The organism is Croceicoccus sp. Ery5, from assembly GCF_020985325.1.
Lineage (GTDB): Bacteria > Pseudomonadota > Alphaproteobacteria > Sphingomonadales > Sphingomonadaceae > Croceicoccus.
The window spans coordinates 1,859,447-2,315,017 of record NZ_CP087587.1 but is presented as its reverse complement, the minus strand read 5'-3'; the positions used below and the strand labels follow the sequence as shown (position 1 = coordinate 2,315,017).

Here is a 455,571-nt window from a genome sequence, read left to right as displayed (position 1 = left end):
TCCGCGATGGCGGGGATCAGGCGCAGCACCGCACGGGTTACGATACCCAGCGTTCCTTCCGAACCGATCCACAATTGCTTGAGGTCGAAGCCGCGATTGTCCTTTTTCAGCGCCGATGTCAGATCGAGGATCGAACCGTCGGCCAGCACCACCTCAAGCCCTTCGACCAGTGCCCGCATGGTGCCATGGCGCAAGACCTGCGTACCGCCCGCATTGGTCGAGATCAGCCCGCCGACCGTGGCCGACCCCTTGCCGCCCAGCGAGAGGGGGAAGCGCAGCCCTTGGCTCTCGGCCGCTTCGTGCAGGGTTTGCAGCACGACGCCCGCACCGCATTCGGCGATCGAGGCGCCCTGATCGATGCGCAGCGATTGCATCCGTCGCAGCGACAACAGGATCGCCTGCCCGCTGCCGTCGGGGGTCGCGCCGCCGACCATGCCGCTATTGCCGCCCTGCGGAACCAGCGGGACATTTTCCCGCGCACATAGCTTGACCAGCGCCGATAATTGCTCTGCCGTTTCGGGCTGGGCAAGGGCGCGCGCCTTGCCGCGGTACCGGCCCCGCCAGTCGGTCAGCCACGGTTCGATCGCATCGGCATCGGTAACGATACCGCGCGGACCGAGCAGGCTGGCGGCTTCGTCCAGAAAGGGATCGGTGATCGCCATTTCGCTTGCGGGTTCGGGAACAACGGGGTGGTGGGCGGAAGGCTCGGGCATCACATTTGTCTCGCTCATCCGCTGCTTTTGCCAAATCGCTGCAGCGCCCGCAATCTTGCTGCGGTTCAGCGAACGTTAAATGCCGATGGGCAATGTCGCTTCAGGGACATGCCGTGCCGCCGTTTTCGCGGGGATTGGGCGCGGCCGGAAATGATAGGGATTCTTGACTGCCTATGGCGAGCGGGCTTGCCTTTCTTGCAGCGATCTTGCTCGGCAATAATGCCGTGCCCGCCGGGATGCCCGATACCCGTCCCGCCGACGAACCCATGGCAGAAGCCGCTATTTTCGCCGAAGCGTTTGACCCCGTTCAACATCAGGTACGGATCGAGCGCCGCGTCATCGTGCGCATCACCCCTTTCAGCGCGCGCCGCGCCTCCAGCGAGATGTCGATACCCGCGCCCCAGTCGGCACCGCGCAATTTTACCGCCGCGACCGAGGTGAAGGGCGGCTGCATTCCGCTGTCCGAAGTGGCGGGCGTGCAACTGGGCGAGGGACGGCGGCTGTTGCTGTTCATGCGCGACCGGCGCGTGATTACCGCCAGCTTCGAACGGTCTTGTCCCGTACAGGGCTTTTATTCGGGGTTCTACGTCGAACGCCCCGCCGACGGCATGCTTTGCGCCGGACGAGAGAGATTGCACGCACGATCGGGCGCGGATTGCACTCTGGGCAGCTTTGCCGAGTTGCAGGAAAGCCAGAACGACGACGATTAGGGCATTCGCTGACCTCCGACTCGCGCTTTCCCTTGACTTTTCACCCGCTGCGCGCATAGGCGGCTGGCCGGTACGCCGGTGGTCGTTCCGACGGCGCGTTTTCGCGCATCCGGTGTCGCCCGTTTTGGCGAAAGTGGCTTTGCCCTTATCCGCCGCCCGTCCGTTTTGACACGTCCAACAGGATCACTGAATGAAGTTTGCCGATCTCGGCCTCTCCGACGAATTGCTGCAATCGGTCGCCGCGGCCGGTTATGACGAGCCGACCGCGATTCAGGCGCAGGCGATTCCTTCGGTACTGATGATGCGCGATCTGATCGGGATCGCCCAGACCGGCACGGGCAAGACGGCCAGCTTCGTTCTGCCGATGATCGACATTCTGGCGCATGGACGCCGCCGCGCGCGCATGCCGCGATCGCTGATTCTGGAACCGACGCGCGAACTGGCGGCGCAGGTGGCCGAGAATTTTGAGAAATACGGTTCGAACCACGATCTGAAGATGGCACTGCTGATCGGCGGCGTGCAGATGGGCGATCAGGTCAAGGCGCTGGACGAAGGCGTCGACGTGCTGATCGCCACGCCGGGCCGCCTGATGGATCTGTTCGAGCGTGGCAAGATATTGCTGACGGGTTGCGATCTTCTCGTCATCGACGAGGCGGACCGCATGCTCGACATGGGGTTCATCCCCGATATCGAGAATATCTGTACCAAGCTGCCGCCCAACCGGCAGACGCTGTTGTTTTCGGCAACGATGCCGCCGCCGATCAAGAAGCTGGCGGACAAGTTCCTCTCGAACCCCAAGTCGATCGAGGTCAGCCGCGCGGCCAGCACGAACAAGGATATCGAGCAGTTCAAGGTCCGCACCTCTGCCCGCGCCAAGCGCGAGGTGCTGCGGAAGCTGCTGCGCGAGGATAACGTCAATACCGCGATCATCTTCGCCAATCGCAAGACCACTGTGCGCGAGCTGAACAAGAGCCTGCAGCGCCACGGTTTCGCGACAGGCGAGATTCACGGCGACATGGACCAGTCTGCCCGCCTGGCCGAGCTTGCCCTGTTCAAGGAGGGCAAGATCAACATCCTGTGCGCCAGCGACGTTGCCGCGCGCGGACTGGACGTTAAGGGCGTGAGCCATGTCTTCAACTTCGATACGCCGTGGCACCCGGACGATTACGTGCACCGCATCGGACGCACCGGCCGCGCCGGTGCCAAGGGCCGCGCGTTCACTTTTGTCACGGCAGAAGATGCCGAGGCGGTCGCCAATGTCGAGAAGCTGACCGGCGCGGAAATTCCGGTTTTTGAATTGACCGACAGCGAGCCCGAGCATGAAGAGCGCGAAGAAAAGCGCGAACGCAAGCCGCGCGGCGACAGGTCGCGTGGCGACAAGCCCCGCAGCGGCAAATCCGGACGCGAGACAAAGCCGGGGAGCGAGGACGTCCCGGCGCGTGCGCGGGAATCCAACCGCAAGGAAGCCCCCCGCCGCGAACGCCGCGATCAGCGCGAAGAACCGAGCAAGCCCGGCGAATGGAACGGCCCGATCCCCGATTTCCTTGGCGTATCGGCGGGTTGATTCTGCGGGTTTCGGGGTAAAGGCCCGCTAGTCGGCGGGCTTTACGAAACTGTCGAGCAGGCGCTTCGTACCCGCCTGTTCGAAGTCGATCTCCAGCTTGTTGCCTTCTTGGGCGACGACAGCGCCATAGCCGAACTTGTCGTGAAACACGCGCTGACCGATGGCAATATCGGTGCGCGGCTTCGCGGCAAAGCTGGCGGCGCTGCGATGCGATTCGGCAATGCGTTTGGGTGCGGGATCGAACTGCCCCTGCGAAGCGCGGCGGAAACCCGGCCCACGCGTCATGGTGCGCGCAGGCTGCGCTGCGGCGACATGGGCGAACGGATCGTCACGCTCGGTAAAACTGGCCCGCCATAATGATGCGCCGCCTGTCATCGTCGTTTCGATATCGACCATTTCGTCGGGCAATTCCTCGATAAATCGAGAAGAGATGGCGCTGGTCCACTGGCCATAGATGCGGCGGTTCGCGGCATGCAGGATGGTGCAGCGCTTGCGCGCACGCGTGATCGCGACATAGGCGAGCCGGCGCTCTTCCTCCAGCGACTTCAATCCGCCTTCGTCGATCGCGCGCTGCGACGGGAAAACCCCTTCCTCCCACCCGGGCAGGAACACATAGTCGAATTCCAGACCCTTGGCGGCATGCATCGTCATGATGGTGATCGTGTCGGCATCGTCTGCCGCATCATTATCCATCACCAGCGACACATGCTCCAGAAATGCGCCGAGGGTTTCGTATTCCTCCATCGCGCGGGCCAGTTCGGACAGGTTCTCAAGCCTGCCTGCCGCCTCGGTGCTCTTTTCGGCTTGGAGAGCTTCGGTATAGCCGCTTTCGTCCAGCACCACGCGGGCAAGCTCGGCAGGGGCCAATGTCTTCGCTTCCTCGCGCCAGCGGGCGAAATGGCGCATCAGCTCCAGCACCGTATTGCGTGCGCGGGCGGGCAATTCGTCGGTATCGCAAATATCGAGCGCGGCGGCAGCCAGCGGCATATTCGCATGGCGCGCATGGCGATGCAGCTTTTCCAGCGCCTTTTGTCCCAAGCCGCGTTTCGGCGTGTTGTAAATCCGTTCGAACGCCAGATCGTCCGACGGCTGCGCGATCACGCGCAGATAGGCGAGGGCATCGCGGATCTCCGCCCGTTCATAAAAGCGGAAACCGCCGATGATGCGATAGTTGAGGCCGATCTGGATGAAGCGGTCCTCGAACTCGCGCGTCTGGAACTGGGCGCGCACAAGGATGGCCGTGTTGGACAGGCGAATGCCGCCGCGCATCAGCGCCTCGGCCTCTTCGCCCACGCGGCGGGCTTCCTCGGGACCGTCCCACACGCCGATCACGCGCAGCTTCTCCCCCTCGGGCTTTTCGGTCCACAGCGTCTTGCCAAGCCGCTCGCTATTCGCACCGATCAGCGTGGAGGCAGCAGCAAGGATCTGCGGGGTCGAGCGATAGTTCTGTTCCAGCTTGATGATCTTCGCGCCGGGAAAATCACGTTCGAACCGCAGGATATTGGCGACTTCCGCGCCGCGCCACGAATAGATCGACTGGTCGTCGTCGCCCACCACGCAGATATTGTGGCCAGCGTCGCCCTTCACCTCGGCCAGCAGGCGAAGCCACAGATACTGGACGGTATTGGTGTCCTGATATTCGTCCACCATGATATATTTGAAACGGCGACGATATTCGGAAAGCACGTCGGCGTGCTTTTTCAGGATCGTCACCATATGAAGCAGCAGATCGCCGAAATCGCAGGCGTTCAGCGCCCTGAGCCGGTCCTGGTACAGGCGATACATCTGCTCGCCGCGACCATTGGCATAGGCCTCGTTCTCCACCGCATCCAGATCGCCGGGCAGCAGGCCGCGGTTCTTCCAGCGATCGATCAGTCCGGCCAGCTGAGGCGCGGGCCAGCGCTTTTCGTCAAGGTCGTTGGCATTGATCAGCTGTTTTAACAGCCGGATCTGATCGTCGGTGTCGATGATCGTGTAATTGGATTGCAGGCCGACCAGTTCGGCATGTTTGCGCAGCATGCGGGCGGCGATGGCGTGAAACGTGCCCAGCCACGGCATCCCCTCAACCGCAGGGCCGATCAGATTGCCCACACGCTCGCGCATCTCGCGCGCGGCCTTGTTGGTAAAGGTGACGCACAGGATTTCGCCGGGCCATGCGCGGCGGCTGGCGACCAGATGCGCAAGACGTGCGGTTAACGCCGCCGTCTTGCCGGTGCCTGCGCCCGCCAGCATCAGCACCGGCCCCTCGGTCGTCATCACCGCTTCGCGCTGCGGGTCGTTCAACCCCTGCAGCCACGGCTCACCCTGATGGACCGGTGGTGTGCGCGGGGGCGTAAGGGCATTGTCGGACATGGTGAACAGTTAGGGAACGAAACGCCGTCGCGCAAGCCGGAGAGCGGCCATTGCCAACCAACTTCCCCGGAACGATTTACCGAATGGAAACGTAGAAAAGGCAAGGAAGAGGCCACGTTTAACGAGAGGCCGTGGCAAACGAAGGAGAGCCCTCATGCGAAAACTCATTCTGACCGGAACCGCGCTGATGCTGGGCACGGCACCGGTTGCCATTCAGGCGCAGCCCGCGGCGATCCAGCTGACCGAAGCACAGCAGTCGGAATATGCCGGTTGGTCCGATGCGAAAAAGGCCGAATTAGCGACATGGCCGACCAGCTATCAGGCCTATTACTGGGACCTGACGCCGACGCAGCAAGACGCCTATTGGACGCTGCCCATCGAACGGCGTGCACAGCTTGCCGCCATGGAACCCGCCGAAGAGGTGCAAGCGTGGAGCGAGATCGAGGCGAAATTCGCCGCCGATTCGACGGCTGGCACGGTCGAACCGGTCTATCTGATGCAAAGCAACGAAATGTCGCAGGCCGCACCCCCTGCGAAGGCGGGCGAGTATCCCGTCTGCAGCGACGGCATGACCGACGGCTGCATCAACCCGCGCGAGGCGGGCAAGGATTACGGGAATGTCCCGTTGGACTATTGGCCGGGCAAACCCGCCAGCCAGATGACGCCTGAGGAAAAGATGCAGCACCAGAAGGCACAGGCCGCCCCGCCGCAGCCATAGGTTTTTGCGTCCTTCGTGCAGCCTATGGGGGCATTCGGTGGCGCGCGGGACGCACAGGGGGAGGAGGGCGGTCCGCCATCGGTGCGGCCGCCCTTTTCCTGTTCCGGATCAATCGGCCTTGCGCAACAAATGCAGCCGTGCCTTGCCGCAATCGCGGACGGTCTCTGCCTCGAAACCCTTGACGGTAACATCCTCGTCTCGGCCGGTTTCGATGCTGATCCAGGTGGCCGGCGCGATCCAGCCGATCCGGTTGAGCCTGTCCAGCGCCACCGCGCCCGCACCGGTGGCATAGGGCGGGTCCATCAGCACCAGATCGGGTGCATCGCCGGTCTTCGTCAGCGAGAGCACCGATCCCGCGCGGACATCGCATCGCGGCTGGGCCTGAAGGCTGGCGATATTGCCGCGCAGGGCGCGGATCGCGGCGGGGTCCTGTTCGACAAACAGGGCGCGCGCCGCTCCGCGTGACAATGCCTCCAGCCCCAAAGCGCCGGAACCGGCGAACAGATCGGCCACGAACAGCCCTTCGAAACTGCCGAGGCGGCTGAGCAGCATCGAAAACAATGCCTCGCGCGTGCGGTCGGCAGTGGGGCGGGTCGCATCGCCTTCGGGTGCGTTCAAACGCCGACCGCGCCAATCGCCCGCAATGATGCGCAGGCCCGTGGGCTTACCGTGCTTCACGCGCCCTTGTCCGTTTTCAGCGCCTTGCGCAGCCGTTCGACATCCTTTTGCGGCACTTCCGCCGCTTGCCCGCGCGCCAGATCGCCCAGCACGAACGGGCCATAGGACAGGCGCAACAGGCGCGATACTTTCAGGCCGAGATGCTCCAGTACGCGGCGAACCTCGCGGTTCTTGCCTTCGGTCAGGGTCAGCTCGATCCATTGGTTGCGGCCCGTCCGACGCTCCATATTCGCATCGATCTGGCCATAGTGGATGCCGTCGATCTCGATCCCGTCCATCAACCCCTCCAGATCGTTCTGGGTGATGTCGCCGAAGGTGCGGGCGCGATAGGTGCGGGGCACGCCCGTGGCGGGCAATTCCAGCGCGCGCTTCAACTCGCCATCGTTGGTAAGGAGCAGCAAGCCCTCTGTATTGAGGTCGAGCCTGCCGACCGGCATCAGCCGCGGCGCGCCTGCCGGCAGGGCATTGCGCAAGGCGGTATAGATCGTGGGCCGACCGGCGGGATCGCGCTCCGCCGTCAACAGGCCCTGCGGCTTGTGAAACCGGAACAGGCGCGCCTGTTCGGGCGCGGCGACCGGTTTTCCGTCCACGGTCACGCCTTTCAGGCTGGTCAGCACGGTCGCGGGCGTGTCCAGCACCTTGCCGTCGATCGCGATGCGCCCGTCCTCGATCATGCGCTCCACCTCGCGGCGGGAAGCAATGCCTGCGCGGGCAAGCAGCTTGGCGATCCGGTCCCCGTCGCGCTTCGGCAAATCGGGGGAGGGCGGTGTCGGTCCTTTCGCACGCGGCTTTGCGGGGCCGCGGGCGGGGCGGCGGGTGCCGGACTTGCTGCCCGCGTTGCCGCGTGCGGGCCGGTTGTTGCGCGAAGGGGGGCGTTTGTCGCCGGTCACATGCAGTCGCCTGTCGTTAGGAAGGGTTCGTTCAGCCGCGCGCCATGCGCCATCGCGCAGTCTGGCGCAAGTCGGGTGACGTGCTGGACGGGTCCCGCGCAAGTCGGGTGACAAGCCGGGGGCGGCAATTGCGTGGCGGCGGCGAAGCGTTTTACACCGATCCACCAATGCAAGGAGAGCGGATGAGCAGCACCCCCGTCACCGGCGACACCGCGCCCGAAGCCGAAACGCCGCCGGCCCGGAAAAAACCCGGCTGGCGCGCGCTGGCCGCTGCGCTGAAGAACCGAAAAACAGCCTATATGCTGCTGTTCGGTTTTGCCTCGGGGCTGCCCTATACGCTGCTTCTCTCCACGCTCTATGCCTGGATGAGCGACACATCCATCGATCTGGAGACGATGGGTGTCTTCTCTCTGATCGGGCTGGCCTACAGCTTCAAGTTCCTGTGGTCGCCGGTGCTGGATCAGGTCAACCTCCCGCTTATCAAGCGGCTGGGGCATCGCAAGCAATGGATCGTCACCGCGCAATTTCTGTTGGGCGGAGTATTGCTGTTCGTGTCGCGGCTGGATCCGGCGGGAGCGATCGGTGTGCTGTCTTTGATGGCGGCCATCGGCGCGTTCGCGGGTGCGACGCAGGACGTGGTGATGGATGCATGGCGCATCGATGTCGCGGACGAGGAAGCGACCATCGACATGCTGTCTACCGTGTATCAGCTGGGCTGGCGTACGGCCGTTCTGGTGGGCGGGGCGCTGGCACTGGTGATTGCGGACCGTACCGACTGGCCCACGGTCTATGCGATCATGGGCGGTCTTATGATGCTGATCGCCTTTGCCGCCATCTTCGCGCCCGAGGCGGAGCAGAGCGTTGCCACCATTGCGGCGGATGACGAGGCGCTGAAGGGCCTGCGCCGGACGGGGCAGTTGCAACCGAAAATCCGCGGCTGGGCGCTGGCCATCGTCGGCCTGCTGTGGGGCTGGGCGCTGATCACCGTAGGCGTGTTCATGTTCCGCTCTCTCAGCTCCGATCCCGATGCGCGGCCCGATTCGGTCGAATTCATCACCGGCATGGGGCCCGTGATCGTGATCGCCACCGTGGTCGTTCCGGTGATCATCGCCGCCGTGTTGGAGAACTGGCGGCGCAAGGGGCGCTATGTGCTGACGGGCGACGCGGCAAAGTCGGGCGCATTCGACGGGTTTGTCGACCATGGCTATCGCGCGCTGATCCTGCCTTTGACCGAATTCGTCGGTCGGCTGGGCTGGGCGGTTATCATCGTGCTGACGCTGGTGCTGTCCTATCGCTTTACCGATACGGTGTGGGGCAGCTTTGCCTATCCGTTCTATCTGGGTGAATTGCAGTATTCCAAGGACGAGGTGGCAATCGCGTCCAAAGGGTTCGGCGTTGGCGCGCTGATGTTCGGCATCATGCTGGGCGGCGCATTGTTCAGTTTCATCGGCCGCATGGCGGTGCTGTTCATCGGCGCGCTGACGGCTGCGCTGTCGAACCTGCTCTATGCCGATCTGGCGCTCGGCGGCTCCTATATGGAGCTGGTGTCGAACCTTACCGGCTTTACCACGCTGGTCGAATGGCTTGGGGGCGATCTGCGTCTGGCCAAGCTGATGATGGCGATCGCGGGAGAGAACGTGGCGGGCGGCCTCGCCGGAGCGGCATTGGTGGCCTATCTCTCCTCGATCACGGCCAAGGGTTATTCGGCAGTGCAATATGCGCTGCTGTCGTCGCTTACCTTTCTGATCGGCACATTGGGACGCGGCGCATTGGGGCAGATGATCGATGAGGAGGGCTATTACCCCGTCTTCATCCTGACCACGGCGCTGGGCATGATCGCGGTCGCCGCCTGCATCATCGAATGGGTTCGGCAATCGCGGCTTGGCAAGCGCGCAGGGGTGGTCGCGCCCGAAGCAGTCTAGTCGGGCAGTTCCCCGTTTGCCCGCAGCACACGGCCTGCCAGATAGAGCGAGCCGCAAATCAGGACCGGAGTATCGGTGCCCGTTACTCGCGTCAGGGCATCCTCGACCGACAGGGCCGTGCCGGACGCGAGACCCAGATCGGCCGCAATTTTTGCCAGATATTCCGGCGGGTGGCAGGCATGGCCCGGGATCGGCACGGCCGTCAGATATGCGAGATGCGGCGCAAGCGGAGTAAGGAAGCCGCGCGCGTCCTTATTGTCCAGCATCGCGCAGATCGCGTGCGGTTTTTGCTCGAGAGCGGCCAGATATGCGGCGAGAACCCGCGCCGCATCGGGATTATGCCCGCCATCCAGGAGCACGCGCGCAGGCGCGGCCGGTGCAGTCAGCGGACCCTCTGACAGCCATTGCAACCGCGCAGGCCAGCGGGCGTTCTCGATACCTTGCACCATGGCGGCGGGGCTGACGGTCACCCGATCCTGATGGCGCAACATGGCGACGGCCAGCGCTGCATTGTCGGCCTGATGCACGCCGGGCAGGGCGGGCATTGGGAGGGCCAGTTCCCCGTGCCGGTCGCGATAGTCGATTGTACCATTCGATACCGCGTCCCAGTCGTCGCCGCGCATATGCAGCGGACAGCCTTTGCTCGCGGCAATGGCGGCAATCGCGTCTCCGGCCTCGAGCCCATAGGCCTGCGTCACCAGTGGCACGCCTTGCTTCGCTATCCCTGCCTTTTCAAATGCGATGCGCGCCATCGGATGTGCGGGCGCGCTGTCATCGGGGGCCAGCAGGAAGCGTTCGTGATCCATGCCCAAAGTCGCGATCCCGCAGACGGCGGGACGGGCCAGCACGTTGGACGCATCGAAGCGCCCGCCCAGACCGACCTCTATCACACAGGCATCGGCTGGCGTTCTGCTGAAGGCAAGGAAGGCAGCGGCAGTCGTCACTTCGAAAAAGCTGGCGCCGACATCTTCGCCCGCGTCGATCACTTCGGCCAGCAGCGTCGCCAGCGCGTCGTCGGAAATCAGCGTGCCCGCCAGCCTGATGCGTTCGTTGTACCGCACCAGATGCGGGCTGGTGAACTGGTGCACACGCTTGCCGTCCGCCTCCAGCATAAAGCGCAGGAAGGCGCTGGTCGAACCCTTGCCGTTCGTGCCCGCGATATGGAACGCGGGCGGCATCGTGTTCTGCGGATTGCCGATCCTGTCCAGCAGCGCGCGGATCGCATCGAGCCCCAACCGGCCTTGCGGCACCGATAATGCCTCAAGCCGGTCAAGCTGCGCCTGAACGCGCGGATCGTCGGACACGGCGAAATCGCGCATGGTCGGGGCTTTTCGTCCGCCCTCAGGCCGCCTGTTTGGCGGTCATCAGATAATCGATGGTCTTGGCCAAAGTTTCGCGGATTTCGGCGCGCGGGACGACCATGTCGAGCATGCCGTGTTCGTGCAGATATTCGGAACGCTGGAACCCTTCGGGCAATTGCTCGCGGATGGTGTCCTGAATGACGCGCTGGCCCGCAAAGCCGATCAGCGCATTGGGTTCGGCCATTTGCACATCGCCCAGCATCGCATAGCTGGCGGTAACGCCGCCCGTGGTCGGATCGGTGAGCACGACGATATAGGGCAGGCCTGCCGCATGCAGCCGCCGGATCGCCACCGTGGTGCGCGGCATCTGCATCAGCGACAATATGCCTTCCTGCATGCGCGCGCCGCCCGCTGCGGTAAAGATCACATAGGGGCAGCCCGCCTGTACCGCGCGGTCGACGCCCGCGACGAACGCATCGCCCACGGCCATGCCCATCGACCCGCCCATGAAACCGAAGTCCTGAACGCCGACGATGGCCTTGCGCCCCTCGATCGTGCCTTCCGCCGTGGTCAGCGCATCGGGATGCGGGGCGTTATGGCGCGCCGAACGCAAGCGGTCGGTGTATTTCTTGGTGTCGCGGAACTTCAGCGGGTCTTCCTTGACCTGCGGGGCGGGCAGGACGGTATAGCCCGCATCCATCACCTGCCCGAGGCGCGTGTCTGCGCCGATGCGGCCATGATGCTCGCAGCGGGGGCAGACCCACAGATTATCCTCATACTCCTTGGTAAACAGCATTTCGCCGCAACCGGGGCATTTGCGCCAGAGATTGTCGGGCGTATCGCGCTTGGGTGCGAAGGGCAGGCGTTTGCGGACTTCACTCAGCCAGCTCATGATGCAGTCTCCCTCGCCGCGTGCACGGCATCGGCCAGCGCGGCGGTCAGTTCTTGAATATGTCGGGGGGCGTCGTGGCCGTGCTTGGCCACAAGGTCAACCAGTGCCGATCCGACGACGACGCCATCGGCCACGCGGGCGATCTGGCTTGCCTGTTCGGGGGTGCGCACGCCGAAACCGACGCAGACGGGCAGGTCGGTCGCCGCTTTCAGCCGCGCGACGGCATCGTCGATGCTGGCCTGCGCCGCCTGTTGCAGCCCGGTGATGCCCGCGACCGACACGTAATAGAGGAAGCCGCCCGCACCATCGAGAATGGCGGGCAAGCGCTTTGCGTCGCTGGTTGGCGTGGCAAGTCGGATCGCGGCCAGCCCCTCGGCGCGCAGCGCGGTACCGAGCGAATCGTCTTCCTCCGGCGGGATGTCGACGCAGATCACGCCATCGACGCCAGCGGCCTTGGCCTCGCGCGCGAACCAGTCCGCCCCGCGCCGCACCATCGGATTGGCATAGCCCATCAGGACAAGCGGAATATCGGGATGCCGATTGCGGAAATCACCGGCGATCTTCAGCACATCGGCGGTTTTGGTGCCCGCACCCAACGCGCGCAAATTCGCCAGCTGGATCGCCGGACCATCGGCCATCGGATCGGTGAAGGGCATGCCCAGTTCGATCACGTCGGCACCGCCCTCGACCAAGGCGTCAAGATTGGCCGCAGTATCGCCATCGCCCGCCGTGATGAAACAGACGAGCGCGGGTTGGGTACGCGCGAAGGTTTTTTCAAAGCGGGTCATTGGTATTTCGTTCCTGCCCCAATGCGCTTGTCGAGCGCGCGCAGGGTGACAAAGAAAATCGGGAGTGCGACAGCGATCTGGAACAGCCTGTAGGCACCATTCAGCGGTTCACCAGAATGAGTCCAGTTCTGCAATCCGGTCCAACCTAGCACAATGGTCATGAGGAAGACCGAAAGGACTGCGATCGCCAAAGCTGTCAATGCGACGGCAATCGACACAAGGCGCCTCGCAATCCAGTTCGCGATGCCGGGCTTTTCAATGCGGGTCATTCTGAATCCTGCCGCTCGACAACAAGGATGCGCGCGGCCCCGACCGGGTGCGCGACATGTTCGTCGCCGTCGTTGAAAGTCATGCTGTCACCGGCCTCAAGCCGATAAACCTGTTCCTGTCCATCCTCGCGCACATGCATGTCGACCGTGCCATCGACGACGAAGAACACTTCGCTGCCGGTGTTGCGGTGCCAGCGATAGGGTTGGTCGGTCCAGTGCAGTCGCGCGGTCACATCGTCAACCTGGCCCAGCAGCGCGCTGCCCCATGCCCTGTCGGCGGTGAAATCGCGGGATCGGAAGGGCTTCAAATCTCCACCCCCAGCGCCTTGGCCACGGTGAAGATGTCCTTGTCGCCGCGCCCGCACAGATTGCACAGGATGATCTGGTCCTCCTCCATCTCACGCGCGCGCTTTACGACCGCTGCGATAGCGTGGCTGGGTTCCAGCGCGGGGATGATGCCCTCGGTCCGGCAGAGCAGCTGGAACGCGTCCAGCGCCTCTTTATCCGTCGCGCTGGTATATTCGACGCGGCCCACATCGCGCAGCCATGCGTGTTCGGGACCGATGCCGGGATAATCGAGGCCTGCGCTGATCGAGTGCCCCTCGATAATTTGCCCGTCATCGTCCTGCAGCAGATAGGTCTTATTGCCATGCAGAATGCCCGGCGCGCCGCCTGCCAATGACGCGGCATGCTCCTTGTCCAGCCCGTAACCGGCCGCTTCCACGCCCAGAAGGCCGACATCCTTATCGTCGAGGAAGGGGTGGAACAGGCCGATCGCGTTCGATCCGCCGCCGATCGCCGCGACGCAGACGTCGGGCAGGCGGCCCACGCGCGATAACATCTGTTCGCGCGCCTCGCGCCCGATCACGCTTTGAAAATCACGGACCAGTTCGGGATAGGGATGCGGACCCGCCGCCGTGCCGATGATATAGAAGGTGTCGTGGACGTTCGCGACCCAGTCGCGCAGCGCCTCGTTCATTGCATCCTTCAGCGTGGCGGCGCCTGCCTTGACCGGCACGACTTCGGCGCCCAGCAGCTTCATGCGGAACACATTGGGCTGCTGCCGCTCGACATCGGTCGCGCCCATATAGACGACGCAGGGCAGGCCAAAACGCGCTGCGACAGTGGCAGTCGCCACACCGTGCTGGCCCGCGCCGGTTTCCGCGATGATGCGCGTCTTGCCCATGCGGATCGCCAGCAGGATCTGGCCGATGCAATTATTGATCTTGTGCGCGCCGGTATGGTTCAGCTCGTCGCGCTTGAACCAGATTTGCGCGCCTTTTCCATTCGGCGCGTCCTTGCGCAACTCCTCGGTCAGACGTTCCGCGTAATAGAGCGGGCTGGGCCGTCCGACATAATGTTCCAGCAGATCGTCGAACTGTTCCTGAAATGCGGGATCGGCCTTGGCCGCGCGATATTCGCGTTCCAGGTCAAGGATCAGCGGCATCAGCGTTTCGGACACGTAACGACCGCCGAACTGGCCGAAATGGCCACGCTCGTCAGGCTGGTTCGCAAAGCTGTTGGGCAGATCGCTGATGATGGTGTCGGTCATGGCGTGCGATTGGCAGAGCGGGCGGGGCTTGTCCAGCGTGACGGCATTGTTTCAGCCCCGACCGGCGGACCCGATTTCAGGCAGCCCGCACGGCCTTGGCAAAGGCTGCGATTTTTGACGCGTCCTTCACCCCCGCTGCGCTTTCCACGCCCGAGGATACATCCACCAATGGCGCGCGGGTCCGGCCGATCGCTTCTGCCACATTCGCCGGATTGATTCCTCCGGCAAGACCCCATGGCAGCGCGCCACGATAGGCGGCCAGCAACGACCAGTCGAACGACAGTCCCATGCCGCCGGGCAGCGTGCCCTTGGGCGTTTTCGCGTCGAACAGCACCAGATCGGCCGCACCCGCATAATGGGCCGCCCGGTCCACATCGCCTGCGCTGGCGACCGCAATGGCCTTCCACACCGGCAGTCCGAAACGGCCCCGTAACTGGGCCGCGCGCTCGGGCGTTTCCGATCCGTGCAATTGCAACGCATCAAGCCTGCCCGCAGCGACAGCCTCTGCAATTGCGGCATCGTCGGCATCGACGAACAGGCCGACACGGGCGATGCGGGTGCCCGACCGTTCCGCAAGGCGGGAGGCCTGCTCGCTGCCGACATGACGGGGCGAGGGGGGGAAGAACACCAGTCCCGCATAATCGGCGCGCGCTTCGATCACCGCGTCCATCGCCGCGCCGTCGCTGATGCCGCAAATCTTGATTTTCGCGCTGCTCATGCCGGTGCCGATAGGGTCAAAGCCGCTTTTCGAAAAGGCGGAAGAACAAGGGCGCGGGCTGCGGCGTGGGAAATGCCTCGCGCGCGCCGCTGTCGGCATACCCCTTGCGCTCGTACATGGCGATCAGCTCGTGGCGGTTTTCGATCACCGATATCTCCATGATACGCGCGCCGAAACCGCGAGCCAGTTCCTCCGCCGCAAGGATCAGGCGAGAGCCAAGCCCGCTGCTTTGCATGGGCGGATCGACGCAAAGCATGCCGAAATAGGCGCGCCCGCCGCCCTTGTCGGTTACGGCGATGCAGCCGACGGGGTTGGCCTCGTGCTCGGCCATCAGGAAATGGATGGCCGGATCGGCCAGCATTACGGCCAGATCGGTCGCGGCAATGCGCTCGTCCTCGAGAATATCGGCCTCATGCGTCCAGCCCCGCCGCGCGGAATTGCCGCGATAGCCTCCCTCGATCAGAGGTTTCAGCGCCGCCGCATCGGCAGGACCGGCGCGCCGCAGGCTAAGGCTGTCCGGCGCAATCACGGCGCATAGACGGGCCAGAAGGGACCGCCCAAGGCGCCGTTAAAGGCAATATGGGTGATCCGGCCTGTCGACACGTCGAATTCCACGCCAAAAAATGCAGGTCCGCCATCGCACACCACCGTGGGCATATGGCGCTGGTCGGGCATGATGTCCGCAGGCACGAAATTGGCGTAGACTATCCGCTTGCCGCCGCGAATGATCCCGAAAATCTCGCGCTGCCAGCGCGGATCGTTGACCGTATAAGTCAACGGATCGGGGTTCTCGGTTCCCGCAGTATAGCCGTCGCGGCCTGCCAGCGAGGGGAGGATTTGCGCCAGTTCCGCTTCCATCGCGCCAATGTCGCGGTCTTCCACTTCCCAACCGCCATCGACCGGCCCCGCGGTGGAGCGTGAGCAGCCCGGAAGCTGGAAGCCTGCTTGCGGGCCTGCCAGAATGCTCGTCTTGGGCGGCAGGGGCGGTGGCGGCAGTTCGACCTGTGCTATGCTGGCCGCGGTGAGAAGGGATGCGAAGAGGATCAGAGCGTCGCCTCGATCTTGCGGGCGGCGGCCAGCGGGTCCTCGGCCTTTGAAATCTCGCGACCGATCACGAGCACGCTGGCACCGTCGTCACGCGCCTGACGCGGGGTAACGACGCGTTTCTGGTCGCCCACCGAATGTCCCGCAAGGCGCAGGCCGGGAACGACGAAATAGCCGTGCTTCCACTGCTTGTGGACCGCGCCCACTTCCTGTCCCGAACAGACGATCCCGTCGAGGCCCGATTTCTCTGCCAGTTCGGCAAGGCGCATCACCTGATCGTGGGGCGTGCCGCCGATGCCGGTTGCGGTCAGGTCATTCTGATCAAGGCTGGTCAGCATGGTAACCGCAACGACCTTGGTGTTTTCGCCCGCAGCGGCCTTTGCATCTTCCATCATGGCCCGCCCGCCGCCGGCATGGATGGTAACGATGGCGGGTTCCAGCACATGGATCGCCTGCATCGCGCCTGCCACGGTATTGGGAATATCGTGCAGCTTGAGATCGAGGAATATGGGCAGCCCAAGCTGCGCGATTTCATGCACGCCGTGGTGGCCATGCGCGCAAAAGAATTCGAGGCCGAGCTTCAGGCCGCCGACATGGCCCTTGACCTTGCCGACCAGTTCCTTGGCCGCAGCGATCTGCGGCACGTCCAGAGCGAGATAGACCGGGTTGCTCATGGAGTGGTACCTTCTGGCCCCAGCGTGTCCGGAGCCGTGGCGACAGGTGCGGGTTCGGCAGCGGGACCTGGCGCGGGAGCGGGCGACTGGCTGGCAATCAGCGAGCGCTGCGACGCTTCGAGCGAGGCGATGCGCCGCTTCAGCCGCCAGGTGGTCGTGCGATGGGTCAGCCACATCGGACCATAGCCGAGCAGGAAGGCAACGAGGATCAACACCGGAAGCTTGGTTTCCAGCACCAGGCTTTCCCAGATCTGGATATCGACGGAAGTCCAGTTGAACGCCGTGAACAGGGCAAGCGCGACGATAACGACGACCCACAGGGCGGTGCGTAAGATCTTCATGAATTCTCCCGTCTGGCGCGGCGTTGCGGACCCTTTAGCCAGCTGACCCTAAGCGCGAAATCGGGGCTTGACCAGCCCGCCCCGACGTCGGCCGACCTGCTGCTGGCGATCAGCCGAACACCCGCGCAAAGATCGTGTCGACATGCTTGAAGTGATAGTCGAGGTCGAACTTCTCCTCGATCTGCTGCGGGGTCAGCGCTGCGGTCACTTCGTCATCTGCCTTCAGCAGTTCGAGCAGCGACAGCGCGCCGTCGCTTTCCCAGACTTTCATCGCATTGCGCTGGACAAGGCGATAGGCATCCTCGCGGCTGACACCTGCCTGGGTGAGGGCGAGCAGGACACGCTGCGAATGGACGAGCCCGCCCATGCGGTCGAGGTTCTTCTGCATGCGTTCGGGATAGACGAGCAGCTTTTCGACCACGCCGGTCAGGCGGGCGAGGGTGAAGTCCAGAGTGATGGTCGCGTCGGGACCGATGAAACGCTCGACCGAAGAATGCGAAATGTCCCGTTCGTGCCAAAGCGCCACGTTTTCCATCGCCGGAACGGTCGCGCTGCGCACCACGCGGGCCAGACCGGTAAGGTTTTCTGACAGCACGGGATTGCGCTTGTGCGGCATGGCCGACGAACCTTTCTGGCCGGGTGAGAAATATTCCTCTGCCTCCAGCACTTCGGTCCGCTGCAAGTGACGCACTTCGACCGAAAGGCGTTCGATCGACGATGCGATGACGCCCAGCACGGCGAAAAACATCGCGTGACGGTCGCGCGGGATCACCTGTGTCGAAACCGGTTCAACGGTAAGGCCCATTTTCTCTGCCACATAGGCTTCGACGCTGGGATCGATGTTGGCAAAGGTGCCGACCGCGCCCGAAATCGCGCAAGTGGCAATTTCCTTGCGCGCAAATTCCAGACGCTCCTTGCAGCGCGAGAATTCGGCATAGGCTTCCGCCATCTTCAGGCCAAACGTCACCGGTTCGGCATGGATACCGTGGCTGCGACCGATGGTGGGCGTATATTTGTGCTCTTCTGCGCGGGTCTTGATCGCGGCCAGCAGTCTGTCGAGATCCTCCAGCAGGATCGCAGCCGCGCGGTCGAGCTGAACGGCCAGCGTGGTGTCCAGCACGTCGGAGCTGGTCATGCCCTGATGCATGAAGCGGGCCTCGTCGCCCACGTTCTCGGCCACCCATGTCAGGAAGGCGATCACGTCATGCTTGGTCACTGCCTCGATCGCGTCGATGGCTTCGACGTCGATCTTGGGGTTCGTCGCCCACCAGTCCCACAGCGCCTTGGCCGCGGATGGCGGCACCACGCCCAGTTCGCCCAGCTTTTCGGTCGCATGCGCTTCCAGTTCGAACCAGATGGCGTATTTCGCCTCCGGCTCCCAGATGGCGGTCATGGCGGGGCGGGCGTAACGTGGGACCATGGGTCAAGGGCTCCGGTCTGCAATTGCGGCTGTGCGCGGGTTGTGGCGCGGCTAGGCCGGAGAGGCTGCGATGGCAAGAGAAAGCGCGCCCGTGGCAAGGCGCTGACCACAGAAAAGGGCGCGACCCGTGCGGATCGCGCCCCGTCGGACTTAAAAGAGGAGGGGGCTCAGGCGGCCTTGTCCTCTGCGTCGCTGTCCTTGTCGGATCCTTCGATCACACTCAGCTTCTTGGTGCCATTGATCGCGATCTTCTTGGGCTTCATAGCCTCGGGCACTTCGCGTTCAAGATCGATCACGAGCAGGCCGTCGGCCAGCTGTGCGTTCCGGACCAGCACGAAATCGGCCAGTTCGAAACGGCGTTCGAAACCGCGCTGGGCGATGCCGACGTGCAGATATTCACGCTCTTCGTTGTCCTCGGCCTTGCGGCCCTGAACGGTGAGCATGTTCTGCTGCGCCGTGATGTCGATATCCTCGGGCTTGAAGCCGGCAACGGCCAGCGTGATGCGATAGGCATCTTCGCCGCTGCGTTCGATGTTAAAGGGCGGATAATTATCGCCCTGACCCGAACGTGCGTTGTTTTCGAGAAGATCGAACAAACGGTCGAAACCGACGGTGGTGCGACGATAGGGGGTAAAATCGAAACGGTTCATCTTGCAAATCCTCCGTAAGAAGCAATCTAGCGGCAGGAAACAGTGGCAAACCCCGCAAACGGGCATCGGCCTGTCCTGCCAGACGAAGCGGTCGGACATCCGGAACCGGCATGTCTGTCCGCGATTGCTATCTGGGAAGGGGCGAGACGCTATTCAAGTGGGTGCAACGCCCATAAAAGAGCGGTTAACGCCCGCATGGAAAAGGATATTCGAGTGAACGGTCAATCCACGCCCCCCAAGGTCGAGATCTATACGCAGTTCGGTTGCCCCTATTGCCATCGCGCCATCGCGCTGCTGCGGCAGAAGAATGTCGAAATTACCGAATATGACGTGACGATGGACCGCGCCAAGCGCGCGGAGATGGTTGAACGCGCTCCCGGCGCGCGCACGGTGCCGCAGATTTTCATCGACGACCGGGCCATCGGCGGCAGCGACGACATGGCGGCGTTGGAACGCGAAGGTAAGCTTGATCCGATGCTGGGACTTTAACAGGCGATGGTTCGCATCGCGGTCTATCAGGCGAACACCGGGATCGACCCCGCGGCCAATGCGGCGCGTCTTGTTGACGCGGTCGAAGAGGCTGCGGCGGGCGGGGCGCAAATGCTGTTTACGCCCGAGATGTCGGGAATGCTCGACCGCAATCGCAAGCGCGCTGCGGCCCATGTGACCGGCGAAGCGGATAGTCCGGTGCTGAAAGCTGTGGCTGGCGCGGCGCGTGTGCACGGCATCTGGGTCGCGCTCGGCTCTCTGGCCGTGCGGCGCGATGACGGGGAAGGCCGCTGGGCCAATCGCTCCCTGTTGATATCGCCGGAAGGCGCGGTCGCGGCGCGCTATGACAAAATCCATATGTTCGACGTCGATCTGGACGACGGAGCAAGCGGTGAAAGCTGGCGCGAATCGAACGGATTTGCGCCGGGCGAACGTGTGGTCACGGCGGAAACGCCGCTGGGGCGCCTTGGCCTTGCGGTCTGTTACGACATGCGCTTTCCCGCGTTGTGGGGCGCGTTGGGTGATGCGCGTTGCGATGCGATCGCCTGCCCCGCCGCATTTACCCGCCCCACCGGCGCTGCGCATTGGCACGTGCTGCTACGCGCCCGCGCAATCGAGGCGAGCGCTTATGTCATCGCCGCCGCGCAGGTCGGCGAGCATGAGGACGGGCGCAAGACCTATGGCCATTCGCTGGTCGTCGATCCGTGGGGCGAAGTATTGCTGGACATGGGCGGCGATCGGGCAGGTGTGGGTTTTGCCGAGATCGATTCTGCGCGGATCGCCAGCGTGCGCGCCCAGTTGCCCAGCCTTGCCAACCGGCGTGCAATCACTAAGTGACATTTGTCATGATTGTTTTCGATCTTCACTGCCGCGAGGATGGCACCCGTTTCGAAGGATGGTTCCGTTCCTCCGCCGATTTCGAACATCAGCGCGAAGGCGGGCTGTTGATGTGCCCGCAATGCGGCGGGGGTCAGGTGGAAAAGGCCGTGATGGCTCCTGCCGTCGGGCGCAAGGGCAACCAGCTGGTCGAAAAGCGCCCCGCGCAATCCGCTTCTGCCAAAGCCGTGCCGATGGACGCACAGCCGCAGGAAACCGCCGTCGCCACCATGGCACCCCTGTCTGACGAGGCGAAGAAGGCGCTGGTCGCCATGGCCGAGATACAGCGCAAGGTGCTGGAAAAATCGCGCTGGGTCGGCGGGAAATTCGCCGATGAAGCCCGTTCGATGCATTATGGCGAGAGCGAGGCACAGCCGATCCATGGCGAGACCAGCATCGAGGAAGCCGAGCAGCTGATTGAAGAGGGCATTGAAATTGCCGCTTTGCCGTTTCCCGTCGCACCGCCCGACGCTGTCAACTAAACTGCGTCGGCAAGTGCCACTTCCGATTGCCATTTCAGCTGCCCGCCCGTAAACGAACCGCGGCGCGCCCGTAGCTCAGCAGGATAGAGCATCAGATTCCTAATCTGGGGGCCACAGGTTCGAATCCTGTCGGGCGCACCAGTTCACGCTCTCCTACTCAAAACCGCACCCGGACGATCAGGCCTTGGCATTGCGCCTTGCCAGATCGATAAGCGCCCTGGCCGCAGCGGGTGGATTGCGGCGGTTAGGGTAATAAAGGCACAGCGGCGCCAGGGCGGGGGTCCAGTCTTCCAGCAGGCGGACCAGTCGGCCGGCTGCGATGTCGCCGCGAACATCCGATTCCATGAAGTAACCGATACCCATGGCATCGAGAACCGCAATCCGCGCAAGGCTTGCTTCGTCGAGGGTGATCGGGCCGTCCACGTCGATGTGAAAATCCTCACCGTCCTTGGCGAAATGCCAGCGGAACATCGCGCCATTCGGCAGGCGCGTGCGCACACAGGCATGGTCCGGCAAGTCGGCAGGCGTGGCGGGCCGGTCGCGCCCGTCAAGATAGCCGGGCGATGCCACGACGGCATGGCGGCGCGGCGGGCCCAGCGGGATCGCAATCATATCCGCAGGGACCAGACCGGCGGATCTGATACCGAAGTCGAAGCCATCGGCCACGATATCCACCAGCCTTCCTTCGGTCACCAGATCGATCCGTATCTCGGGATAGCGGCGCAACAGGGTGAGGATGAGCGGCGCCATGACTTCGCGCCCCGCAGTGGCAAATGTGTTGATGCGCAGCGTGCCGCTGGGCACTTGCTGCTCGGACCGCACCGTATCGAGTGCCTCGTGTATATCCTTGAGGGCGGGGGTCACCTGTCCGACGAAACGGCGGCCTGCATCGGTCAGGGAAACGCTGCGGGTGGTGCGGTTGAACAGGCGCACACCCAGTTGCCGTTCCAGCCTGGCGATCGCATTGCTGAGCGCGCTGGTCGACATGCCGAGATCGAGAGCCGCCGCGCGGAACGATCCCGCCTTTCCGATTGCAATCACGGCATCGAAATCGTTCAGAGAATAGTTTCGCATTATCCTCGATTCCTGAACACTACATCCCGATTTATCCTGCTTATCGGGATCCAGTCAAAGCCCTAAATCCGTCGGCATCAACGGCAGGATGTTTGACGCATTGCCGTGCATGCGACAGCAGAAAGGGCCATCGCCATGATTATCGAACTTCCCGCGGCAATCGCGGCATTCTTCACCGCAGACCGGGCGGGCGATGCCGACAGGATCGCGCAAGGCTTCACCGAAGATGCACAGGTTCTCGACGAGCGAAAGCGCCATACAGGGCGCGAGGCGATCCGGCGCTGGATGGCGGATGCATCGACCCGGTTCGACTATACCAGCGAACCCGTCGCAATCGCCGAAGACGGCGGGCGAACCATCGTCACCAGCCATCTTGTCGGCAATTTCCCGGGCAGTCCGGTCGATCTGCGCTATATTTTCGAACTTCGCGACGATCGCATTGCGTCGCTGGAGATCAGGCCATGATCCCCTTCCTTACGCTTAAGGGGAAGAGGGTGCTGATAACATCGGGAACGCGCGGCGCGGGCGCGGCCACGCTGGCCCTGTTCAAGGAACTGGGCGCCACGGTGCTGACCACCGCCCGCACCAGGCCGCCGGATATGCCCGAAGACCGGTTCATCGCCGCCGATCTGACCCGCGCCGATGGCTGTGCGGCAGTCGCGCGGGCCGTGCGCAAACATCTTGGGGGCGTTGACGTCCTAGTCCACATGCTGGGCGGATCGAACGCACCGGCAGGCGGCTACCGGGTGCTTGACGACGATGCATGGCAAAGCGCGCTGGACCTGAACCTGATGCCTGCCGTGCGGCTTGACCGCGAGCTGGTTCCGGACATGGAATTGCAGGGGTCGGGCGTGGTGATCCACGTCACCTCGATCCAGAGCAGGCTGCCATTGCCCGATGCTACCACCGCCTATGCGGCGGCCAAGGCTGCCTTGGCGAATTACAGCAAAAGCCTGTCCAAACAGGTCGCCGCGCGGGGAGTGCGCGTGGTGCAGGTTTCCCCTGGCTGGATTGAAACCGAATCGGCGATGGAGCTTGTCGCGCGGATCGCAGATGCCAGCGGGGTCGATCATGCGCAGGGGCGGCAGATGGTGATGGATTCTCTGGGCGGCATTCCGATCGGCCGCCCTTCCACCCCGGCGGAAGTGGCCGGACTGATCGCCTTTCTGGCGTCCGACAGGGCCGGTTCCGTCACGGGGGCCGAATTTGTCATCGACGGCGGCACATTGCCCACGGTCTGACAGATCACCGACGGTCTGACATATTGCTCGAAAAAAGTGACCGGAGCGGCGGCTGACATCGAAGGGGGCAGGTCAGCATCGGGACGGAGAGTTGCCGCTCCGGTCAGCTTCCGATCCTATTGCCGGGCGTTGCCTTGCTAAAGCCGTGCGCTGGTCTGACCGGTATATGCTTTGGTAGGGGGCGAGGCGGGTAGGTACCGTCAGCGTCCTTGCGGGCAGGAACCTGTCAGAACTTATGAAGTGCCGGTTTCGCACGGCACATAACTTCCCTCGCCGCCGATCTTGCGCGACATCAGTTCCAGAACGCGCCCTCCCACACCGGTCGAAGGCGGGGTGAGCGGACGGCCCGCGCCCTTGTCCGCGACCCGCAACGAAAATGCATCGCCGGTGCCGGCCGATGCGGCGAATGCGATCTCGATCTCGCCTGCTTCATCGGGCGCGAAAGCATATTTGCAGGCATTGACGACCAGCTCTGCCACGATAACGCCCAATCCTGCGGCGAACTCATGCGGAACCGGTCGCTGGATGGTGTCGAGCACGATCCTGCGTTCTATTCCGTTATCGATCAGACCGGCGCGCAATCCCTCGGTCAGGTCGATCAGATATTGTCCGATGTCCACCGTCATCCCGTCGACTGACCGGCTGAGCAGACGATGGACCGCGCCAATGGCGGCAATGCGCTGGACCGAAAGCTGCAAGGCGTGGCGTGCATCATGGTCCCCGATCATCCGGCTTTGCGATGACAGCATTGCCGCGACCAGTTGCAGGCTGTTGGCGATCCGGTGATCGGCCTCTTGCGTTGACGCAGCGGCATTGAACACCGGGCGCCTTGCGATCCTGTTTTGGGCAAGCGACGGTCTTTGCTGGCAATCGGGCATGGCGGAAATCTCCCTTCCATTTTCGACGGTGCCCGCGTTCGGCTTGCGGCGAAATCATACTCTGGTCGGGGTTACACTCGTCCCTTGGGGATATGCGTCCCGTTCAGGCTTCTGGCCGGAATCGCTGTGCCGGCCACCTGCGCCAAAAGGGCAAGGGCGCGGCATAGGCTTTCTTTGCCGTCAGCTTCACCCTGATTGCGGTTCCCAGCGCAGAGCTATCGATTTCCAGCGCAGAGCTATCGATTTCCAGCTTCGCGCCGATGCGCGCCGCCCGTTCGCGCATGCCGATCAGGCCGAAATGATTGTCCGCGCGCGCTTGCAACGCTTCCGGCGGTATGCCCGTGCCGTCATCCGCTATGCAAAGGTCCAGATGTGTTGCTCCGAACGTCAGCTGGACATGGACCGACGATGCCTTTGCATGGGTGACGGCATTGCGCAGCGCTTCCTCGGCAATGGCGGTCAGATCGGGTATGACTTCGGGGCGGACGGGCGCTTCGGTGCCATGGATGGACACAGAAATGGCAGGGCCGCCAGCCTGTTGCAGCATGTCGGCGCGGCCTTGCAGCGCATCGGACAGCGATCCCGCCATCGGATCGCGCAGGTTGCGCACCTTGTCGCGCGCTTCGACCACCAGCGTTTCGGCCCGGACCAGCGCCTGTTCCAGTTCGCGATGCGCGGCCTCGTCCGGTCGCAGCCGGTCCGCCGTGGCCTGCAATCGCAGCATCAGGCCCTGAACCCCTTGCAGCAGCGTATCGTGCAATTCGCGCGCGATCCGTTCGCGCTCTGCCATTTGCACGGCGAAGCGCTTGCCGATACCTTCCTTCAGCCGTTCAAGCCGGACGCGATAGGCCAGAACGCCTAGCAGGACGATGCCCAGCGCGCACAGCCATGCGAACAGGGCGGACTGGATGAAGGCGGGGGGCAGGTCGATTTCAAGCGTTGCCCCTTCCTCGTTCCAGACGCCATCGGCATTTCTGGCAATGACACGGAACCGGTAATGGCCCGGAGCCAGATTGGCATAATTTGCCTGACGCAGCGTTCCGGCATCGACCCAGTCCTCGTCCAACCCCTCCAGACGGTATCGGAAATTCGTCTGCCGCGGCGCGGACAAGGCCAGCGCGGTATATTCGATCGCCAGCCTGCCGGTTCCGGCGGGAAGGGTGATGCGGTCCGGATCGCGTACCCGCCCGCTTGCCCATTGCGCCGCCGTAATGCGAACGGGCGGCGCAACTGCATCGCGGACGGGACGGGATGGATCGAGCCATGCTACGGCGCTTAATGTGCGGATCCAGATACGCCCGTCGCCGCCTTGCACCATGCCCGGGCCGGCGCCGACATAGCCGTAATTGCTCAACCCCTGTGCGAACCCAAGCAATCTGGGCTGGGGCTCGAAGGCGGGATCGTCGAACGCACGGTCGAGATCGCGGGTAGGGAGACCGGCCACCCCCTCCATCCCGATCATCCAGCTTTGCCCGCCAGCGGTGTGCACGATCCCGTTGACGCCGCGCAGCCACGATGCGCGTTTCTGTGACAAAAAGGCGGCTTTTCCGGCACCGATCCGGTACAATCCGCCGCGAACGGACGCATAGATCGCACCATCATGCGCTGCCACTGCGCCAAATTCGCCGCCAGCATCGTGGCGCATCAGCGTAACAGCGCGGTCGCCATCCCGATCGAACCGGACCAGCCGACCGGACTGAAGCGTGCCATAGGCGTATCCGTTCGGACCCTTGAACAGCAGGTCGATCGAATCGTCCGCTCCCCATGGCGCCAGTTCCTGCCAGCCCCCTGCGTTGCGACGGAATAGTCCAGAAAACCCCGCTCCGGCAAAAAGCGTGCCGTTGCGATCCACGACACAATTGCGCACGCTGGCACGCGAGGCAAACGGCCATTCCTCGCGGCGCAAGCCGTCGGCGGACAGGCGCAGCAGCCGGTCGTCAACGAATATGTGCACCACACCGTCGCGCCGGTCGCAAAAGGCTTTGACCGTGCCTCCGGTGCCGTTGACGGGTTCGGGCGGCTGCCCCGGCCTGATGCGCCACACACCGCTTCCGCTGCCCAGATAGACGGTGCCGTCAACCGCGCCATGCAGAACGAAGCCGAACGTTGGAAAGGGGCCGATGCCGCTTTCCGGCACGATGCTGGTGGCCGAAAACCGGTCGAGCCCGAGCGTGGTCGCGACCCAGCCGTTACCCTGGCGGTCGAGCGTGAGATTGCCCGTCCGGTCAGAGGTAAGCCCTTGGGCGGCAGTGAATATTTCGGTCCGGTTGTCCTGAGGACTCGTCCGGAACATGCCATTGCCGGTGACGCCCCATAAATGGCCCTGTGCGTCGAACATCGTCGAGAAATTGCGGACCGACGACGGTGTCGCATAGGTCGCTGCCTCTTGCACCGGCCTGCCGCGGCGCATGATGGCGCGGGTGCCGCGGTCGTCCGACAGCCAGATCGTGCCATCGCCGGCTTCGGTCACGGCGGCATGGCCGGTGACGGGTGCGATCCGGCGGAACCGGCGCTGTCCTGCCGCCAGCGAATAGACCGCATCGAGCGTGGTGACCCACAAGTCACCCCCATGTGTAGCGTGAATATTGATCAGCCAGCCTGCGGGAAGGCCATCCTTTTCGCCCAGTTCGGTCCACGCCCCTTTGCCATAACGCAGGATCGGCCGGTCGGTGCGCGCAAGCACTGCCCATATCGTGCCGTCTCCGCCCTGTCGGAAATAGATGACGGGCGCGGCGTCGGGCATGGGCGGCACGCGGTGGAACCGGCCCTTGCGGTACAGCACCATCGCCCCGTCGTCATAGGCGGCAAGCACCGCCCCGCCGGCCAGACCGATGACGGCTGAGAAATTGGGCGGCAGATCGTCATGCCCAGAGACGGGCATGGCATCGAAACGGATGCCGTCGAACCGGAAAAGGCCGTTGGACGACGCCAGCCAGATAAAGCCGTCGCGGTCCTGCGTGATGCCGCGGATTAGCGGCGGTGCGCCGTCCTCCACCGTCCAGCGCGTGTGGCGAAGCTGGCCCAGATTGCGCTCGGGCGGTCGGGTTTCGGCCTCCGCTGGCGTTCCGGCGGCGATTGCGGGCTGCATCGCCGCGAACGCAAGCGCCACGGCGGCAAGACGATACATGCTGATGTCCCCCCTATCGCGCGGTGCCCGGACTGGCCGCTCTTGCTAGTTCAGTGTAGCGGAAGTGTGAAGATCACCCGCAAACCGCCGTTCCCACCATTCCCGCCATGTCGCGCCCGCAACTGGCCGCCATTGGCATTGGCAAACGCGCGCGCGATATTCAGCCCAATCCCGGCGTGACCGGTCTTGCCCGAGGCGAACAGGGTAAAGATCGCCTCGGCATCGGCGCATCCCGGCCCCTGATCCGAGACCGCGATTTCCAGTTCGCCATCGACGATCGCGCATTCGACGACCAGCAGCTTTCGACCTGAAATATCGGCCATCGCCTCGGCGGCATTGCGCATCACTTCCCAGAGCAACCGGTCGATTTGCGAACGATTGGCCGCGATTTTCGGCATATCGGGCGGCAGTCGCAGGGTGAATTCGATCCCGCTTCCAAAAGGCGCGGCAGCAATGCGCATCGCGACATCGCGGATCATCGCGTCGATTTCCAGCGGCTTCCATTCGTTGGTCGCACGCAGCATCGTCTGCGCCTGCACAAGATAGGCGCTGGTCCTGTCGGCGATCGAACTGATGCGGGCGAACGCTTCGCAGCGTGCCTGTTCGGTCAGCGGATCGTCCCGGTCGGCGCTGCAAATCGCCTCGACCTCTCCCGCAAGGGCCGAGACGGGATCGCTGATCTGCTGGATCAGCGCGGCGACGAAACCGAACATTGTCACGCTGTCCGACGACTGGATCGCCGACGGGGCATGGGGGGCGGCGCGGTTGGCGATTTCGCTGTGGGGCATGAAGTGTCCTTTGGAGCGGTCGCTGCGATCCGCGGCTCGGCCATGAATGTCGCATCCCGCTGCGCGCTATCAAAGCCCGGATGGAGCGGGGCGGGCCTCCCTCGATCTAGGTAGGCGTATTGCGGCACAGGCCCTATGATGGGGGCAGTTTTTCCAGCTTTGTAACGATGGAGCGAGACGGGCGTGGGCAGGGCAGGACCGATCCGCATTGTCGTGGCCGACGATCACGCCATGCTGCGCGACGGCATCACGAATTATATCGAGAACAATGCCGATCTGGCTCTGGTGGGTGAGGCCGAGAACGGCGCGCAGGCGGTGGAACTCTATCGCAGGCTGTTGCCCGATGTCCTGTTGCTCGACGTGCAAATGCCGGTCATGGGCGGGCTGGATGCGATTGATGCGATCATCGGCGAATTTCCCGAAGCGCGGATCATCGTGCTGACGACCTATGACGGGGATGCACAGGCGATGCGCGCCCTTCGCGCGGGTGCGCGCGGTTTCTTGCTGAAAAGCGGGCTGCGGCGTGAACTGGGCGATGCGATCCGGCAGGTCCATGCCGGACGGCGCCGCATCCAGCCCGAGATCGCCAGCGCCATCGCCATCGGCGCGATCGAAGACGCGCTGACCGGACGCGAATGCCAGGTGCTGAAGCTGGCGGCCAATGGCAATGCGAACCGCCAGATCGCCCATCTTCTGGGCGTGAGCGAGGAGACGGTGAAAACCCATATGCGCAGCATATTGTCAAAACTTGACGCGCGTGACCGCACCCATGCTGTGACCATTGCCTTGCGCCGCGGGATCATCGAATTGTGACGGGTTAAAGCGGTCGCCTGCCATGCGCGGGCGACCGCTTTTCATCGGGCCGGTGCGTCAGGCGGCGACCGGAATGGGGTTGGCGATCATATCGGCGTTGAACGCGTTCACCATCGCGTGTTCGCCAGCACCCGGATTGGCGCGCACTTCCTTGATCGCATCGACCACGATTTCCTCGTCGTCGCTGGCCAGCTTGGTCATGATTTCCGCGATAAAGGCATCCAGCGGCATGGCGCGCGGATCGTCGCTTTTGTGGATCAGGTCGGTATTCACCCATGGCGGGGCGATTTCCTGCACCCCGACCGTGGTGTCGCGCAACATGAAGCGTTGTGAGAGCGCAAAGCTGTGGATCGCCGCCTTGGTCGCGGAATAGACGGCATTGCCCGCCAAAGGCACATAGGCGAGCACCGAGCTGTTATAGAGGATATGCGCGCGTTTCTGCCGCTTGAGATGTTCGATCAAGGCAGAGGTCATCCGGATCGGCCCCAGCAGATTGGTCGTGACGATCTGCTGCGCGGTTGCATCGTCGATGGGGCCCGAAGGATCGTCGAACGGCATGATCCCGGCATTGTTGACCAGCACGTTCAATGCCGGAAAATCGCGTATCAGGGTTTCTGCCGCGCTGGCGATGCTGGCGGGATCGGCAATATCCAGCCGGATCGCTTCGATGCCCGGATTGGCACGCGTCACCTCGTCCAGCAGGGTCTGCCTGCGGCCCGAGACGATGACGCGGTTGCCCAGCCTGTGGAATGCTTCGGCAAGGGCGCGGCCGATGCCCGATGTGCCGCCGGTAATGAAAATCGTGTTGTCGGTCATTTGCATGGGATATTTCCTGCTCTTTTCGTGGGGGATCGTGTGTCAGGCACGGGCGAGATAGCGCGCGCCGGGAGTCGCATGGGCGAGATTGGCGGAGATCAGGCGGCGCTGCGCCTCGAACTCGTCCCACATCGCGCCGTCCTGCAGCGGCGGAATGGTCACGGTCTCACCCTGGTCGAAACCCGCAAGGGCGGCATCGACCATGGTTTCGACCGGCATGGCCAGCGGGCTGGACGCATAAGCGCCATGGCCCGCGATTTCCCAGAATTCGGTCGCGGTTCCGCCGGGCAGAACCGCCTGCACCCTGACGCCCTTTTGCGACAGCTCGTGCGCCATCGATTGAGTCAGGGTGAGGATGAAGGCCTTGCTTGCGCCATAGACGCCGTTGAGGATTTCGGGCGCGATCGCGACAATCGACGCGATATTGATAATCGCGCCCGTTCCGCGTCCGGCGAATTGCGGCGCGGCGGCATAGGCCAGTCGCATCGGCGCGGTGACATTGACGTCGATCATCAGCTGCATGGTTTCGACATCGCTGTCGAGCAGCGGCGCCACCGCCCCGAAACCTGCATTGTTGACCAGCATCGAGATGTCGGAATTTTCGCGCAGGATCCGTTCGATCCGGAACAGATCGCCGCCATCGGCAAGGTCGGCCGACAGCGTTTCGACGGGCCGCCCCGTTTCCAGCGATATACGCGCGGCCACCTGTTGCAGGCGATCGAGATTGCGGGCGACGAGGATCAGGTCATATCCGCGCCGGGCGAGCCGGTCGGCATAGACTGCCCCGATCCCGCTGGATGCGCCCGTGATCAGGGCCGTGCCCTTGGAAATGGTCATCTCTGCTTCCTTGATTTGGCCGTAACCGGCTGTTCTGCATGGCAGGTCGATCGTCGCAGAGCCTCGCCGCGTGAACAGGCATACTCTGGTAGGGACCGTCACGACCTTGGAAGGCTTTCGACGGCGGAGACCGTGCAGGCGGCGATGGCACCACACCAAGGTATCGGTGCGCGATAACTGCGTTGAATGGTGACGGCCGGGCCCGCCGGTCATCCTTCCCCTGTCAATTCACGACCGGAGGAAGCCATGCTCAGCCTGTCCGCACAGCCCGTTCCGCCCCGCCTTGGCCATGCGGCGGCCACTTTCGCCCTGTCCGCCGCGACATCGCGCGCGGGCCGGCCGCATTCGCAATGTATCGTTCTGATCGATGCGCAGGCGCAGGTGCTTGCCCATGCCAATGGCGCCAGCCACGACAGCAATGCGGGCGCCTTGCTGTTCGACAGGGCATGGCAGGCAGCCGCCCTGTGCCTCGGCATAGAGAATGTCGGCTGCGAGCATGCCCCCGAACTGGCCGAATGCCGCCATTGTGCGGATCAGGGCCTGCCCATTGCGCTGCCGCTCTATCGCGGAGACGTGCTGTTGGGGGCGATCGGCGTTGCATCGGACCATGCCGCCGACAATGCCGGAATTGCCGAAGCCGGGCGCGCCGCATTGTCCCGCCATTTCGCGGGAGCAGGACGGTGAGCGCGCTGCAAACGATCCTGCCCGCGCTGGACGAGACGCCGGTATTTGCCGTCGGCGACGCGGTGCGCGTGCTGAACCGTGCGCCGATCGGTCATTACCGCGTCCCCCTCTATCTGCGCGGCCATAGCGGCACGGTGGTGAAGATCATCGAACCGACCATGATCGACAACGAGGAGGAGGGCTTTGGCCGCAACGCCGGATCGAAACGCCACTACTACCGCGTCGCTTTGCCGCTTGGCCGGTTATGGCCGCAATATACCGGCGCGCCGGGCGACGAGCTGCATGTCGAGATTTTCGAAAGCTGGCTGGAGCGCATCCAATGACGAATCCGCAAGACCATGGCCACGACCACCCGCATAATCACGGGCACGATCACACGCCGATCGAGATGGTCGACGTCCCCGGCTATTACGAGGTGATGGAAACGGCGGTGCGCGAATTGCTCACTGCCAAGGGCCTTATCAGTGCGAATGACATCAGGCACCAGATCGAGGTGCTGGATTCGCGTACCCCTGCGCTGGGTGCGCAGGTCGTGGCGCGCGCATGGACCGATCCCGCGTTCAAGGCCCGGCTGCTGGCCGACGGCCGCAAGGGGTGCGAGGAGCTGGGCATCAGCTTTTACGACGATACCCAGCTGATCGTGCTGGAGAATACCGAGACCGTCCATAATCTGATCGTATGCACATTGTGCTCCTGCTATCCGCGTCCGGTGCTGGGCCTTCCGCCCGACTGGTACAAGCTGAAGCCCTATCGCGCCCGCGCGGTCAGCGAACCGCGCAAGGTGCTGGCCGAATTCGGCACCGATATTCCCGATGATGTCGAAATCCGCGTCAGCGACAGCACGGCGGTCGTCCGCTATCTGGTCCTGCCGCGCCGTCCGCAAGGAACCGAGGGCTGGTCGCGCGACGATCTGGCCGCCATCGTCACCCGCGATGCGATGATCGGCGTGATCCCCGTCACGACAGACCGGAAGGCGGCGTGATGGCGACCGGAGATTTCGTCAGCCGCCTGCCGAACGATATCGGCGGTTTCGAAGCCGGCAGCGTCGGACGCGAGGAGCACGAGCTGCTGCCTTGGGAAAAGCGCTGCCATGCGCTGGCCGATGTGCTCGACTTCAAAAAGATCATCAACACCGAGGAAAAGCGCAAGGGCGTTGAAGCGCTGGGCGAGACGCTGATCGGCAAGCTGCCTTATTACGAGCGCTGGATCGTCGCATTTGCCAATATATTGTTCACCAAGGGCATATTGACCCCGACCGAGCTGGCCGAAAAAATGGCGCAGGTCGAGGCGCGTTTCGCTGATGCCGAGCCGCCAGACGGCACGGACGTGGCGGATTAGTCGTGCCCGGCGACGAACTCTCCGCTGCCGTCGCACCCTTTGCCGGCGATGCGCCCGAGGGGCTGGTCGCGCGCATCAGCGATGCGGCCTTGGCAGTCACCTGCGCAAGACTGGACGCGGCGCTGGACGCGCGCGGCATCGTGCCTTTTGCGCGGATCGACCATGCCGCGCTCGCCCGGCAGGCGGGGCTGACGCTGGGGCCTGCGATGGTGGTGATCTTCGGCAATCCGGCGCTGGGCACTCCGCTCATGCGCCTTGCGCCGCTGCTGGCGATCGACCTGCCGCTCCGGCTGCTGGTGTGCGAACAGGATGACCGCGTTCTCATCGCCTATACCGATCCGATGTGGCTGGCCGGACGTTACGGTCTTTCCGCAGAGCATCCGGTCTGGGGGCAGATGGCCGAAGTGCTGTCGGGCCTGACAGCGCATGCAGCGGGTTTGGCCGGATGAAGGGCCTGCTGGCAGCCATGATTCCCCGCGATCGTCGGGGGCGTCGCGGCGCGGCCTTGCTGGCCATTGTGCTGGCGCTTCTCAATCTGGGGGGCTGGGGCTGGGCACTGGCCCTGTTTCACGACCGTCCCGCGCTGATCGGGATAGCGGTGGTGGTCTATGCGCTGGGACTGCGCCATGCGGTCGATGCGGATCATATCGCGGCGATCGACAATGTTACCCGCAAGCTGGCGGGGCAGGACCGGCACCCCGTTTCGACAGGCTTCTGGTTCGCCGCAGGCCATGCCAGCGTGGTCCTGCTGGTGACGCTGGTGGTGGCGACAGCCGCGCAAAGGCTGGACATATTCCGCGCATGGCAGGACACGGGCGGCACGGTCAGCATGGCTGTTTCGGCCTTGTTCCTGCTGTTGGTCGCGGGCATGAACTTCGTCATCCTCGACGCAACATTGGGGGCCTTGCGCTTGCACCGTGCGGGCGGCACCGTCGATGACGGCGCGCTCGACCTGATGTTCGCGGGGCGGGGCCCGCTGTCCCGCCTGTTCCGCCCGCTGTTCGCTGCCATCGACCGCCCATGGCAAATGGCGCCGCTGGGCTTTCTGTTCGGTCTGGGCTTTGACACCGCGACAGAGGTTACCCTGTTCGGGCTGGCTGCATCGCAGGCGGGCGACGGATTGCCGGTCTATGCGATACTGGTCTTTCCCGTGCTGTTCGCGGGCGGCATGGCGCTGGTCGATACGGCGGACGGCATGGTCATGGCGGGCGCCTATCGCTGGGCGGCGATCGATCCGCTGCGCAAGCTCTATTACAATATGACGATCACTCTCATGTCGATTGCAGTCGCGCTGTTCATCGGCGGGGTCGAACTGGCCCTGCTGGCCATTCGCCTGTTCGGGATTGGCGGCCCGCTGGCGGCGGCTGCGGAGAGGGTCGGCGACAGTTTCAACCTGCTGGGCTTTGGCATCATCGCCGCATTCGCACTCGCCTGGCTGGTCTCTCATCAACTTTACCGTCGGGCGGGCGCCATGCCTGCCGTTCATCCCTGAAACAAAAGGATTTCTTATCATGCACATGATCGATTGGAACGGATATCGCGACCAGATCCTCGCCGGTGTCGGCGGGCTGGGCAGGCTGACGCCCGATACGACGCGCGGCTATGCGATGCTGGGCGGGGCGGGCGCCAAAACGGCCCGCCTCGACGCCAGAACGCGCGAGCTGATCGCGCTGGCCTGCGCGGTTACCCTGCGCTGCGACGGATGCATCACCGTCCATGCCAAGGCTGCCTTGGCCGAAGGGACGAGCGAGGTGGAAATCGCCGAAGCGCTTGGCGTCGCGATCTCGCTCAATGCCGGTGCGGCGCTGGTTTATTCGACGCGCGCGATGGACGCGTTCGCCGCGCTTGAGGATTGATTGAAGCCCGTAACGGAGAAGGCCGATGACGCGAACTGTTGCCGATATTATCGTTGAAACGCTGGGCGCGGCGGGCGTACGCCGCTGCTATGGCGTGCCGGGCGATACGTTGAACCATGTGACCGATTCCATCCGGCGCAGCGGCATCCGCTGGGTTCATGTGCGACACGAGGAAGCGGGCGGTTTCGCGGCAGGCGCGGATGCGATGCTGACCGGCGAGCTGGCCGCTTGCGCCGGATCATGCGGTCCGGGCAGCCTCCATTTCATCAATGGCCTGTTCGAAAGCCATCGCAACCGCGCGCCTGTGGTGCTGATCGCCAGCCAGATCGTGCGCGACGAGCTGGGTTTCGACTTTCCGCAAGAAGTCGATTACCGGCAGGTCTATGGCGCGTGCAGCGTCTTTTGCGAGGAGATCCGCACGCCTGCTCAGGCCCGCCGGATGACAGCCATGGCCGCGCAGGCCGCGCTGGCAAAGCGCGGCGTTGCAGTATTGATCGTGCCCGCCGATATTTCCGCCGCGACGGCCCCCGACCAGCCGCCTTTCGCCGTCCACCGGTCCCGTCCGGTCATACGGCCCGCCGAAGACGAACTCGACGCGATTGCCCGCTTGCTGGCGGGGGGCGACAGGATCGCGATCTATGGCGGATCGGGGTGCGAGGGCGCGCATGACAGGGTGATCGCGCTGGCCGATGCGTTGAAGGCACCGGTCGCGCACACGTCGCGTGCCAAGGATTTCCTTGAACACGACAATCCGTTTCTGGTCGGCATGACGGGGGTATTCGGTTCCGAAGCCGGCTATCACGCGCTGACCGCTTGCGACACGCTGCTGTTGCTTGGCTGCGATTTCGCGTGGCGGCAATTCTATCCTGACGATGCGACAATCGTGCAGATCGATATTGACGCAAGCCATATCGGCCGCCGCCATCCGGTATCCCTGGGCGTTGCGGGAGACATCGGCGATACGCTCGATGCCCTGCTGCCTCGCCTTGCCGTGCGTAGCGACCGCGAATTTCTGGACGAATGCCTGGGCCATCACCGCGACGCGCTGGCCGCGCAGCGCAGGCATGCCGTGGCCGACGACAGCCGGGCCATCCACCCGCAATTCCTGACCGAAACCATTGCGCGGCATGCGGATCGCGATGCGGTCTATGCCGCCGATGGCGGCTCTCCGATGGTGTGGGTGCTGCGCCATGTACCCGCGACCGGCGCGAACCGGACGGTGGTATCGCTGACGCACGGGACCATGGCCAATGCCATGCCGCAAGCGCTGGGCGCGAAGGCGGCATTCCCCGACCGGCAGGTCATCTCGCTTTCGGGCGATGGCGGTCTGGCCATGTTGCTGGGCGATCTCCTGACGGCGGTGCAGGAAGATCTGGCGGTCAAGATCTGCGTCTATGACAATAGCTCGCTGGGCTTTGTCGAACTTGAGCAGAAGGTCGAGGGGTTGCTCGACAGCTATACCGATCTGAAGAACCCCGATTTCGCCCATGTCGCGCAAGCGATGGGCCTGTGGGGCAGGCGGGTCGAGCGAAGCAGCGATCTGGAAGAAGCCGTACGCCAGTGGCTCGCCGAACCGGGACCTGCCTTGCTGGATGTGGTCACCGACCGGTTCGAACTGGTGATGCCGCCCAAGGTCGAGGCCAAGCAGGTGTTGGGAACGGCGCTCTATTCCGCTAAGGCGGTATTGTCAGGGCGCGGCGGCGACGTGTACGAGCTGGTGAAAGGGGCAGTGAAATAGGGGGCGGTCAAGCCCCCTGTTTCGCGTTCAGCCAATCCGCTGCAGAACCTCCAGTTGTAGCGGTTCGGCAAGCAGTTCATCGAACCGTATGACAAGCCTGCCCAGATTGGGACCAGCGGCATGGGCATCGAGTGTCGCCTGATTTGCCCAGACTTCGTACATGATCACTTCGCCCGTTGCGCCCGTGCCGCCGGTTCCGCCCTTTGCGACATGCGGGATATAGGCGATGCATCCATCCTCCTGGAGGACGTCGTCCACGATCGAGAGCACCGCATCGGCCAGCGCCGCTGCCTGCCCCGTTTTGGGCACCAGCCGTGCAACCAGGCAGATTTCGCATTCGCCTGCGTTTTCCCCGTTCGCGTTCATGGCCGGCCTCCGCGCGTCAGCAGGACGGGACCATGGCCGATATGGACGCGCAGCAACTGATACGGTGGCTGGCGCAGGTCGGTGCCATGATGGAAGCCGGGCTGGCGATAAAGCTGGTTCGCCGTGAAATAGAGCCAGCCGTCGTCACCCACCGATAGCGTATCGGGCCACAGAATCCGCGGGTCGCTGGCGATGGTCTGCCACGAACCAGCGGCGAAACGCCGGATCGTGCCGTTCTCGTAATCGCCGGCATAGATATTGCCCGCATTATCCTCGGCCAGCCCGTCGGACGGTGCTTTCGGACCAAGATCGCGGATATGCGCGGCTATCGTCGCGTCGTCGACCGCCGGATCGCGCAGCAGGGCCGTGGGGACCGCATAAAAGTGGCGGCTGGACAAGGCGCAGTAATACAATGTCTTACCGTCCGGCGAGATGGCGATTCCGTCAGTCGCGACCAGCCATGGCGAGGGCGCGCCCTGTGCCGGACGGTTCAGCAGGGGCGAACCCTCGACCAAGGGGGTGAAACCGGGGTCCGGCATGGTGCTGGGATGGCCCGAGATGCGGCGCAGCGCCCTGCCGCTGGCAAGATCGACGACGATCAGCCCGCCGGGCCCCTTGATCGAACTGTCGGTAATATAGGCATAGCCGCCTTCGCCTTTTTCAAGATCGAAGCGGACATCGTTGAGATAGGTGGTCGGCAATACGACATCCGGCCCCAGAACAATGGTGCGCACGACCTTGTCGCTGGCCAGATCGATCGCGACCAGCTTGGCGCCGCCACTGACCGGCGCGGCAAATCCCGGCGCGCCGGTGTCGAGCACCCACAGGCGGTTCGCGCCATCGGCGACCACGCTCTGCACGCTGACGAAATGCGCGGCGGGATCGTCGGTCCCGTTCCGGTTCATCGCGGCATCGGGATAGGCATGCACCGAACCGTCCCGCAATTCGCCCAATGCAAAGGGGGGATCGTCGCCCCATTGCGGATAGTTCAGAAAGATGCGCCCGCCCGGAGCGACGGTCACGCCGGTCGGCATGGCACCGGGCAGGTCGGCAACGACTTCGACGGGCTCTTGCGCCGGATTGCCGGCGCTCGCCGGCGCGGTGATGGCCGTGCCTGCCAGCATGGCCGCGAGAAATATGGAACGGATCACAAGGATTCTCCTTCGCAGCGCCCTAAAACCCTTCGAGGACGGTCTTGCCGATCGCCCTGCCGCTTTCGGCAAGCCGGTGTGCCTCTTTCAGATTGGCGGCGTTGATCGGCCGCAGCGTTTGCGTGCGGGTCGTGCGCAGCACGTTTTCGTCCACCAGATGCGCCACTTCCTGCAACAGCCTGTGCTGTTCGATCATGTCGTCGGTGCCGAACATCGGGCGGGTGAACATCAGCTCCCACGCCACGGTAATCGATTTCCGCTTCAGCGGTACGATGTCGAAATGGTCGGGATCGTCGATCAGGGCGATATGACCCTGCGGCGCAACGATCTCGGGGAACAGCGGCAGATAGCGGTCGCTGGCGGTCAGTCCGGCCACGTAATCGACCTGCGCATATCCGATGCGCGAAAGTTCGCTGTCGATGGGTTGATGATGGTCGATAACGTGATGGGCACCCATCTGGCGCACCCAGTCGACCGTTTCGGTGCGTGAAGCGGTCGCGATCACGGTCAGGCCGGTCAGGCGTCGGGCCAGCTGGATCAGGATCGAGCCGACACCGCCCGCGCCATTGATCACCAGCAGCGTTCCACCCGTTCGCTTGTGGCCATAAGGGACGCGCAGCCGTTCGAACAGAATTTCCCAGGCGGTGATTGCGGTCAGCGGCAGCGCGGCTGCATCGGCCCAGTCCAGCGTGCGCGGCTTGTGCGCCGCGATGCGTTCGTCGACTGCGTGGAACTCGGCGTTGGTGCCCTGACGCGTGATGTCGCCAGCGTAATACACCTCGTCACCCGGCGCGAACAATGTCACCTCGCTGCCGGTTTCCTCGACGATGCCGGCTGCGTCCCAGCCCAGAATTTTCGGATCGCCATCGGTCCGCGCGGCGCTCGCGCGGACTTTGACATCGACCGGATTGACCGAAACGGCCTTGACCCGAACCAGAATGTCGCGCGGACCCGGGCGGGGGCGCTCGATTTCGAGATCGAGTAGCGCATCGGGACGATCGATGCTTCCGGCGGTGTGATATCCGACTGCTTTCATGGAAAATACCTCCTGCTAAACTGGTTTCCTGCAAGATCGGACATGCATTTCGCTTTAGGTATGGCTGCAAACGACTGACGCTCATTCATCGATGTATGGCGGTGTCTAGCCGGGCAATGCATCGATCTGGCGCAGGAAGGTCAGATTGTCTTCCAGATGCCAGTTGTCGGTAATCCGGCCGTCGCGCACCCGCACGATATCGGTGGCGATGAAATCGACCGGCTGGCCGTGACCGGACATGCCATCGAAACGGCCGGTGAAATGCCCGCTAAAGCGCAAATGCGAAACGACCCTGTCGCCGACGACCAGTCGTTGCACAACGGTGACTTTCAGATCGGGAACGGCCTCCAGAAAACCGGCAGAGGCGACGGCGGGACCGGTCGGCCCCTGCGGCCGTCCGTCTGGAAGCGTGTGATCGATGAAATCGGCACCGATCGCGCGGTTCAGCAGGACAGGGCTGCCATTGGCCCAGAAACCGTAGAATGCGTCGACCGGCGCCAGAATGGCGGCCAGCGCCTCGTCATCGATGGCAGTGGAAACGATCATCTCGTGCGGGCGGGTCATTTCGATTGCATCGGCATCGGGCAAGGTTCCCGCCAGGGCTGGCGCAGCACTTGCGGCAATGATGGCAATGGCGGCGGAATATATTATGCGGGTCATGGGGATGCTCTCCGTTCTGGAATGGGGCAGGGCCGACAGGGGCAAGCGTTCGTCACCCTTGCCGATCGGGTCGGTCGCGGGATGGCGTCTGGCCCTTTGCCGGCGAGGCGGCGGCCGAAGGGACCGGTGCGCCGATGAACTGTTGCGGGGCGGGCGGGTCGCTTGCCGGAAAACTGTCTTCCAGTGCGGCGTCGAGCAATTGCTCGCGGTGGCGGCAAAGCCGGTCGGGGTCGTTACCGGTCATGATGCGGGCTCCAGCGGTACGGACCAGATGGTCAGGGGACGGCGCAGTTTCGATACGCCCTTTTGAAACAGGGGAACGCGGTCGATCTGCGCGGCGGGCATCCACAGCCGGTCGGCATCGTCGATGAACATGGCGTCGACCCAGTGGAGCCGCGGATCGGAGACGAGTGTTTCGACACGGCCATCGGGACGGCGCACGCGGATCGCATCGTCTGACAGATCCGAGAAATAGAGATTGCCGGCTGCGTCCATGGCCGTGCCGCCGGTCGGCGGCAGGTCGGCAAAGGGTTCGACCGCGCGCGCAAGCTCTGGCGCAGCAATTTCCGGATCGTCGAGCAGCCGCGTCGGGACACGCGACCATGGCCCTGCCAGCGGGCCGAACAGCAGCCAGCGCCTGTCGGGCGTCAATTCCATCGGATCGGCATGAACAAGCAGCGGCCTGCCATCGGGGCCGTCGAGCGTGGCGCCATCGACGCGGATTGCCCGTTCGGGCCGCGCGGTCGTCGACCGGTCGCCATCGAGCACGCGGCGCGCCTGTCCGGTTTCGAGATCGAGTACGATGATCCCCGGATTGCCTGCATCGGTCAGATAGGCATGGCGACCGTTGAACCGCACATCGTCGACATAGGAACCGGGCCTTGCGATATCGGGCGCGAAACCGATCACGCGGGTAACCCGCGACGTTTGCGGATCGATCCGCACCAGCTTTGCACCGCCGGGCAGAGGGCCCCCGCCGAATTCCGGCGAACCGCTGTCGACTGCCCAAAGGCCGCCATCCGGGCCCAGTCGCAGAGCGTTGATATTGACGAAGCTGCGGGCCGCGTCCGCGCCCGCCCGCCACTCGTTCCATTTGCGATCGGGATAGGGGGTCGGCACGCCGCGGCGAAGGCGGGTCAGCGCCGCGCCCGTGTTACCCGCCCAGCGCGGTCCGGCGAGATATACCGATCCCTTGTGCACGACCACCGCGTTCCACACCGCGCTGTCGCTTGTCGCCTCGCTTTGCAGGCGCACCGGTTCGGCAATCGCCTGTCGCGGCATCTGGCTGGCAACCAGAAGCGCCGCGCCGCCGATGCATGCGGTGCCGATCAGCCATTGCCGCAACCGCGCGTTTGGCCGCTTTGCCGGTATTCGCATCATCTGTCTCCTGCGGGGAAGGGGCCGTCCGGTCGCGGATCGGCTTGCTGCACACCGGCATGAAACAGCGAAAACCCGCTCGCTCTCAACCTATACGTCGGGCGGTGATCCTATCGACTCTGGCGCAGTTTCGCTGCCTGCCCGCTTTGTGAGATCAGGGCGGGGATCATGCCGGAGACCGCCCATGAAGAAAGCATTTGCCGCGACTGGGCTGGTCGTTGCGCCAATATTGCTGGCACAGGAACCGTTGGCCCCCGCCATCGACGGGCCGCCGACGGTAACCCCGGCGCCCGGGCGGGGCATCATACCCAGCGTCAGTGCGCATAGCGCCGCAATGCCGGTGCTATACGCTCTCGACGCGCAAACGGCCGAGCAGATATCCCCTCTCGTCCGGCGCCAGTATCTGGGCGGTTCGCAATCGACCTTCGTCAAATGGACGATCAAGGCAGGCGGGCATTTCCCCTTGCACCACCACGCGTACGAGCAGACGACATGGATCGTCAGCGGGCGATGCGATGTCTATTCGCAGGGGCAGCGGTTCGAGATGCGGGCGGGAATGGTGCTGGTGATACCGCCCAACGTGCCGCATGAATTCACATGTCCCGTCAACACGGTCGATATCGATTTCTTTGCACCGGCGCGGCAGGACTGGGCCGATGGCATTGCGTCGGTGGCGACGATTGATGTGACCGGACCAAAAGCACCGCAATGAGAGGCGACAGGCGTGCGTGCATTGTCTAAACAACGGCGATGCATGGCCCGAACCCGAACCGCAGGATCAACTGGGACGATCTTCGCCTGTTTCTGGAGATTGCCCGCGCCGGAACGCTGACCGCTGCCGCGGCAAGGCTGGATCTGAGCCAGCCAACTGCGGGCAGGCGACTGCGCGCGCTGGAAAAGGCTGTCGGTGCGCCATTGTTCCAGAGGACGCCATCGGGTCATCGCCTGACTGACGAGGGCGAGGCGATGCTGGCCCATGCCGAGAACATGGAAGGCGATGCCATCGCGCTGGAGCGCAAGCTGATGGGCGGCGAGGGCCGGCTGGAAGGCATGCTGCGGTTGAGCACGTCGGACTGGTTCGCCAATACGGTGCTTGCCACGCCGCTGGCCGGTTTCGCGCTGGACCATCCGGCAATGACGGTCGAGCTGGTCGTCGACTGGCGCATGTCCGATCTTCAGCGCCGCGAAGCCGATCTGGTGTTCCGCTTTGTTCCGTTCAACAGTTCCGAAGTCGTGCAGCGCAAGTTCACCCATGTCCGCTATGGCTTGTACGCCCATGCCGACTATCTGGCGCGCCATGGTGCGCCCCGCACGGATGACGGGGGCAAGGGGCATCGTCTGATCGGCCTGAACAGCGCCCTCGACAATGCAGCCGATGTGCAATGGCTGGGCCGCCAATACCCCGAAGCGCGCATGGTGCTGCGCAGCAACAGCCGCGAATGGCAGGGACGGACCTGCGCGGGGGGCGCGGGGCTTGCCGTGCTGCCGCGGGTGATCGGCGATGCCCTGCCGGTCGAAATGATCGCGAACGCAGAGCCGCCGGGCCGCGATATCTGGCTGGGCTATCACACCGATCTGCGGCGATTGCGCCGCCTGCGTGCGCTGGTCGATCATCTGGTCGGGGCAACGCCTGCACAAATATGATTGCAGCCCTATCAAACCCCACAGGCAGCATACCGTGGTAGGGGTGCCCAACGGGCGAAAACTGCGATATTTCAATCCTGCTGGCAATTCAGGCCAGGACGAGGAAATCGAGTGTCAGCCAGCCCGCTTGTAGCCATTGTCGACGATGACGAGGATATCCGTCATTCGCTGTGCGCCTTATTCGTCAGTAACGGTTACGCCGTGGCGACCTATGCCAGCGCCGATGCGTTCTGCGCGCGCGCGAATGCGCAAGAGGGTGGCGCAACGCCGGCCATGGTCATTACCGATCTGCATATGCCCGGCATGACAGGGCTGGAAATGATCAGGATGCTGCGCGGCGGGGGCAGCGAACTGCCCTTTGTTCTGGTCACCGCATTTGCAACCCCTGCGATCCGCTCTCTGGCGCGGCGTTATGGCGTTGTCGATGTCGTCGAAAAGCCTTTCAGGCCCCTGCGTCTGCTGGAACTGGTGCGCGAAACCGTGGGCTGAACCCTTATTCGCTAGATCCGGCGCGGTTCTTCGGCGATCAGCGAAAAGGTGAATTGCGCGCCGCCTTCGGGCCCGTTGCCGACTTTCAGGTCGCCGCCCATCGCCTCGATCGTCCAACGGCAGATTTGCAGCCCCATGCCGACGCCGTCGGGCTTGGTGGTGAAAAAGGGCTGGAAGATCGCATCGGCCAGATCGTCGGGAATGCCCGGCCCTGTGTCCGAAACGGTTGCGCGAACCATGTCACCGTCGGCGCGAAGGGCGATCCCGACGCGCGAATGTTCGATTCGCTGCCCTGCCATCGCGTCCAGCGCATTGACGATCAGATTGACGAGGACCTGCTGGATTTCGACGGGATCGCCTTCGACCCGGGGAATATCGCTGTCGCAATCGAGGTGCAGGCTCGCCTCTCGCGAGGCTGCATCGGGCGCAAGCAATTGCACGGTTTCGCGCGCAAGTTCGCACAGGTCGACCGAAGCGGCGGTCTGACTGCGCCCCGTGACCCTGCTGCGGGTTTTCTGGACGATTCCGGCAAGCCGCTGCGTGTTGCGCGACAGCCGGTCGAGCAGGCGAGCCATCAGGTCGCGATCAACTTTCGGCGCGTTCAACGCGCGCAAGCCTGTTTCGACATCGACCGACATCGATGCAATGGGCTGGTTCAGTTCGTGAGCCAGCGAAACCGAAAGCGCACCGACCGTCGCCACGCGGTTTGCGCGGGCCATTTCCTTTTGCGCCTGCAGCAAAAGCTCGTGCGCGCGCTCGCGCTCGGAAATATCGACCACGGTGCAAAAGGCGATGCCGGCGGGTGACAGGTTGATGGCATAGGCAATGGCCAGTTTCCGTCCTGCGCGGTCGCGGATCGTCGCGGTGCCGCCGATGCTTTCCTCGCCGCTGAAAATCGCTTCCAGTACGCGGATCAATATTGCGCGACCGCCCATCCGGTTTTCACCGGGTGAATGGCCCAGCAGTTCGCGGACGCTGTCGTCGTCAAAGCCCAGCATATCCCGGTATGTCCGGTTCAGGTCGAGCGTGCGGATCGATAGCAGCATGGCTTCGAATTCGTCCGGACGGGCCGCGAAATGGGCGTGGAAGTCGCGCAATCCATCGCCCCGCAATTTGTCGAGCGATTGTTTGGCACGGCTCAGATCGAGTTCGATGACGCCAATATTCCGGTCCTGAAACAGCGAGCGATAGCGCCATTCGCTTTGCATCAGCTCTTCGGTGCGTTCCTCGACCCTGCGTTCCAGCGTATGGTTGAGCTCGCGGATGGTTTCTTGCGCCTTGAACTGCGCATCGACATTGGCGCAGCCGCCGTACCAGCGATGGATGCGTCCCGTTTCCGGTATGCGATAGGGCGCGGCGACCCAATACATCCAGCAATAATCACCCGCGCGGCTGCGGACGCGGAAATAGGCGCGCATCTCGCTTTCGTCGCGATAGGCGGCGCGCATCTCTTCCAGAAATGCCTCGCGGTCGTCGGGGTGGATCGTGTCGGTCCAGTTCTGGTCGCGGATGGCCTGTTCGCGGGACACGCCGGTAAATTCGGTGAACTGGCGGCTAAGGAAGTAATAGCGCCCGTCGGGATAGGCCGCCCACAGCAATTGCGGCACGGAATCGGCGAAAATGCGCAGCTCTTCGCGGCTGTGCTCGACCTGTGCGCGCATCGCCTCGATATTGAAGCGGCTGGTCAGCAGGGCGCCGGTAATGGCCACCGCGACCAGTGCGAACAACAGGCGAAGGACGCTGCCGATATCGGGATCGTGCCAATGCACCAGCAGAAAGGACAGCACCGCAAGCCCGGCGCAAATGCCCATCCAGATGCGGATGACCAAAGGTGACTGGCCGATGCCGCCGATCAGCAGGACAAGTGCATAGAGAACCGCGATCGAAACGTCGAAGCCGGACCGCAAATCGACCGAATAAACGAACGCGGCCAAAGCAGCGGCAACGAACTGCCTGAGTATTACGGTGGTTCTGCCAGTCATGATCATCGTCACCCGATCGATCGCTGCGGCACTCATCACGTATTCTTTCGGTAATAGCAACGATGACCGCCATGCATGGATGCATGACGGTCATTCGTCACAGTATTGCGCCGAGGAAACGGCATGTTTCCGGCGGGTTTTTACGCTTTGATGAACGCAAGAATGTCCGGGTTGATCGTGTCGGCATGGGTAACGAACATCCCGTGCGGCCAGCCTTCGTAAACCTTCAGGCTGGCTTTGCGGATCAGCTTGGCCGACAGTTCCGCCGAATCCGCGATCGGCACGACCTGATCGTCGCTGCCGTGCATGACCAGCACCGGCACGTCGATCGCCTTCAGATCTTCGGTGAAATCGGTCTCGCTGAATGCCTTGATGCAGTCGTAATGGGCCTTGGCGCCGCCCATCATGCCTTGTCGCCACCAGTTGCGGACGATGGGTTCGATCGTTTCCGTGCCGGGCCGGTTAAAGCCATAGAAGGGGCCCGAAGCGACATCGTCGTAAAATTTGGCGCGATTGGCCGCGAGTGCCTGGCGGAAACCGTCGAACACTTCGATCGGCAGGCCGCCGGGATTGGCGGGGGTCTTCAACATGATCGGGGGGACCGCGCTGATCAGAACGGCCTTGGCGACGCGGCCCGGCTTCGCACGCGCGACATAGCGGGCAACCTCGCCCCCGCCGGTCGAATGACCGACATGGATTGCATTGCGCAAGTCGAGATGATCGGTCAGCGCGATCACGTCGGCAGCATAGGTGTCCATCTCGTTTCCGGTATCGGTCTGGCTCGACCGGCCGTGACCGCGGCGGTCATGGGCAATCACGCGAAAGCCCTTGCCCAGAAAATACAGCATCTGCGCGTCCCAGTCGTCGGCGCTGAGCGGCCAGCCATGGTGAAACATGATCGGCTGCGCGTTCTTGGGGCCCCAGTCCTTGTAGAAGATGCTGGTGCCGTCGGCAGTGGTAATGGTGCTCATGCGGATATCTCCTCGTTCGATGGCTTGGAAAAAGCCGGATGCTCCGGCGGGCGTAGCGGTCGCCATTGACAGCGCGCCGCCTGCGGCGAGACCCAGCAACAGGTCGCGCCGGTTCACGTCGAAAAGGGAATTGGGTTCGTTCATGCTTGTCTCCCTCTGCCTTATACTTCGGACAGGAACCGGTTGATTTCCGATGCGAATTCATCGGCATACTGAAACAGGAAGGCATGGCCCGCGTCGGGATAGAGGATCAGCTTCGCGGCGGGTGCCGATTGCGCGATCAGATAGGACCGAAAGGCGGGGATCATCACATCATGCACGCCATTGGCGACGAGCAGGGGCATCGCCAGATCTGCCAGGCGCTCGCGCACGCCCGTATCGGCGGCAATGGCTTTCAGCTGGCCGATGAAGCCGGGTCCGCTGACGGGCGGAACGGTCTGGCCTGCGCCGGCAAGGCGGCGCAGACAGTTCCGCCCGGCGGTCCTGCTCGTTTCGCTGTCGTGGAAGAACAGGAAGAGGAAATCGTCGGGCCCGTTGTGGGGATGCGCCATCACTTCGCGCACCTTGGGGTGCGGGGCAGGGCCCTCTGCCGCACCGCCGGGACCCGAACCTGCGATGATAACGCGGCGGAACCGATGCGGCGCCTGTAAAGCGGCGTGCTGCGCCACTATCCCGCCCAGCGACCAGCCCAGCAGGTCGGCGCGGCTTATCTGCAAGGCATCCAGAAAGGCGATGGCGACATGACCCATCGCCTCTATCGTCGGAGGGACGCTGCCGCCCGATCCGCCAATGCCCGCGCTGTCGAAGCGGATCACCCGCCTGTGTTCGGAAAGCGGGGCGAAGAAGGCAGGGTCCCAATCGTCGATCGTTCCGCGAAACCGCTGGCACAACAGCAGCGGCAGGCCATCACCCGCGCCGTCTTCGCGATAGGCGATCTGGCCGAATTCGGTCGGGACATAGCGCAAGTGGGACATGAACAGCTTTCCGGCGAGAGTTTTTCGCTGTCCCACAGATCGGCCTTTATACGCCGGCCCGCCATTATACGCTCGGCATCGCAGACCCACACCTTGGTAGGTTGCGCGCCCGACCGCGGCCTAAGCGGGCGCTGCTTCCGGCAACGGGTGGGCCATGAGGTGGCGGCGATACAGCATGGTCGCGGCAAAGGCTGACAGCCCGACCGCGATGGCGGGCAGAGAGGCCTCGGGCCCGAAAGCGCCGCCACTCCACCAGTCGGGAACACGGGCTGCGGGGTGGCTGACCAGCAGGCTTCCGCTGCCCTCGATCCCCGAAACGCGCGCGCCAAAGACCGCGCCCTGCATGAAGTTCCAGGCGGCATGGGCGCCGACCGACATCCACAGCCGTCCCGTAAGGACGTAGAAGCCGGCCAGCATCAACCCCGCTTCCACTGCGATGGCGACTGCCGCGAAGGGTGAGGCGTGATCGTTGCCGAGATGGGCGGCGCCAAAGGCGGCTGCAGAAAGCGCGAATGCCCAGCGCAAGCCGAACGCGCGGGCCAGCAGGCGGAAGATGATGGCGCGGGCCAGCAGTTCTTCCAGCAAGCCGGTGCCGATCGTTTCGCGCAGATCGTGTGGCCAGTCCGACCAGACACCGGCAGACACGACATAGGCGCCGCTAAGCCACAAAATGGCGAATATCAAGCCGAATAAAGCGCCGCCTGCGACCATTCCGGCCACCAGATCGCGCGGCAGGGCGCGCCACGAGAGCTCTTGCGGCACGTGCTTCTCGCCCAGGCGTACCAATCCGGCATAGGCCAGATAGGCCAGCGCGGTTGAAACGAAGGCCATTGCCAATCTGACACGGTCGTCGGGAAAAATCCCGTGCACGACGGATTGCAGCGACAGGATCGCGATCATCGCCGCCAATAGCGTCGCCATCCACCCCAGCGCCCGCAGCCAGCGCCAGCGACCGGCCCGCAGCACGCCGTCATCACCCGTTTCGAAACGATATCCCGTGCCGGTCATTACGCGCATACCCGCTGTCAGAACGATGTAATCACACTGCGCGCCACCGCGCCGTGTTTCAGATCCTGATAGGCGTCGTTGATTTCGGCAATATTGATCTCTTTCGAGATCAGATCGTCGAGATTGAAGCGGCCCTGCAGATAGAGTTCGGCAAACATGGGAACATCGTGGCGAATATTGCTCGATCCCATAAAGACGCCGCGGACCCCCACCTGCCGCACGATCAGGTCAAGGCCCTGAACCGCCATTTCGATGCCGGGACGGTGGAGGCCGATCAGATAGGCGCTGCCGCCTGTTCGGGCCATTTGCACGGCCTGCTGCGATGTCGGGACCAGCCCGATCACCTCGAACGCGTGGTTCACACCGCCTTCGGTGATTTCGCGGACCGCAGCGACAGCATCTCCTTCGCCCGCGCGGATAAAATCCGTCGCGCCAAAGCGGATGGCCAGCGCCTCTTTTTCCGCAGCGAGGTCGATGGCGATGATTTTCGACGCGCCCGCCAGCCGTGCGCCTGCGATGGCGTTCAGCCCCACGCCGCCCACACCGATTACCGCCACGCTGTCGCCGGGCTTCATGCCGGCCGTATTGATTACCGCGCCCGCACCGGTGATGACACTGCAACCCAGCAACGATGCCTGTGCAAAGGGCAGTTCATCGGGAACCCTTACCAGCTGGTTTTCATGCACGAGCGTGCGTTCGGCAAAGCCTGCCGTGCCCCATCCGGTAGTGACGGGCTGGCCCGCGCGGGTCAGTCGCTGCCCCTCTTCGCCCGCGCGCAGGGTTTCGTTCGGCTTTTCGCATTGATATGTCCGGCCCGACCGGCAGGCGTTGCAATGGCCGCATGACTGGATCAGCGATCCCACCACATGGTCGCCCACGGCGAAATCACGCACATCCGGCCCGGTTTCAAGCACGATTCCGGCCACTTCATGGCCCAGAACGGCGGGAAGCGGCGTGCCGAAATCGGCTTCGGCCAGATGCAGGTCGGAATGACACAGCCCGCAAGCCTTCACCTCGACCAGCACTTCGCGGCCCTTGGGGCGGTCGATCTCGATTTCCTCGATCTGGAACGTGCCGTCAAAGGCATTGAGGACTGCGGCTTTCATCGGGACTGCTCCTGCAAGATTGATGCGATTTCGCATGTTTCGCAAAAGCCTAATGACCGCACGGGCGGCCGCCCATCGCTACCCTCGTATAGGGTGGCCGCATATTGGTGTGTTTGCCGCGCCATATGCACCGCGCGCGGTTGCAGCGGCGGCGTATGATACACTCCAAGGTATAGGGCCAATCCGGCGCGCAGCCCGCCTATCATTGCGGCAAGCAAATCGGTATTTTGTATCGAGCGTGCACGAAACCGGTCCGCGCCGGTCCGTGCCGCCGGTCCATCAAGGGGGAAGAACGTTGAGCGTTGACCGGATCGTTTCGCCAGCAAAATCACAAACGGACGCAGCGGACGGTCCGGCGCCTGTCGTGTTGGTCGTCGACGACGATCGGGACATTCGCGACAGCCTGCGCGACCTGTTCGCATCGGTCGGGATCGAATCTGCGACCTATGAATCGACCCGCGAATTGCTGGATGCGGGTTTGCCCGACCGGCCCAGTTGCCTTGTCCTCGATCTGCGCCTGCCCGGATCGGGCGGTCTGGAGTTGCAGGAGCAACTGGCCGAGGCCGGTGCGGGTGTGCCCATCATTTTTATTACCGGCCATGCCGACGTCCCCACATCGGTACGCGCGATGAAGGCCGGTGCGGTCGATTTCCTTGCAAAGCCGTTCCGCGAACAGGAATTGCTCGACGCGGTGCATCAGGCGCTGCGCCACGACGAGGCGCGGCGGCATGAGGCGCGCGAGCTCGACGATCTGCGCAGGCTCGCCAGCGCGCTGACCCCGCGCGAGGTGGAAGTGGTGCAGGGTGTCGGGCGCGGTCTGCTCAACAAGCAGATCGCCTATGAGCTGGGGGTGACCGAAATCACCGTCAAAATGCATCGCAGCAGCGCAGGCCGCAAACTGAAGGCGCGGTCGGTGGCCGATATGGTTCGCAAGGTCGAGATGCTGGGGCTATGACCCGGCGTCCCGACCTTCGTCCGGTCAACCGGCGCGTTCGGCGCCGAAGGGCGGCGAACCGGCAGGCGAAACCGCGACCAGCTTGCGATTGACGAATTCGCCGATGCCCGGCTCGCCCAGTTCGCGGCCATAGCCCGATGCCTTGATCCCGCCGAACGGTAATTGCGGTGCCGACCATGTGGGATGGTTGACGAAGGTCATCCCCGCCTCAATCCGCAGGGCGAGGGCGGCACCGCGATCGGGATCGCCGGTAAACACCGCGCTGCCCAGCCCCAATCGCACATCATTGGCGATGGCCAGCGCTTCCTCTTCCGTATCGACGACGTGATAGGCCAGAACGGGACCGAAAATTTCCTCGGAATAGACCGGATTGTCGCGGTCCACGCCGGTCAGGATCGTGGGTTGCAGGTAAAAGCCGGGCCGGTCGATCCGGTTTCCGCCCAATGCGATTTGCGCGCCCGCGATCCTGGCACGACCGATCTGGTCGAGCAGGTCGTTCAGCGCCTTTTCGGACGAGACGGGGCCCAACATGGTCGCCGGATCCATCGGATCGCCGGGCTGCAAGGCACCCAGCGCATCGATCATTTCATTCAGAAACAGCGCGCCGCGTTCCCTGCCGACCACGATCATGCGCTTGGTCGCGACACAGCTTTGTCCGGTGTTGTTCATCCGGCCCGCCACGGCATTGGCGACCGTCGCTGCGACGGGGGCGTCGTCCAGCACGATCATCGGGTCCGACCCACCCAGTTCGAGCACCGATTTCTTCAACTTTGCCGCGGCCCGCATGGCGACCGATGCGCCCGCGCCCTCGCTGCCGGTCAGCGTGACGCCGCGCACGCGATCGTCGTCGATCAGCATCGCAACCTGACCGGTGCTGGCATAAAGATTGGTATAGACCCCCGCGGGTGCGCCCGCGCGGCGGAATATGTCGGCAATGGCCGCAGCGCATTGCGGCACATTGCTGGCGTGTTTCACCATCAGCACATTGCCCGCCATCAATTGCGGCCCAGCGACGCGGGCGATCTGATAGAACGGAAAATTCCACGGCTCCACCGCCAGCAATACGCCCAGCGGCAGGGTGTGAACGGTCGCTCCGTCATATCCCCGCACGGGCCTGGGGGCGAGCATGTCCGCCGCTTCCTGCGCGTAATAGGCAAGGATCGCAGCGGCGAGCTGCAATTCGCCCAGCGCATGGGTGTAAAGCTTGCCAACCTCGCGAACGGACAGCTGCGCAAGACGGTCGATCTCGGCGGTCATCAATTGCGATGCGCGGGCCATGATGGCGGCGCGGTCCGCGATGCTGCGGCGGGACCAGTCCTCGCGAAAGCAATGCTCTGCCTGCGCGAGGGCGGCCATGGTTTCATCGTCGGACAGGGTGGGAAAACCGGCCTCGACAATGCCTGTCGAAGGGTTGAGCGTGCGATAGGCCATGGTGCGACTTTCGTAACGGAGTTTCGGTTGGCGGTTATTGCCCCTGCGCACGCGAAGGCCCCGATCCGGACCGTCGGCAACGAAGGGCGATGAACCCGGCCCTTTGCCCGCGACCGGTATTGGCCACGGGCGGGGGTGTCGGGTTCGCAAAACGGCAGGAGCGGGGATTAAAAGCGGTAGGAAACGCCTGCCAGCGCCTGATGCCGGTCGAATTTTCCCGAACCGTCGCTGAGGTCGGTAAAGCGGTATTCCAGCCGGACGCTGACGTCGGGCATGATATATTTCTCGACACCGCCGCCGACCAGCCACGCGTCGCGGTCCGACGACGATGCAATTGTGCCGTCGGCATCGGTCAGGCTCGCGCGGACGCGGGCATTGGTGTAACCGCCGCGAATATAGGCAAGCGTGCCATCGGCCACGATATAGCCGGCCCGCGCCGACAGGCTGAGGCTGCGCTTGGGATCGAGCGAACTGATCGTATCGCGGCCCTTGCGGGTGATCCGGTCGTCCGCTGCAAAGCCGATGTCGCCCTCGACACCCAGAACGACCTTCGGGGCTACCCGGAAGTCATAGCCGATATAGCCGCCGCCTGCGAAGGAATCCTGCGACTTGTCGACGCTGATCCGGCCGACGCCCGAACCGACCGTGCCGACATCGTCCTCGTTCCAACCAAGCTGTACGCCCGCATAGGGGCCATCGAATTCCTCGGCCTGCGCAGCGCCCGCAGGGACCGCCGACGCCAGGGCAAGGGCAGCCAGATAAATCGACTTCATTTCATTTCTCCATTCGCAAGAGCCGGTTGGCTCGTCTGCGATGCAGGTAGAAGTCGCGGCGTCGTTTCGTTATTGTTCCGGAGTATCGGCAGGCCGAGCCCATGGGATGGTGGTTATGGCCGACGGTATGGGCTTGACCGGCGAAAGAAGGGATATGAAAGCCCGTCCGCATCCGGAAGGAGACGGGGCGGCCAACCCCGAAACCGCGCCGCCTAGTCCAGTGCGAGCCCGATCCGCAATCCGACCGACTGATCGGGTGCACCCTTCGACAGGCCTGCCGATCCGTAAACACCCAGCGACAGGCCGCTGCCGACCCATGCATTCAGCCCTGTTTGAACCCTCTGGTCGCTGGTGGCGACGGCGTCGGGGTTTTCGGCATAGCGGTAGGAAGCGTAAAGCTGCGCCTTGCCGCCCAGCCATGTCGCCACGCCACCTGTGGCGGCATAGCGGTCTTGCAGCGCAATGCCGTCCGGACTGCCGGGCAGCGTATAGCTGACGCTCGCAAAGGGGATGATCTTGTCCGACAGCGCTTTGGAAAGCTCTGCCCCGATGGTGTAATCGGTTTCGCCCGTGCCCAGGCCGTTTTCGGCCGTTGGCAGCTTGACCGATCCCGACAGCGACAGATTGACCGTTTCGACGGGCAGGGCATAGGCCGCGCCCAGTTCCAGATCGCCCCAACCCTTGCGGGTTACGCTGTCTGCGTCCGGCTGCGGCTGCGGCAAAAAGGGCAGGCCCAGCACATTGCCGGGAATGACATCGGCAGGCCCTTCGATCCGGTAAAAAGGGATCGCTGCGACCAGTCGCACACGCCCGATGGACATGCCCAGCCTGTTCGGGACCGACACAATCTCGATATCGGTACCGGTGCCGTAATCGCCGCTTTCATATTCGACGCTGCTCGAAACCTCCCAGCTTGGGCCGGTTTCGGATTGGGCCTGTTGCGCAAAGGCAGTGGCGGGAGTGCAGGCAAGCAGCAATATTATCGGGATACGCATGAAGATGGTCCGGTCAATGAATGGGCGCGATCGGTCCGGAAGGGGGCCATGACCCCCTCCCGGCCTCTCGGGGGGATGTGTTGGTGAACGGGCTGGCGCGGCCTATTCGGCGGGATGGTCGGCCGCGGTTTCGGTGGGCATGTCGGCAGCCTGTTCTTCGGCCAGCTGGCGCATTTCCGCTTCACCCATGGCCGATACCAGCGCATCGCCCTGCGCAGAGAAATTGCCGGCAGGAAGCTGCGCGGTCAGACCGTCCAGATCGACAAGCGCATATTCAACATAGCCGCGCGCATCGACGACGAGCTGGCTGACGGCCCCCAACGTCTGACCGTCGGTGCCGGTAACGGGCATGGCGGGTGTGATGGCGACACTGCCCGCTGCATTGGCGGCAGCGGAACCCGCGGCGGCAAGGCGATTTCCGGTCGCGGAAGCGGTGCTTCCTGCCATGATTTGCGCCGTAGCTGCCGTGTTGGTCGCCATCTGCGCGGTGCCATCGACCGCCGCACCGGCGGTTGGCGTGGGCGCGCTCAGCGTCGAGCCGATCTGGTCGGTTCCGACAAGCTGTGCGTTCACGCCGCCACTGGCCGAATCGCTGCTGCCGGCCGTCGCATTGCCGGTCAGCCCCGCCAGCGGCGTGTCCAGCATCTGCCCTGCGCTAACCGATGCGGCGGTATCGACGCTGCCATTGGCCGCGACGGAGCCGGTGCTGGCATCGACCGATTTGCTGCCCTGCACATTGGTGGAGGCGCTGGTCGCACCGCGCGTGGTGCCCCGCAGGCTGTCCGTCGGTGCACCCAAAGTGCTTCCAACCGCACCGCCGATGGCTCCGCCGCCGCCCAAAGTGCCACCAATGGCACCGCCAATGCCGCCGCTGCCGCCCAGCAATTGCGCATGGGCCGTGGCCGGTGCGGCAATGGCCAGAACGGCGATGGCGCCGGTAAGATAAAAACGCTTCATGATCGGGTCCTTTCCTATGCGGCAAGGGCGCCGTGCCCTGCTGCTTCGAAAGGAAAACGAACCCCGCTTCCGGTTTAATCCATGCGCCCCGAAATTTTTTGTCAGCGGGCACCCTTGCATGCGGCACAGACCAGTCCGCGCCCGTAGATCGCATCTTCGCCCGTGGCACCCAGATCGACCGCCTCTGCATCCAGAGCGCGTCGCCAGTCTTTCCCGTCCGCTTTCGCCCGTGCGATCCGCGCGGCCACAAGCGGTGTCGCAAAGGATGTGCCGCGCAGGCGCATCCGCTTACCCATGGCGTTCAGCCCGAAAATATCCGCACCCGGCGCGGCATAATCCAGATGCAGCGCCTTGCCCGCCTCTATCAGCGCGCGGCGTTTGCCATCCACCGCCGTCACCGCGACCACCCCGTCATAGGATGCGGGAAAGGCCGGAGGGGCGGCAGGCCCGTCATTGCCGACAGCGGCCACGATTACCACGCCCCTGGCCTGCGCAGCGCCAATGGCCCGTTCCAGCACCGCATTGCGCGGGCCGACAAGGCTGATCGTCACCACCTTGGTGCCACTGGCCGTCAGCCAGCCGATGGCCCTGGCAATCGCCAATGCGTTCCCGCCCGCCTTGTCGCTGCCATAGACATCGGCAGCGCGGATGCGTGTGACGCCCGATGCCGTCAACAGGGATGCGACCGCAGAGCCATGGTCAGCAGGCAATGGCGCGCCGGTGGCAAAACCGCGCAATTCGGTAACGGCATCACGCACGGGCGCGCTGTCGATCATGCCGACGGGGGTATCGGTTCCAATCGCGCCGGTTTGCGATGGCGCAGCGGCGCGGGTCGCGGCATGGCCGGCGGGAAAATGCAGATTGTCGGCGGCGATCTTTGCTTCGGGCATGATGCGCGCCAGAACCGTCTCCGCCTCCGCCAGTTCCATCGCGTCGGGCACACGCAACCGCGTGACGGCCATGTCCAGCCCGTCGATCATGTCCCTCGACACAATGGTGAAACCCGCCTGCCGCGCAGCCTCCAGCGTCGTATCGTCCGCATCCAGCACCAGCAATTCACCGCGCCGTGCGGGGGCGCCCTGCCGGTCCGCCTCTATGCTTTGCCGGTTATCGCGCAGCAGGCGGTTAATCGAACGGACCCGCTGGCGGGCCAGCCCCTCTATCTCGCGCTGCACATCCTGCGCGGCGCGGTCGACGCCATCCAGCGTCTGCCCGACAACCGGCCCGACTACTGGCCCGATCACCGGCACCGGCAAGGACGTTTGGGGCATCGGGGCCGAAGGCAGGCCGATCTGCGCAGCGGCAGGCGCGGCCAGCACCATTGCCGCCGCCATAAAAGAAAGGGAAAACATTCGCATCGCTATCCCGCCTATCCAACAAAACGCATTAAGCATGGATGAAACGCGCCGCGCCGTTCGTTTAATGCATGGAAGGCAAAGACACTGAGCACATCGTTCGATACCGAATTGCTGGCCATGCTGCCACGGCTGCGACGTTTCGCCGCCGGGCTGGCCGGTAATGCTGCGGACGGTGACGATCTTTGCCAGATGTCGATAGAGCGCGCGCTGGCGAACCGGCAGCAATGGAGCGAAGGCACGCGGCTCGATAGCTGGATGTACCGGATCTTGCGAAATATCTGGATCGACGAAGGGCGCAGGAATGCGCGCCGTCTGCAAACATTCGTGGCAGAGGAAGCCGGCGCGGCCACCGGCGGCGACGGCGCGCAGGAAGCGGCGGTCGAACTGTCGCATGTCGACCGCGCGATGCAGCGCCTGCCCGAAGACCAGCGCGAGGCAGTGCTGCTCGTGATGGTCGAAGGCTATGCCTATAAGGAAGCGGCAGAGATCGTCGGTTGTCCCGTCGGCACGCTCAATTCGCGGCTGGTGCGCGGGCGCGATGCGTTGATGGCCATGTTGGGAGAGAGCGCATGACAATCACCCCCGAGGAAATCGCCGCCTATGCCGATGGCGAGCTGACGGGCGAGCGCAAGGCCGCGGTAGAGGCCGCCATGCTGGCCGATCCCGAAATCATGCGCAGCATCGAAAGCCACAAATCGCTGAAATCCATACTGTCCGCGCATTATGCCCCCGTCGCGGCAGAGCCGGTGCCGGATCGATTGGCGGCCATGCTGGCAAAGCCGGAAGCCGAAGTGGTCGATCTGACCGCGAAACGCACGCAGCGTGCCGCGGCATCATCGCGCCATTTCCCCCGCTGGGGCTGGATCGCGGGGCCTGCGCTGGCAGCATCGCTGGTGCTGGCGGTGACCTGGTCCGCGCCGGATGGTGCCGGTGATGGCTATGTCGGTGGCGATTATGCCGGTGCGCAGCTTGCAGGTGTGCTCGAGACCGCTTTGGCAGGGCAGCAACCGGCTTCTGCGGATACGCGCATCCTCTTGTCTTTTCGCAATGGCGCTGGCGAATATTGCCGCGCATTCAACGGCAGCGCAGCGTCGGGCATCGCCTGCCGCGACGGACAGGGCTGGAAGCTGGAGCATTCCGGCAAAGGCTTGGCCGGCGCGGCGGAAGCCGGAGGGGAAAGCGATTACCGCATGGCCGGTTCGGACGACGGTGCCGTTCTGGCGATGGCGCAAGACATGGCGGCGGGACCGGCCCTTGATGCCGAGGGGGAGGCGAGGGCGCGCGAGCAAGGCTGGATCGGACTGGCCCACACGGAGACGAACCGCTAAGGCTTGCACGTACCATCCTTGCCGATGACAGGGGCCGCAATCGTGACCATGCAACAAAAGCTGCGGGCCTGTTTGGTGATCGGCTTGCTGGCCTGTGGCGCGGGTTTCACCGGAACGGGCATCGCGCAGGAACAGCAGGATATCGGAGCTGCTGACGAGCTCGATTCGGTCACCGCCGCGGGCCTCGACCCCGGGCATGAGGGCGGTTCGGACAGCGACCGCGTGATCGTTCCGGTGCCATTCGTCACGCCGCAACTAGGTGCGGGCCTCGCGGTGGCGGGGGCGTGGTTCTATCAGCCGGACAGCAAATCGCGCCCCTGGGCCAGCGGGGTCGGCGCGCTTTATACCTCGAACGGCAGCCGGGGTCTGGCCGGGTTGCACAAGATGTCGCTCGATCAGGACCGGATCAGACTGGATATTCTGGCCGGCTATGGCGAAATCCATAACCGCTATTACGCGGTCGAAACCGATGACCAATGGGTCGAAACAAAGGAAAAGACCCTTATCGCATCGGCCACGGGACGGGTCCGCATCGGTGAGGAAATCTTCGTCGGGGGCAGGGCGCGTTTTCTGTCCAAGGATTCGCGTCCGCGCGATCAATCCGATCCGCCGCCGGATTTCGGCCAGAGCGAGTTCGAGAGCGATGCCGGCTTTCTGCAGCTGAGCCCGATCTTCACCTATGACACGACGGCCGATGCCTTTGCCCCGCGCAAGGGATCGATCCTGAATGCGCAATGGACATTCGCCATACCGGTTCGCGGCGGGGATTCGCATTACAACAAGAAGCAGGCCTATGCCCGGCATTACATCCCGGGAAAGGGGCGAAGTTCCGCCGCGTTCCAGATCAAGGGGTGTTCGGCCACGGATCAGGCTCCTTTCTTCGACCTCTGTTCAGTCGGGCTGCGCGGATATTCCAGTGGCCGGTTCCGCGACCTGTCCAGCTGGTCGGTGGAAGGCGAATGGCGTCAGCCTGTATCGCGCAGCTTCGGTGTGGTGGGTTTTGCGGGGCTGGGGGCGACGGGTCCGGGATTCGGCAACGCACTGGGCGGTAAGGTCCTGCCTGCGGTGGGTGCAGGCGTGCGTTATCTGGCGGCGGAAGACTATGGCATCAACCTGCGCGTGGACGGCGCGGTCGGGCGCGACAGCAGCGCCGTCTATGTGTCTATCGGAGAGGCTTTTTGAAATGCCGACAGGCCATATTGCCGCACGACTTGCGCGCTATTTCGCTTATTCACCGCAATTCGTCGTGGCTTGATGGAAAAACAGGTGCAAGCCGCTTGATTCCGGACGCTTAGTGTGATTCTGCTGTAAGTCATGAACGAAGGGGCACATCACGCACGCGGCGAGCCGAAGGGCGACCAGAGCCTGGTCAGGCGCGGGCGTCGCATTGCCCCGCAGCCGCGTGCGCGCAAGCGCAGCATCGGCCAGATCGCGGCCGGTGTCGGCATCGTCGCTTTCGCGGCGCTGGCGCTTGTCGGACCCACCGGCGTCAGCGCATGGGCGGATTCGCGGCAAAAGCTGGAGCACCGCGAGGCGGAGCTTGCGCAATTGCAGGCAGAACGCGACCGTATCGCCAATCGCGTCGAATTGCTCGATCCCGATAATGCGGACCCCGATCTGGTGGGCGAATTGCTGCGCAACAATCTGAACGTCGCGCATCCGGACGAGATTGTCGTTCCGCGCGACTGAACCCGCCGGAATCGGGGGTTGTGCATTTTCTGCAACTGATCGCTCGACATGCTCATTTGGATTTGCGGGTCAATCGCTTGCACCCATCGCCCAAGTGATAATATAGCGTGCCCGCGAAATCAGGGCCTCCTCCCCATCAGCCCTGATGCGAGACGAGGATACCCGACTTGGCAGCCGATAGCGTAACGCCCCCGACTGACGATCCCGACTTCAAGCTCCACAGCCTGCAGGCAGCCTATGAAAAGGCCGGTTCCTACAAGGCGACGGATGAAGAGCTTATGTCTCTTTACGAGCAGATGCTGCTTATCCGCCGTTTTGAGGAGAAGGCCGGACAACTCTATGGCCTCGGCCTGATCGGTGGTTTCTGCCACCTTTATATCGGGCAGGAAGCTGTGGCGGTTGGCCTGCAATCGGCACTGGCCGAAGGCAAGGACAGCGTGATCACCGGTTACCGCGATCATGGCCACATGCTGGCCTATGGCATCGACCCCAAGATCATCATGGCCGAACTGACCGGACGTCAGGCGGGCATTTCGAAGGGCAAGGGCGGTTCGATGCACATGTTCAGCACCGAACATGCGTTTTACGGCGGCCACGGCATCGTCGGCGCGCAGGTGCCGCTGGGCGCGGGCCTCGCCTTTGCGCACAAATATCGCGAAGACGGCGGCGTGTGCCTTGCCTATTTCGGTGATGGCGCGGCCAACCAGGGCCAGGTTTACGAAACCTTCAACATGGCTGCCCTGTGGCAGCTTCCGATCATCTTCGTGATCGAGAATAACGGCTATGCGATGGGCACCAGCACGGTGCGTTCGTCGGCCGAAACCGAATTCCACCGTCGCGGCACGGCCTTCCGCATCCCCGGCATGGATGTCGACGGGATGAATGTGCTGGCCGTGCGCGGCGCGATCGAGGTGGCGCTGGACCATGTGCGTGGTGGTGGCGGTCCCGTGCTGATGGAGCTCAACACCTATCGCTATCGCGGCCACTCCATGTCCGATCCGGCGAAATATCGCACGCGTGAGGAAGTGCAGGAAATGCGCGAGAAGCACGACCCGATCGAGGCGGCCAAGGCCGAGCTGCTGAAACGCGGCGTTGACGAGGATACATTGAAAGAGCTTGAAAAGACCATTCGTTCGCAAGTGAACGAAGCCGCCGATTTCGCGGAAAGCTCGCCCGAGCCGGAGCCGTCCGAGCTCTACACCGACGTTCTGGTGGAGACCTACTGATGGCAACCGCGATCAAGATGCCCGCGCTTTCCCCGACCATGGAGGAAGGCACGCTGGCCAAATGGCTGGTGAAGGAAGGCGACAAGGTTTCGCCCGGCGACATTCTGGCCGAGATCGAAACCGACAAGGCAACGATGGAGTTCGAGTGCATCGATGAAGGCACCGTCGGTGCAATCACCGTTCCCGAGGGGACGGAGAACGTCAAGGTCGGCACCGTAATCGCGGTGCTGGACGGCGATGCCAGCGATGTCGGCGGCGATGCCGCACCTGCGCCTGCGCCCGCACCGACCGAGAACAGCGCCGAGGCGGCGCCCGCTCCGGCAGCGCCCAAGAAGGAGCCCGCTTCCGATCCGGAGATCGCGGAGGGCACCTCCATGACTTCGACCACTGTGCGGGAAGCTCTGCGCGACGCCATGGCCGAGGAAATGCGCGCCGATGACCGCGTTTTCGTCATGGGCGAGGAAGTGGCCGAGTATCAGGGCGCCTATAAGGTGACGCAGGGGCTGCTCGACGAATTCGGGCCTAAGCGGGTGATCGATACCCCGATTACCGAATATGGCTTTGCCGGCATCGGCACGGGCGCGGCCATGGGCGGTCTTCGCCCGATTGTCGAGTTCATGACGTTCAACTTCGCCATGCAGGCGATCGACCACATCATCAACTCGGCCGCCAAGACGAACTATATGTCGGGCGGCCAGATGCGCTGTCCGGTGGTGTTCCGTGGCCCCAATGGCGCGGCAAGCCGCGTCGGCGCGCAGCACAGCCAGAACTATGGCCCGTGGTATGCCAGCGTTCCCGGCCTTATCGTGATCGCTCCCTATGACAGCCGCGATGCCAAGGGCCTGATGAAGGCGGCAATCCGCTCGCCCGATCCGGTCGTGTTCCTCGAAAACGAATTGCTTTATGGCAAGAGCTTCGATGTGCCCGATACGGATGACTGGGTCCTGCCCATCGGCAAGGCGCGGATCATGCGCGAAGGGTCCGATGTAACCATCGTGTCCTACTCCATCGGTGTCGGTTTCGCATTGGAAGCGGCCGAAAAGCTGGCGGGCGAGGGGATCGATGCCGAGGTGATCGATCTGCGCACGCTGCGTCCGCTGGATACCGAAACGGTTCTGGCATCGCTTAAGAAGACGAACCGTCTGGTCGTTGCCGAAGAAGGCTATCCGACCTGCTCGATCGCCAGCGAAATCAGCGCCGTCTGCATGGAACAGGGCTTCGACTATCTCGACGCTCCGGTCCTGCGCGTCAGCGACGAAGATGTGCCGCTGCCCTATGCGGCGAACCTTGAAAAGCTTGCCCTGATCGATGCCGACCGCATCGTAAAGGCGGCGAAGAAAGTCTGCTACAAGGACTGAGCATGACGGGGCCGCGTGCCCCGTCCACTGCGGTTAGTGAAAAGAAAGGGCCCGCCGTTATGGCGGGCCCTTTTCGTTTGCGGGGCTGAAGAGAGGGTCAGCCGTTCGTGACGAAGATCGATTTCGTATAGGTCAGTTGCAGCGGGCCCATATTTGCAAAGGCCATGACGCTGGGGACCTTGTAATTCAGCTTCAGCTCGATCTCGCGCACGTTATCGATGGGCTGGGTGGCCGAATTTGTCGCGGTCGTTGCCAGCTTTGCACCGTCAAGCAGATAGGGTGCGCCGGTCGCCCGCGCATAGGCCAGCGTTTCCAGCTGCGTATTGGTGATCTTGTTGTCCCTTTGATATTCGACCGACATATAGCGGCTCATATCTCCGGCAACGCCGCTCAGCGCGTTCTGCGCCTGCATATACAGGCCGATCTGCATGACGCCGAGCAGCATCATGATCAAGGCGGGCGCAAGGATCACGAATTCGATCGCGCTGGCCCCGCGATTATCGCGCCGGAACCGTACGATAAGGCTGATAAGAGTTCGCGCCATGATTTATCCGATCTGGACCGACTTCTCGACCCGGTATTGCAGTTCCTCGCCAATGCCGAAATCGTTCCAAACGGGCGTGTATTTGTCGCGCAGCAGGAAAACGACGAAGCGTTCCGCATTGGGCGAATCGGTGCAGCCGGTGTCGGCCTTTTTGAATGTTTTCGAATTGCCGCAGCGATAGCGGGTCAGGACATAGCCGACATCGTTCTTCGTCTCGTCCGGCTCGACGTCCGAACCGATGGCGCTGGTATCCAGCCCGGTATCATCCTCGATCGCGGCGGCAAGTTGCTGCATCACGACCGACAGTTCCGCCTCGTCCTTGGGATGGGCGGCCATCATGATTTCGGCCGCCTTGGACGCCGCATTCTGCAATTCGTGCTGGCGCTTGACCATATTGGCCACTTCCACGCCGCCCAGGCTCATCAGGATCAGCACGGGCGCGACAAAGGCGGTCTCGATCAGCGCGGAGCCGCGCGTGTCGTTCCGGAAGCGGCGAAGAAAGAAGCCCGGTCCCATCATGCCACCAGCGAGACATTGCCATAGATGATGGTGGTCGGATGGTTCGGCGGATCGGGGCACCAGCTGGTCATCTTCAGCGTGCCGGTCAGATTTACCTTGTTGGCAACGAGCAAAAGGCAAGCGTTTGCAACGTCTGCGGTGCCGGACAGGTCCAGCTTGTTGATCTTGGTATAGATCGCGCCGTTCAGATAGGTATTGCTGTTGCCGTTCAGAATCGAACCCTTGCCCTCGCCATTGTCGGGGCTTTCGAAAATCAGCATGGTATTGATCTTGTGGGCTTCCTCGGAGCTATAGCCCAGATCCATCAGCGTTTCTTCGGTCATGCCGGTCAGGTTGATGTCTGCGCCGCCATTGATCTTGAAGTCTGCGCCGTCCTCCAGCACGAACATCACTTCGCCCGCGCTGGTGGCCGTGTAATTGCCGTTGATCGTCAGCGTACCGCCGCGAATGAAATAGACGCCGCCCTTGAACACGGTGTCACAGCCAAGCGACAGCCCGCCCTCGTAAACGCCCGGATAGGCGGTGCCGAGTTCGAGCGGTTCGGTGTGCGCGTTGTTATATTCGTCAATGACCTTTTTGGTCTTGCCGGTCGATTTGCAGACATAGGTGCCCGCGGCCACGCCATCGCTCGACGGCGGGTCGACACCTTCGAAGGGGTCGGCCAGATTGGTCGCGCCTTCGATGATCGTGTCGCCGTTCGCCTTGGCCTTTTCCTCGAGCGAGTCGCTGACGGTGCCCGCCGTCGCGATCGAGCCGGCCTTGATTTCATAGCTGTTGCCATTGTCGTCGATGGCATCTTCGCCCGTCCAGCCCAAACAGGTGCCGCCGCTGTCATACCCGCCGGTGCAGACCTTCGACGAATTCGACAGTGCCGCGATGCCGCATTGGGCGGTGAAGACCGCGTTGCCGCCGATGGTGACGGTGCCCGCATCCTCCTTGTCGACGGCGATCAGGCAGCTGTTGATCGTCGCGCCGCCGCTAAAGGCGGCCTGGCTCGACACATTGACCGTCGTCGCGCCCTTGGTGAAGAACGAGGTGAAGGGCAGGCGCTTGGTCGCGCTGGAGGTGACGATTACCGAATTGCCCACGCCGCCCGCATAATTGGCCAGCTTGACGACCGGATCGGTGTTGAAATCGGCCGTGATCTGCTCGTTCACGGCAAAGGCGTTCTTGGCACGGTCGCTCATTTTGGCAGTGCTGCCGCTGTCCAGCACTTCCCATGCCGCCGCGATGGCAGCCTGATCGTTGGCGAATTGCAGTTCGCGTTTCCACAGATAGAATTGTGCGAAATCGATGGCCATGCCGCCGCCGCCGATCACCATCGGCATGGCGAACGCGACCAGCATGGTGGCGTTACCCTTGCGGTCGCTCAAAAAGCGGCGCGTGCCGGTGCTGGCTGCGCAGGACTTCAATGCGCTGGCAAAGCGCGTCAGGCGTTTGCGTCCGGTCGTGATGCTCGTCATAAGCGCGCGGGCTCCCTGCTGAAAAGGTCCGACTCACTGCGGGCGGAGACGGAGCGTTCAGTTAATTTCATGACAAGTAGCGCGGCTCTGGTAAGCACGATCCGAAGAAAGATGGTAAACCAAAACTTAACCGAGAATAGCGCGCAAGATCAGGGCGATATTTTTGCAAGTTCCGACGGTTTTGCAGCTGAGGGTGACCTGCCGCCGCCCTGGCAGCTTGCGCTTGCCTATGCACCCGCCAGCGCCAGGGACCAGTGGAGGGCGCTGTTGATTCTGGACCGGCGGCTTGCGCGGATCGTGGCGCAGGCAAGCGAGCCGATGCTGGCGCAGATCAGGCTGGCATGGTGGCGCGAGATGTTCGGTCGTCCGGTCGCGGACTGGCCTGTGGGAGAGCCCTTGCTGGCGCGACTGACAGCATGGGGCGAAGAATGTTCCTCTCTGGCGGCACTGGCCGACGGGTGGGAAGCGATGGTCGGCGATGCGCCATTGCCCGCCACAGCCTTTGCAGCCTTGTCCGACGGTCGCGCGCGGGCGATGGCGGGGCTGGCACATGTGACGGGCAGCGGGACCGCCCGGCCGGTCGTTCAGAGCCATGCCTATCGCTGGTCGCTGGCAGATATCGCGATCCATCTGGCCGATGAACAGGAACGGGCCCGCGTCATGGCGCTGCTGAAAGCGGCCGATCGCGCCGAGGGAAGTATGGACAAGGCGATGCGCCCGTTGAACGTGCTGCGCGTGATGGCAGAACGGGCGGCATCGGCGGCGCGGCCCATCGGCGGTGCGGGGGACTTTCTGGCTGCGATCAGGGCAGGCCTGACGGGTCGATAGCGTTCCCTTAACCCCGCGGGCCCTATGCGATTGCCGGATAGCGGGACGGAACGGATCGGACCGGAAAGGGCGTAGATGAATCGCATGGTATTGGGCGCTTTCGGCGCGCTTCTTCTGGTCGCCATCGGCTTGTTCTGGTGGCAGGGCAGGGCGGTCGAAAGCCCCGCCGCGCCGTTGCCGGAGGCCGAGGAAGCGGGCGCTGCCAAGCCCGATGCAGATGCGATCCCCGTGGCCGATGTCGGCGACATGCAAGGTCCGGCGCTTCCCACCGCAGTCGAAATGACGCGCGAGCAGGAGCGGTTCTTTCGCTATGACCGCAACCGCGACCTGGAAATCACGCGTAACGAAATGCTGTCGACCCGCGTCGCCGCCTTTCGCAAGCTGGACAAGGACGGCAACAACCTGCTGACGTTCGAGGAATGGGCCGTCACCACGGTCGACCGGTTCGAGAAGATGGACGCCGACCACAACCAGCGCCTGACGCCCGCCGAATTCGCCACCAGCGCGCCAAAGCGCACGGTCCGCAAGCCTGCCAGCAAATGTTCGTGCTGACCGGTCAGGCGGGTTCCGCCGCTTTGGCGGTGCCCAGCCATGCCGCCATGTCGCGTTTGGCGCGGTCGGTATAGGCGCGCTTGCGTTCCTTTTTCTTCACATCCTCGTCCGGCATGGGGAACAGGCCGAAATTCACATTCATTGGTTGATAGGTCTCGGCCTCGGCATCGCCGGTGATATGCGACAACAGGGCCCCCATCGCGGTCGTGCGCGGCGGCGAATGCCAGTCGCGTCCTGCCAGTTCGCTGGCCGCCATCATCCCTGCCATCAGCCCGACGGCCGCGCTTTCGACATAGCCTTCGCAGCCGGTGATCTGGCCCGCGAACCGGATATGCGGCACGGATTTCAGCCGGAGCTGCCGGTCGAGCAATATGGGAGAATTCAGGAAGGTGTTGCGGTGCAAACCGCCAAGGCGCGCGAATTCGGCATTTTCAAGCCCGGGTATCGTGCGGAACAATTCCTTTTGCGCGCCGTGCTTCAGCTTGGTCTGGAACCCGACCATGTTCCATAACGTACCCAGCATATTGTCCTGCCGCAGCTGCACGACGGCATAGGGCCAGCGGCCCTTGGGAAATTCGGGCGTGGCCGTGTGCGGATTGTCCAGCCCCACCGGCTTCATCGGACCAAAACGCAAAGTGTCCTCTCCACGCGCGGCCATCACCTCGATCGGCATGCAGCCTTCGAAATAGGGGGTGTTCGCTTCCCATTCCTTGAACTCGGTCTTTTCGCCATCCAGCAGGCCCTGCCGGAAGGCGAGATATTGCTCCTTGTTCATCGGACAATTGATGTAGTCTTTCGTATCGCCCTTGTCCCAGCGACTGGCCATCCAGCAGATATCCATGTCGACCGTGTCGCGATGGACGATGGGCGCGATGGCATCGAAAAAGGCAAGGCTGTCCGCACCCGTCGCCGCACCGATGCTTTGCGCAAGCGAAGCGGCGGTCAGCGGGCCGGTGGCGACAATCACATGCCCTTCGGCAGGCAAAACATCGATCCGTTCGCGCACGATGGTGACATTGGGCATTTCGGCCAGCGCCTTTTCGACATGGGCCGAAAATATGTCGCGATCCACTGCCAGTGCCGAACCGGCGGGCACCTGCGCCTCTGCCGCGGCGCGCATGATCAGCGAATCGCATTGCCGCATTTCGTAATGCAACAGCCCGACCGCGTTCGAGGTGTCGTCGTCCGAACGGAAGCTGTTCGAACAGACCAGCTCGGCCAGCCCGTCGGTGTGGTGGGCATCTGTGGTGGCGCCGCCGTCCGGCAGATTGGCCCCACGCATTTCGGACAGGCGAACATGGAAACCGCGCCGCGCCAGTTGCCAGGCCGCTTCGCTTCCTGCCAGGCCGCCGCCGATGATATGGATCTGTTGTGCATTTGTGGTCATGCGCGCCGGTTAGCGATTGCGCCCATGGCTTGGCAAATGCAATCAGGCGGCCCCGATGCAAGAAAACCGGCCTGATGGAGCCCAGATGGTAAAACGCGCCCTGATCGAACGCCGCCCCTGGCTGCTTTTGTCCATCGTTTCGGCCATCGTCTGGTGGCTGGCGATCGACGGAACGCAAACGCCCGGCGCCTATCAGCTGGTGTTAAAGGGCGTTCCGGTCGGATTGCTGGCGGTTTACGCCTGGCAGCGTTTGCTGGGCACCGACGGCACGCTGGTCGCGCTGACCATGCTGGTCGCGGCGATTGGCGATGCGCTGATCACTCTGGAATATGGCTGGGGCGGGCTGGTCCATGCGCTGTCGCAGCTGATCGTGATCGCGCTCTACTGGCGCAACCATCGGCCCGGTGTGAAACCGGCGGTGATGGCATCGGGTCTGGCTGCCGTGGTGGTCGCGCCCGTGCTGGCATGGTTTCTGATGGTGGGCGAAACAGGGCAGGGCGCGGTCGCTGCGTCGGCGGCATTGCTGGCGATCACGGCGGCCATGGCGTGGCTCAGCCGGTTTCCGCGCCAGCGTGTGGGGCTGGGGGCCCTGCTTTATCTGTTGTCGGAATTGCTGCTGATCGCGGTCGGCGCGCGACTGGTGGATCAGGGCGGCGCGCTGGAGCAGTCAGCCCGCGAACTGGTGTGGCCGCTGTATTATATCGGCCAGTTGCTGGTCACGACGGGCATCGTCACCACATTGCGCAACGAACGGCGATAGGAAAAGACAGGCCGGGCGGCAGCCTGCCGCCCGGCTGTTATGACTATTCCTCGCCCGGTTGCTCGTCGTCGCGGTCCTGCGTCGGCTCGGGCGGCGTATCTTCCGCGTTCCGCCCGACCATTTCCTCAACGATGGCTTCCTCGGCCTCGGTCTCGGGTGCCTCTTCCTCATCGATGCGCGCGACCGAAACGACATGCTCGTTCTTGCCCACATCGAACAGGCGCACGCCCGCCGTATTGCGGCCCAATACGCGCAGCGAGGCGAGATTGATGCGGATCAGCTTGGCCTTGTCGGTCACCAGCATCAACTGGTCCGAGACATTGGCGGCAAAGCTGTTCACCACGGGGCCGTTGCGGGCGATATTGTCGATATTGACGATGCCCTGACCGCCGCGACCCGTCTTGCGATATTCATAGGCAGAGCTGATCTTGCCGTAACCGTTGGCACAGACCGTCAGCACGAATTCTTCGGCATCGGCCATCGCCTGCTGCTCTTCGGTCCGTTTGGCCGTCTCGTCCTTCCACGGCGCAACCTTCAGATAGGCGTCGCGCTGTTCGGAATCGGCCGTCAGCTCTTTCAGGATCGACAGCGAAACAACCTCGTCCCCATCCTTCAAGGTCATGCCGCGCACGCCGGTCGAAGTGCGTGACTGGAATTCGCGCACATCCTCTGCGGCAAAACGGATCGCCTTGCCGTTGCGGCTGGCCAGCAACACGTCATGCGAGGAATCGAGCAATGCCACGCCGATCAGCCGGTCGCCCGAAGCCTCGTCAAAGCGCATGGCGAATTTGCCGTTCGACGGGATATTGGCGAACGCGTCCATGGAATTGCGCCGCACGCTGCCCAGCGCGGTTGCGAACACCACGTGGAGTGCGCCCCAGCTGTCCTCGTCCTCTGGCAGTGGCAGCACGGTGGCGATCGTTTCGCCCGGATCGAGTGCGGGCAACAGGTTGACGATGGGCCGCCCGCGCGTGGCCGGACCGCCCTCGGGCAGTTTCCAGACCTTGAGGCGATAGACCTTGCCGCTGGTCGAGAAGAACAGCACCGGATTATGCGTGCTGGTCACGAAGAGCGAGGATACGGCATCCTCGTCCTTGGTGCTCATCCCAGAACGGCCCTTGCCGCCGCGATGCTGCGCACGGAAGGTGGAGAGCGGGGTGCGCTTGATATAGCCGTCCATGGTGACGGTCACGACCATGTCGTCGCGCTCGATCAGATCCTCGTCGTCGACGCCGTCCCATGCGGGCGCGATCTCGCACTTGCGCGGGGTGGCGAATTTCTCGCGCACTTCCAGCAATTCGTCGCGCATCACGCCGTACAATTTCACCCGGTCGGCGAGGATCGAGAGATATTCCTTGATGTCGACGGAGAGCTTTTCGAGCTCCTCGCCAATCTCGTCCCGGCCCATTGCGGTCAGGCGGTGGAGGCGCAGGTCGAGGATGGCGCGCACCTGCCGCTCGGACAGGCGATAGGCCGCGGCATCGCCAGCGTCCTCGTGGTCCTCGATCGCTTCGACAAGGCGGATATAGGGCGCGATTTCGCCCATTTCCCACTCGCGCGCCAGCAGCGTTTCGCGCGCCAGTTGCGGCGTGGCGGATCCGCGGATGATGCGCACCACCTCGTCAAGGTTCGACACCGCGATGACGAGGCCAAGCAAGATATGCGCCCGTTCGCGCGCCTTGTTCAGCTCGTACTTGGTGCGCCGCGTGATGACATCTTCGCGGAAATGGATGAAGCTTTGCAGAATGTCGCGCAGGTTCAGCGTTTCGGGCCGTCCGCCACGGATCGCCAGCATATTGGCGGGAAAGCTCGACTGCGCGGGCGTGTAGCGCCAGATCTGGTTCAGCACGACCTCGGGAGAGGCATCGCGCTTGAGGTCCACGACCACGCGCATGCCGGCGCGGTTGGATTCGTCGCGAATATCGGCAATGCCCTCGATCCGCTTGTCCTTGGCGGCTTCGGCGATCTTCTCGACCAGACCCGCCTTGCCGACCTGAAACGGGATCGACGTCAGAACGATCGACTGGCGATCGCCGCGCCGTGTCTCGATCTCGTGCCGGCAGCGTTGCAGGATCGATCCGCGTCCCTCGCGATAGGCTGCGCGCGCGCCTGCCTGACCAAGGATCAGCGGCGCGGTCGGGAAATCCGGACCGGGGATGATTTCGAACAATTCGTCGATCGAAATCGCCGGATTGTCCATCATCGCAAGGCAGCCGTCGATCACCTCGCCCAGATTGTGCGGCGGGATATTGGTCGCCATGCCGACCGCGATGCCGCCCGCGCCATTGACCAGCAGGTTCGGGAATCGCGCGGGCAAAACGGAAGGTTCCTGTTCGGAACCGTCGTAGTTATCGACGAAATCGACCGTATCCTTGTCGAGATCGTTCAGCAGCGGTTCCGCGGCCTTTGCGAGACGGCTTTCGGTATAGCGCATGGCTGCCGGCGGATCGGGGTCCATCGAACCGAAGTTCCCCTGACCGTCGATCAGCGGCAGGCGCATCGACCAGTCCTGCGTCATGCGAGCCAGCGCGTCATAGATCGCGCTGTCGCCGTGCGGGTGGTACGAACCCATCACCTCACCGACGATCTTCGCCGATTTGCGAAAGGGACGGTTCGAATGATAGCCGCCGACCTGCGCGGCATAGAGAATGCGGCGGTGAACCGGCTTCAGCCCGTCGCGCACGTCGGGCAGCGCGCGGGCCACGATCACGCTCATCGCGTAATCGAGATAGCTGGTCTTCATCTCGTCGACGATGTCGATCGGTTCGATGTCGGGGCCAGGCTGCGAGGGAAGCTCGGTAATATCGTTCACTGGGGGTCTGCTCTATAGCGTCTTCTGACTGTCTTATCGGTCTGGCAGACTAGGCGAGGGCGCCCGCCAAGGCCAGCGAAGCAAGGCGTAACGGGGCTTTCGGTGCTGCGTTTTCCACAGTCGCCCGCCCTGTCTGGCGCGCTTTGGTCCAGCACAGGGCACCAGAGCGTGCGTGAGGCGTTCCCATTCAATCCGCGTTCAGTCGCTTTCGCGTATAAAGGGTGCGTGATTTGGGAAATATAAGGCGCGAACCGGTTGCCATGCGGGACATTCCCCGCCATCTGGTTCGCGCTTTTTTATGAGAGATACGGCCCGTCCGCGCTTCCCTCGGCGCGTGGGCCACAGCCTGAAAGCCTAAAGGAGTTTTTGATGAAGCGTTCCGTTTCGCACGTGGCCATGGCCCTGGCGCTTACGCTGGGCACTGCCGGCGCCATCGGCGTTGCTGCCCCTGCCTATGCGCAAAAGCAGCCCAAGATGGAGATTTCCAAGGAATTTCAGCCCCATGCCGTCGCCATTCAGGAATCGGTGAACGGTTCGGCCGAAAATCCGCAGGTCGCTGCCGGCCAGCAGCAGGCCATGGATGCGCTGAACAAGGTGCTGGGTGCACGTGACGATGCTTCGCGCGCGGCCGCACAGGCCGAACTGGACGCGGCGCGTGCCAGTGTCGACCAGCAGATGGGCGGCATTCTTGCCAAGCTGAATGCCGGTCGCCCGACGCTGTCGACGGCGGATGACAAGCTGTTCTTCGGTCAGATGGAGCAGAACGTCGGCCAGAAAATGGCCGATTTCGCCATGCAGCAAAGCGGCATCCAGCTGATGATCGACAGCGGTAAGCTGCCGCCCGAAGAACTGCCGAAATATCATTATTTCGCCGGACTTTCGGCCTTCAACTCGCAAAACTATGCCGATGCGCGCACGTCGCTGCAAAAGGCAGTCGACGGCGGCTATGTCGACGGCGGGGCCGAGAAGATGCTGGTCGATTCCTATCTGCGCGACAATATGACCGCAGAGGGGCTGACCAAGCTCAAATCGATGATCACTGCCAGGATGGCCGCCGGTCAGCCGGTGCCCGAAGGCTGGGCATTCGATGGTCTGGCCGCTTCGGTCAACCAGAACCAGCGCGATCAGGCGTTCGACTGGGCGTTGCTGACGCTGCAGACCGACAGCCGTACGCAGGCGCGAGGTCAGGCCTATAATATTTTCGAGGCCTATACCCCGAACTATAGCGACGAGGAGCAGCTCGATGTGCTGCGCCTTATGTCGCGTGACAATGGCATCACCGAAAGCCGTCAGGCGCTGACCTATCTGGAACTGATGCAGCCGCTGCGCCGTCCGGGCGAGGCAAAGACCTTTACCGACAAGGGCACGCAGCTTCCCGCCGGCCATTCCATGGTAACCGAAGCCAAGCGCGTGGGTGCGGAGCGTTACGATTCGACGCTGCGCGAACTGAACGCCGACGCACCGGGTGCGACCGGCAATGGCGCGGTGGCAATTGCCGACACCTATCTGGGTTACGGCAAGGCTGCCGAGGCCGAAGCGGCCTATCGCAAGGGTCTGGAAACCGGCGCTGCCGACAAGGCAAAAGCACAGATGGGCCTGGGCATCGCGCTGGCCGATCAGGGCAAATATGCCGAAGCCAAGCAGGCTTTCGGTCAGATCACGACGGGCAATCGCGCATCGCTGGCAAAGGCGTGGATCGCCTATGTCGACAACAAGGCGGGCTGATCTGCCGATCATCGACACCGAAAGGGCGGCCTTTGCGGGCCGCCCTTTTTCGTTGGTTCGGTGCTGAAATGTTTCAGCGCAGGCGCTTGACGACCAGATGGCCGTCCTTTTCCTTCACCTCGAAATGTTCGAGCGAGCGCAGCAAATCGCTCAGCCGTTTGTAGCCGTAATTGCGCACGTCGAAACTGGACCGGTTGCCCGCGATCTGGCCGACTTCGCTCAACCGCGCATAGCCTTCGCCATCGCGCCGGGCATTGCGCCATGACTTGCCCAGCAGATCGATCATCTCGTCATCCACTTTCGGCTTGCTGTCGGGCTTGGGCTCGGTAGTCGGGGTTTCGGTTTCCTCGACTTCCTCATCGCCCGCGATCAGCGCGTCGATATCGATGAAACGGGTGCAGGCATTCTGGAACGCCTCGGGCGCCTTGGCGCTGCCGAATCCATAGACTGTCAGCCCGTCCTGCCGCAGGCGCGTGACCAGCGGGGTGAAATCGCTGTCACTGCTCATAATGCCGAAACCGTCGACCTTGCCCTGATACAGCAGGTCGATCGCATCGATGGTCATCGCCATGTCCGTGGCGTTCTTGCCCTTGGTCAGGTCGAATTGCTGCTGCGGACGAATGCCATAGCGATTGGTTAGTCCGGCCCATTTCGTCAGCGCGGGCTTGGCCCAATTGCCATAGGCGCGGCGGATATTGACCTGTCCCAGCTTGGCCAGAGCGGTCAGGACGGGATCGATACCGCGCGGCGTGGTGTTGTCCGCGTCGATCAGCAGGGCGATGTTCTTAAGCGATTCTTCGGTCATGAACCGCGATGTGTGGCCGCGGCGTGCCGATTGCAAGCGGGCCTTCGCCCGTAACCGGAATCAGCCGCGACGGCGACGACCGCGTGCGCGCGGCTGCATTTCGTCGACCAGCTGGCGGAACAGATCGGGGCGTACGATGCGTTCGAACTGGAAACCGGCGCGGCCATCGGCCACCCAGATGACATGCGCCTCGATCCGGCCGATGACAGGCAGACGGATCAGCACGCGCTCGCCCCGACCCAGCGGGCTTTCGCCTGCGATCATAAAGCCGTTGGCCGAAAGATTGACGATCTGGAGATGTACGTCGCCCAGCCGGCGATGCTCTGCCAGAACCGGAAAGTCGACCGGGTGCCGCGCTGCGCGCCGAAGATCGGTTACCGAAAGTTGCGCCCCGCCAAGCACTGCTCATCTCCTTCAAGGTCCGGAAGACCGAGCCTAAGCGGAAATGGCGAATAAAACGTTAAATATGTTGTGTTTGAACTCGGATGCGGTTCAGGCTTTCAGGGTCAGCAGCCCGTGCCGCTTTTTCCCCAGCGACAGCTTGATCGTCTGTCCGCCCGCAGGCTGCACGATCATCTGCGGATCGCCGACGGCGGCATCGTCCAGCCTGACCGCGCCTTCGGCCACCTTGCGTTTTGCCTCGCCATTCGACTTGGTGAAACCGATGGCGGTCAGCGCGGCGACCAGCGGCATGCCTTCGGCAGGGATGGCAAGTTCGGGCAGATCGTCGCCCACGCCGCCCTTGGCAAACACTTCTTCTGCCGTTTTGCGCGCACTGGCGGCGGCATCCGCGCCGCGGCACAGGCTCGTCACCTCGTCCGCAAGGCGGATCTTGGCATCGTTAATTGCACTGCCTTCCAGCGATTCCAGCTGTGCGATTTCCTCCAGCGGGACATCGGTGAACAGGCGCAGGAAACGCCCGACGTCACGGTCGTCGCAATTGCGCCAATATTGCCAGAAATCATAGGCGGGCAGCATGTCTTCGTTCAGCCATACCGCGCCCGCGACCGTCTTGCCCATCTTGGTGCCATCGGCCGTGGTCAGCAGCGGAGTGGTGACGCCGAACACCTCGGTCCCGTCCATCCGGCGGGCCAGTTCGACGCCATTGACGATATTGCCCCACTGGTCGCTGCCGCCCATTTGCAGACGGCACCCCATCCGCTGCGACAATTCGCGGAAGTCATAGGCCTGCAGGATCATATAGTTGAATTCGAGGAAGCTGAGCGATTGCTCGCGGTCGAGCCGCATCTTCACCGAATCGAAGCTGAGCATCCGGTTGACCGAGAAATGGCGGCCCACCTCGCGCAGGAAGGGGATATATTCGAGCTTGTCGAGCCAGTCGGCATTATCGACCATGACGGCATCGGTGGAACCGTCGCCAAAGGTCAGGAACCGTTCGAACACGGTACGGATCGAGGCGACATTGGCCGCGATCTTCTCCTCGCTCAACAGGCTGCGTGCTTCATCCTTGAAGCTGGGGTCGCCGATCTTGCCGGTGCCGCCGCCCATCAGCACGATCGGCTTGTGCCCGGCCTGTTGCAGGCGGCGCAGCAGCATGATCTGGACCATGCCGCCGACATGCAGTGACGGGGCGGTGGGGTCGAAGCCGATATATCCGGATATGATCCCGCGGCTTGCCAGCGCGTCGAGCGCGGCGGCATCGGTCATCTGGTGGATATAGCCCCGCTCGTCCAGCAGGCGCAGCAGATCGGAAGTGTACTGGCTCATAATGGCGGCGCGGTTAGCACGGGTGGGGCCATGCGCAAAGGCGTCACGGCGGAAAGGCGCAGTTTTCACACAGGCTGCATCGGGGGAGATTGCGCCGCCGCGAAGGCTTGGGCAGGAAGGGGCGATGTCCCGCCTGATCTGCCATCCCGAAACCCCGCCTCTCGCTGTCGAGAGAGTGGAAGCGCAACTGATCCGCCTGCCTGCCGCAGGGGCGAGTACGGGGGCCTTGCTGGCGCGTTACCGCATCACCGGTATCGGCAGGCTGGTGATGCCCGCATTTACAGGGCGCGGGCGCGAGGACGGGCTGTGGAAGCATAGCTGCGCCGAATTGTTCCTTGCCCCCGAAACGCCCGGCTATCGCGAATATAATTTCGCCCCCACGGGTCGCTGGGCCGCCTATGATTTCCGTGACTATCGCAAGCCTGCGGGGGAATACGAGCCGTTGGAAATCCCCGAAATCTCGGTCCGGACCGGCGACACCATGGCCGTATTGGACGCCAGGCTTAACCCGCGCGAGATTACCGGCTTCGTCCGCGCCAACCTGTCGATGGTGATCGAGGAAGAGGGCGGTCATCTGTCCTACTGGGCGCTGGCCCATCCGGGCGACCGGCCCGATTTCCATCATCCCGATTCCTTTCTGCACCAGATCGAGCCTGCCTGATGTCCTACCCTTCCGTGAAATTCGGTATCGACCGACTGCTGGCCGATCCGGCCCTGCGCGCCCCGCTGCGGGGCAAGCGCGTCGCGCTGGTTGCGCATCCGGCGTCGGTGACGGCGGAGCTGACGCACTCGCTCGACGCTTTGATGGCCTGCGACGATATCGAGATCACGGCCGCGTTCGGCCCGCAACACGGGCTGAAGGGCGACAAGCAGGACAATATGGTCGAGACGGCGGACGAGACCGATCCGGCCTACGGCATCCCGATTTTCAGCCTTTACGGCGAAGTCCGCCGGCCGAGCGGGCAGATGATGTCGACGGCGGATGTGTTCCTGTTCGATCTTCAGGATCTGGGCTGCCGGATCTACACCTTTGTCACTACGCTGCTCTATATGCTGGAGGCCGCGGCCGAGGCAGGGAAAGAGGTCTGGGTGCTCGACCGGCCCAATCCGGCGGGGCGTCCGGTGGAGGGAACATTGCTGCTGCCCGGGCGGGAAAGTTTCGTCGGGGCAGGGCCAATGGTGTTGCGCCACGGGCTGACACTGGGTGAAATGGGGCACTGGTTCGTGCGCCATTTCGGTCTGGATGTGGCCTATCGCGTGATCGAAATGGACGGCTGGCAGCCCGATGCCGCAGCCGGTTTCGGCTGGCCCGACGATCGTATCTGGATCAACCCCAGCCCTAATGCCGCCAATCTCAACATGGCGCGCGCCTATGCCGGCACCGTGATGATCGAGGGGGCGACGGTTTCCGAAGGACGCGGCACGACGCGCCCGCTGGAAGTGTTGTTCGGCGCGCCCGATCTGGATGCCAGGGCCGTGCTGGCCGAAATGCAAAGCTTTGCGCCCGAATGGCTGGCAGGGTGCGCGCTACGCGAATGCTGGTTCGAGCCGACCTTTCACAAGCATGCCGGAACGCTGTGTTCGGGGCTGATGGTCCATGCAGAGGGGCCGTTCTATGACCATGCCGCTTTCCGCCCGTGGCGTTTGCAGGCACTGGCGTTCAAGGCGATCCGCAGGCTCTATCCCGATTACGATCTGTGGCGCGATTTTCCCTATGAGTATGAATTCGACCGGCTGGCTATCGATGTGATCAATGGCGGTCCGGCCTTGCGCGAATGGGTCGACGATCCGGCGTCCACGCCCGCCGGTCTGGAAGCCGTCGCGGGCGCGGACGAGGCCCGCTGGCGCACGGAAATCGCGCCTTTCCTGCTTTATTGAAGTGTCGCGAACGGGGCGGGGTCGCCGAAGCCGACCGACGTCATCGAAAGCGCGCCGTCGATCGTGTCGTTAAAGATCGACACGGCATCGCCCGCAAGCCGCGCCCCTGCGGCATAGAGCAGCGGCAGATAATGCTCGCCGCTGTTGATCGCCTTGGCGGCGGGCTGGTCGTCGGGAGCGAAACCGCTAATCGCATCGTCGTCGCCCGCGATCAGCGCCCGGTTGATGCGCGACTGGAAGTCGATCGCCCAGTCGGCCCGTGTGCCGGCGCTCTGCCGCCATAGCGCCAGATTATGGACGATATTGCCGCTCGCCGCGATCAGAATGCCTTCGTCGCGCAGGCTGCCCAGCTTGCGGCCGATTTCCAGATGGCGCGATGGGGGCGCTGTCATATCCACGCTCATCGCGACGACCGGAATGTCGGCATCGGGGAACATCGGCAGCAGCGTGCCCCACACGCCATGGTCGAAGCCATAGGCATCGTCGAGTTCGACATTGCCGATCATCTCCGCAACGCGTGCCGCCAACGACGGATCGCCCGGCGCAGCATAGCGCATATCGTACAAGGCTTGGGGAAAGCCGCGAAAATCATGGATCGTTTGCGGCGAGGGCGAGGCGGTCAGCCGCGTAACGCCGCGCGTCTCCCAATGGGCGGTGATGCTGACGATCGCCTTGGGACGGGGCAGGGCACGGCCCAAAGCCTCTAGCCCCGCGCGTTCGGGATTGTCGGTAATCATGGTCATGGGCGATCCATGCCCAAGGAACAGGGAATGCTGTCTTGTCATGACGCCCATGTGGCAAGAGCAAGCCATGTCGCCAAGAAGGCACAGGAATGTGCCTGGGCCTAAGGGAGTCTCCCTCTCATCCCTGCTTGCGGCTCAATTGCCGCATGGCATCCTCGATCCCGCCCAGCGTCAGCGGATACATGCGATCGTTCAGCAATTGGCGGATCATGCGGTTGGACTGGCTGTAACCCCAAGCGCGCTCGGCTTCGGGGTTCAGCCAGACGGTGGCGGGATAGGTATTGGCCACGCGCTGCAGCCAGACCGAGCCCGCTTCCTCGTTCATATATTCGACCGACCCGCCGGGGTGAGAGATTTCATAGGGGCTCATCGCCGCGTCGCCCACGAAGATCACTTTGTAATCATGGCCATATTTGTGAAGAATGTCACAGGTCTGGGTGCGATCCTGCCAGCGGCGCGCATTATCCTTCCACACGAAATCGTATAGGCAATTGTGGAAGTAGAAGAACTCCATGTTCTTGAACTCCCCAGTGGCGGCAGAGAACAGTTCCTCGACCAGCTTGACATGCGGGTCCATCGAACCGCCGACATCCAGAAACAGCAGCAGTTTCACCGCATTATGGCGTTCGGGCCGCATGCGAATGTCCAGCCAGCCCTGTCGCGCCGTCCCCGCGATCGTGGCATCCAGGTCCAGTTCTTCGGCGGCGCCTTCGCGCGCGAAACGGCGCAGGCGGCGCAGCGCGACCTTGATATTACGCGTGCCCAGTTCACGCGTGTTGTCCAGATTGGCGAAATCGCGCTTTTCCCAGACTTTCAACGCACGTTTGTGCCGCGATTGCCCGCCGATCCGCACGCCTGCGGGGTTGTAACCCGAATGGCCAAAGGGGCTGGTGCCGCCCGTGCCGATCCATTTGTTGCCGCCCTGATGGCGCTCTTCCTGCTCCTCAAGACGCTTTTTCAGCGTCTCCATGATATCGTCCCAGTCGCCCAGTTCCTCGATTCTGGCCATTTCCTCGGGGCTCAGGAATTTTTCGGCCACGGCGCGCAGCCATTCTTCGGGAACATCGGCACGCGTTTCGCCGATATCGGATAATATGCCGTTGAAAACCTTTTGGAAAACCTGATCGAACCGGTCGAGCAGCCCTTCGTCTTTCACATAGACCGAGCGGGAGAGGTAATAGAAATCTTCCGGACGGCGTTCGATCACGTCGCGGTCCAGCGCTTCCAGCAACAGCAGATGCTCTTTCAGGCTGGCCGGAATCCCCGCGCTGCGCAATTCGTCGAGGAAATTGAGGAGCATGCAATGATGGCCTTGTGCAGCGGAACGGTCAGTCCGCCCACCATAGGCACGGATGCGCCGGATGGGAAATTGTGGGCGGCAATACCGCCACGGCATCGGGATAAAGCCTGATTGCGGGGCTGCCGAAAAGGCGCAGTGTGTACGCCACATGCGCGACAACGCGCTGGGAGCGTGCATCGATGAAAAAACTTCTTCTCGCCGGGTTCTTCCTGCTGGTTCCTTTGGTCGTCCTGGCCGTGCTGGTCGAAAAGGCGTTCCATTTTTCGCTGAAACTGACCCGTCCGCTGGGACGCTTCGTGCAGATCGACACCTTGGGCGAGATGGCGGTGGCCAATATCATCGCGGTTCTGGCCATCCTGCTGGTGTGCCTGCTGGCAGGGCTGGTGGCGCATATGACGCGCTTTTCGCACAGGCTGGACCGTCTGGACCGCGTCGTGGTTGCGGCCGTGCCCGCCTATGCCGTCGCCAAGGTCGCGCTGGGCGCCGCGGCCAAGGGCGCGCAGGGCGAGGGCAATATGACGCCGGTGCTGGTGCGGTTCGACGATTATTCGCAGATCGCGTTCGAGATCGAGCGGAACGGGGATTACGCCATGCTCTTCCTGCCGGGATCGCCCACGGTGTTCGCGGGCGCATCGGTCAGGGTAGAGACCGGACGCGTAACCCCCATCGACCTGTCGTTCGGTGAGGCAGTCGGTATCCTGCAATTGCTGGGCAAGGGGAGCCTTGGCGTGCCGCGTATTGCGGCGCCTGAACTATCCCCCGCCTGAACTATCCCCCGCCCGCAGCGGAACTACCGCTCGCGCCGCGCCATAAAGGCCAGCCGTTCGAACAGCATCACGTCCTGCTCGTTTTTCAGCAAGGCGCCGTGCAGCGGCGGGATCGCTTTGGTCGCGTCTTTCTGTTGCAGCACGTCGAGCGGCATATCCTCGACCAGCAGCAGTTTCAGCCAGTCGAGCAATTCGCTGGTGCTCGGCTTTTTCTTGAGGCCGGGCACATCGCGGATTTCGTAGAACATCTCCAGCGCCTTGGCCACCAGACGCTGCTGGATGCCGGGGAAGTGAACCTCGACAATCTCGGCCATCGTCTCGGGGTCGGGGAATTTGATGTAATGAAAGAAACAGCGACGCAGGAAGGCGTCGGGCAGGTCCTTCTCGTTGTTCGAGGTGATGACCACGATCGGCCGCTCCCTGGCCTCGATCCGCTCGCCCGTTTCGTAAACGTCGAATGTCATGCGGTCGAGTTCCTGAAGCAGGTCGTTCGGAAACTCGATATCGGCCTTGTCGATCTCGTCGATCAGCAGAACGGGCAGTTCGGGCGAGGTGAACGCTTCCCACAACTTGCCCTTGCGGATGTAATTGGCGATGTCGTGAACGCGCTCGTCGCCCAATTGCCCGTCGCGCAGGCGGGCGACCGCATCATATTCATACAGCCCCTGCTGCGCCTTGGTCGTGGATTTGACGCCCCATTCGATCAGCGGCGCGCCAATGGCCTTTGAAATCTCGTGCGCCAGAACGGTCTTGCCGGTGCCGGGTTCGCCCTTGACCAGCAGGGGACGGCGCAGCGTGACGGCGGCGTTGACAGCCACCTTCAGATCGTCGGTCGCCACATAGTTTTCCGTGCCGGTAAAGCGCTGCATCCCAAGTCCTGTCGATTGTCTGTTTGTCGTCACGCTAGATATTGCATCGCAGCATGGCAAGCGCGTGGCGGCGATATGCGCGTTCAGTATCCGAACAGACGCGGATAGCGCCGGACAAAGCGGCGTAGCCAGAAATCGGTCCGGTCGCGCCGCGCGCGATGCATATAGCGCCAGCCGGCCAGCGCGATCACTGCCGATCCCAGCGTGTCGACGATCAGGTCCCACATCGTATCGGTCAGTCCCGAAGGATCGCCCAGCATCGGCTTCTGCATGTTCATGCCGAGCAACTGGTCGGCACTGAACTCAACGATTTCCCACAACGCGCCGATACCGACGCCAAAAAAGAATGCGAATAAAGCGACGAAGCTGGGCTTCATGGTCACGTCGACCAGCTCGTTCTCGTTCACCAGATAGACGAACAGAAAGCCCAGCATGCCCAGCAGCACGCCCGAACTGGTGTGCAGGGCAAGGTCCCACCACCAGAAGCGCTCGTAATAGTCGCGCACCTCGCCGAGGAACAGCGTGGCAAAGATGAAGAGGACGGTGAAAATCTGGATCTCGACCGGAATGAAGACCGGCAGCTTGCCCGGAAACAGCGCCGGAACGCCGATCACCGCCATCAGCATCAGGACAAGGAACAGGCCCATGAACTGCCGGTCGACCGCCAGCGCGACCAGCTCTCCCGCCATCATGAACTCCATCACGGCCACGATGATCAGATGCAGCCGCCGGACAAGAGGATCGGGCCGGTTGTCGGCAGCGGCCGGACGGGCCGGGCCGGTCACGCGTCGATCATGTCGCGGTCAAGCTCGCCCGCGCGGTTCTGGATGAAGTTGAAACGGTGTTCGGGGTTGCGGCCCATCAGCTCGTCCACCAGCCGCTTTACGCCCGCGCGCTGTTCGTATTCGGTGGGCAGGGTGATGCGGATCAGACCCCTGCTTTCTGGGTTCATCGTCGTTTCGCGCAATTGCTGCGGGTTCATCTCGCCCAGGCCCTTGAAGCGCGAAACCTCGACCTTTTTTCCCTTGAAGACAGTGTCTTCCAGCTCCTTGCGATGCGCGTCGTCGCGGGCATAGCGGCTCTCTTTCCCGGCGGTCAGGCGATAGAGCGGCGGCTGGGCAAGGAACAGATGTCCGCGCCGCACGACTTCGGGCATTTCCTGAAAGAAGAACGTCATCAACAATGTCGCGATATGCGCGCCGTCGACATCGGCATCGGTCATGATGATGATGCGGTCGTAGCGCAGATCGTCGGGGTTGCAGTCCTTGCGGATGCCGCAGCCCATGGCCAGCGTCAGATCGGCGATTTCCTGATTGGCGCGGATCTTGTCGGCGCTGGCGCTGGCGACGTTCAGGATCTTGCCGCGGATCGGCAGGATGGCTTGCGTCTTGCGGTCCCGCGCCTGTTTCGCGCTGCCGCCCGCACTGTCGCCTTCGACGATGAACAATTCGGTTTCGGCGCCGGTTTCGCCGCTGCAATCGGTCAGCTTGCCGGGCAGGCGCAGCTTTTTCGCATTGGTCGCGGTCTTGCGCTTGATCTCGCGCTCCTGCTTGCGGCGCAGGCGCTCGTCCATCCGCTCCATTACCGCGCCCAGCAGCGCCTTGCCCCGTTCCATATTGTCGGCAAGGAAATGGTCGAAATGGTCGCGGATCGCGTTTTCCACCAGCCGCGCCGCTTCGGGCGAGGTCAGGCGGTCCTTGGTCTGCGACTGGAATTGCGGATCGCGGATGAAGACCGACAGCATCACCTCGCTACCGGTGACCACGTCGTCGGGGGTGATGTCCTTGGCCTTTTTCTGGCCGACCAGCTCGGCAAAGCCGCGCAGCCCCTTGGTCAGCGCCGCGCGCAGGCCCTGTTCATGCGTGCCGCCGTCGGGGGTAGGGATGGTGTTGCAATACCAGCTGTAGGAACCGTCGGACCACAGCGGCCAGGCGATGGCCCATTCCACGCGGCCCTGCTGTTCCCCTGCCTCGTTCGCGGGAAAGTCCTGCGAGCCGGAGAAGAAGTCGGTGGTGACGCATTCGCGGGTGCCGACCTGTTCCTTCAGATGGTCGGCCAGACCGCCGGGGAACTGGAAGACCGCCTCGACCGGCACATCCTCTCCCGCCAGTTCGGGGTCGCATTTCCAACGGATTTCGACGCCCGCGAACAGATAGGCCTTGGACCGCGTCAGGCGGAACAGGCGCGCGGGTTTGAATTTCTGCGCGCCGAAAATCTCGGGGTCGGGGGTAAAGCTGACCGTGGTGCCGCGCCGGTTGGGTGCCGCGCCCACTTGCTGGATGGGTCCAAGCGGATGCCCCTTGGCAAATTCCTGCGCATAGAGCTTTTTATCGCGCGCGACTTCCACGCGGGTCAGGGTCGACAGCGCGTTCACCACCGAAACGCCCACGCCATGCAGGCCCCCGCTGGTGGCATAGGCCTTGCCCGAGAACTTGCCGCCCGAATGCAGCGTCGTCAGGATCACCTCAAGCGCCGACTTGCCCGGATATTTGGGGTGTTCGTCGATCGGCATGCCGCGACCATTGTCCGAAATGGTGATGCGGCCTGCCGTGCCGTCCTCGCCCTTTTCCAGCGTCACCTCGATCCGGTTGGCATGGCCCGCGACAGCCTCGTCCATGGAGTTGTCGAGCACTTCGGCGGCGAGATGGTGCAGCGCGCGCTCGTCAGTGCCGCCGATATACATGCCGGGGCGGCGGCGCACCGGCTCCAGCCCTTCCAGCACCTCGATCGAAGAGCTGTCATAGCTTTGCGCGGCGGCGGCAGCCTTGGCGTCGAACAGGTCGTCGGAATTATCTTGTGGCATGGCGCTAAGGCTATGCTCGCCATGGGGCCGCGATCAAGCGGATGCGGGAAGTTATGAGCAATCCTGAGTGCGATTAATCGCAAAACCCGATTTGTGTATCAGTTTTTTCGCATTTTCCCGAACAACGCGCGTGTGGCATAACGCATTCCATCAGCAGGACGCTGCAAAGGCGGTCTGCGGGTTTGTCCCTTCGGCTTCCCGTCCCCCGACCCGACTCCCCCTCGGGTGGAAGCCGTTATCGGGGGCGTCGCCTCGCTCTTCACCCACCCTCGAACGCTTGGCGGCGCCTCTAGGGGCTTCGCCGCCAGGTCGAGAAGGGATCAATCGAAGCTGGTCGGCGCGGGCGATACCACTTTCATGCCGTTCACCGTCACCTCGCGCACTTCGAACGCGCGCTGCACCACCCCGTCGTTAAAGCGGAAGGCACCGTCGAGGCCGAGGAAACCGCCGCGATCGTTCAGTTCCGATACGGGAAATGCCGTGCCCGGTTGCCAGTCGCGAGCGATCCGGATCGTCAGCAGCACCGCATCATAGCCAAGCGCGGAGACGCGATAGGGTGCCGAACCGAAACGGCTTTTATAGCTGTCCGACAGGCGCTGGAACCGCGCATCCGAGACGGCGGAAAACCATGCGCCGCGCAGGGCAGGGGTCTGTGCGATCTGCGCATCGCCGCTCCACAATTCGGTGCCGAGAATCTTTGCCATCTTGTCGGCATCGCGGATCAGCGGGCCGGCGCGCACGGCAATCCGCGCGCCATCGGCAATCAGGATCGCCTGATAATCGCCGTTTTCCTGCAAGCGGCGGACGGCCGAGGTCAGCGAATTATTATCGCGGTTATAGGTTTCGATGGCGGCGATCCGCGTGCCGGTGCGGCGCGCGGTCGCCAGCATCGCATCGGATGCGCGCTTGCCATATTCGCCGCTGGGCACCAGCGCGCCGAACCGGCTGATGCCATTTTGCTGGGCGAAGATCATCGTCCGTTCGATCGACTGCGCCGGGATCTGGCCCATCACGTAAACGCCGTCGCCTGCGACCTCGCTATCGTTGGAAAAGCTGATGATCGGCACGCGCGCGGGCTTTGCCACGCCCTTTACCGCATCGACATTATCGCCCAGCAGCGGGCCGAGGATCAGCCGGTTTCCATCCGCGATCGCGCGCCGCGCCGCGCCTGCCGGATCGCGGGCCGTGTCATAGCTGGTGATGCGGATATTCGCCGTATTGGTATCGAGCAGCGCCATATTGGCGGCATTGGCCATGCTTTGCCCCACGGCCGCATTCTCCCCCGACATCGGCGCCAAAAGGGCGATGCGGTGGCGTGCCTCGTCCACATCGGGCAATTGGCCAGCGACCGGCCCTTCGACCGGCGCGGGGCCGGTGGTGGGCACATTGCCGCCATCGGGAATTATGCCCTTACAACCGGCTAGCACCAGCGCACCAAAGCCCATGACCCCCAGCCGTAGGGCGCGGCGTCGGTTGGCGTTCTTGCCGGAACCGTCCGTGTCCGAAACATTTTTGCCCGAAACAGGCGCGGCGATGGGTGCGACCCGCGTGTTCATGCTTGCATCTCCCAGAGTATGGCGTGCATCAGCGCGGGCCATGGACCAACGCGATGAATCCCTTGAACCGGGCCTCTATATAGTTGCCACGCCTATTGGCAATCTTGGTGACATCACTCTGCGCGCCATTGCGACATTGCGCGGCGCGGAGGCGGTGGCTTGCGAGGATACGCGGGTAACGGGGCGGCTGCTGCAGCATCTGGGCCTCAAAAAGCGGCTGATCCGCTATGACGACCATGCCGACGAACAGGCGCGCGACGGCCTGCTGGCATTGGCGGCAGAGGCAGCGGTGGCGCTGGTGTCGGATGCGGGCACGCCGCTGATTTCCGATCCGGGCTACCGGCTGGTCCATGCGGCGCGCGCGCAAGGGCTGAATGTCATTGCCATACCGGGGCCGAGCGCGGTGGTCGCGGGGCTGTCGATATCCGGCTTGCCGACCGACCGCTTCCTGTTCGCCGGTTTTCTGCCGCAAAAGGCGAAGGCACGCACCGATGTGCTGGCCGAACTGGGCGGGGTGCGCACGTCGCTGGTATTCTATGAAACCGCGCCGCGCCTCGTTTCCGCATTGCAGGCGATCGGCGACGCCTTGCCGGGCCGACTTGTTGCGGTAGGCCGCGAACTGACCAAGCTGCACGAGGAATGCCGGACCGGCACGACGGATGATCTGGTCGCCCATTATACCGCCCATCCGCCACGGGGAGAAATTGTGCTGATGATCGGCCCTCCGGTCGAAGCGGATGCCGGGGATCTGGATATCGACGCCTTACTGGCAGAGGCGCTGTTGACCGACAAGCCCAGTCAGGCGGCGGCAAAGCTGGCCAGGGCGCATGGGCTGGACCGCAAGCTGCTGTATGCCCGCGCGATGGAACTGAAAGCGTGAAGCCCGCAGCCATCCGCCGCATCCGCGCCGAGAAACAAGGGCGTCGCGGCGAGGAGGAAGCCGCGCTGTTCCTGCACGCGGGCGGTTGGGACATATTGGCGCGGCGCGTGCGCAATGCGGCGGGAGAGGTCGATCTGGTGGCCCGAAAAGGGCGCATCGTGGCCTTTATAGAGGTCAAATGGCGCCAAAATGCCGCCGGACTGGACAATGCCATCGACGCGCGCCGTCTTGCCCGTGTATGCGCGGCGGCCGAAGCTGAGGCCCACCGCTTTGTGCAAGAGGGCGATGACATGCGGATCGACGTGCTGCTGCTTGCACCCGGCCATGCGCCACGCCATCTGGAGAATGCAGGCCTGTTCTGACGCCTGCCGAAAAAGGAACCGACGTGCCACAGCCCCTGCGTATCGCCGTCCAGATGGACCCGATGGAATCGATCAATATCGCTGGCGATTCCAGCTTTGCCCTGATGCTTTCGGCGCAGGAACGCGGTTACCGGCTGTTCCATTACGACGTCCGCAGCCTGAGCTGGAAATCGGACGGGCAGGGCGGCGGACGGGTTACCGCATGGGCCGCGCCCGTTACCGTGCGCCGCGTGAAGGGCGACCATTTCAACATGGGCGAGCATCGCAGCATCGACCTTGGCAGCGATGTCGATGTGGTGCTGATGCGGCAGGATCCGCCATTCGACATCGGCTATCTGACCGGCACCTGGCTGCTGGAACGGTTGAAGGGTGAAACGCTGGTCGTGAACGACCCTGTATCGGTCCGCAACGCGCCGGAAAAAGTCTATGTTCTGGACTTCGCCCGATTCATGCCGCCCACGCTGATCACCCGCCGGATCGGGGAAGTGCGCGACTTTATCGCCGAACATGGCGCGGTGGTGATCAAGCCGCTGCACGGCAATGGCGGCAAGGCAGTGTTCAAGGTGGATGCCGACGGCGGCAATCTTTCCGCGCTGGTTGAGATGTTCAACCAGACATGGCCCGAACCCTTCATGGTCCAGCCATTCCTTCCCGAAGTCAGCGAGGGCGACAAGCGCATCGTGCTGGTCGACGGGGTGGTCGCCGGCGCGATCAACCGCAAGCCGGGCGAGGGGGAGTTCCGGTCGAACCTTGCGCAGGGCGGCTATGCCGAAAGCGCGCTGCTGACCCCGCGCGAACAGGAAATCTGCGACGCGATGGGGCCGCAACTGAAAGAGCTGGGCCTCGTCTTCGTCGGTATCGATGTGATCGGCGGCAAATGGCTGACCGAGATCAATGTCACCAGCCCGACGGGCATCGTCGCCATCGACAATTTCAACGGCACCGATACCAGCGGCATGATCTGGGACGCGATCGAGGCACGGCTGGGCCGCTAGGCGCGGAGCCAAAAGCGCGCTGACGCATTGAGCGGGTAATGACCGACTGGATCATCACCATGATCGAGAGGGGCGGCTATCTCGGCATCGCCTTTCTGATGGCGATCGAGAATATCTTCCCGCCCATTCCCAGCGAGGTAATCATGGGCGTGGGCGGCCTGTTGGTCGCGCGCGGGTCGATGTCGTTTCTGCCGTTGCTGGTATGGGGAACGGTGGGATCGGTCGCGGGCAATTATGTCTGGTACTGGATCGGCCACAAATACGGCTATCGGCGGCTGGAACCGTTCATCGAACGCCATGGCCGCTGGCTGACGCTGGACTGGCAACATATCGAGGATACGAGCCGCTTTTTCCGCAAGCACGGCCAATGGGTCGTGTTCTTCCTGCGCTTTTCGCCGCTGATGCGCACCATCGTCTCGCTACCGGCGGGGCTGGCGCATATGAATGTCTGGAAATTCCTGATCTTCACGGCGTTGGGAGCGGCGATCTGGAACACGCTGCTGATCGCGGGTGCGACCCTGCTGGCGGGCTTCGTCAAGGATTTCGAGGTGTGGGTCGGCATCGGCACATGGGTCCTGATCGGCGCGATGCTGGTGGGCTATGTGTTCCGCGTGGTGACGTGGAAACCTAGGGATCCGGAAGAGCAGTCAGGCACGGAGGGTTCAGAAACTTGAACCCCAGCTATAGCTGAACCGTAACAAACCGAAGGATGTCATGTAATAGCTGGCGATGGGATTGCCGTCGCTATCGAGGGCGGGAAGGAATTTCGTATCTTCCATCAAAACCTCGCAGACGAATTCGTCGAGCTTGTCATAGCTCATATCATCATAGGCGTGGCAGCCCGTCGGTAGCCCTGCTTCGTCCAAATCGACGCGAACCACCGCGATGAGATTGTCGGGGGCGTGTTTGGATCGGTATTGCGGAGCGTCGATCATCTTGTTGAACATGTCGCGATAATCGACTGGCGCGGCGCGGCGGGTCAGATTTGCGTGCGCGGCAATATCAATTCCCCAGCTCTCGACGAGATTATCAGTGCACCTATCCATGACGCTCATCGGTGCGCGCAAACTGCCAGTCTTCACTACCAGCCTTTCGCCGCGAATTTCGACTTCCAGCCTGTCCATGGCGGCAGTCAGTTCCTCGCGTTCGCGATCGGTCCATATTGGACGGGCATTTTCATCATTCACATCGGGCAAGCGCGGACGAAGTGAAAGGCTGACGAATGCCGCCGGCACCGAGTCCCAATCCAGCGTATGATAGGATTCATATTCACGGAAGTCGGTCGAGGTGCCGACGCGTGCGCGAAATTTTGACCGACCGAATTTCTTTTCCGACGCCATTAGAAGATGGATTGCGTCGCCCGGTTGATACTGCACGAACTGAAGCCGGAATTCTCGCTCTCCCGATTTGAACAGGCGGGTCAGCAGACATCTGTTCTCGGCAAAGTCGACGAGCCAGTCGGTGCTGGGCTCAAAAATGACCTCTTCAGGCGGCTCCTTCGCCAAGACTTTCGGGACAAAACCCGGCCATAAGACCAATGCAGCAGCAGCAAGAATGGTTCGCATGACCGGAACGATATGACCGAGGCATTGCCAAATCAATAAGCCTTGCGCAGTCATTCGGACCTAATCGTCGCGCTCCCTTGGGTGCGCATCGCGATAGACGTCGAGCAGGATCGCAGCATCGACCTTGGTGTAGATCTGGGTCGAGCCGAGACTGGCGTGGCCCAGCAATTCCTGAAGGCTGCGCAGATCGGTGCCCGCCGCCAACAGATGCGTGGCAAAGCTGTGGCGCAGTGCATGTGGCGTTGCGCTGGGGGGCAGGCCCAGCGCCGCGCGCGCGCGGGCAGTGGCCTTTTGTACCATTCCTTGCGACAATCGTCCGCCTTTCGCGCCGCGAAACAGCGGATCGCGTGCGCCCGCAGGCCATGGCTGGCGCGCGAGATAATCCTCCACCGCCTGACGGACGAGAGGGAGGACAGGCACCACGCGCTGCTTGCGGCCCTTGCCGGTGACGGTGATCGCCTCGCCCATCGGCATGATCCCGCAATCGAGCGACAAAGCCTCGTCAATCCGCAGGCCCGCGCCATAGAGCAGCAAAAGGACGGCACGGTCGCGCGCGCCGATCCAGTCCTCGTCCGCGAATTCGGCAGCGGTTTCGGCCAGATTGACCGCCTCATCCGGCGTGACCGCGCGGGGCAGGCCCTTGGCAACGCGGGGGCCGCGCAGGCGGGGCGGGGCCAGATCCTCGTTCCCCGACTGCGCCAGTGCGAATTTGATCAGGGCCTTCAGCGCCGAAAGCTCGCGCGCGGCAGAGGCGTTGGACAGTCCGTCGCCGCGCCGCATTGCCAGATAGCGGCGCATATCGGCCGCCTTTGTGCCCGCCACGCGCCGCCAGTCCACCTCGTCGCCCAGCCATTCCAGAAAGCGCCGCGCCGCATCGCCATAGGCACGCACCGTATGGGGCGAACGCCGCAAGCCAAAGGCGAGATGGTCGTGCCATTGCTCCAGCAAATCGGCGCGCGATTTCATGGCGGATACAGTCATGTCGCGGCCAGCAATTCGCCGGACACCAGCTCGCCCAGCAAGGCGTCGAGCAGAACCATGCCCGCCGGTTCGACGAATAATCGCGTGCCCTCGCGGCGGATCAGGCCCAAATCGCGATAAAAGCGCGCCTTGGCATCGTCGATCAGCTGGTCGACGGGCAGACCGAAACGCTGCGCCATGGCGGCCAGATCGAGTCCTTCTTCAAGGCGCAGGCCCATCATCAGCGCCTCTGCCGCCTGTTCGCGGGCGGGAAGGTGGCGGCTTTCCGACATGCCATGGCCGTTGCGCACGGTGGCCGACAGAAAATTCTCGGGCTTTTTGTGCCGCTGCGTCGCGATCCCGCGCCGCCTGCCATGTGCGCCGGGGCCGATGCCTGCATAATCGCCATAGCGCCAATAGGTCAGATTATGGCGGCTTTCCTGCCCGGCGCGGGCATGATTGCTGACTTCATACGCAGGCAAACCCGCCTCTGCCGTCATCGCGCGGGTCAGGGTGAAGATGGCGGCGGCGGTATCGTCTTCGGGCAGGGCAAACCGGCCGAGGCGGTAATCGGTGGCGAAACGCGTCCCCGGTTCGATGGTCAGCTGATAAAGCGACAAATGCCCCGTTCCGAATGCAAGCGCGCGCGAAAGCTCGGCCTGCCATTCATCGGCGCTTTGATCGGGGCGGGCATAGATCAGGTCGAAACTGATGCGGTCGAACGCGCGCTGCGCCACCTCCAGTGCGGCGATCCCTTCGCGCGCGTCGTGCAAGCGGCCAAGAAAGCGCAGCGCATCGTCATTCAGGCTTTGCAGTCCCAGCGACACGCGGTTCACGCCCGCGCGTGCCAGATCGGCAAAAGCGGCAGCCTCGACCGAAGAGGGATTGGCCTCCAGCGTGATTTCCAGATCGGGTGCGGCCGGCCAGTGCCGCGTGGCAGCGGCGATCAGCGTCTCGACCAGGGCAGGCGGCATCAGCGATGGCGTGCCGCCGCCAAAGAAGATCGACGTCAGCGTATCGGGGCCGGTCGCCTCCCGCTCATGCGCCATATCGGCGAGCAGCGCCGCCTCCCACGCGGCCATATCGACGCCGTCGCGCACATGGCTGTTGAAGTCGCAATAGGGGCATTTCTTCAGACAGAAGGGCCAATGGATATAAAGCGCCAGCGCCATGGCCGCGTTTCAGCACCTGTTCAGCGGGCGAAGTCAAGCTTGGGGGCGAAACAAGTGCACATGGACGGACGGATGAAACGCTGGGTTGCAACGGGATTGGCGGTTTTTGGCATGGCAGGAGCCGCGATCGCGGGGCCTGCGGTGGCGCAGCAGCAATGGGGATATTCCAGCAAATATCCGCGCGTCGACAGCGTGCCCGCGACGAGTTTTGCCCAGCGCCTGCTGGACACCCATAATGCAGAGCGCAAGCGTGTCGGCGTTCCCGCCCTGCAATGGGACGCAAAGCTGGCTGGGGAGGCGCAGGTCTGGGCCCGCGAAATGGCCCGCAGGCAAAAGATGACCCATGCCGATCCCGCCGCCAGACGCGGCGCGGGAGAGAACCTGTGGATGGGGACCAAGGGCTATTACACCGCCGAGGAAATGGTCGACACCTTCGTCGAGGAAAAGCGTTTTTTCCGGCGCGGCACGTTCCCCGATGTCTCGACCACCGGACAATGGCGCGACGTGGGCCATTACACGCAGCTGATCTGGCGGGGCACCGAAAAGGTCGGTTGCGCGGTCGCAGCTGGCGGAGGGCAGGACTGGCTGGTGTGCCGGTACTGGCCGGCAGGCAACACGATGGGGCGACCCGTTCTTTAGACGGCTGGCCAGCGGAAGTAGACTGTGCGAGCAGCGACCGGCTGCGCCGCGGCATCGAAACTGCGTTCGGTCATCGTGCCGGTGCCATCGCGCGCAATTGTCACCAGCGTGCTGCACCGCGTGCCATATTCGGGATTGTTGATGAAAACCGGCGCGTAATCCGGTTCGGGCGCATGCAAGGGCGCGGGATCGTCGGGGCGTGGCGTTTCCGCCCGCAGCGCCGTAAACAGCGGCCCGGTATCGGCCACATCGCCATGCAGCCAAGCGGCCAGCGCATCGCATAGCTGGCGGGTTTTCGGCCATGGCGTATCGAACGCGCCATTCGATATGCCATGCACCCCCGCGCCAAGACCGTGTTCCCGCACCTCGGGATGGTTGGTGATGATGCGCGCCTTGCCCACTTGCGCGTGAAAAACATTGAGCGGGTTCATGGCCCCGATGCCTGCCGGTTCGCGGCCCCGCAGCAGATCGGTGACCACCGATCCGCGCGAAGGGCGCCCTTCGGTCACACGGCCGGGATCGCGGAAATTGGTCAGCAGGGCGAAATGGCCGCTCTCGGAAACGCCCAGCCATGTGCCGCCACCGCGCAGGTCGCGTCCGGCGATAATGCGCGGATCGCCGGGCCAGCGGTCGAGTGCCGCTGTCGGGCGGGCGTGGAATTCATCGCGATTGGCGATGGCAACCAGCACAAGTTCGGGATGGCAATCCCATGCCACGGCTGCAACGCACATGATCCCGACCCCGCTTGTCCCATTATGGCAGCGGGCGGCCTAGCCGATCAGCGCACATACTTCGATAGAAGTGCGCGTCAGATCCATCAGCAGCAGGCGCGGATGACGGGCTTCGGCTTGGCTAGGCGTACTTCGAAATGCGCGCCGCGCAGGCGTGCCAGCACAAATGTATGCACAGCGGGATAGAGCGGATTGATAAAGCGCAAATGGGCGGCCTGACCGCGTTCGATCCATTGCACCTCGGCATCGATGGCCGATAATCCGCCGAACGAGATGGTCAGCCTGTCACGCGGTCCCAGCTGGCGTGAAATCCCCTCGATCCGGGCGCCCTCCTGCGTTAATTCGACCAGATTGGCGGGGAAGGAAATTCCGGTTCCGACGCGATAGCGGCAGCGGGCCTTGATGGCCTGCTGATCGATCGTCGGCATTACTTTGAAGCGACCCACGTAAATCTCCCTGAGCACGAGATTTCAGAGGGAATTGTGCGGGTGCGGGCGTTTAAATTCTCTTAACGCGGGGGTCCCGCGCCGCAAGTTGCTGTGCATAACGGACAATTGTTTTACGCAGCGCAGCAATCCCTTTCGCGCATCGGGAACGATACGGCGCTACTGCCCGGCTCAAGCGGTGAACTGATCGGCGACCAGCTTTGCGAAGGCGTCGGCGCGATGGCTGATCGCGTGCTTTTCTGCGGGGTCGATTTCGGCAAAAGTCTGCGTACGGCCCTCGGGCACGAAGACCGGGTCATAGCCGAAGCCCAATGTGCCGCGCGGCGGCCATGTCAGCGCACCTTTGACGCGCCCTTCATAGATCGCGTGGCGGCCGTCGGGCCATGCCAGAGCAAGCGTGCAGGAAAAATGCGCACTGCGGTCGACATTCGGCCCCTGCTGCGCAAGCAATCCTTCGACCTTGCCCATGGCCATATACCAGTCGCGGCCCGGATCGCCTTCGAACCATTGCCGTTCGGCCCAGTCGGCGGTGTACACCCCCGGCCTGCCGCCCAGCGCGTCAACCGACAAGCCGCTATCGTCGGCCAGTGCCACGATCTGCGACGCCTGTGCCGCGGCGCGCGCCTTGATCAGCGCGTTTTCGGCAAAACTCGTCCCCGTCTCGGCCGGTTCGGGCAGGCCCAGCGAGCCTGCCGAAATGCAGTTCATCCCATAGGGCGCGAGCAGGGCCGAAATCTCTTTCAGCTTGCCCGCGTTATGGGTGGCGATGACCAGCGAACCGGAACCGAGGCGGCCAGTATCCGATCGGGGAGCGCCGGTCATGCGCCTGCGACTGCGGCGGCCTGCGCCTTGAAGATATCGTCGCAACCCGTACGGGCAAGGCGCAGCAGGCGAAGCAGCTGTTCCTCGTCATAGGTCGCGCCCTCGGCGGTGGCCTGAACCTCGGCGATATGGCCGCCTTCGATCAGGACGAAATTGGCGTCGGCATCGGCGCTCGAATCCTCGTCATAATCAAGGTCGAGGACGGGTGTGCCGTTATAGATGCCGCAGGACACCGCAGCGACCTTGCGGGTCAGCGGATCGACCTTGATCGCGCCCGATTTCATCAGGCCTTCGACGGCAAGGCGCAGCGCGACCCATGCGCCGCTGATCGATGCGGTGCGCGTGCCGCCATCGGCCTGGATCACATCGCAATCCAGCGTGATCTGCCGCTCGCCCAGCTTTTTCAGATCGGTCACCGAACGCAGCGAACGCCCGATCAGGCGCTGGATTTCCTGCGTACGGCCCGATTGCTTGCCCTTGGCCGCCTCGCGGCTGCCGCGCGTGTGGGTGGCGCGAGGCAGCATCGAATATTCGCCCGTGACCCAGCCTTCGCCCTTGCCGCGCAGGAACGGGGGCACGCGCTCTTCCACGCTGGCGGTGCACAGCACCTTGGTCTCGCCAAAGCTGACAAGGACCGATCCCTCGGCATGTTTGGTGAAGCCGGTCTCGATCGAGATGGCTCGCATTTGGTCGGCGGCGCGGCCGGATGGGCGCATGGGATTACCTTTGCAGCTGGTGTTCGTGATGAAATGCGTTTGTGGCCGCCCCTGTGAAAGTTTTGGCCGCGCGGTGCAAGGTGCGATTGTGGACTGCGAGCCGCGTGTAGAGCGAAGGTTTCGCGCAGTGCGGGCAAGCATCGATTTCACGCGATGCACCCCCTTGCAAGGATCGGCGCCTGCGCCTAACCGCCATCGTTCGAATATTACCCAGCAAGCGAGTACGCGACCATGGCGACCAGCGCCGCAGAAAAGACCGGTTTCACCACTCTGGCACATCCCGCGCCCGTACCCGGTGAAACGCGTGCGCAATTGCTGGCCAATCCCGGTTTCGGCACGCTGTTCACCGACCACATGGTGGTGATCGACTGGGCCGAGGGGGAGGGGTGGCACAATGCCACCATCGGTCCGCGCCAGCCCATCTCGCTCGACCCTGCCGCCGCCGTCCTGCATTATGCGCAGGAGATTTTTGAGGGTATGAAGGCCTATCGCCACCCCGACGGCACCACGGCGCTGTTCCGGCCCGAGGCGAATGCAAAGCGTTTCAACGATTCCGCGCGCCGCATGGCGATGCCCGAATTGCCCGAGGAACTGTTCCTCGAAGCCGTACGAATGCTGGTCGAGACCGACGGCGCGTGGATTCCGGAAATGGAGGGCGCATCGCTGTATCTGCGCCCCTTTATGTTCGCGTCAGAGGCATTTCTGGGCGTCCGTCCTGCCAAGCAGTACAAATTTATCGTGATCGCCAGCCCTGCGGGCAATTACTTCAAATCGGGCGCGCCCGCGGTGTCGATCTGGGTGTCGAGCGATTATACACGCGCGGCCCCCGGCGGCACGGGTGCGGCCAAATGCGGCGGTAATTACGCTGCCAGCCTCGTCCCGCAGGCCGAAGCAATCGAACGCGGCCACGATCAGGTCGTGTTCCTTGACGCGGCGGAACGCAAATGGATCGAGGAACTGGGCGGCATGAACCTGTTCTTCGTGTTCGATGACGGCACGGTGCTGACCCCGGCACTGACCGGCACGATCCTGCCCGGCATCACGCGGCACAGCCTGATCACCCTTTTGCGAGAGGAAGGGCTGAACGTCGAGGAAGGCCGCTACAGCCTTGAACAATGGCGTGAGGATGCGACCACGGGGCGTCTGGTCGAATGCTTTGCCTGCGGCACGGCGGCGGTCGTCACTGCGGTCGGCAAGGTCGCGGGCCATGACGGCGAATTCACCATCGGCAGCGGCGGTCCGGGTCAGTTGACGCAAAAGATGAAGGACCGCCTCACCGGCATCCAGCGCGGGTTGGTGCCCGATACGCATGGCTGGGTGACGAAGCTGGGCTGACGGCGCCGTCAGGCGGCCAGCAATTCGGCCGCCGCGGGGCTTTCTTCCAAAAGAGCGATCAGCCCGCGTTCCTCGCGGCTTTGCCAGCGGCTCTTGCGCGGGAGCCTGAGCTCTGCCCGCCAGCGCAATTGCCGGTCGACCAGCGCAATCAAGGCAGGGTGGATATAGGCCTTGCGCGTCACGGCAGGCGTATTACCCAGCCTTTCGGCCACCGCGTTCAGCAGCGCCTTGATCGGAACGCGCCCCTCGGCCCGCGCCAGTTCGGTGAAGGCCAGGACGCTGCCGTGGAAGGTTCGGAAGTCCTTGGCGGTAAAATCTTCCCCCATCGCTTCGCGAAGATAGGCGTTCACGTCGCTCGAACACACGGGATGCGCTTCGCCATCCTCCCCGACATAGCGAAACAAATGTTGACCGGGCAGTTCGTGCATCTTACGCACGGTTCGGGCAAGGCTTCGGTCGGTCAGCGTTACCTCGCGGTTCTGGCCCGACTTGCCCTTGAACCGCAAACGCAACCTGCCGCCCTTCAACTCGGCGTGCCGGTTGCGCAGCGTGGTCGCGCCAAAGCTTTTGTTCGCTCTGGCATAGGCTTCGTTCCCGATCCGTAACCGGCCAAGATCGAGCAGGCGAACGACGCTGGCAATGGCCCTGTCGCGCGATAGCCCGCTGCTTGCGAGATCTTCCTCAACACGTTTGCGGATTAAGGGCAGCGCCTTGCCGAATGCGAGGCAGCGGTCGAATTTCTCGCCATCCTGATGGCTGCGGAAATCGGGGTGATACCGGTACTGCTTGCGCCCCTTGGCATCCAGGCCGGTTGCCAGAATATGCCCATTGGCGGCCGGGCAATACCATGCGTCGGTATAGGCGGGCGGCAAGGCGACGGCGTTCAGGCGGTTGATTTCGTCGCGGTCCGAAATGCGATTGCCTTTGGCATCGTAATAGGCCCAGCCTTTCCCGCATTTGCGGCGGGTAATGCCGGGCAGGCTGTCATCGACGAAGATCAGCTTGGGAAGATTACGCCCCTTCGTGTCGTTTTTGTCGGTATTGCCTGCCATGATGAAGCGAAAAACACCGGCAATGACCGGAGGGTTCCGGTTCATCACTCATTTTCCGCCCGCAAGCCCTTTTCAACGCTGCGAAACCGGTTATATGGCGGCCCTCGGCCCGACACGGGTCAGGACATGTTGGGGCGTAGCCAAGCGGTAAGGCACCGGTTTTTGGTACCGGCATGCGCAGGTTCGAATCCTGCCGCCCCAGCCAGTTTTCTCCTTTTTTCACATACCCAGGGGTTACGCCGTCACGCGCCGTTCGGTGATCGTACGGAAAAGTTCGCGGATGCCGAATTGCCATGCGGGTGCGTCGCAGCTGTGGACGACCTGATTGGTCAGTGTGCCCAGCTTATCCGAACGGATATGCACCATATCGCCGACCTTGTGGGTAAAACCGCGGCCCGGTTCGTCGCGGTCCTGCACCGGCGCGAATAATGTGCCCAGCATCAGCACGAAGCCGTCAGGGTAATGATGTTCCGACATGGTCTGGCGCACCAGTTCCAGCGGATCGCGGCTGATCTGGTTCATCGAGCTATGGCCTTCGAGAAGATAGCCCTCGGGTCCGTCGATCCGCAAATCCAGTTCGGCACTGCGAATATCGTCGATGGTAAAGCCGTCGTCGAACAGGCGGACAAAGGGGCCCAATGCGCAGGCGGCATTGTTGTCCTTGGCCTTCCCAAGCAGCAGGGCGCTGCGCCCTTCGAAATCGCGCAGGTTCACGTCATTGCCCAGCATGGCCCCGACGATTTTGCCAGATGCGTTGACGGCCAGCACGACTTCGGGTTCGGGGTTGTTCCATGTCGAATCCGACCGGATGCCCACCTTGCGGCCCCAGCCGACGGTGGACAGCACCGGCGCCTTGGTAAAAACCTCGGCATCGGGGCCGATGGCGACTTCCAGATATTGCGACCACATGCCCGCTTCGATCAGCGCGGCTTTCAGCTGGGCGGCGCTGTCGCTGCCCGGCACGACATTGCGAATGCCGCTGCCGACGCGGTCCTCCAGTTCGGCGCGGATCGCGGCGGCGGCATTGGCATCGCCGCGGGCGCGTTCCTCTATCACCCGTTCGATGGCGGATACGGCAAAGGTCACGCCGCAGGCCTTCACGCATTGCAGGTCGACGGGCGAAAGCAATTCGAACGCGCCGCCGCCGACGGTCAGCTCCTCTATGCTGCACAGCAGCCTGCCTGCGGCCGAGGCGGGGTCTGCCATGTCGAACAGCTCGGATACGGTCATGGCTGCGTCCGACACGTCGAAAACCTGTCCGCCGCGCAGCAGGACGGGCACCGGCCCGCCCGCAAGACCGACGCGGCCAGCCAGCACGGCCCGTTCGTGATCGGCGGGTAGGGCCGCCGGGTCGAAACGCATTACCATGATCGTCTATCCTCTCTTAAATCGGGGCGCGTCAGCCCGCCTGCCGCTCGGCATCCAGCTGTTCGAGCGATTTGCCCTCGTTCCGCGGTGCCCAGACAAATCCGATGACGCCGCTGATCGTCAGGAAGCCGACCAGAATCCATGCCAGCGTGGTAAATCCAGTTGCAGTCAGGAAGGGCACGAAGAAGCTGAAAACGCCAAGCGCGATGCGCACGACCGCGAACATCACGCCCTGCGCGGTGCTGCGCAGAAGGGTCGGGAACATCTCTGACGACCAGAGCTGGAAGAAACACTGCGCGCCGAAACCTTGCCCAAATGCCATCAGGAACACATGGGCCAGTGCCACCGGCAGCGTCAGCGGAAAGATCGCCAAAAGCGACATTCCCACGATCTGGACCAGCGCCGAAAGCCCGAACAGCAGGCGCTGGTTTACCCGGTCGGCGAATTTCATGAACACGAAGTAGATCGACGCCATGCCGAGCAGGAAGGACAGCGCCTGAATGGCGACCGACATGGCCTGCGACTGGTTACCCACGGTGCGCAGGATATAGGGGAAGAAGAACCCGTTGGTCCCCGCCCACAGGTTCCAGAACAGATACATGCCCGCCAGAAATGCCATCGAACGGATGTGCTGGCGCGTGAACAGATCGCGCCAATTGCCGCGCTGAAGCGGAGCGCCCCCATCCGGGGTCTTGGCCTGCGCCTCGAGCCAGCGTTGCGATTCCTTCATCCGCGACCGCAGGAAGGTCAGGCCGACCGCCAACAGCGCCAGATGGGCGAACACGATCCGCGCACCCAGCAGACCCAGAGGTTCGAGGACGAGGAACATCAACAGCACCACGACCGGCCCCAGATACCAGAGCACCTGCGCCACGCCGCTGTGTTTGCCGCGTTTCTTGTCGGGCGCCATCTCGGCGATCAGCGACCACGACGCGGGAATGTCGGCACCCACAGCAAGTCCGACGAGGAAGAAGCCCAGCACGATCATCCACGCATTCATCGCGAAGACGAGCCACATCATGCCGAATGCGTAAAACAGCATGTCGTATTGATAAATTTTCTTGCGGCCCAGAATGTCGCATAGCCGTCCGCCGATCAGTGCGCCGACGCCAGCCGCGATGGCATTGGGGCCGAACGCCCCGATCAGGCCGACCAGATCGGTCGACAGCCCATAGGCCTCTACCCACAGAGCCAGCGCCGCCGAGCCCGCGACAATGGAGCCGGCATCGATATAGTTCGCAAGGCCTGCCAGAATCGTATTCTTCCAGTCGTCCTTGCCTTCGGGCACATCGATGGGGTGCGCCAGTTCGTCGGGAGTGGTCATTGCGTCATTCTCGTCCTGTGCTGGCGAAGCGGCGCCCGCGGCACGCTTCGCGCAGTTTATGTCGGGTCATGCGGCACTTGCGGCCATACTGTTACCCGCCGTAGTCGGGGCAGCAGCAGGTCCGGCCTGCGCAGCGATAAGCCGCGCAATGGCCGCGCGCCATAAATTTCGCGCCTCTTTCCGATAGTTGATCGAAAGAGCCGGATGATATCGGGTTTCTTGCCGATCCTGTCCCCCAATCGCGATCCCTGTGGCCAGCGCAGCCATGCGGGCCGCGCCCAGTGCGCTGGTTTCGGCGGAAGCGGGGCTGATGATCGTCTTGCCGCTGAAATCGGCGAGCATCTGCGCCAGAAGGGCGCTTTCGCTGCCGCCACCGTCGATGGCGATCGCGGGGAAATCCTGGCCGAGATCGGCCTCCATCGCCTCGATCACGTCGCAGATCTGGTGCGCGATACCCTCCAGCGTTGCGCGGGCGAGATGGGCGGGCATGGTGCCCAGCGTCATGCCGGTGATCGTGCCGCGCGCATCGGTCTGCCAATGTGGCGCGCCAAGCCCTGCAAGAGCGGGAACGACGATCACGCCATCGCTGCTGTCGACCTGTCCGGCCAGTTCGGACAGGGCCGCCGCACCGGCAAGGCCCATCATCTTTGCCATGAAAGACGCCGCATGGCCCGATACACTGATATTGCCTTCCAGCGCATATTGCGCGCCGCCATCGCTGCGGCTCCACGCGACGGTGCCCGACAGGCCATGGGTTGATCGGGCGCGTGCAGGGGTGGCAACCATCAGCGAACTGCCCGTACCGATGGTGACCTTGACCGTGCCCGACGCATCTTCGTCATGCGCGAACAGCGCGGCATGGCTGTCGCCCATCATGGCACGAACCGGCGTTCCGTCAGGGAGGGCAGGGCATGCATCCTGGACTGTGCCGAACAGGCTATCCGACGGCATGACCTGAGGCAGTATCGACAGCGGTATGTCGAACAATTCGGCCAGCCGTTCGTCCCATGTCAGCCGGTCCAGATTGAACAGCTGGGTGCGCGATGCATTGCTGGTGTCGGTCGCATGCACGGTTCCGCCGGTCAGCTTCCATAACAGCCAGCTGTCGATCGTGCCCGCCAGAATATCGCCCCGCGCAGCCGCTGTACGGGCGTCGGGGATATGGTCGAGCATCCAGCTGATTTTCGCTGCGGGAAACAGCGGATCGATGCCAAGCCCGCTCAGGCTGGCAATTTCCTCCTCATGCCCGTCGGCGCGCAGCGCGGCGCAGCGGTCGGCAGAGCGGCGGCATTGCCATGTGACGGCAGGCGCGAGCGGTTTGCCCGTGTGGCGGTCCCACAGCAGCACAGTCTCGCGCTGGTTCGAAATGGCGAGTGCCGCGATCGAGGCGCGCGGCGCGGCGGCGCAAAGCTCGGCGATCAGATCGACCACCGTGGTCCAGATATCCTCGGCCGATTGTTCGACCCAGCCCGACTGCGGAAAGGCGAGCGGGACGGAGCGCGGCCTCGAAAGCATGATTTGCCCGTCGCCGCGTACCAGCATCGCCTTGGTATTCGTGGTGCCCTGATCGATGGCGAGCACAACGGGGTCAGAGGGCACTGCCGGCGCCATTCAGCTGCGACCTGTCATCAACTCGCGCGCGGCACCGGCGATGCCGGTGGCGTTGAGGCCGAATTCGTCCAGAAGCCACGCTGCCGATCCCGTCGGCACAAAGCCGGGAAAGCCCAGAATGCGCATCGGAACAGGCGCGTTCTGCGCGCAGAATTCCGCAACCGCGCCGCCAAGACCGCCTTGCTTCAGCCCCTCCTCGACCGTGACGATCGCGCCGGTCTGCGCGGCCGAGGCGATGAGTTCCTCATCGACGGGCGAGACGCAAGCCATGTTGACGACGCGCGCGGCGATGCCTTCACCCGCCAACGCCTTTGCCGCGTCGATGGCGCGGTGAACCATGGTGCCATTGGCAATGATCGCGATATCGCCGCCTTCGTGCAGAACCTCGCCTTTTCCGATGGCGAATTGCGCCGTGGCGCGCTCCAGTGCGGGGACGGGCATGCGGCTCAAACGGATATAGACCGGTCCGTCATGCGCGGCGGCAGCGCGGATCGCCTGATCGGTTTCCCACGGATCGGCGGGAACGATCACGGTCATGCCGTCGATGGCGCGCAGCCATGCGATATCCTCGATGCTGTGATGCGTCGCGCCCAGCTCGCCATAGGCAACGCCCGACGAAATGCCGCACAGCTTCACATTGGCGTGGCTGTATGCGCAATCGGCCTTGATCTGCTCCATCGCGCGGGCGGTCAGGAAGCAGGACGCGCCGCTGACGAAGGGGATCTTCCCGCCATTGGCCAGCCCCGCGCCCACGCCCACCATGTTCTGTTCGGCAATGCCGACATTGATGAGGCGTTTGGGAAATCTCTCGCGGAATTTGCCCAGTTTCGACGATCCGACCGAATCGTTGCAGACCGATACGATCCGCTCGTCCCCAACGGCGAGCTCTTCCAGTGCGCTGACATAGGCGTCGCGGCAATCGAACATGTCGGCTTTGGTTACTGTTGCGCCGCCCATCACGCCATCTCCGCTTCGAGTTCGGCCAGTGCCTGTGCATATTGTTCGGGATTGGGGACGCCATGGTGCCAGCCGGGCTGGTCCTCCATAAAGCTGACGCCCTTGCCCTTGTGCGTGTCGGCAATGATCACGCGGGGCTTGTCGCGGGGCAGGGCGGCATCGTCGAATGCGGCCAGCAGCGCGGCATGATCGTGGCCGTCGACGCCAGCGACTTCCCATCCGAAGGCGCGCCATTTATCGGCCAGCGGTTCAAGCCCGTTGGTATCTTCGGTCTTCGCACCCTGTTGCAGGCGGTTGCGGTCGACGATCACGGTCAGCCTGCCAAGCCCGCGATGTCCCGCGAACATGGCGGCTTCCCACATCGACCCTTCCTGCAATTCGCCGTCGCCGGTCAGCACGAAAGTGCGGTAATCCGCGTCGTCGATCTGACCCGCGACCGCGATGCCGACTCCGACGGGCAGACCGTGACCCAGCGGTCCGGTATTGGTTTCCACTCCCGGCAGATAGGTGCGGTTCGGATGGCCGTTCAGGCGCGAGCGCGGCTTGAGATAGGTGTTAAGCTCTTCCTCGGCGAACAGGCCGCGTCCGGCCATCGCCGTGTACAGCGCGCCAGTGCAGTGCCCTTTGGACATGATGAAGCGGTCGCGGTCGGGCGCCAGCAGATTGGCGGGATCGATCCGCAGCACATCGAAATAGATCGAGGCGATGATGTCGGTCGCCGACAGATCGCCGCCGGGATGTCCTTGCCCGGCATCGACGATCATTTTCAGCAAGCGTCGGCGCATCCAGTTGGCGCGGCTGCGCACATGCGCCGCGCGCTGTTCGATGCTGCCGGTTGACGAGCCGTTGGGGTCAGGCATAATACGTATCATGAATCGCTCTCCTGCGGCATGGATAGCGGGAAGTCGAAGCTGTCGCAAGGGTTTTGCCTTCGACTTTTTCCACTTCGATCAAAAAACGAAGAAAATTGACAAATATCCGAAGTCATCATACGAATCCGGAAAGCGTCGTGCCGCATGGCGCGATGCTGTTGATGGATGTCGGAAGGATTGTTTCGGGTGCAGCCGGTGCAGCGCGAAAGGGCTCAGCCATGAATATGGGCGGATCCAAACCGCGCCTGCTGGGCGAGGCGCGGCGGGCGCGCATGCTGGCGTGGCTGCAGGAAGAGGGCAGTGCCCGCGTCCGCACCCTGGCCGAGGCATTCGACGTATCCGAAGTGACGGTGCGGCAGGATCTGGAAACGCTGGAGGCGCATGGTCATATCCTGCGCGAACATGGCGGAGCGTTCCTGAAGTCGCTGCCTACGCAGGTTCGTTCGATGGCGTTGCAAAACGCGGGACACATGGAGGCGAAGCGCCAGATCGGCATTGCGGCGGCCGCGATGGTGGATGACGGCGCGTCGATCATTCTCGACGCCGGATCGACCACGACCGAGGTCGCGGCCAATCTGGCGGGGCGGCATGACATTACGCTGATCACCAATGCGCTGAACATCGCGTTGATGTTGGGGGCGGAGCAGGGTTTCGACGTTCATCTGACTGGCGGCCATTTCAAGGCGCCAACCTTGTCGGTGTCGGGCAACCGCTCTGCCGAATATTTGCACGGCATGTATGTCGACCGGCTGTTTCTGGCGACGGCGGCCATCGATCTTGAGGCGGGGCTGACCTATCCGGCGCTGTCCGACATTCCGGTCAAGCGCGCCATGATAGAGGCTGCCCGCGAAGTCGTGCTGGTCGCCGATGCCAGCAAGATCGGGCAGCGGTCCTTCACCGCATTGGGCGGGATCGACATGGTCGATGTTCTGGTGACCGACACTTCCATCCGTGACGAGGATCGCAGCGCCATCGAGGCAGCGAGCGTCAGGGTCGTCGTGGCCTGACCGGCTGCGGCATCGCGAGAGCGCGACGATTTGGGCGAAAGCGACGATTTGGGCAACAGCGGCCAACCGGGCGCATCAATAATTTGGGACGAGGATACAAAGTGGGCAAACAGCAATTCGGCGCCGGCATCTGGCACTTCGCGACCTATGTGGACCGTTACGCGACCGACGGCTATGGCCCGCCGCGCACCCTGATCGAGATGATCGATCTGGCGGGACAGGTCGACGATCTTTTGGTCGTCGATATCAATTTCCCCTTCGTCGATCCCGATCTGTCGCTCGATGCGGTGGGCAAGGCGCTGGATCGCAACGGCCTGTCGGTCATCGGCATCACGCCCGAGATTTACACCCGCCGCTTTGCCAAGGGCGCCTTTACCAATCCCGATCACGGCATTCGCCGCCTTGCGAACGAGATGTGTAACGAGGCGGCCGACGTGGTCCGCCATTTCGGCGCGAAATATGTCAAGCTGTGGCCGGGTCAGGATGGCTGGGACTATCCGTTTCAGGTCGATCACAAGGCGGTTTGGCAGGCCAGCATGGACGGCATCGGCGAACTCGCCGAACAGAACCCCGACCTGCAATTCGTGATCGAATACAAGCCGCGCGAGCCGCGCGTGCATATGAGCTATGACAGCGTATCGCGCACGCTGCTGGGGATCGAAAAGATCGGCCTGCCCAATATCGGCATCCTGCTCGATTTCGGCCACTCGCTCTATGGCGGCGAAAGCCCTGCCGATGCGGCGCAGCTGGCAATCGACCACGGCCGCCTATTCGGCATGGATGTGAACGACAATTTCCGCAGCTGGGACGACGATCTGATCGCCGGATCGGTGCATCCGATCGAATTGTTCGAATTCTTCTACACGCTGCGCAAGAACAATTGGGAAGGCGTCTGGCAACTCGACCAGTTTCCCTTCCGCGAGGATAGCGTGGCGGCGGCCAATTCGGCGATCACTTTTCTGAAGGCAATTGAAACCGCGCTCGACCGGCTCGATTTCGATGCCATGCGCGAGGCGCAGTCGCGCCATGATGCGGTGGCGGCGCTGAATCTGGCGCGCAAAGCGCTGTTTTCGACCTTTTAAAGGGCCGCGGCGTGATCATTTCCTCTGCCAATGACTTCAAGGAAGCCGCGCGCCGCCGCGTGCCGCGCTTCCTGTTCGATTATGCCGACGGCGGCGCCTATGCGGAGCATACCATGCACCGCAACAGCGCCGATCTGGCCGAGATCGCGCTGCGCCAGCGGGTGCTGAAGGATGTCGCCAGCATCGACCTGAAAACAACCCTGTTCGGGCGCGAAATGGCGTTGCCGGTGGCGCTGGGGCCAGTCGGCATTTCGGGCATGTTCGCCCGCCGGGGTGAGCTTCAGGCAGCACGGGCGGCGCAAAAATCGGGCGTGCCGATGTGCCTGTCCACCGTCTCGATCTGCTCGATCGAAGAGGTGGCCAAATGCGCCGATCCGTTCTGGTTCCAGCTTTACGTGATCCGCGACCGCGATTTTATGAAAGACCTGATCGCCCGCGCCAAGGCGGCAGGGGCAGAGGCGCTGGTCTTCACGGTCGACATGCCGGTGCCGGGCGCGCGTTACCGGGATGCGCATTCAGGCATGTCCGGCCCCAATGCCGCGCTGCGCCGTTTTGTGCAGGCCGCGTTCAAGCCGCGATGGGCGTTCGATGTCGGGCTGTTCGGCCGTCCGCATATGCTGGGCAACCTGCTGCCCGTGCTGGGCAAGGATAGCGGGCTGAACGATTACATGGGCTGGCTGGGCCGCAATTTCGATCCGTCTATCCAGTGGAAGGACCTCGACTGGATCAGGCAGGAATGGGACGGCCCGCTGATCATCAAGGGCATTCTGGACCCCGAAGACGCGCGCGAGGCGGCGGCCATCGGGGCCGACGGTATCGTCGTGTCGAACCATGGTGGCCGCCAGCTCGACGGCGTGTGGTCGAGCGCGCGGGCACTGCCCGCGATTGCCGATGCGGTGGCGGGCAGGCTGACGGTGCTGGCCGATGGCGGGGTGCGCAACGGGCTGGATGTGGTGCGTATGCTGGCGCTGGGCGCCGATGGCGTGCTGCTGGGCCGCGCATGGCTGTGGGCGCTGGCGGCGCAGGGGGAGGCTGGCGTGGCAAAGCTGCTGCAACTGATCGCTGCCGAGATGCATGTCGCCATGACGCTGACGGGTGTGAACCGGATCGACGCGATCGACCGCTCGATCCTTGCGGAGGCTGTGTGATGCGGCTGCTTGACGGAAAAATCGTGCTGGTGACCGGCGGGTCGACCGGCATCGGCAGGGCCGCCGCCATCGGCGCGGCCCGTCATGGCGCGCATGTCGCCATCAATTACGCCTCCAGCGACGACAAGGCGCAAAGCTGCGTGGAAGAGATCGAGGCGCTGGGTCAGCGCACCATCGCGGTAAAGGGCGATGTGGCCGATCCTGCAACGGCGGGTGAATTCGTGTCCCGCGCGGTCGAGGCATTCGGGCGGGTCGATGTGATGGTGTCCAACGCGGGCATCTGCCCGTTCCACGCCTTTCTCGACATGCCGGTCGAAACGGTCGACCGCACGTTCCGCGTCAATCTTCACGGCGCCTATTACATGGTGCAGGCCGCTGCCCGACAGATGGTCGAACAGGGCGAGGGCGGGGCTATCGTTGCCGTCTCGTCGATCAGCGCGTTGGTGGGCGGCGAATTCCAGACCCATTACACGCCGACCAAGGCGGGCGTCCATTCGCTGATGCAGTCGGCGGCGATCGCGCTGGGCAAGCATGGGATCCGCTGCAATTCGGTTCTGCCGGGCACGATCCTGACCGAGATCAACAAGGACGACCTGGCCGACGCGGAAAAGCGCGAATATATGGAAAGCCGTACGCCGCTGGGCCGTCTGGGCCAGCCAGAGGATCTGGCGGGGCCGATCGTGTTTCTTGCTTCCGACATGGCGGATTATGTCACCGGCGCGGCATTGCTTGTCGATGGCGGTATGTTCGTGAATCTGCAATGATCGGGCGGCGCTATCTTTGGTTGGCCGCTGCCGCCGTGCTTTCGTTCTCGCCAGTTGCCCTGGCGAACGAGCGTCCTGCAACGCTAACGGTTTCGGAAAACCAGCGCTTTCTGGAAGCGGGCGGAGAGCCGTTCTTCTGGATGGGCGATACCGCGTGGCTGCTGCTCAGCCGTCTGAACCGCGATGAGACCGAGCATTACCTGTCCACGCGTCAGGCGCAGGGTTTCAATGTCGTGCAGGTGATGATCCTGCACACCGCGCAGATGGAAAGCCGCAACGGATCGCCCGCATTGATCGATGGCGATCCGGGACGCCCCCTGACGACACCGGGTGCGGACCCTGCGAAAGCGGGTGAGTATGATTACTGGGACCACCTTGACTGGGTGGTCGAACGCGCGGCGGCACATGGCATCTATCTCGCCATGGTGCCTGCGTGGGGCGACATCGCCGACCAGCGCGCGCTGAATTTCGAAAACGCGGGCAGCTATGGCCGGTTTCTGGCAAATCGATATGGCGCCAAGCCCAATGTGATCTGGCTGAACGGCGGCGACACGCGGGCTGAGAACCGGACAAAGGTCTGGGAAGAGCTGGGCAGCACGATCAAGCGCATTGCGCCCGACCAGCTGATGACTTTTCACCCCATCGGCCGGACGGCATCGTCGTGGCAATATCACGAAGCGCCATGGCTGGATTTCAACATGTTCCAGTCGGGCCACCGCTCCTATGCGCAGGAAGGGCCGCATGCCCGTGCCGAGGATAACTGGCGCTATGTGGCCGAAGATTATGGGCGCACGCCGGTCAAGCCGACCATCGATGGCGAACCGTCCTATGAGAATATCCCGTTCGGGCTGCATGAAGAAAACCAGCCCCGCTGGCAGGCCGAAGATGCGCGCCGCTATGCGTGGTGGGCGGTGATGGCGGGCGCGTTCGGCCACACCTATGGCGAAAACAATGTCATGCAGATGTATGTCGCAGGCGCACCGACCGCGAATTTCGAGGCGGATACGCGCTGGGACAAGGCACTGCTCGCCCCCGGGGCGTTGCAGATGCATCATCTGCGCGCGCTGATCGAGGCCTATCCGATGCTGGAACGCGTGCCCGACCAGTCGCTGATCGTCGATAACGGCACCCGATACGACCGTGTTCTGGCCAGTCGCGGCGAAGGCTATCTGTTTGCCTATAGCTATACCGGCGCGCCCTTTACCGTGGCGATGGGCAAGACGCGCGGCGATCAGCTCCGCGCCCGTTGGTTTTCGCCGCGCGACGGCAGCTGGCAGACGATCGGACGGATCCGCAACAGCGGCACCCGCCTGTTCGACCCGCCCGGCGAAACGGCCAACGGCAATGACTGGGTTCTGGTGATCGACGAAGGAAACGGGGCATGAGCGTGACCTCTTTCAAAGGCCTACCGAAGATAAAACACGTTCGCGCGTATGTGGCGCGCGGTGCTGGTGCGGATTATCATGACCAGGGTGCTGGTCACTGGATCGACGATCATATTGCGACGCCGATGTCGCGTTATCCGGAATATCGGCAGTCGCGGCAGAGTTTCGGGATCAATGTGCTGGGCACGTTGGTGGTGGAGCTTGAGGCCGAGGACGGGACGATCGGTTTTGCGGTGACGACGGGCGGCGAGCCTGCGTGTTTTATCGTCGAGAAGCATCTGTCGCGTTTCCTGATCGGCCGCAGCCCTGCGGAATACGAGAAGATCTGGGACCAGATGTATTTCTCGAGCCAGTATTACGGGCGCAAGGGGCTGGTGGTGAACGCCATCTCGGGCGTGGACCTTGCGATCTGGGATTTGCTGGGCAAGCTGCGCGGCGAGCCGGTGTATCACATGCTGGGCGGCGCGGTGCGCGACGAATTGCAGTTCTATGCCACCGGCGCGCGGCCCGATCTGGCCAAGGACATGGGCTTTATCGGCGGCAAGCTGCCGCTGCACCACGGCCCTGCCGAAGGGCTGGAGGGGATGGAGAAGAACATCGCCCTTCTGGCCGACATGCGCAGCAAGTGCGGCGACGATTTCTGGCTGATGTACGATTGCTGGATGTCGCTCGACATCGATTACGCGACGCGTCTGGCGCACCGGGCGTGGGACGAATGCGGGCTGAAGTGGATCGAGGAGGCACTGAGCCCCGACGATTACTGGGGCTATGCCGCGCTGAAGAAGAACGCGCCCAAGGGACTGCTGGTGACCACGGGCGAGCACGAGGCGACGCGCTGGGGCTTCCGCATGCTGATGGACATGGACTGCTGCGACATCATCCAGCCCGATGTGGGCTGGTGCGGCGGCGTGACCGAGCTGATCAAGATCGCGAACTATGCCGACAGCCGCGGCGTGATGATGGTGCCGCACGGGTCGAGCGTTTACAGCTATCACTTCGTCATCACGCGCCACAACTCGCCCTTTGCCGAGTTCCTGATGATGCATCCCGGGCCAAGCGAGGTGGTGCCGATGTTCGCGCCGCAATTGCTGGGCGAGCCGGTGCCGGTGAACGGGCGCATCCGCGCCAGCGAGCTTGACCAGCCGGGCTTTGGCGTGACGCTCAACCCCGAGATCGCGCTGCACCGGCCGTTTCCCAACGACTGACCGGCCCAACGACTGACCGGCCGAACGACTGATATTTGAACGAGGACCCATTCCCATGAAACTGTGCAGATACGGCAATCCCGGCGCCGAAAAGCCCGGCGTGATCGACGCGGACGGCAAGATCCGCGACCTGTCGGCCCATGTGGCCGATATCGGCCCCGACGCGCTGGGCGCCGGTGCGCTGGCAAAGCTGGCCGCGATCGATCCGGCCTCGCTGCCGCTGGTCGAAGGCGATGTGCGCTATGGCCCCTGCGTCGCCGGTACGCGCCAGTTCGTGGCGATCGGCCTCAACTATGCCGACCATGCCGCCGAATCGAACCTGCCGATCCCCGAAGAGCCGGTGGTGTTCCAGAAATGGGTCAGCTGCATCCAGGGTCCGAACGATCCGGTGACGATCCCGAAGGATTCGAAGAAGACCGACTGGGAAGTCGAGCTGGGCATCGTGATCGGGACCGAGGCGTCCTATGTGTCCGAGGCGGATGCGCTGGATTACGTGGCGGGCTATTGCGTGATCAACGACGTGTCCGAACGCCACTGGCAGACCGAGCGCGGCGCGACCTGGGACAAGGGCAAGGGCTTTCCCACGTTCGGCCCCGTCGGCCCGTGGATGGTAACCGCCGACGAGGTGGGCGATCCGCAGCAGCTGTCGATGTGGCTGGAAGTCAACGGCAAGCGCGTGCAGGACGGGTCGACCTCGACCATGATCTTCACCGTGGCGCATATCGTGTCCTATCTCTCGCAGTTCATGGTGCTGCTGCCCGGCGACATCATCACCACCGGCACGCCCCCGGGCGTAGGCATGGGCCAGCAGCCCGAGCCCTGGTATCTGAAGGCGGGCGACGTCGTCGAACTGGGCATCGAAAAGCTGGGCCGCCAGCGCCAGGATTTTGTGGCGCATCAGGCATGAGCGGTTTTGCAGGACGCTTCGAAGGGCGCTGCGCCGTCGTAACCGGCGGCGCCTCGGGCCTTGGCAAGGCCGTCGCGCAGCGCATCGTGGCCGAAGGCGGCCGCGTGGCGCTGTGGGACATCGGCGCGGATGCGCTGGCCGCCGCAAAGGCCGAGACCGGCGCGCACGATACGCAAACGCTTGACGTGTCGGACGCCGCTCAGGTGGCCGCGGCCGCCGCGGCCAGCCATGCGGCGCTGGGGCGGGTCGATATTCTGGTCTGTTCGGCGGGCATCACGGGCGCGACCGCGCCGGTGCATGAATATCCGGTCGACAGCTGGCTGCGCGTGTTCGACATCAATGTGAACGGGCTGTTCTATTGCAACCGCGCGCTGGTGCCGATGATGCTGGCGAACGGCTATGGCCGGATCGTCAATGTGGCATCGGTCGCGGGCAAGGAAGGCAATCCCAACGCCAGCGCCTATTCCGCGTCGAAGGCGGCGGTGATCGGCCTGACCAAGTCGCTGGGCAAGGAACTGGCCGGACAGGGCGTGATCGCCAATGCGCTGACCCCTGCCACCTTCGAAAGCCCGATCCTGGCGCAGCTGCCGCAAAGCCAGGTCGATTACATGCGTTCCAAGATCCCGATGGGCCGTCTGGGCGAGGTTGCCGAAAGCGCCGCCATGGTCTGCTTCATGGCCAGCGAGGAGTGCAGCTTTACCACCGCGTCGACCTTCGACACATCGGGCGGGCGCACCACCTTCTGACCCGGAGCCCGTAACGCATGTCCCAACGCCCCGCATCCCGGCCCGTTCTGGTCGATCCGCATGTCCATCTGTGGGACCTGTCGCATATCCGCTATCCGTGGCTGACGCCGCCCTTCGATACGGATAATCCCAATGGCAGCGTCGAACCGATCGCTGTCGATTATCCGCTCGATGCCTATCTGGCGGATGCGAGTGGCCAGGACGACGGCCAGAATGGGGGGCAGGATGACGGGCAGGGCTGGGACGTGCGGGGCATCGTGCATATCGATGCCGGCGCGCATGCGGACGATGCGCTGAAGGAAACGCAATGGCTGCAGGCCATGGCCGACGCGCGCGGCCTGCCCAGCGGCATCGTCGCCTTTGCCGCATTGCACGAGGACGGGGTGGAAGGCCTGCTGGAACGGCACGCCGCCCACCCCAATGTCCGCGGCATCCGCCACATCATCAACTGGCACCCCGATCCCGCGCGCAGCTATGGCGGAGAGGATCTGACCCTGCTGCCCGCATGGGAACGCGGCTTTGCGCTGCTGGCCCGCCATGGGCTCAGCTTCGACCTGCAGCTCTATCCCGGGCAAATGGCGCATATGGCCGCGCTGATCGCGCGCCATCCCGACGTGCAGGTGATCGTCAACCATACCGGCATGGCAATCCCCTCCGATCCCGAGGGATGGGATATCTGGCGCAAGGGCATGCAGGCCCTTGCCGCTCTTCCCAATGTCGCGGTCAAAATCTCGGGCATGGGCTTTACCTATCGCCCCTGGACCACCGATCTCGTCCGCCCCTATGTGCTGGAAACCATCGAAATATTCGGCACAAACCGCGCCATGTTCGCCAGCAACTTCCCCACCGACAAGCTCTTCGACAGCTTCCAGGCACACTTCAATGCCTACGACACCATCACCCGGCAATTCTCCCAAACAGAACGACACGCCCTATTCGCCCAAAATGCTAACCAAACCTATCGATTGGGGTTAAATATCTGAGATTTATGCTGATTATCGATCTTCGCGCCGAAAATATCGTCGAACCTCTGGGGATGCAGGAGCGTCATCCGCGCCTGTCATGGCGGATGGAAAACGCGCGCGCGGGCAGCATGCAGCGTTCCTATCGCATTCGTGCCGCGACCAACGCGCAAGCTCTGTCCGGAGGGCCGCTGCTTTGGGACAGCGGAACGGTCGAAACGGCGCAAAGCTTCGATATCCGCTATGACGGTCCGCCACTGCAAGGCGGCCAGCGCATCTGGTGGCAGGTCGAGGTCACCGACGACGCGGGCGAAACTGCCGTTTCGGAGGCAAGCAGGTTCGAAGGCGGCCCGATGGGCCCTGCCGACTGGCAGGCAGGCTGGATCGTGGCCGAGGACGAGGAGGCTGCCGCCGACCGCGCGGCAGGGGTTCCGTGGGTATGGAGCGAAACCGCGCTCGACCCGCGCCCCAATGCGTTCCGGATCGATTTTGATGCACCAGCGGATATGACTGCCTGTGAAATCATGGTTTCGGGCAAGGACCATTTGCGCGGCGTCTGGATCAACGGGGAGCCATGCCAACCCGAATGGCCGATCGGTTGGGACAGTCATTTGCCGTTCTGGGGCGTGTTGGGGCGCTATTCCGGCGCCATAAAGCCCGGCAAAAACCGCATTCACGCGCTGGTTGAGGCAGATACGGAAGGGTTTTTTCCCGTCGATGGCGGCGCCTTTGCGGCATTGATCCGCATCCGGCACGCTGATGGCAGCGTGGAGCGGCTGACCGGCGACCAATGGCAGGTATTGCCCGATCCACCGCAAGACTGGCGCGATGCTGACGGGGAAACGGCGGGCTGGCTCGATGTCGTGCCGAGCACGAGTTGGGCGCAGAATTATCCGCGTCCCAGCGAGCCCGCCATGATGCTGCGCCGCGAGTTCACACCGCGTGCGCCGGTGGTATCGGCACGGCTCTATGCGACGGCGCTGGGCGCCTATCACGCGACGATCAACGGCAAGCCGGTATCGGACGCCTGTCTCGCGCCCGAAATCACGGTCGCCAGCGACCATGTGCTGACGCAGGCCTATGATGTCACCGGACTGATCGAAAACGGCGCGAATGCGATCGGCGCTTTGGTCGGCGATGGCTGGTATGCCAGCCCGTTCGGCTGGCGGATTGAGCGGTATGGTTTCGGTCCGCCGCCGCGCCGTTTCAGCGCCATGTTGCGTCTCGATTACTCCGATGGCGGCAGCGAGATCGTGGCAACGGGAGAGGGGTGGAAATCCGCCGTTTCCTCCATTCTGAAATCCGAAATCTATGACGGCGAAACCCGCGATGCGCGTCTGGAGCAGCCGGGTTGGGACTGCGCCGGTTTCGACGATAGCCAATGGGCCGATGCGCCATTGGGCGATGTGCCGGATACGCGGCTTGTGGCGCAGACCGCGCCTGCATTGAAGCATATGCGTAGCCTGCGCCCCCTATCGATCAGCGAACCGGTCGAAGGCCGCTATGTCCTCGATTTCGGGCAGAATTTTTCGGGCTGGGTGCGGATTGAGGTGGCGGGACCGAGAGGGACCGAAATCGCGCTGCGTTTTGCCGAATTGCTCAACGATGACGGCACGGCGGACCAGTCCAACCTGCGGCTCGCATGGGCGACCGACCGCTTCATCCTTGCGGGCGAGGGGGTAGAGAGCTTCGAGCCCCGCTTTACCTATCACGGGTTCCGCTATGTCGAGATCGAGGGCTGGCCCGGCGTGCTGGACCCGGACGCGGTCGAGGGGATCGTCGTGCACAGCGCCTGCCGTGAAACGGGCGAGGTGCAGTTTCCCGATGCGCCACTGCTGCAAAGCATCTGGAACAACGCATTGTGGAGCCAGCGCAGCAATTTCTTTGCCGTTCCCACCGATTGCCCCCAACGCGACGAGCGCATGGGCTGGATGGGGGATATTCAGGTCTTTCTGGACGCAGCGGCGTTCAATATGGAAGTCGATCCCTTCATCCGCCGCTTTTTGCTGGAGGCGCGCGCCGCGCAGCGCGATGACGGGGCCTATCCGATCGTTGTGCCGCAGCCGCAATCGTTTCCCGATGTCGCCACCGCCGGATGGAGCGAGGCGGGGATCATCCTGCCGTGGCAGTTGTGGCAGCGCTATGGCGACACTGCCGTCATCGACGAGAACTGGGACGCGATGGTCCGCTGGATGGACCATCTGGAACGGCATAATCCCGATCTGGTGTGGCGCAACGAACGCGGTCTGGATCTGGGCGACTGGTTATCGGTCGATGCGATCCAGCCTGACGATGAAACCACACCGCGCGTGCTGTGTGCCACGGCCTATTGGGCGTGGTCGGCGCAGTTGCTGGCTGAAATGGCGCGGGCAACGGGGCGGGACGGCGATGCCGCGCGTTTCGCGGCGCTGCGCGAAGCCATCGGTGCACGTTATGCTGCGGAATTCGTCGCGGACGACGGCACATGCGGTAATGGTAGCCAGACCGGTCAGGTCCTGTCACTTGCCTTTGATCTTGTGCCGGAAAAGCGGCGCGACAAGGCGGCAGCCTTGCTTGCCGCCGATATACGTGCGCGGGGCATGACGCTGTCGACCGGTTTTCTCGGTACGCCCTATCTGCTGGATGTACTGGCCGATGCAGGGCTGATGGAGGAAGTGTCGTGCCTGCTTTTGCAGACGGCCTATCCCAGCTGGGGCTATATGCCGCAGCAGGGCGCGACGACGGTTTGGGAACGTTGGAACGGCGATACCGGCGATCTGGCGATGAACAGCTATAACCATTACGCCTTTGGCGCTGTGGTCGGATTTTTCTATCGCCGGCTAGCGGGGATCGCCCCTGCCGCACCCGGGTTCGCGCGGATCGCGGTGCGTCCCGTGTGGCTTCCCGAAGTGGGCCGCGTTTCGGCGCGATACGATTCGGTCATGGGCCGGATCGAGGCCGCAACCGATGGCGACGGGGAAGGGCTGAAAAGCCTGTCGCTGGCCATCCCGCCCAACACGTCGGCGCAGGTCGAATTGCCCGCAGGCGAGTGGCAGGTCGACGGCATTGCGCTGTCCGGTCATGCCGCGGTTTCGTCGCTGAGCATTGCCGACGGGCATGTCCGGTTCGACCTTGCCAACGGGGCCTATCGCTTCCAGCGCTGATATTCCGGCGACACAAACGAAAGGGCGGGACCGGATGGCCGGTCCCGCCCTTTTTCATGTGCCGCAAACGCTGGCCATTGCGTAAAGAAAAGCCCCGGCCTGCCATGTGGCAGACCGGGGCAATGTTCCGCGTCCGGGGAGTGACACCGGTTAGAAGCGGACGCGAAGTCCTGTCGAAACGCGGCGACCGGTCTGACGATATTCCTTCGTCCGGTCGGCCGAGACGGAGTAGATGAACTCCTTCTCGTTGTTCAAATTGATGACGTCGGCATAGACCGTCAGGTTTTCGAAGATGTCATAGGACAGGCTGGCATCCAGCTGGCCGTAAGAGTCGAAATATTCCGGTTCGCCGTTACGTCCCGATGCGACCTGCAGGAAATTGTCGCGGTAGGTATAGGCGAGGCGGGCCTGAACACCGTATTTTTCGTAATAGCCGACGAGGCTGTAGGAATATTTGGACAGACCTTCGAGACCGAAGTTCACACCAGCGACCTGGTTCGTATATTCGGCGTTGGAGTCGGTGTAGTTGAAGCTGGTCTGCACGCCAAGACCGTCGAACGGTGCGGGCAGCCAGTCCTCGAACGACTGACGATAGCCGATTTCAAAGCCCTTGACCGTCGCGCCTTCGCCATTGTCGGGCACGGTGACCTGGAAGGTCACTTCGTCCACAACCTGCGGCGTGGTGACCAGCGTCACGAAGCTTTTGATATCCTTGTAGAACGCGGCGGCCGACAGCAGCGAGTTGCTGGCGAAATACCATTCGGCGCCCACTTCGACCTGATTGGCGCGGAACGGCTGCAGATCGGGGTTGCCGCGACGGATCGTCTCGTTACCCGGATTGGTCTGGATAGACTGGCGGGGCGACAGGTCCGACAGGGTCGGGCGGGTCATCACCTTCGATGCGGCAAAGCGCAGCAGCAGGTCGTTGGTCACGCCCAGTTTCACGTTCAGCGAAGGCAGCCAGTCGTCATATTTGCCGCGGAAGCTGACGGGGATGATATCCGAAACCTCGATGATGTTCTGGCCCTGGCCGTTCGGCTTGGCGCTCAACACCGTGCGCGACGCGCCCGATGAGGTATATTCGGTATTTTCGTAGCGCAGGCCAAGATTGACCGCGAGGTCCATGCTTCCAAGCTGCGTTTCCCAGTCGGCCATCAGATAGCCGCCCCAGACGTCCTCATCCACCTCGGACGAAGCCGATGCCGAGGGAACCGCCGGGTCGAAGGCGCGCCCGTCCGCCGTCGCGAAAGCGTCGACCTGTGCGACCACATCCTGCGGGCTGTAATAGACCCAGTCTTTCAGAATATCGCCGTCATAGCCCGAGAAGAAACCGCGATTGGTGGGCGAGAACAGCGATTCCGGCAGGACGCGATCCGAACCGCAATAGGCGCATTGCTGGCCGAACGGCATTTCGTCGGCAGTGATCGTCTTGGTCCGGTTGTTCTTGAACGCGCCGCCCGAGAAGGTGAACGCGCCATAGCCCGGATTCCATTCGGCGTCGGCCTTGTACTCCATGATCTCGTCATCGATGTTCGCCCCGCCGCCCCAGATGTAATAATGGGCAGTGATGCCTTCCGAACTGGTCGCGGCGTTGGAGTAATTGGGGCTGGTAAAGCCATAGTCATAGATCGGGCTGCCGCTGCGGCGATCGAACCAGTGGTCGATGTTCTTGCGGCGGATCGTGGTGAAGAGATTATTCTCCTTACCCCGACGCTCAGCCTTGGAATAGGAGCCGTCCAGGCGGACGCGGAAGGTATCGGTCGGCGTCCAGTCGAAGTTCAGGCCGAACTGGTCGGTCGTGACGTCGCGGTCGTCGTACTGGATGATCTGGTCGACAAAGCCGCCTTCGTAACGCTGATAGACAGCCTCGCCATCCTCGACCACTTGGTCGACCAGCGTGCCGCCCGAGAAGTCATAGGCAAGGCCGATCTGCTGTTCGAGGAACTGCGCCTTGGCGTGCAGCGCGTCGATGGTGATCGTCATCGTATCGTCGGGACGCATCTGGGCCGAACCGTTGACGGCCCAGCGCTTCAGGTCACGTTCGAAGAAGAACGGCGACAGGTTCGATGGCATCGAGACATTAGTAAAAGGTTCGACATCGGGGCCGATACGCGCGCCGGCGACGCCGCCCGCATTGTAATAGCTGTCGGTGCTGGAGCGCTTCACATGGCCCGCGCCGATGGTGAATTCGTCGTTGCGGTTCTTCTGCTCGGCATAAACGCCCGAAAGCGCGAGGCCGAACGTGCCCGAAGTATTCTTCCAGCTGGCCACACCCGACACTTCTGGGTTCCAGGTGTCGCGGATTTCCGACCACATGCCATTGGCGCTGGCCATCACGGTCAGATCGTCGCTCTGATCCAGCGGGTGCAGTGTTTTCACGTCGACAGTCGCGCCGATAGACGATCCGTTGAGGTTTGCCTGCGGCGATTTATAGACATCGGCGCCCGAGATGATTTCCGACGGCAGCACGTCGAACGAGAATTCGCGGCCGTTATTGTCGGTGGCCAGCGTGCGGCCATTGACGGTGACGGCGTTGAATTTGGGGCCGAAGCCGCGAACGGTGACGTAGCGGCCTTCGCCGCGGTTGCGTTCGATGGTGACGCCGGGAATGCGCTGCAGCGATTCGGCGACGTTCTGGTCGGGCAGCTTGCCCAGATCCTCGGCCACGATCGAATCGACCACGGCGACCGAATTGCGCTTGATGTCGATCGATGCCTGCTGCGAGGCGCGGATGCCGGTAACGACGATGGCGTCGCCCGCTTCGGCTTCCTCTTCCTGCATGGTCGCAACCGGATCGGCGTCTTGCGCGAATGCCGGACTGGCGAGGACGATGGTGGCGGTGCTGGCGGCGGCCAGCCAGGCCGAACGACGGATTGCGGACGTAATTGCCATGATATTCCCTCTCCCTAATTCTTGATTTCGATCTTCATGCGTCGAAATTGTGACGATGTCAAATGACATCATACGTATGATGAATAAAATCAGCGGACCGATCGGATCGGCAGCACGCAGAAGGCCGAGCCGAAGACGAACACCACCGCTGCCCAGAAGATGACGCTGTAGTCATTGGCGAACAGGCTGAGCAGCACGGCAGCCATGATCGGGCTCAGGATCTGGGGGATGTTGACCGCGGTGGTCAGAATGCCGAGGTCCTTGCCTTCATCGCCCAGCGCGCTTTTGGGCAGGACCTGCGTCATTAATGCCATGTCGATCGACATGAACATGCCGTATCCCACGCCGATGATCGCGGCATAGGCCCACATGCCGTCCATATTCGGCGCCAGCAGCGGGGCCGACATCGCGCAGCCCATGATCAGGCTGCCCAGAATGACGAAGAGCTTGCGGCGCTGGAACTTGTCGGAAAGCCAGCCCGAAATCAGCGAGGAGGTGACGAGGCAGACGAGGGTGACCATGGCCAGATTGGCGATGGCAATATTCGATTCCTCGTTCCCCAGACCGATATAATCGCGCAGGATATACAGCATATAGGCCGCAACCGCCTGATATCCCATATAGATCAGAAAACGGCTGCCGAATGCCCATGCAAAGTCCGGATGCTCTTTCGGAGAAATCCAGAACCCCTTGAAGAATTCGCCCCAGATCATCGGGCGTCGCGGCATCTCGTCGCTCGGCGGTTCGCGGTTGATCGCGATAAAGGCAAGGCAGGACACCAGGATCGCACCGGCAAACAGCCCGTATGCCAGCACCTGCTCGCCAGCGAGATAGCCCGCGACGACGGTCCCTGCAGTCAGGCCGCCGGTCATCCCCGCGCCGACCATGCCGGACACGGCACCGCGCGATTCGGGTTCGAACCGGTCGGCGATCAGCGTGGTCATGGCAGGCTGCATCGAGTTATAGGCGACGGCGGCCATCACCCACAGCACCATCAGCGACCAGAAGCTGGTCATCCACGACACGCCGAACAGCGCCATGGACCCGATCAGCGAACCGATGGCGATCCAGGGCGAGCGGCGACCCCAACGGCTGCGCGTGCGATCGGACAGCGCGCCGGCAATCGGTGTGGCCAGCGTCGAAAAGATCGAGGTGATCGCGAACAGCAGCGCCAGATTATTCGCTTTCGACCCTTCGTCGAGTTCCGCGATCTGGTTGGGCAGCAACACGCCCAGAACGCCGCTGTAAAGCGCCATCAGCAGAAAGAAATTGACCATCAGCGACAGCTGAAGCTTCAGCCGCTGTGGCCCCAGCACGTAATTGTCAGCCGGTGCCATCGTCGTGGCCATTGGCCTCTCCCGTTATCGTTTGATCTGCCCCGTTTCGCATGGGTGCTTATGATTGTTTGCGGTTCAGAACGGCGAGCTGCAATCCGGCCTGCCGCGCCCGGCGATGCGGGCCGCCCGTTACGCCCCAGCCATCGGCGGGGGCGGCGAGGGCGCTTTCATCGACTTCTATGCCAAGGCCCGGTGCTTCGCCCAGCATGATGCCGCCATTTTCGATCCGCTGGTCGACGTTAAGGCCGGTGGGCCAGCCGAAGTCCTGCACCTCGATCCCGATCATATTCGGCAGCGCCGCCGCCGCATGGGCGATCGGGTTGGCATCGAAACCGACAGGCGAGACAGGCAGGTTGCGTGACAATGCCGCCATGGCAACGCGCATGAAATGGGTAATGCCCCACACGCTGCCCGCCTGCACCACATCCAGCGCGCCTGCCGCGAACAGCGGGGCATATTGGTCAAGACCGGTCAGGTTCTCGCCCGAGGCGACCGCCGCGCGGCCCGACGCGGAAACGCGTGCCAGCCCTTCGGCATCCCAGCGGCGCACCGGTTCCTCGATCCAGGTCAGGTCGAGCTTTTCCTCGATCTCGTGCAGATGGCGGATCGCCTGCTTGGCGTTCCACGATTCGTTGACATCCAGCATCATGGCGGGGCGCGGGCTGTTGGCCGACATGATTTCGCGCGCCGTCAGCAGGCGTTCGATATCGCGGCCCAGATCGCTGCCGCCCTTGATCTTGGCAGAGGAAAATCCGCGATCGGCCCATGACTGGTAATGGCTGGAGAATTCGCTGTCCGACAGGCCATAGCACAGGCCCGAGGCATAGCCGGGCACAAAGCTGTCGGCCGCGCCCAGAGTGCGCCACAGCGGCTCGCCGGCCATCTTCGCCTTCAGGTCCCACAAGGCCATATCGACCGCTGCAATGGCGCCGAATGTCGCGCCTGCGTGTCCGCTTTTGAAAACCTGCGACAGCATCGCATCGTAAATGGCGGTCACGCTGCGCGGGTCCTTGCCCTCGACCGCAGGAAACACGCGCGCGATATCGGTATGCTGGCCAAGACCTACGCCGGTCAGCCCGCTGTCGGTTTCCAGCAGTAGAATCGGCACTTCGGTCACGCCGCTCTGGACGATGCCGTTTACATCGCCGACCGGACGGCCCCAATCATGGGTCGTTACCAGCGAGCGATATCCCGTGACTTTCATGCCGTTTCGCATCCTATTATCGTTACGTTCCACCTCGGGTCCCGAAACATAGTATGTATTATCTTTCGAAGTTCGCAACCCCTTGACGCAATTTTCTTCGAAAGCCAAGCGTGAAGCGAAGATTCTTACCCTGAGGGGGACATCGACGATGAATAAGGAAACCGCCGCACCACCTCCTCCCGCAACGCCGCCGCGCGCAAGGCGCAGGCCGCGTTTGTCCGCGGCGGTGGTCGAAGATCTTGTGAATATGATCGTCGCCGGTTCCTATCCGGTGGGCACCGCGCTGCCGCCCGAAAACATGCTGTGCGAAATGTATGGCGTCAGCCGGACGGTCGTGCGCGAGGCGACGACCGCCATGATCGAGAAGGGGCTGGTCGTTACCCAGCAGGGACGCGGCACCATCGTGCGTGAGGATACGGCGTGGAACATGCTCGATCCGGTCATCCTGTCCGCTCTGTTCAAGGGAGAGGACGGGCTGCGCTATCTCGACAATCTGTCCAAGGTGCGCGTGCTGCTCGAATCTGAAATGGCGGCCGAGGCAGCGGAGGAAGGGACCGAGGAGCAGCGCGCCGAACTGGCGGAGCAGATCGAGAGGCTGGAGGGTCTGGTCGAAACGCCCGCGGCCTACGGGCACGAGGATTTGCGCTTTCACGATATCATCATGCGCATGTCGGGCAACCGGCTGAGCAAGGCGATCATCGATGGCATCCAGTCCGAAGCTTTGCGTACCCACGCCTATTCGGGCAAGCCCAGCATTGACCATGTAAAGGCGACGCAGGCCTCCCACCGCAAGGTTTATGATGCGATCATGGCGCGCGACGCCGATGCGGCGGGCGATGCCATGCGCGAACATATTTCCGGTTCGTGGGACCGCCGCCGCGCACGCCCCAAGGGGTATTAGGGCTGTTCCGACAGGGCATAAATCCGCTCCATTTCCACCCATGTCTGGCCGGGATGTGATGGCAGCGGCTTTTGCATCGATGCCATCAGCCGGTCCCATGCGGCCACATCGGGGTTGGCACCGTCCCGTTCGCGCTTCTCTTCGACGGAAGGTGCGCGTGCCAAGTCCTGTTCCATGATCATGAACAGCCGGTCGCCGGTCAGCCAGATTTGCAGTTCGGTCACCCCGTCGGCGCGAATCGCGGCGCATACGGCGGCGGGCGGGCCGCCCGGTTCGTGCCAGCGGCGATAGGCGGCGATCACATCGGCGTCATCGTTCAGGTCCACGGCGAAACAGCGGCGTACGACAGTCATTTCATTCTCCCATCCGGTTCAATTGCGGACAGCGATTGACGCCGCCCCGAATCCTGCTTTAAACATCATACATCGTATGAATTAAAAATGGCAGGAGAGGAATGTGCCACAGCTTTATGGCGAGGCCATCACCCGCCGCGACCTGGCATCAAGGTCGGGGGCGCTTTCGCAATTTGCAGGGGTGCGCCTGTCCACGCTTGGCGACGGGGTAGAGCGGGGCAACCGCCAGCTGGAATTCCGCACCGGCAGCGGGCTGCGCTTTACCGTGCTGGTCGACCGCGCCATGGACATTGCCGAATGCGACCATAACGGCCGCGCCGTGGGCTGGCATTCGCCATCGGGCTTCCGCAACCCCGCCTTGCATGAATATGAGGGTGAGGGCGGTCTGGGCTGGTTCCGGTCGATGTCGGGCCTGCTGATTACCTGCGGGTTGGACCATGTGCTGTTCATGCATGACGATCCGGCAGGGCATTACCACTATGGCCCACGCGAAAATGTGTCGTCATCGCTCCACGGACGCATCGGCACCATCCCTGCGCGCCTCACGGGCTATGGCGAGGAATGGCGCGGCGATGAATGCGTGCTCTGGGCCGAGGGAATCGTCCAGCAATCGACCGTGTTCGGAGAGGATCTTCATCTGATCCGCCGGATCGAGGCCGATGTGGGCGGGAACGAGATTCGCCTGCACGACCGTGTGGTCAACCACGGTTTTTACCGCACCCCGCACATGTATTGCTATCACATCAATGTCAGCCATCCCGTGGTGGCCGAAGGGTCGCGCTATGTCGCGCCTGTTCGCGATGTGATCTGGGCAGCGCATGCGGGCGACTATCGGGCGCAGGAAACCGGATATCGACACTTCCCCGCACCGATTGCGAACTTCCACGAACAGGTTTGGCAGCACGAAATGGCGCCTGACGATCGGGGCCGCGTCAATGTCGCCATCGTGAACGAGGCAATGGGCTTCGGTTTCGAGGTCGAGACGCTGAAATCGCAGTTTCCTGCCATGTACGAATGGCAAAACCTGCACGCGGGCCATTATGCGGTGGGGATCGAACCTTCGACCAATCACGTGCTGGGCAAGGATTTCGCGCGCGAGCGCGGCGAGCTGATCTGGCTGGAGCATGGCGAGGAGCGCCGGTACGACAGCATTTTCCGCATCCTGCCCGATGGCGATACGGTGGCGGACGCGGTGCGCCGGATCGAGGCGGTCTGCCGCCAGCCGGACGAGGACTATCCCGAACCCTCCGGTCAGTTTCCCCCCATTAGCAAGGAGAGCGCAGCATGAACGGGCGCGTCATTCTATACACCGGCGCGGCGGGCGGCCTCGGCCTTGAAACCAGCCTGCTGCTCATCGACCGCGGCGCGACCGTGGTCGCCATCGATTACAATCCCGACAAGCTGGCCGCCCTGACCGAGGCTGCAAAGGGTCGCGGGCCGGGCAGGCTGATCACTTCGGATGCGGATATGGGCGATCTGCCTGCCTATCGCGCGGTGCTGGAACGGCTGGCGGAAGAAACCGGCGGCTTCGACGTGGTGATCAACAATGCCGGCATCTATCCGGCCAAGCCCTTCGACGAGTTTACGATAGAGGAATATCAGCAGGTCCAGCGCGTCAATGTCGATGCGGGTGTGCTGACGGTGCAGGTCGCACTGCCCTTTATGCGCGAACGCGGTTTCGGGCGGATCATCAATATCTCGAGCATCACCATTTCGGGCCTGTGGGACAATCTGGCACCCTATGTAGCCTCGAAAATGGCGCTGGTCGGGCTGACGCGGGCGTGGGCGCGCGAATTCGGTCCGATGGGCGTAACCGTCAATGCCATCGCGCCGGGGGCATTTCCCACCGACGCCGAAAAAATCCACCCCGATCCCGAAGGCTATGTACGCAAGGTGCTGGACGCCCAGTCGATCAAGCGCCGCGGGCACGCGGGGGACATTGCCAATGCCATCGCCTTTTTCGTCAGCGACGAGGCCGGTTTCATCACCGGACAGACGCTGCACGTGAATGGCGGTTGGACCATGAACTGATTGTGCAGAAAGCAACCCGATGAAAATCCTCGAAGGAATTCGCGTACTCGATTGTTCGATCGCCATGGCGGGGCCGTTCGCGGCGCAGCGCATGGGCGACATGGGCGCCGATGTTGTCAAGGTAGAGCCGACCAGAGGCGAATGGCAGCGTCATGCCTCGGCCGGCGGGGCGACAGGGAACAAGATCAATGTCTCGTTCCTCTCGCTCAACCGGAACAAAAGGTCGCTGGCCGTCGACCTGAAAGCGCCCGAAGGCAAGGCGCTGCTGATCGACATGGTGAAGAACGCGGATGTGTTCCTGCAGAACTATCGCCCCGGTGTCGCCGAACGGCTGGGCGTGGATTATGTGACGCTGTCGGCGATCAATCCGCGGCTGATCTATGTGTCGATGTCCGGCTATGGTGAGGATGGCCCCTATCGCGACTATCCCGGACAGGATCTGCTGCTGCAGGGCATGTCGGGCGCGATGATGTCGACCGGCGCGGCCGGGACACCGCCGTCAGCCGCCGGGCAATATCTGGTCGATGCGATCACCGCCTATACCGCCTTTGAAGGGGCGCTGGCAGCCCTGTTCCACCGCGAACGCACGGGAGAGGGGCAACTGGTCCAGATCAACATGCTGGACGCCATCGCCACGATCCAGATGCAGGAATTGTCGGTCTATACCGTCGGCAACAAGCCGCAGGCCCGCTCTGCCGAACCGCATGCCCATTCCTATATCCGCGCGCCCTATGGCGTGTTCGCGACCGCCGACGGCTATATCACCGTCGCCATGGCCTCGCTGACGCGGCTGGGCGAATTGTTCGGGGACGAGTTTTTTGCCGGCCTCGACGACGAACGCGACAGCTGGACGCAGCGGGACGAGATTTTCGCGCGGGTAAAGGGCCATCTGCTGGAGCGCAGCAGCGCCGACTGGCTTGCCGATATGCGCGCGCGCGATATCTGGGCAGGACCTGTCTATGGGTACGAGGATCTGATCAACGATCCACAGATCAGGCATAACGGCACGTTTATCGAATATGACCACCCGACCGAGGGGCGGATCAAGGTGCCCGGATTCCCGATCCGTTTCAGCCGCACGCCTTGCGAAGTCGAACGCGGCGCGCCCCTGGTGGGCGAACACAGCCGCGAGGTCATGCGCGAAGCGGGGCTGGACGATGGCGCGATCGACGCGCTGATCGAATCCGGCGTGGTGCGACAGCACGCATGACCATGGCCGATGTGAAATTGCCCGCCTTTCGCGGCCTGACATGGGATCACCCGCGCGGCTATAACGCGCTGGCCCGTGCTGCCGTGGATGCCGAGGGGCTGACCCTGCAATGGGACCGCCACTCGCTGGAAGGGTTCGAATCCGCCCCCATCGGTGAACTTTGTGACCGTTACGATCTGGTCGTGCTGGATCACCCGCATGTGGGCGAGGCGGTGGCAGCCGATTGCCTGATACCGGTTAAGGACCTGTTCGGCGCGGACGAGATTGCCGCCTGGCAAGATGCGATCGCGGGGCCCTCGCTCGACAGCTATTTCTATGCGGGGCGGCATTGGGCCCTGCCGCTCGATGCCGCGACGCAAGTGATGGCATGGCGCGCGGACCGCATCGAACAGGTTCCCGCCGCATGGTCCGATCTGCCCGCCCTGGCAGAACGCCGCGCGGTGGCGCTGTCGCTGGCAGGGCCGCATGCGATCCTGAGCTTCCAGTCGGTTTGCGGCGCGCTGGGTGCGCAGCACGATACCCCGCGCGCGACATTTATGGACCGCGACATTGCCATAGAGGCCTATGGCATCATGCGGGCGCTAACCGGCGATGCGACCCGCGCGGCGCTGGCGATGAACCCGATTGCGATGCTGGATGCCATGGCGGCGGGCGAGGGGCCCGATCTGGTGCCGCTCATCTATGGCTATGTGAACTATGCCACGCGCGGCGTGCGGTTCGGCAATGCGCCGGTCGGCCCGTCAGGGCGCATCGGATCGACATTGGGCGGCACCGGCATCGGCGTGTCGCGCCGCTGTAAGGTAACGCCCGCCTTGCTCGACCATATCCGTCTGCTGATGTCCGACACTGTCCAGCGTGGCTTCATCCCGTTTCAGGACGGGCAACCTGCCTTTCGCTCAGCATGGACCGATGTGGCGGTCAATGCCGCGACCGGCAATTTCTTTGCCGATACGCTGCCCAGCATCGAACAGGCGCTGCTGCGCCCGCGCCATAACGGGGCGATTGCTTTCCAGACGGCGGCTTCGTCTTTGCTGCGGCAGGCGCTGGTCGATGGCGACTGCGGCGCACCGGTGCTGGACGCGATCGACGATCTTTACCGCACACACCATCCGGCCGGAGCCGAGACATGACTGACGAACTGATCTTTTCCGTGGCCGACCATGTCGCCACCATAACCTTCAACCGGCCCGCCAAGCTGAACGCGCTGACGCCAGCGATGGCCGCCGCGCTGATCGCAGCAGTCAGCGAATGCAACACCAGCGATGCGGTGCGCTGCGTGGTGGTGACGGGCGCGGGTGAAAAGGCGTTTTCGGCGGGGTCGGATATCTCCACGCTCGACGCCTATGCAACCCCATGGGATTTCCGCAACCGCGACGATTATTGCGATGCCTTGCGCGCCTGTCGCAAACCGGTGATCGCGGCGGTGAACGGCTATGCGCTGGGCGGTGGTCTGGAAACGGCCATGGCCGCAGACATCCGCATCGCCAGCGCCAATGCCCGCTTTGCCGCGCCCGAAATCAAGCTGGGCTGGATCGGCGGCGGGGGCATGGCAGCCGGGCTGTCCTATTGCGCCGGATCGTCCAATGCCGCGATGATGGTGCTGACGGGCGACATGATCGACGCCGCGCAGGCGCGCGACTGGGGCATCGTCAGCGAGGTGCACGAAGCCAATGCGTTGATGCCGCGCGCCATGGAACTGGCCGCCAACATCGCGTCCCGCGCGCCGATCGCGGCCGAGACCGCCAAGCTAAACCTGCGCGCCGCGCATATCATGCCGTGGGACAAGGCCATCGAATACGAACGCGATCTGCAAGCGATCTGTTACGCCACCGAAGACGCCGCCGAGGGGCGCGCCGCCTTTGCCGAAAGGCGTGACCCGCAATTCCGCAGACGTTAGGAAGCCATCATGTCGAAACCGAAAATTCTCCTCTCGCGCCGCTGGCCCGAGGCGGTCGAGGCGCGGCTTGCGCAAAGCTATGACGTTACCATCAACGAAAGCGACCGGCCGCTGGGCGAGGATGCGCTGGCCGCTGCGATGCGCGACTACGACGCGGTCTGCCCGACGGTCACCGACAGGCTGCCTGCATCGGTCGTGGCGCAGGACGGCATGCGTACCCGCATCATCGGCAATTATGGCGCGGGGGTCGAACATATCGATCTGGATGCCGCAAAGACCGCCGGTTTGACCGTAACCAACACGCCTGATGTGCTGACCGATGCGACGGCCGATATCGCGATGACCCTGCTGCTGATGGCCACGCGCCGCGCGGGTGAGGGGGAGCGCGAATTACGTGCGGGAGAATGGACCGGCTGGCGGCCCACCCATCTTTTGGGACGCTCCTTGTCGGGCAAGGTGCTGGGGCTGGTTGGATATGGCCGCATTGCCCGCGCGATGGCCGAACGGGCGCAGGCGTTCGGCATGCGCATCGCCTATCACAGCCGTTCGCCCAAGGACGATATGCCGGACGATGCCTATCACGCCGACCTCGCCAGCCTGCTGGCGGTTTCGGATGTGGTGTCGCTCCACGCACCGGGCGGGGCGGAGACGCATCACATGATCGACGAAGCCATGCTGGCGCGGATGAAGCGCGAGGCGGTGCTGATCAATACGGGACGCGGCACGCTGATCGACGAAGGGGCCTTGGCAAAGGCCCTGCGCGATGGCGTGATCGCGGCCGCAGGTCTGGATGTGTTCGAAAAGGAACCGTCGGTTCATCCCGATTTGCTGGCGCTTTCCAATGTCGTGCTCTTGCCGCATCTCGGCTCTGCCACGCTGGAAACGCGTGAGGCGATGGGCATGAAAGTGGCCGATAATCTGGACCGTTTTTTCGCCGGGCAGGACGTGATTGACCGCATCGTGTGATCTTGTCGCCGCTGCGGTCGGCACATGGCTGAAAGGCGCGCCGCGTCCGCTGGTGCTGGGCATTTGCGGCGCTCAGGGCAGCGGCAAGTCAACTTTGGCGCAGGGGTTGGAAGCCCGACTGGCAGCGCAAGGGCTGAAGGTCGCTTCGCTATCGCTCGACGATCTGTATCTGGGCAAGACGGCGCGCGCGGAACTGGCCGCCGAACTGCATCCGCTGTTCGCGACGCGTGGGGTGCCGGGAACGCATGATGTTGTGCGGGGCCTGTCGGTGATCGATGCAGTGCGCAGCGGGCAGGCAGTCGCCTTGCCACGCTTTGACAAGGCGAGCGACGAGCCGGTCGCGCGCAAGGACTGGCCGGTGGCTCCGGCCGGATTGGATGTGCTGATCTTCGAAGGCTGGTGCGTCGGCGCGCGACCGCAGGATGCCGCGGTACTGGCGGATCCCGTCAACCCGCTGGAGCGTGACGAGGATGCCGAAGGGCGCTGGCGGCGCGCGGTGAATGATTGTCTGTCGCAGGCCTATCAACAATTGTTCGACCGGATCGACCGGCTTGTGCTGCTGGCCGCACCCGGTTTCGATGTCGTCCATGGCTGGCGGCTCCAACAGGAACGGGGCCTGCGCGAACAGCTGCGCAGCCAGGGGCGCGATCCCGCGCTCGCTATGTCGGACGATGAAATCGCCCGTTTTATAAGCCATTACGAGCGGATTACGCGGCATATTCTGAGCACCATGCCAGATTACGCCGATCTGACCCTGCGGCTTGGCCATGGGCGCGAGATTCTGGAAATCGAGGAACGGGCGGGGTTGTCTTCCAGCTAATCATCATACATCATATGATGAAACATATGGGAGACAGAAATTGCCAGGAGGATTTGCCGAATTCAGCCGGCGGGCCGCGCTTTACGGGTTGGGGGCCGCCTTTGCCGCCAGTGCCGTTCCGGTGCGCGCCATCGGCAGCCTGACCGGATTTCACAATATTCGCGATTATGGCGCGGTCGGCGATGGCAAAACTATCGATTCCCATGCCATCAACCGCGCCATCGAAGCGGCCAGCGCCAAGGGCGGCGGCACCATCGTCGTCCCTCCGGGTGAATATCTGTGCTTCTCGATCCGGTTGAAAAGCCACATCACGCTGGTACTGTCGCCCGGATCGATGATCGTCGCCGCCGACCCCGACAAGCACGAAGGGCAATATGACCTGCCCGAAGGCGTGTTCGAGGAGCAGCTTGTCGATTACGGGCTCGCCCATTTCCACAACAGCCTGATCTATGGCGACGGGGTTACCGATATCGCGATTGTCGGCAACGGTCTGATCTATGGTCCCGGCCTCGACCGCGAAGGCCCGCCGCCGCGCTGGCACGGGATCGAGGGGTGGAAGTCCCCATCCGAACTGGGAATGACGGCGGACGAGGCGCGCCGCGCCATTCCGCTGGAGATGAAATATGAAGGCCGCGGCAACAAGGCCATCGGTCTGACCGGATGCCGCAATGTGGTTTTGCAGGATTTCTCGATCCTGCAGGGCGGCCATTTCGCCTGTTACGTACTGGGCTGCACCAATGTGCGGATCGAGGGGATTACCGTCGACACCGACCGCGACGGTATCGACCTTGATTGTTGCCGCGATGCCAAGGTCGTCAATTGCACCGTCAACGCGCCCAAGGACGATGCCATCGTGTTGAAGAGCAGCTACGCCCTGCAGGAAGCACGCTTTTGCGAGGACATCCAGATCCTTGGCTGCAAGACCAGCGGCTATCTGCTGGGGACGCTGCTTGACGGGACCTATCAGAAATCGCCCTATATGGCGCCCGATGATGTGGGCGTGCTGGGGCGCATCAAGCTGGGGACGGATTCGGTTGCCGGTTTCCGCAGGGTGCTGATCGCCGATTGCCTGTGCGAAAACTCGCGCGGGTTGCAGATGGGCGCGATCGACGGTGGCGTGCTGGAAGATGTGACGGTGCGCGACGTGACCTTGCGCAATCCGGTGAACCATCCCCTGTTCGTCCGCCTCTCGGCTCGCAACCGCGCGCCGCGCGGGGCAGGGGTGGCAAGCGTCCGCCGCGTCCGCTTCTCCGATATTCAGGTTTCGGGTGCGCGCATGGAATATCCGTGCGGCGTGGTCGGGATCGAGGACGGCATCATCGAGGATGTGAGCTTCAGCGGCCTGCATGTCAGCGCCGCGGGCGGTGGCACGGCCGAGGATGCGGCGCGCGTAGTGCCTGAAAGGCGCACTTCCAGCCTTGAGCCGAGTTTTATGAAAACGCTGCCCGCACATGGGCTTTACGCACGCCACGTGCGCAATCTGGGCATGTCGGACGTGCGCTTCGATGTGGAGGCGGCCGATGCACGACCGGCGGTTGCGCTGGAGAACGTGAATGGCGCGGTGATCGACGGGCTGACATCGACCAAGGGCAAACAGAACGCGGTCCGCGCGGCGCAGGATTGTCGCAATATCGCGATTGGCCAGATTGAAACCTTTTCGGGAGAGAATGCATGATCCGTAAGTTTGGCACCGCGCTGGCGGCACTGCTCGCGACGACTCCGCTCGCCGCGCAGAACTACGACCTCGACCAGCGTGACGATGATTTCAGCGAACGTCTGACCGTGATCGAGGAGCCGGCCGAACCTGTGATCGGGCCGGAAGATGTGCAGCGCGCCGATAACCGCTCGGGCTTTGAAACCGGCATGACGCTCAAGATCGATGGCACCTATCATCTGTTCATTTCGGAAATGTTCGAACGCCCGCACCTCGATATGCGGATCGCCCACTGGACCAGCCCGGACGCGGTCAGCTGGACCCGTCAGGGCACCGTCGTCGACAGCGTGCCGGGCCGTTCGGCAAAGAACCCCAAATCCGAGGTATGGTTGCAGGGCGTTATCTTCGACGACGAGGCCGATCGCTGGAACCTGTTCTACATCGCCTATCGCGGGGGCAACAGCGAACAGGGCGAAGGGCTCAACCTCGACTATGAAGGCACGGCGCGGCGGGCCGTATCGCAAACCCCGGGCAAAGCCGGTATCGGCGGCCCGTATGAAGATGTCGGGGTCGCCATGGCACCGGGCGGTCCGGATGCGGCGATATGGGAGGGTCAGCAGGGGCTGGACAGCTTTTTCCCCTATAAGGTCGGCGACCAATGGGTCGCGTTGCATGGCAGCCACAACCATTTTCCCGCATCGCCATGGCAAGTGGGGGTGGCAACCGGCTCCAGCCTGACAAGCAGCGAGTGGACGCGCGTGCCGAGCGAGCAGCCGTCCCCCATGGAAGGGCTTTTCATCGAAAATCCGATCGTCGAGAAGCTCCCCAACGGCCATTACATGGCGCTTTACGACGCCAATCACTTCGCACCCGTTCAGCCCGACATGCCGGTGCGGCCGAACAATTCGGTCGGCTATAGTGTTTCGGAGGACGGGATACGCTGGCATCAGGGCCGTTCGCTTGTCGTTCAAAGCGACGACAACAACTGGGCATCGGACCTGCGGACCCCGCTGGGTCTGGTTGCGGAAGGCGACGGGATTTACACCCTGCTCTATACGGCCCGCATGAAGGACCAGCCCTTTTGGGCCATCGGCCGGGTGAAGGTGAAGCTGACGACCGACTGAGGCTGTTCGGCAAGCCGCCTTTTTCCAATCGGGTTATTAAAGAACTGGGGGAGCCTGTGTCTCACAGGCTCCCCCAGTTTTTGTAAGTTCGACTTGAAGCCCGACCGGTGCTTCGATCGCGAAGCGCTCCGGCTCAGGGACGAACGCCCGCAGCCTCGATCACCTTGCGCGCTTCTTCGGGCCAGTCGCTGCCCGGAACCAGGAAATTGCCGCGCGGGTCGTTGCCATATTGGGGCAGCCAGCGCCCGCCGGTCTTCATCGAATTATGCCAGTTTCCGACCGCGCGATTGTCGGTCGAGATGCCCTGATCGTACATTTTGCCGGCGGTATTGATGTTCAGCCACGTTCCGCTCGACGTTTCGACGACATTGCCGGTGATGGTGAAGTGCTTGCTGCCTTCGTCCAGATAGATCGCGATCTTGTGATCGATGTCGAAGATATGGTTGTTCCGGATCACCGAATTGGGATTGGCGGAAAGGTTATAGATGGCCCCGCCGTCCATATACCATTGTTTCACCCCGTGGATGCGGTTTCCCTCGACCAGAGTGTTGCGCAGCGTCGTGGGCGTGGTGAATTTGGGATTGTGGACATATCCCTGCTGGTTCTGGTCGTAATTGGGATTGCCGCCTTCGTCGTTGTACCCCCAACCCCAACCGGTTGCGATCCCGTCATAGGGGGCATCGCTGATATCGTTGTGCACGATGCTGGCCCCGTCGATATAGGTCGTCAGGATCGCGGCATTATCCTTGTAATCCTGACTGACGGTGACGACCACATTATCCGCGATGGTCAGGTCGCGGTTGATAAGGTTCGGGTCCGACGGATGATGCGCGTCGGTGCGCACACCGCCCGCCATGATCGCGCTGCCCGACAACACGGCAAAGCGGTTGCGCGAGACGGTAATATTGCTGGTCGCCAGACCCACGCCGGTCAGATGCGCCTGCGGCTCGTTCCCGATGCCAAGGCCGATCTGTCCCAACTGGCTGAACACATTGCCTTCGAACACGATGTCGCGCGCGGCAGACACCTGCACGGCAGCGGGGATCTGGTGCCATTTCAGGCGCATGGATTCGAATTCAACACAGCCCCAGCCGCATTTTTCCCACGCGTCTTCAGGGTGCAACGGCGATTCGTCGCTCAGATAGGCACCGCTCTGCTGATTGGCATAGCCCGTGTTTCGCGAGGGGCCGAGCCATGATGTGTGCGAAAATTGTAGCCCGCGAAAATTGAGTTTTTCGACCGGCTTGTCGGGCGTGCCGCTGATCGAAACCAGCGCTTCCAGAGTGGGCACGACGACGTCGAGATCGGCGATATCCTCGTCCAGACCCGTGCGCAGATAGAGCTTGCCTGCTTCGGGATCGATCACCCACTGGTGCCAGTTCGAATGCCACTGGCCGACCTTGCCGATGAATTCGGGCGCCCCGCGCAGGAAAAAGCGCGATTCTTCGGGAAACAGCGGCTTGCTCGCCGTGTCATAGCCCCAGGTGTTATTGTCCCACGCCGGCTGCGACATGGTGAATTCCACGCCGCCATCCGATTTCGCGATCGTTTCCACGGGCGAATAACGGTCGGTGAAGATGCCGGTCGCCTCGATCTCCATCCGGTCGGGCCGGGCGATATCGGCCAGCCATGCGTAATCGGGATTGGCGATGGTGAAACCGGTCCCGCTGAATTTCAGGTCGTGGAGCGCGATTTCGACGAAGGGCGATTCTGCAACCGTGCCGTTCACCCAGATCTGCCGCGTATCCAGCCCCTTGGGCGTGTCCGCGACATAGAGGTGGCGTTCCTCGTCATACGGTTTGAAACCGGTAATGTGGATGCCCGATGTGATGACCGGCCGTGCATCGGGAGCGGCGCGCCAATCGACCGTATGGCCGTTCTGGCCGCCATCGGCCTGCCGGAACACCAGCGGCTTGGTCAGGCGATAGGTGCCATCGGCCAGCAGGACGGTGACATCGCCTTTCTTGTTGCTGGCCCGCACCAGTTCCTGCGCCTTTTCCAACGTCCGGACCGGTTTCGCAGAGGTACCCGCATTGCGGTCGTTGCCCGATGGCGAGACATGCACGGTCACCTGCGCGAATGCCGATGTGGCGCACAGCAGACCTGCCGCGAATGTCGCCGTGCGAACGGCTTTGCCGATCATATCTTCCTCTCCCTATATTATTTTCGGGGCGGCAGGTCAGTTGACCCAGCCGCCGTCGATCACATTGATCGTGCCGGTGGTAAAGGCGCTCTCGTCCGATCCCAGATAGATGGCGAGGGCAGCCAGTTCTTCCACACGGCCAAAGCGGCCCATGGCCTGACGCGCGGTGAATTCGGCATAGGCCTTGTCGAAATCGCCCGTATCGCGCAGCCGTTGCAGCAGCGAAGGGGTTTCGACCGTACCCGGACAGATCGCGTTGCACCGGATGCCCTGGGTCACGAAATCGACCGCGACCGATTTTGTCAGTCCGATCACTGCCGCCTTGGTCGCGCCATAGGCAAACCGGTTGGGCACGGCCTTGATGCTGCCCGCGACCGAGGACATGTTGATGATCGACCCGCCGCCGTTTTCGATCATGTTGGGCATGATGGCGCGGATCATGCGGTATTGCGCGGTCACGTTCAGCGTGTTGGAAAATGCCCAGTCATCCTCGTCACAATCAAGGATGGTGCCCGCATGGACGAAACCCGCACAATTGAACAGGACGTTCACATCGGTGAATTCAGCCGCGATGGCCTTGACCGCCTGCGGATCGGTAACGTCAAGGGCGCGGCATTCGGCGCCTTCCAGCCCTTCCAGCGTTTCGGCGCGCACGTCGGTTGCGATCACCCGCGCGCCTTCACGAACGAAGGCTTCGGCAGTGGCGCGGCCGATACCCTGGCCGGCTGCGGTGATCAGGGCGGTCTTGCCCTTCAGGCGATTCATGCATTTTCTCCCAACGGGTTGGCCCTGAAAAAGGGCAATATTCGGCATGGACAGTCCATGGATGAATTCATATGATGTCGTATGTTTAATCACGGCGCAAGCGCAGACTTACCTCTCAACCGAAGAACCGCGATGGGGCTGATGGCCGCACTGGCGGCCAGCCCCTTTGCCGCATCGCAGGCCATGGCGACTGGAGTGGTCGAGGATATTCGCAATCATGGCGCGAAAGGGAACGGCTATTCGGTCGACAGCGCCGCGATCAATGCTGCTATTGCCGCCGCCGCCCGTTGTGGTGGGGGCGTCGTAGCCGTACCGCCGGGGCGTTACCTGTGCTTTTCGATCCGGCTGCTCGACAATATCACGCTGGCCCTGTCATCGGGCGCGGTGATCGAGGCTGCGGACCCCAGCGCCTATGGCGCGAATTACGATCATCCCGAAAACTATATGGAACAGCAGTTTCAGGATTTCGGCATCACCCATGTGCACAACAGCCTGATCTATGCCGACGGGGCCAGCAATATCGCGGTCGTTGGGCGGGGGCTGATCTATGGTGCGGGGCTGGACCGTGCGGGACCGGGTGATTTCTGGTGGAAGCGCGATCAATGGCAATCGGCGGCCGTCCTGGGCATCACGCCGAAAGAACTGATGCTGCGTAACCCGCACGAAGCGGCCATGGTGGGGCGCGCGAACAAGACATTCGGCCTGATGAACTGCCGCGGCGTGCAATTGCAGGATTTTACGATCCTGCAGGGCGGCCATTTTGGCATCATCGCCCACGGTTGCACCAATATGCGGATCGAAGGGGTGGTGGTCGATACCGACCGTGATGGCATCGACATCGATTGTTGCCGCGACGTCCGGGTCAGCAATTGCACCGTCAACGCGCCCAAGGATGACGCCATCGTGCTGAAAAGCAGCCACGCGCTGGGCCGGAATGTGGTGTGCGAGGATATCCAGATACGCGGCTGCAAGACCAGCGGTTACCAGATGGGATCGCTGCTGGACGGTACCTATCGCAAATCGGATTACGGATCGCCCGACAAGATCGGCGTGCTGGGCCGGATCAAGATGGGCACCGAAACGACTGGCGGGTTCCGCAATGTGCAGATCAGCGATTGCATCTGCACCAATTCGCGCGGCATCCTTGTCGGCATCGTCGATGGCGGAGTGATGGAGGATGTGACGATTTCGGGCATCACCATCCGCGATCCGGTGAACCATCCGCTGTTCGTGCATCACGGCGCCCGCATGCGCGCGCCAAAGGGGGCGCCGATACAGGGCATACGCCGCGTCCGGTTCGAGGATGTGCAGATTTCGGGTGCCGACCCGCGTTATCCCTGCGGGGTCGAGGGCATTGCCGACAGCCCGGTCGAGGATGTCAGCTTTACCGGTATCGACATGCAGTCGGCAGGCGGCGGCACGAAAGAGGATGCGGCGCGCGATCCCGAATATCGGCGCGAAACCAGCCTTGAAGTCAGCTATCTGAAAACCTTGCCCGCACAGGGCATCTGGGCACGCCATGCGAAGCGGCTGACGGTGCGCGATTGCCGCTTTTCGACTGAAGCACCCGATGCGCGTCCCGCCGTGGCGCTCCGCCATGTCGACGGGGCGCTGATCGACGGGGTGACTTCGTCGATGTCGGGCAAACAGGCGGTGTCGCAGCGCGACAGCAGCCATGTGACGGTGAAAAATACGGGAGCGTTCAGCTGATGGGACCGCAGGATCTGGGTTTTGGTGCGGCATCGATCGGCAACCTCTATCGCGCGGTGCCCGATGCAGATGCGCGCGCCGTGGTCGCCCGCGCGTGGCAGGCGGGGGTTCGCTATTACGACACCGCCCCGCATTACGGTTTCGGCCTTAGCGAAAAGCGCCTCGGCGCGGCGCTGGCGGAACTGGACCCGCAGGAAAGCGCCGTCGTTTCCACCAAGATCGGTCGCAGGCTGGACCCGCGCCCCGATGCCGATCTGACGGCGGTGCGGCAGGCATTCGTCTCGCCCGAACCGTTCGAAAGCGTGTTCGATTACAGCTATGACGCGGTCATGCGCAGCTATGAAAGCAGCCTGAAACGCCTGCAACGCAGCCGCATCGATATACTGTATGCGCATGATATCGGCAGCTTTGCCCATGGCGCGGAGCATCCCCGCCGTTTCACCGAATTCATGGATGGCGGCTATCGCGCGCTGCGCGAGTTGCGCGATGCGGGCGATGTGGCGCAAATCGGCATCGGCGTGAACGAAATCGCCGTGTGCGAGGAAATGATCCATGCGGGCGAGATCGACATCATCATGCTGGCAGGCCGCTATACGTTGCTGGAGCAGGATCCCGTCGACAGCCTGTTGCCGCTGTGTGCGCAGCGCGGCGTGAAACTGGTGGTCGCCGCCCCCTATAATTCGGGCATTCTGGCCAAAGGCGTGCGCGGGGAAGGCCCTGTTCCCAATTTCAATTACGAACCCGCGCCGCCCGCCATCGTCGAACGCGTGGGCGCGATCGAGGATATTTGCGCGCGTCATAATGTGCCCCTTGCCGCGGCGGCGCTGCAATTTCCGCTGGCACATCCGCAGGTTTCCGCGGTCATCCCGGGCATGGGATCGGTGCGGCAAGTGGAGGCGGCGATCGAACTGATCGGCGTACCCATACCGGAAGCGATGTGGGGCGAATTGCGCGCGGCAGGCCTGCTGTGCGGCGATGCACCGGCTGCGGCCTGAGATAAAGACGGACCCGCAAGCAGCGGGCCATGCGGGAGAGTAGCATGACGATTACCCGGCGGGCGGTTTTTGCCAATGCCATGGCGCTGGGGGCAGCCGGAATGGCGCGCCCCGCCATCGCCGCCACCCAAACCCGTGTTGAACGCTGGGGCGTGTTCGAACTGGCGCTGGCGGGACCATCGGCGGGCAATCCGTTTCGCGACACGCCGTTTTCGGCAGTTCTGGAAGGGGCAGGGCAGGCGATCGAAGTCCCTGGCTTCTACGATGGGGACGGGCTCTATCGCCTTCGTTTCAGCCCGCCCGAGACCGGCGAATGGCGCTGGACCACGCGCAGCAATGCTCCCGCGCTGAGTGGCATGAGCGGCCGCTTTACCGCCACCGCGCCGACGCAGGGCAATCACGGGCCGGTTCAGGTCAGCAAGGACGGGTTCCACTTTACCTATGCCGACGGCACGCCGTTCCGCCAGATCGGCACCACCTGCTATTCATGGGCGCTGCAATCGGAAGAGAAATGCCGCCAGACGCTGAAAACCCTGTCTGCCGCACCGTTCAACAAGATGCGCATGCTGGTTTTTCCCAATGTCGCATCGGTCGCGACCGCCCCCTTCGTCCGCAAGGGAGAAGGGCCTCGGGACTGGGACGCCATGCGTTTCGACCCGGCCTATTTCCGCCGCTACGAAGATCGCATCATCCGGCTGGGCGAGCTGGGGATAGAGGCCGATGTGATCCTTTATCAGCCCTATGACCCCAAGCGCGGCTATTCCGACATGAAGCGCGAGGATGACGAGCATTACATCCGCTATGTCGCCGCGCGTTTCGGGGCCTATCGCAATGTGTGGTGGTCGATGGCGAACGAATTCGACCTGATCGAAAGCAAGACCGATGCGGACTGGGACCATTTGTTCACCGTGCTTGCCGATGCCGATCCGCACAGCAGGCTGCGTTCGATCCACAACATCCACCGCTATTACGACCAGCGCAAACCGTGGATCACCCATGCCAGCGTGCAGAACGGGGCGGCGGTGCTCGATCCGATCCGTGCCGAACTGCACCGCGCCTTTGCCGAAAAACCGGTCATCTTTGACGAGGTGGTTTACGAGGGCAATATCGACAAGCGATGGGGCAATCTGACCGGCGAGGAAATGGTCGAACGGTTCTGGCACGGGCTGATCGGCGGGACCTATGTGGGGCATAGCGAAACCTATGCGCAGGATCGCAACCCCGATCATTCATGGCTGGGGCAGGGCGGCACCCTGCAAGGGACCAGCGCGCCGCGCCTCGCTTTTCTGAAACGCATTATGGAGGAAGGACCGGCACCCGGCATCGATGCGGTCCAGCCATGGTGGAACTATCGCGTGGCAGGGAAAGAGGGGGAGTATTACCTCCTCTATTTCGGGACAGAAGCGCCCGTGGAATGGGAAATCCGTTTCCCGTCCAAAACCGACAATGCGATCCGTGATTACGAAATCGACGTGATCGACACATGGAACATGACGGTCGAACCGCAAGGACGATTCCGCATGGCGCGCAAGGATGAATACGACATCCATTCGCCCGACCGCCCCGCGATCGCACTGCCGGGGCGCCCCTATATGGCGGTGCGTCTGCGCGCGGTCTAATCCGTGTCGGAGCTTATCGCCTTGAATTCGGCCAGCCGGATCGCGCGTTTGCCCGCGGGCTTCATCAAGGCTCGGATGCGGGTGATCGGGCGGCTGTCCCAGCGATAATCGCTGATTCCGTTGGCAACGGGTTTGCCGCGCGCCAGATCGTGCCAGCGCCCGTCCTGCCAATATTGGACGGTTACCGATATTGGCGCGGCGAATTGCGCTCCATCATCGAAAAAGGCCAGTTCTGCGCGGTCGACGGTCACGGCTTGGCCGAAATCCACTTCATACCATTGCTCTTGGCCGGATAGCGGCGAATCCCACCCATTCGGCAGTTCGGGATAGAACCAGGTCCGCCCGTCGATGGCGTCATGCAGCGCTTCGGCGTCATTATTGCCCGATGCGCGCGCCATGGGGAAATCGCCGCGCACAAGTTGCACGGCACGGTTGATGTCGCGCCGGATCGGGCGAGGGGCCGCGCGCGTGACAGGGACAGTGAGGCGGCCCAGTGTGGCACGGCGGGCGACTTCCTTGCCGTCCACCTCGACCGACAGGCCCACGCCCTTGCCGTAACGCGATCCGTCGGCATCCCACGTCACCGCGACGGAACGACCGTGATAGGGCACGTTTTCGACACGGAACCAGCCCAAACCCTGCGCATCGCCTGCATCGGGCAACAGCGGGTTGACCTCTAGCACGTCATCGGCACGCGGCCTGATGCCGACCAGCCCGCCAAGGATCAGGTCGATATAGCCCGAATGGAAATAGTGATGGCTGCGGTCCAGCCCGACGATGGGCTCGCCCGTGGCAGGATCGTAATCTTCTTCCAGATCAAGCAGATCGCCCTGATAATGCAGATCGGTATATTGGCGCAGCAGGCGCATGTAGTCGCTGCGCGTGACGGGGCCGGTATGGTCGTAATGGTCGAGCAGATTGGCCATGCCGGTCAGCACCTGCGTCGTCTGATAGGGCCAGACGGGGCCGTTCCACTGGCATTCGCGCGCTTCGCCCAGATAGCGATACTGGCGCATGTAATATTCATAGCTTTTCTCGACCGTGCGTATGCCTGCTTCTCCGCCCAGCGAGGCGGGATCGAGCAGGTGCGCCCATGCCGACGCGTAACGCGCATCGTCGGGCACCAGATCGAACATCCAGGGCAGATATCCGGCCAGTTCGCGTGCGCGTATCGGCTCCCAATAGGAGACATGTTCGTTATCGACCTTATAGCGGTCCCCGAAATGGCCCAGCGCAGGGTTCCAAAGCGCCTCTATCGTACGGGCCTGCAACCGGTCGGCGCGGGCCGCGAATTCTGCCGACAGGGCGGTGTCGCCCGCCATGGCCGCGATATTCGAAATCGCGCGCGCATTGGCAAACATATAGCTGTTGATCGACGGGCGGAAACTGTCGCCGCCGCGGAACCCGTCTTCCCCGCCCGAGGCGTCGATGGAGGATACGGTATATTCGGTCGCGTCCAGCAAAGGCTCGATAAAATAGAGCTGTTTGGCGAAGTCGTAATGGTCTTCCCACAGCCCATAGATATGGCGCATCACCGGTAAATGGCGCTGCACCGCCTGACGGTCACCATCGACAAGAAAGCGGCCCCACACCGAATCCGCCATATGGTCGGTGAAATGGCGGTCGTTTCCGCCGTGATACATGAAGTTGATATAATCGTCGGTAAAGCGCCGGTCGTTCAGCCAGAGCCCTTCGGCGATATGAAACCCGCTGGCATCGTTCAGGCTGGCATAGGGATGGCGCTGCCAGTCGACATCGTCGGCGAATTCGGTGGTGATATAGCCTTGCTGGCCAAGATCGCGCTGATGCGCGCGGAATATCGACCAGCGATAGTAATAGACCGCATCGATCCGCGGATCGGCACTTTCGAAGAAAGGGATGCGGTCTTCGTACCAGGGTGCGTCATTGCCGAAATGTTCGGCGGCGATCCGGTCGCGGTCCAGTTCCTGTGCCGAAACAGAAGGGCCGGCGAAGCCGGAAACCCCCGCAAGCAGAATTGCGGCGGTCAAGCTCGATCCTATCCGGCGTATCACCTGCGCCCTCCTGTCCGGTGCGACATCGGCGGCCCCCTCGCAGGCGGAGTGAGAGAGGGAGAGGAAGCCCGGTCCGGGGCCGCCAATGGCTGGCCGCAGCCGCGGGGCGCACCCCGCAGGCTCCGGCCGGATTACGATCAGTCGAACGTGAAGCGCACGCCGACAGCGAAAGTGCGCGCCAGTTGCAGCGTTCCCAGATTGAACTGGTCGGCATTCCCGACATCGTCGAACTTGTAATAGTTCTGCTGCTTCGACTTGGTGAGATTGGTCGCATCGAAGGTCAGCCCGATCTGGTCGGTGACGTTGAAGGTCAGCTGCGCGTCGAGGCTTTCTTCCGGCTGGTACCAGACGCCGATCGGGTTCGCGAACAGTCGCGCCTCGTTATTATGGAGGAAGCTTTCGCGCCACACATAGGACAGGCGGGCATTCACGAACCCGCGATCATAGGCGAGCGTCGCATTATACGAGAAGTCCGAGACATTGAAGAATTTCGATGTCGTCTCGCCCACGATCTCGCCAGCCGAATTGGTCAGCGGAATGTTCTGCTTGGAATCCAGGATCGTCATGCTGCCCTGGAAGCCCAGACCGTCCAGAATGCTTGGCAGGTAATCGGGGAAATAGGTCAGGCCCACTTCCACGCCTTTCAGCACGCCGTCCGATGCATTGACGGGGCGGGTGATGGCGAACGTCTCGGTATATTCGGGCTGGCCGACCGAGATGTCGTTGTCGGGGATCGTTTCCTGCACCGTCAGAGGCACGACCAGCCCGTCGATCTCACGCCGGAAAGCCGTGACATAGATCGCGCTGTTGCGATCGAAATACCATTCCAGCGCAAGGTCGAAGTTCTTCGAGTGGGTTGGTGCCAGATCGGCGGTACCCGCCGTGCCGCTGCCATAGCCGACATTGGTCAAGTCGCCCGTCAGCGTATAGTTCGGGTTGATGTCGCTGAAATTCGGACGACGCAGCGTTTCGCCATAATTGAAGCGCAAGCGCAGGTCGGGCGTGATTTCATAGCGCGCGGTAAAGCTGGGCAGGAACTTGTTCGACTGGCTGCCACCGCGCGTCAGCGCACCGTCGTTCAGCCGGTCGTAAAAGTTCGAATTGGTCGTCACCGACACGAAACGCACGCCGCCCTGCAGCATCAGCGGGCTGCCGAACACCGACAGCTCGCCATCGGCCATCGCATAGGCCGACATGGTCACCTCGTCGATGTCGAAGGTCTTGTCGAGTTCGAGCGCGTCCGAAGTGGGCAGTCCATAAAGCTCGCGCACATAGTCGGCATTGTCGTGCAGCCAGTAGCCGCTGGGCAAAACCCAGCTGCGCGGCACATCGGCGATGCCCTTCATAAAGTCCTTGTTGGTGAACCATGCTTCTTCGGGAAGCGAGGACAGCGGCTGGCCAAGGAACCCGTCCTGTCCGCGCACGAAGCTGGTTGCCTTGCGGTCGTCATAGCGAAGGCCGGCCTTGACGCGGCGCAGAAAGCCCTCGTCCCATTCGTAGAACCCGTCGAGAGACAGCGTCAGCGCGCTGCCTTCGTTCCTGTTCGCATTGTCGTAGATTTGCGCGACGTTCCAGACGTTCGGATCGGCCAGCAGCGTATCATCGTCGAAGTGATAGGACGGGATACCGCCGCCAGCATTGAAATCGGCGGTGATCTGGCTGGCAACACGATCGGTGCGCATGGCCAGGAAGGTCGTTTTGTTGGTGCTGGTCTGATAGGCGACATCGCCCACGATCTGGCCATTGGTGCCCAGATCCCATTGCCCGTTCAGCGCATAGACATAGCTGTCGGTCTTGTTGGTGGCATAATCGCCGCTGTTGAAGCCATAGACATCGTCCACGGTGCGCGACTTGATGATGTTGGTCCCGTCATACAGCTCGAAATCGCCGGGATTGCCCCACCAGTCGACGAAGCTGAACTGCAGCGAATTGAACGTATTGCCGCGGAAACCGGCATAGAACGCCTCTGCCGTATAGACCGAGCTGGAATTGGGTGCCCATTGCAGCGCGATATTGACCGAGGGACGCTCGCGCTTGCCGTACAGGTCAGAGCTGAACACTGCGTCGCGCGCGAGGTAATAGGGAACGTCGACCCCGTTGTAATTGATCGTCGAGCCCGGCTCGGTCGGCAGGCCGTAATCGAGGCCCGGCTGCCAGCCCGAGAAAATGCGTTCCAGCGGGCCGAGGCCCGAACCGGCGGGCGGGGTTTCGGTCGCAAAGGGGACGAATGCGCCCGCCGTGGTCGACATGTTGCGATATTTCGTGCGCTGCCAGCTGACATTCACCAGCGCGCCGAAATCGCCGATGTCGGTTTCCCAGTTGTCGCTGACCAGCAGGGCAAGGTTCGGGTTAAACGTATCTGCCTGTTCGTTATAAATTCCGCGGGCAAGGCCCGAGATTGTGAAGCCGTCGAAATCGAGCGGGCGGCGCGTTTTCACGTCGATCTGGCCAGCAAGGCCCGTTTCGATCTGGTCGGCGGCGCGGGTTTTATAGATGTCGACCTGCCGGACCAGATTGGCCGAAATATCCTGAAGCGCAAAGGACTGGCCAGCCGCGGTGAAGATATTGCGACCGTTCAGTGTCGTCAGCGGGTCGGGAAGACCGCGAATGGTCACCGTCGCCGCTTCGCCGCCCGCACGGTCGGTCACCTGAACGCCGGTCACGCGCTGCAGCGCCTCGACCACGTTATTGTCGGGCAACTTGCCCACGTCTTCGGCCACGACCGAGTCGACGATCTGCACCGATTCCTTGCGTACGTTCAGCGCGCCGACGATCGATGCCTTCACGCCGGTGACGATAATGATTTCGTCGTTGTTTTCCGCGGTGTCGGCCGATTCCTGCGTCGGAGCGGCGTCTTGCGCATGGGCAATGCCGGCAAGGCCAAGAACGAAAACGGATGCAGTGCACAATGCGATTGGCTTCAGCGCCATGAGCTAACCCTCCCAATGAGGCTGGCCGATACCATGCCTCTTTAACTAACCGTGGCCTTGTTATTTGTCGGAGTTATTAGATGCAAGAGAAAACTGCGCGCCGTCGTTTATATGGGAAATTATGTGGCGGCATTGCCGCAGGCGCGCCGGATTCCTTATAATTTGTCAGAGTGGATGGGCTTCAGGATCGCTTCCAAAGCGTTGCCGGAGCGGCCATGTCGGCCAGCGCCAGCCCGTTTTCGCCTGCCGCGATCGCCTTGCCGGGAAAGGCGAGCGATTCGATCCGGACAGTGTCGGCATCGGGGCCGTCGACGTGCCGGAACATATCGGCGCCCGCACGCGTCGCCGTGCCAATGGACAGCGATCCGTCCTCTGCCGCGACCAGTTGTTCATCGCGCCGCAGGATCGGGGATATGCGCACCGCGCCGCCCTTATCGGGGGTGGAGCGGAACTGGGTCTGGGGCAGGGGGGCGCTGCCCGCGATAAGTTCCGCGCCGTCATGCGCCATGAATACGCCTGCGTTTGCCACTGCCTCGAACCGGTCGGGCAGGGGGCCATTGCCCACCGGCACGCCGAAATCGGGATTGCCGTCGGCATCGAAATAGAGCCGCTGCACGCGCGTGTGCCGGTCGGGATTGAACAGCGGGTCCCCCTCGATCTCTTTATAATCGCGGCCGTGATAGACAAGGATGTCGCGCCCTTTTTCGTCGACGGTAAAGCTGTTGTGGCCCGGGCCATAGACCGATGTCTCGACACTGGTCTGGAACACCGGCTGCGGCGATTTGGTCCAGGATGCGGGGTCCATGATGTCGGCATCGGCGTCGGCGGTCAGCAGGCCAAGGCAATAGCGGTCGTCGGTCGCGCTGGCGGAATAGGTCATGAAAAGCTTGCCGTTACGTTCCAGAACGGCCTGCGCTTCGTTCACCTTGAACCCACGGATTTCCCAGTCCAGCGTCGGGACCGACAGCCGCACCGGCGCTGCCGCCAATGTCAGCGCGGAGGCGGTGGGTGCGATATAGATATTCGAATTGGTGTCGATCCCCGGTTCGCGTTGCGCCCATGCGAAATAGCGCGTGCCGCGATGGTGGAACACGGTGGAATCGAGGTTGAAGCTGTCCCACGGGCCCTTGAACTCTCCCAGAACGGTCCAGTTGCCGTTCATCGGATCGTCCCCGTCGCACACCACGGCATAGGTGCGGATCCGGAACACGTCCTCGCCTCCGCCGCTCGGACCTGCGGCGAAATAGACCACCCAGCGCCCGTCGATCAGATGCAGTTCGGGTGCCCACAGGAAGCCGGACATCGGGCCGGTATCTTCGTGCCGCCACAACACGCGTTCCTCGGCATTGGTCAGGCCTGCCAGCGTCTTTGCACGGCGCAGGACCAGCCGGTCATATTCGGGCACCGAACCGGTCATATAGTAATAGCCGTCGTCGTGCCGGAAGATCTGCGCATCGGCGCGGTTCTTCACCAGCGGATTGACGATATCGCGGTCGGATGCGCCGCTTTCCGCCTGTTGGGGCGCGCTGCCCGGTTTGGAACAGGCAATGGGGATCAGGGCTGCACTGGCGGCAAAGGCACGGCGCGACAGTTTGAACGACATGAAAAGACCTCTCCGGCTTTGTTATCAGATATCAGTATTGAGCCACGGGCCAGCCATCGGCGTCCCAGCGGATCGGCGCGATGCGCAGCTTTGGCGCGCCATCGGCCTGTTTGTCATAGGCGTGATAGACGACATAGCTGGTGCCGTCGGTGTCGGTAAAAAATCCGGCATGGCCGGGGCCGCGAAAGCGCTGCTTTTCCTGAAGATCGGCGCGCAGGAAGATCGTGCCGCCGCCCAGCATCGCCTCCGACCCGTCCTTGCCGCGATAGGGGCCGGTCACATGCCGCGACCGCGCTACCACCGTGTAATAGGTGCTGTTCACGCCCTTACAGCAGTAATCGAACGAATTGAGCATATAGTACCAACCGTCTTGGCGGAAGATGAAGGGTGCCTCGATCGGGTTGGGCCCGCCGGCGACGCCAAGACGGCGGGCGAGGGAATAGGGTTCGGCACCGGGCGCGGGCTTGCCGGTGTCGGGGTTCAGAGCGAACAGCTTGATCCCCGACCAGAAACTGCCCAGCGCAAGCCATTGGCGACCTTCCGGATCGACCACAAGATTGGGGTCTATCGCATTGAAGTCGCTGTCTTTGGTCGACATGACGACAAGGCCGTGATCCTTCCAGCGATAGTTTTTCGCCTTCGGGTCCAGCGTCGCGTTGGTTGCAAGGCCAATGGCCGAACGGTTCGATCCGAATGTGCTGATAGAATAATACAGCCGGTACTCGCCATCGACATAAGAGATATCGGGTGCCCAGATTCCTTCGGTGCCCGGTATCGTGTCCTGCGCCCATTGCGGTATCGCGTCGAACACCGCGCCCGCATCGGTCCAGTGCGCCAGATCGGTTGATGTCTTGATCCCGATATAGCGACCGACCGTGCTGAACACGTAATAGGTATCGCCCTCGCGGATGATCACCGGATCGTGGGCGATCAGATCGCCCGAGAGGCGATCGTTGAGCGTGGTCGTTTCGTCCTGCGCTGCGACGGGCAGTGCGGGTGTGCAAATGGCTGCCGCGCCAAGGGCAATAGCCGCCGCATATTTGGTAATGCCACCCATATTTGCTCCTTGGACGTGCCTGACCGTGTACCTTGCCTGCCCCCGCCGGCGGACCGGCGAGGGGCAGGCAGGCACCCTCATCGCAGCTCGAGCACCACGACCGACTTGGCGGGCAGGGTCACCGTCAGTTTCCCGCCGCGAATGCGCGCACCGTTGAAACCGGCAGGCTTCACCACCTGCGGGTCGTCGAACGTGTTGTGCGAATTGATCGCCGGAGCCGTAAGGATACGCCCGCTGACATTCGACGCCTTCAGCCCGTCGAGGTCGATGGTCACCGTGTTCGCTTCCGCCGGGTCGGCGTTGGTCAGGCCGACATGGACCTTGCCGTCCTTGCCCCGCACGGCCGAGCCGCTGACAGCGGGCAGCGAGAATTCGCCGTTGCTATAGGTGGGCGTCTCGATGCGGATCGGCAGCACGGTGGCGTCCTGCCACGGCTTGTACATCTCGAACACATGATAGGTGGGCGTCAGCACCATCTTGTCGCCATCGGTGAAGATCATCGCCTGCAGCACGTTCACCATTTGCGCGATGGCCGACATGCGGACGCGGTCGGCGTGCTTGGCAAATATGTCGAGGTGGATCGACGCGATCAGCGCATCGCGCAGCGTGTTCTGCTGGCGCAGAAAGCCCGGATGGGTGCCGGGGTCCTGTGCATACCATGCTCCCCATTCGTCGACGGCCAGAAACAGGCGCTTTTCGGGGTCGTATTTGTCCATGATCGCGCTGTGCTTCGTCACAAGCTCGTCCATGCGCCATGCACCGTGCAGCGCGTCGGCCCACCCGTTTTCGTCGAATTCGACAGCAGGTGCCTTGGGCGGCCATCCGCCTGCGGGGTGGACGTAATAATGCAGCGAAAGTCCATCGAGCATATTGCCCGCGACCTTCATCATGGTCTCCGTCCAGTTGTAGTCGGCGACATTCGCCCCGGCAGCGATCTTCATGATCTTGGTGCCGGCGGGCGCCTTGATAAAGGTCGCATAGCGGCGGGTGACATCGGCGGCATATTCGGGCCGCATATTGCCGCCACAGCCCCATAATTCATTGCCAACGCCAAAGTAATCAACCTTCCACGGTTCGGCATGGCCATTGGCGGCACGCTCGTCGGCAAGGCTGCCGGCGGGGGCGGTCATATATTCCACCCATTCGGCCATTTCCTGCGGCGATCCATTGCCGACATTCCCCGCGACATAGGCTTCGGCGCCGACCTGGCGGGTCAGTTCGAAGAATTCGTGGGTGCCGACTTCGTTCGGTTCGGTCACGCCGCCCCAATGGGTGTTGACCTTGACGGGGCGCTCGGCCTGCGGGCCGATGCCTTCGCGCCAGTGATATTCGTCCGCGAAACAGCCGCCCGGCCAGCGGATCACCGGCACCGACAGATCGCGCAAGGCGCCGATCACGTCGTTGCGAAAGCCGTTGGTATTGGGAATGTCGCTGTCGGCGCCGACCCACAGGCCACCATAGATCCCATTGCCCAGATGCTCGGCAAACTGGGTGAACATTTCCTTGTGATAGACGGGCCCTTCCGCTTCGGCGTCGATCGACGCTTTGGTGGGCTGGTCGTTGGTATCGGCAAAAGCCGTGCCCGACAGCGCGGTCGCGCCCAGCAAGATTGCAGTGATGGTGGCAGTACGGCGAATGGTCTTGTTCATTTTTGCTGTCCCCTCCCGGGTGGATCAGTCGTGAAACGGTTCGACGATTTTTCGATGGCCGCGCAGGAATGCATCGGCGACAAGCCGGAACGGATCGATATCGACATCGCTGCGCCCGCCGCGGATCAGATTGGCAAATCGCGAATAGAGGCCCGGATATTCAAGGTCTTCGTTATGCTCGGTTCCCGAGGGCAGGGTCAGAACCGCCCCGCCTTGCGAGAGTTTGAGCGTGCCCGCATCGGTTTCGACCGTGATGTCCCAGCTTTGCGGGCCGGTTTGCCGCCAGTCGAGATCCATGTGGACAGGTGCGCCGCCGGTGTCGCGGAAATCGATATCGGCCGCGATGGGGGCTGCGCGGTTTTCCGGAATGCTTAAAGTTGCCGATTTCATGAACACGGGGCGCGGCAGGATGTGGGTCAGGATCGACAGTGCATTGATGCCCGGATCGAACACGCCAAGTCCGCCCGGTTCCCAGATCCAGTCCTGTCCGGGATGCCAGACGCGCACATCCTCGCGCCAGACGATCGACACGCTTTCGATCTTGCGTTCGGACAGCCACGCGCGGGCAGGGGCCACGCCCGCCGCAAAGCGGGAATGCCACGATGCGAACAGGGTGACGCCCACCTTATCGGCGCGGTCGCGCAGTGCGACCACTTCGGAAAGCGTCGCGCCCGGCGGTTTTTCAAGGAACACGTGCACGCCGCGCTTCAACGCCTGTACCGCAAGGTCATAGCGCACCTGGGGCGGGGTGCAGAGCGCGACCGCGTCGATGGCAGGGCCCTGTTCCAGCAGCTCGTCAAGGCTTTTGGCATGGGGCACGCCTTCCTTGCCGGGATGATGCGGGCTCACTGTCGCGGCAAGGCTGAAGGCGGGCGACCCCTCGATCGCGGGCATGTGCTGGTCGCGGGCAATCTTGCCCACGCCCACGATGGCAATGCGGATCGGTTCCATGGCGGTTACAGGACCTTGACGGCAACTGCCTGCGCCGGTGCGCGGGTCAGCGGGTTGGCGACAGGCAGGGTGAAGGGCGAGGCCGAAATTTCGAACACATCGCCTTCGCGCGTTTCGATCCCGTCGCTGAACGACAGGGTGGCGGTGCCAAAGAAATGGACATGCACGTCGCCGGGGCGGCGGAACAGATCATATTTGAAATGGTGATGTTCCAGATTGTCGAAGCTGTGCGACATATTGGCTTCGCCCGACAGGAACGGCTTTTCCCAGATCACCTTGCCGTCGCGCAGGATTTTGCTGCTGCCCTCGATATGGCTGGGCGGGGTGCCGATCATCAGTTCGGGGCCCAACGATGCCTGGCGCAGCTTGGAATGGGCCAGCCACAAGTAATTGTGCCGCTCGGTAATGTGGTCAGAAAACTCGTTCGCGATGGCAAGACCGAGGCGATAGGGGGTGCCATCGTCGCCGATCAGGTAAATGCCCGCAAGCTCGGGCTCCTCGCCGCCGTCCTGCGCGAAAGACGGCATGGTGAAGGGATCGGTCGGGCCGACCAGCTGCGAACCGTCGCCCTTGTAGAACCATTCGGGTTGCTGGCCGGTTTCGCCCGGCGCGGGCTTGCCCCCTTCCAGACCTTCCATGAACATGCGCATGGAATCGGTCAGCTTTTCGCCCGCCGCCGCAGCCTGATGCATCTTGTCGCGCCCTTCGGCGGAACCCAGATGGGTAAGCCCGGTACCCGTCATCAGCACATGGGCCGAATCCTCGTGATCGATCGGCGCCAGCAGTCGGCCAGCCGCGAATTCCGCCGCAATATCGACTGCATCACCCGTGCCGCAACCGCGGGCGGCAACTTCAAGCGTTTCGCCTGCCGCAATGGCCCGCTGCGCCAGTTCGCGCACGCTGGTCACGCCGGTCAGGAAATGGGCCGCATCGTCCTCGGCCAGAATGACGGAGCGCGTGCCATCGGGCGCGCGGTGCTGAAGCAGGCGAAGAAAAGTCATCAATGTCTCTCCCTGTCGCGGCACGCACCTTATCGTGATGCGCGCCGCGATGATGTTGGTCGTGTCAGCTAAGTGTAAGCTTGCCGTCGATCAGTCGGGGCAAGCCGTCACCCGTCGCATCGTCCCGCAATTCGGGCGGCAGAAGCGACTGGGCGAGGTTCTGGTAGCTTACCGGACGCAGGAACCGGTCGATGGCAAGGCTGCCGACCGATGTAGTGCGCGGATCGCTGGTGGACGGGAAGGGGCCGCCGTGCACCATGGCGTGGCAAACCTCGACCCCGGTGGGCCAGCCATTGGCAAGGATACGGCCGACGCGGCGTTCCAGCACGGGCATCAAGGTGGCGGCCATGGCCTCGTCCTCGCCATCCATGTGCAGCGTGGCGGTCAGCTGGCCTTCCAGCGATTCCAGCACGGCCTTCAACTCGCCTTCGTCGGCGCAGCGCACGATGACCGAGGACGAGCCGAACACTTCATGCCCGATCGCGTTCTCGGCAATGAACTGCTGCGCCGTGGTCTGGAACAGGGCGGTTCCGCCGGTGGTGACGCTGCCTTCCTCGCCTTTGGCGAGCGTATCGACGCCGGGCAGGCCCGACAGCATTTCGATACCCTTGGCATAGGCCGCGGCGATCCCCTTGGTCAGCATGGTCTGCGGCTTGGCTTCGGCAACACCCCCGCTGGCCGCGGTGATGAAATCGTCGATGCCGTCGCCGTCGACGGCCAGCACAAGCCCGGGATTGGTGCAGAACTGGCCTGCGCCCATCGTTAGCGAACCGACGAATGCCGTGCCCAGTGCCGCACCGCGCGCCTTCAGAGCATGGGGCAGCAGGATGACGGGATTGATGCTCGACATTTCGGCATAGACGGGGATCGGCACGGTGCGCGCCTGTGCAAGCTTGCTCAGCGCAAGGCCGCCTGCGCGCGAACCGGTAAAACCCACCGCCATGATGCGCGGGTCCTGTACCAATGCGGCACCCAGCTCGTTCGAGGGACCCGACAGGTGCTGGAACACGCCAGCGGGCAGGCCGCTGTCGGCGACCGCCTTGGCAATGGCCTTTGCGACCAGCCCGCCGGTGACGGGATGGGCCGGGTGCCCCTTGACCACTACCGGGCAGCCTGCGGCCAGCGCCGACGCCGTATCGCCGCCTGCGGTCGAGAAGGCGAGCGGGAAGTTTGACGCGCCGAATACGGCGACAGGTCCGACAGGGATCATGCGCAGGCGCAGATCGGGGCGCGGCAGCGGCTGACGGTCGGGCATGGCGGGATCGATGCGGATCTGTTCCCACTGGCCCATGCGCACCACATCGGCGAACATCTTGAGCTGGCCGCAAGTCCGCCCGCGCTCGCCCTCTGCACGGCCGCGGGGCAGGCCGCTTTCGCGCATATAGGCTTCGATCAGCGGCTCGCCGATGGCCATGATCTCGTCCGCGATTCGCGTCAGAAACGCGGCGCGTTCCTCGTTCCCGGTCGCGCGATAGATGTCGAAGGCCGCATCGGCTGCGGCGCAGGCTGCCGCGACATCTTCGGGTCCATGGACGGTAAGCGGATCGCCGTGGGCTTCGCCGGTCTCGGCTACCACAGAGCGAAATTCAGTCATTTTGATCTCCCTATTTACTCCGACATATTACGGGCTTTCGATAAACGCAATGTTTGTCGTTCCTTCGATGCGATTGGGCTGGTAGGTTCGGCCCTGCAAGGATGGAAAATTGTGAAAGTCGATAATATTGTGAAAGAGGATGGCGACAAAAAACCGCGCAAGGACGTGCGGGGCCCCGGAAGAAGGCTGCACGGCGCGATCGCCCACAAGCTGGGGACCGAGATCTTGTCGGGCAAGTATCAACCCGGAGACATTTTGTCGGGCGAGGTCGCTTTTGCCGAAGAGCTCAAGGTTTCGCGCAGCGCCTATCGCGAGGCGATACAGGTCCTGACCGCCAAGGGGCTGGTAGCCAGCAGGCCCAAGGCAGGCACCCGCGTATTGCCGCGCGACCGCTGGAACCTCCTCGATCCCGACGTTCTGGGCTGGGCCTTTGCGGGGGCACCCGATGTCGATTTTGTTCGCAGCCTGTTCGAATTGCGCGCCATCGTAGAGCCCGCCGCCGCACGGCTTGCGGCGCAGCGGCGCGACAAGGACGACCTGAAAGTGATGAAGGCCGCGCTGGCCGACATGCGCCGCCACACGCTGACGACCGACGCGGGGCGGGCCGCCGACCGCGATTTCCACCATGCCATCCTGCAGGCGACGCGCAACGATGCGCTGATGGTGTTGAGCGCCAGCATCGGCGCTGCCGTCAACTGGACCACCCAGTTCAAGCAACGCTCGCGTGCCTTGCCGCGCAATCCGATCCCCGACCACGCCAAGGTCTATGACGCAATCGCGGCAGGAGATGCCGAGGCGGCGGCGGCGGCGATGAATGTTCTGGTCGATCTGGCGCTCGACGATACGCGCAGCGCGATGGAGGATTAGGACTCTCTGGCAGCGCAAGCAAAAAGGGCGGCACCCGAAAGCGCCGCCCTTTTTGTTGGAGTATCGATGCGCGGCAGGTTTACGCCCCGTCTTGGGCCACCGGATCGGGAAGTGCCCCGGTCGGCTTGCTGCCCCACAGCGCATAGAACAGCACGTAAAGCTCGCAAGCCGCTGTCAGCAGGAACGAGAGTTGCAGGCCCCATGTGTCGGCCATCCAACCCTGCACCACGACCAGCGCGCCGCCCGCAATCGCCATGATCAGCAGGCCCGATCCTTCCTCGGTCAGCGGGCCAAGGCCCTTGATGCCCAGCGTGAAGATCGTCGGGAACATGATCGAATGGAACAGCCCGACCAGGATCAGCGACCACATTGCCACTTCACCGCTGGCGAAGACGGTGACCATCATCACGATGAAAGCGCCGACCGAAAATACGGCCAGCACATGGGCCGCATCGAACCGTTGCATGATCGCCGACCCGGCAAAGCGGCCCACCATCATGCCTGCCCACAGGAAGGTCAGATATTTGCCTGCCTGCTCATGCGTCAGATTGGCGATATCGGGCTGGCTGACGAAGTTGACGAACAGGTTGGCGACACCGATTTCCGCGATCAGATAGATGAAGATCGCGGGCACGCCGAACACCAGATTGCGGTGCTTCCACAGCGATAGATGTTTGCGCTCTTCCTTGGCCACGCGCGAGTTGGCCGAACCCATGGCGGGCAGCGGGAAACGGGCGATGATCACGGCCAGCACGAACAACACCACGGCGACCAGACCATAGGGCAGGATCACCGATTGCGCGTCGGCCATGCGCTCTGCCTCTGTCAGAACGGTGCCGGCTGCCGAGGTGCCGCCCTTGGACCGTCCAAGGATCAGATAGGCCCCGAACAAGGGCGCCAGCATGGTGCCCGCCGAATTCATCGCCTGCACCAGATTAAGGCGCGAGGATGCGGTTTCGGGCTTGCCCACTACGGCGACATAGGGGTTGGCCGCGACCTGCAGCAGCGTAATGCCGCAGGCGATGATGAACAGCATGGTCAGCGTGACGCCATAGGATGGCAGGCTGGCCGCCAGCATCATGCCCAGCGAGCCGCCCGCCATGATCAGCAGGCCGACCACCAGCGACATCTTGTAACCGATCCGCTCGATCAGCTTGGCCGAAGGAATGGACGCGACAAAATAGGCGATGAACCAGACCGATTCGATCAGCGTCGTCTGCGTATAATTCAGGTCGAACACGCTGCGCAGATGCGGCAGCAGCGTGTTGTTGATCACCGTAATAAAGCCCCACATAAAGAAAAGGCTTGCCAGCAAGGTCAGGGCAGGGCCGTAACGCACGACCGCGCCGTCCGGCGTTTGGGCTGGTGCAGTAACCGGCTCGGCGGAAGAGGGCATTGAAGGCATCGTATTCCTCTCGATCAAAGCGTGGCCTGCATTATTGCGAAGCGGCTTGCGCTCTTTCTATTTGTCGGACTATATGCGGGTCAACGCTCCGTCAATGGGGCACGATAACTCCATGCATAAACGGGAGCATATTGGGAATGAGGAAACTCTACAGCATCATGGCCGGAACGGCCCTTTTCGCGATTGGCTGCGGCACAGGCAGTCTCGCCCAAGCTGCCGAAGCGACGCAGGAGCCTGCCGGTGTGCTGGCCGACGGGACAGAGGTGACCGAAATCACCTTGACCGGCAAGAACGGCGTGTCGGTGTCGATCCTGAGCTTTGGTGCGACGCTGCATGAATTTCTGGTTCCCGACCGTAATGGCAATCTGGCGGATATCGCCGTCAGCTATGAAAATTTGTCCGATTATGAAGAACGTCCAAATTACTGGGGCGCAACCATCGGGCGCTATGCCAACCGCATCGCGGGCGGTAAATTCACGCTGGATGGCAAAACCTATCAATTGCCGCAGAACGATGGCGAAAACTCGCTGCATGGCGGCGGCAAGGGCTGGGACGTCCGGAACTGGAAAGTCGAATCGGTAAAGTCCGGTCGGGTCGCCAGCGTCCGCCTCTCGCTCGTCAGCCCTGATGGCGAGGCAGGTTATCCCGGAGCGGTAAATGCGAGTGTGACCTATTCGCTGGACGATGCCGGATCGCTGCGGATCGAATTCGGCGCGGCGACCAACAAGCCGACCGTGATCAACATGACCAATCACGCGATTTTCAACATGGCGGGCGAGGGTGCGCCGCAGGGGGCGATGGACAATGTGCTGACCATTCCCGCCAGCCATTATACGCCGGTCAACGAAAAGCTGATTCCCACCGGCGAATTGCGCGCGGTCGACGGGACGGTCTTCGATTTCCGCTCGGGCAAGGCGATGAACGAAGGTCTGCGCGACGGCACGGACCAACAGATCGTCTATGGACGCGGCTTTGACCATAATTTCGCGCTGGACAAGGGCGTGACGGCCCAGCCCGAACTGGCCGCGATCCTGACCGATCCGGCATCGGGCCGCAAGCTGGAGGTGCTGACCACCGAGCCGGGTCTGCAAGTCTATGCCGGCAATTTCATCGACGGAACCTATATCGGCAAGAACGGCCATCTTTACCGCATGGGAGACGGCATCGCGCTTGAACCGCAAAAATTTCCCGATTCACCCAATCACCCCGATTTCGTCTCGGCGCGCGTCGATCCGGGCAAGCCATACCGGCATGTCATGGTCTATCGCGTGTCCGTAGAACCCTGACCCCGAGAATCTGACATGACCGAGAGCCCCAAACCCAAGCTGCGTTCGCGCGCCTGGTTCGACAATCCCGACAATATCGACATGACCTCGCTCTATCTGGAGCGCTATCTGAACTTCGGGCTCAGCCTTGAGGAATTGCGTTCGGGCAAGCCGATCATCGGCATCGCGCAATCGGGCAGCGACCTGTCGCCGTGCAACCGCCACCATCTGGTGCTGGCCGAACGTATTCGTGAAGGCATCCGCGAGGCGGGGGGCATTGCGATCGAGTTTCCGGTCCATCCGATTCAGGAAACCGGCAAGCGGCCGACGGCCGGGCTGGATCGCAACCTGTCTTATTTGGGTCTGGTCGAGGCGTTGTACGGCTATCCGCTCGACGGCGTGGTGCTGACCACCGGATGTGACAAGACGACGCCCGCCATGCTGATGGCGGCGGCGACGGTCAATATTCCCGCCATCGCCCTGTCGGTCGGTCCGATGCTGAACGGCTGGCACAAGGGGGAGCGGACCGGTTCGGGCACGATCGTCTGGAAGGGGCGCCAGATGCTGGCCGCGGGCGAGCTGGACGACGAAGGCTTTATCAAGCTGGTCGCATCGTCGGCCCCGTCGACCGGTTATTGCAACACCATGGGCACGGCAACGACGATGAACTCGCTGGCAGAGGCGCTGGGCATGATGTTGCCCGGTTCCGCCGCGATCCCCGCACCCTATCGCGATCGTCAGGAAAGCGCTTATCACACCGGCAAGCGCATCGTGGACATGGTGCATGAGGATCTGAAGCCGTCGGATGTGATGACGCTGGACGCGTTTCACAATGCCATCGTGGTCAATGCCGCGATCGGCGGTTCGACCAATGCGCCGATCCATCTGGCCGCGATTGCCCGCCATATCGGCGTGGAACTGCCGCTGAAGGACTGGGAAACCTATGGACACAAGATTCCCCTGCTGGTGAACCTGCAGCCCGCGGGCGAGTTTCTGGGCGAGGATTACTATCGCGCGGGCGGCGTGCCTGCGGTGGTCGCGCAGCTGATGGGACAGGGCCTGATCCGCGAGGGCGCGATGACGGTCAATGGCAAGACCATTGGCGACAATTGCCGCGAGGCCACGATCGAGGATGAGCGCGTTATCAAGGCTTTCGACCAGCCCATCGTCGAGGAAGCGGGTTTCCTTGTCCTGTCGGGCAATCTGTTCGACGCGGCGATCATGAAGACCAGCGTGATTTCCGACGAATTCCGCCAGCGTTATCTGTCGAACCCCGACGATCCCGAGGCGTTCGAAGGCCCCGCCATCGTGTTCGACGGGCCTGAGGATTATCACCACCGCATCGACGACCCCTCGCTGAATATCACGCCGCAAACCCTGATGTTCATGCGCGGCGCGGGGCCGATCGGCTATCCCGGTGCGGCCGAGGTGGTGAACATGCGTCCGCCCAAATATCTGATCACCGAAGGCGTATCCGCGCTGCCCTGCATTGGCGACGGTCGCCAGTCGGGCACATCGGGCAGTCCGTCGATCCTGAACGCCAGCCCCGAGGCTGCGGCGATGGGCGGGCTCGCGCTGATCCAAACGGGCGACCGCGTGCGCATCGATTTGCGCAAGGGCACGGTGAACCTGCTGATTTCGGATGAGGAACTGGCACAGCGCCGCGCCGATCTGGAAGCGAAGGGCGGCTATCCCTATCCCGCGTCGCAGACCCCGTGGCAGGAAATCCAGCGCAATGTGGTGGGACAGATGGACACTGGCGCGATCCTTGAAGGGGCCGAGAAATACCAGCGCATCGCCCAGACCATGGGTCTGCCGCGCGACAACCACTAAGGGGGTATCGCCATGGCCGACTGGCGCAAGATAGAGCGCGATACGCGCGATAGTCTGGGCGAGGGAACGCTGTGGAGCGCCCGCGAAAGCGCACTCTACTGGGTCGACATCCTCGCTCCCGCGCTCAACCGGCTGTCGCTGACGGATGGCACGCTGCGGCGATGGGACATGCCAGAGCCATTGGGTTGGGTCGTCGAGAGGCAGGCTGGCGGCCTGCTGGGCGGGATTCAAAGCGGCTTTGCGCGCATCACGCTCGACCCGCTGGCGATACAGCCCGTTGGCGATCCCGAACCGCAGTTTCCCGGCAATCGCATGAACGACGGCAAGGCCGACCGTCACGGGGCAGTCTGGTGCGGTACGATGGACATGGCCGAGGAAGAGGCGCGCGGATCGCTCTATCGTCTTGCGCCCGACGGCAGATGGCAGGTGATGGACGGCGGCTATATGGTGCCCAACGGACCCGCGTTTTCGCCGTGCGGGCGCTGGCTCTATCACTCCGATACGGCGCTGCGCACCATCTATCGCTTCGCGCTGACCGGTGAAGGGCTTGGCGAGCGGGAGGTGTTCATCCGCTTTGCCGATGCCGACGGCTATCCCGACGGCATGACCGCCGATGCGGAGGGTTTCCTCTGGGTCGCCCATTGGGACGGCGCGCGGATCAGCCGTTTTGCACCTGACGGCACACTCGACCGTGCAATTCCGCTGCCTGCCAAGAGAATTACCAATATCGCTTTCGCGGGCGAGGGGCTGGATCGCATGTTCGTCACCTCTGCCGCAACCGGCCTGCCGGACTCGGAATATGACGGTGCCTTGTTCGAAGTGACCAGTGGCGCGACCGGCATCGAACCCGGCATTTACGGCGGCTGATCCGCCGGAAAAAAATGGGAGGCGGAAACCGCATCGGTCTCCGCCTCCTGCAATTGTTTGGCGATGGCGACCGATTAATAACGGTCGGCGTTCATCACCTTTGTCCATGCCGCGACGAAATCGTCGACGAACATCTGTTCCGCATCGGCAGAGGCATAAACCTCGGCCACGGCGCGCAGTTCGGAATTGGATCCGAAAATCAGATCGACCGGTGTTGCGGTCCATTTCGCGGCGCCTGTCGCGCGATCCTTACCGGCATAGATGGCGGGATTGGCAGTCTTTTGCCAAACCGTCTCCATCGTCAGCAGATTGGTGAAGAACGCATTGTCCAGCGTGCCCGGCGTTTCGGTGAACACGCCATTCGCGCTGTTCCCCGTATTCGCGCCCAGCACGCGCATCCCGCCGACCAGAACGGTCATCTCCGGCACGGTCAGCCCCAGCGAATCCGCCTTGTCCACCATGGCTTCTGCAGGGGGGAGTTCGGAACCGGCGCTGAAATAATTGCGGAAGGCATCGGCCTTGGGTTCCAGATGGCTGAACGATTCCACATCGGTCTGTTCCTGCGTAGCGTCGACGCGGCCCGGCGTGAAAGGCACCGAAACCTCGTGCCCGCCCTGACGGGCAGCATATTCGACGGCTGCCGAACCGCCCAGCACGATCAGATCGGCCAGCGACATGCGGATGTTCTTTTTCGCCAGATCGGCCTGAACCGCCGAAATCGCGCCCATCACCTTGCTCACCTCGGCAGGGTCGTTCACGGCCCAGCCCTGTTGCGGATCAAGCCGCAGACGCGCACCATTCGCGCCGCCGCGCATATCGGTTTCGCGATAGGTCGAGGCCGAGGCCCATGCCGCGCGCACCAGTTCGGGAACGCTTAGCCCGGAACCGAGCAATGCCGATTTGGCGGTCGCGATCTGCGCAGCGCTGGGCGCGGGCAGGGTCGCTTCGGGCAGCGGGTCCTGCCACGCATAGGTCGCTTGGGGAGCGTCGGGCCCCAGATAGCGTGCCTGCGGACCAAGATCGCGATGCGTCAGCTTGAACCATGCACGCGCGAAAGCGTCGGCGAACAGGGTAGGATCGGCCTGCCAGCGTTCCAGCACGGCACGGAAACCGGGGTCCTCCTTCAGTGCGATATCGGTGGTGAACATGATCGGGGCATGAAACTTGCCTTCGATATGTGCATCGGGGACCATGCTGGCCGCAGCCGGATCGGTCGGAATCCACTGCTTGGCTCCGGCAGGGCTTTCGGTCAGCTCCCAGTCGAAGTTCAGCAGATTGTCGATATATTGCGTGGTGAACCTGGTCGGAGCGGCCGACCATGCGCCTTCGAGACCCGAAGTGATCGTGTCTTCCGAATGCCCTTTGCCGCATGTGTTCGTCCAGCCAAGGCCCTGCTGCTCGATTCCCGCGGCAGTCGGTTCCGCGCCCAGGCAATCGTCGGGCTTATGCGCGCCATGCGCCTTGCCAAAGGTGTGGCCGCCCGCGATCAAGGCCAGCGTCTCTTCGTCGTCCATCGCCATATTGCCAAAGGCAAGCCGGATGGCGGCCGCCGCCGATACCGGATCATGGTTGGCGTTCGGACCTTCGGGATTCACATAGATCAGCCCCATGGTCGTTGCGGCCAGCCCGCGCTTTAGCGATCCGTCCGCATTGCTGCGTTCGGTGCCCATCATTTCGGTTTCGGGGCCCCAGAATACCACGTCGGGTTGCCATGCATCGACGCGCCCGCCGGCAAAGCCCACGGTGTCGAAGCCCATGTCTTCCAATGCGACATTGCCGGTCAGCACCATCAGATCGCCCCACGACAATGCGCGGCCGTATTTCTGCTTGATCGGCCAGACGAGGCGGCGCGCCTTGTCCAGGCTGACATTGTCGGGCCAGCTGTTCAGCGGGTCGAAACGCTGTTCGCCGCCGTCGCTGCCGCCGCGTCCGTCACCAACGCGATAGGTGCCCGCGCTGTGCCACGCCATGCGGATGAAAAACGGCCCGTAATGTCCGTAATCGGCCGGCCACCATGGCTGCGAGGTGGTGAGCGTCTTGCGTATATCCTCTTTCACCGCATCCATATCGAGCTTGGCGAATTCGGCGGCATAATCGAAATCGGGACCATAGGGATTGGCCTTGGTCGCTTCGTGCTGACGCAGCGCCGTGAGGTCGAGGCGCATCGGCCACCAGTCCTCGTTGGTCATGCCCGCGGGTTTGACGCCGGTCGGTCCGGCTTCTTCGGTAACGGTCTCGTTCTCCACCTGCGCAAGCGCAGGCGCAATCGACATTGCAGCGACGCTGGCGACCAGCGCGGCGCGTATTGCGGTGGTGGAAATGGACGTGGTGAAAATCGTGCTCATGCATTCACTCCCCGGTTCGGTTGGCCGTTCGCGCTGCGAGAGGTCGCAGCGTTCGCCGGAAGCTTTGTAATCACGCGCCACAACTTCGGAGAAACGGAGGAATCTGCTGACAATGATCGATTTTACCGATCTGTTCATGCTGCAGCGCAAAAGGCGCGGGGTTCTACGGCATCCCCGCGCCCTACCATAAGGGTCAGAATTCGAACGACAATTCCAGCCCGTACATGCGCGGTTCGCCGACCACGGCGGCATTGTGCCCCAGCGCAACCGCCAGTTGCATGCCGCCTGCGAAATATTCCTCTTTGAAGACATTATTGGCGAAAAGCGCGGCCGAAAACGGGCTTTCCATGATATTGCGCCACCCCGCGCGCAGGTTCACCAGCGCATAGCCGGGAAGGCGCGTGCGCGGGGCCACGCTGTCGGCAGCGTTGGAAAAATATTGCCCGTCCTGAGCATAGACTTCGCCGCGCAGCGTGATGTCGCCCAGCGAGGGATCGATCGGCAGGAAGAATTCCATCCATGCCGTGCCCGACGTCTTGGGCGTATCTCCGACCGGACCGTAAGAGAATGGCGTGCCGAACAGCACCACATCGCCGTCGGTGTAATCGGCATCGGTCAGCGCCAGCTGCCCGCCGATCTGCAGCCAGTTCACCGGATAGAACGCCAGCTCCGCCTCAAGCCCGCGAACGCGTTCTTCGGGCACGTTGGTCGTAATGGCAATGGATGCGACGGGGCCGTCGGGTCCGTCGGGATCGGGGAATTCCACACGCTGCACATCGTGAATCCATTGCTGGAACAGTGCCACGTTGAAGGTCGCGGGCCGCCCGAACAGCAATCCGCCATATTTGAAGCCCAGTTCGACATCCTCGGTCGTTTCGGAATCAAAGAAATTGCTGGCCCCGACCGACGCGACATAGGTCGGGCTGAGCGTGCCGTTATAACCGCCGCTGCGGAACGATCCGCGCGTCTTGGCATAGACCAGAACATCGGGGTTCAACTGATATTCAAGACCGGCTTCCCAGCTGGGGTCGCTATAGCTTCGCTTTTGTTGGGGTGGGCCGAAATTGTCCGAACCCGGCAATTGCAGGCCAAATACTTTTTCCCACGTATAGCGCAGGCCTGCGGTGACGGTCAGATTTTCGACGATCTCGAAACTCGCCTGACCATAGATCGCATCGGTATGGTTCTTGATGCGGAACCGGTTGGTCGCGGGCGTATAGGGCAGGAGCGGCGCAAGTTCGAAATAGGTCTGCGGAAATTGGGTTACCGTCTTCTGCCGCTGGAAATAGGCGCCGAGGATGAATTCCAGCGCTCCGTCCATCGCTTCGCCCTGAAGCTGGATTTCCTCTGACCATGATGTCAGGTCTTCCTCGTTCCCGACCGCGCCGGTGGCGAGGTTTTCGGTCAGGATCGTGGCGAATGGAGCGCCCAGCTGCGGCTGCTGGGAATCGACGAAACTGTCGATATAGCCGAAAATATTGCGAACTTTCAGATCGTCGTTCAGCTCGAACTCGGTCGTGTTGGTAATCGCCCAGTTCTCGCCGAAATGGCGCGCGCCGCTGGGGTGGTTGGTCTTGTAAAGGCCAAGCCGCTTTTGCTCTTCGACATAGGCGGGAAGGCCGGGGGCATAGGCCTTGGGATGTTCGGCGAGATAGGCGTCCCACGCGCCTTCGCCGAAGGCCACATCGACCAGCGGGCTGAACAGAAAGCCCGATGAGGTGGTCAGCGCATAGCCGTTGTTCGTCTCGCCCGGCGAATAGACGCTATAGGTATAGGACGCGCCGGTATTGGTGCCGTGGCTGTTCGAATATTGAACGACGGTAGTGTTCTCGACCCCGTCGGCGGGTGTCAGCCGCAGGCTGGCGCGCAGGCTTTCGCGGTTGATATCGCCCAGCGTGTCGCCGGTATAGAGATTGTCGATATAGCCGTCGCGATAGGTCAGATTGCCCGCGATGCGCAGCGCCGCGATCTCGCCCATCGGCAGGTTGACCGCGCCTTCCAGCTCGACACGATCGTAATTGCCATAGCGGCCGCGCACATAACCCTCGAACTCGTCCGACGGCTTTATGCTGGTGAACAGCACCGCGCCGCCGGTGGCATTGCGCCCGAACAAGGTGCCCTGAGGCCCTTTCAGCACCTGGATCGATTGCAGGTCGAAAAAGCTGGAGGATTGCGAGACGGGGATGGGCACTTCGTTGAAATAGGTGATGACCGCGCTGGGCGAGCCGGAAAAGATATCGGCGCTTTGCCCGCGCAACGAATAGGTGAGCGAGTTATTTCCCTGCGTCTGCCGGATGGTCAGCCCGGGCACGGTGCGCTGCAGATCGGCGTCCGACACGACGGCGCGTTCGACCAGATCATTGCTGTCCATCGCGGTAATCGCGATCGGCACGCGCGACAGATCTTCTTCGCGCCGGCGCGCGGTGACGATGATATCGCTGCCGGTGCCGGCCTGCTGGCTGGCAGTCGCGGTCTGGTCAGAAATATTGTCCTGCGCCATGGCCGGTGTGGTCAGGGCGGGCGTTGTCAGCGCCGTCGCCATGGCCAGAGCCGAAACATGCAGGATGCGGCCTGCGGCCCGCGAAGTGGTATGTGCCATAATTTCCTCCCCCGAATGCGTCTTCGCGCATGTTGAGCGGGGGGTAGAATACGCCCTTAATTGTCTGGACAGCATAGCGCGGCGGGCAATCGGAATGGACTGGGCGGGCAATCCGCGCCCCGGTTCGCCATCAGGCGCGGCATCCATGTTTCCTCCACATTCGCTGCCTAGCCCCGCGTCATGGATGGGCGCTCCCCCGCGCTCACGGCCAATGCGCCGCATCAGGAAACCGCCGGATTCCCCGTCCGGCGTTCCCCGATAGAGAGAGAATTGCATGACGCCTGTACCTTTCAAGCGAGCCCTTCTGTGCTCGACTTGCGCGGCCATGGCCCTCGCAACGCCCGCATGGGCCGATGTGACGGTCGATGACGAAAGCGATACCGCCCTTGCCACCTCGGTCGATGGCGATATCACCATCGATACCGATGCCACGCTGGAAGTGGACGGCGCCGATCCGCTGACCATAGACAGCAATGGAACGATCACCATCAACGAGGACGGTGTCGTGCTGGCCGACGATGCGGATGGGCGTAACGGCCTGTATATCGCCAGCGGGACCAACGGCACATTCTTCAACGACGAAGGCGGCATCTATGTGCTGGAAGACTTCGTTCCCGATGACGACGACGGCAATGGCACCCCCGACGGCGCCGTGGCTGAAGCATCGGGGCGCACCGGCATTCTGGTCGATTCGACCACCGGCACGATCCAGAACGACGGCACGGTCTATGTCGAGGGTCTGAATTCCGCCGGTATCCGTTTTGCCGACGGCTGGGCGGGCAGTTTCGACAATACCAATGCGATCTATGTCGTCGGGGATTACAGCACCGGTATCGCGACCGGAGACATTGCCACCGACTTCTCGGTCGGCGGAACGGTCACCACGGTCGGGCGCGGAACGCAGGCATTGCTGGTCGATGGCGATGTCGATGGCATCCTGGTGATCGATGGCACGCTGACCAAGGCGCTGAGCTATACCAACGACGACGGTACGACCTACACGCTGTCCCGCTCGCAATTGCGCGAATCCGTGGCTGCGGTTCAGGTTAAGGGCGATGTCGCCAATGGCGTGCTGGTCGATGCGCGGCCGCTGGAACTCGATTCCGATAATGACGATGAAGACGGCGACGGCATCGACGATGCGGACGAAACCAACGGCTCGATCACCAGCTATGGCGAATCCCCCGCGCTGCTGATCGGCAGCGACCAGGATATCACCATCGGCGGCGGACAGACACGCGATGGCACCTATTCGCTGGGCATCGACGGTTCGGTCACGGCCTCGGGCTATTACAGCACGTTCGACGCGACCGCCGTCGTGATCGGGGGAGAGGGCGGCACGGTCGATCTGACCGACGGCATATCGGTTGGCGGGACAGTCGCGGCGACGACGCCCGACAGCAGCGCGGTGGCGATCCTGATCAACGAAGGCGCCACGGTCCCCGATCTTTACGTCAGCGGCACGGTGCGCGCCAATATCACTTCGCAGGGCGAGGGTTCCGCCGTGGCGATCCGCGACCTTTCGGGCACGCTGAGCCAGATCGACAATACCGGCCTCATCACGACTTCGGGCGCGAGCGAGGATGAGACGATCGCTCTCGACCTCAGCCACAACACCAGCGGTGTGACCATCGCGCAATATCTGAACGATGTAGACGCGGCCGATTACGCCGAAGAGCTGGAGGACGAGGATTACGATCCCGACGATCCGACCATCTATGCCCGCATCACCGGGGACATCATGACCGGCACGGGCAACGATCTGCTCACCGCTTCGACCGGCATCATCGACGGCGACGTCTATTTCGCCGCGGGCGACGATGCGATGAGCCTGTCGGGCAATGCCGTCTATGGCGGCACGGTCTATTCGGGTGGCGGCAGCTTCGATCTTGCCATGGCCGACACGTCCGAATTCTATGGCACATTGGATGCCGGATCGGATATCGCCACCGTCACGCTGAACGGCGACAGCCATTTCTATGGCACGATCGAAAACGGCGTGAATACGTCGGTCACCGTCAATGGCGGGCTGTTCACAATTACCGACGGCGAAACGGCCAGCTTCGACAGCCTGACCGTGGGCGCGGACGGTTCCTTCGGCGTGGTGATCGACGGAGAGGCAGGCACAACCTCCAGCTTCGACGTCAACACCGCGGAATTTGCCGATGGCGCGACGCTGGATGCGGTCATCACCCATTTTCTGGATGCGGACGGCTCCTATACCGTCCTGACCGCAGATCAGATGACGGGGCAGGATACGCTCACGCTCAATATCGACGATCTGCCGCTGATCTATGGCGCAAGCCTGACAAGCGACGAGAATTCGGTCACGGTCGACGTCGAGCTTTATACGCCCGAAGAGCTGGGGCTGAACAGCGCGGCCTCGTCCGCCTATAGCGCGCTGCTGCAGACGGCGGGCGAGAATGCCTATCTGGAAGCGAGCATCCTGCAGGCCGAGGACATGGATTCGCTGGAGGGTCAGTTCGCGCAGATGCTGCCCGAATACGAAGGCGGGGTATTCGATTTCATCACCCGCAGCTCGCGCCAGTCGTCGAAACGCATATCCGACAATATCGCGCATTTCGACGAATGGCCGGTCGGCATCTGGCTTGAACCCTTTTACGTGACCGGCAGCAAGGACAAGGGCGACACTGCCGGTTACGACGTTTCGGGCTGGGGCATGTCCGGTGGCTGGGAAAAGCGGCTGGGTAACAATTATCTCGGCGTATCGGGATCGTGGTCAAGCGGCACCTCCTCTACCGGCGACTATCGTGATGTCGACATCACGAAATACGAAGTTGCTGCGCACTGGCGCGCCAGTCTCGGGAATTTCTACGGCTTTGCCCGCGCAGGCTATTTCTGGGCGAACATGGACGGGTCGAACACTTTCACCGGCACTGTGTCCGACAGCGAATTCACTTATGACAGCACGGGCGAATGGAAGGGGACCGGCTATACCGGCATGATCGGCGGTTCCTATGACTACCGCGTCAACCGTACGCTGACCTTGCGACCCAAGATCATGCTCGATCACTATCGTCTGGATGAGAAGGGTTACGAGACCAGTGCCGATATCGACGCGCTGGCCCTGACGGTGGACAAACGCTCCAACGACGTCACCGCGCTGACCCCCTCGCTTGTCGGCAGCTTCCGGCTGGACCGGCAGAACATCCGCGACAATCCGCTGACTGCCGAATTCGAAGCGGGCTACCGCTCGGTTTTGGCAGGCGACATCGGATCGCTGACCGCAAGTTTCGAGGAAAGCGACAGTTTCACCCTGCTGCCGTCCTCGCTGCAAGGCGGCTGGACGACCGAGGCGCGGCTGAAAGGCGGCGGATGGGACCATGCTTGGCTGATCGGTATCGGCGCCGAACAGACCAGCGGAAATATCGACCTCAGCGCGCGAGCCTCTCTCAATATCGCGTTCTGACAAGGGAAAGCGATCCCCCGGTCGATAGGCGCCGGACGCAGCCCCATACGGCGTCCGGCAGGCCGTCATGTCCTGTGTCTTGGCACAGGGCATGGCGGCCATAATGCTTGCAAAGGGTCCCGGCAAAACGGGTCGGTGAAGAGCCGGCTGGTACGGGGCAGGGGGGCATGCCCTCGCGATCAGCGGGTTAACCCTGATTGTCCGCATCGCTGGGAATGGCAGATTTTCGCCTGCGTACGGCTTTCGCATGCGGGTGCCCACCGGCTTTCTCCCACTGGCTTTTCCCTTGAAGCCAGCACGATCGCCCCGACTGCCTGTTCGGCCCTGACCGACCGGCGGGCGGGGCGTTCTGGTCGGTGGCACGCCGGGGCGGGCCATATGTATCGGCGCGCGGGATCATTGGCGCGCAGACGGCGGCGCACGGGGTGCCGCCATATCGGGAGATACGGGCGATGGTGCGTAATCTGGCAGCCGAGTTTTTCGGCACATTCTGGCTGGTATTCGGGGGTTGCGGCGCGGCAGTGCTGGCCGCTGGCTTTCCGGAGCTGGGCATCGGTTTCGTGGGCGTTTCCATGGCATTCGGGCTGACCGTGTTGACCATGGCCTATGCCGTTGGCGGCATTTCGGGCGGCCATTTCAATCCGGCGGTCTCGCTGGGCCTTGCTGTCGCGGGCCGGTTCCGCTGGCAGCATCTTGCCCCCTACTGGGCGGCGCAAGTCGTGGGTGCGGTGATCGCGGCGGCCGTGCTGTTCGTGATCGCATCGGGTCAGGTTGGCTGGGAACCGGGCGGTTTTGCGACCAATGGCTTCGGCACGCTGTCGCCGGGCGGCTATGCGATGGCATCGGCTCTGCTGATCGAAATCGTGCTGACGGCGGGTTTCCTGATCGTGATCCTCGGCGCGACGAGCACGGCGGTACCGGGCGGCTTTGCCCCCATCGCCATCGGCCTCGCACTGACCTTGATCCACCTGATTTCCATTCCGGTGACCAATACCTCGGTCAATCCGGCGCGTTCGACCGGCGTGGCGCTGTTCGCAGACACGGCGGCCATGGGCCAGTTGTGGCTGTTCTGGGTGGCACCGCTGATCGGCGGCGCGATCGGCGCGGTGATCTGGCGCTATATCCTGATGCCTGGCGAATCGTTGGAAGGTATCGCGGGCGAGGGCGAGATCGCCTGAGGCATCGCTTTCTCGCGGCCCGTATTGCGGGCATTAAAAAGGGGCCCGGCGCTGATGCGTCGGGCCCCTTTCATTGGTGTGGTTCGATCAGACGCTGATCGGCTCGTCGTCGTCATCGTCATTGGCGGCGATCACGATCACGGCCAGAAAAGCGGCCAGTGCGGCGGCAGCCAGAATGGGCGTGCCTTCGATCTGGCTGGTTTCCTTCGCAGGTGCACTTGCGCGGGCATCATCGGCTGCCATGGCAGGGCCAGCGGCAAGCAGGGATGCAGCAGCAACACTAAGCATGATTTTCTTCATCGGCTTCTCCGGTCTCTTGGCCCTCATTCCGGCCGGTTTTCCGCGACTTATGCGGAACAGTACCGGGGCCCACTAAACTATCCGGGCCCCACGGATCGCGTCATCAGAAACATATTGTGACAAAAAATAACTGCCTGTCATAGCCCCGGACGACGAATATTTTTTGCAATGCACAAAAATGTCACGCTCCCTCTTGGAAGAGAAAGGTAAATATTTGCTTTCGCAGCAAAGCCGTCAGTCGCCATGGCGATGAGTTGTTTTAAAAGGGCGGTGCGCCGTTCCAGATCCAGCCCGCGAACACCAACGCGATGGCAAGGCAGACAATCGCGCGCCATGCGGGGACGGGCGCCATGCCGACGGTTCCGGAAGGCGCAGGGCGCGATCCGGTGATCATGGGGCGTACCAGATTGTCCCGTTTGACCGTCAGATAGAACAATACGGCCACGACATGTAGCGCGATCAGCGCGACCAGCGCCCAGAAAAAGCTCTCGTGCCATTCGGTAAGGCTGTCCGCCGTCATCACGCCGACAAGTCCGTTCAGCGGCCCGGTCGCCCCGTCAAAGGGATCGCCCGCGAAAAGCCCCATGCCCAGTTGCAAGAGCATCGCGCCCAATAGCGCCATCACGCTCCATCCGCCGGCAGGGTTATGACCGATAGCCGGCGCGTGGCCACCGCCTGACGACCGGAAATAGGCAATTACCGCGCCGGGCCCGCGCAGGAAGGAGGCAAAACGCGCGGTGGAGCTTCCGAAAAAGCCCCACAGCACGCGAAACACCAGCAGCACCAGCAGAATCAGGCCCAGCCGCATGTGCCAGCCCATTTCATTGTTTTCCGCCGTCCACCACATGGCGGGGATCAGCAGAACAAAGCTCCAGTGGCAAATGCGGACGGGCAAGTCCCACAGCTTTACCGGTGCCGCGGCGGTTGCTTCGGTCAATGGGGCGGCTCCGTTCAGTCGTCCTTTTCGCGGAACTGGTCGTGACAGTTCTTGCACGAACCGCCCAGTTCCTTGACAGCCTCGCCAACGGCAGCAGCGTCGCCAGAATTGGCGGCGGCCAGCATGGTCGCGCTGGCCGCTGTCAGCTTTTCATGCGCAGCCGTGAACTCGGCGGGCTTTTCCCAGATCGAGTCCAGCGCTTCGGTGTCGGCGCCCGATGCGGGGCCAGTGCCTTCGGGGAAATGGCCCGAAACCTTCTGCGCATTGGTATCGATGATCTGGGCATTGGTCTGGATTACGGCAAAATCGGGAGAACCTTTCTCAAGCTCGCCGCGGATCGCTTTGAAAGCGTCGCCGATTTCCTCGAAATTATCGTGGCGCACCTTAACGATGTCCAGATCGGCCGCAGGCTCGGTGGCGGCGGTTTCGCCTTCGGCGGGGGCATCGCCGGCGGTTTCACCGCAAGCAGCCAGCGAAAGCGAAAGGGCAATGGCGGCAATCGCGCTGGTGGCACGCGCGGCAACGATAGGGCGGTTCGAGGCCATGAGGGGGTCTCCCGTTTGGAAAAATCCGGTAAAAGAGTGAAATCGGGCAAATCCGGAACGGTTCCTTCATCGCCAGCTTTCGCCATCAGCGTCAAGAGACGAGATTTTTTGCACGATTGTTGCGGCGCGGGATGAATCGCGCAATATCGTGCGTGACTGCGGTTTTCGGGGGTGCGCGCATGGCTTTGATAATTCGGGTTCGCTCGGTCGTTCTGGCGTCTGCGGCGCTGGCGCTTGCTTCATGCGGCTCTGCGCCGGAGGAAGAGGCAGCGGATATCGCCGGCGAGACTGTCGCGGTTCCAGAGGCGGAGTCGGACGATATGGTTGAACCGATCGCCGACCCTGCCGACGTGATGGCTGAGCCCGATGCTGCCGCAGCCACGCAGGTCGCCGCAGTGGCTCTGCCCGAACCGGCGTCGCTGGCGCAATGCAAATCCTGCCACAGTTTTGAAGAAGGCGAGCCCGCACGGATTGGGCCGAACCTGCATGGGATTTACGGGAATAAGGCGGGATCGGTTGCGGGGTTCAACTATTCCCCCGCGCTGAAATCGTCCGGTCTGGTGTGGGACGATAAGACGCTGGACGAATATCTGGCCGCGCCGACAAAGCTGGTGCCGGGCGGACGCATGCCGATGGGTCAGACGAATCCCGACAAGCGCAAGGACATCATCGAATATCTGAAGTCGCAGGGGTAACGCCGGTCAGGCGATCCACAGCCTGATCACCCAGCCGACCGCGCCCAGTACGGCGACGCTGGCCGCCCAGATCGCCGCCATCCACGCCAGCCGCCGCCACAGCGGCTGCGCTTCCGCCGCCTTGCCGGGGGGTAGGGGGGGATTGCGCACGATCAATGATATCCCTCGTCCGCGACCTTGCCGCGGAACACCCAATAGGCCCAGAACGTATAGCCAAGGATCAGCGGCATGGTGATCGCCACGCCCACCAGCATGAAGATCTGGCTGCTTTCGGGCGCAGCGGCATCCCAGATGGTCAGCGAAGGCGGGATGACATTCGGCCAGATCGTCACGCCCAGACCCGCCATGCCCATCAGGAACAGAGCGATCGACAGCCAGAACGGCAGCGCCTCGCGCCCCTGCATCAGCGCGCGGATCAGCCAGATTGCCAGCACGCCGGTCACCACCGGTACCGGTGCGGCGTAATAGATTTCCGGCGCGGACAGCCAGCGGTCGGCATATTCGGGGCGCAGCGCCAGATTATACAGGCTGACTGCCCCCATCAGCGCGAATGTGGCCAACGCAGACATTTTCGCCATGCGATAGGCATGGGTCTGGCATGGGCCGTCGGTCTTCCATACCAGCCACGTCGAACCCAGCAGTGCAAAGCCCGCCACAGTGCCTACGCCGGTCAGCAGCGTATAGGGCGTCAGCCAGTCGAACCAGCTGCCGGCATAGGCGCGGTCCACCACGGTCACGCCCTGCAGCATCGCGCCAAGGATCATGCCCTGCGACATTGCCGCCACCAGCGATCCGCCGAAAAATGCCCAGTCCCAGAATGCGCGGTGGCGCGGATCGCGCCAGCGGAATTCAAACGCGACACCGCGAAACACCAGCCCCAGCAGCATGGCGATGATCAGCGGATAGGTCGCGGGCAGCAGGATCGCATAGGCCAGCGGAAACGCCGCCAGCAAACCGCCGCCGCCCAGCACCAGCCATGTCTCGTTCCCGTCCCAAACGGGCGCGATGGCGTTCATCGCGCGGTCGCGCTCTGGCCCTGCTGCGATGGTGGGGAATAATATGCCAATGCCCAGATCGAACCCGTCCATCACCACATAGGCGAATACGGCAAAGGCGATGATAAAGGCCCAGATGGTGGTAAGGTCGATACTGACAGCCATCAGCCTTCTCCGTCCTGCGGAATGCCGCCCGATGCGATGCCCGCCGTACGGATCGGCCCTTCGGCCTGCCGCTGCATCGCGGCTTCCTTATCGTGCGGAGTGGCCGACATCAGGCGCAGGATGTACCAGACGCCTACGCCGAACACGGCGAAATAGACGACGATAAACGCCAGCAGCGATGCGCCAAGGGCCGGGGCATCCAGCGGGCTGGCGGAATCGGCGGTGCGCAGCAGGCCATAAACGGTCCACGGCTGGCGGCCCACTTCGGTAGTGAACCAGCCTGCGATCACCGCGACGAAGCCCGCAGGCCCCATCGCCAGCGCCGCGCGGTGTAGCCACGACCAGTCGTATAATTTGCCGCGCAGCCGCGCCAGCAAGCTCCACGCGCCAAGCCCCAGCATCGCAAAGCCCAGCCCGACCATGATGCGAAACGCCCAGAACACCACGCCCACGGGCGGACGATCTTCCTTGGCCACCGTGTCGAGGCCGTCCAGCGGCGCATCCCATTCATGTTTCAGGATTAGTGAGGAAAGCTTCGGGATTTCTACCGCGTAATGCACCGTCTCTTGCTCGCTGTCGGGAATGCCGAACAGGATCAGCGGCGCACCGTCCGGATGGCTCTGGAAATGGCCCTCCATGGCCATAACTTTGGCGGGCTGGTGTTCCAGAGTGTTGAGCCCGTGCATGTCGCCGACGAAAATCTGGATGGGGGCGACCACCATGACCATGCCCATCGCCATGGAAAACATGGTGCGCGCCTGCTTGTTCGTCCTGTCCTTCAGCAAATGCCACGCGCCCACGCCGCCCACGGCCAGCGCCGTCGTCAGATAGGCTGCCGTCGCCGTATGGACGAGGCGGAAGGGAAAGCTGGGGTTGAAGATAATGTCGATCCAGCTGTCGCCCGGCAGGAACTGTCCGTTCGCGCCGATGACATAGCCGGTGGGCGTATGCATCCAGCTGTTGACCGACAGGATCCAGAACGCGCTGATGAATGTGCCCACGGCTACCATAAGGGTCGCGGCGAAATGCAGCTTGCGTCCCACGCGTTCCATGCCGAACAGCATCACGCCCAGAAAGCCCGCTTCCAGAAAGAAGGCGGTCAGCACCTCATAGGCCATCAGCGGCCCGATCACCGGTCCGGCCTTGTCGGAAAACACCGACCAGTTGGTGCCGAACTGGTAGCTCATCACGATGCCCGACACGACGCCCATGGCAAAGGCGATGGCAAAGATTTTCAGCCAGTACCGGAACAGGTCGAGATAGCGTTCCCGCCCGGTCCACAGCCACATGCCTTCCAATACGGCAAGATAGCTGGCCAACCCGATCGAGAACGACGGGAAGATGAAATGGAAGCTGACCGTGAACGCGAATTGCGCGCGGGCCAGAAACAGCGCGTCGAGTCCTTCGAACATGGGCGCCCCTCTAGATCATCTATACATTTAATGAAACCGTAAATCCGACATTGCTGGATGCGTCTTGCGCAAGCGGGATTGCGTGCCGGTCAATTCACAACTCAATCGCCGTCGAACGCGATCAGCGCATGGGTGCTGACGCCTGCTTCGCGCAGCCGGTCCGCGCCGCCCAGATCGGGCAGGTCGATCACGAACAGGGCCTGTTCGACATGCGCGCCGCGCGATGTCAGCAGTTCGACCGCGGCCAGTGCGGTGCCGCCGGTTGCGATCAGATCGTCGACCAGCACGATCGAGGCGCCGGGGCCGCAGGCATCGTCATGCATTTCCAGCATGTCGGTGCCATATTCCAGCGCATATTCGACCGACACGCGCGGACCGGGCAGTTTGCCCCGCTTGCGCAGCATCAGCACGCCGCAGCCAAGGCGATAGGCAAGGGCGGAAGCGAATACGAAACCGCGCGCCTCTATCCCCGCGATCAGTTCGGGCGGATCGCCTTCGTTTCCGTTGGCCAGCGCATCGGCCAGCCGGTCGATCGTCGCGGCAAAGGCCCCGCCGTCTAGCATCAGGGTGGAGATATCGCGGAACATGATCCCGGGCTTGGGATGATCGGGGATCGTGCGGATCAGCTCCGCCAGATCGGCGTTGGGCGCTTCGTGCTTGCTCATATCTTGGACTTTAGCCGCTTGTGGCGCATGCCACCAGCCTCGCGACGCTTGAAGCGCAGCGGGCAGGATTGCGCTTCGCAGCGGGCAGGATCGCGCTTGCAGCGGGCAGGATTGCGCTTGCAGCGAGCAGGATTGCGCTTGCAGCGAGCAGGATTGCGCTTGCAGCGGGCAGGCGCTAAGGGCGCGCTCAACTCTTTCTCATCAATGTAACCGGACGCCTGCGACCATGCTGTCGGCACGCGATCCCCAATGGCAGGTAATCGGCATATGAAGATCAGCGGCGTGGACATTCGTCCCGGCAATATCCTGGAATATGAAGGCGGCATCTGGAAGGTCGCCAAGATCCAGCACACCCAGCCAGGCAAGGGCGGCGCCTATATGCAGGTCGAGATGAAGAACCTGCAGGACGGCCGCAAGACGAATGTCCGTTTCCGCAGCGCCGATACGATCGAACGCGTGCGCCTCGACACCAAGGACTTCCAGTTCCTGTATGCCGAGGGTAACATGCTGGTGTTCATGGACACGGAAACCTATGAACAGATCAACCTGCCCGCGGACCTTTTGGGCGATGCCGCGGCCTTTCTGGAAGACGGCATGCAGGTCATGCTGGAACTGTGGGAAGAAAAGCCCATTTCGGTCCAGCTTCCCGAACAGGTCGAAGCGACCATTGTCGAGGCCGACGCCGTCGTAAAGGGCCAGACCGCTTCGTCCAGCTATAAGCCTGCCGTTCTGGAAAACGGCGTGCGCGTGATGGTGCCGCCGCATATCGAAAGCGGCACGCGCATCGTCGTCGACGTTTACGAACGCACCTATGTAGGGAAGGCGGGCTAAGGCCCCCTTTAGCTAGGCACAGATAATGGCAGTTTCCGGTATCATTCGCGTGTTGGAGCGCGCCGCCCGCAAGGCCGGTTCGCGCCTGCGCCGCGATTTCGGCGAGGTCGAGCATTTGCAGGTCAGCCGCAAGGGGCCTGCCGATTTCGTGTCCAAGGCGGACGAGGCGGCAGAACGCATCCTGTGGGACGAATTGCGCGCCGCGCGGCCCGACTGGGGCTTCCTGCTGGAAGAAGCGGGCGAGATCGAGGGCGACCCTACCAAACCGCGCTTCATCATCGATCCGCTGGATGGCACTACCAATTTCCTTCACGGCATGCCGCATTTCGCGATTTCCATCGCGGTGCAGGAACCCAAGCTGGGTGGCGGCGGATGGGGCGAGGTAACCGCCGCGCTGGTCTATCAGCCGATCACCGACGAAAGCTTCTGGGCGGAAAAAAGCCGCGGCGCATGGCTGCACGATGCGCGGCTGCGCGTTTCGGCGCGGCGCGAATTGTCCGAATCGCTGATTGCGACGGGCATTCCCTTTGGCGGGCACGGCAATTTCCCCGAATGGCAGAAGATTGCAGGCGCCATCGGCCCGCGTGTCGCCGGTATCCGCCGCTTCGGCGCGGCCTCGCTCGACCTCGCATGGGTGGCGGCAGGCCGTTACGAAGGCTTCTGGGAAGCAGGGCTGAAGCCGTGGGACAGCGCGGCCGGATGCCTGCTGATCCGCGAGGCGGGCGGCTTCGTTTCCGACTGGCGCGGCCGTTCGCTGCCGATCTGCGACCAGACCATCCTTGCGGGCAATGACACGCTGCATTCGCGGCTGCACAAGCTGCTGGTCGGCGCGCTGAAAGGGGATTGATCGTTTTCCCTGCTTGATAGCGGGGCAGTCCCTGACTAAAGGGCCTGCTCCACGGCGTTTTGCAACCGCAAGGCGTGCCCCTGTGGCGGAATGGTAGACGCGAACGACTCAAAATCGTTTGTCTTCGGACGTGCCCGTTCGAGTCGGGCCAGGGGCACCATCGTCGTAACAAAAGTCGTTCATCGGGGCGCAATCTTGCTGGCGTGGCGACGAAACCGCTGTTATCTGCCAGCGTAATGCCCGGTTTCCCTACATATCACGCGCTGGGCGCCATGGTCCTGACCGTGGGCATGTTCATCGCATTCGCCCGCGGTCGCATCGCGACAGAGATCGTCAGCCTGGTCACCATTGCGATCATCGCGCTTGGCCTGTTTTTCTTCCCGCTCGACCTGCAAAAGCCGACCGACGGGCTGATGCTGGCCTTTGCCGGGTTCGGGCATCCGGCGTTGATTACCATTTGCGCGCTGATGATCATGGGGCGCGGCCTTGTCGTGACCGGTGCACTGGAACCGGCGACCCGCTTCCTCGACAGCGTGTGGAAGATCGACACCCGCCTCGGCATGCTTGTCTCGTTGCTGATGGCGATGGGGCTGTCGATGATGGTGAACGACACACCGGTGCTGGTGCTGTTGTTGCCGATTTTCGTCGCCTTGGCCGAACGCGGGGCGATGGCGGCATCGAAAACGCTGATTCCGCTGAATGCCGCTGTGCTGATCGGCGGCATGGCCACCACCATCGGCACATCGACCAACCTGCTGGTCGTCTCTATCGCCGAGGATCTGGGCATGGACCATATCCGCGTGTTCGATTTCACACCTATCGTCGCCATCGCCGCGCTGATCGCGCTGCCATATCTGTGGCTGGTGATGCCGCGGCTGTTACCCGACAACGGCACCGCGAATCTCCGCCATCGCCGGTCTTTCGCCGCGACTTTGCGGTTCGACGACAGTTCCGAACTGATCGGCTTAACCCCCCGCGATCTGGAGGACAGGCTGCCCGACGGCTTCCGTTTCGAAGGGCCGCTCGACCGTCAGATTACGGCCAATTCGCGTTTGCCCGTCAGCGGATCGCACCATGCTCTGGAAGAAGCGATGCGCGTGTTCAAGGCCCGCGTTGCGCCTGCATGGGTGATCGAACGGCTGAACGCCGCCGCCCATTCGCAGCAAGCCGATGTCGTGGTCGTCGAAATGGCGATCACGGCAGAATCGCGGCTTGTCGGCCTGACCATTCCGTCATCGGGCGTGGCAGGCCAATTCGGCGTGGCGGTGCTGGGTATTCACCAGCAGGAACGCGGGCCTGACAAGGGGCGGCACGAATATTCCGAACTGCAGCTCAAGGCGGGCGACGTGCTGCTTGTGATGGGCCCCATGGCCGAGATTGAGGAATTCGCCGAAACCGACCGCTTGCTCCTGCTAGAGGGCGCCAAAGAAGTGCCCCGCCGGTCAAAGGCCGTTCTGGCCGGTGCGATCATGGTGGGTTCGGTCGCCACGGCCAGTTTCGGCCTGTGGCCCATCGCAATCGCCGCGCTGGGTGGGGCGATCGCGATGTTCGTTACCGGATGCGTCAAGTTCGACCGCGTGGGCAGGGCGCTGTCCGCCAATGTCATCGTGCTGGTCGCGGCCAGTATTGCGGTCGGGCGGCTTATTCTGGAAAGCGGGGCAGCCGAATGGCTGGGCGCGATTATGGCGGCAGGGCTGCAAGTGCTTCCCCCTGCGGCGGTGTTGGCGGCGATCATGCTGTTCGTGACGTTGCTGACCAATTTCGCATCGAACGCCGCCGCCGCCACGGTCGGTACGCCGATTGCCTTCAACATCGCCAACACGCTGGGCATTCCGCCCGAACCGATGATTCTGGCCGTGCTGTTCGGCTGCAACCTGTGTTACGCGACGCCGATCGCCTATCAGACCAATATGCTGATCATGGAAGAGGGCGGCTATAATTTCCGCGATTACATCCGCACCGGGGTCCCATTGGTGGTGCTGATGGCGACCACTTTGTCGATTTTGCTGGTGATGTTTTATATGTAGCGGGTCGTGGGTTCAGCCCCGACCGGTCCCCAGCCGATATCCGATGGCCGCCTCGCTCAGCAGAAAACGCGGCATGTCGGGCTCCGGCTCGATCCGGCGGCGCAGCTTGGCAATGGCGACGCGCAAATATTGCAGATCGTTCGCATGGCGTCCCCACAGCGACAGCAAAACCTCATGCGCCACGAAACGGCCTCTGGCTTCGACCAGCAATCCCATGATTTCCGCCTCGCGTTCGGACAGCTCGTGCTCCGCGCCGTTCAGACGCAGGTGATCGCCCGCCAGCGCGATATCCGGCGGCAGCGCGCTGCCCGTTTCGATCAGGCGCAGCCGCGCGGCCAGTTCGGCGGAATCGATCGGGCCGGTCGTCAGGAATTCGAACGCGCCAGCAGCCAAAGCGGCCTGCCGCCGCGCGGTGCGGGCGCGGCCTGCCAGCACGATCACGCGGTCCTTGCGCGCCACATGATGTGCCAACCTCTCGGCAAATCCATCGTGATCGACGCTCAGCCATGCGACCCCCTCAGGCAGCATCTCGCGCCCCAGAATCGCCAGTGCCGCGCGCCACTCTTCGCGGTCGGAAGAGGTCAGTCCCGCCTGCGCGCCAACAGCCCGCGAAAAATCGCTTGCGCAATCATGCATCAGTGCGAGCCCTGCAAGCAATCGCAGGAAATATTCGGTCGTTGTTTTGGATACAAAAGACCATTCATTTCGTTTTCGTGACAATCTCTCTGATCTATTGACAACTCTGTCAAATCTGCAAGTTTCCAGTACATCGGCTCGGTATGGAATGAGGGCGAGCATGAAACAGATGTATGCGCAAGTGCACGAACACAATGCGTTTAACGACAATGACGGTATCGGCGATATCGCCGCGTGGCTGGACGGTTTGAAACGCCCTGCTGACGGCGGGGCGCGCGGTTTCCGGCGTACCATCGATTCGCTGATGAATGATTGACGAACGAACGGCGGGGTGAACTCCCCGCCGTTTTCGTTTCGGATATCGATTTCGGCCTGTTCGCCCCGGCTGGTGCGGGTCGATACCCGTGCGTCCGGCGGACGGATCGCGGTGCGGACAGCGGGCCCCGGCGGAACCGTTTCACGCGCACCGACGTTTCCCCTTCATTGTTTCAAGGGGATATTCGCATGACCGAAGAACGTATTACCCGCGTCGAAACGCCCGACGGCAACACGCATACGACCACCGAAGTGATCCGCGATACCGAACTGCAGCGATCGTCCGGCAAGGGCATGATGCTGCTGGTGCTGGTGGTGATCATCGCGCTGGTCGGCGGCTTTGTCCTGATGCAGGGACAGGATGCCGAAATCGCCAAGGATAACGCCATCGCCAATGCAGCGGATAGCGTTGGCAATGCAGCCGATTCCATCGGCAATGCCGCGGACAAGGCGGCGGACAAGATCGCCAACTGAACCCGACATCCGGCGCAAAAGGCGCGGCAGGCGGCAGAGACCCGCCTGCCGCGCCTTTTTGCGTTCCGCTTTACGCCGCGTTTACCATGGCGCCGCTAGGCTGCCTTCATGGCCCGATCCCTCCGACAAAGCTGGCGCTTTCCCGTATCTGAGGGACGTGACGCATGACCGGTCTGGTCTGGCAAGACTGGCTTTCTCCTGACTGGCCATCTTCCGGTTGGACGGCCTTCGCAAGCGTAACGGCGGCCCTGGGCGCTTTTGCCTGTTTGTGCGCCCCGCTGCTGCTGTGGAACCGCGGGCGCAGCCTTGCCCTGCGCGCTATGGTGGTTACGGCATTGGGCGCGGCGGGGATCACGCTGGTCACCGGTGTCGCGCCTGCCATTGATCCGCGTCTTGCCTGGCTGGTCGAAACATTGCGCAATCTGGCCTTTCTGGCGCTGATCGGCGCGCTTTTGTCGGCAGAGGGCCGGCATAGCAGCCTGACATTGCTGCGCCCCGTCCTGTTCGCGCTGGCTCTGGCAGAGCTGGCGCAATTGCCGTTGATGATGCTGACCGAATGGTTCCGCCATCCCGATGCACTCGCGCTGATCATGAATGTCGCCGCGCTGATCCGCATGTTGTTCGTGGTGGGCATGCTGGTGTTGATCCATAATCTGTTTGCCGGGGCAGAGCCCGAACAGCGATCCCGGCTTGGCCCTGTCGTCACGGCGCTGGTGCTGGGCTGGGGGTTCGAGCTGAATTTCTATGCCTTCACCTATCTGTCGGGACATGCGCCCCCTGCTATGGTCGCGGTACGGGGGCTTGCCTGGGGGGCGGTGGCGGTGCTGCTGTATCGCGACGGGCGGGCACTGCCCGAACGCCGTTTCGCGCCGTCGCGGTCGGTAACGTTCCAGTCGTTGTCCCTGCTGGTTATCGCCCTTTACCTGCTGGGCATATTCGCGCTGGATACGATCCTGAAAGCGTTCGATATCGACATGGGTGTGGCCAGCCAGTTCATGGCGATCGTGCTGACCATGATGATCGGGCTCCTGCTCGCTTCGCCGGGCCTGCGGGCGATGATCCGCGAGGGGATATCGCGCAATCTGTTCCGGCACCGTTTCGATTATCGCGCCGAATGGCTGCGTTTTGCCGGCAGGATGGGCGCGCAAGGCGGCGGGGCCGCGCCGCTGGCCGTGCGCGCGGTGGAGGCTCTGGCAGAGATTACCGACAGCCGCGGGGGACTTTTACTGACGCCCGACGACGACAACCTTGGCAATGGGCAAGGGCATCTGACTCTCTCCGCGCGGTGGCAATGGCCCGATATCGACGTACCCGCCATCGCCCTGCCGCAACAAACACTGCGCGCGATGGAAGAGGCCGAGGATGTGCTCGCGCTCGATGCTTTGCGGGGCAGCGATGCTGCTGCGATTGCCGTCCATTTGCCGGCATGGCTGCTTGACGATCAAAACGCGTGGGCGCTGGTGCCCCTGATGCTCGACGGGCGGATGGCGGGGGCCGTGGTGCTGGCCCGGCCTGCCTTTGCGCGCAAGCTGGATTGGGAAGATCACGATCTGCTGCGCATCATCGGCCAGCAACTGGCGGTGCATCTGTCCGAACAGGCTGCGCAGCGCCAATTGCTGGAGGCAGCGAGGTTCGACGAATTCAATCGCCGCATGGCCTTTGTGATGCATGACATCAAGAACCTTGCCAGCCAGCTGGGGCTGACGGTCAGCAATGCTGAAAAGCACATCGAAAACCCTGCCTTTCGCGCCGACATGCTGATCACGTTGCGCAATGCGACCGGCAGGATGGAGGCGCTGCTGGCCCGATTGTCGCGTTATGGTGCCGGAGGCGGGTCGGGCAACGGATTTCGCGGTGATTGCAGGGTTGAGGCGATCTGCCCGCAGGATCTGGCGTGGCAGATCTTCGGCGCCCTGCCGTTCAGGGACAGGGTCGTCATCGAACGTGGACCCGTTGCAACGGCCATGGCCGACCGCGACGGGCTGGAGCAGGTGATGCGCCATCTGGTGCAGAACGGGCTGGATGCCAGCGGGCCCGCTGCCACGGTCGTGATTTCCTTTCGCCATGAGGGGGCGCAGGCAGTGATCGAAATTACGGACAAGGGTTGCGGCATGTCGGCGGAATTTGTCCGCAACGGGCTGTTTGCGCCCTTCGTTTCGACCAAGAACGACGGTTTCGGCATTGGCGCGTTCGAAGCGCGCGAGACATTGCGCGCGATGGGCGGGACGCTCGACGTCGTTTCGCGCGAAGGGGAGGGGACGTGCTTTACCATCCGCCTTCCCTTGGCCGCCACTTCTGCCAAGGCCGATACGGCAAGAAAGGTCGCCTGATGCCCGCGAAACCCGACATGGCGGACAAGCCCAAGCTGCTTGTGGTCGAGGACGATCCCGGCCTTGCCACCCAGCTGAAATGGGCATGGGACGAATTCGACGTGATCTGCACCGGTGACCGTGAAAGCGCCATTGCCGCGCTGCGCCAGCACGAACCCGACGTGGTGACCCTGGACCTTGGCCTGCCGCCCGATCCCGACGGCACGACCGAGGGCTTCGCCGTGCTGGACGCGATCATGGCGCTCAAGCCCGAAACAAAGGTCATCGTCGCCAGCGGGCATGGTGCGGCGGAAAGCGCGATGCGCGCGATCGAGCAGGGGGCGTATGACTTTTATCGCAAGCCGGTAAAGATCGAGGAACTGGCCCTGATCGTGCGCCGCGCATTGCATCTGGCAGGGATAGAAGCGGAAAACCGCCGCCTTGCCGCCCGCAGCGGTGCGGATGCAACCGTGCTGGGCAGCATCGTTACCGCGGCACCCGAAATGATCCGGACCGCCCGCACCGTCGAACGGGTGGCTGCCACCGAAGTGTCGGTCATGCTGATCGGCGCCAGCGGCACAGGCAAGGAATTGCTGGCGCGCGGCCTGCATGCATCCAGCGGACGGGCGGGCGCGTCTTTTGTGGCGATCAATTGCGCCGCGATCCCCGATCATCTGCTCGAACAGGAATTGTTCGGATATGAAGCCGGAGCCTTTGATGGCGCGCAGTCGGCCCGCGAAGGACGGATCGAGATGGCGAGTGGCGGCACCTTGTTCCTTGACGAGATGGGCGATCTGCCGCCCGCGATCCAGTCGCGCCTGCTGCGTTTTATCGAAACCCGTGCCGTCGAACGCATGGGCAGCGGACAGGCCATTCCTGTCGACGCGCGCATCGTTTGCGCCACCACGCGCGATCTGCCCGCCATGGTTGCCAATGGGGATTTCCGCGAAGACCTCTATTTCCGGCTTGCCGAAGTGGTGGTCGCGATCCCCGCGCTGGCCGAACGCGCGGGCGATGCGCCCTTGCTTGCCCGACATTTTCTGGCGCGCTTTGCGGCCGAGATGAATCCGCAGATAAAGGGGTTTGCTCCCGACGCGTTGACCGCGATCGATGCATGGCACTGGCCCGGCAACGTCCGAGAGCTGGAAAACAGGGTCAAGCGCGCGGTCATCATGGCCGATGGCAGGCTGGTCAGCGCCGAAGACCTCGATCTTGCCGAACCGGGCGAGGAACTGGCGCAGGCGCTTAACCTGAAGGCGGCGCGCGAACAGGCGGACCGCAAGTTGATTCGTCATGCATTGGCGCGTAGCGAAGGTAATATATCGTCTACCGCGCGTATGCTTGGTATCAGCCGGCCAACACTTTATGACCTGATGAAGCAATACGATCTTACGACTTGACGTCCATCGGGCCAATTCTTCCGCTGGTCGAACAGCGCGATGGGATAATGTGGATAAGTATGGTATGGCGCTCTCGAGAGAGGGAGAGCGAGCGTGGAAGACATTCTTGAGAGATGTATGCTCGATGGCTTGCGATACTATCGCGACGAAACGAAGCAGATGCTGGCCATGGCCACCGACACGGGCGACAGGACCGATGCGGCACGGCTGGAACGCCGAATGCACAGGCTGGACGACCGGATCCGCGACTGGGATCTAACCAGCCGTCAGATGCACTGACCCCGGTCGACAGGCCCGTTATAACCGAAAACGGCCCTCCGATCCGCGCAAGGCGGCTTCGGAAGGCCAGGGGTGTGGGGTCTTTCAGTGTATGGCCGGTATTCCGGCTCTTGGCCGACCGTCCGGTCGGCATCATGCCTCGCGGTATAAGCATGCGGGCATGATATCGTGGCAGGCCGCCCGACCGCACCGGCCGGGCGACCCGCGATTGTCGATCAGAAGGCGAAACCTGCGCCCGCGCTGATCCCTGCATGGCCGCGTGTATTGACCGAGCCGTTGAACTTGGCCACGCCGCGCCCGTCGTTAAAGGCTGCCGACGCACCCAGCGCAAAGGCGGTTTGCCCGCGATAGTGTCCGACCGAACCGGCCAGCATGCGCCCGTCGCTTTCGATCACTTGCGGCAGGCCCGCTGCGGCCAGTGCATTGGCTGTGCCCGCATTGCTGTCGCGGCTCAGCTTTTGCAGGTCATAGCTGAAGGATTCGAACATGGTGTTGGTGTAATCCATTACCATGGCGAGCCCGTCCTGCATCTGCTGCACGTTCACCGCATCGTTGGGCAGCACGCCCGCGCCCACATTATGCATCACCACCGGAGCCGAACTGTCCGCGCCGATCAGCGTGACGTCGTTGGTTACGGTGCCGCCATTGCTGACGGTCGGGTTGTCGGGGTCGGAATACTGGACCGCGACGACCGTGCTGCCGGCATAGTTGTTCTGGATATTGGTGATCGCATTCGTGTTGTTGTCGATATCGGTGCGGTTGTTGGCGATCGCCACCGTATTGGCATCGATATCGGTACGGTTGTTGTCGATATCGACGCGGTTCGCTGCCACTTGCTGGTTCGTGGCATATAATTGCGCCCCGTTTACGGCATCGGTCGATGTCGCATTCAGCGCGCCGGGTGCCACATTGGTCAGCGTGACGGGCGCCGAGCCATCGGCACCGATCATGGCCACCGTCTGGGTCGGCGTGGCGCTGGCCATCGACGGATCGGCATCGCTGACATAGCCCAGCGGCACGTTGTCGACCTGGGCCTGGATATTGTTGATCGTCGTCGTGTTGTCGGTAACCCGCACGTCCAGATCGTTGATATCCCCTTCGTTCACGGTCACGCGGCTGTCGATATTGGCGATATCGCCTTCATTGACGGTCACGCGGTTATCCAGGTTCGCAATATCGCCTTCGTTCACCGTCACGCGGTTGTCGAGATTGGCGATATCGCCTTCGTTCACCGTGACGCGATTGTCGAGATTGGCAATATCGGTCTCGTTCGTGGTGACGCGATTGTCGAGGTTGATGATATCCCCCTCGTTCGTGGTCACCCGCGCATCGATATTGGCGATGTCGGTGGTGTTCTGGTCCACCTGCTGGTTGGTCGCGAACAATTGCGCGCCGTTCACCGCCTCGCTCGACGTGGCCGACAATTCGCCATCCGCAACGTTCGAGATGGTGGTGCCGCCCGCACCGCCCAGCGCCACTTCGGTCTGGGTGGCGTCGGTATATTGCACCGACAACGCCTGCGCATCCTGAAGATCGGCGATATCGCCTTCGTTCACGATCACGCGATTGTCGATATTGGTGATATTGGTCTCGGCCGTCGTCACCCGCGTATCGATATCGGTGATCGCGGTGGTATTGGCATCGACCTGCTGGTTGGTGGCAAACAATTGCGCCCCGTTTACCGCCTCTGCCGACGTGGCCGAAACCTCGCCATCGGCGACATTGCCGATGGTCGTGCCGCCGGCACCCGCCAGCGTGACCGACGCCTTGGTGTCGTCGTCATACAGGACCGCATCGTTGGCCAGTTCGGCCACTGCACCGGTCACCTGCCCGACCGTAGCGGCATCGCTGTCCTGCGTGCCGGGGGCGACATTGGTGATCTGGCGCAGATTGCCTGCGCTGCCGACCGATACGGTGCCGACGCTGTCGAACGTGCCCGACAGGCCGGGGGCGGTATAGCCCGCCAGCGCGCCCCGGTCGGCCAGCGATCCGCTGCCCAGCGCAACGCTGTTGGCCGCGGTCACGGTTGCATCGGCACCCAGCGCGAGCGAACCGGTCGCGCCGACATCGGCCAGCGCACGGTTGCCGATGGCAATGGCATCGACGTCATTGGCCAGTGCCACTTCGCCATCGTCGCCAAGGCCGGTAATCTGGTTGCCACCGATAGTGATGCCGCCGGATGTGTCGAGCGAAAAGCTGTCTGCCGCGACATTACAATCGCTGCCCGGAGCGAGCAGGTTGCCATCGGTATCGAGCACCGACAGGCCGATCGGTTCGCCAGCGGCGATACCGGCCAGGATGTCGTCGATTTCGATATCGACATCGGTCACGTTCAGCAGGTCTCCGGGGCCGAAGATCGAGCCCAGCAGCGGGCTGATGATCGGAACGCCGGTAATCGCGGCTTCGACGTCGAGCAGATTGTCGGTCAGCGTCGAAAGCGACGTGATCAGCGGATCATTGGCCGCATCGATAATGTCGGTGACGGCGGAAGGTTGCAGGGCAATGCCCGTACAGACGTCGACGACGGGCTGGATCGCCTGCGCCTTGGCTTCCTGTGCATTCAGGGCAACGGCCAGCGCGCTGACGGCGACGGCCCCTGCAAGCATGGTTCTGGACTGTGAAAAAACCCCATTCATCGCTTGTACCTCTCATTTGCGTTGAGTTTTCAACTGCTTCGAGGGTCAGGGTAGGGGGTGAACAAAAAGTTACCGGTTTATTGACGTTAATGTTGATTGGAACAGAGTGTTAACCGACAAATGTATGTTATAATTGTATCAGTTTAAATCTGAATTATTTTCACACGGCCAATGTTAATTTTATAACAAAGGTGTTTCCGTGGATTGATGTGCTTAAAAACTAAATTATATTTTTGCGAAACGTGAAAAACAAAATTCTATACAAAAACACATTTATTTCGCAATGCAGCACGAAAAATTACACCCCGTCATCCGCGCCGACTCGGGAATTCGGCGGTTCGATCGGGACGACAAGCGCGAGGCGGGGTGATGACTGGCACGTAGCATCTGGCGGCTCCTGTTGAACGTGGGCAGGGTGCACCCCAAATGGCGGAAAACCGGTGTCGCGCATCTTGACGCGGCGGAACATCTGCGGAACATCCATTCTCCATGAGCCTTACCACCATTTCCGTCCGCGGCGCGCGTGAGCATAATCTCAAAGGGATCGACATCGATCTGCCGCGCGACGCGCTGATCGTGATCACGGGCCTGTCCGGCTCGGGGAAATCCAGCCTCGCCTTCGACACCATCTATGCCGAGGGGCAGCGCCGCTATGTCGAGAGCCTGAGCGCCTATGCGCGGCAGTTTCTGGAAATGATGCAGAAGCCCGATGTGGAACATATCGACGGGCTGAGCCCTGCGATTTCCATCGAGCAGAAAACGACCAGTCGGAACCCGCGTTCCACCGTAGCGACGGTGACCGAAATCTATGACTACATGCGCCTGTTATGGGCGCGGGTGGGGGTGCCCTATAGCCCCGCGACCGGCCTGCCGATCGAGGCGCAGACCGTGTCGAACATGGTCGACCGCGTAATGGCGCTGCCCGAAGGGACGCGTGCCTATCTTCTGGCACCCGTGGTGCGCGGGCGGAAGGGCGAATATCGCAAGGAGCTGGCCGAGTGGCAAAAGGCGGGTTTTACCCGCGTGCGCATCGACGGCGAAATCTATCCGATCGAGGAAGCGCCCGCGCTCGACAAGAAATACAAGCATGACATCGAAGTGGTGGTGGACCGGCTCGCCGTGCGCCGAAGTAAAGATGGACAAGGGGGGATCGAAACGCGGCTTGCGGATTCGTTCGAAACAGCTTTGCGTCTGGCCGACGGGCTGGCCTATGTCGATCTGGCCGATGGCGTCGTGCCGGGGCGCGAGGGTGAGGGGCAGTCGGCCAATGCGCGTGGCGGCAATCTGAAGGGCGCGGGCATTCCGGCGAACCGGATCGTCTTTTCCGAACGTTTCGCTTGTCCCGTCAGCGGCTTTACCATCGAAGAGATCGAGCCGCGCCTGTTCTCCTTCAACGCACCGCAAGGCGCGTGTCCGGTTTGCGACGGTCTGGGTGAAAAGCTGCTGTTCGATCCGCAACTGGTGGTCCCGAACGAGCAATTAAGCCTGAAAAAGGGCGCGGTCGTGCCATGGGCCAAATCGAACCCGCCATCGCCCTATTACATGCAGGTGCTGGCCAGCCTTGCCAACCATTACGGATTCGAGCTGGAGACGCCGTGGGAGGAACTGGCGCAGGAACACCGCGATGCAATCCTGTATGGCACCAAGGGCAAGCCGGTCCCGCTGACCTTTAAGGACGGACGCAAAAGCTATACGGTGAACAAGCCGTTCGAGGGCGTGATCGGCAATCTCAATCGCCGCATGCTGCAGACCGAAAGCGCGTGGATGCGCGAGGAACTGGGTAAGTTCCAGACCGCGCAGCCATGCGAAGCCTGTGGCGGCGCGCGACTGAACGAGAAGGCATTGGCCGTGAAGGTGGCGGGCAGCGACATCGCGGGTCCGGTCCGCCTGTCGGTCAGCGATGCCAAGGCGTGGTTCCTCGGCCTCGAGGAGAAGCTGGGCGACCAGCAGAAGCAGATCGCCAAGGCCATCCTGAAGGAAATCAACGAACGGCTCGGTTTTCTCGACAATGTCGGGCTCGACTATCTCAACCTCGACCGCACCAGCGGCACGCTTTCGGGCGGAGAAAGCCAGCGTATCCGCCTTGCCAGCCAGATCGGCAGCGGCCTGTCGGGCGTGCTTTACGTGCTCGACGAACCCTCCATCGGCCTGCACCAGCGCGATAATGACCGGCTGCTCGAAACGCTGAAACGGCTACGCGATCTGGGCAACACGGTCATCGTCGTCGAACATGACGAGGATGCGATCCGCGCCGCCGACCATGTAGTCGACCTTGGCCCCGGCGCTGGCGTGCATGGCGGCGAAGTCGTCGCGCAGGGCACGCTGAAACAGGTGCTGAAGTCGAAGAACTCGCTCACCGCTGCCTATCTTAACGGCACGCGCGCGATCGAGGTGCCGGCAAAGCGCCGCAAGGGGAACGGCAAGAAGCTGACCGTGCACGGCGCCACCGCCAATAATCTGAAAAACGTCACGGGCGAGATTCCGCTGGGCACCTTCACCTGTATCACCGGCGTATCCGGATCGGGGAAGTCCAGCTTTACTATCGACACGCTCTACGCCGGTGCCGCCCGCGCATTGAACGGCGCGCGTGTTATCGCCGGACCGCATGAGAAGATCACGGGCCTCAACCACTGTGACAAGGTGATCGAAATCGACCAGTCGCCCATCGGTCGCACCCCCCGCAGCAATCCGGCCACCTATACCGGTGCCTTCACCAATATCCGCGACTGGTTTGCCGGCCTGCCCGAAGCGCAGGCGCGCGGTTACAAGCCGGGGCGTTTCAGCTTTAACGTCAAGGGCGGCCGGTGCGAGGCGTGTCAGGGCGACGGCCTTATCAAGATCGAGATGCACTTCCTGCCCGACGTCTATGTCACGTGCGAGGAATGTGGCGGCAAACGCTATAACCGCGAGACGCTGGAGGTGAAGTTCAAGGGCAAGTCCATCGCCGACGTACTCGACATGACGATCGAGGATGCGGAGGAATTCTTTGGCGCCGTCCCCCCGATCCGCGACAAGATGCACATGCTCAACGAAGTGGGGCTGGGCTATGTGAAGGTGGGCCAGCAGGCCACCACGCTGTCAGGGGGCGAGGCGCAGCGGGTAAAGCTGGCCAAGGAACTTTCGCGCCGTTCGACCGGACAGACGCTCTATATTCTGGACGAGCCGACGACCGGCCTGCATTTCGAGGATGTGCGTAAGCTACTCGAAGTGCTCCACCGCCTTGTCGATCAGGGCAATAGCGTGGTGGTGATCGAACATAACCTCGACGTCATCAAGACGGCGGACTGGGTGATCGACCTTGGCCCAGACGGCGGCGTGCGAGGGGGCGAGATCGTGGCGACGGGCACGCCCGAGGATGTGGCCAAAGTCGCGCGCAGCCATACGGGGCACTACCTCAAATCCATGCTCTAGCGTTGGCTCAACCCGATCTTAACCGTACCGCGCCAAGCTGTAGCGCGGAGGGTTCAGGTCGTCAGCCCAGGACGACCGGCCATCGGGATCGGGAGTTTGCGCATGAAAATGCTGGTGATGATCGTGGCGGGAATGATCGGCTTCGTGGCCGCCTTTTCCTTTACCGCCAGCGACGAGATCGGCGCCGAAGTCGACCGCCGTCTGGACGAAGACTTTGTCCCCCAATGCGTCGCCCGCGCGCGCTTCCCCGCCGAGCTGGAGGCCAAGGCCCCCGCGATCTGCGGCTGCATGAAACGCGAATTCGACAATCGCGGCTTTAAGCTGACCGACGCGTTCGGCGCGAAACAGGCCGAGATGCAGGAGATCACGCAGGCCTGCGCGCAGGTGTATGGGTGAGGGTGCCTGACCAGCCAATTTGAGCAAACAGGCGCGGGGTTTTCATAACCGGAACCCCGCGCATTACCGCCATTTGCCGTGCCATCGGGGCAGCGCGACTGCGCGTGTAGGACATGCCGCCTGTGTGAACCGTGGCCTTTTCGCGGCATTCTGGTGGAATCCCCCGATATGGCCGCGCCCCGCATCGCACCATCCTGCACCGTACCGGACGGTTTATCCCCCGGAGCGGTGCAGGTTATGCCACGGCCTGCACCGCTTTCCCTCATCCAACGGTTCTTCGGCCCTTGCGCGGGCGGGGCGGGGCGCTCTATCCCGAAGGCCCCTTTTCACCAGTGCAAAGATCCCCATGCCCACGCAAACCCAGCGCACCTACGACGTCAAGCCATTGTTCGCGGAACCCTATTTCCGGATGAACATCGCCGATGCCATTACGCCCAAACAGCAGGACATCATCCGCAAGCTGCCGATGATTACAAATCAGGTGAACCGGATCAGCGAGGAGCTGTATCTGTTCGACCGGCCCGAAATGAAGAGCATCAAAAAGGCGGTGCACGAGGCGCTTGATGTCTACGCGCGCGAAGTGATGGGCATTTCGCAAAGGCTGGAGGTGACGCAAAGCTGGTCGCTGATCAATCCGCCGGGTGTGGGCATGCACGGGCATACCCATTCGAATTCGATCATTTCGGGCTCGCTCTATTACACAGAAATGCCCGATCCGCCGGGGAACATGATCTTCGAACGCTATAACCATTACCGCGCGCTGGAACTGCTGGTGGATGAGGGGAAGAACAATATCTACAACGCGCCGCGCAACGCGATCATCCCGAAGCAGGGCGACCTGATCCTGTTCAGCAGCGGGTTGCAGCACTATGTGGAAGAAAACCGGACGCAGCAGGACCGCTTTTCAATCGCGTTCAACACATTCGTGCGGGGAACGATCGGATCGTTCCGCGATGTAAGCGAATTGAAGCTCTAGCTCAGAATCCCGGCGGCGGCGGTATCGGTTCGTCGCTGGTCAGGCACAAGTGCCTCATTTCGGCCCCGATTAAGGCACGAGGCAGCAGTCTCGGCGTTGAAATCGGGGCAGGGCGGCGGAACTTCTTGTCGTGTAGTTGCGACAAGGAGTTCGAGATTATGAAAAAGACGACTTTACTCGCCGCCGCCATGGCCACTGCGATTGCTGCCCCCGCCATGGCGCAGGAAGCGACCGATCACGCCAGCCAGGCGATGGGCCCACAGACTGAAGCCGCACCGGCCGCGCCGACCCCCGCGCCAACCGCTACAGCGGTCACCGATGCCGAGGTGGACAGCTTTGCGGCCGCCGTGGTCGACATTCAAAAGATCGACGCCGATGCGACAATCGCGGCCGAGGAAAAGCAGGCGCAAATGGTGGCCACCGTCAGCGAACATGGCCTGACGCCCCAGCGTTTTAACGAGATCAGCACCCAGACGCAGAGCGACCCGGCCCTGCAACAGCGTGTGCAGGTCGCGATGAGTGCGCTGGCAACGCCGGCGGGCTGATCGGCCCGAAGGGTCGGCCAAAGCCTATTGGCCGAAATTGTTCCGGAGCGCGGCCCCGCTCACACCGGCCCGCTCCAGCTTTCGCGAACCCAACCTTCGCGAAAGCGAACGGGCGCCCAACCGATCAGGCGGGGCGTCCGTTCCTTTTGTGCGGGGATCAACCGGCCGGAACGGTGGCAACCTGCCCGTTGATGTCCTCTGGCGTGTCACTGGCAGGGACAGCCTCGGCAGCAGGGAGAGCGACATTATATTCCGAGATGATCTTCCAAAGCCCGTCCGGCTGGCGTTGCCAGACCGACTGGCTGGTGCTCTGGATGGAAACCGGATTGTCGGGATTGGTGCTGGTGAGTGAGATCTTGGCAGTCGTGACCGCAAAATCCGCGCCAGCCGATACCCAGGTTTCACTGGGGGTGACGACCATGGTTACGCTGTCATCGCCCAGCAGCGAAGCATAGTTCGCACGGATCGAGGGAAGGTCGGCCAAAGGTCCGGCATTGGGAATGACCAGCGTGGCATTGGGCGCATAGACGGACACCGCGCCGTCCACATCGCGTTTGTTCAACGCGGCAATACGGGCGGCCTGCGCCTGCTTGATCGACTCGGCAGCCTTGGCGGGATCGGGCGCTTCCTTGGCCGGTTGTTCGAGGACGGTGACTTCATCGGCCTTATCGCATGCCGAAAGGGCCGTCAGCGACAGCCCCAAAACGCAGGCCAAAGCCATGCGGTTACGCAATGTCATTCAATTCTCTCCTGCACGCCCCATCCCCGGTGGCGTTGCTGTCATAGGAAAGCGCGAAAGCCTCGTCTGTTCCCTGTGGTCACGCTTAGCGAACCGTTTCGGTTTCTTCGATCATTTTTACGAATTTTTCGCGCCACCAATGCACATCCTCGCGCTCCACGCCATCGCGCAGGGTCTTGAAGCGGGCCTTGCGTTCGGACAGCGGCATTTTCAGGGCGCGCTGGATGGCATCGGCCACTTCCTCTGGCGCATAGGGATTGACCAGCAAGGCATCCGACATCTGTGCGGCGGCACCGGCAAACCGCGACAGGACAAGAACACCGGGGTCTTCGGGATCTTGCGCCGCGATATATTCCTTTGCGACAAGGTTCATGCCATCCCGCAGCGGCGTGACAAGGCCGACCCGCGCGGCGCGATACAGCGCGGTGAGTTCCTCGCGCCGGTAGCCGCGATTGACATAGCGGATTGGCGTCCAGTCCACCTCGGCGAACATGCCGTTGATGCGGCCCGCCAGCTCGTTCAGCTCCTCGCGGACATGGCGATATTGCTCCACCTCTCCGCGCGAAGGCGGCGCAACCTGCACCAGCACGACCGAACGGTGCAATTCGGGATGCGCGCTCAACATATGTTCAAAGCTGACGAGGCGTTCCTGCAACCCCTTGGAATAGTCGAGCCGGTCGACACCGACGATCATCGTCAGCTGCCGCAGCGAGACACGCATGCGTTCGGACAGTTGATGCGCGAGTTCGGTTTCGCCGGATTCGACGAAATTCTTGAAATCGATCCCGATCGGGCAAACGACTGCGCGTAGCCGCTGGCCATCGACAGTGATGTAATCGCCCTCGACGGTGCCGCCGAGTTCATTTTCGCAATAATGGCGAAAGCTTTCCAGCCACTCGCCTGTCTGGAACCCGACGACGTCATAGCCGAACATCGACCGCACAAGCCGTTCGTGGTGCGGCAATGATACAAGCAGGCGCGTCGGCGGCCATGGCGTGTGAAGGAAAAAGCCGATCTTGTTCTTGATGCCGTGTTCGCGCAGCAGCGATGCCATGGGGATCAGATGGTAATCGTTGATCCAGATCGTGTCGTCCGGCTCGATCATCACATGAAGCGGCTCGGCAAACCGTTTGTTTACGCGTTCATAGCCGGAACCGAAGCTGCGGTTATATTTCGCGATGTCGATGCGGTAATGGAACAGCGGCCACAAGGTGCGATTGGCAAAGCCGTTATAATATTCCTCGACGTCCTGCGGCTCCAGATCGACGACGGCCGATCGCACGCCGTCGACTTCCTCGAAACTGACCGAACCGTTGAACTGTTCGACCTCGCGGCCCGACCAGCCGAACCACAACCCGCCGGATTCGCGCAACGCGGCCTGCAACGCGACGGCAAGACCGCCTTGCGACCCGTCGGGGCTGGGCATCGAAACGCGGTTCGAAACGACGATCAGGCGGCTCATGGCATTCCCCCGTTGTTATTGTCGGCACCCTCGGGTGCGCATGCCTGCAACGAACGTGCAAGCCAATCGTTCACCGCTGCGACCCCGTCCAGTAAATGGCTGGCCTGCGTTGCGCGTTCCGACCCGACCAGAACACCCGCGCCTCCCGCAGCTTCAACCGCGCGAAAACCGTCTTCATCGGTGACGTCGTCGCCCAGAAATACGGGACGATAGCCGGTGAAAGGCGCCAGCTTCATCAATTCGCCGATTGCCGTGCCTTTGTCCACGCCGGGTACCCGCAATTCGACCATATCGTGACCGTGTTGCAAATGAAGCCGGTGGCTTTGCGCCAGATCTTCGGCCAGCGCATGGGCGGCATCGCGCTGTTCGGGGGCGCGGCGGTAATGCAGGGCTGCACCCAGCGGCTTGTCTTCGAACAGCAGGCCCCGGGCTGTCTCTGCAAAGATCGTGAATCGGCTACGCGCGATATCCAGCCCTTCCGGACGGGGCAGAAATTCACGCGGACCGCCTGCCAGACGCCATTCCGATCCGTGGCTGCCAGCGGCTGCCAGCCTGCCCATGCCGAACCCGTCGAGTACCTCGATCGCCCTGCCGCTGACCAGTGCCAGTCGCCCGCCAAGCCGGTCGTTCAACGCATGCAGCATATCGATCAGCCGGTCGGACACCACGACCGCATCGGGCCGGTCGCAAAGCTCGACCAAAGTGCCGTCGAAATCGAGGAACAGCGCATCCGAACCGAAATCCAGTAGCGGAGGTTCGGAGAGCGGGGGATCGTTGGTTTCGGCTGTCACGGTTTTGATGTGGCCGCTGGGGGCTGCGGGGTCAACCCTTGGTGCTGCAAATGCGAAGGCAGAAGGGGATGGCTCAATCGTTCTCGCGCAGCCAGTCCAACATGCGGGCATCCCGTCCCGCTGCCGCGCGCAAGTCGCGATTGGCAATGGCGGTCAGATAATCGCGCCCGCGCCGCCATGCCCATGCGGGATAGGCTGTCCAGCGGCGACGGTCATGCGATGAGGAGCCTGCAATCTCGGCCAGCTTTTGCGGATCGGGCCGTACCATCTTCACCATGGCTGCCAACGGTCCGGTCCCCGCCTGATTATTCTTCAACCGCCGGACAAGTGCGCGCTGATCGGCCTGTGCGGGAAGCTGGAACATCGCCTCCATAGCCGCGGGCACGAACGGTGCGGCCTGCTCGACGCGGGCTTCCAGCCATGGAGGTAACGGCAGTGGCCCTGCCGCCCGTGCAATCGCCAAAAGCAACGCAAGGGGACGGCCGAGCGAGAGTTGCTCCGCCATCCGGACGACTGCCTGCTTGTCGAGATCGGGGTGTCGCCACAAATGGTGCACATCGCTGATGGTCAGCGGCCCGTTGTCGAAACAATTGTGCAGCGTGGCATGCACGGTCAGGTGCAGCAAATTCGCCAGCGGGGCAGCCAGATGGCACGTCTTGCCGCCCACATTGACCGGCGGCGCCGTTTCCAGCAGCAATGCGCAAAGCGCCGCATCGCCGTTCCACCCGCGCGAGTAGATGCGGTGGTGTATCTCGACAGTGACGCCGTGCCGGTCCGACACCAGCTCTGGCAATTGATGGTTGAATTCGGTGCCGTATTCCTTGGCCCATGGTGCGCGCGAGAAGCCGTTTTGCTGCAACAGGCGATGCGCCTCTTCCGCACGATCGGCAGGCACCAGAACATCGATATCGCGCAGCGGCCGCATCGCCGGTTGGGGATAGATCGTGAAGGCCAGCGCCGATCCCTTCAGCGCGACATTCGAAATCCCCCTGGCGTCGAGCAACTCGCCAACGCGCGCCAGAACCAGCCTTTGTTCAAGGCCATACAGCGATTGCCGGCGATAGAGGTCGTTCAGATGCGCTTCGATCAGGGCGGGCACGCCAAGGCGGTTGTCGGCGATATGCCGGTGCAGCAAATTCGCCGTCCGCGTGCGCGTGGCGATGGCCTCCAGTGCTTTCCACCCTGCTGCATCCAATGCGGCGAAATGCGTATCGGGTGGTGGATTGCCACCACACAGGGCAGTGATGATCCGCTCGGCTTCGGCATGGCGGGGGGCGGTATCGATCCAGCCTACGGGATCAGCCATTGCTGCGTTCCCGATAGCGCATCAGCCGCGCCGCCGTCAGTCCGCGACCCACGGCGCTGAAGATATAGGCAGCCTCATGCCCGCCGACCGTGTTATTGCCCGACCATTCGCGCAGGTTCCGTTCCATCCGTGGCAGGTCGAGCATGTCGGCCATGCGCGGATCGGCGGACAGCCCCTCGATCTGCTCGAGCAGTCCGGCACGCTCGCGTTCGAAGCGGACGGGCCAGTCGCTGCTCTGGATGCCATGGCTGGTATTGGTGCGGACATCTTCGGGAACGCGTCCTTTCAGCAGGCGTCGGGCCAGCCAGCGCGTTTCTCCGTCGCGCAAATATTGATCGTCGGGTATGCCCGCCGTCAGCTCGAACAAAGGGCGATAGGCAAGCGGCGAACGCATGGCGACGCCATAAAGCAATTCGCAGGCGAGCGCGATATCGGCTCCGTCATTCTCGCCCATGGCCAAGGTGGCGGCGCGCCAGTCGGCCGAGCAGGCCATATCAAGGAACATCGGATCATGCCCGGCCGCCTCGCTTCGCGCGATTACGCCCTGGCGCCGGGCGAATTCCTCGCGCAGGGCGCACCAGCTTTTGAACGGGTCGAGGCCGGTTCCCCGCCATTGCCGCAGCCGGCGGCGCAGCTTGATCGGCAATTGCGGCATGATCGCGTGGCTGATGAAACGGGCACTGTGCGAACGGTTGCCGTCCAGCAGCCCGATTTCGCGCCATGCCCGCGCGATACGGCCCTGTCGCAGCCATGTTGCGGGGCCGGTCAATCCGTCATAGCTGAATCCGTTGTTCCCGAACCCGCCGTCTAGCACCACGCCATGGTCCGCCGCTGCGGCGCGGCGCAGGATTTCGTGCCCCCAATGCATATTGCCGCCGCCCATCGGAGCGATGCCGGTCAGCATGAAGATTTTCTCTTCCTGATGCGACAGCGGCAGATCACCCGTATCGACAAGTTCCAGCTCTACACGCGGGTGCATATCGGCAAATGCGCGGGCCAGTTCCCTCTCGTCACCATGGGCGGCAGGCCAGTCGAGTGGTTCGAAACCCTTTTGCGGGACCCAGCAATAGGCTTTCAGCGCGCCATCGGGCGGGAGCATATCGAGCGCGAAGCTGGCGACCGCCTGCGAATCCAACCCGCCCGACAGCTGGGTCGCAGGTCTTGCGAAACCCCCTGCGACTTTGCGCGTACCATGTGCCATCGCGGCGGTAACCGCCTCCACATAGGCATCGTCGCTCGGCAACTCTATCCGGGGTAGTTCGTGGACGTTCCAATAGCGGCGGCGGGCAGTGCCTTCAGGATCGAGCGATACGATTTCTCCTGTCGAGACAGGGGAAATATCGCGATACCAGCCCTGTTGCCGACCACGGAAATTGAGGAACAGGGCATCGGCCAGCCGTTCCTCGTTCAATATATCGTCGGCACCGGCAGCGATGGCCACTCGCGGTGTCGATGCCGCGACCACTCGCCCGCCGTCGCGCCAGAGATGCAGTGGCGGCGCACTGATCGGTGAACGGGAAAGGCGCAGCCTGCGTTTATCGGGATACCAGCAAATCGCCGCATATTCGCCGGTGATGCGGCGGTCGCAATCCTCCTCAAAATGGGCCAGGGCAGCGGCATAGAGTGCCGCATCGTCCGATCCGGTAACGGGGACGGGCAATGCGTCGCGCAGCGCTTCACGATCGTACAAGTCGCCCGCGAACAGCACATGGGCGCCATCCGGTCCGACATGCGGGCGCCATGGGCGGGCACGCGCGCCCAGTCGCGGCGGGGGCGCATCGCGCAAGGGCGAACGCGATAGCAGCAGCGCAGATGACGCATTCGCCGCGCCAACCGGTCCGCCAAGCCCTAGCGACAGCGAACCTGCCATGCGGTCGCGCAGGGCGGGGTCGCTTTCGGGGCTCCAGCTTCCGTCACCCAGATCGACGGCAGCGGCAATCAGCAGGGCGCCCATGGTCTGCTAACCGCCGAGCGGCAGGGCCGCACCTGTGGATTGGCCCGCCACCACCATCAGCGGGTGATAGGTGGACCGGTCGCAATGGCCGATCAGGATGGTATCGTTACATTCGACCCATGAATGATAATCGTCCGTTGCAATGTCGTCGGACCGGTTCGCCCCCTTGCGCATGGCGATCACCAGACAGCTTGGCAGACCGCGCCTTCGCAGCATCCATTGCAGGGTTATCGCGCGCGGCAGTCATTTGGTGTGCAGCGGCAGGCGGGCGGCAGCGCGCTCCACCTGGCGCGCGAGTTTTGCCGCAAGGGCCATGCTGTCTGGCGGCAAGGCGGAATGCCGGGCGATATCCGGTTTGGCGACGATCGTGCCCAGGCTATTGCGCCAGTGTTTCAGCCTGACATGATCGACCAGCACGCGGGCAACACGCAGGATGGTCATAGCCTCCAGCGTCAGCAAGCGTGATCTTGGCGGGGTCATGCACCCAGAATTGTCACGTTGGTGGCCGCGGATCAATCGGATAGCGCCTGCAATCGACTGGCAAATGGACGCAATCGGGAGAGCCCGTTCAGGTAAAGCGGGCAAACCCGGCATCGACAAGGCTGTCCGCGAAGTTTCCGACGCTTTGACGGGCATGTTGCGGTGCAACCTCATACTCCGCACTCAGCACGCTGGCGATGGAGTCGAGATCGCTTTCGCCGTCAAGCGAGGTCCAGATCCGCAGGGCCACATCCTTGAGCGCGAAAAACCGGCCGCTGTCGATGTCGATCAGCATCAGCTCGTCATCGATCGGGCTGGCTTCGTATCGTTCCGGCAATTTGATCAGTCTGTTTGCCATATCGGGCATTTGCCGCAACTGACCGGAAAGAGGAATGCCGGATTCCATCATACCGCCTGATCGATGAAAATCGTCTCAAATCGGGACGACCGCTTGGACCGTTTGACCCATCCCGATGAGCGACATGCTGTAATATTCACGGTTTTCTGGAAAGATTTTGCCGGTGCGTTCCGTCCGCGAAATAGTTGTTTCCCGTCGAAACCGATGACATTTCGAGCGGTAGAGCGCGGAGTTCGGGCTCAACCCATGCGGACCCGGTAGTCAGCAAACCAGAGCCGGGCTGGTCACGGCCAGATGCCGGAGAAAACAGGAAAGCCGGACGCACTGACGGGCCGTGCAGATCAGGCAGTTCGAAGTGAAGAACCGGATCAACCGGTGACACCGCGCCTGTTTCCTTGCTTCTCGGCTATGCTTACGAGTTCCTCGACAATCCAGCGTTACCGTTACCGGCGGAACCGTCGTTGAAGTAAATGCTGCCCGATGCAACCGAAGGCAAATCCACATCCAGCGGTTCCAGCTTCGGCTCAGTCCAAGTGGTTTTCGACTGTTCCATAAGACTCAATAATCCTGCGTTGTCCGCGATTGATGCTTCATTCCTATACAATTTCCACTGGAATTCGCAACTGCACAATTTTCATCAGATCGCGTCGAGGTGCCGTGCGTTAGAGGCGACATCGTCCGCAAAGTGGCTGCGGTCGCGTTGTCGTGTCAACGTCCACATAGTAAGGTCCGTTCCAAGACGGGCCAGATTATTGCGATAGCGCGCTTCGTCTTTTAGCCATATCGGGATTTCGATCCGGTACATAGCGTTGAGAAGTTGCGGTAATTTCTGCGCACCCGTGCAGGGCACGAGTTCGGGATCCCCATGTTGTTTGCTGGCAAGAACGACCAGATCGCGGAAGGGTAGGGGGGCTTGTTCCGGTCCACTCCTGGTTTCGCCGTTAACCATATGTACTTGGGCGAAAAATTTCTCTGCCCCCGGCTCGATCGCGCCCAGTTTTCTGGCACCGGTCAGGCAGAATGCATCGTCGCACAGCTTGATACGATCGCGATCCGGCCATGCGCGGATCGATTCGCCAGAAATTTCCAGCAGCAATACATCGTCGGACCGATGCTCGAACCCGTGTTGCGTCAGTGCGGCGGCAAGCGTGGATTTCCCTTCACCGGACTCTGCGGTAAAGGCGATAACCCTGCCGTTTTTAACCACGCTGCTGGCATGGAGGGGAACAAGGCCGTTAAGCCACGCGACCACGCCATAGACAGATCCGTGATAGAACAGATCGGTTTCCTCGGCCGATCCTTTGGCCGATTGTTCGACGGCGAGCCCTTGGCCGATGGCGTAATGGAACCGAGTTCCGCGCGGGGTGGTGAAAAGGAAACTGTCGCGCCGCAACTGCAGCAGGGGAATGTCCATGCAGCAATCGTCAAGCCTGTCGGGCACGGGGCGGTTTTCGACCCGCATCTCGTCTCGAATGATTGCCGGAAAATCCATCATCGATGCTTGTAACGCGCCGCCGTGCAATTGCCAGCGGGCGCAATGGTTTCCAACCCGATGTTCAATCGATGAAAGCAGCGTCTTCCAGCATCAGCTCTGCTGCCGGAACATTGCCCCAATCGTCAATCTTGGCGCGGCCCGCGAGCCACAGCCTGCGCCCCTGCGATCCATAAAGGAGGGCTTGCCCCAGGTCGCTCTCTTCCGCTCGAAAGGCGATGGCCTTGAACCGCGCGCCATCCTGCCCCGCCGCGATCAGGCGGACATGGCCCTGACCGACCACATCGGCCTTGACCAGAGTGACCGGCCCGACGGCCACGCGCGGGGCGGGCCAGCCGACGCCATAGGGGCCGGCGGCTTCCAACTGGTCGATCAGCTGCGGCTGCAACCCGCGGGGCGTGAGCGAAAGGTCGAGCGTGAGCGCGCGCGAAGCCATCGCCTTTTCGACATCGCGGCCCAGCCGTTCGTCCAGCCAGTCGCGGAACGCGTCGACCTTCGCTTCCTCGATCGTCAGTCCGGCCGCCATCGCATGGCCGCCACCCTTGACCAGCAAGCCGCTCTCACGCGCAGCAATCACGGCGGCGCCCAGATCGACGCCGCTGATCGATCGGCCCGAACCCTTGCCCTGCAATGCGCCATCCACCGCTTCGTCTTCGACCGCGATGACGAAAACGGGCTTGTTGGTCTTTTCCTTGATCCGCCCCGCGACAATGCCGATCACCCCGGGGTGCCAGCCACGCCCCGCCAGCACCAGCACAGAGCGGTTATGCTGCCCCTGCAATTGCGCTTCAGCGGCCTCTTGCACAGCAGCCTCGATGGCGCGGCGCTCCTCGTTCAGCCGGTCCAGCGTCGCGGCGATCTCACGCGCTTCGCCCATGTCTTCGGTGGTCAGAAGCCGCACTCCAAGACTGGAATCCCCGATCCGTCCTGCGGCATTGATACGCGGGCCAAGTGCAAAACCCAGATCGCTGGCCTGCGGTGCGCGCTTCACGCGGCCTGCATCCATCAACGCCGCGATCCCCACATTCTGCCTGCGCGCCATGATTTTAAGGCCCTGCGCCACAAAAGCGCGGTTCAGCCCGTGCAAAGCCGCCACATCGGCCACCGTACCCAATGCCACCAGATCGAGCAGCCCCATCAGATCGGGTTCTTTCCGGGTGGCGAAGAACCCTTCGCGGCGCAGGATGCGGATCAGGGCAATCGCAACCAGAAAGGCGACGCCCACGGCAGCCAGATGGCCATGCGCTGCGGCATCGTCGCTGGAATCGAGGCGGTTGGGGTTCACCAGCGCCGCGGCGCGGGGCAATTCGGCAGAGCATTTGTGATGGTCGACCACGATCACATCGACGCCCACATCGGCAGCGGCGGCCAAAGCCTCGTGCGCCATCGCTCCGCAATCGACGGTGACGATCAGGCTGGAACCTTGGCGGGCCAGTTGGACCAGCGATTCGCCGGTCGGGCCATAACCTTCCAGCAGGCGGTCCGGTATATAATGGCCGGGATCGGCGCCCAGTTGCCGCAAAAGGCGGATCAGCAGCGCCGCGCTGGTCGCACCGTCGACATCGTAGTCGCCATAGATGGTAATCGCTTCCCCGCCCAGAACGGCCTGAGCCAGCCGTTCGGCAGCGCTGTCCATGTCGGCGAAGATGGAGGGGTCGGGCAGGAAACCGCGCATCGTCGGCTGCATCTGGCGTTCGACATCATGTTCGGCCACGCCGCGCGACAATAGCAATTGGCGCAGCAGGCCCGCCCCGTCGGACGACGCGCCCAGCGCCATATTGCCCCCGCGCCACTGCCATGCCCGCCCCGAAAGCGAGGAGGAGACATTGCAGACAAATCCCTTGATATTGCGTTCGTCTATACCGGCAGCCATGGTGCGTGCTTAGCACGGCTGCGCGATGCAGGGCGGCCCATCGGCGTGATCGCGCGGACTTATCCACCGCAAACGCCTATTCACCCGGCGGGCAGGAGCGAGCCATGGCCAAGCAGGACAATCGCCGCGAGCTTCTGATCGTCTGGCACTCCCGCACGGGCGGGGCAGAAGCGATGGCCGCCGCCGCGCGCGACGGAGCGGTGGAACAGGATGGTGCGGCCTGTCGCCTGCTGCGCGCCGAAGAGGCGATGCCCGGCGATTTGCTTGCTGCCGCGGCGTTTCTGTTCGTTTGTCCCGAAAACCTTGCGGCCATGACGGGCGCAATGAAAGAATTCTTCGACCGCTGCTATTATCCCGTGTTCGGCAGGATCGAGGGGCGGGCCTATGCCACGGCCATTGCCGCCGGTTCGGATGGAGAGAATGCCACGCGGCAGATCGACCGGATCGCCACTGGCTGGCGACTGCGGCGCGTGGCTGATCCCCTTATCTGCAACTTTCACGCGCAAACGCCCGAAGAGATCCTGGCACCCAAACAGCTCCGCGAAGACGAACATGCGCGTTGTGCCGATCTGGGGGCAGCGCTGGCGGCGGGGCTTGCCATGGGTGTGTTTTAGTTAAGATAGATGAAATCTGTCCTGTCTCGGGATAGGTCCGATTTGGACCAATGGTAACCTCGTCAGGAGCGCAATTTTCGTTTAGTAAAAGCACCTAAGGGATTGTTGTCTCCAAATTTGTCGCAGGATGCAAAGCTGGTAACGTTTCAATATGGGAACGAAATAAAGTTGCGGGGTCTTGTTTTAACCCTCTTTTTCCGGTGTTCGTAGCCGGTGCTCGAACAGCATTTGCGGTCCACTCTGGAATCGATCGGTGCAGACGCCAATCCGGCGGTCGATGACGTGTGGATTCTACACGCCGCCGATTCCGACGGAGAAGCCGATTTGCGCATTGCCATGGCGACCGATCGACACGATCCGACCTTCGATCCGCAGATCGATCATCGTTTCGATGTCGACGGCAGCGTGCTGGATGATTGCGCTGCGCTGGTGATCGCACCGGAACATGTCGGCCAATATGGCGATCCGGTGAAAATCCTGCACGCACAGGCCGCGCTGGCACTGACCTTGTCGAATGCCCAGGCAATGGCTGTGCACTGGGGCGGGGCTTCGGTGCTGATGGGGGCCGGCTATTTCCGGCGCATGGCTGCGATCTGGCTGGAGGGCGGGGCCTTTCCGGCACTTGGGCTTGCCGCGCTGGTGCGGCAGGACAATGGCGTGGTGCGTTCGGTAGGGCTGGACCTTCTGGTCGGACAGGATGTCGCCGTGCTGCCATCGGATAATATGGCTCCGCCGGATCAGGCACGGCTTGCCATGCGGATGATGGATTTTCTGGTGCGTGAAGGGCCGGTTCAGGCCGATCAGACAGTCGAAGTCGACGGGTTCGGCGCCATCAATGTGCAGATTGATGCGAATAAAGGCCTCCTTAACCTTTCTCGCTAAGACTACCATTAGCAATTGATCGCGTAGTGCTGCCATGACAGGCATGCAGGTATCACCAACGAATATCACTTCGACCACAACGCGGTTTTCGTCGATCAACAGAAGGGGCTCGCCGGGATACTCCCCGGGATGGCAGCGGCATCATCTGCTGCCCCGGCAACTTCTTTCTAGCAACAGCCTGAAGCATTTCTTTTCGGAGCTAGTTCCGCAGGGGCTGGGGTTTGAGAATTTCGGGGCCAACGGGGTCCTGCTGCCGGCAACGGAAAGGCTGGCTCTCAAACACGGGTTACCGCTGCACCGCGGCCCACACCGCCTCTACAACGAACTGGTGCTGGAAAGGGTCACTGCGATCGAGATGTCTTGGTCACAGTCTAGGAGGGGAAGGCGGGCAGCAGGCGGCACGGCATTGGACCGGGCCGTGCGGCAACGGGCCGACGGCGATGCGCTGGAGCGCATGGCCCTGCTGCAACGCGCCCTGAAACGACGGCTGGTGACGGCAGCGGGGCGGCCGCTGATCCTGAACCGCTAGGACCCGATCGGCGCACATATCGATTTCTCGCACCTCGACGCCATGGCCGAACTGCTATGGCAGGATACGCGCCCCTTCCGGTGATCCTTTGTACGGGGTCCGGAAGAGGCAGCCTTTCCCGATGTCCTACCCTTGCAGGCCCCATGCGCCATTGGCGGCGCTAAGGATCGCGCGCACACTGGCGGTGGCGACATCCTCGTCGATGCCGACCCCCCAGATCGTATCGCCGCCCCGCGTGATACATTCGACATAGGCGGCGGCACGCGCATCCGAACCCTTGGTCATCGCGTGTTCGGAATAATCGTTCACTTCCAGCGCAAGGTCGAAACTGTCGCGCAGGGTCGCGATGACCGAACTGATCAGGCCGTTGCCACGACCGGAGACCGAGCGTTCCTCGCCATTGACCGATACCTTGCCCGTGAAGATGCGCGTGCCATCTGCGGCGCGTGCTTCCTCATATTCGACCAGCTGGAAATGCTGGGGGCGCGACAGGCGGTATTCGTGCTGGAACGCGTGCCAGATATCTTCGGCATTCAGTTCGCGGCCAGTCTCGTCCGCCATTTTCTGCACGGCCTTGGAGAAATGGGGCTGCATCCGTTTCGGCAGCTTCAATCCCTTATCCTGCTCCAGCACCCAGGCGAAACCGCCCTTGCCGGATTGCGAATTGACGCGGATGACCGCTTCGTAATTCCGGCCCAGATCGGCCGGGTCGATCGGCAGATAGGGGACGCGCCAGATCTCGTCATTCTGCTGCTCGTGCGCCTCGAACCCTTTCTTGATGGCGTCCTGATGGCTGCCCGAAAAGGCCGTGAACACCAGCTCGCCGCCATAGGGGTGGCGTTGGTGGACGGGGATCTGGTTGCAATATTCGACTGTCTCGATAACCTCGTCGATGTTCGAGAAATCGAGGCCGGGTTCGACCCCTTGCGTGTACATGTTCAGCGCCATGGTGACGAGGCAGCAATTGCCCGTCCGCTCGCCATTGCCGAACAGGCAACCCTCGATCCGGTCGGCGCCTGCCATCAGCCCCAGTTCCGCCGCGGCCACGCCGGTGCCGCGATCGTTATGCGTGTGCAGGCTGATTATCGCGCTCTCGCGATTGGGCAGGTTGCGGCAGAAATATTCGATCTGGTCCGCATAGATATTGGGCGTTGCGGCCTCAACCGTGGCGGGCAGGTTCAGGATGATCGGATGGTCGGGCGTCGGTTGCAGGATATCCATTACCGCTTCGCAGCATTCGATCGAGAAATCGAGTTCGGCGGTCGAGAATGTCTCGGGCGAATATTCGAAATGCCAGTCTGTATCGGGGCGCTTGCCGGCCTCGTCGCGGATCACCTTGGCACCCGCGACGGCAATCTCGCGCACTTCCGGCTTGGTCATGCGGAACACGATGTCGCGCCAAGCGGGGCTGACCGCGTTATAGACATGCACGATCGCCTGTTTCGCACCCTCCAGGCTTTCGAAACTGCGACGGATCAGATCTTCGCGGCTTTGGGTCAGAACCTGAACCATCACGTCATCGGGGATGCGGCCCGAACGGACGAGGCCCTGTATAAAGTCGAACTCGGTCGCGCCCGCGGCGGGAAATCCGACTTCGATCTCTTTCAGCCCGACCTTGACCAGAGTGTCGAAGAAGCGGTTCTTTTTCACCGCATCCATCGGATCGATCAGCGACTGGTTGCCGTCGCGCATATCGGTAGAAAGCCAGCGCGGCGCCTTGTCGATCACCTTGCTGGGCCACTGGCGGTTGTCCAGAGGCACGGTCGGAAACGGCCGGTATTTGGCCGAAGGGTTCTGCAACATCGTCATGGGATTGTTCGCTTTACGTCCTGGAATTCTGCGGCTGCTGACTGATCTGCCGGTTCTTGGCCTTTCAGTGCTGAACGATCATGTCCCCCGGGGCGCCAACCGCGCCGTGGACACGACGCATCGCCTCACGCCCGGGGGCGGATAAGTCGCAGGATTAGTCCAAGCTTTGCGTTCATGGCGCTGCCTATGCTGCACATGGCCGTGCTTGTAAAGCGAAAGAGGTGCACGAACGGGGCGGTTTGCGACCACAAACGCGCCCCGAACGTGTCGTTTCGTGCAATTTTACTGCTTTTCGAACGCCGCCGTGATGTCGAGGGTGACTTCGTCGGACACCATCGGAACGAAAGTATCGATGCCAAAGTCGGAACGCTTGATCGCGGCCCGGCCTTCGAAACCGATGGTTTCCGCCTGGCTCATCGGATTGGCGCCGGCGCCGGTGAATTCGGCTGCAATCACGACCGGCCTGGTCACGCCGTTGAGCGTGAGATTGCCGGTGATATTGGCCGTCGTGTCGCCCGTGACCGTCACGCCGGTCGAGGTGAAGCGCGCCGCCGCAGGTGCGGGACCGAAGAAATCGGGCTCTGCGCCATCGGCGCCGGGGCGCAGCAAATGGTCTTTCAATTCAGAAGCCGCGACGGTGACATCGGCTACAGGGATCGTAACATCGACGCTGGCAGCCGAAAGATTGGCGGGATCGATCTGCAATTGGCCGGTCACGCCGCCGAAAATGCCGAAATAATCGTTGAAACCGAAATGGTTGAGCCGGAATCCGACCAGCGTGTGCATCGGATCGGCGGCATAGCTGCCTGCGGCGACACGCGACACATCGACCTGTCCGGGAAGGGCAGGGGCTTCGCTTTGCGCGAGTACCGGTGCGGCAATGGCGGCGCTGGCAAGTGCAGCGGCGGCGAGTTTGGTCTTCAGATTGAATGTCATGATGCTGTCTCCTCCATACGGGAACCGTCTGCGGCGGTAATTGGCCATGACGATCCATTCAGAAAAGAAGGCACAGAAGTGTAACCCATGGAAAATCATTCAAAACGCACAATAAAAATCCCGCCGTCCGATCATCAGGACGGCGGGATTCCGTGCATTCGGACTGGCTGGCCTATAGGCTGGCCAGCCGGTCGAAGGGTTTAGTTCTTTTCCTTGTCGACCAGCTTGTTTGCGCCGATCCATGGCATCATGGCGCGCAGCTTGGCACCGGTCTGCTCGATCGGGTGCGCTTCGGCGGCCTTGCGGCTTGCTTTCAGCTCGGGCTGGCCCGCACGATTGTCGAGCACGAAATCCTTGACGAAGCGGCCCGACTGGATGTCGGCCAGAACGCGCTTCATTTCGGCCTTCGTCTCGTCAGTGATGATGCGCGGACCCGTTTTGATGTCGCCATATTCGGCAGTGTTCGAAATCGAATAGCGCATGTTGGCGATGCCGCCTTCATACAGCAGATCGACGATCAGCTTGGTTTCGTGCAGACATTCGAAATAGGCCATTTCGGGGGCGTAACCGGCCTCGACCAACGTTTCGAAGCCGGCCTGGATCAGATGGGTCACGCCGCCGCACAGAACGGCCTGTTCGCCGAAAAGGTCGGTTTCGCACTCTTCCTTGAAGTTGGTTTCGATGATGCCCGAACGGCCACCGCCGACGCCACTGGCATAGGCCAGCGCCACGTCATGCGCATTGCCGGTCGCGTCCTGATGGATCGCGATAAGGCAGGGCACGCCGCCGCCGCGCTGGTATTCGCTGCGCACCGTGTGACCGGGACCCTTGGGCGCGATCATGATGACGTCGATGTCCTTGGGCGGTTCGATCAGGCCGAAATGGACGTTCAGGCCATGGGCGAACGCCAGTGCCGAACCGGGCTTCATGCGGCCCGCGATATCGTCGTTATAGATCGCAGCCTGATGCTCGTCGGGGGCAAGGATCATCAGGATGTCGGCCCATTCGGCAGCTTCCGAATTGGTCATCACCTTGAAACCGGCGCCTTCGGCCTTCTTGCGGGTGGCTGAACCTTCGCGCAGGGCGATGGCCACTTCCTTCACGCCGCTGTCGCGCAGGTTCTGCGCATGGGCATGACCCTGGCTGCCATAGCCGACGATGGCGATCTTCTTGTCGGTGACCAGATTGATGTCGCAATCGGCGTCGTAATAAACCTTCACTTCGTATTCCCCTTCAGCCCGGCAATTCGTGCAGGGCGATTAGACGGGCTGACGCATGGCTTCAATGCACATGTCGCCAGCCAATGGATGGCCAATGATATCAGCTTCCGGCGGTCAGACGCCGTTTGCCCCGCGCATCATGCCCACGATCCCGGTCCGGCCCACTTCGACCAGACCCAGTTCGCGCATCAATGCGACGAAGCTGTCGATTTTTTCCGGCGCGCCGGTGATTTCGAAAATGAAACTTTGCGTGGTCGAATCCACGACCTTGGCGCGATACACATCGGCAAGGCGCAGTGCCTCGACACGGTTGTCGCCCTTGCCGGCCACTTTCACCAGCGCCAGTTCGCGTTCGACATGCGGCCCCTGTTCGGTCAGGTCCACGACCTTGTGCACGGGGACCAGCCGTTCCAGCTGCGCATGGATCTGGTCGATCACCTGCGGAGGGCCGTGGGTGACGATGGTGATGCGCGATACACGATGGTTTTCGGTAATATCGGCCACCGTCAGCGAATCGATATTATAGCCGCGTGCGGTGAACAAACCGGCGATCTTGGCCAGAATGCCCGGGTCGTTATCGACGGTGACGGCCAGAACGTGCCGTTCCTGCTCTCTGTGCTGGATATGCATTAGACCGAGGCTTTCGCTTCTGCGCTGACGGTGATGGCGGCGGGCGCCTCGTCACCATAGAGCATCATGTCGGTATGGGCCGCGCCGGACCGGAACATCGGCAGGCAATTGGCCAGCTTTGCCACGCGGCAATCGACGATCACCGGACCGTCATAGTCGATCATCGCCTGAATCCCGGCATCGAGGTCGGCCGGATCATCGATCACGATGCCCTTCCAGCCATAGGCCTCCGCCAGTTTCACGAAATCGGGTAAAGCGTCGGAATAGCTGTTCGAATAGCGCGATTCATAGGTCAGCTCCTGCCACTGGCGGACCATGCCCATGAATTCATTGTTCAGGATGAAAATCTTGACCGGCAGACGATACTGGCTTGCCGTGCCGAGTTCCTGAATGTTCATCTGGATCGATGCTTCACCCGCGATGTCGATGACCAGCGCGTCCGGATTGCCGATCTGCGCGCCGATGGCGGCGGGCAGGCCATAGCCCATGGTGCCAAGGCCGCCGCTGGTCAGCCATTTGTTCGGGCCGAAGAAACCGAAATGCTGGGCGGCCCACATCTGGTGCTGGCCCACCTCGGTAGTGATGATCGGGTCCTTGTCGCGCGTCAGGGCGAACAGCCGCTCGATCGCGAGTTGGGGCATGATTTCCTGCTCGGACTTGGGATAGGCCAGCGACTGGCGCGCCTTCCATCCGGTGATCCGCGCCTTCCACTCGGTCAGGTCGTTCGCCTCGTGGCCGGCCGCGTTCCAGCGGGCGATCATCTGGCGCATGATTTCACCCACATCGCCCAGGATCGGCAGATCGACCGCGACCGTCTTGTTGATTGATGAACGGTCGATATCGACATGGATCTTGCGCGCATGGGGTGCAAAATCCTCGATCCGGCCGGTGACCCGATCGTCGAAACGCGCGCCAAGGCACAGGATCAGATCGGCACGGTTCATCGCATGGTTCGCTTCCCACGTACCATGCATGCCCAGCATGCCCAGCCAGTCGCCATGATCGGCGGGAAACGCGCCAAGCCCCATCAGCGTCGAGGTAACGGGCGCGCCGCACAGCGCCTGCAATTCGCGCAGCAGCGCGCTTGCCCCGGGCCCCGAATTGATGATGCCGCCGCCCGTATAAAGGACCGGCGCATCTGCCGCCGCCAGCATGTCCATCGCCTGCGCAATGGCGTTTTCATCGCCGGTAAAGGGCGGGTTGTAGCGGCTTGGCATCTGGTGCGCCTTGCCGTCGATGCTGGCGACCTGAACATCCTTGGGAATGTCGATCACGACGGGGCCGGGGCGGCCCGTGGTGGCAATCTGGAACGCCTCGTCGATGGTCGCTTCCAGATCGGCGGGGTCTTTCACCAGATAGTTATGCTTGGTGCAGTGGCGCGTAATGCCGACGGTATCGGCCTCCTGAAAGGCATCGGTGCCGATCATTGCGGTCGCGACCTGTCCGGTCAGCACGACCATCGGGATCGAATCCATGAACGCATCGGCAATTCCGGTGACGGCATTGGTCGCACCGGGACCGCTGGTGACCAGAACGACCCCGGGCTTGCCGGTGGAGCGGGCATAGCCTTCGGCGGCGTGCGCTGCGCCCGCCTCGTGGCGGACGAGGATGTGGCGAATACGCTCGTCATTGAAGAGGGCGTCATAGATGGGAAGCACCGCGCCGCCGGGATAGCCGAAGACGACTTCGACCCCCTGCTCGACCAGCTTGTCCATCAATATCTCTGCGCCGCTGCGCTCGGTCACGTATCGCTCCATCGTTTAATCTGGCGAACCCCATGACAGATGAGGGTTCGCAAAAACAGGGTGCCCGGATGAATTCGGGCCCGAGCGTTCGACCGCCGGGCCCGCAGGCATCATCCCCATTGGCGGGCGAAGTAGGAGACATAATTGATCATGTCAACCCAAAATAATGTAATAAAGTTGCAATCTGATCCTTAAAATCAGAATTATATCGCTCAATCCGCTTCCAATCCTGCGGAGGTTGATGGCGGAACCATGTATATTGCCGCTTGGCATAGCGCCGCGTGGCAAGCGCGCCCTGCGCTTTGGCTTCCTCTTTTGTGATCTCGCCGCGCAGCCATGCTGCGATCTCGGGCACGCCAATCGCGCGCATCACGGGCAGGGCCGGGTCCAGATCGCGGGCAAGAAGGCGTTCGACTTCCGCTTTCGCCCCATGCTCCAGCATCAAGCCAAAGCGCCGGTCGCATCGTTCGTAAAGCCACGCGCGGTCGGGCAGCAGGATCGTTGCGGCCAAGTCGATCCGCTTCCCGATCCCGCCCTCCAGCCGTGCCTGCCAGTGGGCAAGCGGCTTACCGGTAGAGCGCACCACTTCCAGCGCGCGGGCGATGCGCGTGGTGTCGGCCGGGGCAAGGCGGGCGGCGGCCTGCGGGTCTTCGCGAGACAGGGCATCGTGCGCCTCGGTCACGGGCAGCGCGCGCACAGCCTCGCGGATGGCCGGATCAATGTCGGGCACGGGGGCGATGCCGTCGATCAAAGTGCGAAGATAGAGCCCCGTTCCGCCAACCAGTACCGCCAGGCGGCCCGCAGCATGCGCCGCATCGATCTCTGCCCGTGCGGCATCGGCCCAATCGGCGGCGCTGCACGGCATGGCCCCGTCCCACGAACCGAACAGCCGATGCGGCACGCCGCGCATTTCCTCCTCGCTCGGCCGCGCCGATAATACCGCCAGATCGGCATAGACCTGCGCGCTATCGGCATTGATCACGGTCGCGGGCAAGCCATGTTCATGCGCCGCCAATGCAAGCCGCACGGCCAGATCGCTCTTGCCGCTCGCCGTCGGCCCTGCGATGAGCGCGACCCTTGGCCTGTTCGCCTGAATCGCTTCGTTGGAGAATTGTCCCGTGCTCATCGCCCGGCTGATAGCAGACCCCGCCACGCTTGAAAGCGCGCTCGACACCGCCAGCGCTGCGTTGGACGCCAAAGGCTGGCCGGTGGCAGAGGCCGCGATGCTGGATTTCTGCGGCGATGTGCTCGAAATCTCGCTGGCGGAAGGCGATCCGGCTGTGGTTCGCCAGATATTGTCCGATGCATTCGCGCCGTCCGACCTGCTCGTTTCGGCAGGCCCGATCGAGGTGCCGCATCTGTTTGTGTCCGATATGGATTCGACCATGATCGGGCAGGAATGCATCGACGAGCTTGCGGATTTCGCGGGTCTGAAAGCGCGGATCGCCGCCATTACCGAGCGCGCGATGCAGGGCGAGCTCGATTTCGAAAGCGCATTGAAAGAACGTGTCGGACTGCTGAAAGACTTGCCCGAAAGCGCGATTGCGCAATGTCTTGCCGAAAGGATCACGCCCATGCCCGGCGCCCGTATTCTGGTCGAAACGCTCAATGCGCGTGGGTGCCATACGGTGCTGGTGACGGGCGGGTTTCACAGCTTCGCCGATCCGGTGGCCGAGGTGCTGGGCTTTTCCCGCGTGGTCGGCAATGTGCTGGGCGTTGCGAATGGCAGGCTGACCGGCGATCTCGCGGCCGCCATCGTCGACAGTTCGGTCAAGAAGAAGACATTGAAGGGCGAGATGGAGCGGCTTGGGCCCAATGCGCGCAGCCTTGCCATGGGTGACGGCGCCAATGACATTCCGATGATCGAAGCGGCCGATTACGGCATATCCTATTACGCCAAGCCCAAGGCCCGCGCGGCATCGGATGGCTGGATCGAGCGTGGCGATCTGACGAGCGTTCTGAAATTGTTCGATATTCCGCGGTCGGAATGGGCAAAGGGATAAATATTGCCTGAATAACGCTTTCGAAAAAACGATGGATATTCAACACTGCTGCAATAGGTGATTAGCCAATGGGTGAAATGGCAGTCATCGGTGAATATGGATAATATGCGCAACCGGACATATTTCTGCCGGAGGTGCCAATGCTGCAAGGAGTACTTCGCTGCTATCTGGCGCTGGTGGTGCTGGTTTATCATTATTTTCCAACCGGTCCCATGCCTGGGCGACTTGCGGTTTTCGCCTTCTTTCTGATTTCCGGCTATCTCGTCACGCGCGTTCTCGACGGGGTCTATAATGGCCGGTCAGGCCTAGTGCGGTTCTGGATCAACCGTTTCCTGCGTCTCTATCCCACCTATGCAGTGATCCTGCTGCTCAGCGCGGTGGCATTGATCCTGCCTGCCATGCCCGCCAGTCCGACAGAGGATATGAGCCTTCCTTCGACCGCTACGGGCTGGCTGCGCAATATCTTCATCGTGGGACTGACGCAGATCGATGGCGGGCTTTACCCCCACCGCCTGATCCCCGTCGCCTTCAGCCTTGCGATCGAGATCGTCTATTATGCGATACTGTCGCTGCTGATCGGGTTCGGTGCGGGGCGCAGGCTGGTGCTTCCGTTCTGGCTGGCAACTCTGGCCATTGCGGTATGGATGGTGATCAAGGGCGATTTCCCCAGTGCCTATAACAGTTTCTGGGGACCGGGCTTCATGTTCGCAAGCGGCGCACTGCTGCATTTCCATTGGGAGAAGATGCGCCAGATCCTGATGCTGCGCGATCATTCGCTGGCGATGTTTGTGGGCGCGCTGCTGGCGTTCAGCATTTACGGGTTTGCACCTGCGGGTATGGCGCTGTGGCAATATCTTGTCATGGACGTACCGTTGGAGGCCGCACGCGCCGGCCTGCGCGCGCCTTCGGTCCCGATGCTTTACCTGTCGATGCCCATCGCGGTTATCGCACTTGCCGCCAGTCTCGAAACGCCGGTTCAGGTGACGAACGGGCGGCTGAACGGTGATGTCCTGACGAAATTGTCGGGGTTTCTGGGCGATTTATCTTATCCGCTGTTCCTGTCGCATATGTTGATGCTGGTACTGGCGGAATATGTGCTCGGACCGGCCATGACGACGCGCATGATCGCCGCCATAGCCTCTGTCCTGTTCAGCGTGGTACTGGTGCTGGCGCTGGAAAGGCCGTGTCAGTCACTGCGCGCGCGGATCCGTCCTGCTTCCGGCAAGCCTGCCGGACCGGATAACCGTTCAGCACCGGTTGCAGGACCGGTTCAGCCTTCCATCCAGTCGTGAAAAAATGCGCGGTGGGCCGCGCCGATTTCGTCCAGCGCGACCATGCTTTCGCCATAGGTCGAGCGGAAGACCAGCCTGTCTCCGCCTGTCACGCCCAATGCCACGGCGGCAAGGCCGGCCGCTTCGGCGGCTTCCAGAACGGGTTCGGCTGCGGCTGCGGTCACGACATAGCGGGCCTGATCCTCACCGAACCAGAATGCCGCCAGCGATGTGCGATCCTCGGGCATGGCAACCGTGCATCCCATCCCGCCGGACAACGCCATTTCCGCCAGCGTCACGGCCAGCCCGCCATCGGCGCAATCGTGCACCGCCGTTACCGCTCCGTCCGCGATCAGCTGGCGCACGGTTTCGCCCGCCTTGCGCTCCAGATCGAGCATGACAGGCGGCGGCGTGCCTTCTTCGCGTCCGCGGATTTCGCGTAGCCACAGCGACTGGCCCAGATGGCCGCTTTCGCCGCCGATCACCACGATCTGCTCTCCCGCCGCCTTGAAGCGCGGGGTGGCCATGATCGCGTAATCCTGCATCAGGCCTACGCCGCCAATCGCGGGCGTGGGCAGGATCGCGCTGCCGCCACCGGTCGCCTTGCTCTCGTTATAAAGCGAGACGTTCCCCGATACGATCGGGAAATCCAGTGCGCGGCACGCATCGCCCATGCCTTCGAGACAGCCGACGAACTGGGCCATGATTTCGGGTCGCTGCGGATTGGCGAAGTTCAGGCAATTGGTCACCGCAAGGGGCAGGGCGCCTACTGCGCAAATATTGCGCCAAGCCTCGGCAATTGCCTGCTTGCCGCCCTCGTGCGGATCGGAATAGCAATAGCGCGGGGTGCAATCGGTGCTGATCGCCAGCGCCTTTTTCGTGCCATGCACGCGCACCACGGCCGCATCGCCGCCGGTCTGCAGCGTGTCGGCCCCGACCTGCGAATCATATTGTTCGGCAATCCATGCGCGCGAAGCGAGATCGGGGGAGCCGATCATGCGTTTCAGATCGCCCGCCACATCGTCGGTATCGGGCGTATCGGCCAGCGGCGCGGTGCCCGCCCATGCGGCATATTCCTCACGGTCGATATAGGGCCGGTCGTACAAAGGCGCATCTGCCGCCAGCGGGCCGAGCGGAATGTCGCAGACGACCTCGCCGTCGAATTCCAGCACCATGTGCTGCGTATCGGTCACTTCGCCGATGACCGCGAAATCCAGTTCCCATTTCCTGAAGATCGCCTCGGCCATGGTTTCCTTGCCCGGCTTCAGCACCATCAGCATGCGTTCCTGCGATTCCGACAGCATCATTTCATAGGGCGTCATGCCGGTTTCGCGGCAGGGCACCTTGTTCATGTCCAGCCGGATGCCCGCCTTGCCATTGGTCGCCATTTCGACCGAGGACGAGGTTAGCCCCGCCGCGCCCATGTCCTGAATGGCGACGATCGCATCGGTCGCCATCAGTTCGAGGCAGGCTTCGATCAGCAGCTTTTCGGTAAAGGGATCGCCGACCTGAACGGTCGGGCGCTTCTCTTCCGAATCCTCGCCGAAATCGGCGCTGGCCATGGTCGCGCCGTGAATGCCGTCGCGGCCGGTTTTCGATCCGACATAGACGATCGGATTGCCAAGGCCCGTGGCGGCGGAATAGAAAATGCGGTCCGCATCGGCCACGCCCACCGTCATCGCATTGACGAGGATATTGCCGTCATAGGCCTTGTGGAAATTGGTCTCGCCGCCAACGGTCGGGACGCCGACGCAATTGCCGTATCCGCCGATGCCTGCGACAACCCCTTGCACCAGATGCTTCATCTTGGGGTGATCGGGCCGCCCGAAGCGCAGCGCATTCATATTGGCCACCGGGCGCGCGCCCATGGTGAACACGTCGCGCAGAATACCGCCCACACCGGTCGCCGCACCCTGATAGGGTTCGATGTATGACGGGTGGTTGTGGCTCTCCATCTTGAAGATGCATGCCTGACCGTCACCGATATCGATCACGCCCGCATTCTCGCCCGGGCCGCAGATTACCCAGTCCGCCTCGGTCGGCAGCTTCTTCAGATGCAGGCGGCTTGATTTATAGCTGCAATGCTCGGACCACATGACCGAGAAGATGCCCAGTTCGACCAGATTGGGTTCGCGCCCCAGCGCGTGCAGGACACGCTCGTATTCCTCGGGGGAAAGGCCGTGGGCGGCAACGACATCGGGAGTGATTGCATCAGTCATGGCGCGCGCCTTACCTAGGCGCGAAGGGCTGCGCTAGTCCGTTTCGCGATCAAAACGCATCCAATCCACCGCGCCGCTTCGTTCACCCCGCCGTGCCCTGTCAATCTGCCCCTTTGCAGGCAGGGCTGTGGGGCAGGCGGGGGAAGTGCCGCCGCCACGGCTTGACCCGATGGCAGGCAGGTTCCAAACACGCAGCGATGAGCGACGCACCCGATATTTCGCAGATGAGTTACGAACAGGCCCTTGCCGCGCTGGAGGATGTTGTCCGCCGGCTGGAAGGGGGCGAGGCCGCGCTCGACGAATCGATTGCGCTCTACGAACGCGGAGAGGCTTTGCGCAAACATTGCCAGGCCCGGCTCGACGCGGCGCAGGCAAGGATCGAGGCGATCGTGGCCGATGCCGAGGGTCGCGCCACCGGTACGCGCCCGTTCGACGAGGCTGCGGGCTGATCCATGACGGTAACCGCCGTGACCGACAATCTGGCCGAAGCGCTGCAAAAGATCGCCACCGACGTCGATGATTGTTTCGACGCGGTGCTGAAGGTGCCGCAGGACCCGCGCGCACGGTTGATAGAGGCGATGCGCTATGCCGCCATCGGCGGGGGCAAGCGGATGCGGCCCCTGCTATGCGTGTCGACGGCGGAAATGCTGGCGGTGAACCGCGAAACTGCCGTCCGCGTCGGCTGCGCGATCGAGGCGATCCATGTCTATTCGCTGATCCATGACGATCTGCCCTGCATGGACGACGATGCGCTGCGCCACGGCAAGCCGACCCTGCACCGCGAATTCGACGAGGCGACGGCCGTATTGGCGGGCGATTCGCTGCATGCGCTGGCGTTCGAGATATTGAGCGATGCCGAGCGTCTGCCCGATCCCTTCACCCGTGCCGAACTGGTCGCCTGTCTGGCGAAAGCAAGCGGCGCGAATGGCATGGCGGGCGGCCAGATGATGGATATCGTGGCCGAAGAAAGCGAATTCGACCTGCCGACGGTCACGCGGTTGCAGCAGCTGAAAACGGGCGCATTGCTCGCCGCATCGGTCGAAATGGGCGCCATTCTGGGTCATTTGCCTGCCGAAGGGCGGCGCGCTTTGCGCCATTATGTGCATGATATCGGCCTTGCGTTCCAGATCGCGGACGATCTCCTCGATCACGAGGGGGACGAGGAACTGGCAGGCAAGGCGCTGCGCAAGGATGCCGAGGCCGGCAAATCGACCTTTGTCTCGCTGCTGGGGCCAGAGCGGGCGCGAGAGCAGGCACGCGTTCTGGTCGATCAGGCGATCGGCCATCTCGACGCCTATGGCCGCGAGGCGGATCTGTTGCGCGCGGTGGCCCGCTTTGTGGTCGAACGGCAAAGCTGATCCATCGACAACAGAAAAACACGCGGGAGCAGGATTTTGAGTGACAGGCACGAGCAGGTCGGCATTTACCCGGGGACGTTCGACCCGATCACCCTGGGCCATTGCGACATCATCCGTCGTGGCGCGAAGCTGGTCGACCGGCTGATTATCGGGGTCACGACCAATCCGTCCAAGAATCCGATGTTCTCCCCCGAAGAGCGCATGGCGATGGTAGAGCGCGAAGTGGCCGCCATGGGCGTCCAGAATGCCGAAGTCGTCGGCTTCAACGCCTTGCTGATGCGCTTTGCGGAAAAGCAGGGGGCACAAGTGATCGTGCGCGGCCTGCGCGCCGTGGCCGATTTCGAATATGAATATCAAATGGCGGGCATGAACCAGCAATTGAACGACGATATCGAAACCGTCTTTCTGATGGCCGATGTCTCGCTGCAGCCGATTGCGTCGAAGCTGGTCAAGGAAATCGCGCAATTCGGCGGCGACATCTCGCCCTTCGTCAGCCCCGCGGTAAAGGATGATGTAGTAGCGCGCGTGGCGCAGCAGGGGTTGAAGGGCGATTACTGAACCGGCACCTGTGGCCGTGATCGAGGCGATTTATTCATTTAACTGACAGCGCGCACTGGCTAAGCGGCTGCGCAGTTTACAAGGGATTTTTGATGACCATCCGTATTTCGATGCCCGACCGCCCGTGGATCAAGGCAGGCGTTGCCGCCGCCGCACTGGGTCTGGCCGGGCTTGGCCTGCCGGTTGCCGCGCTGGCGCAGGCCGACGAGGAAGCGTCCGAAACGCTGAGCAAGGATCAGGTCGAGGCGACCGCGCCGGCTCCCGCATCGGCCTATGGCCCCGAATATTGGACCGTGAACACCGATGCCAGCGTCGATCCGGAAAATGTCTGGATTCTCGACCTTTCGAACGGCGGGCGCGTCACTATCCGCTTGAAGCCGGAATGGGCGTCGGAACATGTGAACCGCATCAAGACGCTGACCCAGCAGGGATTTTACGACGGCATCATCTTTCACCGCGTGATCGACGGATTCATGGCGCAGTCCGGCGATCCCAGCGGCACGGGCCGCGGCGGGTCCGAGCTTCCCGATCTGAAGGCCGAATTCAACCGCGTGCCCCATTTGCGCGGCACGGTTTCGATGGCGCGCATGGGCAATTCGAACGATTCGGCCAACAGCCAGTTCTTCATCGTGTTCTATCCGACCATGGCGATCGACGGAAAATACACCGTTTTCGGCCGCGTAATCGGCGGCATGAATTATGTCGACAATATCCAGCGCGGCCAGCCGCCCGCCAATCCCACGCGTATCGTTCAGGCATCTTTGGGCAGCCAGCATAAGGCCCCGCCCGCGGCGGCGGTTCCGGCGGGGGAAATCACCGCCGACATGCTGAATAATGCGGTTTCCGATCCGCAGTAGTAAGCCACGGACTTTCCATCGCGCGCGCACCCCACTATCGGGGCGCGATGCGAGTTGATGCTTTCGATTTCGAACTGCCGCCCGAACGGATCGCCCTGCGTCCGGCGCGTCCGCGCGATGCCGCGCGCATGTTGCTGGTCGAAGGGGGCGAGGGTGCCCTGACCGACCGCCATGTGCGCGATCTGCCGTTGCTGCTGTCACCGGGCGATGTGCTGGTGTTCAACGATACCCGCGTGATCCCTGCACAGCTTGACGGCGTTCGCCCCGCGCGGGATGGCGAGACGGGTGAAGGCGCAGGGATCGGCGCGACGCTGCACAAACGGATCGATTTACGGCGGTGGCAGGCCTTTGTGCGCAATGGCAAGCGCCTGCGCGAAGGCGACACCATCCGCTTTCCCGCCGATGTCACTGCCATCGCCGAAAACCGACTGCCCGACGGAAGCTGGACGCTGTCGTTTCAGGGCGATGAGCCGGTCGAAGTGCTGCTGGAGCGGGCAGGGCAAATGCCTTTGCCGCCCTATATCGCCGGCAAGCGCGGAACGGACGAGCAGGACCGCAGCGATTACCAGACCATGTTCGCCAAAGCCGACGGTGCGGTCGCGGCCCCGACTGCAGCCCTGCATTTCACCCCCGAACTGATCGCGGCGCTCGACGCGCGCGGTATCGGGCGGGAGACTTTGACCCTGCATGTCGGCGCTGGCACGTTCCTGCCGGTCAAGGCCGAGGATACCGACGATCATGCGATGCATGCCGAATGGGGCACCATCGATGCCGCCACCGCAGACCGGCTGAATGCCGTGCGAAGGGCGGGCGGGCGCGTTGTCGCCGTCGGCACGACCGTGCTGCGCCTGCTGGAGAGCGCTGCTGATGAAAATGATGGTATTCAGCCATTTGCGGGCGATACCTCGATCTTTATCACGCCCGGCTACCGGTTCCGCGCGGTCGATGCGCTGATGACGAATTTTCATTTGCCCAAATCAACCCTGTTCATGCTGGTCAGCGCGTTGATGGGGTTGGACGTGATGCAGGCGGCCTATGCCCATGCCATTGCCGCCGATTACCGCTTCTATAGCTATGGCGACAGCTCGCTGCTGATCCCGCCCAAGCGTTGATGCGGCACGCGCCTTGAAAAGCGGGGTTGGCGCGCCCACACAGGCAATCGTGGAAACCATACTCGATATTCGCGGCCTGTCGAAAACGTATCCCGGCAGGGGCAGCGCGCCGCCCGTTACCGCCCTCGACAATGTGGACCTGCAAATCCGCAAGGGAGAGATTTTCGCCCTGCTGGGCCCCAATGGTGCGGGTAAGACGACATTGATCGGCGCGGTGTGCGGCATGGTGCGCCCCACGGGCGGCACGGTGACGGCATTCGGGCATGATATGGCGCATGACTGGCGCCGCATGCGGTCGCGCATCGGACTGGTGCCGCAGGAATTGTCGATAGACATCTTCGAAAAGGTTCACCGCGCCGTGGCCTATTCGCGCGGGCTGTTCGGCAAGCCCGCCGATCCCGCCCGGATCGAGGAAGTGCTGAAAACCCTGTCGCTGTGGGACAAGCGGGATGCGCAATTGCGCGCTCTGTCGGGCGGTATGAAGCGCCGGGTGCTGATCGCAAAGGCGCTGGCGCATGATCCCGACCTGCTGTTCCTCGACGAGCCGACCGCGGGCGTGGACGTCGAACTGCGGCGCGACATGTGGCAGACCATCGGCCGCTTGCGCGAGCAGGGCGTGACGGTGATCCTGACCACCCATTACATCGAAGAGGCCGAGGAAATGGCCGACCGCGTCGGCGTGATCAACAAGGGGCGCATCCTGTTGGTCGACGACAAGACCGAGATCATGAAGCGAATGGGCAGGACCGAGGCGTGTTTCAGCCTTGCGCAGCCCCTGACCGCGCTTCCCGCGGCGTTGGACGGATTTCCCGTTGCGCTGGAGGATGGCGGCCGCAGCATCGTGTTCCGCGGCGGGGACGGCAGCGGTCTGGGCAAGGAGCAGGTGGCTGAAATCGCCAAGATCCTTGTCACCGGCGGTATCGATTTCAACGGCATCGACCAGCAGGAATCGAGCCTTGAGGATATTTTCGTCCGTCTGGTCGAGGAAGAGGGGGCGGCGGCATGAGCTTCAACCTCACCAGTGCGCTGACGATCTATCGCACCGAATTGCTGCGCTTCCTGCGCACCGCTTTCGGTTCTCTGGTCTCTCCGGTTCTGACGACATGCCTGTATTTCATCGTTTTCGGCGCAGCCATCGGCGGGCGCATGAACGAGATCGGGGGCGTCGATTACGGCGCGTTCATCGTGCCGGGCCTGTTGCTTTTGACCATGCTGTCGGAAAGCACCGCAAATGCCAGTTTTGGCATCTATATGCCGCGGTTTACCGGTTCGATCTATGAATTGCTGTCCGCGCCCGTCGGGGTCGCGGAGACTTTGGCCGGATTTGTCGGTGCGGCAGTCACCAAATCGTTGATCCTTGCCGCGATCATCCTGATCACCGCCAACCTGTTCGTCGATTACCACATCGCCCATCCGGTCGCGGCGTTCCTGTTCATTCTGCTGGTCGCCACGGCTTTCTCTTTGCTGGGATTTATCCTCGGTCTGTGGGCCGACGGGTTCGAGAAACTGCAGATGGTGCCGCTGCTGCTATTGACCCCGCTGACGTTCCTGGGCGGCACGTTCTATTCGATCGACATGCTGGCCGAGCCGTGGCGCACGGCGGCGCTGTTCAACCCCATCGTCTATCTCGTCAGCGGGCTGCGCTGGACGTTTTACGGGCAGGCGGATGTCTCTATTGCGGTTGCAACAGGGCTGACCATTGCGTTTCTTGTGCTGTGCGTGACTGTTATCGCTATTATTTTTCAAACAGGCTGGCGGCTGCGCGAGTGATTTGATACCGCGCTGCGTCATGAAATCACGGTCGCTGATTATTGCTTCGCTTGCGGCCACTGCCGCCACACCTGCCTTTGCGCAGGATGCCGTTTATATCGAGCCTTATCCCCGCCCCGAAGTGCCCGAGCCGGAGCCTGCGGGCCTGCCCGATGCCGCGCGCGAGATGGTCGAGACGGCGATTGCCACCGGCGACCCCGACAAGGTGAATACGGTGATCCAGATCGCCCGCCACACCTATCCTGCCGGCGGGCCGGAACTCGACAGGCTGGAAGCCGCGTTCAAGGCCAATCGCCAGCGCATCGTCGCCGCGGAAGAGGCGCGCAAGCGCGAATCGCTGCGCAATGCCGGTCCGCTGGAAGGTTGGACCGGCAAGGGCGAATTCGGCGCCCTGGCATCCAGCGGCAATAGCGAGGATCTGGGCGTGACCGCCGCGTTCCGCGCCAATCGCGTCGGGCTGACATGGCGGCATCGCGTCACCGCGCGCTTCGATTTCCAGCGTAGCGACGGGGATACGACGCGCGAACGCTATCTCGCTTCGTACGAGCCCAGCTTCGACCTGTCGAAACGGGCCTTCGTCTATGGCCTCGCGCAATACGAGCGTGACGAGTTCGCGGGCTTTTCCTCCCGCTATTCGGCATCGTCCGGTATCGGTTATCGTCCGTTCGACCGCGACGGCTTGCGGTTGGAGCTTAAGGGCGGCCCCGCATGGCGGCGCACCGAACTGGTCGATCCGCTGACAGCGTCCAGTGATGACAGCTATCTCGCGGCGTTGGCAGCGATGGAGCTGGAGTGGCGGATTGCGGACAATCTGACCTTAACCGAAAGCGCGAACGCGTTCATCCATTCCAGCAATTCGACCTATCTGGCGCTGACCGGACTGGAAGCAGGCATCGGCAAGCGGCTGAAGGCGCGGCTGTCCTATAGCATCGAATATGATACCGATCCGCCGGTCGATACCGAAGCGACCGATACGCTGTCGCGCATTTCGCTGATTTACGATTTCTAGGCCGTAAACCAGCCCCAGATCAGCTTGGCGGTAAGCGCAAGGCTGACCGCGACGAGCAGGGGGCGGATCAGTTTGGCCCCGTGCTTCACGGCGAATTTCGATCCGATCCACGACCCCGTCATCGCGCCCAGCGCGCACGCGATGCCCAGCGTCCAAATGATCTTCCCGCCCGTGGCAAAAACAGTGACCGCCGCCACATTGGTCATCATGTTGAACAGCTTTGCGTGGGCCGTTGCGCGCGTCAGACCTTCGCCGCGTAATCCAACTTGTGTGGCGGCAAAGAAGCTACCGGTACCGGGACCGAAGAATCCGTCGTAAAAACCGATCGCGCCGGCCACGGGGGCATATCCCTTGCGCGTCACTAGATGGTGGGCCTGCACGTCATCCATCTTGGGTGACAAAAGAACATAAAGCGCAACTGCCATCAGAAGCAGCGGAACGATCAATTCCAGTGCGCGACTGGATATCTGCTGCACAAGCAAAGATCCGATGGCGGCACCGATCAGGGCAATGATAGCCAGCCATTTCTCTTTGCGCCAATCAACCAGACCGGCCCGCGCGTAGTTGAAAAAAGCTGTCGAACTAGCCCCGATAGCCTGACACTTGTTGGTGCCGAGAGCCAGTTGCGGCGGAATGCCCGCAAACAGCAAGGCGGGCATCATGACCAATCCGCCGCCGCCTGCGATGGAGTCGATGAAACCGGTGCAAATGGCAAGGCATCCAAGGGCGACAATCAGCCAGATTTCAATTTCCATGACCGCGCATGTAACGGTTGGGGGACTATTGGCAAACAGGAATGCAGGATACCTGCCTGTAGCTGGCGAATCTTCACTGATGACGCGCCGCGCGCAAGGCGCTAGGCGCGCAGGCCATGACCCGTTTCCAGTTCACCATCCATGCCCGCGAAGGCAAAGCCCGCACGGGCGAGATCGCCATGCCGCGCGGCGCGATCCGCACGCCCGCTTTCATGCCTGTCGGTACGGCTGCCACGGTCAAGGCCATGAAGGTGGAAGATGTCCGCAAGACGGGTGCCGATATTATTCTCGGCAATACCTATCACCTGATGCTGCGTCCGGGTGCGGAACGCGTGGCGCGGCTTGGCGGGTTGCACACATTCATGGGCTGGGACCGCCCGATCCTGACCGACAGTGGCGGTTATCAGGTGATGAGCCTGTCCGAACTGCGCAAGATCACCGAGGAAGGGGTGACATTCAAAAGTCACCTCGACGGATCGCGCCATTCGCTGACGCCCGAACGGAGCATGGAAATCCAGCGTCTGCTGGGCAGCGATATCGTGATGGCGTTCGATGAATGCCCGCGCGCCGACCGCCCGCGCGACGAGATTGCGGCCTCGATGGAAATGTCGATGCGCTGGGCAAGGCGCAGCCGCGAGGGGTTCGACAGTGGCGGGGAACACGCCGCGCGTTCGGCGCTGTTCGGCATCCAGCAGGGCGCCCTGGACGAGGAACTGCGCAAGATCAGCGCCGAAAAGCTGACCGAGATCGGCTTTGACGGCTATGCCGTTGGCGGTCTGGCCGTGGGAGAGGGACAAGAGGCGATGTTCGCCACGCTCGACTTTGCGCCCGCGCAATTGCCCGATGACCGGCCCCGCTATCTGATGGGCGTGGGCAAGCCCGACGATCTGGTCGGCGCGGTAGAGCGCGGGATCGATATGTTCGATTGCGTGCTGCCCAGCCGTTCGGGCCGCAACGGGCAGGCGTTTACCTGGCATGGCCCGATCAACATCCGCAACGCGCGCTTTGCCGAAGATCAGGAGCCGCTGGACAGCCGCTGCACCTGTCCCACGTGCGGCAAATATTCGCGTGCCTATCTGCACCATCTGGTGCGCGCAGGCGAAATCCTTGGCGCGATGCTGATGACCGAGCATAATCTCTCATTCTATCAGCAGCTTATGCAGGCCATGCGCGATGCCATCGCGGGGGGGCGGTTCGCGACATTTGCAGCGGATTTCCGGCGCGATTATCTGCGCTGATCCTGCGGGGTTTTCTTTTAACGACTTGCAGTTAAGCTGGCTGCCGGACGATCGGAAAATCGAAGGGGCAGTTATCTTGAAATATGTGTTGCGTGCCGCGCCTGCGGCGCTTTGCCTGTGCGCGCCTGCCGTGTCGGCGCAGGATCTGGGCATCGATGCCGCCGTGTTCGGTGCGCGCGAATCGGTTACCGACATTGCGCTCTCGCCCTCGGGCGAAAAGATCCTCTTCGTAGAGCCGGGGCGTGAAGCGGACGAGACGGTTTTCGTCGTCGATCTGGTCAATGATCCGACGCCGCGCCCGCTCTTCGTCGCAAACGAGGCCCGTGCCCGGCTGAGCGGGTGTTACTGGGCCGAGGAAGACGCCATTGTCTGCAACATCTATGCCTATGCCGATGTCAGCGGGTTTCAGGTCGGTTTCAATCGCGTGCTGGGGATCGATCCCGAAAGCGGCAAATCGACCATGCTCAGCGCCCGCAGCGATTATCGCAGCTATGGGCTGATGCAAAACGGCGGCGATCTGGTGGCGCTGGATGTGGCGGGAGAGGATGGAAAGATCCTGATGACCCGCCAGTTCGTCAAGGAAAGCAGCGTCAACACGCGGCTTTACAATGACGAGGAAGGGTTCGGGGTCGAAATGGTCGATCCGCACAGTGGCAGCCGCCGGACTGTCGAACGTCCGAACCGGATTGCGATCGATTATATCGCCGATGAAAATGGACGGGTCCGCATCATGGGAACCCGCAGTTCGACCGGGGCAGGGGCCTATGACGGTTCGCAGGTCCGCTACAGCTTTCGGGCCAAAGGGTCGAACGACTGGCAGCCCGTTTCGGTCACCGATGACATTGCAGGGGTTACAACCGGTTTTCGCCCGCTGGCCGTCGATAGCAAGGCCGACGTCGCCTATGGGTTCGAAACCGTCGACGGCTATCAGGCTTTGAGCAGCGTGTCGCTTGACGGCGCTTCAACGCACAAGGTTTTGTTGAGGCGCAAAGATGTCGATGTCGACGGCCTGGTCCGGATTGGCCGCGACCGGCGCGTGATCGGCGCAAGCTATGCGACGGAAAAGCGGATCGTCGAATATTTCGATCCGGACATCGCCCGGTTCGCCAGATCGATCGGCGATGCCCTGCCGGGGCGTCCGCTGATCTCGATCGTGGATGCCAGCGAGGATGAAAGCAAGCTGCTGATCATTGCGTCCAGCGATACCGATCCCGGCATGGTTTATCTCTATGATCGCACCGATCGCCAACTGGCAGAACTGATGCCCGTCCGCGCGCCATTGGAAGGGCGCACGATGGGGGCGATGAAGCCGGTCTCGTTCCCGGCAGCCGATGGCACCGCGATCCCCGGCTATCTGACCCTGCCGCCCGGCAGCGACGGGAAAAAGCTGCGCGCCATCGTCATGCCGCATGGCGGTCCCGGCGCGCGCGACGAATGGGGCTTTGACTGGATGGTCCAGTTCTTTGCGGCGCAGGGTTATGCGGTGTTGCAGCCCAATTTTCGCGGTTCGGCAGGCTATGGCGATGCGTGGTTCGGACGCAACGGGTTCAAGGCGTGGGACGTTGCCATCAGCGATGTGAACAGCGCGGGCAAATGGCTGATCGATCAGGGCATCGCGGATGCCGACCATCTGTCCATCGTGGGCTGGTCCTATGGCGGGTATGCCGCATTGCAGAGCCAGGTCGTCGATCCGGACTTGTACAAGGCGGTGGTCGCTATTGCCCCCGTCACCGATCTGGACGCGTTAAAGGAAGAGAGTCGCTATTACCGCAATTTTTCGCTGGTACGGGAATTCGTCGGCAGCGGGCCGCATATCGATGCAGGATCACCTGCGCGCCATGCCGATGCATTTCGTGCGCCCGTTCTGCTCGTCCACGGCACGATGGACCTGAATGTCAGCGTGAGCCAGTCGCAGCTGATGAAGCGCAAATTGGAAGGCGCGGGGCGCAAGGTCGAATATCTGGAATTTGACGGGCTCGACCATTCGCTCGTCCACGGGCAGGCGCGGGGTATCATGCTTCGCCGTATCGGCGAATTTCTGGACGAAAGCCTGCCCGGCTAACGGGCGCCGACCGGCCGTTCTTCCAGCACTGTGCCGCGATAGGCGACGAAGTTTCCCGCCGCATCCAGAAAGCCCGCGCCGATGCGGTTGGCGAAGCGTTTTGCCTGTTCCAGCGTGGGGTACCATTTGCCTTTGCGGGCGGGCGTGACGAACCTGTATTCCATAGTGCCGGTAGAATGCCGTCCGGTCTTGCCGGTTCCAATATTTCTGTATGTTTCCGAACGGCTTGGCGCATTTGCCTTACGCCAACGAAAAAGGGCGGCCCCGCAGGACCGCCCCCTTTGTTCCGTAGTCCGGAAAACCGATCAGCGCGAGTAGAACTCGACCACCAGATTCGGTTCCATGCGGACGGGATAGGGAACCTCGTCCAGCGTGGGAACGCGGGTGAAGGTCACCTTGTCGGTGCCGTCGGTCGCGACATAGTCGGGGATCTCACGCTCGGGCAGGCTCTGCGCTTCGATGACCAGCGCCATTTCCTTGGCCTTATCGCCCAGCGAGATCACGTCGCCCACGAAGCAGCGGCGCGATGCAATGTTGCACTTCACGCCATTGACCTTGATGTGGCCGTGCGAAACGATCTGTCGTGCCGCGAAGATGGTCGGCGCGAACTTGGCGCGATAGACGATCATGTCGAGGCGCTGTTCCAGCAGGCCGATCAGGTTCTGGCTGGTATCGCCCTTCATGCGCGACGCTTCCTGATAGGTGCGCTTGAACTGCTTTTCGGTGACGTCGCCGTAATAGCCCTTGAGCTTCTGCTTGGCGCGCAGCTGCAGACCATAGTCCGAAACCTTGCTCTTGCGGCGCTGGCCGTGCTGGCCCGGGCCATACGAGCGACGGTTCACGGGGCTGTTGGGACGGCCCCAGATGTTTTCGCCCATGCGGCGGTCGAGTTTATGCTTCGAGGCTTTACGCTTCGACATAGTCTTTCCTTCAATATGCAGGCCATGGCGCCAGTTGCGCGGGCCGATTTGGGTTTTTCGTAGCCCGGATACGCACCATCCGGTCTGAAACCGGACGCGGCCGCCGCTTCACCGGGGTGCGGGGCCTATTGCGAGCGCGCGCATTTACAGAATTGTACCGGCCCGTCAAGTCCTGCGGCGGTCCGGTGCGCGTGCAGCCAGGCAAAGCAGCCAAGCAAACGGGCCGTTGCGCTGGACTTATTGCTCCGCACACGGCAAGGGCGTGCCATGGAAAAGGCAATCGAACCCGAACTCTGCCGCACGATGAAAGAAGTGCGCCAAGGCGTCGATGCGATCGATGCCGAACTGGTCGCGCTGCTTGCCCAGCGCTTCGGCTATATGCGCGCCGCCGCGCGGATCAAGCAGGACCGCAGCGCCGTGCGGGACGAGGACCGCAAGCGCGCCGTGATCGAGGCTGCCGTCGCCGCCGCACGCGCGCAGGGCATGCCCGATGATTTCATCGCGCGCCTGTGGGAAGATCTGGTCGAGACTTCCATCGCCTATGAAGACGGGGAATGGGTGCGTCAGCGCGGCTGATCTCACTCGGCGGTCATCGGGCTGATCCGTGCCTTGATTTCGCTGATGCTGTTCGCTGGAAAGCCTGCCGTCTCGGCATGGGTCTTGATCAGTTCCTCGCTCGGCGCGCAATAGATGCAATAGATCTTGTCGGCCGTGACATAGCTGTGGACCCACTGGATATCGGGACCCAGATCGCGCAGCACATTGCAACTTGTCTGCGATGCGCCTTTCAAGCCTGCCGCATCGGTGTCGCCGACACCCGGCATCTCGCGTTCGATCACATATTCCGGCATCGAATGTCCTCCCTCGTCGGGGAGCGACCCGTGGGACATATTATCACGAAGCGGTGCGGGTGCGAATGGCTCAATCGTCGCGCGGGCCACGGGCCAGCGCGCTCAGCACGCCGCGCATCGTGCGGATTTCCAGATGGTTCCACGCAGGTTTGGTCAGCATGGTACGCAAAGTGCGCCGCGTTGCCTGTGCGCGGCTTTCGGGCCGGAAATAGCCGCAGGGCTCCAGCATCGCTTCCAGCTGGCCGATCATGCTGTCCAGCTCTTCCTGCGGGGCAGGGGGAAGCAATTCCTCGCTCGTCGGTTGTGCCAGATCGCGTGATTTCGACCATTCATAGCTGAGCAGGATCACGGCCTGCGCCAGATTGAGCGAGCCGAATTCCGGATTGATCGGCACCGTAACGATGGTGCGTGCCAGCGCCACATCGTCGGTCTCCAGCCCCGAACGTTCGGGACCGAACAGGATCGCGTGGCGACCTGCCATGGTCGCCATTTCGCGCGCGGCTTCCTCGGGCGTCAGCACCGGCTTGGTCACGCCGCGCTTGCGCACGGTGGTGGCGTGGACATGCGCGCAATCGGCCACTGCATCGGCCACGCTGTCGAAAACCTGCGCCTGTTCCAGCACGATATCCGCGCCCGACGCTGCAGGACCGGCCGAAGGATTGGGCCAACCGTCGCGCGGGGCGACCAGCCGCATTTCGGTCAGGCCGAAATTCAGCATGGCGCGCGCGGCCTTGCCGATATTCTCGCCCAGTTGCGGGCGGACAAGGACGATAACGGGGTTGTGCGCTCCGTTCGGATCAGTCGGCTGCGACATCGCGCACCGTGCTGGCGAATTGTTCGAAATCGCTTGCTTCGCTGAACTCGCGATAGACGCTGGCAAAGCGGATATAGGCCACGGAATCGAGCTGGCGCAGCCCCTCCATCACCAGTTCGCCGATATCGGCCGAAGGAATCTCGCTCTCGCCGCGTGTTTCCAACTGCCGCTGCACGCCCGACACCAGCCGGTCGATCTGCTCGTGCGAGATGTCCCGCTTGCGGCAGGCAAGACGCACGGCCAGTTCCAGCTTGGCACGGTCGAACGGCTCGCGGCGCGGATCCTCGTCCGGTCCGCGCGACTTGAGCACAGTCACTTCGCGCAGCTGGATGCGTTCGAAGGTGGTAAAGCGCGCGCCGCAACCCTCGCACTGGCGGCGACGGCGGATGGCGCTTCCGTCTTCGGCGGGCCGGCTGTCTTTGACCTGGCTCGATTCATTCGCACAGAAAGGGCAACGCACTTATCGTAATACCTTCAGATCTTGCCCTTGGCCTTGGCATAGCCCAGCCCGCCGCCGACAATGGCGCCCAGAATGGGCCCGACGAATGGCACCGGAATGGCAATCACTGCACCGACAGCGCCCCATTTGGCCGCTTTCCGCGCTTCGGGTGACATTCCGTTCCAGTAATCCTTGATACCGCCGGGCTCGCTCATTTCGGGCTCCTGTTCAGAATTAATCCTCGTAGATCGGAAAACGATCGCACAGGGCTTCGACGCGCGCGCGGACATTCTGTTCCACCTGCGCATCGCCAGCCTCGCCGCATTTGGCCAGGCCATCGAGGACATCGGCGACCATATGGCCGATCTCGCGGAATTCCTCCGGTCCGAACCCGCGCGTCGTACCCGCGGGCGAACCGACGCGGATGCCGCTGGTCTTCATGGGGGGCAGCGGGTCGAAAGGGATGCCGTTCTTGTTGCAGGTGATGCCCGCGCGCTCCAGCGCTTCGTCGGCATCCTTGCCGGTCACGCCCAGCGGCGAAAGGTCGATCAGCGCCAGATGCGTATCGGTGCCGCCCGACACGATCTCGGCGCCGCGGTCTTTCAACGTGGCGGCCAGAACCTGCGCATTTTCGACAACAAGGCGGCTATAGGTCTTGAACTCGGGACGCAGCGCCTCTCCGAATGCGACGGCCTTGGCTGCGATCACATGCATCAGCGGCCCGCCCTGAAGCCCGGGGAACACGGCCGAGTTGATTTTCTTGGCCAGCTTTTCGTCATTGGTCAGGATCATGCCGCCACGCGGACCGCGCAAGGTCTTGTGCGTGGTGGTGGTGGCGATATGCGCATGCGGGAAGGGCGAGGGGTGTATACCCGCAGCGACCAGCCCGGCGAAATGGGCCATATCGACCTGGAACAGCGCATCGACCGAATCCGCGATGGCGCGCATGCGGGCAAAGTCGATGATCCGCGGATAGGCGCTGCCGCCCGCGATGATCAGCTTTGGCTGGTGTTCTTTCGCCAGACGCTCGACTTCGTCGTAATCGATCTGGTGCGTGTCCTTGGTTACGCCATATTGCACGGCATTGAACCATTTGCCCGACATGGCCGCCCGCGCGCCATGCGTAAGATGGCCGCCCGCGTCGAGGCTCATCCCAAGGATCGTGTCGCCCGGCTTTACCGTCGCCAGCAGCACTGCGCCATTGGCCTGCGCGCCCGAATGGGGCTGCACATTGGCGAATTCGCAATCGAACAGTTGCTTGGCGCGATCGATGGCCAGTTGCTCGACCGAATCCGAAGGTTCGCACCCCTGGTAATAGCGGCGGCCGGGGTAACCCTCGGCATATTTGTTCGTGAACACCGAACCCTGCGCAGCCAGCACGGCCTTGGACACGATATTCTCGCTTGCGATCAGTTCGATCTGCTTGCGCTCGCGCTTCAGCTCGTGATTGATGGCATCGGCGACTGCGGGGTCCGAGGCGGCAATATCATCGGTGAAGAACCCGCTGCTGCGGATCGCGGTGTCGACGGTCATGATGTCTCTTTCAAGTCTGTATCGGGATCAGGATGGCGTCTGGTTCGGGAATGCGTTCGGTTCAGGAATACGTTCGGTTCAGGACTGTGTTTTCGTGACGAATGGCGGTGCGGACAGCTTGTCGACGCGGCCTTCATGGCGGCCGCCTTCGAAACGGCCGACCATAAAGGCTGCGATGCAAGCCTTGGCCATGTCGATGCCCGTCAGCCGTGCGCCAAGGGCGATTGCATTGGCGTCGTTATGTTCGCGCGCCAGCATGGCCGAAAGCGGTTCGCTGACCAGGGCGCAGCGCATGGCGGGGTGGCGGTTGACGGCAATGGAAATGCCGATGCCCGACCCGCAAACCGCGATGCCGAATTCCGAAGCACCACCCGCGACGGCAAGGGCCAGCTTGTAACCGAAATCGGGGTAATCGACACGTGCATCGCTTTGCGGACCGCAATCGGTGACGACATGGCCTTCATCGGCCAGCCAGCGGGCGATATCCTGTTTCAGGTCAAAGCCTGCATGATCGGAAGCGATGGCAATGCGCATGGACGGCCCTGTTTCAGTTTCGGGACTCGGTGTGTTCGGGCACGCGCATAATGTGAACCGGCGCGATTGGCCACCGCAAACGGGGTTTGTCTGCGGATAGCCCGAATTTGTCGCAGCAGCCCTGCCTTATCCGCCCCGGCATCATCCAACCCCGCATCATCCGAATCCGCGTCATCCTGACCCGAAGGCCCCAAGCGCAAAGGGCCCCGCCGGACGCAAGTCCGGCAAGGGCCCCCGAATGCGGCGTAATGAACGGCTTACTGATCCAGAAAGCTGCGCATCTTGCGGCTGCGGCTCGGGTGCTTCAGCTTTCTGAGCGCCTTGGCCTCGATCTGGCGGATACGTTCGCGGGTCACGCTGAACTGCTGGCCGACTTCTTCCAGCGTGTGATCGGTGTTCATGCCGATACCGAAACGCATGCGCAAAACGCGTTCCTCACGCGGGGTCAGGCTGGCAAGGACGCGGGTAACGGTTTCCTTCAGGTTTGCCTGAATGGCCGCATCCACGGGGATGATCGCATTCTTGTCCTCGATGAAATCGCCCAGATGCGAATCTTCCTCGTCGCCAATCGGCGTTTCGAGGGAGATCGGCTCCTTGGCGATCTTCATCACCTTGCGAACCTTTTCGAGCGGCATCGAAAGACGCTCGGCCATTTCCTCGGGCGTGGGTTCGCGCCCCTGCTCGTGCAGGAACTGGCGGGATGTGCGGACCAGCTTGTTGATCGTCTCGATCATATGGACCGGAATGCGGATCGTGCGGGCCTGATCCGCGATCGAACGCGTGATCGCCTGCCTGATCCACCATGTCGCATAGGTAGAGAACTTGTAGCCGCGGCGATATTCGAACTTGTCGACCGCCTTCATCAGACCGATGTTCCCTTCCTGAATCAGGTCGAGGAACTGCAAACCGCGATTGGTATATTTCTTGGCGATGGAAATCACGAGGCGCAGGTTCGCCTCGACCATTTCCTTCTTGGCGATACGCGCCTCACGCTCGCCCTTTTGCACCATGTTCACGATGCGACGGAATTCGGGCAGCGCCATGCCGGTCTGGCTGGCGATATCGGCGATTTCGGCGCGGATGCGCTCGACCGGATCGGCTTCCTTCTCGGCGAAGGCCGCCCACTTCTTGTCCTTTTTGGACACGGCCGTCAGCCATCCTTCGTCCAGCTCGTGCCCGACATAGGATTGCAGGAAATCGGCGCGCTTCACCTTGTGACGTTCGGCAAGGCGCAGCATCTGGCCGCCAAGCGCGGTCAGACGGCGATTGAAGGCATAAAGATTGTCGACCAGGAATTCGATCTTGGTCGCATGGAACTGCACGCTCTCAACCTCGGCGGTCAGCTCTTCGCGCAGGTTTTCGTACTTGTCTTCCTTGGCTTTCGAGAACGCGTCGCCGCGGCCCATGGCGTCGACCCGCTCGTTCTGCAGCTTTTCAAAGCTTTTGAACAGCTTGGTGATGCGTGCAAAGCGTTCCAGCGCGTCCGGCTTGAGCGCGGCCTCCATCTGGGCGAGAGAGAGGGTGTTGTCCTCCTCTTCCTCTTCCTTGCGGCGGCTCGAACCTTCTTCGCCGTCCTCGCCGTCTTCGCTCTCATCCTCGTCGTCGTCGTCATCGTCCTCTTTATAGGACGGGCCGGCGGTTTCTTCCGAAATCTCGCCGTCGCCTTCGTCGTCGTCGGTCAGGTTTTCTGGTGCGGGTTCCTTGGACAGCATCGCATCGAGATCGAGAATCTCGCGCAGTTGCATTTCCTCGTTATTGAGCGCTTCGGACCACTGGATGATGGCGTGGAACGTGATCGGGCTTTCGCACAGGCCCATGATCATCATGTCGCGGCCCGCCTCGATCCGCTTGGCAATGGCGATCTCGCCCTCGCGGCTCAGCAGTTCGACGGCGCCCATTTCGCGCAGATACATCCGCACGGGGTCGTCGGTCCGCTCGACCGTTTCCTTCTTCTTGGCGGGCGCCTTGTTGTCCTTGGGCGCGGTACCGTCATCCGAATCGGAATCGTCGTCATCGCCCGAATCGATTTCGTCGGGCGTATCGTCGCCATCTTCGGAATCGTCGTCGCTCTCGACGATATTGACGCCCATTTCCGAGATCGCGGACATCACATCCTCGATCTGCTCGGACGACATCTGGTCCTGCGGCAGCGCCTCGTTCAGTTCGTCATAGGTGATCACGCCGCGTTTTTTGGCGCGGGCGATCAGCTTCTTGATGGACGCTTCGTTGAGGTCGATCAGCGGCGCATCGCCATCGTTGCCGCCGCCGTTTGTCGTTTTGGTTGCCATTACCGCCTATTCATCTGTCTGATCGCCCGCCCGCCGGTCTGATTTCTGACCCGCCGGGGCAGTCGATCGTATGATTTCCTGCCAGCCTGATATTTTACTGACTGCCACCTCGCATGGCCGCCATTTGCATGAGGCGGGCATCGAATTCCAGCTTTCTCTTCAACAAGCGTTGCTGCTCGGCAAAAGATCCCTCCGGATCCTCGCCAAATCGCGCCGTTGCCGAAGCGAGGGCCGCCTCTATCGCAGGTCGTTCCACCAGCAGAGAGATAGCCTCCGTCAATTCCTTCGCGGCTTCGGCCTGTGTCGTCCGATCGGTCAGAAAGGCAAGTTTCATGCCGCCGATCGCATCCCCATTGGGCAGGGCCAGTCCACGTTCGGCCAATATGGCGGGAATATCGGGACTTTCAAGCGATCCCGCCGCGATTTGCCCCGTTTCCACAAGTTCGAGCAGCGCATCGAGCACACGGGCCTGTCCGGCATCGTCGGGGCGAAGCTGCGATATTTGCTCGGCGCGGGTTTCCAGCAAGGCAGGTTGCCGCATCAGGCCAAGGATGACTGCGCCCATCAACCGGTTCCGGGCCGAGGCAGGGCCAAGCTGGCGCAGCAGGGGCGAGGGCGGGGCGGCCGCGCGATCGTTGCGGGCAAAACCCCGCTTGCCCCCTTGTTGAAATCGCCCGCCTGACTGGCCGTTGTTTCCGAACTGGCGCGCCGCGCGGGGCGGGAAGGCGAATGCGGAAAAACGTTCCCGCAGGTCGCGGACATAGAGCGCGCGGATATCGGGATGCTGTATCGCGTCGGCATGCGCCATCAGCCGCTCTTTCAGACCCGCTTTTGCCTCGGGCGTGTCCGACGCTGTCGCTGCCTTCTCGTGCCGCCAGATCACGTCCAGAAGGTTTTCGCCCTTGTCCAGCAGCGCCTTCATCGCAGCGGGTCCGTCGCGGCGGATCAGATCGTCGGGGTCCAGCCCTTCCGGAAGGGTCACGATCGACAGGCTGTGACCGGGCCTGAGCATCGGCAGCGCCCGCTCTGCCGCGCGCATGGCCGCGCGCTGGCCCGCCGCATCTCCGTCGAAGCACAACACCGGTACCGGCACCATGCGCCACAAAAGCTCGATCTGCTGCTCTGTCAGTGCCGTACCCATCGGGGCAACCGCCTCGCCAATGCCCGCACCGGCCAGCGCGATCACATCCATATAGCCTTCGACCACGACCAGCCGGTCGCTCTGGCGCGAAGCGGCGGAGGCGCGGTGGATATTGTAAAGCGTGCGCCCCTTGTCAAAGACCGGAGTGTCGGGCGAATTCAGATATTTCGGCGCATTCTCGACCTTGGCCAATATGCGTCCGCCAAAGCCGATCACCCGTGCGCGGCGGTCCTGGATCGGCAGCATCAGCCGCCCGCGGAACCGGTCATAGGGTTCCTTGCCCTCGACCGTGATCAGCAGGCCCGCTTCGATCAGCATGTCGCGTTCGAAACCGGATAAAGCCTCTACGATCGCGCCCTTGGCATCGGGAGCGTAGCCGAAACCGAATTCGCGCTGCAACGCCTCGCCAATGCCGCGCTGTTTCAGATAGGCGCGCGCCGCTGCCCCATCCGGTCCTGCCAGATTGCGCACGAAGAAGCCCTGCGCTTCCGCCAATACGTCATGCAGCGATGCGCGCTGCTCTGCCGCTTGCGCATAGCGCGGATCGGGGGCGGGCACTTCCATCCCTGCCTGTTCGGCCAGTTCCTTGACCGCATCCATGAATGGCAGGCCGCGCTGGTCGGTCATCCAGCGGATCGCATCGCCATGCGCGCCGCAGCCAAAGCAGTGATAAAACTGCTTTTCGTCATTCACGTAAAAGCTGGGCGTATTCTCACTATGGAACGGGCAGCACGCCTTGAACTCACGCCCCGCGCGCTGCAGCTTTTCGGTACGCCCGATCAGCGCGGACAGCGTGATCCGCGAGCGTAATTCGTCCAGCCATTGGGGTGAAAGCGCCATCGGTTTCTAATGGCGCACGTTGCCCCGCCTCACAAGGTCAGGAAAGCGCGGCTTTCACCAGACCGCTCGCCTTGCTCATGTCCAGCTCGGTGCCGTGGCGCGCTTTCAGCTCGGCCATGACCTTGCCCATGTCCTTCATGCCGGTCGCGCCGGTCTCGGCCTTGATCGCCTCGATCGCGGCTTTCGTTTCCTCCTCGCTCATCTGCGCGGGCAGGAATTCCTCGATCACGACCAACTCTTTTTCTTCCGCTTCGGCCAGTTCGGCGCGGCCGCCTTCGTTATACATCGCAATCGATTCGCGGCGCTGTTTGGCCATCTTCTGCAGCACGTCGATCACCAGCGCATCGTCGTCGCCTGCCGGTTCACTGGTGCGCAGTTCGATGTCGCGATCCTTGATCTTGGCAAGGATCAGACGGACGGCGTTGAGCCGTTCCTTTTCCTTTTCCTTCATAGCCTGAATCTGGGCGGCCTTGAGATCGTCGCGAAGCATGGTTTTCTCTTTAAAATGGGGTGATCGGCGTCTTCGCAGGCCTCATAGGGTTGATTACCGGCGATGCAAACCGAACTTGGGACCAGCATTGCAATTAATAAGGGGGCTATCCGCATTTATGCGGCAACCCCGCTTGACGGTATGCGCTCCCATCTCTAGCGGACGGGTCTTAGCACATATCGCCGGACCCCTAGCTAACGGAGCGCCACATGGCCGACCCCGCTTCTTCGCACGCGCCTATCCCCCAGGGGGCAACCGCCGTTCTTGTATTTGCCGACGGGCATGTCGCTTACGGGCGCGGCTTCGGCGCCACGGGCGAAGCCGTGGGCGAGCTTTGTTTCAACACGGCGATGACCGGATATCAGGAAGTGATGACCGACCCGTCCTATGCGGGGCAGGTTGTGTGCTTCACCTTCCCGCATATCGGCAATGTCGGCACCAATGACGAAGACGTCGAAGGCAAGGTCGATTCGGCGCTGGGCTGCGTGGTGCGCGAGGATGTGACCGATCCGTCGAACTTTCGCGCCATGGGCGATTTCCCCGAATGGATGGTAAAAAAGGGCAAGATCGGCATCGCGGGGCTGGATACCCGTGCGCTGACCCGCCGTATCCGCATTCAGGGCGCACCCAATGTGGTGATCGCGCACAACCCCGAGGGCAAGTTCGACATTGACGCTCTGGTCGCCAAGGCGGCTGCGTGGAGCGGTCTGGAAGGGCTGGACCTTGCCAAGGGCGTCAGCCGAGAGATCAGTGAAGGCTGGACCGGCGGGCACTGGGTGTTGGGCGAAGGCTATGGCGAACCGGGCGCGAATGGCCGCCCGCATGTCGTCGCCATGGATTTTGGCGCGAAGGACAATATCTTCCGCAACCTCGTGCGGGCAGGGGCCAAGGTCACCGTCGTCCCGGCCGAAGCAAGCTATGACGAGATCATGGCACTGAAACCCGATGGCGTGTTCCTGTCGAACGGCCCCGGCGATCCGGCGGCGACAGGCGTTTACGCAGTGCCGGTGATCAAGGCGCTGCTGGACGCTGACGTTCCGTTGTTCGGCATCTGCCTCGGCCACCAGATGCTGGCGCTGGCGGCGGGTGCAAAGACCGCCAAGATGTTTCAGGGCCACCGCGGCGCCAACCATCCCGTGCAGCGCGTAGGCGGCATCTGGGGCGAGACCGAGGGTCTGGTCGAGATCACCTCGATGAACCACGGCTTCGCGGTCGATGGCGATACGCTGCCCGAAGGTGTGATTGAGACGCACAAGTCGCTGTTCGACGGCACCAATTGCGGCATCGCGATCACCGGCAAGAAGGCGTTCGGTGTGCAGTACCACCCCGAGGCTTCGCCGGGGCCGATGGACAGTTTTTACCTGTTCGAGAAGTTCGTGGGTGAGTTGGGGTGACGAGATCGCTCGCCAGCCTGATCGGTCTGGCCGCAGCTTTAACAGCGTGCGGTGTCCCTGAAGGCCCAATTCGAACGGCTGCGGGTAATCTGACTCAGGGGCAAGTCGACCAGATAGTTCGTGATTGTGGCGCTCCCGCTGGTACGATCACGTTCGATGGTCCTGTAATTGTGATCGCTAAGCACGAAGACATTCACATTACTGGCTGCGTTTTGAAGGCGCTTGAAGCGACAGGTGAAACTTCGCTGCCTTCCGTCGGCAATCAACGTTATGAGGTTCCAGAGAAGCAATAATGCCCAAACGCACTGACATTTCCTCCATCCTCATCATCGGCGCGGGTCCGATCATTATCGGCCAGGCGTGCGAGTTCGATTATTCGGGCACGCAGGCGGTCAAGGCGCTGAAGGAAGAGGGTTACCGGGTCATTCTGGTCAACTCGAACCCCGCCACGATCATGACCGATCCGGAAATGGCCGACGCAACATACGTCGAGCCGATCACACCGGAATTCGTCGAACGCGTGATCGCGAAAGAGCGTCCTGATGCGCTGCTGCCGACGATGGGCGGCCAGACCGCGCTCAACACCGCGCTCAAGCTTTTCGAGAATGGCACGCTCGACAAATATGGCGTGACGATGATCGGTGCCGATGCCGACGCCATCGACAAGGCCGAAAACCGCCAGCGTTTCCGCAAGGCGATGGACAAGATCGGCCTTGAATCCGCGCGCAGCGGCGTTGCCAACACGCTGGACGAGGCAGTGGCCGTGTTGGAGCACACCGGCTTGCCCGCCATTATCCGTCCGTCCTTCACGCTGGGCGGCACCGGCGGCGGCATCGCCTATAACAAGGCGGAGTTCGAGCAGATCGTGCGCGAAGGCCTCGACGCCAGCCCCACGACCGAGGTTCTGATCGAGGAATCGCTGCTCGGCTGGAAAGAATACGAGATGGAGGTGGTGCGCGACCGCAAGGATAATTGCATCATCATCTGTTCGATCGAGAATATCGACCCGATGGGGGTGCACACCGGCGATTCCATCACGGTTGCCCCTGCGCTGACCCTGACCGACAAGGAATATCAGATCATGCGCACCGCCAGCATCGAGGTGCTGCGCGAAATCGGCGTGGAAACAGGCGGTTCGAACGTACAGTTCGCAGTGAATCCCGCTGACGGCCGGCTTATCGTGATCGAAATGAACCCGCGCGTCTCGCGCTCTTCGGCGCTGGCGTCCAAGGCCACGGGCTTCCCCATCGCGCGCGTCGCGGCCAAGCTGGCCGTGGGCTACACGCTGGACGAGATCACGAACGAGATCACCGGCGCGACCCCTGCCAGTTTCGAACCGACCATCGACTATATCGTCACCAAGATCCCGCGCTTCGCCTTTGAAAAGTTCAAGGGCGCGGAAAACAAGCTGTCGACAGCCATGCGCTCGGTGGGCGAGGTGATGGCGATCGGCCGCAACATGAAGGAATCGCTGCAAAAGGCGCTGCGAGGCCTCGAAACCGGGCTCGACGGGTTCAACCGCGTGCAGGAACTGGAAGGCGCCAGCCGCGACGTGCTGACCGCGCGCCTGTCCGAACGCACGCCCGAACGGCTGCTGATCGTGGCGCAGGCTTTCCGCGAAGGGCTGACGCTGAATGAAATCCACGCGATCACGCAATATGATCCCTGGTTCCTGCGCCATATCGAACAGATCATCGCCGAAGAGTCCGAGATCATGGCCAATGGCCTGCCGCGCACGACCGAGGGTTTGCGCCGCCTGAAAGCCATGGGCTTTTCGGACAAGCGCCTGTCCACGCTGGCCGTGCGTTCGGTCGGTGTCGCGGGCGGCATGGGCGAGACGCAGGCGAAGCGTTCGGGCCTGCTGCACGATACGCTGAAAGCCATGGCGGGCGGCACTTCCGAAGAGGAAATCCGCGCGCTGCGCCACAAGCTGGGCGTTCGCCCGGTGTTCAAGCGCATCGACAGCTGCGCCGCCGAGTTCGAGGCGATCACGCCCTATATGTACTCGACCTATGAGGCTCCGCTGTTCGGAGAGGCCGAGAACGAGGCTGACCCGTCGGAGCGGAAAAAGATCGTGATCCTTGGCGGCGGTCCCAACCGGATCGGGCAGGGGATCGAGTTCGATTACTGCTGCTGCCACGCCTGCTTTGCGCTGGAAGAGGCAGGCTATGAAACGATCATGATCAATTGCAATCCGGAAACCGTGTCGACCGATTACGACACTTCGGATCGCCTCTATTTCGAACCGCTGACGGCCGAGGATGTGCTGGAAATTCTCGACATCGAAAAGACGCGGGGCACATTGGTGGGCGTGATCGTGCAATTCGGCGGCCAGACTCCGTTGAAACTGGCGCAGGCGCTTGAGGATGCGGGCATTCCGATCCTTGGCACCAGCCCCGATGCCATCGACCTTGCCGAAGACCGCGAACGCTTTGCCAAGCTGGTCAACAAGCTGGACCTGTTGCAGCCGTCGAACGGCATCGCGCGCAGTCAGGAAGAGGCGCGCGGGATTGCGGCGCAGATCGGCTATCCGGTGCTGATCCGCCCGTCCTATGTGTTGGGCGGCCGCGCGATGGAGATCGTGGATAGCGAGGCGCAGCTCGACGAATATATGGAAACGGCGGTCCGCGTATCGGGCGATTCGCCCGTTCTGATCGACCAGTATCTGCGCGATGCTGTCGAATGCGATGTCGACGCGCTGTGCGACGGCACCGATGTCGTCGTCGCGGGCGTGATGCAACATATCGAGGAAGCCGGCGTCCATTCGGGCGACAGTGCCTGCACCATCCCGCCTTACAGCCTGCCCGACGACATCATTGCCGAGATGGAGCGTCAGGCCGATGCTCTGGCCCGCGCACTCAAGGTCGTCGGACTGATGAACATCCAGTTCGCTGTAAAGGACGGTCAGGTCTATCTGATCGAAGTCAACCCGCGCGCCAGCCGGACCGTGCCCTTCGTTGCCAAGGCCATCGGCCAGCCCATCGCCAAGTTGGCTGCGCGCGTGATGGCGGGCGAAAAGCTGGCCGATCTGCCCGCGATCAAGCGCGACATCGATTATGTCGCGGTCAAGGAAGCGGTGTTCCCGTTCAACAAGTTCCCCGGCAGCGATCCGGCGCTTTCGCCCGAAATGAAGTCCACCGGCGAAGTCATGGGCATCGATCCCGATTTCACGGCGGCCTTTATCAAGAGCCAGCTGGGCGCGGGCGCGATGATGCCCGAAGGCGGCGTGTTGTTCGTATCGGTCAAGGATAGCGATAAGCAGACCATTCTGCCCGCAGTCAAACTGTTGGAAGAAAACGGCTTTACCGTCATCGCCACCGGCGGGACGCAGCGTTTCCTTGCCGAAAACGGCGTGAACGTGAAACCGGTGAACAAGGTGGCAGAGGGCAGGCCCCACATCGTCGATGCCATAATCGACGGCGAGGTGAACCTGATCTTCAACACGACCGAGGGTTGGCAGAGCCTGAAGGATTCGAAATCGATCCGTCAGGCAGCATTGGTCGAGAAGGTGCCGATCTATACCACGGCGGCGGCGGCACTGGTCGCGGCGCAGGCGATTGCGGCCCAACGCGGCGGCAAGCTTGAAGTACGCTCGCTTCAGGCTTATTATGGCTGACCGCTAACGTTCCTCCCGCAACGTAAGTCCCCCGATTTTCCTGCTGCATGGCGCGGCAGGGACGGGGAACTCGTTTCGCTGGCGAGGGACCAGGAGGATAGTGAATTACAATGGCGAGTGTCGAAAAGGTACCGATGCTGGCGGAAGGCTATGAGAAGCTGACTGCCGAACTGAAATTGCTGCGTGAAGAACGTCCGCGCATCGTCGATGCGATCGAGGAAGCGCGCGCGCATGGCGATCTGTCGGAAAACGCCGAATATCACGCCGCGAAAGAACGCCAGGGGCAGGTCGAGGCGTCGATCGCCGATCTGGAGGACAAGGTCAGCCGCGCGCAGATCATCGATCCGACGACACTGTCGGGCGACAAGGTGATTTTCGGCGCGACCGTCACCCTGCTGGACGAAGACGACAAGCCCGTCCGCTATCAGATCGTCGGCCCGACCGAAGCCGATGCCAAATCCGGCCGGATCAGCTATTCCAGCCCGCTGGGCCGTGCGCTGATCGGCAAGAAGGTGGATGACGAGATCGAAGTGACCGTCCCTTCGGGCGAACGCTTTTACGTGATCCAGCAGATCGAATTCATCTGACCCAATGAAAAGGGGCGGGAGACCATGGTCATCCTGCCCCGTTCATTTTGCTGGATCAATCCTTCAGATCGGGTTCCAGCAGGCGGTGCAGGTGCACCACCACATATTTCATCTCTGCATCGTCGACGGTCTGCTGCGCCTTACCGCGCCAGGCGTTTTCGGCGGATTCGAAATCCGGATAAACGCCGACGATATCGAGCGCTGACAGATCCGCGAACTCCAGACCGCGCGGGTCCTTTACCCGACCGCCCATTACGAGATGCAGTTTTTGCGCCATCAATCACTCCGCTAGCAAATGGAAAGCCGCCCTGTCGGCCAGTGGTGGGCTGGCTTGGATAGGGCGGCCTTAGCGTATCGCTTGGGCGATCCCAAGTTGCAATTGGCCACAAGTCGCATTTGAACGAAAGGCCGGCAGGCGGGGCGCCTGACGATAAGCGATTCCGATCAGTGGCGGATGCGCGATATCAGCGAGCGGGTCTTGAAACCGGCATCCTCACCGGCGTGGCGTGCGGCCATGGCTGCCTTTTCGCCGATGTGGCGGGCCGACAGCATGGTGCCTTCGCCGCGTTCAGCAAATTCATGCGCGATATGGCCACCGGTCTCGGCAACGCGTTCGCCCCATTCGCCCAGCTTCTCGCGCGATCCTTCGGTGGCATTCTGCGCCAAAGCCATCATCTGACCGCCATAGGTTGCGGCCAGTTCGGCCAGCAGGCCGCCAGCCGACATCACCGATCCCCGTACCTTGCGACCCGGTTTGCCCGGAAGCGACAGCGCAATCAGAGCGCCGATGGCAACCGCGCCCGATACGGCGATGAACGGATGTTCCTTCACGAATTTTTTCGCATCGCCCGCAGCTGCCTTGGTCTGCTCCATTGCCTTGGCGCGGGCAGGGGCCGTGCGTTCGGCAATGCGGGCCTGCGCGGCAGAAATCTTCTCTGCCAGAGTAGGCTCCTGCGGCGGGGCCAGATCATTATCGGCGGGCACAACAGGCTGCGGCGTTTCCACGGCTTTCAGGGCGGGTTTGGTCTCGGTCACGGGTCAATACCTCGTCTTGATGTCAGTCTTGCTTATTCAATCGCCCCGACAGGATCGGGTTCCGAAACTGCGGGGAGTGTTATTCGGGTTCAGCGTCAGAGGCGGGGGCGGCGGGATCCAGTCGCTGATCGTCGCCTCCTTCATCGCCATACCCCAGCAGATTACCCGCAAAGGCCATGATGGGCCCGCGCAGGAACCAGCCGGTCAGGCCAAGCGCACCCAGCGTCAGCAGCGTTTTATGCGTGCTAGCCGCATCGGCGGCCTCCTCTGCGATCATCCTGCCGTCGTCGACCAGCCGTGTGGCGACACGCTTGCCAACGCCGGCAGCGCCCAGATCGGCGCGCACCATCTCTCGCTGGGTTTCGAATACGCTGCGCGCTGCACCGCGAAGGCGCTTGGCTTCAAGGACTTCTTCCTCGCTCATCGGTTTAATCGTCCCCGTCCGAGATGACCTGTTTCATCCGCCGCATTTTCGCCGCGCCGCGCTGCGCCAGCAGCAGGGCTACGATCGCCAATACGCCGGTCACAAGGGCGGTCGATCCCCAATAGGTGATATGCTGGCCCAGCGACACGATCAGCCCGACGATCAGGGCCATCAGGGCAAAGAAACCGAACACGGCCGCCGCCACGAACATCGCGCCAATGCCCTTCGCCGAATTGGCGGCATAGATGGCGCGCTTTTTATGGAAATCGATCTCGGCCTCGGCCAGCATCTTGCCGTCCTCGACCAAGGCGCGCACGTCTTCCACCAGTGAACGTTCGGCCGCGATGTCGTCGGCACTTTCCGACATGAAGCACTTCCCCCTGTCGCGCCGGACCAATGGGCCGAAAGCGCGTAATTCTCATTCATGGCGTCTGCTAAAGGCGCCCGGATTTGGGCGGCGCTGCGAGCCTCGCTCCCCACGCCGCCCCTTGACCCATGGCGTTAGCGACGCCGGAACAGGCGGGCCAGCAGGAAACCGGCACCTGCGGCAATGGCAATCGCCGTGCCGGGGCTCTTGCGGACATATTCGCGCGCATCGTCGCCCAGTTGCTCCAGCGATTTTTCGTCGAGCGAGGCTGCGTTCTTCTCAAGGCTTCCTGCCGCACTGCGCGCATAGTCGCCATATTTCACGCCCAGCTTCTCATCGACGGTGGCGACATTGTCGGTGATCAGCTTCGACAGTGCGACCATGCCTTCGCTGGTCTTCGACTTGGTATCGTTTGCCAGTTCATAGGCCTTGGCCTTCGCCTGCTCGCCATAGGCGGCGGCGTCGCCCTTCAGCTGTTCGCCCTTTTCACCGGCGCGATCCTTATAACTGCCCGATTTTTCCATTGCTTCGGCCTTCAGTTCGGCCACGCCTGCCTTGGCTTCGTCGAGAGCCTTGGAAAAGCGGCTCTTGGCTTCGGCCCGATGATCATTCGCGTGATCGGTTGCTGCGGGGGTGCTATCGGTGGGATTGACCATGGTTTGCATCTCTCGTCCTGACCGGCCCTTGGCGAGGGGCCGAGTTGAAACTGGTCGGGCGGACGGAAATCCGCCAGCCCGGCGGTTCTTCGAAACCGTCCGGTTGGCGCATTGCTTCCGGCAATGCGAACCTTTCGGCCTTTTTCGGGGGCTTTGCGACCCGCCCCCGTTCGCTGATGCAATAACGACTGTTGCCAGCCATTGTTCCGCCAACTAATCCGCGACCATATCACGAAACACGCGACGCTTAACGCAGCAATTTTCTATCACCACCTGGCCCCGTCCGGGGCACACTTAGCATGAGAGGCTTTTACCAATGACCGCGATCATCGATATCCACGCGCGCGAAATCCTCGACAGTCGCGGTAATCCGACCGTCGAGGTGGATGTGCTGCTGGAAGACGGTTCCATGGGCCGCGCGGCCGTTCCCTCGGGCGCATCGACCGGCGCGCATGAGGCGGTGGAACTGCGTGACGGCGATAAATCGCGCTATTTGGGTAAGGGCGTGCTCAAGGCGGTAGACGCTTGTAATACCGAGATTTCCGATATGCTGCTTGGCCTTGATGCCGAAGATCAGCGGGACATCGATTATGCCATGATCGAACTGGACGGGACCGAGAACAAGGCCCGTCTGGGCGCCAATGCGATCCTTGGCGTTTCGCTGGCGACGGCCAAGGCCGCTGCTGCGGCGCGCGGCCTGCCGCTTTATTCCTATGTCGGGGGCGTGTCGGCGCATATGCTTCCGGTGCCGATGATGAACATCATCAATGGCGGCGAACATGCCGACAATCCCATCGATTTCCAGGAATTCATGGTCATGCCCGTCGGCGCCGAATCGATTGCCGAGGCTGTGCGCTGGGGCGCGGAAATCTTTCACACGCTGAAAAAGGGCCTGTCGGAAAAAGGCCTGTCGACCGCCGTGGGCGACGAGGGCGGTTTCGCACCGAACCTTGCCAGCACGCGCGACGCGCTGGATTTCATCATGACGTCGATCGAAAAGGCGGGTTTCAAGCCGGGTGACGATGTGGCCATCGCGCTCGATTGCGCAAGCACCGAATTCTTTGCCGATGGCCGCTATGACATCGCGGGCGAGGGGATTTCGCTGACCGGTGTGGAAATGGCCGATTATCTGGCCGATCTGTGCGCCAATTACCCGATCCGTTCGATCGAGGACGGCATGGCCGAGGACGATTTCGAAGGCTGGAAGGCATTGACCGACAAGATCGGCAACAAGGTGCAACTGGTAGGCGACGATCTGTTCGTGACCAATCCGCGCCGCCTGTCGATGGGGATCGAGCAGGGTCTGGCCAATTCGCTGCTGGTCAAGGTCAACCAGATCGGCACGCTGACCGAAACGCTGGAAGCCGTCAGCATGGCGAACCGCGCAGGCTATACCGCGGTGATGAGCCACCGTTCGGGCGAGACCGAGGATTCGACCATTGCCGATCTGGCCGTTGCGACCAATTGCGGGCAGATCAAGACCGGCTCGCTTGCCCGTTCGGACCGGCTTGCCAAGTACAACCAGCTTATCCGTATCGAGGAGGAGCTGGGCGCAAGCGCGCTTTATGCGGGCAACGGGGCGTTCGGTCGTCTCGCCTGATCGCCATGGTATGATGCGACAATGCCGTGGCGGCGCGATCCGTCACGGTATTGGCGTTTATGCATTGGCGGGCGGATCGGAACGATTTGCGCGGCGGGCTGCAAATCATTAGAACACGAAGTGCCATTATTTCGCCACATATTGTGCCGGCAACCCGCGCAATCCAAAGCCAGAGCCTGTTCTTGCCACTTCGCACCCTTTCCGTCCTGACCCGAGTGACACGCAACTGGGCGCGCCTTGTGGCGGGATTGGTGGCGGTCGTGGCGCTCTACGCCTGTTCGGCGGCTGACGATCAGGATGTCTCGCCCTTTCAGGGGACGGCCATCGGGATCAGCACGGCCGATATCGACACGGCTATCGATCCGGGCAATGATTTCTATCGTTACGCCAATGGCAACTGGCTGGCCGCCGCGCAAATCCCCGAAGGTTCGGATTTCATCGCCCGCCAGTCGCGCGCGCAGGCAGAGCTTGACCGGCGGCTGACCACGATTGTCGAGGATATCGCAGGCCGCCCGCAGGACGCGGGCACTCCCGAAGCGGTGGTGCGCGACTATTATCGCAGCTTTATGGATCGCACGGCCATCAACCGGCAGGGCATTTCGCCAGTGCTTGGTGATATCAAGCGGTTCCAGTCGGTTGGCGATATCGGCATGCTGTCCGAAGTGATCGGCGGCACGCTGCGCGCGGATTTTAATCCGCTGCTGGCGCCAGAGGATGGGACGGGCAATCTCTTCGCGGTTGCCGCCATGCCCGCGCCTGACGACGGGCGAACGGTGGCATGGCTGTTCACGGGCGGGCTGGGCCTGCCCGATCGTGCGACCTATCTGGCGCAGGACCGTGCGGCACAGGCCGACCGCGCAGCCTATCGCGATCTGGTGGCGCGCACCTTGTCGCTGGCAGGGCTGGATGATGCGACCGCGCGGGCCGACGCGGTATTGGCGCTGGAAGTCAGGCTGGCCGAGGCGCAAGGGCCCGTGTTGCAAGGGCGCGCCCTGTTGGAGCCGGCCACAGTCTGGAGCAGGGAGGAACTGGCTGCCAACGCACCGGGCCTCGACTGGGAACGCTTGCTGGTCGCGGCCGGTTTGCAGGACGCGGATCGCATAGCGCTGTTCCAACCTGCCGCCATGACCGCATTGTCGGCGCTGACCACATCTGAACCGGTCGAGGCATGGCGCGACTGGCTGGTGTTCCACCGGCTGAACGACCATGCCGCCGTATTGCCCGACAATTTCGGCAGCGCCCATGCGGCGTTCTATCAGCGACGGCTTGAAGGGCGGCTGCGCATTGCGCCGCTGGAAGAGCAGGTGGTGGACCGGATCGGCGTACTGTTCGGTGAGACCATGAGCAGGCTTTATGCCGAACGCTATTTCTCCGAAGAGGAACAGCGCGATGTCGAGATTATGGCCGAACGGGTCCGCGAGGCGCTGATCGCGCGGATCGCCAGTGACGGCGCGCTGGGAGAGGGGGTAAGGGAGCAGGCCATCGCCAAGCTGGAAGCCCTGAAGACCGGCATCGGCTATCCCGAAACCTATCGGGAGATCGCGCAGCTCAAGGCGGTGGGCAATAATGCCTATGCCAGAACGGTGGCGGCAGAACGCGCGGCCTATGCGCGCGAAATTGCGTCGATTGGGGCCTCTGGCAAGGCATTACGGTGGCGGATCGGTTCGCATCGCATGGTCGCGGCCTACCTTCCGCTGGAAAACGGGATCATCATCCCAGCGGCGATCCTGCAACCGCCGTTCTATGATCCGGAGGCCGATACCGCCGCCAATTACGGTGCCATCGGCATGGTCATCGGACGCGAAATGAGCCGTGCCGTCGATCCGGCAGGCGCGATGGTGGATGACGGTAATCGCATCGCCGGCTGGCTGACGGGCGAAGACCGGCAGACGCTGGATCGCCGAGCCGACGCATTGGCACGTCAAATCGGCGGTTACCGGGCTTTTTCCGATTTGCCACTGGATGGAGAGACCGCGAAATCCGGAAATGCTGCCGATCTGGCTGGCCTGACCGCAGCCTATGATGCCTATCGCGCTTCGCTGGAGGGGCGCGAACCGCGCGTGATCGAAGGGTTCACCGGCGACCAGCGCTTCTTCATCTCCTTCGCCCAATTATGGGCGAGCCGGTTGAACGAGGCTTATGCCCGCCGACTGGTCGCAAATGGCACCACGATATTGCCGCGCTTTCGCGTGGCAGGGGTACGCAATGTCGATGCGTGGTATCGCGCGTTCGATGTGCAGGAAAACGACGCGCTCTATCTCTCGCCGGAAGAGCGCGCCGCGATCTGGTAATCAGGCGGCGAAGCGGCCCGACAGCTCCAGCAGGGCGAGGGCGGCCTTTGCAGCCTCGCCGCCCTTGTCTTTCTGGGCAGGATCGGCGCGGACGATGGCCTGATCTTCGTTTTCGACTGTCAGAATGCCGTTGCCGATGGCGATGCCGTCCATGTTCAACGCCATGATGCCCCGCGCGCTTTCACCCGCGACAATCTCGAAATGATAGGTCTCTCCGCGAATGACGACGCCGATCGCGACAAACCCGTCATAGCGGCCGCTTTCGGCTGCCATCGCGATCGCCGCCGGAATTTCCAGCGCGCCGGGCACGGTGATGACCTCTGCCTCATGGCCGTCAGCCTCCAGCGCGGCGCGGGCGCCTGCGATCAGCATGTCGTTGAGGTGCGAGTAGAAGCGGGCTTCCACAATCAGGAAACGGGCCACGATATTCTCCGAATGACAGGACTAAAGGGGCGGAATGTCAGGCTTCGATATTTGCGGTTACCGGAGCCGCCGACAGCAGGCGCTCCTCGACGATCGACAGGCCGTAACCTTCCAGCGCAATCAGCGAATGATGCGAAGTGGTGAGCAGGATCATCTCGTGCACGCCAAGCTCGGCAAGGATTTGCGCACCAACGCCATAATCGCGCAATTCGTCCATATCGGGACCGCCACGTCCTTCGCGCTGGTCGAGCATCCGTCCGACAGCGCCGCCACGCAGCTGGCTGATCGCAACGATTACGCCCGAGCCTGCAACCTCGATCTCTTTCATGGCATTGCGGAACAGCCCGTTACGCGGCCCGTTCTCGCCAAAAACATCGGCGAACATGTCCAGCGTATGCATGCGCACGAGCACAGGCTCTTCGGGATTGATCCGCCCGTGTACCAGCGCGATCATCTCGTCACCGGTTGGTTCGTTGCGGAATGCCATGGCGTTCCAGCGAGCGCCGTCTGCTGTTTCGAAACTGCTTTCCGACACGATCTTGACGTGACGGTCATGGCGGCGGCGATAGGCGATCAGGTCGCGGATCGTGCCGACTTTCAGATCGTGCATACGCGCAAAGCGGACCAAATCGTCCATGCGCGACATGGTGCCGTCATCGTTCATGATTTCGCAGATCACGCCCGACGGGTTCAGGCCGGCGAGGCGTGCGATATCCACCGCTGCCTCGGTATGTCCGGCACGGGTCAGAACGCCGCCGTCGCGGGCGATCAGCGGAAACACATGGCCGGGGGTCACGATATCCTCGCGCCCCTTCGATGCGTCGATGGCGACACTGACCGTGCGGGCGCGGTCTGCCGCGCTGATGCCGGTGGTCACGCCTTCGCGCGCCTCGATCGATGTGGTGAACGCCGTCTCGTGCCGGGTACGGTTGTTCCGGCTCATCAGTTCAAGGCCAAGCTGTTCGACCCGCTTTTTCGCCAGAGCGAGGCAGATCAGCCCGCGGCCATGCGTCGCCATGAAATTGATCGCGGATGGCGTCGCCATCTGCGCGGGGATGACCAGATCCCCCTCGTTCTCGCGATCTTCGTCATCGACAAGAATGAACATGCGCCCGTTACGCGCTTCATCGATGATTTCTTCCGGCGACGCGATGACATTGCGGTCGCTGTTCGAACGGAGGAACATGTTCAGCTTCGACAGCGTCTCGGAAGTCGGGTTCCAGTGCGGTTCATCGCAATCCCGAAGGCTGTTCGCGTGAAGACCGGCAGCGCGTGCGATTGCGCTTTTCGTCATGCGCCCCGAATCGACCAATTGGCGAATCTGATCCTGAGTCGAGCTGAGTTGAGTGCTTGTCATGGCGTTGCACTGTCACATTGCAATGTGAATTGCAATATCGATGTGATCAGGCGTTTCGCGGTAGCCGGGGGCAGTGTCTGACGGCGTGGAAAGCGATGGAATTCCGCGGATTTCCGGAACGAACCAATGAAAAACCCCGCCCGGTTAGGGGCGGGGCTGGTCGTTTGGATAACCGATTAACGGTCGGTCTTCAGACCCCAGATCCAGTCGATCAGACCGCGTGCGGCGGTGCTCGGCTTACGGTTACGCATGTTAGGCCTCCAGTTACTGAGGCCTCCCTGTTAACCTTAAAACGATAGTTAATAAAGAGTTAATTTCCTGGCTTCGGCATTTTCCCTGACATCCAGCATGCCCAGCAATTCGGATATCCGCATCGGTCGCCCGTACAGAAAGCCCTGACCGATCACGCAGCCCAGCGAAATCAGCAGGTCCTGCTCGTCTTCGGTCTCGATCCCTTCGGCGACAAGGCGCATGCCAGCCTTGCGCGCGGTATCGTTCAACGCGCGGATTACGATGCGCGCACGGTCGTTATGCTGGGCAAGGGCGACGAAGCTGCGGTCGATCTTGATTTCGTCGCATGGCAGGCCGACCAACAGCGACAGATTGGCTTCGCCCGTCCCGAAATCGTCAAGCGAGATATGAAATCCGCGTTCCTGCAGCCGTTCCAGATTGCGCGCAGCGGTACGGAAATCGTCGATCTTGGCGGTTTCGGTGATCTCGATCGTGATTGCTTCGGGCCTGCCGCCACCGGCTGCGATATTGTCGCATATCAGCGATACGAAATCATGCTCGGCCAGCAGAGTGGCCGAAATATTGACCGAGATCCGCGCCCCTGCATTCAGGGCCGCATTGGCAGAACGGGCGGCCAGGCGCAGCGTATGCGCCGTCAAAGGCTTTAACCGGCCTGCCTTTTCGATAAAGGGGATGAACTCGGTCGGGCTGATTTCGCCCCGCTGGGGGTGCTTCCAGCGGACCAATGCCTCGGCCCCGACGACATGGCCGTTTTCCAGCAAACATTGGGGCTGGAACAGCAGATAGATATGCTGATGCGCGATCGCATGATCGAGCGAGGAGTGCAGCGACAATTGCCAGTCGGTGTCCGATCCGCCCTGTTCGCTGACCAGCGCCATGCGGCTTGGCCTTTTCGACGCGAGCTCGGCTGCGACAATGGTCGCGCTGATCGCCTGTCGCGGCTTGGCGACGTCATTGTCGAGAATGCCGAACGCGCAGGAAAAATCGAGCGTCCGGTCGGACACCCGAAGCGGCGCGCTGGCCAGTGCGAGCAAGCCGGTAATATGGCTCTTGGCATGCTCCATCTCGTCGAACCAGGCGAAATGGCCGGTGGTATCGGTATAGATCCGCACCTCGTTGCCCACCGACAGGCGCTGCGAAATCTGCTGGATAAAGCTGCGATGAAGCGATGGCTCGAGGCTGGCGAGGATTTCCTCGAAATTCTCGACCCGAGCGATGACGAGCCTTCCACGGGACTTGGGGAAATCGTCGAGAAGGGCGTTGAAATTCGACAGGCCCGACGTCGCATCGACGCTGGCGGCGCGCTCTCGCCAGTTGTTGCGAATGCGCACGGCCGCATAGATTCCCAGCAAGGTATAGACCATGCCGGTCGGCAGCAGCAGATCGAAGCGGGCGGCCACGAAGGGCGCCGCAAGCGATGCGATGGCGAGAACCGCATAGGAAAAGCGGCGGGGTTGTTTGGGAAGGGCGGCTGCAAGCGCAAGCGCAAGGCCAAAGGCGAGAAAGGGCAGAAACCAGTCGACCGGCTGCAGGCTGTCCGAAAGCAGCGTCTCTGCCGCGATCGCGCCGACGATCGTGCTTGGCATGGATTTGCGCAGCGGCGTATTGACCAGGCTTTGCGATCCGCTGGCTGGCGCCGCGACAACAAGGCGCTTGCCGGATACCGCCGCAGATTCGACCCGGCCCTGTTCCAGATCGTCGAGCGTGATGACCGGAATAGTCTGCGGCGCATAGCGGAAATCGATGGGATAGGGATTGCCGGGCGCCTTTGTCTTACCGGCAATGGCGGCACCCAGACGGGGGAATTGCTTGCCATCGGCCTCGAATGCGTAGTCGGCCTCGAACACATAGCCCGTTAGCGAGGTCCAGTTGGCATCGACAGCCTCACCATCGACCGGCAGCGACGCATTGCGCGACACGGTCAGCGAATCCTGCGCATTCAGGTCGCCGGCGGCGGCGGGCCATGCGACGATGACGGGCGCTTTTGCGGCATCGATGCTTTGACGCAGGGCAGGGATACCCGGATCGTCGGCTGGAAAGCGTCCCTCGAACACGATCCGTTCGGGCTTCATCGCGTCCAGCGCGGCGATGGCCTTGGCTTCGCGCGCGGCGACGGTATCGATCTCTCCTTTGGAGCGTTCGGTGGTGACCAGAACGATGTCACCGGAAACCGGTCGTTGCATGGTGCGCGACACAAGGACGCGCGGCATTTCGTCGATCAGCTTGGGAACGTCGAGAGCGAACAGCACCACGAGTGCCGCAACAAGCGACAACAGGACCTGTAGCAGCCGGCGATAGGTTCGCGGCTCGATCCGAAGGCGAGAGGGGTACGCGCGCATCGGAGCTTCGATAGCATAGGATAGTTAATAGATCGCTGCTTTCCGCGACCTATATGATGTAAGGCAAATTTTTCCGATTGCTTGCCGCTTTTGCCTAACGTCCCGCCGCATCAACCGGCTCTTGCGCGGGCAAGTCTGTCTCGCCCTCGGCCTCTTCGCTTATCTCTTGCGGAGGCGGGGCAATGACAACTTCGACCCTGCGGTTCTTTGCCCGCCCGGCCTCGTCCGGCTCGCCATCCGGCAGCGCATTGGGTGCGATGGGATTTTGTTCGCCCATCGCAATAATCGTTATATTATCAACATTTGCTCCGGCCTCTTGAAGCACTTTTGAAACCGCCTGCGCCCGCCTTTTCGATGCGCGCAGATTGGCCTCGTCATAGCCGCTGGAATCGGTATGGCCTCTCAGGGTTATTGCACCGCCCTTGGCGAACTGCTCGCTCTCGATAATGCTGGCCACCACCGCTTTGGCATCATCGTTAAGAGCAGTGCCGCCATCACCGAACGGAACGGTCATTTCCAACGGTTCGAGCGGCGGATCGGCAATCGGGCGGGCATCCATGTCGGTCCTCAGGATCGATGTGTTCGCACCATCCTCATCCGGCTGTTCGACGATCGCCTCGACCGCTGTTTCGGGTTCTTCCGGCTCGGGCTCGGGCGCTTGCGGCTGATTGCAGCCGGCCAAAGCGAGAGCCGCGACCGTCAGGGCAAGGATCGGCGCGATGGTGCGGCCGGATTTGATGGTCTCGACGGTGCTCATGCTGGACTGGGCTCCTCTCCCGACGGGCTTTCGGGCCCGTTCTTTTCTCCGTTCTCGTTGGTCAAGGCTGGTTGCGGCGCATTCGCCTGTTCGGCCTTGGCCTGCGCCTTCGCCCGCTTTTCGCGCTTGGCGTGCACCTTTTCGGTAACCGGATCGACAGGCGGCGAATAGGATATGATGACATCGCCGGGCCCCGGCGTTGGGCGCGACGCGTGCGTGAAGAATCGCAGCTTACCGTCTTTCTTGAGCACCAGCACGAAATCCGCGTCGTCGGGCAGCGCATCGCGCGCGCGGTCAAAACCGAACTGGTCGGACAGGCGCGTCTTGCGGAATTCCCATCCCTGCGCCTGCCGCTGGTGCATATCCTCCATCCCCACGCCCGATTCGAACAGGGATCGTCCGCGGATCGACGGGGGCAGGGCGCGCGGATCGTCGTGATGGCTGGCCTCGCCCAGCTGATACACTGCATCGCGCCCGATTTCGGGTGCGAACTCGTTGCAGACAAGGGCGTTATAGGCCTCGTTCTCGGTCGCCGCGACCAACACCTGATATTGCGTCAGGTCGAGCGAATGCTCGGTCGCTTCGGCCAATATTTCGCCGTGATACGTGTCCAGCCCCTGTTGCCGCGCACGCGACAGGCGCCACCAGCTGGTATCGGCCAGCGTCACCGGCACCTCCAGATCGGCCAGTTCCCGTGCCAGAGAAATCGACCATGGCGTTGCGCCGACCAGCAGCAGTCCCGGCGTGGTTGATCCGGTCACGCCCAGCCAGCGCGCGACGGGCGCCATGGTAAAGCCATGCGCCACGATGGTGGCGACGCAGACCGCGAAGGAAAGGCTGATCAATATGGTGCCGTCGTCATAGCCGAGATCGGACAGGCGCAGCGCAAACAGGCCCGAAATCGCCACCGCCACGATACCGCGCGGCGCAATCCAGGCGAGAAAAATACGCTCGTTCCAGGGCACCTTGGAAAAGGCAAGGCTGATAAGGACAGTCGCGGGCCGCACCAGAAACAGGATTGCCAGCAGGAACAGCGTAAACTGCCATTCCAAAAGCCGCAGAGTATCGTAATCCAGCTGCGCCGACAGCAGGATGAAAATGCCCGACACAAGGATGACCGCGATATTCTGTTTGAACGGGTGAATGTCGCGCAGCGAATCCACATTCATATTGGCAAGCGCGACACCCATCAAAGTCACGGCGACAAGGCCGGTTTCCTGCTGGATCAGGTTGGATATCACGAACAGCCCGACCACGACGACCAGCAGGACGGGCGCCTTCAGATATTCGGGCACCAGCCCGCGCGGAAAGCTCCACGCGATGGCCCATGCGGCGGCATAGCCCAATACGGCCGCAGCCAGCGAGGCGAAGACGAGGGCGGGGACCACATCGAACAGGGTCGCGCCATCGGCCGACGCACGGAAATACTCATAGGCGAGCACCGCGCACATCGCGCCGAACGGATCGTTGACGATTGCTTCCCATTTCAGAATGGCGGCAGGCCGCTGTGCCACGCTGGACTGGCGCAGCAGGGGCAGCACCACCGTTGGCCCCGTGACGACCAGAATGCCCGCAAACAGGATGGCGACCGGCCAGACAAGCCCCGCGATATAATAACAGGCCAGCGATCCCGCGACCCACGCGACCGGCACGCCGAACACAACCAGCCGCCAGACCGCGCCGCCCGTTCGCCTGAGTTCCCGGAAATCGAGGCTGAGCCCGCCTTCGAACAGGATCAGCGCCACGCCGATCGATATCATCGGCTCCAGCATCTCTCCGAAAGCGTGATGCGGATCGATGATGCCAAGGATCGGGCCAGCCAGAAAACCGGCGATCAGCATCAAAACGATCGCGGGCCAGCCCGTACGCCACGCAACCCATTGCGCGCCAATTCCCAGCACCCCGACCAGTGCGATGACAACTGCCTGTTCTTCCATGCCCGTCCATTGCTGCCACATTCAGTGGCTGATTGGCAAACTCGCCCCCGTTAATGCAGGCCCGCCCCGGTTAATGCAGGCCCGCCCCGGTTAATGCGGGACAGTGCCGGCTGTTCCGCCAGTAACCCTATTGCGCCTTGCCATACCCGCCGCCGCCGGGTGTGCGGATCTCGATCGCGTCGCCCGGCTGCATGGTAACGGACGCGCAGGCGGCCAGCTTCTCGCGCGTACCGTCGGCATGGATCACGATATTCTCGCCAGTCGCCCCGTCCTTGCCGCCGTCCAGTCCAAAGGGCGGTACGCGGCGGCGGTTCGACAATATGCCCGCCTCCATCGGTTCGCGGAAAATTATGCGCCGCACGATGCCGTCACCGCCGCGCCACTGCCCTTCGCCGCCGGAACCGCGCCGGATCGCGAATTCTTCCAGCACCACGGGAAAGCGGCTTTCCAGTATTTCGGGATCGGTCAGGCGTGAATTGGTCATGTGTGTCTGCACCGCGTCGGCCCCGTTAAATCCGCCATCGGGCAGCGGGCCAGCGCCCGATCCGCCAGCAATCGTCTCGTAATACTGGTAATTCTCGTTCCCGAAGGTGAGATTGTTCATCGTCCCCTGCGCGCCCGCCATTGCGCCCAAAGCGCCGAAAATCGTGTCGGTGACGACCTGGCTGGTTTCGACATTGCCTGCGACCACGGCAGCAGGCGATTGCGGGTTCAGCATCGACCCTTCGGGCACGACCAGCCGGACCGGCGCAAGGCACCCTTCGTTCATCGGCACATCGCCGTCGATCATGGTGCGGATCGCGTAAAGGACGGCGGCCCTCACGATCGGCAGCGGCGCATTGAAATTCCCTGCATGCTGGGGGCTGGTGCCGGTGAAATCGAACACAGCCTCGCCCTTGGCGCGGTCGATGGTGACGGCCAGCCGGATGACCGATTCGTCATCCATTTCATAGGCGAATGCACCATCGTGCAGCCTGCCCAGCAAGACGCGAACGGCTTCTTCCGCCTGCGCCATGACATGGCCCATATAGGCATCGACCACGGCGCGCGATTGCGCTTTGGCCAGCCGGTTCAGCTCGCTCGCTCCCTTGATACAGGCGGCGAGCTGGGCTTTCAGATCGGCAATGTTGCGGTCGGGATCGCGCGCCGGATGCGTGCCGGCGCCCAGCAGGCCGCGCATGTCCGCCTCCTGAAAACGCCCTTCGTCGACCAGCAGCACATTATCCAGCAATATGCCTTCGTCTTCGACGCTGGTGCTGGATGCGGGCATGGAGCCCGGCGCGATGCCGCCAATGTCCGCATGGTGCCCGCGCGCCGCAGCCCACCACGCGGGCGCGCTGTCGTCGCCATCGGCAAAGACAGGCAGCACGACAGTTATATCGGGCAGATGGGTGCCGCCGTCATACGGGGCATTAAGCGCATAGGCATCGCCCTTGCGAATGCCGCGCCCATCCGCGCCGCGCCGCCGTGCCACAGTACGAACGCTTTCGCCCATAGAGCCCAGGTGCACCGGCATATGCGGCGCATTGGCGATCAGATTCCCCTGACGGTCGAATATGGCGCAGGAAAAATCGAGCCGTTCCCGTATATTGACCGAGCTGGCGCTGGCCTGCAGCGCTGCGCCCATTTCCTCGGCAATGCCCATGAAAAGCGCGCCCATGATGGCGGTTCGGACGGGATCGCGCGCGGTGGAGGCGGCCTGTCTGGTGACATTGCCGGTCCGGCGCAGGATCAGATTGCCAATGGTGTCGACCGTCAGGCTCCAGCCCGGTTCGACCACGATGGTCGAGACATCGTCGACCACCAGAGCGGGGCCGGTCGCGGTAAAACCGGCAGCCAGACCGGCACGGCGGAAAAGCGGAATGCGGCGGGTTTGACCGGCCAGATGGCTTTCCACCGTCGCGGCAGGATCGGCGGACCGGTCGGGCAAGGGCAGGGGCGGCCCGTCACGCCGCTGCGAGCGATGGATCGCCTCCACGCGTGCGGTGGCGACCATGATCGCGCCCTCGGGCTCGAAACCGAACCGCTCGCGCCAACCGGAGCGGAAGCGGGTTTTCATTTCGTTCAACGAGAGGAGGGGGATTTCCAGCGTGTTTTCGGTTCCGGCAGGCCGCAGTTGCAAGCTGTGCTCGACCGTAATTCCGGCGCTCTCGATGCCCTGATCGGCCAGTTCGCTGCAGGCTTCCCGCGCCAGAATACCGGCCTGTTCCGTGATCTCGGCCTCATTATGCGCAGTCAGTTCCACGGCCATGCTCGCCTCGCGCATGGCGCGGCGGTCGGCCAGACCCATGCCATAGGCGGAAAGCACGCTGGCCAGCGGATGGCACTGCACGACATCCACCCCCAATGCCTCGGCAACAAGGCACGCGTGCTGGCCGCCCGCTCCGCCGAAAGCGGCCAGCGCGGCGCCGCCGATGTCATGACCGCGCCTGATCGAGATTGCCTTGATCGCTTGCGCCATGTCCTGCACCGCGATGGCGATAAAGCCTTCTGCAGCGTCGAGGGGTGACAACTTACGCCCCGTTTCGGACGCGATTTGTGCGCAAAGTGACGCCAGCTTGGCCATCACGATGTCGCGATCGGGGGGGAGATTGCCCTCCGACCCGAACACGGTCGGAAAATGGCTTGCCTGCAATTTGCCCAGCGCCAGATTGCAATCGGTCACCGTCAGCGGCCCGCCATTGCGATAGCAGGCCGGGCCGGGGAACGCGCCTGCCGATTCGGGCCCGACATGGAACCGCCCCGCCTCGAACCGGCAGATCGAACCGCCGCCCGATGCGACCGTATGAATGCGCATCATCGGGGCAGCGATCCGCACGCCCTCCAGCCGCGTTTCGCTGTCACGTTCATATTGGCCCGAATACCACGACACATCGGTCGATGTTCCGCCCATGTCGAAGCCGACAACGGCGGGAAAGCCCGCTTCTTCCGCCGTGGCGGCCATGCCGACGATGCCGCCCGCCGGTCCCGAAAGGATCGCATCCTTCCCGTGAAACTGCTCGCGCGCGGTCAACCCGCCGTTCGATTGCATGAACAATGCATCGCCTGCGTGGCCCAGTCCCCGCGCCACGGTGGAGGTATAGGCCCGCAATGGCGGCGAAACATAAGCGTCGAGCACGCAAGTATCCCCGCGCGATACCAGCTTGATGAGAGGTGCCAGCGCGTGACTGACCGAGATTTGCGTGAAACCCGCTTCGCGCGCGATCCGGACCAGCGCCTCTTCATGCGCATGATAGCGATAACCGTGCATCAGGCAGATCGCGATGGCATCGATGCCATCGGCTCTGGCCTGTTCCAGCGCCGCGCGGGCCTGTGCCTTGTCCAGGGCGCGTTCGACCGTGCCATCGGCCAGCACGCGTTCGTCGATCCCGATCACGCGGTCATAGATCGGTTCGGGAAGCACGATCTGACGGGCGAACAGGTCGGGGCGTTCCTGCGATCCGATCCGCAGCGCATCCTCGAACCCCGCCGTGATCGCCAGCGCCACCCGCGCGCCTTTGCGTTCCAGCAGGGCATTGGTGGCGACCGTGGTGCCGATCCGCAACTCGCATGGCGGCAATGGCCCTTCGGGCGTCGCCGTGATGGTCCGGATCGCGTGGATCGCGGCATCTTCGGCGCGTGCCGGGTCGTCGGACAGCAGCTTGCTGCGTTGCAACGTGCCATCGGGGGCGATGGCCACCACATCGGTAAAGGTCCCGCCGCGGTCGATCCAGAATTGCCATTTGTCCATGGGGACAGCGCCTAACGAATTTTACGCTCGATGGCACGGGTTGAGATATGCAACCCTCTCGTCTAGCGGGCGCGGAGAGGAAGGACCCCCGTGATGACCAGCAGCAAGGCCGCCGAGCGCAGCGGCCCCATCGAACCCGAATTTCCCGAACCTAGGGCCCATAGTCTGGCCGAGGATGTCTATGGCCTGTTGAGCGGCGCATTGCTGATGTCGTTGGGTCTGGTGATCATGAAGGCCAGCGGGATCGTCACGGCAGGTATGGGCGGCGTGGCGCTTCTGTTCAGCTATCTTTTCGGGATGACGGTGGATTTCTGGTTCTGGTCGCTCAACGTACCGTTTCTGGTGCTGGCATGGAGCGCGATGGGGCGCGGGTTCTTCGTGAAAACCGTCTGCGCGGTCGCCGCCGTGTCGCTGACTGCCGCCCTCACGCGCATATCCCTCGATATCAGCGATGTGCATCCGGCCTTTGCCGCCATCGCAGGCGGAACCGCCGCCGGGGCAGGGGTGATGGCCATGCTGCGCCACCGTTCGGGCGTAGGCGGGGTGACGATCGTATCGGTCTGGCTCAACCGCAAAAAGGGATGGAGCGTCGGCTGGCTGACCTTTGCGCTCGACGGTGTGATCATCCTTGCCGCCATTACGACGCGCCCGCCCGAACTGGCGGCGTGGTCGGTGCTGAGCGTGGTGGCGATGAGCGCGGTACTCATCGCCTTTCATCGCCCCGGGCGTTACACCGGCTATTGAGCCGTCAAACCGCCGGTTCAACCTCCCGCTCGCGTTGCGTGGTCGGTTTCGAGACCTCGCGGATCAGCACGTTGAACAGCACCTCATAGTGGATCATGGCCTGGCGCAGATCCTCTGTCGCGACTTCGGTACCGCTGGGGTCGCGGCCCTGGCGCATCGCGATGTCATGACCCTCGCGGTAATGGCGGGCGACATCGGGATAATCGACCGTCAAATCGGCATGGCGCTGGTCGAAATCCGCCACCGGAAAGCCGCGCGCCTGCATCAGCGCGCCAATGCTGCGGTCCGCATGCAGTACGGCCTCGGCAGGGCTGTTGACGAAGATGCTTTTTACCTCGGTCCATTCCGCGGCAAAGCGGTCGTGTTCTTTCGCAGTCAGCGGGCGAATGTCGAACGCGGCCACGCGGCGCTGTCGGTCTTCCAGATCGTGCTCGGCCTTGCCGGTGCTGCCTGTGGTTGCGACCGTACGGTCATATTCGTCACCGAATCGCTGGCGTAGCCGGTTGGTGCGGCTGCGCGCGATGAAATACCAGATCAGCAGGACAGCGATGACCGCGCCCGCGATGGCAAGCCAGACCAGTGGATTGACGGTGTCCATAGTACATCCTCAATTACCTGTCCCGTCGGGCGGATAACGAGGGAGCGTGCGCGCCAGTTCCCGATGCGCCCTTCGGCAAGCGCGTTTACCGCTTTGCTGTCACCTGTGCCGCCGCGATACAGCGGGCGACAAGTGCTTAAGAAACAAGGTTACCGAAATTGAAGATTCGGGCTGGCGCGGTCAAACAGGCGCCAGTCACCCGCTGGGGGCAGGGGTGACATTTTATTCATGCAGGGGCGGTCCCGCCAAACGGGGCCCCGTTAACAACGGTAAGGCCGATGCGTCCGCGGGGGCGGGCAATTCGGCCAGCATTTGCAGCAAAGAGGTCTGGGAATGTCGAACACGAAAGATCAGTTTCGGATGCTTGAGCGGCACGAGTTCGTGGCGCAGTGCCGTCTGCGGGCCGCAGGCTGCCTGGCGCGGATTTCGATCGTTCGCAATCTGACCAGCGAGGGGTGCGCGGTAGAGTGCATTCCCGTCACCCTGCAACGGGGCGATACCATCTATCTGCAATTCGGCAATGTCGGTCCTGTCGAAGGGCGCGTCATCTGGCTGCGCAAGGGTGTCGAGGCGGGCGTGCAGTTCGAACAGGGGCTGCATCCGGCGGTGTTCGATCGCCTGCTGCATATCGCGCATCGCAACATGATCCTCAGCGACGATCCGCAGGAATTGCTCGACGATCTGCCAGCCTATCGCAAGACCGGCCCGCGCGTCGCCGCTTGCTGATTTGAAAGACTTTCTGCGCCGCCATTGGAGAGAGCCGGCGCGGATTGGATCGGGGATGCCAATAAGGCGTTTTGCGCCGGAAAATTGCAAATGAAACCGGTTCGGGGCGCGCTGCACCATTGCGGCGCGCCCTTTGCTCTGCCATCGTCGCGCGATGAATACGGAATTTCGTGCCGAGAGGACTGCTTGCCGGATGCCCCCCCGCTCCCAATCCGCCGCGGGGCTCACCCGCCGCGCCTTCGCCGCCTTGTCGCTGATGTTTTCCGCCGGTCTGCTGGCGGCCTGCGGTTCGGGTGAGCGATATACCGATCAGGCCGCGCGCGACGGTATCCTGCTGTTCGGCAATGGCAGCGAGCCGAAAGGCCTCGACCCGCATCTGGTCACCGGCGTGCCCGAGAACAAGATCATCTCAGCCCTGCTGGAGGGTCTGATTGCCTATCATCCGACCGACGATCTTCAGCCCGAGCCCGGCATGGCCGAAAGCTGGGAAAGCAACGATGATTATTCGGTGTGGACCTTCCATTTGCGCGATGCGCAATGGACCAATGGCGATCCGGTGCGGGCCAGCGATTTCGTCTATAGCTGGCACCGGATGCTGACGCCCGAACTGGGCGCCGAATATGCGGAAATGCTCTATATCCTGAAAGGGGCGGAGGCATTCCATCAGGGCAAGACGACCGATTTCTCGACCGTCGGGGTCAAGGCGGTGGACGACAAGACGCTGGTCGTCACGCTGGAAGGGTCGGCGCCATTCTTCCTCAACATGCTGAAACATTACAGCTGGTTCCCCGTAAACCCCCGCGCGGTCGAGGAAAACGGTGGAATGGCCAACCGGCAAAGCGGATGGTCGACGCTGGAGAATTATGTCGGCAACGGGCCGTTCGTGCTGGACGACTGGGTTACGAACCAGATCATCAAGGTGCGCAAGAACCCGAATTACTGGGACGCCGACAGGGTCAAGCTGAACGGCGTGGATTTCTATCCGGTCGAGAATGTGACCACCGAAGAAACCATGTTCCGCGGCGGGCGTCTGCATCTGACCAATACGGTCACGCCCGACAAGATTCCCGTCTTCCTTGAAAAAATGCCCGGCGAGATGATGATCGAGCCCTATCTGGGCAGCTATTTCTATCGCATCAATGTCACCCGCAAGCCATTCGACGATGTGCGCGTGCGCAAGGCATTGGCCTATTCGATCGACAAGAAGCTGCTGGTGGACAAGGTGACCAAGGGCGGGCAGATTCCCGCCACCGGCTTCACCCCGCCCGGCATGGTGGGCTTTGATGCGTCGACCGCGGCGCAGTTCCAGCCCGATCTGGCGCGGCAATTGCTGGCAGAGGCCGGCTATCCGGGTGGCAAGGGCTTTCCCGACGTCGAAATCCTGATCAACACGAATGAAGCGCATCGCAAGATTGCCGAAGCGTTGCAGGCGATGTGGCGCAAGGAACTGGGCGTCAATATCGGCATCTATAACCAGGAGTGGAAGGTCTATCTCGATAGCCAGAGCAATCTGGATTACGACCTTGTCCGCGCGGGCTGGATCGCCGATTACGCCTATCCCAATACGTTCCTCGATATCTTCACAACCGGCAACGGCAATAACGATACCGGCTGGAGCAACCCGCGTTACGACGGCCTGATCAATCAGGCCCGCACCGCGAAAACCGATGACCAGCGTCTGAAGCTGCTCCACGATGCCGAAGAGGTTCTGATGGAGGATATGCCGATCATCCCGATCTATTGGTATACCCGCACCTATCTGAAAAGCCCGCTGATCGAAGGCTGGCACCCCAAGGCGCTGGACAATCATCCGCTGAAATATGTGTCGCTAAAGGCCCCTGCGGCGCCCGCCGCCGAATAAGCCCGCCCGAAAAGCGTATAGGGAGAGCAGAGAAATGTTCCGCTTTGTCGCCGTCCGGCTGGTTCAGGGGCTGTTGGTGCTCCTTGCCATCTATGCGGTCACCTTTTTCCTTGTGGCGGCAACGCCCGGCAGCCCGTTCAGCACCGAACGCGCCATCCGCCCCGAGATCCTTGCCCAGATCGAGGCATTTTACGGCTATGACAAGCCGGTGGGCGAGCGTTTCGTGACGTCGGTCACCAATGCGCTGCGCGGCGAATTCGGGCCGAGCGCGGTCTATGCCAACCGGTCGGTGACCGCGATCATTGCCGAAAGCTTTCCGGTATCGCTGAAGCTGGGATCGATCTCGCTGGGGCTGGCGCTGTTTCTTGGCATCCCGGTCGGCATTCTGGCGGCGGTCCGTCAGAACAGCTGGCTGGATTATGTGCCGATGTCGGTGTCGATGGCGGGTATCTGCCTGCCGACCTTTGTCATGGGGCCGCTGCTGGCGCTGGTATTCGGCCTGATTTTCGAAGTGCTGCCGGTCGCGGGCTGGTTCGGGCCCGAATATGTGATCCTGCCCGCACTGACGCTGGGCCTGTATTACGCGGCCTATTTCGCGCGGCTGACGCGTGGCGGCATGCTCGAAATGCTCAATCAGGACTGGGTGCGGACCGCCCGCGCCAAGGGCGTGTCGGAAACGACCATCGTCTTCAAACACTGCCTCAAGGGCGGGCTGATCCCTGCCATCACCTTCCTCGGCCCAGCGCTGGCCGGAATCATCTCGGGCAGTTTCGTCGTTGAAACGATCTTCCAGATCCCGGGGCTGGGGCAATGGTTCGTGAAGGGCGCGCTCAACCGCGACGACTTTCTGATCCTCGGGCTTACGGTCCTTTTTGCGGCGCTGATCGTGGTGATGAACCTTCTGGTCGACATCGTTCAGGTCGCGCTCAATCCGCGACTGAAATACGAATAGGCGCTGGGTATAATTTATGAGCGATCATTCCGAAACCGCCGTACTGGCCAACGAACCCGTCCCGCCGCCGACCGAGGCGAGCGAGATTGCCGCCGAAGAGCTGGAGGAGGGCTCCTCCCTCTGGCGCGATGCATGGCACCGGCTGAAACGCAACCGGCTGGCGGTAACCAGCCTGTTCATCTTTATCTTCATAACCCTGTTCTGCGTGGTCGGGCCATGGCTTTCGCCCTATGACAGCCAGACGCAGGATCTGTTCCTCGGCGCGGTGGGCCCGTCGGCGGATCACTGGTTCGGTACCGACACGCTGGGCCGCGACCTGATGGTGCGCGTGATGGAAGGCGGGCGGATTTCGCTGCTCGTCGGGCTGGTCGCCACGCTGGTCGCATTGTTGATCGGCGTGATGTATGGCGCGGTCGCAGGCTATCTGGGCGGCAAGGTCGATAGCGCGATGATGCGCTTCGTCGATCTGCTCTATGCGCTGCCGTTCACGATCTTCGTCATCCTGCTGATGGTCGCTTTCGGGCGTTCGCTGTGGCTGATTTTCGTCGCCATCGGTTGCATCGAATGGCTGACCACGGCGCGTATCGTGCGTTCGGGCGTGATCAGCCTGAAGAAGCAGGAATTTGTCGAGGCTGCCAATTCGCTCGGCTTTTCGCATATGCGCATCATCGTGCGGCACCTGATCCCCAATGTGCTTGGCCCCGTGATCGTGGTCGCCACGCTGACGGTGCCCGCCGTCATGCTGCTGGAGGCGTTTCTGTCCTTCCTTGGCCTTGGCATCCAGCCGCCCAATGCATCGTGGGGCGTGCTAATTAACGAGGGGCAGCAGAACATGGAAATCTTCCCGTGGATGCTGATGTTCCCTGCATTTTTCTTTGCGCTGACGCTGTTCTGCCTGAATTTCCTGGGCGACGGACTGCGCGACGCGCTCGATCCCAAGAGCGCGAAGGACTGATCTGATGGCACTTCTCGAAGTTTCCGACCTGCGCACATCGTTTTACACCCGCGGCGGTGTGGTGCGCGCGGTCGATGGCGTATCGTTTACGCTGGATCGCGGCGAGACGCTGGGCATCGTGGGCGAATCCGGATCGGGCAAATCGGTCACCTGCTATTCGCTGATGAAGCTGATCCCCGAACCGCCGGGCCGGATCGAAAGCGGGACGGCGTTTTTCGACGGGCAGGACCTGTTGCAGATGACGCCGAAGCAGCTTCGCAAGGTGCGCGGCAACCGGATCAGCATGATCTTTCAGGATCCGATGACCTCGCTCAATCCCTATCTGCGGATCAGCACGCAATTGATCGAGGCGCTGCAGATTCATCAGGATATCGACAAGAAGGCCGCGCTTCACAAGGCGATCGCCGCCTTGGAAGAGGTGGGCATTCCGGGCGCAGCGCAGCGCGTGACCCAATATCCGCACGAGTTTTCAGGCGGCATGCGCCAGCGCGTGATGATCGCCATGGCGCTGATTACCGAACCGGACCTGCTGATCGCGGACGAGCCGACCACCGCCCTCGACGTGACGGTACAGGCACAAATCCTCGACATCATCAAGGAACGGCAGGAACGGCTCGGCACGGCCGTGATCCTTGTCACACACGATCTGGGCGTGGTGGCGGGCACCTGCGACAAGGTGAACGTGATGTATGGCGGCAAGTTGATGGAAAGCGGCACCGCCGAACAGGTCTTTTACGACCCGATCCATCCCTATACCCGCGCCCTGCAAAAGACGATCCCGTCGCTCCAGACCAAGGGTGCGCAGCTTTACACCATCCCCGGATTGCCGCCGGACGTGTCAAAGGACATCAAGGGCTGCGCCTTCTTCCCGCGTTGCCCCTATCCCAAGCTTGCCGTGCCCGAAGGCGCGCGCCCGCAGCTGGTCAACAAGGGCGATGGCCATTGTTTCGCCGATTGCCGCTTTTGCGATAGCAGCGCTCCGATCGAGAGTGTCTTGCCGCAGCATGACGCCGGCGATCTTGCGAGCATCGAAACCGCAGCCGAAGGGGAGGGCGCGGCATGAGCGATTTCCTCGTCCTGAAAGATGTGAAGACCCATTTCGATCTGGGCAACAAGCCGTTCAGCCGTACCAGCAAAGGGGTGGTGAAGGCCGTCGACGGTATCTCGCTCACAATCCACGAGGGTGAGATCCTTGGCCTGGTCGGCGAATCCGGCTGCGGCAAATCGACCCTGGGCCGCACGATCATGCAATTGATCCGCCCCACTTCGGGCAGCGTCTTTCTGGAAGGACGCGAAATCAGCGCCTTGTCGGACCGTGAATTGCGGGCGGCGCGGATCGATTTCCAGATGATCTTCCAGGATCCCTATGCGTCGCTCAATCCGCGCATGACGGTGCTGGATACGCTGGCAGAAGCAGTGCGGACGCGCCATCCCGAGCTGAAGGGTGACGCATTGCGCGCCCGTGTGGGCGAACTGATGCGCACGGTCGGCATGAATCCGGCACAGATGCGCCGCTATCCGCACGAGTTTTCGGGCGGGCAGCGCCAGCGCGTCGCCATCGCCCGCGCTCTGGCGCCCGAACCAAAGCTGATCATCGCGGACGAGCCTGTATCCGCGCTCGACGTGTCGATCCAGTCGCAGATTTTGAACCTGCTTAAAGATCTGACGAAACGGATGGGGCTGACGATGATCTTCATCAGTCACGATCTGTCCGTAGTCCGCTATATCGCCGATCGGATCGCGGTGATGTATTTGGGCAAGATTATCGAATTGGGTAGTGCCGAAGAGATCGTCGACAATCCGCTCCATATTTACACCCGCGCATTGATGAGCGCGATCCCGATGCCCGATCCAAGGCTGGAGCGCACCCGCAGCCGGATCGTGCTGGAAGGTGACCCGCCAAGCCCGCTGAACCCGCCGTCGGGGTGCAATTTCTGGCCGCGCAGCCCGGTTCCGCACGACGAACATATGAAGACGCATGTTCCTGAATTCACGGAAATAGTTCCGGGCCATTTTGCATCGAATTGCCCGTTCTGCCTCCAGAAATGACCCGCGTGCTACTCACTGTCACAAGGCTGTCGGATTTCGCGGCCAATTAAGGTGCGGTTGCGGTAAAGCCTTGCAATCGGGAGAAATCCGGAGATTATAGTTAATTCCAAAGCCCTTAGGGTGTTTTGGAAATTAATTACTCTAGATTGTAACTTTCTGGGAGCATTAATATTACATGTGCTTTGCTCAATACGGAATCTCGGGGGAAACGCATTGAAAAGTCGCATTTTAATCGGGCTGGCGGCTACGTCGATGTTGTCGACGGCTGCACAAGCGCGAGAGGGCAGTTTTTATATCGGCGCCGATGGCGGCTTGATGCAGCCAGAGACGAGCGACGTCGATCTGGACAGCGTCGGTCCTGCGGGTGAAATCGAATGGGGTATCGGGTACGACTTCGATGTTGACGCCGGTTACGACTTCGGCGCTTTCCGCCTTGAAACCGAAGCGGCGTACAAGGGTGCGAATGACGACGGCGGGACCACCCGTAACGGCGAGTTCGAGGACGACGAAGCGTCGATAGATTTCACGACACTGTCCTTCATGGTCAACGGCATGGTCGATTTCGGCCGTGACGAGGGGCTGCAGGGCTTTTTGGGCGGCGGCGCAGGCGTCGCACGCACCAAGTGCATATGCCCGGCGACACGGTCTATTTCTCGGACTCCGACACCGGCTTCGCATGGCAGCTGATCGCGGGCATCCGCGCGCCACTGACCGATAATTGGGATGCGGGTTTCATATACCGCTATCTCCGGCATGACGGGATCGAAACATCCGATGCTGGCGCATTCGACGATGGCTATGAAGTCGATTTGCGCACCCATTCCTTGATGGGTTCGCTTACCTATAATTTCTGGACGCCGGAACCGCCGCCGCCTCCGCCGGCACCGCCTCCGCCGCCCCCACCGCCACCGCCCGCGCCGCAAGTGGTTTGCAATACGGGCCCCTACATCGTGTTCTTTGATTGGGATTCGTCGAAGATCGCTGCCGAGGCTGCCGGTATTCTGGATAGCGCGGTCGCATCCTATGCGGATTGCGATAGCGTGCCGATTATGGTGGCAGGCCACGCCGACCGTTCGGGACCGTCGGGCTATAACGTCCGCCTTTCGGAAAAGCGCGCCAAGGCTGTCAGCGATTATCTGACGGCCCGCAATATTCCGGCGGGTGAGATCACAACCCATGGCTTTGGTGAAAACCAGCTGCGGGTCGAAACGGCCGATGGTGTGCGCGAACCGCAGAACCGCCGTGTAGAAATCACCTATGGTCCCGGTTCGGGCATGTGAATTTCTGCCAATTGCCGATAAAGAGGGGGTGGTGCAATCCGGCCCCTTTTTTCATGCGCATGGCATGCGTATCGCGCGCTCGGCAACCGTCTGCCAGCCCTGCCGAACTTTGCCTAATAAAGAGAGGAGGGTGGTGGACGCACTAGGGCTCGAACCTAGGACCCGCTGATTAAGAGTTATAGGGCAAGGCATCCGGCAGGGTCCGATTTCATCCATAAATCCTTGTTTTTCAATGGTTCATAGTCCGGCATCATCCGGCGCCATCCGATAGTATTTGCACCATCCTGTTATCCGGGGTGACACGTTGCCCGGAAATTCGTGGAACCGCTGAACAATTCAGCGAGCCCATGAAATTCCCATGAAAGCGGGGTAACAGATGGCAAGCGCGGGTAACATCGGCCTGACCGATACCAAGGTGAAAGGATCAAACCGCCTGCATCGGGGCGTATCGAGGTTCCTGACGACAAGGTGCAGGGCCTGCGGGTCCGGGTATCGAGTAAGGGCACGAAAACCTTTGTCCTGCGCAAGCGGCAGGGTGCGAAGGTCCATAACCTGACCCTTGGCACCTATGGCCCCCGGTTCGGGCTGGCCGAGGCACGGCGCAAGGCGCGGATCTATCTAAACGACCTGGAGGCAGGGAAGGGCGCACCGCCCCCTGCGAAGCGCGCACGGGCCAAGGGCGGGACCTTCCGCCAGTTGATCCCCACCTATCTCGACAGCAAGAAAGACCTGCGATCCCATAGCGAGATCAAGCGCATCATGGATGGGTATGTCATGCCCGAACTGGGCGACCGCTTCGCTGATACCGTGACGCGGGGCGAGATAACCGAACTGATCGACAACATCGCGGCGACCGCCCCTACGATGGCCCGCGCGGTCCATGCCCAGCTATCGGCGTTCTATACTTGGGCCATGCCGAGGCTCGACAAGCTGGAAGCGAACCCCTGCCGCGATGCAGGGCGACCGCCGAGACCGAAAGCGCGCGATCGTGTGCTAACCGAGGCTGAACTGAAAGCCTTGTGGGCGGTGGCCGAGGACGAAGCGAACCCATGGGGACCGGGCCTAAAATTGCTGATGCTGACCGGCGCGCGGCGTGACGAGGTTTTCAGCGCGGATCGTGACGAGTTCGATCTGAAAGCGAACGAATGGACGATACCGGCGGATCGGGCGAAGAATGACGTTGTGCATTTCGTCCCCCTGCCTGCCGTCGCGAAAGCCGTTGTCGAGGCGGTCCCCGAGGTCGAGGGCAGCGGAAAGCTATTCCCGACGCGGACGAAGGCGGGGCAGGCTGATCGCGGCCCTAGCGGTTTCAGCAAGGCGCAGGCACGGTTTCGCGAGAAGCTGAATAAGGTACTAGATCGCGAGGGCGGGCCGCACTGGACCTTGCATGACATACGGCGAACCGTCGCGACCGGACTGCAACGTCTAGGGGTCCGATATGAGGTTACAGAGGCGGTTCTAAATCACGTTTCGGGCGCGCGGGGCGGCATCGCTGGCGTTTATCAGCGCCATGATTGGAAGGACGAGAAACGGGCCGCATTGGAAGCATGGGCGAACGAACTGGACCGGATCGTGCGGGGCACTGATGAAACCAACGTCATAAAGTTGGAACGGGCATGAACGCGGCGGAAAAATGGGGCCTGCTGAGCTGGCAGGATGCAAGCGCCTATCCTGCGCCGGACGACCTAACGACATTAGAATGGTGGTGGGAGTTCACGCGCCGCCGTTCCGATTATCGGGAGCTATGGGATGGGGCAAAGCGTAGCATCACGGTCGATGGCTTGCGCGCCGCCCCTGACGTGGACGTATCACGGGTAAAGTTCCAAATGTCGCGCCTGTTGGACCCGAGCAAGACATACCCTGAATGGACGATCATTCAGGTTTGCCATCCGACGAACTACGGCATGGAACCGGAGCCGTCTCATATCTTCGATGATCTAGACAACCCTATAAGCCGCGCCGCCGTTGGATGGCGGAACAAGAAGGAGGAACTAGCGCAAGAGGCAGGCCACTATCGGTTCAACTTCGACTTAAACTTGCCGCTGCAACCGCAACTTGATCGGGCGAAACAGTATCTCGAAATTCGGCAGGCGCACCTTAAGGGCAAGGTCCTACGCGACACCAACATGAAAAACGGCAGGCATCGCTGGCCCGAGTATCTACGAGTTCTGGATGCGAAGGAATGCGGCGCAGGGCCAACCGAGATAAAGCGGACCTTGTGGCCCGATGACGAGGCAAAGCGACCATCTAGTGCAGATGCCGCGCACAAGCAGGCGCGCCATATTCAAAATAACTTCCCCCTTTGAATAGGAAGGAACGGCGGGATTTATCCGCATAAGTAGAGGGCCGTCCGAAACAATACGGAGCGGCACCAATGACGAAATTTCTTCGCTTGAGCGAGGTCCTGAACCGGACCGGCATGTCTCGCTCGACCCTCTACGAACAGATTAGCGCCGGGACATTCCCCAAGCCGGTCAAAGTATCGTCTCGCACGAACGGCTGGCCCGAAACCGACTACGAAGCATGGGCTGCCGAGCGCATTGCTGAGCGAGGGGAGGCGGTCTGATGGACAGCAAAAACCCCCGCGCCGGGTTGGGCGCAGGGGCTGGGATATCCTCTGGCAGGGATGCTTTCAGCATTACCTCAATTCAACAGAAAATACCAGTCATTGTCGACCGCCATGTCGTAATCGGTAAGGGTGCAGACGGCACCTATTTGGTGACCGTTTCGCCTTCCCTGCCGAACCATCCCCCGATGATTTTCAACGAGTATCGCAGGGCGCGCGGTTACGCTGGCGGGCTGCGTCTCGTTCATCGCTGGGCGATTCACGACGAAACGGGAGGCGGAAAATGAACACTGTTAAGAAAGACCCTAGCAGCGACATCTGGGGCGCGGTCCTTCGCTTCGAAGAACTGACGAACCGCCTTTGCCGCATCGAACGCCTGATGCGCCTCCTTGCCTGCTCGCAATGCGTTTCAGAAAGCAGTGCAGACGCAATCGAAGGCTTGGCCGATCTGGTCGATGCCTGCCGCGAAGAATCCGTAAAGTGCCAAGATGAATTCGCGGCGTTGTCCGGTTCCTATCGGGAGACGGCGCAATGAGCATTCACCAGTTCAGCAACAGCGCAGTGCCGCTGCCCCGTGACCAGCTTGAAGCAATGATGGAAACGATAACCGCCATGCAGCGCGTGACAGGCGCAATGGCGGTAGCCTTGCTGGCATCGCTCGACCGGATCGATGGCGACCCGGACGAAGAGACAAACGCAGTGGGGGACGACTTCACGCCTATGCCCTCTGAAATCGACTTCGGCCCGGGCTGTGAAATCGCAGATGCACCCGAAGCCAACGGCGACGAGCGCGATGGATCGATGGGCGAGGACGACTTCTGCGTCCACAATACCGGTGGCGACTACGGCGCGGGCTGTCCCGTGGCCGATCCGGGCGGGTGCGAGCATGACGGGCGCGAGCCTGACGATGGCTATTGAGGTGCGCCGATGGCCAAAAAGCGCATCTTCACGACCCTGCCAATGCAGGCGATAGCCGACCCTAGGCCTACCGCCCTGGACCTCCGCTGTCTCGCAGCCATAGCGCTGCGGGACGGCATGTCCGGCCTGAAAGGCAAAGGCGGCGGCTGCTATGCTAAGCGTGAGACACTGGCCGCTGATGTCGGCACTGATGTCACTCGCTTCAGCAAGTGTCTCAGCAACCTCATCAGTTGGGGCTATGTCGCCCGCGAACCGCAACTGATTGACAAGCGGCGCTTTACGCTGCGCGTCGTCTATGGCGGTGAACAAGGTGACCAACCCGCCACCCAATCAGGTGACCAGTTGGCAACCTATCGTGCCGAGATAGGTGGCGAAAGCGCCCCTGACGATCCCGAAATAGGTGACCACGCCAATGCCAAGAATGGCGGTTTCTCTAAGGAAAACGACCGACACTATAGTTCTCTAAGAGAGGAACTAGATTTCGATAAATCGAATGAACTAAATTCCCCTAAGGGGCCGGGTTTGCATTTTTCAGATGATGACGATGTCTTGGATAGCATCTTCTCATCAGGCAGGTTCCACTCCGAAAGGTCAGCCAGGGGAAAAGATACGGCTAAAGCCGTGGCTACCGAGTGGGCGCTAGGGCCGTATCTGCCGAGCAACCTCTCGAAGCTCCCGCTTGGCGCACAGGTTTCAAAGATCGAAGCTGCATTCAACGCCATCGGGCGCAATGCTGATCTGATGGCAGAGAATGAGCGGTCGATGTTCTCGGAACTGCTCTACAACATTAGCGACGAATATGGCGGCGGTGATCTGGACGCAGTTGCCCAGCAGGCCATTCACCTGTGGGAAGAGATGGCGGTGTTCTGATGGGGGGTCGGGGCTTGCGGGCCGCTGGGCCGACCACATGGGACCGATCTGGCCCCCTCGACAAGATAAACCGTAACATTGGCAGCATCGTTCGTGACAACTGCGATGTCTGACCGGACGGCAGCCGAAAGACAGAGGCGGCGCAGAACCCGAGAAGCGATGGGCCTTGCGGTCTATCCGGTCGAAGTCAACGCACAGGTTCTCAATGAACTGGAAGGAGCAGGACTTATCGCTGATCGGGATATCACCGATAAAGACAAAGTAGCTTCGGCGTTGCATCGGGCGCTGACTATTTGGGCGAATGAAAACTTTACGTCACGCGTGACACGGATTGCACGCGGAAAGCGGTAATAGGGTTTCAAAGGAGACCCGACTTGTCACGTATTGTTTCTGTTCGCCCAACTCTGAAGGGCATCGACTTCACCCGCATGGCAATGGCAGCTGCGATGGGACCGGAAGCCCGCGACATCGCCGTGAAGCGCTGGGGCGAGCAATCCCTAGCCGTTCGCGTGGCAAATGCTGGCGGGGTTGAGCAACTGGCTTTCAACAAGGCTGCCGTAGCGGCGGGTTCGACCGTATCGGGCAACTGGGCCGAACTGCTGGCGGATGAAGAGACGGCAGTTACCGAGTTTTTTGAGGCTGTCCGCGAACGGTCGATTATCGGGCGCATCGCGGGTTGGCGGAATGTTCCGCTTCGAACCCGCCTTGTGTGCGCCAATAGCGGTTTCACGGCGGCATGGATTGGCGAGGCAGAGCCGGTATCGCTTAGTGCCAGCGCATTCACCGAAGACAATTTGCCTTCGCGCAAGGTCAGTGCACTGACAGTGGTCACCGATGAAATGCTCGATAGCGCCGATCCGCAGGTTGAATTACTGATCCGGAATGATTTGGCCGGCGCTGTTGCGGCGGCTGTCGATCAGACCCTGCTTGACCCGACAAACGCTGGCGTGGCCGGTGTCATGCCTGCGTCCCTCAGCAATGGCATTACCGCCACGACTGCATCGGGCACTTCGTCTGCTCAGACCGTCCGGAATCTGATTGCTGATTTTCCCAGCGATCTGAGCCGCGCCGTCCTGATCGCATCGCCGGTCACTCTGGCGAACCTTTACGATGCAAACCAACTTCCGAACATCGGAGTTCGCGGCGGCAACGCAATCGGCATTCCCGCCTTCGCGAGCGAGCAGGCGGGCGACTATCTGACGCTGATCGATCCTGATGGCATCGCCATGGGCGCAGGCACCACCGACCTGCGCACCAGCCGTGAAGCGACCATCGAAATGCTCGATAGCAGCCTTGTGCAGGATCCCAGCACCGGCACTGGCACCGCCATGGTTTCGCTGTTCCAGATCAATGCCGCTGCGATCATGGCGACCCAATTTGTAAACTGGGAAGTTGTGCGGCCTTCGGTCAGCTACGCAGATGTAGGGGCCGCATCGTGAATCGCGCCTATTCATTTCTGACAGTCAAGGATTTGGACCGCGAGCAGCGTCGGATTTCCGGCTGGGCTTCTCGTCCTGAAGTGGACCGTGCGGGTGACATCGTGGAACCGATGGGGCTAATGCCTGCCAAGGGCACGATCAACCTTTTGCTCGACCACGACCATTCCCGCGCCGTGGGCGTTGTCGAAAGCGTGCAGCCATCAAGCGATGGCGTTCGCTTCACAGCCCGCATCGCCAAGATTTCTCAAGCGGGCGCGCTCAAGAGCATGTGCGACGATGCTTGGGAAATGGTGCGCGAGAAGTTACGAGCAGCGGTTAGTATCGGTTTCATGCCGCACCAAGCTGAGCCTATGCCAAGCGGCGGCTATCGATTCAAATCATGGTCCCTGCTCGAACTGAGCTTGGTCAGCGTCCCCGCTTGCGAATCCGCGACCATCGACAGCATCAAGTCCTATGACCGGACGTTAAGGCAAAAGGCGAACACCGGTGGCCGGGTGGTGCGTTTGAGCGATGTCCCGCGCGGTGTAGCCACGCTAGCCAATGCGAACACCGGAGGCCGTGTCATTGCCGATGCAATGCTGAAGGCGGCTGCAAGGGTTGAGGCCGATGCCGAACGGCTGCGTGATCTGAAGGCGCTGGGCACGCCGCATATGATCCTCAACGATGCGCTGACTGCCGGTGCAAATGCGACAGACAAGGCGCTCGCAGAAATTCAGGCGCGCGTTGCAAGGTTGGAGGGAAAAGCATGAGCCGGGAAGTCGACATCATTGACGCTCGCCATCCCCGTACCTCTTACATCACGCAGGACGAGGCATGGCGCGATCTGCGCGGGCTGGTCTTGGCTGAAACAGGCGTTGATCTGGAGCGAAGCCACAACTTCGCCATCCGCATCGTGCCGGTGAAACACTCCACCATGGCCGCGATCATCTGCGCACCTCACAGCGCACCGACAGCGGAAATCATGGCAGAGAATTCCTTCGTGTCTTTCTTCGGCAACATCGGCCCCGTTATGGCCGAGGCCGCACGCGAAATGGCAAGGTCCGGATATCATCCGGGTTTTTGTCGCCGCATTTCCGATCAGCGCGAGGCAATACATTGCCCCGGTGCCCTGCACTGATCGGCCCGCCCGCGTCTGGGCACGGGGCTGCGTTTCGTTCCATCGGCGCAGCCCCACTCGGGGCGGGGGGAAGGGTCGCCTCCGGCGCGTTTGGCATAGTACCGACCCCGGACCTCAACGTTTTCGCTATTACAGGAATTGTCCCGCGCGCGGGCGCGCGCGAGGCTAATCAACCTAGGAGACTATCGACCCAAGGGGGGGGAGGGTCAGAGTACCCCCGTCCATCCTTGGTACCGACCCCGTACCCTTTCGCACGCATCCACAGTTGAATTCTATGAGTTACACCATGGTACGAACACCGATCAGCAAGGCACACATCACAGGCACTGCTACACGAAATCCGGGCCGGTATGCGGGACGCAACGCCCCGAACCTGTCGGCGCTGGGAGAACCCCCGGATGTGTTAAATGCGGCTGAACGTGAAGCGTGGGTGCTGTTTGAAGCAGAGTTGCCATGGCTTCATCGGTCGCACCGCGCGATTGTGCATCTGGCCTGCGTCTTACGGGCGAAGATCGAGGCCGGAATCGATGGCATCAATCACCTTCAGGTCTATTCCGCCACCCTGTCGAAGCTGGGTGCGACTCCGGCAGATGAAAGTCGTGTGGGCTGGCATGAGGACGACGATGAGGACGACTGGTTTTCGGAAAGGGCTTCGGGCGGCAAGAATTCGTAGTGATTTTGCCGGGCTTAGCTGAGCCTCTCTGGCGACCGAGGAATTGCCCCAGGCGACCCTGCGGTCGATCTGCCCGCAGAAAAAGCGATAATTCAGCTTGTGGAGACGTTCTAGCAGGCGCGCAGCGGAATAGCTTTGGCGACTTCCAATTGCGGCAACTTGCCATTCTGGATCGACGCAAGAACATGCAGATAGACTGAGGGGTAGAGGGGTTGAAGAAACCGGACACCAGCTTCTCTTCCCCGCTCTACCCATTGGATCTTAGCGTCGATCGGCGCCAGGCCACCGAAGCGAACTGTCAGGCGGTCTCCAACATTGAGTCCCCTAGAGATACCTTCCAAACGCGCTCCCTCAGCCGTCAGGTCGACCAAATGTGCGGGGTAAGCAATCCCCGCGCCAATGCGATAATTGCATGGCGCTTTGACTGCGACACGATCCAACTGACGGGAAGGAACCTGGTGCGACTCTGACATTTCGTCTTGGTAAACTTCCAAGGCTAACGAAACGTTAAATGCCCTTGGAGGCCGCTGACGAAACCTGAACTCTATGTTTCATCCGTGGTCCATTTATATTGACGAAGGATGCTTGAAGCCAGCTAGTCAATCAATCGAAGAGCAAAACTCGAGGTTCCATGCCCTCAAGCAGCAAGAGGATTTTTCGCTTTGCCGCTGCGCGCTTCGTTGTCGGCAGACCGATCTTTAGACCGGATAGGGACGCGCAAATGTCCTGAGTCATTCAGTGTTGGGGCGAAAGGCACCAATGTCGTCGGATCCCCTGGAACAGAAAAGGCCATTAGCAAACCGGAGCGGTTTCGCTTCGCATGATACATCAATGAATCTGCCTGCTTAAGTTCCCCGTCGATCGAACTTGTTCCACACGGCAAGATCAGCGCTCCAAGGCTGCATTTTAGTTCGGACATCTCGGTGCAGACGGACTCGTTCAAGGTCGCATTGAGCCTTGTAGCCACTGTATTAGCTGCTGCCAGATCGCGTACCCGCATGAAAATGACAAATTCGTCCCCACCGACCCGAGCGAATATATCATCCGACCGAATGGAGTTTCTGACCTTCGTGGAAAAGTGCGATAAAGCCAGATCGCCCGCCTCGTGACCAAGCTGATCATTAAGCTTCTTCAATCCGTCAACGTCGGCAAAGATTAGAAGGGATAACTCTTCCAGACCATTTTGCTTCTCTACCGCCTCAAAAAAAGCCTTTCGGTTATACGCGCCAGTTAATGGATCAATTCGAGCAAAATGCCATTCGATCTCGAGCGCGGCCCGAGCTACGCCTAGCATCAACACGACTGCAAGAGCACTACAGAACTTCAAGGCCATCAGAAACGGCCCATGATTGAGGTCTAAAGCTTCGCCAAGAAATACCTGAGTAAGCGCGATGAATATTCCGAGGAGAGCGGCAAATCGGTTACCGACAAACCACGCTCCGAACGCGCAAATCAGCAAGAAGAAAGCGCCGAAGCCGATGTCAGGTTGCAGACTGCTCGCGATAATCGTGACGAGCGCAATCCCGGTCAATATCGATGCAGCAGCCGACTTTGGAACCTTCATAAAGAACGGTTTTCCAAGCTGTACCGCTCGGGATTTAGCGCTGCGGCGCTCGTTCATCGTTCCATATATCATGAACAATTATTAGCGGGGGCATAGCTAATTTTTCCCTAACGTGTTTGCTAGTCCTGCTTCCGATCAGGCCAACAAGTCCGCCTGCGTGGCAGCGATCAGGGCGGCATCGGCCTCCACATCGGTAAGCAGATACCCATCCGCACGGCGCTGGCTGATGCCAGAATCGTCGATATACCGCGCTAAACCGTTCTTCGGTAAGGCAGGACACCTAAACCGATCTAACTATTGAATCTTGTCCAACAGGATCGGGACGAGGATGGCGGCAATAAGCGTTGCAACGGCAACCCAGAATGTCGCAATCGTCCATCGAATGGTTTGGACTTTAGCACGTGAAGCCCGCTTTTCCTGCTCAGCCTTCAGAACTCCACAGGCGGATTGTGCGCCCGGCGTGGTGAGTAGTGAAGTCCGATGGATTGCCTCCACAATGGCCTCATCCGACAGCTGTGCCACGACACCCTCATCGACAGCGCGCCATGGGGCGGGCGGACCGCCGAGCTTGATTGTGGACGTTCCGTGCTTTTCAGCTTGTTCAGCCACAATGGAGCCAAGCCATTCAAAGGATTGACGGCCGCGTTTGTTACCCCGCTTGTTACCCGGGAGCATTCGCGGCATCAGAAATCCCCGCTAAGTGTTTGAATTTTGGTGGACGCACTAGGGCTCGAACCTAGGACCCGCTGATTAAGAGCTGAAATCAGAGGGTCCTTGCGCTTCCGCATGCGTCCAAAAATGGCTGAAATCCGCGATTCATAGTCCGCATTGTTCTTGAAATGTTCGCCAGTATCCACTATAAAAAGCTACCTAAGGTAGCAGGGACATATGGCGAACAAAGTTGGTTTGACGGATGCTCGGATCGCAGGTTTGAAAGCGCCTGCAAGCGGGCAAATTGAGGTCGCTGATGGCATCGTGACCGGTCTGCGGCTCCGAATGGGAGCGAGCGGCACCAAAACGTATATCTTGCGTAAGCGCGTTCAAGGTAAATGGTTGAACGTGACTATCGGGCGGCATGGCCCGAATTTCACTCTTGCACACGCCCGTCGGAAGGCGCGGGACCTGCTCGTCGACGTTGAGCAAGGCAAAAGCATCGCCAGAAAGCCGGGAGCAAAGAAGAAGGGATCGAAGGGTGTCGGCACCGTCGCCGAGCTATACGAGACATATCTGGCTCAACAGATCGTTGGCAAAAAGCGGAGCGCGAATGAGTTCGACCGGGTTTTCCGCAAGTACATCGAACCTGAGCTAGGCGACCGCCTCGCCGATTCGATCACCCGAAGCGACGTCAGCCGCTTCGTAGAGAAGATCGCATTTGAGCGGGGCAAGGAAACCCTGACGATGGCTCGCATCGTTTATCGGCACCTTTCGACGTTCTACTCATGGGCGCTCACCAGACTTGAACATTTGCCAGCCAATCCGTGCCGGGACGCCTGGCGCCCAAAAAGGAGCGAGCCTCGCGACCGGGTGCTCAGCGATCGAGAGGTCGCTGCACTGTGGCAAGCCGCCGTCGAGGATGGCTATCCGTTTGGTCATCTTGTGCAGATGTTGATTCTCACGGCCCAGCGCCGGGGAGAGGTGCTCGACGCCACTTGCGACGAATTCGACTTCAAGGGGAAAGTTTGGACTGTACCAGGAGATAGAGCGAAAAACGGCAAGGCAAATGTGGTGCCTTTATCCGCACAGGCCCTCGAGGTCGTCACCGACATCTTCGCGGCCGCCGGGATCGCGCCTGAAGACGCTCACAGGCAATCCCAAATTCTACTGGCATCCAAGGTCACCAGCACAAACAGTGTCAGTGGGCTGTCAAAGGCCTGGAAGCGGATAAGGGCAAGCGTGGACGAGAAACTCGGCTATGAAGCCGCTCATTTTACCATGCATGACATTCGCCGGACGGTGGCGACCGGACTGCAGAGGATTGGAATACCGCTGGTCGTTTCAGAGGCCGTTCTCAATCATCAGTCCGGCTCGGCAATGGCTGGTGTCGCCGGGGTCTATCATCGGCATCAGTACACGAATGAAAAACGCGAAGCTCTCGCGCTGTGGGGCAGGGAGGTTCTACTGCTCGTCGCGAAGTATCCGCCGCAGGACAGTCAGGAAGAATGACTCTCCACCCCAAGCCAGTCGGCGCGTATCCGATCCATGCCCGCGACAACGCCGTCAACGGTCACTGTATATCCGATGAAGTCCTCACCGACATCATCGCCTTCGATAATCCAGACATCGTCAGCAGCAGTAGTCAGGATCATTCCGCGCCTGCCACGGCTTAATGTCCCCGATACGCGTATTCGACCCGCGCTCACAACCTCCCCCTTTCAAAAACGCCAATGGCGCAGCACTTCGCGCACATAGGCCGGCGTCTCGCCATTGCGAGGAATACCGCCTGCGCGCTCGACGGCTCCTGGACCTGCGTTGTAGGCAGCGAGGGCCAGATGAACCACCCCGAACTTGTCCAGCATCTGGCGTAGGTATCGGGCCGCACCCAAGATGTTCGCCTTGGGATCGAAGCGATTTGAAACGCCAAGGTCCCGCGCTGTCCCTGGCATCAATTGCCCCAAACCTGCGGCCCCGGCCTTGCTGATGGCCATCGGATTATATCGTGATTCCGTCCATACAAGAGCGTCGAGAAGGCCGCTTGGTAGCGAGTATTGAGCCTCAGCAGCGTAAACATGAGGAAGGTAGCTTGCCCGACGGAATCCCGATGGCGCGCTGCCTTGGGGCTTTGGATATCGATAGGGCAGATAGGTTCGACCCGTATCGGTAGCCGGCGGCTCGGACCAGATCGTTGGAGGCTTTCTCCAAATGCCATGTTCGACGAGAAGGAAGCCATCAGCCCCTTCTGCAACGCGGAAGCCGTCGGTCGTCAACTCCGAGGCAACGGTCATCTGAGGGGGCTCCATCTCCTGCGCGTGAGCGGGGAGGACGGACCCAAGTCCTGTCGTTGCCCCTGCAACTACTGCCCATTTCAGTCTCATTCCCGAATCCTTTGGTGGTCGAATCGGGAAAGAACATATATAGAACATGTGATGTAGGAAAATGAAACGTCAGCGACGCAGAGCGGAGGCTGCGCGGGTGGAGGCACGTTACGATGGAGATGCCCCATGCACCAACACCGATCATCCCAATTCCAAGGTCTGCAACTGGAAAACCGCGCGCGCAAGATAGTCGAGCAGCTGGGCGGTGCCTGGTCGCGTTCGCGCGGAATGTGCTGCTGCCCGGCCCACGACGATCGCACTCCTTCGCTAAGCATCACACTCGGAAAGCGCGCAATTCTTGTTCATTGCTTTGCCGGCTGCACGAACGAGGCGGTGATAGAAGCCATGGCCGGGCTCGGAATACGAATTGCGGACCTGTTCGATGGCACGAGTGGTCCGATCGTGGCCGAACCGCGCGAGGAAGTCGCCAATCGCAATGCGCTGAGGCTCTGGCGTGAGGCATCGACCATCGCTGGCAGCCCCGCCGAGAAGTACCTCGTGTCCAGAGGCATCACGATTTCTTCGCCGGAGCTGCGTTTCCACCCGCATATGCCGCTGGGGCCAAAGGGTGCTGTCCGGTTTCTACCCGCGATGGTGGCGGCCGTGCGCAATGATGCAGGAATTCTGGCGCTGCACCGCTCCTTCCTTGACCTCGACAAAACCAGCTTGGCTTCTTTCGATCAGCCCAGGCGTGCGTTAGGCAGCCCCGGTTCTGGGGCGGTGCGTTTCGCGTACCCGAATGGGGGACGCCTTGGCCTCGCAGAGGGAAACGAAACGGCCCTCTCCGCGATGCAAATATTCAATGTTCCCTGCTGGGCGACGCTGGGAAACGAACGCTTCGGCCTGGCCGCAATCCCGGAATCGGTGCGCCAGCTGTATCTCTTTGTCGACAATGATGCGGGCGGGCACCTTGCTGAAGAGCGTGCGCGAGAGGCCTACGCTTGCGAAGGGCGGCTGATTGTTACCAGGCGTCCGGAGCTAACCGGCGACGACTGGAATGATGTGCTCATGCGCTCAGTCCGAGCTGCGGTCTGAATGTCGGTGAGAGGAAAGCGGGCTTGGGGCCTTGTGAGGCCCCCGGGCGGATCCATCCGAACGGACACCCGGACAAACCCAGGGCCTCTTCAGGAGGTCTCTCATGTCACACGCAAATACCGCTTTCGCATTCTCCGATCCCGCCGAGCCGCAAGTGTTGGCAGCGGCGAGGGCGCTGGCCGCGCGGCTCGCTGCAGATCAAGCAATTTCACGGCTCACTGTGAATGCAACAATGGCCGATCATTTCGGCGGTAGCGACGCCGAAGGACGCTGGTCCGTACGCGATGCCCATGCAGCACTTGAATTGGCGCAGGTGCTATTCCTGGCGCAGGCAACTGAATTCTCACCTGCAATGTCATCCAGCTTTGCCGATGAGGCTTTCACGCGCCTTGAAGGTCTGGTCCCGACCCAGTCCAACCGGAGCGACGAGCAGATCGAGTGGCAACAATTCGCAACGCCGCCTCGTCTGGCCTGGATGGCTGCAAAGGCATGCGCGATTTCTGCCGCTGAACTGGTTCTCGAACCGTCGGCCGGGACCGGCATGCTGGGCGTATGGGCTGCAAAGGCAACTGCGCGTCTTGCTCTCAACGAGATATCGCCGCTGCGCCGCGAATGCCTGGGCGCCGTGTTTCCGGAAGCGACAGTTACGGGAATTGACGGGGAACTGGTCGACGAACTTCTCACCCCCGACGTGGGTCCGAGCGTGGTGCTGATGAACCCGCCTTTTTCACACAGTATCGAGAGGGGCCACGATAGCCGTACTTGCGATCGGCACTTGCGTTCTGCCTGGAAGCGTCTTCTGCCAGGTGGCCGCCTGGTCGCAGTGATGCCCGAGTGGTTCGAGCTTCCGAAGTTCCTCGCCGGGATCGCCGGTCCCGTCGCGCTCCGCCTCAACGCGACAATCGAGCGCGGTTTCATCAAGCAGGGCACATCAATCTCAACCCGGCTGCTGGTACTCGACAAGGCTGAGGATGGTACCAGCCCGATCATTGCCCAGCCGGCAGATTTTGCCGAGCTTCATTTGCTGATCGATATGCTGCCTGACCGGGTAAGCCTGCCCGCCGAACCCAGCATCGGCACCAAGCCAGCCTTGCCGCTGCGACTGGCGGCGGGAAAGAAGAACCCGGTTCCGCTTAGCGCCCGTCCAGCCGCTACGGCGCCGTCGATCCTGCCGCTTGCATTTACGCCGCGCGAAGCACCTGCGCCGATCGAGAATCAGGTTGGGCATTATTTGCCTTACCGACCGAGCCGGATCTCAATTGCAGATGCTGTCCCGCATCCGACCCCGCTGGTCGAATCCGTCGCGATGGGTTCGATCACCGCACCCGTGCCCGAAGTGGTGCCTCAGCTTCCTTCGAGCATCATTGCTGGAGGCGTCTTATCCGCTGCACAGGCCGAGACCCTGATCTATGCCGCAAGCGCGCATGCCCGCGATCTGCCGGGCCGGTTTGAGCCCGACGACAAAGGTTGCGCCTTGAAGCCGAGCGCCGAGGGGCACGCCTACCGCATGGGCTACTTTCTTGGTGACGGAACTGGCGCAGGCAAAGGCCGGCAAGTCGCATCTGTCATCCTCGACCGGTGGGTGAGGGGCGAGCGGCGCCACATCTGGATTTCCAAAAACGAAGCTTTGCTCGAAGACGCCCGCCGCGATTGGAGCGCGCTCGGCGGCCTTCCCATCGACGTTCAGCCCCTTGGTCAATGGAAGCTCGGTGTCCCGATCGGGATGCGCGAAGGCATACTCTTCGTGACTTATCCCACACTACGCTCGGGACGCGGCGACGCGACCCGGCTCGAGCAGATTCTCGAATGGGCAGGGGAGGATTTCGTCGGGCTCATCGTCTTTGACGAAGCCCATGCGATGGCCAACGCCGCTGGCGGGGAAGGCTCACGTGGTAAGGTCAAAGGATCGGAACAGGGCATTGCCGGTGTTCGCATCCAGAATCTGCTGCCGCGCGCCCGCGTGCTCTACGCTTCGGCGACTGGGGCATCCGACGTCAATAATCTCGCCTATGCCACCCGTCTTGGCCTGTGGGGTCCCGAAACGGCTTTTGCCAATCGCGAAGCCTTTGTCGCAGATATCCGTGATGGCGGTATCGCTGCAATGGAACTGGTCGCCCGTGATCTGAAGTCTCTGGGGCTTTACGCGGCGAGGGCACTTTCATTTGCCGGGGTTGAGTACGAGATTCTGGAGCATTGCCTGACCCCCGACCAGGTAGCGGTTTATGACGCCTATGCAGACGCCTGGGCAATCATTCATGCCAATTTGCGGGAGGCGCTCGAGGCAACCCGGATCGTCGACACTGACAGTGGCGATACCCTCAATTCAGGTGCCAAATCGGCTGCGCTTTCGGTATTTGAAGGCACCAAGCAGCGCTTCTTCGCGCAGCTCCTTCTATCGACGAAGCTGCCGAGCCTGCTGCCTGCGATTGATACGGCGCTTGCCGACGGCAACGCGGTTGTGGTGCAACTTGTCTCGACCGCCGAAGCCATGCTCAACCGCCGCCTCGCCGATCTCTCCGATGCAGAGCGTGAAGCGCTCGAAATCGATCTCTCCCCCCGAGAATACGTGGTCGATTACCTCACCAAGAGCTTTCCGGTTCGGTTGATGGCTGTGTTTACGGACGAAAATGGCAATGCCCGGTCTGAACCGAGGAGTGATGAGAATGGTGCTCCTGTTCTGTGCCGTTCGGCGCTTGCCGCGCGCGATCGCATGATCGAGCAGCTCTGTGCCTTGCCGCCGATCGCGACGGCGCTCGATGCAATTATCGAACGGTTCGGTGTCGATCAGGTCGCCGAAGTCACGGGCCGTACCCGCCGCCTGATTGTTGGACACGATGGGCGCCAAGTACTCCAGTCGCGCTCTCCACGCGCCAATGTCGCCGAAACGCGAGATTTTATGGACGGGACAAAGCGGATTCTGGTTTTCTCCGATGCCGGTGGCACCGGCCGCAGTTATCATGCCGACCTTGCGGCAAAGAACCAGATGCGCCGGGTCCACTTTCTGCTTGAGCCGGGCTGGCGGGCCGATGCCGCAATTCAAGGGCTTGGCCGGACCAACCGCACCAATCAGGCATCGGCCCCGCTGTTCCGCCCGGTGACCACCGACGTGCGTGGCGAACGTCGGTTTATATCGACCATTGCACGTCGGCTCGACAGTCTCGGGGCACTGACCCGAGGGCAGCGCCAGACAGGTGGGCAGAACCTCTTCGATCCTGCCGACAATCTCGAGAGCACCTACGCCAAGGAGGCGCTTCATCGCTGGTTCGGCCTGCTGTTCGCAGGCAAGCTGGAAGCCGTTACGCTTTCTCGGTTTGAGGAATTGAGCGGGCTCAGGGTCGAAGGGCCCGACGGCGGGATGGTCGATGACCTGCCAACAATCCAGCGCTGGCTCAATCGCATCCTCGCGTTGCCGATTGCTTTGCAAAACGGCATATTTGACGAGTTTCTCGGCCTCGTCGAAGCGCGGATCGATGCAGCACGCCAGGCCGGCACGCTCGACATTGGGGTCGAGACCATTGCGGTGGAGCATTACGATGTGCTGACCGACACGCTACTGCGCACCGATGCGCTGTCGGGCGCGACTACGCATCTCCTGGAGCTCGAGATCGCCCGCGCGCTCAAGCCTTTGCGTCTCAAACGCCTCGAGGAGCTCTACGGCTTTTCAGGTGCGCGTCAGCAGCTTCTGCGTAATACGCGCTCAGGCCGGATCGGGCTGCTTGTCCCAGCGCGCAGCCTGCTCACAGACGAAGGTATGCGGGTGGCCCGCTTCGAGCTTGTCCGTCCCTTGAAGCATGGGCACATCACCGCCGATCAACTCGCGGAGAGCAACTGGGACACGGTGGATCCAACCGAATTTCAGCGCCTGTGGCAGGCGGAGGTCGATGACGCCGCATCAAATCACAAGCGCGAGCGACTGCATCTTGCAACCGGCCTGCTGCTTCCGGTGTGGGACAAACTACCTTCCGACTATGTTCGGGTCAGCCGGATCTCGGCGCGAGACGGACGCTCGCTGTTAGGTCGGGAGGTTCCGCTTCATTGCGTGCCCGAACTGTGCCAGGCGCTTGGGCTCGAAGACGAACATTCCGTTTCGGCAGAGCAAACCGTCGATGCGGTGCTCGGGACAGGGCGATCGATGCAAATCAAAAGCCGCGAAGCGCTTACGCTCAAGCGCAGCCTCGTGAATGGCGCGCAGCGGCTCGAACTGGCTGGTTGGTCGGCGTCGCGCCTCGACTGGTACAAGGCACATGGGTGCTTCACCGAGATCATACGCTATCAGACGCGACTTTTCGTCCCGACGACGAGCGCGGTGGCGGTCTTGGCGGGACTTGTCGGATGAGGCAGTCCTATATTGCCAATTGGCATCTAAAGTGATATATGATGCCATATGGAGAATGCTCATGTTGGCACTGCAACCCGTTGATACCGTCCCCCATGCCTTCCGGCCCGATCCTGTAACCCAAGAGGAAGCAGCGGCGATGTTCCGCGCCGTGCTGAACCTGTTTGGGAAATGGGAAGTAACGGACGAACAGGCAGCGACTTTGCTCGACATGCCGGTTCGCTCCTACCGGCGGTGGAAGGCTGAGGGTGCGGGCCGTGTCTCGCGCGATGGTGCGGCGCGGCTCTCCAACCTGATGGGTATCCACAAGGCGCTGAGGATCATCTTTTCCGAAGCCCAACGTGGCTACGCCTGGATCAAGGCAGGTAACGCCGCCTTTGCCGGAGCGAGTGCACTCGACGTCATGCTTGGCGGCGAGCTGACCGATATCATGCGGGTGCGTCGCTATCTTGATGCCGAACGTGGTGCCTGGTGATTGATCCCAAGGCAATTCCGGTCGCCCAGGTCGTGTGGAAAGGTGCTGTGCGGATTATCCGCAGTGCCTTTCCACCTATCGACCTGTTCGAAGATATCGCAGACCCCGCAGATTGGCCGCTGCTGATCTCTGCCGAGCAAAAGACCAATCCCCGCATCATGGCGACGATCGGCAATCTCGATCTTGTACCTGCTGACCGCCGGGTAGGGGGCAGCGGCGCATCCTATCTGATGGCCCCGTTCACGCATGTCAGCACCGACCGACCAAGTCGCTTCACCGATGGGACCTACGGCGTCCTATACGCGGGGGATGCATTCGAAACTGCGCTGTTCGAGACAATCCATCACCATGCCCGCTTCATGGCTCGCACTGTAGAAGCGCCAGGCTGGACATCACAGTTCCGTGAGATCATCCTTTCGGTAAGCGCTGATCTTCACGATCTCAGGAGCCTTGCCGCAGGCGATCCCGCGCTAGATCCCGACAACTATGCTGCATCGCAAGCCCTCGCTGTTGAACTCAAAGGGGGCGGGGCCGAAGGTCTTGTCTATCCGAGCATCCGGCATCCGGGTGGTGAATGTGTCGGCTTGTTCTACCCGGATTGTGCATCCGACCCCACTCAGGGACGTCACCTCGACTATCACTGGGACGGAATGGGTGTCGATCTGGTTCGAGACGCTGGTACAGGGGCGGTGTTTCGGGTGGTGCTGTCTGAGCGATAGATTCCTAGTCCGAATTCTGCCGCGGCGACCTCAGCTAATATGAAGTCTGAATCAGACATCCAGCTCGGGTCGCGACTCTCCCGATAGCTGCCAATTTGTCTGGTAGGAACTCTGAATGCTGACCACTCGCAATGACGGCGGTACGATCCTAGCCCGCAGCGAGCGCAAGATGAGATCGCTTTGTAATTCCTGTCGTCGATTACCGGACGTCCTCCGTGTCGGAACTCATCCATGAACTATGAACATGATGGTTGGCGCCGCCCTTAGCAGGCTCGGACTGCTATCCCACCATATATCCCGCATCGGACGCTGCCGTCGGATAGGCAAACATCGTTGACTTGATGTCGTCTGCAGTGAGGCCATGCCGGATGGCAAGACCAAAGACGTTGATCAGTTCGTCTGCATCGGGACCGACAAGGTGGGCGCCGAGTATGCGTCCCGTCCCAACCTGGATTAGAAGTTTGTGCCCATAAATCTGTGCGTTCAGGCGTCGCGCCGAAAACCATTCGGGGTGGGATCCGGCGTTGACGTTGAACTCCAGGCCGGCTTCGCGCGCTTCGCTTTCCAACATGCCGACCCTGGCTGCCGGCGGCTCGGTGAACAGGGCACTGGGCACTCCGTCGTAGTTCGGCGTCCGATCGCCGTTATCGAGGATGTTCTCCACCACGACTTTCGCATCGTGGCTGGATACCGGCGTCAAAGGCGGTCCCTTCGCCGCCGCGTCGCCAGCGGCGAACACCTTACCGTTGCTCTGGCTGCGTAGCTGCGCAGTGAGAAGCAAGCGTTCATCGTCGCTCGCCACATTTCCCGCTTCCAGATCGAGCTTGCCGAGTGCCGGACCTCTACCCGCGGCATGCACAGCCAAATCCGTCTCGATTACCCGATTGCCGGCTTCGACCTCCAGGGTCTCGCCCGCGGCTCTCAGGCCAGTGACCTCAGCGTCAACGATCTCGATCCCGAGTTGTCCGAAACTTGGCATCAGCCAATCGACGATGTCGGGATCAAAAGCTTTGAGGACGCGCCCGCGCTGAACGATCGTGACCTTTGAGCCTGCGCGTGCGGCCAGATGCGCGAATTCCGCAGCGATATATCCGCCGCCTACGAATACGATGCGCTCAGGAAGTGTGTCGAGGTTGAGAAAAGCATCGCTGTGGATGAGCAATTGTTCACCTGTAATTCCCAGCGGGCGGGGGATCGCTCCAGTTGCGATCAGGGCGTGGCTGAACTGCAGTTCCTGATCCTCGACCGCGAGCCGATCAGGACCGGTAAACCGTGCTGCGCCGTGGAAGGTCGCAATACCTTTGCGATCATAACGCGCTTCCTGCTTTCCGGGCACCGGGTCGGTGAAGCTGCGCTTGAAGGCCTGAAGCCCACCCCAGTTGATCGAAGCCGACCCTCGAATGCCTTTTCCGTTCATCCGGCGAAACGCCGCGAGCGCTTCCTCGCCGCTCACCATCATTTTCTTGGGGTCACAGCCGCGCAGCGCGCAGGTCCCGCCGTAGGGGCGGTAATCGATCACTGCACAGCGTTTGCCTGCATCGGCCATACGATGGACAGCGACCTGAGCTGCCGTTCCCGATCCGATCGCGATAAAATCGAACGCTTCAGCCATCGCAGCAATCGCCTTCCTGGATCGGTGGACAGGGAACCGTGCCATAGGAGCAGAATACGCAGCAATCGCCATGCACCGGCTTGAGGCGCACGCCGCAACCCGAACAGTTGTAGAAGAACATGCAGGCGTTCGTCGGCATCTCCTCGTCCTTCTCGTGCCCACATTCGGGACAACGCAGGCGGGAGATTAGGATCGGATCAGCCATAGAGGAATGCTCCGACCAAAAGAACGACACCAATGACAATGCCGGCGGCGGTAAGAGCCCGATAGGTCGACGAACCGCATGCCGCATCGGTCGGGCAAGCTCGCGCTTGCCGGAATTGCCAGAGGAGACGTATGGCCGCGGCGAACAGCAGAACCGAAGCCAGAACAAGCAGGGGCGTGCGATAAGGGCCGACGATCGGGGCGATGCTGCCCAGCCAGGCCGAACCCACTCCGGCCGAGGCGAGAGCGAGAGGAAGAGCACAGCAGGCAGCTGCCCCAAAAGCCGCAGCGATGCCGCCACCCGTCGCCAAACCGTTCCACCATGTGCCAGGGCTGCGCATTGGATGTCCTTTTGCAAAACTCGAGTCGCGACCGTATCTACAGTCTGTAGCAACTACAGACTCAAGGGGTTTACGGGTGCAGATTGGCGAAGTCTCGCGGCGAAGTGGATGCAACATAGAGACGATCCGCTACTACGAACGGATCGGAGTCATCGAACCACCGCCACGAAAGGGTTCGTATCGCGACTACGGCCCCTCTGACCTCGAGCGCCTTCGCTTTGTCCAGCGTGCCCGCGAACTCGGCTTTTCGCTGCAAGAGGTTCAGGCCCTGCTCGACCTCGCCCCACAGCCTGACGAGAATTGCAACCAAGTACAGGCTATCGCGGCGCAGCACCTGTCGAATGTCCGTGCCAAGCTGGTTGACCTTCGGAAAATGGAATCAGCCCTGGCAACCCTCGTATCGCGGTGCGACAGCAGTCCAGATGGTTGCTGTCCTGTGGTTGAAAGCCTGGCGGGAGCGATTTGAATTGGGTTGCGGCAGCGCTCGCATGTTGATCCTGTCCATTGCCTCGAGGAGAACTTGGACCGAAAATCCAGATCGTGCTCCAGCCGGAGGCGTTCTATGAATGCCTTTACCCGATCCAGTACCCTCCCCTTCATTCTCGCCTCGCACCCGGCCGCCCAGTTGCGATAATACCGGCTGCGTCGGCAGGCGTGGGGACCGGAATATTCCGTTCCTTGCGCTCCGAATACCGGTCGACCAACTGTTCGGCATGCGGGCGCAGCAGCACCGTGAAGCGGACGAGTTCTTCCATGACGTCGACAATGCGGTCGTAGAGCGCGGAAGATTTCATGCGCCCCGCCTCGTCGAATTCCTCGTAGGCCTTGGGCACGCTGGATTGGTTGGGGATGGTGAACATCCGCATCCAGCGGCCAAGCAGCCGCAACATGTTGACGGTGTTGAAGGACTGTGAGCCCGCCGACACCTGCATGACCGCCAGCGTCCGCCCCTGCGTAGGACGCATGCCTCCGATGCTGAGCGGCAGGTGATCAATCTGGGTCTTCATGATGCCGGTGATCTGGCCGTGCCGCTCCGGGCTGCACCACACCATGCCCTCGGACCAGAAGGCGTGCTCGCGCAGTTCGTGAACGGCAGGATGGTCGTCACCGCCGACCTGATCCGGCAGCGGAAGGTCGGAGGGATCGAAGATGCGCGTCTCAGCGCCGAACAGCTGGAGCAGTCGCGCGGCTTCCTCGACCGCGAGGCGCGAATACGAGCGCTCCCGCAGGGAGCCGTAGAGCAACAGGATACGCGGCGGTGACGGGTCGGCACCAAGGCCCTCGGCAGGGCGGGCATGGACGAAGGCCGGATCGAGCGCGGGGAAGCTGTCGGGATCGGGCAACAGACGAACGCGGGACAAAAAGGATCTCCAGACTTGGATAATCAGCCGCGTGGGCCGAACAGGATGATGGCAGCGCCGGCAAGCACGACCGCGCCGCCGACGAAGTCCCAGCGGTCAGGCGTGGTGCCCTCGACGATCCACAACCACAGCAGCGATGCGGCAACATAGACCCCGCCATAGGCCGCGAAGGCGCGACCGGCAGCGTCGGTTGGGACGAGCGTCAGCAGCCAGGCGAACAGGGCCAGCGACACCATCCCGGGCAGCAACCACAAGGGGCTCTTTTCCAGCCGCCACCATGCCCAGAATGCAAAGCAACCGGCGATTTCGAACAGCGCCGCGAGCGGATAGACGAGGAACAGCTTCATGCAAAACTCAATCCCAGGGCGAGCGCTGCCAGTGTCACCAGCAGGATCGGCGTCGTCAGCGTGATGCCGACGCGGAAATAATAACCCCAGCCGATCTTCACGCCCTTCTGCCCCAGAACGTGCAGCCACAGCAGGGTCGCGAGCGAGCCGATCGGGGTGACCTTGGGCCCAAGGTCGCAGCCAATGACGTTGGCGTAGATCATGGCATCGCGAACCGGGCCAGTGGCACTGGTCGCATCGATAGACAAAGCGCCCACGAGGACGGTCGGCATGTTGTTCATGCCCGAGGATAGCACGGCTGAAAGAATGCCCGTCCCGAAGGCCGCGCCCCATACGCCCCCCTCGGCGGAACGTTCCAGCAACCCGGCTAGCATGGTGGCAAGGCCGGCGTTGCTCATGCCGTAGACGACGAGATACATGCCGAGTGAGAAAATCACGACCTGCCATGGTGCTTCGCGGATCACCTGGCCTGTGGGAATGACGTGGCCGCGCGCAGCGATGGCGATGAGCGCCAGCGCGCCGACCGCAGCGACCGCGCTGATCGGCACGCCGAGCGGATCGAGAACGAAGAAGCCAACTAGCAGCAGGGCCAGCACCACCCAGGCGGCGCGGAAGGTCGCGCGGTCAAGGATCGCTTCTGCCGGAGCGCGGAGCTGTGCGACGTTGTAGCTGGCGGGAATGTCCTTGCGAAAGAACAGAAGCAGAGCTGCCAATGTGGCGGCAATTGCGGCCAAATCGACCGGCACCATGACCAGCGCATATTCACCGAAACCGATGTCGAAGAAGTCCGCCGAGACGATGTTGACGAGGTTGGAGACCACCAGCGGCAGGCTGGCAGTATCGGCGATGAACCCAGCCGCCATGACGAAAGCCAGCGTCGCCTTGGCGTTGTATCCCAGCGCCCGGAGCATCGCGATCACGATCGGGGTCAGGATCAGAGCGGCGCCATCATTGGCGAAGATCGCGGCAACGCTTGCACCCAGCAATACCACGAGCACAAACAGCCAGCGACCATTGCCGCGCCCCCACCGCGCCACATGGAGCGCAGCCCATTCGAAGAATCCCGCGCGGTCGAGGATCAAACTGATCAGAATGATTGCCACGAAGGCACCGGTAGCGTTCCAGATGATATCCCAGACCATTGGGATGTCGGCGAACGAGATAACGCCGGTGGCAAGGGCCAGCAGTGCTCCGCCGATCGCGCTCCACCCGATGCCGAGCCCGCGCGGCTGCCAGATCACCATCGTGATGGTGACCACGAAGATCGCGATCGCCAGCAGCATCAGACGATACGCTCGCCCGCCGCGTCCACAACCTGCTCGCCATCCTCCTTGGTGAAGGCGCCCTGCTGGGGGCTCGGCAGAATGTCGAGCACTACCTCGGACGGGCGGCACAGGCGGACACCGAGCGGCGAGACGACGAGCGGCCGGTTGATGAGGATCGGGTGTTCCATCATCGCATCCACCAGCGCCGTATCGCTCAGACTCTCATCGCCGAGCCCCAATTCGGCATAAGGCGTGCCCTTTGCGCGCAGCAGCTCCCTGGGACTGAGCCCGGCACGCTCGATCAGGCTTTCGAGCATGGCGCGCGAAGGTGGCGTCTTCAGATACTCGATAACATGCGGCTCGATCCCGGCGTTGCGGATCATCGCCAGCGTGTTGCGCGAGGTCCCGCATTCGGGATTGTGGTAGATGACGATGTCGGTGGTCATTCAGGCTTCCCTCGCCTTGGCGGTCGCGCCCTCTTCGCGGCCGATGGCGGCCAGCTTGCTGCGCACAGACATATCGTCGATGCTCTTAAGCGGAAGCATCAAGAACAGCTCGATCCGGCGTTTGAGATAGCTGAGCGCATCGACGAAAGCCTGCCGCTGGCCATCGCCCTCGACTGCGGCGGGATCCTCGACGCCCCAATGCGCGGTGAGCGGCTTGCCTGGCCATACCGGACAGCTCTCGCCCGCGGCGTTGTCGCAGACGGTGAAGATGAAATCGAACTCGGGTGCGCCGGGCTTGGTGAACTCGCTCCAGTTCTTCGAGTGCAGGCCCTCGGTCGGATAACCGAAGCTATCCAGCACCTCGAGCGACATCGGATGCACGTCGCCCTTGGGCTGGCTGCCCGCGCTGTAAGCACGGAAGCGGTCTCCGCCCATCTTGTTCATCAGCGCTTCGCCCAGAATCGAGCGGGCCGAGTTGCCCGTGCACAGGAACAGGACATTGTAAGGTTGGTCAGGCACTGTCGGCTCCATCAGCAGCAATGGGAAAGTTCGGCGATGAGCGGTTCGCAAAGCTCCGCGCGACCCCCACAGCAGTCCTTAGCGAGAAACAGCATCAGCTCGCGCAATGCGCCGATGCTCGCGCGCTGGATCATCTGCCGTCCCCGCTTCTCGGTTACGACGAGACCAGCTCCGACGAGTATGGCGAGGTGACTGGAAAAGGTGCTCTGGCTGAGGCCCGACGCGTCGACCAGTTGCCCGGTGGAAAGCCCACCGGGCTCGCTGCGGACGAGACGGCGAAACGCGTCGAGGCGTGTGGGATGTGCGAGGGCGGAGAGAGAAGCGAGTGCTGCAGCGGATTTCACTCATCGGCAATTACCGATGCGTTCTGGAGCGGTCAATATCGATCGGGAATTTTCGATGTGTTGCTGAAAGGTAGAAGGTATCGGCGAGCTACTTTTGTAAGCCCAGATGCCGAGTTATGCATGCGCAGATGCTGAAATCGAACAATCAGTAACCAGCCGGCCGGCAGTCATTGAGAGGGAAGGGGGCTTGCTTCTGATTGAGCCGAACGAGCGTCGAAGGTCGATGCTTGAGCTCGCAATCAGGAGTAAGTCCCATGATCAAGTCGATTCTGCTGACCAAGTTAGTCCAGTCCCCACGTAACGTGCGCCGCCACGGTGACCCAGCTGCAGATGCCGAACTGAAAGCGAGCATTGCAGCCCATGGCTTGTTGCAGAACCTCATCGTTCGGCCTGCCTCTCGCGGAAAATTCGAGGTCGAGGCCGGAGAGCGCCGCCGGTGCGCCTTGCTGGCGCTTACCGAAGAGAAAGTCCTGCCGAAGGGCTACGAGGTTACCTGCCTCGTGCTTGAGGACGATGCGGAAACCGCAGTCGAAACGAGTCTGGCCGAAAACTTCCATCGCCTCGCGATGAACCCGGCCGACGAAGCGCAGGCGTTCGCTGCCCTGATCGAGGCAGGTGCATCGACGGAGGACGTCGCGCGCCGGTTCGGACTGACGGTCCGCTTCGTTGAAGGCCGTCTGCGTCTCGCCACCCTTGCACCCGTCGTCTTCGATGCACTGGCGGCCGGCGAAATCACTCTCGATCTCGCCAAAGCTTTCGGCGCGACCTCCGACCAGGAAATTCAGGCTCGCGTCTATGAACAGGCGTCTTCGGGCTATTATGCGCCCAGCGCCGACAGTATCCGGCGCATGGTGCTCTCCGGCACGGTTCGCGGCAACGATGCTCGGGCCCGCCTTGTCGGTCGCGAAGCCTATATCGCTGCAGGTGGCCGGATCGAACGCGAACTCTTCGACGACGATGACAGCGAGTCCTGGGTCGATGTCGCGCTTCTGGAAACGCTCGCCGCGGAGGAGATGGAAAAGCGCGCCAAGGCGCTCGCAGCAGAACAGGGTCTTGCCTGGGTCAAGCCGACGCTTGACGCCTATGCCAGTCACGATCTCGTCGAAGGCCTCATTCGACTTCCAGCCGAGCCGGCTCCGTTGACTGACGCCGAACTGGCCCGCCTTGACGAGCTCGATGCCTCGTACGACGAGCATGCGGCCATTCTTGAGGACGAAGACAGCGCCGAAGAAGCAATTGCTGCGGCCGAGGCGACGATCGAAGCGATCGAGCGCGAATGCCAGGACATTCGGGCAAAGCCCCCGGAGCTGGCACCCGAACTGAAGGCCGATGCCGGAATGATCCTCGTTCTCTCGCGCGACGGCACACCGGTTCTCCAGCCGGTGTTCTACGGCGAGCGCGACATCGAAGTCGTTGGTGACGAAGATGTCGTCGAAGTCGTTGCGAGTGTCGGCAGTGATGGCAAACGCCGTGCAGCGCTTTCCAAGCGCCTGGTCGACGAACTTGCGATGCAACGTCGTGACGTGCTCGCGCTCCACGTGGCCTCGGATCCCGGCCTTTCGCTTGACATCATGGTCTTCACCCTCGCGGATGCCGACACCCACGACTGGCGGTCGCGCGCGGCCACGACCCTGCGTGGCGGCGTCCCTGCGGGTCCGATTGTCGGGTTCGAAGCGAAGGATGCGCCGGCAAGCGCATCCCTTGCGGACCTGCGCTCTGGTCTCGATGAGAGCTGGCGATCTGGCGAAGACGCTTCGTCGCGCTTCAAGATGTTTCGGGCACTCGCCGATGAAAGCCGCGCAGCATGGCTCGGCTTCGTCGTCGCTCGCACGCTCGAGGCGAGTCTCAACATGGCAGGCGAACGTCAGATCACGTTTCAGGATCATCTGGGCAGCACGATCGGCATTGACATGTCGCAATGGTGGCGTCCGACCGCGGCAAACTACTTCGACCGCGTCTCAAAGCAGGTCATCCTTGATGCGCTCACCGATGTTGGCGGTTTGGAACTGTCCTCACGCTTCGCATCGGTGAAAAAGGGCGATCTTGCGATGAGCGCCGAGCGCGTCTTCGCGGGGACCTACATCACCGAGGTCGAAGTTCGGGAAAGGGCCCTCGCCTGGGTGCCTGAAGTCATGCGCTTTGCCGACCAGCCGGAAATTCCTGCCGACAACGATGCGCAAAGTCCCGACGCGGATTTCGTCGCCAACGACGACAATCAGCCCCCGAGCGAGCTGGCCGCCTGACCTCCTCCTGACAGGAACGGCTGCTCGCCACGGTGAAGCGGTCCTCCGGCACATGCCGGGGGGCCGCTTCCTTCATGGAAAGAGAGCGGAGGGGGCTCCGGGATCTCCGGCACTGACCGACGGAACTGTCGTCAGGCCATTTCAGGAGATCCAACATGGCCTATCGCAAGGGACAAAGCGGCGCAGTGTCGCCTGCTACCCGTATCACCCAGGAAATCATCGCCCGCCTCGAGTCCGGCACGAAGCCCTGGATCAAGCCATGGCGCGGTGTGCCAGTCTCGCGCCCATTGCGGGCGTGCGGCATCCCTTATCGCGGCATGAATGTATTCTGGCTCTGGATGGTTGCCGACATGTGCGGTTACGCCTCGCCGTTCTGGATGACCTACAATCAGGCCAAAGAACTGGGCGCACAGGTGCGCAAGGGTGAAAAATCCACCATCGCCATCTTCTACAAGAGCTACACCAAGGAAGTAGAAGCACCCGACACCGGCGAAAAAACCGACGAAAGTCGTCGTGTGTTGAAGGCCTATCCGGTTTTCAATGCTGATCAGGTCGAAGGTCTGCCCGAGCGTTTCCATCCCGCCGCGACGCTTGAGGTGGTGGAGCCCGAGGGCCGTCAGGCTGAACTCGACTCATTCTTTGCCCGTATTCCGGCCGTGCTGCGGCATCAGGGCGACGAAGCCTATTATGAGCCAGTGGCTGACCGGGTGACAATGCCGCCCGCGCATCTCTTCTCGGGCTTCGACCACTATTACGCGACGCTCGCGCACGAGCTGTCGCATTGGACCGGCCATGCCAGTCGCCTCGACCGCAATCTCAAGAACCGATTTGGTTCTGCAGCTTACGCCGCCGAGGAACTCATTGCCGAACTTTCGAGCGCCATGCTTGGCGCTGAACTCGGTCTGCCAGTCACCCACCTCGATAGCCATGCGAGCTATATCGAGCATTGGCTCAAGCTCCTGAAGCAGGATGACCGTGCCATTCTCACCGCTGCTGCAAAGGCTGAGGAAGCATCAAGGCTTCTGCTCAAACTCGCAGGACGGATCTCTGCCGATGATACCGACGAAGCGTCTGCCGACGCTGCGTTGGCCGCCTGAAGGAGGGTGTCATGGGCCGATCGGTCAGTTACCCCAGCGGGGCCGTTGTGGCCTTCACCGTACTCGAAATCGAAAACGACGACGATTGGGACTTCGAATATGAGTGGCTCCGCGAGGAACTGCGCGAGCGCGCAGGGCAGGCATTCCCTTCACTGATCGCGCACGACGGTTGGCGAGGCCGCGAAGACCGCATCCTCATGCGCAATGCCTATGCGGATTTCGGCGTGTCGGTTTACGCCGGCCTGGTTGCGGTATGGATCGTCGAGCGTGACGATGGCGCCTATTGGGATGCCGATTGGCGCACGGCCAGATCGCCCAGAGCACAACGCTGGCTGTCCCAGATCGCCTCACGCTTCGAAGCCTTATTCGGCGACTACGTCTGCCTCGGTCACATGTCGAACGGTGAGGGCGTCTACGCAAAACGGGTAGCCTGATGCGCCAGTCACTTTGATCGTGACGAGGTGCCTGTCCTCCCTGACGAAGCCTGCATGTGCATTCATGGTCTGAAGCCATGCGAGAGAGGCCCTGGGCCAGCCGCCAGTCTTCCGCAACCCGGCTTGCGCAGGCCCGAGTTGGCCCGGCCCTGTGGGCCGTTGGCCTGCCCGCGCCAGCCTGCCCAAGCGGGTTTCCCCTGTCGGGTGCGGAGACTGCCTCAAGCTGGCCCTGACGGGCTCTCGCTGGCGCAGCCATGAGCGGGTGCGTCAGCCTCACGCCAGTCAGGAGGACAATACCCATGCACTCATCGTTTTCTGACCAACTTGCCGGCCTCGATCTTTCCGGTTTTTCGATTGGTCCTGCCCCGGTTTCCACCAATGATTTTCCGGCCCACGATGCGGTCGTCCAGACGCTCGAAGCTGTCTGGTCCGATCTATTTGCGATGGTCTCTGGGACTGCGCTGGAGGCCGATGCCGAGGACCTCGGCTGGGCGTTCGTCAACATCTTTCACCGTTCCGCGACCCGCAAATCGACCGCAGTCGACCGCGCAACCGACGAAGTCCGAGCGCTCCTGGCTACTGCCGATGGATCCGAAATTCACACCCATGAACTCGAGACCCAGGTTGAGCGTGCGCAGTGTGCCGAAGGGGCCATGATCGCTCTCGAAGAGATGCGCGAAGTGGCCGCTGCCCTCTATCTCAACGAATTCGGCTCCTCGTGGAAGCCCGTGTCGAGTTCGCGCTTCAATCACAGCGCCATGCTGACTTCCGCGCTTGTGGAGGGCCGCGAGTTCATCCGAGCCCGGTCCGAAGCCAAGCGCCGCGCCGCCATGCCAGAAGGAACGCCGGTGATCTTTGCCGGTGGCCGCACACGCCATCCAAACGAGCAGGACGCTCTCACTTTCGCCAACAACGTTTGGGCTACTCTGGACAAGGTTCACGACCGGGTTCCTGACATGGTTCTTGTCCACGGCGGTGATACCAAGGGCGTTGACCGTCTGGCATCTTCATGGGCGGAACGACGCAGTATCCCCCAAATCAGCTTCTCCCTCGACATGCGCCTGGGGGCACGCGCAGGCTTCAAGCGCAACGAGCGTATGCTCTCGCTTGACCCCCGTTATGTCGTCGCCTTTCCCGGAAACGGGGTCCTGGAGCGCCTCGTCATCGAAGCGAAATCCCGTCGGATTACCGTCGTTGATCGCCGCGGTCCGCTTGGAACTTCTCCCAAGCGCGCGGCTCAGGATACCGACTGATGCGTCCGGCATCGCGCCAGCGCCATCGGCGCTGGCGCAGGCCGTCAGAGGAAAGAGATCGCCTGTTATCGTGGGCAAGACGATCGGTCCTTGCCCCCACATTGCAGGAGAAATCTGATGACTGATTTTCAGGCGATCATGGCGGATTTTGCTGTCCGCCAGGCCGAGCGCGCGGCGCAGGCACAAAGTGAAATCCAACGGCTCAAGGCAGCTATCATTGCCCCGCTGCGGAATGCCGAAATTGCCCGCGTAGAAATCCGCTTCGATGGGTGCGGCGACAGCGGTGCGGTCGAAGAATGCGTCTTCTCTGACGCCGGCGGGGCGAGTGTTCCGTGTCCCGAAGTGACGATCGACTGTGCTGGAGAAGGCGACGACCAGAGCCTCAATTCCGCCCTCGAGCAACTGACTTACCTTGCTCTCGAACGCCATCATCCCGGATGGGAAATCAATGATGGTGCCTGCGGCGAACTGGTCATCGACGTGGCTACGCCGAGTTTCGTTCTGGACTGCCAGCTGCGTTACACGGCGACCGACGACCATTCGACTGATCTCTAGGAGAGGTGCGATGGCTCATTGCTACTATCACGCCCTATCGTCGGTCCGGAAATGGGGAGGGGTGGTGGAAGATTACCTGCCGCTCCACCAATGGTTTGACCAGTCGAAGGCGATCTTTGCTGATCCGCGGCACCGGGCCCTTCGGCACCATGCCGAAGGAATTTTCATGCTCGAAACGCTGTTCGGGCCTACCATCGTCAACGCCGACAACCGTGTCGTGCCTGTTCGCCTTGTAGGCGAGCAGCACGTCCGCGAGGACTTGGGTACGATTCCTTCCTTTGCGGATTGGGGGCGCCTCATCACGCCCCAAGACTGGATGTTGCGGGGCCATCGTCTGGACGAGCCTATGCCGCTTGGCACTGTGGAGACTGCTGCAGGCGGCGCGTTTTCAGGGGGGCTTTCGTCCGCTTCGGGAGGAGCGTCGGTAGTCGAGATATGACGTCGCCTTTGAAGGCAGGCGAGGTCAAGGCGTACGTCGCATCCCGATAATATGAAAAGTCATGGCTTGGCCTGTGCAAGGCACTCGGGACCAACCCGGCCTGTAAGCAAACCTTTCCTGAAGCATCCCCGTCGAGACGCGCAACCCCGATCAGGTCCGGCCGAGTTGCCGGGCTGCGCCCGGCTGCCCGCACCACCCGAACCAGATCGAGGTTTCCCTTCGGTGCGCTTCGCCGTGGCCGCTTCCTAGTCGGGTTTGCAGCCGGGATGGACCCGGAATGCTCGATCAGGAGAAAGACCATGACCAATCTCGTAATCCTCGTTGGCCGCATCGCCCGCGATCCCGAAACTCGCACGACCCAGGGCGGCACCAACATCACCTCGATCTCGGTCGTCACCGACCGTCCCGCCCGCAAGGACGGCAAGACCTACAAGGACGAAAACGGCTACACCGCCAAGGACAGCGAATTCCACCGCGTGACCTGCTTCAACGGTCTCGGCCAGAACGTCGCCAAGTACTGTACCAAGGGCCAGCTCGTGACGGTCGAGGGGCGCATCCACTATACGCAGTGGGAAGACCAGGACGGCACCAAGCGCTACGGCTGCGAGATCATCGCCGACAAGGTGGACTTCCTCACCAAGGGCCGGACGTCGAACAATGAAAGTGCGCCCGACATCGATGAGGACTGAGTGCCTCCCGCAAACGACAAGGCTCCGATGGTTCGCGCCATCGGGGCCTTTTTTGTGTTCTCTGACGTAAGCGGCGGGGCGGGGCATCGAGCCCACACCCCGCCGCGGTTGAAGTGTCAGGCGGGGGAGAGCCTTTTGAGAGCATCGTCGATCCCGATGGTGAGCGAAGCGCGGATGAGCTGCTTCAGTTGCGCAGGGTCGATAGTCTCGGCTCCGCATTCGAGAAGAACCTTGCCCAGTTCGCCTGCCGCTTCCTCGCGGAGCCTGGCCTCCTGTGCATCGAGTTCTTCGCGCTGCTCGCGCAGCTTCTTGAGCGCATTGCGCGCGCTCGGTTTGGACCTGGCCATGAGTTTGTCCTTTCGCTGGCCGTTGGTCCCCTCCACGTGCGACAGTGCCAACATGGGGCGATGTAGGAAAACGGTTTTTGCCGCGATGCCAGTGCTTTTCACGCTGACGTTGGAGAGGTCTCTTTCGCAGAAAGGCCAAGTGTGATGCGGGCTTTGGGGCCGCGTCAAGGACGACGGGGCCCCACCATTTTTACCGGGCAAGCCCGGCAAAAATCGTTTCCCCCATCGCCGCTTCGCGGCCGCGCTATGCGCGGTCCCTGACCCGGCCCGTCACCCACATCTTCGCAGCTCCTGATGCGACGCATCGAACATCAGGAGGAAAGATCATGTACGCTTCACTGAATATCGCGCAGGGTTCATTCCAGGCAGATCAGGCAGCTTTCGTTGCCGCACTCGACAAGGCTCATGCCCGGTCCCTTCACAGCTACTTCACCCAATATGTCCTGACCGATGGTGAGGCTGGTTACATCGCGGTCGATGAGGGCGATTACGGCGCACTGCCCAAGGCCATGCTGGACCGGGTCATCGACACTGTGCCCGGAAAGCTGAGCGATGAATTCTGATGCCACAAACAAGGAGGAAGTCCGTCAGGGCTTCCTCCTTTCTTTTTGCTCGGGTCCCGTATTGTCGATCCCGTAGGCATCGCGCGAGCATTCCCTGCAGCATCAGTCCTCGGCGTCCGACGCTTCGAATTCCTCCAGCCGATCGGGCATGTCGAGTACCTTCATGGCCGCTGCTGAAATGGCCTCGGCCTTCGTCGGAAAGGCTTCCGCTGAACTGATCGAGACGCCGCTCGAATAGGTAACGGTTGCCTGGAAACCATTGCCTTTGGGTGTCGCGCTCAGTGTTACGTCCGCCATATCCATGCTCCCGGTGGGATGCCCGCGACACCATTCTTCCTGCCGGCGGACTCGATCGATCTTTAACACAATCGGCAATCGAACGGCATCGTCTTCATCCCTTGGTCTTGGGATTTCAAAACCGTCGATCCCGTGCAGGTCATGACACTGGGATCTACCCTCTAAGCTGGGGACGGAAGAGCACACCCTACGCGACAAATCGCAAGCGGGAGGCGGTAAAAAAGATCGTAAAGACAGAGTGTTGATGGATTCTTGCAAAAATGGCAGTTTCTCAATCAGAAATGAATAGTCGCCAATTCGCCAATCGGATTCGATTGAAAACAGCCAGGAATGGCGCATTCCTGCGCATTACGAGTGTTCTTGACATGTTCTCATTTCTGATTTAGACAATAACCGCCTTTCGCAGTGCGTTCCGGGCTCCTGACCACAAGGAGTCCGTGCATGACACGGCCAAAATCTCTCCAGGTACATGTCACCGTCGAGCTCGCTGAGCGGGTTCGTGCTGCAGCCAAGCGGCGCGATATCAGCGTCAGCGAATGGATCCGGTCGCTGCTTTCGCAGGCATGCGAAAATGACGATCTTGCATCCAAGCTCGAGACATCGGTCGACCGCATCAGCCGTCAATCGGTGTTCACGATGGTCGGCGTCGATGCCCTTCTTGCAGGGCATGCCGATCACGGTCTGCGTGAGCGAGCCCATCAGGCCTACGCGCGCAAATGCAAGGAACTCGGGCTTACCGCAAACGCCGGCGAGGGAGGTTCCGATGAAGCGTAACCTCGTCAACTTCACGCGCGGAAGTCAGCTGCTCGGACACTTCAGCTTCATGTTTGCAGCAGGTCTCAAGGGGCCGCTGATCATCGCCGCCATCGGCATTTCCTGGACTAGCTGGTGGACCATTTCGGCAGGGCTGAGCGATCACGAAGCTTACCTCGTCTGGATGCGCATTTATGCTGCCATCTACGGCTTCATGGAGTTCGATCCGGCCAAACAGGTCGCACTCGAAACGGGGTTGGGAGGAACTATCCAGCTCCCCATCATCATGCTCGATGCCTATCCGCCGGTGATCAATGCCTGGGATCATTTGCTCGACTTGCTGGGCGATGCACTGGTGCGTTCGGCCTTGCTTCTCGTGCCGGCCTTCGTGCTGTTCTACTGGTTCGCAGCGCGCTTCGGCAGCCGTTCGAAAGAGCGCAAGCATGAGCGCGGTGCCATGCTCGTTACACTACCTGAACTGGTCGACGAGCTGCGCGGGCACAACCAGCGCGAGCGCGCCCGAGAGCTTTCGAGCGCCATGGGTTGGAAATGGCATCTGTGTTCGCCCAGGGAACTGTCCGCGGCATTTCCCTACCGGCCCTCGCATCTTGCGACGGTCGTCTATCCATGGCGGCTCGAACAGAGCCACGCCATGCTCATCGGGACCACCGGCATGGGCAAGACTGTCGCCATGTCGGACATGATTGCTGAAGCCCGCGCCAAGGGACAGCGCTGCGTCGTATTCGACCTGACCGGCGCTTTCATCGAACACTTCTATGAGGCCGATCGGGACATCATCCTCAACCCGCTCGACGCGCGCTGTCCCCAATGGAGCCTCTTTGACGAATGCCGCACCGAAGGTGAATTCTGGGCGGCAGCGGAAGCCCTCGTACCCCATGACGGGGGCGGGGAAGCGCAATTCTGGGTCATCGCGGCGCGTGCCTTATTCGTCGAGTTCTGCCTCAAACTGGTGGCCGAAGGGCGGGGCACCAATGCTGCGCTTGCTCGCGAACTGATGACCGCCGATCTCTCGCGGGTCCACGCCATGATGCGAGGCACGATCGCTGATCCCCTGACCGCTCCTGAAGCCGCGCGCATGGCGGAATCGATCCGGGCAGTGTTCAACGTGAACGCCAAGGCGCTGAAACTCCTGCCCACCTCGGGGCACCGCTTTTCGGTCCGCGACTGGATCGAGGAGGGCGCCCATGAAGACGAAGGCACTAACGCCAAGAGACGTGGCTCGATGGTCTTCATCTCCGCGCGCTACGTGGATATGAGCGTATGCGCGCAGCTCCTCACGCTGTGGCTCGATACGGCGATGAACACGCTGATGACGACGCCACGCACCAAGGATCTCAAATGCTGGTTCTTCATAGACGAGCTGGGCGCGCTTCACCGGCTCCCCGCTCTCGAAAAGGGCCTGCAGACGGCGCGTAATTTTGGCGGCGCGATCGTCACCGGCATCCACGCCTACGCCAAGCTCAAGGAGGTCTATGGCGAGAACATGGCGATGACCCTGGCATCGCTAGCCAGGACCAAATTGATCCTCGGTACTGCAGACCGCGAGACCGCCACCTGGTGTTCCGACTTCATCGGGCATCGCCAGGTTCGCGACATGGAAGAAGGCTACACCTATGGCTACAACAATGCCCGCGACGCCGTCAGCCTGACGCCGCGCAAGCATATCGAGCCTTTGCTGCTGCCCGACCAATTGATGAACCTCCCGCGCCTATCGGGCTTCATCAAATTCCCCGACGGCTTTCCTGCAGCACCCGTCCGTCTGCGGCCGATAGACCGGGAAAGAATCGCGCATGTCTTCGTCGGTCGGGCCAAGGATCGAGCGCCGATCCGGCAAGTCGAAGGCAAAAGTGAGGCCGGCGAGACAGCTGCCAATCCGCCAGCAAACCATAGCGAACATCCCTCGTCGAACGATGACGGGGCAGGCAAGCCTGTCGTCCCAAAGCAAGGTAATCTTCCGCTCGAACAAGCAGCCGTGGCCGTTGCCAAGCAGTCACGCCAGCAGGCGGCCAAAAAGGCCGAGAAGGACATTCCCGACGACACTGAGAAGGCTTCAGGCAAGTCCGGTCATCCGCGAAAATCGTCGCCCGAAGAGCGCACGGCAACTCCGCGCAGTTCCCGTCCATTGCTGCCCACGAATGCGGCGCTTCGCAAAGGCGATCATCCCGATGAGAAGAATCCATCGAATGGCGTGAAGGAGGGACGCCGAAGCGACTTGCCGCGTGCCAATCCGCCATCGGATAAGCAGCAACCCGTCGACCGGATAGCCCAGCGCCAGCGAGAGGCAGAAGCCCGAAAGCTCATGCTCGAAGACGGCGTTCCCGAGCAGGATCAGCCATCGCACGAGGGTCCCGATCTCGGCGATTTTGAACTGTGACGCACGAGGCAGACGCCGCCTGGCGGAGTGAGACCTGATGCTCTCTGTAGCCAACGTCCGCACCGCTGGCGGCGCTGCCAACTACTTTGCCGCCGACAATTACTATACCCGCGCTGATGCCGAGAGATCTGGTGGGTGGCTTGGCAAAGGCGCGGAGGCGCTTGGACTGCGAGGCGTTATCGAAGCCTCGCAGTTCGAGGCCGTGCTCAAGGGCATGCTGCCCAATGGAAGCCGTGTCGGGAGTGATAACAGGGCCCATCGCGCCGGCACCGATCTCACATTCTCGATGCCCAAGAGCTGGTCCATCCTTGCCCTCGTCGGCGGCGACAGGCGTATCCTCGATGCCTATGGCGCTTCCGTCCGCGAGACGCTGGCCTGGGCCGAGAAGAATCTCGCCGAAACCCGCATGGAGGTCCGAGGCAAGGAGCGAGTGGTCGCGACACGGAATCTCGTGATCGGGCTTTTCCAGCACGATACGAACCGCAATCAGGAGCCCAACGCTCACTTTCACGCCGTGATTGCCAATGTCACGCAGGGACCCGATGGCAAATGGCGAGCGCTGAGAAACGACAAGCTCTGGAAGCACAACACGCTGCTCAATGCCATGACCATGGCGCGCTTCCGCCTGGCGGTCGAAAAGCTCGGCTACCAGGTTGGGGAATACGGCAAGCATGGCAATTTCGAAGCGGTGGGCGTTCCTAAACCCGTGCGTGATGCCTTCAGTTCGCGCCGCGCCGAGATTCTCGAGGCATACTCGACCATGGAGGCAAAAGGTCCTGCCGCATTGGATGCAGCCACATTGATGACCCGCGCGGATAAGGGGCCAGTGGCAGACCGCCAGGCTCTCGTGAGCCAATGGCGTGAGGCAGCCGCGCAGCTGGACTTTGATCCGAGACTTGTCATTGCGCAGGCCAATGCACGGGCCGCCACCGACATTGGCTCCGTCTCCGGAATTGGAAATTCGGTGCGATCGATCGGCCAGCGGGCGCGCCTTCTGGCCGCGACCTTCGCGGAGCGTCTGGGGCTACGTGAGGGCGACCCGCTTGTGCCTCGCGACATGGGGCGCCGGACGCCCGAGCAGATCGCGGCCGTTCACGCGGTTGCATCGGCGATCCGGCACTTGGGCGAACGCGAGGCAGCCTTCTCGCGGACCGAGATTTATCGCTCAGCGCTTGGCTTTGCCTTGCCCACCACGCTCACCGACATCGAACACCGCGTCGACCAATTGCTGCGCCAGGGCCACCTGCAAAAAGGCAGGGGCCGCGATCGGAATCTTGTCACAACCCGCGATGCGATCGGGCTCGAACAGCGCATCATTGCGGCCGTCGAAAGCGGACGGGGACATGGCACAGCCGTGGTCGAAGCTGATGTAGCTGGACAGCGCCTTCAGGCACTCTCCCAGCTCAATTATGGCCTGACCTTGAACCACGGCCAGGAAGGGGCAGGGCGCCTGCTTCTCGCCTCGCACAACCGGATTGTCGCGATTCAAGGGGTAGCTGGCGCAGGCAAGAGTACCGTTCTCAAACCCGTTGCAGACATCTTGCGCGAGGAAGGCAAGTCCGTGCTCGGGCTCGCAGTCCAGAACACGCTCGTGCAGATGCTCGAGCGTGACACCGGCATACCCTCGATGACGGTTGCGCGCTTTTTACGCCAACATCAGGGCCTTCTGGAAGGAGCGGACCAAGCGAGGCTGGCCGAAGCGCGCGCGGCCTTGCGCGGCACCACAGTACTGCTCGACGAAGCCTCGATGGTCGGCAATGCGGACAAGGAAAAACTCGTGCGTCTCGCCAACCTGCTTCAGCTGGACCGCTTCGCCGGCATTGGGGACAGGAAGCAATTGGGGGCGGTCGATGCGGGCAAACCATTCGATGTGATGCAGAAGGCAGGCGTCGAAACCGCGATCATGAGCACCAATCTGCGCGCCCGCGAAAGAGCCTTGCGCGATGCCCAATATGCAGCCCAGGGCGGACATATCGATGAGGCCTTGCGGCATCTTGGTCCGCATGTCGTCGCTTCGGGCAATACAGCGGCCGTCGACGCTGCGGCCGCCTGGCTCTCGCTATCGCCGGCCGAGCGCGAGGTCACCGCGATCTATGCATCGGGTCGCAACTTGCGCGGACAGGTCAACGAAGCGGTCCAGACCGGGCTCAAGGCCAATGGCGAATTGGGACCGGGTTCCTTGGGTCTCACTGTGCTGTCGCGCGTCAATCAGACGGGTGAGGAAATGCGCTATGCGCGCAGCTATGCGGCCGGCATGGTGCTCGAAGTCGACCGCCGGCAAAGGGGGCAGGGGCTGCAAAAGGGCCGCTATGACGTGATCGCGACCGATCCCTCCCGCGAACGCGTGATGCTGCAGAGCGAGCGGGGCAAGCGCTTTGAATTCCGGCCGGGCCAAACGCGACCGCAAGGTGAGCAGGATCCGCTCCGTCTGTTTGAGGTTCGCCCGCTCGAAATCCACGATGGTGACCGCATTCGCTGGACGGCGACCGATCACAAGCGCGGCCTGCTCAACGCCGATCAGGCGCGCATCGTGGCGGTTGATGCGAAGGGTGTGACGGTGAAAACCTCGCTTGGCGCCGAACATCGGCTGGGGCTAAGCGACCCCATGCTCGAGCGTCTTGATCTCGCCTACGCGCTCAATGCGCACATGGCGCAGGGTCTGACCTCCGACCGCGGGATTGCCGTCATGGATAGCCGCGAACGCAATCTTGCCAACCAGCAGACATTCCTCGTGACGATAACCCGTTTGCGCGATGGTCTGACCCTGTTTGTCGACAATGCGGGCAAGCTCGAAGCTTCGGTTGACCGTAATCCGGGCATGAAACGCTCGGCACTCGAAACGGTCGATCAACTGCGCGATGCGGCAGCAATGGGCCAGGCGAAGGGCAAAGCGAGGGACAAGGCGCCGGAACCCCGCCGCGAGCCGCCCGAACTCGATCGTTCAATCACCAAACCCTTCGAAATCGGGATCTGACGCAGCGTCTATCCGCATGGGTTCATATGGCACCGGTTGACTGTTAGTTCTGTTTTTGTTCTCATGGCGACCATGTCCCGAATCGCCGATGAAATCCTGTTCACGCATATCGAAGTCGCGCTTGCGGTTGCGTCCGAAGCAACGCTTGTCGGGCTCGGCGCTGACGACCCGCGAACCCAGCGCAATGCTCGTGTCGATCTCGCGCGCCATCTGGTCGAGCGGATGCAGGGTTTGGAGATCGAAGGCGAGGTGAATGCCAGCAGGAGCTCTCAGCCCACTCTCTTTCCAGGCGATCTGTCGCCGATGGGCTGACCAGCATTGAGATGTGGCTGAGGTAATACTGGCTTATTGCAGGCGCGTCGCGCGATCCTTCCCCATCAGCTCTGCAACGCGTTTGGCGATGGCTTTCCAAGTGGCGATACCCGCCTCGTCCTGTGCCAGCGCGAGCGCGCCGATCTGTTCGGCGACATGAAGCGGTGCATCATCGCCATGGGTCTTCAGGACCTGGTTGGCACATGCCCAGAGTTCCCAATCGCTCAGCATCAGCCGAGATGTCCAACAAGGCCGAGGAAGAACGTGATCAAACCGTAGCCCACGACACTGCCCGCCAAGAGAAGTTCAATATTGAATTTGGAGCGAGGAGGGCGGGGTTGTCCTGCTGGCCAGATCTGATCGCAGATGAGCTCGTTGAACCCTGCGCGGCGTCCGCAGACTTCCACTTCGCATCCGAGCAACCGGCGTGTTCCACGCCCGGTGTCGAGTTCCCACACGCCGCCACCCGAATGGAGTTCAAGTCCGAAGGGGCCTTCGGCAAGACGGCCTGTCAGATAGAGCTCCGGGCCTAGCGGCATGCAGGACCTTTCCAATAGCGATCCCAGCGCAGCACAGTGCGTGTCTGGATCATGGAGCAGGAGAGATCAGCCCCGCTTGGCAGTCGGCACCAGGCAGCCGTCCGGTTGCCGCCTGCCGAACCTTCCGACCGGCACGTCAATCTCGGTCCACGAACCACGACATGCCCTGTCGAAATGGTCCCGCGAGGGCCGCCAAGAAGATCGACGAGCGCGTCACGCGCTTCGATTGCCGACGCGTCGGGGCAGGGCTGGTTGGTTCGGCATGTTCCGTCCATTTCGCGCGCTGCAATCCCGGCGATGCGGACGTGGGGGCCTTCGGCGCACCATATGGGCTCGTCGCCATCCCAGACATGCGTGGGTGTGCAGGTAAAGGTCTGGCCGGCAGCGACGATCGAGGCAGCGAGGAGGGCAAGCATTGGCGAGCTACCTAGCGAAGCGCGCGGCCGAACCAAAGCACGCGGCCGACAATATTGATCGTCCGCTTCTCCAGGCCGCGCCAGCTGGGATAGGCCGGATTGTCGCTGAGCACCGAGACCCGTTTGCCTTGCGGTTCGATAGCGACCCGCTTGACACTGAGCATGTCGTCCATGCGCAGCACATAGATCCCGTCGCGCAGTCGTGACTGTCCATCATTGAGATCGACCATGACTTCATCGCCGTCATGCAGCGTTGGCTCCATCGAATCCCCGTGCACGGCGATGATCGAAAGGCTCGTCGCCTTGCTTGCGGTCAGACGGCGCAGCCACTTCTCATCGAACCCGAACTGGGCGCATTTGGATTCCATCTCTGCCAAAGCGCCGTGCCCTGCCGAGGCTTCCACATCGAGAACCGGAACATGGACCAGTTCGACGACCGGACCGGATCGCCGTTCGGGCGCGCCAAGGATCTTCTCGTCTACTCCGAAGAAGCGGGCGAGCACGGAGCGGTCCTGCTCGTCCAACTGCCGGGGACTGCCGCGGCGGATGTATTGCTGGATGTACGCCGCGTTGCGTCCGAGAAGGCGGGAAATCGAGGAGTAGTTGCATCCTCGTTGCTGGATCAGATCATCCAGGGCTTTGCGTGCATCTTCCATCGCTGCGGGTCCTATCGCATCCGTCTAGGAAATTCGATCCTAGACTCTAGGAAGCCTTCCTAATAAGAACATAACCAGAACACAAGTGGAAAGCGAGTCGAAGGCGATGGAGCTCCTGGACCAGATTGAGGGCTATTTGGCGCGAAGCGGTACGAAGGCCAGCATGTTTGGTAGGCTGGCCGTTGGGGACCCCCGGTTTGTTCAGGATCTTCGCGAAGGGCGCCGGCCGAGGCGCAAAACGCAGGAGCGGGTGAGGCAATTTCTAATGGAGAAGAGCTCTTAATGTCCCAGCCGTTGAGAAGTAAACCGTAGGCGGTCTCGGCTTGTTCTCACCCCCGTTCACGTTCTAGTGATGGCGCATGAATGCAGTTGAGATCGAACAGGCAATTTCGGAGTTAGCGGAGCTTCCCTTTGACCGGGCTGAGTTCCCGTTTGCGTTCCTTGAAGCATTTGGAAATAAAGCCACAACACTCAAGAAGCTGCGTAGCGGGGCCTCAAACGCGTCCGATCTGCCGAGCGGCGTGCTTCAGCGTAGCAACATCCATATCGCCACCTGCGACGTCGGGGCCGTCGACCAGGCGCTCAAGGCGCTGCGCGAAAGTCCGAAGACCGCCGCGGCCAAGGCCAAGTTTATTCTTGCCACCGATGGAGAGGATTTCCAGGCGGAAGACCTCAATACCGGCGAAACGGTCGCCTGTACCTTTGCCGACTTCCCTAACCACTTTGGCCTGTTCCTGCCCCTTGCCGGCATAACCACGGTCAAACAGATCCGCGAGAGTACGTTCGACATTCGGGCGACGAGCCGGCTGAACAAGCTTTACGTCGAGCTGCTGAAGGACAACCCGGAGTGGGCGACGGCCGAGCGCCGGGCCGACATGAACCACTTCATGGCCCGGCTGATCTTCTGCTTCTTCGCCGAGGATACCGACATCTTCAACGGTGAGGGCCTGTTCACCCGGACTGTCGAGCAGATGAGCGCGCGGGATTCGAGCAACACGCATGACGTCATCAGCCAGATCTTCCAGGCGATGGACACCCCCACGCGGCACGAAGGTAAGCTAGACGAGCGCTATCGCAAGGCAGCCGGTACGCCGCGCTGGGCGGACGTATTCCCCTACGTCAATGGCCAGCTGTTCTCAGGCAACACGGATGTGCCGCGCTTCAGCCGGATCGCGAGGGCTTACCTGATCCAGATCGGCAACCTGAACTGGAAGAAGATCAATCCCGACATTTTCGGCAGCATGATCCAGGCGGTCGCCGACGACGAGGAGCGCGGCGCGCTAGGCATGCATTACACCAGCGTGCCCAACATACTGAAGGTGCTGAACCCGCTGTTCCTCGACGACCTGCGGGCAGCGCTCAAAGACGCGGGCGACAATGGCCGTAAGCTGCTCAATCTGCGCAACCGCATGGCGCGCATCCGCGTTTTTGACCCGGCATGCGGATCGGGAAATTTCCTTGTCATTGCCTACAAGCAGATGCGGGAGATCGAGGCCGAGATCAACATGCGGCGAGGCGACGCCAACCGGAAGTCGGCCATCCCCTTGACCAACTTCAGGGGTATCGAACTCCGTGATTTTCCGGCCGAGATCGCGCGCCTAGCCCTGATTATCGCCGAGTTCCAGTGCGACGTGATTTATCGAGGGCAGAAGGAGGCGCTGGCCGATTTTCTTCCTCTCGACAGCCAGAACTGGATCACGAACGGGAACGCGCTGCGACTTGATTGGCTGGCACTTTGCCCGCCGGCAGGGTCCGGGGTCCGTATGCAGGCCGATGACCTGTTTGGCACACCGTTGGATCAGTCTGAGATCGACTTCGAGAATGAAGGCGGCGAGACCTACATCTGCGGCAATCCCCCATATATTGGGGACAAATACCAGACGAAGGAGCAGAAGGACGATCTCCGGACCTTTAAGTCCGGAAAGCAGGAGGTCCGCGCGGTCGACTATATAGCAGGCTGGTTTTGGAAGGCGTCAGACTACATCAGTCACGGAGGACGCTTTGCCTTCGTATCCACCAACTCCATCTGCCAAGGGGTTCAAGTGCCGCTGATCTGGCCTAAGATTTTCGGCAACGGACAGGCCATCTTTTTTGCGCACGAGAACTTCATGTGGGGCAACAACGCCGCCCGCAATGCGCAGGTCACCTGCATTATTGTTGGCGTCGCCGATGCCCAGGAACGGCGGAAATTCATCTATTCCGACGCGGCACGAAAGGAGGTTGCCAACATCAACCCCTACCTGTCGCCTGGCGACACCGTCATCGTGGCAAGGGCATCCGAGCCGATTTCAGAGGTTGGCGTGATGTTCGGCGGGAATATTCCGCGAGATCAGGGCAACCTCTTGCTCTCGACAGACGAGATGCACGCGCTGCTGAATGAATACCCGCAGTCAAAGCCTCTGGTTCGGCCGATCGTGGGCTCGGCCGAATTCATTAACGGCCTGCAGCGGTACTGCCTCTGGATTTCGGACGAACAGGCCGAACTGGCTTTCTCAATTCCTCCGATCGCGGAACGGCTTTCAAAGATCCGGGAGTATCGGCTGAACGGTAGCGAACGCGGGCGCGCCGGTTTAGACACTCCCTACAAGTTCGAGCGGACGATTATCGGTAACAAGCACACCATCGTGGTGCCAAGCGTCTCGTCCGAACGTCGTGAATATTTGCCGTGTGGGTTGATGCCGCCAGACGTGCGGGTATCTAACCTGGCTCTCGCCATCTACGACGCGCCTCTCTGGAACCTTTCAGTTATAGCCTCCCGGCTGCACCTCGTTTGGGTCGGCGCCGTCTGCGGAAAGTTGGAAACGCGTTACCGCTACTCCAATACCATGGGATGGAACACTTTCCCGATACCGACCACGTTGACTGAACAAGGCAAGGCCGACCTTACCCGCTGCGCGGAGGACATCCTTCTCGCGCGCGAGGCCCATTTCCCGAAGACGATTGCCGAACTCTACGATCCCGCGAAGATGCCCGACAACCTTCGTCATGCACATGAGCGTAATGACGAAGTGCTGGAGCGGATCTACATTGGACGGAAGTTCCGTAACGACACCGAACGGCTCGAGAAGCTTTTCGAGCTCTATACCAAGATGACCGGCAAGAAGGCGGCCTAAACTGCATGGCAAACGGCGATATCATTCCCACGGTCACCTTCCGCCCCGCCGGCACCGGTGCGACGGCTAAGGCGAACGAACTCGGCATGCGGCCGATGCAGGCCCGCGCCTATGACAAGCGGGGCGAGCAGTACCTGCTGATCAAGTCGCCGCCAGCCTCTGGCAAGTCCCGCGCTCTCATGTTCATCGCGCTCGACAAGCTGACAAACCAGGGCGTGAAGAAGGCGATCGTCTGCGTGCCGGAGCGCTCGATCGGTGCGAGCTTTGCAAGCGAACCGCTCAGCAAACATGGCTTTTGGGCCGACTGGGTGGTCGCCCCCCAGTGGAACCTGTGCAACACGCCCGGCGCTGACGATCCCAAGGTGGCCAAGTCCAAGGTCAAGGCCGTCGGCGAGTTTCTCGCCGGGGATGATCGGGTGCTGGTCTGCACCCACGCCACGTTCCGCTTCGCATTTGACGAGTTTGGTGTGGAGGCCTTCGACGATACTGTCATTGCCATCGACGAATTTCATCATGTCTCGGCGGATGCTGGCAACCGGCTTGGCGCCCAGCTTGCCCAGCTGATCGGGCGCGACAAGGTCCACATCGTCGCCATGACCGGCAGCTACTTCCGGGGCGATGCCATCCCCGTGTTGGCGCCGGAAGATGAGGCGAAATTCGAGACCGTCACCTACACATATTACGAGCAGCTCAACGGCTATGAGCATCTGAAGGTGCTCGACATCGGCTACAGCTTTTACATCGGCCGCTACACGGACAAGATCTCAGCGCTTCTCGACCCGACAGTGAAGACCATCGTCCACATTCCATCGGTCAATTCGCGCGAGAGCCTCAAGGACAAGCACCGCGAGGCCGAGGACATCATGAACCACCTCGGCGACTGGCATGGCGTGGATCCAGATACGGGCTTCCATCTGGTGCGCACCGCTTCTGGCGGTACGATCAAGGTGGCCGACCTGGTCGACGACGACGCGGCCAAGCGCGACAAGGTCGTGGCTTCGCTCAAATCGCCTGAAGCCCGGGCCAACCGGGACTTCGTCGACATCATCATTGCGCTTGGCATGGCCAAGGAAGGGTTTGACTGGATCTGGTGCGAGCATGCGCTGACCGTCGGCTATCGCTCCAGCCTGACCGAAATCATCCAGATCATCGGCCGCGCAACCCGCGACGCTCCGGGCAAGACGCGGGCGCGCTTCACCAACCTGATTGCCGAGCCAGCGGCAGACGATCCGCTCGTGGTCGATGCGATCAACGACTACCTCAAGGCAATTGCTGCCAGCCTGCTGATGGAGCAGGTGCTCGCGCCCCGGTTCGAGTTCACGCCGAAGGATGCCGGGCCGAAGGAAGGGTTCGACTACGGCGAAGACGGCTACAAGCCCGGCAAGACCAATATCGGCGTCAACGCCCAGGGCCAGATGCATTTCGAGATCAAGGGCCTGAAGCTGCCGACCAGCATCGAGGCGACGCGGATTTGCCGCGAGGACCTCAACGAGGTGATCGCCAGCTTCGTGCAGGACAAGTCGGTGGTAGAACGCGGCATGTTCGATCCTGACGTAGTGCCCGAGGAACTGACCCAACTTAAGATGGGCAAGATCATCCGCGAGAAGTATCCCGAACTGAGCGCCGAAGACCAAGAGGCCGTGCGCCAACATGCGATCGCGGCGATGAACGTGACGCAGCAGGCCAAGGCCATGATGGGTGGAGACGTCGTTGACGGCGAGATCAAGGCGAACACCGCCTTCATCGACGGCGTCCGCAAGTTCGCGCTCAGCGTAACTGACCTCGACATCGATTTGATCGATCATGTCAATCCGTTCGACGCGACCATAGCGGTGATGGCCAAAGCCATGGACGAGAAGACGCTGCTCCAGGTGCAGGCGGTGATCAATGCCAAGAAGGACAAGCTGACATACGAGGATGCCCGGGCGCTGGCGGAGCGCGCGCTGGAGTTCAAGCGTGAGCGTGGTCGGCTGCCCTCGCAGACCTCGCAGGACGCCTGGGAGCGCAAGATGGCCGAGGGCATTGCCTTCCTTCAGCGCCATGCCGCAAAGGCCGGCGCTGATGGCTGAACTGAGCGACCTCGAACTGCTGGCGGAACTTGGCGTCGACATGACGCCCGAGGTGCAGCGCGCGCTCACGCCGCTGCAAGAGCGGATTGTCGCGGGGTTCGAGGACGTTCAGCGCTTCGTTGCCGAGAATGGCCGGTTGCCGCAGCATGGCGATGACCGCGACATCTTTGAGCGGCTCTATGCCGTGCGTCTCGACCAACTTCGCGGCATGCCGGAAGCGCGTGACCTGCTCGCGCCGCTTGATGCCGACGGCATTCTAGACGGAGCGACACTTGCAGCCGCACCTGCGGCGCTCGACGACGAGGCCCTGCTCGCCGAACTCGGCATCGCGAGCGGTTCCGGCAACGACATTACTCAACTTCGCCACGTATCGTCGCGCGCGGAGAAGCGGGCGGCCGAGGAGATAGCCAACCGTGAACCTTGCAAGGATTTCGCGGAGTTCAAGGGACTGTTCGAGCGGGTCCAAGCGGACCTTAAGGCGGGAGCCCGGCAGGCCAAGGTGCTTGATCAGACCGAGGTCACCCTGGCGGAGATCCAGCCCGGCAACTTCTTCATCGTCGGCGGACAGCTTGCCTACATCGCCGACTCGACCGAGGATTTCGTTACCCAGTACGAGCGCAAGGACCGCCGTGTCCGCGTCATCTACGACAACGGAACCGAGGCGACAGTCCTGTCGCGATCCTTCCAGAAAGCGCTGTACCGGGACGACACGGCGCGCCGCATCACCGAGCTTAGTGCTGGGCCTCTGTTTGGCGATACTGCCGAGCCGGATGATCTCGCCAGCGGCACGATCTACGTCCTACGGAGCAAGTCAGCTCACCCTTACGTGGACCAGCACCGCGAGCTGATCCACAAGATCGGGGTCACAGGCCAACCTGTCGCAAGCCGGATCGCCAATGCCCGCAATGACCCGACCTTCCTACTCGCCGATGTCGAGGTCGTTGCCGAGTACAAGCTCTACAACATTAATCGTAGCAAGCTTGAAGGACTGATTCACCGCGCTCTTTCTCCAGCGCGGCTTGATCTGTCTGCTGGGGACCGGTTCGGCAAGACCGTCCAGCCCCGCGAATGGTTTCTCGTGCCGCTAAATGCGATTGACGAACTCGTGGCCCGGATCAGCGACGGGACGGTGACTGATCTTAGATACGATCGGGAGCAAGCACGCTTTATTCCGATCTGACGCTAAGCCAAACTTGGCCAATGTCACGCCATGCTATGGGGCCAGTAAAGCGCCATGCGAAATGGATATCGTCCGACACCGCCGCAATAGCCGTCGTTCAGCCGTTCAAATCGGCTTCACGAAACCTTCCGTTCGTTCATCAAGCTCTCAGTAAGCGGTGTTCTCAGCCCACGGCGGCCCAAGGCATGAGTTCGGCGATGCCGTTTGCAGGATGACCGTTGGCCAGCCTGGCCAGTGTATCGGTCAGCCAGATGTGCGGGTTGATGCCGGAGAGCTTGCAGTTTTCGATGAGCGTGGCGATCACCGCCCAGTTGTCGCCGCCTTCGTCGGAACCGGCGAACAGGGCATTCTTGCGGTTATGCATAGCTTTCCATAATCGGAATTATGCGAAGCGCCGGATTATGCGCAGGTGCTGGCGGCAAACCCCGAAATTGCGTCGGGGCCGCCGCCATGAACTCCACATAATCAGAGGGACTTAAGGAAGCTCAATAGGTTGTCGGAAGCGTGAAACCGGCCGGGCACGGCGGTGCTTGGCTGCAGCTTCATCAGTGCCTTTTCCTTCATCGCGAGGTCGGCCTCCACGTACATGTGCGTCGTTGCGGTGTCCTCGTGTCCCAGCCACAGGGCAATGACGGTTATATCGACGCCCGATTGAAGCAGGTGCATTGCCGTCGTGTGCCGCACGACATGAGGCGTAACAGGGCGTTCAAGGATGCCTGGATGCTTGAGGCCCGCGGCGGCTACCGCAAGGTCCAGGCGCTGTGTGACGTTGGAACGGGACATTCGGCCACCGCTGCGACTTGGGAAAAGGATGCTATCGCCAGCGGGATCGCCGATCCGTCGGCGCCAGGACTTGATGAGTGCCGCGGTGGCTCGCCAGAGTGGCACACTCCGTTCCTTGCGCCCCTTGCCGCGCAGGTGGACGGCAGGTTGGCCTTCAAGCACAACGTCTCGACACCGGATGCCGGTCATCTCGGAAACGCGGGCACCGGTATTGTACATCATGCTGAAAAATGCCCGATCGCGCTGCCCGGCCCAACTGACCCTGTCCGGGGCTTCGATGATCGCACCGATCTCGGAACGCGACAGAAAACCCACCATTGGCCGATCGAACCGCTTGAGCGGGATCGCCAGCGCTCGTTCAATCACGGCCAACGATGCAAGATCGTGATGCGCCGCGAACTTCAGGAACGTCCTGATTGCAGCCAGGCGTGCATTGCGGCTTCGCACGCTGTTGCCCCGATCCTTCTCCAGGTGGTCGAGGAAGGCGAGCAGCATTGGCGCGTCGAGATCGGGCAAGGCGATGGCACTGGGCGTCCGGTTCAGCGCGGCGGCAGCATAGGTGAGCAGCAGGCGCAGGGTGTCTCGATAGGCCGCTATGGTCTGGGCGCTGACGGCGCGTTGCTGCCGAAGATGATCCACGAAGAAACGCTGCACGAGCGTTGCGAGGGTTGGAGGGACCAACTCAGCCATTGCCCATCTCCCCACATGCGAAATCTTCGAAGCGGTTAGCGGCGGCGGCCATCAGATCGGGGATGCCGGTTAAATACCAGTAGGTGTCCGATATCTTGGCATGGCCGACGTAGGTGGAGAGCGCAGCGATTGCATTATCGATATCGGCGCCATCGGCTTGCCACCTCTGGATGCGTCGACAGATGAATGTGTGGCGGAAATCGTGGATGCGGACTTCGGGATATGCGCCGCGAGCAACGATCCCGGCTGCGCTGCGCAGTCTCTGAAAGGTCCAATGCACGGCACGTGATTTTAGCGATCGTTCCGGCGTCGAAACGAAAAACGGCTCGTCTGCAGCGCGTGAAAGGAATCGGTCCCGCACGGCAAGGTAGTCGGTGAGAGCGCTGGCGACGGTCGAATGGAACGGCACATGCCGCGACTTGCAAAACTTCGTCATCCGAACCGTCAAACACCGGCTGCCAAGGTCTACGTCGGCGCAGCGCAACTTGATCGCCTCGGAAACCCGCAAGCCGGTTGCGGCGATCAAGCCGTATAAGGTCTCGTATGCGGCAGGGCGCAGACCGCCCATGGGTTCGAGGTGCCGGGCTGCGGCAAGCAGCGCCGTCACCTCTTCCTCAGTGTAAATATGCGGGGTGGCGCGGCGCTGGGATTTGCCGAATATCCGGGGTGGCGGAAACTCCGTGGCTGGATCAACGCGCGACAGATAGGTGGCAAAGGGGCGGAGAGCATCAAGGCGACGCGCCCATGCGCGGGGCCCGTCGGTCTGAGCGTGTCCCTTGGCCCACTCGATCACGAGGTCCGGCGTCAGGGAACCGGCGTGGCCAGCGCCATCGAAAAATCGGGCGAAGGAGCGCAACTGGCTCGCACTTGGACCCGTCGTCCGAAACCCCAAGGCCTGACGTTCGACCAGAAAAGCCTCGACGTGTGTTGCCATGATCGTGGTTGTCATCACGCCCTCCCTGGCCAGGGCATCGCGACGGCAGATAGCCGGCTGATATCGATCTTGGTGTAGATCTTCGACGTATCGAGGCTTCGATGCCGCAGGATATCGGCGATGTGCTTCATGGGCGTACCGTCGCGGAGCAGCCGACTTGCGATACTGTGGCGAAGCACGTGCGGATCGGTTCGATGCCATCCACATCGAGCGAAGGCGGCCGTCACCGCGCGCTTGGCGACACCTGCCTTGATGGGAAGGTCATACGGCGCGACGTGACGGACGAAGATCGCGCGGTTGTTGGACTTGGGTCGTTCATGCCGCAGGTAATCTGCGATCGCGTTGCCGGTGACGGTCGGCAATGGAAGGGTGTCGGTGAAATGCGTCTTGGTTCTGGCTATGCGAACGATCCCGTTCCGCCAGTCAATATCGTCGATGCGCAGCTTGACGACTTCAGAGCACCTGAGCCCAAGGTCGGTGATGCACCTCACCATCGCGTAAGCGCGGCGCCGGGACGGCAGCCGATCGTCGAATGACGCGAGTACCGCATCAATCTGAGCGGGTGACAACACATCGGGTAAGGCCGCCAAGCGCCAATGGGCCGCGCGCGGGATGGCCTGCAGGAGCTTGCCCACGTCGTCCCCCAACATCTTACGGAACTTCAAATAGCAGCCGACAGCTCCGCCGGCGACGCGCACGGCACCGGCACTCCAGCAACGACCTTCACCCAAGACAAAACGTCGCACGTGGGCCGGGGCGAGCTTCTCAGGATCAATCTCGTCATCCCCAAACCGCTCAATGAGCAATCGCCGGACGATCTGGGCACGTTGTCGCCGTGTCGTATCCGCTAGACCGCCGACATCGCGCATGTGTCGATCGAAGGCCGCCAACTCGGTGCTGACGCAATCTCTCTGTTCCGCGAGGGAAATCTGACCGTGAGATCGCAGCACTTGCAGCAAATGTCGAACGGCGACCCGCAGCTCGTGGCGCAATTTGCGAACTGGCGGATGGCATGCGCAGGTTGGCAGATGGGTGTCGAGAAACTGCAGCTGGACAGTCTCATCGATCTGCAAGAGTCCCAAACCTTCCTCGGTGACCCACTTCGCGAAATGCGCCACGCAGGCCAAATACACGCGCACGGTGTTGGAATGATACCTGCCAGCACGGAGATAGGAGACATACTCTCCTTCAATCGCTGCAAGGACACTGGTCGATAGCCAGCGGCGTGGCTCTGGCTGCAAAAGATCCGGTACCATAAAATCGCTCCTCTCCAGGTGGTCGGGTGGAGAGGAACGATATTATGTGGAGTGAAAATCAGTCAGGCCGCGCCATAGCTGGCAGAAAACCGCGGGTTGGCCCCATCAGGCAGTGCCCACCTGCGCATAATCCTGCGCTTCGCATAATTCCGGTTCAGCGCGAGGGGCCGGATAGAGCGTTCGACGGTGTTGCTGTCGAGGTCGACGCGGCCGTCATCGAGGAAGCGTGAGAGACCATCCCAGCGGGAGAGCGCGTAGCGGATCGCTTCCCCGAGCTTGCTCTTGGCGCTGACCTGACGGTTCCGGGCATCGAGGTAGTTGTGCAGGTCGTCGACGATGATGCGGCTGCGTTCGTCGCGGACCTGACGGCGTCGTTCGGCGGGGTTGCCGCGTACCTCGTTCTCGATGGCGTAGAGCGAGGCGATGCGGCGAAGCACCTCGGTGGCGACCGGCGATGTATCGGCGAGCTCGTAGAACTTGCGGCGTACGTGTGCCCAGCAGAACGCGAGGCTGATCTGGTTGCGGCGCCTGGCGAGCGCGGCATAGCCGCCATAGCCGTCGACCTGCAGGATGCCCGCAAAATCGCCGAGATGCGCTTGCGCCCGTTCGCCCTTGCGGTCGGTGGCATAGACGTAGGCAACCATCGGCGGATCATCGCCGCCCCATGGACGATCGTCGCGCGCATAGGCCCATAGCTGCCCGGTCTTGGTCCGCCCGCGCCCGGGGTCGAGCACCGGCGCTGTGGTCTCGTCGGCGAACAGCCGTTCGGATCGTCGCAGCCGTTCAAGGATATGATCGCGCAACGGGCGCAAGTACCAGGCTGCCCTGCCGACCCAGTCGGCCAGCGTGGATCGGTCAAGCTCGATGCCCTGCCGGGCGTAGATCTGTGCTTGCCGGTAAAGTGGCAAGTGGTCGGCGTACTTGGCGACCAGCACCTGCGCGATCAGTGCTTCGGTGGGAATGCCGCCTTCGACGATCCGCGCCGGCGCAGAAACCTGCACGACCGCGCTCTCGCACGAGCGGCAGCCGTAGCGCGGGCGGCGCGTCACCAGCACGCGGAACGTGGTGGGCACGACATCGAGGCGTTCGGCCACGTCTTCGCCGATCTGGTGGAGCGCCCCGCCACAGCAGGGGCAGGCCTTGTCTTCCACATCGACGACCTGCTCGATCCGCTCGAGATGCGCCGGTAGCGAACCGCGATTGGTCTTGCGCGGGCGGACGGCGGGCTCCCGGCTCGCCTTGTCCCTGGCATGTACGGCCTCGGCCAAGGCCGTCTCGACTTCCTCGAGGGCAAGCTGGAGCTGATCGGGATCGAGCTGTTCTGAGCGGCGACCGAAGCGATGACGCTGGAGGGCATCGATGATCATCCTCAGGCGCTCGACCTCGGCCTTGAAAACCTTGAGCGCATCAAGCTCGCGGGCCTGTTCGAGGACTAGCGCACGGAGCGCTTCGACGTCTTCGGGAAGGTCCGCTTCCATGAGCATGAAAGGCAGTGAATCAGTAGGCGAAGGCCCCGTCAACCGGCAATCTGCGGGGCCATGGGGCGGCGTCCGCCATGTACGCGGCGCCAGTCTAGGCCCTCCAGAAGCGCGCCGAGTTGCGCGGCGGTCAGACGCATCACGCCATCGCGGATGCCCGGCCACTTGAAGCCGCCGGTCTCGAGCTTCTTGGCCATCAGGCACAGGCCGGTCCCGTCCCACCAAACCAGCTTGATCCGGTCCGCGCGCTTGGCGCGAAAGACGTAGATCACGCCCGAGTAGGGATCGCCGCCGTACTCGGCGCCAACGAGCGCCGCCAGCGCGTCTGGCCCCTTGCGGAAATCCACCGGACGCGTTGCGACCATTACGCGCGCGCCAGCCCCAGGTCCGATCATCGCGTCGCCTTGAGCGCTTCGATCACCGCGGCAATCACACCGACGTCGGCACCGCGGCCGATCTTCACTGCTACACCGTCGATCTCCAGTTCGACGGCTGCAGCTGCGGTGCGACGTCGACGGCGGGGACGCCGCGTAGGAGCAGGATCAGGCACCGTGCTCACCTCCATTACGGCAGGCACGAACGCGACCGCTTCCGGCTCTGTCGCAGGCAGTGTCACACCTTCGGCCTCAAGCCGCTTCCGCAAATCCCGCCGCCATGCGTAAACCTGCGAAGGATCGAGCCCATGCCGGCGCGCTACGGCACTCACACCCTCCCGGCCCGAATAGCACTCAGCGACAATCGAAGCCTTCACTTCGGGCGGCCAATCCCGCCGCTTGCCCGCGCCCGTAAACACCTCGAACCGCTGCGCGCCCTTGCTCACAGGATTATCACCCGAGATTATCATAGTAGCAGCGCACTCCCGCCCAATCAGGGCGCGGAAACTCGGCGCTACGCTTCAACCGCGCAAGGTGGGCACGGAACAGCGCTTACAGCTCTCACGGTGGACTGCCGGCCTGATCTGGGGACAAAGCTGTCGTGCCCCACGCCCCTACTCAATGCGCAACTTGCGCCGCATCAGGTCGAAGGAATCTTCAACCTCGTCTTCGTCCATCCACGTTCGCTTTTCGGCTCGACCAAGATGCAGCAGCGAGATCGTGAAATCGTAGTGGTCGGAGACGAGGGCGATTTCCTCGCATGGCTCGGCCAACCATACGTCTGCGCCATGCTCGATTGCGCCCTTGCTATTCAGAGGATCGGAGCGCGCGGCGAGGGACAGAGAGGGCACCGCAATCGGTGGGCGGCCAACCGTCTTAAAATATGCACCGGTCTTGAGCGCGCGATCACTCGATCTTGCCCAAAGAATAAAGCCGTCTCGCGAAACGACGAGCACGGACCGGCGCTCGGTGAATTGGAGCCAACGTAACGTCGCCGCTATCAGCGAAACGTCGTATCTCGCAGCGCAAGCGCCGATCTCGTCAAGGGTGGGTTTCGCTTTTGGGTCGATTTGTCTGCGGAAATCATCGAGAGGCATAAGCAGGCCGACGGCAAATTCGTTAGCCTGTTGCTCGATCTGTGCGTATTCGCTGTCCCAGCGCACCATGTCCTGGTCGCCGCATTCCATCCCATCGGGATATGCAAGGCGGTGAAGCAGGTAGTGACCGAACTCATGTCCCAGCGTGAAATTGACCCGGCCTGGCGACCTGATCGCATCGCTGTAAACGATCCCCCAACCTTTCTTCGCCGATGGGGCGCGGTAGAGCGCGCCATCGAACCCCGGCAAGGACGCACCCTTCACCAGCGTGATCGGGTCGTCAGGGAAACGCTGCTTTGAATATTCCTTGGCGAGCTGTGGAATATTGACCGGAAAGCGCTCCGGTGCATCGCCGTACACTGCATTGAGCATTGTCGTGATGGAGTTTGCCCAGCGTTGCGGCGACCAGCTCTTGGTCATGTATCCTCATCCCAAAGCTTTATGATCTGACGCACTTTTGCCTTCGTCGCGGAATCCATCTTTCGATATTGGCGATAAAAACGCGCATCGGCCGCATCTTCCTGCGACAGTTCATCACCTTCGTCGAGTAAAAACTCGATTGTTGTTTCAAGTTGTTCGGCAATTTTTGCGAGTTTTTCCGCAGACGGCCTTGGAGGGTTCTTGTTTTCCAGCTCCCATATATAGCTTTTACTTGACCCCGTTAAATCAGCGAGCTTGTCCAGCGTCAATCCCTTCTCTTTGCGCAACTTACGAATCTTTTCCCCAATGATATTTGCCAAAACCGCTTCTCCCGCCTTGCCGTGTTCGGTGTAGAGGTATTTTATAGGCTTGACTGCCGAATGGCAACTGTGCAAGCATGTTCGGAGTAGAGGTATAAAGTGTGCCTCGCGAGCTTTACGGAGCACAGCTCATGGGCAAAGGGCCAAAGTCCCACCACGTCGTACCGAATCCAAACGGCGGATGGGACGTGAAACGGGGTGGAGCAGGACGCGCGAGCGTACATGCGGACACCAAGCGGGAAGCTATTGATCGGGGTCGCGAGATCAGCCGCAATCAGGGCACCGAATTTCGCATCCACAATAAGGATGGCCGCATCGCCAGCAGCGACAGCCATGGCAACGATCCCAATCCGCCAAAGGGCTGATTGCGGTCAACAATGAAAGCGCAGCCTGTGATGCTGCGGAGAGTGAGGTAGAATGGCCTGGAATCAGGAACGTGCAGCACTACGCATCCAGCGGTTCAAAGAGACCGTTCCGCAAGGTGAAATTGTCGTCGAGGATTTTGCCCGGTATCTGGGTGAAAGGCGAGTTCTGAAGGCGAGCGGCGGGCTCACTGAAGATAAGCTCGCAATTCTTCGTGTACCCCGCAACCGCGCCATCACAACGCACGGTGTGCATATCTATGCGAACCTCATCGATTTCAACGGTGTCCTTGAAGACGCTGGCGTTGAGACCGAAGCGAGCCATCGGCGCGCTTTAGAATTCCTGCATACACACTACAGTGCCTGCGACAGCCTTATCGACGAGTTTGAAATCCAGCGCGTCGATTTCCACGGCTCACGTCTCCATGCTGTCGTGCTAACCCCGGAAGGGCGAGAGAACGAACCGGAGCGCATTCGCAAGGCAATCTCGTTTGCAGCGGCATTTCGTCAGATGGTCGAGCGCCTCGGCAACGATTTCCCCGAGTTTCAAACGGCGGTGCGGGTCGGCATAGACAGCGGTCCGGCGGTGGCAATCGATAGCGGCAAGCGTGACGAGCCCGACCCCCTTTTCATCGGCAGCCCTGCAAACCATGCGGCCAAGCTCGCTGACGGAGACGAAGAAGGCATCTTTCTCAGCAATCGTGTGCAGCACGCGAGAGACCAGAACGCGCCAACTTCTTTCACCGCTCTGGCAAAGGCCGTGGAAACAGGATTTCTGCAAGAGGGCGTCAGTGCCCGAGGTCAGACATTCGATGCCGACACGCGTCTGGCGAAAGCCTATATTGATTTTGAAGCTCAGATGAAGCGCCGCGAATATCCCGAGCAGGCTTCAGATGCAGCCTTCCGCTTTCACCATAAGGAACCGCCGCTCAAGGACATCGTGTTTGCCGAGCATCCCCCCAGCAACGCGATACGCATGCCACTGGCCTCGATATTCGCAGACATCGAAGGTTTCACTGCCTATGTGGATCACGCCATCCAGACCGGAAATGTAGCTGAAGCCGTTGCCAATCTGCATGTGCTCCGCGCCGAGATGGCTGCTGTGCTGCGGGAAGATTTTGGGGGGCGCAAAGTGCGCTTCGTCGGCGATTGTGTGCACGGACTTCTCGCAGAGGGAAATTCTCGCGAGACCAACGCGATGGATTCCGTCCGTGCCTCAGTGAACGCGGCAGGTGGTATTCGTTCTTCCTTCGATCTTTGCAAGATGGCCTTGCCGGGTATCGCGGGCCTCGGCCTTGCCATCGGCATCGACTTCGGCCCGACACCAATCTGCCGCATCGGGCTTCGCGGTGCGGCCAGCGTCAGGACTGCGACAAGCCGCGCCACCTGCGTTTCGGAGAACGAACAGCGCCGGTGCACAGGAACGGAAACCGCGATAGGCGAGAAGGCCTATGCGGTTGCGCCTGCCGTCGTTCGGCAAATCTTTGGGAGTGAGCGCGTCATTTCCAACATGGATTATGATGCGTCGGCAATGCTTCTGGGAACAATGGCATCGCCTTACGTTTCGTCTGTGCAGGCGGAGCCGATGCGCGCGCACGCACCCGAGCCAATGAGGGCACATGCGAAGCTGTGAGCGACCATGCCATCCCGTCATTTAGAAGGCAAATGCCCCGCCTGGTTTTCGATAGAAACATCGTCGTCGCTGTTTCTTGTAGGCACAGCGTATGTGCCCGGCACTCTCTGGTCGGGCTCCGGCGTCAAATTGCACATACAGGGATATTCGACGCTCAGCGTCAGGGAAGAATCTCCTGCCACAAAATTCCCGGCCCGTTGTCCCGAACGCCACATACAACGCGATCAGACCTTTTGTCTGGGCCTGCATACTCTCGAAGTGGTATCGGACGAGACGGCCATTCAATGGTGGGAGCAACTAAGACAGTACCTTTGCTGCCAGTCGATTGCCGAAAAGACAGGTATCTGGCCGCCAGCGCACGCGCTCGACCATGGCGGTGCAGGCGAATGGCACGAAAAGGCGCTCATCGCGGCACGCGAGCTTGGCTTTGAAGAGGAATACGCCGCCGCCTATCTGGGCGAGCCCTCATGGATCACCGATCCCAATCTTCGTTTTTTCGACAAGAAGGGCAACCCGATCAACGGTCGGGCACCATGCCCAAGAGGGTGCAAGCACAAAAGTCGTCGCAAGTGGCCGATTGTGCGCAAGGACTGCAAGAAGCGGACGCTAGCGCTGGAACTTGTCTCTTGTGAGCAGAAGAGGAAGTTTCATCTTGAAAAATACTGGCAGGATGCCCGCGCTTTGGGCGAAACTTGTTGCGGTAAAATGAAGTCGTGCGGATTACGCTGAAAGAATTGGAGGATACTATGGGCGCATTGCTGGATAGATTTAGTGGAGATGAAAACAAAGACAGGCTCATAGAAGCGGTTTGCGGCCAGGATTTGGTCGCGAATGACAAGGACCTTGCCGAACAGATCGTTGCCGCCGGGGTGTTGCAGGAAATTGCCGATGGCGATGTCATCATCAAGCAAGGCGACTGGGACGACGACCTGTTTCTCCTTCTTGCCGGAAAGATGCAGATCACCATCAACGGGCGTCCGCAGGCGGTACGCGAGGCTGGCACGCATGTAGGGGAGCTTACCGGTACATCCCCAGCGCGGCCTCGCACGGCTACCGTTTCGGCGATCGGCGAGGCGCTAGTACTTCGCCTCAAGCGCACTGCGCTGGATGACATTACGCGCGATAGCCCTGCCTATTTGAAGCGGATGCTTGATGTGGTCGCAGGACGGCTTGACGAGCGAAACAAGGGCATTGGGCAGACAAATGACATTCCCAGAATTTTCGTGGTTTCGTCATCTGAGAAGATCGGTGTCGCGAATGAAATCGTGCGGAATCTCGATTCCAAGGAAATTGCAGTTCAACTGTGGGATAAAGGGACATTCGGCATTTCCGATTATCCCATAAGCTCGCTGATGGACGCGATTGAATCGTCCGACTTCACGATTGCCGTTGTCGGGGCGGATGACACCCTCACCATGCGAGGCGAAACCCATCAAGTTGCTCGCGACAATGTCCATCTCGAATTTGGGATTTCTCTCGGCGTGCTGGGGCGTCGGCGATCAATGCTTCTGGTTTGCGCAGATGACGGCGTTCGTTTGCCGAGCGATGCAGCAGGTTTGACCACGTTGCGATATCGGACCGGTTCCGACGATGAAATGAAGCGCACGGTGCGCAACGCCTGCATCGAAGCGAAGGAGCACATTGAAAAGGAAGGCGTGTTCACCGACAGGCGCGCCCGCTGATTGCTTGATGTGAGGTCCGAATGTCTTCTTTCGTCGATACGTTGAGCGATTCCGTCGATGACATTTTTTCCGTCGCCTGGGATGAGCGCGAGGGTCGGACCGTGCCGGATTCCGACAGCGTGACGCTTCGCAACGGTGCCGTGAAGCTCGATGCTGTGTTCCTCTACGCCGATTTGGCTGGATCGTCTCGCCTTGCCCGCGTTTGCCAATGGCAAACGACGGCGAAGATTATCCGGGCCTATCTTGACGTTGCCACCCGCCTCATCAGGGCCTGGGGAGGAGAGATTCGCAGCTTCGACGGTGATCGCGTGATGGGGGTCTTTATCGGAGACACGCCAAACAGCAACGCTGCGAACTGCGCGAGAGAGATAGACTACGTCGTTGAAAAGATCATCGCACCGAAAGCACGGGAAAAATTTAAATCCGTGCGCGACAACGACTTGCAAATCACCCACTGCGTAGGGATCGACGTGGGTGTGGCCCGCGCCGTTCGCGCTGGCATCAGAAATAATAACGATCTCATTTGGATAGGAAAGGCACCAGCATTCTCGGCCAAGCTTTCCGATGTGCGGAACTATCCGTGGTGCGTCTATATTTCTTCGCGTTCGTATAAGAAGCTCACTGATAGCGCAAAATACGATGGCGACGGCAAAGATATGTGGGTCGGTGTCGAACGCACAGTCGGCGACGTTAAAGAAACTGTCTACAAGACCAAGGTGATCAGAAAACCTTGATGCCCGTGGCAGCCCGACTTTTGCCGCATTGCAAATTCCCGTTTCGCCCTCGACTACCTGCCGATTAATGCCGCGCCCTTGCGGGCCGTGCTCTCATGAACCGCGCCAACCCTTGGCCGTCACGCCAGTCGAGTGTCCGGACCGTCCCCAACACTCGCCATGCGAGAGGAGAGAGCCCTGCTTATGGTAGGAGCCCATCGGCGTCTGTCGAATTTCCTGTCCCCTGACTCTGTTTCTGCTATGTTCTAAGGAGAGGCGAGATGAATGCGATTATGACTAAATTCGATATCGATGCAGCAGAGTCACAGCGCCCAAAATCTTGGGAGGGCTTCTCGGAACTCGATCAAGCGATCCGTGACAATCGCCTGATGGAGTATCGGATCAAGAAGTCCTGGGCCGACCCTTGGGGGCGGAAGCTCACAATTGTCGGTGTGACCGTTATCTTAGCGGTGTTCTTGTTCCTGGCAGGTGCCTCGTTCGGGCTCTGGTGATTGGGCTGTAGATCACCATTCCTTCACTTCATCGGCAGACTCCGCGCTCGCACCCTGTGCGCCCTTGGTAACCGCATCAAGGCGGCCTCTGGGTCCGCGGATCCGTTGGCGACCGGCATCCTGAGCGCGCAGCACTTCGTCGTGAATAGTGCCTGGGTCCACCTGCGGCACGTTTCCAGAACTCCCTCCTCCGATTTGGGCACGACCTCGGACAGATCCCGGTCCTGTCACCGACGGGCGCGAGATTGGCTGTCCTGGCGTCAGTACGAGCCTGTCCTCGATCCCGTCGCGCAGCTGTTCCGCGTAGCTATCGATGAATTTGCCCTGCAGCGCCTGACCTTCGGGGCTGAGCTGGAATGTCAGGTCGTCGAACCGGACATTGCCGTAGAAATCGCGATTGCGTTCGATTTCGACCAAGCCCCATTCGCGGTAGGCCTGTGACAGGTTGAGGCTGCCTGCGGCGCTGTTGCCTTCGAAGGACGATGCCTGGCTTTCAAGGCGATTCGCCAGTTCCTCAGCCCGCCGCGCTTCGCGGCTGTAACTCTGCGCCTCGGTTAGCGAAGCGTTCATGCCGCTCGCGGTCGACGAAATCGAGGAACTCGACGAGGTGCTGACGCTGCGAACAAACCCGTCGCGCGTGCTCGACCAATTCCGGCTGTCCGACATCTGTGCGAGGCTGCCGAAGATGCGTGAGCGGTCCTCAGAAGCGATGCCGATATCGCTGTCAGTCCATGTGCGGGTACCGCCAGCTTTCGCTCCTACGTTTGCCGAAAGAACACCATTAGTAACGCCAGCATTTGCGCCAGCTTCGCCCCCAAGGAACCAAGCGGTCGAAATGTCGTCGGCGGCCCTCCGTGACAGGCCGAACTGGCGCTGCAGGTTCGTCGATGCCTGGTCGACCTCGTTGAAGGCGGTCTGGATGCTGTCGGAGTTGGATGTTCCGGTCGCGCTCTCGAAAGCCGATCCGCGGCTGAATTGGCTGCGTAGCTCGCGGAACTTTGTGACGGCGCTGGTGGTCGATTCCGTGGCAATGTTCGCATAGCTCTCGCTGTTCGAGCGGGCCTGCGATGCCATTGTCGAGAGGCGCGAAGTGAACTCCTGGCCGAGGCTGGGCGTGAAGGGATAGCTCGAGTTGGGAAGCTGGTCATAGCTGGCTTCAGGGAAACTCGTCGTCATCGAGCCCGTATCGCTGAACGTCCGGGTCTGCGCCGCGCCATAGGTGAAGCTTGGCGCGATCGTCCCTTGTGCGAACTGGCGCGTCAGCACACTCGAATTCTCGAAGCTGGTATTGCCCAGCGAGACGTTGCCCGTACTCGCCTCGCGCGCCGCTTCCTCGGCCGCGTTCTGGCTCGGATTGAGGTAGCTGGTCGCATGATGCGAAATCGCCATGGCGCCCTTGGCGACGCCGCCGGCCAGAAACGGCACCGACGCGATGAGATAGCCTGCAAGCAGCCCGATATCGCTGTTCACATCCGCCATGCCGGTGAAGCTTGCAAGACTGAGACCATTGCCACCGGCAACCGCGCTCATGTCTGCGGCGCCTTTGTACATCAGCATCATATGCAGGATCACGAACAGCGGTCCCCATGCCGCCAGGTAGAAGAAACCTGTCACATAGCCTTTGAGTGCCAGCGGCCCGGTCTTGGGCAGCAGGAACAGCGGGAAGAGGACCGGAAACAGGGCGTAGAAGAGCACGGTCAGCACGACATTGAGAAGCGGCACCCACTTCATCGCATTGCTGGCAATCGAGCCATAGGTCCGCTCGGTCTGAATATCCGCACGCGTCTGGGCGTAGACATCGACATTGCCCGCGCCGCTCGTTGCCGCCATCGAATGCATGGCCTGGCTCATCGCGTTTATCGTCAGCGTCTGCTTAAAGATCTCGGTCGCATTGGCGGAGACCCCGGTGAGGTACTGGTAAGCCACCGGCAGGTCAGCAAAAAGCTTGGCCTTGGCGAGGGCGGCGGTCTGGTTGGGATAGAGCTGGCGTCCGAAGATCGTCCCCATGCCGTCGATCAGTCCGGCCCACTGCGCGTTCAGCGCATCATAGGCTTCGCGGCAGGTGATGATATTCGAAGTCATCTGACCGGTTCCGGTGTCGCGGGTGAGGAGGCGCTGGGCCCGCGCCTGACTGCCGGGCGCGATGGTCGTCCAGATGTCGCTGGTCTCGGCGAGCTCCTTCATCGAATATCGGCCAAGCAGCACGTCGTAGAACACGCATTGCCGGAAATGCTCGTCGAGATTGGCGGCAAATTCCGGGTCGGAAATGCGCAAGGACCGCGTGGCATCGTAGAGCCGCGCGCCGTAGATCATGCCATTCTTCGAGTAGTTGAGATCGCCCGGCAGCCCGAACACCACCTCGGCAGAGCCAGTCAGATAGTCGCCGACCTGGCTCGTGAAGCTCGCCATCAGCGCAAGCCCCAGCGGCACATTGCTGACATTGGCCGGAGCAAGACTAGGGTTGAGCCGGTCGGTCACATGGACGTCGAGCCGCGGCACCATCAGGCACGAATAGATCAGCGTCGCGCCGAGGAACCAGTTGATCCAGGCCCGCCAGTCCTGATTGAACGCCAGCGTAATGGCGGAGAGGCCAAGCCCCATGACCATGACGACCTGCAGAAGGCTCTTGTAGCCCCCATTGCCCGTCCAGGCGGCGACCGCCTGAAAGACATTGACCAGGTAGTCGCCGCCGCCAACCGTGAAAATCTCGACCATGATGCTGGGCTCCCGCCGCTTTCGGCGCGCTGAAAGGGATCAGTGGGTAAGGGCGCGCGATTGCACGCCACGCGACCAGTCGAGCGAGGCGGCCATTCCGGGCGACATCGATGCGGCGAGCACGTTCTCGATGAACGCGGTCTTCTCGATGATCTGCATGATGGCGTTGACCTTCAGATGTGTGTTCGCCTGCCTGTCGGCGAGCGCCTGCCGGACGACATTCACCTGACCCTGCCACATAGCGATCTTGGCCTCGTCCGCGCCGATGAAGCTCGACATCGAGCGGCCCGCTTCGCTGACGATCCGGTCGAGGACGGCGAACAGAAGATCGACACTGGCGATCTCCGCCAGCGTTTCGCGGTCGTCGGTCGGCATGCCGCGGCCATAGGCCGCCTGGACAGTCAGGATCTTGTAAAGCGGGATCGAGGCAACTTGCAGAAGTTCCTTCTGCGCGTCGGTGATCGCGGTGTCGTCATGGATCGCCTGGACCATGCCGGCAATCAGGGCTGCAACCCGCGGGCGCAGCGCCTTGGACGCGGGAAGGCTGAGCGACTTGAAGCCTGGATCGAGGCACTTGTCCGGCTCGTCGCAATCGAAGATCAGGACGTTCCCGTTGCTCGTCCCATCGAGCAGTGAAGTAACCAGCGTCGAGGACGCTTCCCCGACAATCGGCACGAACTTGCCCGGCTCATCATCCTTGGGCGGGACATAGATAATCGTGCCCAGCAGCGTCATTGCATATTCGGCGAGTTCCTTGTCGAAGGTGCCATTCGGCGAGAAGAACGCGGACTTCTTGAGGATCGTCCAGGTGTAGTTTCTCGCGACAGCGGGATTGACGTCGTCATATTTGCCCGAGCCCTGCGCCGTCGTGCTCGACCGCTGGCCCTTGGTGCCGCACCCGTGCTTGGCGGCAGCATAGTCGGTGAAGATGCCTTCCGAATTGCCGATCGCCTCGCAGATCGCCTTGTCGGCCAGATCGCCCTTGGGCCAGATGCCGCCCACCAGCCCCTGCGCCATTTCGCAGGAGTTGATGTTGAGGTTGTTCATGAGCTGAGCCTTCTGGCTGAACTCCTGCATGATCTTCGAGCATTCCGGGCAAACCGTGTCGATCGCCAGGCTGAAAGCAAAGCCGACCGCATTGTTGGCGACAGCCTTCAGCATCGCGACGATCTCGCTCGCGTTGATGAAGCTGAAGGATCCGGCGAAGATGTCGATGCCGCCGCAGCCCGCGCGGGCGCGCGGCAATTGCAGATTGGCGATGTTGGTCGTCTTCTGCGGGAAGCGCGTCCAGACGTTGCCGAGGCTGTAATAGCCTGCTGACTGACCCTCGAACGCGGTCGGCCCATTGACGTTGGCGGCGCCGCCGACATCGTTGAGGAACGAGTCCATCGAACTGCCGACATCGGCCGATGCACTGGTCAGGGGGAGGGTGGCCGCGAGGATCGCGGCGACGGCACGTTTCATCCTAGTAGTCACGTCCGGCTTCCTTCGATGTGAGGAGGTAAATGCGATCCTGAAGCTCGTCGGCGCTCATCACGCCGTAACCTATCGGGATGGGCTGGCCCTTGGCGGCATCCCAGAGCACCACCGCCGGCGTGACCTTGGGCTCGAGCCCCATCCGGCTGCGCTGGTTGGTCTCGACCGTGTAATTCGGGAAATGGCGTGAGGGGCCGCCGTCGGTCGAAATCGCGCGCACCGTGATGTGCCAGGTCGAAGCGACGCTCTGGACGATCGGCGACATGACTTCGCAGGCGCCGCAGCTCTGGGCGAAGAAGTAGAACAGCCCGTAGCGTTCGGACAGCTGCGCCATGACCGCATTGCGCTCGGCATTGCGCGAGTCCTGCCACTGGCGCTTGCCGAGCGTCGAGACCGGGCGCTGGAGCGTATAGTCGAGATCAGGATCCTGCCAGATCGCCCGCTGCCAGACGTCGCTGAACAGCGATGCCCGGTCGAGCTGGGCGCGCTGAAAGCGGATATAGGCCGTCACGTTGGCCGGCGTCGGTTCTAGGATCGCCTTGGCTTTCAGTTCGCGCAGATTTGCAGTGATGGCATCGAGCTGGCTCGTCGCACCCGGAGCAGGCTCGGATGCCTCCTCCCGCACTTCGGGCGGCTTGGGCCTGGCGCAATAGAACCAGTACCCAAGGCGCCGCTCCTCGCAGTAGAAGCTGTCCTGGCTGTCGCTGGTCGTCACCAGTGGTGGCTCCTGGCTGCGTGCCGGAGCACTGAGCGCAGGCGCAACGGCGGTGAGCGAGAGGCAGGCGGCAAGCAGCCGCCGGGTGGCCTTATTGGCTGGCGCGGGCATAATAGTCCTCGATTTTCTGCTGGATTTCGGTGGCGGCCTGGAGCTCATCGGGCAGGCGCGCGGCGTCGGTGAATTCGGCGTAGACCTCGCTGAAATCCATCTTCGAGAGATCGAGCCGCGAAAACTCGTCGATGGTAAAGCCAAGGCACTGCTCGGTCTTGGGCTTGCCCCAGGGCTTGTTCAGCTGCTGGCGGCCCTGTTCCTGCAGGATCCGCGAAAGCTTGGATTCAAAGCAGCAATAGACCTTCTTCTTGGTGAGGCAGACGCCCAGGAAACTGTCCGAGCAATAGGTCCCGACATAGGCGCACAGGCCCTGCACATCACGCTGGTGAAGCAGCATTTCCTCGCGGCTGCAGCCGAGCGCGACAAGCAGCTGGATACCCGGAATGAGCGGGAAGCCTTTGCCCTTGCAGCAGTTGAGCACGCCGAAGACCTTGGACGAGCAGGTATTGCGCGTGCCCTTGAACAGGGTGAGCGTGTCGGGATCGAACTCGCGCCGCGCCTGGTCCATCGCGTTGAGCGCGACGACTGCATCCTTGAACTCGTCATTGGCCTCGCGCTCGATCGTCTCGCACGAGCCATCGATGCAATAGACGTCGCCGTCGCAGATGAACTGGCTGGTATCGGCAGGCTGGTCCGGAACCGGACAGTCGTAGACCCGCTCCCAGGTCCGACAGGGCTCCCCCGAAAGGCAGTCTTCGCGCACCAGCGAGCAGCCGGGCGTGCTTTCCAGCGTCTGGCAGTCCTGAGCTTCGGTAAATTCGGTGCAGGTATAGCTGCGCGACCACGCCCAGCAGGGCTGGGTGACCGCGATGCCGTCGACAATCCGGGTGACAGGATCGCTGTCGGTGCAGGACTCGGTGTCCTGCTGGCATGAGCTGTCCGCAGCAAGGCCCGCGCACTGGCTTTCATCGCGGCTCGTCGTGACGACGTTCTCGCCGGTTACGGTGTAGGGCGTCGCGCCATCGATCGGTGCAGTGCAGCTTACGAGATCGACGCGCAGGTCGCCCGAGTTACAGCCCCAGTAGATACCGAGATAGGGATCGCACAGATTGATCGGATAGGACTGCGTGACCGTGCACTGCGGCGCCGGGTAGCGATTGCAATTGTAGATCGACGCCGGATCGACGCCGCTCCCGCCGACGCAGTAGTAGCCATAGACCTGCCGCTGCTCGATCGTGGCATTCAGCGTCACCGGGCAGGTTCTGGTCTCCTGGGTCGCGGTATAGCCGACATTGCAGGTCGCCATGTAGCGCGCTGCCGTACCACTTCCCGGAGGTAATGGGACGCACCGCCCCTGGCTCCCGCTGATGCTCATACCGCTCGTGTAGGAGAGCGGATCGTCGTTGATGACATTGCTGCGCGCGACAACAGCGTCGAGGTCTTGGGGCGCGAACTGCGCACGGCGATCCATGGAATCGCGCATGGTCCGGTATCCGGTGTTTGCCGTTGCCTGGCTCGCGGCTTCACGCGCCATCCGGTCGGGATCGTCAAAATAGCCCGACTGGTTCGGGACTCCCCCGAAATTGGGAACGCGGTTTGCGTCCGGGTCGGTCGTCGCCGCGCTCTGCGCTGCGGCCGCCTGGTCGCGCCCGAACGCCTTGCCGTCCGCCTTGGCGGCATCGGTTGTGGTCTGAGCCGAGACGCTTGTCGGCAGACAGGCGCAGGCGAGGTAGAGAAGGGGGAGGAGAAGCCGCTTCATGGGTCACTCCGTTGCAGGCGGGCAAGGTGCTGGGATGCGAGAAGGGCGCCGGGACCGCCGCCTTGGGCGAAGGTTTCGAGCGCATAGGACACGCTGACATTACCGCTCATCCGGTCGTGAGGCGGAACCTGGGTCCGGCAATCGAAGCCATCGCAGAGATCGAAATCGCTGCTGGTCACCACATAGGTCGGGACCGCCTCGATCCCGAAAGCGCGAAACAAGCGCGGATCGATGCCGACCGCGTCGAGCTTGCCGCCGTCCGCTGCGACTTTCGCGAGCGCTGCGGTCAGGGTCTTGGCGCTGCCTCCTGGCAGCCCGCGAAGCACGACCACACCGCCTGCGCGGGCGACGTCGTCCGCCATGGCGCGCAAGGCCGCTGGCGGCATCGAGAGCGAAGCGAACGCGATGAAGCGGGGGGCTTCGCCCAAGCCCTCGCTGGCCATGGTGCCCGCGTCGGCCACCATCTTGTCGAAATCGAAGGCGTCCTCGCCTTCTGGCCGCGCGGATCTTGCCGCCTGCTCGGTGTAGCGCTTGCCGTGCGCCTGGGCTTCGGCGGCGCTGTCATTGGCTTGGCTAAGGACAGCTTCGGCGCGCGCACGGGCATTGGCGGCAAGCGCATCGGCTTCGCTCGCCTCGACCTTGGCGCGGGCGCGTATCGCTTCGAGATCGAGCTCCGGCTCGCTCGTCTGCGCTGCGGCTCCCGCCATAGCGGCGGCGCCAGTGATCGACGCGATTACAAGGAGATGAGGGAGTATTTTCATAGCGCGCAGCAGTTCCGTTTGCGCCAGACCAGATAGCCCATGTCCTCGCCGATGGCGGGATAGACCTGGCCTGCCGACATGAAGGTGGTGGAGGCGCCAATGGGCGCGCAGGCGTAGCGGCCCTTGGTCTGTGGGTTGGGATTGGTGGCCTGGAAGCGGTATTGCTGCTTCCTCATCACCGGCATCAGATACTTGCCGCAGAGCCCCTTGCTGCCCATCGTGCCCCAGGCGACGAGTTCGCGGTGGAGCTTGTAGGAGAAGCGGGCGAGGGCGAGCCGCGATGCCTGGACATGCCCGATCGTCGCCGAGACATTGCCATTCAAAGGATACATGCTGCCCTGGCATCCCGCGCACCAGAAGAGTTCGTCGGTCGGGAGCTTGGCCGTCGCAGCGACGCAGTCAGCCGCACAGGCTGCAAGCGCGAGCGGATTGGCGAAGAGAACCGCTTCGGGATTGATGATCGCGGTGAGCTCGCTGTCCTGCCAGAGCGGATCGATCTCAGTGATGTAGAGAATGTCGACCGAGCCCTGCTCGAGGCACAGGAAATCGGCAACGATCTCCATCCAGTAGATCAGCGGATAGGCATACCAGTGGACATGCCATTGCGAATTGTACTGCGTCGCGCCGCCCACGGCCGAGGGACCCGCCATTGACTTGAACCCGATGTCGAAGCCGGGATCGAGCTTCATCCCGCCGAGATTGACGAAACACCAGGGCTTCATGCTGACGTCGGCAAGCCGCACCGGTTCCCAGAAGCCCATGGCGATGCCCGGCCGCAAACCGCAGAGGCAAACGGGGAGCGCCGGGTTGCTCGTGTCGGGACGGCTCGACGGCCAGATCTTCAGGCCGCCGACCGAAATCGGAAACAGGCACGACCAGCAAATGTCGGTGATCGGATTGACGAACTTGCCTGTGCAGCGGCCCGGACCGGCAGATGCCTGCGCTGGCGAAGCGGCAGCAAGGCTCAGACTGCAGAAGAGGAGCGCGCAGCATATCCATGTGAGAAGACGATTTTTTCTGCTCATGACGATTCGCGCTCCTTGGATCGAACCGGCTGCTCGGTAATGATGAGCACGCGGCCCTGCTGCTCGACGGTTGCGGGCACGGCGCGGATGCCGAAATGCTTCACGAGGCTGCCGCCCTGGTCGAAATAGAAGCGGCGCTGGCGGGCCTTCATCAGTTCAAGCGGCGCGCCGCGAACGAGGATGAGTTTGGCCCTGGTGCTGGCATAGCGCCGGGTTGCCCAGGCAAGCTGCTCGGGGTCATCCCCGTCGAGGAATACCAGCGGCACACGCAGCGGTACGGTGTCGAGCGGATTGACTCGTGTTCCGGCCGCCACGATCACCCGGCCCTTGTCGTCGGCAATGTCGCGCTCGACGCTGATCGTCGGATCAAACCGCCAGCTACGCGCCGCCGCCGCGGCACTGATCCCCGCGACCGGCTCAGGGCGGTTGACGCGCGCGATCGTTCGCCGCTTCAGTTCCTCGTTGAGCTTGGCCGTCTCGCCGGTCTTCTCGAGATGGGTGAGGCGCGCATGGATTTGCTCGAGCAGGTCAGGCTCGATCACGGACCAGACCGTGCCTTGCTGACCGTAGTCGCGGGCGATTGCCGGCGCGGCCATCAGAAGACCGGCTACGAGGAAAGGTGCGGCGTGAAGCGGTGTCACAGGATCGGCCTCCCGACCCCGAGAATGCGCCTGGCGCAGATCCACCCGATCGCCGCATAGCGGCTGTCGAAACCGTCCTTGTGCGCGGTGGTGACGAAATAGCAGCCTTGAGGCACCACGCCTGTCGGACCGAGCGCCAGTGGCTCGCCGAAACGGCTTGCCCGCTTGGCTACCGCAACCTTGCGGCCATTAACGAAGAAACTGCGCTCCTTCTCGGTCACGATATCGCCGGGCATGCCGCTCACCTTCTTGCCGAACGGCTTGGGCTTCTTGCCGAAGTGCCTTTCGAGCAGCGGCGAGGCGGGCGGATCGAACAGGATGATCTCGCCGCGCTGGGGCAGCGCGCCGCGATCGAGCCAGATCGCCCAGTATGGCAGGCTCGGACTGGCGTTGATCATCAGCGCGTGGTCCTTCGAGAAGGCGGCGAGCGAGGTGAGCGCGAGCGCTGCCGCGCCAAGCCCTGCCCACAGCGCGAGGCGCCGTCCGGTTGGCGAGTGGAGGACAAGATCAGCGGCGCGCATCGGGAATGGCTCCCACGCGGCGCGCGACATCGGCGCGCACGGCTTCGGTGAGATCGGGCGTGCTGCCGGCCACCACCGCTTCGGCGACAAGCACCGTGCGGCCCTCGCGGCCCAGATGTTCGACCGAGGCTTCGACCGCCTGGAGATAGGCCTGGACGCGCATCTTGGTTTCTTCTGGGGGTCGGCCTGCGCGCGCCTCGGCTTCGATGAAGTCGCCCATGATGCGGCTTAGCTGCACGGTCACCACTTCGCGCTTGTCGAGCGCGAGAAGCTTGTCGGTCGCCCAGACGCCCCAGAGCGCCGAGCCGACCAAGCTCAAACCGAGCGTGACGGCGGTCCAGTTGACCGCACCCATGCGGCCGCGCAGGGATTGTGTTGCCAATATGTTCTTCACAGCTTTTCTCCCGAAAGCTCACGCTCGAGATCGTTGATGAAGCGCGGCAGGCGCCAGACCACGACGAGCGTTGCGACACCGATGAGGACGAACTTGAACTCGTCGAGGAAGCCGATCTGGCGGCCTTGCTCGGCGCCCAAGAAGCGGTCCGAAATATTGGCGAGATGGGCGAAGAAGACCCCGGCGTCGCCGCCGGAAATCAGAAGGAAGAAGAGCAGCGGGAGCCCAAGCGCCATGAGGTAGCTCGAGGCGAGGAAGGTGCTGCTGCGAAGCACGATGTAGCAAAGGTCGGCGGCATGAGACCGCCAGCCCTTGACCGGCAGATCAAGGCTTTCGCTGTCGGCACGGGCATCCTGGGCCCGGTCGATCGGCGTGACGAGATGGAGTGGCATCGGTTTTGGGTGTCCTTGGATGGAGGGAGAAGTCAGGCTCGATTGGCAAAGGCGATCCGTTCGATCGCGTCGGCAAGCTGGTGGCCGCGCGCGATTTCGGCATCGATCGCGGCAAAGGTCTGGGGCGAGCTTGAGAACAGCGTCGCCGAATAGTCGTCGAGGACGAGCCGGCCGATGGCTTCGGTCTCCGGGCCCTTGATGAAGACTTCCGAATAGTCGCTCCCCGAACGCTTCAGGCTGCGGATCAGCGTCTCGGTGCGGTCGTCCATGTCGAGGCGCTTCGACGCCTTGAAATCTGCGATCGTCTCGGGCTTCTGCTGGAGGATCAGCATCCAGTCGCTGTTTTCCAGCGCAGCGGTCGCGCCGTCCGACTTGTAATAGTCGTTGAGTGACTGCGTCGCGGTCGCGAGCGCCCCGCCATATTTGCGGCAAGTGCGGGCATAGGTTTCGACGAACTCGCCCATCGAGCCGCCCTTGAGCATCGACCACGCCTCGTCGATCAAGAGCAGCTTCCTCACCGAGCGCGAGCTGCGGGTCATGGCCTGGCTGGTCATGAACATGATCGCCGAGAGAACGACGCTGCGCAGTTCCTCGCGAGTGGCAAGGTCCGACATCTCGAAGACGGTGAAATCGGTGTCGAGATCGAGGCTCGCCTGGCCTTCGAAGAAGGCGCCATAAGTGCCGCCGGCCATGTATGGCGCAAGCGCGGTGGCGAGGTCGCTCGCGCCTTCATTGCCGAGACCGGCCAGCGCTTCGCCGACGCCGGTGATCGAGGCATCGACGCCCCGTTCGCTCCAGACCATGTTGACCGCCCGGTCGATCAGGCCGCGCTCGGTGTCGTTAAGCTTTGCGCTGTGCCGCGCCATCTGGCCGACGATCGCCTTGACCATGCCGAAACAGTCGAGCCGGTAGTCCTCGTCTTCGGCCGCGCGTTCGCCATCGATCATCGAGAACGGATTGAGGCAGAAGCCCGCCTTCATCGTGAACTCAACGAACCGGCCGCCTTGCAGCTTCACCGAATGCTCGAAGCTTCGCCCGTCGTCGATGACCACGACCTGCGCGCCCGCGCCGCGCAGCGCCGCGCACATTTCCTGCAGCAGCACTGACTTTCCCGATCCCGACTTGCCGCAGATCGCAACATTGTGGTTACCAGCATCGTTCTCGAACGGCGACCAGAAGAAGGGCTGGCCGCGTCGGCCCACGAACAGCAGGTGCGGATGGACGCTGCCGAGATATTCGCCCTGCATGGGAGCGATATTGGCCGCTGTGGTCGAGAGTACAGTCTTGAAGCGCTTGAGGCGCTCCATGTCCGCGCCAAGCCCATCGGCCAGCGTCATCGGCATGGCCGCGAGAAGCCCCTGAATCTGCAGGTATCGCTCATCGGCAAGATCCCAGCCCGCCGCCTTGTAGATCGACTTGATCGCGCGTTCGTCGCGGTCCCCGCGGCCGAGCGGGGAGTAGGTCGTAAGGCCATAGAAAACCCGCACCAAACGTCGGCCTTCCTGCAGCTCGGACTGCACATGCTGCCATTCAGCCGCCTGCTCACCGATGCGGGGCAGAAAACGCGCGCTGCGCGTTCCGGCAAGGCTCGTCGTACGCATGAATTTGAAGCCGGCCTTGGCCGAAGCGGCTTCCTGGTCGGGATAGACGAGGCACAGCATCGTCGCCGCCGGGCAGGGGAAGCGCAGCTTGTCGGTGAACATGTCGCCGATGAGCCGCGCGCATTCCCACGGCGCCCAGCGCTGGGGCATGTTGCGCGAGGAAAAATGCCGAACATCGAACGCGTCGGGATAGACCGTGCCGATCTCGGGAACGCCGTCTTCGATCTTGCCCGTCGCACGAAACCGCTCGGTGACGAGCCGCATCCGGTCTTCGTGGATGACGAGCTCGATATCGTGCCGGATCGCCTGGGCCGCGATCGCGTCGTTCGGATTATAGGGCACGGCATCGTCTTGCGGCGCGGTGGTCGGCGAAGTCAGGTCGTCGATGATCGCGATCAGTTGCTGAGGCTCGACTTCGGCAACGCCCAGATTGAGCGACTTCAGCATGGCAATAAGGCCGTCGCGGGTCTGCTTGAGATCCTCGTTGCTGACCGCCTTGGCAGCAGGCACGCCGACCGAAACGATGAGCTGATGGTGCCGGGCGTGGAAGGGCGCATCCTGCGAGCCCGATTCCCAGACGAGACCGTAGAGCCGACGTGCGCGGTGTCGGGCAATCGCCTCGTAAACGCCGCCCTGGACGTAGCGCGGCGCGAACCAGGGCGCGACGATCCGGCTGATGCGCGGGGATGCGAGATGCAGGACCTGGAGACAGGCCCCTGCCGGAAGTCCCTCGGAAAAGAATGAACCGAGGATTTCACCGGTGCGTTCGTCGGCCCCGATCAGAGGCGTGACCGAAAGCACGAAGCCTTTGGAGCGCGCGTTGAAATAGAGCCGGCTCGCCGGATCGTAGACCCGGTATGGGAGCCAGTCCGACAGCAGATCGAGCATCAGGGCAGGCCGGTCCTGTTCGGCGTGCTCGGCATCACCCAGAAGCCCGGTGAGGAGCCTGTCGACGATCGTTTTGAGTTTCTCGGCCATCACTCGGGCTCCTTGTGTGCCTTGGCGGCGTTCTTGGCGGCCTCGATCGCCTCGATGGTCGGGTAGATCAGCGGGGCCTTGTCGGCAGAGGGCCGAGGGGTTCGATCATGCGGGGGCTGCGCCATGTCGAACCCCTCGACCGCCGGTGCGCTCGCACCGGCAACCGCCTCGCGCGCCGTGGAGGGGAGGACCAGCGGCGAGGCAGAGGGGATGTCCTCGATCGAGGACGAAGGCTGAAAGGGCTGTCCGAGATCGAACGTCTCGGCTTCGGGCTGTTCGGCCGCGGGAAGGGTGGCGGTTTCCTTCAGGAGATCGCTCTTGGCCTGTGCGTCCTTCAGCTGGCGCCTGAGCTGCCGCATCAGCGGCGGGGCGGTATCCTCGCCTGCCTTGCGGCGCAGTTCTGCGGCCCAGCGCGGATTTTCGACCACCGCCCAGGCGACCGCATCGTCGTGCAGCGTCCCGGTCTCATCGATATGGGCCGGAAAGACGATCCTGAGCGTACGCTCAGAGGTGCGGCCCTGATCGCCCGAAGCGACGGAAACAGGCGGACGCTGATTATCCTGTATAAGTCCGCTGGCGGACAAATCTTTGGTCGCGCGGGCATCAATCACCTGGCTGGGTGCGCAATCGCCCTTGGGGGCACGGCAGGTGAAATCGCCTTCGATATTGGTGCCGAAGGTGGCGCAGCCGCTGGTCAGCACGGCAAGGCAGGCAGAGACGAGAATACGGTGGGAAAATCCCATGACGATTATCCTTTCTTGGCCGGAACGGGGGCAGCCGCTTTTGCGGGCTTGAGGAATTCGCTGAGCACGGAAGCCGGGCGATACCCTTCAAGGATCGCGCCGTCGGACGGGCGTACGATCACCGGCGTTCCGTTGAAGCCATGGGCCTTGGCAAAGGCCTCGTTGGCATCGAGCCCGCTCGTGTCGCAGGGCTTCGGGTTGGCGAGGGCGAGGCCCGAATAGGCCATATGCAGAGACAGCTCGGGGCGCGGCGAGCACAGCACCCGTTCGGCATCGCGGCGGCTGTCGGCCCCGAAGATCGATATGGGCCGCTCCTCGACGCGCGCGCCGATCGCTTTCAGTTCGGCTTCGAGCTTCTTGCAGTAGCCGCAGTGGAAATCGGAGAAGACGACGACCTTGGGGCCGTTGGCTGGTCCCCAGGTGATCGCGCCGTTCGCGGGAAGGCCAGCGAGCGATACCTTCTGCGGGGTGGCGCGCGGGGCAGGCTGGCTTTCTTCGTTGGCATTGCTCCGCCGTGCAGCACCAGCAGCCAGCAAGTCTGGGTTGAGTGCGAGGAGACGGGCTGCCGTCAGGTCTTGCCGCGCCTCCATGTCGTAGATACGCCCGATCACCAGATATTTGGCCGCGCGATCGACATAGAACAGCGTCGATTTTGAGGCGACTTCGCACAAGCCGCCAAGGCCATCGCAGGTAATGGCATCGATCGGCGTCTTCGGGAGGCGCAGCTTGAGCGCGGCGCGCACCTTTGCCGTGTCGGGAGCCTGGGCCGGGGAGGCGAGGCTGGCCACGCCCCAACCCGTTGCGGCTGACAGGGCGACGACGGCAGCAACGGTCGCCACCGGTCGCAGCCAGCGCCGCGGCTTGGTGGGGGTTGGATCGTTTGCGGCAGGGGTCATTGGGAGTTCCTCACGTAGACGCCGTCGAGGAAGACGATCTCGACATCGATGCCGGTCGGCATCTCGACGACGGGTTGGTATTGTTCGGCGCGCTCGATCAGATATTTGCTGACCGTATCGGCGGCATCCGCAGCGCCCTGGCCGAGCCCACCGCCGAGGATGTCGCCGGCAGACAGTTTCGAGCGGGTGCCATCGGCATTGGTCGTGACGCCGGAGAAGACGCTGTTGGCGTTCGCCGAAAAGCCGCGCCCGAACCCGCCGACAATCCCGGCAAGCAGAGCCTGGCTGACAAGGCTGCCCTCGCGGCTGACGACACGGCCACGCACGCCCGATTTTCCAGCAAAGCTGATGAAGCCTTTGACCTCGCTCACCGCGACGCGCCCGCCGGGCTGGTCGCAGGTCATCCGCGCCAGCTTCACATAGACCTTCTCGGACGAGAGATCGCCGCGCGCTGCGCCATTGACGATGCAGCCCTGAAGCCGCGTGGTCAGAACCTTGCCGTTCTGCATGACCGATCGCGCCGGACCGGTAATGCGCAGCACCACGGGAAGCGGATCGGTCTGGCTCGCGACGCCCGCCGACGCATCGACGCCGACGATGACCTTGGCAGGAGCATAAGAATTGGGCGGGAGATAGTCGGGCGAGTCCTCGACCACCACCGGCGGCGCTTCCGGGCGAGCCGCCCGGAGGCCACTGGCTCCTGCCTTGTCGGAGGTGAAGCTCATGAGTTTTACTTCACCGGGACCGGGCAGGCCGGTTTCGCTCGCGCCCAGCGCAGCACCCGCAGGCGCAGGCTGAAGCGGTCGACCGCGCGCATCGTAGCCACCCGCCTGCGGGCCATAGGCCGGTGGCGGCAGGCTTGCGGCTGCCGGTGCGGCCTGGCTGGCAAGGCGCGACTTGAGATCCGCATTCTCAGCCGAGATCGCATCGATCGCGGCCTGGCCGTCGACCCGCATGGCCTGGTTCTCAGCCTTGAGTGCGGCAAGCTGAGATTCGATTTCCTCGCGCGGGAGGCTAGCGTCCTTCATGGCCTTCTGCTCGCGGGTCACGGCATCGAGACGGTTGCCGTAAGTCGCGACGAACTCGCGCTGCGAAAGGTCGCGATTGATGAGCCCTGCCGTGTCGATGGTCTGCGCGGCGGTGGGGTCATCGCTCTTCGCGCCGTCGTCGCCGCCAAGGATGAACCAGCTGCCGCCGACAAGCGCGAGTGCGCCCAAGGAGCCAAGCAGAAGCTTCTGCCGCCGTGCGGTCTTCGCGTTGAGGCTGGTTACTGGCGACGGCGATGCCGGATCGGCCTGGACCGGGGTTGAGTTCGTGGGAGCATCAGTCATGGCCCAACCCTCCGTTCGAACCGACGATGAAGGCGACCGTGCTTTCTCCCGATTTGAGAGTGGGCTGGGCGATCGAGATTGCGAGTGTCTGGGAGGACGCGAGATCCGCTTCGGCAAGCGTCAGCGGCTTGCGACCACGGTTCGCCAGGCGGATGACTTTTCCGGCGAGCGCGCTGCCGCGGTAGTCCGCAATGAGCTGGATTTCGAGATCGCCGACCCGTGCCGGAAGGGCGGAGGACTGCCTGACTTCGAAGCCATCGACCGTCCGGTCATTGGCCATGGCCTGGATGAGCCGCACCGCGCTTGTTTCAAGCGGCGTTTCGCTTTCCCAGCCAGATGCCTTGTTTGTCGCGATCGCCGGATTGGTGATGAAGACCTGCACTGCCGGGACAGGCTCGACCTGGCAGGAAACCTTGTAGACGAAGCCCTTCTTGGTCGTGGCGAAGAAGCTGATCGATCGCGCCGCAAAGGTTTCGGGCACCGACACGTAGATGTCGCCGCGCAGCGGCTCGTTGGTGACCGCAAAATCGTTGTAGGGCGTGCCGGTCGAGATCTTCGAAACGCTGGCAAACTGGTCGTCGACGAGCGCGAAGCGCGTCAGTTCGCGGGCCGACACGGCGCATTCGATGTTTGCTCCGTCTGCCACCTGTTTGAACTGGTCGGCGGCCTGCGCGCCGCTCCCTGAAAATGCGAGAATGGTGCTGGCGCAAAGAGCCAGGCTCCACGCGCGCGTCTTGCGTCGATAAGCCATTACTGGGCCTCCTTCGTTGGGTCTTTGGGGGGCAACTGGCTGAAGCCTGACAGCGCGAGACGCAGGCCCCGGTAGGTCCAGTTGAAGCGGAAACGGCGTTCGTCGCTCGCGATGACCTGGGCGCCGACAAAGGTCTTGAGCGTGCCCGTCACATCGGAAGTCAGCCCCTTGGGGTCGACGGTCATCGACCGGATGACGAAGGCCTGGGTGACATCCGAACCCCGCTGCTCTTCGACGATCCGGACGAGATCGGCCTTGAGGCGCCCGTAGCTTGCCGGATCGGCGAGCTTCAGGATCTCGTCCATCCAGTAGTCGAGGCCTTCGGGGCTGCGATTGAGCAAGACGAGCGCGGCATCGCGGGTCACGAGTTCGAGATAGTCGGCCTCGACCCCCGCGCTGCTGACAGTGAGCTGCTTGGGGAGCGTTGGCAGGAGCACGACCTCGCGGTCGCGGGTGGCGGCAAGGCTGACGGCGACGACAAGCGCAATGCCGAGCCCGGCGCTGGTGAGCGCAAAGAGGTTGCGCTGGCGCAGCAACGATTGCTGACGCTCGTGTGAAATGTCGGCAAACATGGATATCTCCCCTCAACCGGCAAGCAGGCGGCAGTGGGAAGGCGGCGTCGATTTCAGGCCCAACAATCCGGCCGGCAGATACCAATAGGTGGCATGGGCTACCCAGGAGCTGGCGCGTCCTGCTTTTGCCTTTCGCAGCGCGAACCAGGCGCCGAAGGCAACGACGATGCCGATAAAGATATGCTGGCTGAGGATTCCCCAGGTGAAGGGGATGAGCATTCCGGCGAACTCGTCGATGGTCCAGAAGCCGATGAGCTCCGGATCGTCGAGCCGACGCGGGATGATATATGGGTCTGCCATGGCGACGCGCCTTCCCGTCCGATGCGTCAGATGACCGCGGTGACGACCGAGGTGACGATCGGAACACCCGTACCGACGCCGATGCCGACGCCGACCGGAACAGCGACCTGTCCGAGCGAGAACCGGCCCGAGGCGAGACCGATGAGGCCGCCTGCGAGGCTGAGGACGGTGATGATCTTGCCGCCCGAGCCTTCGAGGAAATCGGTGAATTTCGTGAGGGCAGGGGTGAAGGTCGTGTCGGCGCCAGCGTAGGCGGCGCTGGCGGCCAGTGCTGCGACCGCAAGCGGTACCGCGAAGGTCATCGCCCGCCCGAACTTCGAGGGGTTCTGATTGATGGCGCAGGAACGCCGGGAGAGGGTGAGAGACTGCATATGGAGCTCCATCTGGAGGGGTGAACCCAGCGTTCTTTCGTTCGCTGTGTGTTCCACATGCATCTAGGAAATCGATGTAGGAAAGTCGGATTGACGCTGGGGCTGAAGCGGCGGACGGATATGGACGCATCGAATGGTTGCTGTCGGCGATAATACGCAGAAACAGCGGCTTATCTGGCAATCAGCGTCGACGAATTCCGACAGGAGTGGCGGCAATTGTCGGCGACTCGGGTCTAGGGGATGATTCGCCTAGAAACGAGATGTTCTGCCAATGTTCTTTTCATTTTCCTACATGCAGCGCGCGCGATATGGCTACGACTCAGTTCTTCATCGTTGGAGTTTTTGTCGATGCACCAGCCTGCGCCATTCCGAGGGGAAGCCAACGCCAGCCTCGCGCACATTCTCGCCCATGCAATCGAGTCGTCTGACAAGCCCAAGCACCAGATTGCCCGAGAAGTCGGGATCCACCGCGAGACCCTGCTTCGTGTGATGCGCGGCGATCGGCCGATCGGCCTTGATGAAGCCGCGCGCGTTCTCGATGTCTGCGGCGCTTTTCCTCGTGCCAGTATGATCCTGGCGCTCGCCGGTCAGGAGGATCTCGCCTGCGAATGGATGCGCAGCGAAATGGGAGAGTTTCTTGAGGACTTCTTTACGGCCTTGCCAGGCCAGCTCGAACGCACGCTTGGGCGACGCGTCGAAGATCTGCGGCCTCGGTGGGCGAACGGCACTTCGCAGCTCGTCGCGCGCATGCTCGCCAAGCACATCGATGATTTTGCCAATCGCGACATTTCGATGTTGCTGCCGCGCTGATCCAATTCACCTCGGAGGGGACCGAGAAATTGACCCGACAGGAACGATCATGAATGCACAGCCCCAGCCTACCGAGGACGGCGCAAACGCAGAACATGCGACGTCTGGCCCCCCGCCGGCCAGGCTTTTGCGGCTGCCTGAAGTCATCGACCGTGTTGGCCTGCGTCGGTCAGCTATCTATCAGCGGATGAGCGAAGGGCGCTTTCCGAAATCCCGCTCGCTCGGCCCCAAATGCACGGTGTGGGTTGAAGAGGAAATCGATGCGTGGATCAGATCAATTGCGGACAAGCCGCACCGAGACGCTCGGTAAACTATCCTGAAAGAAATCATCGCGCTGAGCTCTGCGCATGGTTTATCGATACCCGGCGGGCAATCCTCTCCATCCTGAAGTCTTGAAAGAGAAGCAGCGCGCGCTTCGTGACGGCTTTTCTACGTCCTGCGAAATCAGCTGGTGCACGGCGGTGCGACCTGGAACAGCGATGTCAATCGCGATCAGGTGCGGGACGGAGCGTCGCTCCTTGGCTGCCTGCTACCGATCTTTGTTCATCTGATGATGGACAATCCTCAGCATGAGTGGCCAATGCCGAGCTATCCGGTCGTGGATTCGGCTGGATGAACACGATGGACGATCTCGTCGCAAACTCGTGTGTGCTCATCGAAGGCTATCTCGATCCCGCTGACCGAGAGCAGCTGATGCCCCGGTCGCGCAGGATGCCTTGAAGCGCATCGCCGCGATCTATGCCATCGAGAAGGAAATCCGGGGCAAGCCCGCCGACGTCCGGCTCGCGGACCGCCAGGAGCGGACCCGTCCGTTGGTCGACCAGCTCCATGGCTGGTTCGCCGAGACCGCGCCTAGGATGATGGCGGGCTCCGCGACGAGCGACGCGATGAAAATGCGCGCTGAGGCGCTGGAGTGGGTTCACGCTCTTCCTCGACGACGGCCGGATCGAGCTCGACAACAATATCGCCGAGCGCGCCATGAGACCGGTAGCCTTACAAAGAAAGAATGCGTTGTTCGCGGGCCCTCAACTCGGCGCCGAGAACTGGGCGGCGATCTTCTCGCTGGTCGAAACGTGCAAGATGCTGGGGTTCAAACCTCTACGCCTACATCGCCGATGTGCTCGCGCGGATCGTCACCCGCGCCGACACTGACACAATCGACGACCTGCTACCTTACAACTGGGTCGATACAAACGCTGCGCAAACCATGTTCGAAATGAGCGATATCGCCAGCGCTGCCTGATTACCAAAAACTACAGCGCCGCTCGATCACCGTCACGTAGGCCCAGTGAGCCGCGTGGGGGAGTTTTACCGCTTACTGAAGATCGCTATGCGCTAGACTAAATGTCCACGCCTTAGTTCGCGCTGGATTGCTGCATCGCCATTATCAGGGGTACCGCGTCGATCATCCCAATCGGCGCGCACAGCGCGAAGCAGTTTATACGATCGCGACGGATGTGCGGATGGCGTCGGCCAGCGACTAGAGCGTTTTCCACAGCGGCTGAATCGTGAGGGATTCCCTTGGCAGGGAAGTTCTGATTCAGGATCTGTGCTGGTGGAGGAGGCCAGCACGGATGGCCAAAGCACTATCGCGGGATTTGCGTGATCGGGTTGTCGCGGCGATTGACGGCGGACTGAGCCGTCGCGGTGCTGCGGCGCGATTTGGAGTGAGTGTGTCGAGCGCGATCCGCTGGCACTAGCTTGCGCGGGAGCATAGGCGCGCGGTTGCCAGGAAGCCTGGTGGTGACCAGCGTTCATCGAAGACGGACGTTCACGCCGAGCAGATCTTGGCGATGCTGGAGTGACCTGCCCCCCTCTGATCCCGCGGTCATAACGAGAGTCTGCCGGTTTGATATTCGTGCTGCCCTACCGGCACAAGCGCGTCGGGCGTGACGCCTCCATTTAGCGGGAACGCCCGGCGCGCTTGTGCCGGTGTTCGGTTCCCCAGCGACGAGTGCGGCCTGACGTTGTTGTAGTCGTAGCGCCAGACAGCCAGCTTGCGCCTGGCGTCAGCTAGGCTGTCGAACAGCTCTTCATTCAGGAGCTCGTCGCGCAGCGACCCATTGAACGATTCAATGAACGCGTTCTGCTGCGGCTTGCCGGGATCGATATAGTGCCACTCGCCCTTGTTCTCGCTGGCCCACTTCAGGATCGCCCGACTGGTGAACTCGGTTCCGTAGCACATTGGGAAGCCGCCCCTTGAAGGCAGTATTTGCCTTGATGGAGACAAGGGTGTCATCGGTCCTGCAATTCTCCGCAAAAGTGGGCTTTGAAAATTCCCTAGTTGGTGGCCCCTTCATCTCATTCTGCCGGGGCTAGCCCCGGCAGAATGAGATGAGCCGACATTGTCCTCATCTCCTTTGCAGACGCGGAGACGGGGCCGATGATCCGACTTGGAGAATTGATGATGATCCTCGAGCTACATCGGCAGGGCGTATCGATATCCGCCATCGCCCGACGCACTGGTCGCGATCCCAAGACCATCCGCAAATATATCGAACGGGGCGTCGAAGCTCCGGTCTATGGTCCACGCGCATTGGGGCGGCCGAACAAGCTGGCGCCCTATCTGGAATTTCTGCGTGAGCGGGTGACGGCCTTTCCCGATCTGACGGCGGCGCGCCTGACGCGGGAGATCCGTGAGCTGGGCTATATGGGCGCCTATACCGCCGTGAAGCGGTTCCTGGCGGCGATCCGACCGGAAAACGGCCCCAAGCCCTTCGAGGTTCGGTTCGAGACGCCGCCTGGCGTGCAGGCGCAGGTCGACTTCGCCCGGTTCATTGTCGATTTTACCGATGAACCCGGCATCAGCCGGATCGTCTGGCTGTTCAGCCTGGTGCTGGGGCATTCGCGCTTCCTGTTCGCGCGCTATGTCATGCACCAGGACCTCCAAACTCTGTTGCGCTGTCATATGCAGGCTTTTGAAACGATCGACGGCGTCCCGATCGAGATCCTCTACGATCGCATGAAAACCGCCGTGACCGGGGAAGATGAACAGGGTCACATCATCTACAATCGATCATTGCTGGCTCTGGCGGGGCATTATCGCTTCGTTCCACGCGCCTGCCGCCCCTATCGGGCCAAGACCAAGGGAAAGGTCGAGCGGCCGTTCAGCTACATCCGCAAGGACTTCTTCCTCGGCCGGAGCTTCCGCAACCTGGAAGATCTCAACGTCCAGCTGATCCACTGGCTCGATACCGTCGCCAACGTCCGTGTCCACGGCACGACGCAGCGGATCATCGCCGACGCCTTTGCCGCCGAGCAGTCTGAGTTGCAGTTGCTCCCGGCGGGGCGCTTCGACGCGGTTCTGAAGCTGGAGGCCGGGTCAGCCACGATGGAATGGTCTCTGTTGGCGGCAACTATTACAGCGTCCCCGACCGCTCCCGGCGCGTCGTCGAAATCCAGCAACTGCCCGACAAGATCCGGATCATCGACCTGGGTCAGGTCATTGCCGAGCATCCTGTCCTGGAGGGGCGCCGGCAATACAGGATCGATCCTGCGCATCGGACAGGTGGCAGCGGCGCCAGGCGTCGTCACCACGCAAAGGATGCAATCACCATTGGCCGTATCGGCGAGCATGTCGCTGTGCGCTCTCTGGCGATCTATCAGGCGATCGGCAGCCAACTGGCGCGGGGAGAACGGCCATGAACCATGGGGGTGCCGCGTCCCGCGTCGATAATATCCGCCGCAGTCTGGTCCATCTCAAAATGCCGCGCGCTCTGGAAATGCTCGACGCCACCCTGCGCGGCATTGAGCAGGGCAAGATCGACGGTGTCGAGGCCATCGACATATTGCTGAGCGAAGAGCTGTCGCTGCGGGAGAATCGCAGGATCAAGGCGGCCCTGCGCATGGCCAGGCTGCCGATCATCAAGACGCTGGACGGATATGACTTCTCCTTCCAGCCATCGCTCGACCGCAACCGGATCCTGGCGCTGGCCGGCCTCGACTTCATCAACCGGGCCGAGGTCGTGCATCTGCTGGGGCCGCCGGGCACCGGGAAAAGCCACATCGCGACCGCCCTCGCAGTCGAAGCCGTGAAGGCAGGCAAGAGCGTCTACTTCATCCCGCTCGCCGATCTGATCGCGGCGCTGGCCAAGGCTGAACGCGGGGGCACGTTGCGCGAAAGGATCCGCTTCTTGTGCCGCTCCTCTCTGCTCGTCGTCGACGAGATCGGATATCTCCCTGTCACGTCAGGCGGCGGCAACTTGTTCTTCCAGCTCGTCAACGCCCGATACGAAAAGGGCGGCATGATCCTCACATCCAACCGCGGCTTTGCCGAATGGGGCGAGGTCTTTGGCGATCCTGTGGTGGCCACCGCCTTGTTGGACCGCCTCCTTCACCATGCTGTAGTCGTCCAGATCGAGGGCTCGAGCTATCGCATGCGACAGCACGCCGACCTGCTGCCTGAGCACGCGCGCACAACTCCATCCATCAACCCGCCGCCCTTACCGAAACGACGCGGCCGCCCGCCAGCAAAGGAAAAGCGCGATCTTCATCACGGCTGATCACCGGAAAACCATCCCGCCCAATTAGGGAATTTTAGATGCCCACTTTTGCGGAATCTTCGGTGCCCGTTGACAAAGGGCGTGTAGCGCCCGCCGGCTTCATCAAGGCGGCCATGATCGGCCTGCAGATCTCTAAAGTGAAGTTGTCGACTCAACACTTTGGAGACTGACCGACCATGACCAAGCGTAGTTCTACTCCCGCCGATGCCGTACTGGTAGCCATCGACATGTCCAAGCATCGGCAGGAAGTACTGATCGAGCGACCGGAAGGCGGCCGCCGCCGCCGCATGACTGTCATGGCGACCAAGGCCGACTACGATCGATTGGCGGACAACCTTTCCGCAATTGGCCGCCCGATTGTCGTCGGCTTTGAAGCTACCGGCAATTACCACCGCACACTGGCACACAGGCTGCTTTCCGCGGGTTTCGAGCTGCGCCTGATTTCGTCGGTCGCATTGGCCCGGACTCGCGAAGCGCTTCACAATGGCTGGGACAAGAACGGTTCCAAGGATGCCCAGGCCATCGTGCACATGCTGCGGATCGGTGCGACCCAGCGCTACGTTGATCCGCTGGCCGCCGGTATCAACGATTTGCAGGAGATGTCGAAGACCCGTGAAGCCATTTCGAAGGCCAAGACCCAGACCTGGCACCGGACCCTCACGCACTATCTGCCGCTGTATTTTCCGGAGATCGAGCGCTTCGCCGGTAATAGCCGCTCCGACTGGTTTCTGGCGCTGCTGGAGCGCTTCCCCACACCCGGAGAATGCCGATGCCGGCCTGGCCGCGCTGGAAGCCTTCGAGGAAGGCCATTGGTGCCAGAAGTATCCATCCATCGCGCAAAGTTGGCGCCGACACTGGGAGCAGGTAATCCCGTTCTTCTCCTTCAGCGCACCGATCAGGCGAATGATTTACACCACGAATGCGATCGAGGCCCTGAACTCGAAGCTGCGCCGGGCAGTTCGCACGCGCGGCCACTTCCCCGGTGACGAGGCGGCCATGAAGCTGCTATACCTCGTCGTCAATCATGCGGTCGAACAATGGAAACGGCCGCCGCGCAAGTGGACAGAGGCCAAAACCCAGTTCGCCATCATCTTCGGCGACAGGTTCACCCTCTGATGAATGAAACCGGCCCCGCGCACAAAATTACTGACAGGCCCTCTTCAAATCGCTGAAGGCAGAGCTAATCTGGCGGCAGAACTGGCCAACGCGGCGCCAAACAGAAGCCGCCATCTTCCAGTACATCAACGGGTTCTACAACACCCGCAGACGCCATTCATATCTGGGCGGCATTAGCCCGCTCGCATTCGAAGCCAAGGTGGCATAGTGAGATAGGTAACCGGCACAAAACCGTTACATCTGTGGACGCCCCGTCAGACGCAAGTACAAAGTTGGGTTTGGCGCGTAGTCGGATGCTGCCATCTGTCCGGCCTCATTTTGCAGGATGTGCTGCGGGCCTGTATGGGAGTTCGCGGGTCAAATCCAAATCAAGTCCGCGTGCTTTGTGCACCTTGTAACGGTCTGGTTTTTTGACCCCGTCTCGCCGACTGTTGTGCCATACCCTCCTTCGACCGACTGCGTCTTCCGACGACCTCTGATGACTTTGGCGGCCTATGCCACCATTGCCACCGGAGCTCTGTAATCCTCTTGCTTCGTAAGCAGTGCCCAGACGATCCGCGCTGTCTTGTTTGCCTGGGCCACTGTTACCAGCATGCGCGGCTTGCGGGCGAGCATTGCGGCAAGCCACGAACCTTCGGCCGCACCACGCTTGCTGGCGTTACGCACAACAGCACTGCTGCCTATAATCAGCAATCGGCGCAGCGTGCGTTCACCCATCTTGGATGTCCGGCCCAACTTTGTCTTGCCGCCTGTAGATTTTTGCAGGGGCGTAAGGCCAAGCCAGGCGGCAAAGTCACGCCCGCGTTTGAATGTTGCTGCGGCAGGAGCCAGTGCGGCGATCGCTGTCGCCGCTATCGGCCCAATGCCGGGAATGGTCATAAGACGGCAAGCCACTATATCTTCACGGGCTCGCCGCGCAATTTCCTTGTCGAGTTCCGCTACCCGGCGATCAAATTCTTCAAGTATCCTAGCATGACGCGCAACATCTCGCGCGCAGCCTGTGGTAGCGACGTAGTGGCCTCATCATCGATCAGTTCGCCAAGCTGTGTTACCCAACTGGGGCCTCTAGGCGCAACCCAGCCATACTCGGCCATGTGCCCCCGAATCGCGTTGATAGTTTGCGTGCGTTGCCGGACAAGCAGGTCGCGGGTCCGGAACACCAGTCCCGAGGCTTGCTGCTCCTCGCTCTTCACCGTCACAAAGCGCATATTCGGACGCTGCGCAGCCTCACAGATCGCCTCAGCATCAGCAGCATCGTTCTTTTGCCGCTTAACGAATGGCTTCACATAGGCTGGCGGGATCAACCGCACATCATGCCCCATGCGTAACAGCTCTCGGGCCCAATGATGCGCCCCGCCACATGCTTCCAACGCCACAAGACACTTCGGCTGATCCGCGAAAAACGACAGCACCTTACCCCGTGTAATCCGTCGACTGAAAACCTGAAGCCCCTTCGCATCCGCGCCGTGCGCATGAAATACGTTCTTTGCGATATCCAACCCTATCGTGCTAATCTCCAGCATGGACGCCTCCTAAAGTGGTGTTCAACACCTCCACTATGGCACAACAATGCCGCCGGGGGGCGTCCACCCCATCAAGTCCAGTTGCCGGTTGCCTCGAACCCGATCCGAACGAGCAGATCAAAGTCCTGCAGCAATCGTGACAGGCGTTGGAAATCCTCCAGTGAGTTCTCGATCGTCAATCGCCGGCGGCGCTTCTTGCCAGGAATACCGATCAGCACTTCATGCCGGTGCTTGGAAATATCGATAGCGACAAGCAAGGTTGGAACTGTAGAATCATAGGCGGTCATAGCCGGTCTCCTCATCAGTGTGGTTGTTCCAAAACCACTGTTGAGACCTGAGACCCAGTTATGGCCACGCGCTGCGCTATTAGAGGGCTGCGCGGGAGGCCATAACCTCTGATCAGCGCTCATTCCCGACGTGCTACGGCCCCAGCTACATCGCGGGCGAACTCGCCGAGTACATCGAGGCCCAGCAGATGAGCCACGTCCGCGGAGCCCCGTTGCATCCGCAAACCCAGGGCAAGATCGAACGCTGGCACCAGACCCTGAAGATCCGCATCCTGCTGGAAAATTACTTCCTGCCCGGCGATCTCGAGGCCCAGATCGAGGCGTTCGTAGAGCACTACAACCACCAGCGCTACCACGAGAGCCTGAACAACGTGACCCCGGCTGATGCCTACTTCGGCAGGACTCCCGCCATCATCAAGCGCCGCGAAACCATCAAGCGAAAGACCATCGAACATCGCCGCTTGCTTCACCGCAAGCTCGTCGCCTAACATCAACCCCCAGACGAGGCTCGCTCTCCGCTAATCCACGCCCCGATCTGAGCCAAATGTCTCGACGACGGACAGCCGGATGTCCTTTTTGGAGAGCTTGCCCGTGGCGGTGTGCGGCAATTCGTCAACGATAATAAGATCATCCGGCACGCACCATTTGGACGTCTTGCCCTTGTAATGGGCGCGCATTTCGGCACGGCTTAATTCGGCACCGGGCTTCAGCACTGCCACCAGCACCGGGCGCTCTCCCCAACGGGTGTCCGGCCGGGCGACGATGGCCGCCTCCTTTATGGCAGGGTGAGCTTGAGCGATGTTCTCCAAATCGATTGAGGAGATCCACTCGCCACCGGATTTCACAACATCCTTGGTGCGGTCGACAATCTGGATGAAACCGTCCTTGTCTATGGTCACCACGTCGCCAGTGTCGAACCAGCCCGGATACTGCTCGTGGGCGGAGCCGGTGTCGGCGTTGAAATAGGCCGCGGCCACCCACGGTCCGCGCACCAGCATCGAGCCGAAGCTCCTGCCATCGTGCGTCACCTCGCGCCCTTCGCCGCCGACCACACGGAACTCCATGCCGAACACCGGCCGGCCCTGCTTGCATTCCAGCGCCAAACGATCCTCTGCGGGCAGGAGACGGTGCTTGGGCTTCAGCGCCGCGGAAAGGCCCAGAGGGCTGGTCTCCGTCATGCCCCAGGCCTGTCGCACCTCCACCCCCTTGTGGTGAAATCGACTGATCATGATGGCTGGTACCGCCGACCCGCCGATGATCACCCGCTTGAGAGAGGTAAACTCTTTGGCGTGGCCGTCCATCCAATCCAAGAGGCCGAGCCACACGGTGGGCACGCCGGCGGTCAACGAGACGCCCTCCGCCTCAAACAATGCGTACAGGCTCGCCCCGTCGAGCCGCGCGCCCGGCAGTACCAGCTTGGCGCCCACCATGGGCACTGCAAAGGGCAGGCCCCATGCATTTACATGGAACATGGGGACGATGGGGCACACCACGTCATTGGCAGAGAGCCCCAGCGCATCCGGCGCAGTGATGGCCATAGCGTGCAGCACGCTGGAGCGGTGGGAATAGAGCACGCCCTTGGGGTCACCCGTGGTGCCCGAGGTGTAGCACAGGCCGGAGGCAGTGTTCTCGTCGAAGCTTGGCCAGTCGAAGCTGTCCTGCTCGCCGTCGATGAGGGTCTCGTAGCACTTCAGGTCTGGCAGCTTCTGCGCGAGGATATCGGATTCAGGCATGTGCGCTGTGTCTGTCATCGCCACTACCGCCTTCAGGCCATTCAACTGGTCCGCCAGTTCCTCGATGACGGGCAGGAAGGTGAGGTCGAAGAACAGCACGCTGTCACCAGCATGCTCGATGACGTAGGCTATCTGCTCGCGGAATAGCCGTGGGTTGATGGTGTGGCACACGAAGCCGGACCCGGACACGCTGTAATACAGTTCCATGTGCCGATAGTCGTTCCACGCCAGCGTGCCGACGCGGTCTCCGGTCTCCAGACCCATGCGCGCGAGCGCACTCGCGAGCTGTCGGCTGCGCCGGGCGAGGTCCGCGTAGGTGTAGCGGTGGAGGCCGCCGTCCATCGTGGCGGATACGACTTCGGCGTCACCGTGATACGCCTCAGCATGCCTCAGTATCCCTGACACCAGCAGCGGTACGTCCATCATGGTTCCGAGCATTGTTTCCCTCCGATTATTTGGTGCTTGTGCGTGGGTTCCGGGCGTCGGTCGTCTCGGCCAGATCTTCAAAAGGCGTCGGCGTCGAGCGCCATGAGCGAGGACGCGCCGCTGGCGAGTGCGGCTTCCAGGCCGAGCGTCTGCGGCAGCATGCGCTCTACGAAGAAGCGGGCAAGGGCGGTCTTGCGCACTTCCACAGCCGTCGCCTGGTCCAGGGCCGGCACGGCGGCGGCCATGCGCACCCACATCCAGCCGAAGGAGACAAGGGCGAACAGGCGCAGATAGTCAGTGGCCGCCGCACCCAGTTCCGCTCCACCGCCACTCCCGGCGAGGCGCTGCGTCACCCGCTCCAGCCGCGCCAGGGCTTGCGCCACGGGCGTCACCAGCCCTTCACCGGCGGTTGGCAGCGCGGCGTCCAGTTCTGCGCGGATGAGGGTGAAGAAGCGTTGGGTCAGCGTGCCGCCGTCGAGGGCGAGCTTGCGTCCCACGAGGTCCATGGCCTGAACGCCATTGGTGCCTTCGTAGATCTGGGCGATGCGGGCATCGCGCACATACTGCTCCATTCCCCATTCGCGGATGTAGCCGTGCCCCCCCAGCACCTGCTGGGAGGCCACCGCGGTCTCGAAGCCGAAATCGGTGAAGGCGGCCTTTACCACCGGCGTCATGAGCGCCACGAGGAGGTCAGCCTCCTTTCGCACTGCGGCATCCGTATGGCGGTCGGCGATATCCATCTGCAGCGCCGTCCATATCGCGAGGGCGCGCGCGCCTTCGGCGAAGGCGCGCCCCGACAGCAGCATCTTGCGCACGTCGGGATGGTCGATAATTGCCACTGGGCCTGGCGTGCCGTCGCTGCCGCCGCCCTGCAGGCGCTCCTTGGCATAGGCGACGGCCTTCTGATTGGCCGCTTCAGCGATGCCGAGGCCCTGGATGCCGACGAACAGCCGTTCCGCGTTCATCATAGTGAACATGGCATTCAGTCCGCGGCCCGGCTGTCCCACCAGCCAGCCGGTAGCGCCATCATAGTTCATCAAACAGGTGGGCTGCGCATGAATGCCCATCTTGCGCTCCAGTGCACCGACGCTCATGGAATTGCGTGCACCAAGGCTGCCGTCGGCATTCACCAGGAATTTCGGGGCGAGGAACAGGCTGATGCCTTTCACGCCCTTGGGCGCGTCCGGCAGGCGGGCAAGCACCAGATGAACGATGTTGCCGCCGAAATCCTGATCGCCGGAGGAAATGAAAATCTTCGTGCCGGTGATAGCGAAGGAGCCGTCAGCGTTCGGCACGGCCCGGGTCGAAAGCAAGCCAAGGTCGGTCCCGGCGGAGGACTCCGTCAGCGCCATGGCGCCAGTCCACTCGCCGGAGATCATCTTCGGCAGGAAGGCTGCCTTCAATTCCGCTGAAGCATGATGGCCGATGGCTTCTACCGCCCCGCGGGTGAGGCCGGGAAACAGTCCGAAGGACAGGTTGGCCGAGGACAATATCTCGTCGAGCAGAATCTGTAGCACCCGCGGCAGACCCTGGCCACCATAGGCAGGGTCGCCCGAGAGCGAGCACCAGCCAGCCTCCGCGAAAGCGAGGTAGGCGGCAGCAACACCGCTGGGGGTGGTGACGACACCGTTTTCGAGCGTGCAACCCTCCTCGTCACCTGGGCGGTTCAGCGGCTCCAGTACACTGGTTGCGAACTTGCCAGCCTCTTCCATAATAGTGACGGCGAGCTCTGTATTCACCTCCTCATAGCCAGGCAGGCTGGCCATGATCGCGTCGAAGCCGAACACCCGCCGCAGCAGGAAGGAGATATCCGCGACGGGAGCGGTATAAATAGTCATAGTATCATTCTCGGGAGATCAGTTTCGCAGGGGCTTGCCGGGGCGAGCACAAATCAAATCTTAAAGGTGACGGCCTGCGCCTCCTCACCCAGACCATTGACAGCCCCCTTAGATCGAGTGGGCAACAATTCTACCATCGCCATTTTACTCCGTCATAAGTTGAATGACCTGTGAGATACGCAATGGGCGGTGCATCATTAGGGTCAACATATAGTTCTCCATGCGATGTATTCGAATATATATTCAAAAACGAAGGGTAACCCCAACGCTCGTCAGAATGGGATCGATGTCGAGCCGGGTCAGCGCGGGCGCTCCACCTAGCGAACCTGACGCGTGCGTGGAGAATGGAACGTACCGAACGTCAGCGTTCAGCATCCATGATTTATTGAGTTCGTACCGAACGCCCAATTGCCCCGTCGGCGCCCAACTGTCGCGGATGTTGAAATCGCTCAATGCTCCGTCGTGCTTGTTGAAGAACAGGACACGGCCGACGCCTACTCCCACATAGGGATGAAGCTTGCCCTGGCTCTTGAAATGATACTGAGCCGAAAGGATTACTGGTCCATAATGGACCTTGGCCAGTGTCCCGAGCGGTCCGATGCGGCCGGTGCTGTCGATTTCGGCAGGTGCGGGCACCCCAAAAAACACATTGGCGGCGATGTTCGGCGTAAAAAAATACCCGACGTCCAGAGTCGGCGTAGTCGCGTTTCCAATTCGCACGTTAGAGCCGGGTAGAGGTGCACCCGCCAGAGTGATGTTCGGGGCGTTCTCATCCACAAAAACCTCGGTCGCATTCACAGTGACAGCCCATCGCTTCAGTTTCGGCGAGTTCTGCGCGGAAGCGGGCGTGGCAAGAACGGTACTCAGTAGGAATAATGCTCCGGCAAGCGGCAAAGCCGTTGGATCCGCAGGCTTAGGAATGAAGATCATGTTATTCTCCTCTCCTTGTGATGCGCCGTCACTGCAGGACGTCGTCTGTAATTATTCGGCCAGATCAGCCGTAGGAACGCCCATTCATCCGACCTGACTTCGCTGCCTGGCACCTAGAGATACGGTGGAGGATGATCCCTCCTCCGTGCCCGCCTTGAGCCTTGTTTTCCCGAGAATGAGCTCGGCGGCCCGTTCCGCGATCATCATCGTTGGCGCGTTGGTGTTCCCAGCGACGAGGGTGGGCATGATGGAGGCATCGACGACACGAAGGCCCTCCACCCCGCGGACGCGCAACGCCGGATCGACGACGGAATGCGGATCTCTTCCCATCCGGCATGTCCCAACCGGGTGGTAGATCGTTTCGGCCCGATGGCGGATGTCCGCTATGACGTCAGCTTCGCTCTCGATTGACGATCCGGGAACCAGCTCGCGTTTCGAAAAGGTCGCTATCGACGGCGCCGACAGGATCTGACGCCCGATCCTTACCGCCGAGACCATCGTCTCGATGTCTTCGGGAGCCGAGAGATAGGCGGGATCGATCAAGGGATCGTCGAGCGGATTCCGGCTCTTTAGCCCGATCCGGCCCCGGCTCTTCGGCAATAGATCGCAGACATGCAACGTGTACCCATAACCGAAGGCGATCTGGCGGCCGTGGTCCTTCAGCAGAGTAGGAAGGAAGTGAAACTGCAGGTTCGGGCGACTTTGTGAGGGTGAGCTTTTGACGAATCCGCCGGATTCGGCAACGTTACTCGTCAGAAAACCCCGCCTCTGGAACACATAGGATAATGCGCCAGCCAGTGCCCGCGGGATGAACGATGGGGCAACCCCGATCGGCGTACGATCGTTCGCCTCGTGCATGATCGTGATGTCGAGATGATCCTGCAGGTTTTTTCCAACCGCCGGCAGATCGACGACGACCGGAATGCCGACCCCCCCTAATTCTGCCGCGTCGCCGATGCCGGAAAGCATCAGCAACTGAGGTGAATTGATCGCACCGCCCGACAGAATGACCTCGCCCCTGGTGCGCAGGTCGGTGAGCTTGTCACCCGACGCATAGGTCACGCCGACCGCCTTGCGCCCTTCCAGAATGATCCGCGTTGCCCGCGCTCCGGTTACTATTCGGAGATTAGGCCGCCCTTTTGCGCCTGACAGAAAGGCTCGGGCGGAACTCCAACGCCGCCCTTTGCGTTGCGTAACCTGGTAGAAGCCGATCCCATCCTGTGTGTCGCCATTGAAATCGGCGTTGTGCGAATACTGCGCTTCTTGCCCAGCCTCAACGAATGCTTCGCTCAGCCGGTTGACGGTCTGAAGATCGCTGACGTGAAGCTCGCCATAACCGCCGTGGTGCGCGTCAGCTCCGAATCGCTCGTTCGCCTCCATCTCCTTGAACAACGGAAGGACATTATCGAAGGACCAGATTGGGTCGGCCGCCTCTCCCCAGGCGTCATAGTCCTCGCGATGACCACGGATATAGACCATTGCATTGATCGAGCTTGAGCCGCCGAGTGTCTTTCCACGCGGCCAGAACAGTCTCCGGTTGCCGAGGTTGGGCTGCGGCTCAGTCTCGTAGGCCCAGTTAAGCGTCTTGCTCTTGGAAAGAAGAGCGATCCCAATGGGCATATGGATTAGCGGACTGCGGTCGGGTGGCCCCGCCTCAAGCAGGCAGACCTGTATCTCAGGGTTTGCTGACAAACGCTCTGCTAGCAAACAACCAGCGGATCCCCCACCCACTATGATATAATCAAACATCCATCTCTCCGATCTGTAGTGCCAAGACAACTCTCTGTCTGGGCGCTCAGCCTAGAATGCGAACCGTAATATCGATCAATCGCTTCACGGCGGGTGTGTAGGGCGGAAACAGAAGCCGCAATACAGAGAACCTGTCCCTCAACACTGCGCGTTCGTGCGAGAATGCCTTGAAGCCGTGGAAGCCATGCGCGCTTCCGATACCGCTGTTGTTGACCCCTCCGAACGGCAGATTGGGGTGCAGGTACTGGACGACGTTCTGGTTGATACAAACACCGCCGGAACTGGTCCGTTCGATGATTGATTCCCAAGCTGGGGCGTGCTTGCTGAAGATATAAAGAGCGAGCGGCTTGGGGCCGGTGTTGATTGTATCGATTACGCGGCTGATATCGTCGTATTCGATCACTGGCAGAATTGGCCCGAAAATTTCTTCCCGCGAAATTGCCATTTCGGGGTCGGTCCCCCCGATCAGCGTTGGCGAGAGATATTTCTGATCCGGATCTCGAACCCCTCCTTCGAGGACCAGCGCGCCGCGCGAGGTTGCATCGTCGAGCAGCGCGCTGAGGCGATCGAAATGCCGAGAATTTACGATCCGCCCGTAATCCTCACCGCATTTCTGATCGCACTCCGTCTCCCCGTATACGCGCCGAATTTCGCGGCGGAGGGCACCGACAAGGGACTTCGCCTGATTGCGCGCGACATAGATGTGATCGGGTGCGATGCAGGTTTGGCCATTGTTGGAGAACTTTCCCCAGACGATCTTGCGCGCTGCGTCGTCGATATCGGCTGTCGAATCGACGATCGTTGGCGATTTGCCGCCCAGCTCGAGCGTCACAGAGGTCAGGTGCTTCGCGGCGGCTTCCATCACAATTTTGCCGACTTGAGGGCTGCCAGTGAAGAAGATATGGTCGAACGGCAGGTCCAGCAGTGCCTGTGATACCAATGCGTCGCCCTCGCACACCGCGACCTGTTCGCGCGGAAATGTCTCTTCAACGATCTGCCGGATGATGGCGGACGTCGCCGGCGTCAACTCCGACGGTTTGATGATAGCTGTATTTCCCGCAGCCAGGGCTGACGCCAGGGGACCGAGGCTCAGATTGACAGGATAGTTCCACGGAGCGACAATTAGACACACGCCTTTGGGTTGGTAACGTACGTGTGCGCTGGTCCCGAACATGCCGAGTGAGCCCGGGACGCGGTGCGGTTTTGTCCAGGATCTTAGGTGCCGTTTGGCGTGGGATATCTCCTGATAGACCGGGAAGAGTTCGGTCAGCCGCACCTCCGGCTCCGGCTTTCTGAAATCAGCGCCAAGCGCGCTGATGATGTCGCCTTCGCGCCGCTTGATCGTGTCCTTCAGCCGCGTCAGGCTATCCAGCCGATCCCGCAAGCCGAACCGGGATCTATCACGCTCGACCGTTTCGCGCTGACAGGCGAAGAGACCCTGGATATGACTCACGTCCAGACCAGGTTCGGAGCTGGCGCGCGGGAATGCTTGAACATTCATAGGACTCTCCTCAAAATGACGTGGCTGTCGAAGTCGCACGGGGTCACCTGGCGCTCCGTCAGAAGTCCAGACGTTCATAATCTTCCTTGGTCGCGCCGCAGTCCGGGCAGTACCAATCCGCGGGCACATCGGCCCATCGTGTGCCGGGGGCAAGCCCGGTCGCCGGGTCGCCCAGCGCTTCATCGTAGACGTGGCCGCAGGTCACGCAGTGCCATTTCGCGAATGGCTCCGCGTCCGCGGAAAGCTCCGCCGGAGCCGTGTTGACAGCACCCCCCCCAAGAGGAATGAAGTCCGGCTTGTCGCGAACCGCGCAGTCTGGGCATGCCCAATTGTCGGGAATTTCCGCCCATGTCGTGTTAGGCGCAAAGCCTTCGTGCGGATTGCCCGTTGCTTCATCGTAAATATAGCCGCAATCAGGGCACTTATATTGAGTCATCACATTACTTTCTACTTCGCGCTTCAGCGCAGCGATGTCACCGTGACAGGCGAGACCGACCGGAACGCCATGGAAGACTCGCCGCCTCGGAGGCGCTCCGGTTATGATTATAATTATCCGATGAGCGACCGAGGCGTCTCGAAAATCGCTCGCCTTGTCAGCAACCCAAGTGAGCGGACTCTAGGGAGTCCGGGACGCCACACCGTATTTACGGACGATCTTCTTTCTGTGTGCCGGATCTATCTGGATCTTGCCGATATCGCCATTAGCCCATTTCACGACGCGGTGATCCATGACAGACCGAAAGACCGGCGGGATCAGTGCCATGAAGAACATACCTGGGTAGCCGGTAGGCAGTTCCGGCAAGCCCTTGAAGTCTCGGAGCGACTGGTAGCTGCGCGTCGGGTGGGCGTGATGATCTGAATGCCTCTGCAGGTGGAACAGAATGAGGTTTGACGCGATGTGGTTGCTGTTCCACGAGTGGCGCGGTTGAGCGCGCTCGTACCGACCGTCCGCCATCTTCTGGCGCAAGAGTCCATAATGCTCTATATAGTTAGCGCTGGTAAGCTGCCACCAGCCGAACGCCATTTGAATGGGCAAAAATACTAGCAACTTTGGATCCGGCCCGAAAGCCAGCAGGAGGGCGGCATATACGGCCAGAGTGATCATCAGCGGGGGAATGATCTCGTTGTCTAGGCTCCAGACACTCTTGCCGACACGTTCTAGCCGCACTTTCTCCAGATTCCATGCGCGCAGGAACGCGCCCGGAATTTCGCGGAGCGAGAACTTGTAGATGCTCTCGCCCATGCGAGAGGTAGCGGGATCCTCTGGAGTCGCCACGTCGCGATGATGACCCTTGTTGTGCTCAATGAAAAAGTGACCATAGCCAACTACGGCCAGGACGATCTTGGCCATCCAACGATCGAAGGGCTCCTTCTTGTGGCCGAGTTCGTGGCCGGTATTCAGCGCCAGCCCATTGACGATGCCCAGTGAGAAAGCGAGAGTCACCACCTCCCACCACGCGATCGGCTGCGTCGCGATCCACCATGCACAGCCGACCAGCGAGGCATAGTGCACCGGAACGGTCAGCCAGGTGAGAACCCGGTAATATTTATCCGCCTCCAGACGGACCACTGCTGTTTCGGGGGGATTGTTCGGATCCTTGCCGAGCAGGACGTCGAAAGCCGGAATCACACCATACCAGACGAACAGTGTGAAGGCATAGAAGATGCTCCATCCCGTCAGGTGGACGAGATAAAGCCCGATAAGGGGTGCCGCCGGCCAAACGACCGACAATACCCATAGGTAGCGTTTCCTGTCGACATAGCGATCAGGCGCGCCGTCACTCAAAATGGTTGTGCTCATGGACATCTCCTCTCGATGCGCACGCACTTTCTGCGTTGCTAACGTTGGGCAAGTCGTGCCGCTTTATAAGCTTGGCTGCTTCATCTCGTAGAACAACCCAACTAAAGTGGGGTTTTGCATTGATCCGAATTTTCTATCGAATGAGCCTGAAGATCAGATTGATCGACCTGCCGGTCGAACCACAGCGTTTCAGGAGAGAGCATCTATGGGCCGAGCGGATGAACATGTCGTGATTCTGGGGGCGGGCCATGCGGGCGGAACGGCGGCAGCCCTCCTTCGCCAGCTCGGATTCGAGGGGCTGATAACGCTCGTTGGTGAAGAATCCCTCCTGCCCTACCATCGTCCGCCGCTTTCCAAGGCTTCGCTCCGGGCCGAACCGGGTAAAGCTCCGATGCTCCTGAAACCGTCCGGGTTCTACGAAGCATCTCAGATAGGCCTGCGACTGGGCATTCGGGCGGACAAGCTGGAACGCCAATCTAGGACGGTGATGCTATCGACCGGCGAGGATCTGCAATACGACTATCTCATCATCGCGACGGGCGCTCGCCCTATCAGGCTGCAGGTAGAGGGGGCGGGCCTAGACGGGGTTATGGAATTGAGAACGGCGGGCGACGCGGAACGACTCAAACACGCCCTGCGAGCCGGCCAGCGCCTTGTCATAGTCGGCGGCGGCTACATCGGCCTGGAGGTGGCGGCGTCTGCAAAAGCGCTTGAAGCGGAAGTAACAGTGATTGAGCGCGAGCTGCGACTGCTCGCCCGCGTAGCCTGCCCAGAACTTTCCACCTTCTTTCACAAATACCATGCGAAACAGGGCATCCACTTCGAACTGGGTGTCGCCGTGTCGGGGTTCGAAGGTCATGATGGGCGTGTAAGCGGTGTGCGTCTCGACGATGGTCGAACGATCGCGTGCGATGCGGTCCTCGTCGGCGTCGGCGCCGTTCCCAATGACGAAATCGCGCGGGATGCCGGGCTTAATACCGGCGCTGGCATTCTCGTCGATCTTGAAGCGCGCACATCTGATCCCGCCATCTTCGCCATCGGCGACGTCGCCCGTCGCCCGATCCCGCACTACGCACACATCGCCCGTCTCGAGAGCGTGCCCAATGCGCTCGAACAAGCCAGACAGGCCGCCAACGCCATTGTCGGCGGCCCCTCGCTGACCCACGAAGTTCCGTGGCAATGGTCCGACCAATATGATATGAAACTGCAGATCGCCGGCCAGGCGATCGATGTCGACCACGTCCTTCTGCGAGGCGTCCCCTCTGCCGCAGGCTTTGCAATTTTCCATTTGAAGGGCGATCGCATCCAGTGCGTCGAAGCGATCAATTCGCCACAGGATTTCCTGGTTGGTAAGCAATTCATCAGCGCGCGCACGACTATCGACCCTAGCAAGCTGAGCAATCCCGCCATCCCTTTGAAGGAGGCCGTCATCTGACCCGCTTTGCTCATCGCCGGCGGAGGCGTCGCGGGGGGAATGGTCACCAGCGTTCCGGTTGGTTTTGGCAGGAATGGCAATCTCTGTAATAGGAGTTCGGTTGTTCCGCTAAGACCGACGGAAAAGGCAGGCTAGAGCAGGAGAGGAAGTTCGACGATCATGGATGATGTCAATGAACGGGTAGCGTTGCTCGCGTCTGGATGCCTTCCGCGCCCGCGCCTGCTTAAGGGTGATGAAGCTAGGCGCCGCCACCTCCTTCGCGCGCCTTCTGGCTATGGAAAGAGTGTCGCGATGGCCCAGTTCTGGGCCAACCGCCGTCAAGACGGGGCCTATATGGCCTGGGCGTCCGCCAAGGAATGCGATTATAATCCCCGTCTGCTCGCAGAGCGCATCCATGCGCAGATAGTCGCAGCATACCGCGCCACCGGGAATGATTCCCCACCGCTTCCGGACGTCGTTCCTCAGACACTCCAAGCTCTCGCCGCCTGGTTGCAGGAACTCATTGATCAATCGGAGTCGGATATTCTCCTCTGTTTTGACGACATCGGGTTTTATCCGGATTTGACGGATGAGATCGAGGACTTCATGCTTACTGCGCCGGCTGACGTCGAGATCATGGCAGCAACGACTGCGGGCATCGGCTTTGCGCGCATCGCCGCCCGGCGACAGCTCCGGGAAGTCGGGACTGATGCGCTCGCCTTCACGCTTGTCGAAGCGAATGCAGTCGCGCGTGGCGAGCCCGGAACTCTCATCTCGGAACCGGACATCCATTTGCTCTGGAAACGAACACTGGGCTGGGCGGAACCACTATGCCTTTTGTTACAGGCCGCTTCAGCGATCATGCAACTGCCGAACGTCTGGTCGTTGATCGTGTCACCGGTCGCGATAGCGATCTGGATCGATATTTTCGCAGCGCCATACTCGCCAGTCTCCCCAGTGATGTGCGGGAGTTCTGCATCCGCGCCTCGATCCTTGGGGTGATCTCCGCCGACTACTTCAACCATGTTTTTAGCAGGAGCGATGGGGCCTACTTCATCGAAGAGCTCTCCGCCGAACGCATGCTGCTTACCCCACAGGACCGAACACAGTTAGGTTATGAATTTCACCCGCTGCTTCGCGAATTTCTCGAGCATAGGTTTGCGGTGGAACTTCACGGTCTCAAGTCGGAACTATTAGTCCGGCCTGCTCAATGGCAGCGGGCAAACGGTCATAGTCGCGAAAGTATCAGCCTCTATCTGCGAGCGGGCGACTTGGACGCTGCGGCCGAGGTCGCGTCAACGAGCATGATAGACATCGCGTTGCGCCAAGGGGAGGTGGATCAGATCCAGCTATGGCGGCGCAGCTTCTCCGAGGCCGTCTCTGCCCCGACGATCATTGTCGGGTCGGCCTGGGCGCAGATTTTCAGCCACGACCAGAAACAGGCGGCCGCGCTGCTGGCGGAACTTCGCGCCGTTAGCGTCGGCCTTTCCGACGAAGCGGCCCGGCGGCGGACGAAGTGGTGGTGCGATCTCGTCGCCGCGATCGGCGAAGCAACCGCGGACAATCTTTCCGAAAGCAGACGGCAATGCGAGTTATGGATAAAGTTGAATGGTGATGCTGATCTCGTCTCCAGGGGGGCAATCCTCACATGCCTGTGCTTTATCGCAGCCAGCGAACGTCGGTTTGATGACCTGGAAAAATTGAGTCTTGAAGCGTCCGCCGTCAACGTCACCGCCGACCATCGGTATGCGCTCGGCTGGCTTCACAGCGCGATAATCTACAGCGACATTTCGCGGGGCAATATGCAAGGCGCCGCTGAGCGCCTTAGATGGGCGCGAAACGACAACATAGCCCAGATCAATGCCACACCGTTCTCTGCCAATCTCCTGGAAATACTGGAGCTTGAACTACGATACGAGGCGAACCAACTTGACGGTATCGCCTCACGGGTTGGTAATGTTCTGGGTTTCGTACGTCAACACGGCGTGGTAGATTTCCTCTTTTCAGCCTTTCGTACTGCGGCAGCCATCGCCAATCACGAAGGCGACCGGAGAGTCGCCAGCGAACTCCTTTGGGAGGCGCGCCTGATCGCCGGGAAATGCACCTTCCCGCGTCTTGATGTGCTCGCGCGTCTTGCCCTGGCCTATCTACTGGTCCTGGATGACCCCGACGAGGCCAGCGCGATCTTGCCGGCGCAAAGCGAGCCTGTCTTTCAGACATCACATGGCCCATGTTTACGCGCCATGAGATCCCTCGCGGAAGCTCGTATCGCAGCGCGAAGAGGGAAGCATCATCTGTCGGGCCGGTTAGCGAGCGCCACGTTGGATCACGCGCGTCGCAGCCAATCGAGCAGGCTGGAAATTTCAGCTCTGTTGTGCCTCGCGGGCGCCAATGCGGCAACAGAAAGGCTGACGGTTGCCGAGCAACGCGTGGCGGATGCCATCGAAATTGCCGAACGGAAGGGATGTTATCGAACGTTGCTTGACGAGCGTCAATATCTGGAATTTTTAGGACCAAGCTCGATACCGCTGCTCGATCTCCTGCCAGGCGATCAGGATTTTGGCAGCCACCGCATCAAGTTAAATGATTATCCTGCCTTCACATCAAAAGAAATCAAAAATGATATCCTTACGAGAAAAGAATTGGCAATTCTCCATAAAATTAAAGACGGTCTTTCAAATCGCGAAATTGCCCTGAAATATAGAATTAGCGAAGATACCGTTAAATGGCATGTCCACAACATATTTTCCAAGTTTGGAGTTAAAAATCGCGTCCAGGCGATATTATTGGCGGATAGTATGAAGCTATTTAACAACTGAAAATGTCCCCCGTCAGCACCCATGGCACAGATTTGAGGTTGTGATTTAAGGAGGGTTTGGGCTTCGTCGTAGTGACGAAGGAACGAAGATGAAGCCCAAACCCTCCTTAAATCACCGGTGAAGGCCCCTGCGGAGCGGGTGGTGAAGGACATCCGGCGGCGGACGCGTCGGCACTTCTCGGCCGAGGACAAAATCCGCATCGTGCTCGAAGGCCTGCGTGGCGAGGACAGCATTGCCGAGCTGTGCCGCCGTGAAGGCATCGCTCAGAGCCTGTATTACACCTGGGGACCTCCATCAACCCGGTGGATTTGACGATGGCGGCGCGATGAGGGGCTGACGGGTTTCATGCGGCCGCTACGCGGCGCATTCTCTATCGTTTCGAGCCGCTCATCATTGCTTTCCTGGGTAATTCTCCGCCCTCCGGGCACACTTATCCCGTCGCTGCGCGAGTTTCGTGGAAGATCAGGCGGTGCATGTTGAACGCCAGGTTGGCGAGGGTGATCCTGGCCTCGGCGCGCTTGATGCCGATGGTGCGGATGAAGAGGCCCATCTTTGCCTTCTGGTGCGCGAAGACATGGTCGACGCGGGCACGAACTTTCGACTTGGCGGCGTTGGCCTTGGCGGTGCGTTCGGGCATCGGTCGCCCTTTCGGCTTGCGACGATGGATACGGTTGACTTTGCCCTGCCGCCTGAGCCAGCGTTCGTTGGCCTGGCTGCGGTAGGCAGTATCGGCCCAGCCCGCTATGCGCCAGAGGTTTTTCGAGGCGTCTAGCTTTCGCTAAAAAATCCCGCTCCACAACCAGTTGCCCGATCTTGGCGCGCAGCTTCTCCACCTCGCTCTCAGTGGCTGCCCTCGCCGCATCGCCAGCCCCGGAGAACGTGCTCGCCATCCCGTCGATGGCCTGCCGCTTCCATGCCGCGATCATCGTGTGATGGACGCCGTGTTTCGCAGCCAACTCCGCCAGCGTCAGGTCGCCGCGGATCGCCTCAAGCGCAACCTTGGCCTTGAAATCCGCGCTGTAGCGCTTCCTCGTCGTCTTCATTCCCGTACCAAGGGACCGTCAGGAATTTCGTGTGTGGGCGGGCATAATGGGTAAGAAGGAGACCCTGTATGCCTCGACGCAAGGAGCCGGCGATCCCGGCTGATTTACTCGATCAACTCTTGGCCGGCAGCGATGCCGCCAGTGCGCTCCAGCAGGGCGGCCTGCTGGATTCGTTGAAGAAGGCGCTGGCCGAACGGGCGCTTAACGCCAAGATGGATTACCACCTTGGCGATGCCTCGCAGGCCGGGAACAGCCGCAATGGCTATGGCCGCAAGACGGTGGTGACGGACACCGGCAAGATCGAGATCGAGGTGCCGCGCGATCGCCAGGCCAGCTTTGATCCGCAACTGATTGCCAAGTACCAGCGCCGGTTTCCGGGCTTCGACGACAAGATCGTATCGATGTATGCGCGCGGCATGAGCACACGGGAGATCGTCGGGCACTTGCGCGATCTGTACGGTATCGACGTCTCGCCGGACCTGATCTCGACGGTGACCGACGCCGTGCTCGAAGAGGTCGCCGCCTGGCAGGCCCGGCCGCTCGATCCTGCCTATCCGCTGGTTTTCTTCGACGCGATCCGGGTCAAGATCCGCGACGAAGGTCTGGTCCGCAACAAGGCTATCCACATCGCGCTGGGCGTGCGTGCCGATGGCGGCAAGGTCGTCCTCGGCCTGTGGATCGAGCAGAACGAGGGCGCCAAATTCTGGCTGCGGGTGATGAACGAGCTGAGGAAACGCGGTGTTGAGGACATCATGCTGGCCGTCGTAGACGGCCTGAAGGGCTTTCCAGAGGCCATCACCGCCGTGTTCCCCGAGGCGATCGTCCAGACCTGCATCGTGGGGTCGTTGAAAAAGTCGCGCCGGTCTGATTCACTGTGTCGAGGCAGTGGGAGATGGCATTATGCTTGGCTGCAAGGAGCGGGGTCAGCTTGAACTATTCATCACGGGATCGCTTCGTCAGCTGATTCCGGACGATCACGTCCTGGCGCGGGTGGACCGGGTTCTCGACCTGAGATGGCTGCGCGACGAGGTCAGCGACCTTTACTGCGCTGACAATGGCCGTCCCGGTATCGATCCCGAGGTTGCGGTCCGGCTGATGCTCGCCGGGTTCCTGCTTGGTATCGTGCATGACCGCCGACTGATGCGCGAGGCGCAGGTGAACCTGGCGATCCGCTGGTTTTGCGGTTTCGCGCTACATGAGCCGTTGCCGGATCATTCTTCGCTGACGCGCATTCGTCAACGCTGGGGAGCAGAACGTTTCCGCCGTATTTTCGAGCGGACGGTGCAGGCTTGTATTGCCGCGAAGATTGCAACCGGCGAAGTCGTCCATATCGATGCCTCGCTGATCCGTGCCCATGTCAGCTGGGACTCGCTGGTTGTTCGCCACGTCGAGGCGGTCACCGAGGCGAACGACGAAACGCTTTTCGACAATCGCAAGAAGGGCAGGTCAAAGAAGGTTTGTGTCACCGATCCCGACGCGACCATGGCGACCAACGGCCGCAACCGCCGACTTGAACCGGCCTACAAACAGCACACCGCCGTGGACGATGTCGCCGGCGTCATCGTCGATGTAGAGGTTGCGACCGGTGAGGAGAACGAGGGTATAGCTGTGGTCGCACGGCTCGATGCCATCACCGCGACGACCGGCGCGGCGATGGCGGTTGCCACAATGGATGCCGGTTATGCCTATGCCAAAGTCTTCCGCGCGCTTGAAGATCGCGAGATCGAAGGCGTGGTTCCGGCCAAGGCCGAACCGCCGCCCGGCAAGGTCATTCCCACCCGTCGCTTCAAGTTTGATGCGCGCCACAACATCGCTCGCTGCCCTAGAGGCAAGATCCTGCACCCCAGGGGCAAGCTTCAGCGCGGAGCGTTTCAGCATTTTCATGCCAATGCCAAAGATTGCGCGGCATGCCCGCTCAAGGCGCGCTGCGTCAGCCCGTCGCGTTATGGCCGTGTGGTCGTGTTCAATGTCAATCACCCATCATTGCTACGGGCGCGGCGTAAACGGCTGCGGTGGGGTGAGCGAGAAGAACGGCTCTATCAGCGTCACCGCTGGCGGGTCGAAGGCGTCCATGGCGAAGCCAAAACCTGGCATGGTCTTGCGCGTGCCGTCCGGCGCGGTCTCGATAACATGCGCATCCAGGCATTCCTCACCGCCGCCGCGATTAACCTCAAGCGGCTCGCCGTCGCCCTGATTGCGCTGATTTACGGGGTTTTGAACACCCATACGCGCCGGAAACAGTTGCACAGCTTCGGTGTCGCTTGATCGTGCGCCCCAGTCGCAAAACTCGTGGCATTGGCAGACCATCTGTCGCAGATCGACGATAATGGGGCTTTTTCAACGACCCCATCGTCCATTTGCTGCGCAACTCGATGGACTTCGTGTCGTGGAAGGACCGCAGGGCGCTCGCTGGTGCACTGAAGACCGTCTACCGCGCCACCGATGCCATCGCTGCCGAAGAGGCCCTGACAGCCTTCGAGGCCGGCGAATGGGGCCGGCGCTATCCTGCGATCGGCCAAAGCTGGCGCCGTGCATGGGCCGAGGTCATCCCGTTCTTTGCCTTCCCCGACGAGGTCCGCCGCATCGTTTATACGACAAACGCCATCGAGGCGTTGAATGCCCAGCTTCGACGGGCGGTCAGGGCCAGAGGGCACTTTCCCAGCGACGATTCAGCGACCAAGCTGCTCTATCTGATCTTGAACCGATCCGAGAAAGAGTGGAAAATGCCGCCACGTGAGTGGTCCATAGCCAAGGCCCAGTTCGCCGTGCTGTTCGGAGAACGCTTCATCAAGGCCATGGCGGCGTAATGTTCAACCGCCCTACATATGATGAAGGGCCGGATTCGGAAGATCACGTCCGATGTCAGCTGGTCCGAGAACCCCGCATCGCGTACCCGGCACATTATCAGCAACGTGATGATCGCGCAGGGGGAAGTGCTGGAAGAATACCAGACCTCAAACGCATTTATCGTCTATCGCAACCGGTTGGAGCGCCAGCTCGACATCTTCGCCGGCGAGCGGCGTGATACGCTGCGGCGCAAAGAGAGCGAAGCCGGATTCGAGATCGCCAAGCGCACGATCCTGATCGATCAAAGCACGATCCTCTCCAATAATCTCAGCTTTTTCTTTTAGTGTGATCGAAACATGGCATGGACATACATTCTGCGGCGATCGGACCTTCAACCAGGCGATATGCACCGCCACGAAGGTGGATCAGAGCCTGTGCTTTTGTGCAACGTTGATGGTGAGTTTTTTGCTGTGCAAGACACCTGCACGCATGGAGAGTGGGCCCTCTCCGACGGCTATCTGGACGGCGATATCGTCGAATGCTCGCTGCATTTCGCCAAGTTCTGCGTGCGGACAGGCAAGGTAAAGGCTCTTCCAGCCTGCAAGGCGCTCCGGGTGTTCCCAGTTAAATTGGAAGAAGATTTCATCCTTGTCGATCTTGATGCCGGAGAGGTGACCTGATGGTTGGTCACGTCGCGATCATCGGCAATGGCGTTGCGGGCGTCACGACAGCTCAAGTCTTGCGCGCCGAAGGCTTCGAGGGGCGGATTTCCTTGATCGGGGACGAACCCCATCTGCCTTATGACCGGCCTTCGCTGTCCAAAGCCGTGCTCGGCGGCGATCTCGCGGAGCCGCCATTGCTCGTTTCGAACGAGTGGTATAATGAAGCGCAGATCGACTTGATCTTCGGCAAGACGGTAACGAGGCTGGATGCGAGTGAGCGCGCAATTAGCCTTGACGACGGAAAGGAGTTTGCAGCCGACGTCGTTGTCGCCGCAACGGGCAGCAGCGCCCGGAAACCCCTTCTCGCCGGCGGGGATCTCGCCGGCGTCGCCACGCTCCGCACGCATGATGATGTGGATCGTCTGCGTCGAGATTGGGCGCCGGGAATGCGGCTCGTCGTGATGGGCGGCGGACTGATCGGCTGCGAGGTCGCGACAACGGCAAAAAAGCTCGGATTGGAAGTGACCATCCTAGAATCCGCGGACGAATTGCTCGTGCGTGTCCTGGGGCGCCGGATCGGCGCTTGGAGCCGTGAGCAACTGAGGAGCTTGGGCGTGCGCGTGGAGCTTGGCGTCGGCGTCAGTGCGTTTGTCGGCGAAGATCGGCTCACAGCAGTAATCGCTAGCGACGGCCGTCGGTTCGCCGCGGATAGCGCGCTGATCTGCATCGGCGCCGAACCGGTCGACCACCTCGCGCGCGAGGCGGGGCTTGCCTGCGACCGCGGCGTGATCGTCGATGGTTGCGGCGCAACTCTCGCGGATGGAATTTTCGCGGTCGGCGACGTGGCGAACTGGCCGCTGCGGGACGGCGGGCGGCGGTCGCTGGAGACGTACCTGAATGCACAGCGCCAAGCGGCAGCGGTGGCGGCGGCGATCCTTGGAAAGAAGGCAACCGCGCCGCAAGTGCCTGTCTCCTGGACCGAGATTGCCGGGTGCCGGATGCAGATCGGCGGCGACATCGAGGGCCCAGGCGAGGTCGTGCTTCGCGGGACCCTTGGGGGCGGGCCGGCGCTTCTGTTTCGAGTATTGAATGGTGTGGTTCGGGCAGTTGTTGCTGTGGACGCGCCACGCGATTTCGCCATGGTGGTCAAACTCGTCGAACAGCAATCTATCGTCGCCGCCGAGGCGCTGGGAGACGTCAACATGAGCATGCGCGATCTCGCGCGCTCAAGTCAGGAAGGAAAACAATTATGCGGCTGAAGGGAGAAGTGGCCCTGGTGACGGGCGGCGGGTCCGGGCTTGGGCGAGCGATCGTTGACCGCTATGTCGCCGAGGGCGCCCGCGTTGCGGTGCTTGATAAGTCGAGCGCCGGGCTTGCGAGGCTCAAAGAAGCTCATGGCGACGCCGTTGTTGGCGTCGAGGGCGATGTTCGTTCTCTCGACAGCCACAAGCATGCCGTTGCTCGATGCGTCGAAGCATTCGGCAAACTCGACTGCCTAGTGGGGAACGCGGGCGTGTGGGACTATATCACGCCGTTGGTCGACATTCCCGATGATCAGATCGAAGACGCCTTCGACGAGATGTTCGCCATCAACGTCAAGGGCTATCTCTTGGCTGCCAAGGCCGCCCTGCCTGCGCTTTACAAGAGCAGGGGCCGTGTGATCTTGACCGCGTCGAACGCCGCCTTCTACACCTCGGGCGGAGGTGCTCTCTACACAGCCAGCAAACACGCGGTTGTCGGTCTGATCAAGCAGCTCGCATATGAATGGGGGCCGCATATCCGTGTCAACGGCATCGCGCCCGGCGGGATCATCGGCACTGATCTGCGCGGGCTCAAAGCTCTAGATCTGCAAGACAGAAGTATTGCGACGATCTCGCTCAAGGACATGCTTGAGAACGTTCTTCCGGCCGGGCAGGTCGCGACGGCGGAAGAATACGCGGGCGCCTATGTCTTCTTCGCAACGCGTGCGGAAACCGTTCCGTTGACCGGCTCGATCCTAGACTTCAACAGCGGTTGGGGAGTTCGCGGGTTAATCGACGTGAGACTCGGAGCGGAACTCGACAAGCGCTTCTCCGAAGGAGAGGCCGCATGAGCATCCAGCGATTGAGCTATCTGGGATTTGAGGTTTCCGACATTGCCGCCTGGCGGGCCTTCGCTGCCGACAAGCTTGGGCTGATGGAATCCTCTGCGGTCGCGCACCGGGCCCGGTTTCGCATTGATTCCCGCGCATGGCGTCTCAGTGTCGACAAAGGCCAAGCCGACGACCTTTCATTCTCGGGCTATGAAGTCGACAGCGAGGAAGCTTTGACGGCAGTTAAAAAGAGGCTGGAGGCGCGTGGCGTTGCGGTGCTCGTGGAAGGCCAGGACATAGCGACGGATCGCGGCGTCCTAGGGCTTGTGTCATGCAAAGACCCGGCGGGAAATCGCGTCGAAATTTGCTATGGCCCGACAGAGGTCTTCGAAACGCCGTTCATTTCCCCTGCGGGTGTTTCAGGGTTCCTCACCGGCGACCAAGGTTTCGGCCACTATGTGTTGAACGTCCCCGACGCCAGCGCTGCGCTTGATTTCTATATCAAGGGCCTTGGCCTTCATCTCTCGGATATTATCGATTGGAAGCTGAGCGACGAGTTGACGGTCCGCATTTATTTTCTTCACTGCAACGGTCGTCATCACACGCTCGCTCTTGGCAGCTTTCCGGGTGACAAAGCGCTCCATCACTTCATGCTCGAAGCGACGCAGTTTGATGACGTTGGCTTTGCCCTTGAGAAATTCGAAGCCGATGGCGCGATCGTAGCGACGCTCGGGCGGCACACCAACGATCACATGGTTTCGTTCTACGGGGCGACTCCATCGGGCTTCGCGGTGGAATACGGGTGGGGCGCGCGCCAAGTCGAAACAAACTGGTCGGTCGTGCGCTACGACAAGATCAGTGTTTGGGGGCATCGTTTTATCGGGCTCGGTTAGCCCGAAGCCGAAAATTGAAAAAACCAGGGGGAGACGATCGTTGAAAGGCAATTTGGTTTTTGGCCTGCTATTTGGCCTTGGCTTGGTCATGCTGTCGTGGCCGGCGCAGGCCCAAGAAAATCAAACAGGTTTGCCTTATGCGGCCGAACCTTCCGGCGACGATTTCCGGCGCTGGCTACTCCATGTGGACATCGCGAACGTGTTCACTAACGAGAGCGCGGATGTCGCGGTGGGCGGCGCGCGTGTGCCGGACGGATCAGTCTCGATGGCCGACAATCCGACGATAACCTTCGACGCAAGCTATTTCGTGACACCAAATTTCGCTGTCAATGTTTATGCGGGGTATCCGCCGCGCGCGCACATCAAGGGCGCTGGCTCGCTCGCCGCCTTCGGCACGCTGGCGAACGCAAACTATGGTCCTTTGACTGTGTCTGGCGAATATCATTTCTCGGATCTAGGCGCGTTCAAGCCGTATATCGGCGTCGGCGTAACTTATGCTGTGTTCCTGAATGTCGACGATGCCGCGCTCAGCAACGTTGATGTCGACAATGCGTTCGGGCCGGCGTTCAAACTCGGCCTCGACTACGACATTTCTGAGCGTTGGACAGTACACGGCTATGTTCAGCAAGTTTGGCTGAGCACGGACGTTAGCGCCACGGTCGGCGGTGCGCCCGCGGCGGCGAACGTAACAATTGATCCTACGATTGTCGGCGTTGGTCTTGGCTATCGTTTCTGAATCCTGCCGGATAACGAGAACGCGGAGATCTCGATGACTGTGCAAGCGCTGTTGGCTAACAAAATCGAAGGGAGTCAATCGACGAAGTTGGTCGATCTGAACGCGCACGATCTCGGCAAAGGAGACGTGACGGTTGCTGTGCAGTGGTCGACTATCAACTACAAAGACGCCCTCGCACTATCGGACCGGGCGCCCATCATGCAGGGGTATCCATTGATCGGCAGCATCGACTTCGCCGGAATCGTCGAGACTTCGGATTCGCCAGTCTTCAAGCCGGGAGAGCGCGTCCTCGTGATTGGCTGGGAGCTAAGCCAGCCGCACAATGGCGGCTATGCCCAAAGGGTTCGCGTTCCAGCGGACTGGCTCATCCCGGTGCCAGAGGTTTTCTCCACTCGCGAGGCGATGGCTATCGGCACGGCGGGCTACACGGCGATGCTATGCGTCCTTGCTCTGGAGCACGGTGGCCTGACGCCTGATCGAGGCGACATTCTGGTGACAGGCGCGAACGGCGGCGTTGGCTCCATCGCCATTTCAATCCTCTCGGCTCTTGGCTGTCGCGTTCTGGCATCCACCGGACGCATCTCTGAGACGGCCTATCTCACGTCACTAGGCGCAGCAGAAATATTGGATCGCGCCGAATTGTCTGCGCCGGGCAAATCAATCGCACCCGAACGATGGGCAGGCGCGATTGATTCCGTCGGTAGCCACACTCTCGCCAATGTCTTGGCTCAAACTAAATATGGGGGCGTTGTCGCAGCTTGCGGACTAGCACAGGGTCGAGATTTGCCGGCCTCAGTCGCACCTTTCATTCTTCGCAATATCACCCTCGCCGGGATGGATTCCGTCGATACGCCGAAGTCCGTTAGACTCGCAGCATGGTCTCGGCTCGCACGAGACTTGAATTCCGCCAAGCTGGCTTCGACGGTGACGGAGGTGGCTCTGCCCGAGGTTCCAGATCAAGCGGAGCTCCAGTTTCGTAATGGTGCAATGAGTCGATTCGCAGGCATTGGAGCCGGTGCCGCGACATCTGGGAGGCAAGGGTGAACCGTTTCGACGAGGCCTTTTCGCGCCGGCGAACGACGCCAGAAGCGGCAGTGCGGTCGATCCCCTCTGGCGCGAAGATCGCCATGGGGATGGGGGTGGCCCAACCGCCAGCGTTGTTGCGCGCGTTGGCTGATCGCGCTGCGGCCCAAGAGGTGTCCGGCCTATCGCTCTACTATCTCCTTTCCACCGCCAATGCGGAGACGGTCCTGCGCACCGAACTTCGCGACCGCATCCGGCCCGTTAGCCTTTTCCATAGCGCGAATGAGCGCAGGCTGGACGCGGACGCGGAAGAAAAAGAAACACCGCCGGTCGACCTCGTGCCCACTGCCTTCAGCCAGGCGCCCAACGTACTGAGTCAGCAGGTGGATGTCGACGTGCTGCTGACGACCGTGGCGCCGATGGACCAAGACGGCTACTTCAACCTAGGCACCAACACCGACTATGCGCTGGCTGTGTCGCGCAGTGCGCGGAAGGTTATCCTGGAGGTCAATCCCGCCATGCCACGAGTAAGGGGCGACTGCCGCATCCCTATAAATCGTGTGACTGCCCTGGTCGAGAATCCGGTTCCGCTTCTAGAATTCCCTCCCGCCGCGATAGACGAAGTCGATGTTGCGATCGGACGGCTAGTCTCCGAACTGGTCGAGGACGGCGCTTGCCTTCAGATGGGCATCGGCGCCTTGCCTGACGCGGTTTGCGGCGCGCTAGTGGACCACCGCCAGCTCGGGGTGCATACTGAATTAATGGCTCCGGGGCTCGCACAGCTCATACGGCGGGGCGTGGTCGACAATAGCCGCAAAGCCGTTTGTCCAGGGAGGACTGTTTTCACTTTCGCAATGGGGGACCGGGCGCTCTACGAATTTCTCGACGACAATCCTATGGTTGAGGCATATCCTGTCGACTACGTGAACAATCCAGCGGTGATCGCCCAGAACGATCGCGTGGTTTCGGTGAACGCGACCCTAGAAGTCGACCTCCAAGGCGCCTGCAATTCTGAGCAGATTGGCGGCCGCCAATTCAGCGCGGCGGGAGGGCAACTCGATTTTGTGCGTGGAGCTTCGGCGTCGAAGGGCGGGAAATCCATTATCGCCTGCCACTCCACGGCTGCTAACGGCGCCGCCTCGCGTATCGTTGCGCGCCTCAGCGGCCCTGTGACAACGCCACGTAACGATGTCCAGTATATCTGCACCGAATATGGCGTAGTGAACCTGCGCGGCCTGTCGCTGGCTGAGCGCGCCAAGGCCCTCATTGGCATCGCGCACCCTGACTTTCGCGAAGCCCTGGAGCGGGAAGCGTTTGCGACGCTACGCAGGTGAATACGAAGGTGAAAATTTCGGGCTGAATTCCCGCGAGTGCGGCCATTAGAGCGGTTTCCACACGATCTGACTCAACGGGGATTCCCATTGCTGCGCTGATGTGATTCACGCTACCTGCTGGTGGCAGGAGGCCAGCTTGGATGGCACGAACGCTTTCACAGGACCTTCGAGACAGAGTTATTGCTGCGATTGATGGGGGCATGAGCTGCCGTGCGGCTGCGATGCATTTTGAGGTCAGCGCATCGAGCGCGATCCGCTGGCGGCAACGGGCACTTGAGCTTAGTCAGGCAGTTGCAAAACCGCGAGGCGATGACCGGCACTCGGGCAAGATCGAGGCGCATGGCGGCTTCATCCGGGAGTTGATTGCTGAGCAGGGTGACATAACCCTAGTCGAGGTCCAGGCGCGGCTGATGGAGCGCGGCACGTCGGTCGGGATCGGCACGGTGCACCGCTTCTTCCAGCGCCCCGGGATCACGCGTAAAAAACGTATGGCCCGCCCCGTCTGCAAGGGGGATTCTGAAATGCTCTGATCAGTCTGCGTCAACGTATACGGCCTCATGGGCTAGCCCATGGCCAAGATGGACATCCGCACGTCTGGAGCCACAATAAAGACACCGGCAGCAAGTGCCATTTTTTTGCCCGGGCTTTCCAGACGCCGATCGACTGTCAGGCCATCTTCACGATCCTTCCTGCAAACATCGTTGGCCTATGCACGCAGGTGCATGCGGCCGATCCGGTTACACCGCGACTGGATAGCCGCGTTCGAAGCTCGCTTCCTTGCGAAGGGCCGCCCAGGCGATCCGTGCCAATTTGTTGGCCAGCGCGACAACGACCGCATTGCGGTGGACGCCGCGCTCGATCATTCCAGTCAGCCAACGTCCCAGCGGGGTGTCGCTGCGCGCCAGTGAGGGCAGTGCTGCCCGAGCGCCGTGGATGAGCAAGGTGCGTAAGTAGGTGTTGCCACGTTTGGAGATGCCGAGAAGTCGCGGCTTGCCACCGGTGGTATGTTGCCGGGGAACCAGGCCGAGCCAGGCACCCAGGTCTCGGGCTTTGGCAAAGCTGCTAGCATCGCCCACGGCTGCAATCAGGGCAGTTGCGTTCAGCACCCCGACGCCGGGGATGGATGTAAGCCGGCGGGCAGCGGGGTCATTACGCGCTAGCTCGACAAACTCGCCGTTCAACGCCTCGATCCTGGTATCGAGTTCGCGCCATTCGACACGCAGTTCGCTTACCAACTGGCGCAAAGTACCCATCCGGTGAAGGCCGCGGTAGCCGTGGCTATGTCGCCTTTGGTTTGACGATACGCTTTGCTGCGGCGTTGCGCCTGGCGACGATACGAGCGAGCCCGGCCTCGATCGGCAAGGTGTCGATTTCGTCGGGGTCGTAGCCATCGAGCCATTCGTTGATTTCGGCATGCTGCTCGTGCGTGGGATCGGACCTGATCTCCAGCATGTCGTAGAAGCCGGAGATTCCGCCGCAATCCTCGGGTGGGCACTCGCGCTCGCCACCGATGAAGCGGGGATAGGCGAGAGCCGGATCTCCCTGCCGAACATCGCTCAGGGTGAGCGTGTGCTGCCAGTCATCACCAAAGTCGTAGGAATACGCGATCGTGGTCATGCCGGGAGCGAGTACGTCGCGCAGGCGGATGCGCGCGGCAATCTTGCGCGGAGCGGTTCCCCAGTCGTCTTCCATCGGCAGGCCATAAGTCTGCCCGTCGATGCGCATCTCCCAGAGATGGTAATCGAACCATCCCATCGCGGCCTGGACGATGTCATGCAGGACCTTGAGAGTGACCGAGGTCGGCACTTCGACCAAGCGCCAGATCGGTGGATCGCTGTCCTCAAGCTCGATGCGCAGCGTTGCGATCTGCAGGAAACTGTCGATGGCCGTGGGCCTGTCTGTCGATCGGGCGGTCATGCCACCTGCGATAGCACTCCGGGCCGGACTTGCCAGTTCCAGGGAAGCAGTTCGTCGATCCGGTTGACCGGATGCTCGGCGATGCGCGCGAGGACATCGGCCAGCCAGGCCTGCGGATCGACATCGTTGAGCCGGGCGGTCTGGATCAGGGTATAGAGCACGGCGGCGCGCTGTCCGCCGCGATCGGAGCCGCAGAACAGCCATGCCTTGCGCCCCAGGGGTACGCAGCGCAGCGCCCGCTCGGCTGCGTTGTTCGTGAGGCAGATCCGGCCATCTTCCAGGAAGCGGGTGAAGGCCCCCCAGCGCCGAAGCATGTAGTTTATCGCCTTGGCCAGATCGTGGCTGCGCGAGAGCTTCGCGAGCTGGGCGGTGAGCCAGGCGTGCAGATCCGCCATCAGCGGTGCGCTGAGATCCTGCCGGACGGCGATGCGCTCTTCGGTCGCCTTGCCGCTCATGCCTCGCTCGATCTCGAACAGGGCATCGAGGCGCTGCACGGCTTCCAGCGCGATCGGATAGATCATACCGGTGCGCTCGCCACGGCTCTTCCTGCGCGCTGCAGCCTCGACGTCGGCGAGTTCGAAGAACTTGCGCCGTGCATGCGCGAAGCAGCCCGCCTCGACCACCGGCGCAGGCTGACGGCCGGGCGCGTAGAGCTCGTTGTAGCCACCATAGGCATCGGCCTGCAGAATCCCTGCCCAGGACGCCAGGTGCGCCCGAGGATGTTCGCCGCGCCGGTCGCGGGAATAGTGGAACAGGGCTGCGGGCGGATCGCTGCCGGCAAAGGGCCGGTCATCGCGGACGTAGACCCACAGGCGCGCCGTATCGGTCTTGCCCTTGGCCAGGACCGGCACGGTCGTATCGTCGCCATGCAGGCGCCGGGCCGCAAGCACGTGGGCTTCGATCCGTCGATAGATCGGCATCAGGGCGAAGGCCGCCGCGCCCACCTGGTCGGCCAGCGTCGAGGTGCTGAGCGCAACACCTTCGCGCGCGAAGCGCTCGGCCTGGCGGTTGAGGGGCTGGTGCTGGCCATACTTCTCGAACAGCAGCATGGCGAGGAAACTGGGCCCGGCCCATCCGCGCGGCACGACATGGAACGGCGCCGGCGGCTGCGTGATCGTCTCGCAATCCCGACAGGTGAACTTCTCGCGTACCGTCTGGATCACCTTCCACTGGCGGGGGATCACTTCGAGCGTCTCGGTCACATCCTCGCCCAGCTTCGACAAGCGCGCGCCGCCGCAGGACGGGCACGAACACGGTGCGGGAAGGACGACGCGCTCGCGCGGGAGATGTTCGGGGAACGGTTTGCGGCTCGGCCGCTTGCGCGCAAAGGCGGAGACATCGGCTGTCCTGGCTGCGGCGACTTCGGCGGCCAGGTCATCCTCGCAGGCATCGGCTTCGAGGTCTTCCAGCTGAAGCTCGAGCTGGTCGAGCAACCGACGGCTGCGCTCGGCGCTGGCGCCATATTGCTCGCGGCGCAGCTTGGCGATCTGCAGCTTGAGGTGGGCGATCATCGCCTCGGTCGCGCTCTCGCGGGCCCTGGCATTGGCGAGGCGTGCTTCGGCATCATCGACGCGTTCGAGCGCGGCGGACAGCAGCGCCTTGAGCGCTTCGACGTCGTCCGGAAGGGGCGATGTGACGGTGTCCATGACGGCCATGGAATCACAGATCGGCGCAGCATTGAAGCCGAAAATGCCCCGGGAAGTGAAGAAAGTGGCAGGTCTATCCGGCGCTCTGCGGGCGCCAGGAATATTGCGGGTTACGCCAGTCGATCCCCTCCAGCAGGCAGGACAATTGCGCACTGGTCAGCGAGACGATCCCGTCCTTCGCCGAGGGCCACACAAAGCGTCCCTTCTCGAGCCGCTTGGAATAGAGCGACATGCCGATGCCGTCGTGCCAGATGATCTTGATCAGCGATCCGGTCCGTCCGCGAAACACGAACAGGTCGCCCCCATGCGGATCGCGCTTCAGGCCCTGCTGGACCTGCAAGGCCAGCCCCTGCATCCCCTTGCGCATGTCCGTGTGCCCCATGGCGATCCACACCCGCGCGCCCGATGGGATCACCGTAGCGCCTTCAAGGTCGCGCTGACCAGTGCGGCGGGCGCCTCAGCCGAAATGCGAACGCTCCGGCCTTCGCCCAATTCGACGGTAATCACGGCGCACCGATCACAGCCGTCCGCCTTCTCGTCCTTGGCGAAGACCGCCTGGGCAAAGGTTGCCTCCACCATCGGAAGGGAGGCCCCTTCGCCTTGTTCGCGCCGCAGATTGCGTCGCCAAGTGTAGATCAGGCTGGTCGAAACGTCTCGCCGCCGGGCGACGTCCGCGACACATGCGCCCGGCGCGAAGGCCTCGGCCAAGATCTGGAACCGCTCTTCGTCCCGCCACCGACGTCGCCGCTCCGGCCCCGTCATCACCGTGATCTGCCCCATGCTGCGCTCCTAAGCTCGCTCATACGAGCGCTCTTAAGACCGGTCGTTCACTCACCGGACAAGGCGGGGCTCACCGGATGGGTACTGCGCGCGCGTGTTCGGTACGCCAGCTTTTTAGTTGGCGCTGGATAGTCCGCAGGAGGCCGTCTGGGTAGATGTCCGGCTGCTGGGCCTGCAATTTCTCCAGCAACTCCCGCTCGGTACGCCAAGGCTCCTCTTCGAACCAGGCCTTCAACTGGTCGGTAACCTGAAGCAGTGGATCCGGCCGGCGCCGCTCTCGCTTGCGCGGCGTCTTATCAACGGCAGTGGGCCGCGCCTCGCCATTCTGCCATAAAGCTTTCAGGCTCAAGAGGAACGCCCCCAGCGGTGGGGGTGACGTTTCGTTCGGATCTGCCAAGACGACGGCGTCGGCCAGGACCACCAGTTTCTGCTGAGCAGTGCGGATGTCTCGCAGCAGTCGAACCGGATCCAGTCTGGCTGCCAGGTCCCGTAGCCGTTCGCGCGTCTGCTCGCTGGTCCGCGGGTCGTCCATCAAGCGCTGGAACGGCGTCGCGGGAGGGTGATAACGCTTGTGGACTTTGGCGCCGTCGCGGCGCTTCTCCGCCAATTTGAATGAAGGCTGGAAGAAGTTCACGAACAGACGCGCCGCCGCATACAACTCGGCGAGCAACCCAGCTGCTTCCAGCCCCTCGAACCGGCGATAGCCCACCAGACGACGCACAACCGAACCGTTCTTCTGCTCGACCCAGGCCTGATCATTCTTCCGATAGGGGCGACAGCGGGTAAAGGCGACTTCCGTCGTCGCGCAGTAATCGCGCACGGTTTCATTGATGAACACGCTGTCATTATCGGAATCAAATCCCAGCAACGGGAACGGCATCAGCTTGCGCAGCTCCTTGAGGACCTCCACCAACAATGTTTGCTCGCGAACCAGCAACGGCGCGCATTCAGTCCAGCCCGTGGCAATGTCGGTCAGCGTAAGCGTCCACGCCCAACTCCCCTTCGCCACTGGGCCGCTGTGCGATGCCAGGTCTGCTTCCATATGCCCCGGCGCCGGATCGCCCCAGTCATTGAACGTCCGGATCGGGACGCTACGACGCAGTTCCGATCCGCCCACACCGCGCCGCCGGACCTTCTGACTGTTCCCTTTCGCACTCTGCAGAGCACGGTCGATCGTTGCCGGGCTCATCTGCAACAACCTCGCCTTGATCGCCGGATCGAGATCAAGGCGGCCATGGCCCTCCATCGCCTCGATCAGAATCGGGATAAGCGGCCGCAGCCGCTTGCCGCACAGGCGGTCGCTGGCCTCCCACAACACGAGCAACGATCCGCGCACCGCCTCGTTGTAAATCCTGCGCTCCGGTCGCGTCGTTTCCTTGGTCAACGGCTCCGCCCGCAAGAGCCGCATTGCATGCTTCCTGTGGAACCCTGTGATCGCGACGAATTCGTCGAGAACCTTGCCCTTGCTCGCGCGATCGGCCGAGCGATACCGCTCGCCGACTGCTTCAATCAACTCCCTCCGCGTCGCCATGCTCACCTTCCGCATCGTTCCCTCCCGGCATTGGCCGGGAGCAGTTTAGATGAGGCAACGGCAGCTTTGCCGGGAGCATTTCAGGCGAGGCAATGCGGACCCCAGGCAGAGTTTTTAGCAAAGCCTGCTGTGATGACGTTGTCCGCTCCTTGTCGCGTGGGTCCGAGGACTTCTCGTCCAACTTGGCCCCCCGACAAGGAGCGACAGCAACGCCTTTCGTAACTTCGTTCTGATTCGCAGTGCTTGAATCGTCAAACTAGATCGCGTTCCTTCGCCATCGAGAGCGCGGTGTCTTCGATCATGTCCTCCTGACCCCCGATCATTTTCTTGCGGGCCAATTCCATCAAGATATCACGTGCAGACAAGCCGTACTTACGTTCGGCTTCTTTGGCCTGATACAGGAAGGTTGAGTAGACCCCTGCAAAACCGAGCGTTATGGAATCCCTGTCCGCACGGGGCGGCTGAGGCATGATCGGCAAAACCCGATCCTCTGCTACGTCCATCAGCTTAAACAGATCCACCCCGGTTTCGATGCCCAATCGCTCTCCGACGGCAGCCATCAGTTCGAGCGGTGTATTGCCAGCGCCAGCACCCAACCCGGCAGCCGAACCGTCGATGCGGTCCGCGCCCGCAGCCACAGCAGCCAGCGAATTGGCGACTCCCATCCCGAGATTGTGATGAGCATGAAACCCGATCTCGGTTTCGTCCTGCAAAGCTGTTCGAAGGATGGTGATGCGATCGGTAACTTCATCAGGCAGCATGTAGCCTGCCGAATCAACACAGTAGATTGTTGTTGCTCCATACCCTTCCATCAAAAGCGCCTGCTCAACCAGGTGCTCGGGCGGCGTCATATGCGCCATCATGAGAAAGCCGACTGTATCAAGCCCAAGTTCCCGTCCCAGGCCAATGTGCTGTTCGGTAACGTCGGCTTCGGTGCAATGCGAGGCGACATGAACACATCTTGCCCCGCAATCGGCGGCCATCCGCAACTCATCCAGAGTGCCAATGCCCGGAACATGGAGTACCGAGATAGTCGCCTTTTTAACTACCTTGGCCACTGCCGAGATGTATTCGCTATCCGAATGGAGCCCGCGACCGTAATTCAGGGATGATCCTCCCAGCCCGTCACCGTGAGTGACCTGGATCAACGGCACCCCTGCGTCATCAAGCCCGGAAGCGATATCGACCATCTGATCCAGCGTGATCTGATGCCGCATGGAATGCATGCCGTCGCGCAGACACATATCATGCAGCTTGAGCTTTTTACCCCTGACCTGTTCTTCGAGTGTCATCATGAGTTCTCCTTCAATGGTGAGAGTTCAAGTCGGCCATCAAGGATGTCTTGTGCAAACATTTCGGCCGTCCGCGCTGCAGCGGCAGTCATGATGTCTAGATTTCCCGCATATTTGGGGAGGAAATCGCCAAGTCCCTGCACTTCCAGAAAGATCGAGACTTTGCGCCCCTCGAAAATTGGCCCGTTCTTCAATTGGTAGCCAGGGACATATTGTTGCACAGCGGAAATCATCTCGTGCACGGATGCGGTGATCGCTTCCTGATCCGGCTCGTCGACCGTTTCGCAATAGACGGTGTCACGCATCATCAGCGGAGGCTCGGCCGGATTGACGACCACGATAGCCTTGCCTTGCGCTGCACCTCCCACTCTCGCGACTGCCGCAGAAGTGGTGCGCGTGAACTCGTCGATATTCTTCCGAGTACCCACTCCGATCGACTTCGACGCGACCGTTGCGATTATCTCGGCATAATCCACGCTTTGAACATTGCTGACGGCGGCGACCATCGGAATCGTGGCCTGGCCCGCGCATGTCACCATGTTGACGTTCATTGCCTTACGGCCTGCCAGATCCTTGAGATTGACCGGGGGAACGCAAAGGGGGCCCAGGGCGGCGGGCGTAAGGTCGATCATAAGAATGCCCAGCTCGTTCAGCTTTCGGCTGTTTTCGGCGTGGACATAGGCCGAAGTCGCATCAAACGCGATGCTCACTCCATCCTCGATCGCGTGAGGCACCAGCCCGTCAACCCCTTCAGCAGTGGTCTTGAGGCCCAGTTCCTTCGCGCGGGCAAGACCTTCGGAGCCGGCCTCAATACCCACCATCCAAACGGGTTCGAGAACTTCGGAACGAAGCAGTTTGTAAAGCAGATCGGTGCCGATATTCCCCGGCCCGATTATTGCGCATTTAATTTTGTCCATCCGAGCATCCTTACTTTGTCACTAGAGTGCGCCGAGGTCTGTCACCTCGCTGCTATCCTTGCCGAAGCACGCGATTGGCTAAGAAAAAGTCATGCGACAGGACCCAAGCCCGTCGCTGAGGTTAAGTTGCAGCGTGTCACCGCTGGATATGTCGATCATCGGACCGAGTGCTCCGGAAAGGATTATTTCGCCCGCCCTGAACGGCATTCCAAGCTCGCCAAGCGTATTGGCGAGCCAGGCGACAGAGTTAAGAGGGGAACCCTGAACAGCGGCGCCGATCCCGCTCGCAACCTCGACTCCATTACACTCGATTGTCATGGCCACTTTTGCCAGATCGATCTGACGCGGATCGATCCGCTCGGTCCCTATCGCAAATATTCCGCACGAGGCGTTATCCGCGACTGTATCCTGAATTCTGATATCCCAGTCTTGAATGCGGCTATCGACGATCTCGAAACAGGCAGTGACATATTCGGTCGCCTCCAGTACATCGGCGGCGGTCACGCCAGGCCCGTTGAGATCATGTTTCAGAATGAACGCAATTTCGCCTTCGGCCTTGGGTTGGATGAGTGATTTGTGATCTACCGTGGCACAATCGGGAACCAGCATTCGATCGGTCAATTGTCCGAAATCAGGCTCGAACACCCCGATCATTTCCTGCACCACTTTGGAGGTAACGCCGATCTTTTTGCCGATGATCTTTTCGCCAGCTTCCAGACGGCGCGCGATCATTCGTTCCTGGACGCGATAGGCGTCGACAATATCGATCTCGGGATAGCGATCCCTCAGATTGGAAACCGTTTGGCCCTTGATCAGAGCGCCATAGAGTTCATCACCCAGTGAAGATATTATTGAACTTTCGAGTGGCATTGCCTTAAATTCTCCCAAACGTGCGCATCGAAACGCCCTTGTATCTTTTGCCGATCTCGTCTCCTGGCCACCATCGAGCAATTCACCGCCCGTCCAATCTGAGCAGTCAGCGAATCCGGCACGGTTTGAAAACGGCGTCTTCAATCTATGATATTGTCTGTGCGCTATCATTTGGCACCCTGCCAAGCTTGACGGGCCGCAATTTGGGTCTAGAGTCTCACTCTGTGAGAGGAGCGACAAGGTGGACGATCCATCCAGCACGTCGGTAGTCGAGCGAATACTCGACCTGATCGGTTGCCTTTCGTCGACGCCCAAGACGGTAAGGGAAATCTGCGAACATACTGGCATTCCCGTTTCTACGGCTCACCGGCTTTTGAGGCCGTTGGTCGAACGCAAATTTGTAATCCGGCAACGTCGAGGACTATACGCTCTCGGCATCGCCAGCGTGGAAATAGCGGCACGTGCGAATATCGACTCGATTATTACCACTGCGACCCGGCCCGTTATCGCAGACCTCGCCAAGACTTGCAGGCGCACGGCGCATCTGGGCGTCTTTCGTGACAATCTTGTACGCTATTTGGTCAAGGCCGAATCCGGGTGCCGACAGTCTCCTTCTCGGGAGGAGATCGAGCTCGAGGCTTATTGCACAGCGATTGGCAAGGCCCTGCTTGCCCAACTGGAACGCGACAGGCTTGAAGACTATCTTGCCTTGGGCGATTTCGTCCCTCTTACGGAAAACACAATATTCGATGTCGACGACCTGAGACAGGAAATCAACGGCGTACGCCGACAGGGATGGGCGATGGATCGAGGGGAGATGTATCCAGAGCTACGCTGTCTCGCGGTGCCGATACGGGGCAGGACCGGCCTGTTGGCGGCTGTGTCAGTCACCGAGGTCTGCAACGACGTTGATCCCGAGAAAGCGGAACAGGATTTGCTGACGCTCTTTCCGCGTATCGTTGAAGCGGCAGAGGCAGTTTCCGATGCTTTGCGAATGCCAGGGGGCGAGGTTCGCGAGAAGCGAAGTAAGAAGACCTGACGCGCTCGGCCTAACCCATTCGCGAGATCAATCCGCCATCGCTGACCAGGATCGTTCCATTTAGGTTTACTCCATCTCTAGGTGACGCGAGAAGCACATAGCATCCGGCATGATCTTCCGCCTCTGCCGCCCTTGCCAGTGGCGATGCCTTCGCTACCATTTCAACTGTGCGCTTTTCGGAATCGAGACGACGCGATGCGCTCTCCAGTGCGTCCAATCCCGAAAGGCCCGTGACAGTCCCGCCAGGAGCAACGCCGTTAACGCGGATTTGCGGCGCCCATTCATAAGCAAGTTGATAAACTATGCCCCGCAGTGCGAACTTGCTGGCAGTGTACAATGTGCCACCGCCGCCAGCTCTGAAACTAGCATTAGAGCAGGTCACTATTAGAGAGCCCATGGATTTCCGCAACGCATCTGCGGAAGCTCGCGCCAAGAGCAAAGTCGACAGCACATTAATTCGGAACAATTCCTCGAACGCTGCCTCCACGTCTTCCATTTTCATGCGATCTATACGCTTGTACCAGTCGTAAACGCCGGCGTTCGCTATCGTGGTGTCCAGTTTTCCGAATTTTTCCTGCGCAAGTTCGACGCCCGCTTCGCAGATCGCAGCCTTTGTGCAATCTCCAGCGAGGACAGAGCACCGATCCCCCAATTGAGCCGACAGATCCGCGAGAGCGTCGGCATTGCGATCCAACGCAACGACATTCGCTCCTTCCTCGACGAAACGCATCGCCACTGCCTTGCCGATACCTGAAGCCGCGCCGGTGATTAACGCTGTTTGGCCCGAAAGTTTTCTCATCAATTCTCACCCTCTGGTTTTTTGTCTATTTGAAATCAACCGTCCATACTCCAGCGTATTGACATATTCCAAGGTCCCTCACAACAGACAAGGAAGAAGAATTTGGCGAAATGCTGCTTTGGAGAGAGGTATGCCCGGTAATACGGAGCTTCCCGATATCGGGTTGTCGAAAGACGTCGACGGTATCCAGACAAATTATCACGAATGTGGAGAAGGTGACCCCGTAATCCTCCTTCACGGTTCGGGTCCTGGCGTGACCGCCTGGCAAAACTGGCAAGGAATCCTGCCAAAGCTTGGGGAAACGCATAGGGTTCTGGCCCCCGACATCGTGGGCTTCGGCTTTAGCCAACTGCCTGAAGGGGAGAAGCCGGGCATCAAGCTGTGGACGCGGCATCTGGCGGGCTTTATAGAAGCCCTTGGCCTCGACCGCGTAACGCTGGTCGGCAACAGCTTCGGTGGTGCCCTCGCGCTGGGAATGATGGCTTTTCATTCCGACAAGGTGCGCTCGCTTATTCTTATGGGCACACCGGCTGGTGAGTTTGAGCAGACGCAGGGACTGGCGGACAGCCGATCCTTCGAGCCCAGCATGGACGCCATGCGCGCTATGATGAAGGCATTCCCATACGACCCGTCAATAGTTACCGACGAGGCAGTGGCCGCGCGCCTGCGTGTGGCGGAGATCGCCAGCGGGAAAGAGACAATCCGCAAGCTGCAGCCTGGCGCTGATCAAGCACCGAAAGGTCCACGAATCGTCAAGGGCATTCCCCTGGAGCAGTTGGAAGCTATCGATGCGCCAACGCTGATCTTGCACGGCCGCGAAGACAAGATGATTCCATTGCATGTTGCAGTGCGAATGCACGAACACCTCAAGCGCTCCGAGATGCATGTCTATGGTCAATGCGGCCATTGGGTCCAGTTAGAGCGTGAGGATCAGTTTCTGGACCAAATACGCGCATTTCTCCGTCGCAATCGAAATCCTTGCTAGCCGTATTTCTTAACCGCCAAATGCTTAACAGTTTCCGGCGAGATGGTATTTATGCAGATGTCGAAAACCAGGTCCGAGATACTTCGTCGCCTCAGTGAAGGCGATCCAGCTTTCCTGCGCGAAGAATATAGTGATGTCGTGACCATGTTCTGGGACGCGGTAGAAGCTTGTCCTGAAAAGCTGGCACTGATTGAGGGAGATCGAAGGCTCACATACGCGCAGTTCGGTTCTGCGGTTACAGGTCTCGCTGCGCGCATTGGCGAGATTGTCCCGCCATCAGGCCGTGTCGCTATTTCCATCCCGAATTCAATCGAAGCAAACGTCGCCATTTTCGCTGCATTGAGCGCTGGTGCCGAGATTTCGATGGCCAATGCCGAATATACGCCGCGCGAACTGGGGGTGCTGTTCGGGATTGCGGAGCCAGATCTCGTTCTGGCTGGTGGACGGAACGCCACGGTCGCCGGTGCCGCCGCCGGAAGCATTGGCAAGCCACTAGCGATCGTGGGCGAGGGCGACATTGCAATCGAGCAGTTGCTGGAAACGCCGCCAGAGCGGCCGGGACTCGAAATAACGGGTGAAAGTCCCTGTATAATCATGTTTACGGGTGGATCGACGGGCGCACCGAAGGGTGTCCGGCGCACCCAAAGCTCGGAAATGAGCTGCATCAAGGCAATGCAAACCGCTTGGCCTACTCGCCTATACGAAGAAGTCTGGCTTAATGTTGCCCCCGTCAGCCATGTCTGGGGCCTGCACATGGGGTGCTTCAATCCTGTTTATGGGCGCGCTCCCCTCGTAATCGTTCCGCGCTTCCAGCCAGACGTCACGGCAGGTCTGATGGAAAAGCACATGGTCAGCGTCTTCAGCGGTGGTCCGGCGGCTATATATCAGGGACTCCTTGCAGCCCCTGATGCCGACTTATCTGCGCTGTGGCTGTGCCCGGGTGGCGGTTCGGTATTCTCTCGACAAACCCTTCTGCGTTGGGAGGCCAAGACCGGCCTTCCGATCCTCGAGGCATTTGGCATGACAGAAGGCGGCCCGCTGACGGCGCAACCACTCGACGGCTCGCACAAGTACGGCACTGCTGGCCTCCCATTGCCCGGTATCGAAGTTGCCATTGCCGCGCTCGATGGAAGTGGCAAGCGGCTGGGCGCAAATGAGATCGGTGAAATCCTAATCCGCGGAGAACGTGTCATCGAGCAATACATGGGCCTTCCACCATGCGCAGATGACGGATGGCTCCCCACCGGGGACATCGGATGTTTGACTTCGGATGGTTTTCTGACAGTCGTCGACCGCAAAAAGGACATGCTCATTGTTGCGGGATTCAATGTCTATCCCAGCGAGATCGAGGAGGTGCTTTCAAAGCTCCCGGAGGTCATTGATGCAGTTGTGATTTCAGTGCCTGACGATCGCAAGGGTGAAGTGCCGTTTGCTTTTGTAGCTATCGATCAAGGGGCTGAGATTACCCAAGAGGCACTCTTGAGTCACTGCGCGGAGCATCTGACCAGCTACAAAATACCGCGAGCAATCGTCTTGCTTGACGAGCTGCCGAAGACGCCCGCACGCAAGCCGGACAAAAAGACGCTCGGGAAACTGGCTAGAGATTTTTTGAGGAAGCAAGGCAATAAAATTTCTTCTGAGTAATACAGGAATATATTGCTAGTTTTATTATACCAAATGGGGAGGTTTTTATGAAAGTACATCTTTTAGCAACGGCGGCTGCGCTGCCGGTTTTGCTCTGCCCGGCCGCAGCTTTTGCGCAGGGTGCATCTGAGGATCAAGCGGGCGAGGCCGCAGGAGCGACCGATGCACAGGCTGAGGAAGGCAATGGGACGATTATCGTTACCGCCACTCGCCGTGAGGAAAGCCTGCAGGAAGTGCCAGTCGCGGTGACGGCAGTTTCTACCGAAGCGCTGACGACATCCGGCGTCGAGCAGGTCCGTTCACTCAACCAGCTTGTGCCCGGATTCAATGGCGGGCGCAATCAGAACGTGATGCAGCCCAGTATCCGTGGCGTAGGATCCAGCGGCACCTCAGTGGGTGATGAATCGAACGTCGCCGTATATGTAGATGGGGTGTACCAAGGCGATCCTTATTCGACACAGATTGATCTCGTCGAAGTTTCGCGGGTAGAGGTTTTACGCGGACCGCAAGGTACGGTATTCGGTCGTAATGCGACCGGCGGTTTGGTTAACGTCGTGACGCCGGATCCGCAGTTCGCGCCACGGGCCTGGGTAAGGGGAAGCTGGGGCCGACTGCGCGAAGACTCGAACAATTTCGACATCCGCGCCTATGCAACCGGCGGGTTGACAGACTCGATCGCCGCCGATCTGGCGGTACTGTACCGAAATCAAGATGGATACGCGACTGACTTGGTCAGCGGAGGCACAGTCGGCGATACGGAAATTGCTTCCATCAGATCCAAGCTGCTGTTTCAACCCAGCGACGATGCAGAGTTCGTTCTGACGGTTGCCTACGTCGATACGCACGAAGAAACTGCGGCGACCGCCCAGCCTTTTGAAGGCAACACCCGTGGCGCACAATTTGCCGGAGCAATCATCTCTGACGAGCCTTGGGAAATCTCGAACTTCGCCTTTGGAACACCGGGCTTGTCGGAATTCACCCGCCTAGATCTTGCGCTGAAGGGGCAGATTGATCTGGGCGGGGTCATACTTGAATCGACTAGTTCTTATATGAAGACGCGCGTCCATCAGATCGCAGATTCCGATGCCACCAACATCCTCCTTGGTGAAACGAACATGCGGGTAAAGCCCGACACATTCACGCAGGAACTTCGTCTGATTTCGGACAATGCCAGTCCGTTAAGTTGGACTGCTGGCGTTTACTATTACCAGCTTGAGGGCGAGCAACCACTCATATTGATCAATCGCCAGGATACGGCGACGCCTGTTACGCCGATCACGATTGAACCTGAAGTCAAGAACTCTTCGATAGCGGCATTCGCTGAAGGAACCTATGAGTTGACGCCGAGACTTTCGCTAACTTTGGGCGGACGCTTCACCACTGAAACTCGAAAATTTTCTCAACGGATTAACGGGAATCAGCTCTTCACCGATGCAGAGGTAGATTTCGATAAGTTCACCTATCGGGTGGCTGTCCAGTATGAAGCTTCGCCTGACCTTAACCTTTATGCAACCTATGGCACAGGCTTCAAGAGCGGCACGTTTAATACGTTCAGTCCTTCGAACGTTGCCGTCGAGCCAGAAACAATCGAAGCACTGGAATTCGGCATCAAATCCGATCCATTGCCATGGTTGCGCGCAAACCTTGCGACTTTCTATTATACCTATGACAATCTGCAAGTTACCGCGCGGGCAGCGGACAATTCCTTCGTTCTTCAAAATGCTGCGAGCGCCGAAATTTACGGTGGCGAGCTGGAACTATCAGCAGAACCCGTTCGCGGACTCAACTTGAGAGCTGCACTGGCTTACACGCATGCCACATATGATGAGTTTCAAAGTGCGCAGGTGTTCATTCCTCAACCCGGTGGCGGGAACATGGTCGCCTCGGCGGACGTTTCGGGTAATCAACTTGTCCGCACGCCAGAATTCACGTTGACGTTGGGCGGTCGTTACACGTTTGATGCGTTCCAGGGTGAAGCATTTATCGGCGGCAACCTGTTCCATTCGAGTGAGGTTTATTACGACTACCTCAACATTTTCGGTCAGGATTCATATGAACTGCTGTCAGCCGAGATCGGCTGGATTAGTCCAGATGATGATCTGACATTCCGGGTTTACTCCAAGAACCTTACGAATGAAGCGGTGGCTCAGCAGATTTCGCCGGGTCCGCTCGGGGCATACATCATTTATGAGCGCCCACGTGAAGTAGGTGCAAGCGTGGAAATTAGGTTCTAGTCACTTGGTTGGGTGGAATGTTGAAATGAGGTCGTGATGCGGCCTTCAGCATTCCCCGACCGGGCTAAGCGCAACGCTTTTTTTGCGCATGAATGCGATGGAATCGATGGACTGTGTTGCGATGCCCCAAAGGGCGCGGTGACGCAGGCCATCGCTTCTCCAATTGCGCTCCTACGCTGCATTGGCTGAAACGACACGCGGCTCCTTCGTCTCGTACCCATCCGGTGAGCCCCGCCTTGTCCGGTGAGTGAACGACCGGTCTTAAGAGCGCTCGTATGAGCGAGCTTAGGAGCGCAGCATGGGGCAGATCACGGTGATGACGGGGCCGGAGCGGCGACGTCGGTGGCGGGACGAAGAGCGGTTCCAGATCTTGGCCGAGGCCTTCGCGCCGGGCGCATGTGTCGCGGACGTCGCCCGGCGGCGAGACGTTTCGACCAGCCTGATCTACACTTGGCGACGCAATCTGCGGCGCGAACAAGGCGAAGGGGCCTCCCTTCCGATGGTGGAGGCAACCTTTGCCCAGGCGGTCTTCGCCAAGGACGAGAAGGCGGACGGCTGTGATCGGTGCGCCGTGATTACCGTCGAATTGGGCGAAGGCCGGAGCGTTCGCATTTCGGCTGAGGCGCCCGCCGCACTGGTCAGCGCGACCTTGAAGGCGCTACGGTGATCCCATCGGGCGCGCGGGTGTGGATCGCCATGGGGCACACGGACATGCGCAAGGGGATGCAGGGGCTGGCCTTGCAGGTCCAGCAGGGCCTGAAGCGCGATCCGCATGGGGGCGACCTGTTCGTGTTTCGCGGACGGACCGGATCGCTGATCAAGATCATCTGGCACGACGGCATCGGCATGTCGCTCTATTCCAAGCGGCTCGAGAAGGGACGCTTTGTGTGGCCCTCGGCGAAGGACGGGATCGTCTCGCTGACCAGTGCGCAATTGTCCTGCCTGCTGGAGGGGATCGACTGGCGTAACCCGCAATATTCCTGGCGCCCGCAGAGCGCCGGATAGACCTGCCACTTTCTTCACTTCCCGGGGCATTTTCGGCTTCAATGCTGCGCCGATCTGTGATTCCATGGCCGTCATGGACACCGTCACATCGCCCCTTCCGGACGACGTCGAAGCGCTCAAGGCGCTGCTGTCCGCCGCGCTCGAACGCGTCGATGATGCCGAAGCACGCCTCGCCAATGCCAGGGCCCGCGAGAGCGCGACCGAGGCGATGATCGCCCACCTCAAGCTGCAGATCGCCAAGCTGCGCCGCGAGCAATATGGCGCCAGCGCCGAGCGCAGCCGTCGGTTGCTCGACCAGCTCGAGCTTCAGCTGGAAGACCTCGAAGCCGATGCCTGCGAGGATGACCTGGCCGCCGAAGTCGCCGCAGCCAGGACAGCCGATGTCTCCGCCTTTGCGCGCAAGCGGCCGAGCCGCAAACCGTTCCCCGAACATCTCCCGCGCGAGCGCGTCGTCCTTCCCGCACCGTGTTCGTGCCCGTCCTGCGGCGGCGCGCGCTTGTCGAAGCTGGGCGAGGATGTGACCGAGACGCTCGAAGTGATCCCCCGCCAGTGGAAGGTGATCCAGACGGTACGCGAGAAGTTCACCTGTTGTCATTGGGCGTGCAATTCTCCCTGATTATGGGCTTTGAAAAATCCCTGGTTGTTGATCCTTTCTCCTCTTTCTGCCGGGGCTAGCCCCGGCAGAAAGAGGAGAGGCAAAATCAATGCCATAGCCTCCTCACGGGGAGGCGGCATCAATGGTCCGACTTGGAGAACTCATGATGATACTGGAACTGCATCGGCAAGGCGTGCCGATAACTGCGATTGCGCGCCGCACGGGGCGCGATCCCAAGACGATCCGCAAATATATCGAGCGCGGGATCGAGGCGCCGGTCTATGGCCCGCGCAGCATCGGGCGGCCGAGCAAGCTGGCGCCCTATCTCGATTATCTGCGGGAGCGTGTTGCGGCCTTTCCCGATCTGAGCGCGGTGCGGTTGACGCGGGAGATACGCGAGATGGGCTACGAAGGGGCCTATACTGCCGTAAAGCGCTTCCTGGCCGCGATCCGTCCCGACCAGCAGCCCCGGCCTTTCGAGGTCCGCTTCGAGACACCGGCAGGCGTGCAGGCGCAGGTGGACTTCGCCCGCTTCGTTGTCACCTTCGACGATGAGCCCGCGACAAGCCGGATCGTGTGGCTGTTCAGCCTGGTGCTGGGCCACTCGCGCTTCTTGTTCGCCCGCTATGTTCTTCATCAGGATCTGCAGACGCTGCTGCGCTGTCATATCCAGGCGTTCGAAGCGCTGGAGGGCGTACCGATCGAGATCCTCTACGACCGGATGAAAACGGCGGTTACCGGTGAAGACGACCAAGGGCACATCATCTACAACCGGTCGCTATTGGCATTGGCGCGCCATTATCGCTTCCAGCCTCGTGCGTGCCGACCCTATCGCGCCAAGACGAAAGGCAAGGTAGAGCGGCCGTTCAGCTATATCCGTCAGGACTTCTTCCTCGGGCGCCGCTTCCGCAATCTCGAGGATCTGAACGCCCAGCTCATCGAATGGCTCGATACCGTCGCCAATGTGCGTGTTCATGGCACGACGCAGCGCATTGTCGCCGAGGCCTTCGCGGATGAACAGCCCGAACTGCAGCGCCTGCCCGAGCACCGCTTCGATGCCGTATTGAAGCTCGAACGGCGCGTGAGCCATGACGGCTTCGTGGCAATCGGCGGAAATTATTATAGCGTGCCCGATCGCACCCGCCGTGTCGTCGAGGTCCAGCAGCTGCCCGATCTGATCCGCATCCTCGATCTGGGCACGGTCGTCGCCGAGCATCCTGTACTCGAAGGGCGAAAACAATATCGCATCGATCGCAGTCATCGCCCCGGCGGCAGCGGAAAGCGCCGCCCGCACGGCTCCGCCGCAATGACGATCGGGCGTATCGGCGATCATGTGCCATTGCGGTCGCTCGACATCTACCAGGCGATCGGCGCCCAGCTTGCGACAGGAGGCCGGCCATGACGCTTCAGGCTGCATCGGAACGGGTCAACAATATCCGCAAGAGCCTCGTCAGCCTCAAGATGCCCAGAGCCCTGGCCCTGCTCGATGCTACCCTTCGGCGCATCGAGCAGGGCCAGATCGGTGGCATCGAAGCAATCGACGAACTACTGGCTGAGGAGCTCTCCCTGCGTGAAAACCGGCGCATCAAAGCCGCGCTGCGCATGGCTCGACTGCCGGTGATCAAGACGATCGCCAGCTTCGACTTCTCGTTCCAGCCCTCGCTCGATCGCAACCGCATCATGACGCTGGCAGGGCTCGACTTCATCGACCGCGCCGAGATCGTTCACCTGTTGGGGCCGCCGGGAACGGGCAAGAGCCATCTCGCCACCGCGCTCGCGGTCGAGGCCGTGCGGGCTGGCAAAAGCGTCTACTTCATCCCGCTCGCCGATCTCGTCGCCATCCTTGCCAAAGCCGAACGCGAAGGCGTACTGCGCGAGAAAATACGCTTCCTCTGCCGTTCGTCCCTGCTGGTGGTCGACGAGATCGGATATCTGCCCGTTACTCCCGGCGGTGGCAATCTCTTCTTCCAGCTCGTCAATGCCCGATACGAAAAGGGCGCGATGATCCTCACCTCAAACCGCGGCTTTGCCGAATGGGGTGATGTGTTCGGCGATCCGGTCGTTGCAACCGCCTTGCTCGACCGCCTGTTGCACCACGCTGTCGTCGTCCAGATCGAAGGATCAAGCTACCGCATGCGCGAGCATGCCGCGCTCGTCCCAGATCATATCCGAACCACCGCCACTATCAATCCGCCGCCTCCGCCGAAACGCAAAGGGCGGCCTCCGCTGAAAGCTACGCCCGATCCATCATACGGCTGATCACCGAACCAAACCCGCCGCCAACATAGGGAATTTTAGACGCCCACTTCCAGGGAATCTTCGGTGCCCATTGACACCTGTCGGGATTGCGAGACGATCACGCAGCCGCCGGCGCCGTTCCATGTCGTGCCGCGCGGATGGGCCGGGCCCAGTTTCCTCGCCATGCTGCTGTTCGAGAAGTATGGCCAGCACCAGCCCCTCAACCGCCAGGCCGAGCGCTTCGCGCGCGAAGGTGTTGCGCTCAGCACCTCGACGCTGGCCGACCAGGTGGGCGCGGCGGCCTTCGCCCTGATGCCGATCTATCGACGGATCGAAGCCCACGTGCTTGCGGCCCGGCGCCTGCATGGCGACGATACGACCGTGCCGGTCCTGGCCAAGGGCAAGACCGATACGGCGCGCCTGTGGGTCTACGTCCGCGATGACCGGCCCTTTGCCGGCAGCGATCCGCCCGCAGCCCTGTTCCACTATTCCCGCGACCGGCGCGGCGAACATCCTCGGGCGCACCTGGCGTCCTGGGCAGGGATTCTGCAGGCCGATGCCTATGGTGGCTACAACGAGCTCTACGCGCCCGGCCGTCAGCCTGCGCCGGTGGTCGAGGCGGGCTGCTTCGCGCATGCACGGCGCAAGTTCTTCGAACTCGCCGACGTCGAGGCTGCAGCGCGCAGGAAGAGCCGTGGCGAGCGCACCGGTATGATCTATCCGATCGCGCTGGAAGCCGTGCAGCGCCTCGATGCCCTGTTCGAGATCGAGCGAGGCATGAGCGGCAAGGCGACCGAAGAGCGCATCGCCGTCCGGCAGGATCTCAGCGCACCGCTGATGGCGGATCTGCACGCCTGGCTCACCGCCCAGCTCGCGAAGCTCTCGCGCAGCCACGATCTGGCCAAGGCGATAAACTACATGCTTCGGCGCTGGGGGGCCTTCACCCGCTTCCTGGAAGATGGCCGGATCTGCCTCACGAACAACGCAGCCGAGCGGGCGCTGCGCTGCGTACCCCTGGGGCGCAAGGCATGGCTGTTCTGCGGCTCCGATCGCGGCGGACAGCGCGCCGCCGTGCTCTATACCCTGATCCAGACCGCCCGGCTCAACGATGTCGATCCGCAGGCCTGGCTGGCCGATGTCCTCGCGCGCATCGCCGAGCATCCGGTCAACCGGATCGACGAACTGCTTCCCTGGAACTGGCAAGTCCGGCCCGGAGTGCTATCGCAGGTGGCATGACCGCCCGATCGACAGACAGGCCCACGGCCATCGACAGTTTCCTGCAGATCGCAACGCTGCGCATCGAGCTTGAGGACAGCGATCCACCGATCTGGCGCTTGGTCGAAGTGCCGACCTCGGTCACTCTCAAGGTCCTGCATGACATCGTCCAGGCCGCGATGGGATGGTTCGATTACCATCTCTGGGAGATGCGCATCGACGGGCAGACTTATGGCCTGCCGATGGAAGACGACTGGGGAACCGCTCCGCGCAAGATTGCCGCGCGCATCCGCCTGCGCGACGTACTCGCTCCCGGCATGACCACGATCGCGTATTCCTACGACTTTGGTGATGACTGGCAGCACACGCTCACCCTGAGCGATGTTCGGCAGGGAGATCCGGCTCTCGCCTATCCCCGCTTCATCGGTGGCGAGCGCGAGTGCCCACCCGAGGATTGCGGCGGAATCTCCGGCTTCTACGACATGCTGGAGATCAGGTCCGATCCCACGCACGAGCAGCATGCCGAAATCAACGAATGGCTCGATGGCTACGACCCCGACGAAATCGACACCTTGCCGATCGAGGCCGGGCTCGCTCGTATCGTCGCCAGGCGCAACGCCGCAGCAAAGCGTATCGTCAAACCAAAGGCGACATAGCCACGGCTACCGCGGCCTTCACCGGATGGGTACTTCGTCTCCAGCCGGGAGGCGATAAAAGAGGGGAGGGGTATTGCCACTCATCCTGATCGAGAACCGCATGATAGGACGTGACCACCCGGTTGCTGACGATCCAACCATGCGAGCAGGGACGCCGGAACCGTTGCCCTGTTCAGGTGAGGAACATCTTCTGAAATGCCTGAACATATTCAGCATGATCTTCCCCTGGTCGCGAGCGCAAAATAACGTTCAACCCAATTATCTGACCCAGAGCCAGAGTTGCGGTTCGACGCGCGTTGGCTTCGCTTTTCCCAAGTTCGATGTAGGCTTCGGAAATCAACCTAATCCGTTCCTGATCAACTCGCTGGGTTGTTTCGGACGCGGCTTCAGAAATCCGGGCCCATTCTTGCAAGGCCCGTTCAACCGGACCTCCGGGGACATCGTACCTTCGATTCAAGGCTAAACTGAACAAGTATTGTAGACGGTCCATGGGATCGGTGAAGCTGCGATTGGCGGCACGACCAATTATCTTAGTCGCGGTTTCGTACCAATACGAGAGAGCATCACTTAGTAGTGAATCTTTGTCTTTAAAGTGCCAATAAAAGCTACCTTTTGTAACGTTTAAATCTCTTGCGAGAGATTCTATTTGAATATTCGCTACGCCTACCTCGCCAATTGTTTTCAAGGTATGCTTTAACCATGCATCCTTTGATAGTCGCTTCTCATCTGGAAGCTTCTTCTTAGTGTTACCCATAAATCATCCCATACTCTATTTTACGTCCAGGCAGGGTGTCGTGAGATCCATTATCCCCCAGCTGGGATCGCAGCCAAGCGGTGTTGTTGCGCATGAGCGCGGTTGAGGCAATGGGCCGAGTAGCGGAGCCCCGTAGGGCGTAGCGGAACAGTCTCAGCGATGATCTGCTCCTCGCTGAACCTGCTCCGCTTCATATCGTCCGTCTCCTAGTCGTGACCTGAGCCCGTCAAAATGGTCCGCTGATTGTGAGAAATTCCCGGTTAGGTTTGGCTGGTGCCGAACAAGGGAGTTTCGGGATGAAGCAGTCGCGTTTTAGTGAGCAGCAGATAGCCTTCATATTGAAGCAGGCGGAGGACGGGACGACCGTTGAGGAGGTCTGCCGCAAAGCGGGGATATCGATCCAGACGTACTACAGTTGGCGAAAGAAGTACGGCGGATTGATGCCGTCGGAGATGAAGCGTCTGAAGCAGCTTGAGGAGGAGAACGGCAGGCTCAAACGCCTGGTGGCTAACCTCAGCCTCGACAAGGAGATGCTGCAGGATGTCATCAAACGAAAGCTCTAAGGCCTGATCGGGCCCGTGAGCTGGTTGGCTATTTGCAGACCAGCTACGGTGTCAGCGAGCGGCGGGCCTGCGATGCGTTGCCGGCGAAGCGGGCGACCATCCGATACCAGTCCCGCCGTCCCGATCAGGCCAGTCTCGAGATGCGGATCAAGGAACTGGCGGCGACGCGGGTGCGCTATGGCTACCGCCGCATCCACGTCCTGCTGCGGAGGGAAGGATGGCAGATCAATCACAAAAAGACCCGGCGGATCTACCGGGAACTCGGGCTGCAGCTGGGGACTGTCAGGAATTCCGTGTGTGAGCGGGCGGTTGAACATTATGCCGCCATGGCTTTGATGAAGCGCTCACCGAATATTACGGCGAACTGGGCCTTTGCCATGGTCCACTCACGTGGCGGCATTTTCCATTCTTTCTCAGATCGGTTCAAGATCAGATAAAGCAGTTTCGTGGCGGCCTCGTCGCTCGGGAAGTGGCCTCTCGCCCGGACGGCTCTGCGGAGCTTCGAGTTGAGGGCTTCTATGGAATTCGTGGTATAGACAATCCTGCGAACCTCATCGGGAAAAGCAAAAAACGGGATGACCTCGGCCCAGGCCCGCCGCCAGCTCTGGCCGATGGCAGGATAGCGCTGGCCCCAGGGGCCAGCCTCGAACGCGGTCAGCGCCTGTTCGGCGGCCTCGGCGCTGGGGGCGCGGTAGATTTCCTTGAGCGCCGTCGCCAGCCCCTTGCGGTCCTTCCAGGACACGAAGTCCATCGAATTGCGCAGCAAATGGACGATGGGGTCGTTGAAAAAGTCGCGCCGGTCTGATTCACTGTGTCGAGGCAGTGGGAGATGGCATTATGCTTGGCTGCAAGGAGCGGGGTCAGCTTGAACTATTCATCACGGGATCGCTTCGTCAGCTGATTCCGGACGATCACGTCCTGGCGCGGGTGGACCGGGTTCTCGACCTGAGATGGCTGCGCGACGAGGTCAGCGACCTTTACTGCGCTGACAATGGCCGTCCCGGTATCGATCCCGAGGTTGCGGTCCGGCTGATGCTCGCCGGGTTCCTGCTTGGTATCGTGCATGACCGCCGACTGATGCGCGAGGCGCAGGTGAACCTGGCGATCCGCTGGTTTTGCGGTTTCGCGCTACATGAGCCGTTGCCGGATCATTCTTCGCTGACGCGCATTCGTCAACGCTGGGGAGCAGAACGTTTCCGCCGTATTTTCGAGCGGACGGTGCAGGCTTGTATTGCCGCGAAGATTGCAACCGGCGAAGTCGTCCATATCGATGCCTCGCTGATCCGTGCCCATGTCAGCTGGGACTCGCTGGTTGTTCGCCACGTCGAGGCGGTCACCGAGGCGAACGACGAAACGCTTTTCGACAATCGCAAGAAGGGCAGGTCAAAGAAGGTTTGTGTCACCGATCCCGACGCGACCATGGCGACCAACGGCCGCAACCGCCGACTTGAACCGGCCTACAAACAGCACACCGCCGTGGACGATGTCGCCGGCGTCATCGTCGATGTAGAGGTTGCGACCGGTGAGGAGAACGAGGGTATAGCTGTGGTCGCACGGCTCGATGCCATCACCGCGACGACCGGCGCGGCGATGGCGGTTGCCACAATGGATGCCGGTTATGCCTATGCCAAAGTCTTCCGCGCGCTTGAAGATCGCGAGATCGAAGGCGTGGTTCCGGCCAAGGCCGAACCGCCGCCCGGCAAGGTCATTCCCACCCGTCGCTTCAAGTTTGATGCGCGCCACAACATCGCTCGCTGCCCTAGAGGCAAGATCCTGCACCCCAGGGGCAAGCTTCAGCGCGGAGCGTTTCAGCATTTTCATGCCAATGCCAAAGATTGCGCGGCATGCCCGCTCAAGGCGCGCTGCGTCAGCCCGTCGCGTTATGGCCGTGTGGTCGTGTTCAATGTCAATCACCCATCATTGCTACGGGCGCGGCGTAAACGGCTGCGGTGGGGTGAGCGAGAAGAACGGCTCTATCAGCGTCACCGCTGGCGGGTCGAAGGCGTCCATGGCGAAGCCAAAACCTGGCATGGTCTTGCGCGTGCCGTCCGGCGCGGTCTCGATAACATGCGCATCCAGGCATTCCTCACCGCCGCCGCGATTAACCTCAAGCGGCTCGCCGTCGCCCTGATTGCGCTGATTTACGGGGTTTTGAACACCCATACGCGCCGGAAACAGTTGCACAGCTTCGGTGTCGCTTGATCGTGCGCCCCAGTCGCAAAACTCGTGGCATTGGCAGACCATCTGTCGCAGATCGACGATAATGGGGCTTTTTCAACGACCCCACGATGCAGGTCTGGACGATCGCATCGGGAAACACGGCGGTAATTGCCTCCGGGAAGCCCTTGAGCCCATCCACCACGGCAAGCAGGATATCTTCCGTCCCGCGGTTCTTGAGCTCGTTCATCACCCGCAGCCAGAACTTGGTGCCTTCGTTCTGCTCGAGCCACAGGCCGAGCACCTCCTTGGCACCATCGGCGCGGACACCCAGCGCGATGTGGATGGCCTTGTTGCGGACCATGCCTTCATCGCGGATCTTGACCCGGATCGCATCGAAGAAAACGAGCGGGTAAACCGGATCCAGCGGCCGCTGCTGCCAGCTGGCGACTTCGTCAAGCACGGCGTCGGTCACGGTACTGATCAGGTCCGGCGACACGTCAATGCCATACAGATCGTGCAGATGTCCGGTGATCTCCCGGGTGCTCATGCCGCGCGCGTACATCGATATGATCTTGTCATCGAAGCCGGGAAAGCGGCGCTGGTACTTCGCGATCAGCTGCGGCTCGAAGCTTGACTGACGATCGCGCGGGACATCGATCTCCAGCTTGCCGGCATCGGTGGTCACGCTCTTGCGGCCATAGCCATTGCGCGTGTTCCCCGCCTCTTCACCGCTGGTCAGATGGTGATCCATCTCCGCATTCAAGGCCGGCTCAGTCAGCGCCTTCTTCAGAGAATCCAGCAAGCCGCCTTGTTCGAAAGCGGCGCTGGCGCTGCCACCAGCCAAAAGCTGATCCAGCAGCTCATTCGGTATCGCAGGTTCTTTGCGTCGGGACATAGTGGAACTCCCTCTTACCCATTATGCCCGCTCACACACGGAATTCCTGACAGTCCCGGCGCCGCCAGCGACGAGGTGATCCTCAACATCCTGTCGCGGCGGCGTGAGCCGCCCCGACCGGCATCGATCGTCACGCCCGAGGATATGACGCTGAGGCACCCGCCGGTCGCTGACTGCGCCCGCTATGATAACCTGCGAGGCGCCCATGCAGCGGCATGAGATGATCGACGCCATGCGCGGGCTTGGCCTCAAGGGCATGGTCGGCGCGTTCGACGAAGCGGTCAGCGCCAGCGTACCACGCCTGAGATCCTGACCGACCTGCTGCGCGCCGAAGCCGCGCATCGTCATGCCGCCTCGATCCGCTATCGGATGAGCGCCGCCAGGCTGCCGGTGGTGAAGGATATCGACGCGTTCGTGTTCGACGGCACGCCGATCAACGAAGGGCTGGTGCGCTCGCTGCACGGTGGGTCGTTCCTATCGGCCAAGCGCAATATCGTGCTGGTCGGAGGCACCGGCACCGGCAAGACGCATCTCGCGATCGCCATTACCGCCAGCGTCGTGCGCGCCGGCGCTCGTGGCCGCTACTTCAACACCGTCGATCTGGTCACCCGGCTCGAGGAGGAGACCCGCATCGGCAAGGCCGGCGCGCTCGCCGCCCAGCTCGGTCGCTTTGATCTCGTGGTGCTCGACGAACTCGGCTATCTGCCGTTCGCCCGCTCAGGCGGTCAGTTGCTGTTCCACCTCGTCAGCAAGCTCTATGAACAGACCTCGGTGATCATCACCACCAACCTGGCGTTCGGCGAATGGCCCACCGTGTTCGGCGATCCCAAGATGACCACCGCGCTGCTCGACCGCATCACCCATCACTGCGATATCGTCGAAACCGGCAATGATAGCTGGCGGTTCAAAAACCGCAGCTGATCCGCCCGGCACACATCACAGAAAAACGCTTCGCGCTGCTAACGCCTCCGGTCGGGCTACGCCCTCCCTGCGCCGCCAGCAGCGCGAAACCCGCGCCCAGCATCAAACGACCGCCCGCACCCCAAGGGGGTCCCTTTTGCGCGCCGATAGGGGGTCCCGATTGCACGCCGATTGACAGCTTGGCTGTGATCATCTCGAGGATTTCGCTGACGTCCTCGCCGCAGCGTCTAATACCAGCCTGCGCTGAGGCTGACTCATTTAGGGATTCCCAAGGCGACGAAAGTCTGACTCAATAGCGTCCTTCAACAGGAGGACGCGAGAATGGGTCGAGCGATTGGCTTGCGGGAGGATTTCGACGGACCGGCGCTTCGGCGACTGGCACGGAACTCGAAGAGCGCGCCGCAGGCCCGGCGATTGCTGGCACTGGCCCAGATCTACGATGGTTGTAGCCGGAGCGAGGCAGCGCGGATTGGCGGTGTCACCCTTCAGATCGTCCGCGACTGGGTGATCCGCTTCAATAACCGCGGTCCTGACGGGCTGCTGGACGGCAAGGCCCCAGGCAAGGCATCGATCCTCAATGATGCGCAGCGACGCGCACTGGTCGAGGCGGTCGAGCGCGGGCCGATCCCCGCGATCCATGGTGTCGTGCACTGGCGACTGATCGACCTGGCGCATTGGCTCTACGAAGAGTTCGCTGTGTCGCTCGACGAGACTACTGTCAGCCGCGAACTGAAGAAACTGGGCTATGTGAAGCTGACCGCCCGGCCCCGTCACCATGCGCAGAACGGACACGCCATGGAGGCATTCAAAAAGGGGACTTTGCCTCGGCGGTGGCAGAGATCCGGGCCAACCTCCCGCAGGGCACGCCCATAGAGATCTGGTTCCAAGACGAGGCGCGCGTCGGGCAGAAGAACACCATCACCCGCCGCTGGGCGCAGCGCGGCACGCGGCCGTCTGCCCCCAAGGACCAGCGCACCAAATCAGCCTATATCTTCGGAGCCATCTGCTCCGAGGAGGGCAAGGGTGCCGGATTGGTTCTGCCCTTCTGCAACACCGAAACGATGACGCTGCATCTGGCCGAGATCGCGCTTGCGGTAGCACCCGGCGCGCATGCTGTCGTGCTGATGGATCAGGCCGGTTGGCACATGACAAGCAAGCTCAAGGTGCCTGCCAACATCAGCATCGTCGCGCTGCCGGCCAAATGCCCCGAGCTGAACCCGGTCGAGAACGTCTGGCAGTTCATGCGCGACAATTGGCTCTCCAACCGCATCTTTACCTCTCACGACAACATCGTCGACCATTGCTGCGAGGCCTGGAACAAGCTCGTCGATCAGCCGTGGCGCATCATGACCATCGGCCGCCGCAAATGGGCCCGTAGGTTCTGATCAGTGCAGGTTGGTATAACTCGCCCCCGCAATCGGGACAAGCGCTGCCCGGGTCGAGTTCATTTCGCTCGCGCGGCGTGTCGGACGCAACGCGCGGACGCCGGGCCATGGCCCGTGCGCTGTCTACATCCGCAGGGGTCTCATCCTCTTCGACATCACTCGGCAAAGCGACGGTTTGTGCCGCGGCGACCAGAATGTCCTCTAGCGCCAATTCCAGCTGCTCGATCTCGCGTTCGATTTTTTCCGAGGACTTGCCGAAGGCCTGTTTCTTCAGCTTGGCAATGCGCAGACGCAGTGCCTGAACCACCAGATCATGCGCACGAACCGTTGCCGCCAGCTTCGCGTTTTCCGCCTGCAAGTCGGCGATTATCGCCTTCAGCAAAGCTGGGTCTTCGGGAAGATTTTGCGCCGCGCTCAGCATGATCCTGCTTACCAGCCAGCGGCAGGAATATCCATGAAAACAGCCAGATTCAGGAAGAAAAATCAGCCCACATGGGTAGGCGGTGCGCGCCAATTTGGGCGCCTCCAATCAATGCCCTCCCAGAGCATCGCGAGCTGCGCCGAGGTCAGCCGCGCAGTCCCGTCCGCCGCAGAGGGCCAAGGAAAACGGCCACGCTGCAAGACCTTGTAGTACAGGCAAAATCCCTGCCCATCCCAGTACAGGAGCTTCACCCTGTCGCCGCGACGTCCTCGAAAAGCGAACACCGCGCCGCTTGTCGGTTTCTGTCGCAGCACCGTCTGGGCCAGCTGACCAAGGCCAGAGATGCCTTTGCGCATATCAGTGACGCCGCAGGCCAGATAAACCCGCACGCCAGTTCCCGGCCCGATCACGCCGCCTCCACGCAGCGGATGAGCCGGGTCAGGGCGATGGCCTCGATGTCGCTTCCAAAGCGCAAAGTCCGGCCTTTCGTCAGGCGCAGCTCAACCATGGACGTCGCGCCTGGACCAGGGTTGTAGGCAACTTCAGGGGCTCGAACGGCAGGCAAGTCCAGGGGGAGAAAGACAGGCTCGGGGGCGGCTCCCAAGAGCCCGCGCTTCTTCAAATCATACCGCCAAGTATAAATCTGTTGTCGGGTTACATCGTGGCGCTGCGCCACCTCTGTCAGTGTCGCGCCATTCACGCCAACGGCACTGATGATCTCCAGCCGTTGCTGATCCGTCCACCGGCGCCGACATTCCTGACCCAGAATCTCCGCCCTCATCGCAATCCCCGATCAAGAGACGTCGTTAGCGACGTCGCTATGACCGTCTCTTAAGAGATTATCGCGCCATCAGGCAGGCGGTCCCAATCGGACGGTTACGCTGATCCTGCAGGCGCAGCATAATCTGTCAGACGCACGGATGGAGTTCATGATCCGCGATCGGCTGAGTTGGCTGCGGTTTCTGGGGCTGTCGCTCGGGGATCGCACACCGGACGAGAACACGATCCGGCATTTTCGCAACCGCCTGACCGAGACGGGAACGCTCAGCCAAGTGATGAAGGCCTTTGACTGGCAACTCCAGAAGAAGGGCTACATTCCAATGTCCGGGCAGATCGTGGACGCCACGCTGGTGCCTGCGCCAAGACAGCGGAACACCGAGGGCGAACGCGAAGCGATAAAATCGGGCAAGAGCGCCAAAGACATCTGGCCGGACGAGCCGAACAAGGCAGCACAGAAGGAGACCGACGCTCGCTGGAAACTCAAGGTCGGCGGGAAAGTTCGGTATCGGGCGGATGGGACGCCGCTCCCCATGATCGCCCTGCCGGTCTTCGGCTATAAATCCCACATCAGCATCGACCGACGCTTACGCTTCATCCGAGGCATGGCGGTGACGTCGGCGTCAGCGGCGGACGGGCGTCTTCTCCGGCAGGTCGTCAGCACGGACAATACCAGTTCCGAGGTTTGGGCAGACAGTGCCTATCGATCCAGGCGTAACGAGAAGTGGTTGTCGGATCAGATGCTCACGTCCCGCATCCATCGGCGCAAACCCATGGGCAAGCCGATGTCGAGGGCAACCGCGCGGGCCAATGCCGCCAAATCCTCGATCCGTGCGCATGTCGAACATATCTTCGCCCATCAGAAGAACAGGTTCGGGCTGTTCATCCGCACCATCGGCCTAGCCCGCGCTGAGGCAAAACTGACCCTTTGCAACCTGGCCTACAACTTCAACCGCCTGATCTTCCACGAACGCCGGGAATGCAGGGACTGACTCTGTCTGCAAGCCCGCAAAGCCGACGAAATCAACGCCGGAAATCGCGGAAATCGGTCCGAACGATGCCCTTGGTGCGCCCAGCAGCCTCGACGCCATCAAGCCAGCCCGCTTCGCCAGAAATCATCCGGTTTTTGCGGGTCTCCAGCTGGAAGCCTCACGCTACGACTACAACAACTTCCGTCGGCGCTTCAGCTTAGGGAACAGGAGCCCGGCGGAGATAGGCTACGATCAAGCGGCAAAGTGGTGTCGCGCTTTCTCATCCAGATCGTCGCGCGACAGCCCCCAGATCAGGCGGGGGAAACCCAGCACCATAGAGAACAGCCACACCACCTGCACACGATCGGGCGCATCGGCAAAGCGCACCCGGAACTGCGCAAAGTCGACCTGAGCCTGCTGACCCGGCGGGGTCTCGACCCGCACAGCATAGGGCCTGCCGCCCCCGGCCGCACGCATCGAACGCACCGTGTCGCGCACCGTGCTGTAACCGCCGGTATACCCCCGCTCGCCAAGCTCACGGGCGAGGCGCTGGGCGCTCAGCCCGGGATAGGCCTCCAGTCGCGCCCGCAAGTAATCAATATGTGGGTCCAATAGACGCTCGCGCGGCTGCCGCGGGCCATATGTCGGCACCTCGACCCCGCGGGCAATGTATTTGCGGACCGTCTTGCGATCGACGCCCACTTGCCGGGCGATCACGGCAATCTTCACGCCTTGGCGATGCAAATCCAGGATCATCATCAATTCTCCAAGCTTCTTCATCGCAGCATCGCCTCCCACCAGGAGGACTATGCCGGATGTTTCCAATTTGACCCTGTCCGGGGCGCGCCCCGGACAGGGTCAAACAAACGAAGTGAGAAATTTTCAAATGTCACTTCTGGGGCATTTTACTCCGCCAGCGACAGCGGCAATCAACCTGAAGTGGCTAGCCGCATTCATCGCCGCTTCGCTCTGTCGCTTGATCGCCGACATCCACAATGTTCTTGATCGCGGACCACCCAACCGCGGCTGCGCCGCAGTCACTTGACCGAGTACAGCCTTCTTCAACAGCCCCCGGGTGCACTGGATGCGCAACGCGCTGGCCCACGCCGCGCCCAAGCAGCGCCCCGCCGTCATCGCCATGATCAAGACGATCTTCGCTCAGGAGACTGCCGAGTCCGCCCACCAGCAATGGGAACAGGTCGCCGATGCCCTGGGCGAGAAGGTCCCCAAGCTGGCCGACATGATGGACGCATCGCGCGAGGACGTGCTCGCCTACATGTCCTTCCCGAAGGACCACTGGGCACAGATCGCGTCCACCAATCCGCTGGAAAGGGTGAACAAAGAGATCAAGCGCAGGGCCGATGCCATCGGCATCCTCCCTAACAATACCGCCGTCGTACGCCTCGTCGGCGCACTGATGCTGGAGCAGAATGACGAGTGGGCCGTATCGCGCCGCTACATGACGCTGGAAACCCTCGGCGCCGTAAGCCATAATCCCATTGTCAGCCTGCCAGCCATGGCCGCCTGACCCAAACCTGATCCTGCCATGGATCGTTTGTTCCTACACCACCCCGTGGGACACGACCAGTTGCAGTCTTGCTGCAATATCCATACTTATGCGAATGGTAATTTGCAGATACGGGAGTTTGAGTTGGAAACCATGAAGGCTTGGATCGTCAGGAAATATGGCAAACCGGACGAAATGATCTTAGGCCAAACTGCCATGCCGAAGCTGGGGGAAGGGCAAGAGGATCGGGCGGACACACTGGTCAAGATTGACGCTGCAGGTCTGAATTTTGCCGACGAAATCGCAATTGCAGGAAAATATCAGGATCGGATAAAACCGCCTTTTGTGCCGGGCAACGAGTTGGCGGGAACGGTCGTTGAGACAATCCCGGGTTCTCGATTCTCTCCCGGTGACAAGGTCGCATGCCAGGTCCGCAGCGGTGCCTTTGCACAATATTGTGGCGTCGCTTCTGATCGTCTGATGGCGATAGGAGACTTGCCAGCCCCGGTGGCCGCTGCTCTTCCGGTTTCCTACACCACCGCCCATGTCGCCCTTTTCGAAAAAGGCAATCTAAGGGGGGGGGATACGGTCCTAATCCATGCGGCGGCAGGCGGATTGGGCATCGCTGCCACCCAGCTTGCAAAGGCAGCGGGAGCTCGCATCATTGCCACGGCAGGCGACGAAGACAAGCGGCGAATCGCTAAAGAGAATGGGGCTGATCATGTGATCGATTATCGTCAACCTGACTGGTCCGAGCGAGTAAGAGCTCTGGCACCAGATGGGGTCGATATGATCATGGATCCGGTCGGCGGCGAAACTTCGGAACAGAGTCTGCGTCTTCTGGCATGGGAGGGCAGGCTGTTAGTATGCGGCTTTGCCGGTGGGGCGATTCAGGCGCTCAAGGCGAACTACATACTTGTTAAATCTGCCAGTGTGCACGGTGTATATTGGAGCTTCGACCGCTCGCCGGAAGCGATCCGCACCATACAGCAGAGGCTGGTTGATCAATGTGCAAGAGGCGAAATTCGCCCCGTAATTAGGGATGTGTATCCAATGGATGAGCTCGTCCCAGCTATGGAGGCGCTGCGCTCTCGCGGAACGGTAGGTAAGGTGGTGATTGCCATGTAGCAGCAAGCGGTCTGACTGGGGTGGTTCGGCGACCATGAAGGCAAAACCATACTCTTGCGTATTGACTTTTTGATCCGAAGATTCGATTGAATGAGTTCTGAGGTGTCGGAGAGGAATAGGCAGATGAGTTTAGGGGCCGTCGAGCAACTGTTTTACGACGTGAGTACCAAACGGAATTCCCGCGCAGCGTTTCGCGAGGATGCCACAGCTTTCGCAGAGAAGTACGCCCTCAGCGAGCCAGAACGCGACATGGTCTTGTCCATGAAGGCCGAGGAACTCTTCGAGTACGGCATTAACCCGATGCTTCTGATGGGCTTCTGGACGAGCGTTAACGGATCGCAATCGATGCCGGATTATCTGTCCCGGGTCCCCACACTGGCGTCGCAGCTCGAGCCGGTAAGCGATTAAATTGGGCGCCACCGGACGGTGCGCGGCTTGCCCATTGACCTTTAGGGGAGATTCATAATGGCCGAAATCGTCGGTGGCTTCATAATGCCGCATGATCCATTGCTATTCGTAAATCCAAAGAAAAAAGAACGCGATCACCTGCTTGGCGCATATTCGGAAATTCGCGACAGAGTAAGCAAGTCCGGCGCGACGAAGGCGATCATCTTCGGCGCGGACCACTATATTCTCTTCGGTCCTCGCTGTCTGCCACAGTTTCTCATCCCGACAGGCGAGCTTCATGGTCCCATTGATCGGTTGCCCGGTGTTGGAGATTCACCGATCGCCAGCGATCCGGGTTTCGCAGAGTATTTAGTAAACCATGCCCATCAAAGTGGCTTCGACGTGTCTGTTGCGCGCGATCTAGGGGTGGATCATGCAATCGGTGTGCCCGCCCAGCTTGCGCTTCCGACCGACGGATCGGTCAAGACCGTTCCCGTTTATATGGCGAGCGGCGTAGCGCCGTATGTCCGCCTGCAAAGGGCATATGATTTCGGGCGAATGATTGGCGACGCCATTGCGAAAATGCCCTCAGACGAATCTGTAGTGCTGATCGGCAGCGGAGGCATCAGTCACTGGGTGGGCACCGGAGAAATGGGGCGCATCAATTCTGAGTTTGATCAGAAAGTCTTAGACTGCGTCGTTTCAGGCGATGCAGCCACTCTCCTAAAAATGACCGACGACGAAATCATGCGCGAAGGCGGCAACGGTGGAATGGAGATTCGGCATTACCTTGCAGTGATGGGCGCTCTGCCGGCCGGTCGAGGCGAAGTGCTCGCTTACGAAGCCTGGGATGGCGGCGTTACCGGCCTCGGCTTTGCAGAGATACTGCCTGCCTGAATGGGTGGGGTTCGAATAGCTGGAGAATGACATGTCAAAATCGCTCTTGAAGTCCGATAGCGATGCAAAACTCACTGCGAGCATCAAGGATCTCGTCAACGCCGAAGCAGGATATATTGATCGCCGGATCTTCTGGGACGAATCTATCTACAACCTGGAGCTTGAACGGATTTTCGCGCGATGCTGGATTTTTGTCGCGCATGACACGCAATTGCCCAATGTTGGCGATTTTCTAACGACGACAATCGGTGAAGATGCGGTCATTGTATCGCGTGGCGAAGACGGCAAGATTCACACGTTCCTCAACTCCTGTACGCATCGCGGAAACCGCGTGTGTTTTGCAGAAGCGGGCAATTCACGTAGGTTCACCTGCAATTTTCACGGTTGGTCCTTCGGCCTTGATGGTAGCTTGAAGAATGTCAGTCGTCCGCAGTCCTATAGTGGCAAATCGAACCTCGATAAGTCCAAGCTCAGCCTGCACAAGGCGCGTGTCGAAAGCTATAAGGGAATGCATTTCGCCTGCTTCGACCCGGAGGCGCCGTCGCTTGAGGAATATCTAGGCGAATTTCGCTGGTACCTAGATGTGATCCTCGACAATGACGAAGGTGGTATCGAGTTTATCGATGGGAACATTAAATCTCGGCTGAAATGCAATTGGAAATTCCCGGCAGAGAACTTCGTGGGCGACTCGTATCACGCTCCCTGGACGCATAGCTCAGCCTTGATCGCAATGTTCGGAAAACAGCCGACCATGCGACCTGATCGTTCTTATCATGCCAATGCGAACGGACACGGCTGGGAGTTTGGACTGGATTTCATTGGTAACGCGGCAACGCTCAATTCACCGCAGATTATCGACTATCTGCGTGAGCAGGAGGCGAAATTTGCCGAACGTCTGGGGAAGGTTCGCAGCAGGATGGTGGGCGCTCTAAGTTCCGCTAACGTCTTTCCCAATCTTTCCTTCCTGGCAGGTCACAACACATTTCGGACATGGAACCCCAAGGGTCCAAGGAGCACGGAACTTCACACCTGGGTGTTCCTGAACGCAAATGCCCCGGAAGAACTCAAGGAAGAATATCGCCGCGGGGTAATGTTAACCTTTTCTCCGGCGGGTGTGTTCGAAATGGATGACGGCGAGAACTTCGAGAATTGCACGGCGGTCAATGCAGGCGTGGTGACCCGGCAGCAACAGCTTCACTTCGGGATGGGCCTCGATTCGAAGATCGAACACGAGGAACTGCGCGGCAATGTTTATCAGAGCCAAATCAATGAAGCGAACCAACGGGCTTTCTACCAGCGCTGGGCCGATCTGATGGGCGCAGAAACCTGGGCCGACGTTCCTGTCCGTTAGAAATATTCAGAGGTAAATGTGAAGATTCCCGAACAAACCAACCGGCGCGATCACTGCTCTGTGTCAGCCGAGTTACTTTTGGAGATACAGCAGTTTCTGTATCGAGAAGCCCGTTTGCTCGATAACGAGCAATATGATGAATGGCTAGAATTGCTGACGGACGATATCCATTACTGGGTACCAGGAGTGCAGGCCCGCTATCGAAAGGATGAGGCGAAGTTCAGTTCCGAACGAATGGCCTATTTCGACGACGGCCTCGAATATCTCAAGATCCGCGTGGCACGCGCCAAGCAGCCGTCGGCATGGGCCGAAGATCCACCCACCAGGCATTTTCACCTGATCGGCAATATCGAGGTCTTACCTACCGAAGATTCTAACGAGTGGACGGTCCATTCTGTGATCCTCAACCATCGTCATCGCACTGAAGACGATGAAATGGAGCTAAAGGCCAGACGCGTCGATACAATCAGGCGGAACTCAGAAGGTCTGCTCGAACTGGCGCGCAGGAAGGTCATCTTGCAGGAAACTGTCTTGCAAGCAAAGAACATCAATACTTTCCTTTGATTGTATGATAACCCTGCTGCTTGCCCGCAACTGGACTGAATTTGCTCCATAGGCCAGGCAGCGTAGTTTTCCCGAAGCTGGAGACCCGCAAAAAACCGGTAGCGTTTGGACGGCTGTAATGATTCATTGATGGGGCGCGATCACGGGGGTTTGTTGCCTCATCTAAGTGCTCCCGAGATTGGACGCCTCGAAAAACCCTCGCCTTTGATGGGCTGATCTGATTCACTGCGGCCATCGGTGAGCGGAGTGATGATGGTGGGCCAGCCTGGTTTCTTTGATCTGTCGGATCGGTATGCGGCGCTGAGTGCGGCGGGAGATCCGCTGGAGCGTTTGTCAGCGGTGTTGGATTTCGAGGTGTTCCGCGGTCCGTTGATAGCGGTGCTCCGGCGGAGCGACCGGGGCAAGGGAGGCCGGCCGCCGTTCGATCCGGTGATGATGTTCAAGATCCTGGTGCTGCAGGCGCTCTACTCGCTCTCTGACGAGGCGACCGAGTTCCAGATCAAGGATCGTTTGTCGTTCCAGCGGTTCCTTGGGCTAGGGCTCGATGGCAGGGTCCCGGACGCGACCACAGTGTGGCTGTTCCGCGAGCGGCTCGTGAAGGCCAAGGCGATCGACAAGCTAATTGCGCGCTTCGATGCGGCGCTGACTAAACGCGGTTATCTGGCGATGGGCGGGCAGATCATCGATGCGACCGTGGTGCCGGCGCCCAAGCAGCGCAACACCGACGAAGAGAAGGCGGCGATCAAAGAGGGCAAGATCCCGGAGCGCTGGAAGGCCAGGCCCGCGAAGGTCCGGCAGAAAGACCGTGACGCGCGCTGGACGGTCAAATACTCCAAGGCCAAGGTGAAGGAGGGCGGCGACCCCAAGGGCTTCAAGCCGGTCGATCTTGCCATCCCGATGTTCGGCTACAAAAACCACATCGGCATCGACCGAGCGCATGGGCTGATCAGGACCTGGGATGCCAGCGCGGCCAACGCCCATGACGGGGCGCGGCTGCCCGAGCTCATCAGCAAGCAAAACACCGGCTCAGGCGTATGGGCGGACACGGCCTATCGGTCGAAGAAGAACGAAGCGTTCCTCGAGCGCGGCAAGTTCAAGAGCAACATCTACCAGCGGCGGATGCCGCGTCGGCCGCTGCCCGAGCACATCGCCCGGGCCAATGCCAGGCGCTCCGCTGTCCGCTCAGCGGTCGAGCACGTGTTCGCTGGTCAGAAGCACCGCATGGGCCTATTTATCCGCACCATCGGCATCGCCCGCGCGCGCATCAAGATCGGGATGGCGAACCTGGCTTATAACTTCCAGCGCCTCGCCTGGCTCGAGGGGCGAGGTGCGCCCGCATAGCGCGGGAACGGGGTGCCGAGTGACGCTCCAGCCCAGAAAACTCAAGAAATAAGGTCAAAAAGACCAACCCTCACGCCCCCAAGGCTGTCATCAGCCCCCTCCCGCCGACATCATAGCGAAAACAGCCGGTTCTTCGAGGTGTCCGATTGGCCGGGAGCGAACGATGAGGAAGGTAAGTATGGCTACGCGTTCGGAGCTGGTGGAGGCGGTTGGTGAGCGCTACCGATCGGCTGAGAGGCGGAGCAAGGGGCTTATTCTCGACGAGTTTCTGTGAGGTGGTGCCGGAAATCTGGACAGGGTGTTAAGCTACTCCCGACCTAATAGATTGGTACGGGAATGAAGACGACGAGGAAGCGCTACAGCGCGGATTTCAAGGCCAAGGTTGCGCTGGGGGCGATCCGCGGCGACCTGACGCTGGCGGAGTTGGCTGCGAAACACGGCGTCCATCACACGATGATCGCGGCGTGGAAGCGGCAGGCCATCGACGGGATGGCGAGCACGTTCTCCGGGGCTGGCGATGCGGCGAGGGCAGCCACTGAGAGCGAGGTGGAGAAGCTGCACGCCAAGATCGGGCAACTGGTTGTGGAGCGGGACTTTTTTAGCGAAAGCCTTCGGTCGATGAGCGTGGACCGGAGGCGGGCGATGGTCGAACCTGCTCACCACCGCCTGTCGATTGCGGCGCAGTGCCGCCTGCTGCGGATCAGCCGCTCGTCGTATTACTGTCCGTCGTCAGAACATTTGGCTCAACTCGTGGCTTAGATTAGCGGAGTGCGGGCCTCGTCTGGGGGTTGATGTTAGGCGGCGAGCTCGTGACGTGATGGCGTGGACGACCCCTGCACAAGCGTAGCTGTACAATGACGCGGTCGTTGTAGATCCATGTGTGGACGACCCCTGCGGCGCAAGAGCTTTTGTTTAGCGATGAGCACCGATCGGGTGCATCCATGTGTTCGGCTTGTTTGCGCAGCACCGCATAGCTGCTGGCCCTGATGAAGTCCGCAGGTTGGCTCCCTAATCACGTCATCGCGCTCGCAGCGCTGTGCCCCCCTGGGTTTTGCCGACCCCCGGTCTGACCGGTTTGTCATCACTACTCAGCTACTCCTAAGCCATCCTGCCGCCGGCATTAACCGGCAGCGCGGATGACGGTCACGCGGTCGCTGCTGCGTAAACTTCTTTGCGCGACATCACCGCCCAAGCGATGCGCGCTGTTTTGTTGGCGAGCGCGACCGTCGCGATCTTCGCCGGCTTGCGCTCCAGGAGCTGCGCCAGCCACGGCTGCCGATCTGCGTTTTTGCGCGTCATACGCATTACTGCGGTCGCGCCGACCACAAGAAGTCGTCGCAGGTAGCCATCGCCCTGCTTGGTGAGCCCGCCTAACCGTTCTTTGCCGCCCGAGCTGTTCGCTCTTGGCGTAAGCCCCAGCCAAGCTGCGAACTGGCGCCCAGATCGGAACAAAGATGCATCTGGTACAGCAGCCGATATAGCTGACGCGGTAATCGGACCGATGCCCGGGATCGTGGCGAGCCTCCGGCTCGTCTCGTCGGTGCGATGCCATGCGATGATTTGCACTTCCAATCTGTCGATCTCGCTGGTGAGCGCTCTCAGCTGGGCTGCGAGGCCATGCAGCGCTGATCGAGCATGAGCGGGCAGATCTACTTGTTGCTCATGCAGCTTCTTGAGCATGGCAGTTACGCCGCCCGCGCCGATCCCGGTTACGACGCCGTACTCGGCCAAGTGCCCTCGCAATGCGTTGATGAGCATGGTCCGCTGCCGCACCAAGAGGTCGCGACTTTTGTGAAGCATCAACACCGCCTGCTGTTCGACCGATTTTACTGCAACGAACCGCATTGTCGGGCGGGTCACCGCTTCGCAAATCGCCTCGGCTATGGCGCGGCGATCTGGATGAGAAGTTTCCGTCAATCAGGATGAGAACTGATCGTCGCGGTGTTGACGTGGTGCCTGCTTTGATTGACGCTGGCAAGCCGTTACTCGCAGGTTTGATTGTCGGCGCGCGACATTTCCTCGGTCGACTTGATTGTCGCGAAGGTCGGTGGCCGGCCAGCGCGTGATTGACGCTGGAGCGCGGAACGGCGGCGATAGCTTTCGACGTTCATCTCGAAGATCGTCGCGTGGTGAACAAGGCGGTCCACTGCGGCGAGCGTCATGGCGGGATCGGGGAAGACCCGGTTCCATTCGCCAAAGGGCTGGTTTGCGGTGATGAGCGTGGAGCGCCGTTCGTACCGTGCGCTGATCAGCTCGAAGAGGACGGACGTTTCGGCCTGATCCTTGGTCACATATGCAAGGTCGTCGAGGACCAGCAGATGATATTTGTCCAGCTTGGTGATCGCGGCCTCGAGCGCCAACTCACGGCGGGCGACCTGAAGTTTCTGGACCAGATCGGAGGTGCGGGTGAACAGGACGCGCCAGCCATTTTCGATCAGCGCGAGGCCGATTGCGGCTGCCAGATGGGTTTTACCCCCGCCCGGTGGACCGAACAGGATGAGGTTTGCGCCTTTTTCAAGCCAGCCATCACCAGAACACAGCGCCGTAACCTGGGCGCGCGAGATCATCGGCACCGCGTCGAAGGCGAAGCTGTCGAGAGTCTTGCCTGGTGGCAGGCGGGCTTCGCCCAGATGCCTTTCGATCCGGCGACGATCCCGTTCTGCGATCTCATGCTCGGCGAGCGCCGCAAGCAGCCGGGCGCCAGGCCAGCCTTCCTTGTCAGCCCGCGTGGTGAAGTCGGACCAGACCAGTTTGATCGCCGGCAGGCGCAGGTCGTTGAGGATGAGGCTCAGGCGCTGGGCGTCGATAGCGGGTGCGTTCCGGCTCATGCGGCTTCTCCCGTCAGAAGAACATCGTAGGTGGTAAGGGGGACCAGTTCCACAACGACATCGGGAAGCGCCGCCGGATCGGGAGCGAAGCGTGTCCGCAAGGCATCCATGTCAGGAAGACGATCGGCAGCCACGTCGGCGGCCAGCAGATCAGCAAGTTCGGCTTCGCAGGCCCTTTCGTGGGCCATGGCCAACAGTTCGACCATATGCCGGCAAGCGATCCGTTCCGGCAACGCGGCAATGAGCCGATCGAAGATCTGCCGATAAGGCTCCCGTGGGAACAGTTGATCACGATAGACCAGCTTCAGGAGCGCCATCGGTTTGCGCCGAAGGCTATGGATGACGTGCCGATAATCGACCACATGGCCGTGGGCACCATTGTTGAAGGACCGTCCCCGCTGCAGCGTCATCAGGTGGGTGCCGCCGATGAAGAGATCGAGCCGGTCATCGTAAAGCCGGACCCGTAGCCTGTGTCCGATCAGCCGTGAGGGCACGGTGTAGAACACCTTGCGAAGGGTGAAGCTGCTGCTCGATGTGACCGTGACGATCGTCTCCTCATAATCGCTGGTGCGGGCGCCGGGTAGCGGTTGCAATACCGCACGCTCGGCGTCGATGCGCGGGCCATTGCGCCGGTTCTTGCGGCTGACGACCTCGTCGATGAAGTGCCGATAGCTCGCCAGATCATCGAAGTCCCGCGATCCGCGCATCAGCAGCGCGTCCTTTATCGCCGCCTTCAAATGCCCGTGCGGGCTCTCGATCCCGCCATTCTCATGGGCAACCCCGCGGTTATTACGCGTGGGCGTCATGCCATAATGCTCGCACAGGGCGTCATAGCGCAGCGTCAGATCCTGCCGGGCGTCGGCATCCAGGTTACGGAACGCGGCTGACAGGCTGTCGCTGCGATGCTCGGTCGGGGCGCCGCCGACGGCCCACAGGGCGTTTTGCAGCCCCTCGGCCAAAGCGACATAGCTCTCGCCGCCCAGAATGACATGGGCGTGTTCGAAGCCCGACCACATCAGCCGAAAATGATAGAGGCGATGATCGAGCGGCACGCCGGCGACCGTTACCTCCTCATCCTTCATCTCGGTAAAGTCCGATAGGCCGAGCCGTCCTGGCTCATGCACCTGCCGGAAGATCACTTCCTGTTCAGGGCCATGAATGGCCCGCCATGCCCGGATACGTCGTTCCAATGTCCGTCGGATGCCTGCATCGAGATCAGGATGCCGGCGCAGCATCTCCTCGAAAATGGCAACCACCCGGACGCCAGGCGCAGCCTGGAGCAAGGGAACGACCTCTTCCTCGAATATCCCGGCTAATGGGTCAGGGCGCCGTCGCTCTCGCTGCGCCTGTCTTTGAGATGGGAGCCGAGGATCTCCCTCGATGCGATATGCCGTCGCCGGGCTGATACCGGCCTTGGCGGCCGCCACCGGCACGGCGTGGGTCTGTCGGAGCTTCATGTAGAGCCTCATCTGATGATCGTTGACGTGGCGGCCCGGCATCCGCGGCATCCCCTCTCGCGAAGTTATGCCTCTGAGTACCTGACCGGCCGCGACCACCAGAAACGCCCCTGAAAAGGGCGCCATCGCCACCTGCTGATCCGGCTCCGGGCTACGCCCTACGCCGGATCAGCAGGTGGCGATTCTCATCTTGATTGACGCTGGTCTCTCATCCTGATTGTCGCGCGGCACCTCGGCATCAGCGGCATCGGTCTTCCCCCGTTTCACATAGGGTTTTACATAGGCCGGCGGCATCAGCCGGACCTCGTGCCCCAATGCGATCAGCTTTCGAGCCCAATGATGAGCGGATGCGCACGCCTCCATACCGACGAGGCAACTGGGAAGATTAGTGAAGAAGCCGATCACCTCGGCACGCCTCAGCTTCCGCCGCACCAGAACGGCTCCGTCGGCACCGATCGCGTGTACTTGAAAAACGTTCTTCGCCAGATCCAATCCGACGATAGCAATATCCTGCTCCATGTGACGACTCCTAGACGTGGATCTACAACGACCGCGTCATTGTACAGCTACGCTTGTGCAGGGGTCGTCCACGCCATCACGTCAGTGGAGCGAACGATTTCCAGGCTGGGAGGAATTGCGCGCCTATTTCCTCCACGTCTGCGATACGCTCGACCTCTGGCCGGCAATGCGAATGAAAACACGGGTCGAAAGCGCGCAGTTCGATGAAGACACCGCCCGCTGGCGATTGAAGCTCGACGATGGCGGAAAAGTAAGCGCGCGTTTCCTCTTGCCGGCCCTGGGGTTCGCCTCGAAACCCTACATTCCCGATATCCCGGGTCTTAGCGATTTCGAAGGCGACTGGTGCCATACCGCCCGCTGGCCGCAGGAAGGCATCGACCTCTCCGACCGCCGGATCGCTCTGATCGGCACGGGTGCCAGCGGCGTACAGGTGGCGCAGGAGGCGGCAAGCTGCGCGGAGCAGCTGACGCTTTTTCAGCGAACCCCGATCCTCGCCCTCCCCATGCGGCAGGAAAAGCTGGACGCTGTTCGTCAGCTTCGCGAAAAATCTGAATATCCCGCTGTCTTCCAGAAAAGGCTGACGACAAGTGGCGGTTTCGAATGCCAATCGCTGGACATCTCGGCCCTGGCTGTGACCGAGGACGAGCGGACTGCGCATTTCGAGGATTTGTGGCAGCGAGGAGGGTTGCGCTTCTGGTATCATAATTTCGCTGACATACTGACGAACGAGGACGCCAATCGCCACGCCTATGATTTCTGGTGTGACAAGGTGCGCGAGCGGGTCTGTGACCCCATCATTGCCGAGAAACTTGCTCCCGATGAGCCGCCACATCCATTCGGGACCAAGCGACCATCGCTCGAACAGAATTATTACGAGATCTTCGCGCAAGACAATGTGGCGCTGGTCGATCTGAACGACACCGCGATCATTCGCATCACCGCGACCGGGATAGAAACAGCCACAGGCACGATCCCGTGCGATCTCATTGTCTTCGCGACCGGCTTCGATGCCGGTCGTGGCGGGCTCATCGACATGAACATCACCGGCCGCGGCGGGACGGCGCTGGCAGAAGCATGGAAGAGCGAGATCAGAGCCTATCTGGGCATGGCCGTCGCCCAATTTCCTAACATGCTGTTTGCATACGGCCCGCTCAGCCCGTCAGGCTTTTCCAACGGTCCGACAAGCGCCGAAATCCAGGGTGACTGGATCTGCGATTTCCTCATCTGGCTGCGCGATAACAGGCTCGGCCTTTTTGAAGCTGATGCGCAGGCCGAGCGAGGCTGGACCGATATGGTCGCCCAAGTAGGGTCGATGACGCTCTTCCCCAAGGCTGAATCGTGGTACATGGGCGCCAATATTCCCGGCAAACCCCGACAACTCATCAATTTCCCCAGCTTGTCTGGTTACGCCGAGCTGTGCCACGATGTCGCACGGCACGATTATCGTGGTTTTATCAAGAATACACTATCCGGTATGGAGACTGCGCCGAAATGAATGAAATGAATGCAATCCACAACGGGTCGACAGATATCGATCCCGTATGGGCCGGCGATGGAGCGCATATCCCCGAATGGTTCGCTTGGGCGCTGAGCGTGCCGCGTGAGGAAGGCTTTGTAGAGGTTGGTGGCGCGCGGGTGCACTATCTTCGCTGGGGCAGGCGTGACCGGCCCAACTTACTCATGACCCACGGTTTTCTCGCCCATGCCCGCTGCTTTGCCTTCATCGCACCGTACCTCGCCGAAGATTACGACGTGGTGGCGTTCGACCTGGCCGGTATGGGGGATAGCGAGATGCGCGGCGTGGCCGATGTAGCTGCGCGGGGGAAGGAATTTGTCGAAATCAGCGAAGCGCTCGATCTGTTCGCAGGCGGGGGCAAACCGACGATCATTGCCCATAGCTTCGGCTCGGGTGCAGCGCTGACCGCCGTTTCCCAATCGCCGGATGCCTTCGCCGGCGTTATTGTCTGCGATCTCATGGTGATGCGGCCCGAAAAGCTGGAGAAATACTGGACCATGGGCAGATCGAGCCCCGGGTCGGGTAATCCTGACAAACCGGTGCGACGCTATCCCAGCTACGAAGCGGCGCGCGAGAGGTATATCCTGTCGCCGCCGCAGGCAGTTGGTGAGCCGTTCCTGATGGATTACATGGCCTATCACTCTCTCCGCCGCGATGGCAAGGAGTGGACATGGAAGTTTTCTCCCGAAGTGTTCCGGCGCAGCAACAAGCCCGACGAATGGCTGACCGTGGGCCAGAGGCTGGTAGATGCGCCCGGTCGCAAAGCGATTGTGTACGGCGAGAAAAGTCAGCTCTTTGATCGCGATTCCGCCCGCTATATCCGGGAACTGGGAGGGGGAAATATACCAATTGTTGCAGTGCCCGATGCACGCCATCATCTCATGCTGGATCAGCCGCTCGCGTTCGTCGCTGCGCTTCGGGCGGTACTGGCCCTTTGGAGCCTCTGAGATCTCCCCATGCCAAGAGGCTGGTTCCTGGTCAGAGGCCAGCGGGATGGGGGCAAAGGGCGTCCATATTCATTTTGTACTATATCCGAACTGTCCCCCGTGAGCACCAATGGCACAGATTTGAGGTTGTGATTTAGGGTCAGGACCCATTGATTTGCGGTAGTGATTATGATTCAGGCTGCCGGGAAGGAGCCTGAATTTGAGCGATTTATTCTGGCTGACGGACGAGCAGATGGCGCGGCTTCAGCCCTATTTTCCCAAGAGCCATGGCAAGCCACGGGTGGATGACAGACGGGTGCTGAGCGGGATCATCTTCGTCAACCGGAACGGACTGCGTTGGCGAGATGCGCCCAGAGAATATGGGTCGCACAAGACATTGTATAACCGCTGGAAACGGTGGGGCGAAATGGGCGTATTCACCCGGATGATGGAAGGCCTGTCTGCCCAAAGGGCCGAGCCGCACACCGTCATGATCGACGCGACCTATCTCAAGGCCCACCGCACGGCTTCCAGCCTTGGGGTAAAAAGGGGATCTCGGGCGCCTGATCGGACGGACCAAAGGCGGCATGAACACGAAATTGCACGCCGTCACCGATGCCAACGGTCGCCCTTTGAGCTTCTTCATCACGGCCGGCCAGGTCAGCGATTACACCGGTGCAGCGGCCTTGCTCGACGATTTGCCCAAGGCCAAGTGGATGCTGGCCGACCGCGGCTATGACGCCGAATGGTTCCGCGATGCGCTGGAGCAAAAGGGCATCAAGCCCTGCATTCCAGGCCGCAAATTGTGGATCGGCGTGCAAAAAGGACCCCTCATTTCGATGGCGTAAACAGCGGCCTGGTTTTCCAGGTGGCGAGATCGGGATGTTGGTAGTGGAGACAGTGGTTCGGATTCGGCGGGAGCACGCCGGAGGCAAGCCGATCAAAGCGATTGCGCGCGATCTTCATCTGTCGCGCAAGGTGGTTCGCAAGGCGATCCGGGCGCCGGAAGGCGCTTTCGATTATCAGCGCGCGGTGCAGCCGCTGCCCCGGATCGGACCGTTTCAGGAGCGGCTCGATGCGCTGCTGACGGAGAACGAGGCGCGGCCCCGGCGTGATCGGCTGCGGATGACGCGGATCCACGATCTGCTGCTGCGCGAGGGGTTCGAGGGCTCCTACGATGCGGTCCGGCGCTATGCCCGGCGCTGGAGCAATGCGGTGACGACCGTGTTTATCGGCAAGGAACGAGTCTTCAATCGCCGGTTCCTGGTGATGGCGGACCATTACATGGTCGAGCCGACCGCGTGCTCGCCGGCGGCCGGCTGGGAGAAGGGCCAGGTCGAGAACCAGGTGCAGACGATCCGGGGGCGCTTCTTCCAGCCCCGGCTGCGGTTCGCCAGCCTCGAGGAGCTGAACGGTTGGCTGGAGGACGAGTGCCAGCGCTGGGCGGCGATGCATCCCCATCCCGAGCAGAAGGATATGACCGTCGCCCAGGCATGGGAAGCGGAACGCCTTGCGCTGCAGCCGATGCTGGCGCCGTTCGATGGCTTCCATGAGACGAGCCACGCGGTGACCGGTACCTGCCTGATCAGCTTCGACCGTAACCGCTACTCGGTCGCGGCGAGAGCTGTGCGCCGTGCGGTCCAGGTCCGCGCCTATGCCGACCGGATCGTTGTCCGCCTAGGTGAAGAGATCGTCGCCGAACACCCTCGCTTCTTCGGGCGCGACCGGACGGTTTACGATCCGTGGCATTATCTGCCGGTGCTGGTGACCAAGCCGGGTGCGCTCAGGAACGGCGCACCGTTCCAAGGCTGGGATTTACCGCCCGCACTTGCCCGGCTGCGCCGCAAGCTCAGCAGTGGTGACGAAGGCGACCGGCGGTTCGTGCGAGTGTTGGCAGCGGTGCTGAGCGATAGCCTGGGCGCGGTCGAGGCCGCTGTCCGCGAGGCGCTCGATGCCGGCGCCGCCAGCGACGAGGTGATCCTCAACATCCTGTCGCGGCGGCGTGAGCCGCCCCGACCGGCATCGATCGTCACGCCCGAGGATATGACGCTGAGGCACCCGCCGGTCGCTGACTGCGCCCGCTATGATAACCTGCGAGGCGCCCATGCAGCGGCATGAGATGATCGACGCCATGCGCGGGCTTGGCCTCAAGGGCATGGTCGGCGCGTTCGACGAAGCGGTCAGCGCCAGCGTACCACGCCTGAGATCCTGACCGACCTGCTGCGCGCCGAAGCCGCGCATCGTCATGCCGCCTCGATCCGCTATCGGATGAGCGCCGCCAGGCTGCCGGTGGTGAAGGATATCGACGCGTTCGTGTTCGACGGCACGCCGATCAACGAAGGGCTGGTGCGCTCGCTGCACGGTGGGTCGTTCCTATCGGCCAAGCGCAATATCGTGCTGGTCGGAGGCACCGGCACCGGCAAGACGCATCTCGCGATCGCCATTACCGCCAGCGTCGTGCGCGCCGGCGCTCGTGGCCGCTACTTCAACACCGTCGATCTGGTCACCCGGCTCGAGGAGGAGACCCGCATCGGCAAGGCCGGCGCGCTCGCCGCCCAGCTCGGTCGCTTTGATCTCGTGGTGCTCGACGAACTCGGCTATCTGCCGTTCGCCCGCTCAGGCGGTCAGTTGCTGTTCCACCTCGTCAGCAAGCTCTATGAACAGACCTCGGTGATCATCACCACCAACCTGGCGTTCGGCGAATGGCCCACCGTGTTCGGCGATCCCAAGATGACCACCGCGCTGCTCGACCGCATCACCCATCACTGCGATATCGTCGAAACCGGCAATGATAGCTGGCGGTTCAAAAACCGCAGCTGATCCGCCCGGCACACATCACAGAAAAACGCTTCGCGCTGCTAACGCCTCCGGTCGGGCTACGCCCTCCCTGCGCCGCCAGCAGCGCGAAACCCGCGCCCAGCATCAAACGACCGCCCGCACCCCAAGGGGGTCCCTTTTGCGCGCCGATAGGGGGTCCCGATTGCACGCCGATTGACAATATCCAGACCGATTGTGGTAACTTCCGACACGGACGCCTCCTCTCAGTGGTGATCAACACCTCCACTATGGCACATCGATGCCGTCGGGGGGCGTCCACCCCATCAGCTTCTGGGCAGTCACCACTTCAGTCGGAACGCCCGATATGAGGGCGCAAAGCTGTCGTCGATGCCCACCGATAGGGGCGCCCATTTCCGACTCGAAAGTCCCTGTTTCGTGGCTGTGGATAAATTTTGACGGGGGTAGCGTTGGGGGTATTTTGAGTCGGCATTCGCTAAATGTCGAGCTTTGTTAGCGCCTTAGGGGTTATTGGTTGATCCCTCCTCCGCTACCATCCGCACGCTTCCACAAAAGTCCACATACCACCGCGTTCGATAGACATCGGCCAAACGAGCGCCGCTTTAGGATATGCGGAAATCTTGCCTGCTACCTAGAAAGCTACCTAGCCCTGGAAGCGAACGAAAAGCCCACTTCTGGAAGTAACTTAAAAGCTTGATATATAGTGAAAAAATGGTGGACGCACTAGGGCTCGAACCTAGGACCCGCTGATTAAGAGTCAGCTGCTCTACCAACTGAGCTATGCGTCCACATCGTCTGGTTTTCGACGATTGCGGCGTGTTCCGAAAGGAGCGATTCGCCGCGGGAGGCCTCCCTATAAAGACTGCGCGCCGCGATGGAAGGGGGAATTTCGACTTTCCGAAAATTTCTTCACGAGGCCTCAGGCAAAACTGCCCGGTTCGCGCCGGTTCCAGCGTTGAACGGCCATGATCACACCGACACAAATCATGATCGTCAGCATCGACGATCCGCCATGGCTCATGAAAGGGAGAGGGATACCAACCACAGGCGCCAAACCCATGACCATCATCAGATTGATCGCGGCATAGAAAAAAATCGTCGCCGTCAGCCCGGCTGCCATCAGTTGTCCGAACCGGTCATTGGTGCTGGTCGCTACCTTCAAACCCCAACGCAGCAGCACGCCGAATACGAACAGCACGAACAGGCCACCCATCATGCCCCATTCCTCGGCCATGGTGGCAAAGACGAAATCGGTATGCGGTTCGGGCAGATAGTTCAGATGGCTTTGCGATCCATTGCCGAATCCTTTGCCGAACAGCCCGCCCGATCCGATCGCGATTTTGGACTGGGTGATATGGTATCCGGCGCCCAGCGGATCGCTTTCAGGATCGAGGAAAGTAAGCACGCGGCGTTGCTGATAATCGTGCAGCGCGAAAAAGAACGCCAGCGGAATGGCAGCCAGACCGGCGACGCCGACGCCGACAAACCAGGCCATGGGCAACCCTGCCAGAAACATCACCACTCCGGCGCCAAATACAATGGCAAGGCTGGTGCCCAGATCGGGCTGCAACAGCACGAGCCCGACCGGCAGGCCGATCAGCACGCCCGGTACGATCAGCGATGAAAACTCACGCGTCGCAGCAGGGGGCAGCATGTCGTAAAAGCGGGCAAGGATGATGACGATGGCCGGTTTCATGAGTTCGGAGGGTTGCAAGGTCATGAAGCCGAGGTTCAGCCATCGCTGGCTGCCGCCGCCGACGAAACCCATGGCTTCCACGGCCATCAACATCAAAAGCAGGACGATATAGACCGGTAATGCCATCATGCGCACGAATTCGCGCGAGAAGCTGGCGATCACCATGGCCATCACCAGAAAAACGGCAAAGCGGACGACATGCAACAATGCCCACGGCATCAGGCTCCCGCCCGCTGCCGAATAGAGCACCGCGGCGCCAAAGCAGACCAGCAGCATCAGCGGAATGATCACGCCCCATGGCTGCAACGCGATGATGCGGGGCAAGAACTTGCGGTTCACGGGTTCTCTCCCGCCGGTGACACTGCGCCAGAGGATGGTGCAGGCGGAGAGGCGGCCTCTGCCGATGCGGCATCGGGGCTGCTGCCTGTCTGTGCGCTTCCGTCCTCGGCCGCGCGCTGGCTTTGCGCGGCGTTTAATGGCGGCGGCGCGTCGGCTGTGGCGGTGCCGGTCGCCCTATCCAGTTCGGTCGACGAAGGCTTGGGCGCACTGCCACCATAGGCATTTTCATAGGCGCGATACTTCCGCGCCAGCCGCTCTTGCGCGGTTCCGCCCCATTGGCGTTCGTAATCGTGCAGCACGTCCAGCGCCTTGCCCGGATCGAACAGGAACGTCATGACATCGCGCGCCACTGGATAGGCAGAGGACGAGCCCGCGCCATGTTCGATGGCGACGGCGCAGGCGTAACGCGGATTGTCATAAGGGGCGAAGCTGATGAAATGGCCGTGGTCGCGGTATTTCCACGGGACATCCTTGCCGCCGCGGCCATAATTCAGCGACACGACCTGCGCCGTACCGGTCTTGCCCGAAAGCTCTACGCCCGGAACGGGCAAGCGCGCGCGGCCCGCCGTGCCGCCGCCATTCACCACTTCCCACATGGCATGACGCACGATTTCGAGATGCTCGTCAGGAATGTCCAGATGGGGGGCGGGTTTCGGATCATTGCTGAGCACGAGGCGCGGTTGCAACCGCCGCCCACTGGCAATGCGCGACGTCATGACGGCCTGTTGCAACGGATTGACCAGCATATAACCCTGACCGATCGTCGCGTTCACCGTGTCGAAGGTCTGCCAGTCGCTATCGTATTTCTTCTTCTTCCACGCCGGATCGGGCACAGTGCCATAGGACTGGCTCTCGACCGGCAGGGGATATTTCCAGCCCATGCCCAGTTTGCGGGCCATATCGGCAATCGCCTGCATGCCCACGCGCTGAGCGAAATAATAGAAATAGACGTCGCAGCTTTGATAAATGCCCTTGGCCATATTGACCGTGCCGTGCCCGCCGCGTTTCCAGCAGCGGAACACGCGATTGCCCACGCGCAGACCGCCGCCACAGAAAACGCTTTCCTCGGGGTCGATCCCCTCTTTCAGGAAGGCCAGCGAAACGTAGGGTTTGACCGTCGATCCCGGCGGGTAAAGTCCCGACAGCACCTTGTTGCGCAAGGGCACATGGTCATCCTCGGACAGCATTTTCCATTCAAGCCGGCCGATACCGTCGGAAAAGCTGTTGGGATCGAAACTGGGCATCGAGGACATGGCAAGAAGGTCGCCCTGTTCCAGATCCATCACCACCACCGAACCCGATTCAAGCCCCAGCCTGCGTGCGGCGTAATCCTGCAGCGGACCATCGATGGTCAGTTGGACAGGATCGCCCTGAACGTCTTCGCGCATTTCAAGGTCGCGGACGATCTTGCCCGCGGCGGTTACCTCTGCGCGTCGGGCACCCGGTTGACCGCGCAGGCGCTTTTCGAAATATTTTTCAACGCCATCCTTGCCGATCTTGAAGCCGGGTGTGATGAGAAGCGGGTTCTTCTCCTTCTCATACTCCTCGGCCGAAACCGTGCCCACATAGCCCAGCAAATGTCCGACCGACGGGCCGGTGGGATAGAAGCGGGAGAATCCGCGTTGCGGCACCACGCCGGGCAGGTCGGGCAGACGCACCGATAATGCCGCAAATTGCTCCCAATCGACGCCCGTGGCGACTTCGACGGGGCGAAATCCGCGCACCTCGGTCAGCTTGTCGCGCAAATCGGTAATGGCTGCGGGCGAAAGCTCCAGCACTTCGCCCAGTACGGCCAGTGTGCGTTCGCGGTCGACGATGCGTTCGGGCACCAGATCGACGCGGAAATCGGCACGGTTTGATGCAAGCGGCACGCCATGCCGGTCGAGGATCCAGCCACGGCGCGGCGGGATCAGTGTCAGATCGACGCGATTGCTCTCCGAAGCGAGCTGGTATTTCTCGTTCTGCTCTACCGCCAGCCATGCCATGCGGCCCGCCAGCAACAGGCCGACGCCGCCTTGCAGTGCGCCAATGGCAAAGGTGCGGCGGTCGAACGCGTTCTGCAATTCGCCGGCGCTGACCCGTTTGGGCGCGCGGGGACGCTTTCGCCATGTCAGGCTGACCATTAACCCAGCACCTTCACGCGGGCGCGGCGCAGCACATCAAGAATGGCGACAAGGCGAGTGAACAAGGGAAACGACAAGACCGAAATCAGCAATTGAGGCAGGATCAGTGAAGGATACCATATCGCACCCGCCATGACTGCAAACATATGGCCAATGGTCAGATACACCCAGATCAGCACGATGGCGACGGCCCAGTCCTGCCAGAAACTGCGCCAGCGCTGCCAGTTGTCCAATGCCTCCAGCGCGATCATTGTCAGCGACCACAGCAACACCGCGCTGCCAAGGGGCTGGCCCGAAAACAGATCGTCGATCAGCCCCAAAGGCGCACCGGCCCAGATCGGCAGCATGCCCGGTCGGAACAGGCGCCACGCGATCAGCAGCATACAGCCGAGCGGCGGCAGTACCGGTGCCGATGCGATGATCGGCGACAGCGGCGCCAGTGAAATCAATGCGATCGAGATCCACGGAATAATCGTTGCCAGCACGGGGGAGGGCGCACGATTGATCCGTCGCTGGAACATGTCCTCGCCGGGAAGACGGTCCCCCTTCAGCGGCATGAGCGCGGGCCGGATGCGGTGGACATCACGGCGCGGTCTCGCCGTCAATATTGCCCAGTTCGGTCATCGGTTGCCAAACCGGTTCGACCATGACGAAATCAGTGGCGGCAGGATCGGAAATGATGCGCGCAACCGCGCCGTCGCGGGTCACGTTCTCGACAATGGCGACGGGGACATTGGGGCGATACAGGCCGCCCGAACCCGATGTGACCATCAAATCGCCTTTTTCCAGAGGGTTGATGCCCATTTCGATCAGGCGGACGATCAAAGTGCCATCGGCCTGTCCCTGCGCGAAACCGGCGACATTGCCCTTGATCCGGCGCACCGGTACAATGCTTTGACCGTCGGTGACGAGGAGTACCCGCGCCGTGCGGCGACCCACTTCCAGCACGCGTCCGACAAGACCGGTGGCCGACCGCACCGGTTGGCCCACCATCACTCCGTCCACTGCGCCCGCGCCGATCAGCGCGAAACGGCGGGTGCTGCTGGGGCTCGATCCGATCAGCCGCGCACTGGCAACGGGGCGGATATCCTTTTCCCGCAGCGAGAGGAGTTGTTTCAGCCTGCGATTCTCGTCATAGATCGCCTCTGCCTCGGCCAGCTGGGCGCGGGCGATACGCAATTCTTCCTGCAAGGCGGCGTTCTTGCTGCCCGCGTCGATATAGCCGGTAACGATATCGATGATCGAACGGCTGCTGTTGCGCGTAACGGCGGAAACCTCGCCGACAGGGCGCGCCACATCGCTTGCCGCCGTGCGCGCGAACGCGAAACTGCCCGGGCTGAGCAGCGAGATCAGCAACAACACGATCCCGACCACGACACCGCCAATGGCGGCGACATAGCTCGTAAAGATCGAGATGTGCGCCCTCTTGGAAAACCCGGGACGCCGCTCCGCCGACGCCATGTCGTGCTACTCCCTTTCGGCCCGATGGCCGCGTCATGCTTGCGGGGGCCCGATGAACGGCCCCCATGGTGCCCCGATCGCGGCAACCCCGAAAGGCTGCCGCCAAAAATCAGGCCGTCATCAATACGCCGCGGAACACCGGTTCTTCAAGCGCGCGCCCGGTGCCGAGCGCCACGCAGGAGAGCGGATCTTCGGCCACAGTCACGGGCAGGCCGGTTTCCTCGCGCAAATGCTCGTCCAGCCCCTTGATCAGCGCGCCGCCACCCGTCAGCACGATGCCCTGATCGACGATATCGGCCGCCAGTTCAGGCGCCGTGTTTTCCAGAGCGATGCGCACGCTTTCGACGATCGCGCCGATCGGTTCGGACAGCGCTTCGGCGATGTTGGCCTGGTTGATCGTGATTTCCTTGGGCACGCCATTCACCAGATCGCGTCCGCGCAAATGGATCGTCTCGCCAATGCCGTCGGCAGGCGGGATAGCGACGGCGTAATCCTGCTTGATCCGCTCTGCCGTCGATTCGCCGATCAGCAGGTTGTGATGGCGGCGGACATAGGAAACGATTGCCTCGTCCATCTTGTCGCCGCCGACACGCACGCTGGTGGTATAGGCAAGTCCGCGCAGCGACAGCACCGCAACTTCGGTCGTGCCGCCGCCGATGTCGACCACCATCGACCCGACCGGTTCGGTCACCGGCATGTCGGCGCCGATGGCGGCGGCCATGGGTTCAAGGATCAGATAGACCTGGCTGGCGCCCGCATTGCTGGCCGCATCGCGGATGGCGCGGCGTTCGACCGATGTGGAGCCCGACGGGACGCAGATCACGATTTCGGGATGGCGCAGCACGCTACGCTTGCCGTGCACTTTCTTGATGAAATATTTGATCATGTGTTCGGCGACTTCGATGTCGGCGATCACGCCGTCGCGCAGGGGGCGGATCGCCTCGATGCTGTCGGGGGTCTTGCCCATCATCATCTTGGCGTCGTCGCCCACCGCCCGCACGCGCTTGATCCCGTTCTCGGTCTCGATCGCGACGACGGAGGGTTCGTTCAATACGATCCCGCGCCCTTCCACATAGACCAGCGTATTCGCTGTGCCGAGGTCGATCGCCATGTTCTGCGAGCCGAACTGGAAAAGACGCGAAAAGAAATTTGCCATTTTAGGTATCGTCCCTCACCGGAGCCGCGTTAGCCCTTGCGCCTGACATGACGCGAGCAGCGGTCCGTAAGTAGTTGCTGGTCCCTAGCGGTGCCTAGCCCAATCCTGCCACCTATGGAAAAAAATTCATGGGGTTCCGCGCGCTTTTCCACATGGAGCATCATTCACTGGCCTCGAAAATCGGGCCGTTCGGCGCTAGCCTTGGTCAATGCCTGTCATCAGACGACTTCCCGAGGCGCTGGTCAACCGCATCGCCGCGGGCGAGGTGGTCGAACGTCCGGCCGCCGCGCTTAAGGAACTGGTTGAAAATTCGATCGATTCCGGCGCGAAAGAGATTGCCGTCACGCTGACCGACGGCGGTCTGGGTTCGATCGAGGTTATCGACGACGGCTGCGGCATGTCGGCGGACGACATGGCACTGGCGCTGGAGCGGCATGCGACATCGAAACTGCCGGTCGAGCTGGTAGGAGAGGAAGGCGCGATCGAAGAGGTTGCGACTCTGGGTTTTCGCGGAGAGGCGCTGCCATCCATCGCCAGCGTCGCGCGGCTGACCATCGAGTCGCGGCCCGCCGGTGCCACGCAGGGCTGGAAACGCGTGACCGATCATGGCGAAACCGTCGCCGAAGGCCCCGCCGCCCTGCCACCCGGCACGCGCATCAGGGTAGAGGACGTGTTCGCGCGGGTGCCTGCCCGCCGCAAGTTCCTGCGAACGCCGCGCAGCGAATATATGGCTTGTCACGACGTGATGCGCCGCCTTGCCATGGCGCGGCCCGACGTGGGTTTCCGCTTTGCCAATGACGGGCGGCGGATATTCGCGGTGCAAGCGGGCGAGTCGCTTGAAACCCGCGTGTCGCGTCTGGTCGCCCGCGAACTGGCGGACAACGCCGTCAGCATCGAATGCGCGCGCGGTCCTGTCGATGCGCCTCTGCGGTTGACGGGTATTGCCGGCCTGCCGACCTATAATCGCGGCGTGGCCGACCATCAGTATCTGTTCGTCAACGGCCGTCCGGTAAAGGACCGTTTGCTGACGGGCGCGGTGCGCGGTGCCTATGCCGATATGCTGGCGCGCGACCGCCATGCCGTGCTGGCGCTGTTCCTGACGGTTCCGCCGGGCGAAGTCGACGTCAATGTCCATCCGGCCAAGACCGAGGTGCGCTTTCGCGATGCCGCCGCCGTCCGCTCGCTGATCGTCGGCGGTTTGCGCGATGCCTTGTCGGCAGGGGACCGGCGTTCGGCACAGCAACCGTCCGCACTGGCCATGTCGGCATGGCGGTCCGAACCGCTTGTACCCGCCACCGCGACGACGGGCGATGCGCTGACACTGGCCCTGCGCGAACAGCGGCCCATGTTCGCCGCTCATCCGGCACGGCAACACCCGCACAGCCCCGCGCAAAATGCATTTCGCGCGATGGAGGCGGCGATACTCGAACCCTCTGCCCGCGCGGAAGAGGCAGAGGATGGCGCGCCCGATGCCGATGAATTCCCCATGGGCGCGGCGCGCGGCCAGATTGCCGAGACCTATATCGTGGCCGAAGCGTCCGACGGGCTGGTGATCGTGGACCAGCACGCGGCGCATGAACGGCTGACACTCGAACGCTTGCGCGCGGCAGGGGCCGAAAGCGGCGTTGCGCGGGCACAGGCCTTGCTGATGCCCGAAGTGGTCGAGATGGAAGAAGGCGATTGCGACCGCATCGAAAGCGCCGCCGACCGTTTGGGCGAGATGGGGCTGGCGGTCGAGCGCTTCGGACCCGATGCGGTACTGGTGCGGTCCCTGCCTGCCGCGCTGTCGGGCGCGAATTGCCAAAAGCTGCTTCAGGATATCGCAGACGATATCGCGAATAACGGGGAGGCTTTGCTGCTGGGCGAAAAGCTCGATCTGGTGCTGGCGACCATGGCTTGCCACGGGTCGGTCAGGGCAGGGCGGCGCCTGTCGGTGGCGGAAATGAACGCCCTGCTGCGCGAGATGGAGCGCACACCGCGTTCGGGCCAGTGCAATCACGGGCGCCCCACCTGGGTCAAGCTGTCGATGGGCGATGTCGAGAAACTGTTCGGACGGAAATAGGAAAAATCGGGAGAAGATGATGAAGGCGTCGATCTGGGCCGTGCTGGCCGTGCCTGCCATGCTGGCCGGGTGCGGAGATAATCGCAGTCCCGCGCAGGATGCTGCCGACGTGGCGGAAATCCGTGCGATGCACGACAATCCGCCCGCCGTGCCCATCGATCCGGAGCGTATTTCCTATACCGATATCGAAAAGAACGATCTGTTCGGCGCGGGCTGCGGGTTTGCGCCCGAAAACAGCCTGTCGGTCATCGCGCTGGCCCAGCCGGAGCGCGGATTTCTGAAAATCGACGGGGCTATCGTGACCCTATCGCCCGACAAGGGCGGGGCATCGCTGCCGATGAGCAGCTGGCAAAGCTACGCAGGCAGCGATTATGCCTTCGAATTAAAGCAGCTGCCCGGCGAGGGTGAGGAAAGCGGCGTGGAAAGCACCAGCTGGCCGGGTTCGCTCACCATTACCGACGCCAAGGGCAAGGCTGTCTATCAATCCGAAGGCACACTGCAATGCGGGGCCTGATGCCCTAGCCCAGCTTGGCGCGAAATGCGGGGATACTGCCCGACGCATCCATGTCGGGCACGATCCGGTAACGCGCCAGTACCACGCTGAACAAGCCGAACATCAGCAGGCCGATGGCGGTGAGGGTGAACCAGAGGCCATCGTCGGCAAGGCTGGCGACTGCATTGCCCAGTGTTTTTACTTCGCCGCCGCTGCTGAACCAGCCCGAGCGGACGAGCGACCAGCCGATCACGGTAAACACCACGGCTCGCGCCAGATATCCCGCGCCGCCCAGCCAGCGCGTGGCCGATGGCGCCCGTGTGCTGATACGGTGCATGAAACTGCCCGAAATGCCCTTGCGCGCCTGCGAAAAGGCCGCAGCGAAAAAGGCGAGGCCCAGAGCGCCCAGCAGTATGCCGCCCAGCGGCATGGACAACAGGCCCGAAGCGGCTTCCTGCGCGCCGTCGCCCGAACCCCCGCTTTCGCTGGTGGCGAATTTATAGGCCGAGTAGGCAAGAGCGAAATGGCCGATTGCGCTGCCGGCATGGCCGATCCGGTGTGCGATCCCCTTACCGTCGCTACCCTGATGCTCGATATCGAAGACAGTGGAGGCAAGGCGGAAGAGGCCGTATCCGGCCAGCCCGATCACCAGCAACCACAATATGACCATGCCGCCGGGCAGTTCCTCGACGGTGCGAAACACCCCGTTCGTGCCTTGCTGGATGCTGCCGATGCTGGTCAGCGCGATCAGCCCGACGAGCGTGTAAAGCACGGCGCGCGAAAGATAGCCCAGCCTGACGAGCCATCTGAATTTTTCGGATTTGTCCACCATTTGCCAGTCCCATGGATTGCTGTCGATTGCCCATGGGAACGGGCGTCCGGCTCAAAAGTGCCCGCAAACCGTGCGGGCACGGCGATCAGACGTTGAATTTGAAGTGCATGACATCGCCGTCCTGCACCACATATTCCTTGCCTTCCTGCCGCAATTTGCCTGCCTCGCGCGCGGCGCTTTCACCGCCCAGCGTGACATAGTCGTTATAGGCAATCGTCTCGGCACGGATGAAACCACGCTCGAAATCGGTATGGATCTCGCCCGCGGCCTGCGGTGCCTTTGCGCCCGAAGGAAACGTCCATGCGCGGGTTTCCTTGGGGCCTGCGGTGAAGAAGGTCTTCAACTGCAGCAAGTCGTATCCGGCACGGATCACGCGGGCGAGGCCGCTTTCTGTCAGCCCGATGGCTTCCAGGAATTCGGCGCGGTCTTCGGGTGCCATGGCCACGATCTCGCTTTCGATCGCGGCCGAAACGACGACGGCCTGCGCCCCCTCGGCAGCGGCCTTTTCGAACACTTTGGCCGACAGGGCGTTACCCTCTGCCGCGTCTTCCTCGGCCACGTTGCAGACATAGAGGACCGGTTTCGCGGTCAGCAGCTGCGCCTGTGCGAAAACGCGCGCCTCTTCGTCGTCCTTGGGCTCCGTCAGGCGCGCGGGCTTGCCGTCGCGCAGCAGTTCGAGTGCCTGACCGAGCACGCTGGCGGCAATTTTCGCTTCCTTGTCGCCGCCCGTCGCGCGCTTGGCGGCGGCGGGTACGCGCTTTTCAAGGCTTTCGAGGTCGCTCATCAGCAATTCGGTCTCGACCACCTCGGCATCGGCGATCGGATCGACCTTGTTGGCGACATGCTGGATGTCGTCATCCTCAAAACAGCGCAGCACATGGACGATGGCATCCACTTCGCGAATGTTGCCGAGGAACTGGTTGCCAAGCCCTTCGCCCTTGGACGCGCCCTTTACCAGCCCCGCGATATCGACAAAAGCCAGCTGGGTCGGGATGATCTTTTCGGATTTGGCGATGGCGGCGATCTTGTCCAGCCGCTCATCCGGAACGCCGACCTGCCCGACATTGGGCTCAATCGTGCAAAACGGATAATTCGCCGCCTGCGCTGCCTGCGTCTCGGTCAGCGCGTTGAATAACGTCGACTTGCCGACATTGGGAAGGCCGACGATGCCGCAACGAAAACCCATTTGAAACTCCGCTAGATGGTCTGGCAGGCCCGATAGGCGGTGCCGAACCGAAATGCCAGCAGGAGTTTCACAGCTTTGTCGCGGCCATCGCCGGCCTTTCCGAATTCAGGCTCAGCCTTCCGAGGGAATGGCAGCCTCGATCTGGGCCAGCGTTGCCAGCACGATCACCGCGCCATTGGCATCAAGCGCGAACATTTCCTTGCCCAGCGTGATTTTCTGCTCGTCGGTCAGCGCCAGAACGACGCCTTCTTCCGAAACCGTGTCGATCGTGCCCAGCGTCTGCGCATCCGCCGTGCCGACAGGCGCGCCCGCGACCATCGCTTCGGCCAGAGCGGCTTCGGCAGCGGCCAGCTGCTCGGCCATCATGGTGTCGAGCTCGGTCTTGGTGATGTTGAGCGTAAGGCCGTTGGCATCGGTGCCAAAGGCGTTGAGCGGCAGGGGAACATCATGCGTGCCGGTGTTCACGACGGCGCTGTCGGCGGAAACCTGCGTGACGGTGCCGATGGCGTTGCCGTCATTGCCGGTCACCGTGGCGCCCTGCGTCACCTCGACCGCCGCGGGAGTTGCGGCAGGAGCGGCGTCCTGTGCATAGGCGGTGGCGGGCACGATCGCGAGCGCAGCGGCTGCGGCAGCGAGCTTGGCAAATTTCATTCATCAGTCCTTTGTCTGTTCAAAACGATACGGCACCCACCGGCAGGGCCGGGGCAGTGTTTTGCCGATGGCTGAATTGCGTCGGCGCGCTTTGGCGCAAAAGACGCGTCCCCAAGGGGAGGCCCTATTGAAGCAAGGCAGAAGGCCGAGTGCAAGGGGGCGTTGGCCCCGTTTGCCAATTTCTCTCGCACTTGCAGCAGGAGTCGACGCGCCAGAAACGCGCGATTTGCCGTTGTTTCAACGGTCCGGCTTCGGAGTTTCTACCGCATCGGCAAACACTTCGATCCGTCCTTCATTGGGCTGCGGCGGCACGCCGATCAGCTGCATGATCAGCGGATAGACATCGGTGTTTTCGATGACGCTAATGCGTAATCCGGCGCGAAATGCAGGGCCTGCCGCTACGAAAGCCGCCCACATTTCGGGCGAGCGATTGTCATATCCGTGATTGCCGATGACGAAGGGATCGGTCTTGGCATCGGGAATGGTAAGCCAGCCGGTTTCGGGCAGGCAGATGATCGCAGGGATACGATTGTTGTCGCTATATCGCAGGCGAGGGGGCACATCCTCGCGCTTCCAGCACTGCATATGGTCGTGCGGGGCCAGAAAGGCGGCTTCCACCTCTTCCTCGCGACCCGCATTCGGGTCGAGCGCGACATAGGCCCCCGCTGTCGTCAGTGTATAGGCGTCTCCGTTCAGAATGTCGTTGAGCGCGATCTGCCGGGTTTCGTCCAGTTCCGCCATGCCGTGATCGGCAACGACGATGGTATTGGCCTCGACCCCCAAGTCCTCCAGCCTCTCGACCAAGCGGCCGATCTGGCGGTCGACCATCGCGATGGCGCGGTCGGTTTCGGGCGCGTCGGGGCCGAATTCATGCCCCGCACTGTCGACATCGGAGAAATAGAGCGTGAGAAAGCGCGGCCGTTCCGCTGCCGGAACGTCGATCCATGCAAGCAACTGGTCGACACGCGCTTCGGGTGTGACGCTATGGTCGAAACCGCGATACTGGCTGGGGCGGACGCCGCGAATTTCGTAGTCGCTGCCGGGCCAGAACATGGTCGCGGTTCTTACCCCCGTGCTTTTCGGCAGTGACCCACACCGGTTCCGCTTCGTTCCACCAGCGCGGATCGGCGCTGGTATCGGGTTCGCCGCCCATACGATAAGCCATGCCGGGCATGTCGGGATCGTGCATGCCATTGCCGACGATCCCGTGGTCTTGCGGTTCCAGTCCGGTGACGATGGAATAATGATTGGGAAAGGTCTTGCTGGGAAAGCGGGGGCGCATCGCATCCGCACGCAATCCGCGCTGGGCCAAAGCCTGCAGGTTGGGCGTGATGCCGCGGTCGAGGTAATCGAACCGGAACCCGTCGAGAGAGATCAGGATGACGGGGGCAGGAGTGTCCCGGTCGGGCCCGGCCTGCTGCGCCATGGCGGAAACCGGCAGTAAGGCGATGGCGACGATCAGCGTCAGGAATCGGAAGGCGTTTTGCATCTTGCCGCCTTTGTCAGCCCTATGTTTCAATTGTCCTTCACCGTTGCGTCCATCGGCCCGCTCTCGTCCTGCCCATCGTCCGGCGATGCAATGCGCCACGGTGGAAACCGCCTCGCATCGCCTGCGTGGAATAGGCATATCTCGTTACCAGCAGGATCGCGCAGCCGCGCCTCTCGCCACAGCCAGCCTTGATCCTGCGGCATGGTATCGAATGTCAGCCCGCTGGCGGCCAGCCTTGTGACGGTGCCATCCAGATCGTCGCATTCGAAATAGACGATAGTCGGCGGCGCGGGAAAAACCTCTGCCGCATGGATCGAGAATGTCTCGCCCGTCGGCGTTTCGAAACGGGCATAGCGCGGCGGGGAATCGACGATCTGCGTCAGTCCCAATGCGCGATAGAACGCGGCCGATGCCATATAATCGGTGCAGCCGACCGTGACCTGATTAAGCCGCATCATGTGCGTTCCGCATCATTGCTGCCGCAGCGCGACATCGTTCATGAAACGCGCATCGTCGCCCTTGGCCAGCCATTCGGCCTCTGCCGCGATGGCGCCCAGCATGGTGACCAGATCGTCCTGTTCTGCCTTGGCGTAATTGCCCAGCACATGGCCGGTCACGCGATCCTTGTGCCCGGGATGGCCGATGCCGATGCGCACGCGGCGGAAATCGGGGTCAAGGTGCTGCACGATGCTTCTCAGCCCGTTCTGACCGGCCGTGCCGCCACCGTGCTTTACCTTGACCTTCATGGGGGCAAGGTCGAGCTCGTCATGGAATACGGTCAGATCGGCACTGGTCAGCTTGAAAAAGCGCAGCGCCTCGCCAACGCTCCGGCCGCTTTCGTTCATGAAGGTTGCGGGTTTCAGCAGCAAGATCTTGATCCCGCCGATGCGGCCTTCGGAAAGCCAGCCCTGAAACTTCTTTTGCGGGGGCGCAAAGCCGTGCACCTCGGCAATGGTGTCCGCCGCCATAAAGCCGACATTGTGACGGTTGAGCGCATATTTCGCGCCCGGATTTCCAAGACCAAACCATAATTGCATGGCCAAGGCCGTTAGCGGCTAAATCCCCAAATGAAAACGCCGGCCCTGCGAACAGGACCGGCGTTTCATGAATTCGGCGAAAAAGCCGGAGAGGATCAGTCCTCGCCGCCTTCCTGTGCTTCGCCTTCCTCGCCTTCGCCTTCAGCGGCTTCGGCACCTTCGCTCTTCTTCAGAGCCGAGGGAGCGACCAGCGTGGCGATGGTAAAGTCGCGATCGGTGATTGCGCTTTCCGAACCGGCGGGCAGGGTCACGTGGCTGATGTGGATCGAATCGCCCACATCCTTGCCGGTCACGTCGATCTCGATCTGGTCGGGGATCTTGTCCGCTTCGCAAACCAGTTCCAGCTCGTGCCGGACGATGTTCAGAACGCCGCCGCGCTTCAGGCCGGGGCTGGCGTCCTCGTTGACGAAGACAACCGGCACGGCCACGTCGACCTTGGCGTCCTTGGACAGGCGCAGGAAGTCGACATGCAGCGGGCGGTCGGTCACGGGGTGGAACGCGACGTCCTTGGGAAGGGTGCGCACGGCCTTCTTGCCGACTTCGACCATCACGATCGAGTTCGAGAAGTGACCGGTGCCGAGCAGCTTCACAAGGGCGCGCTCCTCGACGTGAATGGTGGTGGGTTCTTCCTTGCCGCCGTAGATCACGGCGGGGACACGGCCTTCACGACGCAGTGCGCGGGAGGCTCCCTTGCCTGCCTTGTCGCGCGTCTCGGCCGCCAGGGTCATCTGATCGCTCATTACCTTGGACCTTTATCAATAAATCGGGTTCAACAATTCCCGCGCGAAACACGCCTCCAGGGATGACCATGCAGCACGGGAAGGGCGCGCGCATAGGCGTATTGCGGGCCGAAGGCAAGGCGAAACCGCGCCTATCGGATGCGCGACACCCGCCAGCCGCGCGCCGAGAGCAAGGCGATCAGCCCATCGCTGCCGCCGACATGGCCCGCGCCCACGGCCACGAATGGCTGTTCGCCGCGTTGCATGGCGGCGACGATCGGTTCGACCCAGCGTGCATTGCGGTCGGTCAGCAGCGCCTTGCGCAGCGAGCGGTCGCTTTCGCCATCGCCCAGACCCATGTCCATCAATCCCGCCAGCGCATCGGTATCGCCTGCCAGCCAGGCATCGGCCATTTCCGCCGGATCGCTATCCCGATCGGCCAGCAGCGATTCCAGCAGGTCCTGCTGCGCGTCCTGATCCATCCGGTTGAAGATCGCGAATTGTTCGTCCACCGTTTCCAGACCGACCACGCGGCGCGGCGCATAGCGGGCGATCAACGCCTTATCGACGCCGGCATCCGGATCGATGCCCGATTGCCCCTGCACCATCGCGGATAACGAAATGGCTGCGGCCCAGCTTTCGACATGGCGGAATTGCCGCGCGCTGACGCCCGCATCGTCGAGCAATTCGTCGAGTTCGTCGCGATATTCGGGCGAAACGCGCTGGTCCAGCGGGGGCAGGGTGGTATCGACCGACAGGCGCGCGAAACTGTTGCGCACCTTGTCGGGATCGAGATCGGCGATTTCCACCATCAGCACGCCCGATCGGGCCAGCGCATCGTCGATGGCCGGCCGGTCCCACCGCGCGCCCGAAGGGAGCGCATGGATCGTGCCGAACAGCCAGCCCGCTGGTTCCGCATCCGCGGCAGCGTTTGCCGCATCGATGCGATAGAGCGCAGGCTCTCCCCCCGGCGTATCGTCCGAACCACCGCATGCTGCCGCCAGCAAGGCCAGCGGCACAAACCATAAAGCGCGCAGCAAGGGGCGGATCGGGGTCAATATGCGACCCGTTCGACGCTTAAACCGCGTTCGGCCAGCACTGCCTGCACGCTGTCAGCGCCAGCCAGATGGCCCGCACCCACCGCGATGAACACATTGCCGGGCTGCGCCATTCGCTGTTCGATCCAGTCGGCCCAATTGCGGTTCCGCTTCGAAATCAGCACCTCGTAGATCTCGGGCGATTCCTCCAGCCCTTCGTTGATCAGCTTTTCCGTCGATACGATGTCGCCCACGCCCCATGCACGCTCGGACTCGGCGTAAAGCGCTTCCGCTCCGTCCAGCGATTCGGCGGCTTCCATCAGGAAGGTGATCTGCTGTTCTTCGGGGAGGTTCGAGAAAAAGCCCATTTGCTGGTCGAAAGTCTCCAGACCAGCGATCGGCTTGCCCTGTTCCCTTGCGCTGCCCTGCAACACGGCCTCGGCGCCCGATTTCGGGTCGTATCCCAGCTGGATCAGCGGGGCGGCAGACAGGGTGACCGCGGCAAACCACGGCATCATCCGGTCCAGCGCCTGCATCGGAATGCCGATGGCGGCCGCACTCTCTGCCAGCTTGGTGCGCTGTTCGTCGCTCAGCCGTTCCGACAATGTGCTGCCGTCGGTATAGATCGCGCTGGTGCCGATCACCTGCTGCATGGTCGCCATATCAGGCTCCAGCATTTCGATCACCAGCTCGTCCGAACCGTTGAAAGCATCGCCCACCGCATCGTCGAACCACACCAGATCGGGTTTCAGCGCATGCATCGTGCCGAACAGCCAGATCGTGGTGTCCTCGTCCGACAGCTTCCACAAGGCGGGATCGGCGTCCGAACGGTCCAGTTCCACCACTTCTTCGGCCAGCGCGACCTGCGGGCTGGCTATCAGCCCGATTCCCGCCAGCGGCGCGGCAAAGCGCGTCAAAAATTTCCGAATACCCCCGGCAACCCGTTTTACATTCACTTTACGCATCCTTTTTGCCCGTTCCGCCCTGTTACCAACGCCGCATATGCGAACGGCGGTTGACGGTTTCCTAGCGCTTCGCCATTGCCCGCGCGATGAACGAAAGCGCTTCTTCCCCGGTTCAGCCTTCCGGCGTCCTGTCGTTTCAGGATATGATCCTGACGCTCCACGATTACTGGAGCGCCAAGGGATGCCTGATCCTTCAGCCCTATGATATGCGCATGGGGGCGGGGACTTTCCACCCCGCGACCACATTGCGCGCATTGGGGCCTCAGCCGTGGAACGCCGCTTTCGTGCAGCCGTGCCGCCGCCCGACCGACGGTCGCTATGGCGAAAATCCGAACCGGCTGCAGCATTATTACCAGTATCAGGTGATCCTGAAGCCCAGCCCGCCGCAGATTCAGGACTGGTATCTGGATTCGCTGCGCGTGATCGGTGTCGATCCGCTGAAGCACGATATCCGTTTCGTCGAAGACGACTGGGAAAGCCCGACCCTGGGGGCGTGGGGCCTTGGCTGGGAAGTCTGGTGCGACGGGATGGAAGTGACGCAGTTCACCTATTTCCAGCAAATGGGCGGCTATGACTGCAAGCCGGTGGCGGGCGAGCTGACCTATGGGTTGGAGCGTCTGGCCATGTATATCCAGGGCGTAGACAATGTATACGACCTTGCGTTCAATTCGCAGGGCGTGACCTATGGCGATGTGTTCCTTGAGAACGAGCGCCAGATGAGCACGTGGAACTTCGAGGTCGCGGACACGGACGCGCTGTTCGACCTGTTCCGCAAGGCTGCCGCCGAATGCCGCCTGTGCCTCGACAACGGGTTGCCGATCCCGGCCTATGAGCAAGCGATCGAGGCGAGCCATATCTTCAACCTGTTGCAGGCCCGCGGCGTGATTTCCGTGCAAGAACGCGCCAGCTACATGGGGCAGGTCCGCGATCTCGCTCGCGGTTCGTGCGAGGCCTATATGGCGAAATATGCCGACCAGTGGGCGGCGGATTATCCGGAGTGGGCGGCATGAAGCCTTTTCTGCTCGAACTCCTGTGCGAGGAAATTCCCGCCCGCATGCAGGCAGGCGCCCGCGCCGATCTGGAACGGCTGTTCAGGGCCGAAATGGATGCCGCAGGCGTATCGTTCGGCGCGGTCACTGTGTTCAGCACGCCGCGCCGCCTTGCCCTGATCGCGGCGGATATGCCCGAACAGACCGAAGCGGTGAGCGAGGAAGCCAAGGGCCCGCCCGAGGGTGCGCCCGATGCCGCCGTCGACGGGTTCTGCAAGAAGAACGGCGTCACCCGCGACCAGCTTGAACTGCGCGAGGTGAAGGGCCGCAATACGTGGTTCGCGGTGAAGAATGTGCCGGGCCGCGCGGTGGCCGATGTTCTTGCCGAAGCGATCCCCGCGATCATCCGCGCTTTCCCGTGGCCCAAATCGATGCGCTGGGGCGCAGCGTCGATCAGCACCGAGAGTCTGCGCTGGGTTCGGCCTTTGCAAGGCATCGTCGCCATTCTGGGCGAAGAGCTTGTGCCGTGCGAAGCGGGCGGCGTGGTATCGGGCTATGCCACCATGGGCCACCGTTTCCACCACAGCGGCGAAGTCACCATCGGCGGCGCGCATGACTATGCCGACAAGCTGCGTTGCTGCCATGTGATCGTCGATCACGAAGAGCGGCAGGACATCGTCCGTACCAAGGCGCGCGAGGCGGCCGAAGCGGCTGGCCTGACCTTGGTAGAGGACGAGGGCCTCGTTATCGAGAACGCGGGCCTGACCGAATGGCCCGAACCGCTGCTGGGCCGTTTCGACGAGGCGTTTCTGGAAGTGCCGCCCGAAGTGATCCAGCTGACGGCGCGGGTAAACCAGAAATATTTCGTGTGCGAGGATGCGGCCGGAAAGCTGGCCAATGCCTTCGTCTGCACCGCCAATATCAGCGCCACCGACCCCGCCGTGGTGGTCGACGGCAATCGCAAGGTGCTGGCCGCGCGCCTGTCCGATGCGCGCTTCTTCTGGGACACCGACCGCAAGGTCACGCTGGAAGAACAGGCGAAAAAGCTGGCCCGCATCACCTTCCACGAGAAGCTGGGCACCGTGGCCGACAAGGTCGAGCGTGTGGCGAAACTTGCCCGATGGCTGGCCGAAGAAGGCATCGTGCCGGGCGCCGATCCCGAGCTGACCGAACAGGCCGCGCGTCTGGCCAAGGCGGACCTCGTGACCGAAATGGTCGGGGAATTCCCCGAACTTCAGGGCCTTATGGGCGGCTATTACGCTCGCGCCGAAGGGCTACCCGATGCCGTCGCCGATGCGATCCGCGATCATTACAAGCCGGTGGGGCAGGGCGACGATGTGCCCACCGCGCCGGTGACGGTGGCGGTGTCGCTGGCGGATAAGCTGGATACTTTGGTCAGCTTTTTTGCCATCGACGAAAAACCGACCGGCTCGAAGGATCCATTCGCTTTGCGCCGCGCAGCCTTGGGGGTCATCCGTACCGTCACGCAAAACGGGCTGCGGCTTGCTATCGCGGAGGGTGACCTCCTCGACTTCTTCGCCGACCGCCTGAAGGTCCAGCAACGCGAGGCAGGCGTTCGCCACGATCTGATCGACGCCGTGTTCGCGCTTGGCGGAGAAGACGATCTTGTCCGTCTGCTCGCCCGCGTTCATGCGTTGCAGTCCTTTATGGAAACCGAGGACGGTGCGAACCTGCTTGCCGGTTACAAGCGCGCGGCCAATATCCTGAAGAAGGAAGGCTACGAAGGCGCCGACACCCGCATTGCCCGCACCGGAGAGGAAGACCCGCTTTCGCTGGTCGACGATCCCGAACTGGGCTCGATCGTGGCGCAGCGCGGCCATGTGCATCCCGATTACACGCCCGAGCCCGCCGAGGCCGCTCTGATCGCCGCGCTGGACAAGGCCGAACCTGCCGCGACGCAAGCGGTGGAGAGCGAGCAGTTCGAAGCCGCGATGGCCGCGCTTGCCTCTTTGCGGGGGCCGATCGATGCGTTTTTCGACAATGTCACCGTGAACGACGCCGACCCCGCCAAGCGCGAGGCGCGGCTTGCGCTACTGGACCATTTTCGCGCTGCGGTGCACAAGGTTGCCGATTTTTCTCGGATCGAGAGCTGAAATCATGCGTTTCAACGCTCTAATTCGCGGCGGGAGGCGCCAAGCGGCTTAACGCTTGTGGGCAGTTTCAATTTTCCTGCCGCAGCGCAACATTGATATGCCAATCCAGGTCGGGGAGCTTTAGACCAGATGACGCAATATGTTTACACCTTCGGCGGCGGCGCGGTTTCGGACGATCCGCGCGCGAAGGACAAGACGATCACTGGCGGCAAGGGTGCGAACCTTGCCGAAATGGCCTCGATCGGCCTGCCGGTTCCCCCGGGCTTTACGATCACCACCGAAATGTGCGTCAAATATCTGGCAGAAGGTGCGAATTTCGACGACCAGCTTCGTGCCGACGTGGCAAAGGCGCTGAACCATATCGAAAACACGGTCGGCAAGAATTTCGGCGATGCCGCCGATCCCTTGCTGGTGTCGGTGCGTTCGGGCGCGCGCGTTTCCATGCCCGGCATGATGGACACGGTTCTGAACCTTGGCCTCAACGACGATACGGTACAGGGCCTTGCCGCCGTTTCGGGTGACGAGCGGTTCGCATGGGACAGCTATCGCCGCTTTATCCAGATGTATTCCGACGTCGTCCTCGGCCTCGACCATGGATTGTTCGAGGAAGCGCTGGAAATCTGCAAGGAAGACAACGTCTATTCCGCCGATATCGAGCTATCCGCCGATGACTGGAAGGCGCTTGTCGCGGAATACAAGACCATTGCGCAGAACGAGCTTGGCCGCCCGTTCCCGATGGATGTCAACGACCAGCTTTGGGGCGCGATTGCCGCCGTGTTCGGCAGCTGGGATTCCGAACGCGCCAAGGTCTATCGCCGCCTGAACGGCATTCCCGGCGGATGGGGCACGGCGGTTAATATCCAGGCCATGGTGTTCGGCAATATGGGCGAAACGAGCGCGACCGGCGTTGCCTTCACCCGCGATCCCGCAACGGGCGAAAAAGCCTATTACGGCGAATATCTGATCAACGCGCAGGGCGAGGATGTCGTCGCCGGTATCCGCACGCCGCAATATCTGACCAAGGCCGCGCGCGAGGAAGCGGGCGCGCAATTGCCGTCGATGGAAGAAAGCATGCCGGGCGCCTATGGCGAGCTGGCGCGCGTGTTCGACCTGCTGGAAAAGCATTACCGCGACATGCAGGACATCGAATTCACGGTGCAGCAGGGCAAGCTGTGGATGCTGCAGACCCGCGCCGGCAAGCGTACGGCCAAGGCCGCGCTGAAAATGGCAGTCGAAATGGTTGGCGAGGGCCTGATCAGCGAGGCCGATGCGGTCAAGCGCGTCGATCCCATGGCGCTCGACCAGTTGCTGCACCCGACGCTGGACCCCGAAGCCCCGCGCGAGGTGTTGACCGTGGGCCTGCCCGCATCGCCCGGCGCGGCATCGGGCGCGGTGGTGTTCGATGCCGATACGGCCGAGCAACTGGCCGAACGGGGCGAGGCAGTGATTCTGGTCCGCGTCGAAACCAGCCCCGAAGATATTCACGGCATGCACGCAGCCAAGGGTATCCTGACCGCGCGCGGCGGGATGACCAGCCACGCCGCCGTGGTGGCGCGCGGGATGGGCCGGCCATGCGTTTCGGGCGCCTCGGCACTGTCCATCGACCGTCACAGCAAGACCGCACGCATCGCCGGAACCGAATTGAAGGAAGGCGATGTCATCACCCTCGACGGCGCGACCGGCGAAGTGATGAAGGGCGCGGTACCGACGATCGAACCCGAGCTGGTTGGCGATTTCGCCACATTGATGGAATGGGCCGATGCCAAGCGCCGCATGAAAGTGCGCACCAATGCCGAAACGCCCGCCGACTGCAAGATGGCGCGCCAGTTCGGCGCCGAAGGCATCGGCCTGTGCCGGACCGAGCATATGTTCTTTGACGCTGCCCGCATTTCCAGTGTGCGCGAGATGATTCTGGCCGAAGATGAGGCAGGTCGCCGCAAGGCGCTGACCAAGCTGCTTCCCGAACAGCGCAGCGATTTCAAGGCGATCTTCACCGAAATGGCCGGCCTGCCGGTAACGATCCGGCTGCTCGATCCGCCGCTGCATGAATTCCTGCCGCATGGTGACGAGGAGTTTGCCGAACTGGCCGAAATCACCGGCTATGGCGTCGACCATCTGAAGCGGCGCGCGGGCGAATTGCACGAATTCAACCCGATGCTTGGCCATCGCGGATGCCGTCTGGGGATCACCTTCCCCGAGATTTACGAGATGCAGGTCCGCGCCATTTTCGAAGCCGCGTGCGAAGTGGCCGACGAAAGCGGCGAGGCTCCCGTGCCCGAGGTGATGATCCCGCTGGTGGCGACGAAGAAGGAACTAGAAATCCTGCGTGCGCTGGTCGACCGCGTGGCCAAGCAGGTGTTCGGCGAAAAGGGCCGGACGCTGGAATATCTGGTCGGCACGATGATCGAACTGCCGCGCGCTGCGCTGATGGCCGATACCATTGCCGAAGAGGGCGAGTTCTTCTCGTTCGGGACCAACGATTTGACGCAGACGACACTGGGCGTCAGCCGCGACGATGCAGGGCGGTTCCTGACCCCCTATGTCGACAAGGGCATATATCCGCGCGACCCGTTCGTCAGCCTCGACATTGAAGGCGTGGGGCAACTGGTCGAACTGGCAGCCGAACGCGGGCGCAAGACGCGGCCCGATATCAAGCTGGGCATTTGCGGCGAGCATGGCGGCGACCCTGCCTCGATCGCTTTTTGCGAGAAGACGGGGCTCGATTACGTGTCGGCCTCGCCCTATCGCGTGCCGATTGCGCGGCTTGCTGCGGCGCAGGCCAGCCTCGCGGACTGAACCGCTAGAAACGGGGCGCCGCGTTGCGCCCCGTCAGCGTCACGAATTCGAAGCGTTCGCGGATCAGCCCGTCGGCATCCCGCGATGCTTCGAAACGGGCGCGGGCGGTTGCGACCGCGGCGCGGGACAATGGCGGGCCCGATCTGGCGAGAACATTGTTCAGCGCCTGCGCGCGCAAATCGCCGACAAGCTGGTCGAAACTGTCGAAACCGATGTCGAAACCCCAGCCATCTACCACCGGATCGGCATAGCCAAGCCGCGTCAGCAATTGCCCCGCGGCGCGCACATCGACTTGCGGATGAATGCGCGGGGCAGGGCGGTCGCCATCGGCCTCCAGCATGGCGGCGCGCAGCTTGGGCAGGCTGCCGGCAGCGGCAAAGCTGGCGATCATCAGTCCGCCCGGTTTCAACGCGCGGCGCATCAGCACCAGCGCGCCCGGCAAATCATTGACGGTATCGAGCAGGCCGAGGGTCACGATCAGCGAAAACGGGCCGCCACCGATGGGGGCTTCCTCGTCGATCTGCGCCAGCCCGTCGAGGGGCGCGGGATCGGCGGGTATTACCTGCTTTCCCTGACGCTCCAGGTGCCGGATGAGTGCCCCTGTCCGGTCGCCCAGCACCAGCGCATTGTCGAATGTCTCGCGCAGGAAACCCAGCCGGTCGACGATATCTTGGGCCAGTTCGCGCGCAATGGTCGACACGCCGTGCCCTGCGCGCTCTGCCGCGGCCATGCGCTGGCGGGCGGCCATGCGGCGCGATCGGGCAAAGATAACGGGCGGAGAGGGCGGGATATCCATGGCGCGCCTGTTGCAGTGCAAAGCGCGCTGACGCAAGCGTAACGGCATGAGCATTCGCCAGGCCCTTGCCCCGTTGGTCGATTTCGCCTTCCCCCCGCGCTGCCCGTCGTGCGGGGAAGGCGTGATGGGCAGCGACACCCGTTGGGACGAAGGGCTGTGCGGTGCCTGTTGGGGCAGGCTGCAATTGCCTGGCCAGCCGTCCTGTCAAAGCTGCCAGATTCCACTGGCCAGCGACGAATTGACGGCAGAGCGCATTTGCCGGTTTTGCGCGCTTGATGCACCGCTTCACGACGGTATCGCTGCGGCGACAATCTATGGCCCGGTATCGCGCGAGATCTTGTTGGCATTGAAACATGCGGGCCGTTTCGCTCTGGCAGGACCCATGGGCCGCTTTATGGCGTTGCGCTTTGCCGCGGCCGGTCTGGGGAAATTGGCCGATCCGCTCGTCATGCCGGTGCCCCTGCACCCCACGCGGCTTTGGAAGCGGGGTTACAACCAGTCGGCTTTGCTGGGGAAAGCGTTTGCCAGGCAGCAGGGCTGGGCGTTCACGCCCGACGCACTGCGCAGGATCAGGCGGACACCATCGCTTGACGGGCTGGACCGGCAGGAAAGGCGCGATGCTCTATCGGGAGCGATCCGGACCCGCGATGCAGTCACCGCCTCGATCGCGGGCCGCGATGTGGTGCTGGTTGACGATGTGATGACAAGCGGTGCGACCAGCGGGGCCTGTGTCGCGGCATTGAAGCAGGCAGGCGCACGGCGCGTGGTGATCGCCTGCTATGCGCGCGTCGCTCCTGCGGCGGAGCCCAAGCCGGCATTTATCGACGACGATCCGGAATAGACAGAAGCAGAAGCCATAAAAAGTTGGCGCCCGGGACCGAAGCCCCGAGCGCCAGCGTGACGTTCGACCGAATGCGCATCAGGGACCATGATCCCGAGCGGCTTTTCCGGCCGTGTGTCCGACGCGCCCCCCGGCACGCCGTTTTCCCTGAACGTTGACCGCTTTTGCAACCTGCTCCGCGACAACGCCAACCGCTGCGAAGAGCGGGTCCGGCTCCCTCAAGCCGTGATTGCCTTCTTGCGCGTAGAGTGCGATTTGGAAAGGAGATTCCCGCGTTTGTCATGGAAATCATGCAACGCTGTGTTCCTTTTGCAACATTCGTGCGCCGCAGCCAGCAGGCGCGATAAGGACATTAGCCAATGGGCGACGTTTGCGCCGATACCACCCTGCAATTCATTCCGCGTTTCGACGCGAGCGGACTTATGACAGCGATTTGCGTCGACGAAGGCGATGGAACGATCCTGATGGTTGCGCATATGAATAAAGAGGCGCTGGCGCTCACGCGGTCGACGGGGTTTGCTCATTTCTGGTCGCGTTCGCGCCAGTCGCTTTGGAAGAAGGGCGAGACATCGGGCAATATGCTGCGCGTATCGGACATGCTGGTCGATTGCGATCAGGATTGCCTTGTCCTGCATGTCACACCGGCGGGTCCTGCATGCCACACCGGTCGGCGCAGCTGTTTCTATCGCCGCGTGACCGATCACGGGCTGGAAATGGTCGGGGATTGAAGAAATTTGCCCACCGGTTTATACTGACAACAATGTAAGTAATAAGTGAGAGGAGTAGGCCACCATGGCCGAGTATACCGCGCCATTGCGCGACACATTGTTCAATCTGCAAAACGTCCTCAAAATCGGCGATTACGCCGGCAAACCGGGTTTCGAAGCGCTCGACGCCGACATGGTCGAACCTATCCTGACCGAAGCGGGCCGCTTTGCAGCAGAAGTTTTCGCTCCTATCAATGCGTCGGGTGACCGGCAGGGCTGCACCCGCCATGACGATGGTTCGGTCAGCGTGCCCGACGGTTTCGCCGATGCCTATCGCCAGATGTGCGAAGCGGGCTGGACCACGCTGACCGCGCCCGAGGCGTTCGGCGGACAGGCACTTCCCCATGCCATCGGTGTCGCGGTCGAGGAATTCCTGTCGGCCGCCAATATGTCGCTCGCCATGTATCCGGGACTGACCGACGGTGCGATCCGCGCTCTTCTGGCGCGCGGCAGCGAAGAGCAACAGCAAACCTATCTGTCGAAGCTGGTGTCGGGCGAATGGACCGGCACGATGAACCTGACGGAACCGCATGCGGGCACCGATCTGGGCCTGCTTCGCACCCGCGCCGAACCCAATGGCGACGGCAGCTATGCGATTACCGGCACCAAGATCTTCATTTCCTGCGGTGAGCATGATCTGGCGGGCAATATCGTCCATCTCGTGCTGGCACGCCTGCCTGACGCGCCCAAGGGGTCGAAGGGCATTTCGATGTTTATCGTGCCCAAGTTCCTGCCCGACGAAAACGGCGAGGCGGGAGAGCGTAACACGCTGTCCTGCGGCTCCATCGAAGAGAAGATGGGCATTCACGGCAGTTGCACCTGCGTCATGAACTATGACGGCGCAAAGGGTTGGCTGATCGGCGGAGAGCACAAGGGGCTCGCCGCCATGTTCATCATGATGAACGCGGCGCGCCTGTGGGTCGGCCTGCAGGGGCTGGGGCAGGCCGAGGTTTCCTATCAGAATGGTGCGGCCTATGCGCTGGACCGCCGTCAGGGCAGGGCGCTAACCGGCCCCGCCGATCCGGATCAGAACGCCGATCTGCTGGTCGTTCACCCCGATGTCCGCCGCTTGCTGATGGATGCACGCACCCGGACCGAGGGTTTGCGCGCGCTGGTACTCTGGTCGGGCTTCCTCAGCGATCTGGCGCATCATGCAGAGAGCGAGGAAGACCGGACCCGCGCGGACGATTTTGTCCAGTTGCTGACGCCGGTCGTCAAAGCGATCGGTACCGATATCGGCTATGATGTGGCTACCCAGATGCAGCAGGTCTGGGGCGGACATGGCTATATTGCCGAAAACGGGATGGAGCAGTTCGTGCGCGATGCACGCATTGCCCTGATCTATGAAGGCGCGAACGGCGTGCAGGCGATGGATCTTGTCGGGCGCAAGCTGCCGATGAATGGCGGGCGCGCGATCCAGTCGTTCTTTGCGCTGGTCGATGCGGAAATCGCCGCCGCCGGTTCGGATGAGGCGACAGCCGAAATTGCCGCCGCGCTGGAAAAGGCGAATGGCGAAATGAAGGCGGCCGCCATGTGGCTGATGCAGAATGCGCCCGAAAACCCGGATAATGCGGGCAGCGCGGCCTATATGACGATGCAGATCCTTGGGCTGGTCGCTATCGGGCTGATGTGGCTGCGCATGGCCAAGGCCGCGGGCAAGGCGCTGGCGGCGGGTGAGGGCGACAAGGCCTTTATGGAAGCCAAGCTGCTATGCGCGCGCCATTTCGCGCGCAGCCATCTGCCCGATGCGGGCGCGCTTCGCCGCAAGCTGGAAGGGGGAGCCGACGTGATCATGGCCATGCCCGCCGAGAGCTTTCTGCGGGCCTGACCCAAACCGAGCGGTCGGCGCGCTAGGCTGCTGCGAGCATGTGTTCGATCAGCAGCATGGCCGCCGACCAGCTCTGCCGGTCGGCCTGTTCATGATAGGCGACGGCGTCATTGTCGCGCAAATCGCTGGCGGGATCGGTAAAGCCATGCTTCGCCCCGCCAAACACCATAAGCTGCCAGTCGGCACCGGCAGCATCCATTTCCGTCTGGAATGCCGCGACATCGCCGCGCGGGACCATTGGGTCGGCATCGCCGTGGCAGACCAGGATTTTCGCATCGATCCTGCCGTTGGCGGGCATGTCCGTCGCCAGCAATCCGTGAAAGCTGATCGCCGAGCGTATGGGCGCGCCGGTTCGCGCCAGTTCCAGCACGCCGCGCCCGCCCATGCAAAAACCCATTGAAAACAGCGGCAGGCCCGCCGCGATTTCTTCCGCCTTGTCGCAGGCGGCCCTGATCCTTTGCCTGAACGCAGGCGTGTCGGCCATCAGCGCGCGTCCCGCCTCGAACAATTGCTCGATACTCGCATCGGGCAGTCCGTAAAAATCGGCGATGAAGACCAGATAGCCTGCGTCGGCAAGCATCGCGGCCCGCCGGTCCATCGCCTCGTTCCGGTTGGCGATGGTCGGCAGGATCAGAATGGCGGCGGTGGGGGCGCATTCGGGACGGACCAGCCATCCCGTCAGCGCCATATCACCGTCCGAATAGGCAATGGCTTCGGTTTTCATGCCTACTCCGGCAGGAAATCGGGCACCGAAAGATACCGCTCGCCCGTATCGTAGTTAAAGCCCATCACGCGCGCACCCGCGCCCAGTTCGGGCAGCTTTTTCGCGATGGCGGCCAATGTCGCTCCCGAACTCAGGCCGACGAGCAAACCTTCCATGCGCGCGCATTTGCGGGCCATGTCCTTTGCTTCGTCCGCGTCGACGGGGATCGCGCCATCGATTGATCGTGTATGCAGGTTTTCCGGAATGAAACCGGCGCCAATGCCTTGCAGTGGGTGGGGGCCGGGTTGCCCGCCAGAGATGACCGGCGACAGCGCAGGTTCGACCGCAAAGGCCTTCATCGCGGGCCATTCGGCCTTCAGCGCCTCGGCGCAGCCGGTCAGGTGACCACCCGTGCCGACGCCGGTGATCAGCGCATCGATCGGGCTGTCCGCAAAGTCGGCCAGGATTTCCTTTGCCGTGGTGGCAGCGTGGATCGCGGGATTGGCGTCATTCTCGAACTGCTGCGGCATCCAGGCGCCATCGGTGGCCTCGACCAGTTCGCGGGCACGTTCCAGCGCGCCCTTCATGCCCTTTTCCTTGGGGGTCAGGTCGAACGAAGCGCCATAGGCCAGCATCAGACGGCGACGTTCGATCGACATGCTCTCAGGCATGACGAGCACCAGCCTGTAACCCTTGACCGCGGCAACCATGGCAAGCCCGATGCCGGTATTGCCCGACGTCGGCTCGATAATCGTGCCGCCGGGCTTCAGCGCACCGCTTGCCTCGGCCGCTTCGACCATGGCGAGTGCGATACGGTCCTTGATCGATCCGCCCGGATTGGCGCGTTCCGACTTCACCCAGACCTCGTGATCGGGGAACAGGCGCGACAGGCGGATGTGCGGCGTATTGCCAATCGTGGCGAGGACGTTTTCGGCCTTCATAATTTGGCTCCTTCCTGCTCTTGCTCGCGCTTCCCGTCGTCGGTGATGCGATAGGCGGGCGCGAATGTCCGGGCGTTTCTGAGTTCGGGATAGGCATAGGCCCAGATGACGACCACCAATATTGCCCCGACGCCGCCGAAAACAACCGCCCCCGTCGCACCGATCAGCGCGGCTGCCACGCCCGATTGCAATTCGCCCAGCTCGTTCGATGCAGAAATGGCAAGGCCCGATATGGACGAGACCCTTCCGCGCATGTGATCGGGCGTGTTCAATTGCACCAGCGATCCGCGGACGAACACCGAGATCATATCCGCCGCGCCCAGCACCACCAGCACCCCGAGGCTGAGCAGCAACTCACGCGAAACGCCGAAAAGCGCCGTCATCAGGCCATAGATCGCCACCGCCCACAGCATCTTGACGCCGACATTGCTTTCAAGCGGCTTCCACGCCAGCCACAGCGCCACCAGTCCCGCGCCCACGGCCGGGGCGGCCCGCATCCAGCCAAGGCCGACGGGTCCGACCTGCAAGATGTCGCGCGCAAACACCGGCAAAAGGGCTGTTACGCCGCCCAGCAGCACGGCAAAGAGGTCTAGCGAGATCGCGCCCAGCAGGAACCGGTCGTTCCACACGAATTTCAGCCCGTCGGTCACTTGCCGGATCGGGTGCACCTTGCGGTCGACATCGGGCTGGCGCAGCGGCTTGATCAGTGCGACCATCGATGCGGCCGTCAGCAGCAGGACGACCGACACGATATAGGGAAAGCTGGGAAAAACGGCGTAAAGCATGCCGCCCGCCGCGGGGCCCAGAACGGTTGCGAACTGCCATGCGATGGCATTGGTCGCAATCGCGCGCGGGATCATTCTGGCGGGTACGATATTGGGCGCCAGCGCATTCATCGCCGGGCCGAAAAACACGCGCGCCGTGCCATGCAACGCCGCCAGCAGGAACAACAGCGGCAAGGTCAGATGCCCGTGCCATGTCGCAAAGCCCAGCGCGGCGGCGATCAGCATGTCGAACAGCATGGCCGTGACCGCGACCTTGCGCCGGTCGAACCGGTCGGCGGCAACCCCCGCAAACGGCGTCAGCAAGAACAGCGGCACGAATTGCGCCGCGCCCAGCAGGCCGAGCTGGAACGCGGCCAGCGACCTGCTCATCCCGTAATCGCTGCGCGCGACGTCATAGACCTGCCAGCCCAGCACGACGACCATCGACAGCGTGGCGATCACGCCCGCGAAACGGGCGACCCAGAACAGGCGGTAATCGCGAATCTGGAGCGGGTGGCGCGGCTCGTTCGCGGCGGTGTCAGTCATGGAACGGCGGTTCAGCGAACCGGAGTGAACTTACCGGATGCTTCGTCAAGCCAGTGCAGAACCCCGTCCGAAATCGCGAAAAACGCGCCGCGCAGGCTCAGCTTGCCTTGTGCTTCCTTGGCCTGAATGCAGGGGAAGGTGCGCAGGTTCTGGATCGATACCTTGACGGCGGCCTGTTCCATCGCGCGCTCCGCCTCCCGGCTTTCGGTGCCGTGGTCGTGCGCGACTTCCTCGCGCGCTTCGTCCAGCAATTCGATCCAGTCCGCGATAAATCCGCCGCGTCCCGGTTCGGCCCCGTGCATCGATTGGGTGAGCGCCGCCTTGCACCCGCCGCACATGCCGTGGCCCAGCACCAGCACTTCCTCGACCTCCAGCACCTGGACGGCGAATTCCAGCGCGGCGGAAACGCCGTGATGGCCGGGATTGGTTTCGAACGGAGGGACCATGGCGGCAACATTGCGGACCACGAAAATCTCGCCCGGATCGACATCGAAAATCTGGCTGGGATCGACGCGGCTGTCCGAACAGGCGATGACCATCACCTTGGGCGACTGTCCTTCTTTCAATTGCATCCAGCGTTCGCGCTGGGGATGCCAGCTTTTCTCGCGGAAGCGACGGTAACCTTCGGTCAGGGCGGACTGTACGGGTGAATCGGGCATGATGCGCTCTTTGCATCCGCGCTTCGCAGCTTGCAAGCAGCACTATGTTGCGGCCCGTGGCAGACGCGCTTATGTGGGCCATTATGAACGAGATCACCAAACCCGCCGATATGCGCCCGCCGATCCAGCGCAAGCCCGACTGGATTCGCGTGAAGGCCCCGACCAGCAAGGGCTATGCCGAAACGCGCCGCCTGATGCGCGACCTCAAGCTCAATACGGTGTGCGAGGAAGCGGCCTGCCCGAATATCGGCGAGTGCTGGACCAAGAAACACGCGACGGTGATGATTCTGGGCGATGTGTG

At 61.9% G+C, this 455,571-nt stretch carries 421 protein-coding genes, 5 tRNA genes and 32 pseudogenes (2 of these 458 only partly in view); 223 read left to right on the top strand and 235 right to left on the bottom strand.

What is annotated here, in order from left to right:
* Positions 1-662 carry the beginning of an FAD-binding oxidoreductase gene (locus LOZ74_RS10935; RefSeq protein ID WP_230293876.1) on the bottom strand. Its footprint begins 757 nt before the window's first position, so only the first 662 of its 1,419 coding nucleotides appear in the window; its start codon is at positions 660-662; its stop codon lies beyond the left edge, outside the window.
* Between the two features lie 224 nt (positions 663-886).
* Between LOZ74_RS10935 and LOZ74_RS10930 the strand changes: the two genes are divergently transcribed.
* Together LOZ74_RS10930 and LOZ74_RS10925 are read left to right on the top strand one after the other, a co-directional pair.
* Positions 887-1,423: a hypothetical protein gene (locus tag LOZ74_RS10930; RefSeq protein WP_230291246.1), complete on the top strand. Its 537-nt coding sequence runs from the start codon at positions 887-889 to the stop codon at positions 1,421-1,423.
* 190 nt (positions 1,424-1,613) lie between these two features.
* Positions 1,614-2,987: a DEAD/DEAH box helicase gene (locus LOZ74_RS10925; protein ID WP_230291245.1), complete on the top strand. Its 1,374-nt coding sequence runs from the start codon at positions 1,614-1,616 to the stop codon at positions 2,985-2,987.
* 27 nt (positions 2,988-3,014) lie between these two features.
* Here the strand turns inward: LOZ74_RS10925 and LOZ74_RS10920 are convergent, their stop codons facing one another.
* Complete coding sequence (locus tag LOZ74_RS10920) at positions 3,015-5,339, bottom strand: ATP-dependent helicase (RefSeq protein WP_230291244.1); 2,325 nt, start codon at positions 5,337-5,339, stop codon at positions 3,015-3,017.
* 154 nt (positions 5,340-5,493) lie between these two features.
* On the opposite strand from LOZ74_RS10920, the gene LOZ74_RS10915 reads away from it, so the two are divergent.
* The gene (locus LOZ74_RS10915) at positions 5,494-6,057 is read left to right on the top strand and encodes a hypothetical protein (RefSeq protein WP_230291243.1); all 564 of its coding nucleotides are present in this window, start codon (positions 5,494-5,496) and stop codon (positions 6,055-6,057) included.
* 108 nt (positions 6,058-6,165) lie between these two features.
* Here the strand turns inward: LOZ74_RS10915 and rsmD are convergent, their stop codons facing one another.
* Positions 6,166-6,711 carry a 16S rRNA (guanine(966)-N(2))-methyltransferase RsmD gene (gene rsmD / locus LOZ74_RS10910; RefSeq protein ID WP_230293875.1) on the bottom strand — a complete coding sequence of 182 codons (546 nt, stop codon included), beginning with the start codon at positions 6,709-6,711 and terminating at the stop codon, positions 6,166-6,168.
* 20 nt (positions 6,712-6,731) lie between these two features.
* Positions 6,732-7,625, bottom strand: a complete 894-nt coding sequence (locus tag LOZ74_RS10905; protein WP_370638821.1) for a pseudouridine synthase — start codon at positions 7,623-7,625, stop codon at positions 6,732-6,734.
* Between the two features lie 182 nt (positions 7,626-7,807).
* Here LOZ74_RS10905 and LOZ74_RS10900 point away from each other — a divergent pair, with 182 nt between their 5' ends.
* Positions 7,808-9,547 carry an MFS transporter gene (locus tag LOZ74_RS10900; RefSeq protein ID WP_230291242.1) on the top strand — a complete coding sequence of 580 codons (1,740 nt, stop codon included), beginning with the start codon at positions 7,808-7,810 and terminating at the stop codon, positions 9,545-9,547.
* On the opposite strand, the gene LOZ74_RS10895 is transcribed toward LOZ74_RS10900, so the two are convergent.
* From LOZ74_RS10895 to LOZ74_RS10835, 13 genes are all read right to left on the bottom strand, one after another.
* Positions 9,544-10,866 (bottom strand): folylpolyglutamate synthase/dihydrofolate synthase family protein, encoded by a 1,323-nt coding sequence (locus LOZ74_RS10895; RefSeq protein ID WP_230291241.1) that lies wholly within the window; start codon positions 10,864-10,866, stop codon positions 9,544-9,546. The genes LOZ74_RS10900 and LOZ74_RS10895 overlap by 4 nt on opposite strands.
* A 22-nt stretch (positions 10,867-10,888) precedes the next feature.
* Entirely contained in the window at positions 10,889-11,740 is an 852-nt protein-coding gene (gene accD, locus LOZ74_RS10890; protein ID WP_230291240.1) for an acetyl-CoA carboxylase, carboxyltransferase subunit beta, read from the bottom strand.
* Positions 11,737-12,528, bottom strand: coding sequence for a tryptophan synthase subunit alpha (gene trpA, locus LOZ74_RS10885; protein ID WP_230291239.1), 792 nt, complete (start codon positions 12,526-12,528; stop codon positions 11,737-11,739). The genes accD and trpA overlap by 4 nt, the downstream gene beginning before the upstream one ends.
* Positions 12,525-12,797 carry a hypothetical protein gene (locus LOZ74_RS10880; protein ID WP_230291238.1) on the bottom strand — a complete coding sequence of 91 codons (273 nt, stop codon included), beginning with the start codon at positions 12,795-12,797 and terminating at the stop codon, positions 12,525-12,527. Before LOZ74_RS10880 ends, trpA begins: the two co-directional genes overlap by 4 nt.
* Entirely contained in the window at positions 12,794-13,105 is a 312-nt protein-coding gene (locus tag LOZ74_RS10875; protein WP_230291237.1) for a cupin domain-containing protein, read from the bottom strand. The genes LOZ74_RS10880 and LOZ74_RS10875 overlap by 4 nt, the downstream gene beginning before the upstream one ends.
* A complete protein-coding gene (gene trpB / locus LOZ74_RS10870; protein WP_230291236.1) occupies positions 13,102-14,349 on the bottom strand; it encodes a tryptophan synthase subunit beta in 1,248 nt (415 codons plus the stop codon). The genes LOZ74_RS10875 and trpB overlap by 4 nt, the downstream gene beginning before the upstream one ends.
* 76 nt (positions 14,350-14,425) lie before the next feature.
* A complete protein-coding gene (locus LOZ74_RS10865; protein ID WP_230291235.1) occupies positions 14,426-15,067 on the bottom strand; it encodes a phosphoribosylanthranilate isomerase in 642 nt (213 codons plus the stop codon).
* Positions 15,068-15,083: 16 nt separating this feature from the next.
* Positions 15,084-15,596, bottom strand: coding sequence for a GNAT family N-acetyltransferase (locus LOZ74_RS10860; protein WP_230291234.1), 513 nt, complete (start codon positions 15,594-15,596; stop codon positions 15,084-15,086).
* Positions 15,593-15,949 carry a hypothetical protein gene (locus LOZ74_RS10855; RefSeq protein ID WP_230291233.1) on the bottom strand — a complete coding sequence of 119 codons (357 nt, stop codon included), beginning with the start codon at positions 15,947-15,949 and terminating at the stop codon, positions 15,593-15,595. The genes LOZ74_RS10860 and LOZ74_RS10855 overlap by 4 nt, the downstream gene beginning before the upstream one ends.
* Positions 15,950-16,110: 161 nt before the next feature.
* Positions 16,111-16,785 carry an orotidine-5'-phosphate decarboxylase gene (gene pyrF / locus LOZ74_RS10850; RefSeq protein WP_230280861.1) on the bottom strand — a complete coding sequence of 225 codons (675 nt, stop codon included), beginning with the start codon at positions 16,783-16,785 and terminating at the stop codon, positions 16,111-16,113.
* Positions 16,782-17,126, bottom strand: a complete 345-nt coding sequence (locus LOZ74_RS10845) for a hypothetical protein (protein WP_230280862.1) — start codon at positions 17,124-17,126, stop codon at positions 16,782-16,784. Before LOZ74_RS10845 ends, pyrF begins: the two co-directional genes overlap by 4 nt.
* Positions 17,127-17,235: 109 nt before the next feature.
* A complete protein-coding gene (gene purB / locus LOZ74_RS10840) occupies positions 17,236-18,546 on the bottom strand; it encodes an adenylosuccinate lyase (protein ID WP_230291232.1) in 1,311 nt (436 codons plus the stop codon).
* A gap of 167 nt (positions 18,547-18,713) precedes the next feature.
* Complete coding sequence (locus tag LOZ74_RS10835) at positions 18,714-19,196, bottom strand: Hsp20 family protein (protein ID WP_230291231.1); 483 nt, start codon at positions 19,194-19,196, stop codon at positions 18,714-18,716.
* Between the two features lie 213 nt (positions 19,197-19,409).
* On the opposite strand from LOZ74_RS10835, the gene grxC reads away from it, so the two are divergent.
* The 4 genes from grxC to LOZ74_RS10815 all read left to right on the top strand — a co-directional run bounded on the left by grxC (position 19,410) and on the right by LOZ74_RS10815 (position 21,184).
* Positions 19,410-19,685, top strand: coding sequence for a glutaredoxin 3 (grxC, locus tag LOZ74_RS10830; RefSeq protein ID WP_230291230.1), 276 nt, complete (start codon positions 19,410-19,412; stop codon positions 19,683-19,685).
* 6 nt (positions 19,686-19,691) lie between these two features.
* Positions 19,692-20,522, top strand: a complete 831-nt coding sequence (locus LOZ74_RS10825) for a carbon-nitrogen hydrolase family protein (RefSeq protein ID WP_230291229.1) — start codon at positions 19,692-19,694, stop codon at positions 20,520-20,522.
* An 8-nt stretch (positions 20,523-20,530) separates the two neighbouring features.
* Positions 20,531-21,043 carry a DUF1178 family protein gene (locus tag LOZ74_RS10820; RefSeq protein WP_230291228.1) on the top strand — a complete coding sequence of 171 codons (513 nt, stop codon included), beginning with the start codon at positions 20,531-20,533 and terminating at the stop codon, positions 21,041-21,043.
* Positions 21,044-21,107: 64 nt separating this feature from the next.
* Positions 21,108-21,184: transfer RNA gene (locus LOZ74_RS10815), tRNA-Arg, on the top strand.
* A gap of 36 nt (positions 21,185-21,220) precedes the next feature.
* Here LOZ74_RS10815 and LOZ74_RS10810 read toward each other — a convergent pair.
* Complete coding sequence (locus tag LOZ74_RS10810; RefSeq protein ID WP_230291227.1) at positions 21,221-22,117, bottom strand: LysR family transcriptional regulator; 897 nt, start codon at positions 22,115-22,117, stop codon at positions 21,221-21,223.
* A gap of 135 nt (positions 22,118-22,252) precedes the next feature.
* On the opposite strand from LOZ74_RS10810, the gene LOZ74_RS10805 reads away from it, so the two are divergent.
* Positions 22,253-22,582 (top strand): nuclear transport factor 2 family protein, encoded by a 330-nt coding sequence (locus LOZ74_RS10805; RefSeq protein ID WP_230291226.1) that lies wholly within the window; start codon positions 22,253-22,255, stop codon positions 22,580-22,582.
* 29 nt (positions 22,583-22,611) lie between these two features.
* Complete coding sequence (locus LOZ74_RS10800) at positions 22,612-23,358, top strand: SDR family oxidoreductase (protein WP_230291225.1); 747 nt, start codon at positions 22,612-22,614, stop codon at positions 23,356-23,358.
* 233 nt (positions 23,359-23,591) lie between these two features.
* On the opposite strand, the gene LOZ74_RS10795 is transcribed toward LOZ74_RS10800, so the two are convergent.
* The 3 genes from LOZ74_RS10795 to LOZ74_RS10785 form a co-directional block, all read right to left on the bottom strand.
* Positions 23,592-24,179, bottom strand: coding sequence for a sensor histidine kinase (locus tag LOZ74_RS10795; RefSeq protein WP_230291224.1), 588 nt, complete (start codon positions 24,177-24,179; stop codon positions 23,592-23,594).
* A gap of 160 nt (positions 24,180-24,339) precedes the next feature.
* Positions 24,340-27,363: a triple tyrosine motif-containing protein gene (locus LOZ74_RS10790; RefSeq protein ID WP_230291223.1), complete on the bottom strand. Its 3,024-nt coding sequence runs from the start codon at positions 27,361-27,363 to the stop codon at positions 24,340-24,342.
* A gap of 50 nt (positions 27,364-27,413) precedes the next feature.
* The gene (locus LOZ74_RS10785) at positions 27,414-28,151 is read right to left on the bottom strand and encodes a sensor histidine kinase KdpD (protein WP_230291222.1); all 738 of its coding nucleotides are present in this window, start codon (positions 28,149-28,151) and stop codon (positions 27,414-27,416) included.
* Positions 28,152-28,334: 183 nt separating this feature from the next.
* Here LOZ74_RS10785 and LOZ74_RS10780 point away from each other — a divergent pair, with 183 nt between their 5' ends.
* Positions 28,335-28,964: a response regulator transcription factor gene (locus tag LOZ74_RS10780; RefSeq protein ID WP_230291221.1), complete on the top strand. Its 630-nt coding sequence runs from the start codon at positions 28,335-28,337 to the stop codon at positions 28,962-28,964.
* A 57-nt stretch (positions 28,965-29,021) separates the two neighbouring features.
* On the opposite strand, the gene LOZ74_RS10775 is transcribed toward LOZ74_RS10780, so the two are convergent.
* Both LOZ74_RS10775 and LOZ74_RS10770 read right to left on the bottom strand, forming a co-directional pair.
* Positions 29,022-29,786, bottom strand: coding sequence for an SDR family oxidoreductase (locus LOZ74_RS10775; RefSeq protein WP_230291220.1), 765 nt, complete (start codon positions 29,784-29,786; stop codon positions 29,022-29,024).
* A gap of 36 nt (positions 29,787-29,822) precedes the next feature.
* Positions 29,823-30,617 carry an SDR family oxidoreductase gene (locus LOZ74_RS10770; RefSeq protein WP_230291219.1) on the bottom strand — a complete coding sequence of 265 codons (795 nt, stop codon included), beginning with the start codon at positions 30,615-30,617 and terminating at the stop codon, positions 29,823-29,825.
* 246 nt (positions 30,618-30,863) lie between these two features.
* Between LOZ74_RS10770 and LOZ74_RS10765 the strand changes: the two genes are divergently transcribed.
* The 8 genes from LOZ74_RS10765 to LOZ74_RS10730 are packed head-to-tail and all read left to right on the top strand — an operon-like array spanning position 30,864 to position 36,233.
* Positions 30,864-31,301 (top strand): hypothetical protein, encoded by a 438-nt coding sequence (locus tag LOZ74_RS10765; RefSeq protein ID WP_230291218.1) that lies wholly within the window; start codon positions 30,864-30,866, stop codon positions 31,299-31,301.
* Positions 31,298-31,624 (top strand): SH3-like domain-containing protein, encoded by a 327-nt coding sequence (locus LOZ74_RS10760; protein ID WP_230291217.1) that lies wholly within the window; start codon positions 31,298-31,300, stop codon positions 31,622-31,624. Before LOZ74_RS10765 ends, LOZ74_RS10760 begins: the two co-directional genes overlap by 4 nt.
* The gene (gene nthA, locus LOZ74_RS10755; protein ID WP_230291216.1) at positions 31,621-32,283 is read left to right on the top strand and encodes a nitrile hydratase subunit alpha; all 663 of its coding nucleotides are present in this window, start codon (positions 31,621-31,623) and stop codon (positions 32,281-32,283) included. The genes LOZ74_RS10760 and nthA overlap by 4 nt, the downstream gene beginning before the upstream one ends.
* The gene (locus LOZ74_RS10750) at positions 32,283-32,639 is read left to right on the top strand and encodes an SH3-like domain-containing protein (RefSeq protein WP_230291215.1); all 357 of its coding nucleotides are present in this window, start codon (positions 32,283-32,285) and stop codon (positions 32,637-32,639) included. The genes nthA and LOZ74_RS10750 overlap by 1 nt, the downstream gene beginning before the upstream one ends.
* A 2-nt stretch (positions 32,640-32,641) precedes the next feature.
* Complete coding sequence (locus tag LOZ74_RS10745) at positions 32,642-33,088, top strand: DUF302 domain-containing protein (RefSeq protein WP_230291214.1); 447 nt, start codon at positions 32,642-32,644, stop codon at positions 33,086-33,088.
* Positions 33,085-34,131: a HoxN/HupN/NixA family nickel/cobalt transporter gene (locus LOZ74_RS10740; RefSeq protein ID WP_230291213.1), complete on the top strand. Its 1,047-nt coding sequence runs from the start codon at positions 33,085-33,087 to the stop codon at positions 34,129-34,131. The genes LOZ74_RS10745 and LOZ74_RS10740 overlap by 4 nt, the downstream gene beginning before the upstream one ends.
* Before the next feature lie 19 nt (positions 34,132-34,150).
* On the top strand, positions 34,151-34,495 hold the full coding sequence (locus LOZ74_RS10735; protein ID WP_230291212.1) for a carboxymuconolactone decarboxylase family protein: 345 nt from the start codon (positions 34,151-34,153) through the stop codon (positions 34,493-34,495).
* A 25-nt stretch (positions 34,496-34,520) separates the two neighbouring features.
* Positions 34,521-36,233 carry a thiamine pyrophosphate-dependent enzyme gene (locus LOZ74_RS10730; protein WP_230291211.1) on the top strand — a complete coding sequence of 571 codons (1,713 nt, stop codon included), beginning with the start codon at positions 34,521-34,523 and terminating at the stop codon, positions 36,231-36,233.
* A 27-nt stretch (positions 36,234-36,260) separates the two neighbouring features.
* On the opposite strand, the gene LOZ74_RS10725 is transcribed toward LOZ74_RS10730, so the two are convergent.
* The 6 genes from LOZ74_RS10725 to LOZ74_RS10700 form a co-directional block, all read right to left on the bottom strand.
* Positions 36,261-36,599, bottom strand: a complete 339-nt coding sequence (locus LOZ74_RS10725) for a putative quinol monooxygenase (RefSeq protein ID WP_230291210.1) — start codon at positions 36,597-36,599, stop codon at positions 36,261-36,263.
* Positions 36,596-37,750, bottom strand: a complete 1,155-nt coding sequence (locus tag LOZ74_RS10720) for a major royal jelly family protein (protein ID WP_230291209.1) — start codon at positions 37,748-37,750, stop codon at positions 36,596-36,598. The genes LOZ74_RS10725 and LOZ74_RS10720 overlap by 4 nt, the downstream gene beginning before the upstream one ends.
* A gap of 22 nt (positions 37,751-37,772) precedes the next feature.
* Positions 37,773-38,786 carry a zinc-binding alcohol dehydrogenase family protein gene (locus LOZ74_RS10715; RefSeq protein WP_230291208.1) on the bottom strand — a complete coding sequence of 338 codons (1,014 nt, stop codon included), beginning with the start codon at positions 38,784-38,786 and terminating at the stop codon, positions 37,773-37,775.
* A gap of 105 nt (positions 38,787-38,891) precedes the next feature.
* Positions 38,892-39,446, bottom strand: coding sequence for an ester cyclase (locus tag LOZ74_RS10710; protein ID WP_230291207.1), 555 nt, complete (start codon positions 39,444-39,446; stop codon positions 38,892-38,894).
* A gap of 52 nt (positions 39,447-39,498) precedes the next feature.
* Complete coding sequence (locus LOZ74_RS10705) at positions 39,499-39,690, bottom strand: hypothetical protein (RefSeq protein ID WP_230291206.1); 192 nt, start codon at positions 39,688-39,690, stop codon at positions 39,499-39,501.
* Complete coding sequence (locus tag LOZ74_RS10700) at positions 39,687-40,826, bottom strand: major royal jelly family protein (protein ID WP_230291205.1); 1,140 nt, start codon at positions 40,824-40,826, stop codon at positions 39,687-39,689. Before LOZ74_RS10700 ends, LOZ74_RS10705 begins: the two co-directional genes overlap by 4 nt.
* A 181-nt stretch (positions 40,827-41,007) precedes the next feature.
* Here LOZ74_RS10700 and LOZ74_RS10695 point away from each other — a divergent pair, with 181 nt between their 5' ends.
* The 3 genes from LOZ74_RS10695 to LOZ74_RS10685 all read left to right on the top strand — a co-directional run bounded on the left by LOZ74_RS10695 (position 41,008) and on the right by LOZ74_RS10685 (position 42,956).
* Complete coding sequence (locus tag LOZ74_RS10695; RefSeq protein ID WP_230291204.1) at positions 41,008-41,535, top strand: cupin domain-containing protein; 528 nt, start codon at positions 41,008-41,010, stop codon at positions 41,533-41,535.
* A gap of 38 nt (positions 41,536-41,573) precedes the next feature.
* Positions 41,574-42,467 carry a LysR family transcriptional regulator gene (locus LOZ74_RS10690; protein ID WP_230291203.1) on the top strand — a complete coding sequence of 298 codons (894 nt, stop codon included), beginning with the start codon at positions 41,574-41,576 and terminating at the stop codon, positions 42,465-42,467.
* Positions 42,468-42,578: 111 nt separating this feature from the next.
* Entirely contained in the window at positions 42,579-42,956 is a 378-nt protein-coding gene (locus tag LOZ74_RS10685; protein ID WP_230291202.1) for a response regulator transcription factor, read from the top strand.
* A gap of 11 nt (positions 42,957-42,967) precedes the next feature.
* Here the strand turns inward: LOZ74_RS10685 and LOZ74_RS10680 are convergent, their stop codons facing one another.
* The 5 genes from LOZ74_RS10680 to LOZ74_RS10660 all read right to left on the bottom strand — a co-directional run bounded on the left by LOZ74_RS10680 (position 42,968) and on the right by LOZ74_RS10660 (position 48,997).
* Positions 42,968-44,938: an ATP-binding protein gene (locus tag LOZ74_RS10680; protein WP_230291201.1), complete on the bottom strand. Its 1,971-nt coding sequence runs from the start codon at positions 44,936-44,938 to the stop codon at positions 42,968-42,970.
* A gap of 140 nt (positions 44,939-45,078) precedes the next feature.
* A complete protein-coding gene (locus LOZ74_RS10675) occupies positions 45,079-45,909 on the bottom strand; it encodes an alpha/beta fold hydrolase (RefSeq protein WP_230293873.1) in 831 nt (276 codons plus the stop codon).
* A 161-nt stretch (positions 45,910-46,070) separates the two neighbouring features.
* Entirely contained in the window at positions 46,071-46,883 is an 813-nt protein-coding gene (locus LOZ74_RS10670) for an alpha/beta fold hydrolase (RefSeq protein ID WP_230291200.1), read from the bottom strand.
* 120 nt (positions 46,884-47,003) lie between these two features.
* Entirely contained in the window at positions 47,004-47,891 is an 888-nt protein-coding gene (locus LOZ74_RS10665; RefSeq protein WP_230291199.1) for a CPBP family intramembrane glutamic endopeptidase, read from the bottom strand.
* Positions 47,892-47,908: 17 nt separating this feature from the next.
* Positions 47,909-48,997: an alcohol dehydrogenase catalytic domain-containing protein gene (locus LOZ74_RS10660; RefSeq protein WP_230291198.1), complete on the bottom strand. Its 1,089-nt coding sequence runs from the start codon at positions 48,995-48,997 to the stop codon at positions 47,909-47,911.
* A gap of 364 nt (positions 48,998-49,361) precedes the next feature.
* Between LOZ74_RS10660 and LOZ74_RS10655 the strand changes: the two genes are divergently transcribed.
* Positions 49,362-49,952 carry a response regulator transcription factor gene (locus LOZ74_RS10655; protein ID WP_230291197.1) on the top strand — a complete coding sequence of 197 codons (591 nt, stop codon included), beginning with the start codon at positions 49,362-49,364 and terminating at the stop codon, positions 49,950-49,952.
* Positions 49,953-49,976: 24 nt separating this feature from the next.
* On the opposite strand, the gene LOZ74_RS10650 is transcribed toward LOZ74_RS10655, so the two are convergent.
* From LOZ74_RS10650 to LOZ74_RS10630, 5 genes are all read right to left on the bottom strand, one after another.
* Positions 49,977-51,383: an aldehyde dehydrogenase family protein gene (locus LOZ74_RS10650; RefSeq protein ID WP_230291196.1), complete on the bottom strand. Its 1,407-nt coding sequence runs from the start codon at positions 51,381-51,383 to the stop codon at positions 49,977-49,979.
* Between the two features lie 167 nt (positions 51,384-51,550).
* Positions 51,551-52,156: an outer membrane protein gene (locus LOZ74_RS10645; RefSeq protein WP_230291195.1), complete on the bottom strand. Its 606-nt coding sequence runs from the start codon at positions 52,154-52,156 to the stop codon at positions 51,551-51,553.
* Positions 52,157-52,368: 212 nt separating this feature from the next.
* Entirely contained in the window at positions 52,369-53,151 is a 783-nt protein-coding gene (locus LOZ74_RS10640) for a hypothetical protein (protein ID WP_230291194.1), read from the bottom strand.
* 102 nt (positions 53,152-53,253) lie between these two features.
* Entirely contained in the window at positions 53,254-54,108 is an 855-nt protein-coding gene (locus tag LOZ74_RS10635; RefSeq protein ID WP_230291193.1) for a hypothetical protein, read from the bottom strand.
* Positions 54,109-54,209: 101 nt separating this feature from the next.
* Positions 54,210-55,460, bottom strand: a complete 1,251-nt coding sequence (locus tag LOZ74_RS10630; RefSeq protein WP_230291192.1) for a S8 family serine peptidase — start codon at positions 55,458-55,460, stop codon at positions 54,210-54,212.
* 123 nt (positions 55,461-55,583) lie between these two features.
* Here LOZ74_RS10630 and LOZ74_RS10625 point away from each other — a divergent pair, with 123 nt between their 5' ends.
* The 6 genes from LOZ74_RS10625 (at position 55,584) to LOZ74_RS10600 (ending at position 61,067) form a co-directional block, all read left to right on the top strand.
* Positions 55,584-56,039: an RNA polymerase sigma factor gene (locus LOZ74_RS10625; protein WP_230291191.1), complete on the top strand. Its 456-nt coding sequence runs from the start codon at positions 55,584-55,586 to the stop codon at positions 56,037-56,039.
* Positions 56,036-56,794, top strand: coding sequence for an anti-sigma factor (locus tag LOZ74_RS10620; protein WP_230291190.1), 759 nt, complete (start codon positions 56,036-56,038; stop codon positions 56,792-56,794). The genes LOZ74_RS10625 and LOZ74_RS10620 overlap by 4 nt, the downstream gene beginning before the upstream one ends.
* 48 nt (positions 56,795-56,842) lie before the next feature.
* Positions 56,843-57,976: a BamA/TamA family outer membrane protein gene (locus LOZ74_RS10615; RefSeq protein ID WP_230293872.1), complete on the top strand. Its 1,134-nt coding sequence runs from the start codon at positions 56,843-56,845 to the stop codon at positions 57,974-57,976.
* Between the two features lie 132 nt (positions 57,977-58,108).
* Positions 58,109-58,483, top strand: coding sequence for a septum formation initiator family protein (locus LOZ74_RS10610; RefSeq protein WP_230291189.1), 375 nt, complete (start codon positions 58,109-58,111; stop codon positions 58,481-58,483).
* A 167-nt stretch (positions 58,484-58,650) separates the two neighbouring features.
* Positions 58,651-59,709 (top strand): pyruvate dehydrogenase (acetyl-transferring) E1 component subunit alpha, encoded by a 1,059-nt coding sequence (pdhA, locus tag LOZ74_RS10605; RefSeq protein WP_230291188.1) that lies wholly within the window; start codon positions 58,651-58,653, stop codon positions 59,707-59,709.
* Entirely contained in the window at positions 59,709-61,067 is a 1,359-nt protein-coding gene (locus LOZ74_RS10600) for a pyruvate dehydrogenase complex E1 component subunit beta (protein WP_230291187.1), read from the top strand. Before pdhA ends, LOZ74_RS10600 begins: the two co-directional genes overlap by 1 nt.
* 97 nt (positions 61,068-61,164) lie before the next feature.
* Here LOZ74_RS10600 and LOZ74_RS10595 read toward each other — a convergent pair whose 3' ends face one another.
* From LOZ74_RS10595 to LOZ74_RS10585, 3 genes are read right to left on the bottom strand one after another with little or no spacing between them, the layout of a single operon-like run.
* On the bottom strand, positions 61,165-61,611 hold the full coding sequence (locus LOZ74_RS10595; protein ID WP_230291186.1) for a TadE/TadG family type IV pilus assembly protein: 447 nt from the start codon (positions 61,609-61,611) through the stop codon (positions 61,165-61,167).
* A 3-nt stretch (positions 61,612-61,614) separates the two neighbouring features.
* Positions 61,615-62,130, bottom strand: coding sequence for a TadE/TadG family type IV pilus assembly protein (locus LOZ74_RS10590; RefSeq protein ID WP_230291185.1), 516 nt, complete (start codon positions 62,128-62,130; stop codon positions 61,615-61,617).
* Positions 62,127-63,593 carry a pilus assembly protein TadG-related protein gene (locus LOZ74_RS10585; protein ID WP_230291184.1) on the bottom strand — a complete coding sequence of 489 codons (1,467 nt, stop codon included), beginning with the start codon at positions 63,591-63,593 and terminating at the stop codon, positions 62,127-62,129. The genes LOZ74_RS10590 and LOZ74_RS10585 overlap by 4 nt, the downstream gene beginning before the upstream one ends.
* Before the next feature lie 111 nt (positions 63,594-63,704).
* Here LOZ74_RS10585 and LOZ74_RS10580 point away from each other — a divergent pair, with 111 nt between their 5' ends.
* Entirely contained in the window at positions 63,705-64,421 is a 717-nt protein-coding gene (locus tag LOZ74_RS10580; protein ID WP_230291183.1) for a hypothetical protein, read from the top strand.
* Positions 64,422-64,496: 75 nt separating this feature from the next.
* A complete protein-coding gene (locus tag LOZ74_RS10575) occupies positions 64,497-64,973 on the top strand; it encodes an EF-hand domain-containing protein (RefSeq protein WP_230291182.1) in 477 nt (158 codons plus the stop codon).
* Positions 64,974-64,977: 4 nt separating this feature from the next.
* On the opposite strand, the gene trmFO is transcribed toward LOZ74_RS10575, so the two are convergent.
* Positions 64,978-66,360, bottom strand: coding sequence for a methylenetetrahydrofolate--tRNA-(uracil(54)-C(5))-methyltransferase (FADH(2)-oxidizing) TrmFO (gene trmFO / locus LOZ74_RS10570; RefSeq protein ID WP_230291181.1), 1,383 nt, complete (start codon positions 66,358-66,360; stop codon positions 64,978-64,980).
* Positions 66,361-66,445: 85 nt separating this feature from the next.
* On the opposite strand from trmFO, the gene LOZ74_RS10565 reads away from it, so the two are divergent.
* A complete protein-coding gene (locus LOZ74_RS10565) occupies positions 66,446-67,120 on the top strand; it encodes a lysoplasmalogenase family protein (protein WP_230291180.1) in 675 nt (224 codons plus the stop codon).
* A gap of 43 nt (positions 67,121-67,163) precedes the next feature.
* Here the strand turns inward: LOZ74_RS10565 and gyrA are convergent, their stop codons facing one another.
* Positions 67,164-69,863, bottom strand: coding sequence for a DNA gyrase subunit A (gene gyrA, locus LOZ74_RS10560; protein WP_230293871.1), 2,700 nt, complete (start codon positions 69,861-69,863; stop codon positions 67,164-67,166).
* A 438-nt stretch (positions 69,864-70,301) separates the two neighbouring features.
* Between gyrA and LOZ74_RS10555 the strand changes: the two genes are divergently transcribed.
* Complete coding sequence (locus tag LOZ74_RS10555) at positions 70,302-71,657, top strand: hypothetical protein (RefSeq protein WP_230291179.1); 1,356 nt, start codon at positions 70,302-70,304, stop codon at positions 71,655-71,657.
* A 73-nt stretch (positions 71,658-71,730) separates the two neighbouring features.
* Here the strand turns inward: LOZ74_RS10555 and LOZ74_RS10550 are convergent, their stop codons facing one another.
* From LOZ74_RS10550 to tyrS, 3 genes are all read right to left on the bottom strand, one after another.
* Positions 71,731-72,462, bottom strand: a complete 732-nt coding sequence (locus LOZ74_RS10550) for an NYN domain-containing protein (protein ID WP_230291178.1) — start codon at positions 72,460-72,462, stop codon at positions 71,731-71,733.
* Between the two features lie 60 nt (positions 72,463-72,522).
* Positions 72,523-72,864 (bottom strand): PilZ domain-containing protein, encoded by a 342-nt coding sequence (locus LOZ74_RS10545; RefSeq protein ID WP_230280882.1) that lies wholly within the window; start codon positions 72,862-72,864, stop codon positions 72,523-72,525.
* A 90-nt stretch (positions 72,865-72,954) separates the two neighbouring features.
* Positions 72,955-74,190: a tyrosine--tRNA ligase gene (gene tyrS, locus LOZ74_RS10540; RefSeq protein ID WP_230293870.1), complete on the bottom strand. Its 1,236-nt coding sequence runs from the start codon at positions 74,188-74,190 to the stop codon at positions 72,955-72,957.
* Between the two features lie 124 nt (positions 74,191-74,314).
* Between tyrS and LOZ74_RS10535 the strand changes: the two genes are divergently transcribed.
* Both LOZ74_RS10535 and LOZ74_RS10530 read left to right on the top strand, forming a co-directional pair.
* Positions 74,315-74,851 (top strand): DOMON-like domain-containing protein, encoded by a 537-nt coding sequence (locus LOZ74_RS10535; RefSeq protein WP_230280884.1) that lies wholly within the window; start codon positions 74,315-74,317, stop codon positions 74,849-74,851.
* A 14-nt stretch (positions 74,852-74,865) separates the two neighbouring features.
* Positions 74,866-76,068: an exo-beta-N-acetylmuramidase NamZ domain-containing protein gene (locus LOZ74_RS10530; protein WP_230293869.1), complete on the top strand. Its 1,203-nt coding sequence runs from the start codon at positions 74,866-74,868 to the stop codon at positions 76,066-76,068.
* On the opposite strand, the gene ygiD is transcribed toward LOZ74_RS10530, so the two are convergent.
* Positions 76,062-76,811 carry a 4,5-DOPA dioxygenase extradiol gene (gene ygiD, locus LOZ74_RS10525; RefSeq protein WP_230291177.1) on the bottom strand — a complete coding sequence of 250 codons (750 nt, stop codon included), beginning with the start codon at positions 76,809-76,811 and terminating at the stop codon, positions 76,062-76,064. The two genes, LOZ74_RS10530 and ygiD, sit on opposite strands and share 7 nt — an antisense overlap.
* Positions 76,812-76,929: 118 nt before the next feature.
* Positions 76,930-78,111: a VWA domain-containing protein gene (locus LOZ74_RS10520; protein ID WP_230291176.1), complete on the bottom strand. Its 1,182-nt coding sequence runs from the start codon at positions 78,109-78,111 to the stop codon at positions 76,930-76,932.
* 179 nt (positions 78,112-78,290) lie between these two features.
* Here LOZ74_RS10520 and LOZ74_RS10515 point away from each other — a divergent pair, with 179 nt between their 5' ends.
* Complete coding sequence (locus tag LOZ74_RS10515) at positions 78,291-78,878, top strand: hypothetical protein (protein WP_230291175.1); 588 nt, start codon at positions 78,291-78,293, stop codon at positions 78,876-78,878.
* 23 nt (positions 78,879-78,901) lie between these two features.
* Here LOZ74_RS10515 and LOZ74_RS10510 read toward each other — a convergent pair whose 3' ends face one another.
* The 4 genes from LOZ74_RS10510 to LOZ74_RS10495 form a co-directional block, all read right to left on the bottom strand.
* A complete protein-coding gene (locus tag LOZ74_RS10510) occupies positions 78,902-79,747 on the bottom strand; it encodes a MoxR family ATPase (protein ID WP_230291174.1) in 846 nt (281 codons plus the stop codon).
* A gap of 83 nt (positions 79,748-79,830) precedes the next feature.
* Positions 79,831-80,532: a hypothetical protein gene (locus tag LOZ74_RS10505; protein WP_230291173.1), complete on the bottom strand. Its 702-nt coding sequence runs from the start codon at positions 80,530-80,532 to the stop codon at positions 79,831-79,833.
* Positions 80,529-82,550 (bottom strand): DNA topoisomerase IV subunit B, encoded by a 2,022-nt coding sequence (gene parE, locus LOZ74_RS10500; RefSeq protein ID WP_230291172.1) that lies wholly within the window; start codon positions 82,548-82,550, stop codon positions 80,529-80,531. The genes LOZ74_RS10505 and parE overlap by 4 nt, the downstream gene beginning before the upstream one ends.
* 320 nt (positions 82,551-82,870) lie before the next feature.
* On the bottom strand, positions 82,871-84,106 hold the full coding sequence (locus tag LOZ74_RS10495) for a penicillin-binding protein activator (RefSeq protein WP_230291171.1): 1,236 nt from the start codon (positions 84,104-84,106) through the stop codon (positions 82,871-82,873).
* A 40-nt stretch (positions 84,107-84,146) separates the two neighbouring features.
* Here LOZ74_RS10495 and rsmI point away from each other — a divergent pair, with 40 nt between their 5' ends.
* The 4 genes from rsmI to LOZ74_RS10475 are packed head-to-tail and all read left to right on the top strand — an operon-like array spanning position 84,147 to position 87,017.
* The gene (rsmI, locus tag LOZ74_RS10490; protein ID WP_230291170.1) at positions 84,147-84,986 is read left to right on the top strand and encodes a 16S rRNA (cytidine(1402)-2'-O)-methyltransferase; all 840 of its coding nucleotides are present in this window, start codon (positions 84,147-84,149) and stop codon (positions 84,984-84,986) included.
* Complete coding sequence (locus tag LOZ74_RS10485; RefSeq protein ID WP_230291169.1) at positions 84,983-85,348, top strand: YraN family protein; 366 nt, start codon at positions 84,983-84,985, stop codon at positions 85,346-85,348. Before rsmI ends, LOZ74_RS10485 begins: the two co-directional genes overlap by 4 nt.
* 53 nt (positions 85,349-85,401) lie before the next feature.
* Positions 85,402-86,343, top strand: coding sequence for a glutathione synthase (gene gshB, locus LOZ74_RS10480; RefSeq protein WP_230293868.1), 942 nt, complete (start codon positions 85,402-85,404; stop codon positions 86,341-86,343).
* Positions 86,344-86,381: 38 nt separating this feature from the next.
* A complete protein-coding gene (locus tag LOZ74_RS10475) occupies positions 86,382-87,017 on the top strand; it encodes a DedA family protein (protein ID WP_230291168.1) in 636 nt (211 codons plus the stop codon).
* On the opposite strand, the gene LOZ74_RS10470 is transcribed toward LOZ74_RS10475, so the two are convergent.
* From LOZ74_RS10470 to hemW, 3 genes are read right to left on the bottom strand one after another with little or no spacing between them, the layout of a single operon-like run.
* A complete protein-coding gene (locus tag LOZ74_RS10470) occupies positions 87,006-87,962 on the bottom strand; it encodes a hypothetical protein (protein WP_230291167.1) in 957 nt (318 codons plus the stop codon). The two genes, LOZ74_RS10475 and LOZ74_RS10470, sit on opposite strands and share 12 nt — an antisense overlap.
* 6 nt (positions 87,963-87,968) lie before the next feature.
* A complete protein-coding gene (locus LOZ74_RS10465; RefSeq protein WP_230293867.1) occupies positions 87,969-88,874 on the bottom strand; it encodes a tyrosine recombinase XerC in 906 nt (301 codons plus the stop codon).
* A gap of 11 nt (positions 88,875-88,885) precedes the next feature.
* Positions 88,886-90,040, bottom strand: a complete 1,155-nt coding sequence (gene hemW, locus LOZ74_RS10460) for a radical SAM family heme chaperone HemW (protein ID WP_230291166.1) — start codon at positions 90,038-90,040, stop codon at positions 88,886-88,888.
* 72 nt (positions 90,041-90,112) lie between these two features.
* Between hemW and LOZ74_RS10455 the strand changes: the two genes are divergently transcribed.
* Positions 90,113-90,679, top strand: coding sequence for a CAP family protein (locus LOZ74_RS10455; protein WP_230291165.1), 567 nt, complete (start codon positions 90,113-90,115; stop codon positions 90,677-90,679).
* Here the strand turns inward: LOZ74_RS10455 and LOZ74_RS10450 are convergent.
* From LOZ74_RS10450 to rph, 4 genes are all read right to left on the bottom strand, one after another.
* Positions 90,676-91,410, bottom strand: a complete 735-nt coding sequence (locus LOZ74_RS10450; RefSeq protein WP_230291164.1) for an NRDE family protein — start codon at positions 91,408-91,410, stop codon at positions 90,676-90,678. The genes LOZ74_RS10455 and LOZ74_RS10450 overlap by 4 nt on opposite strands.
* Positions 91,411-91,496: 86 nt before the next feature.
* Entirely contained in the window at positions 91,497-91,856 is a 360-nt protein-coding gene (locus LOZ74_RS10445) for a hypothetical protein (protein WP_230280900.1), read from the bottom strand.
* 171 nt (positions 91,857-92,027) lie between these two features.
* On the bottom strand, positions 92,028-92,678 hold the full coding sequence (gene rdgB, locus LOZ74_RS10440; protein ID WP_230291163.1) for an RdgB/HAM1 family non-canonical purine NTP pyrophosphatase: 651 nt from the start codon (positions 92,676-92,678) through the stop codon (positions 92,028-92,030).
* Complete coding sequence (gene rph, locus LOZ74_RS10435; protein WP_230291162.1) at positions 92,675-93,394, bottom strand: ribonuclease PH; 720 nt, start codon at positions 93,392-93,394, stop codon at positions 92,675-92,677. Before rph ends, rdgB begins: the two co-directional genes overlap by 4 nt.
* Positions 93,395-93,625: 231 nt before the next feature.
* Between rph and LOZ74_RS10430 the strand changes: the two genes are divergently transcribed.
* Complete coding sequence (locus LOZ74_RS10430; RefSeq protein WP_230291161.1) at positions 93,626-94,729, top strand: branched-chain amino acid aminotransferase; 1,104 nt, start codon at positions 93,626-93,628, stop codon at positions 94,727-94,729.
* A gap of 8 nt (positions 94,730-94,737) precedes the next feature.
* Here LOZ74_RS10430 and LOZ74_RS10425 read toward each other — a convergent pair whose 3' ends face one another.
* Positions 94,738-95,781, bottom strand: a complete 1,044-nt coding sequence (locus LOZ74_RS10425) for a DNA topoisomerase IB (protein ID WP_230293866.1) — start codon at positions 95,779-95,781, stop codon at positions 94,738-94,740.
* Positions 95,782-95,911: 130 nt separating this feature from the next.
* Between LOZ74_RS10425 and LOZ74_RS10420 the strand changes: the two genes are divergently transcribed.
* Positions 95,912-95,986, top strand: a tRNA-Gln gene (locus LOZ74_RS10420).
* 29 nt (positions 95,987-96,015) lie between these two features.
* Here the strand turns inward: LOZ74_RS10420 and LOZ74_RS10415 are convergent.
* The 5 genes from LOZ74_RS10415 to LOZ74_RS10395 form a co-directional block, all read right to left on the bottom strand.
* Entirely contained in the window at positions 96,016-97,143 is a 1,128-nt protein-coding gene (locus tag LOZ74_RS10415) for a fumarylacetoacetate hydrolase family protein (protein ID WP_370638820.1), read from the bottom strand.
* A gap of 37 nt (positions 97,144-97,180) precedes the next feature.
* Complete coding sequence (locus LOZ74_RS10410; RefSeq protein ID WP_230291159.1) at positions 97,181-98,473, bottom strand: MFS transporter; 1,293 nt, start codon at positions 98,471-98,473, stop codon at positions 97,181-97,183.
* A 66-nt stretch (positions 98,474-98,539) separates the two neighbouring features.
* Positions 98,540-100,084, bottom strand: a complete 1,545-nt coding sequence (locus tag LOZ74_RS10405) for an FGGY family carbohydrate kinase (RefSeq protein WP_230291158.1) — start codon at positions 100,082-100,084, stop codon at positions 98,540-98,542.
* Entirely contained in the window at positions 100,085-101,041 is a 957-nt protein-coding gene (locus tag LOZ74_RS10400; protein WP_230291157.1) for a transketolase family protein, read from the bottom strand.
* Positions 101,041-101,913 (bottom strand): transketolase, encoded by an 873-nt coding sequence (locus LOZ74_RS10395; RefSeq protein ID WP_230291156.1) that lies wholly within the window; start codon positions 101,911-101,913, stop codon positions 101,041-101,043. The genes LOZ74_RS10400 and LOZ74_RS10395 overlap by 1 nt, the downstream gene beginning before the upstream one ends.
* 218 nt (positions 101,914-102,131) lie before the next feature.
* Between LOZ74_RS10395 and LOZ74_RS10390 the strand changes: the two genes are divergently transcribed.
* The 10 genes from LOZ74_RS10390 to LOZ74_RS10345 all read left to right on the top strand — a co-directional run bounded on the left by LOZ74_RS10390 (position 102,132) and on the right by LOZ74_RS10345 (position 114,262).
* The gene (locus LOZ74_RS10390) at positions 102,132-102,920 is read left to right on the top strand and encodes a DeoR/GlpR family DNA-binding transcription regulator (protein ID WP_230291155.1); all 789 of its coding nucleotides are present in this window, start codon (positions 102,132-102,134) and stop codon (positions 102,918-102,920) included.
* 101 nt (positions 102,921-103,021) lie between these two features.
* On the top strand, positions 103,022-104,002 hold the full coding sequence (locus LOZ74_RS10385) for a sugar phosphate isomerase/epimerase (RefSeq protein WP_230291154.1): 981 nt from the start codon (positions 103,022-103,024) through the stop codon (positions 104,000-104,002).
* A gap of 11 nt (positions 104,003-104,013) precedes the next feature.
* Entirely contained in the window at positions 104,014-105,150 is a 1,137-nt protein-coding gene (gene lldD / locus LOZ74_RS10380; RefSeq protein ID WP_230291153.1) for an FMN-dependent L-lactate dehydrogenase LldD, read from the top strand.
* The gene (locus LOZ74_RS10375) at positions 105,150-105,914 is read left to right on the top strand and encodes an SDR family NAD(P)-dependent oxidoreductase (RefSeq protein WP_230291152.1); all 765 of its coding nucleotides are present in this window, start codon (positions 105,150-105,152) and stop codon (positions 105,912-105,914) included. Before lldD ends, LOZ74_RS10375 begins: the two co-directional genes overlap by 1 nt.
* Positions 105,915-105,934: 20 nt before the next feature.
* A complete protein-coding gene (locus LOZ74_RS10370; RefSeq protein WP_230291151.1) occupies positions 105,935-107,299 on the top strand; it encodes a glycoside hydrolase family 140 protein in 1,365 nt (454 codons plus the stop codon).
* On the top strand, positions 107,296-108,504 hold the full coding sequence (rhmD, locus tag LOZ74_RS10365) for an L-rhamnonate dehydratase (RefSeq protein WP_230291150.1): 1,209 nt from the start codon (positions 107,296-107,298) through the stop codon (positions 108,502-108,504). The genes LOZ74_RS10370 and rhmD overlap by 4 nt, the downstream gene beginning before the upstream one ends.
* Before the next feature lie 55 nt (positions 108,505-108,559).
* Positions 108,560-109,411: a fumarylacetoacetate hydrolase family protein gene (locus tag LOZ74_RS10360; protein ID WP_230291149.1), complete on the top strand. Its 852-nt coding sequence runs from the start codon at positions 108,560-108,562 to the stop codon at positions 109,409-109,411.
* Positions 109,408-110,157, top strand: coding sequence for an SDR family NAD(P)-dependent oxidoreductase (locus tag LOZ74_RS10355; RefSeq protein ID WP_230291148.1), 750 nt, complete (start codon positions 109,408-109,410; stop codon positions 110,155-110,157). The genes LOZ74_RS10360 and LOZ74_RS10355 overlap by 4 nt, the downstream gene beginning before the upstream one ends.
* Positions 110,158-110,174: 17 nt before the next feature.
* A complete protein-coding gene (locus tag LOZ74_RS10350; protein WP_230291147.1) occupies positions 110,175-111,140 on the top strand; it encodes an amidohydrolase in 966 nt (321 codons plus the stop codon).
* A 5-nt stretch (positions 111,141-111,145) separates the two neighbouring features.
* Complete coding sequence (locus LOZ74_RS10345; protein WP_230291146.1) at positions 111,146-114,262, top strand: alpha-L-rhamnosidase; 3,117 nt, start codon at positions 111,146-111,148, stop codon at positions 114,260-114,262.
* 150 nt (positions 114,263-114,412) lie between these two features.
* Here the strand turns inward: LOZ74_RS10345 and LOZ74_RS10340 are convergent, their stop codons facing one another.
* From LOZ74_RS10340 to LOZ74_RS10330, 3 genes are all read right to left on the bottom strand, one after another.
* Positions 114,413-117,154, bottom strand: a complete 2,742-nt coding sequence (locus tag LOZ74_RS10340) for a TonB-dependent receptor (protein ID WP_230291145.1) — start codon at positions 117,152-117,154, stop codon at positions 114,413-114,415.
* Positions 117,155-117,243: 89 nt separating this feature from the next.
* Positions 117,244-118,503 (bottom strand): MFS transporter, encoded by a 1,260-nt coding sequence (locus tag LOZ74_RS10335; protein WP_230280921.1) that lies wholly within the window; start codon positions 118,501-118,503, stop codon positions 117,244-117,246.
* Positions 118,504-118,549: 46 nt separating this feature from the next.
* Positions 118,550-119,695: a mandelate racemase/muconate lactonizing enzyme family protein gene (locus LOZ74_RS10330; RefSeq protein ID WP_230291144.1), complete on the bottom strand. Its 1,146-nt coding sequence runs from the start codon at positions 119,693-119,695 to the stop codon at positions 118,550-118,552.
* 226 nt (positions 119,696-119,921) lie between these two features.
* Between LOZ74_RS10330 and LOZ74_RS10325 the strand changes: the two genes are divergently transcribed.
* Positions 119,922-120,596 (top strand): FadR/GntR family transcriptional regulator, encoded by a 675-nt coding sequence (locus tag LOZ74_RS10325; protein ID WP_230291143.1) that lies wholly within the window; start codon positions 119,922-119,924, stop codon positions 120,594-120,596.
* Here the strand turns inward: LOZ74_RS10325 and LOZ74_RS10320 are convergent.
* Positions 120,593-120,949 carry an L-rhamnose mutarotase gene (locus LOZ74_RS10320; protein ID WP_230291142.1) on the bottom strand — a complete coding sequence of 119 codons (357 nt, stop codon included), beginning with the start codon at positions 120,947-120,949 and terminating at the stop codon, positions 120,593-120,595. The genes LOZ74_RS10325 and LOZ74_RS10320 overlap by 4 nt on opposite strands.
* 103 nt (positions 120,950-121,052) lie before the next feature.
* On the opposite strand from LOZ74_RS10320, the gene LOZ74_RS10315 reads away from it, so the two are divergent.
* The 9 genes from LOZ74_RS10315 to LOZ74_RS10275 are packed head-to-tail and all read left to right on the top strand — an operon-like array spanning position 121,053 to position 130,651.
* Positions 121,053-122,237: an aldose 1-epimerase family protein gene (locus LOZ74_RS10315; RefSeq protein WP_230291141.1), complete on the top strand. Its 1,185-nt coding sequence runs from the start codon at positions 121,053-121,055 to the stop codon at positions 122,235-122,237.
* Positions 122,234-122,980, top strand: a complete 747-nt coding sequence (locus tag LOZ74_RS10310) for an SDR family NAD(P)-dependent oxidoreductase (RefSeq protein WP_230291140.1) — start codon at positions 122,234-122,236, stop codon at positions 122,978-122,980. Before LOZ74_RS10315 ends, LOZ74_RS10310 begins: the two co-directional genes overlap by 4 nt.
* A 19-nt stretch (positions 122,981-122,999) precedes the next feature.
* Positions 123,000-124,190, top strand: a complete 1,191-nt coding sequence (locus tag LOZ74_RS10305) for a CaiB/BaiF CoA-transferase family protein (protein WP_230291139.1) — start codon at positions 123,000-123,002, stop codon at positions 124,188-124,190.
* A complete protein-coding gene (locus LOZ74_RS10300) occupies positions 124,187-125,320 on the top strand; it encodes an extracellular solute-binding protein (RefSeq protein ID WP_230291138.1) in 1,134 nt (377 codons plus the stop codon). Before LOZ74_RS10305 ends, LOZ74_RS10300 begins: the two co-directional genes overlap by 4 nt.
* Positions 125,317-126,087, top strand: a complete 771-nt coding sequence (locus LOZ74_RS10295) for an enoyl-CoA hydratase/isomerase family protein (RefSeq protein ID WP_230291137.1) — start codon at positions 125,317-125,319, stop codon at positions 126,085-126,087. Before LOZ74_RS10300 ends, LOZ74_RS10295 begins: the two co-directional genes overlap by 4 nt.
* Positions 126,088-126,096: 9 nt before the next feature.
* Positions 126,097-127,053, top strand: a complete 957-nt coding sequence (locus LOZ74_RS10290) for a D-glycerate dehydrogenase (protein ID WP_230291136.1) — start codon at positions 126,097-126,099, stop codon at positions 127,051-127,053.
* A complete protein-coding gene (locus tag LOZ74_RS10285) occupies positions 127,037-127,873 on the top strand; it encodes a kinase (protein ID WP_230291135.1) in 837 nt (278 codons plus the stop codon). Before LOZ74_RS10290 ends, LOZ74_RS10285 begins: the two co-directional genes overlap by 17 nt.
* Before the next feature lie 40 nt (positions 127,874-127,913).
* Positions 127,914-129,548 carry a glycoside hydrolase family 28 protein gene (locus LOZ74_RS10280; protein WP_230291134.1) on the top strand — a complete coding sequence of 545 codons (1,635 nt, stop codon included), beginning with the start codon at positions 127,914-127,916 and terminating at the stop codon, positions 129,546-129,548.
* Positions 129,545-130,651 carry a hypothetical protein gene (locus LOZ74_RS10275; protein ID WP_230291133.1) on the top strand — a complete coding sequence of 369 codons (1,107 nt, stop codon included), beginning with the start codon at positions 129,545-129,547 and terminating at the stop codon, positions 130,649-130,651. Before LOZ74_RS10280 ends, LOZ74_RS10275 begins: the two co-directional genes overlap by 4 nt.
* 133 nt (positions 130,652-130,784) lie before the next feature.
* Here the strand turns inward: LOZ74_RS10275 and LOZ74_RS10270 are convergent, their stop codons facing one another.
* The gene (locus LOZ74_RS10270) at positions 130,785-132,794 is read right to left on the bottom strand and encodes a right-handed parallel beta-helix repeat-containing protein (protein WP_230291132.1); all 2,010 of its coding nucleotides are present in this window, start codon (positions 132,792-132,794) and stop codon (positions 130,785-130,787) included.
* Positions 132,795-132,830: 36 nt separating this feature from the next.
* Positions 132,831-133,559 (bottom strand): SDR family oxidoreductase, encoded by a 729-nt coding sequence (locus LOZ74_RS10265; protein ID WP_230291131.1) that lies wholly within the window; start codon positions 133,557-133,559, stop codon positions 132,831-132,833.
* Between the two features lie 132 nt (positions 133,560-133,691).
* On the opposite strand from LOZ74_RS10265, the gene LOZ74_RS10260 reads away from it, so the two are divergent.
* From LOZ74_RS10260 to LOZ74_RS10250, 3 genes are read left to right on the top strand one after another with little or no spacing between them, the layout of a single operon-like run.
* Positions 133,692-135,269, top strand: a complete 1,578-nt coding sequence (locus LOZ74_RS10260) for a glycoside hydrolase family 28 protein (protein WP_230291130.1) — start codon at positions 133,692-133,694, stop codon at positions 135,267-135,269.
* The gene (locus LOZ74_RS10255) at positions 135,269-136,264 is read left to right on the top strand and encodes an aldo/keto reductase (RefSeq protein ID WP_230291129.1); all 996 of its coding nucleotides are present in this window, start codon (positions 135,269-135,271) and stop codon (positions 136,262-136,264) included. The genes LOZ74_RS10260 and LOZ74_RS10255 overlap by 1 nt, the downstream gene beginning before the upstream one ends.
* Positions 136,265-136,308: 44 nt before the next feature.
* Complete coding sequence (locus LOZ74_RS10250; protein WP_230291128.1) at positions 136,309-137,883, top strand: DUF5060 domain-containing protein; 1,575 nt, start codon at positions 136,309-136,311, stop codon at positions 137,881-137,883.
* Here the strand turns inward: LOZ74_RS10250 and LOZ74_RS10245 are convergent.
* The 8 genes from LOZ74_RS10245 to LOZ74_RS10210 all read right to left on the bottom strand — a co-directional run bounded on the left by LOZ74_RS10245 (position 137,880) and on the right by LOZ74_RS10210 (position 150,701).
* Positions 137,880-139,892: a glycosyl hydrolase family 65 protein gene (locus LOZ74_RS10245; protein ID WP_230291127.1), complete on the bottom strand. Its 2,013-nt coding sequence runs from the start codon at positions 139,890-139,892 to the stop codon at positions 137,880-137,882. The two genes, LOZ74_RS10250 and LOZ74_RS10245, sit on opposite strands and share 4 nt — an antisense overlap.
* A gap of 161 nt (positions 139,893-140,053) precedes the next feature.
* The gene (locus LOZ74_RS10240; RefSeq protein ID WP_230291126.1) at positions 140,054-142,846 is read right to left on the bottom strand and encodes a TonB-dependent receptor; all 2,793 of its coding nucleotides are present in this window, start codon (positions 142,844-142,846) and stop codon (positions 140,054-140,056) included.
* A gap of 181 nt (positions 142,847-143,027) precedes the next feature.
* Positions 143,028-144,449, bottom strand: coding sequence for a family 43 glycosylhydrolase (locus LOZ74_RS10235; protein ID WP_230291125.1), 1,422 nt, complete (start codon positions 144,447-144,449; stop codon positions 143,028-143,030).
* 31 nt (positions 144,450-144,480) lie between these two features.
* Entirely contained in the window at positions 144,481-145,506 is a 1,026-nt protein-coding gene (locus tag LOZ74_RS10230; protein WP_230291124.1) for an arabinan endo-1,5-alpha-L-arabinosidase, read from the bottom strand.
* A 77-nt stretch (positions 145,507-145,583) separates the two neighbouring features.
* Positions 145,584-147,155 (bottom strand): alpha-N-arabinofuranosidase, encoded by a 1,572-nt coding sequence (locus LOZ74_RS10225; protein WP_230291123.1) that lies wholly within the window; start codon positions 147,153-147,155, stop codon positions 145,584-145,586.
* Positions 147,156-147,179: 24 nt separating this feature from the next.
* The gene (locus LOZ74_RS10220; protein WP_230291122.1) at positions 147,180-148,106 is read right to left on the bottom strand and encodes a Gfo/Idh/MocA family protein; all 927 of its coding nucleotides are present in this window, start codon (positions 148,104-148,106) and stop codon (positions 147,180-147,182) included.
* A 5-nt stretch (positions 148,107-148,111) separates the two neighbouring features.
* Positions 148,112-149,107, bottom strand: coding sequence for an AraD1 family protein (gene araD1 / locus LOZ74_RS10215; RefSeq protein WP_230291121.1), 996 nt, complete (start codon positions 149,105-149,107; stop codon positions 148,112-148,114).
* A 64-nt stretch (positions 149,108-149,171) separates the two neighbouring features.
* Entirely contained in the window at positions 149,172-150,701 is a 1,530-nt protein-coding gene (locus LOZ74_RS10210; protein WP_230291120.1) for an aldehyde dehydrogenase (NADP(+)), read from the bottom strand.
* Between the two features lie 111 nt (positions 150,702-150,812).
* On the opposite strand from LOZ74_RS10210, the gene LOZ74_RS10205 reads away from it, so the two are divergent.
* Positions 150,813-151,568 carry a FadR/GntR family transcriptional regulator gene (locus tag LOZ74_RS10205; RefSeq protein ID WP_230291119.1) on the top strand — a complete coding sequence of 252 codons (756 nt, stop codon included), beginning with the start codon at positions 150,813-150,815 and terminating at the stop codon, positions 151,566-151,568.
* 79 nt (positions 151,569-151,647) lie between these two features.
* Here the strand turns inward: LOZ74_RS10205 and LOZ74_RS10200 are convergent, their stop codons facing one another.
* The gene (locus LOZ74_RS10200) at positions 151,648-152,964 is read right to left on the bottom strand and encodes a sugar MFS transporter (RefSeq protein ID WP_230291118.1); all 1,317 of its coding nucleotides are present in this window, start codon (positions 152,962-152,964) and stop codon (positions 151,648-151,650) included.
* Between the two features lie 146 nt (positions 152,965-153,110).
* Between LOZ74_RS10200 and LOZ74_RS10195 the strand changes: the two genes are divergently transcribed.
* Genes LOZ74_RS10195 through LOZ74_RS10185 form a run of 3 tightly spaced genes read left to right on the top strand, consistent with a single transcriptional unit; the run spans position 153,111 to position 156,938 of the window.
* The gene (locus LOZ74_RS10195) at positions 153,111-154,259 is read left to right on the top strand and encodes an aldose epimerase family protein (protein WP_230291117.1); all 1,149 of its coding nucleotides are present in this window, start codon (positions 153,111-153,113) and stop codon (positions 154,257-154,259) included.
* A gap of 15 nt (positions 154,260-154,274) precedes the next feature.
* Positions 154,275-156,071: an IlvD/Edd family dehydratase gene (locus LOZ74_RS10190; protein WP_230291116.1), complete on the top strand. Its 1,797-nt coding sequence runs from the start codon at positions 154,275-154,277 to the stop codon at positions 156,069-156,071.
* 12 nt (positions 156,072-156,083) lie between these two features.
* The gene (locus tag LOZ74_RS10185) at positions 156,084-156,938 is read left to right on the top strand and encodes an SMP-30/gluconolactonase/LRE family protein (RefSeq protein ID WP_230291115.1); all 855 of its coding nucleotides are present in this window, start codon (positions 156,084-156,086) and stop codon (positions 156,936-156,938) included.
* A 74-nt stretch (positions 156,939-157,012) separates the two neighbouring features.
* On the opposite strand, the gene katG is transcribed toward LOZ74_RS10185, so the two are convergent.
* Both katG and LOZ74_RS10175 read right to left on the bottom strand, forming a co-directional pair.
* A complete protein-coding gene (gene katG, locus LOZ74_RS10180) occupies positions 157,013-159,283 on the bottom strand; it encodes a catalase/peroxidase HPI (RefSeq protein WP_304505951.1) in 2,271 nt (756 codons plus the stop codon).
* Positions 159,284-159,476: 193 nt separating this feature from the next.
* The gene (locus LOZ74_RS10175; protein WP_230291114.1) at positions 159,477-161,882 is read right to left on the bottom strand and encodes a TonB-dependent receptor; all 2,406 of its coding nucleotides are present in this window, start codon (positions 161,880-161,882) and stop codon (positions 159,477-159,479) included.
* 325 nt (positions 161,883-162,207) lie between these two features.
* Here LOZ74_RS10175 and LOZ74_RS10170 point away from each other — a divergent pair, with 325 nt between their 5' ends.
* Together LOZ74_RS10170 and aqpZ are read left to right on the top strand one after the other, a co-directional pair.
* Positions 162,208-165,312 (top strand): autotransporter domain-containing protein, encoded by a 3,105-nt coding sequence (locus LOZ74_RS10170; RefSeq protein ID WP_230291113.1) that lies wholly within the window; start codon positions 162,208-162,210, stop codon positions 165,310-165,312.
* A gap of 452 nt (positions 165,313-165,764) precedes the next feature.
* Positions 165,765-166,490, top strand: coding sequence for an aquaporin Z (gene aqpZ / locus LOZ74_RS10165; protein ID WP_230291112.1), 726 nt, complete (start codon positions 165,765-165,767; stop codon positions 166,488-166,490).
* Positions 166,491-166,577: 87 nt separating this feature from the next.
* Here the strand turns inward: aqpZ and LOZ74_RS10160 are convergent, their stop codons facing one another.
* The 3 genes from LOZ74_RS10160 to LOZ74_RS10150 form a co-directional block, all read right to left on the bottom strand.
* On the bottom strand, positions 166,578-166,790 hold the full coding sequence (locus LOZ74_RS10160) for a hypothetical protein (RefSeq protein ID WP_230291111.1): 213 nt from the start codon (positions 166,788-166,790) through the stop codon (positions 166,578-166,580).
* A 259-nt stretch (positions 166,791-167,049) separates the two neighbouring features.
* Positions 167,050-167,727 carry a cytochrome b/b6 domain-containing protein gene (locus tag LOZ74_RS10155; RefSeq protein WP_230291110.1) on the bottom strand — a complete coding sequence of 226 codons (678 nt, stop codon included), beginning with the start codon at positions 167,725-167,727 and terminating at the stop codon, positions 167,050-167,052.
* A 14-nt stretch (positions 167,728-167,741) separates the two neighbouring features.
* On the bottom strand, positions 167,742-168,272 hold the full coding sequence (locus LOZ74_RS10150; protein WP_230291109.1) for a cytochrome c: 531 nt from the start codon (positions 168,270-168,272) through the stop codon (positions 167,742-167,744).
* A 179-nt stretch (positions 168,273-168,451) separates the two neighbouring features.
* Between LOZ74_RS10150 and LOZ74_RS10145 the strand changes: the two genes are divergently transcribed.
* Positions 168,452-168,967 carry a cytochrome c family protein gene (locus tag LOZ74_RS10145; RefSeq protein WP_230291108.1) on the top strand — a complete coding sequence of 172 codons (516 nt, stop codon included), beginning with the start codon at positions 168,452-168,454 and terminating at the stop codon, positions 168,965-168,967.
* Between the two features lie 6 nt (positions 168,968-168,973).
* Here LOZ74_RS10145 and LOZ74_RS10140 read toward each other — a convergent pair whose 3' ends face one another.
* The 5 genes from LOZ74_RS10140 to LOZ74_RS10120 all read right to left on the bottom strand — a co-directional run bounded on the left by LOZ74_RS10140 (position 168,974) and on the right by LOZ74_RS10120 (position 172,494).
* The gene (locus LOZ74_RS10140; protein ID WP_370638819.1) at positions 168,974-169,117 is read right to left on the bottom strand and encodes a DUF2474 domain-containing protein; all 144 of its coding nucleotides are present in this window, start codon (positions 169,115-169,117) and stop codon (positions 168,974-168,976) included.
* Positions 169,118-169,119: 2 nt separating this feature from the next.
* The gene (gene cydB / locus LOZ74_RS10135) at positions 169,120-170,127 is read right to left on the bottom strand and encodes a cytochrome d ubiquinol oxidase subunit II (protein WP_230291107.1); all 1,008 of its coding nucleotides are present in this window, start codon (positions 170,125-170,127) and stop codon (positions 169,120-169,122) included.
* Entirely contained in the window at positions 170,127-171,539 is a 1,413-nt protein-coding gene (locus tag LOZ74_RS10130; RefSeq protein ID WP_230291106.1) for a cytochrome ubiquinol oxidase subunit I, read from the bottom strand. The genes cydB and LOZ74_RS10130 overlap by 1 nt, the downstream gene beginning before the upstream one ends.
* Before the next feature lie 101 nt (positions 171,540-171,640).
* A complete protein-coding gene (locus tag LOZ74_RS10125) occupies positions 171,641-172,204 on the bottom strand; it encodes an adenine phosphoribosyltransferase (RefSeq protein ID WP_230291105.1) in 564 nt (187 codons plus the stop codon).
* Positions 172,201-172,494 carry a hypothetical protein gene (locus tag LOZ74_RS10120; protein ID WP_230291104.1) on the bottom strand — a complete coding sequence of 98 codons (294 nt, stop codon included), beginning with the start codon at positions 172,492-172,494 and terminating at the stop codon, positions 172,201-172,203. Before LOZ74_RS10120 ends, LOZ74_RS10125 begins: the two co-directional genes overlap by 4 nt.
* Between LOZ74_RS10120 and efp the strand changes: the two genes are divergently transcribed.
* The 4 genes from efp to LOZ74_RS10100 all read left to right on the top strand — a co-directional run bounded on the left by efp (position 172,472) and on the right by LOZ74_RS10100 (position 175,909).
* The gene (gene efp / locus LOZ74_RS10115; protein WP_230291103.1) at positions 172,472-173,035 is read left to right on the top strand and encodes an elongation factor P; all 564 of its coding nucleotides are present in this window, start codon (positions 172,472-172,474) and stop codon (positions 173,033-173,035) included. The two genes, LOZ74_RS10120 and efp, sit on opposite strands and share 23 nt — an antisense overlap.
* 22 nt (positions 173,036-173,057) lie before the next feature.
* A complete protein-coding gene (locus tag LOZ74_RS10110) occupies positions 173,058-173,882 on the top strand; it encodes an inositol monophosphatase family protein (protein ID WP_230293863.1) in 825 nt (274 codons plus the stop codon).
* 76 nt (positions 173,883-173,958) lie between these two features.
* Positions 173,959-174,042, top strand: a tRNA-Leu gene (locus tag LOZ74_RS10105).
* A 76-nt stretch (positions 174,043-174,118) separates the two neighbouring features.
* Positions 174,119-175,909: an SLC13 family permease gene (locus LOZ74_RS10100; RefSeq protein WP_230291102.1), complete on the top strand. Its 1,791-nt coding sequence runs from the start codon at positions 174,119-174,121 to the stop codon at positions 175,907-175,909.
* Positions 175,910-175,921: 12 nt separating this feature from the next.
* Here the strand turns inward: LOZ74_RS10100 and LOZ74_RS10095 are convergent, their stop codons facing one another.
* Positions 175,922-176,545, bottom strand: coding sequence for a helix-turn-helix domain-containing protein (locus LOZ74_RS10095; protein ID WP_230291101.1), 624 nt, complete (start codon positions 176,543-176,545; stop codon positions 175,922-175,924).
* Between the two features lie 160 nt (positions 176,546-176,705).
* Between LOZ74_RS10095 and LOZ74_RS10090 the strand changes: the two genes are divergently transcribed.
* The 5 genes from LOZ74_RS10090 to LOZ74_RS10070 all read left to right on the top strand — a co-directional run bounded on the left by LOZ74_RS10090 (position 176,706) and on the right by LOZ74_RS10070 (position 181,322).
* Positions 176,706-176,861, top strand: coding sequence for a hypothetical protein (locus LOZ74_RS10090; protein ID WP_230291100.1), 156 nt, complete (start codon positions 176,706-176,708; stop codon positions 176,859-176,861).
* Positions 176,862-177,049: 188 nt separating this feature from the next.
* Complete coding sequence (locus LOZ74_RS10085) at positions 177,050-177,334, top strand: hypothetical protein (RefSeq protein ID WP_230291099.1); 285 nt, start codon at positions 177,050-177,052, stop codon at positions 177,332-177,334.
* Positions 177,335-177,498: 164 nt separating this feature from the next.
* Positions 177,499-179,664 carry an XrtA/PEP-CTERM system histidine kinase PrsK gene (prsK, locus tag LOZ74_RS10080; protein ID WP_230291098.1) on the top strand — a complete coding sequence of 722 codons (2,166 nt, stop codon included), beginning with the start codon at positions 177,499-177,501 and terminating at the stop codon, positions 179,662-179,664.
* On the top strand, positions 179,664-181,043 hold the full coding sequence (gene prsR / locus LOZ74_RS10075) for a PEP-CTERM-box response regulator transcription factor (protein ID WP_370638818.1): 1,380 nt from the start codon (positions 179,664-179,666) through the stop codon (positions 181,041-181,043). The genes prsK and prsR overlap by 1 nt, the downstream gene beginning before the upstream one ends.
* 93 nt (positions 181,044-181,136) lie before the next feature.
* Positions 181,137-181,322 carry a hypothetical protein gene (locus LOZ74_RS10070; protein WP_230291097.1) on the top strand — a complete coding sequence of 62 codons (186 nt, stop codon included), beginning with the start codon at positions 181,137-181,139 and terminating at the stop codon, positions 181,320-181,322.
* A 215-nt stretch (positions 181,323-181,537) separates the two neighbouring features.
* Here LOZ74_RS10070 and LOZ74_RS10065 read toward each other — a convergent pair whose 3' ends face one another.
* Positions 181,538-183,928 carry a YadA-like family protein gene (locus tag LOZ74_RS10065; protein ID WP_230291096.1) on the bottom strand — a complete coding sequence of 797 codons (2,391 nt, stop codon included), beginning with the start codon at positions 183,926-183,928 and terminating at the stop codon, positions 181,538-181,540.
* Between the two features lie 519 nt (positions 183,929-184,447).
* Between LOZ74_RS10065 and uvrA the strand changes: the two genes are divergently transcribed.
* From uvrA to LOZ74_RS10045, 4 genes are all read left to right on the top strand, one after another.
* Positions 184,448-187,369: an excinuclease ABC subunit UvrA gene (uvrA, locus tag LOZ74_RS10060; RefSeq protein ID WP_230291095.1), complete on the top strand. Its 2,922-nt coding sequence runs from the start codon at positions 184,448-184,450 to the stop codon at positions 187,367-187,369.
* 102 nt (positions 187,370-187,471) lie between these two features.
* Positions 187,472-187,765 carry a hypothetical protein gene (locus LOZ74_RS10055; protein WP_230291094.1) on the top strand — a complete coding sequence of 98 codons (294 nt, stop codon included), beginning with the start codon at positions 187,472-187,474 and terminating at the stop codon, positions 187,763-187,765.
* A gap of 346 nt (positions 187,766-188,111) precedes the next feature.
* A complete protein-coding gene (locus tag LOZ74_RS10050; protein WP_230291093.1) occupies positions 188,112-188,741 on the top strand; it encodes a TIGR02466 family protein in 630 nt (209 codons plus the stop codon).
* A 158-nt stretch (positions 188,742-188,899) separates the two neighbouring features.
* On the top strand, positions 188,900-189,286 hold the full coding sequence (locus tag LOZ74_RS10045; protein ID WP_230291092.1) for a DUF4168 domain-containing protein: 387 nt from the start codon (positions 188,900-188,902) through the stop codon (positions 189,284-189,286).
* 157 nt (positions 189,287-189,443) lie between these two features.
* On the opposite strand, the gene LOZ74_RS10040 is transcribed toward LOZ74_RS10045, so the two are convergent.
* From LOZ74_RS10040 to recJ, 10 genes are all read right to left on the bottom strand, one after another.
* On the bottom strand, positions 189,444-190,025 hold the full coding sequence (locus tag LOZ74_RS10040; RefSeq protein ID WP_230291091.1) for a DUF4440 domain-containing protein: 582 nt from the start codon (positions 190,023-190,025) through the stop codon (positions 189,444-189,446).
* An 85-nt stretch (positions 190,026-190,110) separates the two neighbouring features.
* Positions 190,111-191,487, bottom strand: coding sequence for an alpha,alpha-trehalose-phosphate synthase (UDP-forming) (gene otsA / locus LOZ74_RS10035; RefSeq protein ID WP_230291090.1), 1,377 nt, complete (start codon positions 191,485-191,487; stop codon positions 190,111-190,113).
* Positions 191,484-192,278: a trehalose-phosphatase gene (gene otsB, locus LOZ74_RS10030; protein ID WP_230291089.1), complete on the bottom strand. Its 795-nt coding sequence runs from the start codon at positions 192,276-192,278 to the stop codon at positions 191,484-191,486. The genes otsA and otsB overlap by 4 nt, the downstream gene beginning before the upstream one ends.
* A 73-nt stretch (positions 192,279-192,351) precedes the next feature.
* Positions 192,352-193,584 (bottom strand): nucleotidyltransferase family protein, encoded by a 1,233-nt coding sequence (locus LOZ74_RS10025; RefSeq protein ID WP_230291088.1) that lies wholly within the window; start codon positions 193,582-193,584, stop codon positions 192,352-192,354.
* Entirely contained in the window at positions 193,577-195,538 is a 1,962-nt protein-coding gene (locus tag LOZ74_RS10020; protein WP_230291087.1) for an asparagine synthase-related protein, read from the bottom strand. Before LOZ74_RS10020 ends, LOZ74_RS10025 begins: the two co-directional genes overlap by 8 nt.
* Positions 195,539-195,544: 6 nt before the next feature.
* Positions 195,545-195,754, bottom strand: coding sequence for a lasso peptide biosynthesis protein (locus LOZ74_RS10015; protein ID WP_230291086.1), 210 nt, complete (start codon positions 195,752-195,754; stop codon positions 195,545-195,547).
* 27 nt (positions 195,755-195,781) lie between these two features.
* Positions 195,782-195,997, bottom strand: coding sequence for a hypothetical protein (locus LOZ74_RS10010; RefSeq protein WP_230291085.1), 216 nt, complete (start codon positions 195,995-195,997; stop codon positions 195,782-195,784).
* Between the two features lie 109 nt (positions 195,998-196,106).
* The gene (locus tag LOZ74_RS10005; protein WP_230291084.1) at positions 196,107-196,376 is read right to left on the bottom strand and encodes a PqqD family protein; all 270 of its coding nucleotides are present in this window, start codon (positions 196,374-196,376) and stop codon (positions 196,107-196,109) included.
* A gap of 637 nt (positions 196,377-197,013) precedes the next feature.
* The gene (locus LOZ74_RS10000; protein ID WP_230291083.1) at positions 197,014-197,871 is read right to left on the bottom strand and encodes a hypothetical protein; all 858 of its coding nucleotides are present in this window, start codon (positions 197,869-197,871) and stop codon (positions 197,014-197,016) included.
* Between the two features lie 61 nt (positions 197,872-197,932).
* Positions 197,933-199,741, bottom strand: a complete 1,809-nt coding sequence (gene recJ, locus LOZ74_RS09995) for a single-stranded-DNA-specific exonuclease RecJ (protein ID WP_230291082.1) — start codon at positions 199,739-199,741, stop codon at positions 197,933-197,935.
* 104 nt (positions 199,742-199,845) lie between these two features.
* On the opposite strand from recJ, the gene LOZ74_RS09990 reads away from it, so the two are divergent.
* From LOZ74_RS09990 to LOZ74_RS09980, 3 genes are all read left to right on the top strand, one after another.
* Positions 199,846-200,355 (top strand): flavodoxin family protein, encoded by a 510-nt coding sequence (locus LOZ74_RS09990; RefSeq protein WP_230291081.1) that lies wholly within the window; start codon positions 199,846-199,848, stop codon positions 200,353-200,355.
* Between the two features lie 213 nt (positions 200,356-200,568).
* Positions 200,569-201,237, top strand: a complete 669-nt coding sequence (locus LOZ74_RS09985) for a hypothetical protein (RefSeq protein ID WP_230291080.1) — start codon at positions 200,569-200,571, stop codon at positions 201,235-201,237.
* A 34-nt stretch (positions 201,238-201,271) separates the two neighbouring features.
* Positions 201,272-201,766 carry an AHH domain-containing protein gene (locus LOZ74_RS09980; protein ID WP_230291079.1) on the top strand — a complete coding sequence of 165 codons (495 nt, stop codon included), beginning with the start codon at positions 201,272-201,274 and terminating at the stop codon, positions 201,764-201,766.
* A gap of 126 nt (positions 201,767-201,892) precedes the next feature.
* Here LOZ74_RS09980 and leuA read toward each other — a convergent pair whose 3' ends face one another.
* The 6 genes from leuA to miaA all read right to left on the bottom strand — a co-directional run bounded on the left by leuA (position 201,893) and on the right by miaA (position 209,232).
* A complete protein-coding gene (gene leuA, locus LOZ74_RS09975; protein ID WP_230291078.1) occupies positions 201,893-203,575 on the bottom strand; it encodes a 2-isopropylmalate synthase in 1,683 nt (560 codons plus the stop codon).
* A gap of 282 nt (positions 203,576-203,857) precedes the next feature.
* Positions 203,858-204,511, bottom strand: coding sequence for a YceI family protein (locus LOZ74_RS09970; protein WP_230291077.1), 654 nt, complete (start codon positions 204,509-204,511; stop codon positions 203,858-203,860).
* 200 nt (positions 204,512-204,711) lie between these two features.
* Entirely contained in the window at positions 204,712-205,731 is a 1,020-nt protein-coding gene (gene ilvC, locus LOZ74_RS09965) for a ketol-acid reductoisomerase (RefSeq protein WP_230291076.1), read from the bottom strand.
* A gap of 114 nt (positions 205,732-205,845) precedes the next feature.
* On the bottom strand, positions 205,846-206,361 hold the full coding sequence (ilvN, locus tag LOZ74_RS09960; RefSeq protein WP_230280977.1) for an acetolactate synthase small subunit: 516 nt from the start codon (positions 206,359-206,361) through the stop codon (positions 205,846-205,848).
* Complete coding sequence (gene ilvB, locus LOZ74_RS09955; protein WP_230291075.1) at positions 206,361-208,118, bottom strand: biosynthetic-type acetolactate synthase large subunit; 1,758 nt, start codon at positions 208,116-208,118, stop codon at positions 206,361-206,363. Before ilvB ends, ilvN begins: the two co-directional genes overlap by 1 nt.
* A 136-nt stretch (positions 208,119-208,254) precedes the next feature.
* Positions 208,255-209,232 (bottom strand): tRNA (adenosine(37)-N6)-dimethylallyltransferase MiaA, encoded by a 978-nt coding sequence (gene miaA / locus LOZ74_RS09950; RefSeq protein ID WP_230291074.1) that lies wholly within the window; start codon positions 209,230-209,232, stop codon positions 208,255-208,257.
* Here miaA and serB point away from each other — a divergent pair.
* Together serB and LOZ74_RS09940 are read left to right on the top strand one after the other, a co-directional pair.
* Positions 209,225-210,109 (top strand): phosphoserine phosphatase SerB, encoded by an 885-nt coding sequence (gene serB / locus LOZ74_RS09945; RefSeq protein WP_230291073.1) that lies wholly within the window; start codon positions 209,225-209,227, stop codon positions 210,107-210,109. The two genes, miaA and serB, sit on opposite strands and share 8 nt — an antisense overlap.
* Positions 210,110-210,249: 140 nt before the next feature.
* On the top strand, positions 210,250-211,401 hold the full coding sequence (locus tag LOZ74_RS09940; RefSeq protein ID WP_230291072.1) for an acyltransferase: 1,152 nt from the start codon (positions 210,250-210,252) through the stop codon (positions 211,399-211,401).
* On the opposite strand, the gene purL is transcribed toward LOZ74_RS09940, so the two are convergent.
* Entirely contained in the window at positions 211,380-213,599 is a 2,220-nt protein-coding gene (gene purL, locus LOZ74_RS09935) for a phosphoribosylformylglycinamidine synthase subunit PurL (RefSeq protein ID WP_230291071.1), read from the bottom strand. The genes LOZ74_RS09940 and purL overlap by 22 nt on opposite strands.
* A 197-nt stretch (positions 213,600-213,796) precedes the next feature.
* Here purL and LOZ74_RS09930 point away from each other — a divergent pair, with 197 nt between their 5' ends.
* From LOZ74_RS09930 to LOZ74_RS09895, 8 genes are all read left to right on the top strand, one after another.
* Positions 213,797-214,048 carry an exodeoxyribonuclease VII small subunit gene (locus LOZ74_RS09930; RefSeq protein ID WP_230280981.1) on the top strand — a complete coding sequence of 84 codons (252 nt, stop codon included), beginning with the start codon at positions 213,797-213,799 and terminating at the stop codon, positions 214,046-214,048.
* 3 nt (positions 214,049-214,051) lie between these two features.
* A complete protein-coding gene (locus LOZ74_RS09925) occupies positions 214,052-214,957 on the top strand; it encodes a polyprenyl synthetase family protein (protein ID WP_230291070.1) in 906 nt (301 codons plus the stop codon).
* A gap of 36 nt (positions 214,958-214,993) precedes the next feature.
* Complete coding sequence (coaD, locus tag LOZ74_RS09920) at positions 214,994-215,515, top strand: pantetheine-phosphate adenylyltransferase (RefSeq protein ID WP_230291069.1); 522 nt, start codon at positions 214,994-214,996, stop codon at positions 215,513-215,515.
* Between the two features lie 92 nt (positions 215,516-215,607).
* Positions 215,608-216,372, top strand: coding sequence for a peptidylprolyl isomerase (locus tag LOZ74_RS09915; RefSeq protein ID WP_230291068.1), 765 nt, complete (start codon positions 215,608-215,610; stop codon positions 216,370-216,372).
* A gap of 47 nt (positions 216,373-216,419) precedes the next feature.
* Positions 216,420-217,484 (top strand): tRNA preQ1(34) S-adenosylmethionine ribosyltransferase-isomerase QueA, encoded by a 1,065-nt coding sequence (gene queA, locus LOZ74_RS09910; RefSeq protein WP_230291067.1) that lies wholly within the window; start codon positions 216,420-216,422, stop codon positions 217,482-217,484.
* A 46-nt stretch (positions 217,485-217,530) separates the two neighbouring features.
* Positions 217,531-218,490, top strand: coding sequence for an ABC transporter ATP-binding protein (locus LOZ74_RS09905; protein WP_230293861.1), 960 nt, complete (start codon positions 217,531-217,533; stop codon positions 218,488-218,490).
* Positions 218,487-219,254: an ABC transporter permease gene (locus LOZ74_RS09900; RefSeq protein ID WP_230291066.1), complete on the top strand. Its 768-nt coding sequence runs from the start codon at positions 218,487-218,489 to the stop codon at positions 219,252-219,254. The genes LOZ74_RS09905 and LOZ74_RS09900 overlap by 4 nt, the downstream gene beginning before the upstream one ends.
* A gap of 19 nt (positions 219,255-219,273) precedes the next feature.
* Positions 219,274-220,263, top strand: coding sequence for a YdiY family protein (locus LOZ74_RS09895; RefSeq protein WP_230291065.1), 990 nt, complete (start codon positions 219,274-219,276; stop codon positions 220,261-220,263).
* On the opposite strand, the gene LOZ74_RS09890 is transcribed toward LOZ74_RS09895, so the two are convergent.
* A complete protein-coding gene (locus LOZ74_RS09890; RefSeq protein ID WP_230293860.1) occupies positions 220,260-220,925 on the bottom strand; it encodes a TSUP family transporter in 666 nt (221 codons plus the stop codon). The genes LOZ74_RS09895 and LOZ74_RS09890 overlap by 4 nt on opposite strands.
* Positions 220,926-221,134: 209 nt before the next feature.
* Here LOZ74_RS09890 and tgt point away from each other — a divergent pair, with 209 nt between their 5' ends.
* Both tgt and LOZ74_RS09880 read left to right on the top strand, forming a co-directional pair.
* Positions 221,135-222,256 carry a tRNA guanosine(34) transglycosylase Tgt gene (gene tgt / locus LOZ74_RS09885; RefSeq protein WP_230291064.1) on the top strand — a complete coding sequence of 374 codons (1,122 nt, stop codon included), beginning with the start codon at positions 221,135-221,137 and terminating at the stop codon, positions 222,254-222,256.
* An 85-nt stretch (positions 222,257-222,341) separates the two neighbouring features.
* A complete protein-coding gene (locus LOZ74_RS09880; protein ID WP_230293859.1) occupies positions 222,342-224,318 on the top strand; it encodes a S9 family peptidase in 1,977 nt (658 codons plus the stop codon).
* Here the strand turns inward: LOZ74_RS09880 and LOZ74_RS09875 are convergent.
* Complete coding sequence (locus tag LOZ74_RS09875; protein ID WP_230291063.1) at positions 224,315-224,482, bottom strand: hypothetical protein; 168 nt, start codon at positions 224,480-224,482, stop codon at positions 224,315-224,317. The genes LOZ74_RS09880 and LOZ74_RS09875 overlap by 4 nt on opposite strands.
* Positions 224,483-224,623: 141 nt before the next feature.
* Complete coding sequence (gene rpsD / locus LOZ74_RS09870; protein WP_230280991.1) at positions 224,624-225,238, bottom strand: 30S ribosomal protein S4; 615 nt, start codon at positions 225,236-225,238, stop codon at positions 224,624-224,626.
* Between the two features lie 267 nt (positions 225,239-225,505).
* Here rpsD and LOZ74_RS09865 point away from each other — a divergent pair, with 267 nt between their 5' ends.
* Positions 225,506-225,814, top strand: coding sequence for a chorismate mutase (locus LOZ74_RS09865; RefSeq protein ID WP_230291062.1), 309 nt, complete (start codon positions 225,506-225,508; stop codon positions 225,812-225,814).
* A 2-nt stretch (positions 225,815-225,816) separates the two neighbouring features.
* On the opposite strand, the gene LOZ74_RS09860 is transcribed toward LOZ74_RS09865, so the two are convergent.
* From LOZ74_RS09860 to LOZ74_RS09820, 9 genes are all read right to left on the bottom strand, one after another.
* Positions 225,817-226,089, bottom strand: coding sequence for a DUF4242 domain-containing protein (locus LOZ74_RS09860; protein ID WP_230291061.1), 273 nt, complete (start codon positions 226,087-226,089; stop codon positions 225,817-225,819).
* 70 nt (positions 226,090-226,159) lie between these two features.
* Positions 226,160-226,903 carry an RNA methyltransferase gene (locus tag LOZ74_RS09855; RefSeq protein ID WP_230291060.1) on the bottom strand — a complete coding sequence of 248 codons (744 nt, stop codon included), beginning with the start codon at positions 226,901-226,903 and terminating at the stop codon, positions 226,160-226,162.
* Positions 226,887-227,363: a transcriptional regulator NrdR gene (gene nrdR / locus LOZ74_RS09850; protein WP_230280995.1), complete on the bottom strand. Its 477-nt coding sequence runs from the start codon at positions 227,361-227,363 to the stop codon at positions 226,887-226,889. The genes LOZ74_RS09855 and nrdR overlap by 17 nt, the downstream gene beginning before the upstream one ends.
* A gap of 14 nt (positions 227,364-227,377) precedes the next feature.
* Complete coding sequence (locus LOZ74_RS09845) at positions 227,378-227,557, bottom strand: hypothetical protein (protein WP_230291059.1); 180 nt, start codon at positions 227,555-227,557, stop codon at positions 227,378-227,380.
* A gap of 19 nt (positions 227,558-227,576) precedes the next feature.
* Positions 227,577-228,875, bottom strand: coding sequence for a serine hydroxymethyltransferase (gene glyA, locus LOZ74_RS09840; protein WP_230291058.1), 1,299 nt, complete (start codon positions 228,873-228,875; stop codon positions 227,577-227,579).
* A gap of 78 nt (positions 228,876-228,953) precedes the next feature.
* Positions 228,954-229,409 carry a ribose 5-phosphate isomerase B gene (gene rpiB, locus LOZ74_RS09835; protein ID WP_230291057.1) on the bottom strand — a complete coding sequence of 152 codons (456 nt, stop codon included), beginning with the start codon at positions 229,407-229,409 and terminating at the stop codon, positions 228,954-228,956.
* 257 nt (positions 229,410-229,666) lie between these two features.
* Entirely contained in the window at positions 229,667-231,697 is a 2,031-nt protein-coding gene (rpoD, locus tag LOZ74_RS09830) for an RNA polymerase sigma factor RpoD (protein WP_230280999.1), read from the bottom strand.
* Between the two features lie 94 nt (positions 231,698-231,791).
* On the bottom strand, positions 231,792-233,678 hold the full coding sequence (gene dnaG / locus LOZ74_RS09825; protein ID WP_230291056.1) for a DNA primase: 1,887 nt from the start codon (positions 233,676-233,678) through the stop codon (positions 231,792-231,794).
* A gap of 37 nt (positions 233,679-233,715) precedes the next feature.
* Complete coding sequence (locus LOZ74_RS09820; RefSeq protein ID WP_230291055.1) at positions 233,716-234,168, bottom strand: GatB/YqeY domain-containing protein; 453 nt, start codon at positions 234,166-234,168, stop codon at positions 233,716-233,718.
* Positions 234,169-234,377: 209 nt separating this feature from the next.
* Between LOZ74_RS09820 and carA the strand changes: the two genes are divergently transcribed.
* From carA to greA, 4 genes are all read left to right on the top strand, one after another.
* Positions 234,378-235,562 (top strand): glutamine-hydrolyzing carbamoyl-phosphate synthase small subunit, encoded by a 1,185-nt coding sequence (gene carA / locus LOZ74_RS09815; RefSeq protein WP_230291054.1) that lies wholly within the window; start codon positions 234,378-234,380, stop codon positions 235,560-235,562.
* Positions 235,559-235,855, top strand: coding sequence for a hypothetical protein (locus tag LOZ74_RS09810; RefSeq protein ID WP_230291053.1), 297 nt, complete (start codon positions 235,559-235,561; stop codon positions 235,853-235,855). Before carA ends, LOZ74_RS09810 begins: the two co-directional genes overlap by 4 nt.
* Positions 235,855-239,178 (top strand): carbamoyl-phosphate synthase large subunit, encoded by a 3,324-nt coding sequence (carB, locus tag LOZ74_RS09805; protein ID WP_230291052.1) that lies wholly within the window; start codon positions 235,855-235,857, stop codon positions 239,176-239,178. Before LOZ74_RS09810 ends, carB begins: the two co-directional genes overlap by 1 nt.
* 110 nt (positions 239,179-239,288) lie before the next feature.
* Positions 239,289-239,765: a transcription elongation factor GreA gene (gene greA, locus LOZ74_RS09800; RefSeq protein ID WP_230281005.1), complete on the top strand. Its 477-nt coding sequence runs from the start codon at positions 239,289-239,291 to the stop codon at positions 239,763-239,765.
* Positions 239,766-239,820: 55 nt separating this feature from the next.
* On the opposite strand, the gene LOZ74_RS09795 is transcribed toward greA, so the two are convergent.
* The 5 genes from LOZ74_RS09795 to LOZ74_RS09775 form a co-directional block, all read right to left on the bottom strand.
* Positions 239,821-240,042: a DUF4170 domain-containing protein gene (locus tag LOZ74_RS09795; RefSeq protein WP_230291051.1), complete on the bottom strand. Its 222-nt coding sequence runs from the start codon at positions 240,040-240,042 to the stop codon at positions 239,821-239,823.
* Between the two features lie 167 nt (positions 240,043-240,209).
* Positions 240,210-240,800, bottom strand: a complete 591-nt coding sequence (locus LOZ74_RS09790) for a hypothetical protein (protein ID WP_230291050.1) — start codon at positions 240,798-240,800, stop codon at positions 240,210-240,212.
* A gap of 79 nt (positions 240,801-240,879) precedes the next feature.
* On the bottom strand, positions 240,880-241,224 hold the full coding sequence (locus LOZ74_RS09785) for a hypothetical protein (RefSeq protein ID WP_230291049.1): 345 nt from the start codon (positions 241,222-241,224) through the stop codon (positions 240,880-240,882).
* A 4-nt stretch (positions 241,225-241,228) separates the two neighbouring features.
* On the bottom strand, positions 241,229-241,591 hold the full coding sequence (locus LOZ74_RS09780) for a phage holin family protein (RefSeq protein ID WP_230291048.1): 363 nt from the start codon (positions 241,589-241,591) through the stop codon (positions 241,229-241,231).
* A gap of 134 nt (positions 241,592-241,725) precedes the next feature.
* The gene (locus LOZ74_RS09775; protein ID WP_230291047.1) at positions 241,726-242,256 is read right to left on the bottom strand and encodes a hypothetical protein; all 531 of its coding nucleotides are present in this window, start codon (positions 242,254-242,256) and stop codon (positions 241,726-241,728) included.
* Between the two features lie 307 nt (positions 242,257-242,563).
* Between LOZ74_RS09775 and eno the strand changes: the two genes are divergently transcribed.
* Together eno and LOZ74_RS09765 are read left to right on the top strand one after the other, a co-directional pair.
* Positions 242,564-243,847, top strand: a complete 1,284-nt coding sequence (gene eno / locus LOZ74_RS09770; RefSeq protein ID WP_230291046.1) for a phosphopyruvate hydratase — start codon at positions 242,564-242,566, stop codon at positions 243,845-243,847.
* 182 nt (positions 243,848-244,029) lie between these two features.
* On the top strand, positions 244,030-246,138 hold the full coding sequence (locus LOZ74_RS09765) for a M13-type metalloendopeptidase (protein ID WP_230291045.1): 2,109 nt from the start codon (positions 244,030-244,032) through the stop codon (positions 246,136-246,138).
* Here LOZ74_RS09765 and ribH read toward each other — a convergent pair whose 3' ends face one another.
* The 6 genes from ribH to LOZ74_RS09735 form a co-directional block, all read right to left on the bottom strand.
* The gene (gene ribH, locus LOZ74_RS09760) at positions 246,139-246,561 is read right to left on the bottom strand and encodes a 6,7-dimethyl-8-ribityllumazine synthase (RefSeq protein WP_230291044.1); all 423 of its coding nucleotides are present in this window, start codon (positions 246,559-246,561) and stop codon (positions 246,139-246,141) included. It lies immediately after the preceding gene.
* Between the two features lie 37 nt (positions 246,562-246,598).
* The gene (ribB, locus tag LOZ74_RS09755) at positions 246,599-247,855 is read right to left on the bottom strand and encodes a 3,4-dihydroxy-2-butanone-4-phosphate synthase (protein WP_230291043.1); all 1,257 of its coding nucleotides are present in this window, start codon (positions 247,853-247,855) and stop codon (positions 246,599-246,601) included.
* 362 nt (positions 247,856-248,217) lie between these two features.
* The gene (locus LOZ74_RS09750; RefSeq protein WP_230291042.1) at positions 248,218-250,509 is read right to left on the bottom strand and encodes an EAL domain-containing protein; all 2,292 of its coding nucleotides are present in this window, start codon (positions 250,507-250,509) and stop codon (positions 248,218-248,220) included.
* Between the two features lie 94 nt (positions 250,510-250,603).
* Entirely contained in the window at positions 250,604-251,266 is a 663-nt protein-coding gene (locus LOZ74_RS09745) for an OmpA family protein (RefSeq protein ID WP_230291041.1), read from the bottom strand.
* The gene (locus LOZ74_RS09740) at positions 251,263-253,203 is read right to left on the bottom strand and encodes a sodium:proton antiporter (RefSeq protein ID WP_230291040.1); all 1,941 of its coding nucleotides are present in this window, start codon (positions 253,201-253,203) and stop codon (positions 251,263-251,265) included. The genes LOZ74_RS09745 and LOZ74_RS09740 overlap by 4 nt, the downstream gene beginning before the upstream one ends.
* A gap of 127 nt (positions 253,204-253,330) precedes the next feature.
* Entirely contained in the window at positions 253,331-256,933 is a 3,603-nt protein-coding gene (locus tag LOZ74_RS09735) for a hydantoinase B/oxoprolinase family protein (RefSeq protein ID WP_230291039.1), read from the bottom strand.
* Positions 256,934-257,026: 93 nt separating this feature from the next.
* On the opposite strand from LOZ74_RS09735, the gene LOZ74_RS09730 reads away from it, so the two are divergent.
* Positions 257,027-257,677: a YitT family protein gene (locus tag LOZ74_RS09730; protein WP_230291038.1), complete on the top strand. Its 651-nt coding sequence runs from the start codon at positions 257,027-257,029 to the stop codon at positions 257,675-257,677.
* 4 nt (positions 257,678-257,681) lie between these two features.
* On the opposite strand, the gene LOZ74_RS09725 is transcribed toward LOZ74_RS09730, so the two are convergent.
* Positions 257,682-258,275, bottom strand: a complete 594-nt coding sequence (locus tag LOZ74_RS09725; protein ID WP_230291037.1) for a hypothetical protein — start codon at positions 258,273-258,275, stop codon at positions 257,682-257,684.
* Between the two features lie 333 nt (positions 258,276-258,608).
* Here LOZ74_RS09725 and LOZ74_RS09720 point away from each other — a divergent pair, with 333 nt between their 5' ends.
* The 20 genes from LOZ74_RS09720 to LOZ74_RS09630 all read left to right on the top strand — a co-directional run bounded on the left by LOZ74_RS09720 (position 258,609) and on the right by LOZ74_RS09630 (position 273,681).
* Complete coding sequence (locus LOZ74_RS09720; RefSeq protein ID WP_230291036.1) at positions 258,609-259,001, top strand: hypothetical protein; 393 nt, start codon at positions 258,609-258,611, stop codon at positions 258,999-259,001.
* Positions 259,002-259,194: 193 nt separating this feature from the next.
* Entirely contained in the window at positions 259,195-260,862 is a 1,668-nt protein-coding gene (locus LOZ74_RS09715; protein ID WP_230291035.1) for an ABC transporter substrate-binding protein, read from the top strand.
* A gap of 34 nt (positions 260,863-260,896) precedes the next feature.
* Complete coding sequence (locus LOZ74_RS09710; RefSeq protein WP_230291034.1) at positions 260,897-261,814, top strand: ABC transporter permease; 918 nt, start codon at positions 260,897-260,899, stop codon at positions 261,812-261,814.
* A 16-nt stretch (positions 261,815-261,830) separates the two neighbouring features.
* Complete coding sequence (locus tag LOZ74_RS09705) at positions 261,831-262,769, top strand: ABC transporter permease (protein ID WP_230281023.1); 939 nt, start codon at positions 261,831-261,833, stop codon at positions 262,767-262,769.
* Between the two features lie 4 nt (positions 262,770-262,773).
* Positions 262,774-263,832 (top strand): ABC transporter ATP-binding protein, encoded by a 1,059-nt coding sequence (locus LOZ74_RS09700; protein WP_230291033.1) that lies wholly within the window; start codon positions 262,774-262,776, stop codon positions 263,830-263,832.
* Entirely contained in the window at positions 263,829-264,818 is a 990-nt protein-coding gene (locus tag LOZ74_RS09695; protein ID WP_230291032.1) for an ABC transporter ATP-binding protein, read from the top strand. The genes LOZ74_RS09700 and LOZ74_RS09695 overlap by 4 nt, the downstream gene beginning before the upstream one ends.
* A gap of 213 nt (positions 264,819-265,031) precedes the next feature.
* On the top strand, positions 265,032-265,505 hold the full coding sequence (locus LOZ74_RS18330) for an outer membrane beta-barrel protein (protein ID WP_370638817.1): 474 nt from the start codon (positions 265,032-265,034) through the stop codon (positions 265,503-265,505).
* A complete protein-coding gene (locus LOZ74_RS18325) occupies positions 265,448-266,098 on the top strand; it encodes an OmpA family protein (protein WP_370638909.1) in 651 nt (216 codons plus the stop codon). The genes LOZ74_RS18330 and LOZ74_RS18325 overlap by 58 nt, the downstream gene beginning before the upstream one ends.
* Before the next feature lie 468 nt (positions 266,099-266,566).
* Positions 266,567-267,718 (top strand): site-specific integrase, encoded by a 1,152-nt coding sequence (locus tag LOZ74_RS09685; protein ID WP_230291031.1) that lies wholly within the window; start codon positions 266,567-266,569, stop codon positions 267,716-267,718.
* Entirely contained in the window at positions 267,715-268,404 is a 690-nt protein-coding gene (locus LOZ74_RS09680; protein WP_230291030.1) for a hypothetical protein, read from the top strand. The genes LOZ74_RS09685 and LOZ74_RS09680 overlap by 4 nt, the downstream gene beginning before the upstream one ends.
* 68 nt (positions 268,405-268,472) lie before the next feature.
* Positions 268,473-268,664, top strand: coding sequence for an AlpA family transcriptional regulator (locus LOZ74_RS09675; protein ID WP_230291029.1), 192 nt, complete (start codon positions 268,473-268,475; stop codon positions 268,662-268,664).
* Positions 268,664-268,951: a hypothetical protein gene (locus tag LOZ74_RS09670; RefSeq protein ID WP_230291028.1), complete on the top strand. Its 288-nt coding sequence runs from the start codon at positions 268,664-268,666 to the stop codon at positions 268,949-268,951. The genes LOZ74_RS09675 and LOZ74_RS09670 overlap by 1 nt, the downstream gene beginning before the upstream one ends.
* Entirely contained in the window at positions 268,948-269,199 is a 252-nt protein-coding gene (locus LOZ74_RS09665; protein WP_230280721.1) for a hypothetical protein, read from the top strand. The genes LOZ74_RS09670 and LOZ74_RS09665 overlap by 4 nt, the downstream gene beginning before the upstream one ends.
* On the top strand, positions 269,196-269,582 hold the full coding sequence (locus tag LOZ74_RS09660) for a hypothetical protein (protein ID WP_230291027.1): 387 nt from the start codon (positions 269,196-269,198) through the stop codon (positions 269,580-269,582). The genes LOZ74_RS09665 and LOZ74_RS09660 overlap by 4 nt, the downstream gene beginning before the upstream one ends.
* A gap of 117 nt (positions 269,583-269,699) precedes the next feature.
* Positions 269,700-270,452: a hypothetical protein gene (locus tag LOZ74_RS09655; protein ID WP_230291026.1), complete on the top strand. Its 753-nt coding sequence runs from the start codon at positions 269,700-269,702 to the stop codon at positions 270,450-270,452.
* Positions 270,453-270,611: 159 nt separating this feature from the next.
* The gene (locus tag LOZ74_RS09650; RefSeq protein WP_230291025.1) at positions 270,612-270,803 is read left to right on the top strand and encodes a hypothetical protein; all 192 of its coding nucleotides are present in this window, start codon (positions 270,612-270,614) and stop codon (positions 270,801-270,803) included.
* A 23-nt stretch (positions 270,804-270,826) separates the two neighbouring features.
* On the top strand, positions 270,827-271,891 hold the full coding sequence (locus tag LOZ74_RS09645) for a phage major capsid protein (protein WP_230291024.1): 1,065 nt from the start codon (positions 270,827-270,829) through the stop codon (positions 271,889-271,891).
* Complete coding sequence (locus tag LOZ74_RS09640; RefSeq protein ID WP_230291023.1) at positions 271,888-272,640, top strand: HK97 family phage prohead protease; 753 nt, start codon at positions 271,888-271,890, stop codon at positions 272,638-272,640. Before LOZ74_RS09645 ends, LOZ74_RS09640 begins: the two co-directional genes overlap by 4 nt.
* Positions 272,637-273,008 carry a hypothetical protein gene (locus LOZ74_RS09635; protein WP_230291022.1) on the top strand — a complete coding sequence of 124 codons (372 nt, stop codon included), beginning with the start codon at positions 272,637-272,639 and terminating at the stop codon, positions 273,006-273,008. The genes LOZ74_RS09640 and LOZ74_RS09635 overlap by 4 nt, the downstream gene beginning before the upstream one ends.
* Before the next feature lie 274 nt (positions 273,009-273,282).
* The gene (locus LOZ74_RS09630) at positions 273,283-273,681 is read left to right on the top strand and encodes a hypothetical protein (RefSeq protein WP_230291021.1); all 399 of its coding nucleotides are present in this window, start codon (positions 273,283-273,285) and stop codon (positions 273,679-273,681) included.
* A 110-nt stretch (positions 273,682-273,791) separates the two neighbouring features.
* Here the strand turns inward: LOZ74_RS09630 and LOZ74_RS09625 are convergent, their stop codons facing one another.
* The 4 genes from LOZ74_RS09625 to LOZ74_RS09610 all read right to left on the bottom strand — a co-directional run bounded on the left by LOZ74_RS09625 (position 273,792) and on the right by LOZ74_RS09610 (position 276,039).
* On the bottom strand, positions 273,792-274,154 hold the full coding sequence (locus LOZ74_RS09625; RefSeq protein WP_230293858.1) for a PilZ domain-containing protein: 363 nt from the start codon (positions 274,152-274,154) through the stop codon (positions 273,792-273,794).
* A gap of 164 nt (positions 274,155-274,318) precedes the next feature.
* Complete coding sequence (locus tag LOZ74_RS09620) at positions 274,319-275,302, bottom strand: GGDEF domain-containing protein (RefSeq protein ID WP_230291020.1); 984 nt, start codon at positions 275,300-275,302, stop codon at positions 274,319-274,321.
* A gap of 237 nt (positions 275,303-275,539) precedes the next feature.
* A complete protein-coding gene (locus LOZ74_RS09615; protein ID WP_230291019.1) occupies positions 275,540-275,929 on the bottom strand; it encodes a hypothetical protein in 390 nt (129 codons plus the stop codon).
* Positions 275,930-275,957: 28 nt separating this feature from the next.
* Positions 275,958-276,039, bottom strand: a tRNA-OTHER gene (locus LOZ74_RS09610).
* A 94-nt stretch (positions 276,040-276,133) separates the two neighbouring features.
* Here LOZ74_RS09610 and LOZ74_RS09605 point away from each other — a divergent pair.
* On the top strand, positions 276,134-277,408 hold the full coding sequence (locus tag LOZ74_RS09605) for a site-specific integrase (RefSeq protein WP_067735715.1): 1,275 nt from the start codon (positions 276,134-276,136) through the stop codon (positions 277,406-277,408).
* Here the strand turns inward: LOZ74_RS09605 and LOZ74_RS09600 are convergent.
* Both LOZ74_RS09600 and LOZ74_RS09595 read right to left on the bottom strand, forming a co-directional pair.
* A complete protein-coding gene (locus LOZ74_RS09600) occupies positions 277,396-277,551 on the bottom strand; it encodes a DUF5818 domain-containing protein (protein ID WP_165859608.1) in 156 nt (51 codons plus the stop codon). The genes LOZ74_RS09605 and LOZ74_RS09600 overlap by 13 nt on opposite strands.
* A gap of 66 nt (positions 277,552-277,617) precedes the next feature.
* Complete coding sequence (locus tag LOZ74_RS09595; RefSeq protein ID WP_013832718.1) at positions 277,618-278,277, bottom strand: lytic transglycosylase domain-containing protein; 660 nt, start codon at positions 278,275-278,277, stop codon at positions 277,618-277,620.
* A gap of 126 nt (positions 278,278-278,403) precedes the next feature.
* Between LOZ74_RS09595 and LOZ74_RS09590 the strand changes: the two genes are divergently transcribed.
* The 4 genes from LOZ74_RS09590 to LOZ74_RS09575 all read left to right on the top strand — a co-directional run bounded on the left by LOZ74_RS09590 (position 278,404) and on the right by LOZ74_RS09575 (position 284,842).
* Positions 278,404-279,312, top strand: coding sequence for a toprim domain-containing protein (locus tag LOZ74_RS09590; protein WP_067735712.1), 909 nt, complete (start codon positions 278,404-278,406; stop codon positions 279,310-279,312).
* Positions 279,313-279,415: 103 nt separating this feature from the next.
* Positions 279,416-283,648, top strand: a complete 4,233-nt coding sequence (locus LOZ74_RS09585) for a bifunctional class I SAM-dependent methyltransferase/DEAD/DEAH box helicase (RefSeq protein WP_230291017.1) — start codon at positions 279,416-279,418, stop codon at positions 283,646-283,648.
* A 61-nt stretch (positions 283,649-283,709) separates the two neighbouring features.
* Positions 283,710-284,123, top strand: a complete 414-nt coding sequence (locus LOZ74_RS09580) for an MbcA/ParS/Xre antitoxin family protein (RefSeq protein WP_013832721.1) — start codon at positions 283,710-283,712, stop codon at positions 284,121-284,123.
* On the top strand, positions 284,120-284,842 hold the full coding sequence (locus LOZ74_RS09575; protein WP_067738243.1) for an RES family NAD+ phosphorylase: 723 nt from the start codon (positions 284,120-284,122) through the stop codon (positions 284,840-284,842). The genes LOZ74_RS09580 and LOZ74_RS09575 overlap by 4 nt, the downstream gene beginning before the upstream one ends.
* A gap of 280 nt (positions 284,843-285,122) precedes the next feature.
* Here LOZ74_RS09575 and LOZ74_RS09570 read toward each other — a convergent pair whose 3' ends face one another.
* Genes LOZ74_RS09570 through LOZ74_RS09560 form a run of 3 tightly spaced genes read right to left on the bottom strand, consistent with a single transcriptional unit; the run spans position 285,123 to position 286,999 of the window.
* The gene (locus LOZ74_RS09570; RefSeq protein ID WP_067738245.1) at positions 285,123-286,454 is read right to left on the bottom strand and encodes an NAD(P)/FAD-dependent oxidoreductase; all 1,332 of its coding nucleotides are present in this window, start codon (positions 286,452-286,454) and stop codon (positions 285,123-285,125) included.
* Positions 286,447-286,659, bottom strand: coding sequence for a GDCCVxC domain-containing (seleno)protein (locus LOZ74_RS09565; RefSeq protein ID WP_041558846.1), 213 nt, complete (start codon positions 286,657-286,659; stop codon positions 286,447-286,449). Before LOZ74_RS09565 ends, LOZ74_RS09570 begins: the two co-directional genes overlap by 8 nt.
* Positions 286,652-286,999, bottom strand: coding sequence for a mercuric transporter MerT family protein (locus LOZ74_RS09560; protein ID WP_041558847.1), 348 nt, complete (start codon positions 286,997-286,999; stop codon positions 286,652-286,654). The genes LOZ74_RS09565 and LOZ74_RS09560 overlap by 8 nt, the downstream gene beginning before the upstream one ends.
* A gap of 76 nt (positions 287,000-287,075) precedes the next feature.
* Between LOZ74_RS09560 and LOZ74_RS09555 the strand changes: the two genes are divergently transcribed.
* Entirely contained in the window at positions 287,076-287,465 is a 390-nt protein-coding gene (locus LOZ74_RS09555) for a helix-turn-helix domain-containing protein (protein WP_230291016.1), read from the top strand.
* 130 nt (positions 287,466-287,595) lie between these two features.
* Here the strand turns inward: LOZ74_RS09555 and arsH are convergent, their stop codons facing one another.
* The 6 genes from arsH to LOZ74_RS09525 are packed head-to-tail and all read right to left on the bottom strand — an operon-like array spanning position 287,596 to position 291,281.
* Positions 287,596-288,360 (bottom strand): arsenical resistance protein ArsH, encoded by a 765-nt coding sequence (gene arsH, locus LOZ74_RS09550; RefSeq protein WP_013832725.1) that lies wholly within the window; start codon positions 288,358-288,360, stop codon positions 287,596-287,598.
* Positions 288,361-288,383: 23 nt separating this feature from the next.
* On the bottom strand, positions 288,384-288,707 hold the full coding sequence (locus tag LOZ74_RS09545) for a YnfA family protein (protein ID WP_013832726.1): 324 nt from the start codon (positions 288,705-288,707) through the stop codon (positions 288,384-288,386).
* Positions 288,704-289,990 carry an arsenic transporter gene (locus LOZ74_RS09540; protein WP_067738248.1) on the bottom strand — a complete coding sequence of 429 codons (1,287 nt, stop codon included), beginning with the start codon at positions 289,988-289,990 and terminating at the stop codon, positions 288,704-288,706. The genes LOZ74_RS09545 and LOZ74_RS09540 overlap by 4 nt, the downstream gene beginning before the upstream one ends.
* Positions 289,990-290,418: an arsenate reductase (glutaredoxin) gene (gene arsC / locus LOZ74_RS09535; RefSeq protein WP_013832728.1), complete on the bottom strand. Its 429-nt coding sequence runs from the start codon at positions 290,416-290,418 to the stop codon at positions 289,990-289,992. The genes LOZ74_RS09540 and arsC overlap by 1 nt, the downstream gene beginning before the upstream one ends.
* A complete protein-coding gene (locus LOZ74_RS09530) occupies positions 290,419-290,949 on the bottom strand; it encodes an arsenate reductase ArsC (protein ID WP_067738249.1) in 531 nt (176 codons plus the stop codon). It lies immediately after the preceding gene.
* Positions 290,949-291,281 carry a helix-turn-helix transcriptional regulator gene (locus LOZ74_RS09525; protein WP_013832730.1) on the bottom strand — a complete coding sequence of 111 codons (333 nt, stop codon included), beginning with the start codon at positions 291,279-291,281 and terminating at the stop codon, positions 290,949-290,951. The genes LOZ74_RS09530 and LOZ74_RS09525 overlap by 1 nt, the downstream gene beginning before the upstream one ends.
* Before the next feature lie 254 nt (positions 291,282-291,535).
* Between LOZ74_RS09525 and LOZ74_RS09520 the strand changes: the two genes are divergently transcribed.
* The 7 genes from LOZ74_RS09520 (at position 291,536) to LOZ74_RS09490 (ending at position 297,991) form a co-directional block, all read left to right on the top strand.
* Positions 291,536-293,524 carry a ParB/RepB/Spo0J family partition protein gene (locus LOZ74_RS09520; RefSeq protein WP_230291015.1) on the top strand — a complete coding sequence of 663 codons (1,989 nt, stop codon included), beginning with the start codon at positions 291,536-291,538 and terminating at the stop codon, positions 293,522-293,524.
* Positions 293,525-293,679: 155 nt separating this feature from the next.
* Positions 293,680-294,621 (top strand): ArdC family protein, encoded by a 942-nt coding sequence (locus LOZ74_RS09515; protein WP_230291014.1) that lies wholly within the window; start codon positions 293,680-293,682, stop codon positions 294,619-294,621.
* Between the two features lie 11 nt (positions 294,622-294,632).
* Positions 294,633-295,055 carry a hypothetical protein gene (locus LOZ74_RS09510; RefSeq protein WP_127692016.1) on the top strand — a complete coding sequence of 141 codons (423 nt, stop codon included), beginning with the start codon at positions 294,633-294,635 and terminating at the stop codon, positions 295,053-295,055.
* Positions 295,056-295,354: 299 nt separating this feature from the next.
* Complete coding sequence (locus tag LOZ74_RS09505) at positions 295,355-296,308, top strand: DUF2493 domain-containing protein (protein WP_230291013.1); 954 nt, start codon at positions 295,355-295,357, stop codon at positions 296,306-296,308.
* Positions 296,309-296,425: 117 nt separating this feature from the next.
* A complete protein-coding gene (locus LOZ74_RS09500) occupies positions 296,426-296,863 on the top strand; it encodes a DUF6878 family protein (protein WP_136174293.1) in 438 nt (145 codons plus the stop codon).
* A gap of 10 nt (positions 296,864-296,873) precedes the next feature.
* On the top strand, positions 296,874-297,302 hold the full coding sequence (locus LOZ74_RS09495; protein WP_230291012.1) for a hypothetical protein: 429 nt from the start codon (positions 296,874-296,876) through the stop codon (positions 297,300-297,302).
* Between the two features lie 299 nt (positions 297,303-297,601).
* Positions 297,602-297,991: a single-stranded DNA-binding protein gene (locus LOZ74_RS09490; protein ID WP_230291011.1), complete on the top strand. Its 390-nt coding sequence runs from the start codon at positions 297,602-297,604 to the stop codon at positions 297,989-297,991.
* Between the two features lie 116 nt (positions 297,992-298,107).
* On the opposite strand, the gene LOZ74_RS09485 is transcribed toward LOZ74_RS09490, so the two are convergent.
* Positions 298,108-298,338 carry a DUF6437 family protein gene (locus LOZ74_RS09485; protein ID WP_230291010.1) on the bottom strand — a complete coding sequence of 77 codons (231 nt, stop codon included), beginning with the start codon at positions 298,336-298,338 and terminating at the stop codon, positions 298,108-298,110.
* A gap of 326 nt (positions 298,339-298,664) precedes the next feature.
* Here LOZ74_RS09485 and LOZ74_RS09480 point away from each other — a divergent pair, with 326 nt between their 5' ends.
* Positions 298,665-298,901, top strand: coding sequence for a hypothetical protein (locus LOZ74_RS09480; protein ID WP_013832744.1), 237 nt, complete (start codon positions 298,665-298,667; stop codon positions 298,899-298,901).
* A gap of 102 nt (positions 298,902-299,003) precedes the next feature.
* Here LOZ74_RS09480 and LOZ74_RS09475 read toward each other — a convergent pair whose 3' ends face one another.
* A complete protein-coding gene (locus LOZ74_RS09475; protein ID WP_230291009.1) occupies positions 299,004-299,198 on the bottom strand; it encodes a hypothetical protein in 195 nt (64 codons plus the stop codon).
* A gap of 441 nt (positions 299,199-299,639) precedes the next feature.
* Here LOZ74_RS09475 and LOZ74_RS09470 point away from each other — a divergent pair, with 441 nt between their 5' ends.
* From LOZ74_RS09470 to LOZ74_RS09455, 4 genes are all read left to right on the top strand, one after another.
* The gene (locus LOZ74_RS09470; protein WP_067738047.1) at positions 299,640-299,972 is read left to right on the top strand and encodes a ribbon-helix-helix protein, CopG family; all 333 of its coding nucleotides are present in this window, start codon (positions 299,640-299,642) and stop codon (positions 299,970-299,972) included.
* Positions 299,962-302,346, top strand: a complete 2,385-nt coding sequence (locus tag LOZ74_RS09465) for a type IV secretion system DNA-binding domain-containing protein (RefSeq protein WP_230291008.1) — start codon at positions 299,962-299,964, stop codon at positions 302,344-302,346. The genes LOZ74_RS09470 and LOZ74_RS09465 overlap by 11 nt, the downstream gene beginning before the upstream one ends.
* A gap of 37 nt (positions 302,347-302,383) precedes the next feature.
* Entirely contained in the window at positions 302,384-305,320 is a 2,937-nt protein-coding gene (mobF, locus tag LOZ74_RS09460; protein ID WP_230291007.1) for a MobF family relaxase, read from the top strand.
* 63 nt (positions 305,321-305,383) lie between these two features.
* Complete coding sequence (locus LOZ74_RS09455) at positions 305,384-305,632, top strand: hypothetical protein (RefSeq protein WP_230291006.1); 249 nt, start codon at positions 305,384-305,386, stop codon at positions 305,630-305,632.
* Between the two features lie 33 nt (positions 305,633-305,665).
* Here LOZ74_RS09455 and LOZ74_RS09450 read toward each other — a convergent pair whose 3' ends face one another.
* Genes LOZ74_RS09450 through LOZ74_RS09435 form a run of 4 tightly spaced genes read right to left on the bottom strand, consistent with a single transcriptional unit; the run spans position 305,666 to position 307,243 of the window.
* Positions 305,666-305,863: a hypothetical protein gene (locus LOZ74_RS09450; protein ID WP_013832750.1), complete on the bottom strand. Its 198-nt coding sequence runs from the start codon at positions 305,861-305,863 to the stop codon at positions 305,666-305,668.
* Complete coding sequence (locus tag LOZ74_RS09445) at positions 305,863-306,171, bottom strand: DUF5818 domain-containing protein (protein ID WP_230291005.1); 309 nt, start codon at positions 306,169-306,171, stop codon at positions 305,863-305,865. The genes LOZ74_RS09450 and LOZ74_RS09445 overlap by 1 nt, the downstream gene beginning before the upstream one ends.
* The gene (locus tag LOZ74_RS09440; RefSeq protein ID WP_230291004.1) at positions 306,162-306,587 is read right to left on the bottom strand and encodes a thermonuclease family protein; all 426 of its coding nucleotides are present in this window, start codon (positions 306,585-306,587) and stop codon (positions 306,162-306,164) included. The genes LOZ74_RS09445 and LOZ74_RS09440 overlap by 10 nt, the downstream gene beginning before the upstream one ends.
* An 11-nt stretch (positions 306,588-306,598) precedes the next feature.
* Entirely contained in the window at positions 306,599-307,243 is a 645-nt protein-coding gene (locus LOZ74_RS09435) for a S24 family peptidase (protein ID WP_007011047.1), read from the bottom strand.
* A gap of 359 nt (positions 307,244-307,602) precedes the next feature.
* Between LOZ74_RS09435 and LOZ74_RS09430 the strand changes: the two genes are divergently transcribed.
* From LOZ74_RS09430 to LOZ74_RS09420, 3 genes are read left to right on the top strand one after another with little or no spacing between them, the layout of a single operon-like run.
* Positions 307,603-310,356 carry a DNA methyltransferase gene (locus tag LOZ74_RS09430; RefSeq protein WP_230291003.1) on the top strand — a complete coding sequence of 918 codons (2,754 nt, stop codon included), beginning with the start codon at positions 307,603-307,605 and terminating at the stop codon, positions 310,354-310,356.
* Between the two features lie 5 nt (positions 310,357-310,361).
* Positions 310,362-312,425, top strand: a complete 2,064-nt coding sequence (locus LOZ74_RS09425) for a DEAD/DEAH box helicase (RefSeq protein WP_230291002.1) — start codon at positions 310,362-310,364, stop codon at positions 312,423-312,425.
* Complete coding sequence (locus tag LOZ74_RS09420; protein WP_230291001.1) at positions 312,418-313,605, top strand: GIY-YIG nuclease family protein; 1,188 nt, start codon at positions 312,418-312,420, stop codon at positions 313,603-313,605. The genes LOZ74_RS09425 and LOZ74_RS09420 overlap by 8 nt, the downstream gene beginning before the upstream one ends.
* A gap of 163 nt (positions 313,606-313,768) precedes the next feature.
* Here LOZ74_RS09420 and LOZ74_RS09415 read toward each other — a convergent pair.
* The 9 genes and pseudogenes from LOZ74_RS09415 to LOZ74_RS09375 form a co-directional block, all read right to left on the bottom strand.
* Positions 313,769-313,963 (bottom strand): annotated as a pseudogene (locus LOZ74_RS09415) (transposase domain-containing protein); the annotation flags it as partial.
* 107 nt (positions 313,964-314,070) lie between these two features.
* Positions 314,071-315,078 (bottom strand): site-specific integrase, encoded by a 1,008-nt coding sequence (locus tag LOZ74_RS09410; protein ID WP_222888005.1) that lies wholly within the window; start codon positions 315,076-315,078, stop codon positions 314,071-314,073.
* Positions 315,071-316,027, bottom strand: coding sequence for a tyrosine-type recombinase/integrase (locus LOZ74_RS09405; RefSeq protein WP_222888007.1), 957 nt, complete (start codon positions 316,025-316,027; stop codon positions 315,071-315,073). Before LOZ74_RS09405 ends, LOZ74_RS09410 begins: the two co-directional genes overlap by 8 nt.
* Positions 316,027-317,268 (bottom strand): tyrosine-type recombinase/integrase, encoded by a 1,242-nt coding sequence (locus LOZ74_RS09400; RefSeq protein ID WP_222888009.1) that lies wholly within the window; start codon positions 317,266-317,268, stop codon positions 316,027-316,029. The genes LOZ74_RS09405 and LOZ74_RS09400 overlap by 1 nt, the downstream gene beginning before the upstream one ends.
* Before the next feature lie 140 nt (positions 317,269-317,408).
* Positions 317,409-318,752: pseudogene (locus LOZ74_RS09395) on the bottom strand (IS66 family transposase); the annotation flags it as partial.
* A 32-nt stretch (positions 318,753-318,784) separates the two neighbouring features.
* On the bottom strand, positions 318,785-319,141 hold the full coding sequence (gene tnpB / locus LOZ74_RS09390; RefSeq protein ID WP_230291000.1) for an IS66 family insertion sequence element accessory protein TnpB: 357 nt from the start codon (positions 319,139-319,141) through the stop codon (positions 318,785-318,787).
* Positions 319,138-319,566: a transposase gene (locus LOZ74_RS09385; RefSeq protein ID WP_230290999.1), complete on the bottom strand. Its 429-nt coding sequence runs from the start codon at positions 319,564-319,566 to the stop codon at positions 319,138-319,140. Before LOZ74_RS09385 ends, tnpB (LOZ74_RS09390) begins: the two co-directional genes overlap by 4 nt.
* A gap of 168 nt (positions 319,567-319,734) precedes the next feature.
* Positions 319,735-320,637, bottom strand: coding sequence for an ImmA/IrrE family metallo-endopeptidase (locus LOZ74_RS09380; protein ID WP_230290998.1), 903 nt, complete (start codon positions 320,635-320,637; stop codon positions 319,735-319,737).
* Positions 320,634-320,957 (bottom strand): helix-turn-helix domain-containing protein, encoded by a 324-nt coding sequence (locus LOZ74_RS09375; RefSeq protein WP_230290997.1) that lies wholly within the window; start codon positions 320,955-320,957, stop codon positions 320,634-320,636. Before LOZ74_RS09375 ends, LOZ74_RS09380 begins: the two co-directional genes overlap by 4 nt.
* Before the next feature lie 131 nt (positions 320,958-321,088).
* On the opposite strand from LOZ74_RS09375, the gene LOZ74_RS09370 reads away from it, so the two are divergent.
* The 6 genes from LOZ74_RS09370 to LOZ74_RS09345 all read left to right on the top strand — a co-directional run bounded on the left by LOZ74_RS09370 (position 321,089) and on the right by LOZ74_RS09345 (position 325,859).
* Positions 321,089-321,322 carry a DUF2188 domain-containing protein gene (locus LOZ74_RS09370; RefSeq protein WP_038575574.1) on the top strand — a complete coding sequence of 78 codons (234 nt, stop codon included), beginning with the start codon at positions 321,089-321,091 and terminating at the stop codon, positions 321,320-321,322.
* A 52-nt stretch (positions 321,323-321,374) separates the two neighbouring features.
* Complete coding sequence (locus tag LOZ74_RS09365; RefSeq protein WP_230290996.1) at positions 321,375-322,952, top strand: adenylate/guanylate cyclase domain-containing protein; 1,578 nt, start codon at positions 321,375-321,377, stop codon at positions 322,950-322,952.
* 6 nt (positions 322,953-322,958) lie between these two features.
* Positions 322,959-323,681, top strand: coding sequence for an E2 domain-containing protein (locus tag LOZ74_RS09360; protein WP_230290995.1), 723 nt, complete (start codon positions 322,959-322,961; stop codon positions 323,679-323,681).
* A 17-nt stretch (positions 323,682-323,698) separates the two neighbouring features.
* Positions 323,699-324,634: a TIR domain-containing protein gene (locus LOZ74_RS09355; RefSeq protein WP_230290994.1), complete on the top strand. Its 936-nt coding sequence runs from the start codon at positions 323,699-323,701 to the stop codon at positions 324,632-324,634.
* A gap of 20 nt (positions 324,635-324,654) precedes the next feature.
* A complete protein-coding gene (locus LOZ74_RS09350; protein WP_007013879.1) occupies positions 324,655-325,368 on the top strand; it encodes an adenylate/guanylate cyclase domain-containing protein in 714 nt (237 codons plus the stop codon).
* 260 nt (positions 325,369-325,628) lie between these two features.
* Positions 325,629-325,859: a hypothetical protein gene (locus LOZ74_RS09345; RefSeq protein WP_230290993.1), complete on the top strand. Its 231-nt coding sequence runs from the start codon at positions 325,629-325,631 to the stop codon at positions 325,857-325,859.
* 12 nt (positions 325,860-325,871) lie between these two features.
* On the opposite strand, the gene LOZ74_RS09340 is transcribed toward LOZ74_RS09345, so the two are convergent.
* Genes LOZ74_RS09340 through LOZ74_RS09255 form a run of 18 tightly spaced genes read right to left on the bottom strand, consistent with a single transcriptional unit; the run spans position 325,872 to position 343,786 of the window.
* Positions 325,872-328,574, bottom strand: coding sequence for a conjugal transfer protein TraG N-terminal domain-containing protein (locus tag LOZ74_RS09340; RefSeq protein WP_230290992.1), 2,703 nt, complete (start codon positions 328,572-328,574; stop codon positions 325,872-325,874).
* Positions 328,575-328,613: 39 nt separating this feature from the next.
* Positions 328,614-330,038 (bottom strand): conjugal transfer protein TraH, encoded by a 1,425-nt coding sequence (locus LOZ74_RS09335; protein WP_230290991.1) that lies wholly within the window; start codon positions 330,036-330,038, stop codon positions 328,614-328,616.
* Between the two features lies 1 nt (position 330,039).
* Positions 330,040-330,876, bottom strand: coding sequence for a conjugal transfer protein TraF (locus LOZ74_RS09330; RefSeq protein WP_230290990.1), 837 nt, complete (start codon positions 330,874-330,876; stop codon positions 330,040-330,042).
* A complete protein-coding gene (locus LOZ74_RS09325; RefSeq protein ID WP_230290989.1) occupies positions 330,857-332,578 on the bottom strand; it encodes a conjugal transfer protein TraN in 1,722 nt (573 codons plus the stop codon). Before LOZ74_RS09325 ends, LOZ74_RS09330 begins: the two co-directional genes overlap by 20 nt.
* Entirely contained in the window at positions 332,575-333,285 is a 711-nt protein-coding gene (gene trbC / locus LOZ74_RS09320; protein WP_230290988.1) for a type-F conjugative transfer system pilin assembly protein TrbC, read from the bottom strand. The genes LOZ74_RS09325 and trbC overlap by 4 nt, the downstream gene beginning before the upstream one ends.
* Before the next feature lie 50 nt (positions 333,286-333,335).
* Complete coding sequence (gene traU, locus LOZ74_RS09315; protein WP_230290987.1) at positions 333,336-334,364, bottom strand: conjugal transfer pilus assembly protein TraU; 1,029 nt, start codon at positions 334,362-334,364, stop codon at positions 333,336-333,338.
* Positions 334,361-334,960, bottom strand: a complete 600-nt coding sequence (gene traW / locus LOZ74_RS09310; protein ID WP_230290986.1) for a type-F conjugative transfer system protein TraW — start codon at positions 334,958-334,960, stop codon at positions 334,361-334,363. The genes traU and traW overlap by 4 nt, the downstream gene beginning before the upstream one ends.
* 41 nt (positions 334,961-335,001) lie before the next feature.
* Positions 335,002-335,526, bottom strand: a complete 525-nt coding sequence (locus tag LOZ74_RS09305) for a S26 family signal peptidase (protein ID WP_052117799.1) — start codon at positions 335,524-335,526, stop codon at positions 335,002-335,004.
* On the bottom strand, positions 335,513-335,920 hold the full coding sequence (locus LOZ74_RS09300) for a type-F conjugative transfer system protein TrbI (RefSeq protein ID WP_230290985.1): 408 nt from the start codon (positions 335,918-335,920) through the stop codon (positions 335,513-335,515). The genes LOZ74_RS09305 and LOZ74_RS09300 overlap by 14 nt, the downstream gene beginning before the upstream one ends.
* Complete coding sequence (locus tag LOZ74_RS09295; protein ID WP_230290984.1) at positions 335,917-336,312, bottom strand: hypothetical protein; 396 nt, start codon at positions 336,310-336,312, stop codon at positions 335,917-335,919. The genes LOZ74_RS09300 and LOZ74_RS09295 overlap by 4 nt, the downstream gene beginning before the upstream one ends.
* A 32-nt stretch (positions 336,313-336,344) precedes the next feature.
* Positions 336,345-338,891 carry a type IV secretion system protein TraC gene (gene traC, locus LOZ74_RS09290; RefSeq protein WP_230290983.1) on the bottom strand — a complete coding sequence of 849 codons (2,547 nt, stop codon included), beginning with the start codon at positions 338,889-338,891 and terminating at the stop codon, positions 336,345-336,347.
* On the bottom strand, positions 338,891-339,634 hold the full coding sequence (locus LOZ74_RS09285; protein WP_230290982.1) for a conjugal transfer protein TraV: 744 nt from the start codon (positions 339,632-339,634) through the stop codon (positions 338,891-338,893). Before LOZ74_RS09285 ends, traC begins: the two co-directional genes overlap by 1 nt.
* Before the next feature lie 5 nt (positions 339,635-339,639).
* Positions 339,640-340,530, bottom strand: coding sequence for a DsbC family protein (locus LOZ74_RS09280; protein ID WP_230290981.1), 891 nt, complete (start codon positions 340,528-340,530; stop codon positions 339,640-339,642).
* A complete protein-coding gene (locus tag LOZ74_RS09275; RefSeq protein WP_230290980.1) occupies positions 340,527-341,861 on the bottom strand; it encodes a TraB/VirB10 family protein in 1,335 nt (444 codons plus the stop codon). The genes LOZ74_RS09280 and LOZ74_RS09275 overlap by 4 nt, the downstream gene beginning before the upstream one ends.
* Entirely contained in the window at positions 341,854-342,612 is a 759-nt protein-coding gene (locus tag LOZ74_RS09270) for a type-F conjugative transfer system secretin TraK (RefSeq protein ID WP_230290979.1), read from the bottom strand. Before LOZ74_RS09270 ends, LOZ74_RS09275 begins: the two co-directional genes overlap by 8 nt.
* Positions 342,612-343,184: a type IV conjugative transfer system protein TraE gene (locus tag LOZ74_RS09265; RefSeq protein WP_007011019.1), complete on the bottom strand. Its 573-nt coding sequence runs from the start codon at positions 343,182-343,184 to the stop codon at positions 342,612-342,614. Before LOZ74_RS09265 ends, LOZ74_RS09270 begins: the two co-directional genes overlap by 1 nt.
* A 12-nt stretch (positions 343,185-343,196) precedes the next feature.
* Positions 343,197-343,484 (bottom strand): type IV conjugative transfer system protein TraL, encoded by a 288-nt coding sequence (traL, locus tag LOZ74_RS09260; RefSeq protein ID WP_230290978.1) that lies wholly within the window; start codon positions 343,482-343,484, stop codon positions 343,197-343,199.
* A 26-nt stretch (positions 343,485-343,510) separates the two neighbouring features.
* Complete coding sequence (locus LOZ74_RS09255) at positions 343,511-343,786, bottom strand: hypothetical protein (RefSeq protein WP_007011017.1); 276 nt, start codon at positions 343,784-343,786, stop codon at positions 343,511-343,513.
* 417 nt (positions 343,787-344,203) lie between these two features.
* On the opposite strand from LOZ74_RS09255, the gene LOZ74_RS09250 reads away from it, so the two are divergent.
* From LOZ74_RS09250 to LOZ74_RS09235, 5 genes and pseudogenes are all read left to right on the top strand, one after another.
* Entirely contained in the window at positions 344,204-344,665 is a 462-nt protein-coding gene (locus LOZ74_RS09250) for a transcriptional regulator (RefSeq protein ID WP_230290976.1), read from the top strand.
* Positions 344,666-344,714: 49 nt separating this feature from the next.
* Complete coding sequence (locus LOZ74_RS09245) at positions 344,715-344,975, top strand: AlpA family transcriptional regulator (protein WP_082796884.1); 261 nt, start codon at positions 344,715-344,717, stop codon at positions 344,973-344,975.
* A gap of 406 nt (positions 344,976-345,381) precedes the next feature.
* A pseudogene (locus tag LOZ74_RS18320) lies at positions 345,382-345,498 on the top strand (transposase); the annotation flags it as partial.
* A gap of 67 nt (positions 345,499-345,565) precedes the next feature.
* The gene (locus LOZ74_RS18315; RefSeq protein ID WP_369691223.1) at positions 345,566-345,817 is read left to right on the top strand and encodes a transposase; all 252 of its coding nucleotides are present in this window, start codon (positions 345,566-345,568) and stop codon (positions 345,815-345,817) included.
* A 422-nt stretch (positions 345,818-346,239) separates the two neighbouring features.
* Positions 346,240-346,359, top strand: a pseudogene (locus tag LOZ74_RS09235) (IS630 family transposase); the annotation flags it as partial.
* Between the two features lie 134 nt (positions 346,360-346,493).
* Here LOZ74_RS09235 and LOZ74_RS09230 read toward each other — a convergent pair.
* Positions 346,494-346,841, bottom strand: a pseudogene (locus tag LOZ74_RS09230) (transposase); the annotation flags it as partial.
* Positions 346,842-347,048: 207 nt separating this feature from the next.
* Between LOZ74_RS09230 and istA (LOZ74_RS09225) the strand changes: the two are divergent.
* The 6 genes and pseudogenes from istA (LOZ74_RS09225) to LOZ74_RS09205 all read left to right on the top strand — a co-directional run.
* Positions 347,049-348,310 (top strand): annotated as a pseudogene (gene istA / locus LOZ74_RS09225) (IS21 family transposase).
* On the top strand, positions 348,307-349,167 hold the full coding sequence (gene istB, locus LOZ74_RS09220; protein WP_067105293.1) for an IS21-like element helper ATPase IstB: 861 nt from the start codon (positions 348,307-348,309) through the stop codon (positions 349,165-349,167). The pseudogene istA (LOZ74_RS09225) and the gene istB (LOZ74_RS09220) overlap by 4 nt, the downstream one beginning before the upstream one ends.
* 38 nt (positions 349,168-349,205) lie before the next feature.
* Positions 349,206-349,337: a hypothetical protein gene (locus LOZ74_RS18230; protein WP_255673801.1), complete on the top strand. Its 132-nt coding sequence runs from the start codon at positions 349,206-349,208 to the stop codon at positions 349,335-349,337.
* Positions 349,338-349,343: 6 nt separating this feature from the next.
* A pseudogene (locus LOZ74_RS09215) lies at positions 349,344-349,925 on the top strand (transposase); the annotation flags it as partial.
* 7 nt (positions 349,926-349,932) lie between these two features.
* Positions 349,933-350,283 (top strand): annotated as a pseudogene (locus tag LOZ74_RS09210) (transposase); the annotation flags it as partial.
* A gap of 43 nt (positions 350,284-350,326) precedes the next feature.
* Positions 350,327-350,491 (top strand): annotated as a pseudogene (locus LOZ74_RS09205) (IS3 family transposase); the annotation flags it as partial.
* A 284-nt stretch (positions 350,492-350,775) separates the two neighbouring features.
* On the opposite strand, the pseudogene LOZ74_RS09200 reads toward LOZ74_RS09205, so the two are convergent.
* Together LOZ74_RS09200 and LOZ74_RS09195 are read right to left on the bottom strand one after the other, a co-directional pair.
* Positions 350,776-351,806 (bottom strand): annotated as a pseudogene (locus LOZ74_RS09200) (IS110 family transposase).
* A 71-nt stretch (positions 351,807-351,877) separates the two neighbouring features.
* The gene (locus LOZ74_RS09195) at positions 351,878-352,093 is read right to left on the bottom strand and encodes a hypothetical protein (protein ID WP_230290975.1); all 216 of its coding nucleotides are present in this window, start codon (positions 352,091-352,093) and stop codon (positions 351,878-351,880) included.
* A gap of 137 nt (positions 352,094-352,230) precedes the next feature.
* Between LOZ74_RS09195 and LOZ74_RS09190 the strand changes: the two are divergent.
* Positions 352,231-352,581, top strand: a pseudogene (locus LOZ74_RS09190) (integrase core domain-containing protein); the annotation flags it as partial.
* 30 nt (positions 352,582-352,611) lie between these two features.
* Here the strand turns inward: LOZ74_RS09190 and LOZ74_RS09185 are convergent.
* From LOZ74_RS09185 to LOZ74_RS09150, 7 genes are all read right to left on the bottom strand, one after another.
* Complete coding sequence (locus LOZ74_RS09185; protein ID WP_230290974.1) at positions 352,612-354,252, bottom strand: long-chain-fatty-acid--CoA ligase; 1,641 nt, start codon at positions 354,250-354,252, stop codon at positions 352,612-352,614.
* Positions 354,253-354,329: 77 nt separating this feature from the next.
* Complete coding sequence (locus tag LOZ74_RS09180; RefSeq protein ID WP_230290973.1) at positions 354,330-356,090, bottom strand: acyl-CoA dehydrogenase C-terminal domain-containing protein; 1,761 nt, start codon at positions 356,088-356,090, stop codon at positions 354,330-354,332.
* A gap of 243 nt (positions 356,091-356,333) precedes the next feature.
* On the bottom strand, positions 356,334-357,020 hold the full coding sequence (locus LOZ74_RS09175) for an OmpW family protein (protein WP_230290972.1): 687 nt from the start codon (positions 357,018-357,020) through the stop codon (positions 356,334-356,336).
* A gap of 84 nt (positions 357,021-357,104) precedes the next feature.
* Positions 357,105-358,769, bottom strand: a complete 1,665-nt coding sequence (locus tag LOZ74_RS09170; RefSeq protein ID WP_230290971.1) for a GMC family oxidoreductase — start codon at positions 358,767-358,769, stop codon at positions 357,105-357,107.
* Between the two features lie 46 nt (positions 358,770-358,815).
* Positions 358,816-360,270, bottom strand: coding sequence for an aldehyde dehydrogenase family protein (locus LOZ74_RS09165; protein WP_230290970.1), 1,455 nt, complete (start codon positions 360,268-360,270; stop codon positions 358,816-358,818).
* A 58-nt stretch (positions 360,271-360,328) separates the two neighbouring features.
* Complete coding sequence (locus tag LOZ74_RS18310; protein ID WP_370638816.1) at positions 360,329-360,706, bottom strand: rubredoxin; 378 nt, start codon at positions 360,704-360,706, stop codon at positions 360,329-360,331.
* 180 nt (positions 360,707-360,886) lie between these two features.
* Positions 360,887-362,071: an alkane 1-monooxygenase gene (locus LOZ74_RS09150; RefSeq protein WP_230290969.1), complete on the bottom strand. Its 1,185-nt coding sequence runs from the start codon at positions 362,069-362,071 to the stop codon at positions 360,887-360,889.
* A gap of 205 nt (positions 362,072-362,276) precedes the next feature.
* Here LOZ74_RS09150 and LOZ74_RS09145 point away from each other — a divergent pair, with 205 nt between their 5' ends.
* The 4 genes and pseudogenes from LOZ74_RS09145 to LOZ74_RS09130 all read left to right on the top strand — a co-directional run.
* Positions 362,277-363,506, top strand: a complete 1,230-nt coding sequence (locus LOZ74_RS09145) for an NAD(P)/FAD-dependent oxidoreductase (protein WP_230290968.1) — start codon at positions 362,277-362,279, stop codon at positions 363,504-363,506.
* A gap of 159 nt (positions 363,507-363,665) precedes the next feature.
* A complete protein-coding gene (locus LOZ74_RS09140) occupies positions 363,666-364,487 on the top strand; it encodes a hypothetical protein (RefSeq protein ID WP_230290967.1) in 822 nt (273 codons plus the stop codon).
* Between the two features lie 77 nt (positions 364,488-364,564).
* Positions 364,565-366,304: a LuxR C-terminal-related transcriptional regulator gene (locus LOZ74_RS09135; RefSeq protein WP_370638908.1), complete on the top strand. Its 1,740-nt coding sequence runs from the start codon at positions 364,565-364,567 to the stop codon at positions 366,302-366,304.
* A gap of 117 nt (positions 366,305-366,421) precedes the next feature.
* Positions 366,422-366,589 (top strand): annotated as a pseudogene (locus LOZ74_RS09130) (transposase); the annotation flags it as partial.
* Between the two features lie 145 nt (positions 366,590-366,734).
* On the opposite strand, the pseudogene LOZ74_RS09125 reads toward LOZ74_RS09130, so the two are convergent.
* Both LOZ74_RS09125 and LOZ74_RS09120 read right to left on the bottom strand, forming a co-directional pair.
* Positions 366,735-367,040, bottom strand: a pseudogene (locus tag LOZ74_RS09125) (IS5/IS1182 family transposase); the annotation flags it as partial.
* Between the two features lie 28 nt (positions 367,041-367,068).
* A pseudogene (locus LOZ74_RS09120) lies at positions 367,069-367,347 on the bottom strand (transposase); the annotation flags it as partial.
* Between the two features lie 68 nt (positions 367,348-367,415).
* On the opposite strand from LOZ74_RS09120, the pseudogene LOZ74_RS09115 reads away from it, so the two are divergent.
* The 12 genes and pseudogenes from LOZ74_RS09115 to LOZ74_RS09060 form a co-directional block, all read left to right on the top strand.
* Positions 367,416-368,204 (top strand): annotated as a pseudogene (locus LOZ74_RS09115) (IS256 family transposase); the annotation flags it as partial.
* Between the two features lie 43 nt (positions 368,205-368,247).
* Positions 368,248-369,612: a transposase gene (locus LOZ74_RS09110; RefSeq protein WP_230290966.1), complete on the top strand. Its 1,365-nt coding sequence runs from the start codon at positions 368,248-368,250 to the stop codon at positions 369,610-369,612.
* 83 nt (positions 369,613-369,695) lie between these two features.
* Positions 369,696-370,154 (top strand): annotated as a pseudogene (locus LOZ74_RS09105) (transposase); the annotation flags it as partial.
* 18 nt (positions 370,155-370,172) lie between these two features.
* The gene (locus LOZ74_RS09100) at positions 370,173-370,478 is read left to right on the top strand and encodes an aromatic-ring-hydroxylating dioxygenase subunit beta (protein ID WP_304505948.1); all 306 of its coding nucleotides are present in this window, start codon (positions 370,173-370,175) and stop codon (positions 370,476-370,478) included.
* 60 nt (positions 370,479-370,538) lie between these two features.
* Positions 370,539-370,814 carry a non-heme iron oxygenase ferredoxin subunit gene (locus tag LOZ74_RS09095; protein ID WP_304505947.1) on the top strand — a complete coding sequence of 92 codons (276 nt, stop codon included), beginning with the start codon at positions 370,539-370,541 and terminating at the stop codon, positions 370,812-370,814.
* Positions 370,814-372,055, top strand: a complete 1,242-nt coding sequence (locus LOZ74_RS09090) for an NAD(P)/FAD-dependent oxidoreductase (protein WP_230290964.1) — start codon at positions 370,814-370,816, stop codon at positions 372,053-372,055. The genes LOZ74_RS09095 and LOZ74_RS09090 overlap by 1 nt, the downstream gene beginning before the upstream one ends.
* A complete protein-coding gene (gene bphB / locus LOZ74_RS09085) occupies positions 372,046-372,888 on the top strand; it encodes a cis-2,3-dihydrobiphenyl-2,3-diol dehydrogenase (RefSeq protein WP_230290963.1) in 843 nt (280 codons plus the stop codon). The genes LOZ74_RS09090 and bphB overlap by 10 nt, the downstream gene beginning before the upstream one ends.
* Positions 372,885-373,760 carry a biphenyl-2,3-diol 1,2-dioxygenase gene (gene bphC, locus LOZ74_RS09080; protein ID WP_230290962.1) on the top strand — a complete coding sequence of 292 codons (876 nt, stop codon included), beginning with the start codon at positions 372,885-372,887 and terminating at the stop codon, positions 373,758-373,760. The genes bphB and bphC overlap by 4 nt, the downstream gene beginning before the upstream one ends.
* Before the next feature lie 40 nt (positions 373,761-373,800).
* Positions 373,801-374,496 carry an OmpW family protein gene (locus LOZ74_RS09075; RefSeq protein WP_230290961.1) on the top strand — a complete coding sequence of 232 codons (696 nt, stop codon included), beginning with the start codon at positions 373,801-373,803 and terminating at the stop codon, positions 374,494-374,496.
* 33 nt (positions 374,497-374,529) lie between these two features.
* Positions 374,530-375,540 (top strand): MDR family oxidoreductase, encoded by a 1,011-nt coding sequence (locus LOZ74_RS09070; RefSeq protein ID WP_230290960.1) that lies wholly within the window; start codon positions 374,530-374,532, stop codon positions 375,538-375,540.
* Positions 375,537-376,853, top strand: a complete 1,317-nt coding sequence (locus tag LOZ74_RS09065; RefSeq protein WP_230290959.1) for an acetyl-CoA hydrolase/transferase family protein — start codon at positions 375,537-375,539, stop codon at positions 376,851-376,853. The genes LOZ74_RS09070 and LOZ74_RS09065 overlap by 4 nt, the downstream gene beginning before the upstream one ends.
* A 140-nt stretch (positions 376,854-376,993) precedes the next feature.
* Positions 376,994-377,383, top strand: coding sequence for an IS630 transposase-related protein (locus LOZ74_RS09060; RefSeq protein ID WP_230290958.1), 390 nt, complete (start codon positions 376,994-376,996; stop codon positions 377,381-377,383).
* Between the two features lie 207 nt (positions 377,384-377,590).
* Here LOZ74_RS09060 and LOZ74_RS09055 read toward each other — a convergent pair.
* From LOZ74_RS09055 to LOZ74_RS09015, 9 genes and pseudogenes are all read right to left on the bottom strand, one after another.
* Positions 377,591-378,097, bottom strand: a pseudogene (locus LOZ74_RS09055) (IS110 family transposase); the annotation flags it as partial.
* Between the two features lie 34 nt (positions 378,098-378,131).
* On the bottom strand, positions 378,132-378,770 hold the full coding sequence (locus LOZ74_RS09050; protein ID WP_230290957.1) for a plasmid pRiA4b ORF-3 family protein: 639 nt from the start codon (positions 378,768-378,770) through the stop codon (positions 378,132-378,134).
* On the bottom strand, positions 378,767-380,416 hold the full coding sequence (locus LOZ74_RS09045; protein WP_230293856.1) for an IS66 family transposase: 1,650 nt from the start codon (positions 380,414-380,416) through the stop codon (positions 378,767-378,769). Before LOZ74_RS09045 ends, LOZ74_RS09050 begins: the two co-directional genes overlap by 4 nt.
* Positions 380,417-380,489: 73 nt before the next feature.
* Complete coding sequence (tnpB, locus tag LOZ74_RS09040) at positions 380,490-380,831, bottom strand: IS66 family insertion sequence element accessory protein TnpB (protein ID WP_370638815.1); 342 nt, start codon at positions 380,829-380,831, stop codon at positions 380,490-380,492.
* Positions 380,828-381,196: a transposase gene (locus LOZ74_RS09035; protein WP_230290949.1), complete on the bottom strand. Its 369-nt coding sequence runs from the start codon at positions 381,194-381,196 to the stop codon at positions 380,828-380,830. The genes tnpB (LOZ74_RS09040) and LOZ74_RS09035 overlap by 4 nt, the downstream gene beginning before the upstream one ends.
* Before the next feature lie 70 nt (positions 381,197-381,266).
* A complete protein-coding gene (locus tag LOZ74_RS09030) occupies positions 381,267-382,742 on the bottom strand; it encodes a transposase (protein WP_230290956.1) in 1,476 nt (491 codons plus the stop codon).
* A gap of 236 nt (positions 382,743-382,978) precedes the next feature.
* A complete protein-coding gene (gene dmpG / locus LOZ74_RS09025; protein ID WP_230293855.1) occupies positions 382,979-384,019 on the bottom strand; it encodes a 4-hydroxy-2-oxovalerate aldolase in 1,041 nt (346 codons plus the stop codon).
* Positions 384,019-384,936, bottom strand: a complete 918-nt coding sequence (locus LOZ74_RS09020; RefSeq protein ID WP_230290955.1) for an acetaldehyde dehydrogenase (acetylating) — start codon at positions 384,934-384,936, stop codon at positions 384,019-384,021. Before LOZ74_RS09020 ends, dmpG begins: the two co-directional genes overlap by 1 nt.
* A gap of 78 nt (positions 384,937-385,014) precedes the next feature.
* Positions 385,015-385,806, bottom strand: a complete 792-nt coding sequence (locus tag LOZ74_RS09015) for a fumarylacetoacetate hydrolase family protein (protein ID WP_230293854.1) — start codon at positions 385,804-385,806, stop codon at positions 385,015-385,017.
* A 241-nt stretch (positions 385,807-386,047) separates the two neighbouring features.
* Here LOZ74_RS09015 and LOZ74_RS09010 point away from each other — a divergent pair, with 241 nt between their 5' ends.
* The gene (locus LOZ74_RS09010; RefSeq protein ID WP_230290954.1) at positions 386,048-386,845 is read left to right on the top strand and encodes an IclR family transcriptional regulator; all 798 of its coding nucleotides are present in this window, start codon (positions 386,048-386,050) and stop codon (positions 386,843-386,845) included.
* 10 nt (positions 386,846-386,855) lie between these two features.
* On the opposite strand, the gene LOZ74_RS09005 is transcribed toward LOZ74_RS09010, so the two are convergent.
* Complete coding sequence (locus LOZ74_RS09005) at positions 386,856-387,644, bottom strand: SDR family NAD(P)-dependent oxidoreductase (RefSeq protein WP_230290953.1); 789 nt, start codon at positions 387,642-387,644, stop codon at positions 386,856-386,858.
* A 130-nt stretch (positions 387,645-387,774) separates the two neighbouring features.
* Here LOZ74_RS09005 and LOZ74_RS09000 point away from each other — a divergent pair, with 130 nt between their 5' ends.
* The 10 genes and pseudogenes from LOZ74_RS09000 to LOZ74_RS08955 all read left to right on the top strand — a co-directional run bounded on the left by LOZ74_RS09000 (position 387,775) and on the right by LOZ74_RS08955 (position 398,216).
* A complete protein-coding gene (locus LOZ74_RS09000) occupies positions 387,775-388,629 on the top strand; it encodes an alpha/beta fold hydrolase (protein ID WP_230290952.1) in 855 nt (284 codons plus the stop codon).
* 51 nt (positions 388,630-388,680) lie between these two features.
* Entirely contained in the window at positions 388,681-390,273 is a 1,593-nt protein-coding gene (locus tag LOZ74_RS08995; protein WP_230290951.1) for a class I adenylate-forming enzyme family protein, read from the top strand.
* 47 nt (positions 390,274-390,320) lie between these two features.
* Positions 390,321-392,507, top strand: coding sequence for a TonB-dependent receptor (locus LOZ74_RS08990; RefSeq protein ID WP_230290950.1), 2,187 nt, complete (start codon positions 390,321-390,323; stop codon positions 392,505-392,507).
* Positions 392,508-392,805: 298 nt separating this feature from the next.
* Positions 392,806-393,174, top strand: a complete 369-nt coding sequence (locus LOZ74_RS08985; protein WP_230290949.1) for a transposase — start codon at positions 392,806-392,808, stop codon at positions 393,172-393,174.
* A complete protein-coding gene (tnpB, locus tag LOZ74_RS08980) occupies positions 393,171-393,512 on the top strand; it encodes an IS66 family insertion sequence element accessory protein TnpB (protein WP_370638815.1) in 342 nt (113 codons plus the stop codon). Before LOZ74_RS08985 ends, tnpB (LOZ74_RS08980) begins: the two co-directional genes overlap by 4 nt.
* A 73-nt stretch (positions 393,513-393,585) precedes the next feature.
* A pseudogene (locus LOZ74_RS08975) lies at positions 393,586-394,101 on the top strand (IS66 family transposase zinc-finger binding domain-containing protein); the annotation flags it as partial.
* Between the two features lie 148 nt (positions 394,102-394,249).
* Positions 394,250-395,509 (top strand): IS21 family transposase, encoded by a 1,260-nt coding sequence (gene istA, locus LOZ74_RS08970; protein ID WP_230290948.1) that lies wholly within the window; start codon positions 394,250-394,252, stop codon positions 395,507-395,509.
* Positions 395,506-396,366, top strand: coding sequence for an IS21-like element helper ATPase IstB (istB, locus tag LOZ74_RS08965; RefSeq protein ID WP_230290947.1), 861 nt, complete (start codon positions 395,506-395,508; stop codon positions 396,364-396,366). Before istA (LOZ74_RS08970) ends, istB (LOZ74_RS08965) begins: the two co-directional genes overlap by 4 nt.
* A 75-nt stretch (positions 396,367-396,441) precedes the next feature.
* Positions 396,442-397,581, top strand: a pseudogene (locus LOZ74_RS08960) (IS66 family transposase); the annotation flags it as partial.
* Entirely contained in the window at positions 397,578-398,216 is a 639-nt protein-coding gene (locus tag LOZ74_RS08955) for a plasmid pRiA4b ORF-3 family protein (RefSeq protein ID WP_230290957.1), read from the top strand. The pseudogene LOZ74_RS08960 and the gene LOZ74_RS08955, both read left to right, overlap by 4 nt.
* Positions 398,217-398,388: 172 nt before the next feature.
* Here LOZ74_RS08955 and LOZ74_RS08950 read toward each other — a convergent pair whose 3' ends face one another.
* Entirely contained in the window at positions 398,389-398,970 is a 582-nt protein-coding gene (locus tag LOZ74_RS08950; protein WP_230293764.1) for a TetR/AcrR family transcriptional regulator, read from the bottom strand.
* A gap of 296 nt (positions 398,971-399,266) precedes the next feature.
* Between LOZ74_RS08950 and LOZ74_RS08945 the strand changes: the two are divergent.
* A pseudogene (locus LOZ74_RS08945) lies at positions 399,267-399,925 on the top strand (transposase); the annotation flags it as partial.
* On the opposite strand, the pseudogene LOZ74_RS08940 reads toward LOZ74_RS08945, so the two are convergent.
* Positions 399,850-400,308, bottom strand: a pseudogene (locus LOZ74_RS08940) (transposase); the annotation flags it as partial. The pseudogenes LOZ74_RS08945 and LOZ74_RS08940 overlap by 76 nt on opposite strands.
* A 62-nt stretch (positions 400,309-400,370) precedes the next feature.
* Here LOZ74_RS08940 and LOZ74_RS08935 point away from each other — a divergent pair.
* A complete protein-coding gene (locus LOZ74_RS08935; protein WP_230290966.1) occupies positions 400,371-401,735 on the top strand; it encodes a transposase in 1,365 nt (454 codons plus the stop codon).
* A 70-nt stretch (positions 401,736-401,805) separates the two neighbouring features.
* Here the strand turns inward: LOZ74_RS08935 and LOZ74_RS08930 are convergent.
* Positions 401,806-402,588, bottom strand: a pseudogene (locus tag LOZ74_RS08930) (IS256 family transposase); the annotation flags it as partial.
* Positions 402,589-402,639: 51 nt separating this feature from the next.
* Between LOZ74_RS08930 and LOZ74_RS18305 the strand changes: the two are divergent.
* The 3 genes and pseudogenes from LOZ74_RS18305 to LOZ74_RS08920 form a co-directional block, all read left to right on the top strand.
* A pseudogene (locus LOZ74_RS18305) lies at positions 402,640-402,807 on the top strand (IS21 family transposase); the annotation flags it as partial.
* A pseudogene (istB, locus tag LOZ74_RS08925) lies at positions 402,794-403,509 on the top strand (IS21-like element helper ATPase IstB). The pseudogenes LOZ74_RS18305 and istB (LOZ74_RS08925), both read left to right, overlap by 14 nt.
* A 321-nt stretch (positions 403,510-403,830) precedes the next feature.
* Positions 403,831-404,894, top strand: a protein-coding gene (locus LOZ74_RS08920; protein ID WP_230293763.1) for an IS630 family transposase whose coding sequence is annotated in 2 segments (ribosomal slippage) — positions 403,831-404,322 and positions 404,325-404,894 — 1,062 coding nt in all. Because the reading frame shifts where the segments join, the coding sequence is not laid out codon by codon here.
* Positions 404,895-404,910: 16 nt separating this feature from the next.
* On the opposite strand, the pseudogene LOZ74_RS08915 reads toward LOZ74_RS08920, so the two are convergent.
* The 3 genes and pseudogenes from LOZ74_RS08915 to LOZ74_RS08905 form a co-directional block, all read right to left on the bottom strand.
* Positions 404,911-405,315, bottom strand: a pseudogene (locus tag LOZ74_RS08915) (transposase); the annotation flags it as partial.
* 62 nt (positions 405,316-405,377) lie between these two features.
* Complete coding sequence (gene tnpB / locus LOZ74_RS08910; RefSeq protein ID WP_230293852.1) at positions 405,378-405,671, bottom strand: IS66 family insertion sequence element accessory protein TnpB; 294 nt, start codon at positions 405,669-405,671, stop codon at positions 405,378-405,380.
* A gap of 50 nt (positions 405,672-405,721) precedes the next feature.
* Positions 405,722-406,096, bottom strand: coding sequence for a transposase (locus LOZ74_RS08905; protein ID WP_230293762.1), 375 nt, complete (start codon positions 406,094-406,096; stop codon positions 405,722-405,724).
* 148 nt (positions 406,097-406,244) lie between these two features.
* Here LOZ74_RS08905 and LOZ74_RS08900 point away from each other — a divergent pair, with 148 nt between their 5' ends.
* On the top strand, positions 406,245-407,084 hold the full coding sequence (locus LOZ74_RS08900; RefSeq protein WP_230293761.1) for a transposase: 840 nt from the start codon (positions 406,245-406,247) through the stop codon (positions 407,082-407,084).
* Positions 407,085-407,315: 231 nt separating this feature from the next.
* Here LOZ74_RS08900 and LOZ74_RS08895 read toward each other — a convergent pair whose 3' ends face one another.
* Positions 407,316-407,843 (bottom strand): helix-turn-helix domain-containing protein, encoded by a 528-nt coding sequence (locus LOZ74_RS08895; protein ID WP_370638892.1) that lies wholly within the window; start codon positions 407,841-407,843, stop codon positions 407,316-407,318.
* 292 nt (positions 407,844-408,135) lie between these two features.
* Between LOZ74_RS08895 and LOZ74_RS08890 the strand changes: the two are divergent.
* The 8 genes and pseudogenes from LOZ74_RS08890 to LOZ74_RS08855 form a co-directional block, all read left to right on the top strand.
* Positions 408,136-408,591, top strand: a pseudogene (locus LOZ74_RS08890) (transposase); the annotation flags it as partial.
* Positions 408,592-408,609: 18 nt separating this feature from the next.
* Complete coding sequence (locus LOZ74_RS08885) at positions 408,610-409,698, top strand: NADPH:quinone oxidoreductase family protein (protein ID WP_230293760.1); 1,089 nt, start codon at positions 408,610-408,612, stop codon at positions 409,696-409,698.
* 123 nt (positions 409,699-409,821) lie between these two features.
* Complete coding sequence (locus tag LOZ74_RS08880; RefSeq protein ID WP_230293759.1) at positions 409,822-410,106, top strand: hypothetical protein; 285 nt, start codon at positions 409,822-409,824, stop codon at positions 410,104-410,106.
* Between the two features lie 57 nt (positions 410,107-410,163).
* Positions 410,164-410,982: a protocatechuate 3,4-dioxygenase gene (locus LOZ74_RS08875; RefSeq protein WP_230293758.1), complete on the top strand. Its 819-nt coding sequence runs from the start codon at positions 410,164-410,166 to the stop codon at positions 410,980-410,982.
* A 31-nt stretch (positions 410,983-411,013) separates the two neighbouring features.
* On the top strand, positions 411,014-412,333 hold the full coding sequence (locus tag LOZ74_RS08870; protein WP_230293757.1) for an SRPBCC family protein: 1,320 nt from the start codon (positions 411,014-411,016) through the stop codon (positions 412,331-412,333).
* Between the two features lie 18 nt (positions 412,334-412,351).
* Positions 412,352-412,897 (top strand): 3-phenylpropionate/cinnamic acid dioxygenase subunit beta, encoded by a 546-nt coding sequence (locus LOZ74_RS08865; protein ID WP_230293756.1) that lies wholly within the window; start codon positions 412,352-412,354, stop codon positions 412,895-412,897.
* Positions 412,898-413,149: 252 nt separating this feature from the next.
* On the top strand, positions 413,150-414,238 hold the full coding sequence (locus LOZ74_RS08860) for an IS5 family transposase (protein WP_230293851.1): 1,089 nt from the start codon (positions 413,150-413,152) through the stop codon (positions 414,236-414,238).
* Between the two features lie 336 nt (positions 414,239-414,574).
* Positions 414,575-414,967 (top strand): annotated as a pseudogene (locus LOZ74_RS08855) (transposase); the annotation flags it as partial.
* 414 nt (positions 414,968-415,381) lie between these two features.
* Here LOZ74_RS08855 and LOZ74_RS08850 read toward each other — a convergent pair.
* The 4 genes and pseudogenes from LOZ74_RS08850 to LOZ74_RS08835 form a co-directional block, all read right to left on the bottom strand.
* Positions 415,382-416,125: pseudogene (locus LOZ74_RS08850) on the bottom strand (IS110 family transposase); the annotation flags it as partial.
* 95 nt (positions 416,126-416,220) lie between these two features.
* Positions 416,221-417,066, bottom strand: coding sequence for an IS21-like element helper ATPase IstB (gene istB, locus LOZ74_RS08845; protein WP_066522210.1), 846 nt, complete (start codon positions 417,064-417,066; stop codon positions 416,221-416,223).
* Complete coding sequence (gene istA, locus LOZ74_RS08840; RefSeq protein ID WP_066522224.1) at positions 417,063-418,565, bottom strand: IS21 family transposase; 1,503 nt, start codon at positions 418,563-418,565, stop codon at positions 417,063-417,065. Before istA (LOZ74_RS08840) ends, istB (LOZ74_RS08845) begins: the two co-directional genes overlap by 4 nt.
* 189 nt (positions 418,566-418,754) lie before the next feature.
* Positions 418,755-419,042: pseudogene (locus LOZ74_RS08835) on the bottom strand (IS110 family transposase); the annotation flags it as partial.
* A 115-nt stretch (positions 419,043-419,157) separates the two neighbouring features.
* Here LOZ74_RS08835 and LOZ74_RS08830 point away from each other — a divergent pair.
* The 5 genes and pseudogenes from LOZ74_RS08830 to istB (LOZ74_RS08810) all read left to right on the top strand — a co-directional run bounded on the left by LOZ74_RS08830 (position 419,158) and on the right by istB (LOZ74_RS08810) (position 424,304).
* Entirely contained in the window at positions 419,158-420,537 is a 1,380-nt protein-coding gene (locus LOZ74_RS08830; RefSeq protein ID WP_230293755.1) for an NAD(P)/FAD-dependent oxidoreductase, read from the top strand.
* Positions 420,534-421,505 (top strand): alpha/beta fold hydrolase, encoded by a 972-nt coding sequence (locus tag LOZ74_RS08825; RefSeq protein WP_230293754.1) that lies wholly within the window; start codon positions 420,534-420,536, stop codon positions 421,503-421,505. Before LOZ74_RS08830 ends, LOZ74_RS08825 begins: the two co-directional genes overlap by 4 nt.
* A gap of 199 nt (positions 421,506-421,704) precedes the next feature.
* Positions 421,705-422,287, top strand: a pseudogene (locus LOZ74_RS08820) (IS5 family transposase); the annotation flags it as partial.
* A gap of 79 nt (positions 422,288-422,366) precedes the next feature.
* Positions 422,367-423,602, top strand: a complete 1,236-nt coding sequence (locus tag LOZ74_RS08815) for a hypothetical protein (RefSeq protein ID WP_230293753.1) — start codon at positions 422,367-422,369, stop codon at positions 423,600-423,602.
* Positions 423,589-424,304 (top strand): annotated as a pseudogene (gene istB / locus LOZ74_RS08810) (IS21-like element helper ATPase IstB). The gene LOZ74_RS08815 and the pseudogene istB (LOZ74_RS08810) overlap by 14 nt, the downstream one beginning before the upstream one ends.
* Positions 424,305-424,992: 688 nt before the next feature.
* Here istB (LOZ74_RS08810) and LOZ74_RS08805 read toward each other — a convergent pair.
* The 6 genes from LOZ74_RS08805 to LOZ74_RS08780 form a co-directional block, all read right to left on the bottom strand.
* Positions 424,993-425,068, bottom strand: a tRNA-Lys gene (locus LOZ74_RS08805).
* 131 nt (positions 425,069-425,199) lie between these two features.
* Positions 425,200-426,315, bottom strand: a complete 1,116-nt coding sequence (gene rodA / locus LOZ74_RS08800) for a rod shape-determining protein RodA (protein ID WP_230293752.1) — start codon at positions 426,313-426,315, stop codon at positions 425,200-425,202.
* Entirely contained in the window at positions 426,312-428,438 is a 2,127-nt protein-coding gene (gene mrdA, locus LOZ74_RS08795) for a penicillin-binding protein 2 (protein WP_230293751.1), read from the bottom strand. Before mrdA ends, rodA begins: the two co-directional genes overlap by 4 nt.
* The gene (locus LOZ74_RS08790) at positions 428,438-428,995 is read right to left on the bottom strand and encodes a rod shape-determining protein MreD (RefSeq protein WP_230293750.1); all 558 of its coding nucleotides are present in this window, start codon (positions 428,993-428,995) and stop codon (positions 428,438-428,440) included. The genes mrdA and LOZ74_RS08790 overlap by 1 nt, the downstream gene beginning before the upstream one ends.
* Positions 428,996-429,020: 25 nt before the next feature.
* Positions 429,021-429,899, bottom strand: coding sequence for a rod shape-determining protein MreC (gene mreC / locus LOZ74_RS08785; RefSeq protein ID WP_230293749.1), 879 nt, complete (start codon positions 429,897-429,899; stop codon positions 429,021-429,023).
* Between the two features lie 109 nt (positions 429,900-430,008).
* Positions 430,009-431,055, bottom strand: coding sequence for a rod shape-determining protein (locus tag LOZ74_RS08780; protein WP_230293748.1), 1,047 nt, complete (start codon positions 431,053-431,055; stop codon positions 430,009-430,011).
* Between the two features lie 208 nt (positions 431,056-431,263).
* Between LOZ74_RS08780 and mutL the strand changes: the two genes are divergently transcribed.
* Positions 431,264-433,117 carry a DNA mismatch repair endonuclease MutL gene (gene mutL, locus LOZ74_RS08775; protein ID WP_230293747.1) on the top strand — a complete coding sequence of 618 codons (1,854 nt, stop codon included), beginning with the start codon at positions 431,264-431,266 and terminating at the stop codon, positions 433,115-433,117.
* A 16-nt stretch (positions 433,118-433,133) separates the two neighbouring features.
* Positions 433,134-433,631: a hypothetical protein gene (locus tag LOZ74_RS08770; protein WP_230293746.1), complete on the top strand. Its 498-nt coding sequence runs from the start codon at positions 433,134-433,136 to the stop codon at positions 433,629-433,631.
* Between the two features lie 4 nt (positions 433,632-433,635).
* Here the strand turns inward: LOZ74_RS08770 and LOZ74_RS08765 are convergent, their stop codons facing one another.
* From LOZ74_RS08765 to LOZ74_RS08725, 9 genes and pseudogenes are all read right to left on the bottom strand, one after another.
* Entirely contained in the window at positions 433,636-434,442 is an 807-nt protein-coding gene (locus LOZ74_RS08765; protein ID WP_230293745.1) for a DUF1206 domain-containing protein, read from the bottom strand.
* A gap of 85 nt (positions 434,443-434,527) precedes the next feature.
* Entirely contained in the window at positions 434,528-435,628 is a 1,101-nt protein-coding gene (gene ychF / locus LOZ74_RS08760) for a redox-regulated ATPase YchF (protein ID WP_230281061.1), read from the bottom strand.
* 111 nt (positions 435,629-435,739) lie between these two features.
* Complete coding sequence (locus LOZ74_RS08755) at positions 435,740-436,279, bottom strand: hypothetical protein (RefSeq protein WP_230293744.1); 540 nt, start codon at positions 436,277-436,279, stop codon at positions 435,740-435,742.
* A 237-nt stretch (positions 436,280-436,516) separates the two neighbouring features.
* Positions 436,517-437,705 (bottom strand): annotated as a pseudogene (locus tag LOZ74_RS08750) (alkaline phosphatase family protein).
* 89 nt (positions 437,706-437,794) lie between these two features.
* A complete protein-coding gene (locus LOZ74_RS08745; protein ID WP_230293743.1) occupies positions 437,795-438,226 on the bottom strand; it encodes a VOC family protein in 432 nt (143 codons plus the stop codon).
* Positions 438,227-438,238: 12 nt separating this feature from the next.
* On the bottom strand, positions 438,239-438,805 hold the full coding sequence (gene pth / locus LOZ74_RS08740; RefSeq protein WP_230293742.1) for an aminoacyl-tRNA hydrolase: 567 nt from the start codon (positions 438,803-438,805) through the stop codon (positions 438,239-438,241).
* A gap of 95 nt (positions 438,806-438,900) precedes the next feature.
* Positions 438,901-439,545 carry a 50S ribosomal protein L25/general stress protein Ctc gene (locus LOZ74_RS08735; protein ID WP_230293741.1) on the bottom strand — a complete coding sequence of 215 codons (645 nt, stop codon included), beginning with the start codon at positions 439,543-439,545 and terminating at the stop codon, positions 438,901-438,903.
* A 131-nt stretch (positions 439,546-439,676) separates the two neighbouring features.
* Positions 439,677-440,582, bottom strand: a complete 906-nt coding sequence (locus LOZ74_RS08730) for a TraB/GumN family protein (RefSeq protein ID WP_230293740.1) — start codon at positions 440,580-440,582, stop codon at positions 439,677-439,679.
* Entirely contained in the window at positions 440,579-441,478 is a 900-nt protein-coding gene (locus LOZ74_RS08725; RefSeq protein WP_230293739.1) for a TraB/GumN family protein, read from the bottom strand. Before LOZ74_RS08725 ends, LOZ74_RS08730 begins: the two co-directional genes overlap by 4 nt.
* 134 nt (positions 441,479-441,612) lie before the next feature.
* Between LOZ74_RS08725 and LOZ74_RS08720 the strand changes: the two genes are divergently transcribed.
* From LOZ74_RS08720 to ppdK, 3 genes are all read left to right on the top strand, one after another.
* Entirely contained in the window at positions 441,613-442,536 is a 924-nt protein-coding gene (locus LOZ74_RS08720) for a glycine--tRNA ligase subunit alpha (RefSeq protein WP_230293738.1), read from the top strand.
* Complete coding sequence (gene glyS / locus LOZ74_RS08715; protein WP_230293737.1) at positions 442,533-444,629, top strand: glycine--tRNA ligase subunit beta; 2,097 nt, start codon at positions 442,533-442,535, stop codon at positions 444,627-444,629. Before LOZ74_RS08720 ends, glyS begins: the two co-directional genes overlap by 4 nt.
* A 129-nt stretch (positions 444,630-444,758) precedes the next feature.
* Positions 444,759-447,425 (top strand): pyruvate, phosphate dikinase, encoded by a 2,667-nt coding sequence (ppdK, locus tag LOZ74_RS08710; RefSeq protein ID WP_230293736.1) that lies wholly within the window; start codon positions 444,759-444,761, stop codon positions 447,423-447,425.
* Between the two features lie 4 nt (positions 447,426-447,429).
* Here ppdK and LOZ74_RS08705 read toward each other — a convergent pair whose 3' ends face one another.
* On the bottom strand, positions 447,430-448,221 hold the full coding sequence (locus tag LOZ74_RS08705) for a methyltransferase domain-containing protein (protein ID WP_230293735.1): 792 nt from the start codon (positions 448,219-448,221) through the stop codon (positions 447,430-447,432).
* Between the two features lie 46 nt (positions 448,222-448,267).
* Here LOZ74_RS08705 and LOZ74_RS08700 point away from each other — a divergent pair, with 46 nt between their 5' ends.
* The 3 genes from LOZ74_RS08700 (at position 448,268) to LOZ74_RS08690 (ending at position 451,657) form a co-directional block, all read left to right on the top strand.
* Positions 448,268-449,062: a ComF family protein gene (locus LOZ74_RS08700; RefSeq protein WP_230293734.1), complete on the top strand. Its 795-nt coding sequence runs from the start codon at positions 448,268-448,270 to the stop codon at positions 449,060-449,062.
* A gap of 359 nt (positions 449,063-449,421) precedes the next feature.
* Entirely contained in the window at positions 449,422-449,790 is a 369-nt protein-coding gene (gene hisI / locus LOZ74_RS08695; protein WP_230293733.1) for a phosphoribosyl-AMP cyclohydrolase, read from the top strand.
* A gap of 64 nt (positions 449,791-449,854) precedes the next feature.
* Positions 449,855-451,657, top strand: a complete 1,803-nt coding sequence (locus LOZ74_RS08690; protein ID WP_230293732.1) for an acyl-CoA dehydrogenase C-terminal domain-containing protein — start codon at positions 449,855-449,857, stop codon at positions 451,655-451,657.
* A gap of 22 nt (positions 451,658-451,679) precedes the next feature.
* Here the strand turns inward: LOZ74_RS08690 and LOZ74_RS08685 are convergent, their stop codons facing one another.
* From LOZ74_RS08685 to LOZ74_RS08670, 4 genes are read right to left on the bottom strand one after another with little or no spacing between them, the layout of a single operon-like run.
* Positions 451,680-452,381, bottom strand: a complete 702-nt coding sequence (locus tag LOZ74_RS08685) for a dienelactone hydrolase family protein (RefSeq protein WP_230293731.1) — start codon at positions 452,379-452,381, stop codon at positions 451,680-451,682.
* A 2-nt stretch (positions 452,382-452,383) separates the two neighbouring features.
* Positions 452,384-453,301, bottom strand: a complete 918-nt coding sequence (gene cysK / locus LOZ74_RS08680) for a cysteine synthase A (protein WP_230293730.1) — start codon at positions 453,299-453,301, stop codon at positions 452,384-452,386.
* Positions 453,298-454,611, bottom strand: coding sequence for an MFS transporter (locus LOZ74_RS08675; protein WP_230281077.1), 1,314 nt, complete (start codon positions 454,609-454,611; stop codon positions 453,298-453,300). The genes cysK and LOZ74_RS08675 overlap by 4 nt, the downstream gene beginning before the upstream one ends.
* Before the next feature lie 11 nt (positions 454,612-454,622).
* Positions 454,623-455,270, bottom strand: a complete 648-nt coding sequence (locus tag LOZ74_RS08670) for a carbonic anhydrase (protein WP_230293729.1) — start codon at positions 455,268-455,270, stop codon at positions 454,623-454,625.
* 71 nt (positions 455,271-455,341) lie between these two features.
* On the opposite strand from LOZ74_RS08670, the gene lipA reads away from it, so the two are divergent.
* Positions 455,342-455,571, top strand: the 5' end (the start) of a protein-coding gene (lipA, locus tag LOZ74_RS08665; protein ID WP_370638907.1) for a lipoyl synthase. It continues 775 nt past the right edge of the window; only the first 230 of its 1,005 coding nucleotides appear in the window; its start codon is at positions 455,342-455,344; the stop codon falls past the right edge of the window.

Bases quoted from the DNA above. Each gene is read 5' to 3' on its own strand.
- LOZ74_RS10750 (WP_230291215.1), top strand. From the start codon at position 32,283: ATGGCGACCGGAGATTTCGTCAGCCGCCTGCCGAACGATATCGGCGGT.
- LOZ74_RS09345 (WP_230290993.1), top strand. From the start codon at position 325,629: ATGAATGCGATTATGACTAAATTCGATATCGATGCAGCAGAGTCACAG.
- LOZ74_RS10650 (WP_230291196.1), bottom strand. From the start codon at position 51,383: ATGGCCTATCGCACGCTCAACCCTTCGACAGGCATTGTCGAGGCCGGT.
- LOZ74_RS09990 (WP_230291081.1), top strand. From the start codon at position 199,846: ATGGCCAAGCAGGACAATCGCCGCGAGCTTCTGATCGTCTGGCACTCC.
- LOZ74_RS09915 (WP_230291068.1), top strand. From the start codon at position 215,608: ATGACCATCCGTATTTCGATGCCCGACCGCCCGTGGATCAAGGCAGGC.
- LOZ74_RS10260 (WP_230291130.1), top strand. From the start codon at position 133,692: ATGGGGCTGATGGCCGCACTGGCGGCCAGCCCCTTTGCCGCATCGCAG.
- LOZ74_RS10510 (WP_230291174.1), bottom strand. From the start codon at position 79,747: ATGCAGCGCTTTACCGGCACGGAAAACTATGTGGCGACCGACGATCTG.
- eno (WP_230291046.1), top strand. From the start codon at position 242,564: ATGACCGCGATCATCGATATCCACGCGCGCGAAATCCTCGACAGTCGC.
- LOZ74_RS10225 (WP_230291123.1), bottom strand. From the start codon at position 147,155: ATGAACAAGACCATTCGCCGTACTGCCACCATCACTGCAATCTTGCTG.
- LOZ74_RS09035 (WP_230290949.1), bottom strand. From the start codon at position 381,196: ATGGGGCAGATCACGGTGATGACGGGGCCGGAGCGGCGACGTCGGTGG.
- LOZ74_RS08870 (WP_230293757.1), top strand. From the start codon at position 411,014: ATGTCAAAATCGCTCTTGAAGTCCGATAGCGATGCAAAACTCACTGCG.
- rph (WP_230291162.1), bottom strand. From the start codon at position 93,394: ATGCGCCCATCCGGCCGCGCCGCCGACCAAATGCGAGCCATCTCGATC.
- cydB (WP_230291107.1), bottom strand. From the start codon at position 170,127: ATGGCTGTCAGTATCGACCTTACCACCATCTGGGCCTTTATCATCGCC.
- LOZ74_RS09470 (WP_067738047.1), top strand. From the start codon at position 299,640: ATGACACGGCCAAAATCTCTCCAGGTACATGTCACCGTCGAGCTCGCT.
- LOZ74_RS08825 (WP_230293754.1), top strand. From the start codon at position 420,534: ATGAATGAAATGAATGCAATCCACAACGGGTCGACAGATATCGATCCC.
- LOZ74_RS09735 (WP_230291039.1), bottom strand. From the start codon at position 256,933: ATGGACAAATGGCAATTCTGGATCGACCGCGGCGGGACCTTTACCGAT.
- LOZ74_RS18230 (WP_255673801.1), top strand. From the start codon at position 349,206: ATGCCCACTTTTGCGGAATCTTCGGTGCCCGTTGACAAAGGGCGTGTA.
- LOZ74_RS09405 (WP_222888007.1), bottom strand. From the start codon at position 316,027: ATGACAACCACGATCATGGCAACACACGTCGAGGCTTTTCTGGTCGAA.
- LOZ74_RS10845 (WP_230280862.1), bottom strand. From the start codon at position 17,126: ATGAAGATCTTACGCACCGCCCTGTGGGTCGTCGTTATCGTCGCGCTT.
- LOZ74_RS09425 (WP_230291002.1), top strand. From the start codon at position 310,362: ATGGCAAACGGCGATATCATTCCCACGGTCACCTTCCGCCCCGCCGGC.
- LOZ74_RS09000 (WP_230290952.1), top strand. From the start codon at position 387,775: ATGCCCGGTAATACGGAGCTTCCCGATATCGGGTTGTCGAAAGACGTC.
- otsA (WP_230291090.1), bottom strand. From the start codon at position 191,487: ATGAGCCGCCTGATCGTCGTTTCGAACCGCGTTTCGATGCCCAGCCCC.
- LOZ74_RS10930 (WP_230291246.1), top strand. From the start codon at position 887: ATGGCGAGCGGGCTTGCCTTTCTTGCAGCGATCTTGCTCGGCAATAAT.
- LOZ74_RS09510 (WP_127692016.1), top strand. From the start codon at position 294,633: ATGGGCCGATCGGTCAGTTACCCCAGCGGGGCCGTTGTGGCCTTCACC.
- LOZ74_RS10090 (WP_230291100.1), top strand. From the start codon at position 176,706: ATGAAACAGATGTATGCGCAAGTGCACGAACACAATGCGTTTAACGAC.
- LOZ74_RS09820 (WP_230291055.1), bottom strand. From the start codon at position 234,168: ATGCTTCGCGACGATCTCAAGGCCGCCCAGATTCAGGCTATGAAGGAA.
- LOZ74_RS09265 (WP_007011019.1), bottom strand. From the start codon at position 343,184: ATGTTTGCCGACATTTCACACGAGCGTCAGCAATCGTTGCTGCGCCAG.
- LOZ74_RS10595 (WP_230291186.1), bottom strand. From the start codon at position 61,611: ATGGCGCGAACTCTTATCAGCCTTATCGTACGGTTCCGGCGCGATAAT.
- LOZ74_RS10410 (WP_230291159.1), bottom strand. From the start codon at position 98,473: ATGACCACTCCCGACGAACTGGCGCACCCCATCGATGTGCCCGAAGGC.
- LOZ74_RS09180 (WP_230290973.1), bottom strand. From the start codon at position 356,090: ATGACTATTTATACCGCTCCCGTCGCGGATATCTCCTTCCTGCTGCGG.
- LOZ74_RS09845 (WP_230291059.1), bottom strand. From the start codon at position 227,557: ATGAGCGAGCCCGGCGGTATCAAGGATTACTGGAACGGAATGTCACCC.
- LOZ74_RS09585 (WP_230291017.1), top strand. From the start codon at position 279,416: ATGTCACACGCAAATACCGCTTTCGCATTCTCCGATCCCGCCGAGCCG.
- LOZ74_RS10455 (WP_230291165.1), top strand. From the start codon at position 90,113: ATGAAACGCTGGGTTGCAACGGGATTGGCGGTTTTTGGCATGGCAGGA.
- LOZ74_RS09495 (WP_230291012.1), top strand. From the start codon at position 296,874: ATGGCTCATTGCTACTATCACGCCCTATCGTCGGTCCGGAAATGGGGA.
- LOZ74_RS10230 (WP_230291124.1), bottom strand. From the start codon at position 145,506: ATGGGTGGCATTACCAAATATGCGGCGGCTATTGCCCTTGGCGCGGCA.
- LOZ74_RS10450 (WP_230291164.1), bottom strand. From the start codon at position 91,410: ATGTGCGTTGCAGCCGTGGCATGGGATTGCCATCCCGAACTTGTGCTG.
- LOZ74_RS10630 (WP_230291192.1), bottom strand. From the start codon at position 55,460: ATGTTTTCCCTTTCTTTTATGGCGGCGGCAATGGTGCTGGCCGCGCCT.
- LOZ74_RS18325 (WP_370638909.1), top strand. From the start codon at position 265,448: ATGCCCGGCGACACGGTCTATTTCTCGGACTCCGACACCGGCTTCGCA.
- LOZ74_RS09515 (WP_230291014.1), top strand. From the start codon at position 293,680: ATGGCCTATCGCAAGGGACAAAGCGGCGCAGTGTCGCCTGCTACCCGT.
- bphB (WP_230290963.1), top strand. From the start codon at position 372,046: ATGCGGCTGAAGGGAGAAGTGGCCCTGGTGACGGGCGGCGGGTCCGGG.
- LOZ74_RS10340 (WP_230291145.1), bottom strand. From the start codon at position 117,154: ATGGCAATTACGTCCGCAATCCGTCGTTCGGCCTGGCTGGCCGCCGCC.
- LOZ74_RS10210 (WP_230291120.1), bottom strand. From the start codon at position 150,701: ATGACTGAATTTCGCTCTGTGGTAGCCGAGACCGGCGAAGCCCACGGC.
- LOZ74_RS09170 (WP_230290971.1), bottom strand. From the start codon at position 358,769: ATGTTTGATTATATCATAGTGGGTGGGGGATCCGCTGGTTGTTTGCTA.
- LOZ74_RS10350 (WP_230291147.1), top strand. From the start codon at position 110,175: ATGTCCCAACGCCCCGCATCCCGGCCCGTTCTGGTCGATCCGCATGTC.
- parE (WP_230291172.1), bottom strand. From the start codon at position 82,550: ATGCCACAAGATAATTCCGACGACCTGTTCGACGCCAAGGCTGCCGCC.
- LOZ74_RS10925 (WP_230291245.1), top strand. From the start codon at position 1,614: ATGAAGTTTGCCGATCTCGGCCTCTCCGACGAATTGCTGCAATCGGTC.
- LOZ74_RS10145 (WP_230291108.1), top strand. From the start codon at position 168,452: ATGGCTTTGATAATTCGGGTTCGCTCGGTCGTTCTGGCGTCTGCGGCG.
- LOZ74_RS08690 (WP_230293732.1), top strand. From the start codon at position 449,855: ATGGCCGAGTATACCGCGCCATTGCGCGACACATTGTTCAATCTGCAA.
- LOZ74_RS09060 (WP_230290958.1), top strand. From the start codon at position 376,994: ATGGCACGAACGCTTTCACAGGACCTTCGAGACAGAGTTATTGCTGCG.
- ilvN (WP_230280977.1), bottom strand. From the start codon at position 206,361: ATGCATATCCAGCACAGAGAGCAGGAACGGCACGTTCTGGCCGTCACC.
- LOZ74_RS10320 (WP_230291142.1), bottom strand. From the start codon at position 120,949: ATGACTGTCGTACGCCGCTGTTTCGCCGTGGACCTGAACGATGACGCC.
- LOZ74_RS09785 (WP_230291049.1), bottom strand. From the start codon at position 241,224: ATGAGCGAGGAAGAAGTCCTTGAAGCCAAGCGCCTTCGCGGTGCAGCG.
- LOZ74_RS10690 (WP_230291203.1), top strand. From the start codon at position 41,574: ATGCATGGCCCGAACCCGAACCGCAGGATCAACTGGGACGATCTTCGC.
- glyA (WP_230291058.1), bottom strand. From the start codon at position 228,875: ATGACCGTCGACACCGCGATCCGCAGCAGCGGGTTCTTCACCGATGAT.
- ribB (WP_230291043.1), bottom strand. From the start codon at position 247,855: ATGACGAAAAGCGCAATCGCACGCGCTGCCGGTCTTCACGCGAACAGC.
- LOZ74_RS10275 (WP_230291133.1), top strand. From the start codon at position 129,545: ATGATCCGTAAGTTTGGCACCGCGCTGGCGGCACTGCTCGCGACGACT.
- accD (WP_230291240.1), bottom strand. From the start codon at position 11,740: ATGAGCTGGCTGAGTGAAGTCCGCAAACGCCTGCCCTTCGCACCCAAG.
- LOZ74_RS08905 (WP_230293762.1), bottom strand. From the start codon at position 406,096: ATGAGGGCGGAGATTCTGGGTCAGGAATGTCGGCGCCGGTGGACGGAT.
- ygiD (WP_230291177.1), bottom strand. From the start codon at position 76,811: ATGACCATGATTACCGACAATCCCGAACGCGCGGGGCTAGAGGCTTTG.
- LOZ74_RS10025 (WP_230291088.1), bottom strand. From the start codon at position 193,584: ATGGCTGATCCCGTAGGCTGGATCGATACCGCCCCCCGCCATGCCGAA.
- traW (WP_230290986.1), bottom strand. From the start codon at position 334,960: ATGGCCGCGCCGGCAATCGCCCGCGACTACGGTCAGCAAGGCACGGTC.
- LOZ74_RS10235 (WP_230291125.1), bottom strand. From the start codon at position 144,449: ATGTCGTTCAAACTGTCGCGCCGTGCCTTTGCCGCCAGTGCAGCCCTG.
- LOZ74_RS10900 (WP_230291242.1), top strand. From the start codon at position 7,808: ATGAGCAGCACCCCCGTCACCGGCGACACCGCGCCCGAAGCCGAAACG.
- LOZ74_RS09740 (WP_230291040.1), bottom strand. From the start codon at position 253,203: ATGGAAGAACAGGCAGTTGTCATCGCACTGGTCGGGGTGCTGGGAATT.
- istB (WP_067105293.1), top strand. From the start codon at position 348,307: ATGAACCATGGGGGTGCCGCGTCCCGCGTCGATAATATCCGCCGCAGT.
- LOZ74_RS09865 (WP_230291062.1), top strand. From the start codon at position 225,506: ATGGAAAAGGCAATCGAACCCGAACTCTGCCGCACGATGAAAGAAGTG.
- LOZ74_RS09250 (WP_230290976.1), top strand. From the start codon at position 344,204: ATGCACCAGCCTGCGCCATTCCGAGGGGAAGCCAACGCCAGCCTCGCG.
- LOZ74_RS10515 (WP_230291175.1), top strand. From the start codon at position 78,291: ATGAAAAAACTTCTTCTCGCCGGGTTCTTCCTGCTGGTTCCTTTGGTC.
- LOZ74_RS09135 (WP_370638908.1), top strand. From the start codon at position 364,565: ATGCTGCTTACCCCACAGGACCGAACACAGTTAGGTTATGAATTTCAC.
- LOZ74_RS10055 (WP_230291094.1), top strand. From the start codon at position 187,472: ATGAAAATGCTGGTGATGATCGTGGCGGGAATGATCGGCTTCGTGGCC.
- LOZ74_RS10735 (WP_230291212.1), top strand. From the start codon at position 34,151: ATGCACATGATCGATTGGAACGGATATCGCGACCAGATCCTCGCCGGT.
- LOZ74_RS10375 (WP_230291152.1), top strand. From the start codon at position 105,150: ATGCGGCTGCTTGACGGAAAAATCGTGCTGGTGACCGGCGGGTCGACC.
- LOZ74_RS09715 (WP_230291035.1), top strand. From the start codon at position 259,195: ATGCCCCCCCGCTCCCAATCCGCCGCGGGGCTCACCCGCCGCGCCTTC.
- LOZ74_RS09635 (WP_230291022.1), top strand. From the start codon at position 272,637: ATGAGCCGGGAAGTCGACATCATTGACGCTCGCCATCCCCGTACCTCT.
- rpsD (WP_230280991.1), bottom strand. From the start codon at position 225,238: ATGTCGAAGCGTAAAGCCTCGAAGCATAAACTCGACCGCCGCATGGGC.
- LOZ74_RS09325 (WP_230290989.1), bottom strand. From the start codon at position 332,578: ATGAAGCGGCTTCTCCTCCCCCTTCTCTACCTCGCCTGCGCCTGTCTG.
- LOZ74_RS10710 (WP_230291207.1), bottom strand. From the start codon at position 39,446: ATGACCCGCATAATATATTCCGCCGCCATTGCCATCATTGCCGCAAGT.
- queA (WP_230291067.1), top strand. From the start codon at position 216,420: ATGCGAGTTGATGCTTTCGATTTCGAACTGCCGCCCGAACGGATCGCC.
- LOZ74_RS09720 (WP_230291036.1), top strand. From the start codon at position 258,609: ATGTCGAACACGAAAGATCAGTTTCGGATGCTTGAGCGGCACGAGTTC.
- LOZ74_RS08675 (WP_230281077.1), bottom strand. From the start codon at position 454,611: ATGACTGACACCGCCGCGAACGAGCCGCGCCACCCGCTCCAGATTCGC.
- LOZ74_RS09625 (WP_230293858.1), bottom strand. From the start codon at position 274,154: ATGTCAGAGTCGCACCAGGTTCCTTCCCGTCAGTTGGATCGTGTCGCA.
- LOZ74_RS09185 (WP_230290974.1), bottom strand. From the start codon at position 354,252: ATGATGGACGTACCGCTGCTGGTGTCAGGGATACTGAGGCATGCTGAG.
- LOZ74_RS10190 (WP_230291116.1), top strand. From the start codon at position 154,275: ATGACCGAGAGCCCCAAACCCAAGCTGCGTTCGCGCGCCTGGTTCGAC.
- LOZ74_RS10095 (WP_230291101.1), bottom strand. From the start codon at position 176,545: ATGCATGATTGCGCAAGCGATTTTTCGCGGGCTGTTGGCGCGCAGGCG.
- LOZ74_RS09520 (WP_230291015.1), top strand. From the start codon at position 291,536: ATGATCAAGTCGATTCTGCTGACCAAGTTAGTCCAGTCCCCACGTAAC.
- LOZ74_RS09340 (WP_230290992.1), bottom strand. From the start codon at position 328,574: ATGGTCGAGATTTTCACGGTTGGCGGCGGCGACTACCTGGTCAATGTC.
- LOZ74_RS10015 (WP_230291086.1), bottom strand. From the start codon at position 195,754: ATGCTGCGAAGGCGCGGTCTGCCAAGCTGTCTGGTGATCGCCATGCGC.
- LOZ74_RS09560 (WP_041558847.1), bottom strand. From the start codon at position 286,999: ATGCGCAGCCCTGGCACATGGTGGAACGGTTTGGCGACGGGTGGCGGC.
- LOZ74_RS10665 (WP_230291199.1), bottom strand. From the start codon at position 47,891: ATGACCGGCACGGGATATCGTTTCGAAACGGGTGATGACGGCGTGCTG.
- LOZ74_RS10740 (WP_230291213.1), top strand. From the start codon at position 33,085: ATGAAGGGCCTGCTGGCAGCCATGATTCCCCGCGATCGTCGGGGGCGT.
- LOZ74_RS10430 (WP_230291161.1), top strand. From the start codon at position 93,626: ATGGCGACCAGCGCCGCAGAAAAGACCGGTTTCACCACTCTGGCACAT.
- LOZ74_RS08780 (WP_230293748.1), bottom strand. From the start codon at position 431,055: ATGGCAAATTTCTTTTCGCGTCTTTTCCAGTTCGGCTCGCAGAACATG.
- LOZ74_RS09490 (WP_230291011.1), top strand. From the start codon at position 297,602: ATGACCAATCTCGTAATCCTCGTTGGCCGCATCGCCCGCGATCCCGAA.
- LOZ74_RS09420 (WP_230291001.1), top strand. From the start codon at position 312,418: ATGGCTGAACTGAGCGACCTCGAACTGCTGGCGGAACTTGGCGTCGAC.
- istA (WP_230290948.1), top strand. From the start codon at position 394,250: ATGGTCCGACTTGGAGAACTCATGATGATACTGGAACTGCATCGGCAA.
- LOZ74_RS10020 (WP_230291087.1), bottom strand. From the start codon at position 195,538: ATGGGCGCCCTGCTGATTGCCGCTGCCGTCGATCTGGGTGACGGAAGC.
- LOZ74_RS08880 (WP_230293759.1), top strand. From the start codon at position 409,822: ATGAGTTTAGGGGCCGTCGAGCAACTGTTTTACGACGTGAGTACCAAA.
- LOZ74_RS10000 (WP_230291083.1), bottom strand. From the start codon at position 197,871: ATGATGGATTTTCCGGCAATCATTCGAGACGAGATGCGGGTCGAAAAC.
- LOZ74_RS10610 (WP_230291189.1), top strand. From the start codon at position 58,109: ATGAACGAAGGGGCACATCACGCACGCGGCGAGCCGAAGGGCGACCAG.
- LOZ74_RS10700 (WP_230291205.1), bottom strand. From the start codon at position 40,826: ATGATGCGAATACCGGCAAAGCGGCCAAACGCGCGGTTGCGGCAATGG.
- LOZ74_RS08895 (WP_370638892.1), bottom strand. From the start codon at position 407,843: ATGAAGAAGCTTGGAGAATTGATGATGATCCTGGATTTGCATCGCCAA.
- purL (WP_230291071.1), bottom strand. From the start codon at position 213,599: ATGACTGATGCAATCACTCCCGATGTCGTTGCCGCCCACGGCCTTTCC.
- LOZ74_RS09150 (WP_230290969.1), bottom strand. From the start codon at position 362,071: ATGAGCACAACCATTTTGAGTGACGGCGCGCCTGATCGCTATGTCGAC.
- LOZ74_RS08735 (WP_230293741.1), bottom strand. From the start codon at position 439,545: ATGAGCGATCAGATGACCCTGGCGGCCGAGACGCGCGACAAGGCAGGC.
- LOZ74_RS09710 (WP_230291034.1), top strand. From the start codon at position 260,897: ATGTTCCGCTTTGTCGCCGTCCGGCTGGTTCAGGGGCTGTTGGTGCTC.
- LOZ74_RS09530 (WP_067738249.1), bottom strand. From the start codon at position 290,949: ATGGAGCCGACAGTGCCTGACCAACCTTACAATGTCCTGTTCCTGTGC.
- LOZ74_RS10120 (WP_230291104.1), bottom strand. From the start codon at position 172,494: ATGTCCACGCCGCTGATCTTCATATGCCGATTACCTGCCATTGGGGAT.
- LOZ74_RS10785 (WP_230291222.1), bottom strand. From the start codon at position 28,151: ATGCCCCACAGCGAAATCGCCAACCGCGCCGCCCCCCATGCCCCGTCG.
- LOZ74_RS08790 (WP_230293750.1), bottom strand. From the start codon at position 428,995: ATGCCGCTGAAGGGGGACCGTCTTCCCGGCGAGGACATGTTCCAGCGA.
- LOZ74_RS10675 (WP_230293873.1), bottom strand. From the start codon at position 45,909: ATGAGCACCATTACCACTGCCGACGGCACCAGCATCTTCTACAAGGAC.
- LOZ74_RS09725 (WP_230291037.1), bottom strand. From the start codon at position 258,275: ATGGACACCGTCAATCCACTGGTCTGGCTTGCCATCGCGGGCGCGGTC.
- trpB (WP_230291236.1), bottom strand. From the start codon at position 14,349: ATGACCGACACCATCATCAGCGATCTGCCCAACAGCTTTGCGAACCAG.
- LOZ74_RS09330 (WP_230290990.1), bottom strand. From the start codon at position 330,876: ATGCCCGCGCCAGCCAATAAGGCCACCCGGCGGCTGCTTGCCGCCTGC.
- LOZ74_RS08935 (WP_230290966.1), top strand. From the start codon at position 400,371: ATGCTTGGCTGCAAGGAGCGGGGTCAGCTTGAACTATTCATCACGGGA.
- LOZ74_RS09930 (WP_230280981.1), top strand. From the start codon at position 213,797: ATGAGCGACGCACCCGATATTTCGCAGATGAGTTACGAACAGGCCCTT.
- LOZ74_RS10555 (WP_230291179.1), top strand. From the start codon at position 70,302: ATGAAGCGTTCCGTTTCGCACGTGGCCATGGCCCTGGCGCTTACGCTG.
- LOZ74_RS10565 (WP_230291180.1), top strand. From the start codon at position 66,446: ATGGTAAAACGCGCCCTGATCGAACGCCGCCCCTGGCTGCTTTTGTCC.
- LOZ74_RS09455 (WP_230291006.1), top strand. From the start codon at position 305,384: ATGGCGACCATGTCCCGAATCGCCGATGAAATCCTGTTCACGCATATC.
- uvrA (WP_230291095.1), top strand. From the start codon at position 184,448: ATGAGCCTTACCACCATTTCCGTCCGCGGCGCGCGTGAGCATAATCTC.
- LOZ74_RS08770 (WP_230293746.1), top strand. From the start codon at position 433,134: ATGATGAAGGCGTCGATCTGGGCCGTGCTGGCCGTGCCTGCCATGCTG.
- LOZ74_RS08685 (WP_230293731.1), bottom strand. From the start codon at position 452,381: ATGAAAACCGAAGCCATTGCCTATTCGGACGGTGATATGGCGCTGACG.
- LOZ74_RS09175 (WP_230290972.1), bottom strand. From the start codon at position 357,020: ATGATCTTCATTCCTAAGCCTGCGGATCCAACGGCTTTGCCGCTTGCC.
- LOZ74_RS08745 (WP_230293743.1), bottom strand. From the start codon at position 438,226: ATGATGCGGCTTAATCAGGTCACGGTCGGCTGCACCGATTATATGGCA.
- LOZ74_RS10425 (WP_230293866.1), bottom strand. From the start codon at position 95,781: ATGGCAGGCAATACCGACAAAAACGACACGAAGGGGCGTAATCTTCCC.
- LOZ74_RS08755 (WP_230293744.1), bottom strand. From the start codon at position 436,279: ATGAAATTTGCCAAGCTCGCTGCCGCAGCCGCTGCGCTCGCGATCGTG.
- LOZ74_RS10820 (WP_230291228.1), top strand. From the start codon at position 20,531: ATGATTGTTTTCGATCTTCACTGCCGCGAGGATGGCACCCGTTTCGAA.
- LOZ74_RS10270 (WP_230291132.1), bottom strand. From the start codon at position 132,794: ATGATCGGCAAAGCCGTTCGCACGGCGACATTCGCGGCAGGTCTGCTG.
- LOZ74_RS09860 (WP_230291061.1), bottom strand. From the start codon at position 226,089: ATGCCGGAATATGTGATCGAACGCGAGATGCCGGGTGTCGGCGACACC.
- LOZ74_RS10880 (WP_230291238.1), bottom strand. From the start codon at position 12,797: ATGACCCGCATTGAAAAGCCCGGCATCGCGAACTGGATTGCGAGGCGC.
- LOZ74_RS09380 (WP_230290998.1), bottom strand. From the start codon at position 320,637: ATGACCAAGAGCTGGTCGCCGCAACGCTGGGCAAACTCCATCACGACA.
- LOZ74_RS09875 (WP_230291063.1), bottom strand. From the start codon at position 224,482: ATGGAATACAGGTTCGTCACGCCCGCCCGCAAAGGCAAATGGTACCCC.
- cysK (WP_230293730.1), bottom strand. From the start codon at position 453,301: ATGAAGGCCGAAAACGTCCTCGCCACGATTGGCAATACGCCGCACATC.
- LOZ74_RS09465 (WP_230291008.1), top strand. From the start codon at position 299,962: ATGAAGCGTAACCTCGTCAACTTCACGCGCGGAAGTCAGCTGCTCGGA.
- pyrF (WP_230280861.1), bottom strand. From the start codon at position 16,785: ATGAGCAACCCGGTCTATCTCGCTCTGGACGTGCCGCAGATCGCTGCG.
- LOZ74_RS10770 (WP_230291219.1), bottom strand. From the start codon at position 30,617: ATGACCATTTCCAAGGGCACGGCCCTGATCACGGGCGCATCCAGCGGG.
- arsC (WP_013832728.1), bottom strand. From the start codon at position 290,418: ATGACCACCGACATCGTCATCTACCACAATCCCGAATGCGGGACCTCG.
- LOZ74_RS10185 (WP_230291115.1), top strand. From the start codon at position 156,084: ATGGCCGACTGGCGCAAGATAGAGCGCGATACGCGCGATAGTCTGGGC.
- LOZ74_RS10390 (WP_230291155.1), top strand. From the start codon at position 102,132: ATGAATATGGGCGGATCCAAACCGCGCCTGCTGGGCGAGGCGCGGCGG.
- LOZ74_RS09365 (WP_230290996.1), top strand. From the start codon at position 321,375: ATGGCCTGGAATCAGGAACGTGCAGCACTACGCATCCAGCGGTTCAAA.
- LOZ74_RS09270 (WP_230290979.1), bottom strand. From the start codon at position 342,612: ATGGCTTATCGACGCAAGACGCGCGCGTGGAGCCTGGCTCTTTGCGCC.
- LOZ74_RS10100 (WP_230291102.1), top strand. From the start codon at position 174,119: ATGCCCGGTTTCCCTACATATCACGCGCTGGGCGCCATGGTCCTGACC.
- LOZ74_RS10590 (WP_230291185.1), bottom strand. From the start codon at position 62,130: ATGATGGGACCGGGCTTCTTTCTTCGCCGCTTCCGGAACGACACGCGC.
- LOZ74_RS10620 (WP_230291190.1), top strand. From the start codon at position 56,036: ATGACAATCACCCCCGAGGAAATCGCCGCCTATGCCGATGGCGAGCTG.
- istA (WP_066522224.1), bottom strand. From the start codon at position 418,565: ATGCCGGGCCGCCACGTCAACGATCATCAGATGAGGCTCTACATGAAG.
- LOZ74_RS09195 (WP_230290975.1), bottom strand. From the start codon at position 352,093: ATGACCGCCTATGATTCTACAGTTCCAACCTTGCTTGTCGCTATCGAT.
- LOZ74_RS10345 (WP_230291146.1), top strand. From the start codon at position 111,146: ATGCTGATTATCGATCTTCGCGCCGAAAATATCGTCGAACCTCTGGGG.
- LOZ74_RS10915 (WP_230291243.1), top strand. From the start codon at position 5,494: ATGCGAAAACTCATTCTGACCGGAACCGCGCTGATGCTGGGCACGGCA.
- LOZ74_RS09615 (WP_230291019.1), bottom strand. From the start codon at position 275,929: ATGCCGCGAATGCTCCCGGGTAACAAGCGGGGTAACAAACGCGGCCGT.
- LOZ74_RS10255 (WP_230291129.1), top strand. From the start codon at position 135,269: ATGGGACCGCAGGATCTGGGTTTTGGTGCGGCATCGATCGGCAACCTC.
- LOZ74_RS10920 (WP_230291244.1), bottom strand. From the start codon at position 5,339: ATGTCCGACAATGCCCTTACGCCCCCGCGCACACCACCGGTCCATCAG.
- LOZ74_RS08990 (WP_230290950.1), top strand. From the start codon at position 390,321: ATGAAAGTACATCTTTTAGCAACGGCGGCTGCGCTGCCGGTTTTGCTC.
- carA (WP_230291054.1), top strand. From the start codon at position 234,378: ATGGCCGACCCCGCTTCTTCGCACGCGCCTATCCCCCAGGGGGCAACC.
- LOZ74_RS09895 (WP_230291065.1), top strand. From the start codon at position 219,274: ATGAAATCACGGTCGCTGATTATTGCTTCGCTTGCGGCCACTGCCGCC.
- LOZ74_RS10775 (WP_230291220.1), bottom strand. From the start codon at position 29,786: ATGCAAATGACCGACAACACGATTTTCATTACCGGCGGCACATCGGGC.
- LOZ74_RS09435 (WP_007011047.1), bottom strand. From the start codon at position 307,243: ATGGAAGATGCACGCAAAGCCCTGGATGATCTGATCCAGCAACGAGGA.
- LOZ74_RS10645 (WP_230291195.1), bottom strand. From the start codon at position 52,156: ATGAAGTCGATTTATCTGGCTGCCCTTGCCCTGGCGTCGGCGGTCCCT.
- LOZ74_RS09970 (WP_230291077.1), bottom strand. From the start codon at position 204,511: ATGACATTCAATCTGAAGACCAAACTCGCCGCCGCTGCACTTGCCAGC.
- LOZ74_RS09700 (WP_230291033.1), top strand. From the start codon at position 262,774: ATGGCACTTCTCGAAGTTTCCGACCTGCGCACATCGTTTTACACCCGC.
- ychF (WP_230281061.1), bottom strand. From the start codon at position 435,628: ATGGGTTTTCGTTGCGGCATCGTCGGCCTTCCCAATGTCGGCAAGTCG.
- tyrS (WP_230293870.1), bottom strand. From the start codon at position 74,190: ATGAGCCAGTACACTTCCGATCTGCTGCGCCTGCTGGACGAGCGGGGC.
- LOZ74_RS10330 (WP_230291144.1), bottom strand. From the start codon at position 119,695: ATGAAAGTCACGGGATATCGCTCGCTGGTAACGACCCATGATTGGGGC.
- LOZ74_RS10065 (WP_230291096.1), bottom strand. From the start codon at position 183,928: ATGCTTGCAGGGGCCGTCGCCGTCAGCGCGCTGGCCGTTGCCCTGAAT.
- LOZ74_RS09705 (WP_230281023.1), top strand. From the start codon at position 261,831: ATGAGCGATCATTCCGAAACCGCCGTACTGGCCAACGAACCCGTCCCG.
- LOZ74_RS10405 (WP_230291158.1), bottom strand. From the start codon at position 100,084: ATGGCGCCGGCAGTGCCCTCTGACCCCGTTGTGCTCGCCATCGATCAG.
- LOZ74_RS10130 (WP_230291106.1), bottom strand. From the start codon at position 171,539: ATGTTCGAAGGACTCGACGCGCTGTTTCTGGCCCGCGCGCAATTCGCG.
- LOZ74_RS10810 (WP_230291227.1), bottom strand. From the start codon at position 22,117: ATGCGAAACTATTCTCTGAACGATTTCGATGCCGTGATTGCAATCGGA.
- LOZ74_RS10465 (WP_230293867.1), bottom strand. From the start codon at position 88,874: ATGAAATCGCGCGCCGATTTGCTGGAGCAATGGCACGACCATCTCGCC.
- LOZ74_RS10240 (WP_230291126.1), bottom strand. From the start codon at position 142,846: ATGGCGCTGAAGCCAATCGCATTGTGCACTGCATCCGTTTTCGTTCTT.
- LOZ74_RS09545 (WP_013832726.1), bottom strand. From the start codon at position 288,707: ATGAAGCTGTTCCTCGTCTATCCGCTCGCGGCGCTGTTCGAAATCGCC.
- LOZ74_RS09165 (WP_230290970.1), bottom strand. From the start codon at position 360,270: ATGAATGTTCAAGCATTCCCGCGCGCCAGCTCCGAACCTGGTCTGGAC.
- purB (WP_230291232.1), bottom strand. From the start codon at position 18,546: ATGGTCCCACGTTACGCCCGCCCCGCCATGACCGCCATCTGGGAGCCG.
- istB (WP_066522210.1), bottom strand. From the start codon at position 417,066: ATGAGCCGGAACGCACCCGCTATCGACGCCCAGCGCCTGAGCCTCATC.
- LOZ74_RS10085 (WP_230291099.1), top strand. From the start codon at position 177,050: ATGACCGAAGAACGTATTACCCGCGTCGAAACGCCCGACGGCAACACG.
- LOZ74_RS09355 (WP_230290994.1), top strand. From the start codon at position 323,699: ATGGGCGCATTGCTGGATAGATTTAGTGGAGATGAAAACAAAGACAGG.
- LOZ74_RS09475 (WP_230291009.1), bottom strand. From the start codon at position 299,198: ATGGCGGACGTAACACTGAGCGCGACACCCAAAGGCAATGGTTTCCAG.
- LOZ74_RS09675 (WP_230291029.1), top strand. From the start codon at position 268,473: ATGACGAAATTTCTTCGCTTGAGCGAGGTCCTGAACCGGACCGGCATG.
- LOZ74_RS09480 (WP_013832744.1), top strand. From the start codon at position 298,665: ATGTACGCTTCACTGAATATCGCGCAGGGTTCATTCCAGGCAGATCAG.
- LOZ74_RS10050 (WP_230291093.1), top strand. From the start codon at position 188,112: ATGCCCACGCAAACCCAGCGCACCTACGACGTCAAGCCATTGTTCGCG.
- LOZ74_RS10045 (WP_230291092.1), top strand. From the start codon at position 188,900: ATGAAAAAGACGACTTTACTCGCCGCCGCCATGGCCACTGCGATTGCT.
- LOZ74_RS09540 (WP_067738248.1), bottom strand. From the start codon at position 289,990: ATGCTGCTGGCGATCGCGATCTTCGTGGTCACCATCACGATGGTGATC.
- LOZ74_RS09670 (WP_230291028.1), top strand. From the start codon at position 268,664: ATGGACAGCAAAAACCCCCGCGCCGGGTTGGGCGCAGGGGCTGGGATA.
- mreC (WP_230293749.1), bottom strand. From the start codon at position 429,899: ATGGCGTCGGCGGAGCGGCGTCCCGGGTTTTCCAAGAGGGCGCACATC.
- dnaG (WP_230291056.1), bottom strand. From the start codon at position 233,678: ATGGCGCTTTCACCCCAATGGCTGGACGAATTACGCTCGCGGATCACG.
- LOZ74_RS09890 (WP_230293860.1), bottom strand. From the start codon at position 220,925: ATGATGCCCGCCTTGCTGTTTGCGGGCATTCCGCCGCAACTGGCTCTC.
- LOZ74_RS09145 (WP_230290968.1), top strand. From the start codon at position 362,277: ATGGGCCGAGCGGATGAACATGTCGTGATTCTGGGGGCGGGCCATGCG.
- LOZ74_RS10535 (WP_230280884.1), top strand. From the start codon at position 74,315: ATGTCCCGCCTGATCTGCCATCCCGAAACCCCGCCTCTCGCTGTCGAG.
- LOZ74_RS10615 (WP_230293872.1), top strand. From the start codon at position 56,843: ATGCAACAAAAGCTGCGGGCCTGTTTGGTGATCGGCTTGCTGGCCTGT.
- LOZ74_RS09280 (WP_230290981.1), bottom strand. From the start codon at position 340,530: ATGACCCCTGCCGCAAACGATCCAACCCCCACCAAGCCGCGGCGCTGG.
- LOZ74_RS09660 (WP_230291027.1), top strand. From the start codon at position 269,196: ATGAGCATTCACCAGTTCAGCAACAGCGCAGTGCCGCTGCCCCGTGAC.
- leuA (WP_230291078.1), bottom strand. From the start codon at position 203,575: ATGACGATGTTGCAGAACCCTTCGGCCAAATACCGGCCGTTTCCGACC.
- LOZ74_RS09745 (WP_230291041.1), bottom strand. From the start codon at position 251,266: ATGAGCACCGTCGAGACCATCAAATCCGGCCGCACCATCGCGCCGATC.
- LOZ74_RS10730 (WP_230291211.1), top strand. From the start codon at position 34,521: ATGACGCGAACTGTTGCCGATATTATCGTTGAAACGCTGGGCGCGGCG.
- LOZ74_RS10825 (WP_230291229.1), top strand. From the start codon at position 19,692: ATGGTTCGCATCGCGGTCTATCAGGCGAACACCGGGATCGACCCCGCG.
- nthA (WP_230291216.1), top strand. From the start codon at position 31,621: ATGACGAATCCGCAAGACCATGGCCACGACCACCCGCATAATCACGGG.
- LOZ74_RS09605 (WP_067735715.1), top strand. From the start codon at position 276,134: ATGGCGAACAAAGTTGGTTTGACGGATGCTCGGATCGCAGGTTTGAAA.
- rdgB (WP_230291163.1), bottom strand. From the start codon at position 92,678: ATGACCGGCGCTCCCCGATCGGATACTGGCCGCCTCGGTTCCGGTTCG.
- traC (WP_230290983.1), bottom strand. From the start codon at position 338,891: ATGGCCGAGAAACTCAAAACGATCGTCGACAGGCTCCTCACCGGGCTT.
- LOZ74_RS09095 (WP_304505947.1), top strand. From the start codon at position 370,539: ATGCACCGCCACGAAGGTGGATCAGAGCCTGTGCTTTTGTGCAACGTT.
- LOZ74_RS09485 (WP_230291010.1), bottom strand. From the start codon at position 298,338: ATGGCCAGGTCCAAACCGAGCGCGCGCAATGCGCTCAAGAAGCTGCGC.
- LOZ74_RS09015 (WP_230293854.1), bottom strand. From the start codon at position 385,806: ATGCCACTCGAAAGTTCAATAATATCTTCACTGGGTGATGAACTCTAT.
- LOZ74_RS09400 (WP_222888009.1), bottom strand. From the start codon at position 317,268: ATGGTACCGGATCTTTTGCAGCCAGAGCCACGCCGCTGGCTATCGACC.
- pth (WP_230293742.1), bottom strand. From the start codon at position 438,805: ATGCAATTATGGTTTGGTCTTGGAAATCCGGGCGCGAAATATGCGCTC.
- rsmI (WP_230291170.1), top strand. From the start codon at position 84,147: ATGGACCAACGCGATGAATCCCTTGAACCGGGCCTCTATATAGTTGCC.
- bphC (WP_230290962.1), top strand. From the start codon at position 372,885: ATGAGCATCCAGCGATTGAGCTATCTGGGATTTGAGGTTTCCGACATT.
- LOZ74_RS09580 (WP_013832721.1), top strand. From the start codon at position 283,710: ATGTTGGCACTGCAACCCGTTGATACCGTCCCCCATGCCTTCCGGCCC.
- LOZ74_RS09295 (WP_230290984.1), bottom strand. From the start codon at position 336,312: ATGCCACTCCATCTCGTCACGCCGATCGACCGGGCCCAGGATGCCCGT.
- trbC (WP_230290988.1), bottom strand. From the start codon at position 333,285: ATGGCGGGAGCCGCAGCGCAGACGAGCGAGCCGGAGCTCGATCTCGAA.
- LOZ74_RS10585 (WP_230291184.1), bottom strand. From the start codon at position 63,593: ATGACGAGCATCACGACCGGACGCAAACGCCTGACGCGCTTTGCCAGC.
- LOZ74_RS08950 (WP_230293764.1), bottom strand. From the start codon at position 398,970: ATGGGTAACACTAAGAAGAAGCTTCCAGATGAGAAGCGACTATCAAAG.
- LOZ74_RS09750 (WP_230291042.1), bottom strand. From the start codon at position 250,509: ATGCGCGCGTACCCCTCTCGCCTTCGGATCGAGCCGCGAACCTATCGC.
- LOZ74_RS10670 (WP_230291200.1), bottom strand. From the start codon at position 46,883: ATGTCCCACTTGCGCTATGTCCCGACCGAATTCGGCCAGATCGCCTAT.
- LOZ74_RS10635 (WP_230291193.1), bottom strand. From the start codon at position 54,108: ATGAAGCGTTTTTATCTTACCGGCGCCATCGCCGTTCTGGCCATTGCC.
- LOZ74_RS09650 (WP_230291025.1), top strand. From the start codon at position 270,612: ATGGGCCTTGCGGTCTATCCGGTCGAAGTCAACGCACAGGTTCTCAAT.
- LOZ74_RS10660 (WP_230291198.1), bottom strand. From the start codon at position 48,997: ATGAAAGCCGCAGTCCTCAATGCCTTTGACGGCACGTTCCAGATCGAG.
- LOZ74_RS10415 (WP_370638820.1), bottom strand. From the start codon at position 97,143: ATGCGTTTCGACCCGGCGGCCCTACCCGCCGATCACGAACGGGCCGTG.
- hisI (WP_230293733.1), top strand. From the start codon at position 449,422: ATGGGCGACGTTTGCGCCGATACCACCCTGCAATTCATTCCGCGTTTC.
- LOZ74_RS09730 (WP_230291038.1), top strand. From the start codon at position 257,027: ATGACCAGCAGCAAGGCCGCCGAGCGCAGCGGCCCCATCGAACCCGAA.
- LOZ74_RS10400 (WP_230291157.1), bottom strand. From the start codon at position 101,041: ATGGGCGGCGCAACAGTAACCAAAGCCGACATGTTCGATTGCCGCGAC.
- hemW (WP_230291166.1), bottom strand. From the start codon at position 90,040: ATGGCGCTGGCGCTTTATATCCATTGGCCCTTCTGTCTGAAGAAATGC.
- LOZ74_RS10765 (WP_230291218.1), top strand. From the start codon at position 30,864: ATGCTCAGCCTGTCCGCACAGCCCGTTCCGCCCCGCCTTGGCCATGCG.
- LOZ74_RS10495 (WP_230291171.1), bottom strand. From the start codon at position 84,106: ATGAACACGCGGGTCGCACCCATCGCCGCGCCTGTTTCGGGCAAAAAT.
- traL (WP_230290978.1), bottom strand. From the start codon at position 343,484: ATGGCAGACCCATATATCATCCCGCGTCGGCTCGACGATCCGGAGCTC.
- LOZ74_RS08860 (WP_230293851.1), top strand. From the start codon at position 413,150: ATGGTGGGCCAGCCTGGTTTCTTTGATCTGTCGGATCGGTATGCGGCG.
- miaA (WP_230291074.1), bottom strand. From the start codon at position 209,232: ATGAGCACGGGACAATTCTCCAACGAAGCGATTCAGGCGAACAGGCCA.
- LOZ74_RS08985 (WP_230290949.1), top strand. From the start codon at position 392,806: ATGGGGCAGATCACGGTGATGACGGGGCCGGAGCGGCGACGTCGGTGG.
- istB (WP_230290947.1), top strand. From the start codon at position 395,506: ATGACGCTTCAGGCTGCATCGGAACGGGTCAACAATATCCGCAAGAGC.
- LOZ74_RS10040 (WP_230291091.1), bottom strand. From the start codon at position 190,025: ATGACATTGCGTAACCGCATGGCTTTGGCCTGCGTTTTGGGGCTGTCG.
- LOZ74_RS09595 (WP_013832718.1), bottom strand. From the start codon at position 278,277: ATGAGACTGAAATGGGCAGTAGTTGCAGGGGCAACGACAGGACTTGGG.
- LOZ74_RS10695 (WP_230291204.1), top strand. From the start codon at position 41,008: ATGAAGAAAGCATTTGCCGCGACTGGGCTGGTCGTTGCGCCAATATTG.
- LOZ74_RS09370 (WP_038575574.1), top strand. From the start codon at position 321,089: ATGGGCAAAGGGCCAAAGTCCCACCACGTCGTACCGAATCCAAACGGC.
- LOZ74_RS09655 (WP_230291026.1), top strand. From the start codon at position 269,700: ATGTCCGGCCTGAAAGGCAAAGGCGGCGGCTGCTATGCTAAGCGTGAG.
- LOZ74_RS10005 (WP_230291084.1), bottom strand. From the start codon at position 196,376: ATGGCAAACAGACTGATCAAATTGCCGGAACGATACGAAGCCAGCCCG.
- LOZ74_RS08875 (WP_230293758.1), top strand. From the start codon at position 410,164: ATGGCCGAAATCGTCGGTGGCTTCATAATGCCGCATGATCCATTGCTA.
- LOZ74_RS08705 (WP_230293735.1), bottom strand. From the start codon at position 448,221: ATGGATATCCCGCCCTCTCCGCCCGTTATCTTTGCCCGATCGCGCCGC.
- aqpZ (WP_230291112.1), top strand. From the start codon at position 165,765: ATGGTGCGTAATCTGGCAGCCGAGTTTTTCGGCACATTCTGGCTGGTA.
- gyrA (WP_230293871.1), bottom strand. From the start codon at position 69,863: ATGAAGACCAGCTATCTCGATTACGCGATGAGCGTGATCGTGGCCCGC.
- LOZ74_RS10470 (WP_230291167.1), bottom strand. From the start codon at position 87,962: ATGACTGCGCAAGGCTTATTGATTTGGCAATGCCTCGGTCATATCGTT.
- LOZ74_RS08720 (WP_230293738.1), top strand. From the start codon at position 441,613: ATGAACGAAAGCGCTTCTTCCCCGGTTCAGCCTTCCGGCGTCCTGTCG.
- LOZ74_RS09680 (WP_230291030.1), top strand. From the start codon at position 267,715: ATGAACGCGGCGGAAAAATGGGGCCTGCTGAGCTGGCAGGATGCAAGC.
- greA (WP_230281005.1), top strand. From the start codon at position 239,289: ATGGCGAGTGTCGAAAAGGTACCGATGCTGGCGGAAGGCTATGAGAAG.
- LOZ74_RS10125 (WP_230291105.1), bottom strand. From the start codon at position 172,204: ATGAGCAAGCACGAAGCGCCCAACGCCGATCTGGCGGAGCTGATCCGC.
- LOZ74_RS08885 (WP_230293760.1), top strand. From the start codon at position 408,610: ATGGATCGTTTGTTCCTACACCACCCCGTGGGACACGACCAGTTGCAG.
- LOZ74_RS09090 (WP_230290964.1), top strand. From the start codon at position 370,814: ATGGTTGGTCACGTCGCGATCATCGGCAATGGCGTTGCGGGCGTCACG.
- LOZ74_RS10170 (WP_230291113.1), top strand. From the start codon at position 162,208: ATGGCCCTCGCAACGCCCGCATGGGCCGATGTGACGGTCGATGACGAA.
- LOZ74_RS09855 (WP_230291060.1), bottom strand. From the start codon at position 226,903: ATGTCGCAGCCGACTGATCCGAACGGAGCGCACAACCCCGTTATCGTC.
- LOZ74_RS09030 (WP_230290956.1), bottom strand. From the start codon at position 382,742: ATGCGGAAGGTGAGCATGGCGACGCGGAGGGAGTTGATTGAAGCAGTC.
- tnpB (WP_230291000.1), bottom strand. From the start codon at position 319,141: ATGATCGGACCTGGGGCTGGCGCGCGCGTAATGGTCGCAACGCGTCCG.
- LOZ74_RS10300 (WP_230291138.1), top strand. From the start codon at position 124,187: ATGACCATGGCCGATGTGAAATTGCCCGCCTTTCGCGGCCTGACATGG.
- LOZ74_RS09630 (WP_230291021.1), top strand. From the start codon at position 273,283: ATGAGTTACACCATGGTACGAACACCGATCAGCAAGGCACACATCACA.
- LOZ74_RS10290 (WP_230291136.1), top strand. From the start codon at position 126,097: ATGTCGAAACCGAAAATTCTCCTCTCGCGCCGCTGGCCCGAGGCGGTC.
- LOZ74_RS10335 (WP_230280921.1), bottom strand. From the start codon at position 118,503: ATGGCCACGACGATGGCACCGGCTGACAATTACGTGCTGGGGCCACAG.
- ilvB (WP_230291075.1), bottom strand. From the start codon at position 208,118: ATGGAGCGATACGTGACCGAGCGCAGCGGCGCAGAGATATTGATGGAC.
- rhmD (WP_230291150.1), top strand. From the start codon at position 107,296: ATGAGCGTGACCTCTTTCAAAGGCCTACCGAAGATAAAACACGTTCGC.
- LOZ74_RS10865 (WP_230291235.1), bottom strand. From the start codon at position 15,067: ATGAGCAGCGCGAAAATCAAGATTTGCGGCATCAGCGACGGCGCGGCG.
- LOZ74_RS09665 (WP_230280721.1), top strand. From the start codon at position 268,948: ATGAACACTGTTAAGAAAGACCCTAGCAGCGACATCTGGGGCGCGGTC.
- gshB (WP_230293868.1), top strand. From the start codon at position 85,402: ATGGACCCGATGGAATCGATCAATATCGCTGGCGATTCCAGCTTTGCC.
- LOZ74_RS09980 (WP_230291079.1), top strand. From the start codon at position 201,272: ATGACAGGCATGCAGGTATCACCAACGAATATCACTTCGACCACAACG.
- LOZ74_RS10625 (WP_230291191.1), top strand. From the start codon at position 55,584: ATGCTGCCACGGCTGCGACGTTTCGCCGCCGGGCTGGCCGGTAATGCT.
- LOZ74_RS09600 (WP_165859608.1), bottom strand. From the start codon at position 277,551: ATGATCCTGACTACTGCTGCTGACGATGTCTGGATTATCGAAGGCGAT.
- LOZ74_RS10310 (WP_230291140.1), top strand. From the start codon at position 122,234: ATGAACGGGCGCGTCATTCTATACACCGGCGCGGCGGGCGGCCTCGGC.
- LOZ74_RS09140 (WP_230290967.1), top strand. From the start codon at position 363,666: ATGGATGATGTCAATGAACGGGTAGCGTTGCTCGCGTCTGGATGCCTT.
- mobF (WP_230291007.1), top strand. From the start codon at position 302,384: ATGCTCTCTGTAGCCAACGTCCGCACCGCTGGCGGCGCTGCCAACTAC.
- LOZ74_RS10250 (WP_230291128.1), top strand. From the start codon at position 136,309: ATGACGATTACCCGGCGGGCGGTTTTTGCCAATGCCATGGCGCTGGGG.
- LOZ74_RS08995 (WP_230290951.1), top strand. From the start codon at position 388,681: ATGCAGATGTCGAAAACCAGGTCCGAGATACTTCGTCGCCTCAGTGAA.
- LOZ74_RS10295 (WP_230291137.1), top strand. From the start codon at position 125,317: ATGACTGACGAACTGATCTTTTCCGTGGCCGACCATGTCGCCACCATA.
- LOZ74_RS10395 (WP_230291156.1), bottom strand. From the start codon at position 101,913: ATGATACGTATTATGCCTGACCCCAACGGCTCGTCAACCGGCAGCATC.
- LOZ74_RS09505 (WP_230291013.1), top strand. From the start codon at position 295,355: ATGCACTCATCGTTTTCTGACCAACTTGCCGGCCTCGATCTTTCCGGT.
- LOZ74_RS08700 (WP_230293734.1), top strand. From the start codon at position 448,268: ATGAGCATTCGCCAGGCCCTTGCCCCGTTGGTCGATTTCGCCTTCCCC.
- LOZ74_RS08670 (WP_230293729.1), bottom strand. From the start codon at position 455,270: ATGCCCGATTCACCCGTACAGTCCGCCCTGACCGAAGGTTACCGTCGC.
- rpiB (WP_230291057.1), bottom strand. From the start codon at position 229,409: ATGCGCATTGCCATCGCTTCCGATCATGCAGGCTTTGACCTGAAACAG.
- LOZ74_RS09245 (WP_082796884.1), top strand. From the start codon at position 344,715: ATGAATGCACAGCCCCAGCCTACCGAGGACGGCGCAAACGCAGAACAT.
- LOZ74_RS09440 (WP_230291004.1), bottom strand. From the start codon at position 306,587: ATGCTTGCCCTCCTCGCTGCCTCGATCGTCGCTGCCGGCCAGACCTTT.
- LOZ74_RS09445 (WP_230291005.1), bottom strand. From the start codon at position 306,171: ATGCCGCTAGGCCCGGAGCTCTATCTGACAGGCCGTCTTGCCGAAGGC.
- LOZ74_RS09565 (WP_041558846.1), bottom strand. From the start codon at position 286,659: ATGGCTGATCCGATCCTAATCTCCCGCCTGCGTTGTCCCGAATGTGGG.
- prsK (WP_230291098.1), top strand. From the start codon at position 177,499: ATGACCGGTCTGGTCTGGCAAGACTGGCTTTCTCCTGACTGGCCATCT.
- LOZ74_RS09695 (WP_230291032.1), top strand. From the start codon at position 263,829: ATGAGCGATTTCCTCGTCCTGAAAGATGTGAAGACCCATTTCGATCTG.
- LOZ74_RS09020 (WP_230290955.1), bottom strand. From the start codon at position 384,936: ATGGACAAAATTAAATGCGCAATAATCGGGCCGGGGAATATCGGCACC.
- LOZ74_RS10160 (WP_230291111.1), bottom strand. From the start codon at position 166,790: ATGAAGAAAATCATGCTTAGTGTTGCTGCTGCATCCCTGCTTGCCGCT.
- LOZ74_RS09255 (WP_007011017.1), bottom strand. From the start codon at position 343,786: ATGACCTTCGCGGTACCGCTTGCGGTCGCAGCACTGGCCGCCAGCGCC.
- LOZ74_RS10360 (WP_230291149.1), top strand. From the start codon at position 108,560: ATGAAACTGTGCAGATACGGCAATCCCGGCGCCGAAAAGCCCGGCGTG.
- LOZ74_RS10835 (WP_230291231.1), bottom strand. From the start codon at position 19,196: ATGAACCGTTTCGATTTTACCCCCTATCGTCGCACCACCGTCGGTTTC.
- LOZ74_RS09940 (WP_230291072.1), top strand. From the start codon at position 210,250: ATGCTGCAAGGAGTACTTCGCTGCTATCTGGCGCTGGTGGTGCTGGTT.
- LOZ74_RS09305 (WP_052117799.1), bottom strand. From the start codon at position 335,526: ATGCGCGCCGCTGATCTTGTCCTCCACTCGCCAACCGGACGGCGCCTC.
- LOZ74_RS08900 (WP_230293761.1), top strand. From the start codon at position 406,245: ATGATCCGCGATCGGCTGAGTTGGCTGCGGTTTCTGGGGCTGTCGCTC.
- tgt (WP_230291064.1), top strand. From the start codon at position 221,135: ATGACCCGTTTCCAGTTCACCATCCATGCCCGCGAAGGCAAAGCCCGC.
- LOZ74_RS09045 (WP_230293856.1), bottom strand. From the start codon at position 380,416: ATGGACACCGTCACATCGCCCCTTCCGGACGACGTCGAAGCGCTCAAG.
- LOZ74_RS10475 (WP_230291168.1), top strand. From the start codon at position 86,382: ATGACCGACTGGATCATCACCATGATCGAGAGGGGCGGCTATCTCGGC.
- LOZ74_RS10715 (WP_230291208.1), bottom strand. From the start codon at position 38,786: ATGAAAGCAGTCGGATATCACACCGCCGGAAGCATCGATCGTCCCGAT.
- LOZ74_RS09350 (WP_007013879.1), top strand. From the start codon at position 324,655: ATGTCTTCTTTCGTCGATACGTTGAGCGATTCCGTCGATGACATTTTT.
- trpA (WP_230291239.1), bottom strand. From the start codon at position 12,528: ATGACCCGCTTTGAAAAAACCTTCGCGCGTACCCAACCCGCGCTCGTC.
- LOZ74_RS10575 (WP_230291182.1), top strand. From the start codon at position 64,497: ATGAATCGCATGGTATTGGGCGCTTTCGGCGCGCTTCTTCTGGTCGCC.
- mutL (WP_230293747.1), top strand. From the start codon at position 431,264: ATGCCTGTCATCAGACGACTTCCCGAGGCGCTGGTCAACCGCATCGCC.
- LOZ74_RS08765 (WP_230293745.1), bottom strand. From the start codon at position 434,442: ATGGTGGACAAATCCGAAAAATTCAGATGGCTCGTCAGGCTGGGCTAT.
- recJ (WP_230291082.1), bottom strand. From the start codon at position 199,741: ATGGCTGCCGGTATAGACGAACGCAATATCAAGGGATTTGTCTGCAAT.
- trmFO (WP_230291181.1), bottom strand. From the start codon at position 66,360: ATGACCACAAATGCACAACAGATCCATATCATCGGCGGCGGCCTGGCA.
- araD1 (WP_230291121.1), bottom strand. From the start codon at position 149,107: ATGACTTTTCTTCGCCTGCTTCAGCACCGCGCGCCCGATGGCACGCGC.
- LOZ74_RS09500 (WP_136174293.1), top strand. From the start codon at position 296,426: ATGACTGATTTTCAGGCGATCATGGCGGATTTTGCTGTCCGCCAGGCC.
- traU (WP_230290987.1), bottom strand. From the start codon at position 334,364: ATGAGCAGAAAAAATCGTCTTCTCACATGGATATGCTGCGCGCTCCTC.
- LOZ74_RS09110 (WP_230290966.1), top strand. From the start codon at position 368,248: ATGCTTGGCTGCAAGGAGCGGGGTCAGCTTGAACTATTCATCACGGGA.
- LOZ74_RS09100 (WP_304505948.1), top strand. From the start codon at position 370,173: ATGATGAAGGGCCGGATTCGGAAGATCACGTCCGATGTCAGCTGGTCC.
- LOZ74_RS09360 (WP_230290995.1), top strand. From the start codon at position 322,959: ATGCCATCCCGTCATTTAGAAGGCAAATGCCCCGCCTGGTTTTCGATA.
- LOZ74_RS08955 (WP_230290957.1), top strand. From the start codon at position 397,578: ATGACCGCCCGATCGACAGACAGGCCCACGGCCATCGACAGTTTCCTG.
- LOZ74_RS09780 (WP_230291048.1), bottom strand. From the start codon at position 241,591: ATGTCGGAAAGTGCCGACGACATCGCGGCCGAACGTTCACTGGTGGAA.
- LOZ74_RS09925 (WP_230291070.1), top strand. From the start codon at position 214,052: ATGACGGTAACCGCCGTGACCGACAATCTGGCCGAAGCGCTGCAAAAG.
- efp (WP_230291103.1), top strand. From the start codon at position 172,472: ATGAAGATCAGCGGCGTGGACATTCGTCCCGGCAATATCCTGGAATAT.
- LOZ74_RS10200 (WP_230291118.1), bottom strand. From the start codon at position 152,964: ATGCCCTCTTCCGCCGAGCCGGTTACTGCACCAGCCCAAACGCCGGAC.
- LOZ74_RS10805 (WP_230291226.1), top strand. From the start codon at position 22,253: ATGATTATCGAACTTCCCGCGGCAATCGCGGCATTCTTCACCGCAGAC.
- LOZ74_RS09795 (WP_230291051.1), bottom strand. From the start codon at position 240,042: ATGGCGCAAAAACTGCATCTCGTAATGGGCGGTCGGGTAAAGGACCCG.
- rpoD (WP_230280999.1), bottom strand. From the start codon at position 231,697: ATGGCAACCAAAACGACAAACGGCGGCGGCAACGATGGCGATGCGCCG.
- dmpG (WP_230293855.1), bottom strand. From the start codon at position 384,019: ATGACACTCGAAGAACAGGTCAGGGGTAAAAAGCTCAAGCTGCATGAT.
- LOZ74_RS10705 (WP_230291206.1), bottom strand. From the start codon at position 39,690: ATGACCGGTAACGACCCCGACCGGCTTTGCCGCCACCGCGAGCAATTG.
- LOZ74_RS09410 (WP_222888005.1), bottom strand. From the start codon at position 315,078: ATGGCTGAGTTGGTCCCTCCAACCCTCGCAACGCTCGTGCAGCGTTTC.
- LOZ74_RS10520 (WP_230291176.1), bottom strand. From the start codon at position 78,111: ATGCTCCTCAATTTCCTCGACGAATTGCGCAGCGCGGGGATTCCGGCC.
- LOZ74_RS10895 (WP_230291241.1), bottom strand. From the start codon at position 10,866: ATGCGCGATTTCGCCGTGTCCGACGATCCGCGCGTTCAGGCGCAGCTT.
- mrdA (WP_230293751.1), bottom strand. From the start codon at position 428,438: ATGGTCAGCCTGACATGGCGAAAGCGTCCCCGCGCGCCCAAACGGGTC.
- LOZ74_RS10305 (WP_230291139.1), top strand. From the start codon at position 123,000: ATGAAAATCCTCGAAGGAATTCGCGTACTCGATTGTTCGATCGCCATG.
- LOZ74_RS18310 (WP_370638816.1), bottom strand. From the start codon at position 360,706: ATGACTCAATATAAGTGCCCTGATTGCGGCTATATTTACGATGAAGCA.
- LOZ74_RS10355 (WP_230291148.1), top strand. From the start codon at position 109,408: ATGAGCGGTTTTGCAGGACGCTTCGAAGGGCGCTGCGCCGTCGTAACC.
- LOZ74_RS10640 (WP_230291194.1), bottom strand. From the start codon at position 53,151: ATGCGTATCCCGATAATATTGCTGCTTGCCTGCACTCCCGCCACTGCC.
- katG (WP_304505951.1), bottom strand. From the start codon at position 159,283: ATGAGCACGATTTTCACCACGTCCATTTCCACCACCGCAATACGCGCC.
- LOZ74_RS10220 (WP_230291122.1), bottom strand. From the start codon at position 148,106: ATGGAACCGATCCGCATTGCCATCGTGGGCGTGGGCAAGATTGCCCGC.
- LOZ74_RS09005 (WP_230290953.1), bottom strand. From the start codon at position 387,644: ATGAGAAAACTTTCGGGCCAAACAGCGTTAATCACCGGCGCGGCTTCA.
- LOZ74_RS09050 (WP_230290957.1), bottom strand. From the start codon at position 378,770: ATGACCGCCCGATCGACAGACAGGCCCACGGCCATCGACAGTTTCCTG.
- LOZ74_RS09570 (WP_067738245.1), bottom strand. From the start codon at position 286,454: ATGGCTGAAGCGTTCGATTTTATCGCGATCGGATCGGGAACGGCAGCT.
- prsR (WP_370638818.1), top strand. From the start codon at position 179,664: ATGCCCGCGAAACCCGACATGGCGGACAAGCCCAAGCTGCTTGTGGTC.
- LOZ74_RS10550 (WP_230291178.1), bottom strand. From the start codon at position 72,462: ATGACCGAAGAATCGCTTAAGAACATCGCCCTGCTGATCGACGCGGAC.
- carB (WP_230291052.1), top strand. From the start codon at position 235,855: ATGCCCAAACGCACTGACATTTCCTCCATCCTCATCATCGGCGCGGGT.
- LOZ74_RS10195 (WP_230291117.1), top strand. From the start codon at position 153,111: ATGAGGAAACTCTACAGCATCATGGCCGGAACGGCCCTTTTCGCGATT.
- LOZ74_RS09285 (WP_230290982.1), bottom strand. From the start codon at position 339,634: ATGGGATTTTCCCACCGTATTCTCGTCTCTGCCTGCCTTGCCGTGCTG.
- LOZ74_RS09450 (WP_013832750.1), bottom strand. From the start codon at position 305,863: ATGCTGAGCGATTGGGAACTCTGGGCATGTGCCAACCAGGTCCTGAAG.
- LOZ74_RS09430 (WP_230291003.1), top strand. From the start codon at position 307,603: ATGAATGCAGTTGAGATCGAACAGGCAATTTCGGAGTTAGCGGAGCTT.
- LOZ74_RS09900 (WP_230291066.1), top strand. From the start codon at position 218,487: ATGAGCTTCAACCTCACCAGTGCGCTGACGATCTATCGCACCGAATTG.
- LOZ74_RS09275 (WP_230290980.1), bottom strand. From the start codon at position 341,861: ATGACTGATGCTCCCACGAACTCAACCCCGGTCCAGGCCGATCCGGCA.
- LOZ74_RS09620 (WP_230291020.1), bottom strand. From the start codon at position 275,302: ATGAACGAGCGCCGCAGCGCTAAATCCCGAGCGGTACAGCTTGGAAAA.
- LOZ74_RS08815 (WP_230293753.1), top strand. From the start codon at position 422,367: ATGTTGGTAGTGGAGACAGTGGTTCGGATTCGGCGGGAGCACGCCGGA.
- glyS (WP_230293737.1), top strand. From the start codon at position 442,533: ATGAAGCCTTTTCTGCTCGAACTCCTGTGCGAGGAAATTCCCGCCCGC.
- LOZ74_RS10680 (WP_230291201.1), bottom strand. From the start codon at position 44,938: ATGACTGGCAGAACCACCGTAATACTCAGGCAGTTCGTTGCCGCTGCT.
- LOZ74_RS09775 (WP_230291047.1), bottom strand. From the start codon at position 242,256: ATGCAAACCATGGTCAATCCCACCGATAGCACCCCCGCAGCAACCGAT.
- LOZ74_RS10725 (WP_230291210.1), bottom strand. From the start codon at position 36,599: ATGAACGCGAACGGGGAAAACGCAGGCGAATGCGAAATCTGCCTGGTT.
- LOZ74_RS09335 (WP_230290991.1), bottom strand. From the start codon at position 330,038: ATGAAACGTGCCGTCGCCGCGATCCTCGCGGCCACCCTCCCCCTGACC.
- LOZ74_RS10580 (WP_230291183.1), top strand. From the start codon at position 63,705: ATGGTAAACCAAAACTTAACCGAGAATAGCGCGCAAGATCAGGGCGAT.
- ppdK (WP_230293736.1), top strand. From the start codon at position 444,759: ATGACGCAATATGTTTACACCTTCGGCGGCGGCGCGGTTTCGGACGAT.
- LOZ74_RS10790 (WP_230291223.1), bottom strand. From the start codon at position 27,363: ATGTATCGTCTTGCCGCCGTGGCGCTTGCGTTCGCGGCGATGCAGCCC.
- LOZ74_RS10265 (WP_230291131.1), bottom strand. From the start codon at position 133,559: ATGAATCGCCTGAAGGGCAAGACCGCCCTGATCACCGCAGCCGGCCAG.
- LOZ74_RS10150 (WP_230291109.1), bottom strand. From the start codon at position 168,272: ATGGCCTCGAACCGCCCTATCGTTGCCGCGCGTGCCACCAGCGCGATT.
- LOZ74_RS09590 (WP_067735712.1), top strand. From the start codon at position 278,404: ATGCACCAACACCGATCATCCCAATTCCAAGGTCTGCAACTGGAAAAC.
- LOZ74_RS10175 (WP_230291114.1), bottom strand. From the start codon at position 161,882: ATGGCACATACCACTTCGCGGGCCGCAGGCCGCATCCTGCATGTTTCG.
- LOZ74_RS09070 (WP_230290960.1), top strand. From the start codon at position 374,530: ATGACTGTGCAAGCGCTGTTGGCTAACAAAATCGAAGGGAGTCAATCG.
- tnpB (WP_230293852.1), bottom strand. From the start codon at position 405,671: ATGCGCAAAGGCATCTCTGGCCTTGGTCAGCTGGCCCAGACGGTGCTG.
- LOZ74_RS10600 (WP_230291187.1), top strand. From the start codon at position 59,709: ATGGCAACCGCGATCAAGATGCCCGCGCTTTCCCCGACCATGGAGGAA.